440 protein-coding genes, 8 tRNA genes, 1 pseudogene and 2 riboswitches (2 of these 451 only partly in view) are annotated in these 461373 nt (G+C 58.8%); of the genes and pseudogenes, 300 read left to right on the plus strand and 149 right to left on the minus strand.

The window, feature by feature from the left end; translation table 11 throughout:
• The 4 genes from ACT7DV_RS10665 to ACT7DV_RS10680 form a co-directional block, all read left to right on the plus strand.
• Positions 1-477: the final stretch of a DnaJ C-terminal domain-containing protein gene (locus ACT7DV_RS10665; protein ID WP_444662453.1), read on the plus strand. The gene continues 495 nt to the left of window position 1, outside the view; 477 of the gene's 972 nt are visible here — the last part of the coding sequence; its start codon lies beyond the left edge, outside the window; it ends in the stop codon at positions 475-477.
• Positions 478-595: 118 nt separating this feature from the next.
• Entirely contained in the window at positions 596-1024 is a 429-nt protein-coding gene (locus ACT7DV_RS10670) for a heat shock protein transcriptional repressor HspR (protein ID WP_075972499.1), read from the plus strand.
• Positions 975-1862: a helix-turn-helix domain-containing protein gene (locus ACT7DV_RS10675; protein WP_444662455.1), complete on the plus strand. Its 888-nt coding sequence runs from the start codon at positions 975-977 to the stop codon at positions 1860-1862. The genes ACT7DV_RS10670 and ACT7DV_RS10675 overlap by 50 nt, the downstream gene beginning before the upstream one ends.
• A 26-nt stretch (positions 1863-1888) precedes the next feature.
• Positions 1889-2878 (plus strand): proline dehydrogenase family protein, encoded by a 990-nt coding sequence (locus tag ACT7DV_RS10680; protein ID WP_444662456.1) that lies wholly within the window; start codon positions 1889-1891, stop codon positions 2876-2878.
• Here the strand turns inward: ACT7DV_RS10680 and ACT7DV_RS10685 are convergent.
• Both ACT7DV_RS10685 and trmB read right to left on the minus strand, forming a co-directional pair.
• Positions 2875-3501 carry a GNAT family N-acetyltransferase gene (locus tag ACT7DV_RS10685; RefSeq protein ID WP_444662458.1) on the minus strand — a complete coding sequence of 209 codons (627 nt, stop codon included), beginning with the start codon at positions 3499-3501 and terminating at the stop codon, positions 2875-2877. The genes ACT7DV_RS10680 and ACT7DV_RS10685 overlap by 4 nt on opposite strands.
• Positions 3502-3552: 51 nt before the next feature.
• On the minus strand, positions 3553-4410 hold the full coding sequence (trmB, locus tag ACT7DV_RS10690; protein WP_444662460.1) for a tRNA (guanosine(46)-N7)-methyltransferase TrmB: 858 nt from the start codon (positions 4408-4410) through the stop codon (positions 3553-3555).
• Between the two features lie 125 nt (positions 4411-4535).
• On the opposite strand from trmB, the gene ACT7DV_RS10695 reads away from it, so the two are divergent.
• A complete protein-coding gene (locus ACT7DV_RS10695) occupies positions 4536-4946 on the plus strand; it encodes a YccF domain-containing protein (protein WP_060702382.1) in 411 nt (136 codons plus the stop codon).
• Positions 4947-5020: 74 nt separating this feature from the next.
• Here the strand turns inward: ACT7DV_RS10695 and ACT7DV_RS10700 are convergent, their stop codons facing one another.
• From ACT7DV_RS10700 to ACT7DV_RS10710, 3 genes are all read right to left on the minus strand, one after another.
• Positions 5021-6205 carry a TerC family protein gene (locus ACT7DV_RS10700; RefSeq protein WP_444662462.1) on the minus strand — a complete coding sequence of 395 codons (1185 nt, stop codon included), beginning with the start codon at positions 6203-6205 and terminating at the stop codon, positions 5021-5023.
• A gap of 272 nt (positions 6206-6477) precedes the next feature.
• Entirely contained in the window at positions 6478-6945 is a 468-nt protein-coding gene (locus ACT7DV_RS10705) for a GNAT family N-acetyltransferase (RefSeq protein ID WP_444662464.1), read from the minus strand.
• A gap of 28 nt (positions 6946-6973) precedes the next feature.
• Positions 6974-7471 carry a DinB family protein gene (locus ACT7DV_RS10710; protein ID WP_444662466.1) on the minus strand — a complete coding sequence of 166 codons (498 nt, stop codon included), beginning with the start codon at positions 7469-7471 and terminating at the stop codon, positions 6974-6976.
• A 168-nt stretch (positions 7472-7639) separates the two neighbouring features.
• On the opposite strand from ACT7DV_RS10710, the gene clpB reads away from it, so the two are divergent.
• On the plus strand, positions 7640-10228 hold the full coding sequence (gene clpB / locus ACT7DV_RS10715) for an ATP-dependent chaperone ClpB (RefSeq protein ID WP_444662468.1): 2589 nt from the start codon (positions 7640-7642) through the stop codon (positions 10226-10228).
• Between the two features lie 66 nt (positions 10229-10294).
• Here the strand turns inward: clpB and ACT7DV_RS10720 are convergent, their stop codons facing one another.
• Positions 10295-10963, minus strand: a complete 669-nt coding sequence (locus tag ACT7DV_RS10720; protein ID WP_444662470.1) for a septum formation family protein — start codon at positions 10961-10963, stop codon at positions 10295-10297.
• Positions 10964-11185: 222 nt separating this feature from the next.
• On the opposite strand from ACT7DV_RS10720, the gene ACT7DV_RS10725 reads away from it, so the two are divergent.
• Positions 11186-11404, plus strand: coding sequence for a DUF3073 domain-containing protein (locus tag ACT7DV_RS10725; protein ID WP_060703458.1), 219 nt, complete (start codon positions 11186-11188; stop codon positions 11402-11404).
• A gap of 191 nt (positions 11405-11595) precedes the next feature.
• Complete coding sequence (locus ACT7DV_RS10730) at positions 11596-12486, plus strand: Sir2 family NAD-dependent protein deacetylase (protein WP_444664836.1); 891 nt, start codon at positions 11596-11598, stop codon at positions 12484-12486.
• On the opposite strand, the gene ACT7DV_RS10735 is transcribed toward ACT7DV_RS10730, so the two are convergent.
• The 9 genes from ACT7DV_RS10735 to ACT7DV_RS10775 form a co-directional block, all read right to left on the minus strand.
• Entirely contained in the window at positions 12483-13583 is a 1101-nt protein-coding gene (locus ACT7DV_RS10735; RefSeq protein ID WP_444662472.1) for a sensor histidine kinase, read from the minus strand. The genes ACT7DV_RS10730 and ACT7DV_RS10735 overlap by 4 nt on opposite strands.
• Positions 13580-14254 carry a response regulator transcription factor gene (locus ACT7DV_RS10740; RefSeq protein WP_444662473.1) on the minus strand — a complete coding sequence of 225 codons (675 nt, stop codon included), beginning with the start codon at positions 14252-14254 and terminating at the stop codon, positions 13580-13582. The genes ACT7DV_RS10735 and ACT7DV_RS10740 overlap by 4 nt, the downstream gene beginning before the upstream one ends.
• A gap of 38 nt (positions 14255-14292) precedes the next feature.
• On the minus strand, positions 14293-14868 hold the full coding sequence (locus tag ACT7DV_RS10745) for a M15 family metallopeptidase (protein ID WP_444662475.1): 576 nt from the start codon (positions 14866-14868) through the stop codon (positions 14293-14295).
• 62 nt (positions 14869-14930) lie between these two features.
• Positions 14931-15437, minus strand: a complete 507-nt coding sequence (locus tag ACT7DV_RS10750) for a VanZ family protein (protein WP_444662477.1) — start codon at positions 15435-15437, stop codon at positions 14931-14933.
• 77 nt (positions 15438-15514) lie between these two features.
• The gene (gene purM / locus ACT7DV_RS10755) at positions 15515-16654 is read right to left on the minus strand and encodes a phosphoribosylformylglycinamidine cyclo-ligase (RefSeq protein ID WP_444662479.1); all 1140 of its coding nucleotides are present in this window, start codon (positions 16652-16654) and stop codon (positions 15515-15517) included.
• A gap of 83 nt (positions 16655-16737) precedes the next feature.
• Positions 16738-18261 (minus strand): amidophosphoribosyltransferase, encoded by a 1524-nt coding sequence (purF, locus tag ACT7DV_RS10760; protein WP_444662481.1) that lies wholly within the window; start codon positions 18259-18261, stop codon positions 16738-16740.
• A gap of 105 nt (positions 18262-18366) precedes the next feature.
• Positions 18367-18645, minus strand: a complete 279-nt coding sequence (locus ACT7DV_RS10765; RefSeq protein ID WP_060702371.1) for a hypothetical protein — start codon at positions 18643-18645, stop codon at positions 18367-18369.
• A gap of 52 nt (positions 18646-18697) precedes the next feature.
• Positions 18698-19078 carry a sterol carrier family protein gene (locus ACT7DV_RS10770; protein WP_060702370.1) on the minus strand — a complete coding sequence of 127 codons (381 nt, stop codon included), beginning with the start codon at positions 19076-19078 and terminating at the stop codon, positions 18698-18700.
• A gap of 81 nt (positions 19079-19159) precedes the next feature.
• Positions 19160-20122, minus strand: a complete 963-nt coding sequence (locus ACT7DV_RS10775; RefSeq protein WP_444662482.1) for an asparaginase — start codon at positions 20120-20122, stop codon at positions 19160-19162.
• 147 nt (positions 20123-20269) lie between these two features.
• Here ACT7DV_RS10775 and purD point away from each other — a divergent pair, with 147 nt between their 5' ends.
• Together purD and ACT7DV_RS10785 are read left to right on the plus strand one after the other, a co-directional pair.
• Positions 20270-21556 (plus strand): phosphoribosylamine--glycine ligase, encoded by a 1287-nt coding sequence (purD, locus tag ACT7DV_RS10780; protein ID WP_444662484.1) that lies wholly within the window; start codon positions 20270-20272, stop codon positions 21554-21556.
• Positions 21557-21570: 14 nt separating this feature from the next.
• Positions 21571-22476: a phosphoribosylaminoimidazolesuccinocarboxamide synthase gene (locus ACT7DV_RS10785; protein ID WP_146275901.1), complete on the plus strand. Its 906-nt coding sequence runs from the start codon at positions 21571-21573 to the stop codon at positions 22474-22476.
• Between the two features lie 81 nt (positions 22477-22557).
• Here the strand turns inward: ACT7DV_RS10785 and ACT7DV_RS10790 are convergent, their stop codons facing one another.
• The 4 genes from ACT7DV_RS10790 to ACT7DV_RS10805 all read right to left on the minus strand — a co-directional run bounded on the left by ACT7DV_RS10790 (position 22558) and on the right by ACT7DV_RS10805 (position 29757).
• Entirely contained in the window at positions 22558-24366 is a 1809-nt protein-coding gene (locus ACT7DV_RS10790) for an ABC transporter ATP-binding protein (RefSeq protein ID WP_444662487.1), read from the minus strand.
• Positions 24363-26186: an ABC transporter ATP-binding protein gene (locus ACT7DV_RS10795; protein WP_444662489.1), complete on the minus strand. Its 1824-nt coding sequence runs from the start codon at positions 26184-26186 to the stop codon at positions 24363-24365. The genes ACT7DV_RS10790 and ACT7DV_RS10795 overlap by 4 nt, the downstream gene beginning before the upstream one ends.
• Positions 26187-26359: 173 nt before the next feature.
• Complete coding sequence (locus ACT7DV_RS10800) at positions 26360-27313, minus strand: metallophosphoesterase (protein ID WP_444662491.1); 954 nt, start codon at positions 27311-27313, stop codon at positions 26360-26362.
• Between the two features lie 119 nt (positions 27314-27432).
• Entirely contained in the window at positions 27433-29757 is a 2325-nt protein-coding gene (locus ACT7DV_RS10805; RefSeq protein ID WP_444662492.1) for a transglycosylase domain-containing protein, read from the minus strand.
• Positions 29758-29982: 225 nt separating this feature from the next.
• On the opposite strand from ACT7DV_RS10805, the gene ACT7DV_RS10810 reads away from it, so the two are divergent.
• Both ACT7DV_RS10810 and ACT7DV_RS10815 read left to right on the plus strand, forming a co-directional pair.
• The gene (locus tag ACT7DV_RS10810; RefSeq protein WP_444662494.1) at positions 29983-30459 is read left to right on the plus strand and encodes a RidA family protein; all 477 of its coding nucleotides are present in this window, start codon (positions 29983-29985) and stop codon (positions 30457-30459) included.
• A 61-nt stretch (positions 30460-30520) separates the two neighbouring features.
• Positions 30521-31438 (plus strand): NUDIX hydrolase, encoded by a 918-nt coding sequence (locus tag ACT7DV_RS10815; protein ID WP_444664838.1) that lies wholly within the window; start codon positions 30521-30523, stop codon positions 31436-31438.
• Between the two features lie 75 nt (positions 31439-31513).
• Here ACT7DV_RS10815 and ACT7DV_RS10820 read toward each other — a convergent pair whose 3' ends face one another.
• A complete protein-coding gene (locus ACT7DV_RS10820; protein ID WP_022874282.1) occupies positions 31514-32191 on the minus strand; it encodes a Crp/Fnr family transcriptional regulator in 678 nt (225 codons plus the stop codon).
• A 204-nt stretch (positions 32192-32395) separates the two neighbouring features.
• Here ACT7DV_RS10820 and ACT7DV_RS10825 point away from each other — a divergent pair, with 204 nt between their 5' ends.
• Positions 32396-33586, plus strand: coding sequence for a MarP family serine protease (locus tag ACT7DV_RS10825; RefSeq protein WP_444662495.1), 1191 nt, complete (start codon positions 32396-32398; stop codon positions 33584-33586).
• 13 nt (positions 33587-33599) lie between these two features.
• Here ACT7DV_RS10825 and aroQ read toward each other — a convergent pair whose 3' ends face one another.
• Positions 33600-34052, minus strand: coding sequence for a type II 3-dehydroquinate dehydratase (gene aroQ, locus ACT7DV_RS10830; protein WP_444662497.1), 453 nt, complete (start codon positions 34050-34052; stop codon positions 33600-33602).
• A gap of 129 nt (positions 34053-34181) precedes the next feature.
• Positions 34182-36185, minus strand: coding sequence for an acetate--CoA ligase (gene acs, locus ACT7DV_RS10835; RefSeq protein WP_444662499.1), 2004 nt, complete (start codon positions 36183-36185; stop codon positions 34182-34184).
• Between the two features lie 193 nt (positions 36186-36378).
• Here acs and nth point away from each other — a divergent pair, with 193 nt between their 5' ends.
• Together nth and ACT7DV_RS10845 are read left to right on the plus strand one after the other, a co-directional pair.
• Positions 36379-37155, plus strand: coding sequence for an endonuclease III (nth, locus tag ACT7DV_RS10840; protein WP_444662501.1), 777 nt, complete (start codon positions 36379-36381; stop codon positions 37153-37155).
• On the plus strand, positions 37152-37829 hold the full coding sequence (locus tag ACT7DV_RS10845) for an NUDIX hydrolase (protein ID WP_444662503.1): 678 nt from the start codon (positions 37152-37154) through the stop codon (positions 37827-37829). Before nth ends, ACT7DV_RS10845 begins: the two co-directional genes overlap by 4 nt.
• A gap of 11 nt (positions 37830-37840) precedes the next feature.
• On the opposite strand, the gene ACT7DV_RS10850 is transcribed toward ACT7DV_RS10845, so the two are convergent.
• On the minus strand, positions 37841-39490 hold the full coding sequence (locus ACT7DV_RS10850) for a bifunctional 3'-5' exonuclease/DNA polymerase (RefSeq protein WP_444662505.1): 1650 nt from the start codon (positions 39488-39490) through the stop codon (positions 37841-37843).
• 87 nt (positions 39491-39577) lie between these two features.
• Here ACT7DV_RS10850 and ACT7DV_RS10855 point away from each other — a divergent pair, with 87 nt between their 5' ends.
• The 7 genes from ACT7DV_RS10855 to ACT7DV_RS10885 all read left to right on the plus strand — a co-directional run bounded on the left by ACT7DV_RS10855 (position 39578) and on the right by ACT7DV_RS10885 (position 44211).
• Entirely contained in the window at positions 39578-40699 is a 1122-nt protein-coding gene (locus tag ACT7DV_RS10855) for a hypothetical protein (RefSeq protein ID WP_444662506.1), read from the plus strand.
• Complete coding sequence (locus ACT7DV_RS10860) at positions 40696-41946, plus strand: TadA family conjugal transfer-associated ATPase (RefSeq protein ID WP_444662508.1); 1251 nt, start codon at positions 40696-40698, stop codon at positions 41944-41946. Before ACT7DV_RS10855 ends, ACT7DV_RS10860 begins: the two co-directional genes overlap by 4 nt.
• A complete protein-coding gene (locus ACT7DV_RS10865; protein ID WP_444662510.1) occupies positions 41940-42623 on the plus strand; it encodes a type II secretion system F family protein in 684 nt (227 codons plus the stop codon). The genes ACT7DV_RS10860 and ACT7DV_RS10865 overlap by 7 nt, the downstream gene beginning before the upstream one ends.
• Positions 42620-43156 carry a type II secretion system F family protein gene (locus ACT7DV_RS10870; protein ID WP_444662511.1) on the plus strand — a complete coding sequence of 179 codons (537 nt, stop codon included), beginning with the start codon at positions 42620-42622 and terminating at the stop codon, positions 43154-43156. Before ACT7DV_RS10865 ends, ACT7DV_RS10870 begins: the two co-directional genes overlap by 4 nt.
• 141 nt (positions 43157-43297) lie before the next feature.
• Positions 43298-43480 carry a DUF4244 domain-containing protein gene (locus tag ACT7DV_RS10875; protein WP_060702350.1) on the plus strand — a complete coding sequence of 61 codons (183 nt, stop codon included), beginning with the start codon at positions 43298-43300 and terminating at the stop codon, positions 43478-43480.
• A gap of 3 nt (positions 43481-43483) precedes the next feature.
• Positions 43484-43819 carry a TadE family type IV pilus minor pilin gene (locus tag ACT7DV_RS10880; RefSeq protein WP_146275872.1) on the plus strand — a complete coding sequence of 112 codons (336 nt, stop codon included), beginning with the start codon at positions 43484-43486 and terminating at the stop codon, positions 43817-43819.
• Positions 43816-44211, plus strand: coding sequence for an Rv3654c family TadE-like protein (locus ACT7DV_RS10885; RefSeq protein WP_444662513.1), 396 nt, complete (start codon positions 43816-43818; stop codon positions 44209-44211). The genes ACT7DV_RS10880 and ACT7DV_RS10885 overlap by 4 nt, the downstream gene beginning before the upstream one ends.
• A gap of 14 nt (positions 44212-44225) precedes the next feature.
• On the opposite strand, the gene ACT7DV_RS10890 is transcribed toward ACT7DV_RS10885, so the two are convergent.
• Both ACT7DV_RS10890 and ACT7DV_RS10895 read right to left on the minus strand, forming a co-directional pair.
• A complete protein-coding gene (locus ACT7DV_RS10890; RefSeq protein ID WP_444662515.1) occupies positions 44226-46556 on the minus strand; it encodes a DEAD/DEAH box helicase in 2331 nt (776 codons plus the stop codon).
• Between the two features lie 100 nt (positions 46557-46656).
• Positions 46657-47313: a GNAT family N-acetyltransferase gene (locus ACT7DV_RS10895; RefSeq protein ID WP_444662516.1), complete on the minus strand. Its 657-nt coding sequence runs from the start codon at positions 47311-47313 to the stop codon at positions 46657-46659.
• A 156-nt stretch (positions 47314-47469) separates the two neighbouring features.
• Here ACT7DV_RS10895 and trhO point away from each other — a divergent pair, with 156 nt between their 5' ends.
• The gene (gene trhO / locus ACT7DV_RS10900) at positions 47470-48369 is read left to right on the plus strand and encodes an oxygen-dependent tRNA uridine(34) hydroxylase TrhO (protein ID WP_075972611.1); all 900 of its coding nucleotides are present in this window, start codon (positions 47470-47472) and stop codon (positions 48367-48369) included.
• 71 nt (positions 48370-48440) lie between these two features.
• Here the strand turns inward: trhO and ACT7DV_RS10905 are convergent, their stop codons facing one another.
• On the minus strand, positions 48441-49019 hold the full coding sequence (locus ACT7DV_RS10905; protein WP_444662519.1) for a GNAT family N-acetyltransferase: 579 nt from the start codon (positions 49017-49019) through the stop codon (positions 48441-48443).
• Positions 49020-49092: 73 nt separating this feature from the next.
• Here ACT7DV_RS10905 and ACT7DV_RS10910 point away from each other — a divergent pair, with 73 nt between their 5' ends.
• From ACT7DV_RS10910 to proC, 6 genes are all read left to right on the plus strand, one after another.
• The gene (locus tag ACT7DV_RS10910) at positions 49093-50682 is read left to right on the plus strand and encodes a DUF7059 domain-containing protein (RefSeq protein WP_444662521.1); all 1590 of its coding nucleotides are present in this window, start codon (positions 49093-49095) and stop codon (positions 50680-50682) included.
• Between the two features lie 23 nt (positions 50683-50705).
• A complete protein-coding gene (locus ACT7DV_RS10915) occupies positions 50706-51356 on the plus strand; it encodes an ArsR/SmtB family transcription factor (protein ID WP_444662523.1) in 651 nt (216 codons plus the stop codon).
• Between the two features lie 148 nt (positions 51357-51504).
• Positions 51505-54291: a type I DNA topoisomerase gene (gene topA, locus ACT7DV_RS10920; protein WP_444662525.1), complete on the plus strand. Its 2787-nt coding sequence runs from the start codon at positions 51505-51507 to the stop codon at positions 54289-54291.
• Positions 54292-54327: 36 nt separating this feature from the next.
• A complete protein-coding gene (locus ACT7DV_RS10925; RefSeq protein ID WP_444662526.1) occupies positions 54328-55347 on the plus strand; it encodes a Ppx/GppA phosphatase family protein in 1020 nt (339 codons plus the stop codon).
• Positions 55348-55406: 59 nt separating this feature from the next.
• The gene (locus tag ACT7DV_RS10930) at positions 55407-56231 is read left to right on the plus strand and encodes a sugar phosphate isomerase/epimerase family protein (RefSeq protein WP_444662528.1); all 825 of its coding nucleotides are present in this window, start codon (positions 55407-55409) and stop codon (positions 56229-56231) included.
• Between the two features lie 4 nt (positions 56232-56235).
• Positions 56236-57078: a pyrroline-5-carboxylate reductase gene (gene proC, locus ACT7DV_RS10935; protein ID WP_444662530.1), complete on the plus strand. Its 843-nt coding sequence runs from the start codon at positions 56236-56238 to the stop codon at positions 57076-57078.
• Between the two features lie 82 nt (positions 57079-57160).
• Here proC and ACT7DV_RS10940 read toward each other — a convergent pair whose 3' ends face one another.
• Positions 57161-57817 (minus strand): potassium channel family protein, encoded by a 657-nt coding sequence (locus ACT7DV_RS10940; protein WP_060703454.1) that lies wholly within the window; start codon positions 57815-57817, stop codon positions 57161-57163.
• A 7-nt stretch (positions 57818-57824) separates the two neighbouring features.
• Positions 57825-59258: a TrkH family potassium uptake protein gene (locus tag ACT7DV_RS10945; protein WP_444662532.1), complete on the minus strand. Its 1434-nt coding sequence runs from the start codon at positions 59256-59258 to the stop codon at positions 57825-57827.
• A 207-nt stretch (positions 59259-59465) separates the two neighbouring features.
• Between ACT7DV_RS10945 and ACT7DV_RS10950 the strand changes: the two genes are divergently transcribed.
• The 5 genes from ACT7DV_RS10950 to ACT7DV_RS10970 all read left to right on the plus strand — a co-directional run bounded on the left by ACT7DV_RS10950 (position 59466) and on the right by ACT7DV_RS10970 (position 63416).
• Complete coding sequence (locus ACT7DV_RS10950; RefSeq protein ID WP_444664840.1) at positions 59466-60635, plus strand: acetoin utilization protein AcuC; 1170 nt, start codon at positions 59466-59468, stop codon at positions 60633-60635.
• A gap of 94 nt (positions 60636-60729) precedes the next feature.
• The gene (locus ACT7DV_RS10955) at positions 60730-61167 is read left to right on the plus strand and encodes an ArsR/SmtB family transcription factor (RefSeq protein WP_444662534.1); all 438 of its coding nucleotides are present in this window, start codon (positions 60730-60732) and stop codon (positions 61165-61167) included.
• Positions 61168-61355: 188 nt separating this feature from the next.
• A complete protein-coding gene (gdhA, locus tag ACT7DV_RS10960) occupies positions 61356-62699 on the plus strand; it encodes an NADP-specific glutamate dehydrogenase (RefSeq protein ID WP_444662536.1) in 1344 nt (447 codons plus the stop codon).
• Positions 62700-62953: 254 nt separating this feature from the next.
• Positions 62954-63178 (plus strand): helix-turn-helix domain-containing protein, encoded by a 225-nt coding sequence (locus ACT7DV_RS10965; RefSeq protein ID WP_022874253.1) that lies wholly within the window; start codon positions 62954-62956, stop codon positions 63176-63178.
• Between the two features lie 139 nt (positions 63179-63317).
• The gene (locus ACT7DV_RS10970) at positions 63318-63416 is read left to right on the plus strand and encodes a 30S ribosomal protein bS22 (RefSeq protein ID WP_005504750.1); all 99 of its coding nucleotides are present in this window, start codon (positions 63318-63320) and stop codon (positions 63414-63416) included.
• Between the two features lie 100 nt (positions 63417-63516).
• Here the strand turns inward: ACT7DV_RS10970 and ACT7DV_RS10975 are convergent, their stop codons facing one another.
• Complete coding sequence (locus ACT7DV_RS10975) at positions 63517-64323, minus strand: HAD family hydrolase (RefSeq protein WP_444662538.1); 807 nt, start codon at positions 64321-64323, stop codon at positions 63517-63519.
• 62 nt (positions 64324-64385) lie between these two features.
• On the opposite strand from ACT7DV_RS10975, the gene ACT7DV_RS10980 reads away from it, so the two are divergent.
• Both ACT7DV_RS10980 and ACT7DV_RS10985 read left to right on the plus strand, forming a co-directional pair.
• Complete coding sequence (locus tag ACT7DV_RS10980; RefSeq protein ID WP_444662540.1) at positions 64386-64631, plus strand: glutaredoxin family protein; 246 nt, start codon at positions 64386-64388, stop codon at positions 64629-64631.
• A 66-nt stretch (positions 64632-64697) separates the two neighbouring features.
• Complete coding sequence (locus ACT7DV_RS10985) at positions 64698-65333, plus strand: redox-sensing transcriptional repressor Rex (RefSeq protein ID WP_444662542.1); 636 nt, start codon at positions 64698-64700, stop codon at positions 65331-65333.
• A gap of 91 nt (positions 65334-65424) precedes the next feature.
• Here ACT7DV_RS10985 and ACT7DV_RS10990 read toward each other — a convergent pair whose 3' ends face one another.
• Complete coding sequence (locus tag ACT7DV_RS10990) at positions 65425-66183, minus strand: hypothetical protein (protein WP_444662543.1); 759 nt, start codon at positions 66181-66183, stop codon at positions 65425-65427.
• A 176-nt stretch (positions 66184-66359) separates the two neighbouring features.
• Between ACT7DV_RS10990 and ACT7DV_RS10995 the strand changes: the two genes are divergently transcribed.
• From ACT7DV_RS10995 to ccsB, 5 genes are all read left to right on the plus strand, one after another.
• Positions 66360-67022 (plus strand): histidine phosphatase family protein, encoded by a 663-nt coding sequence (locus ACT7DV_RS10995; RefSeq protein ID WP_444662545.1) that lies wholly within the window; start codon positions 66360-66362, stop codon positions 67020-67022.
• 4 nt (positions 67023-67026) lie between these two features.
• A complete protein-coding gene (locus tag ACT7DV_RS11000) occupies positions 67027-67650 on the plus strand; it encodes a TlpA family protein disulfide reductase (protein ID WP_444662546.1) in 624 nt (207 codons plus the stop codon).
• Between the two features lie 8 nt (positions 67651-67658).
• The gene (locus ACT7DV_RS11005) at positions 67659-68414 is read left to right on the plus strand and encodes a cytochrome c biogenesis CcdA family protein (RefSeq protein WP_444662548.1); all 756 of its coding nucleotides are present in this window, start codon (positions 67659-67661) and stop codon (positions 68412-68414) included.
• Between the two features lie 95 nt (positions 68415-68509).
• A complete protein-coding gene (gene resB / locus ACT7DV_RS11010; RefSeq protein ID WP_444662550.1) occupies positions 68510-70042 on the plus strand; it encodes a cytochrome c biogenesis protein ResB in 1533 nt (510 codons plus the stop codon).
• Positions 70035-71105 carry a c-type cytochrome biogenesis protein CcsB gene (ccsB, locus tag ACT7DV_RS11015; protein ID WP_444662552.1) on the plus strand — a complete coding sequence of 357 codons (1071 nt, stop codon included), beginning with the start codon at positions 70035-70037 and terminating at the stop codon, positions 71103-71105. The genes resB and ccsB overlap by 8 nt, the downstream gene beginning before the upstream one ends.
• Before the next feature lie 150 nt (positions 71106-71255).
• Here the strand turns inward: ccsB and ACT7DV_RS11020 are convergent, their stop codons facing one another.
• Entirely contained in the window at positions 71256-71699 is a 444-nt protein-coding gene (locus ACT7DV_RS11020) for a PLDc N-terminal domain-containing protein (protein WP_444662554.1), read from the minus strand.
• Positions 71700-72190: 491 nt separating this feature from the next.
• Between ACT7DV_RS11020 and ACT7DV_RS11025 the strand changes: the two genes are divergently transcribed.
• The 3 genes from ACT7DV_RS11025 to ACT7DV_RS11035 all read left to right on the plus strand — a co-directional run bounded on the left by ACT7DV_RS11025 (position 72191) and on the right by ACT7DV_RS11035 (position 73197).
• Positions 72191-72448 (plus strand): DUF6355 family natural product biosynthesis protein, encoded by a 258-nt coding sequence (locus ACT7DV_RS11025; RefSeq protein ID WP_444664842.1) that lies wholly within the window; start codon positions 72191-72193, stop codon positions 72446-72448.
• 19 nt (positions 72449-72467) lie between these two features.
• Positions 72468-72782 carry a DUF6355 family natural product biosynthesis protein gene (locus ACT7DV_RS11030; protein ID WP_444664844.1) on the plus strand — a complete coding sequence of 105 codons (315 nt, stop codon included), beginning with the start codon at positions 72468-72470 and terminating at the stop codon, positions 72780-72782.
• 127 nt (positions 72783-72909) lie between these two features.
• On the plus strand, positions 72910-73197 hold the full coding sequence (locus ACT7DV_RS11035; protein WP_444662555.1) for a DUF4229 domain-containing protein: 288 nt from the start codon (positions 72910-72912) through the stop codon (positions 73195-73197).
• 142 nt (positions 73198-73339) lie between these two features.
• Here ACT7DV_RS11035 and ACT7DV_RS11040 read toward each other — a convergent pair whose 3' ends face one another.
• From ACT7DV_RS11040 to ACT7DV_RS11050, 3 genes are all read right to left on the minus strand, one after another.
• A complete protein-coding gene (locus ACT7DV_RS11040; protein ID WP_444662557.1) occupies positions 73340-74224 on the minus strand; it encodes a 1,4-dihydroxy-2-naphthoate polyprenyltransferase in 885 nt (294 codons plus the stop codon).
• 76 nt (positions 74225-74300) lie between these two features.
• Positions 74301-75428 carry an AMP-binding protein gene (locus ACT7DV_RS11045; RefSeq protein WP_444662559.1) on the minus strand — a complete coding sequence of 376 codons (1128 nt, stop codon included), beginning with the start codon at positions 75426-75428 and terminating at the stop codon, positions 74301-74303.
• Positions 75429-75456: 28 nt separating this feature from the next.
• Complete coding sequence (locus tag ACT7DV_RS11050; RefSeq protein ID WP_444662561.1) at positions 75457-76419, minus strand: 1,4-dihydroxy-2-naphthoyl-CoA synthase; 963 nt, start codon at positions 76417-76419, stop codon at positions 75457-75459.
• Positions 76420-76556: 137 nt separating this feature from the next.
• Between ACT7DV_RS11050 and ACT7DV_RS11055 the strand changes: the two genes are divergently transcribed.
• The 3 genes from ACT7DV_RS11055 to ACT7DV_RS11065 are packed head-to-tail and all read left to right on the plus strand — an operon-like array spanning position 76557 to position 79452.
• Positions 76557-77780: a thiolase family protein gene (locus tag ACT7DV_RS11055; protein ID WP_444662562.1), complete on the plus strand. Its 1224-nt coding sequence runs from the start codon at positions 76557-76559 to the stop codon at positions 77778-77780.
• A 2-nt stretch (positions 77781-77782) separates the two neighbouring features.
• A complete protein-coding gene (locus tag ACT7DV_RS11060; protein WP_444662564.1) occupies positions 77783-78577 on the plus strand; it encodes an enoyl-CoA hydratase/isomerase family protein in 795 nt (264 codons plus the stop codon).
• A 2-nt stretch (positions 78578-78579) separates the two neighbouring features.
• Positions 78580-79452 (plus strand): 3-hydroxyacyl-CoA dehydrogenase family protein, encoded by an 873-nt coding sequence (locus ACT7DV_RS11065; protein ID WP_444662565.1) that lies wholly within the window; start codon positions 78580-78582, stop codon positions 79450-79452.
• A gap of 80 nt (positions 79453-79532) precedes the next feature.
• On the opposite strand, the gene ACT7DV_RS11070 is transcribed toward ACT7DV_RS11065, so the two are convergent.
• On the minus strand, positions 79533-80435 hold the full coding sequence (locus tag ACT7DV_RS11070; RefSeq protein ID WP_444662567.1) for a serine protein kinase RIO: 903 nt from the start codon (positions 80433-80435) through the stop codon (positions 79533-79535).
• A 140-nt stretch (positions 80436-80575) separates the two neighbouring features.
• On the opposite strand from ACT7DV_RS11070, the gene ACT7DV_RS11075 reads away from it, so the two are divergent.
• The 3 genes from ACT7DV_RS11075 to ACT7DV_RS11085 all read left to right on the plus strand — a co-directional run bounded on the left by ACT7DV_RS11075 (position 80576) and on the right by ACT7DV_RS11085 (position 85675).
• Positions 80576-81298: a tyrosine-protein phosphatase gene (locus tag ACT7DV_RS11075; RefSeq protein ID WP_444662569.1), complete on the plus strand. Its 723-nt coding sequence runs from the start codon at positions 80576-80578 to the stop codon at positions 81296-81298.
• A 143-nt stretch (positions 81299-81441) separates the two neighbouring features.
• Positions 81442-83565: a phenylacetic acid degradation bifunctional protein PaaZ gene (paaZ, locus tag ACT7DV_RS11080; RefSeq protein ID WP_444662571.1), complete on the plus strand. Its 2124-nt coding sequence runs from the start codon at positions 81442-81444 to the stop codon at positions 83563-83565.
• Between the two features lie 325 nt (positions 83566-83890).
• Entirely contained in the window at positions 83891-85675 is a 1785-nt protein-coding gene (locus tag ACT7DV_RS11085; protein ID WP_444662573.1) for a carbohydrate-binding module family 20 domain-containing protein, read from the plus strand.
• A gap of 52 nt (positions 85676-85727) precedes the next feature.
• On the opposite strand, the gene ACT7DV_RS11090 is transcribed toward ACT7DV_RS11085, so the two are convergent.
• From ACT7DV_RS11090 to ACT7DV_RS11115, 6 genes are all read right to left on the minus strand, one after another.
• Positions 85728-86468, minus strand: coding sequence for a nicotinamide mononucleotide transporter (locus ACT7DV_RS11090; protein ID WP_444662575.1), 741 nt, complete (start codon positions 86466-86468; stop codon positions 85728-85730).
• Between the two features lie 192 nt (positions 86469-86660).
• Positions 86661-87278, minus strand: coding sequence for a TetR/AcrR family transcriptional regulator (locus tag ACT7DV_RS11095; RefSeq protein WP_444662576.1), 618 nt, complete (start codon positions 87276-87278; stop codon positions 86661-86663).
• Positions 87279-87310: 32 nt separating this feature from the next.
• Positions 87311-88630, minus strand: coding sequence for a phenylacetate--CoA ligase family protein (locus ACT7DV_RS11100; RefSeq protein ID WP_444662577.1), 1320 nt, complete (start codon positions 88628-88630; stop codon positions 87311-87313).
• Between the two features lie 37 nt (positions 88631-88667).
• The gene (locus tag ACT7DV_RS11105) at positions 88668-89108 is read right to left on the minus strand and encodes a hotdog fold thioesterase (protein WP_444662579.1); all 441 of its coding nucleotides are present in this window, start codon (positions 89106-89108) and stop codon (positions 88668-88670) included.
• A gap of 114 nt (positions 89109-89222) precedes the next feature.
• The gene (locus tag ACT7DV_RS11110) at positions 89223-90236 is read right to left on the minus strand and encodes a GNAT family N-acetyltransferase (protein WP_444662581.1); all 1014 of its coding nucleotides are present in this window, start codon (positions 90234-90236) and stop codon (positions 89223-89225) included.
• 28 nt (positions 90237-90264) lie between these two features.
• Positions 90265-92418, minus strand: a complete 2154-nt coding sequence (locus tag ACT7DV_RS11115; RefSeq protein WP_444662582.1) for a S9 family peptidase — start codon at positions 92416-92418, stop codon at positions 90265-90267.
• A gap of 201 nt (positions 92419-92619) precedes the next feature.
• Here ACT7DV_RS11115 and ACT7DV_RS11120 point away from each other — a divergent pair, with 201 nt between their 5' ends.
• The 9 genes from ACT7DV_RS11120 (at position 92620) to ACT7DV_RS11160 (ending at position 100256) form a co-directional block, all read left to right on the plus strand.
• Entirely contained in the window at positions 92620-94086 is a 1467-nt protein-coding gene (locus ACT7DV_RS11120; RefSeq protein ID WP_444662584.1) for an amino acid ABC transporter substrate-binding protein/permease, read from the plus strand.
• Positions 94083-94838, plus strand: coding sequence for an amino acid ABC transporter ATP-binding protein (locus tag ACT7DV_RS11125; RefSeq protein WP_444662586.1), 756 nt, complete (start codon positions 94083-94085; stop codon positions 94836-94838). The genes ACT7DV_RS11120 and ACT7DV_RS11125 overlap by 4 nt, the downstream gene beginning before the upstream one ends.
• A 202-nt stretch (positions 94839-95040) precedes the next feature.
• The gene (locus ACT7DV_RS11130; protein ID WP_444662588.1) at positions 95041-95490 is read left to right on the plus strand and encodes a DoxX family protein; all 450 of its coding nucleotides are present in this window, start codon (positions 95041-95043) and stop codon (positions 95488-95490) included.
• 141 nt (positions 95491-95631) lie between these two features.
• Positions 95632-96618: a 1,2-phenylacetyl-CoA epoxidase subunit PaaA gene (paaA, locus tag ACT7DV_RS11135; protein ID WP_444662590.1), complete on the plus strand. Its 987-nt coding sequence runs from the start codon at positions 95632-95634 to the stop codon at positions 96616-96618.
• A 1-nt stretch (position 96619) separates the two neighbouring features.
• On the plus strand, positions 96620-96910 hold the full coding sequence (gene paaB, locus ACT7DV_RS11140) for a 1,2-phenylacetyl-CoA epoxidase subunit PaaB (protein WP_444662592.1): 291 nt from the start codon (positions 96620-96622) through the stop codon (positions 96908-96910).
• Positions 96907-97767 (plus strand): 1,2-phenylacetyl-CoA epoxidase subunit PaaC, encoded by an 861-nt coding sequence (gene paaC / locus ACT7DV_RS11145; protein ID WP_444662594.1) that lies wholly within the window; start codon positions 96907-96909, stop codon positions 97765-97767. The genes paaB and paaC overlap by 4 nt, the downstream gene beginning before the upstream one ends.
• A gap of 31 nt (positions 97768-97798) precedes the next feature.
• Positions 97799-98296 carry a 1,2-phenylacetyl-CoA epoxidase subunit PaaD gene (gene paaD, locus ACT7DV_RS11150; protein WP_444662596.1) on the plus strand — a complete coding sequence of 166 codons (498 nt, stop codon included), beginning with the start codon at positions 97799-97801 and terminating at the stop codon, positions 98294-98296.
• Positions 98293-99453, plus strand: a complete 1161-nt coding sequence (gene paaE / locus ACT7DV_RS11155; RefSeq protein WP_444662598.1) for a 1,2-phenylacetyl-CoA epoxidase subunit PaaE — start codon at positions 98293-98295, stop codon at positions 99451-99453. Before paaD ends, paaE begins: the two co-directional genes overlap by 4 nt.
• Positions 99454-99470: 17 nt before the next feature.
• Complete coding sequence (locus tag ACT7DV_RS11160; protein WP_444662600.1) at positions 99471-100256, plus strand: enoyl-CoA hydratase/isomerase family protein; 786 nt, start codon at positions 99471-99473, stop codon at positions 100254-100256.
• A 130-nt stretch (positions 100257-100386) separates the two neighbouring features.
• On the opposite strand, the gene ACT7DV_RS11165 is transcribed toward ACT7DV_RS11160, so the two are convergent.
• Positions 100387-100839, minus strand: a complete 453-nt coding sequence (locus ACT7DV_RS11165) for an Lrp/AsnC family transcriptional regulator (RefSeq protein WP_146275808.1) — start codon at positions 100837-100839, stop codon at positions 100387-100389.
• 225 nt (positions 100840-101064) lie between these two features.
• Here ACT7DV_RS11165 and pdhA point away from each other — a divergent pair, with 225 nt between their 5' ends.
• The 4 genes from pdhA (at position 101065) to ACT7DV_RS11185 (ending at position 106004) form a co-directional block, all read left to right on the plus strand.
• On the plus strand, positions 101065-102228 hold the full coding sequence (gene pdhA / locus ACT7DV_RS11170) for a pyruvate dehydrogenase (acetyl-transferring) E1 component subunit alpha (protein WP_444662602.1): 1164 nt from the start codon (positions 101065-101067) through the stop codon (positions 102226-102228).
• Between the two features lies 1 nt (position 102229).
• Positions 102230-103312 (plus strand): alpha-ketoacid dehydrogenase subunit beta, encoded by a 1083-nt coding sequence (locus tag ACT7DV_RS11175; RefSeq protein ID WP_444662604.1) that lies wholly within the window; start codon positions 102230-102232, stop codon positions 103310-103312.
• Positions 103313-104749: a dihydrolipoamide acetyltransferase family protein gene (locus ACT7DV_RS11180; protein WP_444662605.1), complete on the plus strand. Its 1437-nt coding sequence runs from the start codon at positions 103313-103315 to the stop codon at positions 104747-104749.
• A 238-nt stretch (positions 104750-104987) separates the two neighbouring features.
• Positions 104988-106004, plus strand: a complete 1017-nt coding sequence (locus ACT7DV_RS11185) for a DUF3093 family protein (protein WP_444662607.1) — start codon at positions 104988-104990, stop codon at positions 106002-106004.
• A 27-nt stretch (positions 106005-106031) separates the two neighbouring features.
• Here the strand turns inward: ACT7DV_RS11185 and ACT7DV_RS11190 are convergent, their stop codons facing one another.
• On the minus strand, positions 106032-106895 hold the full coding sequence (locus ACT7DV_RS11190) for a phosphatase PAP2 family protein (protein WP_444662608.1): 864 nt from the start codon (positions 106893-106895) through the stop codon (positions 106032-106034).
• A gap of 80 nt (positions 106896-106975) precedes the next feature.
• Between ACT7DV_RS11190 and ACT7DV_RS11195 the strand changes: the two genes are divergently transcribed.
• From ACT7DV_RS11195 to menD, 3 genes are all read left to right on the plus strand, one after another.
• Entirely contained in the window at positions 106976-107971 is a 996-nt protein-coding gene (locus ACT7DV_RS11195) for an o-succinylbenzoate synthase (protein ID WP_444662610.1), read from the plus strand.
• A 123-nt stretch (positions 107972-108094) separates the two neighbouring features.
• Positions 108095-110200, plus strand: a complete 2106-nt coding sequence (locus ACT7DV_RS11200; RefSeq protein ID WP_444662612.1) for a PhoX family protein — start codon at positions 108095-108097, stop codon at positions 110198-110200.
• Between the two features lie 147 nt (positions 110201-110347).
• On the plus strand, positions 110348-112051 hold the full coding sequence (menD, locus tag ACT7DV_RS11205; RefSeq protein WP_444662614.1) for a 2-succinyl-5-enolpyruvyl-6-hydroxy-3-cyclohexene-1-carboxylic-acid synthase: 1704 nt from the start codon (positions 110348-110350) through the stop codon (positions 112049-112051).
• Between the two features lie 88 nt (positions 112052-112139).
• Here menD and ACT7DV_RS11210 read toward each other — a convergent pair whose 3' ends face one another.
• The 4 genes from ACT7DV_RS11210 to ACT7DV_RS11225 form a co-directional block, all read right to left on the minus strand.
• The gene (locus ACT7DV_RS11210; protein ID WP_444662616.1) at positions 112140-112922 is read right to left on the minus strand and encodes an amino acid ABC transporter ATP-binding protein; all 783 of its coding nucleotides are present in this window, start codon (positions 112920-112922) and stop codon (positions 112140-112142) included.
• Positions 112923-112935: 13 nt separating this feature from the next.
• Positions 112936-113727: an amino acid ABC transporter permease gene (locus ACT7DV_RS11215; protein ID WP_444662617.1), complete on the minus strand. Its 792-nt coding sequence runs from the start codon at positions 113725-113727 to the stop codon at positions 112936-112938.
• A gap of 112 nt (positions 113728-113839) precedes the next feature.
• Positions 113840-114628: an ABC transporter substrate-binding protein gene (locus ACT7DV_RS11220; RefSeq protein WP_444662619.1), complete on the minus strand. Its 789-nt coding sequence runs from the start codon at positions 114626-114628 to the stop codon at positions 113840-113842.
• 172 nt (positions 114629-114800) lie between these two features.
• A complete protein-coding gene (locus tag ACT7DV_RS11225) occupies positions 114801-116138 on the minus strand; it encodes an isochorismate synthase (RefSeq protein WP_444662621.1) in 1338 nt (445 codons plus the stop codon).
• Positions 116139-116427: 289 nt separating this feature from the next.
• Here ACT7DV_RS11225 and ACT7DV_RS11230 point away from each other — a divergent pair, with 289 nt between their 5' ends.
• A complete protein-coding gene (locus tag ACT7DV_RS11230) occupies positions 116428-117525 on the plus strand; it encodes a polyprenyl synthetase family protein (RefSeq protein WP_444662623.1) in 1098 nt (365 codons plus the stop codon).
• An 86-nt stretch (positions 117526-117611) separates the two neighbouring features.
• On the opposite strand, the gene ACT7DV_RS11235 is transcribed toward ACT7DV_RS11230, so the two are convergent.
• The 3 genes from ACT7DV_RS11235 to ACT7DV_RS11245 are packed head-to-tail and all read right to left on the minus strand — an operon-like array spanning position 117612 to position 119981.
• Positions 117612-118124, minus strand: coding sequence for an HIT family protein (locus tag ACT7DV_RS11235; RefSeq protein ID WP_444662625.1), 513 nt, complete (start codon positions 118122-118124; stop codon positions 117612-117614).
• Positions 118124-118558, minus strand: coding sequence for a hypothetical protein (locus ACT7DV_RS11240; protein WP_444662627.1), 435 nt, complete (start codon positions 118556-118558; stop codon positions 118124-118126). The genes ACT7DV_RS11235 and ACT7DV_RS11240 overlap by 1 nt, the downstream gene beginning before the upstream one ends.
• A gap of 19 nt (positions 118559-118577) precedes the next feature.
• On the minus strand, positions 118578-119981 hold the full coding sequence (locus tag ACT7DV_RS11245; RefSeq protein ID WP_444662628.1) for a PucR family transcriptional regulator: 1404 nt from the start codon (positions 119979-119981) through the stop codon (positions 118578-118580).
• 114 nt (positions 119982-120095) lie between these two features.
• Between ACT7DV_RS11245 and ACT7DV_RS11250 the strand changes: the two genes are divergently transcribed.
• The 3 genes from ACT7DV_RS11250 (at position 120096) to gabT (ending at position 123399) form a co-directional block, all read left to right on the plus strand.
• Positions 120096-121703, plus strand: coding sequence for a sodium-dependent transporter (locus ACT7DV_RS11250; protein WP_444662630.1), 1608 nt, complete (start codon positions 120096-120098; stop codon positions 121701-121703).
• A gap of 2 nt (positions 121704-121705) precedes the next feature.
• A complete protein-coding gene (locus ACT7DV_RS11255) occupies positions 121706-121858 on the plus strand; it encodes a methionine/alanine import family NSS transporter small subunit (RefSeq protein ID WP_444662632.1) in 153 nt (50 codons plus the stop codon).
• Between the two features lie 197 nt (positions 121859-122055).
• Positions 122056-123399: a 4-aminobutyrate--2-oxoglutarate transaminase gene (gene gabT / locus ACT7DV_RS11260; protein WP_060702288.1), complete on the plus strand. Its 1344-nt coding sequence runs from the start codon at positions 122056-122058 to the stop codon at positions 123397-123399.
• 99 nt (positions 123400-123498) lie between these two features.
• Here the strand turns inward: gabT and rarD are convergent, their stop codons facing one another.
• Entirely contained in the window at positions 123499-124437 is a 939-nt protein-coding gene (gene rarD / locus ACT7DV_RS11265) for an EamA family transporter RarD (protein ID WP_444662634.1), read from the minus strand.
• A gap of 261 nt (positions 124438-124698) precedes the next feature.
• Here rarD and htpX point away from each other — a divergent pair, with 261 nt between their 5' ends.
• A complete protein-coding gene (htpX, locus tag ACT7DV_RS11270; protein WP_060702286.1) occupies positions 124699-125577 on the plus strand; it encodes a zinc metalloprotease HtpX in 879 nt (292 codons plus the stop codon).
• A gap of 89 nt (positions 125578-125666) precedes the next feature.
• Here the strand turns inward: htpX and ACT7DV_RS11275 are convergent, their stop codons facing one another.
• Positions 125667-126155: a YajQ family cyclic di-GMP-binding protein gene (locus ACT7DV_RS11275; RefSeq protein WP_444662636.1), complete on the minus strand. Its 489-nt coding sequence runs from the start codon at positions 126153-126155 to the stop codon at positions 125667-125669.
• Between the two features lie 181 nt (positions 126156-126336).
• On the opposite strand from ACT7DV_RS11275, the gene ACT7DV_RS11280 reads away from it, so the two are divergent.
• Positions 126337-126418: transfer RNA gene (locus ACT7DV_RS11280), tRNA-Tyr, on the plus strand.
• Between the two features lie 136 nt (positions 126419-126554).
• Positions 126555-126929 (plus strand): thioredoxin, encoded by a 375-nt coding sequence (gene trxA / locus ACT7DV_RS11285; protein WP_060702270.1) that lies wholly within the window; start codon positions 126555-126557, stop codon positions 126927-126929.
• A 22-nt stretch (positions 126930-126951) separates the two neighbouring features.
• Here trxA and ACT7DV_RS11290 read toward each other — a convergent pair whose 3' ends face one another.
• Entirely contained in the window at positions 126952-127914 is a 963-nt protein-coding gene (locus ACT7DV_RS11290) for a DNA-3-methyladenine glycosylase family protein (protein WP_444662638.1), read from the minus strand.
• Between the two features lie 138 nt (positions 127915-128052).
• Here ACT7DV_RS11290 and ACT7DV_RS11295 point away from each other — a divergent pair, with 138 nt between their 5' ends.
• Entirely contained in the window at positions 128053-129417 is a 1365-nt protein-coding gene (locus ACT7DV_RS11295) for a cystathionine beta-synthase (protein ID WP_444662640.1), read from the plus strand.
• A 25-nt stretch (positions 129418-129442) separates the two neighbouring features.
• Positions 129443-130600: a cystathionine gamma-synthase gene (locus tag ACT7DV_RS11300; RefSeq protein ID WP_444662642.1), complete on the plus strand. Its 1158-nt coding sequence runs from the start codon at positions 129443-129445 to the stop codon at positions 130598-130600.
• An 86-nt stretch (positions 130601-130686) separates the two neighbouring features.
• Here ACT7DV_RS11300 and ACT7DV_RS11305 read toward each other — a convergent pair whose 3' ends face one another.
• Positions 130687-131103 (minus strand): hypothetical protein, encoded by a 417-nt coding sequence (locus ACT7DV_RS11305; RefSeq protein ID WP_146275769.1) that lies wholly within the window; start codon positions 131101-131103, stop codon positions 130687-130689.
• Positions 131104-131410: 307 nt separating this feature from the next.
• Here ACT7DV_RS11305 and ACT7DV_RS11310 point away from each other — a divergent pair, with 307 nt between their 5' ends.
• A complete protein-coding gene (locus tag ACT7DV_RS11310) occupies positions 131411-133333 on the plus strand; it encodes a DEAD/DEAH box helicase (protein ID WP_171919262.1) in 1923 nt (640 codons plus the stop codon).
• Between the two features lie 115 nt (positions 133334-133448).
• On the opposite strand, the gene thiC is transcribed toward ACT7DV_RS11310, so the two are convergent.
• Positions 133449-135191, minus strand: a complete 1743-nt coding sequence (gene thiC, locus ACT7DV_RS11315; protein ID WP_444662644.1) for a phosphomethylpyrimidine synthase ThiC — start codon at positions 135189-135191, stop codon at positions 133449-133451.
• Positions 135187-135296: riboswitch (TPP riboswitch) on the minus strand. Its footprint overlaps the gene before it by 5 nt.
• 175 nt (positions 135297-135471) lie before the next feature.
• Positions 135472-135543, minus strand: a tRNA-Thr gene (locus ACT7DV_RS11320).
• Between the two features lie 522 nt (positions 135544-136065).
• On the opposite strand from ACT7DV_RS11320, the gene ACT7DV_RS11325 reads away from it, so the two are divergent.
• A tRNA-Thr gene (locus ACT7DV_RS11325) sits at positions 136066-136137 on the plus strand.
• Positions 136138-136184: 47 nt separating this feature from the next.
• Positions 136185-136258, plus strand: a tRNA-Met gene (locus ACT7DV_RS11330).
• A 124-nt stretch (positions 136259-136382) separates the two neighbouring features.
• On the opposite strand, the gene ACT7DV_RS11335 is transcribed toward ACT7DV_RS11330, so the two are convergent.
• The gene (locus tag ACT7DV_RS11335; RefSeq protein ID WP_444662646.1) at positions 136383-137078 is read right to left on the minus strand and encodes a GTP pyrophosphokinase; all 696 of its coding nucleotides are present in this window, start codon (positions 137076-137078) and stop codon (positions 136383-136385) included.
• A 266-nt stretch (positions 137079-137344) separates the two neighbouring features.
• On the opposite strand from ACT7DV_RS11335, the gene ACT7DV_RS11340 reads away from it, so the two are divergent.
• The 12 genes from ACT7DV_RS11340 to ACT7DV_RS11395 all read left to right on the plus strand — a co-directional run bounded on the left by ACT7DV_RS11340 (position 137345) and on the right by ACT7DV_RS11395 (position 147614).
• Positions 137345-138118: a helix-turn-helix domain-containing protein gene (locus ACT7DV_RS11340; protein WP_444662648.1), complete on the plus strand. Its 774-nt coding sequence runs from the start codon at positions 137345-137347 to the stop codon at positions 138116-138118.
• A gap of 194 nt (positions 138119-138312) precedes the next feature.
• Positions 138313-139362, plus strand: a complete 1050-nt coding sequence (locus tag ACT7DV_RS11345; protein ID WP_444662650.1) for an iron-siderophore ABC transporter substrate-binding protein — start codon at positions 138313-138315, stop codon at positions 139360-139362.
• Between the two features lie 57 nt (positions 139363-139419).
• Positions 139420-140463, plus strand: coding sequence for a FecCD family ABC transporter permease (locus tag ACT7DV_RS11350; RefSeq protein WP_444662652.1), 1044 nt, complete (start codon positions 139420-139422; stop codon positions 140461-140463).
• A complete protein-coding gene (locus tag ACT7DV_RS11355; protein WP_444662654.1) occupies positions 140460-141560 on the plus strand; it encodes a FecCD family ABC transporter permease in 1101 nt (366 codons plus the stop codon). Before ACT7DV_RS11350 ends, ACT7DV_RS11355 begins: the two co-directional genes overlap by 4 nt.
• A complete protein-coding gene (locus tag ACT7DV_RS11360) occupies positions 141560-142372 on the plus strand; it encodes an ABC transporter ATP-binding protein (RefSeq protein WP_444662656.1) in 813 nt (270 codons plus the stop codon). The genes ACT7DV_RS11355 and ACT7DV_RS11360 overlap by 1 nt, the downstream gene beginning before the upstream one ends.
• A 52-nt stretch (positions 142373-142424) precedes the next feature.
• Positions 142425-143366 carry a DUF2797 domain-containing protein gene (locus ACT7DV_RS11365; protein ID WP_444662657.1) on the plus strand — a complete coding sequence of 314 codons (942 nt, stop codon included), beginning with the start codon at positions 142425-142427 and terminating at the stop codon, positions 143364-143366.
• Positions 143367-143455: 89 nt separating this feature from the next.
• Positions 143456-143731, plus strand: a complete 276-nt coding sequence (locus ACT7DV_RS11370; RefSeq protein WP_444662659.1) for a hypothetical protein — start codon at positions 143456-143458, stop codon at positions 143729-143731.
• 97 nt (positions 143732-143828) lie between these two features.
• Positions 143829-144275, plus strand: a complete 447-nt coding sequence (locus ACT7DV_RS11375) for a MaoC family dehydratase N-terminal domain-containing protein (RefSeq protein WP_060702257.1) — start codon at positions 143829-143831, stop codon at positions 144273-144275.
• A 2-nt stretch (positions 144276-144277) separates the two neighbouring features.
• The gene (locus ACT7DV_RS11380) at positions 144278-144718 is read left to right on the plus strand and encodes a MaoC family dehydratase (RefSeq protein ID WP_444662661.1); all 441 of its coding nucleotides are present in this window, start codon (positions 144278-144280) and stop codon (positions 144716-144718) included.
• Complete coding sequence (locus ACT7DV_RS11385) at positions 144694-145923, plus strand: MFS transporter (protein ID WP_444662663.1); 1230 nt, start codon at positions 144694-144696, stop codon at positions 145921-145923. Before ACT7DV_RS11380 ends, ACT7DV_RS11385 begins: the two co-directional genes overlap by 25 nt.
• A gap of 53 nt (positions 145924-145976) precedes the next feature.
• Positions 145977-147038 (plus strand): UDP-N-acetylmuramate dehydrogenase, encoded by a 1062-nt coding sequence (locus ACT7DV_RS11390; protein ID WP_444664846.1) that lies wholly within the window; start codon positions 145977-145979, stop codon positions 147036-147038.
• A 45-nt stretch (positions 147039-147083) separates the two neighbouring features.
• The gene (locus ACT7DV_RS11395; RefSeq protein WP_444662665.1) at positions 147084-147614 is read left to right on the plus strand and encodes a GNAT family N-acetyltransferase; all 531 of its coding nucleotides are present in this window, start codon (positions 147084-147086) and stop codon (positions 147612-147614) included.
• An 85-nt stretch (positions 147615-147699) separates the two neighbouring features.
• Here the strand turns inward: ACT7DV_RS11395 and asd are convergent, their stop codons facing one another.
• The 9 genes from asd to ACT7DV_RS11440 all read right to left on the minus strand — a co-directional run bounded on the left by asd (position 147700) and on the right by ACT7DV_RS11440 (position 156118).
• Positions 147700-148818: an aspartate-semialdehyde dehydrogenase gene (asd, locus tag ACT7DV_RS11400; RefSeq protein ID WP_444662666.1), complete on the minus strand. Its 1119-nt coding sequence runs from the start codon at positions 148816-148818 to the stop codon at positions 147700-147702.
• Positions 148819-148930: 112 nt separating this feature from the next.
• Positions 148931-149158 (minus strand): NF038396 family protein, encoded by a 228-nt coding sequence (locus tag ACT7DV_RS11405; protein ID WP_444662668.1) that lies wholly within the window; start codon positions 149156-149158, stop codon positions 148931-148933.
• A 7-nt stretch (positions 149159-149165) separates the two neighbouring features.
• A complete protein-coding gene (locus ACT7DV_RS11410; protein WP_444662669.1) occupies positions 149166-149741 on the minus strand; it encodes a dihydrofolate reductase in 576 nt (191 codons plus the stop codon).
• Positions 149738-150541: a thymidylate synthase gene (locus tag ACT7DV_RS11415; protein WP_444662671.1), complete on the minus strand. Its 804-nt coding sequence runs from the start codon at positions 150539-150541 to the stop codon at positions 149738-149740. Before ACT7DV_RS11415 ends, ACT7DV_RS11410 begins: the two co-directional genes overlap by 4 nt.
• A 73-nt stretch (positions 150542-150614) precedes the next feature.
• Positions 150615-150947: a GNAT family N-acetyltransferase gene (locus ACT7DV_RS11420; RefSeq protein WP_060702248.1), complete on the minus strand. Its 333-nt coding sequence runs from the start codon at positions 150945-150947 to the stop codon at positions 150615-150617.
• Between the two features lie 134 nt (positions 150948-151081).
• Positions 151082-152086, minus strand: coding sequence for an NUDIX hydrolase (locus ACT7DV_RS11425; RefSeq protein WP_444664847.1), 1005 nt, complete (start codon positions 152084-152086; stop codon positions 151082-151084).
• Positions 152087-152088: 2 nt separating this feature from the next.
• Positions 152089-154305, minus strand: a complete 2217-nt coding sequence (locus tag ACT7DV_RS11430) for an RNA degradosome polyphosphate kinase (RefSeq protein WP_444662674.1) — start codon at positions 154303-154305, stop codon at positions 152089-152091.
• A gap of 84 nt (positions 154306-154389) precedes the next feature.
• Complete coding sequence (mshD, locus tag ACT7DV_RS11435; protein ID WP_444662676.1) at positions 154390-155346, minus strand: mycothiol synthase; 957 nt, start codon at positions 155344-155346, stop codon at positions 154390-154392.
• A 52-nt stretch (positions 155347-155398) separates the two neighbouring features.
• Complete coding sequence (locus ACT7DV_RS11440; RefSeq protein ID WP_444662677.1) at positions 155399-156118, minus strand: winged helix-turn-helix domain-containing protein; 720 nt, start codon at positions 156116-156118, stop codon at positions 155399-155401.
• 75 nt (positions 156119-156193) lie between these two features.
• Here ACT7DV_RS11440 and ACT7DV_RS11445 point away from each other — a divergent pair, with 75 nt between their 5' ends.
• From ACT7DV_RS11445 to ygfZ, 3 genes are all read left to right on the plus strand, one after another.
• Positions 156194-156934, plus strand: coding sequence for a hypothetical protein (locus tag ACT7DV_RS11445; RefSeq protein ID WP_444662678.1), 741 nt, complete (start codon positions 156194-156196; stop codon positions 156932-156934).
• A 254-nt stretch (positions 156935-157188) separates the two neighbouring features.
• Positions 157189-157803: an FABP family protein gene (locus tag ACT7DV_RS11450; protein WP_060702243.1), complete on the plus strand. Its 615-nt coding sequence runs from the start codon at positions 157189-157191 to the stop codon at positions 157801-157803.
• Positions 157804-157805: 2 nt separating this feature from the next.
• On the plus strand, positions 157806-158888 hold the full coding sequence (gene ygfZ, locus ACT7DV_RS11455) for a CAF17-like 4Fe-4S cluster assembly/insertion protein YgfZ (RefSeq protein WP_444662680.1): 1083 nt from the start codon (positions 157806-157808) through the stop codon (positions 158886-158888).
• Positions 158889-158992: 104 nt separating this feature from the next.
• Here the strand turns inward: ygfZ and ACT7DV_RS11460 are convergent, their stop codons facing one another.
• From ACT7DV_RS11460 to ACT7DV_RS11475, 4 genes are all read right to left on the minus strand, one after another.
• The gene (locus tag ACT7DV_RS11460) at positions 158993-160021 is read right to left on the minus strand and encodes a 6-phosphofructokinase (protein ID WP_444662681.1); all 1029 of its coding nucleotides are present in this window, start codon (positions 160019-160021) and stop codon (positions 158993-158995) included.
• A gap of 256 nt (positions 160022-160277) precedes the next feature.
• Positions 160278-160520 (minus strand): PspC domain-containing protein, encoded by a 243-nt coding sequence (locus tag ACT7DV_RS11465; protein WP_444662682.1) that lies wholly within the window; start codon positions 160518-160520, stop codon positions 160278-160280.
• A 35-nt stretch (positions 160521-160555) separates the two neighbouring features.
• Positions 160556-160804: a hypothetical protein gene (locus tag ACT7DV_RS11470; protein WP_444662684.1), complete on the minus strand. Its 249-nt coding sequence runs from the start codon at positions 160802-160804 to the stop codon at positions 160556-160558.
• 13 nt (positions 160805-160817) lie between these two features.
• On the minus strand, positions 160818-162143 hold the full coding sequence (locus tag ACT7DV_RS11475) for a PspC domain-containing protein (protein WP_444662685.1): 1326 nt from the start codon (positions 162141-162143) through the stop codon (positions 160818-160820).
• A 126-nt stretch (positions 162144-162269) separates the two neighbouring features.
• Between ACT7DV_RS11475 and ACT7DV_RS11480 the strand changes: the two genes are divergently transcribed.
• Together ACT7DV_RS11480 and ACT7DV_RS11485 are read left to right on the plus strand one after the other, a co-directional pair.
• Positions 162270-163535: an ATP-binding protein gene (locus ACT7DV_RS11480; RefSeq protein ID WP_444662687.1), complete on the plus strand. Its 1266-nt coding sequence runs from the start codon at positions 162270-162272 to the stop codon at positions 163533-163535.
• On the plus strand, positions 163532-164200 hold the full coding sequence (locus ACT7DV_RS11485; protein WP_444662689.1) for a LuxR C-terminal-related transcriptional regulator: 669 nt from the start codon (positions 163532-163534) through the stop codon (positions 164198-164200). The genes ACT7DV_RS11480 and ACT7DV_RS11485 overlap by 4 nt, the downstream gene beginning before the upstream one ends.
• A gap of 74 nt (positions 164201-164274) precedes the next feature.
• Here the strand turns inward: ACT7DV_RS11485 and ACT7DV_RS11490 are convergent, their stop codons facing one another.
• Positions 164275-165474 carry a pyridoxal phosphate-dependent aminotransferase gene (locus ACT7DV_RS11490; RefSeq protein ID WP_060702236.1) on the minus strand — a complete coding sequence of 400 codons (1200 nt, stop codon included), beginning with the start codon at positions 165472-165474 and terminating at the stop codon, positions 164275-164277.
• Positions 165475-165743: 269 nt separating this feature from the next.
• On the opposite strand from ACT7DV_RS11490, the gene ACT7DV_RS11495 reads away from it, so the two are divergent.
• The 8 genes from ACT7DV_RS11495 to ACT7DV_RS11530 all read left to right on the plus strand — a co-directional run bounded on the left by ACT7DV_RS11495 (position 165744) and on the right by ACT7DV_RS11530 (position 171343).
• Positions 165744-165816, plus strand: a tRNA-Trp gene (locus ACT7DV_RS11495).
• A 117-nt stretch (positions 165817-165933) separates the two neighbouring features.
• Positions 165934-166182: a preprotein translocase subunit SecE gene (gene secE / locus ACT7DV_RS11500; RefSeq protein WP_060702235.1), complete on the plus strand. Its 249-nt coding sequence runs from the start codon at positions 165934-165936 to the stop codon at positions 166180-166182.
• 75 nt (positions 166183-166257) lie between these two features.
• Positions 166258-167106: a transcription termination/antitermination protein NusG gene (nusG, locus tag ACT7DV_RS11505; protein ID WP_444662691.1), complete on the plus strand. Its 849-nt coding sequence runs from the start codon at positions 166258-166260 to the stop codon at positions 167104-167106.
• Between the two features lie 130 nt (positions 167107-167236).
• Complete coding sequence (rplK, locus tag ACT7DV_RS11510) at positions 167237-167668, plus strand: 50S ribosomal protein L11 (RefSeq protein ID WP_060702233.1); 432 nt, start codon at positions 167237-167239, stop codon at positions 167666-167668.
• 135 nt (positions 167669-167803) lie between these two features.
• A complete protein-coding gene (gene rplA / locus ACT7DV_RS11515) occupies positions 167804-168508 on the plus strand; it encodes a 50S ribosomal protein L1 (protein ID WP_060702232.1) in 705 nt (234 codons plus the stop codon).
• A 545-nt stretch (positions 168509-169053) separates the two neighbouring features.
• The gene (gene rplJ, locus ACT7DV_RS11520; RefSeq protein ID WP_444662694.1) at positions 169054-169578 is read left to right on the plus strand and encodes a 50S ribosomal protein L10; all 525 of its coding nucleotides are present in this window, start codon (positions 169054-169056) and stop codon (positions 169576-169578) included.
• Positions 169579-169650: 72 nt separating this feature from the next.
• Complete coding sequence (gene rplL / locus ACT7DV_RS11525; RefSeq protein ID WP_060702230.1) at positions 169651-170025, plus strand: 50S ribosomal protein L7/L12; 375 nt, start codon at positions 169651-169653, stop codon at positions 170023-170025.
• Between the two features lie 148 nt (positions 170026-170173).
• A complete protein-coding gene (locus ACT7DV_RS11530; RefSeq protein ID WP_444662696.1) occupies positions 170174-171343 on the plus strand; it encodes an acyltransferase family protein in 1170 nt (389 codons plus the stop codon).
• On the opposite strand, the gene ACT7DV_RS11535 is transcribed toward ACT7DV_RS11530, so the two are convergent.
• Complete coding sequence (locus tag ACT7DV_RS11535) at positions 171297-171794, minus strand: aminoacyl-tRNA deacylase (RefSeq protein WP_444662698.1); 498 nt, start codon at positions 171792-171794, stop codon at positions 171297-171299. The two genes, ACT7DV_RS11530 and ACT7DV_RS11535, sit on opposite strands and share 47 nt — an antisense overlap.
• 626 nt (positions 171795-172420) lie before the next feature.
• Here ACT7DV_RS11535 and rpoB point away from each other — a divergent pair.
• From rpoB to ACT7DV_RS11630, 19 genes are all read left to right on the plus strand, one after another.
• The gene (rpoB, locus tag ACT7DV_RS11540) at positions 172421-175927 is read left to right on the plus strand and encodes a DNA-directed RNA polymerase subunit beta (protein WP_444662699.1); all 3507 of its coding nucleotides are present in this window, start codon (positions 172421-172423) and stop codon (positions 175925-175927) included.
• Between the two features lie 98 nt (positions 175928-176025).
• Positions 176026-179916, plus strand: coding sequence for a DNA-directed RNA polymerase subunit beta' (locus tag ACT7DV_RS11545; RefSeq protein WP_444662701.1), 3891 nt, complete (start codon positions 176026-176028; stop codon positions 179914-179916).
• 602 nt (positions 179917-180518) lie between these two features.
• Positions 180519-180893 carry a 30S ribosomal protein S12 gene (gene rpsL / locus ACT7DV_RS11550; protein WP_047119685.1) on the plus strand — a complete coding sequence of 125 codons (375 nt, stop codon included), beginning with the start codon at positions 180519-180521 and terminating at the stop codon, positions 180891-180893.
• A complete protein-coding gene (rpsG, locus tag ACT7DV_RS11555) occupies positions 180893-181363 on the plus strand; it encodes a 30S ribosomal protein S7 (RefSeq protein ID WP_022874142.1) in 471 nt (156 codons plus the stop codon). Before rpsL ends, rpsG begins: the two co-directional genes overlap by 1 nt.
• A 69-nt stretch (positions 181364-181432) precedes the next feature.
• A complete protein-coding gene (gene fusA, locus ACT7DV_RS11560) occupies positions 181433-183547 on the plus strand; it encodes an elongation factor G (protein ID WP_444662703.1) in 2115 nt (704 codons plus the stop codon).
• Between the two features lie 241 nt (positions 183548-183788).
• A complete protein-coding gene (gene tuf / locus ACT7DV_RS11565; protein ID WP_060702225.1) occupies positions 183789-184979 on the plus strand; it encodes an elongation factor Tu in 1191 nt (396 codons plus the stop codon).
• A 164-nt stretch (positions 184980-185143) separates the two neighbouring features.
• Positions 185144-188944, plus strand: a complete 3801-nt coding sequence (locus ACT7DV_RS11570; protein ID WP_444662705.1) for a hypothetical protein — start codon at positions 185144-185146, stop codon at positions 188942-188944.
• Positions 188945-189362: 418 nt separating this feature from the next.
• On the plus strand, positions 189363-189671 hold the full coding sequence (rpsJ, locus tag ACT7DV_RS11575) for a 30S ribosomal protein S10 (RefSeq protein ID WP_013349689.1): 309 nt from the start codon (positions 189363-189365) through the stop codon (positions 189669-189671).
• 20 nt (positions 189672-189691) lie between these two features.
• On the plus strand, positions 189692-190342 hold the full coding sequence (rplC, locus tag ACT7DV_RS11580; protein WP_060702223.1) for a 50S ribosomal protein L3: 651 nt from the start codon (positions 189692-189694) through the stop codon (positions 190340-190342).
• Positions 190343-190346: 4 nt separating this feature from the next.
• Positions 190347-190949 (plus strand): 50S ribosomal protein L4, encoded by a 603-nt coding sequence (gene rplD / locus ACT7DV_RS11585; RefSeq protein ID WP_022874137.1) that lies wholly within the window; start codon positions 190347-190349, stop codon positions 190947-190949.
• A complete protein-coding gene (gene rplW / locus ACT7DV_RS11590) occupies positions 190946-191248 on the plus strand; it encodes a 50S ribosomal protein L23 (protein ID WP_060702221.1) in 303 nt (100 codons plus the stop codon). Before rplD ends, rplW begins: the two co-directional genes overlap by 4 nt.
• A gap of 31 nt (positions 191249-191279) precedes the next feature.
• Positions 191280-192119 (plus strand): 50S ribosomal protein L2, encoded by an 840-nt coding sequence (gene rplB / locus ACT7DV_RS11595; protein ID WP_060702220.1) that lies wholly within the window; start codon positions 191280-191282, stop codon positions 192117-192119.
• 12 nt (positions 192120-192131) lie between these two features.
• Positions 192132-192413: a 30S ribosomal protein S19 gene (rpsS, locus tag ACT7DV_RS11600; RefSeq protein ID WP_022874134.1), complete on the plus strand. Its 282-nt coding sequence runs from the start codon at positions 192132-192134 to the stop codon at positions 192411-192413.
• A 59-nt stretch (positions 192414-192472) separates the two neighbouring features.
• The gene (gene rplV / locus ACT7DV_RS11605; RefSeq protein WP_022874133.1) at positions 192473-192835 is read left to right on the plus strand and encodes a 50S ribosomal protein L22; all 363 of its coding nucleotides are present in this window, start codon (positions 192473-192475) and stop codon (positions 192833-192835) included.
• The gene (rpsC, locus tag ACT7DV_RS11610) at positions 192836-193618 is read left to right on the plus strand and encodes a 30S ribosomal protein S3 (protein WP_060702219.1); all 783 of its coding nucleotides are present in this window, start codon (positions 192836-192838) and stop codon (positions 193616-193618) included.
• Positions 193619-194035: a 50S ribosomal protein L16 gene (rplP, locus tag ACT7DV_RS11615; protein WP_022874131.1), complete on the plus strand. Its 417-nt coding sequence runs from the start codon at positions 193619-193621 to the stop codon at positions 194033-194035.
• A 2-nt stretch (positions 194036-194037) separates the two neighbouring features.
• Positions 194038-194301, plus strand: a complete 264-nt coding sequence (gene rpmC, locus ACT7DV_RS11620; protein WP_022874130.1) for a 50S ribosomal protein L29 — start codon at positions 194038-194040, stop codon at positions 194299-194301.
• Positions 194301-194588 carry a 30S ribosomal protein S17 gene (rpsQ, locus tag ACT7DV_RS11625; protein ID WP_013349679.1) on the plus strand — a complete coding sequence of 96 codons (288 nt, stop codon included), beginning with the start codon at positions 194301-194303 and terminating at the stop codon, positions 194586-194588. The genes rpmC and rpsQ overlap by 1 nt, the downstream gene beginning before the upstream one ends.
• A gap of 114 nt (positions 194589-194702) precedes the next feature.
• Positions 194703-195107, plus strand: coding sequence for a RidA family protein (locus tag ACT7DV_RS11630; RefSeq protein ID WP_444662710.1), 405 nt, complete (start codon positions 194703-194705; stop codon positions 195105-195107).
• Between the two features lie 36 nt (positions 195108-195143).
• On the opposite strand, the gene ACT7DV_RS11635 is transcribed toward ACT7DV_RS11630, so the two are convergent.
• On the minus strand, positions 195144-195938 hold the full coding sequence (locus tag ACT7DV_RS11635) for a helix-turn-helix domain-containing protein (RefSeq protein WP_444662711.1): 795 nt from the start codon (positions 195936-195938) through the stop codon (positions 195144-195146).
• A gap of 68 nt (positions 195939-196006) precedes the next feature.
• On the opposite strand from ACT7DV_RS11635, the gene ACT7DV_RS11640 reads away from it, so the two are divergent.
• Genes ACT7DV_RS11640 through ACT7DV_RS11650 form a run of 3 tightly spaced genes read left to right on the plus strand, consistent with a single transcriptional unit; the run spans position 196007 to position 197519 of the window.
• Positions 196007-196528 (plus strand): VOC family protein, encoded by a 522-nt coding sequence (locus ACT7DV_RS11640; protein WP_444662713.1) that lies wholly within the window; start codon positions 196007-196009, stop codon positions 196526-196528.
• 35 nt (positions 196529-196563) lie between these two features.
• Positions 196564-196956: a hypothetical protein gene (locus ACT7DV_RS11645; protein WP_444662714.1), complete on the plus strand. Its 393-nt coding sequence runs from the start codon at positions 196564-196566 to the stop codon at positions 196954-196956.
• The gene (locus tag ACT7DV_RS11650; RefSeq protein WP_444662716.1) at positions 196926-197519 is read left to right on the plus strand and encodes an endonuclease/exonuclease/phosphatase family protein; all 594 of its coding nucleotides are present in this window, start codon (positions 196926-196928) and stop codon (positions 197517-197519) included. The genes ACT7DV_RS11645 and ACT7DV_RS11650 overlap by 31 nt, the downstream gene beginning before the upstream one ends.
• 82 nt (positions 197520-197601) lie before the next feature.
• Here ACT7DV_RS11650 and ACT7DV_RS11655 read toward each other — a convergent pair whose 3' ends face one another.
• Together ACT7DV_RS11655 and ACT7DV_RS11660 are read right to left on the minus strand one after the other, a co-directional pair.
• The gene (locus ACT7DV_RS11655) at positions 197602-198171 is read right to left on the minus strand and encodes an OmpA family protein (RefSeq protein ID WP_444662717.1); all 570 of its coding nucleotides are present in this window, start codon (positions 198169-198171) and stop codon (positions 197602-197604) included.
• Entirely contained in the window at positions 198168-198755 is a 588-nt protein-coding gene (locus ACT7DV_RS11660) for a hypothetical protein (RefSeq protein WP_444662719.1), read from the minus strand. Before ACT7DV_RS11660 ends, ACT7DV_RS11655 begins: the two co-directional genes overlap by 4 nt.
• 699 nt (positions 198756-199454) lie before the next feature.
• Here ACT7DV_RS11660 and rplN point away from each other — a divergent pair.
• From rplN to rplQ, 18 genes and pseudogenes are all read left to right on the plus strand, one after another.
• Positions 199455-199826: a 50S ribosomal protein L14 gene (gene rplN, locus ACT7DV_RS11665; protein ID WP_022874126.1), complete on the plus strand. Its 372-nt coding sequence runs from the start codon at positions 199455-199457 to the stop codon at positions 199824-199826.
• A 2-nt stretch (positions 199827-199828) separates the two neighbouring features.
• Positions 199829-200173: a 50S ribosomal protein L24 gene (gene rplX, locus ACT7DV_RS11670; protein ID WP_060702212.1), complete on the plus strand. Its 345-nt coding sequence runs from the start codon at positions 199829-199831 to the stop codon at positions 200171-200173.
• Positions 200173-200742 (plus strand): 50S ribosomal protein L5, encoded by a 570-nt coding sequence (gene rplE, locus ACT7DV_RS11675; protein ID WP_060702211.1) that lies wholly within the window; start codon positions 200173-200175, stop codon positions 200740-200742. The genes rplX and rplE overlap by 1 nt, the downstream gene beginning before the upstream one ends.
• 57 nt (positions 200743-200799) lie before the next feature.
• A complete protein-coding gene (gene rpsH / locus ACT7DV_RS11680) occupies positions 200800-201198 on the plus strand; it encodes a 30S ribosomal protein S8 (protein WP_013349671.1) in 399 nt (132 codons plus the stop codon).
• A gap of 20 nt (positions 201199-201218) precedes the next feature.
• Entirely contained in the window at positions 201219-201755 is a 537-nt protein-coding gene (gene rplF, locus ACT7DV_RS11685; RefSeq protein WP_444662721.1) for a 50S ribosomal protein L6, read from the plus strand.
• A gap of 2 nt (positions 201756-201757) precedes the next feature.
• Positions 201758-202129 (plus strand): 50S ribosomal protein L18, encoded by a 372-nt coding sequence (gene rplR / locus ACT7DV_RS11690; RefSeq protein WP_060702209.1) that lies wholly within the window; start codon positions 201758-201760, stop codon positions 202127-202129.
• 29 nt (positions 202130-202158) lie between these two features.
• Positions 202159-202836 (plus strand): 30S ribosomal protein S5, encoded by a 678-nt coding sequence (rpsE, locus tag ACT7DV_RS11695; RefSeq protein ID WP_171918424.1) that lies wholly within the window; start codon positions 202159-202161, stop codon positions 202834-202836.
• Between the two features lie 3 nt (positions 202837-202839).
• Positions 202840-203046: a 50S ribosomal protein L30 gene (gene rpmD / locus ACT7DV_RS11700; protein WP_022874120.1), complete on the plus strand. Its 207-nt coding sequence runs from the start codon at positions 202840-202842 to the stop codon at positions 203044-203046.
• Positions 203047-203048: 2 nt separating this feature from the next.
• On the plus strand, positions 203049-203501 hold the full coding sequence (gene rplO, locus ACT7DV_RS11705; protein ID WP_058254881.1) for a 50S ribosomal protein L15: 453 nt from the start codon (positions 203049-203051) through the stop codon (positions 203499-203501).
• A gap of 255 nt (positions 203502-203756) precedes the next feature.
• Positions 203757-205061 carry a preprotein translocase subunit SecY gene (gene secY, locus ACT7DV_RS11710; protein WP_060702207.1) on the plus strand — a complete coding sequence of 435 codons (1305 nt, stop codon included), beginning with the start codon at positions 203757-203759 and terminating at the stop codon, positions 205059-205061.
• Complete coding sequence (locus ACT7DV_RS11715) at positions 205058-205630, plus strand: adenylate kinase (RefSeq protein WP_060702206.1); 573 nt, start codon at positions 205058-205060, stop codon at positions 205628-205630. The genes secY and ACT7DV_RS11715 overlap by 4 nt, the downstream gene beginning before the upstream one ends.
• A 121-nt stretch (positions 205631-205751) precedes the next feature.
• A complete protein-coding gene (gene map, locus ACT7DV_RS11720) occupies positions 205752-206585 on the plus strand; it encodes a type I methionyl aminopeptidase (RefSeq protein ID WP_060702205.1) in 834 nt (277 codons plus the stop codon).
• Between the two features lie 228 nt (positions 206586-206813).
• Positions 206814-207035 carry a translation initiation factor IF-1 gene (gene infA / locus ACT7DV_RS11725; protein WP_013349662.1) on the plus strand — a complete coding sequence of 74 codons (222 nt, stop codon included), beginning with the start codon at positions 206814-206816 and terminating at the stop codon, positions 207033-207035.
• 127 nt (positions 207036-207162) lie between these two features.
• The gene (gene rpmJ / locus ACT7DV_RS11730; protein WP_071894985.1) at positions 207163-207276 is read left to right on the plus strand and encodes a 50S ribosomal protein L36; all 114 of its coding nucleotides are present in this window, start codon (positions 207163-207165) and stop codon (positions 207274-207276) included.
• Positions 207277-207424: 148 nt separating this feature from the next.
• Entirely contained in the window at positions 207425-207799 is a 375-nt protein-coding gene (rpsM, locus tag ACT7DV_RS11735; protein WP_022874115.1) for a 30S ribosomal protein S13, read from the plus strand.
• 43 nt (positions 207800-207842) lie between these two features.
• A complete protein-coding gene (gene rpsK / locus ACT7DV_RS11740) occupies positions 207843-208244 on the plus strand; it encodes a 30S ribosomal protein S11 (protein WP_022874114.1) in 402 nt (133 codons plus the stop codon).
• Between the two features lie 166 nt (positions 208245-208410).
• Positions 208411-209412 carry a DNA-directed RNA polymerase subunit alpha gene (locus ACT7DV_RS11745; protein ID WP_060702204.1) on the plus strand — a complete coding sequence of 334 codons (1002 nt, stop codon included), beginning with the start codon at positions 208411-208413 and terminating at the stop codon, positions 209410-209412.
• A gap of 83 nt (positions 209413-209495) precedes the next feature.
• Positions 209496-209957, plus strand: a pseudogene (rplQ, locus tag ACT7DV_RS11750) (50S ribosomal protein L17); the annotation flags it as partial.
• Between the two features lie 129 nt (positions 209958-210086).
• Here the strand turns inward: rplQ and ACT7DV_RS11755 are convergent.
• Entirely contained in the window at positions 210087-210527 is a 441-nt protein-coding gene (locus ACT7DV_RS11755; RefSeq protein ID WP_444662726.1) for a hypothetical protein, read from the minus strand.
• Positions 210528-210985: 458 nt separating this feature from the next.
• Positions 210986-211426 carry a hypothetical protein gene (locus ACT7DV_RS11760; RefSeq protein ID WP_444662727.1) on the minus strand — a complete coding sequence of 147 codons (441 nt, stop codon included), beginning with the start codon at positions 211424-211426 and terminating at the stop codon, positions 210986-210988.
• A 284-nt stretch (positions 211427-211710) separates the two neighbouring features.
• On the opposite strand from ACT7DV_RS11760, the gene truA reads away from it, so the two are divergent.
• The 5 genes from truA to ACT7DV_RS11785 all read left to right on the plus strand — a co-directional run bounded on the left by truA (position 211711) and on the right by ACT7DV_RS11785 (position 216990).
• A complete protein-coding gene (gene truA, locus ACT7DV_RS11765) occupies positions 211711-212646 on the plus strand; it encodes a tRNA pseudouridine(38-40) synthase TruA (RefSeq protein ID WP_444662729.1) in 936 nt (311 codons plus the stop codon).
• Between the two features lie 325 nt (positions 212647-212971).
• Positions 212972-213415 carry a 50S ribosomal protein L13 gene (rplM, locus tag ACT7DV_RS11770; protein ID WP_022874108.1) on the plus strand — a complete coding sequence of 148 codons (444 nt, stop codon included), beginning with the start codon at positions 212972-212974 and terminating at the stop codon, positions 213413-213415.
• A 38-nt stretch (positions 213416-213453) separates the two neighbouring features.
• The gene (rpsI, locus tag ACT7DV_RS11775; RefSeq protein ID WP_060702200.1) at positions 213454-213954 is read left to right on the plus strand and encodes a 30S ribosomal protein S9; all 501 of its coding nucleotides are present in this window, start codon (positions 213454-213456) and stop codon (positions 213952-213954) included.
• A gap of 171 nt (positions 213955-214125) precedes the next feature.
• A complete protein-coding gene (gene glmM / locus ACT7DV_RS11780; RefSeq protein ID WP_444662731.1) occupies positions 214126-215472 on the plus strand; it encodes a phosphoglucosamine mutase in 1347 nt (448 codons plus the stop codon).
• Positions 215473-215619: 147 nt separating this feature from the next.
• Complete coding sequence (locus ACT7DV_RS11785; RefSeq protein ID WP_444662733.1) at positions 215620-216990, plus strand: UDP-glucose dehydrogenase family protein; 1371 nt, start codon at positions 215620-215622, stop codon at positions 216988-216990.
• A gap of 67 nt (positions 216991-217057) precedes the next feature.
• Here the strand turns inward: ACT7DV_RS11785 and ACT7DV_RS11790 are convergent, their stop codons facing one another.
• The 5 genes from ACT7DV_RS11790 to ACT7DV_RS11810 form a co-directional block, all read right to left on the minus strand.
• A complete protein-coding gene (locus ACT7DV_RS11790) occupies positions 217058-218584 on the minus strand; it encodes an NAD(P)H-hydrate dehydratase (protein ID WP_444662735.1) in 1527 nt (508 codons plus the stop codon).
• Between the two features lie 79 nt (positions 218585-218663).
• Positions 218664-219014 (minus strand): holo-ACP synthase, encoded by a 351-nt coding sequence (locus ACT7DV_RS11795; RefSeq protein WP_444662737.1) that lies wholly within the window; start codon positions 219012-219014, stop codon positions 218664-218666.
• A 123-nt stretch (positions 219015-219137) separates the two neighbouring features.
• Positions 219138-220277 carry a mannitol-1-phosphate 5-dehydrogenase gene (locus ACT7DV_RS11800; RefSeq protein WP_444662739.1) on the minus strand — a complete coding sequence of 380 codons (1140 nt, stop codon included), beginning with the start codon at positions 220275-220277 and terminating at the stop codon, positions 219138-219140.
• On the minus strand, positions 220274-222235 hold the full coding sequence (locus ACT7DV_RS11805) for a PTS mannitol transporter subunit IICBA (RefSeq protein WP_444662741.1): 1962 nt from the start codon (positions 222233-222235) through the stop codon (positions 220274-220276). Before ACT7DV_RS11805 ends, ACT7DV_RS11800 begins: the two co-directional genes overlap by 4 nt.
• A 72-nt stretch (positions 222236-222307) precedes the next feature.
• Positions 222308-223030, minus strand: a complete 723-nt coding sequence (locus ACT7DV_RS11810; RefSeq protein ID WP_444662742.1) for a TetR/AcrR family transcriptional regulator — start codon at positions 223028-223030, stop codon at positions 222308-222310.
• A 141-nt stretch (positions 223031-223171) separates the two neighbouring features.
• On the opposite strand from ACT7DV_RS11810, the gene ptsP reads away from it, so the two are divergent.
• Together ptsP and ACT7DV_RS11820 are read left to right on the plus strand one after the other, a co-directional pair.
• Entirely contained in the window at positions 223172-224851 is a 1680-nt protein-coding gene (ptsP, locus tag ACT7DV_RS11815) for a phosphoenolpyruvate--protein phosphotransferase (protein ID WP_444662743.1), read from the plus strand.
• A 46-nt stretch (positions 224852-224897) separates the two neighbouring features.
• Positions 224898-225176 carry an HPr family phosphocarrier protein gene (locus ACT7DV_RS11820; RefSeq protein ID WP_444662745.1) on the plus strand — a complete coding sequence of 93 codons (279 nt, stop codon included), beginning with the start codon at positions 224898-224900 and terminating at the stop codon, positions 225174-225176.
• A gap of 84 nt (positions 225177-225260) precedes the next feature.
• Here the strand turns inward: ACT7DV_RS11820 and glmS are convergent, their stop codons facing one another.
• The gene (glmS, locus tag ACT7DV_RS11825; RefSeq protein ID WP_444662746.1) at positions 225261-227132 is read right to left on the minus strand and encodes a glutamine--fructose-6-phosphate transaminase (isomerizing); all 1872 of its coding nucleotides are present in this window, start codon (positions 227130-227132) and stop codon (positions 225261-225263) included.
• Positions 227133-227300: 168 nt separating this feature from the next.
• Between glmS and coaA the strand changes: the two genes are divergently transcribed.
• From coaA to tsaD, 7 genes are all read left to right on the plus strand, one after another.
• Complete coding sequence (coaA, locus tag ACT7DV_RS11830) at positions 227301-228260, plus strand: type I pantothenate kinase (protein ID WP_444664849.1); 960 nt, start codon at positions 227301-227303, stop codon at positions 228258-228260.
• A gap of 122 nt (positions 228261-228382) precedes the next feature.
• Entirely contained in the window at positions 228383-228781 is a 399-nt protein-coding gene (gene mscL, locus ACT7DV_RS11835) for a large conductance mechanosensitive channel protein MscL (protein ID WP_444662748.1), read from the plus strand.
• A gap of 145 nt (positions 228782-228926) precedes the next feature.
• On the plus strand, positions 228927-230126 hold the full coding sequence (alr, locus tag ACT7DV_RS11840; RefSeq protein ID WP_444662750.1) for an alanine racemase: 1200 nt from the start codon (positions 228927-228929) through the stop codon (positions 230124-230126).
• The gene (tsaE, locus tag ACT7DV_RS11845; RefSeq protein ID WP_444662751.1) at positions 230119-230697 is read left to right on the plus strand and encodes a tRNA (adenosine(37)-N6)-threonylcarbamoyltransferase complex ATPase subunit type 1 TsaE; all 579 of its coding nucleotides are present in this window, start codon (positions 230119-230121) and stop codon (positions 230695-230697) included. The genes alr and tsaE overlap by 8 nt, the downstream gene beginning before the upstream one ends.
• Positions 230690-231367: a tRNA (adenosine(37)-N6)-threonylcarbamoyltransferase complex dimerization subunit type 1 TsaB gene (gene tsaB / locus ACT7DV_RS11850; RefSeq protein WP_444662753.1), complete on the plus strand. Its 678-nt coding sequence runs from the start codon at positions 230690-230692 to the stop codon at positions 231365-231367. The genes tsaE and tsaB overlap by 8 nt, the downstream gene beginning before the upstream one ends.
• Complete coding sequence (rimI, locus tag ACT7DV_RS11855; RefSeq protein ID WP_444662755.1) at positions 231364-231843, plus strand: ribosomal protein S18-alanine N-acetyltransferase; 480 nt, start codon at positions 231364-231366, stop codon at positions 231841-231843. Before tsaB ends, rimI begins: the two co-directional genes overlap by 4 nt.
• Positions 231840-232910 (plus strand): tRNA (adenosine(37)-N6)-threonylcarbamoyltransferase complex transferase subunit TsaD, encoded by a 1071-nt coding sequence (tsaD, locus tag ACT7DV_RS11860; protein WP_444662757.1) that lies wholly within the window; start codon positions 231840-231842, stop codon positions 232908-232910. Before rimI ends, tsaD begins: the two co-directional genes overlap by 4 nt.
• A gap of 349 nt (positions 232911-233259) precedes the next feature.
• Here tsaD and ACT7DV_RS11865 read toward each other — a convergent pair whose 3' ends face one another.
• From ACT7DV_RS11865 to ACT7DV_RS11875, 3 genes are read right to left on the minus strand one after another with little or no spacing between them, the layout of a single operon-like run.
• The gene (locus ACT7DV_RS11865) at positions 233260-234558 is read right to left on the minus strand and encodes an MFS transporter (protein ID WP_444662759.1); all 1299 of its coding nucleotides are present in this window, start codon (positions 234556-234558) and stop codon (positions 233260-233262) included.
• A 39-nt stretch (positions 234559-234597) separates the two neighbouring features.
• A complete protein-coding gene (locus ACT7DV_RS11870; protein ID WP_444662760.1) occupies positions 234598-235503 on the minus strand; it encodes a carbohydrate kinase family protein in 906 nt (301 codons plus the stop codon).
• A complete protein-coding gene (locus tag ACT7DV_RS11875; RefSeq protein WP_444662762.1) occupies positions 235500-236969 on the minus strand; it encodes a GH32 C-terminal domain-containing protein in 1470 nt (489 codons plus the stop codon). The genes ACT7DV_RS11870 and ACT7DV_RS11875 overlap by 4 nt, the downstream gene beginning before the upstream one ends.
• Before the next feature lie 123 nt (positions 236970-237092).
• Here ACT7DV_RS11875 and ACT7DV_RS11880 point away from each other — a divergent pair, with 123 nt between their 5' ends.
• The 8 genes from ACT7DV_RS11880 to ACT7DV_RS11915 all read left to right on the plus strand — a co-directional run bounded on the left by ACT7DV_RS11880 (position 237093) and on the right by ACT7DV_RS11915 (position 246725).
• A complete protein-coding gene (locus ACT7DV_RS11880) occupies positions 237093-238121 on the plus strand; it encodes a LacI family DNA-binding transcriptional regulator (protein WP_444662764.1) in 1029 nt (342 codons plus the stop codon).
• Between the two features lie 375 nt (positions 238122-238496).
• A complete protein-coding gene (locus ACT7DV_RS11885; RefSeq protein WP_444662765.1) occupies positions 238497-239522 on the plus strand; it encodes a LacI family DNA-binding transcriptional regulator in 1026 nt (341 codons plus the stop codon).
• A gap of 44 nt (positions 239523-239566) precedes the next feature.
• Positions 239567-241243, plus strand: a complete 1677-nt coding sequence (locus ACT7DV_RS11890) for an ABC transporter substrate-binding protein (RefSeq protein ID WP_444662767.1) — start codon at positions 239567-239569, stop codon at positions 241241-241243.
• Positions 241244-241314: 71 nt separating this feature from the next.
• Positions 241315-242292 (plus strand): ABC transporter permease, encoded by a 978-nt coding sequence (locus ACT7DV_RS11895; protein WP_444662769.1) that lies wholly within the window; start codon positions 241315-241317, stop codon positions 242290-242292.
• A 5-nt stretch (positions 242293-242297) separates the two neighbouring features.
• On the plus strand, positions 242298-243272 hold the full coding sequence (locus ACT7DV_RS11900) for an ABC transporter permease (protein ID WP_444662770.1): 975 nt from the start codon (positions 242298-242300) through the stop codon (positions 243270-243272).
• Positions 243269-244186 (plus strand): ABC transporter ATP-binding protein, encoded by a 918-nt coding sequence (locus tag ACT7DV_RS11905; protein ID WP_444662772.1) that lies wholly within the window; start codon positions 243269-243271, stop codon positions 244184-244186. Before ACT7DV_RS11900 ends, ACT7DV_RS11905 begins: the two co-directional genes overlap by 4 nt.
• The gene (locus ACT7DV_RS11910; protein WP_444662774.1) at positions 244183-245130 is read left to right on the plus strand and encodes an ABC transporter ATP-binding protein; all 948 of its coding nucleotides are present in this window, start codon (positions 244183-244185) and stop codon (positions 245128-245130) included. The genes ACT7DV_RS11905 and ACT7DV_RS11910 overlap by 4 nt, the downstream gene beginning before the upstream one ends.
• On the plus strand, positions 245127-246725 hold the full coding sequence (locus ACT7DV_RS11915) for a glycoside hydrolase family 32 protein (RefSeq protein WP_444662776.1): 1599 nt from the start codon (positions 245127-245129) through the stop codon (positions 246723-246725). The genes ACT7DV_RS11910 and ACT7DV_RS11915 overlap by 4 nt, the downstream gene beginning before the upstream one ends.
• Before the next feature lie 68 nt (positions 246726-246793).
• Here the strand turns inward: ACT7DV_RS11915 and ACT7DV_RS11920 are convergent, their stop codons facing one another.
• Positions 246794-247627 (minus strand): fumarylacetoacetate hydrolase family protein, encoded by an 834-nt coding sequence (locus tag ACT7DV_RS11920; RefSeq protein ID WP_444662777.1) that lies wholly within the window; start codon positions 247625-247627, stop codon positions 246794-246796.
• 200 nt (positions 247628-247827) lie between these two features.
• On the opposite strand from ACT7DV_RS11920, the gene ACT7DV_RS11925 reads away from it, so the two are divergent.
• The 4 genes from ACT7DV_RS11925 (at position 247828) to ACT7DV_RS11940 (ending at position 252793) form a co-directional block, all read left to right on the plus strand.
• A complete protein-coding gene (locus tag ACT7DV_RS11925) occupies positions 247828-249099 on the plus strand; it encodes an MFS transporter (protein WP_444662779.1) in 1272 nt (423 codons plus the stop codon).
• Positions 249096-249770, plus strand: coding sequence for a FadR/GntR family transcriptional regulator (locus ACT7DV_RS11930; RefSeq protein WP_444662781.1), 675 nt, complete (start codon positions 249096-249098; stop codon positions 249768-249770). Before ACT7DV_RS11925 ends, ACT7DV_RS11930 begins: the two co-directional genes overlap by 4 nt.
• A gap of 258 nt (positions 249771-250028) precedes the next feature.
• Positions 250029-252323 (plus strand): MFS transporter, encoded by a 2295-nt coding sequence (locus ACT7DV_RS11935; protein WP_444662783.1) that lies wholly within the window; start codon positions 250029-250031, stop codon positions 252321-252323.
• Positions 252320-252793 (plus strand): MarR family winged helix-turn-helix transcriptional regulator, encoded by a 474-nt coding sequence (locus ACT7DV_RS11940; RefSeq protein WP_444662784.1) that lies wholly within the window; start codon positions 252320-252322, stop codon positions 252791-252793. The genes ACT7DV_RS11935 and ACT7DV_RS11940 overlap by 4 nt, the downstream gene beginning before the upstream one ends.
• A gap of 267 nt (positions 252794-253060) precedes the next feature.
• Here ACT7DV_RS11940 and ACT7DV_RS11945 read toward each other — a convergent pair whose 3' ends face one another.
• From ACT7DV_RS11945 to ACT7DV_RS11955, 3 genes are all read right to left on the minus strand, one after another.
• Entirely contained in the window at positions 253061-253333 is a 273-nt protein-coding gene (locus ACT7DV_RS11945) for a hypothetical protein (protein ID WP_444662786.1), read from the minus strand.
• A 343-nt stretch (positions 253334-253676) separates the two neighbouring features.
• Positions 253677-254819 (minus strand): glutamate--cysteine ligase, encoded by a 1143-nt coding sequence (locus ACT7DV_RS11950; RefSeq protein WP_444662788.1) that lies wholly within the window; start codon positions 254817-254819, stop codon positions 253677-253679.
• 153 nt (positions 254820-254972) lie between these two features.
• On the minus strand, positions 254973-256214 hold the full coding sequence (locus ACT7DV_RS11955; protein ID WP_444662790.1) for a THUMP-like domain-containing protein: 1242 nt from the start codon (positions 256212-256214) through the stop codon (positions 254973-254975).
• A 503-nt stretch (positions 256215-256717) separates the two neighbouring features.
• Between ACT7DV_RS11955 and ACT7DV_RS11960 the strand changes: the two genes are divergently transcribed.
• The 5 genes from ACT7DV_RS11960 (at position 256718) to guaB (ending at position 264420) form a co-directional block, all read left to right on the plus strand.
• A complete protein-coding gene (locus tag ACT7DV_RS11960; RefSeq protein WP_444662791.1) occupies positions 256718-258220 on the plus strand; it encodes an amino acid permease in 1503 nt (500 codons plus the stop codon).
• Positions 258221-258413: 193 nt separating this feature from the next.
• Positions 258414-258710 (plus strand): co-chaperone GroES, encoded by a 297-nt coding sequence (gene groES / locus ACT7DV_RS11965; protein WP_022874060.1) that lies wholly within the window; start codon positions 258414-258416, stop codon positions 258708-258710.
• Between the two features lie 33 nt (positions 258711-258743).
• Positions 258744-260348: a chaperonin GroEL gene (gene groL / locus ACT7DV_RS11970; RefSeq protein ID WP_444662793.1), complete on the plus strand. Its 1605-nt coding sequence runs from the start codon at positions 258744-258746 to the stop codon at positions 260346-260348.
• A 351-nt stretch (positions 260349-260699) separates the two neighbouring features.
• Positions 260700-262793 (plus strand): acyltransferase family protein, encoded by a 2094-nt coding sequence (locus ACT7DV_RS11975; RefSeq protein ID WP_444662795.1) that lies wholly within the window; start codon positions 260700-260702, stop codon positions 262791-262793.
• Positions 262794-262914: 121 nt separating this feature from the next.
• The gene (guaB, locus tag ACT7DV_RS11980) at positions 262915-264420 is read left to right on the plus strand and encodes an IMP dehydrogenase (RefSeq protein WP_060702166.1); all 1506 of its coding nucleotides are present in this window, start codon (positions 262915-262917) and stop codon (positions 264418-264420) included.
• A 372-nt stretch (positions 264421-264792) separates the two neighbouring features.
• Here the strand turns inward: guaB and ACT7DV_RS11985 are convergent, their stop codons facing one another.
• From ACT7DV_RS11985 to ACT7DV_RS11995, 3 genes are all read right to left on the minus strand, one after another.
• Complete coding sequence (locus tag ACT7DV_RS11985) at positions 264793-265350, minus strand: hypothetical protein (protein ID WP_444662796.1); 558 nt, start codon at positions 265348-265350, stop codon at positions 264793-264795.
• A gap of 11 nt (positions 265351-265361) precedes the next feature.
• A complete protein-coding gene (locus ACT7DV_RS11990) occupies positions 265362-265544 on the minus strand; it encodes a hypothetical protein (RefSeq protein ID WP_444662798.1) in 183 nt (60 codons plus the stop codon).
• 898 nt (positions 265545-266442) lie between these two features.
• Positions 266443-267657: an MFS transporter gene (locus ACT7DV_RS11995; protein WP_444662800.1), complete on the minus strand. Its 1215-nt coding sequence runs from the start codon at positions 267655-267657 to the stop codon at positions 266443-266445.
• 110 nt (positions 267658-267767) lie between these two features.
• Between ACT7DV_RS11995 and ACT7DV_RS12000 the strand changes: the two genes are divergently transcribed.
• The 9 genes from ACT7DV_RS12000 to ACT7DV_RS12040 all read left to right on the plus strand — a co-directional run bounded on the left by ACT7DV_RS12000 (position 267768) and on the right by ACT7DV_RS12040 (position 279876).
• On the plus strand, positions 267768-268352 hold the full coding sequence (locus ACT7DV_RS12000; RefSeq protein WP_444662801.1) for a sugar O-acetyltransferase: 585 nt from the start codon (positions 267768-267770) through the stop codon (positions 268350-268352).
• Between the two features lie 4 nt (positions 268353-268356).
• On the plus strand, positions 268357-268929 hold the full coding sequence (locus ACT7DV_RS12005) for a TetR/AcrR family transcriptional regulator (protein ID WP_444662803.1): 573 nt from the start codon (positions 268357-268359) through the stop codon (positions 268927-268929).
• Positions 268930-269181: 252 nt separating this feature from the next.
• Positions 269182-270498 carry a DUF4872 domain-containing protein gene (locus ACT7DV_RS12010; RefSeq protein WP_444662805.1) on the plus strand — a complete coding sequence of 439 codons (1317 nt, stop codon included), beginning with the start codon at positions 269182-269184 and terminating at the stop codon, positions 270496-270498.
• Between the two features lie 180 nt (positions 270499-270678).
• Positions 270679-271830, plus strand: a complete 1152-nt coding sequence (locus ACT7DV_RS12015; protein ID WP_444662807.1) for a GuaB3 family IMP dehydrogenase-related protein — start codon at positions 270679-270681, stop codon at positions 271828-271830.
• 210 nt (positions 271831-272040) lie between these two features.
• A complete protein-coding gene (locus tag ACT7DV_RS12020) occupies positions 272041-272850 on the plus strand; it encodes an SURF1 family cytochrome oxidase biogenesis protein (protein ID WP_444662809.1) in 810 nt (269 codons plus the stop codon).
• A 47-nt stretch (positions 272851-272897) separates the two neighbouring features.
• A complete protein-coding gene (locus tag ACT7DV_RS12025) occupies positions 272898-273362 on the plus strand; it encodes a DUF3817 domain-containing protein (RefSeq protein WP_146275639.1) in 465 nt (154 codons plus the stop codon).
• Between the two features lie 158 nt (positions 273363-273520).
• The gene (guaA, locus tag ACT7DV_RS12030; RefSeq protein ID WP_444662812.1) at positions 273521-275107 is read left to right on the plus strand and encodes a glutamine-hydrolyzing GMP synthase; all 1587 of its coding nucleotides are present in this window, start codon (positions 273521-273523) and stop codon (positions 275105-275107) included.
• Between the two features lie 222 nt (positions 275108-275329).
• A complete protein-coding gene (locus tag ACT7DV_RS12035; RefSeq protein ID WP_444664851.1) occupies positions 275330-279562 on the plus strand; it encodes a DUF4011 domain-containing protein in 4233 nt (1410 codons plus the stop codon).
• Entirely contained in the window at positions 279559-279876 is a 318-nt protein-coding gene (locus ACT7DV_RS12040; RefSeq protein ID WP_444662814.1) for a hypothetical protein, read from the plus strand. Before ACT7DV_RS12035 ends, ACT7DV_RS12040 begins: the two co-directional genes overlap by 4 nt.
• A gap of 8 nt (positions 279877-279884) precedes the next feature.
• On the opposite strand, the gene ACT7DV_RS12045 is transcribed toward ACT7DV_RS12040, so the two are convergent.
• Together ACT7DV_RS12045 and ACT7DV_RS12050 are read right to left on the minus strand one after the other, a co-directional pair.
• Positions 279885-280595, minus strand: a complete 711-nt coding sequence (locus tag ACT7DV_RS12045; RefSeq protein ID WP_444662816.1) for an SAF domain-containing protein — start codon at positions 280593-280595, stop codon at positions 279885-279887.
• Between the two features lie 83 nt (positions 280596-280678).
• Positions 280679-281293 (minus strand): 5-formyltetrahydrofolate cyclo-ligase, encoded by a 615-nt coding sequence (locus tag ACT7DV_RS12050; RefSeq protein WP_444662818.1) that lies wholly within the window; start codon positions 281291-281293, stop codon positions 280679-280681.
• Between the two features lie 86 nt (positions 281294-281379).
• Between ACT7DV_RS12050 and ACT7DV_RS12055 the strand changes: the two genes are divergently transcribed.
• Both ACT7DV_RS12055 and ACT7DV_RS12060 read left to right on the plus strand, forming a co-directional pair.
• Positions 281380-282006, plus strand: a complete 627-nt coding sequence (locus ACT7DV_RS12055; RefSeq protein WP_444662820.1) for a GNAT family N-acetyltransferase — start codon at positions 281380-281382, stop codon at positions 282004-282006.
• 174 nt (positions 282007-282180) lie between these two features.
• A complete protein-coding gene (locus tag ACT7DV_RS12060; RefSeq protein WP_444662822.1) occupies positions 282181-283041 on the plus strand; it encodes a hypothetical protein in 861 nt (286 codons plus the stop codon).
• 87 nt (positions 283042-283128) lie between these two features.
• On the opposite strand, the gene ACT7DV_RS12065 is transcribed toward ACT7DV_RS12060, so the two are convergent.
• Complete coding sequence (locus ACT7DV_RS12065; protein WP_146275629.1) at positions 283129-283635, minus strand: Lrp/AsnC family transcriptional regulator; 507 nt, start codon at positions 283633-283635, stop codon at positions 283129-283131.
• A gap of 112 nt (positions 283636-283747) precedes the next feature.
• On the opposite strand from ACT7DV_RS12065, the gene ACT7DV_RS12070 reads away from it, so the two are divergent.
• The 4 genes from ACT7DV_RS12070 to ACT7DV_RS12085 all read left to right on the plus strand — a co-directional run bounded on the left by ACT7DV_RS12070 (position 283748) and on the right by ACT7DV_RS12085 (position 287606).
• Positions 283748-284218, plus strand: coding sequence for an NUDIX hydrolase (locus ACT7DV_RS12070; RefSeq protein ID WP_146275627.1), 471 nt, complete (start codon positions 283748-283750; stop codon positions 284216-284218).
• 40 nt (positions 284219-284258) lie between these two features.
• Positions 284259-285164, plus strand: coding sequence for a glycine betaine ABC transporter substrate-binding protein (locus ACT7DV_RS12075; RefSeq protein WP_444662825.1), 906 nt, complete (start codon positions 284259-284261; stop codon positions 285162-285164).
• Positions 285165-285273: 109 nt separating this feature from the next.
• A complete protein-coding gene (locus ACT7DV_RS12080) occupies positions 285274-286494 on the plus strand; it encodes a pyridoxal phosphate-dependent aminotransferase (RefSeq protein WP_060702144.1) in 1221 nt (406 codons plus the stop codon).
• Between the two features lie 248 nt (positions 286495-286742).
• Positions 286743-287606, plus strand: a complete 864-nt coding sequence (locus ACT7DV_RS12085) for a PPK2 family polyphosphate kinase (protein ID WP_444662827.1) — start codon at positions 286743-286745, stop codon at positions 287604-287606.
• Between the two features lie 17 nt (positions 287607-287623).
• Here ACT7DV_RS12085 and ACT7DV_RS12090 read toward each other — a convergent pair whose 3' ends face one another.
• Complete coding sequence (locus tag ACT7DV_RS12090) at positions 287624-287854, minus strand: exodeoxyribonuclease VII small subunit (RefSeq protein WP_444662829.1); 231 nt, start codon at positions 287852-287854, stop codon at positions 287624-287626.
• A gap of 32 nt (positions 287855-287886) precedes the next feature.
• Positions 287887-289149, minus strand: a complete 1263-nt coding sequence (gene xseA, locus ACT7DV_RS12095; RefSeq protein WP_444662831.1) for an exodeoxyribonuclease VII large subunit — start codon at positions 289147-289149, stop codon at positions 287887-287889.
• Between the two features lie 296 nt (positions 289150-289445).
• Between xseA and ACT7DV_RS12100 the strand changes: the two genes are divergently transcribed.
• The 9 genes from ACT7DV_RS12100 to ACT7DV_RS12140 all read left to right on the plus strand — a co-directional run bounded on the left by ACT7DV_RS12100 (position 289446) and on the right by ACT7DV_RS12140 (position 296140).
• The gene (locus ACT7DV_RS12100; protein ID WP_444662832.1) at positions 289446-290645 is read left to right on the plus strand and encodes an SH3 domain-containing protein; all 1200 of its coding nucleotides are present in this window, start codon (positions 289446-289448) and stop codon (positions 290643-290645) included.
• A gap of 100 nt (positions 290646-290745) precedes the next feature.
• Positions 290746-291843: a 4-hydroxy-3-methylbut-2-enyl diphosphate reductase gene (locus ACT7DV_RS12105; protein ID WP_444662834.1), complete on the plus strand. Its 1098-nt coding sequence runs from the start codon at positions 290746-290748 to the stop codon at positions 291841-291843.
• A gap of 61 nt (positions 291844-291904) precedes the next feature.
• Positions 291905-292990, plus strand: coding sequence for a redox-regulated ATPase YchF (gene ychF / locus ACT7DV_RS12110; protein WP_444662836.1), 1086 nt, complete (start codon positions 291905-291907; stop codon positions 292988-292990).
• A 152-nt stretch (positions 292991-293142) separates the two neighbouring features.
• Entirely contained in the window at positions 293143-293406 is a 264-nt protein-coding gene (locus ACT7DV_RS12115) for a type II toxin-antitoxin system RelE/ParE family toxin (protein ID WP_444662838.1), read from the plus strand.
• A gap of 158 nt (positions 293407-293564) precedes the next feature.
• Complete coding sequence (locus ACT7DV_RS12120) at positions 293565-293795, plus strand: helix-turn-helix domain-containing protein (protein WP_444662840.1); 231 nt, start codon at positions 293565-293567, stop codon at positions 293793-293795.
• A 219-nt stretch (positions 293796-294014) separates the two neighbouring features.
• Complete coding sequence (locus ACT7DV_RS12125; protein WP_444662841.1) at positions 294015-294317, plus strand: HigA family addiction module antitoxin; 303 nt, start codon at positions 294015-294017, stop codon at positions 294315-294317.
• Positions 294314-294868, plus strand: a complete 555-nt coding sequence (locus ACT7DV_RS12130; protein ID WP_444662843.1) for a GNAT family N-acetyltransferase — start codon at positions 294314-294316, stop codon at positions 294866-294868. The genes ACT7DV_RS12125 and ACT7DV_RS12130 overlap by 4 nt, the downstream gene beginning before the upstream one ends.
• Positions 294869-295304: 436 nt before the next feature.
• Positions 295305-295604 (plus strand): HigA family addiction module antitoxin, encoded by a 300-nt coding sequence (locus tag ACT7DV_RS12135; protein WP_444662845.1) that lies wholly within the window; start codon positions 295305-295307, stop codon positions 295602-295604.
• Positions 295601-296140, plus strand: a complete 540-nt coding sequence (locus tag ACT7DV_RS12140; protein ID WP_444662847.1) for an isochorismatase family protein — start codon at positions 295601-295603, stop codon at positions 296138-296140. The genes ACT7DV_RS12135 and ACT7DV_RS12140 overlap by 4 nt, the downstream gene beginning before the upstream one ends.
• A 371-nt stretch (positions 296141-296511) precedes the next feature.
• Here ACT7DV_RS12140 and ACT7DV_RS12145 read toward each other — a convergent pair whose 3' ends face one another.
• Together ACT7DV_RS12145 and ACT7DV_RS12150 are read right to left on the minus strand one after the other, a co-directional pair.
• On the minus strand, positions 296512-297114 hold the full coding sequence (locus tag ACT7DV_RS12145; protein ID WP_444662849.1) for a GNAT family N-acetyltransferase: 603 nt from the start codon (positions 297112-297114) through the stop codon (positions 296512-296514).
• Positions 297111-297716: a TetR/AcrR family transcriptional regulator gene (locus tag ACT7DV_RS12150; RefSeq protein ID WP_444662851.1), complete on the minus strand. Its 606-nt coding sequence runs from the start codon at positions 297714-297716 to the stop codon at positions 297111-297113. Before ACT7DV_RS12150 ends, ACT7DV_RS12145 begins: the two co-directional genes overlap by 4 nt.
• A gap of 771 nt (positions 297717-298487) precedes the next feature.
• Here ACT7DV_RS12150 and ACT7DV_RS12155 point away from each other — a divergent pair.
• Positions 298488-299132 (plus strand): dihydrofolate reductase family protein, encoded by a 645-nt coding sequence (locus ACT7DV_RS12155; protein ID WP_444662852.1) that lies wholly within the window; start codon positions 298488-298490, stop codon positions 299130-299132.
• Positions 299133-299388: 256 nt separating this feature from the next.
• On the opposite strand, the gene ACT7DV_RS12160 is transcribed toward ACT7DV_RS12155, so the two are convergent.
• Positions 299389-299889: a mycothiol transferase gene (locus tag ACT7DV_RS12160; protein ID WP_444662854.1), complete on the minus strand. Its 501-nt coding sequence runs from the start codon at positions 299887-299889 to the stop codon at positions 299389-299391.
• A 134-nt stretch (positions 299890-300023) separates the two neighbouring features.
• On the opposite strand from ACT7DV_RS12160, the gene ACT7DV_RS12165 reads away from it, so the two are divergent.
• The 4 genes from ACT7DV_RS12165 (at position 300024) to ACT7DV_RS12180 (ending at position 302625) form a co-directional block, all read left to right on the plus strand.
• A complete protein-coding gene (locus tag ACT7DV_RS12165) occupies positions 300024-300857 on the plus strand; it encodes a hypothetical protein (RefSeq protein WP_444662856.1) in 834 nt (277 codons plus the stop codon).
• Between the two features lie 80 nt (positions 300858-300937).
• Positions 300938-301363, plus strand: coding sequence for a VOC family protein (locus ACT7DV_RS12170; RefSeq protein WP_444662858.1), 426 nt, complete (start codon positions 300938-300940; stop codon positions 301361-301363).
• Positions 301364-301375: 12 nt separating this feature from the next.
• Complete coding sequence (locus ACT7DV_RS12175) at positions 301376-302098, plus strand: class I SAM-dependent methyltransferase (protein WP_444662859.1); 723 nt, start codon at positions 301376-301378, stop codon at positions 302096-302098.
• A complete protein-coding gene (locus ACT7DV_RS12180; RefSeq protein ID WP_444662861.1) occupies positions 302095-302625 on the plus strand; it encodes a GNAT family N-acetyltransferase in 531 nt (176 codons plus the stop codon). The genes ACT7DV_RS12175 and ACT7DV_RS12180 overlap by 4 nt, the downstream gene beginning before the upstream one ends.
• Here the strand turns inward: ACT7DV_RS12180 and ACT7DV_RS12185 are convergent.
• Genes ACT7DV_RS12185 through ACT7DV_RS12195 form a run of 3 tightly spaced genes read right to left on the minus strand, consistent with a single transcriptional unit; the run spans position 302622 to position 304607 of the window.
• Positions 302622-303389 carry an SCO1664 family protein gene (locus tag ACT7DV_RS12185; protein ID WP_444662863.1) on the minus strand — a complete coding sequence of 256 codons (768 nt, stop codon included), beginning with the start codon at positions 303387-303389 and terminating at the stop codon, positions 302622-302624. The genes ACT7DV_RS12180 and ACT7DV_RS12185 overlap by 4 nt on opposite strands.
• Positions 303386-303913, minus strand: coding sequence for a DUF3090 domain-containing protein (locus ACT7DV_RS12190; protein WP_444662864.1), 528 nt, complete (start codon positions 303911-303913; stop codon positions 303386-303388). Before ACT7DV_RS12190 ends, ACT7DV_RS12185 begins: the two co-directional genes overlap by 4 nt.
• Before the next feature lie 10 nt (positions 303914-303923).
• Positions 303924-304607 (minus strand): MSMEG_4193 family putative phosphomutase, encoded by a 684-nt coding sequence (locus ACT7DV_RS12195; protein ID WP_444662866.1) that lies wholly within the window; start codon positions 304605-304607, stop codon positions 303924-303926.
• Between the two features lie 245 nt (positions 304608-304852).
• Between ACT7DV_RS12195 and ACT7DV_RS12200 the strand changes: the two genes are divergently transcribed.
• Entirely contained in the window at positions 304853-305686 is an 834-nt protein-coding gene (locus ACT7DV_RS12200; protein ID WP_444662868.1) for an MBL fold metallo-hydrolase, read from the plus strand.
• Here ACT7DV_RS12200 and ACT7DV_RS12205 read toward each other — a convergent pair.
• The 4 genes from ACT7DV_RS12205 to ACT7DV_RS12220 form a co-directional block, all read right to left on the minus strand.
• Positions 305683-306147, minus strand: a complete 465-nt coding sequence (locus ACT7DV_RS12205; RefSeq protein ID WP_444662869.1) for a phage tail protein — start codon at positions 306145-306147, stop codon at positions 305683-305685. The genes ACT7DV_RS12200 and ACT7DV_RS12205 overlap by 4 nt on opposite strands.
• 64 nt (positions 306148-306211) lie before the next feature.
• Positions 306212-307411, minus strand: coding sequence for an acyl-CoA dehydrogenase family protein (locus tag ACT7DV_RS12210; protein WP_444662871.1), 1200 nt, complete (start codon positions 307409-307411; stop codon positions 306212-306214).
• Positions 307412-307470: 59 nt separating this feature from the next.
• Positions 307471-308619 (minus strand): acetyl-CoA C-acetyltransferase, encoded by a 1149-nt coding sequence (locus tag ACT7DV_RS12215; protein WP_444662873.1) that lies wholly within the window; start codon positions 308617-308619, stop codon positions 307471-307473.
• A gap of 72 nt (positions 308620-308691) precedes the next feature.
• Positions 308692-309543 (minus strand): alpha/beta fold hydrolase, encoded by an 852-nt coding sequence (locus tag ACT7DV_RS12220; RefSeq protein ID WP_444662875.1) that lies wholly within the window; start codon positions 309541-309543, stop codon positions 308692-308694.
• Between the two features lie 367 nt (positions 309544-309910).
• Here ACT7DV_RS12220 and ACT7DV_RS12225 point away from each other — a divergent pair, with 367 nt between their 5' ends.
• Positions 309911-310417 (plus strand): 2'-5' RNA ligase family protein, encoded by a 507-nt coding sequence (locus tag ACT7DV_RS12225; RefSeq protein WP_444662876.1) that lies wholly within the window; start codon positions 309911-309913, stop codon positions 310415-310417.
• Positions 310418-310553: 136 nt separating this feature from the next.
• Here the strand turns inward: ACT7DV_RS12225 and ACT7DV_RS12230 are convergent, their stop codons facing one another.
• The 3 genes from ACT7DV_RS12230 to ACT7DV_RS12240 form a co-directional block, all read right to left on the minus strand.
• The gene (locus ACT7DV_RS12230; protein ID WP_444662878.1) at positions 310554-311144 is read right to left on the minus strand and encodes a CDP-alcohol phosphatidyltransferase family protein; all 591 of its coding nucleotides are present in this window, start codon (positions 311142-311144) and stop codon (positions 310554-310556) included.
• Between the two features lie 126 nt (positions 311145-311270).
• Positions 311271-312383: a DNA alkylation repair protein gene (locus tag ACT7DV_RS12235; RefSeq protein WP_444662880.1), complete on the minus strand. Its 1113-nt coding sequence runs from the start codon at positions 312381-312383 to the stop codon at positions 311271-311273.
• 124 nt (positions 312384-312507) lie between these two features.
• Positions 312508-312804 (minus strand): Fe-S cluster assembly protein HesB, encoded by a 297-nt coding sequence (locus ACT7DV_RS12240; RefSeq protein ID WP_444662881.1) that lies wholly within the window; start codon positions 312802-312804, stop codon positions 312508-312510.
• 277 nt (positions 312805-313081) lie between these two features.
• Between ACT7DV_RS12240 and ACT7DV_RS12245 the strand changes: the two genes are divergently transcribed.
• From ACT7DV_RS12245 to ACT7DV_RS12280, 8 genes are all read left to right on the plus strand, one after another.
• The gene (locus ACT7DV_RS12245) at positions 313082-313612 is read left to right on the plus strand and encodes a GNAT family N-acetyltransferase (protein ID WP_444662883.1); all 531 of its coding nucleotides are present in this window, start codon (positions 313082-313084) and stop codon (positions 313610-313612) included.
• On the plus strand, positions 313609-314097 hold the full coding sequence (locus ACT7DV_RS12250; RefSeq protein ID WP_444662884.1) for a GNAT family N-acetyltransferase: 489 nt from the start codon (positions 313609-313611) through the stop codon (positions 314095-314097). The genes ACT7DV_RS12245 and ACT7DV_RS12250 overlap by 4 nt, the downstream gene beginning before the upstream one ends.
• A gap of 82 nt (positions 314098-314179) precedes the next feature.
• Positions 314180-314947 carry an isocitrate lyase/PEP mutase family protein gene (locus tag ACT7DV_RS12255; protein ID WP_444662886.1) on the plus strand — a complete coding sequence of 256 codons (768 nt, stop codon included), beginning with the start codon at positions 314180-314182 and terminating at the stop codon, positions 314945-314947.
• A 173-nt stretch (positions 314948-315120) separates the two neighbouring features.
• A complete protein-coding gene (locus ACT7DV_RS12260) occupies positions 315121-315744 on the plus strand; it encodes a VOC family protein (RefSeq protein ID WP_444662888.1) in 624 nt (207 codons plus the stop codon).
• A gap of 163 nt (positions 315745-315907) precedes the next feature.
• On the plus strand, positions 315908-316702 hold the full coding sequence (locus ACT7DV_RS12265) for an alpha/beta fold hydrolase (protein WP_444662890.1): 795 nt from the start codon (positions 315908-315910) through the stop codon (positions 316700-316702).
• A gap of 131 nt (positions 316703-316833) precedes the next feature.
• Positions 316834-317295: a GNAT family N-acetyltransferase gene (locus tag ACT7DV_RS12270; RefSeq protein WP_444662892.1), complete on the plus strand. Its 462-nt coding sequence runs from the start codon at positions 316834-316836 to the stop codon at positions 317293-317295.
• A 4-nt stretch (positions 317296-317299) separates the two neighbouring features.
• On the plus strand, positions 317300-317731 hold the full coding sequence (locus ACT7DV_RS12275; protein ID WP_444662894.1) for an OsmC family protein: 432 nt from the start codon (positions 317300-317302) through the stop codon (positions 317729-317731).
• Positions 317732-318024: 293 nt separating this feature from the next.
• On the plus strand, positions 318025-319254 hold the full coding sequence (locus tag ACT7DV_RS12280) for a mechanosensitive ion channel (RefSeq protein ID WP_444662896.1): 1230 nt from the start codon (positions 318025-318027) through the stop codon (positions 319252-319254).
• A gap of 86 nt (positions 319255-319340) precedes the next feature.
• Here the strand turns inward: ACT7DV_RS12280 and ACT7DV_RS12285 are convergent, their stop codons facing one another.
• A complete protein-coding gene (locus tag ACT7DV_RS12285; protein WP_444662898.1) occupies positions 319341-320303 on the minus strand; it encodes a GNAT family N-acetyltransferase in 963 nt (320 codons plus the stop codon).
• An 80-nt stretch (positions 320304-320383) separates the two neighbouring features.
• A riboswitch (TPP riboswitch) is annotated at positions 320384-320489 on the plus strand.
• On the opposite strand from ACT7DV_RS12285, the gene thiO reads away from it, so the two are divergent.
• The 7 genes from thiO (at position 320487) to ACT7DV_RS12320 (ending at position 326880) form a co-directional block, all read left to right on the plus strand.
• On the plus strand, positions 320487-321611 hold the full coding sequence (gene thiO / locus ACT7DV_RS12290; protein WP_444662900.1) for a glycine oxidase ThiO: 1125 nt from the start codon (positions 320487-320489) through the stop codon (positions 321609-321611). Its footprint overlaps the riboswitch before it by 3 nt.
• A complete protein-coding gene (gene thiS, locus ACT7DV_RS12295; RefSeq protein WP_444662902.1) occupies positions 321608-321853 on the plus strand; it encodes a sulfur carrier protein ThiS in 246 nt (81 codons plus the stop codon). The genes thiO and thiS overlap by 4 nt, the downstream gene beginning before the upstream one ends.
• Positions 321854-321855: 2 nt before the next feature.
• On the plus strand, positions 321856-322674 hold the full coding sequence (locus ACT7DV_RS12300) for a thiazole synthase (protein ID WP_444662904.1): 819 nt from the start codon (positions 321856-321858) through the stop codon (positions 322672-322674).
• On the plus strand, positions 322674-323819 hold the full coding sequence (locus ACT7DV_RS12305; protein WP_444662906.1) for a ThiF family adenylyltransferase: 1146 nt from the start codon (positions 322674-322676) through the stop codon (positions 323817-323819). Before ACT7DV_RS12300 ends, ACT7DV_RS12305 begins: the two co-directional genes overlap by 1 nt.
• Positions 323820-323865: 46 nt before the next feature.
• Entirely contained in the window at positions 323866-324408 is a 543-nt protein-coding gene (locus ACT7DV_RS12310; protein WP_444662908.1) for a GNAT family N-acetyltransferase, read from the plus strand.
• A gap of 146 nt (positions 324409-324554) precedes the next feature.
• Complete coding sequence (gene typA, locus ACT7DV_RS12315) at positions 324555-326462, plus strand: translational GTPase TypA (protein WP_060702067.1); 1908 nt, start codon at positions 324555-324557, stop codon at positions 326460-326462.
• Complete coding sequence (locus ACT7DV_RS12320; protein ID WP_444662910.1) at positions 326443-326880, plus strand: hypothetical protein; 438 nt, start codon at positions 326443-326445, stop codon at positions 326878-326880. Before typA ends, ACT7DV_RS12320 begins: the two co-directional genes overlap by 20 nt.
• Positions 326881-326962: 82 nt before the next feature.
• Here the strand turns inward: ACT7DV_RS12320 and ACT7DV_RS12325 are convergent, their stop codons facing one another.
• Positions 326963-327466 carry a helix-turn-helix domain-containing protein gene (locus ACT7DV_RS12325; RefSeq protein WP_444662911.1) on the minus strand — a complete coding sequence of 168 codons (504 nt, stop codon included), beginning with the start codon at positions 327464-327466 and terminating at the stop codon, positions 326963-326965.
• A gap of 96 nt (positions 327467-327562) precedes the next feature.
• Positions 327563-327790 (minus strand): putative acetyltransferase, encoded by a 228-nt coding sequence (locus ACT7DV_RS12330; protein WP_444662913.1) that lies wholly within the window; start codon positions 327788-327790, stop codon positions 327563-327565.
• A 232-nt stretch (positions 327791-328022) separates the two neighbouring features.
• Between ACT7DV_RS12330 and fdxA the strand changes: the two genes are divergently transcribed.
• The 4 genes from fdxA to ACT7DV_RS12350 all read left to right on the plus strand — a co-directional run bounded on the left by fdxA (position 328023) and on the right by ACT7DV_RS12350 (position 331604).
• On the plus strand, positions 328023-328346 hold the full coding sequence (fdxA, locus tag ACT7DV_RS12335; RefSeq protein ID WP_060703425.1) for a ferredoxin: 324 nt from the start codon (positions 328023-328025) through the stop codon (positions 328344-328346).
• A gap of 11 nt (positions 328347-328357) precedes the next feature.
• Positions 328358-329473: a succinyldiaminopimelate transaminase gene (gene dapC, locus ACT7DV_RS12340; protein ID WP_444662914.1), complete on the plus strand. Its 1116-nt coding sequence runs from the start codon at positions 328358-328360 to the stop codon at positions 329471-329473.
• Positions 329474-329571: 98 nt separating this feature from the next.
• Entirely contained in the window at positions 329572-330852 is a 1281-nt protein-coding gene (locus tag ACT7DV_RS12345; protein ID WP_022873974.1) for a citrate synthase, read from the plus strand.
• Between the two features lie 173 nt (positions 330853-331025).
• Positions 331026-331604 (plus strand): hypothetical protein, encoded by a 579-nt coding sequence (locus ACT7DV_RS12350; RefSeq protein WP_444662916.1) that lies wholly within the window; start codon positions 331026-331028, stop codon positions 331602-331604.
• A gap of 54 nt (positions 331605-331658) precedes the next feature.
• On the opposite strand, the gene dapD is transcribed toward ACT7DV_RS12350, so the two are convergent.
• Complete coding sequence (gene dapD / locus ACT7DV_RS12355; protein WP_444662918.1) at positions 331659-332615, minus strand: 2,3,4,5-tetrahydropyridine-2,6-dicarboxylate N-succinyltransferase; 957 nt, start codon at positions 332613-332615, stop codon at positions 331659-331661.
• 73 nt (positions 332616-332688) lie between these two features.
• On the opposite strand from dapD, the gene dapE reads away from it, so the two are divergent.
• Entirely contained in the window at positions 332689-333774 is a 1086-nt protein-coding gene (gene dapE / locus ACT7DV_RS12360; RefSeq protein ID WP_444662920.1) for a succinyl-diaminopimelate desuccinylase, read from the plus strand.
• A 99-nt stretch (positions 333775-333873) separates the two neighbouring features.
• Here the strand turns inward: dapE and ACT7DV_RS12365 are convergent, their stop codons facing one another.
• The 4 genes from ACT7DV_RS12365 to ACT7DV_RS12380 all read right to left on the minus strand — a co-directional run bounded on the left by ACT7DV_RS12365 (position 333874) and on the right by ACT7DV_RS12380 (position 337171).
• Complete coding sequence (locus ACT7DV_RS12365; protein ID WP_444662922.1) at positions 333874-334770, minus strand: amino acid ABC transporter permease; 897 nt, start codon at positions 334768-334770, stop codon at positions 333874-333876.
• Positions 334767-335444 (minus strand): amino acid ABC transporter permease, encoded by a 678-nt coding sequence (locus ACT7DV_RS12370; protein ID WP_060702059.1) that lies wholly within the window; start codon positions 335442-335444, stop codon positions 334767-334769. The genes ACT7DV_RS12365 and ACT7DV_RS12370 overlap by 4 nt, the downstream gene beginning before the upstream one ends.
• A 137-nt stretch (positions 335445-335581) precedes the next feature.
• The gene (locus ACT7DV_RS12375) at positions 335582-336409 is read right to left on the minus strand and encodes a glutamate ABC transporter substrate-binding protein (protein ID WP_444662925.1); all 828 of its coding nucleotides are present in this window, start codon (positions 336407-336409) and stop codon (positions 335582-335584) included.
• A 30-nt stretch (positions 336410-336439) separates the two neighbouring features.
• Positions 336440-337171: an amino acid ABC transporter ATP-binding protein gene (locus tag ACT7DV_RS12380; protein ID WP_171919658.1), complete on the minus strand. Its 732-nt coding sequence runs from the start codon at positions 337169-337171 to the stop codon at positions 336440-336442.
• Between the two features lie 177 nt (positions 337172-337348).
• On the opposite strand from ACT7DV_RS12380, the gene ACT7DV_RS12385 reads away from it, so the two are divergent.
• The 3 genes from ACT7DV_RS12385 to ACT7DV_RS12395 all read left to right on the plus strand — a co-directional run bounded on the left by ACT7DV_RS12385 (position 337349) and on the right by ACT7DV_RS12395 (position 338767).
• The gene (locus ACT7DV_RS12385) at positions 337349-338122 is read left to right on the plus strand and encodes an LOG family protein (RefSeq protein WP_444662926.1); all 774 of its coding nucleotides are present in this window, start codon (positions 337349-337351) and stop codon (positions 338120-338122) included.
• Between the two features lie 9 nt (positions 338123-338131).
• A complete protein-coding gene (locus ACT7DV_RS12390) occupies positions 338132-338476 on the plus strand; it encodes a DivIVA domain-containing protein (protein ID WP_444662928.1) in 345 nt (114 codons plus the stop codon).
• Between the two features lie 123 nt (positions 338477-338599).
• Positions 338600-338767: a DUF3117 domain-containing protein gene (locus ACT7DV_RS12395; protein WP_074439749.1), complete on the plus strand. Its 168-nt coding sequence runs from the start codon at positions 338600-338602 to the stop codon at positions 338765-338767.
• Positions 338768-338834: 67 nt separating this feature from the next.
• Here the strand turns inward: ACT7DV_RS12395 and ACT7DV_RS12400 are convergent, their stop codons facing one another.
• Positions 338835-339500 carry an O-methyltransferase gene (locus ACT7DV_RS12400; RefSeq protein ID WP_444662931.1) on the minus strand — a complete coding sequence of 222 codons (666 nt, stop codon included), beginning with the start codon at positions 339498-339500 and terminating at the stop codon, positions 338835-338837.
• A gap of 212 nt (positions 339501-339712) precedes the next feature.
• On the opposite strand from ACT7DV_RS12400, the gene sigE reads away from it, so the two are divergent.
• Positions 339713-340258 (plus strand): RNA polymerase sigma factor SigE, encoded by a 546-nt coding sequence (gene sigE / locus ACT7DV_RS12405; RefSeq protein WP_444664853.1) that lies wholly within the window; start codon positions 339713-339715, stop codon positions 340256-340258.
• Between the two features lie 79 nt (positions 340259-340337).
• Positions 340338-340736, plus strand: a complete 399-nt coding sequence (locus tag ACT7DV_RS12410; RefSeq protein WP_444662933.1) for a sec-independent translocase — start codon at positions 340338-340340, stop codon at positions 340734-340736.
• A 10-nt stretch (positions 340737-340746) separates the two neighbouring features.
• Here ACT7DV_RS12410 and ACT7DV_RS12415 read toward each other — a convergent pair whose 3' ends face one another.
• From ACT7DV_RS12415 to ACT7DV_RS12425, 3 genes are read right to left on the minus strand one after another with little or no spacing between them, the layout of a single operon-like run.
• Entirely contained in the window at positions 340747-341850 is a 1104-nt protein-coding gene (locus ACT7DV_RS12415) for an Mrp/NBP35 family ATP-binding protein (RefSeq protein WP_444662934.1), read from the minus strand.
• Complete coding sequence (locus ACT7DV_RS12420) at positions 341847-342461, minus strand: DUF1003 domain-containing protein (protein ID WP_444662936.1); 615 nt, start codon at positions 342459-342461, stop codon at positions 341847-341849. The genes ACT7DV_RS12415 and ACT7DV_RS12420 overlap by 4 nt, the downstream gene beginning before the upstream one ends.
• A gap of 42 nt (positions 342462-342503) precedes the next feature.
• Entirely contained in the window at positions 342504-343754 is a 1251-nt protein-coding gene (locus tag ACT7DV_RS12425) for a magnesium transporter MgtE N-terminal domain-containing protein (RefSeq protein WP_444662938.1), read from the minus strand.
• A 132-nt stretch (positions 343755-343886) separates the two neighbouring features.
• Here ACT7DV_RS12425 and ACT7DV_RS12430 point away from each other — a divergent pair, with 132 nt between their 5' ends.
• Positions 343887-344762, plus strand: a complete 876-nt coding sequence (locus ACT7DV_RS12430) for a general stress protein (RefSeq protein ID WP_444662940.1) — start codon at positions 343887-343889, stop codon at positions 344760-344762.
• Between the two features lie 87 nt (positions 344763-344849).
• On the opposite strand, the gene ACT7DV_RS12435 is transcribed toward ACT7DV_RS12430, so the two are convergent.
• Complete coding sequence (locus ACT7DV_RS12435) at positions 344850-346397, minus strand: aminopeptidase P family protein (protein WP_444662942.1); 1548 nt, start codon at positions 346395-346397, stop codon at positions 344850-344852.
• A gap of 65 nt (positions 346398-346462) precedes the next feature.
• On the opposite strand from ACT7DV_RS12435, the gene ACT7DV_RS12440 reads away from it, so the two are divergent.
• Complete coding sequence (locus tag ACT7DV_RS12440; RefSeq protein WP_444662944.1) at positions 346463-347308, plus strand: PHP domain-containing protein; 846 nt, start codon at positions 346463-346465, stop codon at positions 347306-347308.
• On the opposite strand, the gene ACT7DV_RS12445 is transcribed toward ACT7DV_RS12440, so the two are convergent.
• The 6 genes from ACT7DV_RS12445 to ACT7DV_RS12470 all read right to left on the minus strand — a co-directional run bounded on the left by ACT7DV_RS12445 (position 347293) and on the right by ACT7DV_RS12470 (position 354091).
• On the minus strand, positions 347293-348177 hold the full coding sequence (locus tag ACT7DV_RS12445) for a DNA-methyltransferase (RefSeq protein WP_444664854.1): 885 nt from the start codon (positions 348175-348177) through the stop codon (positions 347293-347295). The two genes, ACT7DV_RS12440 and ACT7DV_RS12445, sit on opposite strands and share 16 nt — an antisense overlap.
• 77 nt (positions 348178-348254) lie before the next feature.
• Positions 348255-349880, minus strand: coding sequence for a DEAD/DEAH box helicase (locus ACT7DV_RS12450; RefSeq protein WP_444662945.1), 1626 nt, complete (start codon positions 349878-349880; stop codon positions 348255-348257).
• Between the two features lie 250 nt (positions 349881-350130).
• Positions 350131-351582: an RNB domain-containing ribonuclease gene (locus ACT7DV_RS12455; protein ID WP_444662947.1), complete on the minus strand. Its 1452-nt coding sequence runs from the start codon at positions 351580-351582 to the stop codon at positions 350131-350133.
• Between the two features lie 120 nt (positions 351583-351702).
• Complete coding sequence (locus tag ACT7DV_RS12460) at positions 351703-351924, minus strand: DUF3107 domain-containing protein (protein WP_022873951.1); 222 nt, start codon at positions 351922-351924, stop codon at positions 351703-351705.
• Positions 351925-351988: 64 nt separating this feature from the next.
• Positions 351989-352612 (minus strand): TetR/AcrR family transcriptional regulator, encoded by a 624-nt coding sequence (locus ACT7DV_RS12465; protein ID WP_444662950.1) that lies wholly within the window; start codon positions 352610-352612, stop codon positions 351989-351991.
• A gap of 138 nt (positions 352613-352750) precedes the next feature.
• A complete protein-coding gene (locus tag ACT7DV_RS12470) occupies positions 352751-354091 on the minus strand; it encodes a glutamyl-tRNA reductase (protein WP_444662951.1) in 1341 nt (446 codons plus the stop codon).
• Positions 354092-354239: 148 nt separating this feature from the next.
• On the opposite strand from ACT7DV_RS12470, the gene hemE reads away from it, so the two are divergent.
• The 8 genes from hemE (at position 354240) to hemL (ending at position 363058) form a co-directional block, all read left to right on the plus strand.
• Entirely contained in the window at positions 354240-355295 is a 1056-nt protein-coding gene (gene hemE / locus ACT7DV_RS12475) for a uroporphyrinogen decarboxylase (protein WP_444662953.1), read from the plus strand.
• 100 nt (positions 355296-355395) lie between these two features.
• A complete protein-coding gene (gene hemG / locus ACT7DV_RS12480; protein ID WP_444662955.1) occupies positions 355396-356952 on the plus strand; it encodes a protoporphyrinogen oxidase in 1557 nt (518 codons plus the stop codon).
• Between the two features lie 99 nt (positions 356953-357051).
• Positions 357052-357738 carry a hydrogen peroxide-dependent heme synthase gene (gene hemQ / locus ACT7DV_RS12485; protein ID WP_444664856.1) on the plus strand — a complete coding sequence of 229 codons (687 nt, stop codon included), beginning with the start codon at positions 357052-357054 and terminating at the stop codon, positions 357736-357738.
• On the plus strand, positions 357735-358940 hold the full coding sequence (locus ACT7DV_RS12490) for a ferrochelatase (protein WP_444662956.1): 1206 nt from the start codon (positions 357735-357737) through the stop codon (positions 358938-358940). The genes hemQ and ACT7DV_RS12490 overlap by 4 nt, the downstream gene beginning before the upstream one ends.
• The gene (gene hemC / locus ACT7DV_RS12495) at positions 358937-359911 is read left to right on the plus strand and encodes a hydroxymethylbilane synthase (RefSeq protein WP_444662958.1); all 975 of its coding nucleotides are present in this window, start codon (positions 358937-358939) and stop codon (positions 359909-359911) included. Before ACT7DV_RS12490 ends, hemC begins: the two co-directional genes overlap by 4 nt.
• Positions 359912-359922: 11 nt before the next feature.
• The gene (locus ACT7DV_RS12500; protein WP_444662960.1) at positions 359923-360741 is read left to right on the plus strand and encodes a uroporphyrinogen-III synthase; all 819 of its coding nucleotides are present in this window, start codon (positions 359923-359925) and stop codon (positions 360739-360741) included.
• A gap of 20 nt (positions 360742-360761) precedes the next feature.
• Positions 360762-361745, plus strand: coding sequence for a porphobilinogen synthase (hemB, locus tag ACT7DV_RS12505; RefSeq protein WP_444662962.1), 984 nt, complete (start codon positions 360762-360764; stop codon positions 361743-361745).
• A 5-nt stretch (positions 361746-361750) separates the two neighbouring features.
• Entirely contained in the window at positions 361751-363058 is a 1308-nt protein-coding gene (gene hemL, locus ACT7DV_RS12510) for a glutamate-1-semialdehyde 2,1-aminomutase (protein ID WP_060702037.1), read from the plus strand.
• Between the two features lie 170 nt (positions 363059-363228).
• Here the strand turns inward: hemL and ACT7DV_RS12515 are convergent, their stop codons facing one another.
• The 4 genes from ACT7DV_RS12515 to ACT7DV_RS12530 all read right to left on the minus strand — a co-directional run bounded on the left by ACT7DV_RS12515 (position 363229) and on the right by ACT7DV_RS12530 (position 366780).
• Positions 363229-364077 (minus strand): MetQ/NlpA family ABC transporter substrate-binding protein, encoded by an 849-nt coding sequence (locus ACT7DV_RS12515; RefSeq protein ID WP_444662964.1) that lies wholly within the window; start codon positions 364075-364077, stop codon positions 363229-363231.
• A gap of 112 nt (positions 364078-364189) precedes the next feature.
• A complete protein-coding gene (locus ACT7DV_RS12520) occupies positions 364190-364855 on the minus strand; it encodes a methionine ABC transporter permease (RefSeq protein WP_060702035.1) in 666 nt (221 codons plus the stop codon).
• 3 nt (positions 364856-364858) lie between these two features.
• Positions 364859-365851 carry a methionine ABC transporter ATP-binding protein gene (locus ACT7DV_RS12525; protein ID WP_444662966.1) on the minus strand — a complete coding sequence of 331 codons (993 nt, stop codon included), beginning with the start codon at positions 365849-365851 and terminating at the stop codon, positions 364859-364861.
• A 245-nt stretch (positions 365852-366096) separates the two neighbouring features.
• On the minus strand, positions 366097-366780 hold the full coding sequence (locus tag ACT7DV_RS12530) for a 3'-5' exonuclease (protein ID WP_444662968.1): 684 nt from the start codon (positions 366778-366780) through the stop codon (positions 366097-366099).
• 88 nt (positions 366781-366868) lie between these two features.
• On the opposite strand from ACT7DV_RS12530, the gene ACT7DV_RS12535 reads away from it, so the two are divergent.
• Genes ACT7DV_RS12535 through ACT7DV_RS12545 form a run of 3 tightly spaced genes read left to right on the plus strand, consistent with a single transcriptional unit; the run spans position 366869 to position 373778 of the window.
• Positions 366869-367258: an MGMT family protein gene (locus ACT7DV_RS12535; RefSeq protein ID WP_444662970.1), complete on the plus strand. Its 390-nt coding sequence runs from the start codon at positions 366869-366871 to the stop codon at positions 367256-367258.
• Between the two features lie 2 nt (positions 367259-367260).
• Complete coding sequence (locus tag ACT7DV_RS12540) at positions 367261-370467, plus strand: ATP-dependent helicase (protein WP_444662971.1); 3207 nt, start codon at positions 367261-367263, stop codon at positions 370465-370467.
• Positions 370464-373778, plus strand: a complete 3315-nt coding sequence (locus ACT7DV_RS12545) for an ATP-dependent helicase (protein WP_444662973.1) — start codon at positions 370464-370466, stop codon at positions 373776-373778. The genes ACT7DV_RS12540 and ACT7DV_RS12545 overlap by 4 nt, the downstream gene beginning before the upstream one ends.
• A 31-nt stretch (positions 373779-373809) precedes the next feature.
• Here the strand turns inward: ACT7DV_RS12545 and ACT7DV_RS12550 are convergent, their stop codons facing one another.
• Positions 373810-375165: a phosphotransferase gene (locus tag ACT7DV_RS12550; protein ID WP_444662975.1), complete on the minus strand. Its 1356-nt coding sequence runs from the start codon at positions 375163-375165 to the stop codon at positions 373810-373812.
• A gap of 283 nt (positions 375166-375448) precedes the next feature.
• Here ACT7DV_RS12550 and nudC point away from each other — a divergent pair, with 283 nt between their 5' ends.
• From nudC to ACT7DV_RS12565, 3 genes are all read left to right on the plus strand, one after another.
• Complete coding sequence (gene nudC / locus ACT7DV_RS12555) at positions 375449-376261, plus strand: NAD(+) diphosphatase (protein WP_444662976.1); 813 nt, start codon at positions 375449-375451, stop codon at positions 376259-376261.
• Positions 376258-378381 (plus strand): ATP-dependent DNA helicase UvrD2, encoded by a 2124-nt coding sequence (locus ACT7DV_RS12560; protein ID WP_444662977.1) that lies wholly within the window; start codon positions 376258-376260, stop codon positions 378379-378381. Before nudC ends, ACT7DV_RS12560 begins: the two co-directional genes overlap by 4 nt.
• A 127-nt stretch (positions 378382-378508) precedes the next feature.
• Positions 378509-379117, plus strand: coding sequence for a SprT-like domain-containing protein (locus tag ACT7DV_RS12565; RefSeq protein WP_444662979.1), 609 nt, complete (start codon positions 378509-378511; stop codon positions 379115-379117).
• A gap of 65 nt (positions 379118-379182) precedes the next feature.
• Here the strand turns inward: ACT7DV_RS12565 and ACT7DV_RS12570 are convergent, their stop codons facing one another.
• The gene (locus tag ACT7DV_RS12570; protein WP_444662981.1) at positions 379183-380625 is read right to left on the minus strand and encodes a zinc-dependent metalloprotease; all 1443 of its coding nucleotides are present in this window, start codon (positions 380623-380625) and stop codon (positions 379183-379185) included.
• A 181-nt stretch (positions 380626-380806) separates the two neighbouring features.
• Here ACT7DV_RS12570 and ACT7DV_RS12575 point away from each other — a divergent pair, with 181 nt between their 5' ends.
• From ACT7DV_RS12575 to ACT7DV_RS12590, 4 genes are all read left to right on the plus strand, one after another.
• Positions 380807-381925 carry a YlbL family protein gene (locus tag ACT7DV_RS12575; RefSeq protein WP_444662983.1) on the plus strand — a complete coding sequence of 373 codons (1119 nt, stop codon included), beginning with the start codon at positions 380807-380809 and terminating at the stop codon, positions 381923-381925.
• Positions 381926-382051: 126 nt separating this feature from the next.
• A complete protein-coding gene (locus tag ACT7DV_RS12580) occupies positions 382052-385087 on the plus strand; it encodes a UPF0182 family membrane protein (RefSeq protein ID WP_444662985.1) in 3036 nt (1011 codons plus the stop codon).
• 60 nt (positions 385088-385147) lie between these two features.
• Positions 385148-385221: transfer RNA gene (locus ACT7DV_RS12585), tRNA-Met, on the plus strand.
• 289 nt (positions 385222-385510) lie between these two features.
• Positions 385511-385584 (plus strand) — tRNA-Met (locus ACT7DV_RS12590).
• 231 nt (positions 385585-385815) lie between these two features.
• Here ACT7DV_RS12590 and ACT7DV_RS12595 read toward each other — a convergent pair.
• Entirely contained in the window at positions 385816-386325 is a 510-nt protein-coding gene (locus tag ACT7DV_RS12595) for an integrase core domain-containing protein (protein ID WP_444662987.1), read from the minus strand.
• A 521-nt stretch (positions 386326-386846) separates the two neighbouring features.
• On the opposite strand from ACT7DV_RS12595, the gene ACT7DV_RS12600 reads away from it, so the two are divergent.
• Positions 386847-386920 (plus strand) — tRNA-Met (locus tag ACT7DV_RS12600).
• 121 nt (positions 386921-387041) lie between these two features.
• Here ACT7DV_RS12600 and ACT7DV_RS12605 read toward each other — a convergent pair.
• Both ACT7DV_RS12605 and ACT7DV_RS12610 read right to left on the minus strand, forming a co-directional pair.
• The gene (locus ACT7DV_RS12605) at positions 387042-387773 is read right to left on the minus strand and encodes a PspA/IM30 family protein (RefSeq protein WP_444662989.1); all 732 of its coding nucleotides are present in this window, start codon (positions 387771-387773) and stop codon (positions 387042-387044) included.
• A 71-nt stretch (positions 387774-387844) separates the two neighbouring features.
• Entirely contained in the window at positions 387845-389905 is a 2061-nt protein-coding gene (locus ACT7DV_RS12610) for a TPM domain-containing protein (protein ID WP_444662991.1), read from the minus strand.
• A gap of 239 nt (positions 389906-390144) precedes the next feature.
• Between ACT7DV_RS12610 and ACT7DV_RS12615 the strand changes: the two genes are divergently transcribed.
• The 4 genes from ACT7DV_RS12615 to ACT7DV_RS12630 all read left to right on the plus strand — a co-directional run bounded on the left by ACT7DV_RS12615 (position 390145) and on the right by ACT7DV_RS12630 (position 394429).
• Complete coding sequence (locus ACT7DV_RS12615) at positions 390145-391707, plus strand: trypsin-like peptidase domain-containing protein (RefSeq protein ID WP_444662993.1); 1563 nt, start codon at positions 390145-390147, stop codon at positions 391705-391707.
• Between the two features lie 185 nt (positions 391708-391892).
• The gene (locus tag ACT7DV_RS12620) at positions 391893-392714 is read left to right on the plus strand and encodes an electron transfer flavoprotein subunit beta/FixA family protein (RefSeq protein WP_444662995.1); all 822 of its coding nucleotides are present in this window, start codon (positions 391893-391895) and stop codon (positions 392712-392714) included.
• A 12-nt stretch (positions 392715-392726) separates the two neighbouring features.
• Complete coding sequence (locus ACT7DV_RS12625) at positions 392727-393671, plus strand: electron transfer flavoprotein subunit alpha/FixB family protein (protein WP_444662997.1); 945 nt, start codon at positions 392727-392729, stop codon at positions 393669-393671.
• The gene (locus ACT7DV_RS12630) at positions 393668-394429 is read left to right on the plus strand and encodes a PIG-L deacetylase family protein (RefSeq protein WP_444662999.1); all 762 of its coding nucleotides are present in this window, start codon (positions 393668-393670) and stop codon (positions 394427-394429) included. The genes ACT7DV_RS12625 and ACT7DV_RS12630 overlap by 4 nt, the downstream gene beginning before the upstream one ends.
• 95 nt (positions 394430-394524) lie before the next feature.
• Here the strand turns inward: ACT7DV_RS12630 and ACT7DV_RS12635 are convergent, their stop codons facing one another.
• The 5 genes from ACT7DV_RS12635 to folP form a co-directional block, all read right to left on the minus strand.
• Positions 394525-395091, minus strand: a complete 567-nt coding sequence (locus ACT7DV_RS12635; RefSeq protein WP_444663001.1) for an anti-sigma factor — start codon at positions 395089-395091, stop codon at positions 394525-394527.
• Positions 395092-395215: 124 nt separating this feature from the next.
• On the minus strand, positions 395216-395677 hold the full coding sequence (locus ACT7DV_RS12640) for a tRNA (cytidine(34)-2'-O)-methyltransferase (RefSeq protein WP_444663003.1): 462 nt from the start codon (positions 395675-395677) through the stop codon (positions 395216-395218).
• Positions 395678-395721: 44 nt separating this feature from the next.
• Complete coding sequence (locus ACT7DV_RS12645) at positions 395722-396621, minus strand: J domain-containing protein (RefSeq protein WP_444663005.1); 900 nt, start codon at positions 396619-396621, stop codon at positions 395722-395724.
• A gap of 309 nt (positions 396622-396930) precedes the next feature.
• Complete coding sequence (locus tag ACT7DV_RS12650; protein WP_444663007.1) at positions 396931-397668, minus strand: pyrimidine reductase family protein; 738 nt, start codon at positions 397666-397668, stop codon at positions 396931-396933.
• 13 nt (positions 397669-397681) lie between these two features.
• Positions 397682-398608, minus strand: coding sequence for a dihydropteroate synthase (folP, locus tag ACT7DV_RS12655; protein ID WP_444663008.1), 927 nt, complete (start codon positions 398606-398608; stop codon positions 397682-397684).
• A 113-nt stretch (positions 398609-398721) separates the two neighbouring features.
• Between folP and ACT7DV_RS12660 the strand changes: the two genes are divergently transcribed.
• From ACT7DV_RS12660 to mnmA, 3 genes are read left to right on the plus strand one after another with little or no spacing between them, the layout of a single operon-like run.
• Positions 398722-399540 (plus strand): hypothetical protein, encoded by an 819-nt coding sequence (locus ACT7DV_RS12660; RefSeq protein WP_444663010.1) that lies wholly within the window; start codon positions 398722-398724, stop codon positions 399538-399540.
• A 20-nt stretch (positions 399541-399560) separates the two neighbouring features.
• Entirely contained in the window at positions 399561-400796 is a 1236-nt protein-coding gene (locus tag ACT7DV_RS12665; RefSeq protein ID WP_444663012.1) for a cysteine desulfurase family protein, read from the plus strand.
• On the plus strand, positions 400793-401929 hold the full coding sequence (gene mnmA, locus ACT7DV_RS12670) for a tRNA 2-thiouridine(34) synthase MnmA (RefSeq protein ID WP_444663014.1): 1137 nt from the start codon (positions 400793-400795) through the stop codon (positions 401927-401929). The genes ACT7DV_RS12665 and mnmA overlap by 4 nt, the downstream gene beginning before the upstream one ends.
• Before the next feature lie 96 nt (positions 401930-402025).
• Here mnmA and ACT7DV_RS12675 read toward each other — a convergent pair whose 3' ends face one another.
• A complete protein-coding gene (locus ACT7DV_RS12675) occupies positions 402026-402385 on the minus strand; it encodes a hypothetical protein (RefSeq protein WP_060703419.1) in 360 nt (119 codons plus the stop codon).
• 227 nt (positions 402386-402612) lie between these two features.
• Here ACT7DV_RS12675 and ACT7DV_RS12680 point away from each other — a divergent pair, with 227 nt between their 5' ends.
• The 13 genes from ACT7DV_RS12680 to secA all read left to right on the plus strand — a co-directional run bounded on the left by ACT7DV_RS12680 (position 402613) and on the right by secA (position 419705).
• Positions 402613-404241, plus strand: a complete 1629-nt coding sequence (locus tag ACT7DV_RS12680; protein WP_444663016.1) for an ABC transporter substrate-binding protein — start codon at positions 402613-402615, stop codon at positions 404239-404241.
• Between the two features lie 140 nt (positions 404242-404381).
• Positions 404382-405470, plus strand: coding sequence for an ABC transporter permease (locus tag ACT7DV_RS12685; protein ID WP_444663018.1), 1089 nt, complete (start codon positions 404382-404384; stop codon positions 405468-405470).
• 2 nt (positions 405471-405472) lie between these two features.
• Entirely contained in the window at positions 405473-406459 is a 987-nt protein-coding gene (locus ACT7DV_RS12690) for an ABC transporter permease (protein ID WP_444663020.1), read from the plus strand.
• Positions 406456-408156 carry a dipeptide ABC transporter ATP-binding protein gene (locus ACT7DV_RS12695; protein ID WP_444663022.1) on the plus strand — a complete coding sequence of 567 codons (1701 nt, stop codon included), beginning with the start codon at positions 406456-406458 and terminating at the stop codon, positions 408154-408156. Before ACT7DV_RS12690 ends, ACT7DV_RS12695 begins: the two co-directional genes overlap by 4 nt.
• 98 nt (positions 408157-408254) lie before the next feature.
• Entirely contained in the window at positions 408255-408626 is a 372-nt protein-coding gene (locus ACT7DV_RS12700) for a chorismate mutase (RefSeq protein WP_060702006.1), read from the plus strand.
• Positions 408619-409680 (plus strand): hypothetical protein, encoded by a 1062-nt coding sequence (locus ACT7DV_RS12705; protein ID WP_444663024.1) that lies wholly within the window; start codon positions 408619-408621, stop codon positions 409678-409680. Before ACT7DV_RS12700 ends, ACT7DV_RS12705 begins: the two co-directional genes overlap by 8 nt.
• A gap of 136 nt (positions 409681-409816) precedes the next feature.
• A complete protein-coding gene (mtrA, locus tag ACT7DV_RS12710) occupies positions 409817-410497 on the plus strand; it encodes an MtrAB system response regulator MtrA (RefSeq protein WP_444663026.1) in 681 nt (226 codons plus the stop codon).
• Complete coding sequence (gene mtrB, locus ACT7DV_RS12715; RefSeq protein ID WP_444663029.1) at positions 410494-412302, plus strand: MtrAB system histidine kinase MtrB; 1809 nt, start codon at positions 410494-410496, stop codon at positions 412300-412302. The genes mtrA and mtrB overlap by 4 nt, the downstream gene beginning before the upstream one ends.
• Positions 412302-414005 carry an LpqB family beta-propeller domain-containing protein gene (locus ACT7DV_RS12720; RefSeq protein WP_444663031.1) on the plus strand — a complete coding sequence of 568 codons (1704 nt, stop codon included), beginning with the start codon at positions 412302-412304 and terminating at the stop codon, positions 414003-414005. The genes mtrB and ACT7DV_RS12720 overlap by 1 nt, the downstream gene beginning before the upstream one ends.
• Positions 414006-414074: 69 nt before the next feature.
• Positions 414075-414863, plus strand: coding sequence for a ComF family protein (locus tag ACT7DV_RS12725; protein ID WP_444663033.1), 789 nt, complete (start codon positions 414075-414077; stop codon positions 414861-414863).
• Between the two features lie 168 nt (positions 414864-415031).
• On the plus strand, positions 415032-415730 hold the full coding sequence (hpf, locus tag ACT7DV_RS12730) for a ribosome hibernation-promoting factor, HPF/YfiA family (RefSeq protein WP_084793418.1): 699 nt from the start codon (positions 415032-415034) through the stop codon (positions 415728-415730).
• Between the two features lie 125 nt (positions 415731-415855).
• Positions 415856-416923, plus strand: coding sequence for a winged helix-turn-helix domain-containing protein (locus tag ACT7DV_RS12735; RefSeq protein WP_444663035.1), 1068 nt, complete (start codon positions 415856-415858; stop codon positions 416921-416923).
• Between the two features lie 133 nt (positions 416924-417056).
• Entirely contained in the window at positions 417057-419705 is a 2649-nt protein-coding gene (gene secA, locus ACT7DV_RS12740) for a preprotein translocase subunit SecA (protein WP_444663037.1), read from the plus strand.
• On the opposite strand, the gene ACT7DV_RS12745 is transcribed toward secA, so the two are convergent.
• Both ACT7DV_RS12745 and ACT7DV_RS12750 read right to left on the minus strand, forming a co-directional pair.
• Positions 419702-420208 (minus strand): Rv3235 family protein, encoded by a 507-nt coding sequence (locus ACT7DV_RS12745; protein ID WP_444663039.1) that lies wholly within the window; start codon positions 420206-420208, stop codon positions 419702-419704. The genes secA and ACT7DV_RS12745 overlap by 4 nt on opposite strands.
• A gap of 44 nt (positions 420209-420252) precedes the next feature.
• A complete protein-coding gene (locus ACT7DV_RS12750) occupies positions 420253-420972 on the minus strand; it encodes a LysM peptidoglycan-binding domain-containing protein (protein WP_444663041.1) in 720 nt (239 codons plus the stop codon).
• Positions 420973-421096: 124 nt separating this feature from the next.
• On the opposite strand from ACT7DV_RS12750, the gene ACT7DV_RS12755 reads away from it, so the two are divergent.
• From ACT7DV_RS12755 to ACT7DV_RS12775, 5 genes are all read left to right on the plus strand, one after another.
• The gene (locus tag ACT7DV_RS12755) at positions 421097-421657 is read left to right on the plus strand and encodes a hypothetical protein (protein ID WP_444663043.1); all 561 of its coding nucleotides are present in this window, start codon (positions 421097-421099) and stop codon (positions 421655-421657) included.
• A gap of 92 nt (positions 421658-421749) precedes the next feature.
• Positions 421750-422409: a hypothetical protein gene (locus ACT7DV_RS12760; RefSeq protein ID WP_444663045.1), complete on the plus strand. Its 660-nt coding sequence runs from the start codon at positions 421750-421752 to the stop codon at positions 422407-422409.
• Complete coding sequence (locus ACT7DV_RS12765; protein ID WP_444663047.1) at positions 422409-423656, plus strand: AAA family ATPase; 1248 nt, start codon at positions 422409-422411, stop codon at positions 423654-423656. The genes ACT7DV_RS12760 and ACT7DV_RS12765 overlap by 1 nt, the downstream gene beginning before the upstream one ends.
• A gap of 110 nt (positions 423657-423766) precedes the next feature.
• Positions 423767-428575 carry an NAD-glutamate dehydrogenase gene (locus ACT7DV_RS12770; RefSeq protein ID WP_444663049.1) on the plus strand — a complete coding sequence of 1603 codons (4809 nt, stop codon included), beginning with the start codon at positions 423767-423769 and terminating at the stop codon, positions 428573-428575.
• Positions 428576-428584: 9 nt separating this feature from the next.
• On the plus strand, positions 428585-430072 hold the full coding sequence (locus ACT7DV_RS12775; RefSeq protein WP_060701993.1) for a sensor histidine kinase: 1488 nt from the start codon (positions 428585-428587) through the stop codon (positions 430070-430072).
• A 76-nt stretch (positions 430073-430148) separates the two neighbouring features.
• Here ACT7DV_RS12775 and ACT7DV_RS12780 read toward each other — a convergent pair whose 3' ends face one another.
• The gene (locus ACT7DV_RS12780) at positions 430149-431843 is read right to left on the minus strand and encodes a LysM peptidoglycan-binding domain-containing protein (protein WP_444663051.1); all 1695 of its coding nucleotides are present in this window, start codon (positions 431841-431843) and stop codon (positions 430149-430151) included.
• 207 nt (positions 431844-432050) lie between these two features.
• Between ACT7DV_RS12780 and ACT7DV_RS12785 the strand changes: the two genes are divergently transcribed.
• Positions 432051-432404, plus strand: coding sequence for an Rv2175c family DNA-binding protein (locus ACT7DV_RS12785; RefSeq protein WP_444663053.1), 354 nt, complete (start codon positions 432051-432053; stop codon positions 432402-432404).
• A gap of 107 nt (positions 432405-432511) precedes the next feature.
• Here ACT7DV_RS12785 and ACT7DV_RS12790 read toward each other — a convergent pair whose 3' ends face one another.
• Entirely contained in the window at positions 432512-433618 is a 1107-nt protein-coding gene (locus ACT7DV_RS12790; RefSeq protein ID WP_444663055.1) for a polyprenyl synthetase family protein, read from the minus strand.
• 162 nt (positions 433619-433780) lie between these two features.
• Here ACT7DV_RS12790 and dinB point away from each other — a divergent pair, with 162 nt between their 5' ends.
• The 23 genes from dinB to hisD all read left to right on the plus strand — a co-directional run.
• On the plus strand, positions 433781-434947 hold the full coding sequence (dinB, locus tag ACT7DV_RS12795) for a DNA polymerase IV (RefSeq protein ID WP_444663057.1): 1167 nt from the start codon (positions 433781-433783) through the stop codon (positions 434945-434947).
• Positions 434948-435129: 182 nt separating this feature from the next.
• Positions 435130-435513 (plus strand): DUF3040 domain-containing protein, encoded by a 384-nt coding sequence (locus ACT7DV_RS12800; protein WP_444663059.1) that lies wholly within the window; start codon positions 435130-435132, stop codon positions 435511-435513.
• 559 nt (positions 435514-436072) lie between these two features.
• Positions 436073-436486 (plus strand): division/cell wall cluster transcriptional repressor MraZ, encoded by a 414-nt coding sequence (gene mraZ / locus ACT7DV_RS12805; RefSeq protein ID WP_444663061.1) that lies wholly within the window; start codon positions 436073-436075, stop codon positions 436484-436486.
• Between the two features lie 171 nt (positions 436487-436657).
• On the plus strand, positions 436658-437650 hold the full coding sequence (rsmH, locus tag ACT7DV_RS12810; RefSeq protein WP_444663063.1) for a 16S rRNA (cytosine(1402)-N(4))-methyltransferase RsmH: 993 nt from the start codon (positions 436658-436660) through the stop codon (positions 437648-437650).
• Position 437651: 1 nt separating this feature from the next.
• On the plus strand, positions 437652-438431 hold the full coding sequence (locus ACT7DV_RS12815; RefSeq protein WP_444663065.1) for a hypothetical protein: 780 nt from the start codon (positions 437652-437654) through the stop codon (positions 438429-438431).
• 73 nt (positions 438432-438504) lie between these two features.
• Positions 438505-440319 carry a peptidoglycan D,D-transpeptidase FtsI family protein gene (locus tag ACT7DV_RS12820; RefSeq protein ID WP_444663066.1) on the plus strand — a complete coding sequence of 605 codons (1815 nt, stop codon included), beginning with the start codon at positions 438505-438507 and terminating at the stop codon, positions 440317-440319.
• Positions 440313-441905, plus strand: a complete 1593-nt coding sequence (locus tag ACT7DV_RS12825) for a UDP-N-acetylmuramoyl-L-alanyl-D-glutamate--2,6-diaminopimelate ligase (RefSeq protein ID WP_444663068.1) — start codon at positions 440313-440315, stop codon at positions 441903-441905. Before ACT7DV_RS12820 ends, ACT7DV_RS12825 begins: the two co-directional genes overlap by 7 nt.
• A gap of 50 nt (positions 441906-441955) precedes the next feature.
• On the plus strand, positions 441956-443413 hold the full coding sequence (locus tag ACT7DV_RS12830) for a UDP-N-acetylmuramoyl-tripeptide--D-alanyl-D-alanine ligase (RefSeq protein WP_444663070.1): 1458 nt from the start codon (positions 441956-441958) through the stop codon (positions 443411-443413).
• On the plus strand, positions 443410-444513 hold the full coding sequence (gene mraY / locus ACT7DV_RS12835; protein WP_444663072.1) for a phospho-N-acetylmuramoyl-pentapeptide-transferase: 1104 nt from the start codon (positions 443410-443412) through the stop codon (positions 444511-444513). The genes ACT7DV_RS12830 and mraY overlap by 4 nt, the downstream gene beginning before the upstream one ends.
• Positions 444495-446039, plus strand: a complete 1545-nt coding sequence (gene murD / locus ACT7DV_RS12840; RefSeq protein ID WP_444663073.1) for a UDP-N-acetylmuramoyl-L-alanine--D-glutamate ligase — start codon at positions 444495-444497, stop codon at positions 446037-446039. Before mraY ends, murD begins: the two co-directional genes overlap by 19 nt.
• A 49-nt stretch (positions 446040-446088) precedes the next feature.
• On the plus strand, positions 446089-447327 hold the full coding sequence (gene ftsW, locus ACT7DV_RS12845; protein ID WP_444663075.1) for a putative lipid II flippase FtsW: 1239 nt from the start codon (positions 446089-446091) through the stop codon (positions 447325-447327).
• Between the two features lie 97 nt (positions 447328-447424).
• The gene (gene murG, locus ACT7DV_RS12850) at positions 447425-448546 is read left to right on the plus strand and encodes an undecaprenyldiphospho-muramoylpentapeptide beta-N-acetylglucosaminyltransferase (protein WP_444663077.1); all 1122 of its coding nucleotides are present in this window, start codon (positions 447425-447427) and stop codon (positions 448544-448546) included.
• A 4-nt stretch (positions 448547-448550) separates the two neighbouring features.
• Positions 448551-449948, plus strand: a complete 1398-nt coding sequence (gene murC, locus ACT7DV_RS12855; RefSeq protein WP_444663078.1) for a UDP-N-acetylmuramate--L-alanine ligase — start codon at positions 448551-448553, stop codon at positions 449946-449948.
• Between the two features lie 61 nt (positions 449949-450009).
• On the plus strand, positions 450010-450744 hold the full coding sequence (locus ACT7DV_RS12860) for a cell division protein FtsQ/DivIB (RefSeq protein ID WP_444663080.1): 735 nt from the start codon (positions 450010-450012) through the stop codon (positions 450742-450744).
• A gap of 218 nt (positions 450745-450962) precedes the next feature.
• On the plus strand, positions 450963-452159 hold the full coding sequence (ftsZ, locus tag ACT7DV_RS12865) for a cell division protein FtsZ (protein WP_171918577.1): 1197 nt from the start codon (positions 450963-450965) through the stop codon (positions 452157-452159).
• Between the two features lie 21 nt (positions 452160-452180).
• The gene (locus ACT7DV_RS12870) at positions 452181-452903 is read left to right on the plus strand and encodes a polyphenol oxidase family protein (protein WP_444663082.1); all 723 of its coding nucleotides are present in this window, start codon (positions 452181-452183) and stop codon (positions 452901-452903) included.
• A 125-nt stretch (positions 452904-453028) separates the two neighbouring features.
• Positions 453029-453580: a cell division protein SepF gene (locus tag ACT7DV_RS12875; protein ID WP_060701975.1), complete on the plus strand. Its 552-nt coding sequence runs from the start codon at positions 453029-453031 to the stop codon at positions 453578-453580.
• Between the two features lie 23 nt (positions 453581-453603).
• The gene (locus tag ACT7DV_RS12880) at positions 453604-453900 is read left to right on the plus strand and encodes a YggT family protein (protein ID WP_060701974.1); all 297 of its coding nucleotides are present in this window, start codon (positions 453604-453606) and stop codon (positions 453898-453900) included.
• 229 nt (positions 453901-454129) lie between these two features.
• Positions 454130-454891, plus strand: a complete 762-nt coding sequence (locus ACT7DV_RS12885; RefSeq protein WP_146275406.1) for a DivIVA domain-containing protein — start codon at positions 454130-454132, stop codon at positions 454889-454891.
• 109 nt (positions 454892-455000) lie between these two features.
• Positions 455001-455570: a signal peptidase II gene (gene lspA, locus ACT7DV_RS12890; RefSeq protein ID WP_444663085.1), complete on the plus strand. Its 570-nt coding sequence runs from the start codon at positions 455001-455003 to the stop codon at positions 455568-455570.
• Positions 455567-456511: an RluA family pseudouridine synthase gene (locus tag ACT7DV_RS12895; protein WP_444663087.1), complete on the plus strand. Its 945-nt coding sequence runs from the start codon at positions 455567-455569 to the stop codon at positions 456509-456511. Before lspA ends, ACT7DV_RS12895 begins: the two co-directional genes overlap by 4 nt.
• Before the next feature lie 97 nt (positions 456512-456608).
• Positions 456609-460172, plus strand: coding sequence for a DNA polymerase III subunit alpha (dnaE, locus tag ACT7DV_RS12900; RefSeq protein WP_444663089.1), 3564 nt, complete (start codon positions 456609-456611; stop codon positions 460170-460172).
• 111 nt (positions 460173-460283) lie between these two features.
• Positions 460284-461373: the 5' portion of a histidinol dehydrogenase gene (gene hisD / locus ACT7DV_RS12905; protein ID WP_444663091.1), read on the plus strand. 263 nt of this gene lie beyond the right edge of the window; only the first 1090 of its 1353 coding nucleotides appear in the window; its start codon is at positions 460284-460286; the stop codon falls past the right edge of the window.

The following is a 461373-nucleotide window of genomic DNA, read 5'->3' on the forward strand; positions in this document are numbered from 1 at the left end:
GGGCTGCGCGAGCAGAATGGCGAAGTCATCGATGTGCGCATCCCTGCGGGCATCAAGGACGGCCAGTCCGTGCGCGTGCGCGGCAAGGGCCAGCCAGGGGCGGCCGGCAACGGCGACCTGCTGGTCAAGGTCAAGGTCACCGAGCATCCCTTCTTCAAGCGCGAAGAGAACAACATCCGCATCCATGTGCCGGTCACCTTTGACGAAGCAGTGCTGGGCGCCAAGATCCACGTCCCGACACTGGATGGCGAAACGGTCGCGATGAAGGTCCCGGCCGGCTCGAATTCCGGTCGCACCCTGCGCCTGAAAGGACGTGGCGTGAAGACCTCGAAGGCCACCGGAGATCTGTTGATCATCCTGGATGTGGTGATTCCGCAGAATCTGTCGGATGCCGCGAAAAAGGCGGTGGAGGACTTTGCTGCTGCCACCGAAGGCGAAGATCCACGCACCGACTTGGCTGCCAAGGCCAAGCTCTAGGAGAGACTGCGTCTTGCCTTCCCGGTCGTGCCCTCGAAGTGGCCCGGCCGGGGAGGCTAGACTCTATAACCAGAGGCTGCTGAGCCATTTAACCATGTAGAAAGGTGGTCGAAGCAACGTGAACGGGGAGTACCTGCGACCTGTCTTCGTCATTTCCGTCGCCGCTCAACTGGCAGATATGCACCCGCAGACGCTACGCCAATATGACCGGATCGGCTTAGTTTCGCCCAGCCGCCAGTCGGGCAAGCAACGACGCTATTCGCAGCGCGATGTTTCACTGCTCCGCCAAGTCCAGGCGTTGAGCAAGGACGGCGTGTCCCTTGAGGGCATCAAGCGAATCCTTGACCTGCAAGATCAGGTCGCGTACCTGCAAACCGAAGTGAACGACCTGCGCAATGAACTCAGCGCGGTACGCCAAGGCCAAACCCGCATCTTTGCAGCAGGCACCTCCGGGGGAGACGTGGTGTCCTTGGCCCGCGGCATGCGTCCGGAACGCCGTGAACCGACCGTCACGCTGTTTACCGCCCGCAGGGCCATTGGCCGCTAGATTGGCAGCCAATCTGCCAAGCCCGGACGACTCCGAATTCTGGCATGACCCTCAGTTCCCGGAATTGGAGTCCCGGCGTTCGTGCCAAGAAATTTCCTGCTACCGGCCGCATGCCCATCAACGTTTTTCAATGGGGATCATCGACGAAGGCGAAACCGAATTCACCGGGCATGACGGGCAGCAGGCAACTCTGGTCCCTGGCGACGTGATCGTCATTCCGCGCGATCACCTCCATGCCTGTAATCCGAAAAATGGCTACTGGCGATACCAGATGATTCATGCAGACCAATCATGGATTTCCCGGCTTGCACCAATCTCAGCGCAGGATCTGTTCTGGGGCATACGGATATTCAGGGCGCCGGAGCTCTACGAGTTGATGAACGCCCTTAACCAGCAGCTCTTTGCCGGGATGGGAAAGCAGTACGTTGAGCAGTCGCTAGGGTCCATGCTTTCCGTCGTGCAGTCTCTGGCACCAGTCTTCGAGGCGCTCCCGCCGGGGATAGGGCCCCGCGATGAGCGGTTGCTTCCGGTCCTGCACCGATTGGGCAACGATGCTGTGGCCCCGCAGCTGGACGAGCTGGCACTGCTCGCCGGCTTGAGCAAATATCAGCTGATACGGCTCATGCACAGCAGTACCGGCTTCACCCCGATCGCGTGGAGGCATAACCAGCTGGTGAACCGTTCACGCGAACTCTTGCGCTCGGGCGCCTCGATAGCGCAAACCGCGGCAGAGCTGGGCTTCTCAGACCAGAGCCACTTCCACCGCGTTTTTCGCTCGCACGTCGCAGCGGCCCCCGGAAAGTACCGAGCGCCGCTGCAATATCGTTCAAGACCGTAACATCAGGCGTGCGAAATGATCGTCCCATGCTCATTTCACCTGAAGAATTCGAATTGGCCGCAGATAATCTGCGTGAATTGGCGTTGGACGAACGGCTCAAGGCGCAAGTCATGGCCACGCCGGCTTTGGCCAGGATTGCGCACCGGATCTCGCAACGATACCTCGCCGGAGATACCATCGACTCTGCCTTCGCCCAGGTCGCCCAGATCACGGCGCGAGGGCATCTCAGCAGCATCGAATGCGTGGGCGAATCGATTCGGGATAGCCACGTCGCTGAGGCGGAAACCGGAATATTCCTGGGCATCGCCGAACGCTTGAAGACTTCGAAAACCAATACGACCTTGAGCTTCGATCTCTCGCATCTCGGTTCCGCCATTGATCCCGAGCTGGGATTGCGCAATGCGTTGCGCGTCGCCCGAGCCGCGCGCGAAGCGGGAACCTACCTGATGATTTCGGCGGAAGGATCGGATCGCACCGACCTGGTGCTGGAGCTCTGGGAGGGGCTGATCTGCGATTTTCCGGAAACGGGCATTACCTTGCAGGCTCGCCTATCGCGAACACCTCAGGATCTCGTGCGCGTCCTGGAGCTTCAGGCAGGCCCTGTCCGGCTGGTCAAGGGGGCCTTCCAAGAGCCGCTGGACACGGCCATGGCGCGCAACGATCCAGGCCTGGCTGACAGGTACGCGCAGCTGGCCGGAGCGCTGATCTCCTCAGGCATGCGGACAAGTATTGCCACCCACGACGCGCGGCTGATCCGCAGGCTTAAAGAGGAACACGGAGCGGCGTTGCAATCGCCGCAGGTGGAATTCGAGATGCTCCAGGGCCTCGGGACGCAGCAGTTAGACGCGTTGCGCGAAGAGGGTTTCACTACCCGGGAATACGCAGTTTTCGGGCCGGAATACTGGCTGTACGTGCTGAACCGGCTGGCTGAGGATCCACAGCGAATTATGCTGGCAGTGGCCGATCTCCAGCTCACGCAGAAGGCCGCCCAGGGATCTGGGATGAGCGCGAGCTAGCAGCGGCCATGGCGTGCGAGCCGCGCCAGCAAATTGGTGCGCACGGCCGGCCACTCGTGCGGAAGAATCGAGAAAATCACGGTGTCGCGCAGCGTGCCGGTTGACGGATCATACTTGTGATTGCGCAGTACGCCATCCTGCTTGGCGCCTAGGCGGGCAATGGCTGCCCGCGAGGCGGCATTGTGCCAGTGCGTGCAGAAAGCTACCGAATAGCAACCCAGCTTTTCAAAAGCCCGCTGCAGCAGCATGAACTTTGCTGCAGGGTTGATTCCTGTGCCTTGAACTGATGGGGACAAGTAGGTTGAGCCGATTTCAACGCGTTTGTTCGGTTCATCAATGTTCAAATACGTTGTGGCGCCCACAGCCTTGCCCGTGGACAAATCGATGATGGCAAAGGGCGCCATCGCTCCAGCTTCCTGCAGGGCCAAGCGCTTATTGATATCGCCGGCCATTTCCTGCGCAGATGGAATAGACGTGTACCAGATTCCATCGAGATGGCCGGCGGTGACCACCTGGGACAAGTCTTCGGCATGGCCAAGGGAGAGCTGTTCTAAACGCACCCCGGCATATTCCATCGTGGGTGCCTGCGCGTAGCTAGTGATCTCGGATGAAGGAAGGGCCATGGAATCCATCTTATGGATTCCATGGCCCTTCAAAGGCTATCGTCGCCGATATTAACCGACGCGGGTGTAAGCCAAATCAAAAACCAGGCGTCCGGCTTTCAGCGCCTTGCCTTCGAAGCTGGTGAGAATGCGACGCTCGAAGCGTGGCGCCCAGCCACCTTGCCCGTCGGTGAATTCAGGCTCCGGATCAAAGCCTTCCATGCCCTCACGGCGCACCTTGGTCAGGTTGCTGTCTTCACCGGCCAAGTTGCCCGGGTGCTGGTTCTCAAAATCCGCATGTGCTTCAAGAACTTCACGCATCTGTTCGGCGTAGTTGGACCAGTCGGTCGCCAAGCGCAGGGTTCCACCTGGCTTGAGCACGCGTGAGGCCTTGTCGAGGAACGACTTCTTGATCAGGCGGCGCTTGTGGTGGCGAGGCTTGTGCCATGGATCGGAGAAGAAGATCCAGATTTCGTCCGCGCTATTCTCATCGAGCATCACGTCCAGGACTTCTGGCGCATTGGCCTGGATGGCGCGGACGTTGCTGATGCCGAAGGACTCGACCTTCAGCATCAGCTGTGCCAGCCCGGGGCGGTAAACCTCGACGGCCAGGTAATTGCGCTCGGGATCATCCTTGGCTGCGTTGGCGATGCACTCGCCCAGACCCGTGCCGATCTCGACCACCAATGGGGCGGTGCGGCCAAAAGCTTCGGCAGGATCGAGCCGGAAGTCATCGGCCACCGAAGTGTCGGCAATTTTGCGCGGTGGCTCGATGACGTACTGCTCGGCATTGCGCTCCCACGCGCTGGCGCGTCGGCCCTGCAAACGGTTGCCGCGGCGTACGAACGACACTGGCTCTGCGCGGAAAAGATTTGGGTCTCTGGGGGCAGTGCCGTGGGCTGGGCGCTGCTGATCGCTCGATTCGCTCATGATGATTAATCCTAGCTGAGCCAAGAGCTCCACTGTTCGCCAGGGACTAGGGGATTGGACACCCTAGGGGAAGATCCGGGGGATCACCTATGGCGCGAAGCGGAGCGGGACTGAAGAATGAAATCATGACTGATTTAGTGCGAGGTATTCTCAATGTTATCTGGTTGGTGTTCGGAGGGCTCTGGCTGGCCCTGGGGTATGTCTTGGCCGGAATCATTTGTTGTTTGCTGATCGTGACCATTCCCTTTGGCATCGCTTCCTTCCGAATTGCCGGATATGCGCTGTGGCCATTTGGCCGCACCGTAGTTGACCGGGGGCCAGTCGGGGCATTCTCCACTCTGGGCAATGTCATCTGGGTGGTCTTCGCAGGCATCTGGATTGCCATTGGACACGTGGTGACCGCAATTCCGATGTTCGTATCGATCATCGGCATCCCGCTGGGAATCGCGAACTTGAAGATGATCCCGATTTCCCTGATGCCGCTGGGCAAAGTTATTGTCCCTTCGGACTACTACATTGCTGGCATGAAGCGCTAGCTGCCCAGACGCGGCAACGGCCGCCGTCCCTGGATCGGGATGGCGGCCGTTGTCAGTTAATGCCGAGCAGCCGGCTAGCTCTTGAGATACTCATCGTGCTGTCGATGGGCTTCTTTGACCTCTTCGCGGATCTTATCCACGTCCTTGGCCTTGTCGCGGTATTTCTTTTCCATGGTCTTCAAGTAGGCTTCTTCTTCCACTAGCGCACGATAGATGCGTTCGCGCTCGTTTGCATCGGCGGTGTAGGTCAAATCCGTGTAGCTGTTTGCGTGGCGCCGCAAGTTGCCAATGGCAGTTTGGGCTTTGCCGGCCTTGCTGAATAGGGAAGCCAAGACCGTTACCACCAGCACGCCGATGATCACGCTGAGCGACAAGCCAGTGCTGATCTCGATCACTTGCACGTGCTCGCCACCGTTGACGAATGGAAGATTGTTCTCGTGCAGCGCGTGCAGGATCAGCTTGACGCCGATGAATGCGAGGATGGCTGCCAGTCCGTAGGAAAGGTAGATCAAGCGGTCGAGCAGGCCATCAAGCAAGAAGTACAACTGACGCAGGCCCATCAGCGAGAAGGCGGTTGCGGTGAAGACGATGTACACGTTTTGGGTTAGCCCGAAGATGGCGGGAATCGAATCCAGTGCAAAGAGGATATCTGTTCCGCCGATGGCCACCATGACCAGCAGCATTGGGGTCAGGACCTTCTTGCCATCAATCTTGGTGAACAGCTTGTCGCCGTCGTAGCTATCGGTGGTGTGGAAGAGCTTCTTGGCGATGCGGATGATGAAGTTGTTCGCTTCGTCCGATTCGTCATCCTTCTTCAGCAGGTTGCCTGCGGTGAGCAGCAGGATCAGGCCAAAGAGATAGAACACCCAGGCAAACTGGTTGATCAACGCGGCGCCGACAAAGATGAAGGCCGTTCGGGCGATGAGTGAGAAGACGATGCCGAAGAGAAGGACCTTCTGCTGGTCTTCGCGCGGGACCCGGAAACTTGCGATGATGATCAGGAAGACAAAGAGGTTGTCAACAGACAACGCTTTCTCCGTGATGTACCCCGCGAAGTACTCGGCGCCCATATCGATGCCGCCGAAGATCAGCACCAGCACACCAAAAATCAGCGCGATTCCGACGTAGATGCTCGACCAGATTGCTGCTTCTCGAAGGCTCGGCACGTGGGCCTTGCGGATATGGAAAAAATAGTCGAAGGCGAGAAGCGCGAGGATGACGGCCACTGTAATGGCCCAGATTAAAGGAGAAACTTCCATAGGGGTTTCCTACTTTCGTAAGGCGCGCAAGCACGCTGTCGAGTAAGTCTCTTCGCCTGCCCGGAGGCTGGCCGCAAAACCCGGTGGATCCATGAAGATCTACGTATTGACGGGTCAAGCGCTTAGGAATACTCCCTTACGTGCTTCCAGCCTAACTTGATCTGGTGTGCTGAGGAAAGTTCTTGTCTTCAAATGTCGTTGTGAACTGTAATCTACTTCGTTGCTTTGCGCTTGGATAGATGTAGGCGGCAATTCGAAGATTCGGATGCGCGCTAAAGCGTTTTTCGCATTTTGACGCTGGTGGTCTCGTAGCCCAATGATTCATAGAGACCGCGGGCGGCAGTATTGAATTCGAACACATTCAGCCCTAGAGTTTCTCCACCCTGGGAGCGGGCATAACCTTCAGCCAGGATCATGGCTTGGCGGCCAAAACCGTTGCCGCGGTGCTTCGCGTCGACGACGATGTCCCATACCCACCACGAGGCAGGATCCCCTGAGGAGTCGCAACCGATCCATATGTATCCAACATTGCCAAGTGCGAAGCTCTCCAGAGTGAATACCGCATTTGTTGCACTGGGCAGTCCTTGTGGGAAGGCGCGCGCCATGGTGCCGTACGCGTCTGCCTGCGCTTTGCTTTCCGTGACCCCGATGGCGAGAAGATCTGCGATGTACTCGGCAGTGCTCCTCTTTATCCATGACGAAAATTGTTCTGCAGGAAGTGGAAGAAGTGTAAGCGGCATATTCGGAGTCTAGCGCTGGCTGTCCAGGTTACTGCTTTCGCGAAGCCAGGATTTGTTCTCGCAGAATATCTGCGTGGCCACAGTGTTGTGCCAATTCGCGCAGCATATGCAGCAGCACCCATCGGACGGGTAGTGGTCCGCGGCGGTTGCCGGGGAAAATGTCGTCACCCGATTTGCCGCTGAGCGCCTGGCGGGATTCTTCCAGGGCATGGGTGTAGTCGCGCTGCACCGTTTCGATGGTGTCTGAGGTTTTCAGCGCGAATGACTTGTCCGGTGTGGCGGCGATTCCCAGTTCTGACCGGCTCTTGCCGGTGGCGGCCTCGCCGAACCACACGCGTTCAACAAAGGTTGCGTGTTTGACCAGCCCAAGCAATGTGGTTTTGGACTTGACCAAGCTGGCCCGGGCTTCGCCTTCGGTGAGTCCGTCGAGGCACCTCATGAGCATGAGGCGGTGTTCATCAATGAATACCTGCACCATGTCGTCGTAGTCGAGCTGGTAGAAGTCATGCGAATCCGGGTTTGGCATGCCTCATCCTAACCGGAGGAGATGCCCGTGGCGCGGATTTTCGAGTTGCAGGCAAAGCGGCAAAAATTTTTTGAGAATCTAGTTCTAGGTGGAATAACAAGGCAGCGAGTAGAGTTGAGTTAAGTACACTCAAGTTTATGGGTTCACCCAACAAGGGAAAGGATGCGCGTGGACACCAAACTCACCACCAAGAGCCAAGAAGCTCTCTCAGCTTCCGGCATGAACGCTTCAACGGCAGGAAATCCGCAGATTGAACCTGCGCACCTGCTCAAGGCGTTGCTGGACCAGCGCGACTCGGTCGCCGTTGCCTTGCTGAAAACGGCAGGGCTTGATGTCGACGCGCTCTCCGTTAAGGCCAGTGCCACAATCAGCGCGTTGCCTTCAAGCTCAGGAAGTTCTGTAGCCCAGGCCCAGTTCTCACGCCAACTTCTGCAGGTAGTCGGCAACGCCCAGGAAACCGCCACCGAAATGGGCGATACCTATGTTTCCACCGAACACCTGCTGATTGCCCTCGCCGCCGACCAGTCGAAGGCAGGCGAAGCCATGCGGGAGTTCGGGGCAACGCGCGAGCTGCTGGTTGGAACCTTGCCGACCATTCGCGGTGACCGCAAGGTAGATAATCCCAACCCCGAGGCCACCTTCCAGTCCTTGGAAAAGTTTGGCACCGACATGACGGCGCTGGCACGCTCGGGCAAGCTGGATCCGGTCATTGGAAGGGACCGCGAAATCCGGCGCCTGGTGCAGGTATTGTCGCGCCGCACCAAGAACAATCCGGTGCTCATCGGTGAGCCGGGCGTGGGCAAGACAGCTGTAGTCGAAGGCCTCGCCCAGCGGATGATCGCTGGGGATGTGCCAGAGTCCTTGCGCGGCAAGACACTGATCTCCTTGGATCTGGGCGCGATGGTCGCGGGTGCAAAATACCGTGGCGAATTCGAAGAACGCCTGAAGTCAGTGCTGGAAGAGATCAAATCCTCCGAAGGACAGATCGTGACCTTCATCGACGAGATCCACACCGTGGTTGGTGCTGGAGCCTCGGAAGGCGCCATGGATGCAGGCAACATGCTCAAGCCGATGCTGGCCCGCGGCGAGTTGCGCTTGATCGGTGCAACCACCTTGGATGAGTACCGGGAGAACATCGAGAAGGACCCGGCTCTGGAACGCCGATTTGCCCAGGTGTACGTCGGGGAGCCAAGCGTGGATGACACCATCGCTATCCTTCGAGGCCTCAAGGAGCGCTACGAAGCCCATCACAAGGTGTCCATCGCCGACTCTGCACTGGTCGCCGCGGCATCGCTGTCCAACCGCTACATCTCGGGACGGCAGCTACCGGATAAGGCCATCGACCTTGTTGATGAAGCCGCCAGCCGGCTGCGCATGGAGATTGACTCCGCTCCGGAGGAAATCGACGAGCTGCGCCGCGAGGTTGACCGGTTGACCATGGAAGAGCTCGCTTTGTCAGATGAGACGGATCCAGCTTCGGTGGAACGCCTCGAAGCCCTGCGCAAGGACATGGCAGACAAGAAGGAAAAGCTCGATGCGATGAACTCGCAATGGGAATCCGAGAAAGCCGGCTTGAACCGCGTCGGTGATCTCAAGGTCAAGCTGGATGAACTGCGCGGGCAGGCGGACAAGGCGCAGCGCGAAGGCGATTTGGAAAAGGCATCCCGACTGCTTTATGGGGAGATCCCCGCGCTGCAAAAGGAACTCGACGCAGCAGCCCTGGCTGAAGCAGACCGTTCTGCGCAGCCGAGCATGGTCGCCGAGGAAGTCACCGCGGATGACATCGCCGAGGTGATTTCGGCCTGGACCGGCATCCCTGCCGGGCGCATGCTGCAGGGCGAGAGCCAAAAGCTGTTGGACATGGAAGAGATCATCGGCCAGCGCCTGATGGGGCAGAAGCAGGCAGTGTCTGCCGTATCGGATGCGGTCCGCCGCACCCGGGCCGGCATTGCCGACCCGAACCGGCCCACCGGATCCTTCCTGTTCCTTGGCCCAACCGGCGTGGGCAAGACCGAGCTGGCCAAGTCCCTGGCGGACTTCCTGTTTGATGATCCGCGGGCCATGGTGCGCATCGACATGTCGGAATACTCCGAGAAGCATGCTGTTTCCCGGCTGGTCGGTGCCCCTCCGGGATATGTCGGCTATGAGGAAGGCGGCCAGCTCACCGAGGCGGTGCGCCGTCGGCCGTATTCGGTGATCTTGCTTGACGAGGTCGAAAAGGCCCATCCAGAAGTCTTCGACATCCTGCTGCAGGTACTCGATGACGGCCGGTTGACCGACGGCCAGGGTCGCACGGTGGACTTCAGGAATACCATCTTGATCCTCACCTCCAACTTGGGTTCGCAGTTCCTGGTGGATCCAACATTGGAGGACGAAGCCAAGAAGAGCGCCGTGATGAACGTCGTCAACGCGTCATTCAAGCCGGAATTCCTGAACCGTCTGGATGAGGTGATCCTCTTTGATCCGCTGAGCATCGAGGAACTGGGCAATATCGTCAAGCTTCAGATCGATTTGCTCTCGGAGCGCCTGGCCGAACGCCGTCTGACGTTGGATGTAGAGCAGGCAGCGAGCGAATGGCTGGCCCTGACAGGCTACGATCCCGCCTATGGGGCTCGGCCGCTGCGTCGACTTGTCCAGCGCGAGATCGGGGACCGGCTGGCCAAGGAGATCCTTGCCGGCACCGTGCAAGACGGGGACACCGTTCAGGTGTCGCTGGATGAACCCGGTGACCAGCTGAAGGTGCAAAAAAAGAACTAGCTCAATACGGCCGAGGGCGTGAACAGCATCCTGTTCACGCCCTCGGCTTGCACTGCTTGAATTCAACTAGCTCTCGGTGGTCTCTTCAGCTATTTGGCTCTCATTGTCAGAGTTCCCATCGTCGGGTTTCGAAGAATCTTCATCGGTTGCGTTGTCAGTTGCTTCTGGTGGCAACAGAGAGGTGCGGACGTTTCCTTCAGCCAAGCTCAAGAAGCAGGATACGGCGCGGTCGCCCTGTTCCCAGGTGCTCTCCGACGGACGAGAGAAGTGATAGGTCCAAGTGGAGTCGAGGCCAGCGCTCGGATCTAGCGAGACCGACTTGCACAGGTCCTCTGACTGGGTGAGCAATTCGTTGGCGCCAGGGTAATCGGTTCCGGAGACCTCAAAAGAACCGATCATCTGGGCATTATGCGCTGAATCGCAGGTGACCACGGTTTGGGCATCCAGCGGTGAGTCAAACCCGCGCAAGCAATCACCCAGCTGCAACTGTGCAGGGGGCATTTCGATAGCGATGACCCCATCAAGCCCCGGATTTTCATTGCGTTCCACGTTGTTCGCAACGGGCGAAGCGGGGGGATCTATGATGCGCAACACCAAGAAAACCAGAGCAGCGGCCAGCGCCAAAACGGCAATGATCAGGAGGGCCCACTGGCCGCCATGCCGTTTGGGCTTTTCCGGTTCGGGCTGCAATGGCGGTAAAGCCGCCTGCGGCTCGGGCAGATTTTCTTCCACCACCTGCTGAGCTCCTTCAAGGTCGGGGGCGTTCAGTAATTCGTCGGCTCAATACATAGTCGTTGGACTAATCCACAGTCTAGCTGTATCGACGGGTGTTGCGTTCAGCGCTCGCCGGTGAATCATGTTAACCTTTAATTACGAAAGAACTGATCACATATTCGGGGGCCTTCATCTAATTAGGTGGACCACCTCCCGACTCTACTGAAAAGAGGGGGTCACGCCATGGGGCGCGGCCGTCAAAAGGCTAAAGCACAGCGTCAGGCGCGAGATATCAAGTACTACTCGCCGTCCACTGACCTTTCGGCACTTGAACGCGAGTTGGGCGTTCAGTCCGATCATCATGCTCAGAACACCGAGCGTAATGATTCATCGTATGACGAAGAATATTCGGATTACGACGAGCTGACTAAGAAGTACTCGCGAGACGACGACGAGGATTAAGTTCCTTTTCTGAGACCGGGAGTTCTTGGCTCGGAGTGCCACAGCTTGAGCACGCAGTGGTACAGCTCTTCAGTACATTTTGCGACATGCCGCAGCGACTAAGCTAGATTAGCTTTAAGTCGTTGCGGCCTTTGTCGTGTCCAACAAGCATGAGGTGGAACGTGAGCACCAAAGAAGAGCTAGCCATCCAGATGGCGCATCACTCGGCGATCCGCTCGATGCAGCGCATAGTGGAGCAACAAGCGCCAGCGTCACCAGAGGATGAAGCCCGTGCCGGGGTGCAGCAGATGCTGAACTCAGGCAGCGTCCTGGTGGTCACCGGCGCAGGTGTCTCCACCGATTCGGGCATACCGGATTACCGCGGACCCAACGGCTCGCTGCAGCGCCACCGTCCAATGACGTACCAAGAGTTCCGCTATCGCCCGGAAGCGCGCCAGCGCTATTGGGCCCGAGGCTATGTCGGCTGGCGCCATATGGACAAGGCCGAGCCGAACCAGATCCACCGGCGGCTGGTGCAGTGGGAACAAGAAGGAAAAATTACCGGCATCATCACGCAAAATGTGGATGGCCTGCACCAGCAGGCTGGATCGAAGCAGGTCATCCCCGTGCACGGGGATTTGTCTACCGTTCGATGCCTGAACTGTGGCTTCAGCGAGGACCGTCGAGACTTCGACGTCCGTCTTGAGGCAGCGAACGAAGGATACCTCGAAGCAGTAGAGATCGACCCTTCCGCAGTGAATCCCGATGGCGACGTGGAGCTGCCTCAATACCTGATCGACCAGTTTGTCATGGTCCGCTGCCTGAACTGCGATTCCTATGCCTTGAAACCAGATGTGGTGTACTTCGGCGAGAGCGTTCCGCCTGAGCGCAAGGAACTCATGGCGGCGCTGGAAGCAGAATCCAGCGCGCTGTTGGTCCTCGGATCATCCCTGGCCGTGATGAGCGGCTACAAGGTGCTGCTGAACTTCGTCAAAAGGGAACTGCCAGTAGCCCTGATTACCAACGGGCACGTGCGTGGGGAACAGAAGGCTACCTGGCGCTGGCGAGTTCCGCTGGAAACCGCGCTGTCCCAGCTGACCTAGACTTTCGGGGACCAGGGTTTCACGGCCGGAAGCCGTATCACCGCTGACAGGCCTCCGGCGGGCCGCGGAGCAAGCCGGAAGGATCCTCCATGGGCCTGGACCACGGCGGCAACAATTGGCAGCCCCAGGCCGCTTCCCGAGGATTTGATGCTTCCGATGCGTTCCAGGCGGTGAAAAGGTTCCTGGATCAGCTCGGCCTGTTCAGCGGTGAGCACTTCGCCATCATTTTCAACGGTAATCTCGACCGTGCTTCTATCAGATCTGGAGCAGAGCCAAGCCTTCGAATTCGAGTAGGCCAGCGCATTGCGAACCAAGTTGGCCACTGCATGTTCCAACAGGTCGGCATTGGCTTCCACCGCGGGAAGATCACCTAGCTGAATGTCGAAATCGAGGCCGCGGTTGATCGCCTCGGGAAGGTATTGCTCCACCAAATCCTCAAGCAGCAGCGAGAGGTCTATGGGCTTCTTGGCCAGGCCATTGGACTGGGCGCGCGAGAGCGTGAGCAATGAATCCACGGAACGCTCGGCCTTGGCAGTGATGTGCTGCAGGCGTTGGATGAACTGCGGCCCGGGGAGCTGCGGGCTGGGACCCACCTCCAAAGTGGTGCGCAGCGCGGCCAAAGGGGTGCGCAGTTCATGGGATGCATTCGCCGCGAATCGCTGCTGCTGAGTGATCTGGTTTTCGAGCCGGTCAAGCATGGAATCCATGGCGTCGGCCACGTCAGAGAATTCACTGCGTGGACCATGAAGATGGACACGACGGTTCAGATCCCCTGAGCTGACCGAATTCGCGGTCCGCTGCATGTGTGCCAGCGGGCGCAGCAGATGTCCTGCCAAGAACCAGGAGCCGATGCCGCTGCCCGCTACGAGGAAACCCAGCGCCCAGAGTGCCCGCGGAATAAAAGCCCTGGCCAGGTCCTTGCGGCTCGGAGCGAATTCGCCGAACTTCGTGTTCAGCACCCCATCGGGGATATAGCGCAGCAGGAAGACGTAGACCAGGGCGAACAGCACTGCACCTGTGCCAACGACGAGCAGGCACATGGTGATGCTCAGCTTGAGCCGGGCGCTGAGGCCGCGGGGACGATCGACATTGTTCATGCAGAAAATTCCGGGTCAACAAGCCGGTAGCCGACACCAGTCACTGTTTCAATGGGGGTTGGCTCTCCGAGCCTCTTGCGCAGCGAGGACATGGTTACGCGGACTACAGCGGTGAACGGGTCTGCGTTCACATCCCAGGCCTTCTCCAGCAGTTCTTCGGAGCTGACTACGCCGCCATCTGCTTCCATCAAAATCTGTAGGATGGCAAATTGCTTCTTCGTGAGGTCGATTCTAACGCCGTTGCGCTGCACAGTGCGCTTAAAGGGATTCAAGGTGATGCCGCGCAGCTCCATGACAGGAGAGGCGCTCACCGCCGGACGCCGGGAGAGCGCATGAAGCCGCAGGATGACTTCCTTGAGCGCAAACGGCTTGGTCAGGTAGTCATCGGCGCCAGCCTCGAAACCCGTGATCTTGTCATCGAGCCGAGTCGCCGCGGTGAGCATGAGCACCCGGGTACCCAAGCGCTTCTCGTGCAGCCATGCAACAACCTCATCGCCCGATGGGCCCGGAATATCGCGATCGACCACCGCCACGTCATAGTCGTTGAGCGACAGCAGCTCGATGGCCCGGTGGCCGTCCATGGCCACATCCGCCGCAATGCCTGCCTGCTGCAGCCCCTGCTGAACTGGTTCGGCAATATACGGTTCGTCTTCGATGAGCAATACTCTCATGGTCTTATCCTAGGACGGTTCTGGGTACTCGGCAGCAGCTAGGAAGCGGCGCTGGGGCGCATCGCCGGGCACTGGCCCTGGGGGTCTGCCGCCAGCTCATAGTGCCAGAGCTCGTTGGCGTATCTCTGGCACAGCCCAAACCGCTGGCCCTTGCGCGAGAGCCAATCCGCGGCATCTGTCGGGCCGACATCAACAGCATTGCCGGTGACATGCGAGGAATCGTCCGGGGATGCAACCCACTTTGAGGCTTCGGCTTCACTGCCATATTTGGCTATCGCCTGATCCAGCAATTCCTGCTGGTATTCGCGTGAACGCCAACCGGAGGTGACCCAGAAATCGTTGATGCCCTGCTCCCTGGCGGCAGCGGCCGCTTCCTGAAGTGCCTTGCGCAACTGGGGATCCAGGTTGCTGATTGCGCGATGGCTGTCATCGAAGGGGCTCACCTGGCTCTCGCGCAGCTCGTCGTCCTCCGAGGCCGTGAAGATCGTCTTCACTGCCTTGGCCCCGAGACCGGCGGTAGCACTCGTGCTGGTGGTCAATGCAGCGCAGGAGCCCAGAAACAGGGCCGCGAACGCGATGAGCACCGTGGAAATCATGACTCGTGTTTTTCTCATGAGCCAAGAACATCAAATCAGGTGTTAAGCCAGTGTAAAGAGCGTTGCGAAGAACTTCTCCGCTATCCGGCGGCAGCGAATCTTATGGGGGAGGCGATGAAAGCCAAGGCCAGCACCGTCAGTGCAATTCCAATCCACGCACAGATGCGCCGCAGCGGTTCCAGCCGGCCAGCAGCGGCGAAGCCCAGCAGGCACCCTGCTACATTGGTGGCCAGGTCCGAGGTGTCGGAGCTTCCCACCGCCAGCGTGTACTGCAGGATTTCAAGCAGCAAGGACAGGCCAAGCCCGGCTGCGGCCGCCTGCACCCAACGCAGCCGGGGCCACAAAAGCCGGAGGTTCAAGCCGATGGGGATGAACAGCAGCAGATTGACGATGCTTTCCTTCAAGCCACTGGCCGCAAAGCGGGCGTCGGCGATGAAAGGCAGCAGCTTGATTGAACGCAATTCGCCGCTGCCCAGATGCGGGAGGGCCAGCTTGAAGAGGATGATCCACGCGAGAAAAAACAGGTACAGCCCGGAGAAGATGAAGCTCCTGCCGCGAAGCTGGCAGGCTTCTGCTGATTCGGGCATGGCGGAATTCCTCCGTGGATAAGCAAACACCGGCGGACCAGAAACCTGGTCCGCCGGTGGATTCGAAGCTCTGGGTGCTACTTGGCGTAGGCTCCGGTCAGCAGCACGGCGCCACCGTCAACGCCCTTGGCGCCCTGGACGAAGTCCAGGCCAGCCTCGGCAGCCGATGGATCCAGGCTATCAACCTGGCCCATAACCCATGCGCCCATGCCAGCAGCGTTCAGCAGCTGTACAGCGCGGTCGGCCACGGCCTGGTCAACGATCGCCACCATGCCAACGCCCAGGTTCAAGGTGCGCTCCAAGTCAGGCTGCGGAACGTTGCCCAGGGAAGCAATCGTGGAGAAGACTGCCGGCAGTGCCCAGGTCGAACGGTCCACACGGGCCATCAGGCCCTGTGGCAGCACGCGGGCCAGGTTGGCGGCCAGGCCGCCACCGGTGACGTGGCTGAAGCCGTGCACGCCGAAGTTCTCGCCGTCGTTCAACTCGCCAATCAAATCCAGGCAAGCGCTGGTGTAGATGCGGGTTGGCACCAGCAGCTCCTCGCCCAGGGTCTTGCCGAACTCGGCCACCTCGCGATCCAGCTCCCACTTGGCGTGGGCGATGACCCGGCGCACCAGCGAGTAGCCGTTGGAGTGGATGCCCGAGGAAGCCATGCCGATGACCACGTCGCCGGCACGCACGCGTTCTGGGCCCAGCAGCTGGTCCGCCTCGATGACACCGGTGGCGGCACCGGCCACATCGTACTCGTCCTCGGCCAGCAGGCCAGGGTGCTCAGCGGTTTCGCCGCCGACCAGGGCGGTGCCGGCGAGCTTGCAACCCTCGGCGATGCCGCGCACGATGTCGGCAATGCGCTCCGGAACCACCTTGCCGGTGGCAATGTAGTCGGTCATGAACAGCGGCTTGGCGCCCACCACGACGATGTCATCAACGACCATGCCGACCAGGTCCTGGCCGATGGTGTCGTGGATGTCCAGCTTCTGGGCAATTGCCACCTTGGTGCCCACGCCGTCGGTGGAGGTCGCCAGGTAGGGCTTCTTGTAGCCGGTCAGGAAGGAGACATCAAAAAGCCCGGCGAAACCGCCAACCCCTCCGACGACGCCGGAAGTGTGCGTGGCCTTGATCGCACCCTTCATCAACTCAACGGCGCGGTCACCGGCCTCGACGTCAACGCCGGCACCGGCATAGGTGATGGAAGTTGGCTGATCATTGCCGCTCATGGCAGAGGGTTCCTTTTCTGTCGTGAGCACCGGTTCTCCGGTGCCGCTTGCAACGAGGTGTATGGGGGGGAAGACGGTCGGGTCTAGCTGGCGGTTTCGAATTCGGAATCCGGGCCGGGCTCGCAACCTGGCTGGTTGCTGCGCTCCAGCAGGTTCTTTCCGCGGCGCTCCTCATGCGGCAGCGCGATCGGGTAGTCGCCGGTAAAGCACGCGGTGCACAGGCGCTCGCGTGGCTGCCGGGTGGCTTCGATCATGCCGTCTTCGGAAATGTAGGCCAGCGAGTCGGCGCCGATGGAGGTGGCGATCTCGTCCACAGCCGCGCCATTGGCGATCAATTCGGCGCGCGAGGCGAAGTCGATGCCGTAGAAGCAAGGCCACTTCACCGGAGGCGAGGAGATCTTCACATGGACCTCGGAAGCACCGGCTTCGCGCAGCATGCGCACTACGGCGCGCTGGGTGTTGCCACGCACGATCGAGTCGTCGACCACTACCACGCGCTTGCCGCGCAGCACGGTTTCCAGAGCGTTGAGCTTGAGCTTGATGCCCAGCTGGCGCAGGGTCTGGGACGGTTGGATGAAGGTGCGGCCCACATAGGCGTTCTTCACGAATCCATGGGTGAAGGGAATGCCTGATTCCTCGGCGTAGCCGATGGCCGCCGGGGTGCCGGATTCCGGAACTGGAATGACAATATCGGCTTCCGCATGGTTTTCGCGGGCCAGCTGGCGGCCCATCTCCACGCGGGACTCGTACACCGAGCGGCCGGCGATGGCGGCATCCGGGCGAGCCAGGTACACGTACTCGAAAACGCAGCCCTTGGGGGTGGCCTCGGCGAAGCGGGTGGAGCGCACGCCGTTTTCATCGATGGCGATCATTTCGCCTGGCTCGATTTCGCGGATGAACGATGCTCCCACGGTAGCCAGGGCAGGCTGCTCGGAGGCGACGACCCAGCCGCGGTTCAAGCGGCCCAAAACCAATGGCCGAACGCCGTGCGGATCGCGCGCAGCGTACAAGGTGTCTTCGTTCATGAACACGAAGCAGAAGGCGCCTTCGATTTTTGGCAGCAGTTCCAGCGCGGTTTCTTCCAGCGACTGGCCCTCGACGCCGCCGAGCAGGGCGGTGACCAATGCGGTGTCGGTGGTGTTGCCCTGGGCGATTTCACCGCGGACCTTGCCGCCGTCGGCCTGCTGCTTGGCAGCGACCATGTCGGCCAGATCGGCGGAGTTGGTCAGGTTGCCGTTGTGCGCCAGGGCCACGGTACCAGTCTGGGTTGGGCCCAGAGTCGGCTGCGCATTGGCCCAGTGGCTGGCGCCGGTGGTGGAGTAGCGGCAGTGGCCGACGGCCAGCTGGCCGCTCATGGAGTTCAGCGTATTCTCGTCGAAGACCTGGGAAACCAGGCCCATGTCCTTGTAGACGTTGATGCGGGCGCCATCGCTGGTCGCAATGCCCGCCGATTCCTGCCCGCGGTGCTGGAGGGCGTACAGACCGTAATAGGTCAGTTTCGCAACCTCTTCGCCAGGAGCCCAGACACCGAAAACGCCGCATTCATCCTGCGGCCCCTTCTCGCCCGGAAGCAGGTCGTGATTTAAGAATCCATCGCCACGCGCCATGTCAGTTATTCTCTCATGTTCTGGTTTGGTCGACACCGACCGTTTGTGTGGTGGGTGGCGGCCAGGTGCGCGGCCGCCCGCTTTTCAGTGGAAGGGAAAAGCTGCCTAGCCTGGTTGTCCGCTGGAGTCAGTGTCCTCGGCCAGAGGAACTGCCAGATGCTTGGTGGATTTACGCGAGGTGAAGCGATCTATGATCACGAACACCAGCCCGCCAATACCCACACCTAGTCCAGCACCGAACATTGCAAAGAATCCGGAAGCTGATGCACGGGTGTACTCCTGCGATGGCTCGCCGAGCAAGCCAATGACCAAGCCAATCAGCGCACCAAGTACGACGAAGGTCAAAATGAATGGCCAGAATTTGGGCGCCGAGTGAATTTGCACTTCGACACTTTGATCTGCAGATGTCGGGGTAGCGGGGTGTTGCTCCATACCCTTAAGGGTACTCAATAAGTGGTAGGTGCGCGGACAAGTCTGCCCTAAGTCCAGAGGCATGCAATTGCCCAGTTTGCAATGCATCGGCCCATGAGGTTAGACCGGTAGCCAGTGAAAGCCAGAGTTCAGCAGGCATTTCGACCACATTCGGCGGGGTTCCGCGGGTATGACGGGGTCCGGCTATGCACTGAGTCACACCGAAGGGCGGGATGCGCACCTCTACGGAATTGCCCTCGGCACGAGAGGCTAATTCCTCCAGCAGGTAGCGAACTGCCATAGCCAGCACCGGACGGGCTATTTTTCCTTGTCCCTGCCCGGCACCAGCCCACTCGCGCACCGCTGCGCGCCCAGCGATTTCGTCAACGCGTCGCTTGATTGCCATGGGGTGATGCATCTCTTTCTCTCGATGACGAAAAACCGTCACATTTGCCTGGACTTGATGTGGGGTGCGGAACTCTGAAAATCAGAAATCGGCCCCAGCCAACTGTAGTCCAGCAGCCCGTGCGCCGGCAGTGCCTCCAACCGGTTGAAGCTGCTGTCGCAAATCGCGATAAGCCGCTTCCTCGATGGCCGAGAATTCGTGCAGCAGCGATAGGGCCAGCAGGTCGGTGCCCCGCGAAGAGCCATCAAGCATCTTGATGGCCACCGTCAGCGAATTGGGTGCCGCCATGGCCAGCACGCCTTCGGCGCCCAGCTTGGCTATGGCTCCGGTCTGTTCGATGACTTCGGAATTGGGATGGCCCTTGCCCCGAACCGCCCACGGGTGATTGCGCATCGCGGCGACAACGCGCTGGGCCTCTTTTTGCTCGGAAACAACGAGCCGCTGGAAGCCGTGGGCCAGGCTCTTCAACGACATCTGGACGGCTGGTGCCCCGCAGCCATCAATCCCGGTGAATGGTATCGGGCCGCAAAATTCTTCAAGGACCGAGTGCGCCATCTGCTGTACCGGGTGATCCGGATCAAGATAGCCAGCAGTGCCAGAACCCGAGGCCTTCGCTGCGAGCAGGAACCCGGCATGCTTTCCGGAGCAGTTGAATGCCACTGCGGACTTCGGCAGGAGTTCAAGGGTCATCTGCGTCCTGGTTGCCGAATCCACGGGCCAGGACTGCGGGCATTGAAGTTCCGATTCATTCAGCCCCGCGGATGCGAGCATTCGCCGGGCAACGTCCTGATGGGCGAAGGTGCCGATATGGCTGGCACAGGCCAGGGCCAGCTGCTCGTCGTCGAGCTCGGCGCCACAGCGCAATGAAGCGATGGCTTGGAATGGCTTCACCGCGGACCTGGGGAAGATCAGCGCCTCGGGATTGCCCAAGGCCAGGAGCGTTGAGCCGTCTGGCCCCAGCACCACTGCGGCGCCATAGTGGCGGGATTCAGTGACGCCGTTGCGGCTGGCTTGTACCAGCTGCGCGCAATCGGAAATATCCATTGGTCGGTCCATTCCCCTAGTTTATTCGCGTGGGGGCGCCGTGCCGCGTGGCGGGCTGCGAGCCAGTAGCCGATGCGGGTAAAAGCATAGGCTCAGCGGATGTCATAGACAGCATCCAACGTCGATTTCTCCGGTAAACTCGGGCGAGTGAAGGTACTGGTTATTGGCCCAGGCGGCCGTGAGCATGCAATTGTCCGAGCACTGAGTGCAGACCCCTACGTCAAAGAAGTCCATTGCGCCCCCGGCAACGCCGGCATCGCGCAGGATGTCACCACCCACAACATCGACGCGCAGGATCCTGACGCGGTTCTCGCCCTGGCTCGCGAACTGGCCAGCGACCTGGTGGTTGTCGGTCCGGAAGCGCCACTGGCTGCCGGTGTATCCGATGCATTGATCGAGGCTGGCATCCCCGTCTTCGGTCCTACCAAAGCTGCAGCGCAGCTTGAGGCATCGAAGGCTTTTGCCAAGAACGTCATGGCTGCGGCAGAAGTGCCCACCGCCATGGCCCACGTGGCCACTAACCGCGAGGAAGCAGCCAGCGCACTGGATGACTTCGGCGCACCGTATGTGGTCAAAGACGATGGCCTGGCCGCTGGCAAGGGCGTTGTGGTCACCTCGGACCGCGATGAAGCACTGGAGCACGCCGAAGCCTGCTTCGCAGCCGGCGGCACCGTAGTCATCGAGGAATTCCTCGATGGACCGGAAGTTTCGCTCTTCGTCATTTGCGACGGCAAGCATGCCGTTCCGCTCTCTCCTGCACAGGACTTCAAGCGCATCTTCGACAATGACGAAGGCCCGAACACCGGCGGCATGGGTGCCTACTCGCCGCTTGAATGGCTTCCAGAGAACTTTGTTGACGAGGTCATGGACCGCGTCGCCTACCCAACCCTGCGCGAAATGGAAAAGCGCGGCACGCCATTCACCGGCGTGCTGTATTGCGGCTTGGCAGTCACCAAGCGCGGCATCCGCGTTATCGAATTCAATGCCCGCTTTGGCGATCCGGAAACCCAGGCCGTGCTGGCCCGGTTGAAGACCCCGCTGGGCGGCATCTTGCTGGCTGCTGCCAAGGGCCAGCTGGATGACGCAGAGCAGTTGAACTGGTCGCCGCTCACCGCCGTGGATGTTGTTATCGCTGCCGAGAACTACCCTGATACCCCGGTCAAGGGCGCAGTGATTTCCGGTTTGGATGCAGCCAACGCGCTGGAGAATGTGCACGTGATGCACGCTGGCACGTCTGCTGACGCCGAAGGCAACATCATCGTCTCCGGTGGACGTGTCCTGGCAGTAGTCGGCTTGGGCGATGACCTCGCAGCTGCTCGTGCCACCGCCTACGCAGGTGTCGCCCAGATCAGCTGGGACGGCGCCCAGTCGCGCACCGACATCGCGCTGAAGGCCGAACGCGGCGAAATCGTCGTTGCAAAGCAAAGCAAGTAGAGGACCAGATAGCTATGGCAGGATTCCAGACCGAAGTACTCGACCTTGAAGGTTGGGACCATTTCTACTCGGGCAAAGTGCGCGACCTCTACGTGCCAGCTGGTGCGAGCTTCGAAGAAACCGACCGCGTACTGGTCGTCGCTTCGGACCGCATCAGCGCCTACGATTTTGTGCTCACCAGCGAAATCCCGGACAAGGGCAAGGTGCTCACGCAGCTGAGCCTGTGGTGGTTTGAACAGCTGGGCGATTTCGCCAACCATGTGATCTCCACCGATGTGCCAGAGGCTGTGGCCGGCCGCGCCATGGTCTGCAAGAAGCTGGAAATGTATCCCATCGAGTGCATCGCCCGCGGATACCTCACCGGTTCGGGCCTGGCCGAGTACAAGGTCTCCAAGACCGTGTGCAGCCTGCCATTGCCTGATGGCCTGGTGGATGGCTCCCGGCTGGAGCCTGCATTGTTCACCCCATCGGCCAAGGCCGAGGTCGGGGAGCACGATGAGAACATAACCTACGAGCAGACCGCCGAGCGCGTTGGCAACGATGTGGCCGAAGCATTGCGCGAAAAGACTGTCGCGCTCTACGAGCAGGCCGAGAAGATTGCCCGCGCGCGCGGCATCATCCTGGCGGACACCAAGGTAGAGTTCGGCGCGGATCCCGCGACCGGCGAGATCACCTTGGGCGATGAGGTGCTGACCCCGGACTCCTCGCGTTTCTGGGACGCCGCGGCCTACCAGCCAGGCCAGGCCCAGCCGAGCTTCGACAAGCAGTTTGTGCGCGACTGGCTGACCAGCAGCGCATCGGGCTGGGATAAGAACTCCGGCGAGCAGCCTCCTCAGCTGCCCGCTGAGATTGTCGAGAAGACCCGTGCCCGGTACATCGAAGCCTACGAGCGCCTGACCGGCCAGAGCTTCACCGCCTAGCCCCTGCAGCCGGCGCAAAAGCAGCCCCTGTCGACTCGGAAGTTTTCCGAGTCGACAGGGGCTGCTTCAGTTTGGACTTGATCAGACCAGAGAGTCCTTCCACGCCTTGTGCAAGGCGGCGAAGCGGCCCTCATCGGCAATCAGCTGCTGCGGGGTGCCGTCTTCAGAGATCCGCCCATCGTGGACCACCAGGACACGGTCGGCGATCTGAACCGTAGAGAGCCGGTGGGCGATGATCAGAGCCGTGCGGTTGCCCAGCAAAGTCTGCAGGCCGCGCTGAACTGCCCGCTCCGACGGGATATCCAGCGAACTGGTTGCCTCATCCAGGATCAATACCGCCGGATCCGCCAAGAAGGCGCGGGCAAAGGAGATCAGCTGGCGCTGCCCCGCGGAGACTCGGCCGCCACGCTTGTTCACATCGGTGTCGTAGCCTTCGGGCAGATCCAGGATGAACTCATGGGCGCCTACGGCTCGTGCAGCTGACTGGATGTCCTCGAGGGATGCTCCAGGCCTGCCCAGGGCAATGTTCTCGGCAACCGAACCCGAGAACAGGAACGCTTCCTGGGTCACCATCACCACGTGCCGACGCAGTTCCTTGTTGGACAGCTCGTTGATCGGCACCGAGTCCAGTTTCAGCGTGCCTGAACGCAGATCATAGAAGCGGGCAATGAGCTTGGCCAACGTGGACTTGCCTGCGCCGGTTTGCCCGACGACGGCGACTGTTTGGCCTGCTGGAATGCGCAGGTCGAATTTGTCCATGATGATCGGGCCGTCGCCGTAGCCGAAGACTGCGTCCTTGAATTCGAGCTCGCCGGCCACTTTGCCGATGCTCTTTGGCTGTTCCGGCTCGCGCACGGTCGGTTCTTCTTCGAGAAGCCCGGAGACCTTTTCCAAGGCCGCTGTGGCGGACTGCAAGGAAGAGTAGAACATGGCAATGTGCTCAACCGGCTGGAAGAGCCGCTTGGACGCCAAGAGGATGGCCACCATTGCACCGACTTCCATGGAGCCGTTGATGATGCGGAAACCGCCGTAGGCCAGCAGTGCCGCGACCGTCAGGTTGCCAATCAAAACCAGGCCCGGCTGCAAGATGCCGAAGAGGTTGAAGGAGCGGACCGAGTTGTCCCGGTATTTCTCTGCGATCTGCTGGTAGTTCTGGTCGTTGGCGCGTTCCCGGCGGAAAGCCTTCACCGCGCGAATGCCGGTCATGGTTTCCACGAAGGTGGAAATGACCTTCGCGGAAACAACACGGGATTCCCGGTACAAGACTTCGGAACGGCGCTGGTACCAGTAGAACAGGAGGGCTACCGGCACGGCCGCGATGCACACCACGAACCCGCTCTGCCAGTCCAGCAGGAAAATGGAAATCAGCGTGAAAATGATGAACACGCAGGAGGATGCCAGCTCGGAGACTCCCTGGTCCAGCAGTTCGCGCAAGGTCTCCAGATCCGATGTCTGGCGGGAAATGATGCGGCCGGACGTGTAGTTCTCGTGGAATTCGAGGCTGAGCCGCTGGGTATGCCGGAAGACCTGCTGGCGAAGGTCCAGCAGCATGGCCTGCGAAATTCTTGCCGCAGAGTTGATGTACCAAGCCAGCAAGACCCCGCTGAGGATCGCACAGACGATGTATCCGGCGCCGGTGAGCCCCAGGGCGCCCCAATTGCCCTCGCGGACCTGGGGCAAGGTCCAGTCGATGGCAAAGGCGATGATCACAGGCAACATCACGCGGGCGGCATTGGAGACCAGGACCAGTGCGACCGTGAGAATGAAGAGCTTTTTCTGCGGCAAGGCGAGGGTGGCCAGCAATCGGAAGGAGCGCTGGCGCACCACCTTGCGCTCAGCGGCCGAGAGCTTGATGGAGTCCTCGTTGGCGACGCCCAATGGCTTACTCATCGTGAGGCCTCCTCGGCGATTGGCAGTTCTTCGTCATCCAGGCTTGCGATGACAAATCGATAGTGCTCATTGGTGCTCAGCAGGTGGGTGTGGCTTCCGACCGCATCGATGCGTCCATCGCGCAGCAGGGCAACCCGATCGGCCAGCATCACGGTGGATGGGCGGTGAGCCACAATCAAGGTGGTGGTTCCGGCCAGGACTTCCCGCAACTTCTCGGTGACCAGTTCCTCGGTGCGAACATCGAGGGCTGAAAGCGGATCATCGAGCACCAGTACGCTCGGACGAGCGGCAATGGCGCGAGCCAGGGCAATGCGCTGGCGCTGGCCGCCGGAAAGCGACAGGCCCTCTTCGCCGATGAGCGTATCCACGCCTTGCGGCAGCGAGTAGGTGAAGTGCGCTTGGGCTACATCCAGTGCTTCGGTGAGCAGTGCTTCGCGCTCGCGCTCGTCCAGGGACGCCGGTGCGCCCAGCAGGACGTTGTCCCGGATGGTGTTGGAGAACAAGGTGGTGTCCTCGAAAGCCACGGCAATTTCGGTGCGCAGCTGGTCGAGCTCCCAATCCTTGACGTTCTGCCCATGGATCAGGACCTCTCCGGCGGTGGCTTCATGGAGCCGGGGGATCAGGTTCAACAGGGTTGATTTTCCGGATCCGGTGATCCCGACCAGGGCCATGGTTTCTCCGGGGCGGATTTCCAAGTCGATGTCGGCCAGGATCGGCCGGTGGGTTCCGGCCGTGTCAGGGTAGGCGAAGCGCACGTGTCGCAACTGCACGCTGCCATCACGCTCTCCGGGGATGCGGGGCTGTTCTGGAGAGACGATGTCGTTGTCCGAATCCATGACCTCGAAATGGCGGTCTAGCGCGGTTTTGGTGCTCAGCGTCATGCCAAGGAGCATGCCCATGCCTTCGACCGGTCCGGCGATGACTGCGGCAATGGTGAAGTAGGCAACCAGGGCGCCAACGCTCAAGGTTCCGTTGGCAACTTGGGCAATGCCGATGAACAGGCCAATGCCCAAAATGGTTTCTGGAACGGCGACAACGGTGAGCAGGAAACTTGCCAGGGTCTTGGCCTTGGCGATTTCGGTTTCCTGCAACGATTTCGCCTGGGTATTAAAGCCTTCGTAGATGTGCGGGCCGCGGCCGAAGGCCTTGATGACGCGAATGCCGTGCACTGATTCCTCTACGGCGGTGGCGAGGTCGCCGGCCTGGTCCTGGCTAAGGCGGCTGGCGGCGCGGTACTCGTTGCGGAAGCGGTACGCCTTGATGGCAATGGGGATGGATCCCAACAGGTAGAGCAAGCCCAAAATCCACGAGTGTGTGAACATGAGAATCAAGCCGGTGATGACCGTAACGGTCTCCACCACTAGCATCATGGCGCCGAAGGCCAGCCATCGGCGCAGCAGCGAGAGATCCGACATGGAACGAGAGAGGAGCTGGCCAGAGCCCCAGCGCTCGTGGAAGGCGACGGGAAGGCGCTGAAGATGCTTGTAGAACCGAACGCGCATCTTCGTTTCCAGCCCGGCGGCTGGGGTCAGCACAAATTGGCGGCGCAGGAAGATCAGCAGGGCCTCGACGAATCCCAGGGCTGCCACGATGGCAACGGAGATCCAGACCTCGGAGGAGTCCCCGTCCCGGTGCAAAACCGAGTTCACCAGCCAGGCCAATACCTGGGGGATTACTAGGGCGATGATGCCGGCTCCGAGCGCGCAAAGGAAGCCGCAGAAAAGCCGGGGGAGGATTGGCTTCACGAACGGGTAGAGCCGCTTCAATGTTGCGGAGAGGGGAACCGGGTCTCTAGAGTCGGCCTTTTGTGCTTGCGCCACGGTACCCCGCATTCATCCAGAAGTTAGACAGAGCTTCAGCTTACCGCCAGTGGTTGAGAGAATTCAATCGATTTTCTCATTTGGGAAAGAAATGCTTCAGATGAAGTTAAAGCGGATCCCGGTACTGCACGAAATTCTGTGCAGTACCGGGATCCAGAAGATGAAATTTGCGGCTACTCGCGCCCGGTGAGCGTCACCAGAATTGCTTCCGGCGGGCAAGCAAAGCGGATTGGAGCGAAGCGCGAGGTGCCCAGGCCTGCCGAGACATTCAGGGGAACAGCGTTGCCGGCGTACTCCCAATCGCTCAGGCCACGGGCGCGCCAGGTTGGCAAATCGCAATTCGAGACCAGTGCGCCATAGCCGGGTATGCAGACCTGGCCGCCGTGGGTGTGGCCGGCAAAAATCACGTCGGCTTGTGCTTCTGTGAACTGGTCCAAGACTCGCTGGTACGGCGCATGGGTCAGCGCAATGCGGACGTGGGGAGCCTGGTTGCTGGTTGAGGACCCTCGCGGCCAGCCTGCGAAGTGGTCCCGATCGATGTGCGGATCATCAACGCCGGTCAAATCCAGGCGCAGTCCATTGAGGACCGTTGAATGAGAACGATTGGACATGTTGACCCACCCGGCTGAGCCGAAGGCCCGGTGCATTTCTTCAAACGGAAGCTGATCCCGGGATGATGGATTGGGGGTCCCCTCATTGCGAGCGAAGTACTTGAACGGGTTTTTCAGTTTGGGCGCGTAGTAGCAATTGGATCCCGGAACGAAGGCTCCGGGGAAGGCCATCAGCGGTTCCAATGCCTTGATCAACGAAGGGACACCCTTGCGGTGGCTGAGATTGTCTCCGGTGTTGATGATGAAATCGGGGTTGAGGTCGGCAAGCTCGCGCAGCCATTGGATCTTGGTTTCCTGGCCTGGAACCATATGAATATCCGAGAGGTGCAGGACCTTGATGTCCGAGGCGCCGCGGGGCAGGACATTCAGGGTTTCGCGGCGTAGCCCGAATTTCTGGGTCTCGAGCATGCCGTAGCCAACTAGTGCACCACCTAGCGCCAGGGCTCCACCGGCAGCCAGCGCCGTGGTACCGGCCGCATGACGTAGTGCTGCAGCAATTGTTTTATGTTCAACCATGACCAGTCTGCCATCGTCCTCTCATGCCCGGGGGCAACTTCTGGTGAAGTCCGCTATTGCCAATCTAGACCGAAGGCCGCGTTCAACCAAAGTTGAACGCGGCCTTCAACGGCGCTTAGCTAGTCGTCGGATTTCTTTCCATTGCCCTTGCCGTTGCTGTTGCCGTTGTTCTTTTTCGTATCGCCGCTGTCAGAGTCAGACTTCTGATCGTCGGATTTCTGCGAGTCGGCCTTCTCGTCATTCTTCGAATCATCAGAATCGTTCTTCGACTCGGACTTCGAATCGCTGTCGGAAGAGTCCTCGGAGGCTTCCTTCTTGACTACTGGCCGGCTTCGAGCAGAACCAAAACTGCTGCGATCATATTCGCCAACTGCCTCTTCCATGAAATCAACCCACAATGGTGCTGCGTAGGTCGAGGAATCAACCATTTCCGGAGCTTGCTCATCATTGATCGTTGCTCCGTGCAGGGAGTTCTGTTCGGTGGAAGCCTTCCCGTTCAAACGGCCTACCCATGTAGCAGTGGAGATGCCTGTGGTGTAGCCGACGAACCAGGTCGAGGTCGCGTAGTTGTTCGTACCGGTCTTGCCGGCGATGGGGCCGGGAACGCGGCCCTTGGAAACGCGCTTGGAAGCGATCTTCTTGAGCGTGCCATTGAGGTCAGCTACATATGTCGGATCAATTTCCTGCGAGCAAGTCTCCTGGGGAACCTTGTACTCGTTGCCGTCCTTGTCGGTAACGGCGGTTAATGCGCGAGGCTGGCAGAACTCGCCCTTGTTGGCGAAGGTTGCGAAAGCGGCGGCCTGGGACAGAGGGGTGATATTGGCCGAACCAATGATGAACGATGGGTTAGCCGGGCTGATTGGGCCAGGCTGACCGTTATCCGCGTCCTGGTCCAAAACTCCCAAACGCTTGGTGTAGTCGGCAATGGTGCACAAGTCGGTTTTGTAGGCTTCCTGCACCGTCGCGGAGTTAATCGACCAGTACAAACCAGTGTCTACAGTCATTCGGCGGTAGAAACCTGCCGAAGCGTTTTTCGGCTCCCACTTGGTACCGACCGTAGCCGTGCCACCGGGAAGGCAAGAAGCGCGGAACTTGGTACCAGGCGCGAAGTATGGTCGCTTGGCATTGATGGTGTCGTACATGTGGTTGCCTTCGGTGAGCCAACCAAGGGTGGTGTACGGCTTCATGGTAGAACCGCCCTGGAATCCGCCTGCGCCGCCCTTCGAGCGTTCAACCGCAAAGTTGTAATAGGTGCTTGCGCCCGAATCCTTGCTTTCAGGGCCATAGGTAGTGTTCTGGGCCATGGTCAGGATATTTCCGGTACCAGGCTCCACCGAAACAATAGACGAGTAGATGTCCTTGTTGGACTTGGCATTTGGATCAATGGCCTTGCGAGCGTCGTTGGCAGCCTTCTTGTTCAGCTCGCTATTCAATGTGGTCTTGATCGTCAAGCCGCCGCGGTACAACAGGCCCTCGCGGTCTTCCTTGGTTTTGCCATAGGTGTCGTCACTGAGAATCAGGTTGGTGACGTAATCACAGAAATATGCGTTGTCCTTGGCCGCGGAGCAACCGGAAGGGGAAGTGCTGGGCTTGAGCTCAAGACCGGACTTCACCGCGTCGTCATACTCTTTTTTATTGATTGCACCGGTGCGGTACATGTTGCCCAGCACCTTGTTGCGGCGGTCAAGTGAACGCTCTGGGTTGTTGATCGGGTTGTAGACGTTCGGCAGCTGAACCATGCCAGCCAGCATGGCCGACTGCTGTACGTTCAAGTCCTTGGCGTCCACAGAGTAGAAGCGCTGCGCGGCAGCCTGCACGCCGTATTCGCGACCGGAGAACAGCACGAGGTTCAGGTAGCCTTCGAGGATTTCGTCCTTGGACATTTCCTTTTCGATGGCTACTGCGTACTTGAGTTCGCGGATTTTTTCCGAGTAGTCCTTGTTGCCGGACACGGTGGTTTCCTCGGAACCGCTGAGCTCCTGGTTGTTCACCAGGAGGTTGTTCACGTACTGCTGGGTCAGGGTAGATGCACCAGAGCGCGAAGTGGAGGTCAGGTTGCCGACGATCGCTCGGGCGATGCCCTTGGGGTCGACACCTTTGTGCTCGTAGAAGCGTTCGTCTTCCACCGAGACGATGGCCTTGCGCATATACGGCGAGATGTCATCTAGTGACACAGGTTCGCGATTCTGCTGGTAGAAATTCGCGATGGTCTTGCCGTTGGCGTCGACGATCGTTGAAGGCTCTGAAATCGGAAGCTTCTCAAAGGAGCTCGGGAGCGCGCTGACGATGTTGTTACCGGTGGTCAAACCGGTTTTTGCGATCGCCGCTACGGGTACGAGCATACCTGCTGCGAGCACACCACACAGGGCGCTGATTCCGAAGAACGCAACGACTTTCCCAAGGGTGGTGGCGGTATCAAAAAAGGGGGACTTCTTGGCTGCCATACCCACTAGTTTACAAGGACGCGATAACGTATCCAGTATGACTAAATGGGAATACGCCACTTTGCCTCTTTTGATTCACGCAACAAAGCAGATTTTGGACCAATGGGGGGATGATGGTTGGGAGCTGGTTACTGTAGTTCCTGGCCCCAACGGCTCATCGCCGGTGGCCTACATGAAGCGTCCAAAAGAGTAGCCAAAATATACTTCCTTAAGGAGAAAAAGCCCATGCAAGAAGCGACTTCCTCGCGTGTCGAAACGCGCCTGGCCGAACTGGGTCATGCCCTGCCAGGCGTTGCCAAGCCCGTCGCTGCCTACCTGCCAGCCGTCACCACCGGCAACTACGTTTACACCTCCGGTCAGCTTCCGCTGATTAATGGTGAACTCTCAGTTGTGGGAAAGGTTGGCGCAGAGGTTTCAGCAGAAGAAGCAAAGGCCCAGGCGCAGGTTGCAGCACTGAACGCACTGGCCGCCATCAAGGCCGAAATTGGTGACCTAGATCGCATTAAGCGCATCGTGAAGGTTGTCGGTTTCGTGTCGTCGGCACCGGAGTTTACCGGGCAGCCAGGAGTCATCAACGGAGCTTCCGAATTCTTCGGCGAGGTGCTTGGCGACGCAGGCCTGCATTCGCGTTCGGCCGTTGGCGTTGCCGTGCTTCCGCTGGATGCACCCGTCGAGGTTGAGGTCATCGCCGAATTTGAGTAGTTCACCCCAGTTGCCTTTTGCGCGGCCTGCCAAGGCTTTCCCTTGCGGGCCGCGCAGTGGCATGGTGCGCAGAGTCTTTGATTTGCCACCACACCAGATCCCTACGGCCGAAAATTGGTTTACCTTCGGCTCCCGCACCCCCCGGACACCGCGCCGTGCGTCGTCCGTGTGCCTGGTGCGGGACTGTTCCAAGGGCGTCGAGACCTACTTGACCTTTCGGCCCGGCGGCTCCCCGATGGGCAACGTGGCCTTCCCCGGCGGCAGCCACGAGGCCAGCGACCGGGCAACCTACCAATGGTTTGGACCGAGCCTTTCGCAGTGGTCCAAGCGCATGGACGTTTTGGACCAGCAGCTGGTCCAAGCGCATATCGTTTGCGCCATTCGCGAGCTCTTTGAAGAAACCGGAATCCTGCTGGCGGGTACCGACGAGCAATCCATCATCGAAATGACCGACCCCGAAGAATGGATGAGCGCCCGCGAGGCAATTGCCGGCCAGGATCTTCCATTCGATGAGTTTCTTCGCCGTCGCGGCCTAGGGCTTCGCACCGATTTATTGCGGCCGGTCTCGCACTGGCTGAATCCCAACTTTGCCCTGCGCAGATTTGATACCTGGTACTTCGCAGCCACCGTGCCCAACCGCCAAGAAGCGACGCTGCTTCGCGGCAAGGGCAAATGGGGTGGGTGGCAGGTGGCCGGCGGCGTGTTAGCCCAGCGAAACACCAGCGAGCTCGGCGACCTGGTGGGGCAACCTAATACCGTAGGCTTGAACTTCTCGCAGATCAGCTACCCGGCCGTGGAAATGATGCTTGAAGCAATGTCCGAGGCCAACGGGGTGGTGGCGTATTTGTCGCGGGCGCGGTCCCTGGATTTGAAGCACCCGGACTTGCTGGTGCGCGACGGCATTTATTATCTGGAGGTTCTGGGCTCGATGAGTGCCGAATCCTCGCGCCCCTGGCAGGCCGCCGCGGGCCGCCAATGAATTAGCTAAAACAACTTAAAAATAGTGCGGGCCGAAGATCCAAAAGGATCTTCGGCCCGCACTATTTTGACTGGCTTAGCGTGAACGCTGGCGCAGACGCTGGATGTCCAGAATCACGACGGCACGTGCTTCCAGGCGCAGCCAGCCGCGCTGTACAAATTCAGCCAAAGCCTTGTTTACGGTTTCACGCGATGCGCCAACCAGCTGAGCCAGCTCTTCCTGAGTCAGCTCGTGAGCGACCAGGATGCCGTCGGTTGCTGGACGGCCGAAGCGGTCAGCAAGATCAAGCAGAGCCTTGGCGACACGGCCAGGAACATCGGAGAATACCAGGTCCGCAAGGGACTCGTTGGTGCGACGCAGACGTGCAGCCAGAGCCTGCAGCAGCTGGATCGAGACCTCAGGGGAGTTCAGGATCGCCTTGCGCATGTTCTCGTGGCTCAATCCAGCCAGTCGGGTTTCCGACACGGCGGTTGCAGTCGCGTTGCGTGGGTGTGGATCGAATAGGGCCATCTCGCCAAACAGTTCGCCTGGGCCAAGAACAGCAATCAGGTTTTCGCGACCATCCGAAGAGGTGCGGCCCAGCTTGATCTTGCCCGAAACGATGAAGTACAGGCGGTCGCCCTGATCGCCTTCACGGAACACCGATGCACCGCGGGACAGATCAACCTCGGTTAATTCTTCGGTGAGCGCGGCGAATACTTCATCACCAAGCGACGCAAACAGTGGCGCGCGACGCAGTACCTCGATATCCATTAAATCTCCTGTCAACAGTAGTAGGCGCTTACTTCATTGTGCCGTATTCAGTAACAATGTGACAGTTTCCACACGTGGTTTCACCGAGAAAATGTTGAACGTCACGCTCATTCGGCCAAAACTCGCGAATATGCTCGCAGAAATCCATCAGCTTCTAAGGGTACCTTGGGTTAATACAAAGTATTTGAACGCATTGGAGTCTTGGTGCTCGGAATTTTCAGCTGGCTCGACGTAGTCATCTGCGCTGTTTTGCTGACCTTTTTCATTATCGGACTTCGCCGCGGTTTTCTCTTGACCGTTGGCGACATGGTGGGCCTCATTCTGGGAGGTGTTGCCGCGTTCTTTGCCATCCCGCTGGTTTCCACTTTCGCCAATAACCCCTGGTGGCGTGTTGCGCTGATGGCAGCCACGGCCGCCGTGCTGATTATTCTGGGACAGGCGCTGGGAAGGGTCATTGCCACCCGCATCCGGCACTGGATGAACGTCGATTTCCTGCGCTCTGCAGACCGCATTGCCGGTGGCGTGCTCTCGGTGCTGATTACCGCAACGATCATTGGCGCGCTGGCGTTTTCCACCTCCAGCATGGGTATACCGCGCCTGTCCCTGGAAATTGGAAAATCCACCATGATCCAGGCCATTCGCGGCGCGACGCCGCCCTTTGTGAACTCGGCCATTTCCTCGGCACGCTCCAAGGTGATCGCCGAAACCCTGCCAGCATTCCTGGAGCCCTTTGCGCCGCCGGTGGCCCAGCCCATGGACACCGACTGGGTGGCGACCGATCTCCAGCGGACCGCAGCAGAATCCGCCGCCAAGGTCTCGGGCACGGCAGTGCAATGCGGTGTCAACCTGACCGGTTCGGGCTTTGTGGTGGCTCCAGAAATGGTGATGACCAACGCCCACGTGGTGGCTGGACTCGGGGCAGCCACCGTGGAGACCGGTCGTGACGGAGTTCACCGCGGAAAGGTGGTCTACTTCGATCCTGAGACCGATATCGCGCTGCTTTACGTACAGGGCTTGGGGGCCCCGGCCATTGACCTGGCCGATGAGGATCTCACCCGTGGCGACACCGCGGCATTTATCGGCTATCCGGCTGGTGGACCTCAGCAGATTCGCAGCGCCATGATCGCCTCGCGGGCCAATGTCTCGATCGCCAATATCTACGGCACCGACCCGTCGCGAATATCCGTGTACCAGATCACCGCCGAAGTGGCCCAGGGCAATTCCGGTGGCCCGCTGGTGGACGAAAGCGGGGATGCCGTTGGCTTGATCTTCGCGAAGTCCCGCAGCGACGAGCAGGTTGGATTCGCCCTGAGCCTTGAGGAGATGGAGCGGGCCATGGAGCTAGGTGGCTCGCAGCGTACCTCGGTCAAGACCGGGGACTGCATCGCCAACTAGCAGGAGGGGCAAATTATTTGCCCAGCAGGTGCGCCAGCTGTTCCACGGCCAGCTTGTAGCCGTTGACGCCAGCGCCGACGATGATGGAACTGGCCACCGGTGAAATGTAGGAATGGTGGCGGAATGCCTCGCGCTGGTGCACGTTGGAGATGTGGACTTCAATCGTGGGCAGCTGGACACCGCTGATGGCGTCTGCCAAGGCGATCGACGTGTGGGTGAAGGCTCCCGGGTTCATCACGATGCCCGCAGCACTGGTGCGAGCTTCATGAATGGCATCGATGAGCACCCCTTCATGATTGGATTGCAGGGCGCGCAGCTCAAATCCGAGGGCAGTGGCAGTGTCACGGGCCAGCCGCTCAGCATCGGCCAAGGTGTCATGTCCGTAAATCTTCGGCTCACGGGTGCCCAGGAGGTTCAGATTCGGTCCGTTGAGCAGCAGGATCGTGCGTGATGCGGTGTCAGTCATGGACTCAAATCTAATGCAAAGCGTCTTGAACCACGGCAATTGTCTATTGATGAATGAGAAAAAACGCTACCGCCGGGCAGAACGCGAGCAGCGTTCTGCCCGGCGGCAGCGTGGGCGGTCCGGTGCGGACTACTTGCCCATGGATTGAGCGATTTGGCTCATCACGGTCGAGTCCGAGAGCGTGGTGGCGTCACCCACTTCTCGTCCCTCGGCCACGTCCTTGAGCAAGCGGCGCATGATCTTGCCGGAGCGGGTCTTTGGCAATTCGGGGACCACGAGCACGTGCTTCGGCTTGGCGATCGGGCCGATGTCCTTGCCCACATGGTTGCGCAGCGTTGCAACGACATCCTCGCCTTCGGCAGGCTCGGTCTGCAAGATCACGAACGCGACCACGGCCTCGCCGGTGGTTTCATCCTTGGCGCCCACCACTGCAGCCTCAGCCACGTAGGGGTGCGCGACCAGCGAGGACTCGATCTCGGTGGTGGACAGGCGGTGGCCGGACACGTTCATCACGTCATCCACGCGGCCCAGCAGCCACAGGTCCCCGTCGTCGTCCTTCTTGGCTCCGTCGCCGGCGAAGTACATGTTCTCGAAACGGGACCAATAGGTTTCCTTGTAGCGTTCCATGTCGCCCCAGATGCCGCGCAGCATTGAAGGCCACGGCTCGCGGATCACCAGGAAGCCGCCTTCGCCGTTGCCCACCGACTCGCCGGCTTCATCCACCACATCGATGCTGATGCCCGGAACCGCGACCTGCGCGGAGCCTGGCTTGGTGTGGGTGACGCCGGGCAGGGGAGCGATCATGTGCGCGCCGGTTTCGGTCTGCCACCAGGTATCGACGATCGGGGTCGGGTGCTCCTTGCGCTCGCCATTCTTGCCGTTGTTGGTGCCGATGACATCGCGATACCACATCCAGGCCTCGGGGTTGATCGGCTCGCCGACCGAACCCAGCACGCGCAGGGAAGAGAGGTCATAGCCATCGGGAATCTGGCGGCCCCACTTCATGAAGGTGCGGATGGCGGTAGGCGCGGTGTACAAAATGGAGACGCCGTACTTTTCCACCAATTCCCACCAGCGGCCCTGGTGCGGGGTATCCGGTGTGCCCTCGTACATCAACTGGGTCGCGCCATTGATCAATGGGGCATAGGTGACGTAGGAATGGCCGGTGATCCAGCCGATATCGGCGGTGCACCAGTACACGTCGGTTTCCGGGTGCAGGTCGAAGGTGTCGCGATGGGTGACCGCGCCCTGGGTGAGGAAGCCGCCGGTGGTGTGGACGATGCCCTTGGGCTTGCCGGTGGTGCCCGAAGTGTAGAGCACGAATAGCGGGTGCTCGGAATCGTGCGCTACCGCGGTATGCTCGGTGGAGGCTGCGTCCACCACCTCGTGCCACCACTTGTCCAAGGGGCCGAATTCCACTGGCTCGGCGTTGCGCTTGACCACCAGAACATTTTCCACGGTGTGTCCCGGAGCGGCCAGTGCGCCGTCCACTGCGGCCTTCAAGGCCGATGGCTTGCCGCGGCGCCAAGTGCCGTCGGCGGTGACCACCAGCTTGGCATCGGCGTCGTCGATGCGGCTGCGCAAAGCGTCGGCGGAGAAGCCCCCGAAGACTACCGAGTGGATGGCACCAATGCGGGCGCAGGCCAGCATGGTGATCACGGCTTCGGGAATCATCGGCAGGTATACGGCCACGCGATCCCCCTTGGCCACGCCCAGGGACTCGAAGGCATTGGCGGCCTTCTTGACCTCCTGGGTCAGCTGGGCGTAGGTGTAGGTGCGGGTGTCGCCTGGCTCGCCCTCGAAGTAGATCGCCACCCGGTCGCCCAGGCCGTTTTCCACGTGCCGGTCCAGCGCGTTGTAGGCCGCGTTGAGCTTGCCTCCGACAAACCACTTGGAAACCGGCGCTTGCGACCAGTCCAGGGTTTGCGTGAAATCAGTATCCCAAGTCAGCACCTTGCGGGCCTGGTCCGCCCAGTAGCCCAAGCGGTCAGCCTCAGCTGCCTCATAGCTGGCCGAACTGGCTACGGCATGGTCGCTGAACTCTTTGCTGGGGGCAAAGGCACGGGTTTCATTCGACAGGTTATCCAAGGTCTTCGAATCGCTCACGGGCTTCGCATCCTTCCGCGTAGTCATAGATATTCTCTGTGATCAAAGTTACATGCTTCGGGGCAGGCGGCAGTGGTTTGTGTCACCAGCAAGGGGAATTCCGGGTGAATTCTGCGCCGAGTGGTCATCGTGCCGCGACGAACTGCATCGGATCACGGTGTCCGAGGGTGAAAAGTGCAGGTACTCATGGCACGATCTAAGCGTGGCGAATAAAGCAAAAATGGAAACCGAATTGGCGCTCAAGCGGCGGGCTCGCAAGATCAACCGGGTACTGGCCGAAACCTACCCCTATGCGGTCCCGGAGCTGGATTTCGAGAACCCCTTTGAACTGCTGGTCGCTACGGTGCTCTCCGCCCAGACCACCGACGTCAGGGTCAACGCCATCACCCCGGCGCTCTTTGCCAGGTTCCCGGACGCGATAGCCATGAGCCAAGCCGAACGCAGCGAAGTAGAAGAGCTGATTCGGCCCACCGGATTCTTCCGAGCCAAGACCGATTCGCTCCTGGGCCTTTCAGCCGCGCTGGTGGAACGCCACGATGGGCAGGTCCCGCCGGAGCTTGGGGAATTGGTCAAGCTGCCCGGGGTCGGGCGCAAAACCGCAAACGTGGTGCTGGGCAACGCCTTCGGCGTTCCGGGGATCACCGTCGACACCCACTTCGGACGCCTGGCCAACCGCTTTGGATGGACCGATGAAACCGACCCGGTGAAGATCGAGCATGCGGTCGGGGAGCTGTTCGACAAGCGCGACTGGACCATGCTCAGCCACCGCGTGGTCTTTCACGGCCGGAGGATCTGCCACGCCCGCAAACCCGCCTGCGGGGTGTGCCCGGTAGCCAAGCTGTGCCCCTCGTTCGGCCTCGGCGAGGAAATACCTGCCAAGGCAAAACAGTTGCTTAAGTATGAGCTGGCTCCCGGGCGCGAGGATCTTCTGGCAAAAATGCAAGCAGGTGCGACCCGGAGGCAGCTGAGAGCCGAAGGATATGGACTAGACGCATGAGCGCACGCAGCGAGTTGAAGCAGGTCGTCGCAAAACATCGAGCCACCGCTGGAGCACCCCAAAAGCTGCCCAACCAGTGGATCAACATGGATTTGGACAGCAACCCGGCCCGCCGGGCCGCGGTGCTGATCCTCTTTGGCGCTGCCGGCACCGCACCGCTTGCCGACCAGGCCCGCGCCCAGGATCTGGACCTGCTCTTTGTTGAGCGGGCCACCACGCTGCGCAAGCACGCCGGGCAGATCGCTTTTCCCGGCGGCGGCATAGACCAAGGCGATTCGAGCGCCTCAGACGCTGCACTGCGCGAGGCCTGGGAGGAAACCGGGCTGGATACCAGCGGCGTCGAGGTGCTCGGCAATTTGAGCGAGACCGAACTGCCGGTCACCAACTTCCTGGTCACCCCGGTGCTGGGCTGGTGGCATACCGAATCCCCGGTCCATGCCGTTGACCCCGCCGAAAGCGCCGGAGTTTTCAGGGCACCGGTGGCGCAGCTTCTCGATCCCAGGAACCGGCTGACCGGGGTGGTGCAGCGAAACCAGCAGAAGTTCACCTCGCCGGCCTTCGAATTTGGCGACCGGATCATTTGGGGGTTCACCGCAATCGTGCTTGACCGGCTCTTCACGGAACTGGGGTGGACGCGCGCCTGGAACCGGCACCGGGAAATGCGCATGGCCTGAAGGCGCAGCGCCTATTTGGCCTCTGCATAGTTCGAGCAGATGGCTACGCTCACCGGGAAACGCGGGGACGCGGCCCCAAAAAGGGTGCGTCCGGCCAGCATCGCGGCATGCTGGATCAGCTGCTTGAGCTGGTCGGCATGTTCCACAGGGCATTCGAAGACGATTTCGTCATGCACAAAAAATACCTGCTGGCACAGCTCGCCCCAGCCAGCTTGATGAATCAGATGGCGGGCATGGCCCATCCACACCAAGGCCCATTCGGCCGCGGTGGACTGGACCACAAAATTCCTGGTGAAGCGGCCGCGGGCCCGAGCAGCAGCATCTGCAGCCCGCTGGGATCCCTCATCCGCGGTATCCCTTTGCGCCCGCATCCACTGCTCATCGGCCGGTGGACAGCCGCGTCCCAAAAAGCTCCGGACGCCAGCTCCTTGCTGCCCGGCCTGCGCCGCTTGCTCGACGAAGCGCATCGCCGCGGGAAAACTTCTGGTGAGCGCGGCTCCAACCGCCCCGCTGGCGCCTCCGCCACCGCCATAAATGACCGACAGCATTCCCAGCTTGGCCTCTTGGCGGGTGGACACCAACTTGGAATCCAGGAGCCATTGATACAGGTCATCTTGCTGGCCGGCCTGCTGCAATTGCTGATCGCCGGAGATTGCGGCCAGAATTCGCGGTTCGAGCTGGCGTCCATCGGCCACGACAAAGGTGCGTCCGGGCTGGGTGCGGACTACCTGGCGGATGGCGTGAGGCAATTGCAATGCCCCGCCGCCAGAAGCTGCCCACCGTCCGGAGACCACAGTGCCCAAGACGTAGTGGGGATGGAAACGGCCATTTTTCACCCACTGGTCCAGCCAGGTATCCCCGTGCGCACTGGCCAACCGGGAGAGCTTCTTGTAGTCCAGAACTTGCTGGATCACCGGATGGCTGATCTGCTCCAGCTCCCAGGCACGGGCCGAACGCACCGCAAAACCGGCCTTATGCAAAGCCTTGAGCAATTCTTGCGGTGAATCGGGGTTCAATCCCGGGGTCTGCAGCGCGATCGCCAGCTCTTGGGCTTTGGCAGCCAGCTTTGGAGGGCGCGCATAGTCGGAGACCTTCTGGCCCAGCTGCTCGCGCAGCAAGGCGCGATGGCCAGACTCATCCCATGAAAGCCCCGCATGCTCCATCTCGCAGGCGATCAGCGCGCCCACCGATTCGGCGTGAATCAGCAGCTCGAGGCGCTTGCGGGCCACCGCGTCTTGCGGCAGCGCGCGGTGCTGCTGGGCATAGAGCTGGATCAGGTCATCCAGCGATTCGCCAAAGGTCGGCGTATCAAAGAGGGCATCCTGGTCAATGCGTCCAGCAGCGGCCACTGGATGTTCAAGGTCAAAATCGGCGAGCTGCCCACTGGCCATGGGCGAGCGGTGCATGATGCGCTGGGCCAAAGACAATACATGGGCCTTGGCAAGAAAAACGCCAGCGGAAATCAGCGGCTGCATCCACGGGGTAGTGCGAAGCATTGCCCAGCGGGGCCCCAGCTCGGCTTCAGTCTGGGCCACAACCTGTGCAAAATCCTCTCGCGAGACCGGAAACACTGCTCTCAACGGCTGAGCTGAATCGCTGTCGCGGATGTCTATGAGGGCGTAGCCATCAGGATCAGGCGCGAGGAAGGCAATGGCACTCATAAGTACATTGTGCCGTGCCGAGAGCAGATATCCCCATTTGGCTTGCACCCGGGAATCAGCGCGGTGCGCAAATGCCACGATCGATAAATGAAATGGCTAAATGGCTCCCCATCTGCGCTTCAAGAGCAGCACAACAACCGCTTCGTGATGACGCAGCTTGATGACTTGAGAACTGTCTTGCCAGCGGATCATGTTCCTGGAAGCGGGCCTGGAGCTGCTGATGAACCGGTCTGCACCATCGTCAGCAGCGATCCGCAGATCGTGGAATTATGCGCTGCCGTTGCGGTTGGCGCCGCGGTGCGCATTGTTCAATGCACTGATCCGCAGGCTTTAAGCCGGGCCGATACCGGTCCGGTGCTCTGGGGCAGCGACATGGCTGGGCTGGCGGGCGAGGCCGGGCACAGGGTTGATGTCCTGGCAGGGCTCGAAACTGAGACCAGCGAGTTGTGGTCGCTGGCCAGCAGGTTCCCGAAAGCGCGGGTGGCGCTCCTGCCTTCGGCCGGAGCGTGGCTCGGAGAATATCTGGGACTGTGGGCCATGCGTGCCGGTCACGGCCATACGCTGTCCTTGGTGGCCGCCGCCGGTGGACTGGGAACCAGCACTCTCGCGTTGCTGCTGGCCCATGCCGGAACACTCAGCGGGCTGCGCAGCCTAGTCGTTGACCTGGATCCGCATTCCCATGGTTTGTGGCCGCGGGCCACTGCACAGCCGCCGACAGGTATCGGGTGGGAAGAGCTGCAGCATTCGGGCGGCCGGCTTGCGGCACATCAACTAGCCGAGACCTTGCCGCAATTGCATACTACGTCCGTGCTGACCTGGTCCCAGGCAACCGAGCACGAAGCAGTGGAAGAACAACTCATGATCCGCCTGCTGGCTGCCGCGCGCCAAGGCTTTGACTTCGTGGTGCTGGATGCCGGGCGCTACCCCCATCCGCAGCAGGGCGTTATCAACCAGTTCATCAACCGGCAGGTGTACACGGCGCATGGTTCAAGCCTTCCTGCACAAGGCGAGGTAGTGCTCTGCGGAAAACAACAACCGCGGTACGAGCCAGCCTCCAGCGCAGAAATACTTGGCACCTTTCCAACTTCTTCACGCATCATCAAAGCCGAAAGCCGTGGCGAATTGTTCGATAGCTTCAAATCCCGGGGCTTGCGCCAGTCGCTGGCCAACCTGTGCCTGCTTCCGCAACTTCAAGGCCAGAAATCATGAACTCCGGACGACACAGCAAAGACAGCGGGATGGTCTTTTCCGGTCACGCCCTGAACGCCAAGATTTTGGAATCCGTGCGAGAAAGGGCCTTGCAATCCGGAGGGCAATTGGACGCGATCGCGCTGGCGGGGGCGGTCCACGATTCCGGGGCAGCGCTGGGATCGCAAGGCGCCGCTCAGTCCCTGGAGAGATTGCAGCACGAGGTCGCGGGGTTATCGGACCTGGAACCTTTCGCCAGGATCCCCGATGTCACCGATGTGCTCGTTGACGGACAAGGCCAGGTCTGGACCGATTCGCCTCGCGGACTGGAGCTGATGGATTTCAAGTTTCCTTCGGCGGAACGAGTCCGAGACTTGGCCGTGCACCTGGCGACCTTGGCAGGGAAACGACTTGATTCGGCCAGCCCGTTCATGGACATGAGCCTGAAGAATTACCGTGTGCATGCCGTGCTTCCGCCGATTGCCACGCAAGGACCGCTGATCTCGATACGCGTCAAGCATGCAGCGCGCCTCGGTCTTGAAGAAGTCTTGCAATCTTCCTTGCCATTTTGGGTTCCACTTTTGAAAGCAGTCATTGAGAAGCAATTGAATTTCTTGGTGACCGGTGGAACCGGCAGTGGCAAAACGACGCTGCTCCAGGCCATGCTTTCCCAAGTCGATGAACAACAGCGGTTGGTGATTGTGGAGGATTCCCAGGAATTACAAATCAATCATCCGCACGCGGTTTCGTTGCAAACCAGGTCAGCCAATGTGGAATCAGCTGGGCTGGTACAGCTCAAGGACCTCGTCGTCCAGGCCTTGCGCATGCGCCCCGACCGCCTGATAGTCGGGGAATGCCGTGGTGAAGAGATCAGGGACTTCTTGGCAGCAATGAACACAGGGCATCAAGGGGCAGCCGGTACATTGCATGCCAATAATCCGGCGTCGGTTCCCGCCCGGCTTGCTGCGCTCGGCGCCTTGGCAGGCTGGAGCGTCCAGGCCACCTCACTGCAGGCGTCGAGTGCGCTGGACCTGGTCATCCACATGAGCCGCGGTGAGCACGGACGGCGCGGGCCGGTTGGACTGGGCTGCCTTGAAACAGATGACTCGGGGCGCATGCGCATGAGCACCCTGATTGACTTGCACAGCCACCGGCCTCTGACCGTGGTTGGCCGGCAGATGGTGAAACAGAAGTTTGGAAATGCTCTCACAGAGGATCTGGAAACCGAACTAGCCGCGGTGGGCAGTGCAGGGGAAACGCCATGCTGATACTGGTCCTGAGCGCCGCAGCCCTGTGGCTCTGGTTGCCTGCTATTAGTGGCGAGGCAAGCTTGTCAACGAAAAACTGGATGATGTGGCGCGGTTTCAGCCGGCACAACCATGAACCGATGCACACGCTGAACGACGACGCCCGCATTATTCGAGAACTCTCGGCCTTGCTTCGCAGCGGCCTCGGATTCTACCCAGCGCTGGACGCATTATTGGAAGTTGAAAATGGCACGGGCCATATTGTCCAGGCTTTGAAAGACCTGCGTGCCATCCATCGATTGAACAACCAGAACCGCTACGACGACACCAAGGGAGAAATCCTTCCCGAGCATGCCGCCGTCCAGCGGCTGCATTGGTGCCTGCAGATCTCGCAGCGCAGCGGAGCAACCTTGGCAGAAGTTCTCGAGCGCCTAGCCGAGGACTTGGAATCAGCCTCGGTCGCTCAGCAGTCATTCGATGCCGCCATGGCCGGGCCTAGAGCTACGAGGAAGCTGCTCACCTGGCTACCACTAGTGGGGTTCGGCTTTGGCCTGCTCGTAGGCATCGACGTTCTCGGGACACTTCTCTCTTCGTGGGCTGCGCAATTAAGCGTCGCTATCGGCGCGGCCCTCTGGATAGCCAATAGGGTGTGGTGCCAACGGCTGATGCATTCGACCTCGGCTCAGGCACTGTCATGAATCTCTTGATCCTGCTTTGTGCAGCCCTTTCCGCAGCTTTCATGCTGAGCACGGGCGCATCCGTGCGGGCTTCGAGTCCCGGGAGGCCCGCAAAGGCAAAAGACCAGGGCCAGGCTCAACATCAACCCATCGAATTGGTGCTGGATCTCAGCGCCAGCCTGCTGGAATCAGGGATGCCCATTGCAGACATTCTCGACTTATTGGGAAGCAGCATTGACCAGTGCAAGGTCTTGCGCAGTGTCGCCCGGTGTCTGGAAATGAATCTGCCGTGGGACAAAGCGTGGGAAGCGGCACCAAATTGGTTGTCTCCACTGCGAAAAGCATTGCATTTCGCCCATGCCACGGGTGCTCCAGCCGCAACCTTGCTGCGCAACACCGCGGCGCTGCAGCGTCGAGAACACACGCAGAAAGTGGCTCGTCTCGGCGCGCAATTCGGTACAAGACTGGTCTTGCCATTGGGCGCTTGCGCCTTGCCGGCATTCATCGCGCTAGGTGTTGTTCCGCTGATCATTGCGTTGTTCCCCGGCATGTAGCGGAACTGCACCTTTTGATCGAAGAGTTATACCCAGATCGCCGCGAGACGAAGCCCGGCCAGCGGCAAATGACTGACAGTGAAATCACACAGTCAACGGCACCGAGGCCGTCGGCAAAAGATATTGAGAAAGGTCAAAACAATGAACCGACAATTCCGCGAGATCATGGACCAGCTGAAGGACGAGCAAGGTTCCACTACCGCCGAATTCGCCATGGTCACCCTGGCTGCCGTGGCATTCGCCGGGCTGCTAATCAGCATCCTTTCCAGCGGCGATGTGCGTGGAATGCTGATGGGCCTGATCACCAAAGCTTTGTCGCTGTAGGTCATGAAGCTCAGTGATGACAAGGGGAGCAGCACCGCAGAATTTGCGGTGCTGCTCCCCGCGGTCGCGTTGATGCTGTCGTTGCTGTTGTGCTTTGGCGCGCTGGGCATCCAACAGATACAGGTACAACAAGCCGCGGGAGCGATGGCCAGGGAATTGGCCCGCGGTGAAGACCGGGCAACAGCGCAAGCCAGTGGGGTTCGGCTAGCGGGAAACAAGGCGAGTTTTGCTATTTCCACCGGTGGCGGATTTTCAAAAGTCACTGTCCGCAAATCGGTTCAGGTGCCCATCGTGGGCAGTGTTCAAATACGCGGCGAGGCGAGTGTGGCTGTCGAATGAATCAACGAATTTCACATCTGGCTTCTGAACGAGGCAGCGGTACCGTGGTCACCACCGCTTTGGTGATCATGGCTTTGCTGTTGGCAGGAGTGCTTCTTGCGTGGGTCGCTGCCGTGCATGCCGCAATGGACGCGGCGGCAGCTGCGGATCTGGCAGCCCTAGCCGGCGCGGATACGGCACGCGGACTGCGCCAGGGAGACCCCTGCGGAGTGGCGCGATCCCTTGCCCAGGCAAATAACGCAATGCTGGAGTCCTGCATCGTTGAGGCCGATGGCCAGACGGTGGCGGTTTCGGCAAAAGTCCCAGTGTCGTTCCATGCCCTGGGAATCGAACTGTATGCCGCTAGGGCCAAAGCCCGGGCAGGAGCACCGCCACTAGACCAAACCGAATAGCAGCCAGCACTGAACTAGCGATGGTGGCGCGGCTCGACATCGTCCAAGACGGCGCTCAGCAAGAGGATCGCTCCGGCCTTATCCAGTGGATTGTTCCGATTGCCGCATTTCGGAGACTGAACGCAACTAGGACACCCATTTTGGCATTCACACGATTCGATTGCATCCCTGGTTGCGCGCACCCAGTCGGTGAACCGTTCGAATCCCCGCTCGGCGAACCCTGCTCCACCGGGCTGTGCATCGTAGACAAAAATGGTCGGATGCCCGGTATCCATATGCAATGCGGTAGAGACACCACCGATATCCCATCGGTCGCTGGTTGCCACCAACGGCAACAAGCCGATCATCGCGTGCTCGGCGGCATGCAGCGCCCCTGGGAACTGATCCACGGCGAGCCCGGCCCGCAGTAGCCTTTGCTCCGTCATCGTGAACCATACTGATTTGGTGTTCAGATCGCGTGCTTCAAGCTCCAACGGTTCCTCAGAGAGAACCTCATTGGATGCGACGGATTTTCGCTGGAACGAGACGACTTGAGTCGTGACGGTCACTTCGCCGAAATGGATATTCAGCTCCTGATGGCTGCTTTTCCGCTCTTCCGAATCTACTGCCACAGTGGTTAGATCCCGGGCAGTGGTGTAGTAGTCAGGATTTACGCGGGTCACGACCACTACGTGGTTTTGCTCGTCCAATTCTTCAACGTGGTAGCTCGCTCCCTGATGGACGTAAATGGCCCCGGGATGAGCCTGATAATGAGTTTGCGGAGAATCCATGGTTCCCAGCAGGGCGCCGGTTTCAGCATCAATAATGTCAACGGGGCCGCCGCCGTCGGCACGGATGGAAAACATCGCAGCAGCGTGTTGCGGGTGCGTCCAGAACCAGCCAGCTGGCCGCCGGCGGAGATAGCCTCGTTGAACCAGGGACTCCAGCAGTTCTTCGGTGTCCGGGCCAAAGAGCCCAAGTTCCTCAGGACGCAGCGGAGATTCCTGGGCGGCGGCGCAAAGGTGCCCGCTGAGCACGTACTTATTGTGCGGATCAAAAACCGTGGCTTCCACACCTAAATCGAAAATAGCCTCGGGGTGGTGGGCCAGATAGGTATCCAAGGGATCTTCCGCGGCTACAAAGATGGCCAAAGCATCTTGGCCAGAGCGCCCCGCGCGACCGATCTGCTGGAAGAACGAAGCACGCGTCCCGGGCCACCCGGCAACGACTACGGCATCCAGCCCAGCAATATCGATACCCAATTCCAGGGCAGAGGTCGAGGTGACTCCAAGAAGTTCGCCGCTGCGCAGCTGCCTTTCCACTTCCCTGCGTTCAGTCGGCAGGTAGCCGGAGCGGTAGGCGGCTAATCGTACAGAAAGTTCGGGGGCGAATCGTTCTAGATGCTTTCGGGTGAGTGTTGCGATGGTTTCGGCGCCACGGCGAGACTTGATGAAAACAATGGTTCGAGTGTGATCCGCCATGAGATCGGTAAGAATTGACGCGCTTTCAGCGATGGCCGTGCGGCGTACAGGCGCTCCATTTTCTCCTCGATGTTCCGTCAAAGGAGGCTCCCACAAGCCAATGACAAGCTCACCACTGGCAGAGAAGTCATGGGTTACAGCCTTGGCCGGCGCGCCAATGAGCCGGCCGAATGATTCTTCCGGGTCGGAACTTGTAGCGGACGCACCAATAAAAATGGGGGAGGCACCATAGTGGGCGCAGATGCGGCGCAAGCGTCGCATCAGGTTGGCCACGTGTGCCCCAAATACACCCCGGTACGAGTGGGCTTCATCGATGATGATGTAGCGCAGACGCTTGAAGAACCGAGACCAGGCAGGATGATTCGGCATGATCCCGCGGTGCAGCATGTCCGGGTTGGTGAAGACAAAATTCGCGTGCTGGCGAACCCAGGTTCTCGTGGCCTGGTCGGTGTCGCCATCGTAGGCAGACGCGCGCACGCCGGGGACATCGAGGGCCTGCACCGCAGAGAGCTGGTCTGCAGCCAATGCCTTGGTCGGGCATATGTAGAGTACAGACGCGGCGGTATCCGCGTCATTAAATCCGCTATCGCGGGAGTTGTAGAGGGCTTCCAAGCCAGGCATCAGATAGGCCATCGACTTGCCGGAAGCCGTGCCAGTGGACACGATCGTGTGTTGGCCTTCGTGGATGAGATTCGCTGCTTGGGCCTGGTGCAACCACGGGCGCTGGATTCCCAAGCTCTGGAAGGTTTCAACCAGTTCATGGCTCAGCCATTGCGGCCAATCGCTCGTGATTTCATCCTTGGCTGGCCGAGAACGCCGATGCAACACGGCCTCGGGGTCATTGCTGCGGTCATTCGGATCCAACAAGGAACGCACTGACTTCACGTAAACGCCTTTCGGAACCATGAATTGCTGAAGTTAAAGACTATCGCCGTACCCAACACTTTGATGCGTCGGGTACGGCGAGAGGGAAATTCTGAATGGCTTAGGCCTTGAACATCACAACTTTGCCTAGTGAAGTCCAGCCTAAGGATGCGTACAACTGCTGTCCGTCAACCGACGCGATCAGCAGGCCTTCCTCAACGTCATGTTCCTGAGCCAGAGACGCCAATGCGCGCATGATCAGCGTGCCCAGGCCGCGGCGACGGAAATCTGCGCCGGTGATGATGCGGTCGAAAATGGCGAAGCCATTAACAGCAGATACATGGCCGGACGCGGCAACAACTTGCTGGTCGTCCTCGGGGTGCAATGACACGTACGCGTGGGTGCCATCGCGCTCAATCTGGAAGATAAAACCGTCAGCAGGAAGTGGGACCTCAACGTCATGCACGGCAAGTTCGGTAACCATAAGTGCTTCGTCGTCGGCCGTGACCTGAAGGCCAACTTCATTGGCGATTGCGACCAGGCTTTCGGCCGAATCGTCGAAGGCGGTGAGTCGACGGTTAGGGTGCTTTTTCAAGGTCTCGGCAACTGCGGCCAGTTCCTCTTTGGACGGGCCGTAAATTACGTATTCCCAGTCTTCAGTGGTGTCGTGACGCAGGGCAGCGTGGACTCGTCCCTCGTTGCGAGTTTCATAGCCACGGGCTCCTGCCCAGCCGGTTACCCAGGTGCTGATCAGTTCGTCGCTTGCGTTTGATGCCATAATTTGACCCTACCTTGTCTTTCCTAGGAATTCGCTGACATTGAACCAATCGTTGCCTACTTGAAACTCTTGGACTGCCCGAGAAATCACGACTAATCATTGTGACGTTGCTCTTTTACTCGGCGTTTCGCGGCCAAAAGCTACTAATATTGTATGGTGGCCATTCATCGCATTGTTCTGTATTACGCATTTACTCCGCTTCCTGACCCTGAAGCTATCCGCTTGTGGCAGCGTTCATTATTGGAGCGCTGGGGATTGCGCGGACGCATTATCATCTCCAAGGACGGCATCAACGGTACCGTCGGTGGCGAAATCTCGGCCGTCAAGGCCTACGTCAAAGCTACCCGCGAACTACCTGCCTTCAAGAAGATGGACATCAAATGGTCCGAAGGCTCGGCCGAAGACTTCCCTCGCATCTCGGTCAAGGTCCGCGATGAGATCGTCACCTTCGGCGCACCGGGTGAGCTGGAAGTCGATGAGAACGGTGTTGTTGGCGGTGGCACTCATCTGCGTCCCGAAGAGCTGCACGAGCTGGTGGACACCAAGAAGAAGTCCGGCGAAAAGGTGCACTTCTTTGACGGGCGCAACGCTTTCGAGGCGCAGATCGGCAAGTTCAAGGACGCCATTGTTCCTGAAGTGGACACCACCCGCGATTTCGTCGCTGAACTCGATTCGGGCAAATACGACCACCTGAAGGATCAGCCCGTCGTTACCTATTGCACCGGCGGTATCCGATGCGAAGTGCTTTCGGCCCTGATGGTCAAGCGCGGCTTCCAAGAGGTTTACCAGATGCAGGGCGGCATCGTCCGCTATGGCGAGAAGTACGCCGACGAAGGCCTGTGGGAAGGTTCCCTGTACGTCTTCGACAAGCGCATGCACACCGAGTTCTCCGAGAACGCGACAACTATCGGCAAATGCGTTGGCTGCGAAGGCCCGACGAACAAGTTCGAGAACTGCTCGAACCCAACCTGCCGCAACCTGCGACTGTTCTGCGAAGACTGCGCACAAGATGAGCAACTGCGACGTTGTCCGGATTGCAGCAGCGTCGACGCCTGATAGCGCAGATGAACCTTTGACTCGGCACCAGCCTTCATTTGAAGGCTGGTGCCGAGTTTTTCGCTGCTGGACTAGTCAGCTGCGCTAGGCCACAATTCCAGCGAGGCATCGCGTATCTGTGACTCTTCGTCTTCGGTGCGATAGATTTTCAGGCCCCTGGCCTGATAATTCGGCAGGGCGGCTGGTCCGTCCAAGGAGCAAGTATGCAGCCAAACGCGGGCGATTTCTGGCAACTCGGGCCAGCGCGAGGCCAGATCCCAGGCCCGACTGAGCGCTTCCGTAAGCAGGACGCCGCCCAATCCGCGTCCGGTGGCTTCAGGGAAGAGCCCGAAGTAGAAGATTTCTACCTCGCTGCCGGAATCGCCGCGAGTAGTGGCGAGCTCGAAATACCCCTTGGGAGAACCGTCCAGATACAGGACCCAGGTTTCTGAACCGGGGCGCTGCAGGACTTCGTTCCACTGGGCGCGAGTCGAATCCAACCGGTCTGCCCAATGCAATTCGCTGCCGACGCCCTGGTAGAGGAATCGTGAGAATTCCGGGGTGATGTGCTGAGCCTGCTCGATGCGCGCGTTCTTCGGCAATGATTTGCTGGAAGGGATGACTTCGCTGGCGCTCAGTTGCTGGAGAAAGGTAACCGTCACTTGAGTCATGCCACTATCCTAGTGTCGACAGCATGCCAGGTCGTTTCCAATGGCGGCGGCGTGACTAGGTAGACTTGAACGCGTGAATGCCGCCGAATTTTCTGCCCTAGACGAGACCCCTCAAAGTGCCGACCAGCTCTTGCTTGACATGCTTGCCAAGGATTTGAACCATGTCGGCTACGGCTACGAGAAGGTAGCCGAACTGCTTGGCGAGGAAGCGGCCGCTGCTTTTGACCGGGATCAGATTCATCCTGCTTTGCGGGTTCTTGAGCGCCAAAAGCCGGAAACGCCTCTGGTCACCGTGGTGCGCCTTTTCCAATTGGGGCAGTCCGAAGCGGAATCTGCCATCAATAGGGCCTTCAGCAATTTGAAGACCGAAGGCCTGCTCAAGCTGGGATTGATTGAAGCGTGGGCCAACGGATTCCGCGCCACGCTCGCCTTGTCGCTGCATTCCTCGGACGCTGACGGAGAACTGTGGGTCGCCCACGACTTGGGCGCGCATCAGCGCCCAGGAGTTCTGCGCACCGATCACGTATTGGGAATTGGGCAGGCCTCGCTTACATTGGCCCAGCTGACCATTCGTTCCACGGTTGATCGAGCCCTTGATCTTGGCACCGGCTGCGGCATCCAGCTTTTCCATTTGCTCTCCCACGCACAGCACGTCACCGCAACGGACCTGTCCAAGCGAGCCTTGGGCTTTGCTCGCTTCAACCTGCTGCTGAACCACCGCACGCTCGGGCTCGATCCGCAAAACCTTGAGTCCCGGGTCACGCTGCTTCAGGGCAGCTTGTTTGAACCGGTCGAAGGGCAGCGCTTTGACCTGATCGCCAGCAACCCTCCGTTCGTGATTACGCCACGCAGTTCCACCGAGCGGGCCAAGGACCGCTTCACCTATCGTGACGGCGGGATGGCAGGGGACCGATTGGTCAGTACCCTCATAGAACAGGCGCCCGAGTTCTTGAACCCCGGCGGCTCCATGCAGATGCTCTCCAACTGGGAGATTCCTCGCCTGGAAGATGATTCAAATGCTCCATGGGATGCCCGTGTTCGCCAGTGGTTTGGCGATCAGCTGGATGTCTGGGTGATCGAACGCGAACAGACCACGCCAAGCGGCTATGCCGAAACTTGGCTGCGTGACTCCTCGCAGACAGAAGACCAGGCATCCTATATCGCGGCCTACAATGCCTACCTCGACGATTTCGAATCCAGGAATGTTGCGGCCGTCGGCTTTGGGCTCGTGTACTTCCGGCGCCCCGATGGCCAGCGTCCGGTAATCCAAAGCTACGAGCAGATTAATCATCCGGTGGAGCAGCCTCTGGCTCCGACATTGCAACGGGATATTGCCATGGCAGATGAGTTGGGGCGCGCCGGAGAGGGCTTCAAGGAATGGCATCTGCTCGTTGCCGACGACGTGACCGAAGAACGTCATCAGCGCCCCGGGGCGGAACATCCTGGGGTGATTCTGCTGCGGCAGGGAGCCGGTCTTCGCAGGACTGAGTTGCTCGACACTGCGCAGGCTGGTTTCGTTTCGGCGTGCGACGGTGATTTATCAGTGTTTCAGCTAGTCAACGCCTTGGACTCGTTGATCGGCGAGGGGCAGGAAGACTTCGCGGATCGGCTTTATGAAGCAGTGAAGCGCCTCTTGCTACATGGCATGCTTCGTAAAATGTGAAACAAGCGCTAAAGTTTTTGCCTATGACACGCAACACAATTGAGGAACAGGCGGAGGTTGCCTTGTCGATAGAGGGCGGTATTCCCAAGCTCGTCTCCATCACAGACCCGCAGGCCATTCGAGCGTTGGCCCATGATGCTCGACTCATCGTCTTGGATGAGCTCTTCGCCTCCCAGACGACCCGTACCGCAACCGAGTTGGCCTCGCTGTGCGCGCTGACGCCCAGCGCCATGAGCTACCACCTGCGGGCTCTGGAGAAGTATGGGTATGTGATTCGCGCCGCGAGCGAGGGTGATGCTCGCGAACGTCGCTGGCGCGCTGCCGGCGAACGCCTGGAGCTGAATACCCAGATCGACTCGACCAACGCAAAGACCGCATATCTGAACGTGCAATTGAACGCATTTAGAACGCGATTGAATGCTGAAGTGCAGCGACGCGAGGCGGAAGCGAAGGCTGGGATCACCCCCGATCCGGATCGGCCACCTATGCTCACCAGCGGCTTGGTCTTCCTTTCTGAAGAAAAGCAGCGTGAGTTCAACCGTAGAATGTTGGACCTCGTCTACGAGTACGAGGCCAAAGCTACTGCGGAGGAACGCAGTATTGACTCTCGTCGTATGTTCTACTTAATCTCGTTGCTTCCTGAATATCAGACATCAGTGGAGGCAACAATATAGATTGCCTCGCTCAAAGCACAGCAATTCTTCGGTGTAGGATCATCGGGAAATGTGGCTATAGAGTAGGCACAAAGAACGAAGCTGTGATGGCGGATCTAAATTGGACTACATAATGGTCCTGAGAATCCGTACTGTATAAAGGAGTGCTGTGCCCCCCAAGGCCAAGGAAAAGACTGGTAAGAAACTCGTAATCGTAGAGTCTCCTGCCAAGGTGAAGTCAATCGCCAAGTATTTGGGCGAGGGCTTTGACGTTGATGCATCGGTGGGGCACATTCGAGATCTTCCACAGCCATCGGAGCTTCCAACCGAGCTTAAAAAGACCTCGGTGGGCAAGTTCGCAGTCGACTTGGATAATGACTTCGAGCCGTACTACATGGTCTACCCGGACAAGAAAAAGCGTGTTTCGGAGTTGAAGGCCAAGCTCAAAGAGGCCGACGAACTCTACCTCGCAACCGATGCGGACCGCGAAGGCGAAGCCATCGCGTGGCACTTGCTGCAGGTGCTCAAGCCCAAGGTTCCGGTTCGCCGTCTGGCCTTCACTGAGATTACCAAGGAAGGCATTGCCCGCGCGCTGGATAACATGCGCGAGCTGGACACCGACTTGGTTGATGCCCAGGAAACCCGCCGCGTCCTCGATCGGCTGTACGGCTACGAAATCTCTCCTGTGCTGTGGCGCAAGGTAGCTCGTGGCCTTTCCGCAGGCCGTGTGCAGTCCGTGGCTACCCGTCTGGTCGTAGAGCGCGAACGCGAACGCATGGCCTTCATCCCCGCCGGATACTGGGACGTCAAGGGCGAGTTCGCCACCGCTGGCGGCGAAAGCTTCTCGGCCAAGCTCTCCGCCGTGGACGGCGCTCGTGTTGCCTCGGGCCGCGACTTCGACGACCGCGGGCAACTCAAGGCCTCGCGCAACAAGCTGGCGCACCTGGACCAGGACTCGGCCCAGTCGCTGGTTGCGAATCTTTCCGATGCCGACTTTGCCGTCACCTCGGTCGAAGACAAGCCCTACACCCGCCGCCCAGCAGCGCCATTCACCACCTCCACGCTGCAGCAGGAAGCTTCCCGCAAGTTGCGCTGGAGCTCCAAGATCACCATGCAGATCGCTCAGCGGCTGTATGAAAACGGGTACATCACCTATATGCGTACCGACTCGGTGTTCCTCTCCCAGGAAGCCACTACCGCGGCACGCAAGCAGGCCACCGAGCTGTACGGCGCCGACTCCGTGCCGGCCAAGCCACGCGTATACAAGGCGAAGTCCGATGCCGCCCAGGAAGCCCACGAAGCCATCCGCCCCGCCGGTGACATGTTCCGCCGCCCGAAGGACGTGCGCTCGTCGCTGTCCAAGGATGAATACGCGCTCTACGAGCTGATCTGGAAGCGCACCGTGGCTTCGCAGATGGCCGATGCCAAGGGGTTCACCGCAACCATCAAGCTGCAGGGCACCGCGGGTGATAGCCGTGTTGCCGAGTTCTCCGCGTCGGGTACCGTGATCACCTTCCGCGGCTTCCTTGCCGCCTATGAAGAGGGCAAGGACGAGCAGGCCCTTGAAGCTGCCGCCCAGGAGGCAGAAGCCCGCCTTCCACAACTGTCCGTGGGACAGCACCTGGCGGGCGACGAGCTGCTGGCGCTGGGCCACGAGACCACCCCGCCGGCACGCTACACCGAAGCCTCGATCGTCGCTGAGCTGGAAAAGCGCGAAATCGGTCGCCCATCGACCTACGCTCCGACCATTTCCACCATCATGGATCGCGGTTACGTGACCAAGCGCGGTGGGGCATTGGTGCCAAGCTGGATTGCCTTCTCGGTGATTCGCCTGCTTGAAGAGCACTTCGCCAAGTATGTCGACTACGACTTCACTGCCCGGTTGGAAGACGACCTGGATGAAATCGCCAAGGGCCACCGTGCACGCACCGACTGGCTGAACCTGTTCTACTTCGGCAAGGGCGCAGAGTCCGAGACCGAGGGCTTGAAGCATGTGGTCGATAATCTCGGCGATATTGACGCCCGTGCCATCAACTCGATTCGAGTCACCGACGACATCACTTTGCGCGTTGGCAAGTTCGGGCCATACCTGGAACGCGCCATCCCGGAAGGCGCCGAAGAGGGCACCGAACCGCAGCGCGCCAACGTACCAGAAGATCTTGCCCCTGATGAGCTGACAGCAGCGAAGGCGGAAGAGCTCTTTGCCACCGCCCAGGTTGCTGAAAAGGATTTGGGCAACGATCCGGAAACCGGTCGCAAGATCGTGGCCAAGGATGGACGCTACGGCGCCTATGTCACCGAGATCATTCCAGAGCCAACGGCCGAGGATTTGGCTGCGCTGCCCGTTGAGTACTACAAGAACGGCAAGCCAAAGCCACCGAAGAAGCCTGTCAAGATCAAGCCGCGTACCGCCTCGCTGTTCAAATCCATGAGCGTGGAATCGGTGACCTTGGATGATGCGCTGAAGCTGATGAGCCTGCCACGTGTGCTGGGCGCCGACGCTGAAGGTGAAGAGATTACCGTGCAGAACGGCCGTTTCGGACCCTACCTGAAGAAGGGCAGCGATTCGCGATCCATTGAAAGTGAAGACCAGATCTTCACCATCACTTTGGATGAAGCCTTGGAGATCTATTCCCAGCCAAAGCAGCGTGGCCGCCGTGCCGCCGTGCCTCCATTGGCAGAATTCGGTGTGGACCCGACCAGCGAGAAGAACATCGTGGTCAAGGATGGCCGTTTCGGTCCGTATATTACTGACGGGATCACCAATATCACCGTTCCTCGCGGAACGTCGCTGGAAGAACTGACTCGTGAAAAGGCCATCGAACTGTTGGCAGATAAGCGAGCCCGCGGTCCGGTTAAGCGCACGGCTACGAAGGCCCCGGCCAAGAAGAGCACCGCTAAAAAGGCACCCGCGAAGAAGACTACAGCCAAGAAGACCACCGCAAAAAAAGACTGACTAACAGTACTTGCACGGCCAAACGAGGAGCGCACCATGAGACTAGGTGTACTGGATATCGGTTCGAATACCGTTCACCTTTTGCTCGTCGATGCTTACCCGGGAGCCCGACCGGTTCCCTATGCATCGCACAAGCGTCCACTGTCCTTGGTGCGCTACCTCAACGAATACGGTGCTATCACCGAAGAGGGCCAGCAGGAACTGATTTCGTTCATCAATGAAGCGGTCAAGTTCGCCGGCAGCCATCAGGTAGAAGACTTCATGGCGTTCTGCACCTCGGCGATCCGCGAATCTTCCAATGGCTCCAGCGTCTTGGACCGGGTGAAAGCCGAGACCGGCGTGAGCCTGCTGGAACTTACCGGTGAAGAAGAAGCCGGAATGACCTTTTACTCCGTGCGCCGCTGGTTCGGCTGGTCTTCGGAGTCCATCCTCAACCTCGATATGGGTGGCGGATCCCTGGAACTGGCATGGGGCACCGACGAGTTTCCACAGACCGCCTATTCGGTCCCGCTAGGTGCTGGCCGCCTGACCCGTGAGTGGCTGCCCAACGACCTGCCTTCCATCAAGGAAGTGAAGGAGTTGCGCACCTACGTCCGCGACGTGCTCAGCGACCCGGCGACAGAACTTCGCCAATACGGCAAACCGACATTGGCCACGGCCACATCCAAGACGTTCCGTTCGCTGGCCCGCATCACCGGTGCGGCACCGAGCGATGAAGGACCCTACGTCAAGCGAGTTTTGAACCGGGAAGCGCTCAAGCTGTGGACCAATCGCCTGACGGCCATGAGCTGGGCCGAACGTGCAGAATTGCCCGGCGTCTCTGAGATTCGTGCCCCGCAGCTGTTGGCGGGAGCAATTGTCGCCCACGAGGCGATGAGCGCGCTGAAATTGAAATCTGTGCGGATCTGTCCTTGGGCAATTCGTGAAGGTTTGATGTTGCGACGTTTTGATCACGTGATGTTTGACTCCGCGACACCGCTCAGTAGTAGCGTTGGTGTAGGAGAAGTGGCGCTGGCTCATGAAAAACATCAATTTCTCGCTGAGCCGAGCAACTAAACTTTCTCGGTGATACAGGTGTTCCTCTGCACGAGGGCCACGGTAACAGGAGGCAGGGCATGGAAGACCAGAAGAGTTCTTATAAGGTGCCAGTCACCTTGTCCAGCGCGTCAGTTTATCCGCTGAGCGTTCATGATGCCTTCGCAATGGCCAAAGACGTGGGATACGACGGCATCGAAGTATTAGTTACCGGAAATGCCGCTAGCCAGTCGGCCAGCGCACTAAAAGGACTAATGGACAAGTACCAGTTGCCCATCTTGGCCATCCACGCCCCGACATTGCTGCTCACGCAGCAGGTGTGGGGCTCAGCGTGGGCAAAAATTGAACGCTCGGTGATCCTGGCCCAAGCTGTGGGAGCGAGCGTTGTTGTTGCTCATCCGCCTTTCAGATGGCAAGGCGCCTATGCCGAAAATTTCGGCGAGGGAGTACAGCGGCTCATTGATACCACCGGCATGAAAATCGCCGTTGAAAATATGTATCCCTGGCGCGCTCGCGGTCGCGAGGCCAAAATGTACCTTCCGCATTGGAACCCCGTTCCGCAGCACTATCAGCACGTCACCTGGGACTTCTCCCACGCCGCCATCGCCAATATGGATTCGCGGCAAGCAGTCGAAGATCTTGGACAACGGCTGGCGCACGTACACCTTTGCGATGGGCTGGACAACGGAAAAGATGAGCATCTGGTCCCTGGCCTTGGCACCCAGCGGGTGGCGGAATCCCTGCAATATTTGCGAGATGTCGCGTGGGAAGGAACCTTGGCTGTGGAAGTGTCCACACGCAAGGCCAAGAACGCTGGCCAAAAAGAAGAATGGCTGGGAAAGACCCTTGAGTTTGCCCGCGAGCACTTATCTGCGAGCAATGACCGCAACCCGATGAAACAATGAACTTATGAGTGAAGCAACAAAGAACCTGACCCTGTCCTTCCTCGGCGCTGGCTCGATGAACGGTGCCATCCTTCGAGGCATCATCGCTTCGGGCCACGACCCCAAGCTGATTACCGCCACCGTGCGCAGCGACCAGCGCGCGCCAGAACTTCGCGCACTTGGAATCAACGTCCTGGTCAGCGAACAAGACCCGAAGGCCAATGCCAAAGCCGCCGCCGACACGGATGTCATTTTCCTTGGCGTGAAGCCAGTGGGCATCACCGATCTCTGCGAAGAGATCTCGGGAGCATTGACCCCGGACAAGGTTGTCGTTTCCGTCGCCGCCGCAATCACGCTGGAAAGCATGCAGGCGCACCTGCCAGCTAATCAGCCGGTCATCCGTTCCATGCCCAACACGCCATTGATGGTCGGTGCCGGCGTTGTCGGCTTGAGCCCGGCACTGAGCGTCAGCGAAGAACAGACCCGCCTGGTGACCGAGCTGCTGTCCGGATCCGGCGACGTGCATGTCATTGATGAAGCGCAGCAGAACGCCTTGTCGGCGATCTCCGGTTCGGGCCCAGCCTATGCCTTCTACCTGGCCGAGGCCATGGCCAATGCCGGAGTGGCTATGGGACTGGACGAAAAGCTTTCCATCGACCTGGCGCGTGCCACCGTCGCAGGCGCCGGAAAGATGCTTTCTGACCCGCAGGCCATCCCGGGAGAGCTGCGCAAGGCCGTTACCAGCCCCAAGGGCACCACAGAGCAGGCTATCAAGACCTTCGACGAGCACGGCATTCCAAAGATCATCGCCGCTGGTACGCAGGCCGCAGCGGCCCGTGCAGCACAGCTCAGCGAAGAACTCGGCTAGACGCCAGCAGCAACACCAACAAAAATCGTGGTCGGCATCCATCAATGATGGGTGCCGACCAGGATCGTTTTTAGTGCAGAAATTATGGCCGAGCGGCGAAGCGTTCAAGAAGATCCACGTGGCCCGAGACGATCAGCACGTCTCTGCGCGTCACGATGGTATCGGGGACTGCATAGGTGAAGTCCTCACCTGGCGATTTCACGCCGACGATGGTCACGCCATACTTTGAGCGTACCTGCGACTGGGCAAGGGTAAAGCCCTGGGTTTCCTTGGGTGGATACATTTTGACGATGGCAAAACCATCATCAAACTCGATGAAGTCCAGCATTCGTCCGCCCACCAGGTGCGCTGCACGGACCCCGGCGTCAGCCTCTGGGTAGATTACGTGGTTGGCTCCGATACGGGTCAGGATCTTGCCGTGTGAAGGAGTAATTGCCTTGACCCACAAGTGTTCAATGCCGAGGTCCACCAAATTCACCGTGATCAGCACGGAGGATTCGATGGACGTGCCAACGCCAACGACGGCAGAAGAGAATTCCTGGGCACCGAGTTGGCGCAAAGCGTCAATGTTCGTGGCGTCGGCGGCCACCACGTGCGTCAAAGTGCTGGCCCACTGCTGAACCAATTCGGGGCTGCGTTCGATTGCCAAGACTTCTCTGCCCTGTTTGACCAGTGTCTCAGCAACGGACGCACCGAAACGGCCCAGGCCAATCACGAGGACTGGGGCATTATGGTCCATATTCTTGTCAGCCAATGAGTGGCCTTTCTTCCGGAAGCTTGAATAGTGAATTGCGGTGGCGCATGGTTAGCGCGCTGGCCAGGGTGATGCTGCCGATGCGTCCGGCAAACATCAAAACACTGAGGACGTATTTTCCTGCTGGCGGCATTTCTTGGGAAACACCGGTACTCAAACCGACAGTAGCGAACGCTGAAATCGATTCAAAAAGGGCCCGGGAAAAACCAACTGACTCGTCGATAGTGACCAGGGCACCAGTTGCCACCATCACCAGGGAACCACCCATGGCAACCACGGAGATCGCCACGCGCATGGTGCCCTGCGAGATCTGGCGGCCAAAGGCCCTCACCTCGGTATCGCCTCGGACCTCGGCCATAATTGCCAAGAACATCACGGCGATGGTTGTGACCTTGATGCCACCCGCCGTGGAAGCGGAACCGCCACCGGCAAACATCAAGGCATCGGTCAATAGCACCGTGACTTGATGGATGTCGTTCTGATCAACCAGGTTGAATCCACCCGAACGCGTCATGGTCGAAGCAAATAAAGCGTGGATGACCTTGTCGCTCACTGACATGTCGCCAAGAGTCCGAGGGTTGGACCACTCAAAGATGAGCCACAGGAACGCGCCAGCAAAGAGCAGGATTGTGGTGACCAACAAGGTCAGCTTGGTATGCAGATTCCACTTTTTGATATTGAACTTGTGTGCCAGCAGAACCATGATCACAGGGAAGCCCAGAGATCCGGCAAAAACTCCGCCCATCAGCGGGGTTAAGATCCACAGGTCGGTCTCGTAGGGGACCAGTCCATCGGAGTGCGGAGTGAAGCCAGCGTTGTTAAAGGCTGAAACCGCATAGAAAATGCCATGCCAAATCGACGAAAGGACGCTTTCGCCCAAAATGTAGAAACGCGGAATCAAGCACAGTGCGATTAGTCCCTGCAGGCTGATGGCGGTCAAGATGACAATGCGCAGCAGTGAGCTAACTTCGCCTAGTGCCGAGGCGCCGGAGCTGTCCATGGACTTTTGAGCCATGAGTTTTGCCCTGACGCCCAGCTTGCGCGACACCGCGAGGGACATGATTGATGCCAACGTCAGGATGCCCAAGCCGCCCATAAAGGCGGCAATGAGCATGATCAGCTGGCCCAGGAAAGACCAATGCACGGCGGTGGAGACCGTAGTCAGGCCAGTGACACAGACTGCTGAAACAGCGGTAAACAGAGCATCATGCAGCGGTGTGGCCTCTCCAGCCGAAGAGGAAAAAGGCGCAGCCAGCAGCGAGGTGAAGACGGTGATGGCCAGGACGAAGACGCCGAGGGTCAAGCGTGCGGGGGAGCGCACGGTGAAGTCGGCAATCGCCATGCGGAACATTAGCCATCTTTTGCGATGCTGTTCGCGCAGTTCAGCTGCCCGGGACCGAGGGCCCAGATCACTGGCAGTGCTCATCTGTAACTCGCTGTTTCTTCGGGACAGGTGGATAACGAGAGTGGAAGTTGAAGTCCTTCTAGTAATTTACGCGTTTCCTGCGCTAAACGCTTGCCTTGCGGGCCTAAAGAATGGCGGGGTCGCGCAAAGCGCCATATATTCATGAGTTGGATCACCATCGGGTAGCCTGAAAAAGTGTTAGATCCGCAACAGGCCCCTCGGCCAACAATGGTCATGTGGGATGAACAGTACCTGAAGTACAAATTCAGCGACTGGCATCCCATGCACCCGCTCAGGCTCGAATTGACCTATCGGCTCAGCGAAGAGCTCCAGGTGCTGGACGCAGAGAACGTTAAGATTCATGCGCCCGAGATTGCCGGCGATGCAGTGATCCGCACGGTTCACGACCAAGGATTCATTGATCAGGTCCGGCGCGTTAGCGACGATCCATCGCTGATAGCCGAAGAATTCGGGCTAGGAACCGAAGATGACCCAGTCTTCGCCGGAATGCACGATGCCGCTGCGCGCATCGTCGGCGGCTCCGTTATTGCCGCCCAAGCGATCATGGACCAGAACACGGTGCGCGCGGTGAATTTCGCCGGAGGCATGCACCATGCCTCCAAGAACAAGGCGAGCGGATTCTGCATTTACAACGACGCGGCAGCCGCGATCCAGCGAATGCTTGATCAGGGTGCGCAACGAGTGGCCTACATCGATGTCGATGCCCACCACGGCGACGGCACAGAATCCATCTTTTGGGATGATGAACGGGTCCTGACAATTTCATTGCATGAGTCAGGGCTGTCCCTATTCCCGGGCACTGGGTTCGCCAATGACATTGGTGGCGAGCAGGCCCAAGGCAGCGCCGTGAATGTGGCTTTGCCTGCAATGACCGGGGACTCGGGGTGGATGCGGGCCTTCCACGCTATCGTTCCGCAGCTGATACACGCCTTCAAGCCAGAAATCATCGTGTCCCAGCATGGGTGTGACGCCCATCGAGATGATGACATGACCAACTTGAAGCTTTCGGTTGACGCGCAGCGCCAAGCGGCCTTGGATATTGCCCAGCTTGCAGACGATGTCTGCGAGGGGCGCTGGCTGGCGACCGGCGGCGGTGGATATAACATCACTGCTGTGGTGCCAAGAACCTGGACCCATTTGACCGCCATCGTCGCCGGCAAGCCCGTTCCGCTGCGTACGTATGTGCCTGAGACATTCCGCAGACACGTTCTTGAACGATACGGGCGCGCCGTGCCTTATCTCATGGGTGACGACGCGCAGTTGTGGTGGAGAAACTGGGAAGTCGGATACGACCCAGCTGACCCCGTGGACCGCACGATTATTGCGACGCGCAAGGAAATTTTCCCGCTCTACGGTCTGGATCCGTGGTTTGACTAGCCAGGATGCCTTGGCTGCAAGCATTCGACAGCGGAAATGCAGGGCGGAATGGATGGCCAAATCAATGACCATTTGATCATATGCCGTTAGGGTTATGTATGTGGCAATTGATGAAGTTTTTTCGGCGTTGGCAGAGCCAACCCGTCGCAAGATTATTGAAGCGCTCAAAAATGAGCCAAAAGCCGTGGGCGCGCTGGTCACCGAGCTGGAGATTTCCCAGCCAACGGTGTCCAAGCACCTGAAGGTATTGCGCGAGGCGCAGCTGGTCAGCATGGCCGCAGCTGGCCAACGTCGTATCTACAGTATTGATACTTCTGCGCTGGAGGACTTAGTGCATTGGTGCGCCGACTTGGTGCCCGTTCCGGAAGCCGAAGAGCAGCTGGTTGGCAATCAAGCGAATTCGCAGCTTGCGACTGCAACGAATCCAACAGCTCAGCAGATTGGCCGCAGCGTCGGGCGCGGATTGGAACAAGTCACCGGTAGAGCCCAGGAATTCCTGGAGCGGCTCCCTCGTTTTGGGCGCCGTCGCTAGCTGATCCTTCTAACTGTTCTGGCGCTGCCGGCAGCGTGGCAAGTGATTCACGTTACGGCCATGTTTCCGATTTATAACCGAGGATTTTTCCTCACGGTGCTCAGCGTGGGATTCTCATGAACGGGGCAGTGACGCCATGTGTGAGCTTCCTCAGGCGCTTGTTCCTGTCCCCTGATGAGGAGAGAAACTTGGACAAGCACTTAGCTTCGATTCGCGACGAAGTCTTCCGACGCAATCCCGGTGAAGCAGAATTCCACCAGGCCGTCACGGAAGTATTTGAAAGCCTTGAAGCGGTTTCGCTCAAGCACCCTGAATACGCCGAGGCCGCCATTCTGCAGCGCTTGTGCGAACCCGAGCGACAGATTATTTTCCGTGTGCCTTGGGTTGATGACCAGAACCGGGTTCAGATCAATCGCGGCTTCCGAGTTGAATTCAACTCCGCGCTGGGCCCCTACAAGGGCGGCCTGCGTTTCCACCCTTCGGTCTACCTTGGCATCGTCAAGTTCCTTGGCTTCGAGCAGATTTTTAAGAACTCCCTGACCGGCATGCCGATCGGCGGCGGCAAGGGCGGTTCGGACTTCGACCCTCGTGGCAAGTCCGATGGAGAAGTCATGCGCTTCTGCCAGTCCTTCATGACTGAGCTCTACCGCCACATCGGCGAATACACCGACGTGCCTGCCGGTGATATTGGCGTGGGTGGCCGAGAGATCGGCTACCTCTTCGGACAGTACAAGCGCATCACCAACCGCTACGAATCAGGGGTCTTGACCGGCAAGGGGCTGAGCTGGGGCGGATCATTGGTTCGTCCAGAAGCCACCGGCTATGGGGCCGTAATCTTCACCGAAGAGATGCTCAAGACTCGCGGGCAATCCTTCGACGGCCAGCGCGTTGTCGTTTCGGGCTCGGGCAATGTTGCCATCCATGCCATCGAGAAGGCCCAGGACCTCGGCGCCACGGTTGTCACCGCATCAGACTCTGCCGGTTTCATCATTGATGAAGGCGGCATTGACCTTGAACTGCTGCGCCAGATCAAGGAAGTCGAGCGAGGACGTATTTCTGAATACGCGCAGCGTCGTGGCACCAGCAATGTCACGTACGTTGCTGGGGGCAGCGTATGGGACGTGGCGGGCACCGTGGCGTTGCCATGCGCCACACAGAACGAGCTCGGCGAAGACGCAGCCAAGAAGATGGTCGCCGCTGGCACCATCGCTGTTGCAGAAGGCGCCAACATGCCGACCACGGCCGAAGCCACCGCCATCTTCCAGGGTGCCGGCGTGCTCTTTGGCCCAGGCAAGGCCGCCAACGCCGGTGGCGTGGCCACCTCCGCGTTGGAGATGCAGCAGAATGCCAGCCGTGATTCGTGGAGCTTCGAACACACCGAACGCCGACTCAGCGAAATCATGGTCGGTATTCACGACAGCTGTGCTGCCACCGCCGATGAATACGGCATTCCCGGCAATTACGTCGCTGGCGCAAACATCGCCGGATTCGTGAAAGTTGCCGATGCCATGCTTGCGCAGGGCGTGATCTAAGAAAACAGTTTGTTGCGATCCGCACGGTATCCCTCGTTGAGCTGGGACTTGCCGTGCGGATTGTCTCGTTTAGGCAACAAAATTTTGATTCTGAAGAGTCCTGAAGTGTTTCGTGATGCAAAAGTTACTAAAGTGCGATTAGACTAGGACAAAGCGAACGTGAACCAGATCGCCGATGTTGATCCAAAGTCGTGTAAGTTCACCTTCGCTAGTAACGCGACGAAATAGAGATCAGCGTCAGGAGAATATCCCGCATGACGGATAAACAGAATTTTGCAGGAGCCCGTTTCATGACGGTGGCCGAAGTGGCTGACATGATGCGCGTTTCCAAAATGACGGTTTATCGGCTGATTCACGCAGGCGATCTGCCTGCCGTTCAGTTCGGCCGCTCCTATCGCGTTCCAGAGAACGCTGTGGAATCCTACCTCAGTGCTGCGGCCATTGATCCGCAGCACGGTACCGGTTCTTACGGTCGATAGTCCGCGCGATGGTCAGAGCATGGCCGAAAAGCGGGTAATCTATTAAGGAACGTTTAACGTCCGGTCAACCTTGTCTTTTTGCTTGCTTGCAAGCAGATGCTTTAGGTTGACGCATTTAATTAGTTTGTGAGGAACCACTATGGGCTCTGTTATCAAGAAGCGCCGCAAGCGTATGTCCAAGAAGAAGCACCGTAAATTGCTTCGTAAGACTCGCCACCAGCGTCGCAATAAGAAGTAAATCTACTTCGAGCATTTTGCCGCCAGGCAATCATCGCCACCGATTCGCAGGTCACCTGCAAACGGTGGCGATTGCTTTATCCAAAAGGTTCCAAGGCCCGCTACGAGCCGGAACGACGCAGAATTGAGCGCCTGGCAGCCCACAAGGCACCGAGCACGCCAGCGGCGCGCAGACCGAACTTCGCCGCCCGCTGACCGGTGCGGAAGTCATAGACCTGCCAGCCGCGACGCTTGGCATAGGCACGCAACCGGGCATCGGGATTGATGCAGACGGGATGCCCTACAGCTTCCAGCAGTGGCACGTCGTTATAGGAATCCGAGTACGCCCAAGAACGCGACAGCGAGATGCCACGCGCCTTGGCCAAGGACCTGACAGCCTGCGCCTTTTCGGCCGCATGCAAGATCGGGCTAGCCAAAGCTCCGGTATACAAACCATCGCGGCTCTCCACGACGGTGCCCAATGCGCCGGAAAGTTCGAGGCGATCTGCAATGACATTCGCCACTTCCAGGGGAGTAGCGGTGACCAGCCAAACTTCACGGCCGACGCGCAAATGCTGGCGGGCAATCGCCACCGTGCCCGACCACAACTTCGGCTCGATGTATTCGTCATAAATCTCGTTGCCGATTTGTTCAATCTCGGCCACGGGGATGCCTCGAACCATCATCAGCGCCCGGTCACGAATCTGATGGATGTCTCCCAGATGCTCGCCTCGTGCGGCGAAGCGCAATTGCTTCAACGCGAACCAGAGGATCTCACGAAGCTGGAAGAAGCGATGCTCACGGAGCTTGCGGGCCAGCAAATATAGCGAGGCACCACGAACCAAGGTGTTATCCACATCAAAAAATGCGGCAACAGTTCCAGGAGCTTGGGCTTCGGTGCGAGCGGAGGCGTTATCGGTGGAAGGCATTTGATCCAGTTTATTTCATCGTAAAGTTCAAGCGCGGTTACGGCTCGTGAGATTATAGTCAGGTGAGTACATTGCATCAGATTCAGCTGTTGGTTCGTAAAGACTGCCATCTTTGCCACGCGGCACGCGCAACAGTTGCTGAGGTAACGAGCCGCTTGAACATGGAATTTTCTGAACTTGACATTGACGAGCACCCAGAACTTCTGTACAAGCACCATGAGGAAGTACCGGTGTTATTTATCGATGGGCAGGTCAAAGACTTCTGGACTATTGACCCGCAACGGCTAGAACGTCTGCTCAGCAACTAGCCGCGGTGGCAAAGCTGACTACGCATCGTGCTCGATTAGCCCATTGGAAAGTGCAGGAGTACAAAGATGTCTGAGCTTGAAGCTCGTGTCCTGCCTGAAGCCACGTTGGCGCGACTCACACAGTATTTACGGGCACTGAATGCGCTGGAAGCCCAAGGTCTGGAACGAACCAGCTCCGGGGTGCTGGCCAAGGAAGCGGGCGTGAACCCTTCGATCCTGCGCAAAGACCTTTCCTGGCTTGGATCTTACGGTACTCGTGGCGTCGGCTACGTCGTACGCGAGCTGGCAGAACACATCAGCAGGACCCTTGGGCTGAACCAGGATTGGAAAGTCGCCATTGTTGGCGCCGGTAACCTTGGCCGCGCCTTGAGCGGGTATGCAGGATTCACTTCGCGAGGTTTCAACGTCAAGGCCATTTTTGATGTTGACCCTGCACTCATTGGTGAGCCAGTCGGTGAGCTGCGGGTGGAATCCGTTAGCGACCTTGCATCAGTCATAGACCGTGAAGAAATCAACATCGTGGTTCTCGCAGTGCCCGGCGACGCTGCCCAAGACCTGGTCTATGCGCTTGCTGAATTATCGGTGCGATCGGTACTTTCATTTGCGCCGAAGCCATTGAAAGTTCCAGCCGGCATGAACCTGCGCAGGGTCGACCTTTCTACGGAACTCCAGATTTTGGCCTACTTGGCGGTCCAAGGCTAGGACCGCGGCGGTACGCAAAAAGCGGTGCCATTTCGTCAAAGCTGACGAAATGGCACCGCTTGCTGCTTAACGGCTCGGGCTGAGCTTCCGTTTACCGGTAGCCTGCTCGACGCGCCATGCGGCGCTGCGCGATGTATTCCGATGAAGGACGCAACCACGCGAAGACCACGCCAGCGATGCCGAGGAGGATGCCGATAATGTACACGGCGTTCAAGGCCCCGGCCTGGCTATCGGCAAACATGCTGATCATTGGCACGGACGTGAACAGGCCCAACAAGGACAAGGCTGCCAAGATGGTGGCGATGATGCGCATGGCGCCAACACCACGGCCAACAAAGAATCCGACGAGGAAGTACAAAATCACCGAAATGACCGCACCCACCAGGGCAAAGCTGGTCATCATGGTGTTGGCCTGGGAAATGAACGCTTCTGGGCTGCTCATCATCTGCTGCAAGGTGGGATCCTGGGCCATCTCAGGAGTCGACTGCATCTGGGTCTGCAATTCTTGCTCAACCATCGACCACTGGGAAGAAACCATGTTGCCAAACATGTTGGAGGTGGAAATCATCCAGCTGGAAATTGCCCCGACGATGCCTGAGAGCAGAATTAGCAGGAATGAAATCTGCAGGGTCTTCGGCCGCTCAGCTGGTGGCTGCACGGCGGCATAGCCGCCCTGGTCCGGGTATTGGTTGAAACCAGGTGCCACGGGGGACTGGCCGTAGGGGTTCTGCCCGTACTGCGGCTGCGGTTGCGTGTAGGGGTTTTCGCCATATGGGTTCGGATTCGGGCTCTGAGCCCCAGATTCCGGGTTGTATGGTTGGCCCGGTTGATTCGGATCGTAGTTGCTCATGGTTCATCGTCCTTTTGTTCGTCTTGCCTTTATACCCAAGCCTAGTGGGACAACTTTGTGAGCGAGCCCTCCGAAAGGATGGTTTTTCCATATGGGAATCCCATGCATGCGCTGTGAATAGTTGACGGTGGACACAATATGTCTATTTCGAACTGAATTTTTGAGACACTGGAAGCATGCCTTTATCGACCGTCCATTTGTTGCGCCACGGGGAAGTTTTCAACCCTGACCGTATTCTCTACGGACGGATCCCCGGTTTCGGGCTTTCGGATCTCGGTTTCAAGATGGCTGATGCTGCTGGCGAATTCTTCGCGCAGCGCCAAGCCGACGGGGCCAATGTGGTCCGGCTTGTAGCCTCACCGCTGATCCGTGCGCAGCAGACCGCTGCACCGACAAGCCGTGCCCTGGACCTTCCGATTCATACTGAAGATCGTGTCATCGAAGCGGGCAATAAGCTCCAGGGCCTGTCCAAGGTCGCAGACCACCTCCGCCAGCCGAAGTACTGGCCGCTGCTGGTCAACCCGCTGAAGCCTTCATGGGGCGAGCCTTATGCGGAGCAGGTGCAGCGCATGCGCGAAGCCATGGATGACCACCGTCGGGCGGCTGTTGCCGAACACGGCGAAGGCGCCGAGATCATTATCGTCAGCCACCAGCTGCCTATCTGGGTAACCCGCCGCGAAGCTGAGAAGAAGCCCCTGTGGCATGACCCTCGCCAGCGGGAATGCACCCTGGCATCCATCACCAGCTTTGATTTTGAAGGGGACGAATTAGTCTCCGTGCGATACACCGAACCATGCCCCGAGCTGTTGGCCGGTGCCGCAAATATCCCGGGAGCCTAAGGAAATGACTGATCCTGTGCCTAATCCTCGCAATCTGAGCCGTCGCACGATGTTGCGTTCGCTGATGGTAGCTGCCGCCATTGTTCCCTTGGCGGCTTGCAGCGGCAAGGAGGATTCCTTGACCGCCCAAGCCAATAGCGGTGATGGGAAAAACTACATCGCTGGCGACGGAGCCGTACAGGAATACGAAGTTTCCCAACGCAGCGAACCCGTGGAAATCAAGTCAAAGACCTACCACGGCACCGACGTTGATTTCAGCCAGTGGCAGGGCAAGCCAGTGGTGATGAACTTCTGGTACGCCGCCTGCGCACCATGCCGCATCGAGGCACCAGACTTGAAAAAGCTCGCCAATAACTTTGGCGACAAGGTTGAATTCATCGGTATTAACGTTCGTGATGAAGCTGAAGCCGCGAAGGCGTTTGAGCGTACCTTTGACCTTCCATACGAATCCATTCAGGACACCAACGGTGACGTGCAGCTGGCGATGACCAAGTACGTGCCGCTCCAGGCTGTGCCTTCCACCCTGGTCCTGGACCGCAAGGGGCGTGTTCGCGCTCGCGTCATCGGCGCAGTGGAGCCAAGCACCTTGAAGTCGCTGATCGACACCGCCTTGACTGAAGAGTTGTGATCTCGGCGGTGACCTCTAATCCATTTGCTGACATCGTCTTAGACGGGTCGTTACTACTTGCCGCGCCCGTGGCCTTGTTGGCGGGATTGGTTTCTTTCCTCTCTCCCTGCGTACTGCCCTTGGTTCCGGGCTACCTCGGCTACGTCACCGGCTTGACCGGTGCTGATCTCAAAGAACACCGCCGTGGTCGAGTAGTTCTGGGAGTCTTGCTCTTTGTTTTGGGATTCTCGGTGGTCTTCATCGCAGCCGGTGTTCTCTTTAGCCAAGCCACCGCGTGGCTGAGGTTTAACGGTTCATGGGTCACCCAGGTGTTGGGACTCGTTGTGGTGTTCATGGGTATCGTCTTCATGGGTGGATTCTCCTGGATGCAACGAGACCGAAAGATCCACAAGAAACCACCTGCGGGCCTATGGGGCGCACCGGTCCTCGGACTGACCTTCGGGCTGGGATGGGCTCCTTGCATTGGGCCAACCCTGAGTGCCGTGCTGATCATGTCCACCGGGACTGACGCTAACGTCGCTCGCGGCACCCTACTGACGGTGTTCTATTGCCTCGGGTTGGGCTTGCCCTTCATCCTGATTGCGCTGGGATTGCAACGAGGAATGCAGGCTCTGGCGTTCTTCCGAAAGCATCAAGTTTTCATCATGCGTTTTGGCGGCGCTCTGCTCATCGTCCTTGGCCTGGTCATGATGACCGGCCTATGGGGTACGTGGGTTTCAGAACTGCAAAACTGGTTTGCCAATGAAGTGAGGTTGCCAATTTAATGGCGAAACAACAACGGAAACTCAAAGGATCTCAAGACGCCCCGGCGCTGGGATTCGTAGGGTTTATGCGATGGATCTGGACTCAGCTGACGTCCATGCCAACGGCATTGTTCTTGCTGCTGTTGCTGGCAGTGGCCGCCGTGCCAGGCTCGATTTTCCCGCAGCGCGCATCAAATCCAGAGACGGTGGTGCAATATCTGGATCAGCATCCTGTTGCCGGCCCATGGCTTGACCGCTTCCAAATGTTCGAGGTGTATTCCTCCGTTTGGTTCTCCGCGATCTACATCCTGCTCTTTGTTTCGCTGGTCGGTTGCATCATTCCTCGTGTGAAGAAGCACGCCAAGGCATTGCGCACCCCTCCACCGCGTACCCCGGTTCGACTCGATCGCCTGCCGCAGTATGCGTCGCATGAAATTCTGGAAGGCGAATCAGACACTCCCGATGACGACCAAGTCATTGAAGACTCGTTCAAGATTCTGAAAAAACGCGGCTACCGGGTGGAACGACGCAAGGACGCGGGCGGCCGCTCGGTCTCGGCAGAGCGTGGCTACACCCGCGAAGTTGGCAACCTGCTCTTCCACATCTCCTTGATCGGCGTTCTCGTTTCTGCCGCCGTCGGCGGGGCCTTCGGCTACACCGGACAGCGCGTGCTAGTTGAGGGGGAGACCTTCGTCAATTCGCTGGTCGCCTACGATTCGTTCACACCCGGTACCGCATTTGACGTAGAAAAATTACCGCCGTTTTCAGTGAAGCTGGACAAATTCGACATTATTTTTGACCGTGAATCCGAGTCGCACTTCGGCCAGCCGCTGGACTTCACAGCACACGTCCAAGTACGCCAGAACGCTGATGCTGAACCAGTGAAAGAAGACCTAAAGGTCAATCACCCCCTTCGTATCAGCGGCGGCGATGTCTACCTGGTCGGCAACGGATACGCCCCGGTGATCACGGTGCGCGATGGCAATGGGAACGTCTCCTATTCAGGGCCGGCCGTATCGGTCCCGCAGGACTCCGTGTACACCTCGATGTTCGTCTTGAAGGTCCCCGACGCAGTCCCAGACCAGCTAGGTTTCCAGGGGTTCCTGCTTCCAACCGCGCTGGTTGATGAGAATGGCTTCGGCATTTCCGGTGACCCCAACGCCATTAACCCGCAGCTTCACCTGAACTCGTTCTACGGGAATCTGGGGTTGGATAACGGAAATCCGCAGAACGTCTTCGTACTGGATACCGAGAAGATGAACAAGCTCAACAGCCGCGAGCTCGACGCCGGTGGCATCATCCTCGAAGCCGGACAGACTTATCAGCTTCCCGACGGCAAGGGCAGCATCAGCTTTGATGACCTCAAACGCTATGTTGCACTCGACGTGAACTACGATCCGGGAAAGCTTCCCATTGGTATCTTCGCAGCGCTGGCCCTGCTCGGCTTGGGAGTTTCATTGTTCACTCCACGTCGCCGAGTCTGGATCAAGCTGACGCACGAGGACGGCAAGCGTAATATCGAATACGCATTGTTGGCTCGTGGCGAGGATCCGCGACTAGAGCGCGAAGCAGCAGAACTACAGAAGATTTTTGACAAGGCTTGGCCATTGGCAAGCCAAGAGCAAAACCAAGGAGCAGTAAATGGATAACGCTGGGGCATTAGCACCAATTAATGAATCGCTGGGTGAATACAGCCAGTTGTTCATGCTGCTGGCAGCCATGGTCTACGGGGTTGTCTTTATCATTTTCGCGCTGGACTTGGCCAAGACCAACAAGTCCATCACCGAAATGGATTCTGCAGCACTTAAGCGCGATGCAGAAATGCTAGTTGGCGCCGCCGGCGCCGGCGCCGTGGCCGGAAGCGGACGCAAGCGTCGCGGTGAGAGCGAACGTGCGGACAACATCAGCGACGACATTGTCACCGACAAGATGAACTACACCGAGTTCTCGTCGAAGCGTCCCATGGCTCGTATCGCCGTCGTGCTGATGTGGCTGGCAGTCGCCTTGCACGGATTCGCCGTGGTCTCCCGCGCGTTGGCGGCCCACCGTGTTCCGTGGGGCAACATGTACGAATTCATGACCACCGGTGCATTTGTTGTCGCGCTCGTTTATTTGGTGGCGCTGATCTTCAAAGATCTGCGTTTCATGGGAACATTCATCTCTGGTCTTGTAACACTCATGCTCTGCGCGGCCACCATTGGATTCCCAACCCCGGTCGGCCATCTGGTCCCCGCGCTGCAGTCGCCATGGATTGTTATTCACGTGTCCATCGCCGTGCTGGCTTCCTCGCTATTTGCAATTAGCTTCGCGATGAACGTTCTTCAGCTTCTGCAGCACTCCCGTATGAAACGTCTGGCTGCGGGACAGAGCGACAACCTGCCGTTCATGCGTGTCGTTCCAGGTGCTGGGGCACTAGAGAACTTTGCTTATAGGATTAATACAATTGGGTTTGTGACTTGGACTTTCACAGTTATTGCTGGAGCGATTTGGGCTGAGGCTGCTTGGAGTCGTTATTGGGGTTGGGACCCGAAGGAAGTATGGTCCTTCGTGATCTGGGTTGTCTATGCAGGCTACTTGCATGCACGAGCTACCGGCGGCTGGACTGGCCCGCGTTCCGCTTGGTTGTCGATTGTCGGCTTCCTGTGCGTGATCTTCAACTTCACCATCGTGAACATCTTCTTCGATGGTCTGCACTCCTACGCAGGTGTCTAAGCCGTAGAACCCAGTGCATAAGCAATGAGCGATACCCTTGTTGGGGTATCGCTCATTGCTTTAAGTAGGGTTGGCATCCAGTCTATCGACAGATGCAGGGCTGTGGACTGAGTCGGAGAGGCCAGGCTGAGCCGTGAAGCCGGGGAGAACCTAGGCCTTGGCGTCGGGAGTGTCGCTGTCGGTGTCTTCCGGCTTGTGGGAGTTTTCATCTGAGCCTGTCGGCTCGGAAGTCTCTGATTTCGGGGAAAAATCTTTATTCTTTTGATGCTTGGCTTGGGACTCGAATTTTTGCTGACGGGCTTTTGCTTCGGCATCCCGTTGTTGCTGGCGGCGCCAGACCTCCAGTTGTCTAAGGAAATCCTCGTCGTCATCCGGCGCAGTCTGATGCGTTGCTTGTTGATTGCTCTCATTCGCGGGCCGACCCAAAAGAAACCACAAAATAGCGCCGACAAGTGGCAGGACGATGATCACCACGACCCATGCCTGCTTCGGCAGGGAACGTACGCGATGCTTCGGCGCACGGCTGCATTCGATCAACGTGTAAATCATCAAAGCGATCGAAACTACAGATGCGAATATGAGAAAGCGGACCATGCCATCAAGTCTAGGCCTCGTGTGCGCCTTACTGAAATATCTGTCGGATCGATACTAGCGCGGTCGAGCTAGCCGGTCCTTACGCTGCCAATTGAAAATTGAATGACACGCGGGGAGATCAAACGGCTTGACCGATCTTGAACAGGGTGTGCATGTTGGAAAGTCCTCGACGATGGTTTGAGACGTCTTTTATGCACCACATTGGTGCAACGCCTTCGTGCTGAACGCAGAACCTTATTGCATCGATACCCCAAGATTCAAGAATGTTTCGACTAATACGCTTAGACCTCGCCACTTTTAATAAATCTATCGATTTAGTGATAGCTTTTGAGCGTCGGCCTGCTCAGTGCTAGTGCCGACTTGTATGGAAAAATAAAGAGTGGGGAAAGATGTCGGTTAGTAGGAAATTGGCCTCTACGGCTTTAGCGGTGGCTCTATCATTGGGTGGGCTCGTCGCGGTTTCGCTGAGCGCAGCGGCACCAGCTAACGCAATGGTTTGCGGTTATTCAAATGAATTGCGAACATTTGATTCTCTGACTTCTATTGGAGTGAAAATTGCTTCGGTGGATCCTTTCGGCGGTGCTAAGCGAGTCGCCATTTATGGACATTGTGGCAATACAAATGTTCGCATCCAGATGGAGACTGGCAAGGGGCTCCAGACGGTTTGTGTCTCTCCGGGGAGCTCTTACTTAGGAATGGTCCACTCGGGTAGAAAAGTGACAAACGCGTGGTACATCGGAAACTGTTAGGGTAGATATGAAAAAAATTATGCGCGGAACGGGGTTGCTGGTTACGGGATTGTTTCTCGCCGCCGGAAGTACTCTAGCCTTGTCAGCACAACCTTCCAATGCAGCGGTATGCGGATTCTTGGGAGAGGGAACTTCTGGACTCGGAGGCGGAAGTGACGACAAGGACCTTCAAAAGGGTACATACATGCATTGTGCGAAAAAGGGTAACGTCAAAATTCATGTTGACTACCATTATGGCTACAAAGAAATGTGCGTGACTCCAGGTGAAACGACTCTCTGGGCGGACTATGCATTGGGAGCGCTTAAAAATGCGTACTATGTAGGTTCATGCTGAGACCCGCATTTCCAATTTAGTAGGGGTAGTGAGCGTCTAGCAGGAAACATGTTCATATCGAAGAGATTCGTAGGAATCACTTATTATCCAAACTTGGTATGGCAGCTTCATCTGTAGACTTGAAGCTATGCAGTTTCTGAAATATACAGCTCTTCGTCTGGGCATTTTCTGTGCGGTATTCCTAGGTCTGTGGCTTGGTCTGAACTGGCCAATCTTCATCGCCGGAATCATTGGCCTGATTTTTGCCTTCGCCATCGCCTACCTGTTCTTTAACACTCTTCGGCTCAAGGCGAACGAAGACGTGCGTAAGGCCTTCAACAAGACCTCAGCGAATAAGACCAACAAACAGTTGGCGGAGGAAGCCATCGAAGACGAATTTGATGAGGCTCAGCGCAAGCCCCAGCCACCTGCCTAAAAGACGATGCGGGCGCCTTTGACGGAACAGTAGTACACCCACCAGCTTTGGCGCACAATGAAAAAGCCTTGGCCTGTCAGTACCAAATTAGTGGACTGACGAGCCAAGGCTTATTTCTTTGTTCGGTGAGACCCGAAACGACTTAGAAGTACACGGTGAGGACAATCGCTAAAGCAAAGAGAATTGCATAGACCATGTTCAGCATGCCTGTTTGCTTCAGCACCTGAACTAGCTTGGGAAGTTCATGCTCACGCAGCATTAATACAGACGGAGCGATCGCTGGGATGAAGGTAATCAAAATCAGCCACAGCCACGGGAAAGTACCGGTGGAGAGCAACGGTAGCAAGATGGCTACCGCGAGCATCAGGACGTAGCTCAGGCGTGCATTGCTTTCGCCAAGACGTACCGCAAGAGTAATTTTCCCAACCTCTTTATCGGTGGGAATATCACGGACGTTATTGGCCATGAGCAGTGCGCAGCCAATCAATCCCGTGCCGATTGCACCCCACAGCGAGGTCAGGGTCAGTTCGTTGATCTGCGTGAACGTCGTACCCAAGGTCGCGACCAAGCCGAAGAAGATGAAGACGTAAATATCTCCCAGTCCACGGTAGCCGTAGGGATTTTTGCCACCGGTGTAGCCCCACGCGGCAAAGATCGCGGCAACACCGACAAGCAGCAACGGCCATGACGACGAGACGACGACAAGAATCAATCCGCAGATTGCAGCCAGGCCAAAGCAGCCGAAGGCAACATTGCGCACATTTTTCGGATCGGTGAGCTTGGAACCGGTGAGACGCAACGGGCCAACCCGGTCATCATCAGTGCCTCGGATGCCGTCGGAATAGTCGTTGGAGTAGTTCACGCCAACTTGCAGCAACAAGCCAACCAGCAAAGCCAGGACAAACCGGAACCAATGAATGGTTCCGGTTTCGCCCAGTGCAGCCGCAGTGCCGATGACAACTGGGGCAATGACGATAGGCAAGGTGCGCAGACGTGCACCGGAAACCCATTGGGAAAGCGTGGCCACTTTCAGTCCTTTCAGGGCAAGAGAAAAACTCGTACCCTCTAGTTTCCCGCGATCATGCGGGTATGGCGAATCGAGGCTAGTCCCGAACTGCCAATTCATCAATGATCAAGCGACGGTTGAACTTGCCGTTGGGCAGCAATGGCAGGCCCTGCGGGTAGTGGCGCACATGCTTTGGAACTGCTTCCTTGCCTAGCGTACGGCGTACCGCGTCAAAGGCTTCATCGGTCTTGGTGGGGCCAGAGTAGGCTAGGCCAACGCTTTGGCCCCACTGCGAATCCGGCACCGAAACAACCAAGGTCTGGGTGAAGAATTCCTCCAGCAAACCCTCGATTTTTGATGCTGAAAGCTTGATTCCTCCGGTGTTGATCACGTCGTCAACGCGGCCGACAATGCTCAGCCGTTGCCCCTGGACATTGCCCAAATCATCGGTAACGTACCAGCGGCGGCCATCGCGCTCGACAAAGTGTTCTGCCGTGGCCTCAGGAGCATTGGCATAGCCATCGGCCAGCATCGGGCCAGAAACCCAGATGCGGGAATCATGCTCGGCCAGCTGAACTCCGGGAAGAGCTGTGCCGTTATAGACCAGTCCGCCCGAGGTTTCCGAGGAACCATAAGTCTGGAAGATCTTCAGCCCGTGGTGACGGGAACGCACCAGCAAGTCCTTGCTGGCTCGCGCCCCGCCCAGCAAGATGGCATCAAAACGCTTGAGCGCCTGCAAGGTGGCAGGGGCCGGATTATCAAGCAATCGCGCCAGCTGGGTAGGCACCAGGGAGGTGAGCCGATGAGTTTCCACCATCTGGCCGGCGGCCTGTGTGAACGCGGTAGCCGAAAAGCTGCCATCCAAGTCCATGATCACCGGTTTGGTGCCAGCGAAGAGGGACCTGGTCAGCACGCTGAGCCCAGCGACATAGTGCACCGGTAAGGCCAACAGCCATTGGCCTTCGAAACCGAGATATTCGGCGGTCGCCTGGGCGCTGGAAGCCAGGGCTTCCACGCTGAGTACCGTGCGCTTGGCCCGCCCGGTTGATCCAGAAGTGCGCACCACGGCCATGGGCTGCTCGAATCCTGGCAGATCTTCTGCCCCGAGATACTCGATGCGCCAGCCAGCGCTGCTGGTGTCATCGGCGATGACCTCGACCGCAGGACCATTGTCATTGGCAGCGCCAGCCAAGGCCGTGAGCAGTTCCTGATGCAGTGCGTCCATGTAGTAGTCCTTTTGCCGGTGCCGCCGCTTAGAAGTAGTAGGGGTAATCGGACCAGTCAGGGTCGCGCTTGCCCAAGAACGCGTCGCGTCCTTCCACTGCTTCATCGGTCATGTAGGCCATGCGGGTGGCTTCGCCGGCGAAGACCTGCTGGCCGGCCAGGCCATCATCGGCCAGGTTGAAGGCGAACTTGAGCATGCGAATGGCCTGCGGGGACTGCTTGGCAATGTCTGCCGCGTATTCCAGGGCCACTTCTTCCAGGCGCTCATGTTCTACGGATTCGTTGACCGCACCCATGCGAACCATGTCGTCTGCGGAGTATTCGCGGGCGAGGAAGAAAATTTCGCGCGCAGTCTTCTGCCCAACCTGGCGGGCGAGCAAGGCCGAACCATACCCGGCATCGAAGGAACCAACGGTGGCATCAGTCTGCTTGAACTTGCCGTTTTCCTTCGAAGCGATGGTCAGGTCCGACACGACGTGCAGCGAGTGCCCGCCACCGGCAGCCCAGCCGTTGATAACGCAGAGGACGACCTTTGGCATGGTGCGCATCAACCGCTGCACCTCAAGAATATGCAGTCGTCCGGCGCGGGCGGGGTCGATGGATTCGCGGGTCTCGCCCTCTGCATAGCGGTAGCCGTCGCGGCCGCGGATGCGCTGGTCTCCGCCGGAGCAGAAGGCATGGCCGCCATCCTTGGGCGAAGGGCCGTTGCCGGTGAGCAGGATCGTGGCGACATTGCTGGTCATGCGTGCGTGATCCATGGCGCGGTAGAGCTCGTCCACCGTGTGCGGCCGGAAAGCGTTGCGCACCTCGGGGCGATCAAAGGCGATGCGCACCGTTGGCAGATCGCGCACGATGTTGCCCAGTTCATCGCGTTCCACCTGGCGATGGTAGGTGATGTCGGTGAAGTCGAATCCCTCAATCACTCGCCAACGCGTGGGATCGAATACGTCGGAAACCTTCTGGGGCAATGCGGAATTATTCTGGCTACTCACCCTATGAATGCTAGTCGGTTTCCGTCCGATCTCTAAGAATCTGGAAATTGCTGGGGCCGATGACTTTATTATTGAACGAATGGTCGGTAAGTTTAGGTGTTGAGGATCACTGAACAGTTTTTGCGCAAGGAGTACAAATGACTGAAGCATTTCTCGTCGGCGGGACACGTACCCCGGTGGGCCGTTATGGGGGAGCACTCAGCGCTGTGCGCCCCGATGACCTGGCCGCCCTGGCCATTCGCAGCCTCATCCAGGATTCTGGGATCGACCCGGCCGCGGTTGATGAAGTGATCCTCGGAAACGCCAACGGCGCTGGTGAAGAGAACCGCAATGTTGCCCGCATGGCGGCCTTGCTGGCGGGTCTGCCAGTGAGCGTGCCCGGTATTACCGTTAACCGCTTGTGCGCTTCGGGCATGAGCGCCATCACCATGGCCAGCCACATGGTCAAAGCCGGAGCCGCGGATGTTGTCATTGCCGGCGGCGTCGAGTCCATGTCCCGAGCCCCATGGGTGATGGAAAAGCCGGATAAGCCATTTGCCAAGCCCGGAGCCGTCTTCGACACCTCCATCGGCTGGCGCTTCACCAACCCGCAATTCCTCTCCGGCGAGCTATCCCGGGATGGCAAAACGACCTTCTCCATGCCGGAGACCGCAGAAGAAGTAGCCCGCGTCTACGGCATCTCCCGCGAGGATTGCGACCAATTTGCCGTCGAATCCCACGCCAAAGCCATGGCAGCTATCGAAGAGGGGCGCTTCCGCGACGAAATTGTGCCCGTGGCGGTCAAGCATCGCAAGGGCGAAACCATCGTGGATACCGATGAAGGGCCGCGCCCGGGAACCAGCATGGATGTTCTCTCCGGATTGCGTCCGGTGGTTGCAGGCGGCCACGTTGTCACCGCGGGAAACGCCTCGTCGCTCAACGATGGCGCCTCTGCCATTTTGGTGGTTTCCGAAAGGGCCCTGAAGAAGTACGCACTGACTGCGCGGGCCCGCATCATCGATGGCCAATCCGCAGGACTGGAACCAGAGATCATGGGCATGGGGCCGGTGCCAGCCACCCGCAAGGTGCTCGACCGTGCCGGACTTTCGATCGGCGAGATCGGCGCCATGGAAATCAACGAGGCCTTCGCCAGCCAGTCCTTGGCCAGCATGCGCGAACTCGGGGTAGACCCGCAGATTGTCAACCGCGATGGTGGAGCCATCGCGCTGGGCCATCCGCTGGGCTCAAGCGGTTCGCGCATCGTGGTCACGCTGCTGGGCCGCATGGAGCGCGAGCTGGCAACAACTGGGCGCAAGCTCGGGGTGGCCACCATGTGCGTCGGAGTTGGCCAGGGCTCGGCAATTCTGCTGGAAGGCGCGTAAGCATGGATAGCGCTGCTGAACACTTTGACACCCTGCAGGTGGCCGAGGGCGACGACCGGATCTGGGTGCGCCTGAACCGCCCCGAAGTGCGCAATGCCATCGACCAGAAAATGGTGGACGAGCTGCATGCCGTATGCGCCTACCTGGAGAGGAACCCGAAGATCCTGATCCTGGCCGGAACCGCCAGCCGGGCGCCGAGCCAAGAGCATCCCAAGGGCAGCAAGGGGATTTTTGCCTCTGGAGCCGATATCTCGCAATTGCGCGAACGCCGGCGCGATGACGCGCTCGCCGGGATCAACTCCGGGATTTTCGATCGCATCGCCAAGCTGCCCATGCCTGTGATCGCAGCCCTGGACGGGTTTGCCCTGGGCGGTGGCGCCGAGCTGGCCTACGCAGCTGACTTCCGCATCGGCACCCCCGAGCTGCGCATGGGGAACCCCGAAACCAATCTGGGCATCATGGCTGCCGCCGGCGCAACCTGGCGGCTCAAGGAACTGGTCGGCGAACCGCTGGCCAAGGAAATCCTGATGGCCGGCAAGGTGCTCACCGGCGAGCAATGCCTGGCCGCTGGGCTGGTGACCGAACTGCATCCGGCCACGGAACTTGAGCCCGCGGCCAATGCGCTGGCCGATCGCATCGCGGCCCAAGACCCGCTGGCCGTGCGCATCACCAAATCCGTGTTCCATGCCCCGCGCGAAGTGCACCCGGTCATTGACACCCTGGCCCAGGGAATGCTCTTTGAATCCCAAGCCAAGTTTGATCGCATGCAAGCCTTCCTTGATCGAAAGAAGAAGTAACTATGAGTGCAACAAGCAATAGCGCCACCGGCAACTTGCCGCAGCGCTGCGGAGTGCTTGGCGGCGGGCGCATGGGCGCCGGCATTGCCCACGCCCTGCTCATGGGCGGCAGCACCGTGGTCGTCGTTGAGCGCGATGAGGCTTCGGCACAGGCAGCCTGCGAGCGGGTCGCAGAATCAGTGGATCGCTCCATCGCCCGCGGGCTGGCGAGCGAAGCCAAGGACGAAATCATGCAACGCTTCTTGGTCAGCACCGACTACCAGCAGTTCGCCACGGCGCAATTGGTGATCGAGGCGGTGCCGGAAATCTGGGAGCTGAAGGTGTCTTCATTGCAGGCGGTGGAGCGGGTGCTGGATGCGGAGGCAGTGCTGGCTTCCAACACCTCCTCCTTGTCGGTGAGCGGGCTGGCCAAGGAGCTGGCACGCCCAGCCAAGTTTCTCGGGCTGCATTTCTTCAACCCCGTTCCGGCCTCAACGCTGATCGAAGTGGTGATTGGGCAGGAAACCGGCAAGGATCTGGTCGAAGCATCCCGCGGTTGGGTGCAAGCCCTGGGCAAGACCCCCGTCGTCGTCAATGACGCTCCGGGTTTTGCCTCATCGCGCCTGGGCGTGGCCATCGCGCTGGAGGCCATGCGCATGGTTGAAGAAGGTGTGGCGAGCGCGGAGGACATCGATAATGCCATGGTGCTGGGCTACAAGCATCCAACCGGCCCGTTGAAGACCACGGACATTGTCGGACTGGATGTTCGCCTGGGAATTGCCGAATACCTGCACGAAACGCTGGGCGAGCGCTTTGCGCCACCGCAGATCCTCAAGGACATGGTGGCCCAGGGCAAGCTGGGTCGAAAGAGCGGCCAGGGATTCTATTCCTGGTAGGACTCGCCAAGCCGAGCCCCTGAAACGCCGCAGTCCCCGCCGGTCACGCGACCGGCGGGGACTGCGGCGTTTCAGGGCGGTTAGAACAGGTGGCCCAGCAGCGAGGCAAAAAGCTCATCGGGATCGCGGGACAGCCCCTTGGAGGAGAACCACTCGCAAAGATTGACGCAGTCGCGATGCAAGAAGTCCATTCCCTGCGGGTTGCCGGCCAGATCCACGCACTGCGGAACGTCGATGACCACCAGGCGCTCGCCGGAAACCAGGAGGTTGTAGGCCGACAAGTCACCGTGGGCCACTCCCAGGCCGGCGAACTTTTCCAGGGCCTCGCTGAGCTGCTCCCACAGCGAGGGCAACCGCGGGTCAAAGCGCGTGAGCTGCTGGAGGCGAGGCGCGGCTGCCATCGGATTATCCGGGTCCGCAATGAATTCCATCAGGATTTCCGTGCCATCAATCTGGACCGGATACGGGACGGGAATGCCCGCCTCGTAGCAGCGCAACAGGTAGGTCCATTCTGCGTTGGCCCACTGCAAGGCGGCGATGTCGCGGCCGTACGCGGAGTTGTTGCGAATGGCTCGATTGTCACGGGATCGACGCGCTGATCGGCCATCGCTGTAGGCCTGCGATCGACTGAATTGCAGGCGGTCCCGCGAGCGGTAGCGTTTTGCGGCCAGCAGGCTTGTTCGCCCGCCGATGGCGCGTTCGAGCAGGAAGACATCACCCTCCTTGCCCGTTTTGAGAATGCCCAGTTCGGTGTCCATGGCACCGGCATCCTCGATCAGCCACAGGGGATAGGGCTGCGGACCGCGAAAGCCCTTCTCGACAAAAGGCCACGTGGAATAGCGCTGGCCGGCAGGCGGCTCGTCAATGGCCGACTCTTTCCAGACGGGCTTGTGCCTGTGGAATTTGAGTTGCGTGTCAGGATCTGCGGATTCAGGAGTAATCAGCCGCGAGCTGGTGGATGGGTCTCCAGCAGGAAAATGCATTGGGAAAAGTCCTTAGAAAAAGGGAAAAATGACCGGGAACGGCGGTAGGCAATCATCGTTACCCCTCCTTCAATAGACTGGTTGGCGTTTACCAATGACTAGAACTCTACAACAGCGAATCAATATGTTGCAATGGGGGAATGAACCAGAGCCTGAACTACCAAAAGCAAACCGGGGATTTGCCGTGGGCAGGGGCCGTGAACGCACGGCATATTTGTGGCGCCTTCTACCGCATGGGGCGCCATGAGTGGCTGAGCGCGGAAGGCTGGCGCCAAATGCAGGGTGATGGCATCACCAAGGTCATTGACCTGCGCAATCCAAGCGAGATTCATCGGCGCGAACATGATCCGGAGGTTCCGGACGCCAGTCTTGCCGGCATTGAACTTGTGAACTTGCCGCTGGAAACACCGGGCAATCAGCGGTTTGAATCGATGGCCGTGCCATATATGAATCACACGGGCATGTATCAGCTGGTCTGCGAGGAATTCGGCAGCCAGCTGCGTGCGGTATTCGAGGACTTGGCGAACTCGCAGGGCGCTACGGTCATCCATTGCTCGGCAGGCCGTGACCGCTCGGGGCTGATCGCCACGCTGTTGCTGGACCTGGCCGGACTGGCGGATCGCATTCTCGTGCACGACGAGCTGGCGGTGCGGGGCATTAATGAATGGCACCGGGTCTCTGGGCGAAAGCATCCCTACGAGAGCTATCGCACCGAGGAAGAACTGCGGGAAATCATCAGCGAGCGTGCTGAGGCACTGGAGGATTTTTGCGCCTGGATCGGTTCAGCGCGCACTTATCTGCTGGCCCAAGGCATGGAAGCTGGCGATCTCGAGCGCCTGCGTTCACTGGCAGTACAGCGCTGATTCGCTGCAGGTATTGCCCTCATTGCGCGGTTGGAGTTTGGGTTCAGGATCCCAAAATCGCCAATTGCGGGTGTCCTTGGTCACGCTCTTCCTGATATGGTTAATATTAATACTGACCGACCGTTCAGGAAGGAATTGTGTCAATGTCGACAAAACAGATCAGCGTAGTGCCCAGCTTCATCGCGGGAAAATGGTGGACTCCCGAATCCGGAGGCGGAACGGAGGTTCGTGACGCCAACACGGGGGAACTGCTTGCCTCGGTTACCAATGACAAATTGGATGTGGCAGCAGCGGTCGCCTATGGACGCGGTACCGGGCAACAGGAGCTGGCCAAGCTGACATTGCATGAGCGCGCGCTGAAGCTCAAGGAGCTGGCGCTGTATCTGAATGAACGGCGCAAGGATCTTTACGAGATTTCGTTCAAAACCGGTGCCACTAAGATCGATTCCATGGTGGACATCGACGGCGGTATCGGGGTGCTCTTCACCTTTTCCTCCAAGGGCCGACGCGAATTGCCCAACAGCAACGTCATCCTGGACGGTCCCACCGAACCGCTAAGCAAAGACGGCTCCTTTGTCGGCACGCATATCTACACTGCGATGAGCGGTGTGGTGGTGCAGGTCAACGCATTCAACTTCCCTGTTTGGGGCATGCTTGAAAAGTTTGCGCCGGCCTTTATCGCAGGCGTTCCCACCATAGTTAAACCTGCAACTCCTACTGGCTACCTCGCCGAAGCCGCCGTCCGCCTGATGCTGGAATCCGGCATCCTTCCCGAAGGCTCCCTGCAGCTGCTTTCGGGGTCGGCCAGGGACATCATGGATCATCTCGACTACCGCGACATGTTCGCCTTCACCGGCTCGGCGGCCACCGCAAGCAAGTTGAAATCCCATCCCAATGTCATCGACGGGGGAGTGCGATTTGCGGCAGAAACCGACTCGCTCAACGCGGCTATCCTTGGGCCTGATGCGCAGGAGGGAAGCCCGGAATTCGAAGCATTTATCAAGGCAGTCGTCACGGAGATGACCTCCAAGGCTGGCCAGAAATGCACCGCCATCCGCCGAAATATTGTTCCCTCCCACCTCGTCGATCCGGTTATCGCAGGCATCGGCAAGCGAATTGACGAGCGAGTTGTTATTGGCGATCCGCGCGTCGATGGCGTGACCATGGGAGCCCTCGCGTCATTGGAACAGCTATCCGATGTGCGCTCAGCCGTTCAAGACATGATCGACGCCGGTGGCGAGCTGGCCTATGGGCGTCTGGAAGCCCCGGCGGTGCGCGTGGCTCCGGAGAAAGACGCCGTGGCGGAAGCCGGCGCCTTCATGTCGCCGGTAATTCTTCGCTGGGACGACGCCCGCAACCCATTGGTCCACTCCCGTGAAGCTTTTGGCCCGGTCAGCTCCGTCATTGGCTACGAAAATCTTGAGGAAGCGGTCCAACTGGCCGCGATGGGCTCCGGCTCGCTGGTGGCCACCGTGTGCAGCAATGATGCCGATATCGTGCGTTCGCTGGCTCTGGGCATCGCTGCCCACCATGGCCGCGTGCATATCCTGAACCGGGAAACCGCACGTTCAACCACCGGCCATGGCTCACCAGTGCCTCACCTTGTGCATGGCGGCCCGGGCCGTGCCGGCGGCGGGGAAGAGCTCGGTGGAATCCGGTCGGTCAAGCACCATATGCAGCGCACTGCGGTGCAGGGATCGCCGAATATGCTCACTGCCCTGAGCGGGGTGTGGCATGCAGGGGCTGAGCAGAGCCTGGCGGGATGCGAAAAATTTGGTGGCGATGCCAAGAATACCCACCCATTCCGCAAGTCGCTGGCTGAGCTGCGCATAGGAGACGGGTTCGCCTCGGACCTTCGTGTTGTGAATTTGGAGGACATCAGCGAATTCGCACAGAAGACCGGCGATACGTTCTATGCGCACACCGATGCGAAGGCCGCCGAATTGAATCCGTTCTTCCCGGGCATCGTGGCCCACGGGTATCTCCTGGTCTCTTGGGCTGCTGGCCTTTTCGTTGAGCCGGCTCCGGGGCCGGTGCTGGCCAACTACGGTTTGGAGTCATTGCGCTTCATCACGCCGGTGGCTGCAGGAGACTCCATCCGCGTGACGCTCACGGCCAAGAAGATCACTCCTCGCGTCACCGACGAATACGGTGAAGTCGCCTGGGACGCTGTCTTGCATAACCAGAACGATGAAATTGTTGCGACCTACGATGTCTTGACCTTGGTGGAGAAGGAAAACCTCACCTACGCCAACTTCGGAGTCTAAGAACCGATCCGTTCAAGGGTGGATGCCGCGAATGCGGCGTCCACCCTTTTTGTGCCTCAATGCGAGCACCGGGTCTTCAAACAGTTATGTAAGCGTTTCCATTTTAGAGAAGATTTTGAGTGTGGCCGGAAAATTTTATGGCAATTTATCCTTTTGGTTTCGCGGATTTAATGTGTTTACAGAAATTTACTTGTTGGTAAGGCATCAGAAAACGCTTACAGTTATGTCGCAGGTCACACGTTGATGGGGGGCGTGTGGTTGAGCGATCTCGGCGCAGTGGCGTCGATGGATCGCAGCCCATTCATCACATCAAAGGAGCTTTTCTGTGGGACTTTTGCCATCACGTGCCAAATCAACAAAACGCCGGATCGGCGCTGGAAGGGCCAAACCAGTCGCGGCCCTGGGCGCCTCGCTGGCCCTGCTCGCCGCGCCGTTGTTCACGGCGCCAGCCCAGGCCGCCACCCCATCCAATGACGGGAAAGACGTCATCCTCAACCTCTTCCAATGGAACTGGAATTCAGTGGCTCAGGAATGCCAGTCCAGCATCGGCCCGGCAGGTTTCGGCTATGTCCAGGTTTCCCCTCCGGCAGAGCACCTGCGTGGCACGGCATGGTGGACCTCCTACCAGCCGGTGAGCTACAAAGTGGACTCCAAGCTCGGCAACCGCGAGGAATTCTCCGCCATGGTCAATAGCTGCAACGACGCTGGCGTCAAAGTCATCGCCGACGCGGTGGTCAATCACATGACTGGCGCCGGGCAATCCGGCACCGGCACCGCTGGCTCGCCCTTCTCCGAAGATTATTTCCCCGAGTACTCGGCTCAAGACTTTAATGATTGCCGCACAAACATCACCAACTACGCTGACCGCTGGCAAGTTCAGCATTGCCGCCTGGTAGGCCTCCAGGATCTGAAGACCTCCAGCAGCTACGTCCAGCAGAACATCGCCGACTACCTTGATGATCTCGTTTCGCTCGGCGTCTCCGGCTTCCGCATCGATGCCTCGAAGCACATCCCGGCAACAGACCTGGAAGCCATCAAATCAAAGATGAAGAACTCCGGTGTCTACTGGGTGCACGAAGTCATCGGCGCCTCGGGAGAGCCGATCCAGGAAAGCGAATACCTGGGCAGCGGCGACTCCCACGAATTCGACTATTCCCGCCAGCTCAAGCACGACTTCGACGCGCAGATCGCCAACTTGCGCTTCATTGGCGATGGCAAGCTCGCTAGCGACCGCGCCGGAGTTTTCGTCACCAACCACGACACCGAACGCAATGGCGAATCCATGAACTACAAGTGGGGCGCCAAGTACCTGCTGGCCAACGTCTTCATGCTCTCCTGGCCTTATGGGTCGCCCACGGTCTACTCGGGCTTCACCTTCACCGACAAGGAAGTTGGCGCTCCCGGAGCGGGCGATTCCTCGGTGCCAAATGCGAGCTGCGATTCTTCATCCTGGACTTGTGAGCAGCGGCAAGATGAAATCACCGGCATGGTCGGCTTCAACAACGCTGTGGGCGACGCAGCGGTGAGCAACTGGTGGGATGACGGAAGCAACCAGATTGCCTACGGGCGAGGGAACAAGGGCTTTGTCGCTATCAACAACACCGGGGCAGCCACCACCCGCGAATACACCAGTACCCTGGCGGCTGGAACCTACTGCGATGTGGTGGGTGGAGAAGACTGCTCGAAGACCGTCACAGTGGGAGCGGACGGAAAATTCACGGCCACCCTGCCTGCCTATGGCGCGATGGCGCTGCATATCGGAGCCCTTGCTGATGGAGCCGGCGGCGGATCGCAAACGCCGGATCCAGTGGATGACACCGCCGATGTCAGCGTGGCCGTGACCGCACAGACCACGATGGGACAGAACGTCCGCATAGTTGGCAACCAGCCAGAACTAGGCAGCTGGGATCCTGCCAAGGCTGTGCTGCTATCGCCGGCGAACTACCCCAGCTGGACCGGAACGGCAGACCTTCCTGCCGGGACGCAGTTTGAATACAAGTACATCAAGTACGACCAGAGCGGCAATGCCATTTGGGAATCGGGGAGCAACCGCACCGCCACCGTGCAAGCCGACGGATCCCTGAACCTGGCTGACAGCTGGCGCAACTAGCAACAAAAAAGTGTTCCCGCTCCAAGACGGTGCGGGAACACGTTGCCTTCAGTTATTTTTCTGTTTCAGCGTTCATCTTGTCCAAGGTCGCCTGCTTCGCTTTTTGCAAGGCAAGCTCGTCCTCACTCAGCTCCACCTGCACGGGCTCAGACCCTGCCGCTGGCAAAGTGCGCCACAGGAAGTAGCCGTACGCTGCGGCCAGGGCAATGAAAACGTAGAGGCCAAGCATGCCAAGCATTGGCGAAATCACGAAGTAGATCACCAGATCAGCAATGGCCGCAAGTGCCAGCAGCAGCCATCCTTCACGCACGCCGCGGGCGATCATGACGAAGGAAGCGAAAATAGCGGCGTCAGCGAAGTACATGACCCAGACTTCTGGCGTAGCGGTCAGGAAGCCGGAGTTGAACAGGAAGGGGCCAAAGCGGAGGGCCACAAGCAAGATCAAGCCCGCGATCATGCCGGCGGCTGACCAGCTGGTGATGGACGTCTTGGTGACCTCGCGACTGAACTTGCCGGTGAGCTTGAATTGCGAAAATCGCCAAAGGCCAAAAATCGGCAGCAGCAGCAGCGGGAATGCGTAGATCAGCCCCAAGAGATCAAACTGCAACGCGGAAATCATCGGGCCGACAAAAACCGAGAGGATCAGGGTCCACCAGCCCAAATCATTGCGATGCGCAAGCAGGATTGCGGAGACGAAAACTAGCAGCATGCTAGCGGCAGACAGCAGGATCTGAACGTAGGAACTACCGCTGTCAGCAGTAGCCATGAACAGGGTTTCTAAGATGGAATCCACGGTGCTCTTCACTCGATCGATTGGCAACAACTGGTGCACAAGGCACCCCTTCGATGCTAACGGTGAATCCTGTGAGCCAAAGAATTCTACAAGGTTGGATGCGCCACAAGAACTGAGCTCATGCTGCCAGCAATGCCCAATGAGGCTCCCTGCCGAAAGCAGGGAGCCTCATTCGCGGGATTCAAAATTGGCCTACTTCACTACCGTGTGCAAACCGTGGAAGAGCAGCGAGACGGCCTGTTCTTCCAGCGCAGAAGCTTCGAGCGGTCCATCAACGCGGTACCAGTCCACGATCGAATTGATTGTGCCGAACAGGAGGCGGGCGGTGGAACGCGGCTCAAGATCATCTCGAAGCTTGCCGTCGCTTTGCGCAGCTGTGACCAGCTCGGCTAGCTGGCGGTCCATCGCACGGCGGCGTTCCAATGCCTGTCGTTCCAGCTCGGTATTGCCCCGCAAGCGCAGGAGCAGGGTTACATAGGGGCGCTTTTCGATCAGAATGCGGATCGTCGAGCGCAGGAAAAATTCCAGGCGCTCATCGGCACTGCCCTCGTGCACGCGCACTTCGGTGTTGACCGCTTCCAGGGGGATGAGTGCCGCGTCCAGCGCCAGCCGCAGCAAGTCCTCCTTTGACGGAACGTGATGATAAATCGCGGACTTGCTGATGCCCAAGCGGTCGGCGAGCTTGCCCATCGAGGTCGCGTCATAGCCATATTCATTAAAAGCCTCGACGGCAATTCTCAATACGGCGTCCTGGTCGTACCCGGGGCGCCCGCGTTTCACCGGGCGGCTGGCAGTGTCGGTAGTGTCCATGATGAATCGATTATTCCATGTCCCTGCGCGTATTACTGATTGCGCAGGTCATAGATCCTCTTGAGCTTGCCCATGGATCGCTCTAGCGATTCGGGCTCAACAACATCGATGGCGCAGGAAGAACCAACATGGATCTTGATGAGTTTCGCCAGTTCCTTCCCGGCATGTTGCGCCTGCTCAGCTGGCGCATCCGTGCGGCGTTCCACCTTCACCGACAACTGATCCATTCGGCCTGGGCGCGAAAGGACAAGCTGGAAATGCGGCGAGAGGCCCGGAACCTTGAGGATCAGCTCTTCGATCTGGCTCGGGAAGAGGTTGACCCCGCGAAGAATGATCATGTCATCGCTGCGTCCGGTGATGCGTCCCATGCGGCGGTGGCCAGGTCGGGCACTGCCTGGCATGAGGCGAGTCAGGTCATGGGTGCGGTAGCGAATAATTGGCAGAGCCTGCTTGGTCAACGAGGTGAATACCAGCTCGCCATGTTCGCCGTCACCTAAAACCTTGCTGGAGTCGAAGGCATCAACGATTTCTGGACGGAAGTGGTCTTCCCAGATGTGGCTGCCGTCTTTGCGTTCATTTGATTCGCCGGCCACGCCGGGACCCATCACCTCGGAGAGCCCATAGATGTCGCAGGCATCGATGTTGAACATCTCTTCGAGCTCATGGCGCATCTCCTCGGTCCATGGCTCTGCGCCGAGGACTGCGACCTTCAGCGAGGTGCTGCGCGGGTCCAGACCCATGCGCTGCATGGCATCGCCGATAGTCAGCAGGTAGGTGGGAGTGCAAAGGATCGCGTCCGGGGCAAAATCCTGGATCAGCGAAATCTGCTTATCTGTTTGACCGCCGGACATCGGGATGACCGTGGCACCCAGGCGTTCGGCGGCGGCGTGGGCGCCAAGACCGCCAGTGAACAGGCCGTAGCCATAGGCGTTGTGAACCTTCCATCCAGGCTTGACTCCTGAAAGCCGAAGACATCGCGCACCGAGCTTCGCCCAGTCTGCCAGGTCCTGCTGGGTGTAGCCGACAACGGTCGGTTTTCCAGTGGTGCCGGAGGAGGCATGGATTCTGGAGACCTCGTGCTGGGGCACGGCAAACATGCCAAAGGGGTAGGTCTTGCGCAGGTCCTCTTTGTCCGTGAACGGGAAGAGCGCAAGGTCGCCAAGCTCCTTGAGGTCCTCCGGATGGACCCCGGCAGCGTCGTATTTTTCCTTGTAGTGCGGAACATTCGCATAGGCGTGGTGCAGCGTTTCCTTGAGCCGCTCAAGCTGGATGGCTTCGATCTGATCGCGGCTCATGGTCTCTTCGGGATCGAGAGGATTCGGAAGTGCATCGCGGCTGGGTGTCTGAGACATGCTGAAACTTTCGTGAGAAGTGAATGGGGGAGCGGCCTTAGCTGGGCTTCGCGACGGTGCGGGAACGTCCGCGGAATTCGGCAACCACTTCCAAGGCGCCGTCACTTGATTCTTGGGTCACCGTAATGTCATAGACCCCGCTACGCCCTTGTTGCGAGACCAATTTGCCGGTGGCGGTGAGTGTTCGTCCCGGAATTGCAGGCCGCAGGAAGTTGATATCTGCTCCGGAGGCTACGGTGATGCTCTGATCGGAGCCTTCTGCTGGATTGCAGCTCAGCGCGAAGGCCGTGTCGGCTAGGGCGAAGATCATTCCGCCGTGCCCGATGCCGAATCCATTGAGCATTTCAGGGCGCAGTTCCATGCTGATGACAGCGTGCCCTTCGCGAACTTCGATGACGTTAATGCCCATCCATTGGGTCGCGTAGTCATTGCGCAGTATGGCGTGGGGTACCGGTTCTTCTACCTGTGTATTGGTCATCATTGTCCTTCGCCCATTTATTTACCGAACGATCATTAGGTAATAACATAATGTGAGCTAAGTCAAGTTCTCGGGCGGCAAACTATGAACTATTGCGGAAGGCAGGCGCCGGGATTAAGGGGCGAAGAGTTTTCGATGCAATTCGAGGATGAAGGGTTCCTTGATCCGGTTGTAATCCATGACCAGTGCATCCTCTCCCTGCTCGGCCAGCAGCTGCGCTGCCGCCTGTCGCTTGATCTGCGCATAAGCCCTGCGGTCAGCAGCATCCAGTTTTAAGTGCTCGCGGAACAGCATCATGCGCAGATACTCAGGGCTGCCTGCGGGGAAAACATGGACATTGGCGTCCACGCGCCCACTGGCGGCAGGCGGCTTGAACATGCGGTGCGCGTACCAACCGGGTTCGCGATGCCAAAACACCAAGCCCGCTTGCTCCAGCGCTGGAGCGTAGCTTGATTCATCGTTGGCATCGGGGACCAGCAAGGCGATATCAATGATGGGCTTGGCAGGAAGCCCCGGGACCGAAGTGGAACCGGTGTGCTCAATGGCCAGCGCTTGAGGCCCTAGGGCCAGGCTGATTTGTTCGCAGAGTTCCTGGAAGTCGTGCGGCCATCTCGGCGAGGGTTCCTCGATGCGAATATTTCCCCGGGTCTGCTGCCCGTTGACCGGCTCATATTCCGGATCTTCCTCGGGCTGGCTGGCCAGCAACGGCAAATAGGGCAAGGTGCACAAGTATCGTGCAGCACCGGGCCAGCGCGGATCTCCTGCCGAATTGGAGATCACGCAGCCCAGTGCGCGGTAAAAATCGATGGCGTCATCATCCGTGGAGGCCCACAGAATCTTGCGATGCAGGGCGCGAATTTCTTCGAGCAGCGCTCGTCCCAAACCGCGATGCTGGAATTCAGGGAGAACGGCAAGATATTCCAGGCACAGCGAATACTGATCACTGTGCCGATACGCTGCCAGCGCTGCAACGTCGCCCTCCTTGGTGAAGTGAGCGAGTACCTGGAGGTTCTCGCATTCATCCAGGAGGTCTTGCAGGCCTTGTTCTCCGACAGGATCGGCAGCCAGCACCAGCAACCGGCGCACCGACGAATCGCCGCGGTAGACCTTAATGTCGATATGGCGCATGGCCGCCCTTCCTGGTCAGTGGCAGAAATCAGATGAGTTTGGTGCAGCCCAAGGAGTCCAAGGCAAAGGCATAATCCCAAGCCCTCGACTTCCAGGATTCATAGCGGCCCGAGGCGCCACCGTGGCCACCGTCCATCTCGGTTTTGAGTACGATCGGAGCACTTCCGGTGCCCAGCTCCCTGAGCTTGGCAACCCACTTGGCCGGCTCGACGTACAGCACGCGGGTGTCGTTGAGCGAAGTCACTGCCGCGATCTTGGGATAGGCCTGGGCGGTGACATTCTCGTAAGGCGAGTATGACTTCATGTAGTCATAGACTTCCTTGCTTTCGATGGGATTGCCCCATTCTTCCCATTCCAACGCGGAGAGCGGAAGATCGGGGTCCAAGATCGACGTCAGTGCATCCACGAATGGAACCTGGGCAATGACCGCCGTGTACAAATGCGGAGCCATATTCGCGATGGCGCCCATCAGCAGCCCGCCGGCAGAACCGCCCAGGGCAACGATGCGCTTCGGATCCGCCAGGCCCGAATCGATCAGGTGCCGGGTGGAATCGATGAAATCGGTGAACGTGTTCTTCTTGTGCAGCTTCTTTCCCTGCAGGTACCAGTCGCGGCCCAGTTCTCCACCGCCGCGCACATGCGCAATGACAAATATGACGCCGCGATCCAGCACGCTCAGGCGCGGGATGCCGAAGCCCGGATCCATTGAAGCTTCGTAGGAACCGTAGCCGTAGATCAGCACCGGCTGGGGCACAGAGGTATCCAGATCCGAACGGCGCATGATGGTCAGCGGAATCCTGGTTCCGTCCGCTGCCGTGGCCCATTCGCGAGTGGAGAGGTACTTGGAGGCGTCGTAGCCATTGACCGGAGTCTGCTTGCGCAGCACCAGCAACTGGTCTTGAAGCCACAGATCGTAGACGCGCGCCGGCGTGAAATCAGATGTGTAGCTGATGCGGATCAGCGGGGCATCGAGTTCGGCGAAGGTCGGAGAGGCGGTGAACAGCTCATCTTCAAACTGCGGTTCGAGCGCGCGGGCCTGTTCTTCAGTGCCCAAGCCTTCTAGCGGGATCAGCTGGACTCGTTCGCAGGTATCGCGGCGCACCGAAAGAATCACATGCGAGCCGGTCAAGGCGGTGCCCTCGATCTTCGTCGTATTTTCATGAGCCACCACGGTCTGCCACTGCTCTGGCTTGGCGTCCTGGCCCAACTGGTCCAAGGCCGCCAAGGAGACCATGTTGTTTGGCGCCTGGTAGTCATGGGTAATCAAGGCCTGCCCGGTGCCTGGCATCAAGTCGATTCCGTGCAGCACCCGCAGGCCGCGGGGAACCAGCAAGGCCACCTCCGCCTGATCACGGGTCAGATCCAGCATGCTGGTTTCCGAGTACTCGGAGTTGCCGCTGGAAATCATCAGGGTCTTGCGATCGGGGCTCAGATCGAATCCGAGCCACATCCCGGGATCATTTTCTTCAAAGACCAGCTGATCCTGCGCTGCATCGGTGCCAAGGCGGTGGGCAAGAATCCGATTCGGACGCCAAGTCTCGTCAACGACGGTGTAGAAAACAGTGGAGGAGTCGGGGGAGAAAGCCAGGCCGTAGAAAACGCCGTCAATGACATCGGGCAATAACTGCCCAGTGTGCAAGTCCTTGATGTACAGGGTGAAGCGCTCGTCGCCGGCATTATCTACGCAGTAGGCCAGCAGGTTGCCTTCTTCGTTCAATGCCATGCCGCCGAGCGAGAAGAACGGCTTGCCCTTGGCCAGCGCATTGCCATCCAGCAGGACCTCTTCGTCGGGCAGCGGCTGCTTGGCATCGATCACCGGCGGGGTCCAATCGGCGACCGGGTCCGAGGAATCCGCGGCTTTGACCCGGCACTGCACGGTGTAGGGCTTTCCTTCGGCGGAACGCGTGAAATACCACCATCCGCGCCGGCGGACCGGGACCGACAAATCGGTTTCCACGGTGCGGGATTTGATCTCGTTGAAGAGGTCATCGCGCAGTGGCTGCTGGTCGGCCGTGACTGCATCGGTGTAGTCGTTTTCGGCTTTGAGGTGCTCGATGACCTCGGAGCTGGACTTCTCGCGAAGCCACTCGTAGTTGTCGACGAAATCATCGCCATGGAAGCTGCGGGTGGTCGGACGCTGCGCGGCGTGCGGAGGATTGGCGGTCAACGATGGATCAGTCATATCCCTATTCAATCCCACTGCGGGGACTGATGGGCGCAAGCTATGCTCAGCGCGGACAGAACCGCCAAGTCCAATGCGAAAAACCCGTGGTGCCAACGGGCCAAGGGTTCCGGCTAGACTTTATTGCGCTTAGGCTTGCTGGAATAGGAACCTATCTGCAGCTTGGGCCACTCGCCCTTCAGCACGAGAAAGCGATCATCAGTGGAAAAGATTCAAAGAGTTGCCCGCACCGGGCGCCTGAGGCGTTGGGTTGCGGCCGCGGCCATCGGCCTGATGGCCTTGGTCGTCGGCGCACCGTCGGCTATGGCTCAAGGCAGCGAGAGCGTCGAAGGCCAGACCTACGTAATTGGTACAGATACCACCTTCGCCCCCTTCGAATTCCGCAAGGATGGGGAACTGACCGGTATCGACATGGATATCCTGCAAGCGATTGCCGAGGACCAGGGATTCAAGGTTGAAGTCCGTTCCCTCGGCTTCAGTGCCGCCCTGGCTGCCTTGTCGGCCAACCAGGTGGATGGCGTGATCGCTGGCATGTCGATCACCGACGAGCGCAAGGAAATCTACGATTTCTCCGAGCCTTACTTCGAGTCCGGCGTTCAGATGGCCGTGTCCAAGAACGATGAGGACACCAAGGGCTATGAAGACCTGGACGGGAAGACTGTTGTAGCCAAGACCGGCTCCGAAGGCGAGTCCTACGCCAAGTCTATTTCCAAGGAATATGGATTCAAGGTCAAGTCGCTGGACCAGTCTGCAACGATGTACGAGTCGGTGAAGTCCGGTTCGGCTGTTGCAGTGTTTGATGACTATCCCGTGCTGGCCTACGGCATTGCCCAGGGCAATGGCCTGAAGACCGTCACTGACAAGGTGCCCGGCGGCTCCTACGGCTTCGCCGTGAACAAGGGCGAAAATACTGCCCTGCTGGCTGCGTTTAATGACGGCCTGGCCGAATTGAAGGCAAATGGCGAGTACCAGAAGATTCTCGATGAGTATCTTGCTGATCCCAGCGCCGCGGTACCAAGCAACTTCTTCGACCTGGTAGCCAAGTCCCTCCCGGCGCTGATGACCGGTCTGTGGCACACCCTGCTGGTGACGGCGATTTCCTTCGCAATTGCCATGGTGCTTGGCCTGGTCTTCGGCTTCCTGAAGATCTCGCACAACATTGTCTTGCGCGGCATTGCCACGACGTTCGTGAATATTTTCCGTGGCACCCCGCTGCTGCTCTGGGCGTTCATGTTCTACTTCGGCCTGCCGCAGCTGACCGGTTGGGAAATTTCGGTGTGGACCGCCGGTATCTTGACACTGTCGCTCAACGCCGGCGCATACGTTGCGGAAATCGTTCGCGGTGGCATCCAGTCGGTGGATCCGGGACAGCTTGAAGCGTCTCGCTCCCTGGGCCTGGGCTATGGCAAGTCCATGCAGAAGGTCGTGGTTCCCCAGGCTTTCAAGATGATGACCCCATCATTGATCAACCAGCTCATTATCAGCCTGAAGGACTCCTCGTTGCTGTTGGCCATCGGCTTTGGCGAATTGCTCTACCAGGGCCAGCAGATCTACGCAGCGAACTTCCGCGTGACCGAAACCCTGCTCATCGTAGGTGTCATTTACTTCATTGCCATCATGGCCCTGACCAAGTTGGCTAACTACGCCGATCGGAGGTTCAACAAGTGAGCGCGGAAACTGTAAAGAGCTCCCAGGTGAAGATCGAGGTCAAGGATCTGCATAAATCCTTTGGCTCCAATAATGTCCTGAAGGGCATTGACATCGACATCCGCGAGGGCGAAGTAGTATGCGTGATCGGTCCATCGGGTTCGGGCAAGTCCACGCTGTTGCGTTGCCTGAACAAGCTGGAGGACATTACCTCGGGCAAGGTCGTCGTTGACGGCTTTGACGTCACCGATCCCAAGGTGGACATCAATGAAGTCCGCCGCCATGTGGGCATGGTGTTCCAGCACTTTAATCTCTTCCCGCATATGTCGGTTGCCGAGAACATCATGCTCGCGCCAGTTGAGCTGAAGAAGATGAACAAGGTGCAAGGCCGTGAACGCGCGCTGGAGCTGCTGGAGCGAGTCGGGCTCAAGGACAAGGCGGATGCTCGTCCGTCGTCCCTGTCCGGCGGCCAGAAGCAGCGCGTTGCCATTGCCCGTGCCTTGGCCATGGCTCCTGGAATCATGCTCTTTGACGAGGCCACCAGCGCGCTTGACCCCGAAATGGTTGGCGAGGTGCTGCAGGTGATCAAGGAGCTGGCAGAATCCGGCATGACCATGGTCTTGGTGACCCACGAAATGGGCTTTGCCCGCGAAGTGGGGGACCGGGTGATCTTCATGGCTGACGGCGTCGTCTGCGAGCAGGGCGAACCTGAACAGCTCTTCGGCAACCCGCAGCAAGAGCGCACCCGCGACTTCCTGTCGAAGGTCCTCTAGGCCTTCGAGCCAAGGCTAGTTCCTGAGCCGTGCTGCCCGTTCCAGCTTTTGCTGGCATCGGGCGGCACGGCTTTTTTGCGTGATCAAGCTTACTGACTTTTAACGTCAAGGTGCTTGAAGCTTCAACTTGTGCCACATAGTGTGGAGTAGGAAATCAAGCAGGAAAACCCCTGAACGGACGTCCTTACCTAGGAGCTAGATAATGACCACACTGGAAAACAATCCCCGCTTGCTTGCCTCGGCGCAGCTCGTGCTGCGCCTGGCGATCGGTTTTCTCTTCGCAGCCCATGGCTGGCAGAAGTTTTCGCAATTCACCATTGAGGGCACCACTGCCAGCTTCACCCAGATGGGGGTTCCCGCGGCCAGCCTTGTGGCCCCGGTCGTAGCTACCCTGGAGCTTGTTGGCGGCGTGGCGCTAATCCTGGGCCTTGCCACGCGAATCGTCGGTGTGCTTTTGGCCCTGGACATGGTCGGAGCCATCGCCATGGTTCATGCCCAAAGCGGCGTGTTCGTGGCCAATGGCGGCTTTGAGCTGGTTCTCGCCCTTGGTGCCGGTGCCGCGGCCCTTGCGCTGATGGGACCGGGAGGCTGGGCCCTGGACCGCTTGTTTGTTGGCCGAAAGGCCGCGCGGCGCGGGTTGATCAACGCCTAGCCGGCATCATCTGCGGCAAACCCCAAGGAATGGTCCTTGGGGTTTTGTTGTATCCGTGGAACTCGTGTTGACGTGACGGAGCGCACTCTGACATACTGAACGAACGGTCAGTATGTAATTTGTAATCGATGAGGTGAACCCATGGCTTCGACCACACCGCAGGAACCGGGACTAAGTGCCGTTCCGAGCTACGAAGAAGAGCAGTCGCAAGCTCGCTTTGATGCCTTGATTAATCAGGATTCGCGTGTCGAGCCACGCGACTGGATGCCTGAGCCCTACCGCAAGACCCTGACTCGTCAGGTCTCCCAGCACGCTCACTCGGAAATCATCGGCATGCAGCCTGAAGCCAACTGGATCAGCCGCGCTCCATCGTTGAAGCGCAAGTCCATTTTGATGGCCAAGGTGCAGGACGAGGCGGGTCATGGCCTCTACCTGTACTCCGCGGCGGAAACCCTGGGAACCAGCCGCGATGAGCTCAACGACCAACTGCTGACTGGTCGCGCAAAGTACTCCTCGATTTTTAATTACCCCGCCCGTTCATGGGCAGATATGGGCGCCATCGGCTGGCTGGTCGACGGAGCTGCTATCGCTAACCAGGTCCCGCTGTGCCGGGCATCCTACGGACCATACGGCCGTGCCATGGTGCGCATTTGCAAGGAAGAATCCTTCCACCAGCGCCAAGGCTTTGAAATCTTGCTTGCGCTCTCGAGGGGAACTGCAGCACAGAAGAAGATGGCACAAGATGCCATCAACCGTTTTTACGAGCCGTCACTGATGATGTTCGGCCCGCCTGATGACCAGTCGCCAAACTCCCAGCAGTCCATGGCATGGAAGATCAAGAGATTCTCAAACGATGAACTGCGCCAGCGCTTTGTCGGGATGATCGCCGAACAGGTCAAGGTATTGGGCATGACCCTGCCAGACCCGGAACTGCGCTTTGACGAAGAAAAGAAGCAGTGGATCCACAAGGATTTGAACTGGGATGAATTCATGGCAGTGATCAAGGGCAACGGCCCGGTCAACTCCCAGCGCCTGGAACGCCGCCGCGAAGCGCACCGAGAGGGCGCGTGGGTCCGAGAAGCCGCATCGGCATATGCCGCAAAACAAGCACAGAGCGAGGTCGCCTAATATGAGCCAGCAGAACAATTGGCCCCTGTGGGAAGTTTTTGTCCGTTCTTCCCGAGGCCTCTCGCACGTGCACGCCGGGTCCTTGCATGCACCCGATGCCCAAATGGCGGTGCGCAATGCCCGCGACCTTTACACCCGCCGCAACGAGGGCGTATCCCTCTGGGTTGTGAAGTCCACCGACGTCATCAGCTCTGATCCCGACGAGAAGGATTCGTTCTTTGAATCGCCTCAGGGCAAAGACTACCGACATGCCACGTACTACAAGGCCAGCGAAGGGGTGAAGCACCTGTGAAGCACGACGAATTGGATGCTGCGCTGGACAGTTTCGGCGACGCGCTGGCCTCGGCCACCCGAGTCACCCCCGGCAACGCGCTTCGCCCAGAAGACATCGCCGTGGACGGCATCGCACCGGGCGAGGACGTCGCGCAATATGCGCTCACGCTCGGTGATGACGCGCTGATCCTGGCCCAGCGCCTGGCAAACTGGATTTCGCGCGCCCCCGAGCTGGAAGAGGACGTTGCCCTGGGTAATATTGCCTTGGACGTCCTCGGACATGCCCGGTCCTTCTTGACCTATGCGGGATTGGCGTGGGACAAGACCGAAGATGATTTGGCCTACTGGCGCGAGGAGGAGGAATTCACCTCGCTGTGGATCGTCGAACAGCCCAACGGGCATTTCGGTGTCACTATTGTCCGGCAGCTGATTGTCTCGATTTTCCAGCACCTGCTCTACCAGAAGCTGGCCACCTCCCAAGACGAAACATTGGCAGCCATCGCCGCCAAGGCGGTCAAGGAAGTGGATTACCATCGTGACCACGCCATCCAGTGGACCATTCGCCTGGGGCAGGGAACCAAGGAATCAGCCGAGAAGATGCGCCATGCCCTGGAAATCCTCTGGCCTTATGTTGATGAGATGTTCCGCGACGAAGCGGTCCATCAGAATCTGGAATCAATCGCCGTACTTCCTTCAACCTTGCGCGAAGCTTGGCAGGAAGAGATCTCCGCGGTACTAGCCGAAGCAGGTTTGGAGATTCCGGCCACCGGACAAGCCATGGCCTACGGCCGCCGGGGCGAGCACTCCGAGCACCTTGGCTATCTGCTAGCTGAAATGCAAGTACTGGCCCGCAAGCATCCCGGCGCCAGCTGGTAACCACACATTAAGCCCGTTAGGGGGAGCAGTCTTGAGCAAACTGATCGCTGACGCCGAAGAGCTGTTCGCCATCGCAGCGAAGGTCAATGACCCGGAAATTCCCGTGCTGTCCATTGCCGACCTCGGGATTCTGCGCGAGGTGAATCTTGACAACGATGGCGCGGTGCAGATTGTCATCACGCCAACGTACTCCGGGTGCCCAGCGATGGACGTCATCAGCGAAGATCTGTACCAGGCGTTCAAGCAAGCCGGCTATGGGAAGGTCGATATCAAGCTGGTGCTGGCCCCAGCCTGGTCCACCGACTGGATGACCGATGAAGGCAAGAAAAAGCTCGAGGAGTACGGCATCGCTCCGCCTACCGGACGAGGCCATGCCGGTCGCATCACGCTGGGAATGAGCGTGAAATGCCCCCGCTGCCACTCGCTGAATACCCGTGAACTGGCGCGTTTCGCCTCCACTTCCTGCAAAGCGCTCTACACCTGCAAAGACTGCTTGGAACCCTTCGACTACTTCAAGGTGCTCTCATGACCGAACCACAAACTTCCACCCGCCGCAGGGCTTCGTTCCATCGACTCACCGTCTCCAACGTGCGTCGGCTGACCAAGGATTCCATCGAGGTCACCTTTGCCATTCCCGAGGCGCTCAGCGAAGAATACGATTATGTAGCAGGCCAGTACGTGGCCCTGCGCAAGGAGCTCCCCAATACAGAGGGCGAGCTCGTCGAGTTGCGCCGTTCCTATTCGATCTGCGCGGCCCCGACCGGCGATGAGATCAAGGTTGCCATTAAGCGGGACCTTGGCGGATTATTCTCCACCTGGGCCAATGATGAACTGGCCGCCGGCGATCAAATCGACGTGATGAGCCCGGCCGGCGCCTTCATTTCCAAGCACAAGCTTACCGAAATCAACGATCCGTCGAAGATCAATACGACCAGCCAAGATCGTTTTGTCGCGGTTGCAGCCGGCTCGGGGATCACCCCGGTCCTGGCCATTGCCCGCACGATTCTTGAAGCCAACGACCATAGCCGCTTTGACTTGATCTATGCCAACAAAGCCGCCATGGACGTCATGTTCCTCGAAGAGCTGGCGGACCTCAAGGACCGCTATCCAGCACGATTGGCCCTGCACCATGTGCTGAGCCGGGAACAGCGGATTTCACCACTGCTCTCGGGGCGAATCGACGCGCAGAAGCTGACAGCACTGCTGACCAATGTTGTCCAGGCCCCAACGGTCGATGAATGGTTCCTCTGCGGCCCCTTCGAGCTGGTCCAGCTGGTCCGGGACCAGCTCGCCGCCCTTGAGGTCCCCGCCGACAGGGTCCGCTTCGAGCTGTTCAGCACGGGCGAACCGAATAAGCCGCAAGGCCACATCGGGCGTCCGGTGATCGTGGACGAAAACGAGGAAAGCTATGAGATCAGCTTTAACCTCGACGGCCTCAAGGGCGAGGTCAAATCCCCGGCCCGTGCCAACGAAACAGTCCTGAACGCCGCATTGCGGGTCCGCCCGGATGTGCCATTCGCCTGTGCCGGCGGAGTCTGCGGCACTTGTCGAGCCAAGGTGACCTGCGGTTCGGTGACGATGGCGGAAAACTATGCACTGGAACCAGAAGAAGTTGAAGCAGGCTACGTGCTGACCTGCCAGTCGCACCCGACCAGCGACAAGCTGACCGTCGATTTCGACGCATAGGAAAACAGGGAGCAACCATGATCGAACTGACGATTGCCGATTCGGTAGCGCGCGTTGTGCTCAATGCGCCGCAGAAGATGAACTCCTTGGATGAGCAGGCCTTGGCCGAGCTGTCGCGGGCTTATGACACGGCGGCTGCTGGCGTCGCCGATGGCACCGTCCGCGCGTTGGTGCTGACCGGCCAGGGGAGGGGATTCTGTGCGGGACGTGATATCTCCAGGGTGGATCCGGCCGATGATGATGTCATCGGCTACCTCGAAGGCAAGGTGCAGCCTTTGCTGGAAAAGATGTCCAATTTCCCGGCACCAACCTTCGCCCTGGTCCAGGGAGCGTGCCTGGGAGTTGGGCTGGGCCTGGCGATCGCTACCGACGTGGTCTATGTTGCGGAGAACGCCAAGATCGGTTCCCCCTTTGCCAATCTTGGCGCGACGCTGGATTCCGGTGGGCATTGGCTGTTCACTGAACGCCTAGGGGCCCACCGCACCTTGGATATGATCTACACGGCCGAATTGATTTCGGGGGCCGAGGCCGTGCGCTCGGGATTGTTCTCCCGAGCGTTTCCTGCCGAAGAATTGGCGAGCCGCAGCGAGGTCTTGATTGCAAGAGTTGCCCAAGGCGCCACCCAGGCATTTGTCGCGTCCAAGCAATTAGTGCAAGAAATCCGGGACCAGAGAGCAGGGCTCTGGGCTTCAATGAACAATGAAAATCGTGCCCAGGCCGCTTTGTGCGAGACGCCTGATTATGCTGAAGGATTCAAATCCTTCCAGGAGAAACGGCCGCCGGTATTTTTCGGCAAGAAGTAATGCCTGGCGGGCTTATTCCTGCCTGAAACAAGAAGCTGCTCCCTGGCCGCTGGTTCTCTTCGAACCGGTGGCTCCAAGGAGCAGCTTCTAGTCCTTTATGAGCTTTGGCCCGATGGTCGGGTCCCAGGCCTTAGCGGGTGTCAGTGTCCTCGAAGATCAGATGGGTTTGGGTATCGAGCACCGTGGGCAACGCCTGCAGTTCCTCGAAAACCACCCGGCGCAAATCCAGATTGTCCTTGGCGCGCACCAGAAGAATCACATCAAAGTTTCCTCCGACTAGGCCAATGTGCTGAACTTCGGGAATGGAGGCAAGATGATCTCGCAATTCCCTCCATGAATGCTGGCGAAGTTTCAGAGTGACATAGGCGCTGGCCTTGAGCCCTGCCTTGACCGGGTCAATTACTGCTGTATAACGCGTGATCACGCCAGCTTCTTGCAGCTTGGCGATGCGTGAATAGGCATGGGCGCGCGACACATGGACCTTCTGGGCAACCGTCGTTACCGACTGGCGTCCGTCCTTGGTCAGTTCCGCCAGAATGGCACGGTCAACCTCATCAAGTTTCAGCTCCGCTTCCGCGGCCATGACTCTCCTTTTCAATGTGTCTGACATCTCAACGCCAAACACATTTTATTGAAACATTTCGTCTACAAGTATACGTATCTGAATCACAACTTTCCACGATTCTTGGCTTGAGTGGATACAGAATGCAATCTCTACGCATAATTGATTGCAAATGATGTTTAGGTGAACTGAGTCACAAGGGCGTGCGCCCATGGACTGAGCCCAAAGTACGGAAGGCGGGAGAACATGAGCGCAGAAGCTACCTCGGATCGCATGTCTGAAGTCAGCAAGAAGTTCGGCATTAGCCCTGAAGATTACATGCTGCCAGCACGGCACATGATCAACCTCTTGAACCCGGATGGATCGCTTCGCCCGGAGAACGAGCAAGGCACCGAACCGGGGCACGAGTACCCACTGCCAAGTCCTGCACGGCTCATGGAAGCCTACGCTGCGCTGGTTACCGGGCGCCGTGTGAATGACCAGAACTCCGCGCTGGTTCGCCAGGGACGCATGGCCGTGTACCCATCAAGCCATGGCCAAGAAGCCTGCCAGATCGCCGCGGCGCTCTGCCTGGAAGAAAACGACTGGCTCTTCCCGACCTATCGCGACACCGTAGCCGTGCTCACCAAGGGCGTAGCCCCGATGGAAGTCATGACCAGCTTCCGCGGCGAATGGCACTGCGGCTATGACCCCAAGGCCTACAAGTGCGCTCCGATGTCCACGCCGCTGACCACCCAGCTGCTGCATGCCGTTGGCGTTGCCCACGCGGCCAAGCTGCGCGGTGAAAATACCGTGGTGGTCGCCATGTGCGGCGACGGAGCCACCAGCGAAGGCGACTTCCACGAAGCGCTCAACTTCGCTGCAGTATTCAATCTGCCGGTGATCTTCTTCGTGCAGAACAACAAGTACGCCATCTCCGTTCCACTTTCGCACCAGAGTGCCGCCCCGTCGCTGGCTCACAAGGCAGTGGGCTATGGCATGGCCGGCGAGCGCGTGGATGGAAATGACCTGATGGCCCTGATGGCCATCATGACCCGTGCGGTGCGCATGGCCCGCGAAGGCAATGGGCCGCTGCTGATTGAAGCCCATACCTACCGCATGCAGGCGCACACCAACGCCGATGATGACAAGCGCTACCGCGAGGACTCGGAGGTGCAGGCCTGGATCGCAAAGGACCCGGTCACGCGAATGAAGGCGTATCTCGACGACGCCGGGCTGCTGACCGATCAGGTGGTTGCCAAGATCGCCGAGGATGCCGAAGCCGTGGCCAAGACCCTGCGCGATGGCATGAACCAGGACGCCAATACGGATCCGCGCGAACTCTTTGAACATGTTTATTCCACCAAGAGCACCCAGCTCGCCGAGCAGCAGGCCCTGCTTGCTGATGAACTAGACCGCGAGGAGGCCTAGGATGACCGCCACAACATCGCGCGTCAACCCCAATGTGAGTGCCGCTACCGCACGTGCTGCTGCCAAAGCCGCCAGCGAAAACCAGCCGGTGACCTTCGGCAAGGCCCTGAATACCGCGCTCGCCGACGGGCTTGTCGCTGATGACTCCGTCGTTATTTTTGGCGAGGACGTGGGAACCCTCGGTGGCGTCTTCCGCATCACCGATGGCCTGACCGCCCGCTTCGGAGCCGAACGCTGTTTCGACACCCCGCTGGCTGAATCAGGCATCGTCGGCATGGCGGTTGGCATGGCCATCAACGGCATGCGCCCAGTCATCGAAATGCAGTTTGATGCTTTTGCCTATCCAGCCTTCGAGCAGGTCGCTTCGCATGTGGCCAAGATGCGCAACCGCACCCAGGGCAAGCTGTCGCTGCCGATGGTGATTCGAATTCCCTACGCCGGCGGCGTAGGCGGCGTCGAGCACCACTGTGATTCCTCGGAAGGCTACTACGCCCACACGCCTGGCCTGAAAGTATTCACGCCCTCTTGCGTGGAAGACGCCTACCTGATGCTGCGTGAGGCCATTGACTCGGATGATCCGGTGGTCTTCTTCGAGCCAAAGAAGCTGTACTGGTCCAAGGAGCAGGTGGACCTTGAGCAGCTGGCCCAAGAGTACGAGGCAAAAAAGAGCGCACCGACTGAAGGCCGCGCACGAATCGCTCGCGCCGGCAGTGATGCCACGTTGATCACCTACGGGCCAAGCGTCTCAACCGCCTTGGAGGCAGCCAAGATGGCAGCCGAAGAAGGCATCAACCTGGAAGTGATCGACGTGCGCAGCATCGTTCCCTTTGATGACGAGACGGTGTGCGCTTCGGTGCGCAAAACCGGTCGGGCCATCGTGGTGGCCGAAGCCCAGGGATTTGCTTCGGTAGCCAGCGAAATCGTTGCTCGTGTGCAGGAGCGTTGTTTCCATTCACTTGCAGCGCCGGTATTGCGGGTGACTGGCTTTGATATTCCATATCCAGCGCCAACGCTGGAAAAGTTCCATCTGCCCAGCGCCGAACGCATCCTCGATGCCGTCGATCAACTTCAGTGGGAGGCATAAATGACTGTCAAGACCTTCTTATTGCCGGACCTTGGCGAAGGACTGACCGAGGCGGAACTCGTGCGCTGGATGGTTGCCGCCGGCGATATCGTCGCGGTGGATCAGCCGATTGCGGAAGTGGAAACGGCTAAGTCCCTCGTTGAGATCCCGTGTCCCTTCGAAGGCGTCGTCTCGACCTTGCATGGTGAAGCGGGCCAGATGATGCTGGTGGACGAGCCATTCATTTCCGTGAATACCGGTGGGGAAGAGGCACCTGCTGCGCCAGAGTCCAACGGCGAGCGCGCGCAGTCCTACCGGGAAGAAGAGCTGGCTGGAACCCAGGCGCCGGCGGGCCATGCCGCACAGGATTCTGAAGAGGACGAGGGCAGCGGCAATGTCCTGATTGGCTACGGCACCGGTTCGGCCCAGCGCAAGACCAGCCGCCGGCGCAAGCCGCGAGGCATGGGCGCTGGAGATTCGATCGCAGTCCAGGAAGCGCGAGAAGCGGTTCGCGTGATCAATCCGCTGGTGCGCAAGCTGGCGCGCGAGAATTCACTCGATATCTCCTCGGTGAAGGGCAGCGGCCCGCAGGGGCTGATCCTGCGCTCCGATGTTGAAGCTGCACTGGCTCGTCCAGTTCAAGAACCGTCTGCCAGCGCTTCGTTGGCCCTTGGCTCGCCGCAAGCCTCGGCGGCGATGGCAGCGAAACCCGGGCAGGCGGCTGACGTTGGGGACAAGGATTCGCGCACGGGCTTGCCTGTGGCTTCCTCCGAGCTGCTGGCTGGTGTTCGAAAGACCATTGCGCACGCCATGAGCACTTCTCGTCGAGAGATCCCGGAGGCCACCGTGTGGGTCGATGTGGATGTCACGAAGTTGTTGAAGCTTCGCTCCAAGATCAAGGAAGCCGAGGGCCAAGCACCGAGCGTCATGGCGTTGATTTCGCGCTTTGCCGTGGCTGGGCTGCAACGCTTCCCTGAACTCAATAGCCGCATCGAGGTGGAATCTGACGGCTCCCTGCGACATACCCTCTTCGAGGGGGTCAATCTTGGTTTTGCTGCGCAGACCGAGCGCGGCCTGGTGGTGCCGAATGTGCGTGGAGCCCATAAGCTCAATGCCCAGGAGCTTTCGGCCGAGTTCGCGCGCCTGGCTTCGGTGGCCCGAGATGGCAAAGCGGGTGTGGCTGACCTTTCGGGCAGTACCTTCACGATCAATAACTATGGAGTCTTCAACGTCGACGGTTCGGCCGCGATCATCAATTATCCTGAGGCTGCCATTCTTGGCTTGGGGCGCATCATCGAAAAACCATGGGTTGTCAACGGCCGGCTCAAGGTCCGTTCCATCTGCGAATTGACGCTGAGCTTTGATCATCGAGTCTGTGACGGCGGCACTGCTGCAGGGTTCCTGCGCTACGTTGCCGATGCGATGACCGACCCGAAGCTGGCCCTGGCGACGTTGTAGCCACTACGGCGTGGAGCTGCTTGCCGAGCGGTGCTAATGATGTCCGTCGAACCCTTGAGGTTTGGCGGACATCATCCTTTTTGCTGATATTTCAGTATTGATTGATCATTTATTCGCATGTCAAGTTAGAGTTGATGGGGTAGGTAATGCATCCGCTTGCATGGTGGAAACAGATCCGCGAGGCCAGTGGCTCCGCCGGTGTGGGCGTCGATCAACTGGGATAAGGGATGGGACGAGGATGGTTATCCATACAGTGAAGAACCGCCCGTGGTTGTATGTTCTTTTGATCCTTCCGGTGATCATCGTCTTGGGCGTCTACCTCCCATTGGCCAATCGATTGCCAGGCATCACCGCTACGCACTGGTCATCCACCTACCCAGACGAATTTACCCGCACTGGAGTACTGGTGTCAGTGTCCATTGGTCTGAGTATCGCAGGAGCCATCATCGGGTTGAGCTCATTGGCTCAGCGCAGCAAACCGGCCTTGTTGCTGGCCCTGCTCTTTATTGGTTCCCTTCTTTCGTGGACCACCGCAGGGGTCTTCATCGGATCGGTGGTTCCAACCGCGCTTGCAGAAACACCTCAGACTGCCGTAATCGGCATCTGGATGCTCCCCATGGTGGCCTGTACGCTGTTGGCCCTTGCCCCGTTATGGATTTGCGGCGTGTACCAGTCCTATTCGAAGCACGTGCAAGAAGAGCGACAGGCGCGAATCAACCGGGCCCAAGGACTTGCGGCGCCCGCGCCGCGAGGCACCCAGGGTGCGGACGACACCGAATTCTGTGAAACCATGAAGGCCCCTTGGTGGCTGTGGGTGCTAGGGATTGTCGTTGCAGGAACAGGAGTATTCCTGCTCCTCCAAATCTCTATGCGTCCAGGGGCGATGGATTGGACCACAGCCATGATCGGCCTGGCAACTTGCCTGGTCATTACCCCGCTGCTCCTTGGACTGTGCTTGATCCGGGTGACTATAACTGAACAGCGCATTCGGGTGGCTTCGGCTATCTTTGGCTTTCCTTTGCGCACCATCAAGCCCGGGGAAATCCAATCGGTGACCAGCACCGAAATCGACCCCATGGCTTGGGGCGGATGGGGCTGGCGCTTCTTTCCTGGCGGATCGGCCGTGGTGCTGCGGCGTCATGAGGGTTTGGCCTTCGAGCTGAAGAATTCATCGAGATTTGCCGTGACCGTTCCAAATTCCCAGCGTGGCGCAGAGCAGCTGAACGCGCTCATGCAGAGGAACGGATCCTGCTAGTTCCTTTGCCGACGGACTAAGAGGCGTTTACTTCTGGAAGGTTCGCATCGGCCCGATCACGACGGAGCGCAAGGCCAGCGACGAGATCAGCGAGGCGGCAATGACGTGGAAGATTCCAAGGCACGCGTAAACCAGTTGCAGATTATCGGGGATCTTCTGGATATGCGGGTGCGGCAGGAAAAACGACAAGCCAATGATGATGGCCCAGACGATGATGCTGGCTGCTCCGACGCTTCTGGACCAGCTGGTCTTGCGCACCTCGTGGCTCAGCGGCTGGATGCGTTGCAAGACCGCGCTGGCCAGCACCATCCAGAAGGCCGACACCAGGAAGCCGGCAGCGATGTCGCTGGGCCGATGCCAACCGCACACCAAAGTGGCCACACCGGTGATCGTGGCAAAGAGCCATGCGATTGGCTGGACCACAGGTCGCAGCCTGGGCGGAGAAATGACATACATCAATCCCATCGCCGCTGCCGCCGCAGTGGTGTGCCCCGAGGGAAATGAATTGCCCGTCGTGCCAAAATTGAAATCCGGCCTGACCAGGACCTCATGCTTGAGCAACTGTGTAGTGGCCAATGCCGCGGCGCAGGCCAGAATCGCCACCGTGGCACGAAGGAACCGGCGATCCCTGATCACCCGGTAGAGCAGGAAAATCGCGGCAATCGCGCCGCAAATTACCGGAAGCAGATCAAGGAATTCACGGACCGGATCCAATAATTCGGTCCGCGGCCACCATTGGGACCAAGCCATGAACCCAGCCTGATCGGCCCACTGTCCGGCGCGAAGGTGGACAAAGAAAAAATACTCGATGCAGAAGAAGGAGACCAGCAGCAGCAAGGCCAGCCACCACCGAAGGTGGTGTGGGCGCGCGGCTGCTGAATGTCGAGGCATATCTCTAGCCTTGCACAATTTCTGCGTCAAACGTCAGCCGATGACACTGTAACCATGGCCACGCTCGCTAGGCTTAGAACATGAGCTTTGAACTTCCACCGCTGGCTGACTTGCTGGCACATAGCTACGTGGTCCGCCTCCCGATGCGCGTTAAATTCAGGGGAATCACCCAGCGAGAAGCACTGCTCATCGAAGGCCCCGAAGGGTGGGGCGAATTCTCGGCCTTTGTCGAATACGCCCCAGCCGAGGCGTCGCGCTGGCTGTCCGCTGGCATTGAAGCGGCGTACCAGCCTTTCCCCGAACCGCTGCGCACCACCATTCCGGTCAACGCAACCTTGCCCGCGGTATCGGCGAGCGAGGTAGGGGCCGTGCTGGAAAAGTACGATGCACCGCACACCATCAAGATCAAGGTCGCAGAACAGGGCCAGGGCCTCGAGCAGGACTTGGCCAGGGTCGCAGAAGCCCGTCGCCTCTATCCGCAGGCGGCGCTGCGGGTTGATGCCAATATGGGCTGGGATATCGGCCAAGCGGTCCATGCGCTCAAGGCCCTGAGCGAATTCGATCTGCAATACGCTGAACAGCCAGTGCCCGGCATCACCGGCTTGGCCGAGGTGCGAGAGCAATTGCGCACGGCAGGCATCGACCTGAAAATTGCTGCCGACGAGGCGGTGCGCAAGCACACCGACCCGCTGGAAGTCTCCCGGCTGGGTGCCGCAGACCTCATGGTGATCAAAGCCCAGCCACTGGGCGGAATCCAAGCTGTCCTGGACATTGCCCGACAGGCGGAGCTCGACGTCGTAGTGTCCAGCGCCTTGGACACCTCCGTGGGCCTATCCCAGGCCGCTGCGCTGGCTAGCGCACTGCCCGAGCTGCCTTATGCCTGCGGGCTCTCCACCGGAACCCTTTTTGCCGATGATGTCTGCGCCGAACCGCTGCTGGCTACCGCTGGTTATCTTCCGGTGCGGCGCATTGACGCCGATCCCCGAAAACTGAAGCAGCTGCGCCCCGAGCAGCAGCGGGTTGACTGGTGGTTACGAAGAGTCGAGCAGTGTTACGAACAACTAGTCAAAGACTAGTTTCCGACAACCATCTATTTCCCCGCAGTTAACTTGGGCGTTGCATTTTGCACACTTCAGGGTGAAAACCTCATATCGCGTCGTTCCCCTGACAGCGAGCCCCAACTGAGGAAGTGATGGATCATGAATCCAACCCGTACCCTTTTGCCAATGCTAGGCCATACCCGCGGCGGACGGTCCGCAGCAACCTGCCACTTCAAATGTGGAGATGCCTGCGTTAAGCCCGATTGCAACACCTCGACCAACAGCTACTTCAAAGACATCGCCGACAAGTCGCTCTCCCGCCGCAGCATGCTGGGCCTTGGCGCAATCGGTGCGTCGGCCTTGGTTGTCGGGCCACAGCTCTTTGGCGCGCAAGAAGCCAGCGCGGCGCCATTGGTGCCGCTGAAGAACGGCAACAACGCCGGCGGCCACCTGTCCTTCGACGCCATTGAGCCGGTGTCCCGATCGGTAGACAACGTCAGCGTTCCTGAAGGATATGACTGGAATGCCATCATCCGCTGGGGCGATCCGCTATTCAAGAACACCGCGCAATTCGACGCCACCAAGCAGAGCGCACGCAAGCAGGCCGAACAATTCGGCTACAATTGCGATTACCTCGACATCATCGTTGACAAGTACTCGGGCCGCACCGGCGTGCTGGTAGCCAACCATGAATACACCAACGAAGACATGATGTTCGACGCTGCCTGGTTCGAAGCGAACAAGGATGAAGCCCGCCGTATCGCCATGAACGCGCACGGCTTCAGCGTGGTCGAGGTCAAGCGCAAAAAGAAGGACAAGAAGTGGAGCTACGTCCAGGGCGGCGAGCGCAACCGCCGCATTACCGCGCAGACTGAATTCACCGTGGACGGTCCAGCAGCCGGAAGCCACCTGCTCAAGACCGTTGCCGATCCGACTGGAACCAAGGTCCTGGGCACCTTGAACAATTGCTCCGGCGGCACCACCCCATGGGGCACCATTCTCTCCGGCGAAGAAAACGTTGACCAGTACTTCAGCGGCAAGGGAACCGCCGAGGAAGCGCGCTACGGCATCGGCACCGGCGCCACCGAGCGCGGCTGGGAAGACACCGATCCACGCTTTGGCTTGGGCAACGAAGGCTACGAAAACGAGGCAAACCGCTTCGGCTGGGTCATCGAGATCGATCCGCAGGATCCCAAGTCCACCCCGGTCAAGCACACCAGCCTGGGACGCTTCAAGCACGAGGGCGCCAATGTGCGCATCGCCAAGAACGGCAAGGCCGTGGCCTACTCGGGTGACGACTCGCGCTTCGAGTACCTGTACAAGTTTGTCTCCAAGGGCACCTACTCCAAGCATGACCGCCAGCAGAACATGAAGCTGCTCTCCGAGGGCGACCTGTACGTCGCTCAGTTCAACGGCAACTCGCCAGCAAGCGAAATCGACGGCAGCGGCCAAGTTCCATCCGACGGCGCCTTCGACGGCGCCGGCACCTGGCTGCCGCTGGTCAAGGGCGGTGCCTCCATGGTCGACGGCATGAGCGTGGAAGAGGTTCTGGTCTACACCCGACTGGCCGCTGACAAGGTGGGCGCAACCAAGATGGACCGCCCGGAAGACGTCGAGCCAAGCCCGATCTCCGGCAAGCTCTACGTGGCCCTGACCAACAACTCGGACCGCGGCAAGGCCGGCAAGGAAGGCGCCACCGAGCCGAACCCGCGCATCTCCAACCGCGATGGCCACGTTATTGAACTGACCGAAGCCGGCAACGACGCAACCAGCACCAAGTTCACCTGGAACATCCTGCTGGTCGCCGGTGATCCCAAGGTCAACGGTTCCACCTACTTCTCCGGTTACCCCACCGACAAGGTCTCGCCAATTTCCTGCCCGGATAACTTGGCTTTCGACTCGAAGGGTAACCTGTGGATCTCAACTGACGGCGCTCCAAGCACCATCGGCTATTCGGATGCCCTGCACAAGGTCACCCTGACCGGCAAGGACCGTGGCCGAGTCGAGCAGTTCCTCGCCGTGCCAACCGGCGCGGAGACCTGTGGCCCGCTGATCCATGACAAGGACAACTCGGTATTTGTCGCGGTCCAGCACCCGGGTGAAGGCGGAACCTACGCTGCCCCAACGTCGCTGTTCCCGGACTACCTCGCCAACTCGGCAGCTGCTTCGGCGGGCCAGTTCTACGGTCCGCGTCCAAGCGTGGTGCAGGTCTTCAAGGAAGACTCGCACCCGGGCAAGGGGCATGGCAAGGGCAAGAACAAGTAGCCTGCAGTTTCTTTGGCCCTGAGGCGCCAGGGTGATCGGAACACCGATCACCCTGGCGCCTTCGCGCATCGTCGTACCACGTGAACCGGTGCCAAGGCATAGACTGGGAGAACTGCCGCAGCATAGGAATCGAAGGAGCCACACCGCGTGGGATTGCAGCAACCAGATCAGCAACTGGCCATCACCACGGCTCGTGCGGTGCTCGGCACTCTGATTCAAGCGGGTATCCGTCACCTGGTCATTTCTCCCGGCTCGCGCAGTGCGCCACTGGCCTATGCCGCGGCGGAAGCTGAATTTGCGGGGCTGCTCAGGGTCCATGTGCGAATCGATGAACGTTCGGCAGCCTTTATGGCCCTGGGTCTGGCGCAAAGCACCGCAACGCCTGTAGCCCTTGCAGCCACCAGCGGCACGGCCATCGGCCAGATGCTTCCGGCGGTGATGGAAGCCAACCACACTTCCACGCCACTGCTGGTTCTTTCGGCAGACCGCCCGGATGAATTGCACGGCACCGGCGCCAGCCAGAGCACAAAGCAAAAGGAGCTTTTCGGCGACCACGTGCGCGTGGCTCTCAACGTGCCTGCCGGTCACCAGGCCGGCGCCTGCGTTGAACAAGCGCTGGAAGCGTTGCAGGGCACAGGGCAGCTTCCCGCTGGCCCGGTCCAACTGAACCTGCAATTCCGGGATCCGCTCATTCCGGCAGACAATGAGAGCATCGGGAACCAGTACTGGACCCGGATCCAGCCAGGCCCCTGGCCTGCTGCCGGCGACGAGCTATCCGCGGCCGCGCCAGCGCCGGCCGCAGGCCTGCCCATCCGGCGAACCATCGTAGTGGCTGGACACGGGGCGGGGGCCACCGCGCAGGCGTTCGCCCAGGAATTGGGCCTTCCGCTGTTTGCCGAGCCGTCCTCCAATGCCCGGTTTTCGGCTCATGCCATCAGCCACTACCGTCCGCTGATCGCTGTCGGCGCGCAACGCATTGAACGAGTGGTGCTCTTCGGCCGGCCAACCCTCAGCCGCCCTGTTGCAAAGCTCCTGGCCGATCCGAAGATCCAATCCGCCATCTGGCAGCCTGCGCCTGTGGCGTGGTATGAGGCTGGCCGCCGCCGCGAAACCCCGATCAGCCAGTGGAATGAGCTTCAGGAATTCGCTGGAACCGCACCAAGCGGCTGGCTGGCGGCTTGGCAAGAACTTGATGCCCGGGCCCAGGGCCTCCGCGGCGATCTGAAGCGCGACGGCGCTATCAACGGACTTGAAGTTGCCGAAGCGATCTGGGAAGGCCAACCCGACGTGCTCCTGCTGGGCTCCTCGAATATCGTTCGCGATTTCGACCTGGCTTCTCGCCCGGGTGCCGCTGATGAGGCCACCGTGTACGCCAATCGCGGTTTGGCCGGCATCGACGGAACAATCTCCACCGCGCTGGGACTGGCCGTCGGAAGCGGGCGGCGGACAGTGGCAGTTATGGGCGACATTACCTTCGCCCATGACGCCAGCTCGCTGTCGTGGACTCCGGGGGAGCCGCAGCCGCAACTGGATGTGGTGGTGTACAACGACGCCGGCGGCGCCATCTTCTCCACATTGGAGCATGGAGCAGTTGATGGCTCCGGGCGTTATGCCAACGCCGTGGAGCGCTTATTTGCCACACCGCAGCAGTTTGATATTCAGTACCTGGCCAAGGCCTATGGGTGGCAGTATGAACGCGCCACGACAAAAGCTGAGCTGAAAAACCTGTTGGAGCAAACCGGGGGAGCAAGGCTGCGCTTGATCGAGGTACCCGCGTCGAGGGATCACCTGCGGGCGGATAGCCAGGAGCTGAATCACAAGATCGGGCAGCTGTCTTGGCCTGGATTGTGACCCACTTGATTGACTGCAGAAACAACTCATCCCTTGCAGCGAGGACCTGACGGAACCCGGTGCAAGGGATGAATCGTATTAACTTTGCCTAGATATCGACGTGGGTCGGATCCAGGACGCGGCGCAGGAAGTCCTGGGTCCTTGGCTGCTGCGGATTGCCAATGACGTCCGCTGCCTTGCCTTCTTCCACCACGACGCCGCCGTCCATGAAGAACACTCTGTCCGCCACTTCCTTGGCGAATGCCATCTCGTGGGTTACCACGAGCATGGTCATGCCGGCCTTGGCCAGATTCTTCATGATGGCCAGTACCTCGCCGACGGTCTCAGGATCCAACGCGCTGGTGGGCTCGTCGAAGAGCATCAGGGTTGGTTCCATGGACAGAGCACGGGCGATGGCCACACGCTGCTGCTGGCCGCCAGACAGCTGATCAGGGTAGCGATCTCCGAAATCGCCTAGTCCCACTCGCTTCAAGTGTCCCAGCGCGACTTTCTCAGCGTCGGCCTTCTTGCGCTTGAGCACCTTGATCGGGGAAACCGTGCAGTTTTCCAGCACCGTCAGGTGCGGGAAGAGGTTGAACTGCTGGAAGACCATGCCCACTTGCTGGCGCATCCTATCCAGGTTCACCTCCGGGTCGGTGACCGCAAAGCCGCCGACCGTGATGGTTCCGCCATTGGGCTTTTCCAGCAGGTTCACGCAGCGCAGCAGGGTGGACTTGCCTGAGCCCGAGGGGCCGATGAGGCATACTACCTCGCCGGCCTTGACGTTCAGATCGATGCCTTTGAGCACCTCGTTATCGCCGTAGGATTTGCGCAGTCCGGTGATCTCCACGCCTGCGGCATGAACCGAAAGTTGATTAGTGTCAGTTGACATTCTCAAGTCCTAACTATCGCTTGGTCTTCGCCGCGCGGGATTCGAATTTGCGGGCTACCAGGCTCAGCGGGATGGTGATCACCAGGTAGAACAGGCCAGCCACGACCAGCGGGGTGAGGCCTGCATCCAGCTGGGAAATGCCATCGCGGCCGAATTTGGTCATCTCGTACTGGGCGGCGGCCGCGCCGAGGATAAAGGCTAAGGATGTGTCCTTGGTCAGCAAGATGATTTCATTGGTCATCGGCGGCAGGACGATCTTGAAAGCCTGCGGGATGACAATGGTGACCATGGCGCGCCATGCTGGCATGCCCAGGGAACGAGCAGCTTCCGTTTGCCCCTTGGGAACGGCCTGCAAACCGGCGCGCAGGGTTTCAGCGATGTAGGCCGCGGAAACCAGTCCCAAGGCGAACATCACATTCACCGGCTGCGGCCACGTTGTTCCAAAAGCTTGAGGCAAGCCAAAGCCGAATGCCAAGAGCACCAGGATTGCGGGGATGCCTCGGAAGAATTCGATGAATGCGGTGGCAAACCACCGGTAGGGTGCGAAGGACGCCATTTTCATCAGGGCCAGGAGCAGACCCAGCACCAGGCCGAAAGCAAAAGAAATGATGGTGTAGAAGATCGTATTCTTCAGGCCGACCAGAATCATGCCGGGGAACATCGGGCCGAGCTTATCGAAGGAGAAGAAAGCGTAGGACGCTTTTTCCCAGTCAACGATTGCCACCAGGACGATGATGATGGCAAAGAAGAGCACAATCTGAATGATTTTGCTTGTGCGGGCGCGCTGACTAGTAGTCATTGCCATTGGTTTTGTACCTCTCGTAAAGGTAGCGGGGGTTCGGGCTGCAACTATGCCCAGCGGCATGCATTGCGTCGCGAACCCCCGCCCGGTAGATCAATCCGTGTTCAGCGGAGAATTACTTTTCGCCGAACCACTTCACGGTCAGTTCTTCCATGGTGCCTGCATCGGTCAAGCGCTTGAGCGTTCCATTGACCAATTCCAGGGTGTCTGCCTTGTCCTTCGGAACGGCAACACCGAGCTGCTCTCCAGTCTTGAAATTGGCGACCGCCTTGTAATCAGGCTTGTCCTTTACCGCGTAGCCAAGAACCGACTGGTTGCCCAATACGGCATCAACCTGGTTTGCCAGCAGCGCCTGGGTCTGCAATCCGGCATCCTCATAGCCGACGATGTTATTCAGCCCTTGCTCCTTGCCGTACTTTTCACCAGTGGTAGCCTGCTGGACGCCAACCTTCTTGTCCTTGGCGGTTTCCAAATCGGTGATGCCCGAGCCGTTCTTGGCGATCAAGACCAGATCGTCATCCATGTAAGGGGTGGAGAAGTCCATCTTCTCCTTGCGAGCGTCTGTGATGGAGATCGAGGATATGGCGATGTCGCATTGGGTGCTGAACAGGCCGGATTCGATGGAGTCGAAGCTGGCGTCGATGACATTGAGTTCCAGCTTGGCGTCCTTGGCGATTTCCGCCGCGACATCCATGTCGAAGCCGACGTTTTTGCCGTCCTTGACGAATTCAAATGGCTCGTAGGGGATATCCGAGCAAATGGTCAGCTTGCCCTCATTGATTGGGAAAGATGCGCCTTCGGACTCCGAGCTGGAGCCGCTATCGGAGCCGCAGGCGGTCATGGCTAGAAGTGCTACGGAGCTGAGCGCGATGGCGGCTGCAAATTTTTTGTTGGGGCTACGCATAGGATCAAAACCTACTTTCGGGTCATTGCGAGTGGATCACTGCGATGCCCCAATCATAACCGCGACAACACCAGCATGAGACGCACTTCACACAACTACCATCGAGAGTAAGGAGAACTTATGCTTCGGAAAATCGGAAAAATCGTCCGCTCTGGCCACGTTGGCAGTTGAGCTATTCGGCTCCCAGAGCCTGGCGCATAGGGCGCATTTTCGCCCACGACTCGGCCAACTCATCTTCCGGAACCGAGCCGGGAACGATGCCGCAGCCGGCGTACAGGCGCATGAGCTTCTCGTCCTCCAGGATTCCGCCGCGCAAGGCGATGCCGAATTCCCCATCGCCACGGCTGTCAACCCAGCCCACGGGACCGGCATAGGGTCCGCGATCCATGCCTTCCAATTCACGCAGGAGCACCCCGGCCTTTTTCGTCGGGGTTCCGCACACCGCCGCGGTTGGATGGAAGATTTCGGCAACATCCAGGGCCGACGGCAACGCGCCGGTAGTATCCGCGCGCAATTGGGCCCGCACATCACTGGCCAAATGCCACACATTGGGCAACTGCAAAATGAATGGCTCTTCCGGTGCGCTCATGCCGTGCGAAATGGGATTCAGCGAATGGGTCAACGAGTCAATGGCCAGCTGATGCTCATTGCGCTGCTTCGGGTCCTCGAAAAGGCGGTGCTGGGCAAAGCCCGGGTCATCGGCCCCGGCCGCTGCGCGGTCCAGGGTTCCGGCCAATACGCGCGCCTCGGCCAAGCCATCGGTGACCCGCACCAGCATCTCGGGAGTTGCGCCGACCAAGCCGTCGACGCTGTAGGTCCAGCAATTGCCGTAGCGCTCGGTCAAGGCATGGACGACCTTGGACAGATCGATTGGCGTGCTGCTGTGGGCCAGCACGTCCCGGGCCAGCACCAGCTTCGAAATGCCGCGCTCGTCAAAATGCCGCAGAGCCTTTTTGACGGCCTCGACGTAGGAGCCGGCGGTCAACTGCCCGTTGGTCAGCTTGATGCTGCCGGCGGTTGCCTCGGGAATTGCGGCATCGGCCATCAGGGCCGATGCGCGAGCCAAGGCCTGTTCGTAGGTGACGCCATCGAGTTCCTCGGCAGTGCCGGTGAGCGTGATCCATGCGGTCTGCTCATCGCGGCCAATGACCAGCTGGGGAATGATCATGCGGGATTCGAAAACGCTGGTGAAGGAGAACGCGAAGGAGCCGAAACTGACCAGGCCGGTGCCCGGGCGATTCAGCGGGTCGATGATCCGGGCGTTCTCGATGATCTGCGCAAACCATGCCCGGGCCCGTGCGAAGCGTTCTTCGCCATGGGTATGCAATCGGGCAGCGGTGCCAAAACCGACCAGGCCATGCCCATTGCGGGTCCAAACCAGGCTTCGGTGACGCAATGAGTCGCCAAGCAGCGTTTGCGGAGCATCGACATATTCAAAGGTGATGCTGGTGAGACTAGGAGCCGACAGCTGATGGGCGCTGGCGCTGAGAACGGACGAATCTGCAGACATGATAAGGCTAAGCCTACCGCGCGATGCCGGGGAGAATGCCGTGCAGGTGTCCCCAGTCACGACTGTGAGTTATGGCGGGTCTGGTGATAACTGCTGGCCTGAGCCGGTAAACTCTAGAACGAACTGCTAGGTCGCTGGCCAGCATGCACGTGCGCGTTGCACCGTGCCAGCATCCAGTGGTGGACAGCATCGGCTAGAGTGAAGAGATGTTTGTCTGCATCTTGCAGGCGCCAAAGTCTTCGCATACCGCGATGGCCACCCCGATGAAAGATAAGTAAGCCGTAGAACAGTGACTGATTCGAAGAGCAACTGGACCGCAGCCGGACATGAAGTGTCGGACTCGATTGAGCTGAATCCTGAAACCGCTGCATTAGCTGCGGTTATTAATCTTCCCTCGGGCTTTGCGATGCTTGCCGAGGACCCGGACTTTGGGCCGGCGATTTCCATCGGCATGGCCAAGGTCGAGAAGCTGCTGCGCGATGCGCTGGCCAATTCCGACCCGTTGATCGATGCCTCCAGCCGGCACCTGGTCGAAGCCGGCGGCAAGCGGGTGCGCCCGCTCTTGGTATTGCTCACCTCCCTTCTTGGCCACGGCGTGACCGATGAAGTGATCAAGGCCGCAGCTGTTGTGGAACTGACCCACCTGGCAACCCTGTACCACGACGACGTGATGGACTCCGCTCCGCTGCGCCGCGGTGCTCCCACTGCCCACGAGGTTTGGGGCAACTCCGTTGCCATTCTGGCTGGGGACCTCATCTTCGCCCGGGCTTCGGTCTTCGGCGCCGACCTTGGTCCTGAAGCGGTGATGTGGCAATCGCGCACCTTCGAGCGCCTGTGCCTGGGCCAGCTGCACGAATCAATCGGGCCGCGTGAAGGCGACGACGAGATCGAGCACCACCTGCAGGTCATCAGCGACAAGACCGCTTCGCTGCTTTCCACCTCCGGAGCCTTTGGCGCGCGCTTTGGCGGAGCGCCGGAATTCATCGAGGTACTGCGCGAGTACGGTGAAAAGGTGGGCGTTGCCTTCCAGGTAGCTGACGACGTCATTGACCTGGCCTCCGAGAAGGCCGACTCGGGCAAGACCCCGGGCACTGATTTGCGTGAAGGCGTCCCGACCTTGCCGATCCTGCTTCTGCGCCAGGCCGCCGCAGCCGGTGATGAGCAAGCCGCTCAGGCCGTGGCCCTGGTGGATGCCGACCTTTCCACGGATGAGGCGCTGGCCAAGGCCGTTGAAGCCGTTCGCGCGCACTCGGTACTGCACGATGCGTGGCAAGCCGCACGCCAGTGGGCCGATGACGCGATCCAATCGCTGGCGCCGCTGCCGGAAGGCACCGTGAAGCAGGCATTGATCTCCTTCGCCGATGCCGTGGTGACCCGCGACGCCTGAGAAGGATTCGAAAGACTGAAAACACCGCAGCGCATGAAGTTCCCGGTCTTCATGCGCTGCGGTGTTTAACCAGCCGAATCATTTCATCAACGGATTACTTCCGAAGCTTGAAGCGGTTCAGGGTGATCCGGGGAAAAGAGCGCCTGGCGCAGCTGCTGCGCCTTCAACGCCCGTTCCTCTACCGATACCCGATGGCGCAACTGCTGATACAGCTGGTCATCGTGATAGCGGGGAAATACGTGCTGGTGGTAATGCCAGACATGCTGGTTTCCCGCGGGCTCATTATGCTGCCGGGTGCTGGTGCCTTCCGGATCCCACGCCAGCTTCATGGCCAATGCCACGCGCTTGGTTTCCTTCATGATAGCCGCGCCGGTGGCATCATCGAGGTCGTAGAGCGCTTCCAGATGCCGGGTGGGAATGATCATGGCGTGCCCGCCATAGTTTCCGAACCCATCACAGGCCATAATCGCCGCCACCAAGCCGGTCTGATAGATCAGATCGGTAGGCGCGCAAAGATTGTCCTGGCTGAACGGCAGATCCTGCACCAGTTCGCAGAAAGGGCACTGGTACTCGGCCGGCTGATGGGAACGGTGGAGCACTAGTCCTCCAGTTCGGCTGCCAATTCGTCAAAGACCCATGCGAACATGTCCAGCGTGAACTCGCTGAACGTGCCTTCTTCGCTGGTCCATGTGCCCTTGGCGTTGTTGCGGCGGTAAACGATGGGATCGGGAACATCCAGCTGCGTGGCCTTGAAGGCCCAGACGAACTTTTCTTCTTCGTCTTCCAGGAACAACAGGTGGCCGTCTTCGATTTCCAATTCTTCGGGGTCGAAGAAATAGTGGTAGGCCTCCATGAAATCTTCATTGTTGCCCAGCGCCAGGTAGAACTCCTCGAGCACGAAGGGAATGGATACCTTGGACTGTGCTAGGGCATCACGCAGTTCTTCACTGTTGAGCCCGTCGGCTTCATTCCACTGGTCATCCAAATATTTGGGAACCAAGGAACGGAACTTCTCTAGAAACATGTCAGCCATGTGTTAATCCTATTCGAGATTAGCCAAGCTCAAGTGCGCTCAACGCGATCCATAGCTGGACTCGGTCGCTTGTCACATTCGGGTCGTAGCCCGAGAGCTCCGAAATCTGCTGCATGCGGTAGCGCACGGTATTGCGGTGCAGGCCCAGCGCTTCGGCTACGGCGCCTACCGAGCCATCGCGGTTCAGGTACTCGCGCAGCGTCAGCAGCAGATCTGAATCATGGGTTGAATCAAAGTCCTGCAACGGCCCGAGTGCTTCTGCAGCAAGGTCTTGCAGCGGCACATCCCTGGCGGCCAGGAGCAGGGAAGTGAGCGAGAGCTTGGTGGGGACGTTGATCCGCTCGCCGTGGCGCAGGGATTCGAGCGCCTCGAAATAGCTCCAGCGGATACCGGTGGTATTCGAGTAGCGGCCACCATATCCAACCCGGGCCGAGATCCCGGCGGCCTGAAGATACTCATCGAGATGCTTGATGGACAGCTGGACCTTGCTGTGCGCAACGATCACCGCCAAACGGCCTTCCATCATCGCTGAAACCTGGGAGGAAAGATCCGCGGGCAGGGGCAAGGTCTGCAAGCGCTCGGCCTGGGTGGAGGCCTGCACCAGGATGACCGAGTGCTCGCGCTGCGGATTCAGGCCCAAGGCGCCAAGGCGCCCGGCGGCGTCGGCCCCGACCAGGGTGCCGGCAGCCAAGTCGGCGAGCACCTGGCCATTGGCCTGGCGCTGCGAGGCGCGCAGCCGCGATTTGTTGGCCATCTCCAAGCCGATCAGGGACTGCGCATAATCCACGACCGGATCATGCACATAGGGTTCTGCCAGATGCAGGATGCATTTATCACGCAAGCCCGTGGCCACCGGCAATTCGTGCCAGCTGCGTTCGGGATCATAATCACCGCTGATCACCTCGCCGTGAAGACTCAACGCCACGTCCGTCCCGAGCATGCGGGCCAGCTCATCGAGCATGCTATCGAGGTCGGAGGAGAGCAGTGAACGAGCCAGCTTCTGATGCGATTTGAGCAAATTCTCCACCCGCTTGAGATGCTCGGCATTCATGGCTTCAGCGATGAGCCGGGTAATGGCGGCGAAGGGGACCTGGTAGGGGACCTCGAAGACAGGCAGCCCGACTTCGCGGGCCGCGACGATCGTGGCTTCAGGCACGGAGGCATGTTCCAAGCCGGTGCCGAATCCCAGGGCCACCGCATCATTGGCGGCAAGAACGCGCACGAATTCCCGCTGCGCGGCTTTGGTTTTCTGGCGCACCCCGGTGGTCAAGACGATTTCGCGGCCGGTGAGGAATTTAGACGGGTCCAGCAGCTCGGTGATGGCTGACCAGGTGATGACCATGTCGTCGCGATGGGTATGTTCGGTCATCGGGCGGAGATCGAGCTCGTCATGCTCCAGGAGTCCGCGTAAACTAATTGCCATGGAGCCATTCTAGTTGGCCTGCGGAAGGTTCCCATTTCAGCAAATTGCTCAAATAATGGACACGCGTTACCGAAAATTGACCAGAATGTGAACTTTTTGCAGTAGCTTAGACACATGAGCTCTCCATCTTCAAAACAGGGCGCTCCACTCGCATCCGAAAAGCGTGAGACTTTCAGTTCACGAAAGCTCTTCATTCTTTCTGCGGTTGGTTCGGCCGTTGGACTGGGAAATATTTGGCGTTTCCCGTACGTCGCCTACGAGAACGGCGGCGGTGCATTCCTGATCCCGTACCTCGTAGCTATCCTCTGCGCAGGTATTCCGCTGCTGTTCCTCGACTACTCGATCGGCCACCGCTACCGCGGCTCGGCTCCGCTGGCCTACCGGCGGGCCAACCGGAAAACCGAAATGCTCGGCTGGTGGCAGGTGCTGATCTGCTTCATTATCGCCATCTACTACGCAGCCATCATCGCCTGGGCCGCCATGTATTGCTGGTTCTCCATCACCAAGGCTTGGGACAAGAACCCTGAGGGAGCTTCCGGCTTCTTCATGCAGGACTTCCTGAAAGTCTCGGACAACGTCAATGTCTCCTTTGACTTCGTCGGCAATATTTTCACCCCAATGCTGATCGTGTGGCTTGTAGCCATCGTGATCATGGTGGCCGGCGTGAATAAGGGTATTTCCCGAGCCAACGCAATCTTCATGCCACTGCTCATTGTCATGTTCGCAATCCTCGTAGTGCAGTCCGTGTTCCTTCCTGGCGCAATTGACGGCCTGAACGCGTTCTTCACCCCGGACTTCGAAGCGCTGCAGAATCCTGCGGTCTGGGCTGCGGCCTTTGGCCACATCTTCTTCTCGCTGTCCGTGGCCTTCGGCATCATGGTGACCTACTCGTCCTACATGAAGCGCAAGAGCGATTTGACCGGTTCAGGCTACGTCGTGGCTTTCGCCAACTCCAGTTTTGAACTGCTAGCCGGTATCGGCGTCTTCGCTGCCCTGGGCTTCATGGCTCACAACGCCGGCTCCAGCGTTGACGAGGTGGCCACCAGCGGCATCGGCCTGGCCTTCATCGCCTTCCCGACCATCGTCTCGCAGGCGCCGCTGGGTGGGCTGATTGGCGTGCTGTTCTTCGGCTCCCTGGTCTTCGCTGGCCTGACCTCCCTGATCTCGATTCTCGAAGTGATCGTGGCGGCGTTCCAGGACAAGCTGGGTTGGAAGCGCACTCCGGCCACCTTGGTCGTTGTTGTCCCGGTGGCGATTATTTCGCTGATCTTGTTCCCGACCACCACAGGCCTGTACCTGCTGGATACCATGGACGCCTTCGTGAACCAGTTCGGCATCCTGGCCTGCGCACTGGTGCTAGTTATAGTCTTCGGGGCAGGCCTTGGCATGCTGCCAAAGCTGGCCAAGCACATGAACCGCCACAGCTCCATCAAGCTGGGCACCGGATGGAAGGTCCTGGTTGGCGGCATTGGTCCAGCGGCCCTGGGGTACATGCTGATCAATGAAGTGCAATCCAAGATCAATGAGTCGTATTCCGGATACCCGCTGTGGTTCAACGGAATCTTCGGCTGGGGCATGGCCGGACTGCTGATTGTTGGCGCCGTGGTGCTCTCCTTGATTCCATGGAGCAAGAACTCGAAGGCCAATGACCCGGAGTTCAAGGAGCATCAGCAGAACGTTGAAGCCGAAGAACTTCCCGAACCAGCCGGAAAGGAATACTAGCCATGACCGGCATAGCCATTGTCTTCATGATCATTTCCATGCTGACCATCTGGGGCGGCCTCGCCGTCGCATTGATCAACCTTTCGCGTCACCCTGAGAAGGACAATGACGACGTTATTGAAACTGCTGGAACTACGGGCAGTAACAGCCTGTAGGGACATCAAGCAACAACCGATACCTCCTTGCGCCGAGCCCCGCTTGGCGCGAGGAGGTATTTTTCTGTGCAGATGCACTACTGATCCCAGAGGCATTTGTGCCAAGTCTGGTAGTGGCAACGGGCCGCGAAGAATATTCTTCTTGTAAGAACACGTCGAGCCACGCGCTCGTAAAACCATAGTGAGAGGACAAGCAGGTGGACGTTAGCTACCGCATTGAACAGAAGCGCAAGATCAACGGGCCATTCCCCGGCCCCAAGTCGGAAGAACTCGCCGCACGCCGCGCCAAGGCAGTTGCTGCCGGTGTAGCTTCCAGCCTGCCAGTCTACGCAGCAGATGTTGACGGCGGCATCATCGTCGATGTCGACGGCAACCAGCTGATCGACCTTGGCTCGGGCATTGCTGTGACCACCGTTGGCGCTTCCAACCCAGCCGTGGCCAAGGCTGTCGCCGAGCAGGCACAGCACTTCACCCACACCTGCTTCATGGTTGCCCCATACGAGAACTACGTCGCCCTGGCCGAGAAGCTGGCCGCGATCACCCCCGGTGATTTCGAGAAGCGCGCGGTCTTCTTCAACTCCGGCTCCGAAGCGGTTGAGAACGCCATCAAGGTAGCTCGCATCGCCACCGGCCGCCAGGCAGTTGTCGCTTTCGACCACGCCTACCACGGCCGCACCAACCTCACCATGGGCCTGACTGCCAAGGCAGCACCATACAAGCGCGGCTTCGGTCCACTGGCACCGGAGATCTACCGCATGCCAATGAGCTACCCATTCCGCGAAGAGAATCCGAACATCTCCGGCAAGGAAGCTGCTGAGCGCGCCATCCTGGCCATGGAGAAGCAGATCGGTGGCGACCAGATCGCTGCGATCATCATCGAGCCAATCCAGGGCGAGGGCGGCTTCATCGTCCCTGCCACCGGCTTCCTGCCACGCGTTGCCGAGTGGGCCAAGGAAAACGGCATCGTCTTCATCGCCGATGAAGTCCAGGCCGGCTTCGCCCGCTCGGGTGCATGGTTCGCTTCGGACATCGAGCAGATCGAACCAGATATCATCACCGTTGCCAAGGGCATTGCCGGCGGCATGCCGCTGTCGGGCATCGTCGGCCGTGCCGACCTGCTGGACTCGGTCCACGGCGGAGGCCTGGGCGGCACCTACGGTGGCAACCCGGTAGCCGTAGCCGCAGCTCTTGAGACCATCAAGTTCATGGAAGAGCAGGACCTGCCAGCTCGTGCCCGCGAAATCGAAGAGAAGTTCTTCGCCCGCTTCACCGCTTTGCAGTCCGCGTTCCCAGCCATCGGTGAAGTTCGTGGCCGCGGTGCCATGATCGCCCTTGAATTCGTCAAGGCTGGCGGCAAGGAGCCAGACGCCGATCTGACCAAGGCTATTGCTGCCGAGTGCCTGGCCCAGGGTGTTGTCATCCTGACCTGCGGCACCTACGGCAACGTTGTTCGCCTGCTGCCACCGCTGGTCATCGGCGATGAGCTGCTCAACGACGCACTTGACGTGCTGGAGTCGGCAATCCGCAAGCTGGCTTCCTAGTCCCTGGGTTCCGGGCACAATAAATAATGCTCCGGTTTCTCCCGCATCTGCGGGAGAAACCGGAGCATTATTTGTTAACCGCCCCAGTGCTTGCGGCAGCTAGCCGATCTTCTTGGGTTCTGGCAGGCGCCCTGCCTTGGGAGCACGAAGCATATCGACCAGGACGAAGATCACCGCAATCCACACCAGGACGAAGCCCATCCAGCGTTCGAAGGGCATGTGTTCTCCGAAGACCAGGACACCAAGAATGAACTGGAGCAGGGGAGCGATGAACTGCAGGGAACCCACCGTGCTCAACGGCAGGCGGCGGGCAGCACCGCCAAAAAGCAGGAGCGGGACAGCAGTGATGATTCCGCTTGAGGCCAGCAGCAGGATTCCGGCCCAGTTGCTGTTCAGCAGGGTCGATCCGGAAGTCTGGGACAGCCAGATCACGTAGATGATGGCCAACGGGGTCAGCCACAGGGTTTCGATGGTCAGCGCGCCAAGAGCGCTGCCCTTGGAGCCCACCTTGTTCTTGACCAGTCCATAGAAGCCGAAGGAGAACGCAAGACCCAGGGAAATCCATGGCACCCGTCCCAAGCCCACGGTCAGGACAATCACGGCGACGGTGGCCAGGGCAACCGCGGCCCACTGCAGCGGGCGCAGCTTCTCCTTGAGCACCAGCACGCCAAGCAGGATCGCGACAATCGGGTTGATGAAGTAGCCCAGTGATGCTTCAAGCACGTGTCCGGTCAATACCGCCAACGCGTAGAGCACCCAGTTGGCGGCGATCAAGATGCTGGCCAAAGCCAGCTGGCCCATGGTTTTGGTATCGCGGAACATCGCTGCAAACTGGCGGATCTGCGACGTGGCCGCGAGCAGTATGAAGCAGAAGACCAATGAAAAGAGAACTCGTACTGCGACGAACTCAACGGCAGAGATTTGCGGAAGCAACAGGAAGTAAGCCGGCAGCAAGCCCCAAATGAGGTAGGCAGATGTGCCTTGGATCAGACCATAGCTGTGTTCAGAACGGACGGGAGCGGTGGTGCTTGATGACATTCAGGATGTACGCTTTCGAGCTAATGTGATTCAGGAGCAGTCGGAGTGCGGCGACAAAAAATTGCACCTTGCAACTAATAAACTACAACGCCGCAGGCACAGTAATATTCCCCGCTGAGCGAAACCTGGGTTTCGAAGCCTGTGCGGTGCCTCACACGATGGGGCGGAAGTGGCAATTGCTGGAACTGACCGTGCCATCTATCCGTTGACTAGACTAGGAAGTACCATCTTGGTCTTTGTCATTTAGGGGAGTGCGTCAAGTTGCATGGACATAACAACGGACTGAAAACAGCATTGCTGCTTGGCGGAATGTTCGCCCTGCTCTTGGCTATCGGTTCGCTCATTTCTGCCGGAACCGGCCGGTCGATGTTCATTTGGGTTTTCGCGCTGATCGGCCTGGGAACCACCGCTTATGGCTACTGGAATAGCGACAAGCTCGCTTTGCGCTCCATGCACGCCTACCCGGTGAGCGAAGCCGAGAATCCGATGATGTACCGCATTGTGCGGGAGCTGTCGATGAACGCCCAGCAGCCAATGCCTCGCTTGTACATTTCGCCAACTTCCTCGCCCAACGCCTTTGCCACCGGTCGCAATCCGCAGAACGCCGCGGTGTGCTGCACCGAGGGCATTTTGCAATTGCTCAACGAACGCGAATTGCGCGGGGTGCTGGGCCATGAGCTGATGCACGTGTATAACCGCGACATCCTCACCTCTTCGGTAGCCGCCGCCGTCGCGGGTGTCATCACCTCCATCGCCCAGTTCCTGATGTTCTTCGGCGGAGGCGGAAGCAACGAGAACCGCAACGTCAATCCAATTGCGCTGATTGCCTTGTCCCTGCTGGCTCCATTGGCCGCTTCCATCATCCAGATGGCCGTGAGCCGCACCCGTGAGTACGATGCAGACGAGGATGGCGCCAAGCTGACCAATGATCCGCTGGCCCTTGCCAGCGCGTTGCGCAAACTCGAATCGGGCATTTCCCAGGCGCCATTGGCTGCCGGCGACCAGAAGCTGGTTAACAGCTCCCACCTGATGATCGCTAATCCCTTCGGTTCGCGCCTGAAGCAGATGTTCTCCACGCACCCGCCAATGGATCAGCGCATTGCCCGTCTCGAGGCCATGGCTGGCGGACGCGGGTACTAGGAGCCCTTAAAGCAACATTGGAGGCGGCTTCCCACTTCGGTGGGAAGCCGCCTCCAATGTTGTTGGCACACAGGGTGCCGGTGCTGTTCCTAGCGGAAGTTCACGAACTGCAAGTCTGCTTCATCGAAGTCGCGCAGCAGGGCCATGGTGGCCTGCAGGTCATCGCGGGACTTGGAGGAGACGCGCAGCTCATCGCCCTGGATGGTGGACTTGACGCCCTTGGGAGCTTCATCGCGGATCAACTTGTTGATCTTCTTGGCGACATCCTGTGCGATGCCTTCCTTGATGCTGGCCTCGATGCGGTATTCCTTGCCGGATGCGTAAGGCTCTCCAGCGTCCAAGGACTTCAGCGAGATGCCGCGCTTGACCAGCTTGGTCTGGAAAACGTCGAGGACCGCATTGACGCGCTCTTCCGAGTTGGCCTTCATCAAGATCTTCTCGCCACTGAAATCAACCTCGGCGCCGACGCCCTTGAAGTCGTAGCGCTGGACAATTTCCTTCTGGGCCTGGTTCATCGCGTTAGCGACTTCCTGGCTGTCTACCTTGCTGACGACGTCGAATGTGGAATCACTAGCCATGTGAATGCTCCTAGCTATAACGGGTCTTATTCGCTACATAGCCTACCGGTTTTATGCCTTGAAATCGGGCTGTGATCAGGCTTACAGGGAAAATAGCCCCCTCGATTTCACTTCGTCGAAAATCTCCTGTAGAGTTATTTCTCGTTCCGACAAGAGCAAATGTTCTTGAAAGAGCAATCTCGGCAGATTACCCGAGTGGCCAAAGGGGGCTGACTGTAAATCAGCTGGCAACGCCTTCACTGGTTCGAATCCAGTATCTGCCACAAATAACTCCCGGATCCTTGATCCGGGAGTTTTTTGCTTCCCCGATAAAGTTTCATTGTGATCCGGATCTATTCCCGCTCTCAATGAAGATCACCTTTCTACGTATTTCATCTGAAATTCGGCTACCGTATAGGCATGGCAACTAGAAATGTAAGCGAAGATGACTTCGCGAAGTTGATTGAAGACAACGACATCGTCCTCGTGGACTTCTGGGCTGATTGGTGTGGACCGTGCAAGCAGTTCGCTCCGGTTTATGATCAGACCTCGGAAAAGTTCACTGATGTTGTTTTTGCCAAGGTGGATACCGAAGCCGAGCAGGGACTGGCACGTGCAGCCAACGTGACCTCGATTCCTACCATCATGGCGTTCCGCGAGCAGGTTCTCGTTTTCTCGCAGGCCGGTGCGTTGAACCAGCCGCAGCTTGAAGATTTGGTGACCGCGGTCAAGGGCATTGATATGAGTGAAGTACACAAGCAGATCGCCGAGGAAGCCGCCCAGGCCAACTCCTAAGACTGTTTGAGGGCTTCGGGCCCTACCTCTGCCGGTGATCCAGCGGAGCGTAGCGGGGCCCGAAGCTTTGTTTTCTCTCGCCGGAAAGTCCCAAAAGCCGGACGACCCGCTGCCGGTGCGGGGCAAAGGGAGCCATGAGCTCCAGCATCTGCTGATCAGTGATTCGACGTCCGGTTAGGACTTGTCCCACGTAATCGGCCAAATGGAAATCTCCCACGGATATATGGTCGGTTGAGCCATGAGAACGCTGCAGCGTTTCGGCAATCGTCCACGGCCCAATTCCAGGCACTGATCCTAGAGCCGATTCAAGTGTTCCCGGCGCCTTCGCCGTCGGCTTTGGCTGATCCAAGGGCTTGTCGGCCCACCAATTCAGGGCACCGGATGCCTGAACAAAATTCCGGATGGCCTCAGCACGCTTGCCTTCAACACGGGCAACCTGCCAATCCCAGCGGCGAAGCGGAGCAAGCTCCTGCGCCGAGGGAAAAATTCTCAAGCCGACCGGGACCGGGCCAGGCGCTGGCAGCCCATAATGCCTGATAAGCCAACGCCAAGCGTAGTTCGCTTCAATTCCGGTGACTCGCTGTTCCAGAATGGCCCCGATGGCATGCTCGAAGATCCTGCCGGTCGCGGGCAGCACAAGATCCGGGTGCTCGGCTCGCGAGCGGACGACAATTTCTGGAAAAAGTCCCCTGTGGAGCAGGTCGTCAAACTCGCTCCAGTCGTCCCCGGCGCCGAGCAGGTTTGGTGCACTATGAATTGCCCATTCGCCACCGGGCCCCCAAGCACGGAACTCGGCCGGCCCCAGGCGCAGTGGCTTGGAAATGTGCAGGGTCGCTGGGCCTTCGGGCGTGGAGAATGCCAGCCAAGCTTCGGATTCAGAAATCCGGATCGTTGGGTCGCCTTGACCACGACGCAGTATTCCCAAGGACTTGACCAGAGACACCGGCCGTCCGGGGGAGAAACTGGCGCTCCAAGATTTCTGCATATTTCGCATCATATAGCGTGACCCAGACAGGAAAACAACCATGGGCCGATAGCACTGATGAAAAGATCCCGTCCACTGCATGACGTTTCGCTACGTTTCGGAACGACATGTATGACGGGCGCCGGTAAAGTTCTTGACATGAAGTATGCGTCCACAGTTTTAGATCTGATCGGCAATACCCCGCTGGTGAAGCTCAACCGCGTTACCGATGGCGTCAAAGCCACGGTATTGGTCAAACTTGAATACTTGAACCCAGGCGGTTCCATCAAAGACCGCATCGCGTTGAAGATGGTTGAACGCGCTGAAGAGCGCGGCCAGCTCAAGCCAGGCGGAACCATTGTGGAACCAACCAGTGGCAACACCGGCGTTGGCTTGGCCATGGTGGGCCAGCTCAAGGGCTACAAGACAATCTTTGTCACCCCGGACAAAGTTGGCGAAGAAAAGCGCGACGTGCTGCGCGCCTACGGAGCCCAAGTTGTGGTCACCCCAACCGCCGTCGCACCAGATTCACCAGAGTCCTACTATGGTGTCTCTGACCGGCTGGTGACCGAAATCGAGGGCGCATACAAGCCAGACCAGTTCTCCAACCCCGGTGCTCCAGACAGCCACTTTGAAACCACTGGTCCAGAAATTTGGAATGACACCGATGGAAAAGTCACCCACGCGGTGATCAGCGCCGGAACCGGCGGCACCATTACCGGCACCGGGCGCTACCTGAAGCAGATTTCGGCCGACCGCGCTTCAGGCCCAGTCAAGATCATCGCAGCCGACCCGGACGGCTCGGTCTATTCAGGTGGAACCGGACGCCCCTACTTTGTCGAGGGCGTTGGCGAAGACATGTGGCCGGGGAACTACGACCCATCGGTGCCCGACGAAGTCGAGGCAGTCACCGATGCTGAAGCTTTCGAGATGACTCGTCGATTGGCGAAAGAAGAAGGGCTGCTGCTTGGCGGGTCTTCGGGCATGGCAGTCGTCGCCGCCCTGCGCGCAGCCCGTAATCTGGGCGAAGACGATGTTGTCGTCGTGATCGCACCGGATGGTGGACGCGGCTACCTCGCCAAGATCTTCAACGACAGCTGGATGCTGCAGCAGGGCTTCACCACCGATGACTACTCCGCCTTGGACTTCATCGGCTCGGCACTATCCAAGCAGGGCCCAGAGGCTATTAGCGAAGATGCCACGCTGCTTGAAGCTGCCATGGCTTTGCGCGAACAGGGCGCCGACGCGCTGGTCGTCTCGGCCGCTGCCTTGCCTGCCCGTATCGGCGAGGTGCGCGGAGTCATTGGTGCTGGCACCCTGACCGAAGCATTGCTCTCGGGGGCCGAGGGCACGAGCACCATCAAGGAACTGGGCAGCCTGCCCATGCCGCTGATCGGTGTGGCCGACACCCTCGACAATGCCCAGGAACTGCTCAAGGCCCACCCGGCCGTATTGGTGACCAAGGCCGGCGAAGTTATTGCCGCCGCCACCGCAGCGGACCTGCTGGCCTACTCGACCCGCTAAAGAATTCACTAAAGGACTGATATCGATGACCGAAAACATTCAGGGCTCCAACACTCGCTTCGTCCACGCCGGACAGGAATTCGAGCCGCGCACCGGTGCCGTCGTACCACCACTGCACTTCTCTTCGACCTACGCACAGGACGGCATTGGCAACCTGCGCAGCGGCTACGAATACGGCCGTGGCGGCAACCCGACCCGTGACGCCTTGCAGGCACAGCTGGCTGGCGCCGAGTTTGGAACGCATGCCTTCTCCTTCAGCTCGGGACTAGCCGCGGAAGACTCGCTGATCCGCGCCATCTTGCGCCCGGGTGACCACATTGTTCTTGGCAATGACGCCTACGGCGGAACCTTCCGTCTCATCGACCGCGTGCTCGGCGACTGGGGCATCAGCAATACGCCGGTGAATATGGCCGATGAAGCGGCTTTGGCTGCTGCCATTGACAAGAACAAGGCCAAGCTGGTGTGGGTAGAGACCCCATCGAACCCGATGATGACCATCACCGACATCGCCAAGGTCGCCGAAGTGGCCCATGCTGTCGGTGCCTTGCTGGTCGTTGACAACACCTTCGCCAGCCCCTTCCTGCAGCAGCCGCTGACTTTGGGTGCGGACATCGTGGTGCATTCAACCACCAAGTACATCGGTGGGCATTCCGATGTTGTCGGCGGTGCAGTCATCGTCAAGGACGCCGCACTGGCAGAAAAGATTGGATTCATCCAGTTCGCCGTCGGCGCCGTCTCCGGACCCATGGATGCCTTTCTGACCACGCGCGGCCTGAAGACCCTGGGCGTGCGCATGCGCGCCCACTCGGAGAACGCGTCACAGGTTGCCCAGTGGCTGCGTGAGCGCAGCGAAGTTGAGCGTGTCCTGTACCCGGGCTTCGAGGACCACCCGGGCCACGAGATTGCCAAGAAGCAGATGAGCGGCTTTGGCGGCATGGTGTCGGTTCAGTTCAAGGGCGGCGAAGCAGCGGCCCGCAAGATTGCCGAAAGCACCAGGTTGTTCACACTGGCTGAGTCCTTGGGCGGCATCGAGTCGCTGATGAACTACCCGTCGGAAATGACGCACGCTTCGGTCAAGGGCACCGAGCTGGCAGTACCAGTGAACCTGCTGCGCCTGTCGGTGGGCATCGAGGATCCAGCGGATCTCATCGAAGACCTTGATAAGGCCTTCACCAACCTCTAAGCAGCACAAATCAAGGACGCGGGGAACAGTTCAGTTCAGAACTGATCCCCGCGTCCTTGATCGTTTCCGCGGTGAGGTGGCTGGCGCTATCGGCGGGTTTTTGCCGGCTTTGGCGAGACAATCTTGAAGTAGCGATTGCTGCTGGGTGTCCACATCAAGGCCACGCTGAACATGATGATGGCAGCGAGCAGGGAATAGCGTCCGAAACGCAGAAGCAGCGGCAGGGCCGTGATCACGCCGAGCCAGGTCAAATTGGCGCGGGCAGAGCGCTCGCCGATGAATAACCGGTATCCGAGCACTGCGCAGGCACAGCCTGCCACGGCAAAAAACAAAGCCAAGGCAACGGCGCCAAAGTTCAGCGATGCCGTGTCGCTGTGCTCATAAATAAGGAAGCCTCCAAAGCCAAGGAACAGCACTCCGGCAAGGAACCAGAGCACCTGGGCGATGAGCAGGCCACCGGGGACGGGCTCGTCCGGGCGTCGCGCCAATAGAGGATTTTTCACACCTATAACACTACGTGCTTTGTCGCGGTGCCCGATCTCACACGGGCTGAGCACTGACAATTACAGGGGTTACACGTTAGTGTTAAGTGTTCGCGAACATCAGGGTATCCCTCTCGCATCCAGCCCAATTTTTGAGGCCGGAGCCTTCTCGTGTTGTATTTTCCGCAAAGTGTGTGCGGGTCTTTATGTCATAGGGGAGCGCTTGGTGAGCGTGACTTGTATCTGACTGTGCAGCCTATACGTCGTTTCTTTGGGGACGGCCAAGGCCTATCCCCAACGAATGAGGTAATTCTTCGTGTCTTCTGACATGCCCGTAAACACTGACGACAACCAGACCCCAGAAGAGCCAACCGTGCTCTTCTCCGAACTTGGTCTGGATGCCCGCGTGCTTGCCTCGCTTGCCGACCTTGGCTACGAAAAGCCATCGCCAATTCAGGCAGCAACCATTCCACTGCTTCTCGAAGGCCGCGACGTTGTCGGTCTGGCTCAGACCGGTACCGGTAAGACCGCTGCTTTCGCACTTCCTGCCCTGTCCCGCATGGCAGAACTGGCTGACACCAATGGTCCAGCCAAGACCCCGCAGATCCTGGTTCTGGCTCCAACCCGCGAGCTGGCCCTCCAGGTCGCCGAAGCCTTCACTTCCTACGCCAAGTACCTGCCGAACTTCACCGTTCTGCCAGTGTACGGTGGCTCGCCATACGGCCCGCAGCTCAACGGACTGCGCCGTGGAGCACAGGTAGTCGTCGGTACCCCGGGTCGCGTTATCGACCACATCAACAAGGGTTCCCTGGACCTGTCGAACCTGCAGTACGTGGTACTCGATGAGGCTGACGAAATGCTGCGCATGGGCTTCGCCGAAGAGGTCGACAAGATCTTGGAAGCCACCCCTGAGGACAAGCAGGTTGCCCTGTTCTCGGCAACCATGCCACGCACCATCCGCCGCATCGCTTCGGAATACCTGCGCAACCCGCAGGAAGTTGCCGTGAAGTCCAAGCAGTCCACCGGCACCAACATCACCCAGCGTTACCTGCAGGTCATGGGTGCCCACAAGCTGGACGCGATGACCCGCATCCTCGAATCCGAGGAATTCGACGGTGTCATCACCTTCGTTCGCACCAAGATGGCTACCGAGGACTTGGCTGACAAGCTGAAGGCCCGCGGCTTCACCGCTGCAGCCATCAACGGCGACATCCCTCAGCAGCAGCGTGAGCGCACTGTTGAGAACCTGCGCTCGGGCAAGATCGACATCCTGGTTGCTACCGACGTTGCAGCTCGTGGTTTGGACGTGGAGCGCATCTCCCACGTCATCAACTTCGACATCCCGCATGACACCGAGTCCTACGTGCACCGCATTGGCCGTACCGGCCGTGCCGGCCGCTCGGGTGACGCGATCCTGTTCATGACCCCGCGCGAGAAGTACTTGCTGCGTGCCATCGAAAAGGCTACCCGCCAGCCGGTGACCCAGATGCAGTTGCCTTCCCTGGACTCGGTCAACGACCGCCGCATCCAGAAGTTCACCGATCGCATCGACAAGACCATCAGCGGCCAGGATCTGACCACCTTCCGCGAAATCGTCGAGAAGTTCGCTGCTGATCACGAAGATCTCGATCAGCTGGAAATCGCTGCCGCTTTGGCCTTGATGGCCCAGGGTGGACGCCCGCTGTTGATGACCGAACCAGTGATTCCTGCTTCGAAGAAGGCCCGCATGGATCGCGATCGCCCAGAGCGTGGCGACCGCGGTGACCGTGGCGATCGCGGAGAGCGCGGCCCACGTGCCCGCAAGACCGCTGCCGAAGGCAACGCCATGTACCGTTTGGCCATCGGACGCCGCAACCGCGTGCAGCCAGGCTCGATCGTTGGCGCTTTGGCTAACGAAGGCGGCTTCAACTCCTCCGAAATCGGTGGCATTGAGATCCGTTCGGACCACACCTTGGTTGAGTTGCCAGCAGAGCTGAGCAAGGACCAGTGGCGTGCACTGTCCAAGACCCGCATCGGCGGCGAGCTGATCAGCATGGAGCTGGATTCCGGCCGCAAGCCACGTGGCGATGACGAAGGCGACCGCGGTGGATTCCGTGGTGGACGCGGCGGTGGCGACCGTGGTGGATTCCGCGGTGGACGCGGCGGCGGCTTCAACGACCGTCGTGGTGGCGGCGAAAAGCGCTTCGGTGGCCGTGGCGGCAAGGATCGCTTCAGCGATTCGGGTCGCAGCGGTGGACGTCGCGACTACTAAGCCAGCGCCCGCTGCAGCTTATTAGCTAGCACAGCATAATGCCCCTGGATTAAGCCGAAAGGCTTGATCCAGGGGCATTATCGTTTCCACAACAATAGGGGCCGCAGCTCTAGCTCTACGGGGCGGTACTGCCTACCGGAATCTCATCGCCGAGATAGACTTTTCCGCCGCTTTCTACGAACTCCCGGCTCTTCTGCGCCATGCCCGCCAACGCAGCTTGCGCTTCCGCTGAGCCGTACTCGTCGCGAATGTCCTGGGAGATGCGCATGGAACAGAACTTCGGGCCGCACATCGAGCAGAAGTGGGCCGTCTTGGCAGGTTCCGCAGGCAACGTCTCATCATGGAATTCCTGCGCCGTGACAGGGTCCAGGCTCAGCGAGAACTGGTCGTTCCAGCGGAACTCGAAGCGAGCCTTGCTCAGCGCGTCGTCGCGGGCGGTGGCCCCAGGATGCCCCTTGGCCAGATCTGCGGCATGTGCTGCAATCTTGTAGGTAATCACACCGGTTTTCACATCATCGCGATTAGGCAATCCCAGATGTTCCTTGGGCGTGACATAGCAAAGCATGGCGGTGCCATAACGGGCGATTTCGGTGGCGCCAATGGCGCTGGTGATGTGATCGTAGCCGGGTGCGACATCGGTGACCAACGGGCCTAGCGTATAGAAGGGCGCGCCGTCGCACAGTTCCTGTTGGCGTTCCACGTTCTCGCGGACCATGTGGAAAGGGATGTGCCCCGGTCCTTCCACCATCACCTGAACATCGTACTTCCACGCGCGCTTGGTCAATTCGGCAAGGGTATCAAGTTCGGCGAATTGGGCCGCATCATTGGCGTCGGCAATGCATCCCGGACGCAGCCCGTCGCCCAATGAGAAGGCCACGTCGTACTGCGCAAAGATTTCACACAGCTCGTCAAAGTGCGTGTAGAGGAAATTCTCCTGGTGATGAGCCAGGCACCATCCGGCCATGATGGATCCGCCGCGCGAAACGATTCCGGTGACGCGGTTGGCTGTCAGCGGGACATAGCGCAAGAGCACGCCGGCATGGATGGTCATGTAGTCCACGCCCTGCTCGCATTGCTCAATGACGGTGTCCCGGAAAATCTCCCAGGTCAGGGCGTTCGCTTCGCCATTGACCTTTTCCAGTGCCTGGTAGATCGGCACGGTGCCGATGGGGACCGGCGAATTTCGAATGATCCATTCGCGGGTGGTGTGGATGTCGTCGCCGGTCGAAAGGTCCATGACAGTGTCTGCGCCCCATTTGGTGGCCCACTGCAATTTGGAGACTTCTTCAGCGATGGAGCTGGTCACTGCTGAATTGCCGATATTCGCATTGATCTTTACGAGAAACGCTTTGCCGATGATCATCGGTTCGGATTCAGGGTGGTTGATATTCGAGGGGATGATCGCTCGTCCGGCGGCAAGCTCGCTGCGCACCAGCTCTACATTGCATTCTTCGCGCAATGCTACATAGCGCATTTCCGGGGTGATGACTCCAGCACGAGCGTAGTGCATTTGAGTCACTGCTGCCCCGTCTACGGCCTTGAGCGGCTGAGCGGAACGTCCAGCCCACTCATCGCTGGCAGTACCGCGGCGGACCGCTGAACGCCCATCGTCATGCAGGTTCCGCTCGCGTCCCGCATATCGCTGCACGTCTCCACGCTCAAGTATCCAAGATTCCCGAAACGGTTTCAGTCCCTGCGTTGGTTCGCTTCCCGGCCCGCTGGTGCGATACACAACCACCGGCTCGTTGGGCTGGCCATTGGGGGAGTCCGCAAGCAGGATCTGCGTAACCGGAACTGAAATCCCATCGGCTTCGCGGAACGCGAGAGAGTGGGCGGAATGCTGTTCAAATTGTTCCATTGAGAAACTCACTTCCTTCGCCGGCATTACCCGGACAGGTTCAACGGTCGCGGACAGCTGCAGTCCGATCTCAGCCCTTGCCATGGGGCTCCCGTGTGGTCGCAGATGACACTAGCACGAAAATTTCTATCGGAGGCAAACAGTCCACAAGGTGACGATCGGCCAGCGAAATGTTTTTTGCGAAGCGAGGATGAAATTCTGGCCATATTCGGTCCAGAATAAAAGTTCTGGGTAAACGAAAAGAGAGACAATCTGCAATCAGATTGTCTCTCTTATTTCGAGCCCCCTGCCGGAATCGATCCGGCGACCTCGTTCTTACCAAGAACGCGCTCTACCACTGAGCTAAGGGGGCAACGAGTAAATACTCTACACAGGTTTCTGACGTTTGCAAAATCCTGAATGGATTTGTAGCTGAGGTCACAAGCGTACTACTCAAGCCCGGAATGCGGGCGGTGGGTCACTGCCTGCGGAAGTTTTCCAGGCACCAGTATCCGATCAGGGGAAAAGTCTATTGGCGCCACAGGGATCATCGATTTATTCTGGCTCTTCCGACCGCATTAGGGGCGTTCTTGGGGCTTGCCCATTCGCACCCGGAGCCGTTGCAGCATTCCTGCTGTGTTTGAAGGGTGCCGGGCTTGCTTGCCATGCAAATTAGAAGTGAATTAAGGGGGCGGATAATTGCAGGCTGATCACCAAATTCCCCTCAGTGAGCATCGTCACCAAAGCACTTTTGTGCCATTGGTTGTGCCGCGTGAGTGTCTAAATCGCCAATAACCGAATCTGACTAGTGGTTATTCTCCCGACTGGTGTCGAATTAGAGGGTTGAACGCCGATTTTTGTTTGTGCGCGAATCCGTGTAGAGTATTTACTCGTTGCCCCCTTAGCTCAGTGGTAGAGCGCGTTCTTGGTAAGAACGAGGTCGCCGGATCGATTCCGGCAGGGGGCTCTGAGTGAGAAGCTTTCTTGGCTTCTACTGGATTGCTTCTCACTTGTGGCGGCGTAGCTCAGCTGGTTAGAGCGCACGACTCATAATCGTGAGGTCCCGGGATCGAGTCCCGGCGCCGCTACAGATTTTGCCCCGAAATCCTTGGATTTCGGGGCTTTTTCGTTTCTGAAAATATCTGTAACGAGCAAGGCCACCGAACGAAATAGTCTTTCGCTCGGAGGCCTAGCTCTATTTTTGGGCTATCGCTACTGGGTTGCGCCCTTGTCGCGGTGCTCCTTGCCAGTTGAAGCTTCCTTGGCAAGCATGAGCAGTCCTTGTATTACTTCCGCGTCTACTTCTTGCCCGTTAGCGTTTTCGTCGTTGGCGTCGTGGCCATGAACCTCTGTATGCAGTCGCTGCATCTGCATATCAAGCTTGGTGGCTACGGCTGCGGCTTCGGCAAGTTCTGAAGCCAAATAGGCAGGGACTTCGCCTTCGTACTTGTAAAAGATCTTGTGTTCCAGGCTGGCCCAGAAGTCTTGGGCGATAGTGCGGATCTGCAGCTCAACAATGACATTCACCGGTCCGTCCGAGAGGAAGACCGGGATTTCAACGATGGCATGCACGCTCTTGTAACCGCTTGGCTTTGGATTCTTGATGTAATCCTTGATCTGGATGACTCGAATGTCATTTTGCGCGGTCAAGGTATTGAGTACCTTGTAGATGTCCTTCACGAAGCTGCAGGTGATTCGGACACCGGCGATGTCGCTGATGTTCTCCCTGATGGCCGAGAGGGAAGGATGGATATTCCTCTGGCTCACCTTGCGCATGATGCTTTCCGGAGTTTTTACCCGGGAGGTAATGTGCTCAATGGGATTGTACTTGTGCAGGTAGAGGAACTCTTCACGAAGAATCGAGACTTTGGTCAGAACTTCGTCGACGGCAAACTGGTATTCCATCATGAATCGCTGAAACTGTAGCCGGAATGCCTGGGTCATTTCTTGTAGTTCGCCTGAACTCAGGTTTGCCGTAGAAGGCAGCGGGATAACGCCGCCGTTGTCTTCTGGGTTTGGAGTGGAAATCCTAAATCACCTCTGCAGGTTGGGGCGATGTCAACAGACACGAACGCTCTATAGTTTTAGCGTAGGTCATCCATCTAAGAATTGGGCCAGAAGAAGTCGTGAATCTATCGGGTGGACGTGGAGCGTTAGGCAACTGAGGTGCGGTCATGATTGAACAACGGAAGCTTCCGGCCTACGCAGCAGGCGCTATCGATGTTCCGTTCGTTATCGGGTTCTTTCAAGAGCGCGTTGACATCGACACTTGCTGGACATCGCATTCCCACCCAACGCACGAGCTGCTATGGAATCAGCGTGGCGCTTCCACTGTGAGCGTCGGCCCGCGAATGTGGACCATTACGCCAGTGCTGGGTGTCTGGCTGCCAGCCGGCGTCTTGCATGAAGGCCGGGCTTGTGCCGGGAGCGTGTGCAATATGAGCCATTTCGGGATCGACAGTGTTGAGCCAATTGCCCTGGAGCCTGTCCCGGTCGTCATAACACCTCTGTTGAGGCTGCTCTTGGAGCGTCTGGCGGATCCGGGCTTGAATCCAACGTCGCGTGCCATCACGGAAGCTGCAGCGATGGATAATTTGGAACCCGCACCAGGCCATCTGTCCATTCATATGCCACAGGCGGATCTGCTGCAGCCAATAGTTAGTGTCATGGTTGATGAGCCCCAGCCCGCGCTAGGCCTTCAGCAATGGTCTGATCGGTTGGGGGTCAGTGGGCGAACGATCTCCAGGGCGTTTCAAGCTGAAACGGGCAGCGGCTATTCACGGTGGGTCGCCTCGTTGCATGCGCAGCAAGCCATGAAAATGGTGGCTCGAGGCGATGACCTCCAGGATATTGCCCAGCTGCTTGGCTTCAGCTCCCAGAGCTCACTGGGTGCAGCATTTCGCCGGAATACGGGATTTACGCTCTCAACTTTTCGCGATTCAAAATAGCCGTGTCCGTTTTGCGCGAATATTGTCAATTTCGCGTGATTGCGAACATTCCATGCGATCAATACGATAGAGAGGAAAGGCTCACCTAAGTGGATTGCTAAACGAGAATTGCACCTATTGCCGGCAATGATTCTCTGACAAATAAGCACCCTCCCTGTTGGGCACACTCGCTGACACCTCGTGGAGAATCACCCATGCTCGCATCACGCCGCAACTTCTGGAAACCTGCCGCCCTCATCACCGCAGGTGCATTGGCGCTGGCAGGATGTTCATCAGCCGCCACGGGTTCTGATGAACAGGCCACCGCCGCATCCGGAGAAAATCAGGGCTTCCCAAAGAGCATCAAACACGCCCTGGGCACGGCAGAGATCTCCAAGAAGCCCGAACGCATTGCCACCGTGAACTGGTCCAACCAGGAAGTTCCACTCGCGCTCGGCGTCGTCCCAGTGGGAATGGCCGCAGCGAATTTTGGTGATGATGACGGCGACGGAATCCTGCCATGGGTCGAGGAAAAGCTCACCGAGCTCGGTGGAGACACCCCGGTGCTTTTCAACGAAACCGATGGCGTGGACTTTGAAGCCGTAGCAAATTCCAACCCGGACCTGATCTTGGCTGGATACTCGGGACTCACCGAGGAAGACTACGACACCCTGAGCCAAATCGCTCCTGTAGTGGCCTACCCTCAAGCAGCATGGTCCACCAGCTGGCGCGAGAATATTGAACTCAGCTCCGAAGCCATGGGCCAAGAAGCCGAAGGCAAGGAAATGATCGCGGGCATTGAACAGGACATTGCTGAAGGTCTCGAAAAGCACCCCAACATCACCGGAAAATCGGTGATGTTCGTGACTCACGTAGACCCAGCGGACCTGTCCACGGTCAACTACTACACCACGCACGACACCCGCACCGCATTCTTTGATGACCTGGGGATGACCACTCCCAAGGCAGTGGCAGAAGCCTCCAGCGGTGAAGTGAAGTTCTCCGGTGAAATCTCAGCCGAAAACGTTGACGAGCTCTCGGACGTCGATGTGATTGTCACCTATGGCAACGACACCCTCATTGACACGCTCGAAGCAGATCCGCTGCTGTCGCAGATGCCAGCAGTCAAGAACGAAGCAATCGTGGCCCTTGATGGAAGCGGTCCGCTGGGCACCGCGGCAAACCCTACGCCGCTGGCAATTTCATGGGTGCTCGATGACTACCTTGACCTGCTAGATGAAGCAGCATCCAAAGCAGGCAAGTAACCGCCAATTGGCTTCGACGCACGCACCGAAAGTTGAAGGTCGGGGAATTACCTCACTATGAATGCAGTTGCTACACGTCGCGGCGTGGCTGGCGCACCCGTTCGCCAGCCACGCCGTCGGCGTCTGTTCTGGCTGGTTATGGCCGTACTGATAGTGCTCATACTGGCCGTTGGATCAGTTTCCATCGGCGCCAGGCACGTGGCTCCGTCAGACATTTGGGCAGGATTTCTCGGACACAGCGACAACGTGCCGCAAGCGGCCGTCGTCAAACGTGTGCCGCGAACAGTGCTGGCACTGGTCATCGGCGCAGCGCTGGGACTCTCCGGGGCGATCATGCAAGCAGTCACCAGAAATCCCCTGGCTGATCCGAGCATCCTCGGCGTCAACATGGGCGCATCGCTCGCAGTGGTCATGGGCATTACCTGGTTTGGCATCAGCACCGCGCACGGATATATCTGGGCCGCCATCCTGGGCGCCGCCATGGCCGCGGTATTCGTTTACGTGGTCGGCTCCATGGGACGCGGGGGAGCGACGCCTTTGAAATTGGCGCTGGCAGGGGCAGCAACCTCTGCCGCGCTGGCATCATTTGCCACCGTGATCTCGCTGCCGCGCGCAGACCTGGCCGACATCATCCGCTCGTGGCAAATAGGAGGCGTTGGAGGGGCCACCTTCGCCAACATTGCGCCCATGCTGCCCTTCCTGGCCGTGGGGCTGGCTATTGCCATAGGCAGCGCCAATTCGCTGAATTCGCTGGCCCTGGGCGACGAACTGGCCGCCGGCCTCGGCGAGAAGGTCATGGTCGTTCGAGCCGTTTCAGCCTTGGCGGCGGTGATCTTGTGCGGCGCTGCCACCGCCATGGCGGGCCCCATCGGTTTTGTCGGGCTGGTTGTCCCGCACATGTGCCGGCTGCTGGTCGGCATTGACCAGCGCTGGCTCCTGCCTTTTTCGGCCCTGGCCGGAGCCGGGCTGCTGGTGCTCTCGGATATCATCGGGCGGGTTGTCGCCCGACCCGGAGAACTGGATGTCGGCATCCTGACCGCACTGATAGGTGCCCCGGTATTCATCATCATCGTGCGCCGTTCTAAGGTGCGAGAACTGTGAACAATTCCATTTCGGGCACCGCAACCCAGCCCGGTGTCCAGGCAGCGACCATCGTGCGCCAGGAGCGCGCAGCCCTGATCCAGCGGTTGCGCGGAGCGCGTAACCAGCGCTCAAAGCAGCGGCGAATCATCATGGCAGTGCTCAGCCTGCTGGTTCTGTCCATGATCGTGCTGAGCCTGTGCCTGGGACAAACCAACTATTCGCCAGCCCAGGTGTGGCAAGTGATCCAAGGGCACAAAGTGCCCGGTGCCAGCTTCACCGTGGGTACGCTGCGCCTGCCGCGAACCGCCATCGCCCTGATCGCCGGCCTGAGTTTCGGACTAGCCGGGGTCAGCTTCCAAACCCTCTTGCGCAATCCATTGGCCAGCCCCGACGTCATCGGCATCAGCACCGGTGCCTCCGCAGCCGCAGCTTTCGCGATTGTCATCCTGTCGCTGTCAGGGACCGTGGTCTCGGTCTTCGCCATCGTGGCAGGACTGCTGATCGCGACGCTGATCTATTTGCTCGCCTACAAGGGCGGCGCTGCAGGAACACGGCTGATCCTGGTTGGCATCGGCGTGGCAGCCATGCTGGAATCGCTGATCAGCTGGGTGCTGACCCAAGCTGGGCAATGGGACCTGCAAGAAGCCACCCGCTGGCTGACCGGAAGCTTGAACGGCAGCACCTGGGGCGAAACCATGCCAGCGTTGATCGCGCTCTGCGTGCTCGGCCCCGTGCTGTTGAGCCAAACAAGGCACCTGGACAGCCTGCAGATGGGCGATGACACCGCTGCTGCGCTGGGGATGCGGGTAGAGCGCACTCGAATCCTCGTGATCATGGCGGCCGTCGGCTTGATTTCCTTCGCCACCGCCGCCACCGGCCCCATCGCCTTTGTCGCGTTCTTGTCGGGTCCCATAGCCAGCCGCATCATCGGGGCCCGCGGCTCCAAGCTCATCCCGGCGGCCCTCATCGGCGCGCTGCTGGTGCTTGTTGCAGACTTTGCTGGCCAATACCTGCTGGGCACCAGATTCCCGGTGGGAGTTATCACCGGAGTGCTCGGAGCACCGTATCTGGTCTACCTCATCATTCGAACCAATCGGGCTGGAGGCTCGCTCTAATGCCACCTCGTGAACTGACCGTTGCCGGCCTTCGGGTCGGATACGGCGAACGCACCATCATCGACGGCCTGGAACTTCGCATTCCGCCGGGCGGGATCACCTGCATCGTCGGCCCCAACGCCTGCGGAAAATCCACCCTGTTGCGCTCGATGTCCCGGCTGCTGCATCCCAAGGCAGGCCAGGTGCTGCTCGATGGCAAGGACATCCACCGAATGCAGCCCAAGGCCCTGGCCAAGATCCTAGGGCTGCTGCCGCAAAACCCGATCGCTCCAGAAGGCATCACCGTCGCGGACCTCGTAGGCCGAGGACGGCAACCACATCAGGGCCTGTTTGCCCGCTGGAGCAAAGACGACGACGCCGCGGTGGCCGAGGCCCTGGAAGTCACCAACACCGTGGAATTAGCCGACCGCCCGGTAGATGAACTCTCCGGCGGGCAGCGGCAGCGTGTTTGGATTGCGATGGCGCTTGCCCAGGGCACCGAGACGCTCCTGCTTGATGAACCCACCACCTTTTTGGATGTCAGCCACCAGTTGGATGTGCTGGATCTGCTCACCGACTTGAACCGGCAACGAGGGACTACCGTGGTGATGGTGCTCCATGACCTGAATCTGGCCGCCCGCTACTCGGACCACCTCATTGCCCTGCGCGATGGTTCCATCCGCGCGCAGGGCAAGCCGGAAGACATCCTCACCGCACAGGTGGTCCACGAGGTCTTCGGGCTTCAGTGCCAGGTGATTGCCGACCCGAGCACCCTCAAGCCATTGATCCTGCCGGCAGGAAGGCACCACATGCTGGAGCATGCCGGAGCGTAGCCGGCAATGCGGCGTGCCCTAAGGTTGTAGGGATAGCTTCAGGAAGGTATTGATGGAACTCGCTAGCGTTTCCCGGCAACTTTGCCACGGCATCGGATTCTCCCAGCACGAGCAGGCGCCCATGCTCCGGCTGCGCACCGGGGAGAACTGGAAAACCGAATACCTGGAGCTGAACCGCTCGCTGAGCCTGGCGGTCGGGGATCTGAAATTCTGCCTCGGCTACATCACCATGAATCGCGATGGCTCACGCAATGTTCTGCCATGCCCCAGAATCAAGGCCTTGCGCACCGGCACCCAGTGCGAGAGCTGCCGCAGGCTGGACCATTCCAAATTCATGCACCACTTCCACAAGACGGGAGAAGCCCCCGAAGGCATGCGCAAATATCTGGAACAGCCGCATTTCCTGTATATCGCCAGCTTCGCCCACGGTGCCACCAAGGTGGGAACCACCTCGACCCAGAGCCAATGGACCCGCCTGGCGCAGCAGGGAGCAGTGATTGCCCGCTACATTGCCCGCGCCAACGACGGCACAGCAATCCGGGTACTTGAAGACCTGGTCACCGAGCACGTGGGATTGAGCCAGCAGGTGCGGCAAAAATCCAAGATCAAGGGACTGGTCGGCTGGGAGCTTGACTACCAGCAGCTGGATGCCATCAATGGCCAGGCAGCCGACCAGGCCCGCGACTTCTTGGCTGCCCAACGGGGACTGGAAACCTACGGGGTCCAGCTGCGTGATGAGCTCTGGGAGCAACCGGGCTTCGCCCGCCCGGTCATCGATGCGTGGAGCACCCGCGCCCTGCACGCCTGGTCCTCCCCGGTGCCCGGTGCGCGGCACAAGCTGCGCATCCGAGGGGTGCTGGGCCAAAGCATCATGGCCGATAGCGGGGATGGCACCACCTTGCGCCTGCTTGATGCGGCCGAGCTGAAAACCCGCCAGGTGGATCTGGCTGAGGAACGCGGGGAATTCAGGGAAGAGCAGTCGGCGTTGTTCTAGATCCATCGTCCAGACCCTGTCGGTGGAGTCACGAGGAAATGCCGTTGCGCCAATGAGCCCTGAAGCCAGAGCTGAACTAGACTTGATCCATGACCAACACTCCTTGGGAAGCTGCCTCACCACGCTATAAGAAGCTCGTCTTCACGGCCATGGCCATCATGGGAATAGGCATAATCCTGGCGATCATCGGCGCCAACATTCCATCCTTGCCCACGGTGTACACTGCCATCGGCATCATGATCGTCGGCATGCTCTGCCACATCGCCGGCATGATGGTCCGGGCCAAGGACGCCCGCCAGTGGCGCGTCGAGAACGGCCTGGCCGCCCCACGGGCTTCCAAGCGCCCAGCCGACGACGCACAGTAAGTTTTAGCTAGAACCACACCGCAGATGGCGGGCCAGAGCAGAAACACTTCTTGCTCCAGCACGTCATTTTCAGTTACATCAACGTTCAGGAGAATCCATGGGCATCAATCCCGAACTAGTGGGGCGCGTATTCCCCGCTGGAGAGTCCTACCAGGTAGGACGCGAAAAAATCCGCGAATTTGCTCAGGCAACCAAGGCCACTTCGCCAGCTCACTTCGACGTGCAGGCAGCCCAGGAGCTGGGCTACGCCGACGTGGTCGCGCCCCCAACTTTCGCCATCATCGTGGCACAGCGCGCCGACGCGCAGCTGATTGCCGACCCGGCCTCGGGCATCGATTTCTCCCGGGTGGTCCACGCAGACCAGCGCTTCACCCACCACCGCCCAATTGTCGCCGGCGACGAACTGGTTGCAGAACTGCATGTTGACCAGGTCCGCGAAATGGGCGCCGGCGCGATGATCACCACGCGCGCCGAAATCACCACCGTGGCCGGCGAATCGGTCGCCACCACCATCTCATCGCTACTGGTACGAGCTGAGGACTAAGCATGATCGAATTCGAAAGCCTTGAAAAGGGAACGGTCATCGGTTCCCACATTGTGCAGGTCAACCGCGCGGACCTCGTACGCTACGCAGGCGCCTCGGGGGACTTCAACCCGATCCACTGGAATGAGCGCTTCGCCAAGGAAGTAGAGCTTCCCTCGGTCATCGCCCACGGCATGTTCACCATGGGCTCGGTCATCGACCTGGTATCGCAGTGGGTGGGAAACCCCGGAGCCATCATCGACTACCAGACCCGCTTCACCAAGCCGGTGGTGGTCGAAGATCCCGAGGGCAGCAACCCGGGTGACTTTGAAGGCACCAGCATCCAGGTGGAAGGCAAGGTCGGCGCGCTCGATAGCGAACAGCGCACCGCCCGCATCGACCTGGCCGTCACCGCCAACGACAGCAAGGTGCTGCTCAAGTGCCAAGCAGTGGTGCAGCTCTAGAGATGCACCCAAACGGCAATGCGCACCAGCTGGCAACCCGCTGGCGCAACGCGTTGATGGCAGCCTACCTGGCCAGCGGACTATTGATCTCCGCCCTGGTCTCGCGACTGCCAGCAGTGCGCGACGCACTTGACCTCGACCACGCCAACGTGGGCCTGCTCCTGTTGTGCATGAGCGCAGGATCCTTCCTGTCCGTCTCGGTCTCAGGCCAATTGGTGCTGCGCCTGGGCGCAGCCAACGTCATGCGCATTGCCGCAACCATCGGTGGCGGCTCCCTGCTCCTTGTCGGATTCAGCACCGGAGTCCTGGACAGCACCCTGGCCTGCGGCATTTTCCTGTTCACCCAGGGGCTGGGGACCGCTTCGTGGAATGTGGCCTCGAACGTGCAGGGCGCTGCCATGGAACGGGCCCTGGGCAAGAGCATCATGCCGGCCCTGCACGGATTCTTTTCCATCGGAACCGTCATCGGCGCCGGGATCGGCGCACTGGCCGCCGCCATCGGCCTGCCGCTTCATTACCACTATGGGCTGATCGGCCTGGTCATCATCGGCACGGTGCTCTACAGCTCGCGGTTCTTCGGTGAAGACTTCAGCCGCACCCCGCGAACTTCCAATGGCCCGTCGCTGCGGCGCGCGTGGAGCGAACCGCAGACCGTGCTGCTCGGCGTGCTGGTTTTGGGCATGGCGCTCGCCGAAGGCGCTGCGGGGGACTGGGTGGCATTGGCCCTGGCCGACGGGTATCAGAGCACGGAAGCAACCGGAGCGATCGGCTATGGCATTTTTGTCACGGCCATGACCCTGACCAGATTGTTGTCCGGCGATCTGATCTTGCGGCTAGGCCGGGTCACCATGATCCGTGCCAGCGCCATGAGCGCATTGATCGGCGTATTGCTCTTCGCCTTTGGCAATAGCCTGCCGCTGGCCTTTGCCGCCCTGGCCATTTGGGGCATGGGCGTGGCCTTGACCTTCCCGCTGGCAATGAGCGCCGCCTCCGATGATCCGCTGCATGCTGCCACGCGTGTCGCAGTGGTCTCCACCATCGGCTATGGCGCATTCCTCGGCGGCCCGCCACTGCTGGGCCTGCTGGCCCAGGCCATTGGCCTGCTGCCAGCGCTGGGCTCGATCTCCCTGCTGATCATTGTCGCATTCATCCTCTCTTCGAATGCCGCAGGATATCCGCAACACGACGAAGCAACCGAAAACTAGATTGTTGACCTGGCTGAACGCTATGGCCTCGACACTGAAAGCACATGGAATCAATGCTGAAAAACCTGACGACAACCCGCGTTGGCGGGCCCGCGCATCAGCTGGTCACCGCCACGAGCGAGGCTGAACTCGCCCAAGCCGTCGCGGCTGCAGATAGCTCGGGCCAGAATGTCCTGCTGATCGGGGGTGGATCGAACCTGGTCATCAGCGACGAAGGATTCCCGGGCGTGGCCATCCAGATCGCCACCCGCGGCCTGCACCTCGACGAACAGCCATCGGGCAAAGTCCTGCTCCGTGCTGCTGCCGGTGAAAGCTGGGACGCCACCGTTGAATACAGCCTCGTCCAAGGGCTCAGCGGCCTTGAAGCGCTCTCCGGAATTCCTGGATGCACCGGAGCCACGCCAGTGCAGAACGTCGGCGCCTACGGGGCAGACGTCTCCCAGGCCCTGGCTTGGGCCAGGGTCTACGACCGTCAAACCAGCCAGGTGCTCAAGCTGGATAACTCCCAACTGGAATTTGCCTATCGCGATTCGGTCATCAAGCGAACCAGCAATGACGGATCGCCACGCTACGTGGTCCTGGAAGTTGCCTTCCTGCTTGAGCGTGAGACCCTGTCGGCGCCGATCCGCTACGCCGAGCTGGCCCGGCGCTTGGATGTGGAGGCCGGCGATCGTGCCGACGCGCTCCTGGTGCGCCAGACAGTTCTTGAACTGCGCCGTACCAAGGGAATGGTTTTCGACCCGAAGGATCCCGACTCGCACTCCACCGGCTCCTTCTTCACCAACCCGATCGTCGATGCCGGGGTCCTTGAGCGGCTTCCGGAGAATGCCCCGAACTACCCGGTGCCGCAAGAAGGCATGGTGAAACTGTCCGCGGCCTGGCTGATTGACCAGGCGGGCTTCGGCAAGGGCTACGGGCTTGAAGGCACCGGCGGCTTCAGCGTGGCAGAAGGCCGTGCCTCGCTGTCCACCAAGCACACCCTGGCCATCACCAACCGAGGCGAGGCAAAGGCCGCGGACATTGTGGCCATTGCCCGCGCTGTGCGTGCCGGCGTGCAAGAACGATTTGGGATTATGCTGGTCAACGAGCCATTGCTCATCGGCCTGGAGCTTTAATAGCCTGGAGCCAAGGGCTGTACCTATCCAGAAAGTGCCACGCTGATGCCAGAACTGACCTTGCGCAAGCTCTCCAGCGGCGATATCGATCTAATCGAGGAAAACTTCCAGTCGCTCGAAGGAGCCGGCGAATCCCAATGGTTTGGATTCTGGGATACCCAGAAGCTGCGCACCCGGCTGAGCCACGACCAATTTATCGGCGGCAATGATGGAGCCATGGCTATCTGCCTGGGGGAGCGGACCATCGGCAAAGTTGATTGGTTCACAGTCACCAGTTGGGGACGGGCCAATACCTCGGCCTGCTGGGAGATTGCCATCGGCATCTTCACAGAGCACCGGGGCCAGGGCCATGGAACCCAAGCACAGCGGCTCTTGGCTGACTACCTTTTTGCCCATTACCCGCGCCACCGCATCCAAGCGACCACGGCAGCTGGGAATATTGCCGAACAGCGCAGCCTGGAAAAAGCGGGATTCAGCCGTGAAGGGGTCATCCGGCAGTCCCAGTGGCGTAATGGCCGCTGGCATGACCAATACATTTATTCATTGCTTCGCCACGAATTTTGGCGGTCGATGTAAGTTGCCGACCGGCAAGGCAAACGGCTCGGGCCGAAACAGAATCCTGTTTCGGCCCGAGCCGTAATTGTTGGATGACCCAGGGAGCTTAGAGGCGGCCCTGGGCGATGGCCAGCATGCGGCGCAGCGGCTCAGCGGCGCCCCAGAGGAGCTGGTCGCCCACGGTGAAGGCCGAGATGTATTCCGGGCCCATTTCCAGCTTGCGGATTCGACCCACCGGGATGTCCAAGGTGCCGGAGGCAGCCACCGGGGTCAGCTGGTTCATGGTCGCTTCCTTTTCGTTGGGAATGACCTTGGCCCACTCGTTGTCGGCCGCCAGAATCGCCTCGATCTCGGAAACCGGCAGATCTTCCTTCAGCTTCAAGGTCAGCGCCTGCGAGTGCGAGCGCATGGCGCCGATGCGTACGCACAGGCCGTCCATGATGATGTGGTCCTCGCCCGAGGTCTGCAGGATCTTGTTGGTCTCCATGCCTGCCTTCCACTCTTCACGGGACTGGCCATTACCCAGATCGGCATCGATCCATGGGATCAGCGAGCCACCGAGCGGGACGCCGAATTGCGCAGCATCCAAAGTGCCGCGCTGGGTTTCGAGCACCTTGCGGTCAATGTCCAGGATCGCGCTAGCCGGGTCGGCCAATTCGGCACCTACCGAGGCGTTGATGTCGCCGAACTGGGTGAGCAGCTCGCGCATATGGCGGGCGCCGCCGCCGGAAGCGGCCTGGTAGGTCATCGCGGTGCCCCACTCGACCAGGTTGTTCTTGAATAGCCCGCCCAAGCCCATCAGCATGCACGAGACGGTGCAGTTGCCGCCGACAAAGTCCTTCACGCCTGATTCAAGGGACTGGTCGATGACGTTGCGGTTCACGGGATCCAAGACGATGACCGCGTCATCATTCATGCGCAGCGTGGACGCGGCATCGATCCACAGGCCATCCCAGCCCGCTTTGCGCAGTTCTGCATGGACCTTGGTTGTGTAGTCTCCGCCCTGAGCGGTGACGATAATCGGCAGCTTGGACAGCGTCTGGATGTCATACGCATCCTCTAGCGCGCCGGCGCCTTCTGCGAAGGAAGGTGCCTGGCCGCCGGCATTCGACGTGGAGAAAAATACCGGATCGATCTGCGCAAAGTCGCCCTCGTCGAGCATGCGCTGCATCAGCACGGAGCCAACCATGCCACGGTAACCTACAAAACCAACAGATGAAGTCATGTCTCCATGGTAGGGGCGATCAGGCTATGGAGCCCGGTTCGTTACAGCAGTTAAAGCAGAATCACACCCAAGCCCCAGCAGGGTTCAGGTGTGATTCGGTACAGCAAAAGTTTTACTTTTCCTCAAGCAGGCGCTTGCGGTTATTAATGGCCCAGACGGCCGAGAAGATGAAGATCTGCGCTGGAACCAGCAAGAGGACCAAGCCGAAGATTTTGTGGCCTCCCAGCACCATGAAGAAGCCGAGGGCCGCGACAACCAGTGCCAGCAGCGGGAAAAGCATGTAGCCGAGAACGAATAGTGCTTCCGAGTGCTGCTTGAGCTCTCCGAGGTATTTTTTCATGGTTGTCCTAGTCCTTCTGGCGCAGCCAGGTTTCAAAGCGGTAGCGGATACCGGTGGAGGAGGCATGCCAGTTGGCTTCATCCGGATCTTGTGCAGGTTCGGTGGCTCCGATGGCGAAGTCGCTGGAAAGCTGCGGGGCAGAAGTATCACCAGCTGGCTCCAGATCCAGTTTGGTAATTACCGCTACGTCCAAGAGCGACAGCGCCTGGGCATAAACTTTTCCGCCACCAATGATCCACACTTCTTCGCCGCCTTCAGCCTTGCGGGCCAAAGCCAAGGCTTCATCCAAGGTCGATGCCGGAACGGCTCCGTCCTTGCGCAGCTGCTCATGCAGCTCGGCTTGGCCGGTCAGCACAATGTTGGTGCGTCCGGGAAGCGGGCGGAACTTTGCGGGGAATGAATTCCATGTCGTGCGCCCCATGACCACCGGGTGCCCGGCAGTGATGCGCTTGAAGTGCGCCAGATCTTCTGGCACATGCCACGGCATGGTGCCCTGCGCGCCAATAATCCCGTTGTTCGCCTGGGCCCAAATAGCTCCGAGCAGTGGTTCTAATCTCTCAGCGTGGCGTGGTGCTTCGGTCATACGGCGACAGTTCCCTTGATCGTCGGGTGGTGCTGGTAATCGTTGATCGTGAAGTCTTCCAGCGTGTAGTCAAAAATTGAGGAAGGCTTGGAAGTGAAGCTCAAGGTCGGGTACGGGTAGGGATCCCGGCGTAGCTGTTCCTTGACCTGTTCCAGGTGGTTTGTGTAGATGTGCACGTCGCCACCGGTCCAAATGAATTCACCGGGCTCAAGATCCAGCTGCTGTGCCAGCATCATGGTCAGCAAGGCGTAGGAAGCGATGTTGAATGGCACGCCGAGGAACATGTCTGCACTGCGCTGGTAGAGCTGGCAGGAGAGCTTGCCGTCGGCAACGTAGAACTGGAAGAAGACGTGGCATGGCGGCAATGCCATGTTCTGGATCTCGGAGACGTTCCATGCCGAGACGATATGGCGACGAGAGTCAGGATTGTTGCGCAATGAGTCGACCAGCTGGGAAATCTGGTCGATGTGGCCGCCATCGGGCGTTGGCCAGCTGCGCCACTGGACTCCGTACACCGGTCCGAGCTCGCCGTCTTCGTCGGCCCATTCGTTCCAGATGCGCACACCTTGGTCCTGCAGCCACTTCACGTTGGATTCGCCGCGCAAGAACCACAACAGTTCAGCCGCGACCGACTTGAAGTGCACTCTTTTCGTGGTGATCAGCGGAAATGAGTCTTGAAGATCAAAGCGGATTTGGCGGCCAAAGACGGAAATGGTTCCGGTCCCGGTGCGGTCTTCTTTAGAGGTGCCATTCTCCAGCACATCTTCGAGCAGGTCTTCATAGGGCGTCGCGATGTTCACGCACCCAAGTTTAGTTCACGGCAACCGCACCGTGAACTACTGGGCATGATGACACATCTCGCATTGGTGGAAACTAGCTCTTCTTGACAACCATGCTGTTGTATTCCGGATAGCGGCGCAGGTAGTCCTGGACGTAGCTGCACTCAGGAATGATCTTCAAGCCTTCATTCTTGAAGCGATCCAGCACCAGCGTCACCAAGGCGCGGGCATATCCGCGACGGCCGAATTCTTCATTGACGATGGTGTGCTGGAGGGTAACGACGTCACCTTCCCGGTAATAGCCAAGGAAGCCCACGAAGGTGGAACCATGCCACAGCGAAAAGCGTCCGCGGCTTTCGTCATGGTCAAGGCGCAGTCCATGGTGAACAACTTTTTCCACTGGTTGCCGCGGCTGTTGAGCAGTCATGACCGTACCTCGATTTCGGGTTAAAAACGTTTGCTGATTACAGTCTTATCCCTAATCGGAGCCGAATGCAACGACTTTGAGCAGTTCTGGAGAATATGGCAAGGCCCCGCCGAGAGGCAGGGCCGAGCAGGGAATCAGTCGTGGAACGGGTTGTGGATCTCGAAGGAGACGATCCGCTGTTTTGCGCCTTGCACCTGCTGGGCGACAATCAGCGAGCCGGGCTCAAGATAGGGGTCATTCTTCGGCAGGGACTTCACCAATTCAGCCGACGAGTTATCAGCTAGGACTTCCAAAACGAACGGTAGGACCGGCCGGTGCGTGCAGATAGCCTGGGAGCGATATTTATCGAAAAGCTTCTGGACGGCGCGGCGCGCGCGATCCGGGTGCCGCGTCGCGGCATGTTCGGTGAGCGACCGAAGGTTCTTCATTTTCATCGCGTGCAAGGTGGCGTACGGGGCGAAGGTCTGGACACAGCGCAGCCACGGGGAGGAAGCAATATTGGCTGGTTGCCACGCTTCGAGCATGCGGGAAACCGCTTGTGCCTGGCGCCGGCCTGTGGCTGCCAAAGGGCGTTCGCCCTCGGCCCGGGTCCAGTTTCCACGGGGCTTGGCCTTGGCATGCCGGACAATCAAGACGGGAAGGGCGTCAAGCGTCCCGTCCTTGTGGGCCTTGACCAATCCCACCAGCGGTTGCGCGTCGGTGGGATTGGTCAGCAGCTGCGCAGCCTTTTTGGCGCTGACCCACCGCGTGTCATCGCATTCGGCGCCATCGGGATCAATGGATGTTTGCGGATCGGTCTTGGCCGCCCAGTAGTACACCACCTTGGACTTCTGCTTCACCGAGTAAGCCGTAGCCGAGAGCGGGAGGCCGAGTGTAATGCGCAGTCCGATTTCTTCACGCACTTCGCGCACGGCGCATTCGGCGATGGACTCGCCCGGATCCAGTTTGCCCTTGGGCCATGACCAGTCGTCATACTTTGGCCGATGAATCAGCAGCACTTCCAATTTGTCATCGACGATCCGCCAGGGGATCGCACCGGCGGCGACGATGTCAAAGTCGCCGAGAGTGATTTCCTCGGCATCCACCGAACGGATGATCTCACGAACCCGCAAAGCGGCTTCGTGCAGTTGAGGTTCGATCACTAGCTGTTACGTCCACTATTGCGTCGGCGGGCATGGTCATCGATAAGCCAGAACTGGATATCGGTCAACGGGTTGCCTTCGTCATCCTGGGAATGGCGGATCCATTCGCCGTCGGAATTCAGGTGCCAAGAGGCCGTGGAGCCGGCCATGTAGAGCTCAAGCTGATTGGTCAGGTCCTCAACGTCTTCTGGGTTGCGCAGGGAGACCAAAGCCTCGACTCGGCGGTCCAAATTGCGGTGCATCATGTCGGCCGAACCGATGTAGACCAGCGGGTCTCCGGCGTTGGCAAACATGAAGACGCGGCTGTGCTCCAAGAAGCGGCCCAGGATGGAACGCACTTCGATGTTTTCGCTCAAACCCGGAACACCTGGGCGCAGGGCGCAGATGCCGCGAACAATCACTTCAACTTTGACACCTGCCTGGCTGGCCCGGTACAGCGAATCGATAATCGCTTCATCAACGATGGAGTTCACCTTGATGACCACCTTGGCCTCAAGGCCCGACTTTGCGTTGGCGATTTCCTTTTCGATGTGTGCCAGCAAGCCGGTGCGCACCGAGCGCGGGGCCACGAGCAAACGGCTGTAGGTGGAGCGCGGAGCATACCCGGAAAGCTGGTTGAAGAGCTTGGACACGTCTTCGCCGACCGCGTCGTCACAAGTGAGCAACCCGAAGTCTTCGTAGTAGCGAGCGGTGCGCGGGTGGTAGTTGCCGGTGCCGATGTGGCAGTAGCGCCGCAGCTTGTCCCCTTCGCGGCGCACCACGAGGGACAACTTGGAGTGGGTCTTGAGGCCCACGATGCCATATACGACGTGGACGCCGGCCTGTTCTAGCTTCCTCGCCCAGGAAATATTCGCCTGCTCGTCAAAACGGGCCTTAATTTCCACCAGGGCCAAAACCTGCTTGCCAGCTTCGGCAGCGTCAATCAAAGCATCGACGATGGGTGAATCGCCACTAGTGCGGTACAAGGTCTGCTTGATCGCCATGACTTTCGGGTCGGCAGCAGCCTGCTCCAAGAACGCCTGAACGCTGGTGGAGAAGGAATCATACGGGTGGTGCAACAAGATGTCGCGCCGGCGAACGGCGGCAAATACGTTGGCTGCCTTGGCCGTTTCCGATTCGTTCAAGTGCCGCGAAGTGTGGCCCATGTGCTTCGTGTAATGCAATTCGGCACGGTCCAGCGAAGCGATGACGCCGAGTCCACGCAGATCCAGCGGGGCTGGCAGCTTGAAGACTTCGTCTTCTTCGACCGCCAATTCCCGGGTTAGCAACTCCATGATTTCCGGGTTGATGTCATCGGCAACCTCAAGTCGCACCGGTGGGCCGAAGCGGCGGCGCAACAGCTCCTTCTCCAGAGCCTGGAGCAGGTTTTCCGCGTCGTCTTCTTCGACTTCCAGATCCTCGTTACGGGTGACGCGGAAGAAATGGTGTTCAACGATTTCCATGCCCGGGAAGAGCAGCTCAAGGTGCACTGCGATAAGCGCCTCAAGGGGAATGAAACGCGCGGTGCGATGCGATGAATGGGCGGCACGGGTGCCGTCAATGCTGATCAGGCGCGCGATGGTGTCCGGAACCTTCAGTCGGGCAAAGAGCTGCTTGCCAGTCAGCGGGTTGCGGACGACCACGGCAAGATTCAGTGACAAGCCCGAGATATAGGGGAAAGGGTGTGCCGGGTCAACGGCCAGTGGGGTGAGCACCGGGAAGACCTGGGAGACGAACCACTTGGAGAGCACGTCTCGTTCGCTTGCCGAGAGATCTTCCCAGGTAGTGATGCGGATGCCCTGCTCAGCCAAATCCGGAGTGACCGAATCGGAGAATACTTTTGCGTGCCGCGTTTGCAGCGCGTGGGCGGAGGACAGCAGCAGCTCAAGCTGGTCAACCGGATTCATGCCATTGGCCGCGGGCACTGCGAGCCCTGCGGCAATGCGGCGCTTGAGGCCGGCGACGCGAACCATGAAGAATTCATCGAGGTTCGAGGCAAAGATGGACAAGAAGTTCACGCGCTCCAGGAGCGGCAGTGTCGTGTCTTCGGCCAGTTCCAGCACGCGGGCATTAAAGTGCAGCCAGCTCAGTTCGCGATCGAGAAAACGCTCGTTGTGGAATTCGCCCGCGGGGTGCAAGTCCGGAAGTGATTCAGCTGGCTCAATTCTGTCTTCGTTGACTTTCGAAGAGGGAACATCGCGTAAGTGAGAAGTAGTTTCCTGGGGGGAGCTAGTCATCTGCTGAACTCATTTCTTCCTGCGAGTAGATGTCAAAACACCTCGTGAGAGCGGTCCTGCTGGTACACGAAACCGCTGGTACTACTAGTCTATCGGTTGCGGACCGTACATAATGTCGGCGTCCCATAGTGTGAAGCCCAGCGACCGGTACAGCTTGACGGCGGGTTCGTTTTCGGCATCAACGTAGAGGATGACGGCGTCGACTCCGAGCTCCAGCAGGTAGTTGATGCCGGCAATGGTCAAAGACCGGCCCAATCCCATGCCCTGTGCCTCGGGGACAACGCCGACGACATAAACTTCGCCGGTAGGGCGAATGGCATCGCCGGAGGCAGGGTGGAGCTTGGTCCAGTGGTATGCTAAGAGGTTCTGCTCAGCATCGAAGGCAAGGAAGAAGCCGGAAGGATCAAACCAATCCTCGGCCATGCGGGCGTCAAGATCTGAAAGGGTCAGCGAACCCTGCTCGGGATGATGGGCGAAGGCCTTTGAGTTTGCGTCGAGCCAGGTGGGCTCGTCTTCACCGACACGGAAGGTGCGAACGGTAAAGCGGCGATCAGCCGGTGGCTCTTCAACAAAATCGGTGCCTTCGCGGCGCATGCGGTAGAGCTCGCGTACTCGGCTCAGGCCAATCTTGGCTGCCAGCTTTTTGGCTGCTTCATGGTCTCCGTGAGCCCATGCTTGAACCGTGGCCAGGTCCACCAGCTCGTTGAGCTTGGTCAGCAAGGCGCGGCCAATACCTGACTGGCGGTGTTCGGGATGCACCACAAGTTCCATCACCCATGGCTGATCTTGTGCTTCACGCACCAGAACGGCAACGCCTGCGAGAACTGCCTCGGCGCCCTCTCCGACTTCGGCGAGCAACGTGGTGATGTTTTCACCGGATTCATCCGCTGCCAGGGCAACCAGCGTCTGGTCGCTCAGCGGAGGGTTGCCATCGACGTCCTGGGCATCTGAAGCGAGCTGGCGCACATCGCTCAGGGTGCGTTCATCTAGTTCAGCGGTCACGTGTTGAACGGATACTGTGGTCTGTGGCAGTTCACTCATGTCATTCACGATAGTGGGTGAAGGTTTGAACTCGCCACAAAATGGCTGAAAGTTATGATTCGGTGTGGAAACGGTAGCCTACGTTACGCACAGTTCCGATGAGTTGTTCGTGATCAGTGCCCAGTTTTGCGCGCAGACGACGGACGTGAACATCCACGGTTCGAGTGCCACCGTAGTAGTCGTAACCCCAAACTTCATGCAGCAATTGTTCGCGAGTGAATACCCGTCCTGGGAACTGAGCGAGGTACTTCAGGAGCTCGAATTCCTTGTACGTCAGATCCAGCATGCGGTTATCGATGCGAGCGGTATAGCTCAGCTCATCGATGCGCAGACCCGAGGTGTTCTCGGCTGGTTCCGGAGCTGGCGCAGTGTTGGGAATGGTTGCGAGCATCAAGCGGATGCGGGCATCCAATTCAGCCGGGATGGCCGACGGCAACAGGAAATCGGCTGCATGCCATTCAGAATTCAAGATGCCCAAGGCGCCCTCACTGACGACCAGCAGGAGCGGCAAATTCAGATTCGCGTGAAGTATCTGTGCCAGCGATCGCGCTGGAATCAGATCCGTGCGTGCATCCAAGATGACGGCGTCACATTCTGGAACTTGGCTCAGCGATTCAGTGCTTGCAGGGAGAAAAGAAATTTCATGCAGTAGTAATTCGAGTGCCGGAAGAACTTCGGCCGCATTTTCGGCATGATTGCTAAGTAGCAGTAGGTGGGCCAATAGGTCGTCCTCCTGCCAATTGGTTGCGAATAAATCATCTTTACGTGTCACAGTATAAGGAATGAATCCGTTGAATCATGCATGTGAACACGCAGATGCAGACACATTACCGTCAGGAAACATAGATTGAGAATCAAAGTTTTATTGTGTGGGCTCATCGCTGTTGCCCTATTGACCTTGGCATCCAGCCTGTCTTCACTGACGTGGCCCATGGGCGCGGTCACCGCAATATTACAGCTGGTTTTTGCCTACACCTGGCCGCGCATGGTCCGCTCCGATGCGCCGTGGCCCATCACCATAATTCTTGCGTTGTGCTCGCTAGCTGCCACCGCCGCAACAATTTTCATGCCCGGCGCCTCGGTGATGTCACATAGCGTTGAAGCCATTGCGGTCGGCGTGCTTTTGGTGTTCATCAGCCAGGTGTTGCGTGGAGCAGAAGCCGAAGGCCGCCTCGCAGGCGTCGTGTCTGGTGTTACTGGCATGGTCCTGGCCGTCTTGGGCTCAGCGTGGGCTGCCAGCGCGCTGGTTGGCTATGGATTTGGGCTCACCGTCGTCACCGTCATTTCACTGCTTGGGGCTGGCGCAGTCGTTGTCACCCGATTGCCGAATCGGATCACGATGCTGCTGGCGCCATTGGTGGCCGTGGCTCTGGGCGCTGCCGCCAGTGCGCTTCCCATAGATATCCAGTGGTTCCAAGGTGCTGTGATGGGCCTGCTGGCTGGGCTGCTCGTCGGTTCATTGCGAGCACTCGCGTTGGCGAGCAAGAGCGTGCGCAATGTCAGCGGGATTCTTGGCCTGTCGTGCGGAATCATCCTGCTCAGTGGTGCTGCCAGCTGGTACGCCATGGAGGTCCTGGCGTTCATATAGCGCAACATCGTGCGGGGTATGTCACGCGTGTCGAAGTTATGCTTCGTGTCGCGCTAAGATGAAGCCATGAATGAAAATTATCTTGCACTCGAAATTTTCTTCCAGGCACTTGTCGTGATCGCCGGTCTAGGCATGGCGGGCTTCGCAGGCTTGGTAGTAAAGCGCCTCTTCCAAGGTCAGAAGTAAAAGCAGCGCACACAATAACGTGTGCGCTGCTTTTCATTTCACCACTGACGAATAGGAGCGAGTAGTCCATGGCATTTGATCTCCCTACGGACCTCACCCCGGAACTAGTACCTTTCGCATGGCTCATTGGCACTTGGGAAGGTGCTGGCCGGCTTGGCGAAGGCGAAGCCGAGGACGGGTACTTTTGGCAGCAAGTCACTTTCCGTGACGTTGGCGGCCCATATCTTGAATACCGCAGCGAATCGTGGCTCACCGAAGCCGACGGAACCAAGCTGCGGATTCTTGCCGTTGAAAACGGCTTCTGGTCCCTGGATCGCCAGCAGCAAGATGCTGACGCTGGCCCAGGAATGACCCCAGGCGACATCTTCCCGGTACTGCGTTCAGCCGATGACGTGCAGAAGCTGCACACCGATGAAGGCTTCAAGATCCAAGCGCACATCGTGCATCCTGGAGGTCTCTCCGAGCTCTACTATGGGCTGATTGATGGCCCGCGCATCCAGCTGGCCACCGAAGGCCTTCTGCGCAGCAAGAACGCCAAACCCTATGCATCATCTACCCGCATCTACGGGCTGGTCAACGGCGAGCTGTTCTGGCGTTGGGATGTATCCCAGGGCAACCTGGATCTGCAGGCCCACGCCTCTGCGGCCCTCAAGCGCGTAGCCGCCGAAGATTCGGTGAACTAGCCATGGGCACTGGATACCAGTCCGTTCTCCTGCAGCGCGACGGCGCCGTAGAAGCAGGTGGCGTCGATGCCGGAGTGGCAGCACATTATGGTGCTCCCACGCGTGAAGCTCGCAAGCTGGCCGAAGGCAAAGCTATCGCCGATCTGAGCCATTTTGATGTGCTTGAGATCCGTGGCGAAGACCGTCGAAGCTGGCTCGATACCCTCAGCAGCCAGCGTATTAATAACCTGGAGCCGGGTCAGAGCACCCAGACGCTGCTGCTCTCGATCCAGGGCCGTATTGAGCACGAGATGAAGGTGCTGGCCGACCAGGACCGGTTGATTCTCATAGCTGAACCTGGCGCGGGTGCCGCGCTGGAGCAGTTCTTGAACTCCATGCGTTTCATGCTGCGTGTTGAGGTCAATAACCTTTCCCGTACCCATGGCGTCCTGGCGGCTACCCGGCCGATTCCGGGCACCGAGGCGCCGGTGTGGACTGACCCGTGGCCGGGTGTCGCTCCGGGAGGGTGGGCCTACTCTCGCGAGGACCATCCGGGCAAGGAACGGCCTTGGCTGTTGCATGTGGTGGCTATCGATGAGCTGGCGTCAGCGGCAGCTGACGAGGATCTGGCCGGCATGATGGCGGTTGAGGCTCTGCGAATTGCCGCCTGGGAGCCACGCTTCGGCGCGGAAATCGACGACAAGACCATCCCGCATGAGCTGGATTGGTTGCGCACCGCTGTGCACCTGGAAAAGGGCTGCTACAAGGGCCAGGAAACGATTGCCCGCGTGCACAACATCGGGCATCCGCCGCGCCGTGTCGTATTCTTGGACCTTGACGGTTCGATGCACACCCTGCCGTCCACCGGGGCAGAGGTCAAGGTGGGGGAGCGCATCGTCGGACGCGTCACCTCGGCCGCGTTGCACTATGAGGCAGGGCCGATTGCCCTGGCAGTGATCAAGCGCAACGTGGATCCAGAAACGGTTCTGTCTGTTGTCGACGGCGAGACCAGCTACCCGGCGTCGCAGGATGTCATCGTGACTCCTGACGCTGGCCAGGTGGCAGGACGCTTTACCGGATTCCTCCGCACCCCGCCACAGGGCTAGGAATCGCGCCAAACTGCAGAAGGCTGGAATAAGCTGCACATACGAAGATGGCCGGGAATGCTAAGCATTCCCGGCCATCTTCGTATGCCTGCCAGACCTCGGTATTAACCGAAGAGGACTGCGGCTTCCTCGTAGCGGTCCATTGGAACGCGCTTGAGGTTATTCAAAGCGGCCCGCAACGGCACGCGCAGGACCTTGGTGCCGTGCAGGGCAACCATGGTGCCCCAAGCGGTTTCGTTCACGGAGTCCACGGCGGCCATGCCCAACCGCGTAGCCAATACACGGTCGAATGCGGTTGGCACGCCACCGCGCTGGATATGTCCAAGAACCGTGGCGCGAGTTTCGATTCCGGTGCGCTCTTCGATGACCGGGGCGAGCATTTCGCCAATGCCGCCCAAGCGTGCACGGCCAAAGGTATCCACGCCTCGAACCGAGAAGGCTTCTTCCATGCCTTCGGGAACAAAACCTTCGGCAACCACTACCAACGGTGCACGACCGCGCTCATGCGCTTCGGTAACCCACTGGCAGATCTGTTCCATCGGCGTGGACACTTCAGGAATCAGCACTGCGTGAGCGCCCGAAGCCATGCCAGCGTGCAAGGCAATCCAGCCAACGTGGCGGCCCATCACTTCGGCAACCATGCAGCGGTGGTGCGAGTCGCCGGTGGTGCGCAGGCGGTCTATTGCTTCAACCGCAATCTGGTTGGCCGTGTCGAAACCGAAAGTGTAGTCGGTAGCGTCCAAGTCGTTGTCGATGGTTTTTGGGACACCGACAATAGGCAGTCCCTCGGCGCACAAGCGTTGTGCCCCGGCCAAGGTGCCTTCGCCGCCAATTGCGATCAGGGCGTCAATGTTGTTGTCCTTGAGCACGCGGGAGATATTCTCTGCCCCGCCTAGCTCGCCTTCAAAGGCATTGGTGCGCGAGGTTCCCAAGATGGTGCCGCCCTGCTTGGCGATGCCTCGGACAGCGGTGCGAGGCAGGTCAAAGAAGTCGCCTTCTTTGACACCGCGCCAGCCGTCGCGGAAGCCAACGAATTCGTAGTCGTAGCTTTTGATGCCGTTCAGAACGGCTCCTCGGATGACGGCATTCAAGCCCGGGCAGTCTCCGCCCGAGGTCATGATTCCAACGCGCATTGGGCCTCGCTTCGTAAACTTGGAAAGCCTTGTGCAACTGGTTCGACGCTATTGCATGGCAACGGCACTAGAGCAACAAGGAATTCCGTTCGGATGTCAATTAATATCCGCGCGTCATTGAGCATCAATTCTGCATGACAGTCTACGTGCTTAATGCCACAAGGGCGAGTTGCACGTCACCGAAGTGACCGCATCTCGCCCTGTTGCTCAAGCTGCCGTCATGAATTCCGCGAAACACTGCGGAAATCTAGAGGTCCTAAAACTTACGCAGCCAGTTCTGCAAAATGATGCTGTTGTCCTGAGCCGGGATCAGAAGCCAAGCGACGATGTAGGCACCGATTCCGAAGACCGGCAGCAAGAAGGAAAGCAGCAGTGCGATGCGGACGATGGTGACATCCCAGCTGAACTTGTCGGCGATGCCGCCGGCGACACCGCCAGCAAGGCGGGAAGGCCCGCGGCGAAGTGGCATTGAACGAAGGGAATTGAAAAATTTGTCCATGGTGAATCTCCTTTGAAGTGGATGAGTTTGAAAAGCTAGAGGCTAGGGTCGCTTGGCGCGGGAATTTCCGTTTCGCGTTGACGGCGTTTGCCGGCTGCGGACAGTCCCGAAATGATCATTGCCACGCCAGCAAAGGCGACAACGATGATCAGGAACAATGGCATGTCAAAGCTCCAGTGGAAGAATGTCCGGCTCAGTGTTGCGACCGCGACCACAATCAGGATCAGTCCGAAGACCAAGGTTCCGGTGGGAAACTTTTTAGGTTGCAGGGAATCGTTGCCCATGGTTGCTCAGTCCTTAGAATTCCGGGTTGATGACGGTGGGTGTAGCCGTGGTGGCCACCTCGGTACCGAAGGACGAGAACAACCCGTCAACTTCGATGGTCAGCAGCGGTGCGTCCTCATCTAATTGGCGTTGATCCTGCGGCAGTTCAAGATCCATCTGGGAGTTGAAGACGCCATCCGAAATCACCTTCACTGGTACGTTCGGTGGGAGCTTCAAATCCAATCGGGAGAACACCGAATCAACTTCCACGGTAGTTGGCGTGCTGATCGAGTCAAGGTAGGTCAGATCAATGGTGGAGCGGCTGAAAACTGCGCTGTACTCATTGCCGCCGGGTTCCGAACGAACCGCCTGACGCGCCTCGGTGCCAAACGAGGAACCGGAGAAGACCAGAGTCAGCACCAGCAAGGGAATGCCCAAGCCCAGAAGCCCGCCGCTGGTGCGCCGCACCAGGGATGCGAAGATGACGAAGAGCCCGGTGATCAGCAAACCGGCGGCTAGTGCTACGCCCCAACCGGCACCGGGTAAATCGATGATGTGAAGGTAGTCAGCGCAGAGCACCGCGGCGATCGCCAGAATGCTCAAGCCTACTGCAGTCGTGGATAGCCACCCTGGGATCGGTTCAGCAGCTTGCGCTTTGCGAGCAGCCTTGCCCTTGAATGAATCATGGTTGTAAGGCCGGGTGTATTTGGGATCAGGAGCATACGCATAGTCGTAACCGCTGGTCTGTTGCTGTGGATCCGGGTTGCCGTTAGCCACGGTTTCCTCCTGATCGATATGGTTCGCGCTGGTCGGCTGCGTGCTGGGCGGGGCGCTGCTGCTAAAGGTGAACGCATCCTTGCGCCAAGGCATTTCCATCGCGGTGGTGTGAGGCGAGGCAGCGGGTGGTGCTTGCTCCTTGGCAGGCTTAGCCGGCCGTTGCCTCTCGAACTTTGTATTCTTCCGGCTGAAAATGATGAAAAGAACAGCGGCAACGATTGCCACCGGCCACAAGACAGGAGCTACTGAATCCAGAATCCACTGTGCAGGAAAGATTCCCAAGGCCACCAGAACCACCGCACCGGTCATGCCGCTGGTCCAGTCCTTGTCGATTGCTCGTTCCAAGTGGATGCGGCCTTGTTGGTCAGGCAACAGTGCCCAGGCCAAGCCGTAGAGAATGAGCCCCAGGCCACCGAAGAAGCTGAGCACGACGACGATGCCGCGCGCCAGAATCACATCGATCTTGAAATAATCTGCTATTCCTGTGGCGACACCACCGAGCCACCGCGACTCTTTGCGGATAATTGGTGATTTGCCCAGCTGGCTGAAAAAGCCCCGACGCCCAGACTCCGAATTGTTCATAGCTCCATGATCTCGTGTTCCTGCCGGGCACCGCTATGAGGGGATACCCTGAACTTCACCTAGGGGTGCCCCTAGATGTGGTGATCAAACACCAAAAATCGGTCATAACGTGCTTGACTTAGAACTATGGAAAGCCCTGAACGAAGTCTCTTGGTGCGCAGCGAGCATCGCATGATCGCTGGCGTCAGTGGCGGACTGGCAGCCCATCTGGGAATTCCACTGAATTACGTCCGGCTGGGGTTTATCGCCTTGACCGCCTGTGGCGGTATCGGAATCCTGCTCTACGCGTGGCTTTGGGTCTTTGTCCCAAGCGTGGAAGAAACACAGGCCGATGAAATCAGGTCCTGGGGGACAAGAAGGCGAAGCCTTGCCGAGGAGATGAACAGGGTCCAGCAGGGCTTGTTCCGCTCCCGGGAAGGATGGGAGAAGAATTCCTCCTGGCGTGAACTTCTGATCGGCTGCGGGCTGCTGGTGCTGGCCGTGCTGGCTTTGGCCCAGTGGGCAGGATGGAATATCCGCTGGGATCTGATCTGGCCTTCGCTGGGAATCATTGCCGGAATACTCTTGGCATGGCTGCAACTGGACGAACAGGTCACCAGGCCTGGCAGAAAGAAATCGGCGCCGCTTCTGATCCGGCTTGGCCTTGGTTTGTTGCTGGTCATCGGTGGCTTGCTCGCCATCCTCAGTGGTTCCGTTGGCGCTGCAGATCTGCTGGGCGGGATGTGGGCCGCGATAGCCATTATCGTCGGTGCAGTGGTCGTCTTGCTTCCATGGGGGACTAGGCTTTGGCGGGATTTCCTGGCTGAAAGAAGTTCCAGGCAGGCATCCGCACAACGCGCGGAGTTCGCAGCCCACTTGCACGATTCGGTCTTGCAGACCTTGGCCGTCATCCAAAAGCGCAGTGATGACCCCGCCGCAGTGCGGACCTTGGCCCGCATCCAGGAACGCGAGTTGCGCCAGTGGCTTTACGGCAACCAGGACCTGGACGATGAAGACGTTGTGGTCGAGGTGCAACACGAAGCCAGCGACATCGAACAATTGCTGCTGCGCGATGTTGAAGTCATCGCCGTGGGAAACGCCCAAGGCTTCGAAGGGCAGCAGGCGCTGGTCGCGGCTACCAGGGAAGCAATGATGAATGCGGCCAAGCACGCGCCGGGCAAGATCTCCGTGTACATCGAGTGCTCCGAGACGGCCGTTGAAGTCTTTGTCCGCGACCGCGGCGAGGGCTTTGACTTCGGCGAGATTCCCGAGGACCGCCATGGAGTGCGGGAGTCGATTATTGGACGCATGCAGCGTGCTGGTGGCAAGGCCACGATACGCAGCAGCGAAACCGGAACCGAGATCCGGCTGAGCATGCCTAGGAACACTACGCAGGAAGAACCACATTCATGAGCACCGAAAACAGCACCCAAAGCTATCGTGTAGTCCTTGTAGACGATCACGCGATTTTTCGCTCCGGCCTGAAAGCGGACCTCGCCAATGACATGCAAATTGTTGGGGAGGCAGGAAGCGTTGAGGAAGCCATCGCGGTGATTACCGAGCAAAAGCCTGATGTGGTGTTGCTTGATGTCCACCTGCCTGGCGGCCGGGCTGGAGGAGGCGCCGAAGTCCTGAAGAATTGCACCCAGCTGCTGGGGACAACGAAGTTCCTGGCGCTGAGTGTTTCTGATGCAGCCCAAGATGTGGTCACGGTGATCCGCGCCGGTGCGCGCGGCTATGTCACCAAGAGCATTTCGGGTGAGGAGATTTCTGATGCGGTGCGTCGTGTGGCTGCTGGCGACGCGGTCTTTTCGCCGCGCCTGGCCGGTTTTGTGCTTGATGCATTTGGCAGCAGTAGCACAGTATCGGCAGTCGATGAAGAACTGGATCTGCTCTCGGACCGCGAATTGCAGGTCATGCGCTTGATCGCCCGCGGCTACAGCTACAAGGAAGTGGCTACGGAATTGTTCATCTCGGTGAAAACCGTGGAGTCCCACGTATCGAATGTCCTGCGCAAGCTCCAGCTATCCAACCGGCATGAACTCACCCGCTGGGCCGTGGACCGCAAGATCCTTTAATCGCGGCTGGGCAAAAAACTGCCGGTGGCCCAAGGAACTCCTTGGGCCACCGGCAGTCTGAATTGATACTGCGCCTACTTGGCTTCGCCGAGCAATTTGGCGATGCGTGCTACCCCTTCAGCGAGATCGGCATCCCCCAGCGCGTAGGACATGCGGATGTAGCCCGATGGGCCAAAGGCTTCGCCTGGGACAACGGCGACCTCGGCCTGCTCCAGGATGAAGGCGGCCAATTCGGCGCTGGTGTTGTTGACGACGCCACGGATTTCACGACCGAGCAGTCCTCGAACGTCCGAGTACGCGTAGAACGCGCCTTCCGGAGTTGGGCAGTGCAGGCCGTCAATGGCGTTCAGGCCCTCGACGATGGCCAGACGGCGGCGGTTGAAAGCGGTCTTCATTTCATTGACAGCATCCAATGGGCCGGAGACGGCAGCCAGCGCGGCACGCTGGGAAACGTTGGCAACGTTCGAGGTGGCGTGCGACTGCAGGTTGGTGGCGGCCTTGATGACGTCGGCTGGGCCGGCCATCCATCCAACGCGCCAACCGGTCATGGCGTAGGTCTTGGCGACGCCGTTGAGGATGACGACGCGATCTTCCAGCTCCGGGGCCAGGGTGGCGATGGAGCTGAAGCTGGCATCTCCGTATGTCAGGTGCTCGTAGATTTCGTCGGTGACAACCCACAGGCCCTTGGAAGCTGCCCACTGGCCGATCTCGCGAACCTGCTCTGGCGAGTACACGGCGCCCGTAGGGTTCGACGGCGAAACGAATAGCAGCACCTTGGTGCGATCGGTCAGCACGGACTCGAGCTGCTCAACAGTGACCTTGTAGCCCTGTTCCGGACCGGCGAAGATCGAGACGGCCTTGCCGCCGGCCAACTGAATAGCTTCAGGGTAGGTGGTCCAGTATGGAGCTGGAACAATGACCTCGTCGCCTGGATCGAGCAAGGTGGCGAAGGTGTTGTACACGGCCTGCTTGCCGCCATTGGTCACCAGGACCTGGGATGCGGAGATCTCATAGCCGGAGTCGCGCAGGGTCTTTTCCGCAATGGCTTCGCGCAGCTCTGGAAGGCCAGCAGCAGGGGAGTAGCGGTGGTTCTTCGGATCTGTTGCAGCTTTGAGCGCAGCTTCAACAATGTAGCCAGGCGTTGGGAAGTCAGGTTCACCGGCACCGAACCCGATGACTGGGCGTCCAGCGGCTTTCAGGGCCTTGGCCTTGGCGTCGACGGCGAGGGTTGCGGATTCGGAGATTGCGCCGATGCGGCGAGAAATTCGAGACATGTGAGAATTCGTCCTGAAGTCTATGGGGTCAGCTGTTGTTTCCCAGTTTAGATCCCTGAACCCCAGATCAATCGACCATGAGTGAAAATGACATCAACGCGGATCAATGGGCGCTGATCTATGCGTTCTGCGCCACACCATGGGTTGTCAGTTCGACATTTGCGATTTCGTTGCGTAAAGTTATTTCTCGTTGCCGAGACATCGCAACGGAACAAGCTCGATGCTTTTATCCGCTAAGATGATCTAGGTGGGAGCGAGAAAAGCTCCGAAGGGTAGTGGCGCAATTGGTAGCGCAGCGGTCTCCAAAACCGCAGGTTGCAGGTTCGAGTCCTGTCTGCCCTGCGCAGTAGCGATTTTGTCGCTCAGCGAATTACTCACGTCACGGTGTGTTGTGGTCGGTCAGGCTACGACGCACCGTGATTGTTTCAACTGGCCAAAAAAATTGAAACGAGGAAGAACGTGACCGAATCTGCTCTCAACTCTGGAAAGAGTAAGCAGAAGAAGGGCTTTTTTGCCCAAATCATGCTGTTTTTCCGTCAGGTAATCGCGGAACTTAAAAAGGTAGTCACCCCGACCCGTAGCGAATTGCTCAATTACTTCTTGGTAGTTGTCGGATTTGTTGTCGTGGTGATGCTGATCGTGACAGCCCTGGATTTCGTCTTTGGGCAAGGTTCGATCCTCCTGTTCACTAAACAGGTAGAACAGTAAGTTTAGTTGCCTCGGAGGTATAATCGCCCCCGAGGCAATTTCAGTGTCATTCAGTCAAAGAAAGCAGGAGCTGCAGTGTCCGACAAGGAACTCGAACCGCAGATTAATGACGAGGTCGAAAACGAGTTCGTTGAAGCCGACAGCGATCAGGTAGATGCAGCCGCTGAGGTTGATATCGACTCGACCGAAGCCCCAGCCGCAGATGCTGAAGATGCCCAGGTTGCTGAAGTTGAATCTGAAGAAGATTCTCAGGTCGCTGAATCTGACGTAGAGGTCGAAGAAACCGACGCCGAGGAATCCGGCGAAGACAAGGTTGCTCGCCTCAAGGAAGAATTCCGTTCGAAGCTGCGCCGCCTGCCTGGTGACTGGTTTGTCATCCACACCTACGCCGGTTACGAAAACCGCGTCAAGGTGAACCTGGAAACCCGTATCCAGACCCAGGACATGGAAGAGTTCATCTACGACATCCAGGTGCCGATGGAAGAAGTCGTTGAGGTCAAGAACACCCAGCGCAAGATCGTCCGCCGCGTGCGCATCCCGGGCTACGTCCTGGTTCGCATGGAGCTCACCGACGCTTCGTGGGGTGTTGTTCGACACACTCCAGGCGTCACCGGTTTCGTTGGAAACGCCCACGATCCCAACCCGCTGAACCTCGACGAAGTGTTCTCCATGCTTGAGCACACCGTGGTCGACCCAGTAGAGCAGCCATCGGCGTCCAAGCCTGGCCGTGCTCCAATCACTGAGGTCACTGTGGACTTCGAGGTTGGCGAATCGGTTATCGTCAACGATGGTCCATTCGAAACGATGCCGGCCACGATCTCGGAAATCAAGCTGGATGCAGCTCAGCTGGTGGTACTGGTTTCGATCTTCGAACGCGAAACCCCAGTGACCCTGAACTTCAACCAGGTCACCAAGATCCAGTAGTATTAAGTCTTCGTGCCCCATATCGGTCGCTTATCGATGTGAGGGCGCGTTTGGCTGTCGCGCCACGATAGCCAGATCCCCGTGCCACGCTCCTGTGCCGCGGGAAACGCAAGAGTAAGAAGGACCCGACATGGCCCCAAAGAAAAAGGTCACCGGACTCATCAAGCTGCAGATCCAAGCAGGCGCTGCTAACCCAGCTCCGCCAATTGGTCCAGCCCTTGGTCAGCACGGCGTCAACATCATGGAATTCTGCAAGGCTTACAACGCAGCGACCGAGTCGCAGCGCGGTAACGTGATTCCAGTTGAAATCACCGTCTACGAAGACCGTTCGTTCACTTTCATCACCAAGACTCCTCCTGCAGCAGAGCTGATCAAGAAGGCTGCTGGCATTGCAAAGGGTTCGGGCACTCCTCAGTCCCTGAAGGTTGCAAACCTGACCCAGGCACAGGTTGAGGAAATCGCCACCTCCAAGATGGCTGACCTGAACGCAAACGATCTGGCTGCCGCAGCCAAGATCATCGCCGGTACCGCTCGCTCCATGGGTGTGACCGTAGAAGGCTAGTTCCGCCTTCCGCTGTTCACCTGGTGAAGAGCAACAAAGAATTTAATCTAAGGCGAAACGATCAGCTGATCGATTCGCCCGTGGCAGGACCGCGCGCGGTCCATATGACCACGACTGCATAAGGAGAAAACGCAGATGGCAAAGCGCAGCAAAGCATACGTAGCCGCCGCGGCTAAGATCGATGCCGACAACAACGTCTACGCTCCGGCCCAGGCAATTGCCCTGGCCAAGGAGACCGCAGGCGAGAAGACCAACTCGACCGTTGAGGTTGCTTTCCGCTTGGGTGTTGACCCACGCAAGGCCGACCAGATGGTCCGCGGTACCGTCAACCTTCCACACGGCACCGGCAAGACCGCCCGCGTGGTTGTTTTCGCTAACGGCGACAAGGCAGAAGCAGCTCGCGAAGCTGGCGCCGACTTCGTTGGCTCGGACGACCTGATCGAAAAGATCCAGGGCGGCTGGGTTGACTTCGACGCAGCAGTTGCTACCCCTGACCTGATGGGCAAGGTTGGCCGCTTGGGTAAGGTACTGGGTCCTCGTAACCTGATGCCAAACCCTAAGACCGGTACCGTAACCATGGATGTTGCCAAGGCAGTTACCGACATCAAGGGCGGCAAGATCGACTTCCGCGTCGACAAGCACTCGAACCTGCACTTCATCATTGGCAAGGTTTCGTTCGACCAGAAGCAGCTGACCGAGAACTACGCAGCAGCTCTTGAAGAGGTATTGCGCCTGAAGCCTTCGGCTTCGAAGGGCCGCTACATCTCGAAGGCCACCCTCGCAACCACCTTCGGTCCAGGCATCCCTGTTGACCCGAACGTGACCCGCGTCGAGGCCTAAGCCTAGTAGCTTAATCAATTGAGGGAGCATGCCGATTACCGGCATGCTCCCTCAGTATTTAACCGGCGATTCCAACCTGTTCCGCGAGGCCCGTGTGCGGATAGGAAACCATAATTGCCGGTGATAGGCTTGGATTGCCGAGTAATTCGGACATCTGTGTATGGATCCCCCAAGGCTATACACCGATGAGGCTTAGAAGTTCCCCAAGCTTCTAGGTCCGACGGGACTTATTGCCCGTGTTCCCCAAGCGCAGGCAAATAAGTCCCGTCACCCCAAACCACATCTAAGTGATTAGTATCATGATCCTGGGTCCAGCTTCGATTTGCTGTGCCTCGCTCATCTGGCTTAGACTGGAACTACCGAAGACCGTCGGTTGAACAATTGGATTCCCAATGTTCCTAAAGGTCCGCAAGGACAACCAACGCAGGTTACATAGATTTGCTTTAACTTGAATGAGTTGAACTGCCCTGTGCTCCTGCGCGGGGCTATTTTTATGGCCTCGCCGGTTTTGAAACGGTACCGAACAAATCCCCGGAAGGAGTGTTATGGCAACCCCGAGCAAGACTGCAGCGATTGAAGAAATCACTGCGGACTTTAACGAAGCAACCGCGGCTGTCTTGACCGAATACCGTGGGCTTACCGTTGCACAGCTCAAGGATCTGCGCCGCTCGCTTGGTCAGGAGACCAAGTACGCAGTTGTAAAGAACACCTTGACCGCAATCGCAGCTAAGAACGCTGGCATCGATGCATTCGATGAGCAGCTTTCCGGCCCAACTGCTATCGCCTTCGTAAAGGGCGATGCTGTTGCTGCTGCTAAGAGCCTCACGGAATTCGCCAAGACCAACGACAAGCTGGTTATCAAGACCGGCTGGTTCGAAGGCAAGGCGCTGGACCAGAGCGGCATCGCTGCACTGGCCGCACTGGAATCCCGCGAAACCCAGCTCGCTCGCGTTGCTGCAGTACTGCAGGCTCCGGCCTCCGCTGCTGCTCGCGTCGTCGAAGCGCTGCGTGCAAAGCTCGAAGAGGACAACGGTGGCGCTGCTGCCGAGGAAGCTCCGGCAGAAGCCTAAGCTTTCGCGATCTCTCGCAACGTAATCCCAAATTCATTAGGCCCCCGGGCCAAAACCGAAAGGACGCCGACCATGGCGAAGCTCAGCAACGAAGAGCTGCTTTCCGCATTCAAGGAAATGACCATCATCGAGCTTTCCGAGTTCGTTAAGGAATTCGAAGAGACCTTCGACGTAACCGCTGCTGCTGTTGCAGTTGCCGGTCCTGCTGCTGGCGGCGAAGCTGCTGCAGAAGAGAAGACCGAATTCGACGTTGTCCTCGAATCGGCTGGCGACAAGAAGATCGCAGTGATCAAGGAAGTTCGCGCAATCACTTCCCTGGGCCTGAAGGAAGCCAAGGAGCTCGTTGACAGCGCTCCAAAGGCTCTGCTTGAGGGTGTTGCAAAGGACGCTGCCGAGAAGGCTAAGGAAGCTCTGGAAGCTGCCGGCGCTACCGTCACCGTTAAGTAAGTACCGCGGTCACTCGCAACTTATTGCCAAGGGGTCCACAGGCGAATGCCTGTGGGCCCCTTGGCCGTTAACTGGTACTTTCATCTGAATTGTTTTATAACGTTTCTATTAACAGCGTTTATTCAAGTTCAATGTATATGATAATTAGGTGTCGAATTCTCTAGCTCCCCGGACCCACGCAACTGCGCCGAGACTTGGTCTATTAGATGCACTGCGTATCACCGCTGCTCTGATAGTGGTGTTCTACCACTACACGGCTTGGGGACATGATCACTGGGGGACCAACGCTCCGGAATTCTGGCCTGTGCTCTCTGAATTCACCCGGTACGGCCAATTGGGAGTGCAGCTTTTCTTCCTGATTTCAGGTTTCGTGATCCTGATGTCCTTGCAGGGCAAAAACGTCATCGGATTCATCGGATCACGAGTCGGAAGGCTATATCCAGCCTATTGGCTGGCCGTCATTGCCGCCGCAGTGCTGTCATTGAAAATCTGGCCAGCGGGCAACGAGGGGCGAACCGCCAGCGACATCTTGCCGAACCTGACGATGATGCAGTCGGCCTTCAACATCCAGGACCTAGATGGCGTCTACTGGACGCTGTGGGTTGAGCTGCGCTTTTATATACTGCTCGGCCTGCTGCTGGCCCTGGGGCTGGTCAAGAACAAGCACATTATGTGGTTGTGCGCGTTGTGGCCGGCCATTGGCCTCTATCTTCACTTCACCCAGCTGGATAAGGTTCAGGACTGGTTCGCCGGCCAATATGCCGCCCTTTTCGCCGCCGGCATGATGATGTACTTGATCTATCAGAACGGCCACACGCTCCTGCGCTGGCTGCTGCTGATTTTTGATACCGCAATCGCCGCATTCTTCACCGGAATCAAGGGCCGCTTCGATGCTGGCTATCTTTCCGGACTCGACGTTCCAGCATGGCACTTCCAAGTGCTCGCGGTAGCTTGCGTAGCCATTCTGGCGGTATGCACGTTGACTCCTCTCAAGCACATCCAGGCACGATGGATGGCCGTTGCTGGTTCGCTGACTTTCCCGCTATATCTTTTCCACCAGCTGTGGGGCTGGTGGATCATCGAAGAACTTCACGGCATCATGAACAAGTACGTGCTGCTCTTCGGATTGATTGTGTTCATGCTCGGCTGGGCGTACTTGGTAGCGCGATTCGTCGAGGGGCCAGTTGGCTTGCCATTGCGCAACGCCACGATCAAGACGCTGAACGTCACCTCCGAATGGGTCAAGAGGGCGCTGAGCCGTCCAGCGCTATCTATTCCGGAGCCGAAATATCAGCAATCGTGGCATCAAACCCGGTAACCAGATCCTGCGGGTGAACCAGCAGCCCGTGGCCACGGTCGCCGCTGCCCAGCCCGATATGCTCAGGTAACGGCTCCTCGAAAACGCTGGCATCGATGTACACCGGAAGTACCGAATGCGAGCCGAAGGGGGTAATGGTTCCGCTTTCGTAGTGCGTGACATCCCATGCAACGCCCGAATCAGGCAGCGAGAGCTTGTTGACGCCCAGCTGGCTGCGCAATTTTGCCCAGTCCAGTTTGCGGCCTCCGGGAATCAATGCGAAAACGAAGGTGTCATCAGATTTCTTGATCACCAGGGACTTCAACAGGTGGGCGGGCTTGATTCCCAAGGCCTCGGCAGCCTCCTCCAAGGACTTCACCTTGTCGCGCGGTACCAGTTCAATGGGGATGTTTCGGCGGGAAGCGTCGAGCGTTACTCGGGTCAATGCTTCGTCGGACTGCAACTTGTTCATTGGATCTCCTGAGCGTCGATGTTTGCCCCAGCATAGTCATTAGCTCGTGAAGATTCCATGACGCGCGGGTGCATGTGCCGACGAGTTTCGGCCATCTGCCCACCGGACAGGGCGCGGGAATGGAACTGCTGCAAGGACAGGTCCGCGGGCAATGAAAAATTTCGAATGCAGATGACCCATAGGGCGCCGAAGGGTCGTCAGATAAGGCAAATTCGGTGCTGTGACAAAACGCACATGGCATCGGGCGAACGGTGATTGCGTGTGACTGATGTGCGCGACAAGCGTTCCACCGCAGCAGCGTATCTGCTAAGAATCTACGGGATCAGTAGGCTAAATGCGATGAGGGGAGAAGGTTGGCGAATGCGGGGAAGCCAACGGTTTCTCGGGGAAATGGCATCGCTGGGGCCGGGCGTAATCCACGGGCGAAAACTATAGCACGGATTTGTGCACCGAGTATCGACAACCGGAAATTACTCCGGTAGAGTAGAAATTTGCGCCTTACTGTTTGCGCGCGCGACCTTCATATAGCGGTGGGTTCGTGCGGTCCCAAAAGAGGAACTGTCCTATGGCAGGTACCTTAGCACGGTAAGCGTTCGGAAACCTGACGGTCTTTGGAAGGATCCATCTTGGTCGCCTCGAGCAACCCTAACAACCAAACCGCTAGTTCGGCTCGCGATGCTGCATACGCTGGCCGACTTTCTTTTGCAAAGATTCACGAACCACTTGAAGTGCCTAACCTGCTGGCATTGCAGACCGAGAGCTTTGACCGCCTCGTCGGCAACCAGAACTGGGTAGAGCGTCTGGCCAAGGCAGAAGCCGCTGGAGACTTCAGCGTGCCCAACACCTCGGGCCTGGCTGAGATCTTCGAGGAAATCTCCCCGATCGAGGACTTCCAGGACACCATGTCCTTGAGTTTCTCGGAGCCGGAGTTCGCTGATCCCAAGTACTCGATTGCCGAGTGCAAGGACCGCGACGCCACCTACTCGGCACCGCTGTATGTCAAGGCCGAATTCATGAACAATGAAACCGGCGAAATCAAGCAGCAGACCGTGTTCATGGGCGATTTCCCGCTGATGAGCGAAAAGGGCACCTTCATCATCAACGGCACCGAGCGTGTCGTTGTGTCCCAGCTGGTTCGCTCCCCGGGTGCTTACTTCGAGTCCGCACCGGACAAGACCAGTGACAAGACGATCTACTCGGCACGTATCATCCCATCGCGTGGTGCATGGTTCGAGCTGGAAATCGACAAGCGCGACCAGATCGGCGTGCGCCTTGACCGCAAGCGCAAGCAGTCGGTCACCGTGCTGCTCAAGGCCCTGGGCTGGAGCGAAGAGCAGATCCTGTCCGAGTTCGGCCAGTACGATTCGATGCGCGCCACCTTGGAAAAGGACAGCATCAAGGACCAGGACGAAGCGCTGCTGGATATCTACCGCAAGCTGCGTCCAGGCGAGCCTCCAACGGTCGAGGCCGCTCAGGCACTGTTGAAGAACATGTACTTCGAGCCTAAGCGCTACGATCTGGCCAAGGTTGGCCGCTACAAGATCAACCGCAAGCTCGGTGTCGAGACCCCGGTTAACGCCGAGAACGCATCGGTGCTGGCACTTGACGACCTCGTTGCCATGATCCGCTACCTCGTTGCGCTGCACGCCGGCGAGAAGACCGTTCAGGGCACCCGCAAGGGCGAGATCGTTGACATCCCGGTCAACGTGGATGACATCGACCACTTCGGCAACCGTCGCATCCGCGCCGTGGGTGAACTGATCGAGAACCAGGTGCGCACCGGCCTGTCCCGCATGGAGCGTGTTGTGCGCGAGCGCATGACCACCCAGGACGTCGAGGCGATCACCCCGCAGACTCTGATCAACATCCGCCCTGTCGTGGCTGCCATCAAGGAGTTCTTCGGAACCTCGCAGCTCTCGCAGTTCATGGACCAGAACAACCCGCTGGCCGGCCTGACCCACAAGCGCCGCTTGTCGGCTCTGGGCCCAGGTGGTCTGTCCCGTGACCGCGCAGGCATGGAAGTTCGAGACGTTCACCCGTCGCACTACGGACGCATGTGCCCGATTGAAACTCCCGAAGGCCCGAACATCGGCCTGATCGGTTCGTTGGCAACCTACGGCCGCATCAACGCCTTCGGTTTCATCGAAACCCCATACCGCCGCGTGTCCAACGGTGTCGTCTCCAACGAGGTTGACTACCTGACCGCAGACGACGAGCTGCAGCACTACATCGCACAGGCCAACGCGCCTCTGGATGAGAACGGCCGCTTCTTGGAAGAGACCGTTCTGGTTCGTGAAAAGGGCGGTGGCGGCGAGCCTGTTATCGTCGACGCGGCTGAAGTGACCTTCATGGACGTTTCGCCTCGCCAGATGGTGTCGGTAGCTACCGCGCTGATTCCATTCCTCGAGCACGACGATGCCAACCGAGCACTGATGGGCGCCAACATGCAGCGCCAGGCTGTGCCGCTGCTGAAGTCGGAGCGCCCGCTGGTTGGTACCGGCATGGAGAAGTTCGCGGCAGTTGACGCCGGCGACTCCGTGGTGGCTTCCAAGCCAGGTGTGGTCACCGAGGTCTCTGCTGACCTGGTTGTTGTCATGAACGATGACGGCACCGAGTCGATGTACCCGATCATGAAGTTCGCACGCTCGAACCAGGGCAACGCCTACAACCAGCGCGTTCGCGTGTCCGAAGGCGATCGCCTGGAGTTCCAGTCGATCATCGCCGACGGTCCGTCCACCGACTCCGGTGAGTTGTCCCTGGGCAAGAACCTGCTCGTGGCATTCATGTCCTGGGAAGGCTACAACTACGAGGATGCGATCATCCTCTCCCAGCGCATGATCTTCGACGACGTGCTCACCTCGATCCACATCGAAGAGCACGAAGTTGACGCCCGCGACACCAAGCTCGGTGCCGAGGAAATCACCCGCGACATCCCGAATGTCTCGGAAGACATCCTCTCCCAGCTTGATGACCGCGGCATCGTCTACATCGGTGCCGAGGTTGAAGCCGGCGACGTGCTGGTAGGCCGTGTCACCCCTAAGGGCGAGACCGAGCTGACCCCGGAAGAGCGCCTGCTGCGTGCCATCTTCGGCGAGAAGTCCCGCGAAGTCCGCGATACTTCGCTGAAGGTTCCGCACGGCGAGTCTGGCACCGTCATTGGTGTTCGCATCTTCGACCGCGACAACGACGATGACCTTTCCCCTGGTGTCAACCAGCTGGTCCGCGTCTACGTTGCCCAGAAGCGCAAGATCTCCATCGGTGACAAGCTCGCTGGCCGCCACGGCAACAAGGGTGTTATTTCCCGCATCCTGCCACTGGAGGATATGCCATTCCTCGAGGACGGCACCCCACTGGATATCATCCTGAACCCGCTGGGTGTGCCAGGCCGTATGAACGTCGGCCAGGTTATGGAAATCCACCTGGGCTGGGCTGCCAAGCAGGGCTGGAAGATCGAAGGCGAGCCTGCTTGGGTTCGCGATCTGCCGAACCTGCCACGCGAGTCCGAGTCCACCACCGTGGCAACTCCAGTGTTCGACGGCGCTTCGGAAGAAGAAATCCGCGGCATCCTGGATTCGACCAACAAGACCCGCGACGGGGTGCGCCTGATTGGCAACTCCGGCAAGGCGAAGCTGTTTGACGGCCGATCCGGCGATCCGTTGCCAGATCCGGTTTCCGTTGGCTACATGTACATCTTGAAGCTCCACCACCTGGTGGACGACAAGATCCACGCCCGTTCCACCGGTCCATACTCCATGATCACCCAGCAGCCATTGGGTGGTAAGGCCCAGTTCGGTGGCCAGCGCTTCGGTGAAATGGAAGTTTGGGCACTGGAGGCCTACGGTGCCGCTTACACGCTGCAGGAAATCCTGACCATCAAGTCGGATGATATCCACGGTCGCGTTAAGGTCTACGAAGCTATCGTCAAGGGCGAGAACGTTCCAGAGCCTGGTGTTCCAGAATCGTTCAAGGTGCTCATCAAGGAAATGCAGTCGCTGTGCTTGAACGTCGAGGTACTTGGTACCGACGGCAACACTATCGAAATGCGTGAGTCGGACGAGGAATCGTTCCGCGCCGCTGAAGAGCTGGGCATCGACCTTTCACGGTCGGAGCCGAACTCCGTTGAGGAAGTTTAATTTGACGCCCTGCCTGCAGTGAACCTGCAGGCAGCGGCCGAGAATTCAACCCTCATTCGTATCGACTTCAGACACCACAGAAGAGAGAAAAGGACCATATGTCCAGCGATTCCTCATTCGGCCTCATGCGAATCAACCTTGCCACCGCGGAAGAAATCCGTGGATGGAGCTACGGCGAGGTCAAGAAGCCGGAAACCATTAACTACCGCACCCTGAAGCCGGAGAAGGACGGTCTTTTCTGCGAAAAGATCTTCGGCCCTTCCCGCGACTGGGAATGCTACTGCGGCAAGTACAAGCGCGTGCGCTTCAAGGGCATCATCTGCGAGCGTTGTGGCGTTGAGGTGACCCGTGCGAACGTTCGTCGTGAGCGCATGGGCCACATCGAGCTTGCAGCTCCAGTGACCCACATCTGGTACTTCAAGGGCGTTCCATCGCGCTTGGGCTACCTGCTTGACCTGGCTCCGAAGGACCTCGAAAAGGTCATCTACTTCGCTGCCTACATGATCACCGGTGTTGACGAGGCACGTCGCCACGCCGAAATGCCTAACCTGCAGGCCCAGCACGACCTGGAACTGCGCAACCTGGCGAACAACGCAGAAGCTGACAAGAAGGCTGTTGCAGCCGACCTGGAAGCCGAGCTGGAGCGCCTGGAAGCAGATGGCGCCAAGAACGCCGAGCTGAACAAGGCCCGTACCCTGGCCGAGAAGACCGTTCTGCAGATCGACAAGCGCGCCAAGGCCGAAGCCGAGCGCCTGCGTGCGGTCTGGGAGCGCTTCAAGGGCCTGAAGGTCGCCGACCTCGAAGGCGACGAAGGCCTCTACCGCACCATGCGCGAGAAGTACGGACTGTACTTCGAGGGCTCTATGGGTGCAGAAGCGATCCAGAAGCGCCTTGAGAACTTCGATCTGGCCGGCGAAGCTGAAGAGCTGAAGACCATCATCGAGAACGGCAAGGGCCAGAAGAAGGCCCGCGCCCTCAAGCGCCTGAAGGTTGTCAACGCCTTCCTGGTCAATGGCAACTCGCCTAAGGGCATGGTGCTTGACGCCGTTCCAGTGATCCCGCCAGAACTGCGCCCAATGGTCCAGCTCGATGGTGGCCGTTTCGCCACCTCGGACCTGAACGACCTGTACCGCCGCGTGATCAACCGCAACAACCGCCTCAAGCGCCTGCTTGATCTCGGTGCGCCAGAGATCATCGTGAATAACGAAAAGCGCATGATGCAGGAAGCTGTTGACTCGCTGTTCGACAACGGCCGCCGTGGCCGTCCGGTCACCGGTCCAGGTAACCGCCCGCTGAAGTCCCTGAGCGACATGCTCAAGGGCAAGCAGGGTCGTTTCCGCCAGAACCTGCTCGGCAAGCGCGTTGACTACTCGGGCCGTTCGGTCATCGTGGTTGGCCCGCAGCTGAAGCTGCATCAGTGCGGTCTGCCTAAGCAGATGGCCTTGGAGCTCTTCAAGCCGTTCGTGATGAAGCGCCTGGTTGACCTCAACCACGCACAGAACATCAAGTCGGCCAAGCGCATGGTCGAGCGCTACCGCCCGCAGGTCTGGGACGTTCTCGAAGAGATCATCACAGAGCACCCGGTATTGCTCAACCGTGCACCAACCCTGCACCGCTTGGGCATCCAGGCCTTCGAGCCACAGCTGGTTGAAGGCAAGGCCCTTCAGCTGCACCCATTGGTTTGTGGCGCCTTCAACGCCGACTTCGACGGTGACCAGATGGCAGTCCACCTGCCGCTGAGCCCAGAAGCCCAGGCTGAAGCCCGCATCTTGATGCTGTCCTCGCACAACATCTTGAAGCCTTCCGATGGCCGCCCAGTGGCATTGCCTTCGCAGGATATGATCATCGGATTGCACCACTTGACCACCAAGCGTGCCCAGGAGATCGGCGCCGGCCGCGTGTTCTCCACGATCTCCGAGGCCATCATGGCCAAGGACCGTGGCGAGCTGCACCTGAACGCACCGATCAAGGTCCGCGTGCCGAACTTCGTTCCTTCCGAGGAGCAGCCTGCTCCTGAAGGCTGGGAGCCAGGCACCGACGCATTGCTGGAGACCTCGCTGGGCCAAGTGCTGTTCAACGACACCCTGCCAGCGGACTACCCATGGGTTGCCCGCGTTGCCGGCAAGGATGCACTCTCGGAGATTGTCAACGATCTGGCAGAGCGCTACCCGAAGATCATCGCCGCAGCTACCCTGGATAACCTGAAGGATGCCGGTTTCTACTGGGCTACCCGCTCGGGCGTCACCGTGGCAATCTCGGACATCACCTCGAACATGGACAAGGCAGCCATCCTTGCGCCATACGAGGAACGTGCCGCCAAGGTGCAGGCTTCCTACGACAAGGGCCTGATTGCGGATACCGAACGCCGCCAGGACCTGATCGACATCTGGACCAAGGCTACCGACGAGGTTGCCGAGGCCATGAAGAACGGCATGGAAGAGTTGAACACCATTAACCGAATGGTGACTTCCAAGGCCCGTGGTAACTACCTGCAATTGCGCCAGATTGCCGGTATTCGTGGTCTGGTGTCCAACCCTAAGGGTGAAATTATTCCTCGCCCGATCAAGTCTTCCTACCGTGAAGGCCTGTCGGTTCTGGAGTACTTCATCGCGACCCACGGTGCGCGTAAGGGCCTGGCCGATACCGCACTGAAGACCGCAAACTCGGGTTACCTGACCCGTCGTCTGGTCGACGTGTCGCAGGATGTCATCGTTCGCGAAGAGGACTGCGGCACCAAGCGCGGCCTGACCGTTGCCATCGCGGATAACTCCGCGGGCATTCGTGTCAAGCACGAAACCGTTGAGAACTCGGCTTACACCCGTACGCTGGCCGCCGACGTCAAGGACGCCGAAGGCACCGTGCTGGCAACCGCCGGTTCCGATGTGGGCGACGTGCTGATCGAGTCGCTGTACAACGCAGGCGTGGATGAAATCCGCGTTCGCTCCGTGCTGACCTGCGACTCGGCTGTTGGAACCTGTGCACTGTGCTACGGCCGTTCGCTGGCCAGCGGCAAGACCGTGGACATCGGCGAGGCTGTTGGCATTATCGCCGCGCAGTCCATCGGCGAGCCTGGTACCCAGCTGACCATGCGTACCTTCCACACCGGTGGTGTGGCATCGGCTGACGATATCACCCAGGGTCTGCCTCGTATCCAGGAATTGTTCGAAGCCCGTACCCCTAAGGGTGTGGCTCCGATGTCCGAGGTCACCGGTCGCGTGTCGATCGAGGACGACGAGAAGCAGCTGCGTGTTGTGGTCACCCCGGACAACGGCGACGAGAAGCAGGCCTACCCGGTTCTGCGTCGTGCTCGCCTGTTGGTCGAGGAAGGCCAGAACATTGTTGCCGGTACCCAGCTCACCAGCGGTACCTTGGATCCGAAGCAGGTTCTTCGAGTCCTCGGCCCACGTGAAGCACAGAAGTTCCTGGTCCGCGAAGTCCAGGATGTGTACCAGTCCCAGGGTGTAGGCATCCACGATAAGCACGTGGAAGTCATCGTCCGCCAGATGCTGCGTCGCGTCACCGTGATCGAGTCCGGCGAGACCGAGTTGCTGCCAGGCGAGTTGGCCGACCGTTCGCGCTTCACCGCTGCGAACCGCAAGGCTGTCACCGAAGGCAAGCGCCCAGCTGCCGGTCGTGACGAGATGATGGGTATTACCAAGGCATCGCTGGCTACGGACTCGTGGCTGTCGGCTGCTTCCTTCCAGGAAACCACTCGCGTCCTGACCCAGGCCGCGATGGAAGGCAAGGAAGATCCGCTGCGCGGCCTGAAGGAGAACGTGATCATCGGTAAGCTGATCCCGGCCGGTACCGGTCTGGATCGCTACACCCAGGTCAACGTCGAGCCAACCGATGAGGCAAAGGCAACTTTGTTCACCGGCACCTCGGCCTTCTCCTCGGGTCTGTACGACGATGCGCTGGAAGGCGGGCTGTCGCCTGAATTCCGTGCCATCTCGATGGACGACTACGACCACGGTTCGGACTTCCGGTAAATTCCGAAAGAACACCGCTAGGTAGTTGACCCAGCGCCTGCCCGCACGAAAGTGCGGGCAGGCGCTGGGCGTTTAACCGCTGACCGCCAGGCTCGTGCAGGGAAAGGCGCGGTGCGGCGGGCAGCAACGCGCGATCACCCCTTGACATAGTTGAAAAATCATCTGGGAGATAAGGCAACTAGAGAATAAGTCGCAGTCGTTTGCGGCGGGGGAGAGGTGCTGCCCAGCGGGTTCATCTGCCCTTCGCCTGGGCGTCGGCCGCTGTTCGGCAGGGCGCGATAGCCTGAAGATGCGGGATTGCCGAGCCGGCGCAGTGCGCGGCCGCCCGGGGCGAGCACGGTGATCTCGGTTACTGGAGATGGTTGGCCAGCGGATTAATGCTAGACTGAAATCAATTGTTTTATGTGTGGCAAAATGGACTCAGTCCGGGTTGCGGGTAGGTTGCGCAACGAATGCCACACTTTCGCACGCCTAGGGACTTTTAGATCCTGGTTGAGCGGTAAAGCAAGCAGCTAGCTCCACGAAGGAAGCACCGAAACTCTACTAGGCAACAGTGCTTATGACGTGGTGCCGACAAACTTAGACAATGGAAGGACACGAAAGTGCCTACTATTCAGCAGCTGGTCCGCAAGGGCCGCTCGCCTAAGGTCGTCAAGACCAAGGCCCCTGCCCTGAAGGGCAACCCAATGCGCCGTGGCGTATGCACCCGTGTGTACACCACCACCCCGAAGAAGCCAAACTCGGCTCTGCGTAAGGTCGCACGTGTGCGCCTTGCCGGTGGCATCGAAGTGACCGCTTACATTCCAGGTGTCGGACACAACCTGCAGGAACACTCCATCGTGCTCGTTCGCGGTGGTCGTGTAAAGGACCTTCCGGGTGTTCGCTACAAGATTGTACGTGGTGCTCTGGATACCCAGGGTGTGAAGGATCGTAAGCAGGCTCGTTCCCGCTACGGTGCAAAGAAGGATGGTAAGTAATGCCTCGTAAGGGTCCGGCGCCAAAGCGCCCACTAGTTTCTGATCCAGTCTTCGAATCCCCATTGGTCACCCAGCTGATCAACAAGGTTCTCGTAGACGGCAAGAAGTCCACTGCAGAGCGCATTGTTTACGGTGCACTCGAAGGTGCCGCTGCAAAGTCCGGTACCGACGCTGTTTCGACCCTCAAGAAGGCCATGGACAACATCCGTCCAGCCCTTGAGGTTCGTTCCCGCCGTGTCGGTGGCGCGACCTACCAGGTTCCTGTTGAGGTCAAGCCAGGCCGTGCAACCGCACTGGCATTGCGCTGGTTGGTTGGCTACTCGAAGGCTCGCCGCGAGAAGACCATGATCGAACGTTTGATGAACGAGATCCTGGATGCATCGAACGGTCTGGGTGCCGCTGTGAAGCGTCGCGAAGACACTCACAAGATGGCCGAGTCCAACAAGGCCTTCGCACACTACCGCTGGTAAGAAATGCTTGAACACGCTGGGCATCAACCGATGCCCAGCAGTTCCGGCCTCACCTTTTAGGGAGACAACGTGGCACAGGACGTGCTTACTGACCTGAACAAGGTCCGCAATATCGGCATCATGGCCCACATCGATGCCGGTAAGACCACTACTACTGAGCGCATCCTTTTCTACACGGGTGTGAACCACAAGCTCGGTGAGACCCACGACGGTGCGTCGACCACCGACTGGATGGAGCAGGAAAAGGAACGCGGTATCACCATTACCTCCGCGGCCGTGACTTGCTTCTGGAACAAGAACCAGATCAACATCATCGATACCCCAGGCCACGTTGACTTCACCGTTGAGGTGGAGCGTTCGCTGCGCGTGCTCGATGGCGCCGTTGCCGTATTCGATGGCAAGGAAGGCGTTGAGCCTCAGTCTGAGACCGTTTGGCGCCAGGCTGACAAGTACAACGTTCCTCGTATCTGCTTCGTCAACAAGATGGACAAGCTGGGCGCTGACTTCTACTTCACCGTAGATACCATCATCCAGCGACTTGGAGCCAAGCCGCTGGTTATGCAGCTGCCAATCGGCTCCGAGTCCGAGTTCACCGGTGTCGTTGACCTGCTGACCATGAAGGCATTCGTTTGGGAAGGCGACGCCAAGGGCGACGTCACTATGGGTGCTGCTTACGAAACCCGCGAAATCCCTGCCGACTTGGTTGAGCGTGCTGAAGAGTACCGCGCCAAGCTGGTTGAAGATGTCGCTGAGGCATCCGAAGAGCTCATGGAAAAGTACCTCGAAGGTGAAGAAATCTCCGTTGAGGAACTCAAGGCTGGCATCCGCAAGCTGACCGTGAACTCGGAAGCCTACCCAGTATTCTGTGGTTCGGCCTTCAAGAACCGCGGCGTTCAGCCAATGCTCGATGCAGTCATCGACTTCCTGCCAAACCCACTGGACGTTGGCGCCACCATCGGTCACGATCCGAAGGATGAAGAAGTTGAGCTGACCCGCGAGCCTTCAGAGGACGCACCGTTCTCGGCACTTGCGTTCAAGATCGCCGCTCACCCGTTCTTCGGTCAGTTGAACTTCATCCGCGTTTACTCCGGCAAGGCAGAGTCCGGCGCACAGCTGCTGAACTCCACCAAGGGCAAGAAGGAACGCGTAGGCAAGCTCTTCCAGATGCACTCCAACAAGGAGAATCCGGTAGAGGAGATCCACGCAGGTCACATCTACGCTGTGATCGGCCTGAAAGCCACCACCACCGGTGACACCCTGTGTGATCCAGCCCACCCAATCGTTCTCGAATCGATGACCTTCCCGGATCCAGTGATCTCTGTGGCCATCGAACCAAAGACCAAGGGTGACCAGGAAAAGCTGTCGACCGCTATCCAGAAGCTGTCGGCAGAAGATCCAACCTTCACCGTGTCCCTGAACGAAGACACCGGCCAGACCGTCATTGGCGGTATGGGCGAGCTTCACCTGGACATTCTGGTTGACCGCATGAAGCGCGAATTCCGCGTGGAAGCAAACGTTGGTAAGCCACAGGTTGCATACCGTGAAACCATCAAGAAGGCTGTGGAGAAGGTTGACTTCACCCACAAGAAGCAGACCGGTGGTTCGGGTCAGTTTGCAAAGGTCCAGGTCTCGTTCGAGCCTCTGGAAGTTGTTGACGGCGTAACCTACGAGTTCAAGAACGCCGTGACCGGTGGTCGTGTTCCTCGTGAGTACATCCCATCCGTTGACGCTGGTATCCAGGACGCAATGCAGTACGGTATCCTCGCAGGCTACCCACTGGTTGGTGTCAAGGCTACCCTCATCGATGGTGCGTACCACGATGTTGACTCCTCGGAAATGGCCTTCAAGATCGCTGGTTCGCAGGTATTCAAGGAAGGCGCACGCCGCGCTAACCCTGTTTTGCTTGAACCGCTGATGGCTGTTGAAGTTCGTACCCCGGAAGAGTACATGGGCGACGTTATCGGCGACCTGAACTCCCGTCGTGGTTCGATCACCGAGATGTCCGACGCTGCGGGTGTCAAGGTCATCCGTGCAGGCGTGCCGCTGTCTGAGATGTTCGGTTACATTGGTGACCTGCGTTCGAAGACCCAGGGCCGTGCTGTTTACTCGATGACTTTCGACAGCTACTCCGAGGTCCCGAAGGCAGTTGCCGACGAGATCATCCAGAAGTCCCGCGGCGAATAATCGCTTCGGAACCAAAACTTGGCCGTGACCCCCATTGTGGGGAAGTGGCCGATCGCGGAGCCGGCTTCAACGCCATTGAGGCCGGCCCCGCAAACGGCCAACGAGGGATTTGCATCACATGCAGGGCCCGCAGAGGACCGAAATTTCCAAAATTATCCACGCCCCCAGTAGACTAATTGAAGTTCGTTTGCGAACCGCGCAGACGAAAAAAGTCTTCTGTAAATGTTTCTAGGAGGAACTTGTGGCAAAGGCAAAGTTCGAGCGCAACAAGCCGCACGTCAACATTGGTACCATCGGTCACGTTGACCACGGTAAGACCACTCTGACCGCAGCTATCTCCAAGGTTCTGGCTGAAAAGTACCCAGACCTGAACGAAAAGCGCGACTTCGCTAACATCGACTCGGCTCCAGAAGAGCGCCAGCGCGGTATTACCATCAATATCTCGCACATCGAGTACCAGACCGAGAAGCGTCACTACGCACACGTTGACGCTCCAGGTCACGCTGACTATGTCAAGAACATGATCACCGGTGCTGCTCAGATGGACGGCGCAATCCTCGTGGTTGCTGCTACCGATGGTCCAATGGCTCAGACCCGCGAGCACGTTCTGTTGGCCCGCCAGGTTGGTGTTCCAACCCTGATGGTCGCACTGAACAAGTCCGACATGGTCGACGACGAAGAGCTGCTCGAGCTCGTGGAGATGGAAGTTCGCGAACTTCTGTCCTCCCAGGGCTTCGATGGCGACGACGCACCAGTTGTTCGCGTTTCCGGCCTGAAGGCTCTGGAAGGCGACGAGAAGTGGGTTGCAGCTGTTGAGGAACTGATGGAAGCTGTTGACACCTTCATTCCGGACCCAGTACGTGACCGTGACAAGCCATTCCTGATGCCTATCGAGGATGTCTTCACCATCACCGGTCGCGGTACCGTTGTAACCGGTCGCGCCGAGCGTGGCACCCTTGCCATCAACTCGGAAGTTGAGATTGTTGGCATCCGCCCAATCCAGAAGACCACCGTTACCGGTATCGAGATGTTCCACAAGCAGCTCGACGAAGCATGGGCAGGCGAGAACTGTGGTCTGCTGCTTCGCGGTCTGAAGCGCGACGATGTTGAGCGTGGCCAGGTTGTCGTAGCCCCAGGCTCGATCACCCCACACACCAACTTCGATGCAAACGTCTACATCCTGTCGAAGGACGAAGGCGGACGTCACAACCCGTTCTACTCGAACTACCGTCCGCAGTTCTACTTCCGCACCACCGACGTAACCGGCGTTATCACCCTCCCAGAGGGCACCGAAATGGTTATGCCTGGCGACAACACCGAAATGTCGGTTGAGCTGATCCAGCCAATCGCTATGGAAGAGGGCCTCGGCTTCGCAATTCGCGAAGGCGGTCGCACCGTTGGTTCGGGCAAGGTCACCGCAATCACCAAGTAGTCATTACTTGATGATTTAGATCCATAGAGATCTGAGAATTCCCCCAGCACTATTACAGTGCTGGGGGATTTTTTTGCGCTAACAAGCAATTCGAACTAGTGAATATTTCTAGAAGGTGGTCCAATTAGAGGGCGCACTGAAAATTCACTAGGGGAGTGGCATCGATGACCGGTTGGATCCTGCTTGCTATCGTGCTGGCTGTTGCCGCGTTCTTCTTCGGACAGGCGAGGGGGCGCAAGCAATCCCAAAAACAGCTTCCCGGCACGTCAGCAGAGCAGTTGCGCGAGGCATGGCAACAAGGGTATGAAGCGGCCAGCGAGTTTCTGCGACGCTCCGGGACCCAGCCTCAAGCTCCACCGTCCGAGCAGGCGCTGGCCAGGAAGCAAGCCCCACCGGCTGGACAGCCCTATAGCCCGCAGCCCTGGCCAGGTCAACCGGTGGCGGCTGGATCAACAAACGCCACCCACCCGGCAACGGACCAGACCTTCGGGCAGCAGAACCCGGTCAATATCCCGCTGCCAAGCCAAATGGTCTCCAGGCCCGCCGCGCCACCCAAGCCGGTCAAGGTGCTGACCAAGCGCGAGCGGGAATTGCGCAATATCAACATCACCTTGTATGTGGCCGCCTTGATGATTGTCGCCGCCGGCGCACTGTTCCTCAGCTTCGCGCTCCCGCCGGTAGCCAAGCTCGTGGCCTTCTTCTTCCTGGCCGCCGCGTTCTACGCCGGGGGCTTGACCACCTACGCGCTGAAGCCATCGCTGCGTCCTGCCGGCGCAGCCTTCGCCGGAACTGGCCTGGCGCTGCTTCCATTGTGCGCCATCGCCACCTACAACACCCTTGATATCACCGGGGCTGCCACCTGGCTGATCTTCTCGGCCATCGGTACGCTGGCCGTTGGCTATGCCACGCTCAAGCTGAAGTCGCGCGTGCTCTCTTGGGTAGCCGTGCTGATCTTGGTCAGCACCGGCATGGCCGGGGCCGCAACACTGCAGCGCGGAATCTTGAATTACATGCTGGTGTTGCTGCTGCTTTCCCTCGTGCTGCTGTTCTTGGCCGTGCGCAGCCAGCGGGTGCGCCGTTCGATTTTCTTCCAAGCTGTTATGGGCACCGCGCAGTTGCTGCCTGCCTTCGTCATCGTGCTGTCAGCGATTCTCTTTGAGTCCCTCCGAAGCCGCGACTTCTTCTGGATTTTCGCGCTGCTCACCGCGCAACTGCTGCTCAGCATGCGGCTGCTGGGCAATTTGCGAATGGCGCGTTTCTACGCAGCCCGCGTTACCTTTATGCTGATGCTGGTTGCCGGCAGCAATTATGTTGGATTCTCCGCGACGACCACGACAATGATCCTCGCGTTCAGCCTTGCCCTGCAAGCACTCGCGGTGCTGATGTATTCCGCGGCGTACCAGCAACGCATGGGCTTGGATCCCCGGCATCTGCACTTTGAGCGAAGCGCGCTTTGGGGCCTGAGCGTGATCTCGGTCATCGGGGCCTACGCCTCCTCGAACGACGAGACCTCGCTGGTGCTCAGTGTCCTGGTCGTTCCACTGCTGGCATTGCTCTGCCTGCCCGGCTTGCTACGCGGGGCCAAGGCCGAAGTCGCGGTGGTCTCGGCGCTTCCGCTGGTGGCACTGCTGGATATGCAGCACCATAGCTGGCGACCGCTCCTGCTGTTTGTAGTGGCCATTATCGGACTGAGCATCGCGCGGCGTCGATCAGCTGGCCTCCTCCAACAGGTTTGCCAGCACGCTCGTTGGGCGCTGCTGCTGGTTGGCGCCGGGGTGCTGGGTGCGGCCATCCATGAATCCCTGGACGGTTCCGCCGGAAGATCCGAGGCAGCAGCAAAGCTCGTCACCGTTCTGGCGATGGCGCTGATGCTCTGGGCTATCGACCTGGCAAGCCGGCACCTTGCCGAGAAGGGCATGCCGCAGAACCACCTTTTGGGTCGGATCGCGGCTTCTGCGGCGATTGCCATAGCCTCCTTGTGCTACCTTCGAGTGCTGGCTGCCGAAGAGATGTATCCACATGAGCTCGTGGAGTTCATCGGGCTCGGCGGATTCATCTGGTTCATGATCACCGCGGTGGCGGCCACCGGCCTGGGGATTGCCAGCGGGTGGCGTTTGCGTTCTGTTGCTGGGCAGCGCACGGAGCTGGAGCAGCCCATCAAGTCAGCGGCGGCGGCTCTGCTCCTGGTGCTGTATGCGCTGAGCTTTGCTGAAGGCACCTGGGGATTTGCGCTGCTCATCGGTGTAGCTGCGCTGGCCGACTACCTGGTGAACCTTCGACGCAGCACCAGCACGCAATGGAAGATCATCTATGCGAGCCTCGCCCAGCTGCTCTTCAGCTCGATGGTTTGGTGGTTCGCCCGCGCAATGGACTTTGATCTCCACGGCCGATTCGCATTGCTGCTCGTATCGCTGAGCATTCCGCAGGTAGCCCGATTGCTGCTCAGCATTCGCCGGGGCGCACCGCTTCGCCAGGAATTGCGCTGGGTGGCCATCGGACTGCTCATTGGCATGCCGGCGGCAACGCCGGGGTACGGATGGTTCGCGGGCGGCTTTGATCGCGGAGTGATCCTCTTGGCTGCCCTGTGCATCGGGATCCATGGGGCCATGGCTTTCAAGGCCGACGAAGCGATCCCTGAAATCCCGCGGCAGTTCTACCTTTTTGCGCCCATTGTGTCGCTGATCGTTGTGATCGGGGTCCAGGCAAGCACGATGCCAGATGACACCGGTTGGATTCGAGCGCAATGGTGGAGCACCGACGTTGCCAGCGCCATGCTGCTGTTCATGTGCCTGTTGGCTGTGCTGGCCGAATGGCGCTGGCGGGGCAACAAGAAGTACTCCGTCGCCATCGCGCTGGCCATCTTCTTGCCGGCAGCGCTCGCTGCATGGTGGCAGGCTGGAACCTGGTGGGCCGTTGGCGCCCATGCGCTGATGGCTGTCGCGCTGATGCTGCTGGTGCACTCGCGCAGGAGCGCCTGGTATGCGATCGGCGGCGCGCTGATGCTCACGGTGGCGATCTTGCGGACCGTGATGGAAACGCGGCATATCGGGGGAACTCGATGGCTGTCATCGATGGATGTCTCATGGGCCTTGATCGGCACGGGAATAGCGCTCTATCTCCTGGCGATGGCCCATGGGCGAATGAAAGATCCGGCGCCTGGTTATCCGGAATCCGGTTACCGCCATGCAGCCCCGGTTGGCGCGGCGTCACGGATCTATTTTGCGTCCATGCTGCTGGCCCTGTTGGCGGCCGGCTGCATTGCCCACGTCGACAGCTCGCAGACCTGGAGCATTATTGGGGCCGCGGCGCTCATCTTCGGCGTGGCCGTGGTGGTTCGCTTCTTCGAGCTGCCGGCCAGTGCTGTTCCCTACGCGGTGGACGGGTTGATCGTGCTTGGTGCGGTTCTTGTCCTGACCTCCTATTCGCGAATTATCGCGGTTCCGCAATTCAGCAGCATCATGGCCTACTTCTGCGTGATCGCGGTCGTGCTGGTGGTTTGGCGCAATATCAAGGCCCACCGGCTTCTTGAACAGGCCTATCTCATCGCTGCCTCCGTGGCTGGCAGCATGGCGCTGTTCGCCTCCTTGGCCGAATCCAATACGCTCGCCCAAGTCATGGGCTTGGCGTTCTTTGGCTGCCTGATCGCCTGGGCCTTGAAGCTGGGGGAGCGGTTGTTCATCTGGTGGGGTGCCATTGCGATCACCCTGTCCGTCATCTGGTTCCTGCGTGAACTCGTCTTCTTGTGGCTGGTTATTATCGGGCTGGGACTGATCGCCGCCGCCGTTTACAAGCTGGTGAAGGTCGACAAGGCCGGCCAGCCAGCAGCCGAGCCGCCGGCCTATCAACCGCCGGTAGTCCAGCAGGGCCCGCCGCGACTGCCGTGGCAGCAGCCCGCGCAACCGCCAGTGCAGCCGCAGGAGCAGCGGCCGCCAGCTTCGCCGCAGGAGCCAGGCGAGCGGGAGTAGTGCTAGCGGCAGGTCGGTGAGGTCAAGATCACGGGGCTCGAAGCCCATAAAAGATTTGCGCGATCGTTGCCGACCTGTCAGACTAGATAAGTTGCTTGAGTGCAACTCGATCCCCGTTATTGGGGTAATCGAATCTGATTTGAACAACCGGGATCGGCTCTCACGCAGGATAATGCCTGTGGTTCGGGATCGATACAACAGTTTCAAATTATAAGGCCTTCGATAAAGTGAAAACTTTGCGGTCTTGTCGCGACTGAAAATTTCGCGACACGCCCGAGTTCGGGGGTCGGAGCCTCCTGCGGGTGAGGAACCCGGATCTGATCCGGATTCAGCCGCAGCGCAAGGCGTGCCGGTTCGCAAGAACCCGTATATAGGCACAGCAATCTTAGATAGTGCTAACAGAAAGAGGCATGACGCCATGGCGGGACAGAAAATCCGCATCCGGCTGAAGTCGTATGACCACGAGGTCATTGACGTTTCGGCCCGGAAGATCGTTGAGACGGTCACGCGCGCAGGCGCAACCGTAGTCGGCCCAGTGCCGCTGCCAACGGAGAAGAACGTGTACTGCGTTATCCGTTCGCCACACAAGTACAAGGACAGCCGTGAGCACTTCGAAATGCGCACGCACAAGCGTCTGATCGACATCGTTGATCCGACCCCGAAGGCTGTTGATTCGCTGATGCGTCTCGACCTGCCAGCGGATGTCAACATCGAAATCAAGCTTTAAGGGGAGGTGGCGAGAAAACTATGACCGCAACCCGTAATTTCAAGGGCCTGCTGGGCACGAAGCTCGGCATGACCCAGGTTTGGGATTCGAACAACAACCTGATCCCTGTCACCGTCGTGCAGGCTGACAGCAACGTTGTCACCAAGCTCATCAATGCTGAGCGCGATGGCTACACCGCAGTTCAGATCGGCTACGGCCAGATCGATCCTCGCAAGGTCACCAAGCCACTGGCTGGTCACTTCGAGGCTGCAGGCGTCACCCCACGTCGCCACTTGGTAGAACTGCGCACCGCAGACGCTGCCGAGTACACCCCGGGCCAGGAACTCTCCGTGGAGCTCTTCGAAGCCGGCCAGAAGGTCGACGTCGTTGGCACCTCCAAGGGTAAGGGCTTCGCCGGTGTGATGAAGCGCCACAACTTCCATGGTGTTGGCGCATCGCACGGTGCTCACAAGAACCACCGCAAGCCAGGTTCCATCGGCGGCGCATCGACCCCAGGTCGCGTTTTCCGTGGACAGAAGATGGCCGGTCGCATGGGTGCTGAGCGTGTTACCACTCAGAACCTGACCATTCACGCTATCGACGCTGAGAAGAACCTCCTGCTGATCAAGGGTGCCGTTCCAGGTGCCCGCGGCCGCGTCGTTCTCGTACGCAACGCCGTGAAGGGAGCATAAGTAAATGACTAAGGCACTTAACGTCGAACTGCCTGCAGAGATCTTCGACGTACAGACCAACGTCCCGCTGCTGCACCAGGTTGTCGTTGCACAGCTTGCTGCTGCCCGCCAGGGTACCCACAAGACCAAGGACCGCTCCGAGGTATCGGGTGCAGGTCGCAAGCCGTTCAAGCAGAAGGGTACCGGCCGCGCCCGTCAGGGTTCGATCCGTGCACCTCACATGACCGGCGGTGGCATTGTCCACGGTCCAACCCCACGTGACTACTCGCAGCGTACCCCGAAGAAGATGAAGGCTGCTGCACTGCGCGGCGCTTTGTCTGATCGCGCACGCTTCGGCCGCGTCCACGTGATTGAGAACTTGGTTGCAGGGGAAACCCCATCGACCAAGGAAGCTCTGGCTACCTTGCGTTCGCTCACCGAGCGCAAGAACCTGCTTGTCGTCATCGATCGCGCCAACGATGTTGCAGCCCTTTCGGTTCGCAACCTCGACCTTGTGCACGTTCTGTACGTCGACCAGCTGAACACCTACGATGTTCTGGTTTCGGATGACGTAGTCTTCACCAAGGCTGCCTTCGACGCCCTGGTCCAGAAGGAGGAAGCCAAGTGAGCATCAACTCCAAGGCTCCACACGACGTGGTCATCGCACCAGTCGTATCGGAAAAGAGCTACGGTCTGATCGATCAAGGTCAGTACACCTTCGAGGTGGCACCAAGCTCCAACAAGACGGAAATCAAGTACGCCGTTGAAGCTATCTTCAACGTCAAGGTTGACTCCGTAAACACCATCAACCGAGCCGGTAAGCGCAAGCGCACCCGCTTCGGGTGGGGATCGCGCAAGAGCACCAAGCGCGCCATCATCACCCTGAAGGAAGGCTCGATTGACATCTTCGGCGGTCCGCTTTCCTAAGCGGAGACCACTTTAACGAGGAATAATATAAATGGGAATTCGTAAGTACAAGCCGACTACCCCGGGCCTTCGCGGCTCGTCGGTAGCCGACTTCGCAGAAATCACTCGATCGACTCCGGAAAAGTCGCTGGTTCGTCCACTCACCAAGACTGGCGGCCGTAACAACTCCGGTAAGATCACCACCCGACACAAGGGTGGCGGACACAAGCGCGCTTACCGTGTTATCGACTTCCGTCGTCACGATAAGGACGGCGTTCCGGCAAAGGTCGCTCACATTGAGTACGACCCGAACCGTACCGCTCGTATCGCACTGCTCCACTACGTGGACGGCACCAAGCGCTACATCATCGCACCGAACAACCTCAAGCAGGGTGACCAGATTGAGGCCGGCGTCAACGCCGACATCAAGCCAGGTAACAACCTGCCACTGCGTAACATCCCGGTTGGTACCGTGATTCACGCTGTGGAGCTTCGCCCAGGTGGCGGCGCCAAGATGGCTCGTTCCGCAGGTGCCTCGATCCAGCTGGTAGCCCGTGAGGGCCGCTTCGCTCAGCTGCGTTTGCCTTCGGGCGAAATCCGCAACGTTGATGTGCGCTGCCGCGCAACCATCGGCGAGGTCGGCAACGCTGAGCAGATCAACATCAACTGGGGTAAGGCCGGCCGTATGCGCTGGAAGGGCGTACGCCCAACCGTTCGTGGTGTAGTCATGAACCCTGTTGATCACCCACACGGTGGTGGTGAAGGTAAGACCTCCGGTGGTCGTCACCCGGTCAACCCTAACGGTAAGCGTGAAGGACGCACCCGTCGTCCGAACAAGGAAAGCGACAAGCTCATTGTGCGTCGTCGCAAGACCGGCAAGAACAAGCGATAGGAGCCTGGAAACATGCCACGCAGCCTGAAGAAAGGCCCCTTCGTCGATCAGCACCTGTTCCTGAAGGTCGTTGCTGAAAACGAAAAGGGCACCAAGAACGTCATCAAGACGTGGTCCCGCCGTTCGATGATCATCCCGGACATGCTGGGACACACCATCGCCGTACACGACGGTCGCAAGCACATTCCTGTGTTCGTCACCGAATCGATGGTTGGACACAAGCTCGGAGAGTTTGCCCCAACCCGTACGTTCCGTGGCCACGTAAAGGACGACAAGAAGGGCAAGCGCCGCTAGGCCCCGCAAGGGAACTAGTATCGCTTAGCACTTCTTCGATAGACGAGAGAAGGATAGCAATGGAAGCCAAGGCAATTGCGCGTCACATCCGCGTAACGCCTATGAAGGCCCGGCGCGTCGTCAACCTTGTTCGTGGTCTGCAGACCAACGAAGCACTGGCCATCTTGAAGTTTGCCCCACAGGCAGCTTCGGAGCCGGTATACAAGGTTGTCGCATCGGCAGTGGCTAACGCCCGTGCCGCCGCGGACCGCGCAGGTGAAGCATTCAATGAGGACGAGCTGATTATCAGCGAAGCGTTTGTTGACGAAGGTCCGACCATGAAGCGGTTCCAGCCGCGTGCACAGGGTCGCGCATTCCAGATCAAGAAGCGCACCAGCCACGTGACTGTGGTTGTTTCAACCCAGAAGGGTGGGGAGAACTAAATGGGACAGAAGGTAAATCCGAACGGTTTCCGTCTCGGCATCACCACTGACCACATCTCGCACTGGTTTGCTGATTCCAGCAAGCCAGGCCAGCGTTACGCGGACTACGTAAAAGAAGACGTACAGATCCGTGCACTGCTGTCCAAGGGAATGGATCGCGCAGGCATCGCCCGCGTAGAGATCGAGCGTACCCGTGACCGCGTACGTGTGGATATCCACACTGCACGTCCAGGTATCGTTATCGGCCGCCGTGGTGCAGAAGCCGACCGTATTCGCGGCGAGCTGGAAAAGCTCACCAAGAAGCAGGTTCAGCTGAACATCCTCGAGGTCAAGAACCCTGACATGGAGGCCCAGCTGGTCGCCCAGGGCATCGCCGAGCAGCTTGCTTCCCGCGTGGCTTTCCGCCGTGCGATGAAGAAGGCAATGCAGTCGGCAATGCGCGCTGGTGCCAAGGGCATCCGCGTTCAGTGCTCCGGTCGTCTTGGCGGTGCAGAAATGTCCCGCAAGGAGTTCTACCGCGAAGGCCGTGTGCCGCTGCACACCCTGCGTGCGAACATCGACTTCGGCAAGTTCGAAGCCAAGACCACCTTCGGCCGCATCGGCGTGAAGGTTTGGATCTACAAGGGCGACGTAACCGCCAAGGAACTGGCTGCACAGCAGGCTGCTGCTGCTCCAGCTCGCGGTGGTCGCGGTGGCAACGATCGTCCACGTGGCGGCGAACGCCGTCGTCGTAACGACCGTAAGGGCGCTGCAGCTCCTGCTGCGGAAGGAGGAGAGGCTTAAATGCTTATCCCACGTCGAGTCAAGTTCCGTAAGCAGCACCACCCAAAGCGTTCGGGTGCTGCCAAGGGCGGAACCACCGTTGCTTTCGGTGAGTTCGGTATCCAGGCGTTGACCCCGGCTTACGTGACTAACCGTCAGATCGAAGCCGCTCGTATCGCCATGACCCGTTACATCAAGCGTGGCGGTAAGGTGTGGATTAACATCTACCCAGACCGTCCGCTGACCAAGAAGCCTGCTGAAACCCGTATGGGTTCCGGTAAGGGTTCCCCAGAGTGGTGGGTCGCCAACGTCAAGCCAGGACGAGTCATGTTTGAACTCGGTGGCGTCAGTGAAGAGGTAGCTAAAGAGGCATTGCGTCTTGCAATCCACAAGCTGCCAATGAAGGCACGCATCGTGCGTCGTGAAGGTGGTGAATAGGGATGTCTATCGGTTCTAAGGACCTTAGCATTGAGTCCCTGGACGGCTTCGATACCGCTCGTTTGAACGAGGAATTGAAGAAGGCCAAGGCAGAACTGTTCAACCTGCGCTTCCAGTCGGCTACCGGCCAGCTGGAGAGCAACGCGAACCTGAAGGCTATCAAGCGCGATATCGCCCGCATTTACACTGTGCTGCGCGAGCGCGAGCTGGGCATTCGTCAGGATGTCGTCGTTCCGGTTGAAGAAACCAAGAAGGAATCCAAGTAATGAGCGAGAAGGAGAACGGTGTGGATAACGCTACCGAGCGTAACGACCGCAAGACCCTCCGTGGTTACGTGGTTTCCGACAAGATGCAGAAGACCATCGTCGTTGACGTTGAGGACCGTGTAAAGCACGCCCTTTACGGCAAGGTTATGCGTCGCAACAAGAACGTCAAGGCTCACGATGAGAACAACGAAGCCGGCATCGGCGACTTGGTTGTCATCGCTGAGACCCGCCCGCTGTCTGCTGACAAGCGCTGGCGTCTCGTTGAGATCGTAGAGAAGGCTAAGTAAGCTTTCGCTTCGATTTCACGGATCTCGTGATTGAAGAATGCCCCGAACACTTCGCAAGAAGAGTTCGGGGCATTTCTGCATTGACCCTGTAGTTCGCGGATACGACACAGGATTATGCAATCAATTCAGAAACTGCGTCCAGAAGGCCTTGTCCGGTCGCCAGCCTTCAGCCACGTAGCCATCGTCCCGCCGGGAGCCAGCACCGTCTACCTTGGCGGACAGAATGCGGTTGACGAGAATGGCACACTGATTGGCGAAGGCGATGCCGCGGAACAAGCAAGATATGCGTTGCACAATGCAAAGGCAGCGTTGGCAGCAACCGGAGCAACGTTTGACGATGTAGTCCAATGGAACGTCCTTTTGGTGGACGGCGTGGATATCAATAGCGTCTATGCGGCTATCGGCCCCGAACTGGCTTCTGATGAACCACCGCTGGTGTGCGCGGCCATTGTCTCCCAGCTAGGCATCCCTGGCGGTCTGATTGAAATCAGCGTAGTTGCGGCGTTGTTCATTGATTAGGAGACGGATTTCCAAAGCACGAGTCAGCGTTTCCCGCTAGCTGCTTCGATACTCGCTAGGGGAGTAGCCGAGTACTTTACGGAAGTCTGTCGACAGATGGGCCTGGTCGGTATAGCCGAGGTCCACGGCCAGCGAAGCAAGTGAAGTTTGCGGATGCTCACGCAAATGCAGGGCAGCTTCTTGCAAGCGATAGCGCCGAATTACTGCCAACGGTGAAAGTCCCAAGTATTTCAGGGACAAGCGCTGCAGGCTGCGTACGGTGAGATTCAAATCTTTTGCGACTTGGTCAACACGCAAGGCTGCGCTGTTAGTCGATACATGATCCAAGAAATTATTGGCCAGTTCTCCGGACTCGGTGATTGGTGGCAGGCGCTGTTCTAGCCATAAAGATAATTGATGAGCACAGCCTTCATTCGAGTTTGCGTCGTCACTCAGCTGATGTTCGTCCAGCAGGGCCTGATGAAGTGCACATGCATCAATAGTTGCTTCTTGGTCCAGCAGCTGATGCGGCGTGCTCTTGATCAAGGAGGCCAAATAGGGAGCTGCGGCGGGGCGGAGCAGGGCGGCTACCGCCCAGCTGGTACCGCGCAGATCCCTATGAGATGCACCGCGGCTTGGACCAGCGACTGTCACACCTTCAGGTTGCACCACAAGATTCATCAGCGGGAAAGGCAGGATCTGCTGGCGGGAAATCCTGCCGGCAGCAATATCCCAGCGCGAGATCCAATACCAGCTGACGTACTGCTGCAAATGTTCGGGAGGCAAGACGCGTTGGAATTCCGGCAGCCGGGCCGGATACAAAACCCCTCGACCATCATGAATATCGCCCATGCAGCAGCACCTCAAACTTGTCGCAAATTTACAAGCCCCAGCATTCCATAACTTTATAGTCTTGAGACATGCAAAATCACAACGATATGGTGCATGGTGTAACCGGAACGCACACCACCGCTGGTGTTCCACACGGAGTAACTTCACTAACTCCATTCCTCGCTGTACCAAATGCGGCGAAGGCGTTGGAGTTCTACAAAGACGTGTTTGGAGCACGGATCATTGATGTCACCAACATGGGAGGGGTCGTTGTCCATGCCGAGATTGATTTTGGCCAAGGACACCTGCAAATTGGTGAGCCCAGCCCCGCGTATGGCTTGGTGCCGCCACCAGATGCCCCGAATGCTTGCTATTCGCTCGGGTTGTATTGCGAAGACGTGGATGCAGTGCTGGCTGGAGCTACAGAAGCAGGCGCTACGGTGAGGGAACCGGTGACCAATTTTGTTTCCGGTGACAGATTCGCCTCCATAATTGATCCTTACGGAGTGCGGTGGTCCATCATGAGCAGAGTTGAAGATTTGAGCGAAGAGGAAAGCGCTCAACGGGTGGCAGTCTGGGCTGCGCAGCAGTCGGAAGCGGCCTCGAATTGAGCTGTTCATGCCAGGCGCTGAACTAAGCTGAAGCCATGACATTGAATCGCCCGCTACCACGTTCGCAGTGGCTGTGGGCGATTCTCATGCTACTTTGCCTGGGCATTGGAATCCTGCCCTATACAAGGTGGACAGCTGCCGGCTGGGTTCCGCGGCTCCAGGCATTCCAAACTTGGATGCTGGTCGGCGTCGCCGTGGCCGTATTGCTGGCCTCATTCAAACGCCGGTGGCTGGTTTCGGCAGTCGTCTTGGTCTTGCTGGCCATCGGTGCAGTCCCGAACATGGCTATGACAACCGGGGAATCGCTGCCATCGAAAGCAACCCAGGAGTTGTCAGTTTTTCCTTCAATGCGCTCAAGGCTGGCGCTGATGCCAGGCAATTATCGCAGAGCATTAAAATGGCTGACCCCGATGTCCTGGTGCTCGTAGAGACAAGTGAACCTCTTCATCAGAGATTGGCTGCCCAAGGAGCATTGGATACCTTGCCATACCGAAGCGCACCGGTGCCTGCCGGGGGAGAAGCCGATACGGTGATTTATTCGCGTTATCCGGCGAGAGAACGATCAGGTTCGCTTGGCCCGGATGCGACCAATTGGTACGGATTGCCCATCGTCGACATTGCGTCTCCACGCGGGCCAATCACGGTCGTTGGGGTACACATTTATCCTCCGCTGCAAGATGCGCGGCGGTGGCAGGGTGGGCTGCTGGCTATGCAGCAGTGGGTTGACAAGAAGGAAGACGAACCAATGATCTTGGCAGGGGACTTCAACTCCACCCGAGCCCATCCACAGTTTCGAGAACTTGTCTCCAGCATGGGACCTGAACGATCGCTGTTTCCCGTATCGACATGGCCAACTGGGGGAAGGGTGCCGCCGATGATTGGGATTGACCACGTTTTAGCCCGCGGCCTCGTTCCGCTCAAACAAGAGGCAGCCAAGATTGATGGGTCCGATCACCTGGCACTCATCGTGAAACTCGGTGTGCCACATTAGCAGGGCACGCGTAGAGCCATTGCCCCGCAGACATGGCCCACCGAGCGGTGAATATCCGCGCGAAATAGGAAGCACAAAATTGCTAGCCGGCGTAAATGATTTCCACTCGACGATTAGCGGCGTAGGTCGACAGATCTTTCGGGTCTTCGCGAACCGCTGGTTGGGTATCGGCGAACCCCTTGACCTTTGCGTTCAGGTCGGGCCGGGCTTTCTTGAGCACCGCGGCGACAGCCTTGGCCCTGTCGGTGGAGAGAGTCTTGTTATCCTTCGCGCCATGAACGGAGTCGGTATGGCCATTAACTTGGACGTCTGCGCCTTTGGGTATCTTAGAAACCAATGACTCCAACTTGGCAGAAGCTGTGGCTGGAAGCTTCGAACTATCTGGAGTGAAAAGGATGTCGGCTGCCAGGGTAATGGTAGTTTCCCCGTCCTTCTCCTGAACCCGTTCAACAGCCTTCACGGATCCGGTGAGATCCCAGGCGAGGACACTTGTACCCGGTTCCCAAACGAGCACGGACTTCGCAATAAGCTCGCTTGAAGGTTCGGGCAGTTTCTGCGCATTCGTTGCGGTTGCCTGTGCAGCTGGCAAGTGGCACCCGAGGCAGGCCAGCAAAACCCCGGCTCCTATGAGCCGAACTGGTAGTGCTTTCATCGTGCCACCGGTACGTCAGTGAACTCCGCCATCGAATCGATTACACGGATATCAAAGCTTTCATTGCCGTCCTCGGGAGCGGCATAAACTCCCCACCAAATAACGGGCTCATGATTTGAGGTTGAAGTTCGGACGGAATCTGCGGCCCAAGTTCGGCCCACATCCGAAATGACACTATATTCCTTGAGGTTTTCCCGATCAACGAGAGTCGTGCGTGGCGAGGAATTCCCGAACATGTCGTAGATCGAGATGGCTGCGGAGTCACTGGCAGAGGCAAAATCAGGAGTGAGCACGTACTGGAGGGTCATGGTTTTGCCCTCAACTTTCAGAGACTGGATGCCCACCGTGACTTTGTCGTCTTTATGTCCAGGGACGGTGAATTCCTTGGTGGCAATGACGTTTGAGGTATCAACAGGAGCAGTGGGTGTTTCCGATTCCCCGGACCGCGACTGCGTCGTTGCAGAGGCTGAGGTTCCTTCGGTGGAAGAGGCATTGGATGGGGCCTCATCGGTGGATGAGGTGCAACCTGTTAGGGCGGAGAGCGCAAGAATGCCTGCAGTGCACAGGGCCAATGATCGTTTCATCGTGAACTCCGATAGTCGTGGATTTGATGTCCAGCGATCAAGGCGCCGAGGCATCGGGGGGGATGAGTGCTTATCCTCCCCTAAAATCCAACAAATTACTATATTGAGACGGGTACTTGACTCGGTGGAATTGCATAGCCCGGTCTTGTTTGCCGATTGCCGATTGCCGATTGCCGATTGCCGATTGCCGATTGGCGACGCTGTGTATTCGAGAGCAGCGAGTGCCAGCAAATACGTGCCGGCTGCTCACGGCATTGATGGAAGAAAAATCTTCCTGGAACATCGAGTCCGCGGTAATCTCGTGGCCCAAAGCCAGCCGGGCAATTTGGAGCTACGTGAATCCTTGAGTTCCGTGGTGCCGGAGCCCCGTAAAGCCGGGGAAGCGCGCGTCGGTTCATGTGACGAACGACGCCTTCTTTCCGCATACCACACCATTTCGGTTTTGCGCCACTCTGCGCTAGACTTAAGAATCTGTGCGCATTGTGTTCGGGGACTATCCACCTCCAAAACGATGCGGTGCGGTCTAAATCAGTTTAGACGCACAAGTGCAGCCTCGATATTTTACGCCTCGGCCCTGCCGCCAATTGGGATCAGCATTCGGTGCGCCCGCGTCGGTGGGGGTAAGCGATACGTATCGTGGAGACCATATCCGTTCCGCAAGGCTCGTTCAGAGAACCAGCGAGACGACAGGAGTAAGAAGTGATTCAGCAGGAGTCGCGACTTAAGGTTGCCGATAACACCGGTGCTAAGGAAATCCTTACCATTCGTGTTCTCGGTGGCTCGAAGCGTCGCTACGCAAGCATTGGCGACACCATTGTCGCTACCGTCAAGGATGCAATTCCTGGCGGCAACGTGAAGAAGGGTGACGTCGTCAAGGCTGTCATCGTTCGCACTAAGAAGGAAATCCGTCGCGCAGATGGTTCCTACATCAAGTTCGACGAGAACGCTGCAGTTATCCTCAAGGGCGACGCTGCAGATCCTCGTGGTACTCGTATTTTCGGCCCAGTGGGCCGCGAGCTTCGTGACAAGAAGTTCATGAAGATCGTTTCCCTGGCTCCGGAGGTGCTGTAACCATGGGCGCAAAGATCAAGAAGGGTGACCTGGTTCAGGTCATCTCAGGCAAGGAACGTGGCAAGCAGGGCAAGGTCCTGAAGGTCATCACCGAGTCCTCCCGCGTGCTGGTTGAAGGCGTAAACCGCGTCACCAAGCACACCAAGGCTGGTCAGACCGAATCCGGTTCGACCACTGGCGGCATCGAGGTTGTCGAGGCTCCATTGCACGTATCGAACGTTGCTGTGGTTGACCCAGAAACCAAGAAGCCAACCCGCGTCGGCTTCCGCGAGGAAACCGTAGAAAAGAACGGCGTGTCCAAGACTGTACGCGTTCGTTTCGCCAAGGCTTCCGGAAAGGATCTGTAATGACTGAAGCAGCCACCAAGATCCAGCCACGTCTGAAGGCAAAGTACAACGCAGAGATCCGCCCTGCCATGCAGGAGCAGTTCAACTACGCAAACCCAATGCAGGTACCATCCCTGACCAAGGTTGTAGTTAACATGGGTGTCGGCGAAGCTGCCAAGGACTCGAAGCTTATCGAAGGCGCAGTTCGCGACCTGACCGCTATTACCGGTCAGAAGCCAGTGATCACGCGTGCCCGCAAGTCCATCGCACAGTTCAAGCTGCGCGAAGGCATGCCAATCGGTACGCACACCACCTTGCGCAACGACCGCATGTGGGAATTCGTTGATCGCTTGATCACCCTGGCACTGCCTCGTATCCGCGACTTCCGCGGCCTGAGCGACCGCCAGTTCGACGGCAATGGCAACTACACTTTCGGTCTGACCGAACAGTCGATGTTCCATGAAATCGATCAGGACAAGATCGATCGCGTGCGCGGTATGGACATCACTGTGGTGACCACCGCCAAGACTGATGACGAAGGCCGTGCCTTGCTTAAGGCTCTGGGCTTCCCATTCAAGACCAACAACTAATCTCACTACGTTACAGGTCCGCTAAGGAAACCGTAACGAGGAAGGGCTGAAGCCCACATGTCTATGACAGATCCAGTCGCAGATATGCTGACTCGTCTGCGTAACGCTAACTCGGCATACCACGACACTGTGTCGATGCCGTCGAGCAAGCTCAAGGTACGCATTGCAAACATCCTGAAGGAACAGGGCTACATTGCCTCGTTCGAGGAAGTTGCAGCAGAAGTCGGCAAGACTCTGACTATCACTTTGAAGTACGGCCCATCGCGCGAGCGTTCGATCGCTGGCGTGCGCCGTATCTCCAAGCCAGGTCTTCGCGTATACGCAAAGTCCACCAACCTGCCTCACGTGCTCGGTGGTCTTGGCATCGCGATCCTGTCCACCTCCTCCGGTCTGCTTACTGACCGTCAGGCTGCAAAGAAGGGCGTGGGTGGGGAAGTCCTCGCCTACGTCTGGTAACGGGAAGGGAGAAACATACAATGTCACGTATTGGACGTCTTCCGATCACCGTTCCTGCCAACGTTGAATTGAACATCGACGGCCAGCAGGTCGCCGTTAAGGGCCCGAAGGGTGAACTTTCGATCACCGTTTCGGCTCCAATCACCGTTTCCAAGGACGAGAACACTGTTACCGTTGTTCGCCCGAACGATTCCCGCGAGTCTCGTTCGCTGCACGGTCTGACCCGCACCCTGATCAACAACATGATCATCGGTGTGACCGAGGGTTACGAGAAGAAGCTCGAAATCCACGGAACCGGTTACCGCGTACAGGCCAAGGGCGCTGACCTGGAGCTTGCTCTGGGTTACTCGCACCCAGTGAAGGTTACTGCCGTTGACGGCATCACCTTCTCGGTCGAGGGCAACAACAAGATCACCGTTGCTGGTATTGATAAGCAGCACGTCGGTGAAGTTGCCGCCAACATCCGCAAGCTGCGTAAGACCGAGCCTTACAAGGGCAAGGGTATCCGTTACGCTGGCGAGATCATCCGCCGCAAGGTCGGAAAGGCTGGTAAGTAATCATGGCTATCGGAATCAAGGGCAAGAGCAAGTCCGCTCAGCGCGGTCGTCGTCACCAGCGTTTGCGCAAGCACATCGTTGGTACCACCGTTCGTCCACGCCTGGTTGTCAACCGCTCGGCTCGTCACATCTTCGTACAGATCGTAGACGACTCGCAGGGCATCACCCTGGCCAGCGCTTCGACCATGGAAGCTGAGCTTCGTGCAAGCGAAGCCGACAAGACCGCCAAGGCTAAGCAGATTGGCGAGCTCGTTGCAGAGCGCGCCAAGGCAGCTGGCATCGAAGCAGTAGTCTTCGACCGCGGTGGCAACAAGTACCACGGTCGCGTGGCTGCTGTTGCTGACGGCGCACGTGAAGGTGGGCTGGCACTGTGAGCGAAGCTACTAACAAGAAGGAAACTCAGGTGTCTGAAGCTACTGAAGCAGTCGAGACTGCATCGGCTCCCGCTACCGAGAACGCTGGATCCCGTCGCGGCGAAGGCCGCGGTCGTGGTGAAGGTCGTGGACGTGGCGAAGGCCGCGGCCGTGGCCGTGACCAGAAGGATAACCGCAACGAAGACAAGGACAAGTTCCTTGAGCGCGTTGTAGCTATCAACCGCGTCTCCAAGGTCGTCAAGGGTGGTCGTCGCTTCAGCTTCACCGCACTTGTCGTTGTTGGTGACGGCAACGGTCTGGTAGGCGTTGGCTACGGTAAGGCCAAGGAAGTTCCTGCAGCTATCGCCAAGGGCGTTGAAGAGGCCAAGAAGTCCTTCTTCCGCGTTCCACGCGTTGGCACCACCATTCCACACCTGGTCAAGGGTGAGGCCGCCGCTGGCGTCGTCATGCTTCGCCCAGCTGCTCCCGGTACCGGTGTTATCGCCGGTGGTCCAGTGCGCGCCGTGTTGGAGTGCGCAGGCATCCACGACATCCTGTCGAAGTCGATGGGTTCTAGCAACCAGATCAACATCGTTCAGGGCACCATTGCTGCACTGAAGGCTCTTGAAGAGCCAGCAGCTGTTGCAGCTCGCCGCGGTCTTCCGCTGGACGAGGTTGCACCAGCAGCAATGCTGCGTCACATCCAGAGCCAGAAGGCAGGTGCTTAATCAATGGCTAAGAACATTGTTCCAAGCGACGCCAAGCTGGAAATCACCCAGATCAAGTCCATCATCGGTGGTAACCAGTCCCAGCGCGACGTAGTTCGCTCGTTGGGCCTGAAGCGCATCGGACAGACCGTTGTCCGCTCCGCTGACCCTGTGACTGTTGGTATGGTCAACAAGGTCCCACACCTGTTGAAGGTTGAGGAGGCGAAGTAGAGATGGCTGAAGAAAAAGCACTGAAGATTCACCACCTGCGCCCAGCTGAGGGTGCAAAGACTGCCAAGACCCGCGTTGGTCGCGGTGAAGGTTCCAAGGGTAAGACCGCAGGTCGCGGTACCAAGGGTACCAAGGCTCGTTACCAGGTGAAGGCAGGCTTCGCAGGTGGTCAGCTTCCGCTGCACATGCGTCTGCCAAAGCTGCGCGGCTTCAAGAACCCATTCCGTGTCGAGTTCCAGGTTGTAAACCTGGACAAGATCTCGGAATTGTTCCCAGAAGGCGGCGAAGTCACCGTTGAGGCACTGGTTGCCAAGGGCGCTGTTCGCAAGAACCAGCCTGTCAAGGTACTGGGCACCGGCGAGATCACGGTCAAGGTTGACGTGAAGGTTGACGCCTTCTCGACTTCCGCATCCGAGAAGATCGCTGCTGCTGGCGGCTCGGCAAACACCCTCTAAACCAGGGTTTAGCCTTTGAATGGTCCCGGTTCGCGTCGAGTAATCGACGTGAACCGGGACCATTCTGCTATCGGCGAGAAATTTTCCAAGAACACCATCAATGCTTGGTTGATCAGGCCATAAACATTTCTGTCCACAAACATTTGCGTCTAATTCGTGTGGCGTATTTGGCAGGAGAGCACTGTGGACGGCTAGAATCGTTAGGTCATGGGAAGTATCTCTTCCTGGGCTCAAGCACATACTTCAGGAGGACGCTTGTTCAGCGCCATAGCCCGAGTTTTTCGGACGCCTGATCTGCGCAACAAGTTGCTGTTCACGCTTGGGATCATTGCGATCTATCGTGTCGGTGTATTCATTCCCGCTCCGGGCATTGACTACAGCAACGTTCAGCAGTGTCTGGCAATGGGTGAAACCACCGGTGGACTTTATTCGTTCGTGAACCTCTTCAGTGGCGGCGCCCTGTTGCAGGTCTCCATCTTTGCAATGGGAATCATGCCGTACATTACGGCGTCCATCATTACCCAGCTGCTGCGTGTGGTGATCCCGCACTTCGAGACCTTGCACAAGGAAGGTCAAGCCGGGCAAGCCAAGCTGACGCAGTACACGCGTTACCTCACTATCGCCCTCGCGCTGCTGCAGGGCACCACGCTGGTGACCCTGGCCCGCACCGGAAGCCTCTTCCCGAGTTGCTCCCTCCCGCTGGTCCCGGATGACTCGCTGATCGTGATCCTGCTGATGGTCATCACACTCACTGCGGGCACCGGACTGATCATGTGGATGGGCGAGCTGATCACTGAACGCGGTATCGGCAACGGCATGTCCATTTTGATCTTCATCTCCATTGCTTCGGGCTTCCCCTCGGCAATGGGCTCGATCCTGCAGGCCCAGGGTGTCATGACCTTCATCGGCGTGCTGCTGATCGGCCTGCTGATCGTCGGGCTTGTGGTCTTCGTGGAACAGTCCCAGCGGCGCATCCCGGTCCAGTACGCAAAGCGCACCGTGGGCCGCCGTACCGTGGGCGGTACCTCCACCTACATCCCGCTGAAGTTGAATATGGCCAACGTGATTCCGGTGATCTTCGCCAGCTCCATCTTGGCCCTGCCGCAGATGCTGGTTCAGTTCAACCAGAATGACGATGGCACCTTGCCGGCTTGGGCCATGTGGTTGCAGGAGCACTCCTCGACCTCGTCACCTTGGTACATGCTGGCCTACACGCTGATGATCATTGGCTTTGCCTACTTCTACGTTGCGATCACCTTCAACCCGGTTGAGGTTGCCGACAACATGAAGAAGTACGGTGGATTCATTCCAGGCATTCGCGCTGGACGTCCAACCGCCGAATACCTCCAGTACGTGATTTCTAGAATTACCTTCCCGGGCGCGCTGTACCTCGCGTTCGTTGCGTTGATCCCACTGATTGCCTTCGTGTTGTTCAACGCCGATCAGAGCTTCCCATTTGGCGGAACATCGATCCTCATCATGGTTGGTGTGGGATTGGAAACCGTCAAGCAAATCAATGCTCAAATGCAGCAACGAAACTACGAAGGGCTACTGCGATGAGTCGACTGCTAATTATCGGACCTCCAGGTGCCGGCAAGGGCACCCAGGCCGTAAAGATCTCCGAGCGTTTGGACATTGTCGCCATCTCCACCGGCGACATCTTCCGTGCCAACGTCAAGGGCGGCACCCCGTTGGGAATCGAAGCGAGCAAGTACATTGACAATGGCGACTTTGTCCCCGATTCGGTAACCAACAACATGGTCGAGGATCGCCTGAACCAGGACGACGTGGCCCAGGGCTTCCTGCTCGATGGCTACCCGCGCACCAGCGCGCAGGTCGACGCGCTGGACGCCATGCTGGCCGGCAAGGGCATCGCCCTGGACGCTGTGCTGCAGCTGACCGCCGATGACGACGAGCTGGTTGCCCGATTGCTCAAGCGTGCAGAGATCGAAGGCCGCGCAGATGACACCGAAGAGGTCATCCGCCACCGCCTGGGCCTGTACAACGAAGAGACCCGGGTTGTCGTGGAGCGCTATGAGGAACGCGGCATCGTGCGCAAGGTCGACGGCCTTGGCGCGATTGACGAAGTAACCGAGCGCGTGCTGGCAGCGTTGAACGTCAACGCCTAGGCACCTCGAAGAACATCGCGCAGGGATCGTGCAGCAACAATGAAAGTTGCAGCGCGGTCCCTGCGCACTTTTGCACGGATCACTGCTTGCGCGGATCCACCACTGAGCTAGGGGAATCACATTGGCTTTTGGACAGCCGAAAATCGAGTACAAATCCAACTCCGAAATCCTGAAGATGCGCCAGGCCGGCTTGGTGCTGGCTGAAGCATTGGATGAAGCCGTTGCGATGGCTCGCCCCGGCGTGACCACCGAAGCGATCAACAAGGTCTTCGGGAAGGTGCTCGAACGCCACAACGCGACCAGCAACTTCCTGGGCTACCACGGTTTCCCGGCGAATATCTGTGCCTCGGTCAACCACGAAGTGGTCCACGGCTTCCCATCGGGCTACGAGCTGAAGGACGGCGACGTGCTGAAGATCGATGGCGGCGCCATCATCGACGGCTGGCACTCCGACTCGGCACGCACCGTGCTGGTGGGCAAGAACATCGACCCGGCCGATCAGCGCCTGAGCGAGATCACTGAGCAGGCCATGTGGGCCGGCATCGCTGCGGCCGCCAACGCGCGCTTCATCGGCCAGATCGGCGAAGCCATCGACGACTATGTCACTAGCCAGCCAGGCGCTGAGCTGGGCATCCTGGAAGACTACTGCGGACACGGCATCGGCTCGGCCATGCACATGGCGCCCGATGTCCTGAATTACAACTCCGGGCACCGCGGTCCGCGCATCAAGCCGGGCATGGCGCTGGCCATCGAGCCGATGCTGGTGCGCGGCGGCATCGAGACCTCCGTGCTGGAGGACGACTGGACCGTGGTCACCAACGACAAGTCCAACGCCTCGCAGTGGGAGCACACCGTGGCATTCCACATGGGTGGCATCTGGGTGCTCTCCGCCCACGATGGGGGAGAAGCCGGGCTGGCTCCATTCGGAGTAGCCCCATCGCCGATCAAGGCGTGAGAATTAGCGGTTTTTTCTAGATCCAGTACGCCATAAGCTTGTGGCGTGCTGGATCTAACATTTTTAGATCAGTGAACGATTGGCACTGAACGCTTCAATGGCGTATCGTTGACTGTTGGTTCGTGAATTAAGTGTGCCCAAAATTCTATGTTTGGACATTACCGGTTCATGAGCCAGAACCAATTACTTGTTGGCGAAAATTGCCAACAAAAAAAGTTAGCGGGGAAAATGGGCAAGAAGGAAGGCGTCATCCAGGTAGAGGGCACCGTCTCAGAGGCACTGCCGAACGCGATGTTCCGCGTGGAGCTGCCGAATGGACACGTAGTGCTCGCCACTATCTCGGGTAAGATGCGTCAGCACTACATTCGAATCCTCCCAGAGGACCGAGTGCAGGTTGAAATGAGCCCATACGATCTCAACCGAGGTCGTATCGTTTACCGCTACAAGTAAATCTGCAGACTGAAAACTTTCTCAGCGACCGCGGTCACCGCAAGGTGATCTCGATCGCTGAATGATTGTTCTTGGACAAGCTTTTTACTGCTCCACATTTAACTGCAACCGCAAGAGGAGTAAACCCTTGAAGGTTAACCCTAGCGTGAAGCCGATCTGCGACAAGTGCAAGGTAATCCGCCGCAATGGTCGCGTCATGGTGATCTGCGAAAACCCACGCCACAAGCAGCGTCAGGGCTAATTCCGTTTTTACGGGATTCCCACGCGTAGTCAATTAGGCAGTATCAGCCAGGACTTTTGTCCTGGTGTACCCCCGGATTCGGAGGCCGGGGCCGTGAGAGATCACGGATGATACTGCTCCAGACCTCCGTTCGTTGAAAGGTAGCCACTTGGCTCGTTTAGCAGGCGTGGATATTCCACGCGAGAAGCGCGTAATCATCGCGCTGACTTACATCTACGGCGTGGGCAAGACCCGTGCAGAAGAGACCATCGCAGCGACCGGTATCAACCCGGACACTCGCGTCAAGGATCTCACCGATGACCAGCTCGTGCAGCTGCGCGACTTCGTCGAAGGCACTTACAAGGTAGAAGGTGACCTGCGCCGTGAGGTTCAGGCTGACATCCGCCGTAAGGTAGAAATCGGATCCTACGAAGGTATTCGTCACCGTAAGGGCCTGCCGGTCCGCGGTCAGCGCACCAAGACCAACGCACGTACCCGCAAGGGCCCGAAGCGTACCGTCGCAGGTAAGAAGAAGACTCGCTAAATCTTAGCGATCTAACTCAAATACTTTTTTCGTAGGAGAAGAAATGCCCCCAAAGACTCGTGGAGCGGTACGTAAGCCGCGTCGCAAGGACAAAAAGAATATTGCGCAGGGACAGGCGCATATCAAGAGCACCTTCAACAACACCATCGTTTCGATCACCGATCCGACTGGCGCTGTGATCTCGTGGGCTTCGGCCGGCGAGGTAGGCATGAAGGGCTCGCGCAAGTCGACCCCATACGCTGCCCAGATGGCTGCTGAAGCTGCTGCAAAGCGCGCTCAGGAGCACGGCATGCGCAAGGTTGACGTTTTCGTCAAGGGCCCGGGCTCGGGACGCGAAACCGCGATCCGTTCGCTGCAGGCTGCTGGCCTTGAGGTTGGATCCATCCAGGATGTTTCCCCAAGCGCTCACAACGGTTGCCGCCCATCAAAGCGTCGCCGCGTCTAATTGATTCGCTAGGCTAGGCCTAAGAAGTCACCGAAGCATTCACAGAATGCTCCGGTGGCTATCTTGGACTCATTCGCCTGCAAAAGACGAACGGCCACCTAAGGCTACCGTCGTTTCCACCCCCGTGAAGCGTCATATAGCGGACGCTCGCTGAAAGGAAATGTAAGTGCTCATTACGCAGCGCCCAACCCTGACCGAAGAAGTAGTTGCCGAAAACCGCTCCCGGTTCGTCATTGAACCACTGGAGCCAGGCTTTGGCTACACCCTGGGTAACTCGCTTCGCCGTACCCTGCTCTCCTCGATCCCTGGTGCCTCTGTCACCAGTGTTCGAATTGACGGAGTACTGCACGAGTTCACCACCGTAGCCGGTGTCAAGGAAGATGTCACCGAACTGGTCTTGAACATCAAGAACCTGTCGGTTTCTTCCGAGCACGACGAGCCAGTCGTTGCCTACCTGCGCAAGCAGGGCCCGGGCATCGTTACTGCAGCGGACATCACCCCGCCAGCCGGTGTGGAGTTCCACAACCCTGATCTGCATATTGCAACCTTGAACGCCAACGGCAAGTTCGATATGGAACTGACCATTGAGCGTGGCCGTGGCTATGTGTCTGCCGCTCAGAACAAGAACATCGATGGCGAGATCGGCCGCATCCCTGTGGATTCGATCTACTCCCCAGTTCTGAAGGTGACTTTCCGCGTGGAAGCCACCCGTGTTGAGCAGCGCACCGACTTCGATCGCCTGATCGTTGACGTGGAGACCAAGGAGTCGATCGCCCCGCGCGATGCCGTGGCATCCGCAGGTACCACCCTGGTTGAGCTGTTCGGCTTGTTCCGCGAACTGAACACCGCAGCTGAAGGTATCGAAATCGGTCCATCACCAACGGACGCAGCCATGGCTGCCGACATGGCACTGCCGATCGAGGATCTGGAACTGACCGTTCGTTCGTACAACTGCTTGAAGCGTGAGGGCATCCACTCTGTGGGTGAACTCGTTACCCGCTCCGAGGCAGACTTGATGGACATCCGCAACTTCGGTGCAAAGTCCATTGACGAAGTCAAGGCCAAGCTGGTTGAACTGGGTCTGGCCCTGAAGGATTCCCCTCCAGGATTTGATCTGGCCGCTCGTAGCGCCCTCGAAGATGGCGACGAATACGACGAAGGTCTGTAAAGACCCGCGTCTAGCGACACACTACTTCATCCGCTGGCACGAGAAGATCGTGCCGGACGGGTTATTCATCTAGGAGAACCACAATGCCTACCCCTACCAAGGGTCCGCGTCTCGGCGGCAGTGCAGCACATGAGCGACTGATTTTCGCTAACATGTCGGCACAGCTCTTCGAGAACAAGAAGATCACCACCACCCTGACCCGCGCCAAGCGTCTGCGTCCACACGCAGAGCGCCTGATCACCTTCGCTAAGCGCGGAGACCTGGCATCGCGTCGTCGCGTTCAGGCTGTCATCGCTTCGCGTTCGCGCACCAACAAGTCGATCGTTCACGAGCTGTTCGAGAACATCGCACCAGCAATGGCAAACCGCGAGGGTGGCTACACCCGCATCACCAAGATCGGCAACCGCAAGGGCGACAACGCTCCTATGGCTGTTATCGAGCTCGTGATGGAGCCAGTTTCGCCAAAGCAGGCCGTCGTCAAGGAAGCCACCAAGGCTGCCGAGAAGGCTGCTGAAGCACCTGAGGCAGAGGCCACCGAAGAGGCATAAGCCCCCTTCGAGCTGAAGCTCGCACCCCCAGGGGTGATAAAAAGATTCCCGTTGGATCCGAAAGGAAACAACGGGAATCTTTTTTGCTTTAATCAGCAGGAACCGGGGGAGCAGAACGCTGGAGGCCTAGCTGAAGCTCTCCATATCCGGGCAGGCCTCATCCAGATAGGCCGTGGCTTCTGCCGCGTCGTCGGTATCCAGCGCCGAGATCTTTTCAGAGATCTCAGTGACGTTCTCCTTGGTGCCCTGTGCCATGAGCTTGGAGATTTCCTGACTCTGCTGCGAGGCAGCGGTCAAGGCATCAACAAGTTTCTTGTCCTTGGTCTTGGACGCCGCGTCCACCAGGATCGCATCGAATTCGTCCATGATCTTCGCGTAGTCCTTGGTCTCACCGGCGATGAGCTGCTCGCTGAGATCGTCCGCCTTGTGCAGCAAGTCTTTTTCAGCAACCTGGTCATTGATGTAAGAACAGGTCTCTTCGGTCTTCAGCTTTCCCGAGGAGCAACCGGTGATAGCCGTAGCGGCCAGCGTCAGCACTGCGGCGCTAGCAGCAACCTTCTTGAGCATGTAATTCCTTGCCTTGGGATGATCGGGTGACTGCGGGCATTGAAAGCCTTGTCAACATTGTTTTAAGCCTACACAAGCGACGTCGATATGTTGGTCCGGCGACAAGGCAACATGCAGGCTCAAGCATCCGATGGCGCGAATGAATAGCAACCGATGCGGCCACAACAGACCTTTATAAGCGAAGCGCTTTTGCTATGTTCCTTTTTAGCCTTCCGTCGTAAGATCAGCCGGTCTTGGACGACAACAGCGGTTCATCGATTAGCGGGCATGTCTTAAGAAGAGTAAACGAGGCGGTGTTGCCGCTGGCCTGATGCAGGCCGCTCCAGGCGATAAGGCGGTGTCCGGTGGGAAGGGCATAGCTAAATCAAAGTACAGGAGAGGCTCTTCACGAATTGAACCAGTTCAGTGTATAGCCACCGAATTTTTTGGGGGCCGTGCTTTTTCATGCAGCGTAGTCGCTATTGGCCCAATTCCGCGAGGCTTGGACACGCCGTACTCACATAGGCCATTGTCTTGGAATCTTCTGCGGTGCTGAGGCCCTGAACCTTTGACGACTTTTCCATCAATGTCAGATCATTGTCGGTCATGAGTTCAATCATTTGGTTGTTCTGATCGATAGAGGCTTGCAGAGCTTCTGCCAATTTCTCATCTTCGGTTTTGTCTGATGCCTCTTGCAAGAAGGCAGTAACCTCAGCCATCTTTGCCTTAAAACCGTCGCCGTCGCCATCGAGCATATCTTGTACGGCACTATCAGTTGTCTCTGCGAGGCTCAATTCTTTAGCATTGTCAGTGAGCAAAGTGCAGGTTTCTTCAGTGGAGAGTTTTCCTGACGAGCAACCGGTCAGGGCTGAGAGTCCAAGTGCAACAACGGCTGTCGTCACGCCAATTTTCTTGAGCATGTGTTCCTCATGTAGTGATGATGGGCCCCAATGGATATGATCCAAGTTGGCAATTGACCTTTACTCTACATGCGGAAAATATCGTTGTCGTAGGAGTTACAGTATGAAGCTCGTTGCATAACCAAGCCGGCCGATCGCAAACTACGCACGTAGAGCATGATCCATGGAGGAGTCCAGAAACGCTGGAATCCATGTGATGAGCGAGTATCGCTGCAGGATGTTGGGCGTCGCGCGTATCGGTGCCAATTGGATCTAGATGCATGAGAACACGCATAATTGAGGGTATGAGCACGCAGCCTGACAGCCTCGATCCAATGGGAACTTCCGCAGTAGGAAGCACCGAAACCCCCGCATGGATCCGCATGCAGATGGTGCTCGGCTACGACGGTGCCGCCTACAACGGCTGGGCGCGCCAGCCCAATGTCATCGGCGTGCAGCAGCTCGTGGAAGAGGCACTGGAAATGCTGGTGCGCCGCAGGGTGCGCGTTGTTGTTGCAGGCCGCACCGATGCCGGTGTGCACGCGCGCCGACAGGTAGTGCATTTCGATTTGACGCAGGATGAATATGACAGCCTGCCGCGCAAGGCCTCGCTGGAACCTGGCCCAGCTTTGGTACGCCGAATCAATGGCATCCTTGGCCGCCAGGACGGAGCCGTCTGGGTCCACGAAGCTCTGCGCGCTCCCGAAGGCTTTGATGCCCGCTTCTCGGCGTTGGCCCGCCGGTACTCCTACCGCATTGCCGATGGCCAGCACCGCTGGGATCCGCTCACCCGGCATCTGACTACATGGCACCGCGAAGAGCTGGACGTTGAAGCCATGAACCGCGAAGCGCAGAGTGTGTTGGGGCGCCACGACTTCCTGACCTACTGCAAGCCACGTCCTCATGCGACGACCATTCGTACATTGCAGGAGTTCAGCTTCACCCGTGGTGCTGATGGGCTGATCCTCGCTCATTTGAGAGCCGATGCTTTCTGCCACAATATGGTCCGCGCTCTCATCGGGGCGGCCATGATGGTGGGGGATGGGCGTGAGAAGCCTGGATTCCTGGCGGCTCGGCTGGAGCAGATGGTGCGCGATTCCAAGACCAAGCTCTCGCATCCGCGGGCGCTTGTTCTCGAAGAGGTCTACTATCCAGACGCCGGCGAGCTGGCCGCCCGGGCTTTGCAGACGCGAGCTCGGCGCAGCGAAGATGAAGCTGGAGAAGCATCGGCCCAGGCTTGAGCGGCCGATAATCCCCGGGATCTTAAGGGTGTTGTTGCTCACGACGCAGATGCTTTTTTGGCCGGAAACACTTTAATCCGCTAAACTTTTATGAGTTGTGTATGTCCACGTTCGACACTACACGCCCAAGCGTGACGGCTTAGTTGCATAGTCGCTGGTCTGCTGGGTGTGCGAACAACATATGGACGGCCGGTTATCATCAGTCCTCACCTGACGTACTGGTCTAAACACAAGAACAACACGACAGTGCCTGTCACTGGGGGATCTCACCGCCTTCAGCCAAGCGACTGTTTGACCAGAAACGAATCAACGTAAGGCAATTACTGTGCGTACGTACACCCCAAAGCCGGCTGACCAGACTCGTCAGTGGTATGTCATTGACGCCACCGATGTAGTACTCGGCCGTCTCGCCGTCCAGGCCGCAACCCTGCTGCGCGGCAAGCACAAGCCAACCTTCGCTGCACACATGGACATGGGCGACCATGTCATCATCATCAACGCAGAAAAGGTTGCACTGACCGGTAAGAAGCTTGAGAACAAGCGCGCTTACCGCCACTCCGGTTTCCCAGGTGGCTTGAAGAGCATCAACTATGCAGATCTGCTGGAGAAGAACCCAGTTCTGGCTGTTGAGAAGGCTATCAAGGGCATGCTGCCTAAGAACAAGCTGTCTGCTGCTCAGCTCTCGAAGCTGAAGGTATACCGCGGCGCCGAGCACCCACACGCTGCTCAGTCGCCAAAGGCACTGGAAATCACCCAGGTCGCTCAGTAGTCCTGGCCCCGAGAAGAAATACTTAATAGGAGATTATCGTGGCTCAGAACGCTGAAGAAACCACTGAATTCGAAGGCGAGACCCCTTCGACTTACACCACCGAGACCTCTGCTTCGGCCGTAGTTGCCGAAACCGAGCGCGCTCCGCTGACCGTTCCAGGTGCAGCAGTTGGCCGTCGCAAGCAGGCTATCGCCCGCGTTCGCCTGGTACCAGGTACCGGCAAGTGGACCGTTAACGGTCGCACCCTGGAGAACTTCTTCCCTAACAAGCTGCACCAGCAGGACGTCAACGAGCCTTTCAAGATCCTTGGTCTTGAGGGTGCTTACGACGTTATCGCTCGTATCAACGGTGGCGGCATTTCCGGCCAGGCCGGTGCACTGCGTTTGGGTATCGCTCGCTCGCTGAACGAGATCGATCGCGATGCAAACCGCGCAACCCTGAAGAAGGCTGGCTACTTGACTCGTGACGCACGCGTCATCGAGCGCAAGAAGGCTGGTCTGAAGAAGGCACGTAAGGCTTCGCAGTTCTCGAAGCGCTAAACCTTACTTCAAGGTCTTTTCCGGAGGCTCCAACATCCCGCAAGGGAAGTTGGGGCCTTTGGTCCATTAACGGTGGCATTCTCGGGGTCGATAATAATCTTCTCCCATTCCACACCCGTCGCATCTCTTCAACGAAGATAAATCGAAGTAGAGGGCATATGATTGGAAACGATGGCAAGATTATTTGGGACCGATGGGGTCCGAGGAAAAGCAAACGAACTGTTAACTCCCGAGTTGGCGCTGGAGCTGGCGCAGGCAGCATCCGTGGTGCTGGGCTTGAGCCAACCTGAAGACGGGCACAAGCCTGTTGCGGTGGTGGCAAAAGATCCGCGTATCAGCGGTGACTTCCTCTCCGCAGCAATTGAGGCCGGCCTCGCCGCCTCAGGTGTGGACGTCATGGACGCAGGCACGCTGCCAACTCCCGCAGCAGCCTTCCTGGTAGGGGACCTGGACGCTGATTTCGGTGTCATGATCTCCGCGTCGCACAACGCAGCTCCGGATAACGGAATCAAGTTCTTGGCCCGCGGTGGCAAGAAGCTCGATGACTCTTTGGAAGACGCCATTGAAGCGTGCCTGAAAATGCCCAAGCCCCGCCCAACCGGTGGCGAAGTGGGCCGCGTCGCACGTTTCGCCGACGCTGAAGACCGCTACGTCATGCACCTGCTGCAGGCGCTGCCTAACCGCATCGACGGTTTGAAGGTCGTTCTGGATTGCGCCCACGGTGCAGCTTCGGGCTGCTCACCAGAAGTATTCAAGGCTGCAGGCGCCGATGTCATCGTCATTGGCGCAGACCCAGATGGCATCAACATCAATGATGGCTATGGATCCACCCACTTGGCGAAGCTGCAGGCTGCCGTGTTGGAGCACCAAGCTGATCTGGGCATCGCCCACGACGGTGACGCAGACCGTTGCCTCGCGGTAGACCACGAAGGCTCCATTGTCGATGGCGACCAGATCATGGCTATCATGGCGCTGGACATGAAAGACCGCGGTGAGCTGAAGGATGACACGCTTGTTGCCACCGTGATGAGCAACCTCGGCTTGAATCTGGCCATGGAGGCTGCAGGGATCACGTTGAAGCAGACTGGTGTGGGGGATCGCTACGTACTTGAAGGAATGCACGAAGGAAACTACTCGCTTGGCGGCGAGCAGTCAGGCCACGTGATCTTCTCCAAGCACGCAACCACCGGTGACGGCGTTCTGACCGGCCTGATGATCGCAGCCCGGGTGAAGGCCACCGGCAAAACCTTGAAGGAACTCGCCTCGGTGCTGACAGTCCTGCCGCAGGTGCTGATCAACGTCCGTGGCGTGGACAAGGCTGCGGCACCGGATTGCGAGCCGCTGCAGCGGGATATCGCTGCCGCGGAAGCCCGTTTGGGTTCCACCGGCCGCGTGCTCTTGCGTCCATCGGGCACCGAGCCAGTGGTTCGCGTCATGGTTGAAGCGGCTACGCATGACCAGGCCCAGGCTGAAGCCGAGACACTGAGCGCCTCGGTCAAGGAACACCTTTCCCTGTAGTTCAGCGGGCGTTCGGCAACTAGTACGGAAATATCAAGAAAACTCACACCCCCGCAGGGTGTTCTGCATAAGAACAGCCTGCGGGGGTGTGGCATGCTAACAAGTAGAAACAGACATCGGTTCGTGTTCTCGGAGAGAAGGACTTTCGTGACTCTACGCATCAGCGTGATCGGCACCGGCTACCTCGGTGCAACCCATGCCGCCTGCATGGCCGAATTGGGCTATGAAGTCATCGGCGTCGATGTGGATAAGGCCAAGCTCGATGCGCTGGCCGCCGGCGTGCTGCCCTTCCATGAACCAGGCCTGCCGGAACTGCTGCGCAAACATGTTTCCTCCGGACGCCTGCGATTCACCGACGACTATGCCGATGTAGCGGCCAACGCGGATATCCATTTCATTACCGTGGGTACGCCCCAGCGTGCTGATTCGCAGTCAGCAGACATGTCTTACGTAGACGGGGCTGTCGACTCGCTGCTTGAGCACATCACCTCGGAAGCCTTGATTGTCGGCAAGTCGACCGTGCCGGTGGGCACCGCCCGCCGGTTGAGCGAAAAAATTGCTCAAGATGCCAAGCCCGGAAGCTCCATTGCGCTGGCATGGAATCCTGAATTCTTGCGTGAAGGTTTCGCGGTGAACGATACGCTGCGGCCTGACCGCCTGGTCTATGGCCTTGAAGGCGAGCGCGGCCTTGAGCTGCTGCGCGAAGTGTACGCACCGGTGCTGGCCCAGGAAATCCCTGAAATCGTCACCGACCTTGAGACCGCGGAGCTGGTCAAGGTGGCCGCCAATGCGTTCCTGGCGACAAAGATTTCTTTCATCAATGCCTTTGCCGAGGTGACTGAAACCGTGGGCGGCGACATCAAGACCCTGGCCGACGCCATTGGCCACGATAAGCGCATTGGCCGTCGTTTCCTGAACGCCGGAGTGGGCTTTGGCGGTGGATGCCTGCCGAAGGACATTCGCGCCCTCCAAGCGCGCGTGAGCGAGCTCGGGCTGACCCAGACCATGAACTTCCTCTCCGAGGTTGACCAGATCAACCTGCGCCGTCGAGACCGCGTTGTTTCGCTGGCTGAAAATATGCTGGGCAATGTGCTGGCTGGCAAGCATATTTGCGTCCTCGGAGTCACGTTCAAGCCCAACAGTGATGACGTGCGCGATTCCCCTGCATTGGACATCGCGGTACGCCTGTATAACGCTGGCGCCGAAGTCTCGGTCTATGACCCTGAGGGCAATGCCAATGCCGCAGGCCGCTTCCCGCGTTTGAACTACGTGGATTCGCATCAGGAAGCTGCCCGCAACGCAGACCTGACCTTGGTGCTGACCGAGTGGCAGGAATTCCGCGATCTGGATCCGCAACAGCTGGGTGAAGTCGTGGCATCGAAGATGCTCATCGACGGCCGCAACGTGCTGGACCGTCCGGCCTGGCGCGAGCAGGGCTGGGTCATGACCGGTCCAGGCGAGTATTTCGAGCTCAACAGCAACAACGTTGCAACCGGGCCGGTTCCGGTTCAGTCCTAGCGCTACGTGGATAGCAGAAATGCGGTTGTCGAAAGACAACCGCATTTTTGCCTCTTGGCGTTGACGCCTAGAAGCCGAAGTGCTTCATGACCTTTGGCAGGTTATCGATCAGGCGCGAAGCGCTGACCGTTCCATCTTCTGCAGTCATTCGTCCAAGGTGGCCGTGGATGATCGCAGCACAGGCAGAGAGTTCCATGATGCGACGGTTAGGCACGGTTCGCATGCCCTGCGTACCGGTCAGGGATCCGTCGGAAAGCAGGTAGCCGAGGATGCCCGTGAGCACGTCGCCGCTGCCGGCTGTGGCCAACTGAGGCGACGAGTGGGTTACCACGAGGCTGCTGCCATTCGGGGCGACGATGTAGTTGGTCGGACCCTTCAGAAGGACAACTGCGTTGTAGGCCAAGGCAGCCCAGCGGGTCCACCGGATCGGATCCTGGGCAATTTCGTCGGGGGTCACCTTGACGCCGGCGCGGCCCAGCAGCATCCGCAGTTCCTTGGCATGCGGGGTCAGGACGCGTGGTTGTTCGCTGGGGCCAGTTGGAACGACTTCCAGGCCAGAAGCGTCAATGACCGCTGGCTGGCGGCTGGCGAACACTTCGGCAATGACACCAGTTGGGGGAGTCCGTCCGTCAAGGCCGGGACCGATGGCCCAGGCCGAGATCTTGGCACCCTTGCCATGCAGGTGGCGACGCGAGGAAGAGAGTGCTTCCTTGATCTGCTGATCATCCAGCGGGACGGATTCCGGAACCGAGACGGCAACCAATGGGCGCACGGAGTCCGGAACATGAGTACGCAGCAAGCCGACACCGCAGTTCACGGCCGCCTTGGCTGTCAGCTGGGCAGCACCAGGATAGAGGTCAGAGCCTGCGATCAGGCCCAAGACTCCGCGCTGGTACTTGTGGCGTCCAGCGTCGCGCCACGAACGGTGCTCGTCCAGAAGTTCTTGCGCAGCAGACTCATCGACCAGCTGGGTTTCGGGTGCCACTGCAGAAAAATCAAATCCAAGACAAGCAATGGAGATTTCCCCGGTGACCAGTGGTGCATCAACGGTCAGCAGCCCCGACTTCATGGCACCAAAGGTCACGGTGCGCTCGGCGCGCAACACGTTGTCTTCAGCGACCCCGGTATCCGGGTGCAACCCCGAGGGTACGTCGCAAGCAAGCACGCGGCTGTGTGCAGGAAGTGTCGGCAGTGGGGAACCAGCGCGGTACCCCAAGCCGTACAGCGCGTCGATGACCAGTGAAGCATTAGCCAGTTCACTTTGACCATCAGAATAATCAGTCAGTGTTCCGCCAGCGTTCTGGTACGCTGTGGCGGCCTCGGCATGTACGTGGTCCCCGAACTGTAAGGCGAGCGTGGAGATTCCTTGCTCCTGGAGCTGAGCCAGTGCATAAAGGCCATCTCCACCGTTATTGCCGGGTCCAATCAGGGCGATAACAAAGGCAGGTTCCGTGCCTGGTTTTTCGGCCAGCATGGTGGCTGCCGTTGAAGCCAATTCGGCGGCGGCTTGCTTCATCAGGCTCGCTTCGCCGCGCTTGGAAATCTCCTGGGCCTCAACCGCACGAATCTGCGCAACACTGTAGACAGGGATCATAATTCAAACAATACTCAAGGCGGTCGTCTGAATCCTTATTTAATGCCAATCGTGTCGTTATTCTTTTGTTCTGGAAGTGTTAGCTTTCGGCAATGACCATGGCGATGGCCATGTCGCCATCGTGTGACATGGTCAGATGCCATGAAGTGATTCCCCGCTGTTCGCTGGCTTTGGCGACGGATCCGGTGTTGTGGATTTGTGGATCCCCGGCTTCATCTTTGCGGATGGTGCAGTCTTGCCAGTTCATCCCAGCGGGTCCGCCAAGCGCTTTGGCGATGGCTTCCTTGGCTGCAAAGCGGGCGGCCAGCGAGCGCAGAGGCAGGTCGCGTTCTTCTTCCGTGAAGAGGCGTTCTCTCAGGCGCGGGGTCTTTTCGAGTTGTCGGCCAAAACGGGGCACGTCGACAATGTCCACTCCGATACCTGCAATCATGGATTCCATTATATCGGCCGCCATCTGGGCGAAATGCCTGGATGGTTCTCGGATACAAAATCGCGGGGTTGCGCGTTGCCCCATGGCAACGCGGAACCCCGCGAGTTTGCACAAACCCTGCTGCTAGACAGCTTCAGCGATGAGCGAGCTGACCTGCGCGAAGAGCGGATGCTCTGGCTCTAGTCCGGTGATCGAGGCGGTGGCCTCATCAGGGGACTGGCTTGCCAGGATCTGGTGCAGGGTCACGGCCTCTTCATCTCCTGGTGCGTTGAACTGCAGAGCCGCGGCAATGGCTAGAGCCAAGGCAGAGGTTGGCATTCCGCGTTCAGCCAGGTCCGCAGCTGGGCCGATGAATCGTTCATGGCGGCTGAGCTTGCGCATTGGCGCACGGCCCACGCGGCCCACGGTGTCAGGCAGGTGCGGGTTGGTGAAGCGGGTCAGGATCTTCTGCACATAGGCTTCCTGCGCTACTGGATCCAGTCCGTGCTTGGTCACCAGCAGCGCCTTGGTCTCCTGCAGGACTGCATTCACCTTTTGCGAGATCTGCTCATCATCCATCGCATCAGAGATCTTCTCAATTCCCGCTGCGGCGCCGAAGTACGCTGCGCTGGCATGTCCCGTATTCACGGTGAACAGCTTGCGTTCAATGTACGGCAGCAATTCATCAACGAAGGTTGCCCCGGGGATCACTGGCTCGTTGCCATTGAAGGGGGTGCGGTCGATGACCCACTCGTAGAAGGTCTCAACGGTGACATCCAGGTTCTGCCCTGGTGCCTGTGCCGGGACAATGCGATCCACCGCGGTGTTGGCGAAGATGGCGCGGGAGGCCAGTTCCTGCTCCGTGCCCTCCCATGCTCCCTGGATTTCCTGCTGCAGGATATCGGTGGCATTGATGGCATTCTCGCAGGCCATCACGTGCAACGGAGCCAACTGGGCTGGGCGCTGGGCCAGGGCCTGTGCGATAGCTGGGGCGACGAACTTCAGAATGTGCGGGCCCACCGCGGTGGTCACCAGGTCCGCCGTGGCGATCTGTTCGATGACCTCGGCCTGCTGGGAACCGGAATTCAGGGCGCTGAAGCCGGTGACGACCTTGTCCTGTCCTTGCTGTCCAACTTCATGCACGGTGTAGCTCTCGGCAGCGGCAAGGCTGTCGATGAGCTCTGCAGCTACGTCAGCGAAGACGATCTCATAGCCGGCTTCGTGCAGCAGCAAGCCAACGAAGCCCCGGCCGATGTTTCCCGCTCCAAAATGTACGGCTTTCACTTGGTGTTGACCTTTCCGAATAGATCAAGGATTTCCTCGACGGAGGTGGCCTGCTCCAACTGGGCGACCTGGTCCTTGTTGGTGAAGATCTTGGCAATGGAGGCCAGGATCTTCAGATGTTCATTGTTCAAGCCCGCAACACCCACGACAAACTTCACGTCCTTGCCGCCCCAGTCGATGCCTTCCGGGTAGCGGACCACGGCGACGGCCGAGTGGTTGATATGCTCCTTGGCGTCATTGGTGCCGTGCGGGATGGCCAAGAAGTTGCCCATGTAGGTGGACACCGAGGTCTCGCGTTCGTGCATGGCCAACACGTAGTCCGTGTCCACGGAACCACGCTGCATCAGCAACTGTCCTACCTCGTCGATGGCTGCATCGCGCTCGGTCGCGGTGCCCTGGAGCACCACGCCATCAGCCGCCAGAACCTCGTGGGCTGGCTGGGCTTCGGCATTCACGTACTCGGAGGCTGCGTCCGCAGCAGCGGGAGCCGCCGGGACGGTTTCGGCAGACGCGGCATCGGCTGGGACAGTGTTGCTCGTGCGCACCAGCTCAACGATTTCGTCATAGCGTGGGCTGTTCATGAAGTTGTCCACCGAGACGTGCGTGGCACTTCCGGTCTTCGGCTTGGCGCGATCCGCGAGGTCCTGATGCGTCACCACGATGTCGTAGGTATCGGTCAGGTTGGCAATGGCCGAGTTGGTGACCTTGACGTCGCCAAAGCCGGCGTCCTTGATCTTGTTGCGCAATACCGAAGCGCCCATGGCGCTCGAGCCCATGCCTGCATCGCAAGCAAAAACGACGGTGCGGATTGGACCAGAGGTGGCGGCCGCGGAAACCAAAGCAGAAGCTACCGAGCTCTTCTTGCCCTTCATGGCCTCCATCTTCGAGGTGGCTTCACCCAGCTCGTCGCCTTCGGTGTTCTTGCTCAGCTTCAGGATCAGACCTGCCACGACAAAGGAGACGATGGTGGCAAAGAGCACTGAGAGGGTGACGCCGAGATAGCTATCCGAGGAAGCCGCGGCGAATACGGCCAAGATGCTGCCCGGGGCCGCAGGCGATCGCAGGCCGGCACCGGTCACCACCAGGGTGAAGACGCCGGTCATGCCGCCGAGGATCGGAGCTAGAACGATTACTGGCTTCATCAGCACGTAAGGGAAGTAGATTTCGTGGATACCGCCGACGAACTGGATCAGCGCGGCACCGGGAGCCGAGGCGCGGGCCATGCCGCGTCCGAAGACCGTGTAGGCCAGCAGCAGTCCGAGACCCGGGCCGGGGTTGGACTCGAGCAGGAACAGCATCGACTTTCCGGCGTTCAAGGATTCCTCGGTGCCCAGCGGGGTGAGGATGCCGTGGTTGATGGCGTTGTTCAGGAACAGGATCTTGGCCGGCTCGATCAGGATGCTGGTCAGCGGCAGCAGGCCATGCTGGACCAGGAAATCAACTGCGGTGGCTGCGCCCTGGCTGAAGGCCTTGACGGCTGGGCCCACGAGCAGCATGCCGATGATGGCCATGATGGCGGCAAGAATACCCGCCGAGAAGTTGTTCACCAGCATCTCGAAACCGGGCTTGATGCGGCCTTCCCACAGCGCATCCAGCTTCTGCATGACCCAAGCCGCCAGCGGGCCCATGATCATCGCGCCAATGAACATCGGGATATCGGTTCCCACGATCACGCCCATGGTTGCCGCGGCGCCGACAACGCCGCCGCGCAAGCCGTAGATGGCATGTCCGCCGGTATAGCCGATGAGCAGCGGCAACAGGAAGGTGATCATCGGGCTCACCAGCAGTGCCAGCTTCTCGTTTGGCAGGAAGCCGTCCGGGATGAACAGGGCTGTTATCAGGCCCCAGGCGATGAATGCGCCGATATTGGGCATGATCATGCCCGAGAGGAAGGTGCCGAACTTCTGGACACCGACTCTCAAGCCGGCGCGTGGTTTTTCAACCGTTTCTGTTTCCATGACTAATCCTAAGAATTCGCCCGTGGGCGGGTAGTAGATCTGGAGATTATGGGTGGTCGTGGGACTTCGAGGCTATCCGGAGGAAGAGATCCTGTGAAGCCATTCCAAAAACAGCTTGAGTTCTGTACTGGATAGCTCGTTGGAGTTCGAAGACTGCAGTGCCGCATTCAAGGCAATAGCGGCAACGACGACGGAGGACTGATTGGTGGGTTCGGAGAACTGGGCGTGCGCTTCGTCGTTGAACACGGCCTGGATCATGGAGTCGCGCGTCATCGTGGACAACTCCAGATTTCTCCGGTCCGCTGATTCGGCGATGAGCATCAGGGTGACGCCGACGTTGGCGGCCATGATGCTGCGTGCCGCTTCATGCGGTGGAACTTTCAACTGCCCGGCTATGGCCGCACGGTTAAGCCGTTCGGCCACCAGCTGTTCAGCCTCTGCCACGATTGCCGGGCGGCTCTCGGGGCGGATGTTGCCGAACAACACCAGATAAAGGTGGGTCTTATCAAGGCCAAACTGCACATGGCCATCCCAGAGGCGGCGGATGTCCTCGATTGGATTGGAATCCAAATTGATGGCTCGTTCGCCTTCCAGGTACTCTTCGAAACCTGCGGTGACTACTGCATTGAACAGTCCTTCCTTGTCTCCGAAGTGGTGGTAAAGGGTTGGCGCGGTGACACCAGCGAGTTTGGTGATCTGCCGAGTCGACACCGGCTCGCTGCCTGCATTCGCCAGCAGTTCGGTGGCTGCTAGCAACAGGCGAGTTTTCGGAGGCAACTGGTCATTGGAACTCATAAGCGTTACCCTATCACTTATAGCGCTGTTATATGAATTGAATCACAGCATCGCGCAAACGCCAAGAACTTATCGCGAAACCCGCACCATACCCGCACTGCAGCGGAGATGGGTGCGCCCGCGCCAAGACAAGGAACGACCATGCAAAATTTGAAGGGCGTCGGGGTCAGCCCCGGCCGCATTATCGGAACAATCCGCCACATGCCGCAACCGGTTCAAGAACCGCACGCCGAGCAGCGGCTGTCACCAGATGTCTCAGCCGAGGACGCGATTGCGCAGCTGAAAGCGGCCGCTGGACGCGTGCATGAACAGCTCAAAGACCGGGCCAGTCACGCCCAGGGAGATGCCAAGGCCGTCTTGGAAGCCACCGCTCTCATGGCCAAGGACAGCATGCTGCTCAAGACCGCGGCCAAGAAGATCACCGCCGGCATCTCTGCCGAGCGGGCCATCTGGGACTCAGCCCAGAACGTGGCCACCCAGCTGGGCGCCCTGGGAGGGTACATGGCCGAACGCGCCACCGACGTGCTGGATGTGCGCCAGCGCATCGTCGCCGAGCTGCGCGGTGCCCCGGCCCCGGGCATCCCGCACAGCGGCACCCCGTTCATCCTTGTAGCGCAGGACCTTGCTCCAGCCGACACGGCCACCCTGGATCCCGCGCAAGTGCTGGCCCTGTTGACCTCTGAAGGCGGTCCGCAGTCGCACACCGCGATCATCGCCCGCTCGCTGGGGCTACCAGCAGTGGTGGCCGCTGCTGGCGCCGAGCAGATCCCGGCGGATGCCGAGATCTATGTGGATGGCGCCACCGGAGAGATTCATCTGGAACCGGGGCAGCCCGAGCGCCAGGCCGCCGAACGGTGGCAGGCCTCGGCCCAGCTGCAGAGTTTCGACGGCACCGGCGCCACTGCCGATGGGCACGCGGTGCCGCTGCTGGCCAACGTCGGGGGCGCCGATAGCGCCCGCCGAGCCGCCGCCGACGGCGCCGAAGGCGTTGGATTGTTCCGTACGGAATTCTGCTTCCTGGAACGCGATAGCGAGCCCAGCGTGGAGGAACAGGCTGCCGCCTATGCCGGGGTCTTCGATGCCTTTGCCGGCAAGAAGGTCGTGGTCCGCACCCTGGATGCGGGCGCTGATAAGCCACTGCCCTTCCTGACCGACTCGACGGAGCCGAATCCCGCGCTGGGCGTGCGCGGCTACCGCACGGACTGGAGTAACCCCGGCGTGCTGCAGCGCCAGCTGCAGGCTATCGCCCAGGCCGCTGCCGGGAGCAGTGCCGAGGTCTGGGTCATGGCCCCGATGATTTCCACCGTCGAGGATTCCGAGGCCTTTGCCCGGATGTGCGCTGACGCCGGGCTGAAGACTCCCGGGGTGATGATCGAGGTGCCCTCCGCAGCGCTCAACTCCCGGCATGTGCTGCAGCCGGTGCAGTTCGCCTCGCTGGGCACCAATGACCTCACCCAGTACGCGATGGCCGCAGACCGGCAGCTTGGCTCCTTGGCCGCGCTGAATACCGGATGGCAGCCTGCCGTTTTGCAGCTGGTCAAGCACGCGGTGGACGGCGCGCAGCTGGCAGGCCAGCGCCCGGTCGGCGTGTGCGGGGAGTCCGCCGGCGATCCTGCCATGGCGGTGGTCCTGGTGGGCCTGGGTGTTGCCACCCTGTCCATGAGCGCACGCTCGATTCCTGCGGTCAGCTCGGTGCTGCGCTCGGTCACCCTGGTGCAGGCGCAGGAACTGGCCGAGGTGGCGCTGAACGCGCGTACCGCACAGCAAGCCCAGCAGCAGGTGCGCGCCGGCCTGCCCATTCTCGATCAGCTCGGGCTCTAGCCCTAGAAGCCTGTCACGAACCAACAACCAGAGAAGGAACAACACCATGATTGAACGTACAGCCACCATCGGCAGCAGGGTCGGCTTGCACGCGCGTCCGGCAGCGATCTTCGCCGAGGCCGCCAGCGACTACGACTTTGACATCACCATTGCACGCCAGGGCGAGCCGGCGGAAGACGCGGGCGATGCCAGCAGCATCCTGACCCTGATGGGCCTGGGCGCCGGGCACGGGGAAGTGGTGGTGCTGCGCAGCGAAGATGCCGGCGCGCAAGAAGCGTTGGATGCACTGGCGGCAGTCCTGGAAACCGACCACGACGCCAGCTAGTAGTCCTGCCGAGATCTTCTTGAATTAACAGCAAAGAGTCCACACCAAAATGGTGTGGACTCTTTGCGTGGGGCGACGCGTGGATTACTCCACGGTCACCGACTTGGCCAAGTTGCGCGGCTGGTCCACGTCGTAGCCCTTGGCTGAAGCCAGCTCGCAAGCGAACAGCTGCAGCGGAACGGTGGTCAGCAACGGCATCAGCAGGGTTGGGGTCTCTGGCACGTAGAAGACGAACTCCGCGTAGGCGCGGACGTCCTCATCGCCGGACTCCGCGATCACCAGGGTGTTTGCACCGCGGGCGCGAACTTCCTGGATGTTGGAGACAACCTTCGAGTGCAGGGAGTCGCGGCCGCGCGGGGACGGAACCACCACGAAGACCGGCTGGTCCTGCTCGATCAGGGCGATCGGACCGTGCTTGAGCTCGCCGGCGGCGAAGCCTTCTGCATGGATGTAGGCGATTTCCTTGAGCTTCAAGGCGCCTTCCATTGCTACCGGGTAGCCAACGTGGCGGCCCAGGAACAATACCGATGGGGTGTCAGCCATTTTGCGGGCCACCGTCTTGATTTCTTCAGCACGGTCCAGGATGTCCTGGATCTTGGAAGGGATCTTGCCCAGGTCGGCAAGGATGTCCTTGATCTGGCCGGAGAACAGGTTGCCGCGCAGCTGCGCCAGGTACAGGCCCAGCAGGTAGGTTGCGGTGATCTGTGCCAGGAATGCCTTGGTGGAGGCCACGGCGATTTCCGGACCTGCGTGGGTATACAGCACCGCATCGGATTCACGCGGGATGGTGGACCCGTTGGTGTTGCAGATGGACAGGGTCTTGGCGCCCTGCTCCTTGGCGTAGCGCACAGCCATCAGGGTGTCCATGGTCTCGCCGGACTGGGAGATGGACACAATCAGGGTGTTCTCGTCCACGATTGGTTCGCGGTAGCGGAACTCGTGGGAGAGCTCGACCTCAACCGGGATGCGGCACCAGGATTCGATGGCGTACTTTGCTACGGTGCCGGCGTAAGCGCTGGTGCCGCATGCAAGGACCACAATCTTGGTGATCTTCGCCAGCTCTTCGGGAGAGATGCGAAGCTCATCGAGGGTCAAGCGGCCGTTAGCGTCCGAGCGGCCCAGCAGGGTGTCGGCGACAGCGGCAGGCTGGTCGAAGATTTCCTTCTCCATGAAGGAAGCGAAGCCGCCCTTCTCGGCGCTGGCTGCATCCCAGTCAACGGTGAATTCCTTGCCCTCTGCAGGGGTGCCGTTGAAGTCGATGATGGAGTGGCTATCTGGGGTAATGGTGACAATCTGGTCCTGGCCCAGTTCCACGGCACGACGGGTGAAGTCGATGAAGCCGGAAACATCGGAACCCAGGAAATTCTCGCCATCGCCCAAGCCGAGAACCAGTGGCGAGTTGCGGCGCGCAGCAACAACAACACCTGGGTGGTCCTGGTGGACAGCCAAAAGGGTGAAAGCACCCTCAAGGCGCTGAACGGCCAACTGCATGGCACGGGTCAAATCGCCTTCGGCTTCGTTGGTGTAGATCTTGCCCAGCAAGGCGGCTGCAACTTCGGTGTCGGTTTCCGAGAGGAAGGTGACGCCTTCAGCGAGCAGCTCGGCCTTGATGCCGGCAAAGTTCTCGATAATTCCGTTGTGGATCATGGCAAGCTTGCCACCATCGGCGAGGTGTGGGTGGGCGTTGCCATCACTCGGCCCACCGTGGGTTGCCCAACGGGTATGTCCAATGCCAGTCATCGACTGTGGCAGTGGAGCTTCAGCAATTTCATTCTCCAAGTTGGCCAGCTTGCCGGCCTTCTTGCGAGAGTGAATAGCGCCATCGGCGACAACTGCGACACCAGCCGAGTCGTAACCGCGGTATTCCAACCGGCGCAAACCTTCAATCAGAACGTCGAGGGCACCGTGGTCGGTGACTCGGCTCGAGGTTCCTGCATATCCAACAATTCCGCACATGGGTAAAATCCTACCGGCTCAATGCCCAGCGACGGGAACAATCGTGTTTCACCCCTCAAAAATCGATGTGCAGTGGCTCACCTCGGTGACGTGCGGACCACGGTTGAGAATACGTGCAAGAATCCGTTAATTGGGATGTGGAGCATATTCTTGGCAGAATTTGACCTCGTGGAACCACACGGAACACTTGAAACGCCCATCTCGCCTTTTGTCGACCTTGAGCGCGAGACCTGGGCGCGGCTCTCCAATCAAATGGAACAGCCGTTGAACCTCTCCGACATCGAACGGCTGCGCGGCCTCGGTGATGAACTGGACCTCCAAGAGGTCCGGGACGTTTACCTGCCGCTGAGCCGCTTGCTGTATCTCTACGTCGAAGGCGCCGGGGCGACACATCAGGCCACCACTACTTTCCTGGGGGAACAGACTTCCCGAACGCCGTTTGTCATCGGCGTGGCCGGTTCGGTGGCCGTCGGAAAGTCAACGACAGCCCGCGTGCTGCAGGAAATGCTGCGCCGCTGGCCGCAAACACCTGATGTCCAGCTCATTACCACTGACGGTTTCCTGTACCCCAACGCCGAGCTGGAGCGGCGCGGCATCATGCACCGCAAGGGCTTCCCGGAATCCTATGACCGCCGTGCGCTGCTGCGCTTTGTCTCCGCGGTGAAGTCCGGAGTGCCGGAAGTCAGCACCCCGGTGTACTCGCATCTGACCTACGACATCGTTCCGGGGGAGCGCAATGTGGTGCGCAGCCCGCAGGTGCTGATTGTCGAAGGGCTGAACGTGTTGCAGCCTGCGCGGACCCGTCCGGATGGAACCGTGGGCCTGGCGCTGAGCGACTTCTTCGATTTCTCCGTCTATGTCGATGCGCGCACCAATGATATTGAAGAGTGGTACATCAGCCGATTCATGCGATTGCGTTCCGGGGCCTTCGCGGACCCGGCCAGCTACTTCCATCGCTATTCGCAGTTGACCGATGAAGAGGCGCGCGAAACAGCGCACGGAATCTGGAAGCGGATCAATGAGCCGAATCTGAAAGAGAACGTGCTGCCGACCCGTGGGCGGGCCCAGCTGGTCCTGAGAAAATCGGCGGATCACTCGGTACGGCGAATGCTGTTGCGGAAAATCTGATCTGAAGATCAATATTCACCAGCTCATCGGCAGGGAAACAAAAGCTGAGAGTTTGCCTAACTTATCGATTTCATTTGGGGATTTGTGCTTGATCCTGTGATTCGCCTGTGTATGCTCTAAACATGCTTAAAGGTTTCCGCGATTTTATTATGAAGGGCAACGTTGTCGATCTGGCCGTTGCTGTTGTGATCGGTGCTGCCTTCGGCGCCGTGATTACCGCCCTTGTGGACAATGTGCTGATGCCATTGATCGCCGCATTGGTAGGCTCCCCGAACTTCGACAGCTTCCTGCTGCTGAACATCAATGGGGTTGACATCAAGTTCGGCGTCTTCTTGACCGCACTGGTCAACTTCCTGCTCATCGCCGCAGCTGTCTACTTCGCTCTGGTTATGCCTATGCAGAAGCTGAACAACCACCTCGCTGCTCGCCGCGCCGCCGGCGAAGAAGAGCCAGAGGAAGAAGCCGATCCCCAGCTGGAACTGCTCGCTCAGATCCGCGACGAATTGAAGAGCCTGCGCTAGACGCACAAGCCAGCCGTCTCCCAAGGGGCGGGCCGAAGCATCGCATGATGCTCCGGCCCGCCCCTTCTAGCGTTAAAACGCAGATGTGCTCAACCGCGCAGGTCGCAACACAGCAACGGCAAAGGAAAAGTGGGAAGATGATTAGGTGAACTCTGAAGCACTTGAAGTAAGCAACGTGACAACCAGTACCAGCAGTGCACAGGCCAGCGGATTTGAACGGCGCGCAGTGATTGATCTGTCCGCCATCCGCAACAACGTCAAGCAGATCTCCGACTTGGTGGCCCCCGCTGCAGTCATGGCCGTCGTCAAAGCAGACGCCTACGGCCACGGTGCTATCCCAGTGGCCAAAGCGGCAGTGGAAGGCGGTGCCAGCTGGCTCGGCTGCGCACATGTCACCGAAGCCCTGGCTCTTCGCGAGGCCGGAATCCAAACCCCTATGCTTGCCTGGTTGCATACCGCAGACACCCCATTCGAGGCTGCCGTTGATGCCAGCCTTGACCTTGGAGTATCCGGATGGGAACTAGAACGGGTAGCTGCCGCGGCGCGCTCGGTACAGACTCCGGCCCGCATTCATCTGAAAATTGATACCGGGCTGGGACGCAACGGATCCACTATGGATGACTTCCCGGATTTGCTCAACCGCGCCAGCGTCTTCCAGGAAGAAGGGCTGCTGCGAGTGGTTGGACTGTTCTCCCACCTTGCCGTGGCAGATGAGCCAGAACGGCCGGAAACCGATGAGCAGCTGGAAGTGTTCGGCAAGGCCATTGAGCTGGTGGAAGCGGCAGGCTTCGATTTGGAAGTCCGCCATATTGCCAACACCCCAGCCATTCTCTCCCGCCCTGATGCGCACCATGACATGGTTCGCCTCGGCCTGGGCCTCTATGGCTTGAGCCCATTCGAAAATGATTCGCCGGATAGTTTCGGGCTGCGTCCTGCCATGAAGCTGGTCACCCGAGTGGCCAATGTCAAGAAGGTGCATGCCGGGCAAGGCGTTTCCTACGGACTGAACTACAAAACCGAAGGCGAAACCTTCCTGGGCTTGATTCCTATGGGCTACGCGGATGGTCTGCCACGCATTGCCACCGGAGCACCGGTGACGGTGAAAGGACGCAGCTATCCGGTACGGGGTCGCATTGCCATGGACCAGTGCGTCATCGACCTTGGCCCAGAGATCTCCCCGGAAGACTACTTGGGCGCAGAGGCAATCATCTTTGGCGCAGGAGGCCAATCAGTGAATACCTGGGCACATGCTGCCAACACCATCAACTACGAAGTGGTGACGCGAATTTCGCCACGAGTGCCGCGCCATTACGTGGAGGGCAGCTGGGGTGAAGCCGGTGAATGAAGCGATTAAAGAATTTAACTGCCAGCTCACTGACCTTGCGCAGACCGAAGCCCTAGGCGAAGCGCTAGGCAAGCATCTAAAAGCTGGAGATCTTGTGATCCTCACTGGCGCATTAGGCGCCGGCAAGACAACGCTGACTCAATCACTGGGTGTCGGGCTGAATGTCCGTGAAGGAATCATCTCGCCAACCTTCGTTCTGGCACGCCAGCACCCGTCGTTGGCTGATGGCCCTACCCTGATTCACGTAGATGCCTACCGTCTGAAAGATCAGAATGACGTAGACACTCTCGACCTTGAATCCACTTTGGCTGAATCGGTCACTGTTGTGGAATGGGGCCTGGGCAAGGTGGAACATCTTGCGGATTCGCGTCTGGAAATCACCCTGGACCGCGAGGTCAACGCAGTAGCCGTAGAGAATCCATGGGAAGAATCCGAAGAAGAATTGGATGAGCCCAGGGAGTTCGCTCTCAAAGCCATCGGACCACGCTGGGACTTGGAAAACTTCGCCCAGCTGAAAGACAACCTGCACTCTGCTATCAATGCACAGCGCACCGGAGAGAAGCATGCCTAACTATCTGTCCATTGACACTTCGGCGCACGCCTCAGTTGCACTGGTCGATTCCACGACTGGTTCAGTTATCGCCCGGAAGACTTCGCCCAAGGGCAATGACCAAACAGAAACCTTGGCCTCCTACGTGCGTGACCTGCTGGACGAAAACAGCGAAGAAGGCCAAAATCTGGCCGGCATTTTTGTTGGCATTGGTCCAGGTCCCTTCACGGGCCTTCGTGTTGGCCTTGTTGCTTCACGTACTTTCAGCTTTGTCTGGAACATCCCAGTATATGGCGTGATGTCCCTCCACGCGCTCGCCGAACGAGTACTTGCAACGGATAGCGTTCCGGCAGAATTTATCGTTGCCTCTGACGCACGCCGAAAAGAAGTGTACTGGGCTCGCTACGACCAAACCGGTCAGATCGTTGACGGCCCGCATGTAGCGGCGGCATCAACGCTGCCAGCGCTACCGGTTTTCGGCGTTGGCGCAGGGATCTATGCCGAGCAGCTTCGAGAAGCCGGAGCGAACCCGCAAGAACAGTCCTTTGAGTGGATTGCGGACGCTGCGAATTTGGCACAACGAGGCATGCGCGATCTGGCCGCAGGAAAAGACCTGGCCGACACAGCGCCGCAGTACCTGCGAGAGTCGGACGCCCAAGTTCCAGCTTTCATGAAGCAGGCTAAAGCATGAGCGTGACTCTTCGTGAGATGACCGTCAGCGATATCCCTGAGGTCCACCAGCTCGAGACTGAGCTGTTCCCAGAAGATGCCTGGCCACTGGCTGCCTTCGAATCCGAACTGGCACAAGGCGAAACTCGCAATTATTGGGTGTATGAGAGCGACGGCAAGGTCATTGGCTATGCCGGTCTGTGCACTGTCTTGCCGATCAGCGACGTTCAGACAATTGCCATTAGCCCTGAATTCCAGGGGCAGGGGCTGGGGCGCAAGCTGCTGACGCTTCTTGTTGAAACGGCCAAAGAACGCAACGCGTTGGATGTCATGCTGGAAGTCCGCTTTGATAATCCAACGGCAGTTGGACTGTATGAATCAATGGGATTTGTAACCATTCATCGCCGCGTGGGCTACTACAAGGGCGGCGTTGACGCATTGATCATGAAACTGCAATTGGATGCCCTACAGGGACAAGAGGAAGAACACAAAGCATGAGCACCACCGAACCTATTGTTCTAGGCATTGAATCTTCATGCGATGAAACTGGTGTGGGCATTGTGCGCGGTAACCGCCTCTTGGCCAACGCAGTATCTAGCTCCATGGATGAGCACGTACGCTTCGGCGGAGTGATTCCTGAGATTGCTGCACGTGCGCACCTCGAAGCATTCGTTCCCACTTTGCAGTCCGCTTTGGACACCGCTGAGTTAACTCTCGACGACATTGACGCCATTGCCGTGACTAGCGGACCCGGGCTAGCTGGCGCACTGATGGTGGGAGTCTCGGCAGCTAAGGCATTGGCTCTGGCAACCGGCAAGCCACTATACGGAATCAACCACCTCGTGGCTCACGTTGGTGTTGGAGTGCTTGAAGGAACCATTCTGCCACCGACCTTCGGTGCATTGCTGGTATCGGGTGGTCATACAGAAATATTGAAGGTCACCTCGCTGACCAACGACGTGCAATTGCTGGGTTCCACCATTGATGATGCAGCCGGTGAAGCGTACGACAAGACTGCTCGCCTGCTAGGTCTGGGTTACCCGGGTGGCCCTGCCATCGATAAGGCAGCCAAGGATGGAGACCGCAAGGCTTTTCGCTTCCCACGAGGACTGACCCTGCCTAAGTTTGTGGGCAGCGAAGAGAATCCGGGCAAGCACCGCCATAACTTCTCATTCTCTGGATTGAAAACCTCAGTGGCTCGCTGCGTAGAGCATTTCGAAGCCAATGGCGAAGAAATTCCAGTGGCAGACATCGCTGCATCCTTCCAGGAAGCCGTTGTTGACGTGATCACGTCCAAAGCTGTCCGGGCAATGCAAGAGCATGGTCTAAAGACCGTGCTTCTTGGCGGGGGAGTAGCAGCAAATACTCGACTGCGTGAGTTGCTCGCGGCTCGGTGCGCATCAGCGGGTATTGCCTTAGTGGTTCCACCTTTCAGCTTGTGCACCGACAATGGTGGAATGGTTGCGGCTCTCGGCGCGCAGTTAGTGGCTGATGGAGTTGCTCCATCGGGACTGGACTTCGCGACAGACTCGTCTCAGCCAGTGACCAACATTGTTCTGAACTAGTTTCTTACTTTTCACCTTCGAACTGCTCGTCGAACAACCGGAAACAGATCTTTTTGATTGCCATGAGAAGTACGCTCGCGTGAGTCATTGGGATAATTTTTTGTGACAAAACTAATGGCACGGCATCAATTGATGCCGTGCCATTAGTGGTTCTACTTCTCGCCGAAGTTACCGTCAGATGTGCTCGCTAGGCGCTTACCTAACTGCGTTCGTTAAAAAAGCGTGACTCAATGCCGACCCCGCCTTGGTACCTGAACGAGTAGGTCGTTGTCGAAGGCGCAAGGGCGGGCAACCATCACTCTTGATGGTTGCCCGCCCTTGTTGAAGCAGTTCTCCTTAGCTAGTTGAGCTAGGCGTCAACCGCAGCTTTTGAGTGCCGCAAAAATGGATCACCATCAACCTGCTGATCGTCTTTCTTTAGTGCAAAGAATCCGTACAGGCCAGCAAACAGAACCACTACCGAGATGGTAATGAAGGTCTGCTGGTATCCCATGCGGTCATGAAGCGCGCCGAGGGGAGTGGACAGAATGACGTTGCCGATCTGTGCCGACACCTGGAACCCAACCATGTACAAGGTTGCCGACAAAGCCGGGTTGAAGTGCAAAGTGAAGTAACGGAACACCGGCAAGATGAACAGCGGAGTCTCGATAGCGTGCAGCATCTTGATGGCCGAAACCCAGATTGGATCATCAACCAGGGCGCATCCGAGAATGCGGATGAACATGATTGAAACGCCCAGGAGCAATGAAATGCGAACGCCAACACGGCGCATGATGATGGGCACGATGCCTAACATGGCGGCTTCCAGGAAGACCTGGACCGAGTTCAGAATGCCGTAGACCCGCTGGCCAATCTCCGGAGTTTCAAAGAGCCCGGTATAGAAATCAGGGAACATCTGCTGATCAAAGACAGTGTAGAAAGTCCAAGACAGCATCACAAAGAGAATGATCAGCCAGAGGCTCGGCAACCGGAAGAGGCTGAGCATATCGCGAATAGTCGGAGTTGAAGCAGGAGACAAAATTCCCTCAACCGCAGTTTTCTTGATCACCGATGGTTCACCAGTGCGGGAGAAGACCAGCAACAAAAGGTGAATCAAACCCAGAGCAGAACCAATCCAGAAGTTCAGTGCTGGGTTGATGGTGAACAGAAAGCCAGCGGCCAGCGCGACGACGGCGTAGCCGAAGGATCCCCACATACGGGCCTGCCCGTATTCAAAGCTGAATCGACGGCTGAAGCGTTCGGTCAATGCTTCAAATAGGCCAACACCTGCAAGGAAGCCAATCGACAGCACGATGGCACCCAAAATAACGCCAACCATGAAGTGCGATTGCAACAGTGGCTGATAAACCCATGTGCAGAACGGACCCACCAGCGCGGTCACTGCAGCCAAAATGATGGCCAGATGCTTTCTAATGCCAAGACGGTCCTGAATGGCTCCGTAGGCAAACATCAAAACAAGCGTTGCCAGCGAATTCACCGAGTAGACGGTACCCACTTGGGCGCCGTTCAAAGCCAGTCCAGCTGATTCGCTCGTGAGCCAAATCTGGAAGAAAGACCACCAGATGCCCCACGATGCGAAGAATAGGAGCATCGAGAATGAGCTTTGGCGGTAAGTGGGATTTTTCAGAGTTGTTGTAAAGCCAGCCATCTTTGTCCTGGATTCTTTCGTGAAAGCGATGAAGCGAAGTTACTTGGAAATTGCGCGGGAGAAGTCTTGAATCCACGGGGGATTGGCTCCGGTTTGGGCCACGGTCAGTGCAGCTGAGGTTAACGCATGACGAAGTGCATCTCCAACCTCATCAGAGTCGGCAGGCACACCGTTACGAATTGCCTTAGCTAATTCAGGCTTGTCCAGAACGCCAAAGAGCAGCCCGGACATGAACGCGTCGCCTGCACCAATGGTGTCAACCACGATGGTAGGTGAAGCAGCAACATCGAACCGCTGCCCTGACGAAAGAGCCAAGCAGCCGTCTCCACCTTGAGTCATCACTGCCAAAGCTGGGCCGAGATTAGCTACATGCTCCAGAACTTCCCAAGCGTCTAGATCTGGATAGAGCCATTGTCCATCGACGTCGCTGAGCTTCACGATATGGCTCAAGCTCATGAGCAATTCGATACGTTGTAGTGCTACGTCTCGGTCCACAACAAGATCAGGGCGTAGGTTTGGGTCGTAGCTTAGTAGTGCATCGTCCGTTGCATTCTTGAAAGCGTCAACAATGCATTCGCCTGATGGTTCAATCCACGCCGCAATCGAACCGGTGTGAAGCAGATTCGCGCCTTCAGCAGTTGGAACCGAAGGGATCTGCTGGTGGATATCAAAGCTGTAGTGCGCATTGGCATGCTCATCCATCTCCACCTGTGCCACGGACGTGGAGCGTTCAGTCACTGAGCCTGCGGCCACATGCACCCCAGCTTGCCCAAGGTGTTCAGCAATTAGATTGCCGTAGGCGTCTTGTCCGAATTCGGTATAGAACTGAACTTCGTGGCCCAGCCGAGCCAGTCCGACAGCGACATTCAGCGGTGAACCACCTGGATGCGCATTATCGCCAACAATGTCGACGAGGGATTCGCCTAATACGTTGACGCGGCTCATGCGTTGAGCTCCACTGACTTATCCGAGAGTGGCAGGACTTTGAAAGTCACACTCGCTCCGGTTGCTACGCGCAGCGTCGCATAGGCTGGAGCTTCTTCACCGGTCAACTGATCCGTCAGGGAACGCAGGCCATTAGCCGCAAGGATTTCTACAGATCCGTGGTCCACCAAAACTTGCACAGTTAGTTCACCCGTATCTGCTGGCAACGGCATGCGCTGGTTGGAGGCGTAGAGCTCGTGATCCACCTTGCCTGTTTCGCGGCGGTGCTGAATCAATTCGGATTCAATGGTGAGTTCACTGATCAGTGTGTCATCGGCACGGAACAGGGAAAGGGCCGATGATCCATTCGCGTCGCCGCCAACAGCCAACTCGAGCAGGGCAGGGGAGCCAAGCTCGATACGGCCATCGCGCGCTGGAGCAACAGCAGCAACTTCGCTTGCCGGCAATCCAAGAATGCACTGGCGAATCTCAAGCTTTCCGTCAGAATTCTTTACGAGGTCGAGGCGACGGGCGGTGCTCATGGATCCGCGCCATCCATCGTGGGGGAGTTCCTGGGCGTAATCCCAGTTGCTCATCCAGGCAATGACAGTCTGCTGGTCTGCTGGCAGGCCGTGGAAGCTGACGCCGGCATAGAAGTCGCGGCCCCAATCCAGCCAGTTGCCTTGCTTCAAGGATTCGTATTCGAAGCTATCCCGGACTCGTTGATCCTGATCAGGGGTGAAAGAGGTGCCATCAAATTCTCCAATGAAGTACTGGGTGCCAGAGCCGCCGGCAACGCCTCCTGGGTTCAGTGAAACAATTAGTACCCACTTGAGCTGGTCGGTGCCGGCTACTGGCAGTTGGAAGAGGTCTGGGCATTCCCAGATTCCTGCGATGGCGGACTGAGGACCAAAGCTGGATAGCTCGGTCCAGTCCTTGAGGTTCTCGGAACGATAGACCAGCACTCGACGTTCGATGGCTTCAACGGCAACCATGACCCAGTAGGAACCTTGCTCGGATTCGTAGCGGATGACCTTGGGATCACGGAAGTCCTTGGAACCACGGTCAAGCACTGGGTTCTGCTCGTACTTGGTAAAGGTTTCCCCGCCATCTAGCGAGTAGGCGATGGCCTGGGACTGGTTGGACTCGTCCTTGGCCGCTGCGGTGTAGATGGCAATAACCGGTGGAACTGTGCCGTCGCCGAAGCCGCTGGTGTTTTCGTGGTCCACCACGATGGACCCCGAGAAGATGTCAGCGACATCGCCATGCAGGATGGCGATGGGCAACTCTTCCCAGTTCACCAGATCGGTGCTCACCGCGTGGCCCCACGACATGTAGCCGTGGCCAACGCCATTGGGATTGTGCTGGAAGTACAGGTGGTACTGCTTTCCATCAAAGAACAATCCGTTGGGATCATTGATCCAGTTTTTCTTCGCAGTGAAGTGCAGTTGTGGTCGCTTCACCGCGACCAGCTGAGTTTTGGGCAACGATGCCATCCTTCAATAAGTGGTTGCTAAATGCATTTAGCAAAAAACTCTAGCAGTGTGATCCAAGCCCTGCAATAGGCTAGGGTCGAATAATTGCATTTAGGTCATTCGCAAGAGGGAAACGTGGAATCGCACAAAGCAAAACGGGTCACACTAGCCGATGTGGCAGAAGCCTCGGGCATGTCCAAAGCGGCAGTCAGCATGATTCTGAATAACAAGCCGGGATCGCGGCTGTCAGCTGAGGCAACTGAACGAGTCCGCGGGGTGGCAAAGAAACTGGGTTACCGTCCGAATGCCGCGGCCCAATCATTGCGCAGTGGCAAGACGCGCACACTTGGCTTTATTTCCGACCAGGTGACGGTCACCCGCTTCGCTTCGGAAATGATCACTGGCATCCTGCGCGCGGCGGAAAGTCGAGAGCATACGGTGCTCATTGCTGAGACCTTTGGCAAACCTGAGCAAATGGCTGAAGCCATAAAGCAGATGGCACACCGAGATGTGGACGGGCTCATTCTTGGATTCATGGATTCCCGTCAGCGAGATTTGAAGATTCCCCAGACTGGATTACCCACCGTTCTGGTCAACGGCATTGATGACAGCCCCTGCACCGCGGTTCTTCCCAATGAAAATGAATCCGGCGCTAAAGCGGTGCGGCATATCGTTGAATCCGGTGCTCGCAGCGTCGCAGTCATCGGTGAGCTGGGAAGCGCTGAAAAAGATCCCAGGACGTATCCCAGCATCACGCGCCGCTTTGGCTCTCTGCGAAGGTCCTTGTCCGAAGCGAACCTGGAAGTTCTCGGTCACTGGGTGCTCGACGACTGGAACCCCACTGACGGGTACCAAGCCACTACGCAGATGCTTTCTGAGGGGTACAAGCCCGAAGCGATAATTTGTGCCAACGACCGTGTGGCCATGGGCGTCTTCCAAGCGCTCGCCGAAAAGGGCTTGATCCCGGGAGTGGATCTGTCGGTCCTTTCCTTCGATGATGAGATCATTGCCAGCTACTTGCGACCGCAGCTGAGCTCTATCCGGCTTCCCTATGAGGAAATGGGTGCTCTTGCTGTCGATTTGCTGCTCGAGGGAAGCCTGGAGCCCGGTGAGCACCAGATTGATATGCCGCTCATTGAACGCGACTCCATGAAGCGAAATTGAACGAATCAACGTCTGTCCTTTTGCGCTGGCTACAAAAAAATCTACACGGTTTTCCGGGACGTCCCACTAGTGGCTTTACGTGGAATGTGTTCCATGTTCCGTCGTGAATTGTATAGTGCCGGCTGGTTGCTACGTGCTGCGAATTCCCTACACGGGATCATGAAAGCACTACAAGCTCCTGCTTGCGATTTAGGGTTTTGCGCGCCAAAAATTGCGGTGGACAATGGGTTTGTATCCGGTCGGACCAACCTTCTTGACACTCCTAAGTGATGTGAGTTACCTTATTTCTCAGCGTAGTAACGCGCGTTACTGAATCGTGTTAGCAAACCATTTGCACGGCAGGATACGCAGTGATCTCATAGGGGAGGAGGGGACATGTCCCAGCAGTCCGTCACCATGGCTGATGTCGCCAGGGCAGCCGGAGTCAGCCGAACAACGGTTTCATTTGTACTCAATGGACGAATGGAATCGAGCATCCCCGAAACCACGCGAGAAAGAATCAACCAGGCGGCGCGCAAACTGGGCTACCGCCCCAACGCAGCCGCACGAACCTTGGCCAGCAAACGCAGTTCTTGGTTCGGTCTGGTAACCGAAATTGCGACGTCGCCCTTTGCAACTGATGTGATCAAAGGAGCACAACAGGCAGCATGGAAAGACGGAAATTTTCTACTCGTCGCGCCTAGCGATGATGAACCCGGCATGGATCAACGTGCCGTGGAGAAGCTGCTGGAACAGCAAGTCGGCGGATTGATCATTGCAACCACTTGGCACCGTCAAATCACTGTGCCGGACAACGCAAAATCAGTTCCCTGCGTACTGGTCAATTGTTTCGACGCTGACGGTGAGTTTCCGTCAATAGTCCCGGATGAAGTTGGTGGCGGCTACGCTGCTGCTGAAATTCTTGCTGAGGCCGGGCACACCAACATTGGACATATCACCGTTGCCATGGGGATCCCTGCGCAAATCGGGCGCCAAACCGGTATGAAGCAGGCCCTGCGTGACCACGGGATAGAACCAGACGATACAAAAATCGTGCCTGGTGATGGAACAGCCGACAGCGGATATCACGGGACGCAAGCGTTATTAAGCCAGCCTGATCCGCCAACCGCAATTTTCTGCGGAAATGACCGGATCGCTATGGGCGCCTATGACGCAATCAAAGAACGTGGTTTGCGTGTGGGAGAAGATATTTCAATCGTCGGATTTGATGATCAAGAAATTCTGGCACCGCATATGCGACCAAAACTGACAACCATTGCCTTGCCCTTTGAAGAATTGGGTATGGCCGGGGTGTCTCTACTGAATCAAATGGTAGAGGGCTCACCGATTGAGAATCGCCAAATTACCATCGGCTGCCCTCCACGCATTCGTTCATCTGTGGCCATGCACGGCCAAAGATGAGCTTCCCCTCCGCTACACATCACATGAATGGATGAGGAACTTCAATGATAATCAAATACTTACGCCGCGCGCACCTTGCCGTGGCGGCAACCGCTGTGGTCGGCACACTCGCTTTGAGCGGGTGCGTCGCTTCTAATCCTGGCGGAACTGAAGGAGGCGAGGCTACAGCAAGCGCCGCGTTCCTCACCATTCCGCGGGAAGACATGGGAACTTTCTCCAGGAACTTCAACCCATTCTCGCCTAACGCTGCGCCGATGACCGGCCAGTCCATCTATGAGTCCATGCTGGTTTACAACCCAGCAGGTGGCGACACCGTGCCGTGGCTGGCCACTGACTGGAGCGCAGGCAAGGACGGCAAATCCTTGACCTTCAACCTGCGTCCAGGCGTTAAGTTCTCTGACGGCAGCACGCTGACTTCCAAGGACGTCAAGCTTTCTGTAGAACTGCAGAAGAAGCTACTTGGCAGCTACGACTATTTGAAGTCCATCCAGACTCCAGATGACTCCACCGTGGAGTTCACCTTCAAGAAGGCCTACACCCCGGCTTTGTATGAACTGGGCCAGCAAGTTATCGTTCCGGCGCATATATGGTCAAAGTTCAAGAAGCCTGGAAATGAGGAGAACCCGAAACCAATCGGCACCGGCCCATACACCGAGGTAGCCAACTTCCAGGCACAGTCCTTCGAACTGGGTAAGAACCCGAATTACTGGCAACCAGAAAAGCAGAAAATCGGTGGCATTCGCATGCTCGCATTCGCCGGAAACGACGGTGCCAACTTGGCTGCCATCTCCGGTGACGTTGACTGGACGCAAACGTACATGCCCGATATCCAATCCACGTACGTGGACAAGGATCCAGAGCACCGCCACTTCTGGTTCCCAACCACCGGCGCAGAAATCAATTGGCAGCTGAACACCACCAAGAAGGAATTCTCCGATGTTCGTGTGCGCAAGGCGCTGAGCATGGCAGTTGACCGTGAACAGGTAGTCAAGGTTGGCATGTCTGCCTACACCGAACCAGCAGACTGCACCGGCCTGTCAGGCAACTACGACAAATGGCGCGACGCTTCAGTGGTAGAGAAGTGCAACTGGACCAAGCATGATGTTGAAGGAGCCAAAAAGCTTCTCGACGAGGCCGGCTACAAGGAGAATGCACAGGGCCAGCGCACGACACCTGCTGGCAAGCCTTTCACCTTTGACATCTCTGTAGGATCAACCTCTTCTGACTGGCTCTCTGTAGCGAACATCATCGCCCAGAACCTCCAGGATGTAGGCATCAAGGCCACCGTCGATTCCCCTGACTGGGCAGCAGTGACCGCAAGCTACGAAACCGGTGAGTTTGATACTGGCATCGTTTGGACCGCCAACGCGCCAACCCCGTACCAGTACTACTTGAACCTCATGGGCAGCCAGAATGTGAAGCCGGTAGGCAAGCAAACCTTCGATAACTACCACCGTTTCAGCGACAAGAAAGCAGATGAGCTGCTTAGCAAATTCGTTGCTGCCAGCGATGAAGGCGAACAAAAGCAGGTCGTAAATGATCTGCAGGCACGCTACAGCGAACTGGCACCAGTCGTTCCACTGTTCGCTGGCCCAGAGTGGGGCGCCTACACCACCGAGAATTTCGTTGGCTGGCCAACTGAAGAGAACCCTTACGCGACTCTGAGCAACCGGGCACCAACCACTGTTCTTGTGCTCACCAGCCTGGAACCAGCGAATTAGCAACATTTCCCCCGCAGTGGGCGGATGCCATCCGCCCACCGCGTTGCGATCCTTAGTCAAGGACACACATCATGAGTTTCCTCTTACGACGCCTGGGCTTTTATCTCCTAGCCTTCTGGGCGTCCATCACCCTGAACTTCCTGCTCCCGAGGCTGATGCCAGGTGATCCCGTCACCCGCATGCTATCGCGATCACAGCAACGACTTGAGCCGCAGCAAGTCGAATCACTTAGAACGTTGATGGGCGTTGACGGCGGCCCCATCATCCCTGAATATTTTGGCTATCTTGGCCGCATCCTGACTGGCGACTTTGGGATGTCGATCTCCCGTTTCCCCACTCCAGTCTCTGAGGTCATTGCCTCGCAGCTGCCATGGACCCTGCTGCTTGGATTAACGGCACTGATCTTCGCCGTGGTCCTCGGCAATCTCTTGGGCATCCTTGCGGCCTGGCGCCGCGGCGGCTTCCTGGACTCCGTGGCGCCACCACTGCTGGTGTTCATCGGCTCATTCCCGTACTTCTGGCTAGCCATGGGTGCCCTGTACATCTTTGGAATCAACATGGGGATTGCACCGATGCGCCACGCCTTCTCTGTTGGGCTGGTTCCGGGGTTCAATCTCGAATTCATCCTGGACGTAGCGGCACACCTGGTCTTGCCCGCTTTGACCATCGTTCTGGTCTCATTGGGCGGCTGGATGCTGGGCATGAGAAACACCATGATTGCCACCAACTCTGAAGATTACATTTTGATGGCCGAGGCCAAGGGCTTGCGTCCGCAACGCATCATGCTGAACTACGCAGCACGCAATGCAATGCTGCCGTCGGTCACCAGCATGGGCATGAGCATCGGGTTCATTGTCGGCGGCGCGCTGCTGACGGAAGTGGTGTTCGCCTACCCAGGTGTTGGCTACCAGCTGCTCGGCGCGGTCCAAGGCCTTGACTACCCGCTGATGCAGGGCATGTTCTTGACCATCACCGCTGCGGTGCTCATTGCAAACTTCCTCGTAGACCTGGTCTACGTCCGGCTTGACCCTCGTGTGCGGAAGGACTGATCATCATGAGCCAGAATGTAACAGATCCTCAGACCCTCGTCGCGGAGCAAACAACCGAAGAGAGCACCTCCGCGCGCGCCCGCATCAGTGCCGCCAGATTAGTTCGGACCTTGCTGCGCAACGGCAAGGCTGTAGCTGGCCTCAGCATCCTGCTGGCCTTCATCATCTTGGCCTTGCTTGCTCCCGTGATCTTCCCCGGAGACCCATCCCGGATTACCAACGCCGGTGCAAGCATGCCGAGCATGGAACACTGGCTAGGCACCACCGCCAAGGGTCAGGATGTCCTGGGGCTCACCTTGTGGGGAGCACGCTCCTCGCTATTTGTCGGCTTCGCCGCTGGCATCTTTTCGACCGTAGTTGGTGTCCTGGTTGGTCTAAGCGGAGCCTACTTCGGGCGCGGCCTGGACGAAGTACTGTCCTTGGTCACCAACGTTTTCCTCTTGGTTCCCGGGCTTCCATTGCTCGTGATCCTCGCGGCCTTCATGCCTCCTGGCATTGGCACGGTCATTGTTGTCCTGGTGATTACCGGTTGGGCGGGCAGCGCGCGTGTCATGCGTTCCCAAGCCATGTCCATCCGCGGAAAAGACTATGTTGCCGCGGCTCTGGTATCGGGTGAGCGCCCGCTGCGCATTATGGTCCGCGAAATGCTACCCAACATGGCTTCGGTGGTAATGACCACATTGCTTGGTTGCATCATTGGTTCCATCGGCGCACAGGCCGGTCTTGAATTCCTCGGCTTGGGAGATGTCAATACGATCTCCTGGGGCACCAACCTGTTCTGGGCCACCAGTGACGGCTCTTTGATGCTCGGCCAATGGTGGATTTTTGTGCCATCGGGTCTTGCTATCGCGTTGGTCGCATTCGCGCTGGCACTGTGCAACTACGCAGTAGACGAAATCACCAACCCGCGTCTTCGCCGTCCAAAACACGCAACGAAGAGCACCGCGGCAACTACCGTTGCGCGAAAGGAAGAAAAATGAGCGTCCCGGTATTGGAAGTCCAGGACCTGACTGTTGAATACGTCAGCGATGAACGTGCCGTGCGCGGCGCGGACCGGGTCAGCTTCACCATCCACTCCGGTGAGATCTTTGGCCTGGCCGGGGAATCTGGCTGTGGCAAGTCGACCATTGCCAACTCGATCATGCGCTTATTGAAAGATCCTGCCCGGATCACCCACGGCAAGATCCTCTTCGACGGCAAAGATGTGTTGGGCATGGCCGAGGCAGAACTTCGCGCATGGCGTTGGAACAATGTCGCCATGGTGTTCCAGTCAGCTATGAACTCGTTGAATCCGGTCACCCGGATTGGCGAGCAATTTGTTGACGTGATCCGCACACATCGTGGTGGTACCCGTGCCGCAGCAATGCAGCGCGCTGAAGAGCTGCTGAAAATGGTGCGCATTGATCCAGCGCGTTTGCGCGCCTACCCGCATCAGCTTTCTGGCGGACAGCGTCAGCGCATCGTCATTGCCATGGCCTGTGCGCTGAACCCTCGATTGTTGATCCTTGATGAACCAACCACGGCACTGGACGTGGTGGTGCAGCAAGAGATTCTGGAGCAGATCCGTGGACTGCAAAAAGAATTGGGCTTTGCCATCCTGTTTATCACTCACGACATGTCGTTGATGCTGGAACTCTCGAACCGCATTGGCATCATGTACGGAGGCCGCATTGTTGAGCTGGCGCCATCAGGCATCCTGCGCCATGGTTCCCGCCATCCCTATACCCAGGCGCTGCTTGGTGCGTTCCCACCGTTGCACGGACCAAAGGTCAAACTCACTGGACTGGCAGAAGGCGTCAAATTCACGAATGTCCAGGACTTGGAAGACATCGGCGAAGGCCATTGGGTTGCACCGAGTAATCAACCAGTGCTGTCGCAAGGAGAAGCGCTATGACTACAACGACAACAGAAAAGACCGCAATTAGCCCGGCCGTGAACATCCGTTCACTGAGCAAGTCCTACAACAGCTCGTCGCTCTTCAGCCGCAAGAAGGTTCCTGCTTTGAGGAATGTTGACCTGGAGATTCAGCGCGGAGAAATCGTCGCTCTGGTGGGGGAGTCGGGCTCTGGCAAATCCACATTGGCGCGTTGCCTGGCCCTGCTTGAGACTCCGGATTCCGGAGAAGTTTTAGTTAATGGGCAGAACATTGCCGGGCTCAACGGCGCAGCCGCCCGCGAGTACCGCAGTGAAGTGCAGATGGTCTTCCAAGATCCATTCGGATCGTTGAATCCGACCTTTCGCGTGGAGCACATTTTGGAACGTTCCCTGGCTTTGCATCAGCCCGAGATCAAGTCGAAGCGCAGCGAAATGGCCAAATTGGTCAGCACCGTGGGGCTTAGTCCGGACGTGCTCTCCTCCTTCCCGCATGAGCTCTCCGGCGGGCAACGCCAGCGTATCGCCATCGCCCGTGTCCTGGCAGCCAAGCCCAGTGTCATCCTGGCGGACGAGCCTACTTCCATGCTTGACGTATCCGTGCGCATTGGCGTCCTGAACCTGCTGCATAAGCTTCGCGACGAGCGTGGGATCGCCATCCTGTACGTAACCCATGATTTGGCCTCGGCCCGTTATTTGTCGGATCGAATTGCGGTGCTCAACGAGGGACGAATTGTCGAGTCCGGGGAATCCGTGCAGCTGCTGGACAACCCGAGGCATCCATACACCCAGCTTCTCGTTGGAGCTGTGCCTAATCCAGATCGCGATGGCAGTCTCGACGCTTCCAAGCGTGCTGTCCTGCGTGAGCAAATCGCACGCTGGTCAAGCAGCGCCAATTTGAAAAAGCATGTCATCGATAAAGCCAACCAGCACTGGGTGCTGGCTGACGAAAGTGAAACGATTTGAATCTGAATACGAACAGCGTGGCCAATGCTGGTCCGTCCCGTCGAAGCATCGTGACCACTCTGGCCTCCGCGACCGCCTTGGGCCTGACCGGTCTTGGCGCGGGAACAGCTCACGCGGCACCGGCGACCCCGCGAACAGAAACAGGGAATAATGTGTCCAGCGCGATGAGTTACCGTCCCAGCTACCACTTCAGCGTTCCGGACAATTGGAAAAATGACCCGCAACGTCCCATCTACCTGGACGGCGAATACCTGTATTACTACCTGTACAACGAGGATTACATCCTCGGCGGCACGGGTACGAGCTGGCGCCTGACGACCACCACTGATCACGTGAATTTCACTGACCACGGCGTCGCCATCAGCAAGCATGACAGTCCAAATGGCGACTGCTGGTCAGGGTCAATTGTCATTGATGAAAACAACACCGCTGGCTACGGGAAGAACGCCCTCATAGCACTGGTAACACAGGCGCCTGAGAACGAGCAAGCACAGTTCCTCTGGTACTCCACGGACAGGGGACGCTCGTTCAAACCAGGCGGCACCAAACCGGTCTTGCCTAACCCTGGCCAAGAAGCATTCCGTGATCCGAAGGTCATCTGGCATGAGCAAACCTCCCGCTGGGTCATGCTGAACGCAGAGGGCGATCGTCTTGGAATTTACGTTTCGCCGAACCTGAAGCAGTGGAAGCGCACCAGCGAATTTGTGCGGACCAACTTGGGCATTCTCGAATGCCCGGATCTATTCCAGATTCGGGCCTCGGACGGAACAATACACTGGGTGCTAGGTACGAGCGCCAACGGCAAACCACGTGATTTGCCGGCTACCTATGCCTATTGGCTGGGCGAATTTGACGGCCGGGCCTTCACTACCAAGGACGATGACCCGCAGTGGCTGGACTGGGGATTCGACTTCTACGGAGCGGTCACCTATCCGGATCACCGTGCGGATGGCAGCGTCAACCCCGAGCTACGCCGTGCCATCGGTTGGAACAACTTCTGGGATTACCCGCACAATGCTCCGAGCATGGCCACCGATGGCTATAACGGTGATGACATGATTGTGCGCGAAATCCGCTTGATTGCCGGCTCTGAAGGCTATTACTTCACTTCGGTTCCGGTGGCTGAACTGGCGCAGCTGGCTGGCCCGAGCATCAGCCTGGGCAGCCCAACAGTTTCCAGCGAACAGGTCTTGCCCTTCTCCAGCAGCGCCTATGAACTGGAATGCGACTTGAACTGGGACCCTGCGAATCCACCTGAGAACATCGGATTCGAGATATGCAGGGCACGGACCGGCACCCGTCACGTGGCCACCGGGCTTTACCTGGCCGGCCGGTTTGCCTACGTGAACCGCATGCCAAGCTTCCACCCAGGGGACAAGAGCGAAACCAAGAGCCCGCTGGAAGTACCCGGAGGGAAAATCAAGGTGCGGATCCTGGTTGATCGCTCCAGCGTCGAAGTGTTCTTTGGCGACGGACGGATAGTTCATTCCCATCGAGTGTTCCCGCTGGCATCAGATTCCGGGATAAAGCTCTTCGTCTCCGGAGGCAAGGCAACGTACAAGAATCTCACGGTGCGCAACCTGAGCTTCGCATAGAAAAACGGGCAGATGCACAGGAAATGAATTTCCAAGGCATCTGCCCGTTCCGTCTCCTCCGAAGTGCATTAGCTGGCCAGAACTACTGGATTCTTCAGCTCCCCGATACCCTGGATCTTGCAAATGACTTCATCGCCCGCGGCAATTGGCCGGGACTTGGCAGGGAAACCGGTCAAGATGAGATCGCCCGGTTGCAGGGTCATGAATCCGCTGAGGTAAACCAGGATCTCTTCAACGCCCCACCCGAGATTCTGAGTAGTCGAGGTTACAAGTGCCTCGCCATTGTGCACAATGCCGACGTCCAGATCTCTGTCATCCAGCCCGGCAACAATCCACGGGCCCACCGGAGTGAAGGTATCAGGGCTCTTGGCGCTGATCCACAACTCATCAGCGTTTTGAGCGTCACGGTCCGTCACGTCATTGCCGATGGTCACACCGAGAACAGCATCACGGGCATTTTCCAGCGTGAGGTTCTTGGCGGGCCGGCCAATGACGATCGCCAACTCTGCTTCCGGATCAACGCGTGCACCGCTATCGTCCAGCTTTATGGCGTCCAAAGGACCCACGACCGAGCTGGCTGACTTGTGGAAAGCTTGCGGCGGCAAGGCGCGGCCTGGTGCCCCGGTGTTGTGCGCCATCCCGAAGATATTCGTTGGATTGCAGGGGGATAAGAGATCAAACTGGTCTTCGGCCACCAAGTCATCGATGTGCCAGCCTGGCCGTGCTGGGCTATTCTGATTCGCTCGCGAGCCGGGAAAGGGTGAAGTGATGACTTTCCACGTGCGGGCTTGCGCAGAATCGAAATCAGCCGCGTCATTGCGGACAAAAAATTGTTCGGCGATTGCTGATGGTCCACTGTCTTTGGGGCGAACGCGCGCGATTCGGTAAACGGCTTCAGGCATATTCGAATCCTACCTACTGAAGCCGGATGATCCTGCAGTTGGCGATGTTTTGTTTACAGGGAAGAGTGCTTTGCGGTTCATGGCAACGGGTCTGCGAGCCGCCTTCAGTCCCATCTTCCACTGAGGGGCCAGCTGCCAGCGCGATGTAAGGCGGACCACAAAAATCGCGTTCTCAAACATCAAACGTCTAATGTTTAGGGGTGAGTGTCAATTCAACTGGACCATCGAGCCAGCCATCAGTTCAAGAAGCCCTAAAGCCCGCATGGAGGGCGAATCTCCTAGCGGTCGTGGCCGTCATCCTTGTAGGCCTGAACCTGCGCATGGGAATCGCGTCGGCATCGCCGTTGTTCCATGACCTTCAGGAGCTGATGGGGTATGGGACCTTTGTTGCCTCCCTGTTGCCGACCATCCCGGTGTTGTGCTTTGCGGTGGCTGGTGCAGCGACCAGCACGGTGCTTCGCAGGACGGGCCTTGAGCTTGGAATAGCCCTTTCCTTGTTGTTGCTTACTGCCGGTTTGGCGCTGCGCGTGGCTGATTCGACGTGGGCCCTGCTGGGAGGAACGGTAGTAGGCATGTGCGGGCTGGCTGTTTGCAATGTCGCCATGCCGTCATTCATCCGCCAATATCATGGGAACCGCGCGGCTTCGATGACAGCGGCCTACACGACAACCATGTCCATTGGTGCAACCCTGGCCTCATCGATCAGCGTCCCGCTGGCCGCCAAGGCAGGTTCGCCGACAACAGCCTTGGCCCTGTGGGCAATTCCGGCCTTCATGGCACTACTGGTCTTCATACCGCTGGCATTCTCGAGCAAGCGGGCCACCGTCTCCCCGGGGGCTCGCGTCTCTCCCTGGGCGCTGCTGGCTACGCGCAAGGGCCTGCTCTTCACCACTGTGTTCGGCATCCAGTCCTTGCTGGTCTACACGGTGGTCAGCTGGCTGCCCCACATTCTGATATCGAGAGGGCTGGAACCGGTCGCTGCGGGCTTGATGCTGGGAATCGTTCAGGGCGTCAGCATTCTTGCCGTCCTGGCGGTGCTCTGGATGGCTTCGAAGCCGGGGTTGCAACGCGCCGCTTTCGTGCTGACCGCCAGTTGCTCAGTCCTCGGCTTCACTGCCTTGCTGTTCTTGCCGGTGGAATTGTCGCTGCTGACCTCGCTTCTGATCGGCCTTGGATTCGGCGTGTTCCCGCTGGTCATGCTCATGCTCAGCCGCAGCGGGGGCAGTGCAGAAGAAACCACGGCCCTATCCACCGTGGCGCAATCCGTTGGCTACCTGATTGCCGCTATCGGCCCCTTTGCACTGGGGATCATGCAAGGCGCCCTGGGATCATGGACGACCGGTTTGGTGATCATCCTGGCCTGCGCCGTGGTGCAGCTGCTGTTCTGCTACAAGCTCGGGGGCCTTCGCCAGGATCATGAATCACGGCACCTCGTTGAGGTGGATGCGGCATCCGAGAAGGGGCAGGCATGAGTGCCACGCCGATGCGACGGCCCCTGGCCGATGAAGTAGCCGCCAAGCTGCAAGACGCGGTAGCCCAGGGGCGCTGGCCGGTTGGCGAGCGCATTCCTTCCGAGCCAGAGCTGATGGCAGAGTTCGGCATTTCGCGCGGCACCCTGCGCGAAGCCATCAAGGCCTTGGCGCGCACCGGCATGTTCGAAGTCCGCCGGGGTGACGGGACCTACGTTCGGGCCACCAATGAGATCAGCGGCACCGCGCAGCGGATCTACCGCGAGCACTCCGACCGTGACGTGCTGCAAGTTCGTTTTGCTCTCGACACCCAATCGGCGAGGCTCGCCGCTCACGCGGCCGATGCGCATGTTGTCCAGCTTTTGCGCGCGCTCTTGGCGCAACGCGATGAAGCATGGAAGGCGCGGGACTTCCAAGCATGGTCGCAGGCCGATTGGCAGTTCCATCTGGAAGTGGCGCGTGCCTCCGGCGTCCCGCTGATGCATGAGATCTATGAAGGATTCGGCGATGTTTTCCACGGTGCCAAGATGGTCCAACGGCTAGCCGATGGGTTTGATGGCTGCCTGCGCGAGGGGCATGAAACGCTGGTCGACGCCATCGAAGCCGGAGACTCTGAAGCTGCGGCCAAAACAGTGATCGAGAATCTTGACTACTGCATGAGCTGGATGCCATAGCTGCCAAAGCGGCCATTGCTGTTCCGATGCCGTCTGGGTAATTTCCCAGCGGCCACTTTCCTTTGCGGGTTTAATCAGGAAAATATCTTGTGAGCTTGGCGACATTTTGCTTTCTCGCACCGCCTGGCGGGCAGGTTGGCAGCGGGGTGCGACTCCCGGAAATCAGCGTAATAAATAGCCTGGCAATGCAATTTTCGATCGCCACTTGGCTCAAAATAAGAAGTTGACAATATTCAACCTTTTTTAGATGGTTGAGTAATGTCAACTTCTGCACCGCCTTTAGAAACCGAGGCAAAACCTGCAGCCGCCATGAAGCCGGCGCAGGTAATGCTTTCCATCTCAGGCCTGATGGCCGCGATGTTCACCGTATTGGTGTCATCGACGGTGATCGCCACGCCAATGCCATTGATCGTTGCCGACCTCCACGGCACGAATACCCAGTACACCTGGGTGCTGGTTGCGGCTTTCCTTTCCATGACCGTCACCACCCCGATCTGGGGCAAGCTCTCCGATATCTTCAACCGCAAGGCGATGCTGCAAATTGCCTTGGTCATCTTCGTAGCCGGTACCGTAGCGGCTGGCTTCTCCAGCCAGATCGGCGGCGATACCCATGAGGGCGCGATGTCATGGCTGATTGGCTGGCGCCTGGTCCAGTCGGTTGGCACCGGTGGCCTGATGGCCCTGGTCCAGGTGGTGATCGCCGACATCATTTCGCCTCGCGAGCGTGGCAAGTACATGGGCATCATGGGCGCCGTGATGGCTGTCGGCCAGATTGGCGGACCGCTGCTCGGCGGCGTTATTGCCGATAATTGGGGCTGGGAATGGTGCTTCTTCGTCTGCGTGCCATTCGCCGTTGGCGCATTGATCCTGATCCAGGCCACCTTGCGCATCAAGCACGTAAAGGGAACCACGAAGATCGACTTCCTCGGCTCGGCACTGATCATCGCGGGCATCAGCCTGCTGCTGATCTGGATCAGCCTCGGCGGCAAGACCCCGGACTCCGGCGGATTTGCCTGGGACTCCTCGCAGAGCATCACCATGGCCGCCGCTGCCGGCGTGCTGATCATTGCCACCGTGCTCTGGGAACTGCACGTCAAGGAACCCATCATCCCGATCCGCCTTTTTGCCCAGCGCACTTTTGCGTTGGCATCCATCGCATCGGTCGCCGTGGGCGTCACCATGTTCGGCACCTCGGTCTTCCTGAGCCAGTACCTGCAGCTCGCCCGAGGATTCACGCCCACTCACGCAGGCCTGCAGACCCTGCCAATGGTTCTTGGCTCCATGTTCGGTGCCATCATCGTCGGCCAGCTGATCTCGCGCACCGGCCGCTGGAAGAAGTATGTTGTCGGTGGCGGCGTGGTGCTCAGCGTTGGCCTGTACCTGATGTCGCGAATCGACTACGACACCCCGCTGTGGTTCGTTGACCTGGGCATGTTCCTGCTCGGTTTGGGCTCCGGCGTACTGATGCAGAACCTGGTGCTGGTCACGCAGAACTCGCTGCCTCCACGCATGATTGGTGCCGGTTCCGGTGCCATCGCCTTCTTCCGCAGCCTTGGCGGCACCATTGGCGTCTCCGTTCTGGGTTCCGTCTTGGGCACCCAGGTGGCTGACAAGATGAAGGACGGCTTGGCCAAGGCCGTCGAGGAGATCAACAAGGCAGCCGGTGTTCCGCAGCTCCTGGTTGATAATCCTGATTGCGCCGACAGCCTCAAGTCATTGGGCAGCGGCACCGTGCCCGCGGTGAATGACCTGTGCGAACCAGTGCGCGCCGTCGTGGAAAGCTCCTACGGCCAGTCCATCGCCTTCCTGTTCTTGCTGGTAGTCCCACTGGCGATCGTCACCTTGATCTGTGCCATCTTCCTCCCGAACAAGCCGCTGTCCAAGAAGTCCGCTTCGGAGCAAATCGAAGAGGAGCTGGGCGGAGAACTTTCCGCACTGGAGCCTGCTGAACGCGGAGGCCGTGGCTACGAGGAGCTCGTTGCCACCGGGGCCATCGCTCTTCCTTCCGAGGATGAACTGAGCGAGGCCCGTCGCCAGGTGCGCCAGGCTCGCCGGATGGATGAGCGCGATCTTGCCGAGCAGGTCATGCGCACCCGCAATGCCCAGCAGGGCACTGGTGCCAACACCGATGTTCGCCAGCCAGGCACCGAGCCGACCATCTCCCAGCCGCTGGAGGCAGCGGAGATTGACGCCCATCACGAGTCCGCTCGCGTTGAATTCATGGTGGAAGAGCTCCAAACCACGCTGGAAAAGGCCCGTGCCGCCCATGCCCAGATAGAAGAGCAGGTCGGCGACGTCGTCCAGGCGTTGAAATCCTATGACCAGCGATTGAATGTTCTGGGGGAGCGCGTGGATGACACCGAGCGCGTTCAGCGTGAACTGCAGTTGCAGGCCCGCGCCGAGCGCCGTGCTGTCAGCAGGATGCAGGGGCGCCACGCTGCTGGGGCCGGCAACACCGAACCAAAAGCTGCTGACGAGCCTGTCGCGCCATCACCTGCAGTCGAGGAACCATCAGGCGGTGCGACAGAGCCAAATCGGAGTGAGCAGTCGTGAACGACGCCAACGGTGCGGCGCTAGATGACATCGAAGCAGCATTCGCCAGGCTGGCTCCCGCAATCAAGGAGCGCATGGCTCACAACGCCAGGAAGTTCCATCCTGAACTGCGTGGCGCCGGGTTCTCGGTGTTGCGGGCAGTGCTGCTGTGCGCACTGCGCCGTCCCGGAGAGGACCTGACGGTTTCCGATTTGGTAGCTGGCTGCCACATGGATAAGTCGGTGGTCTCACGGCAGCTCAAGGACCTTAAGCAGTGGGGCCTTATTCAGCTGGAGCGTTCGGAGCATGATGCACGGGTGTATTTGGTCAGTCCGACCGAGTTCGCGCTCGATCGATTCAAGGAGATCAAGCGGTCCACGCGTTCCGAATACTGGAACATCTTCGCAGCGTGGGATCCGCGAGATGTCTCGGAACTCGCATCGCTCCTCTTGCGTTTCTCTGAACAAGTGGAAGAGCGCTTCCGCGACTAGGCGTTGACATAGCAGAAGCAAAGCCCACGGGCGGTTCCCGATCATTGATCGGGAACCGCCCGTGGGCTTTGTGCGTATAGGCAATGCTCAACCAGGAAGGAACGCTAGCGACTTACTTCGACTTCGCTTGCAACGAACCGCAGAAAATACGCGACTGCGTTCCCAGTCCCGAACGCCAGCCAATGCAGAAGCTCGCGCGGCAATTGTTTGCTGCTGGCTTGGGCTGGTGCTGGTGCGTTGCTTGTCCCTCAGAACAAGCTCAAGTGCCTACCGTACAGTGACGTAGAACTTCCATACGTTGGGTCCAACCCGGTTGCCGTAGCGGTCGGTGTCGTAATAGATGAAGCACTGGCTAGAACGGGTCCATGAAGAATTCATGGTGAGGCGTTTGGTATTGCACGCGTCAAAAGTCGTGTAGTCGGTGGGGTAGATGTATGTGTAACCTGCCTGGGCGGGCAGGGCTACGGCGGTTAGCCCTCCCGCAGCGAGCGCTATGGCGGCCGTTGAGACAGCCAGGCGGGCAAGTGCTTTCTTCATCATGATTGTGCCTTCCAGTATTCGTGAACGGTCATCGCCACTCAGTATAACCATGAATTGGATTAAAGGGCAGGGGTGAGGCACATCAGCTGGAACAGGAGGGTGCAACCACCGGATGGGTCCGGGTTTCCTGCGAACGGAATTTCCAATGGCTGATGGCGACGAATGCTCGTCAATCGCCACTTTGATTGTGATTGCTGCAGGCGTCAGCAACAGGCCACTTGAGGCCGTCGCCGTCTTGGCGAACTGCGAACCTCCTGTGCCTAGATCTGTGTCAGCAATTGAATAGGCCAAGGGCGGCTAGAAAAATCCAGCCGCCCTTGTCATTGAAGAATCGAAGTTAGTTTTAGACAGCCTTCATTCGCGCCACGTTATCGCGCACGACGGCATGGAAGTCCCCGCCAGACGAAGCGAAGACTTTGCGCTGGCGCTGGTACTCGGCGCCGGATTCAATCAGGCTTATGATGCCCTGCAGCTCCTTGGAGCAGCCCAACTGTTCAGCAACCGGAGCGAGGCGCTTGACCTCGGCGCGCAGGTGATCGGTCACGAGCATTTCATCGCCCTGTGCGTTCAAGATGATGATGGCGTCCAAGCCATAACGGGCAGCGCGCCACTTGTTCTCCACGCGGAACCACGCTGGCATGATCGGGATCTTGTAGCCGGCTTCAATCGACATCGACATGTCATGGACCAGGCACTGGGTCAACGCGGTAATCGCGGCGATATCTTCCAACGAGCTCAAGCCATCACAGATGCGCATTTCAACGGTTCCAAAACGCGGCACAGGGCGAACGTCCCAGCGGATTTCCGAGACGTCGTCAATCACGCCGGTATGCAGCATGTCTGCGATGTGGGATTCGTATTCAGACCATGAATTGAAGTGGAAGGGGATGCCGGCCGCGGGCAGCTGCTGGAACATCAGGGAACGCTGCGAAGCGTAACCGGTATCTTCGCCACCCCAGTACGGGCTGGAAGCGCTGAGCGCCTGGAAGTGCGGCTGGTAGTTGATCAGGCCATCTGTGATGGGCAGAGCCTTGTCGCGGCTGTCTAAGCCAACATGAACGTGTACGCCATAGATCACCATCTGGCGCCCCCACCACTGGGTCCGGTCGATGAGCTTGGCGTAGCGGTCCTTGTCGGTAACCGGCTGCAAGGTCGGCGCCGCAAAGGGGTGGGATCCAGCGGAGTAGAGGTCCACTCCATGATCACCGGCAACGTCATTGAGCATGCGCACGTTGGTGCGCAGTTCTTCGGTGGCGCCGGCAACGGTGTTGTGCACTCCGGTGACTACCTCAACGGTATTCATCAGGAGTTCAGGCTTGACCGTTGGATGCTCATCCTCGTGGCCCAGCCCTGCATCTTCCTTAAGCTGATCAAGTACTTTTTCGGCTACCGAGCACAAGTCCGCATCTTCGCGATTGACCAAGGCGATTTCCCATTCAACACCGATGGTGGATTGGGCAGATTGGGCGAACTCGATTTTTTGCACGGCGCTCCTAGTGATGACGTCTCGGACGGATTGCTCCGGAGCCGAGAAACAGGACTGGAAATTCACCGAAAATCGATGTTCCTCCATACCTATTCTATGTAGTGCAACTCATCGGGCGGGATACCCAGCCGATGGGAGGTATATCACCCTAGATTAGTGAGGCGAGACCTCGAACGCCACACGTTTCTCTCCAATGCGTGCCAGCATCAATGTTGCCCGGTTCTTTGCGCCCTTGGGTGCGCCGGCCAGGAGGATCTTGCGAAGTTCCTCGGGGGTTGCGTCAACGCCACGCTTCTTGATGTCCAAGGTGCCAATTCCATTGGCCTTGACCCAGCCGCGAAGCTTCTTCACGTTGTAGTCGTGGACTGCCAGCACCTTGTAGCCCCGGGCGAAAGGCGTGGAGATCTGTTCTTCATGGGTGAAGTATGCAATGTGCTCATCGAGCAGATGGCCGCCGGTGCTTTCCAAGAGCTTGGAGATCAGGTGCGAGCGGATGACTGCACCGTCGGGTTCGTAGATGTGCGCTGCCAGCTCGCCCACTTCGGCCGCCGGATCATCCTTGTCCGCGACGTCACTGGTGAGCTCATGCGCGCCATCCTTGTCGATCACCAGCGCGGCGCGAGCAACATCCTCGCGCTTGAGCTTACCGAACCACAGGCAGGCTTCGATGACCGAGCCGTGGTCTGAAATCCACACGGACTCCGCATTGGCGGGAATGGCTTCATGCGGCAGGCCCGGGCCCAGCTTGACGCCGACGTCGAGCCCCGAGTCCACGAGCTTCTCGACAAATGACAGGGGAGGCGAGAAGGCTTCTGGGTCAAAGAGCCGGCGGGTGCTGCCGGCAACATCGGTGCGCCGTGCTGGATCCAGCCAGACGCCGTCGATTCCGGCGAGGTCGGTTTCCTCGGCACTGCCGTGAATCACAGTGGCATTCTCAAAAGGCATCAGGTTCAAAGTGGTGGCGGCAGCCGTAGTTTCATCCTTCTCCACCGCGGTCACCTGCAACCCGGCGCTGGCCAGCGCGATGGAGTCGGTGCCAATTCCGCAACCGAGGTCTGCCACGTGAGTGGCCCCGGCCTTGGTGAAGCGCTGCGCGTGCAAGCCTGCAATGGTCAAGCGTGTTGCCTGTTCCAGGCCCGCCGGCGTAAAGATCAGGGAATCGGCGAAGGGCCCGAATTTCACTCGTGCTTTGAAGCGAAGCTCTGATTGCGCAATGACGGCGCGGACCACCTGGGGGTCGTGGCCTTCTTTGCGCAGTTTTTCGTTCAATGTCCAGGCGGCATCCTTGGAAGCAACCATGGATGGATCAATGGTGGAGAGCAATTGCCATCCGTCCGCGGAAAGCAGGGCGGCGAATTGTTCGTTGAGCGTTGAATCGTTAGAAGCCTGGGCCATAGTTCTAGCCTAGCGTTGTTGGTTTGCTTGTTCGGTCGTGAGACCCGTTGCGGCCGTTTGGCTGTTGTGACCTATGTGACATATTGGCGTCATATTCGGATTCTTTTGACCGACTCCAGGTTCCGATAGGGCGGATCAAGGCGATGCATCGGCTCGTTCCGAGCGTGGATCCGGGCGTGGGGATTGTGAAGCGGATTTTTCATTTGGGCAAGCAATGCTATTTCATGGAACATCATTTGTTTAGAAAGCGTAATCCTTTGTGGAAACCTTCGGTTGCTTCTGGCGGGTAGAGCTTTGGCTGATTTACAGTCTGCCGTTCAGTTTGGCTTGATGGGCAGGTGCATTGCCGGCCTTGCTTGGCGAAGCTGAAATGCACGAGAAAAAAACTGAAGTGACTCAGGTCGCATTCGCGCTTGCTTTGGTGTTCCATGGCACCTGTGAAGAAATCTATGCAGCGAACGACGACGGCGTCGAGCAATCAATCGCCAGTGGGCTCCAGGGGCATGAGCGACCCGGCGCCGCTGGCCCAGAATCAACTCAAGCGAGGCATGAGCAGCCGCCACCTGCAGATGATTGCCATCGGCGGGTCTATCGGTACCGGCTTGTTCGTCGCCTCGGGCGGAACCATCGCGCAGTCCGGTCCGGGCGGCGCCTTGGTGGCCTATGCGGCAGTTGGCCTCATGGTCTATCTGTTGATGCAGTCGCTGGGGGAGATGACCGCCAAGATCCCCGTGGCCGGTTCATTCCAGACTTTCGCCACCCGATTTGTTTCGCCGTCCTTCGGCTTCGCAATTGGCTGGAACTATTGGTTCAACTGGGCCATCACCGTTGCGGCCGAGCTCGTAGCCGCAGGTATTGTCATGAGCTTCTGGTTGCCCGATGTCCCCGGATGGGTCTGGGCGGGACTGTTCCTGACCGCATTAACTGCACTGAACGCGCTATCGGCCAAGGCCTTTGGCGAGGGCGAATTCTGGTTGGCGTTGATCAAGGTGGTTACCGTGATCGCCTTCCTGGCCGCCGGCGTTCTGATGATCTTTGGTGTTCTTGGATCACAGGCTGATCCATTGGCCAACTGGAAGGAAGGCAAAGACATCTTCCATGGCGGTTGGCTTTCGATTATCTCGGTCTTCATGATTGCCGGGTTCTCCTTCCAGGGCACTGAGCTGGTGGGCGTGGCCGCCGGTGAAGCCAAGGATCCGCGGCGCGAAGTGCCCAAGGCCATCCGTCGGGTCTTCTGGCGCATCATGCTGTTCTACATTGGCGCCATCTTCATCATCGGTTGCCTGATCCCATTCGCTGATCCGAGCCTCCTGGCCAGCGGCGAAGCCGACGTTGCATCCTCGCCATTTACTCTGGTCTTCGAACGCGCCGGCATTGCCTTCGCAGCAGCTGCCATGAACGCTGTCATCCTCACCGCAATCCTCTCCGCAGGCAACTCGGGCCTCTATGCGTCAACCCGCATGCTCTACTCGATGGCCCATGATGGCAAAGCGCCAAAGGTCTTCGGGAAGACCAATTCCCGAGGTGTGCCGATCATGGCCTTGCTGGCCACTGCCGCCGTGGGCCTCTTCGGCTTCCTGACCGCCTTGGTGGGCCAGGGTGCTGCCTACACTTGGCTGCTGAATGTTTCTGGCCTGTGCGGTTTCATTGTCTGGGTGGGTATTGCGGTCTCGCACTATCGCTTCCGCCGCGGCTATCTGGCCCAGGGCTACAGCGTCAAGGATCTGCCCTACCGTGCGCCGTTCTTCCCGCTGGGTCCCATCGTGGCGTTCTTGATGCTCATTGCAGTGATTGTCGGCCAAAACTACCAGGCAGTCCTGGCCGGGCACGGGCTGGAAGTGCTGTCTTCCTATATCGGCTTGCCGCTGTTCCTGGGCCTGTGGCTGGGGCATCGCATGATGACAAAGTCCAAAATGGTCAAGCTCTCCGATATGGATCTCACCGCTCCAGAGGATATTGAAGAGTCGGCCGCTGTGCGCTCTGCGCGAACCGGTGTGACGAACTAAGGGGCTTGATTAGCACTCGCCTTGACCGAGTGCTAAATCTCGTCCTAAAGTCAGTGGTGGAAGTTCTGCACGCATCATGCTTGCAGAACCACCGCCTGACTGGATACCACCAACTGGCACCGCGACGACGGTTGGTCCAATGCCATAGGGCGCACCCCTACCACCATTGGTTCATACACGAAAAGGAGAGACCATGTCTGTCTCCATCAAGCCGCTCGAAGACCGCATTGTCATCAAGCAGGTCGAAGCCGTAACCACCACCGCTTCGGGCCTTGTTATCCCAGACTCCGCCAAGGAAAAGCCACAGGAAGGCACCGTTGTTGCAGTAGGCCCCGGCCGCATCGACGACAAGGGCAACCGAGTTCCTGTAGACGTTGCTGAAGGCGACGTAGTCCTGTACTCGAAGTACGGCGGAACTGAGGTCAAGGTCGGCAACGAAGAGTACCTGGTGCTCTCGGCTCGCGACGTACTGGCAGTCGTCGTAAAGTAACGCCAACCTCTCTAAAGTTTCAGGAGAAAATGCATGGCTAAGCAGCTAGCATTCAACGAGGAAGCGCGACGCGCACTCGAAGCGGGCATCGATAAGCTCGCAAACACGGTGAAGGTCACCCTCGGCCCACGAGGCCGTAACGTGGTGCTTGCCAAGACCTGGGGCGCCCCGACCATCACCAACGATGGTGTCACGATTGCTCGTGATATCGATCTTGAAGATCCATACGAGAACCTTGGCGCGCAGCTGGCCAAGGAAGTAGCCACCAAGACGAATGACGTAGCAGGCGACGGCACCACCACCGCCACCGTGCTAGCCCAGGCCCTGGTCAAGGAAGGCCTGAAGAACGTTGCCGCCGGTGCTGCGCCAGGCGATGTTCGCAAGGGCATCGAGCTGGCTACCGAGGTTGTTTCCGAGGCGCTGGCAGCTAACTCTGTTGCCGTGGCCGACAAGGTTGCCAACGTTGCCGCGATCTCCGCTCAGTCGGATGAAATCGGCGAACTGCTGGCCGAGGCTTTCAAGACTGTTGGCACCGACGGTGTCATCACCATCGAGGAATCCTCCACCACCGCTACCGAATTGGTAGTGACCGAGGGCATGCAGTTCGACAAGGGCTACCTTTCGCCGCAGTTCATCACGGACCAGGAGCGCCAGGAAGTTGTCCTGGAAGACGCGCTGATCCTGATCAACCCTTCCAAGATCTCCACCGTGGCAGAATTCCTGCCACTGCTGGAAAAGGTTCTTGAAGCCAAGAAGCCGCTGCTGATCATTGCCGAGGATGTTGAGGGCGAAGCCCTGTCCACCCTGGTGGTCAACAAGCTGCGTGGCCTGCTGAACGTGGTTGCCGTCAAGGCTCCAGGCTTCGGCGACCGCCGCAAGGCCATGATGCAGGATCTGGCCATCCTCACCGGTGCCCAGGTTGTCTCCCCGGAACTGGGCTTGTCCCTGGACCAGGTAGGCACCGAGGTTCTCGGCTCGGCACGCCGCGTCACCATCACCAAGGATTCCACCACCATCGTTGATGGCTCGGGAACCGAGGAAGATGTTGCTGAGCGCGTAGCCCAGCTGAAGGCTGAGCTGAACCGCACCGATTCGGAATGGGACCGCGAGAAGCTCTCCGAGCGCCTGGCCAAGCTGGCTGGCGGAATCGGCGTGATCAAGGTGGGTGCCTCCACCGAGGTCGAGCTGAAGGAGCGCAAGCACCGTATCGAGGACGCAGTGTCCTCCACCCGTGCAGCTCTGGAAGAGGGCATCGTTGCCGGTGGCGGTACCGCACTGGTTGACGCGCTGACCTCGCTGGATTCCGACGCTCGCGTCACCGGTCTGGAAGGCGACGTCGCCGCAGGCGTGGCCATTGTGCGCCGCGCACTGGTGCAGCCGCTGTTCTGGATCGCTACCAACGCCGGCTTCGACGGTGCGGTAGTTGTCTCCAAGGTGGCAGAGTCCCCAGCTAACGAGGGCTTCAACGCCAAGTCCGGTGTCTACGAGAACCTGCTGCATGCAGGTGTCATCGACCCGGTCAAGGTCACTCGTTCGGCGCTGCGCAACGCGGCATCGATCGCAGCCCTCGTGCTGACCACCGAAACCCTGGTTGCCGAAAAGGCTTCCGAGGTTGCGGAAGAAGCGCACAGCCACTAATCAGCTGTGATGGCATTGAGGCCGCCGCCGGATCACGTTCACTCGTGGGCCGGCGGCGGCTTTCTTTTTATCCCAAACCCGCTAGCAGGTGAGCGGTAGATGAATTTGTGGCCATGGACACGTGATGAGTATCAACGCGCCGAAAAAGTTTGCTCCGGTTCGACATGGCAAGCCATTGATCCCGCGCACGTCATCGCCCTACAGCCTTTGCATTTAATGCCTTGACGGGGACTACGGGAGCGCATTTCTGCAGGTGACCCACAGGGTCGATTGATAATATGGATGGTTGTCTGACGTGTCAAGATCCATGCTGCCGATGACGTGCCCGAGTTCCCGACGGAAGCCTAGCCTGTGACTCACACCCTCAATCAGCCTCGGAACAGTACCAAAAGTGCCAGTTTCCGGATCGACCTGCAGGGTCTTCGCGCCTTCGCAGTGTTGCTGGTGATGTGCTATCACATCTGGTTCTCCAAGGTCTCCGGGGGAGTGGACATCTTCCTGATGCTCTCCGCGTTCTTCCTCACCTCATCCACCGCACGCGGGATATCCCGCGGTGAACGCCCGCCATTGATCACCGGCTGGCTGCACCGCTTCTCCCGGCTCATCCCGCAAGCTGCGGTAGTCATTGTCAGCGTGGTGGTTGCCGCCTGGATCATTCTGCCCAGCACTCGATGGCTGGAACTCATTGACCAGTCCAAGGCTTCGCTGTTCTATCAACAGAATTGGTATCTGGCCAACCACCAGGTCGACTACTACGCCTTCAACACTTCCTCAGCCTCTCCACTGCAGCATTTCTGGTCGCTGTCGGTGCAGGGCCAGATCTTCATTCTCTGGCCGGTGGTCCTGGCGGTCAGCGCTTTGGTCTGGAAGCTGTTCTTCTCCCGCTTCAACTTCGCGTGGGTGGCCGGAGCGTTCTTCAGCGCCATCTTCATTGGATCGCTGGCCTTCTCCATCATCATCACCGCCAATAACCAGCAGGTCGCCTACTTCCACACCGGTGCCCGGCTGTGGGAATTCGCCCTGGGATCCCTGCTGGCCTTGGCCCTGCCATGGCTTTCAACTCTCCCGGAGAGGATCCGCCGGATTGCAGGCTGGGCCGGAATGATCACCATCGTGGCCAGCGGTGCCGTGCTGGATGTCCAAGGCCAATTCCCTGGCTTCATGGCGCTGATTCCCACCATGGCCGCCGCGCTGATCATTGCGGCTCCGGCAACACGCGCTTGGGCCAACCCCTCGGGCGTTCTGTCGCTGAAGCCCCTGGTGAAACTCGGGGACCTGTCTTATGGGATGTACCTGTGGCATTGGCCGATGCTGGTCTTCTACCTTGAGGTCTCCGGCAATCAGGAGGCATCGTTCCCGGCTGGAACCCTGCTGATCGCCGCGTCCATCGCCGCCTCGTGGTGCACCACAAGGTTCGTCGAAAAGCCGGTCATCGCCTGGCAGAACAACCTCGCATTCCCGCACTGGATGCCCAGCACCGGGCTCAAGGCCATCAGCCAAATCGCAGTCGTGGCCATCGGGTTGGGCATCGCCAGCCTGTCGGTCACCGCATGGGAAAATAACGTGGAGCACCGCCGGGCGCTGGCCGCGTCACAGACCGCCACCGATAACCCTGGGGCTACTGCCCCCGAGGACTGGGACCCGGCACCCGCGGCCCTGACCCTGCCGCTGGCTACCGAGCTGGCAGACGAATGGCAGACCCCGGGCAACCCCTGTGCAGGGTCCAACAACCCTGATGATGAGCGGATCATGTTCTGCGAGCAGGGTGGCAACTTCGATGGTTCCCCGGATCTGGTCATGCTTGGCGACTCGCACATGCAGCACTGGTCTGCGGCCGCAGCTGCGGCCATGGAAGAATCCGGCGGAAGCTGGATCCTGGTCTTCCACCCGGGATGCCGCTATGGCTCCGATGCCGACCGCGATGAAGCCGAATGCGCCAACTTCCAGGACGCCGCTGAAGAGTACGTCGCTGAGCTAGCTCCGAAGATGGTGCTCACCACCGCCAGCAAAACCGTGGCCGCCCCGGATGAGTACCTGCGCAGCCCCGGGGAGCAGGAAACCATCGTGGATCACTATGCCGAAGCCATCCAGCCTTTCCTGGATGCCGGCAGCCAGGTGATTGCGATGCGTGATACCCCGCGCTACACCTACTCCATTCCCGAATGCGTGGATTCGAACCCAAGTCATCTCGAAGCCTGCGATGGCTCCGCCCACGAAGCATTGGCGCAGATCAACCCGGTCCAGGAATTCCTGGCCCAGCACGACTACGGCCAGCAGGTGGTGTCATTGGACATGACAGGCTTGCTCTGCCCCGAGGGGGTCTGCAAAGCTGTGATCGGCAATGTATCAACCTACTTGGATGATTCGCACCTGTCCAAGACGTTTGTGCTCAGTGCCAAGCGCCAGTTTGCCGAGGCCTTCAAGAAGGCTACCGGCTGGCAATAAGTCCTGTCGGAGACCTGGTGGGGCATGAGCTTGGACACAGTGCCCCGCGAGGGAATAACTGCAGCGCCAAAAGGGCTCTACCATTTAACCAACCTCCGTTCTCGCCCCGAAAGGTTCCTACGTGACTGAGTTCAACCCCTTTGCATTTGAAGGACTCACCTACGACGACGTATTGCTGTTGCCTGGCCCGACGGATGTGATCCCTTCGGAAGCTGACACCACCACCCGCTTCACCAAGCGCATCAACATCCAGGTGCCCATCAGCTCGGCGGCCATGGACACCGTCACCGAAGCTCCCATGGCGATCGCACTGGCACGCCAGGGCGGCATCGGCGTGATCCACCGCAACCTTTCGATCGAGGACCAGGCCAAGCAGGTCGACCAGGTCAAGCGCAGCGAGTCGGGCATGATCACCGACCCGGTCACGGTGCACCCAGGCGCCACCTTGGCCGAATGGGATGAGCTGTGCGCACAGTACCGCGTCTCCGGCCTGCCAGTAGTGGACGAGGACCGCAAGCTGCTGGGCATCATCACCAACCGCGATACCCGCTTTGTGGCTCGCGAGCAGTACATGACCACCAAGGTCTACGAAGTCATGACCGGCATGCCGCTGATCACCGCGCAGGACGGCGTGGCCCCTGAAAAGGTCATCGAGCTGTTGTCCAAGAACCGCATCGAGAAGCTCCCGCTGATCGACGACGAGGGCAAGCTGACCGGCCTGATCACCGTCAAGGACTTCGACAAGGCCGAGCAGTACCCGCTGGCCACCAAGGACGAGGAAGGCCGCCTGCGCGTGGCTGCCGCAGTGGGCTTCTTCGGCGAAGGCTACGAGCGCGCCATGACCTTGATCGACGCTGGTGTCGACGCTCTGGTCGTTGACACCGCCAACGGGCACTCCCAGGGCGTGCTGGAAATGATCGCCCGCCTGAAGAAGGATCCTGCCGCTGCCCACGTTGACGTGATTGGCGGACAGGCTGCTACCTACGAGGGCGCCAAGGCCATCATCGATGCCGGTGCCGACGCCATCAAGGTCGGCGTTGGCCCAGGCTCCATCTGCACCACCCGCATCGTTGCCGGTGTGGGCGTTCCACAGGTCACCGCCATCTACGAAGCAGCCAAGGCCGCGATCCCAGCTGGCGTGCCAGTGATCGCTGACGGCGGCCTGCAGCACTCGGGCGACATCGGCAAGGCACTGGTTGCCGGCGCCGACTCGGTGATGCTCGGCTCCCTGCTGGCTGGTACCGCAGAGTCCCCAGGCGACCTGGTCTTCATGGGCGGCAAGCAGTTCAAGGCCTACCGCGGCATGGGTTCGCTGGGTGCCATGGAGACTCGTGGAAAGAACACCTCGTACTCCAAGGACCGCTACTTCCAGGCTGACGCGCCTACCAACGAAAAGCTGATCCCGGAGGGCATCGAAGGCCAGGTTCCTTACCGCGGCCCGCTCTCTGCAGTGACCCACCAGCTGGTGGGCGGCCTGCGCCAGACCATGTTCTACGTTGGCGGTCGCACCGTTCCTGAGCTGAAGGCGCGCGGCAAGTTTGTCCGCATCACCGCAGCCGGCCTGAAGGAATCGCACCCGCACGACATCATGATGACCGTTGAGGCTCCGAACTACCGTTCGCGCTAAACACATCTGAAAATTTCCCGTCCGGAATGGCGCTCACGCGTTATTCCGGGCGGGATTTTTGTCGTAAAAGACAACCTGCAGCATGGCGGCTTTGTGGTTGTTGGCCACGGAGACTCCAGATCCACAGGGCCTAGCGCACACGACGCTTCAGTGAGAAAAAGGTACTGCGTTTCAGAGATAGGAAATCGTGGGATTCGGTGGCACCAAATCCTTCGTAGCCACCTTTAAATGGTGCGCAGCACAGTCCGTGTACGCTGGACTCCGCTGCCGTATGGTGAACCATTTACTAGGCTCCAACAATGAGCCTCAAGAGGGCTCTGAAAGTCCAAACACTGGTAAGCATTTGGACTTTCGTGGCCTTTGATTTGTTTGCTAAAGGCATCTAGAAGAAACTGCGTTACCGTCAAGTGTGTAGTAGAACCGCATGGTCCTATTGTCGTTTGCACACGTCAGTCCTTCGACCTGCGGCGTGATGTAAGAGCCCAGAATCGGGAGCACAGCAATTGCAAACGGACCCATTAGAGCACCGATAGAGGCAAGAATAAGGGCGCTCCCTCCGTTGATAAAGGAGCGCTGGTCTGCCGGAGACATGTCAATGTAGAAGCCCGTGGAGTCTTGTCCTGCCCCAAGTGCCGGATTGGCAACATTCAACTTACTGCGCCGTTCGATGATGGTGAACGTTGATCCTTTCGAGAATTCGTAGTCACGTTCTACGCCGGAAGTAGTCTTTCTTACGGCCGTTGGTTTCCTTGTTTTCTGAACGTAGTCCAAACTTGCCTTAGTTTCAGCAGTTTGGGGTTCTGGATTTTCCGCTGTTAGCGGTTCGAGGGAGTTGCGGTCCGCTGGATCTGCCAGTGCCGTACCTGCGGAACCTGCAACAAGGGCGATCGCGATCAAGAAAGTGGTGGCTGTCCTGGGTATTTGTTTCATGGAGCGACCTTTCAGGTGGCTGCGTGCTTCTTCTTGCGGTAGCGATCAATCGCGAAGCCGAGTCCGCAGAATACCCCGAAGGCAGCTGCAGTCGTAAATGCAGAGTATAGTGCCGGATTGGCGGTGCTGTCCCAGAAGTAGGGACTAGCGAAAGCAATGGCGAGGGAGAGTACGAATCCGATTCCCAAGTACATCGGCTTACCTTCCTGTCGTAACTTTCGGAGATCAAAAATTACTGCTTACATGGTCATAGATGAGAAACTAAGTAGCTAAACTCATGAATCTACCGTAGCAAGGTTGATTTTTGAGGTAAATCATTCTTAAGTAGGAGGGTACGTCTGAAGTGAAAATCCCGGGCTTCAAAGTCTGGACGAACTAGGCGAATGCAGGATTCTTCGTTGATGACTTCGTAGGAGTTTGAGTTCAAGAAGACCGCCGTTGACGAAGGCCGGTCAGAGATAGATGCTAGCTAGATGCCCTGGATTGCATTGCTCATGCTGCACTAGATCCAGCACCGGAAACAGATACGCTGAGCAGCATTTTCGTACATAGAAGAAGATGTCAAGCGCGCCCGGTGTTTCGAATGAACTCTGCGGACGAAAATCCAGATGGCTACGCCAATTACGCACCCTAAGGAATTTGCTACGACATCAGATAATGTGGCGAATCGGTTGGGGAGTGCGAGGAGCTTGCCTAACACAATCAACTTGAGGCCGCGCTTCCGAGCGCACGCAGTGATAGGGCGCTGCAGACCTGCGGGCAGAAAAATCCCAGGGGAATGAAGAAGAAGACATTTCCCGAGAATTTCACCTACTAGTAGTTCACGAACGCTGGTACGCCGTGGGCGTGTAGCCAGCACAGCTTCCAGACCAATTGAGGTCAGGCTGATGAATCCACTGGCGCAGGCCAAAATGCGATAGCACCCATCGCAAGAAAGCACAGCAAAGGAAAAGCCCATATCCGAGCGTTCGGCGGATGAGCAGAGTCCTCAGAGGATCCCTCGGAAGAGGTGGTCATTGCGAGCGTTCTGGCTTCCTGCCTTCACTCACCGAGTGAATACTAGTTCTTCCGCGAGGTCGATTCGGTTGCTTGCTAGCGCTCATCCACCAAGCGGTTCAGTCTCTCCGAGAAGACGAGTCCCATCACGACTAGAAGCAGGATGAAGAGCGGGAAGAGCCATAGACCCGCCCACGATGACAAGACGCCGAATAGCGGAGGCATCAACGTCGAGCCGAGGTAGGCCGCGGCCATCTGAATGCCAATGATCGCGTGTGAGTTGCGGCGCCCGAAATTCGCTGGAGTCGAGTGAATAATGGCGGGGTAAATCGGTGCTGATCCCAGGCCGGCGATAGCGAGCCCGGCCAGGGCAACGCCGTTGGTTTCCAGCGGCAGTAGGAGCATCAGGCCACCGATTCCCACCATCATGAAGCCGCCTCTAATCAGGTTGCGGTCGCCGATGCGATCAGCGAAGAATCCAGCGAGGAAGCGTCCGCCGGTGATGCCCAGCAAGAAGAATGAGGCGAAGGCGGCCGCTGTTGCAGGGTTCACGCCACGATCGCCGGCAAGGTACGTCGTAGCCCAGAGGATCGAGGTGTTTTCTAGCGCGCAGTACGCGAAGAACGCCGCGAGGACCAGCATGACGCCCGGAATTTTCAGGACTTGTGTCAGTGGAACGTGGGCTGCTTCGGTTGCCGGCGCTTTAATGTCATCTGGATCGGCTTCGACCTCAGTGCGGCTGTGGCTCCGCGGGGTCATGGTATTCACTTTGCGCCAGAGAGGCAGTGTGAGGACCAGCGCCACCGTGAGGATGATTTGAATGACGGCAACAACGTTGTAGGCACCAGGCCATCCCATCCCGGACGTCAGGGCATGGCTCATGATCAATGGGCTGATCGAGGCCCCCACGCCCCAGAAACTGTGCAGCCAATTCATATGCCGTGCCGCGTAGTGCAGCGCTACGTAGTTGTTCAGGGCTGCGTCTACCGCTCCCGCGCCAAGGCCATACGGAATAGCCCAGAGGCAAAGCATCCAAAATGAGCCGGAGAACGAAAATCCGAACAATGCGGTTGCGGTCAGTCCAACGCTGACTGCCGTCACCGCACCTGCGCCGAATCTGCGGGTCAACCGTTCCGAAGCCAGGCTGGAAAAGATGGTTCCGATGGCAATGACCATGGTGAGGATACCGGCGAAAGACTGCGGCACGCCAAGATCTTGATGCATCACCGGCCACCCAGCGCCCACAAGTGAATCGGGGAGTCCGAGGCTGATGAAAGCGAGGTAGATGATGGTCAGGAGAATTGAATACATGGGGCGTTGGTGTCTTTCGCCGTGCCGGGGGATGGAAGCATCGCCACTGCCTGGACGACTACTCAAATTATATGTACGAGTGTACCCAAATCTCGTGTATATTCACTCCCATGACTGAGAATTATTTTGAAGGAGACTCCCGCAGCAACCGCGAGCGCATGCTTGCAGGTGACCTGTATATCGCGGATGATCCCGAGAATGAACGTCTGCACCAGCGTGGCGTCCAGCTGGCTGAAGCCTATCGCCGCGCGGATGTCGCGGCGGATCCGCAAGCACGCGGGATCCTGGCAGAACTTGTTGGCACCTTGGACGAAGGCGCCCATGTAAACTCCCCGATCTTTGTGGACTACGGCGAGAATCTGCACATCGGCGCCCGCACCTTCATCAACTACAACCTCACCGCATTGGACGTTGCTACCATAACCATTGGTGAAGACTGCCAGATTGGACCCAACGTCCAGCTTCTGACGCCCACCCACCCGATTGACCCGCAACCTCGCCGTGACAAGCTTGAAGCAGCCGCGCCGATTATCCTCGGGGACAATGTCTGGCTTGGAGGCGGTGTAATTGTGTGCCCAGGAGTTACCATCGGGGAGAATTCGGTAATTGGCGCCGGCGCTGTTGTCACCAAGGACATTCCAGCTAACGCCGTTGCCGTGGGCAACCCAGCTCGGGTCACCCGGACCATTGGATAATTAGATGTCCTCGCAACAGTCCTCCACCGGTTCACGCCTGGGGCGCCGCAATGACCCTGAACGCCGCGAGAAGATTATGGATGCGTGTCTTGAAGTGATTGCGCACTCCGGTGTCACGGGCACCTCACACCGAAAAGTCGCGGCCCAGGCAGGTGTGCCGCTCGGGGCGATGACCTACTACTTTGACGGCATGCACGACCTCCTGCACAGCGCCTTCAGCCGTTTCGCCACAAGCATCAGCAATGGATTTGAGCGCCAGATGGCCGAGGCTGCCAATAGGGAATCTGCCTGCCAAGCGGTGTTTGAACGGATACTGCAAGCCAGTAGCGGTCAAGGCGATGAACTGATCTTGTCGCATGAGCTATACACCCTCGCCACCCGTGATGCTTCCTTCCGCTCCATCACCACCTGGTGGATGGGGCGCAGCCAGTTAGCGCTAGGGGCACACTTCGACCCGCAGACCGCCCGTCTGCTGGACGCCATAATCGAGGGGCTGACCATTCATAGGGCGCTGGACTCAGAAGCACGCGACCCTGAAGAAGTCCGAAGCGCCATCGCTCGCATTACCAGACTTTAGAAGCCACTCCGCGATAGTTCCCTGTGCCTTGAAGGGCAGGGAACCCCGAGGGGCGCAAAACGAGATGGTGGCGGAAAAATCTACTGCTGCGGGGAGAATAACGGGCGCAGAGGCTGCCATTCCGAGCCAGACATTTCTCACCACGGTTAGGGACCGTAGAACCGATCGACCATGCGTAGAATTATGGGCAGACAGCACCAATCGGCGCGGGATCCCGCGGACTGTGCGCGACCGCCAATAAAGGACTACATTTTGGGCCAGCCAGCCAACCTGAAGAAGCAAGCACGAGAACGCATGGCACGCACGGGGGAGAGCTACACCACCGCGCGCAAGAACATCCTCACCGGGAAACCGGAAAGCCCTAAAGCTGCTCGTGCTGCCCAGGCTCGTGACTACGCCAAAGAAGCCAGGGAAGGAAAAATCGGGGCCAAGCCCAAGGCTCCTAAACCTGCACCCGCGCCAGCTCCGCAAGATGAGCTGCCGGAATACCCGGCACCAGAAGATGTCATCCAATACGATGCCGCACTCTGGCACCGCGTCCTGGTTCAAGCCGGCGTCACCAATCCGTTGACCAGCGCTCCACTGAGCCAGGCACTGCTGGCAGGGCTGGCCGGCGGTATCGGCTTCATGGTCTTCACCTTTGAATATGCCGAATCCACCACCGCGACCCTGGTCACCCGTGCCCACCCAGAGCCATATACCCAGAACCTGCTGGCTCGCTGCGGTGCCAAGATCAATGAACGCACCACGGGCTCCGCCCAGAAGGCCGCCGAATACATGGATGCAGCACTGGATGCCGGACGCGCTGTAGTGGTTCGAGTAGCCATCAACGCACTGCCATGGATTGATGGCAACGAAGTTGATGAAGCAGAAACCATTGACCTGGTTGTCGTGGGGGACCACGAAGATGATCTGCTGGTCGACGATGGCTCGGGCCTACTGAATGTCATCAGCCCAGAGGACCTGGCATTCGCCCGGGCCAAGCGCAAGAAGGAAAAGCACTGGCAGGCATGGGTGCCTTCCACGCGCTCGCCGGAGGCCGAAACCCTGGCCGCCAATGCACTGGAAGCCATCGAGGAAACCACCTCGCGCCTTTTGGGAACCCGTGAGCTCTCCGGCATTCCGGAGCACTTCGCCAAGAACTTCGGCATCACCGGGATGCACAGCTTTGCAGCCCGGCTGCGCGACACCACCACCAAAACCGGCTGGACTCGCATGTTTGCCGACCCTGAACGACTAGCCGGTGGCATGAACCAGCTCTCCGGGTTCCTCACGGACACGCGTTTTGGCGGCGAAGGCGCTTTGCGCGGACTCTACGCGGACTTCCTCGACGAAGCTTCCGGCCTGCCAGGATTGTCGACACTGGGCGAGCACAGCGCAGACTACGTGCAGCTGGCCCAGCTCTGGGATGAATTCGCGGACCTCGTCGATCCAGAAGTCGCAGTGGACGATCGCAGTGCAATGTTTGAGCGAATGGCCGAGGCCATGGACCGGATTGCCGAAGCCGAACACCAAGCAGCGTCGGCGCTGGCACGTACCGCTCAATCCTTGGTTCCGAAAACTCAATAAAAACGAAACTATTAGTTTCTCAGCCCTGCCCTGCGGTGACCGGCTTTCACCGCATGGCAGGGTATTTTCGTCTGTTCCGGTGACAGTTTTGTTGCTATGAGGGGCTTTAGAAACGTCACGACAGAGTGCCCTAGCTCTATGAAAAGCGGGAATTCGGCCGAGACTTGGTAACCTAGTTAGGTGAGCAATGAGATTGAGATCGGCCGCGGCAAGCGGGCACAAAAGGCATATTCCCTGGACGACGTAGCGATCGTACCGAATCGCCGTACCCGTGATCCGAAGGACGTTTCAGTGTCCTGGCAGATTGACGCATTCCAGTTTGATACCCCTATCCTGGGCGCACCGATGGACTCGGTGACCTCGCCGGCCACCGCCATTGCCCTGGGCAAGCTCGGCGGCTTGGGCGTGCTGAACCTCGAAGGCCTGTGGACCCGTTACGAGAACCCGGAAGCCGTGCTGGCCGAAATCGCCGGTTTGAAGTCCGAGGCGGCAACCCGCAACGACCCGATGATCACCGCCAAGCTGCAGGAACTGTACTCGGCACCCATCCAGCCGGAACTGATCACCTCGCGCATCTCCGAGATCCGCGACTCCGGCGTTGTTGTTGCCGGATCGCTGACTCCACAGCGCACCCAGGAGCACTACAAGACCGTAGTTGCTGCCGGCGTAGACATCTTTGTCATCCGCGGTACCACCGTTTCTGCTGAGCATGTCTCGAAGACCACGGAACCACTGAACCTCAAGCAGTTCATTTATGAACTCGACGTCCCTGTCATTGTTGGAGGCGCCGCTGGCTACACCCCGGCAATGCACCTGATGCGCACCGGTGCTGCCGGTGTCCTGGTCGGCTTCGGTGGTGGCGCTTCGTCGACCACCCGTCGTACCTTGGGCATTCACGCGCCGATGGCTACCGCCATTGCAGACGTGGCTGCTGCACGCCGCGATTACATCGAAGAGTCCGGCGGACGCTATGTCCACGTCATCGCCGATGGCGGCATGGGCAACTCCGGGGACATCGTCAAGGCCATCGCCATGGGCGCCGACGCTGTCATGCTCGGCACCGCACTGGCTCGCGCCGAAGAAGCACCGGGCGCCGGCTACCACTGGGGCATGGAAGCAGTTCACGAGGCCAGCCCACGTGGCGACCGTGCCAAGGTTGGCACCGTCGGTTCGCTGGAGAAGGTCCTCTATGGCCCATCCCATGAAACCAACGGCACCTCCAACCTGGTTGGCGCACTGCGCCGATCGATGGCCACTACCGGCTACTCGACCCTGAAGGAATTCCAGCGTGTAGACGTGGTGCTTTCCCCATACGAGTCTGACCGCTTCTGATCTCCAGGATTCGAGCCCAGTTCACGAAAATGAACTGGGCTCGATTCGTTTAACGACGTCGCCCCTCGGGTCTGCGTGCGCAGCCTTGGGCGCTGGAACTCAACGAACAACTGGCGTGGTTCGTTCCCAAGAACCAAAAATATGGTTGTTAGGCCAATCTCACGCCCTCATTATTTCGAGTTCTACACCAAATAGAAGTACGGTTAGAGGGTGTTTAAAACCGCTCTGAAGCCCAAGTGGATCGGCGCCCTCATTGCCGCGCTCGCCCTCGCCACCGGATTCGTCGCCCTCTCGGGTTGGCAGTTCGGCGCCTCCGAGAGCGAGCCCATCGTCAAGGTCGACAAGACCGAGAAGCCGGTAGAACTGATCAAGCACCAAGAGGTCGGCACCGAGCTTCTGGGCACCAAAGCGGACCAGATCGTCACCTTCACCGGTGAATTTGTTCCCGGAACCGACCGGCTCATCGACGAGCGACTCGAAAACGGCAAAAAAGGCGTCTGGGTCATCAGTGAATTCAAGGTTGATGGCGCGGAGCAGGAGGCCGGCATCGCGGTAGTGCGCGGCTGGCAGCCAGAGGAAACCACGCCCTCGGCAGCGCCTCAGGGCGAACTGAAAATCACCGGCCGCCTGCTGCCGAGCGAAGGCCCGGAGAACGAGCACGACCTGCGCAGCAAGACCCTCCCATCGATCGCTTCGGCGCAGCTTGCGAATATGTGGGATTCGGTCCTTTATGACGGATTCATCTCGGCCCACGAGATCACCACTACCAAGGGCGAGAGCGTTCAACAGCCTGGCATCGACATGATCTACGTCGGGCCACAGCCACAGGAAGCCCAGGTCAATTGGCTCAACGTGTTCTACGGAATCGAATGGGTCCTCTTCGCCGGCTTCGCAGTCTTCCTCTGGTACCGCATGGTCCGCGATGATTATCAGCGGGACCTCGATGAGATTGCCGAGAGGGCCGCCCAAGCCCGCGACGCAGGCACCGAACAGAGCCCGCCGGGCACCACGAACGACTAGCATCACGCATACCGACCTCTTTCATGACTCGGAAGGAACCACCAGCCATGTCCAGCACCACCCCCGCACCGAAACCCCGGAAATTTGGCGGCACCCCAGCGCAGATTCGCAGCGCCGCAAAGTTCTACAAGGTCTTTGCCTACATCACCGGTGTGATGCTGTTGCTGCTGGTCGTGGAGATGATCTTCAAGTACTTCTGGTCCCTGGAACTCTTTGTCGGCGGCACCCTGGCAGACGGGGCAGCGAACTCCATCGGCCTGTACAACCGCGCTGAAGTGGTCGGGGGAGCAAACATCTCCTTGGGCATCCTGATCGCCCACGGCTGGCTGTATGTTGTGTACCTGTTCTCTGACTTCCGCCTGTGGTCGCTGATGCGCTGGCCATTTATGCGCTTCATTACGATCGCTCTCGGTGGCGTGATTCCATTCCTGTCCTTCTACACCGAGTCCAAGGTGCATGCAGAAGTGGACCGCGAATTGGCCGCCCACCCCAAGGCCGCCAAGCGCTACTAATCGGGCAACAAGCCATCAGCCAGCGGGCGAACCAGGACACCTGGTTCGCCCGCTGTTTGCGTTCATGTCCTGTCCCCGGGGTGGCGGCTTGGCGCTTGGTGACGCTGATGACAGTTCTTCGGCTGTTTCGCGGGCGGCGAACCGCGTAGACTGTAACGGTGACTACTGCTCCCCTCAATCCAGAACATAAGCCGGTTCTGGTCGTCGACTACGGGGCCCAATACGCGCAGCTTATCGCTCGCCGCGTACGCGAGGCCCGTGTGTACTCGGAGATCGTTCCGCACACCCTGTCCACCGAAGCCATCCTGGCCAAGAACCCTGCAGCGATCATCCTCTCCGGTGGTCCCTCCAGCGTCTACGCCGATGGCGCCCCTTCCGTCGGGGCCGACCTGTTTGAAGCCGGCGTGCCGGTCTTGGGCATTTGCTATGGCTTCCAGGCCATGGCCAACGCCCTGGGCGGCACCGTTGCGGAGACCGGCCTGCGCGAGTATGGCCGCACCGCAACCGCCTTTGACGGCGAAGCGCGCTCCATCCTGGCAGGGGCCGCACAGGCTCCTACCGTGTGGATGAGCCACGGCGACTCCGTCTCCGTAGCTCCAGAGGGCTTCGAAGTATTGGCCACCACCGCTGGTGCTCCGGTCGCGGCTTTCGCCAATGAGGCAAAGCGCCTCTACGGCGTGCAGTGGCACCCGGAAGTCAAGCACTGCGAGTTCGGCCAGGATGTCTTGGAGAACTTCCTGTACAACGGTGCGGGCCTGGCCGGCGACTGGACCGCCGACAACATCGCCGAGGAGCAGATCGAGCGCATCCGCACCCAGGTGGGCACCGGCAAGGCGATCTGCGGCCTGTCCGGCGGCGTGGACTCCGCTGTTGCAGCTGCCCTGGTGCAGCGCGCCATCGGCGACCAGCTGACCTGTGTCTTCGTCAACCACGGCCTGCTGCGCGAAGGCGAAGCAGAGCAGGTTGAAAAGGACTTTGTCGCTTCCACCGGCGCCAAGCTCTACATCGCCGACGAGCGCGAACGCTTCCTGACCGCTCTGGATGGGGTCACCGACCCGGAGACCAAGCGCAAGATCATCGGCCGCGAATTCATCCGCGCCTTCGAAGCGGCAGAGGCGGCGATCATCGCCGAGGCCGCCTCCGAGGGCGAGCCGGTGAAGTTCCTGGTCCAGGGCACCCTGTACCCGGACATCGTCGAATCCGGCGGCGGCGAAGGCACCTCGAACATCAAGAGCCACCACAACGTGGGCGGCTTGCCAGAGGACCTGCAGTTCGAACTGGTCGAGCCGCTGCGCACCCTGTTCAAGGACGAGGTCCGCGCCGTGGGCCGCGAGCTCGGCTTGCCAGAGGAAATCGTCGGCCGCCAGCCGTTCCCCGGCCCGGGCCTGGGCATCCGCATCATCGGCGCGGTCAACGAGGAACGCCTGTCCATCCTGCGCAAGGCCGACGCGATCGCTCGCGCCGAGCTGACCGCTGCAGGACTGGATGAGGAAGTCTGGCAGATGCCGGTAGTGCTGCTCGCCGACGTTCGCTCGGTAGGCGTGCAGGGCGATCACCGCACCTACGGGCACCCGATAGTGCTGCGCCCGGTATCCTCCGAGGATGCCATGACCGCGGACTGGTCGCATCTGCCCTATGATCTGCTCTCGAAGATCTCCAACCGCATCACCAATGAGGTCGATGGGGTCAACCGAGTGGTGCTGGACGTGACCTCCAAGCCGCCAGGAACCATCGAGTGGGAGTAATCCCGCAATAGTGCTAGTCCACGCAGCTTCGGCTGGTGGATCGGAAGCGGAACCGGCATGCCGGTGAGCTGCACCTCAAACAGGTGCGCTTACTGGTTGCGGTTCCGCTTCCCGCAGTTAAAACGTGTTTCGCATCCCTGATCTGCCGGCCTTGTGCACTACGTTAGAAAGAGGCGCCGCTGCACCGCAGTGCGCCCGAAAGTGGTCGGTTCAGTGAAGGGAATGACTGTCGTGGCTAGTGGACAGAATGCTGCCGCCGAGCGGGTAGCAACCTGGGTGAAATCCCTGGGACAAAGCGCGGGTGCAGATACCACCTTGCGGTTTGCCCCGTCGACGTCCAACAGCATCGACATCACCCATGCCAATCCCTCCGGGTTGGCGCAATTTCTTGCCGGACGGCGCACCCGGCTCTCTACGCTGCTGCATGATGCCGAGCAGTACGCCACCGCGCGGCGCACCGCCCGCGCCCTGGCCTCGAAGATCAGCGAGCTCTGGGAAGAGCGCGGCATCGATGTCGGCTACCTGGCCGCCGGTGTCGCCAACTGGCGTGCCGTGCACGAGGGCAAGAGCGAGCCGGTCTCCGCGCCGATCATGCTGGGCCGGATCACCCTGACCAAGCACGTTGATGCCGACGACTACGACCTGCAGCTTGTTGGCCGTGCCACCGTCTCCCCGGCATTCGTCCGCCAATTCGAGGCAGACCACAACGCCAAGGTGGATGTCAGCGCCGTTGACTCCGCCGCCTACTCCATTGCCCGTTTTGATCCGGTGCGCGGCATGGACGCGCTGCGCCACCAGATGGCAGAAGTGCCGGGCGTGGTCGTGGGCCACCGGCTGCTGCTGTCCACCTTCTCCGAGCTTATGGACCCGGCAGACCCGGCCAAGCTCACCGGATCGCACCCGGTCATCGAGGCCCTGATCCGCCAGGACCTGAGCGAAAAGCAGGCCAAGGACTCCGCTGACTCCAAGGCCTCCGAAGCCCTGGCCAACCTGGTTGCAGCCAAGCCGGGAAACACCGCAGCGGCCAAGCCGGAAGCCGCCAAGCCAGCCGGCGCCGCCAGCGACGAGGCGCCCGAAGCGGCAGATGCCAAGCCCGAGCAGGCCAAGTCCGCCGAAGAGGGCGGCTCGCGTCTTCGCCGGGTGCGCAACATTCTCAAGGACAGCACCCGCCCGCGCAAGCAATCCGATGCCGGCGCCGTGGAAGAAGCTTCCACCCGCAAGGTCCACACAGGCAGCAGCACCCTGGTCAAATCCTCGGATGAACGCGACCCGGAAGACGAGCTCTACCTGCTGGATGCCGATGAGTCGCAGTCGAAGATGCTCGACTACGTCGCCGCCGGGGAATCGGTGGCCATCAACGCAGCCGCCGGCACCGGTGCCACCCAGACCGCGCTGAACGCCGCCGCGCTCTTGGCCGCGCAGGGCAAGCGCGTACTGGTGGTTGCCGAGCAGCGCTCAGCCGCCGAAGAATTCGTGAAGCTGTTCAACGAACAGCTGGATGCCGCGAGCCTGCTGCTGGAACCCAATGAGGATCCAGAGCAGCTGCGCACCTTGCTCACCAAGGCCATCTTGCGCAACGAGAAGGCCAGCGAGCCGCAGCTCGGCTCGCTCTTCAAGCGCCTGCGCGAATCCCGCCACGCGCTGCACGAACACGTCAAGTCGCTGCACTCGGTCCGCAGCCGCTGGGGCTGCTCGCCGTACCAGGCCATGCAGGAGCTGGCACGGCTATCCGCGCTGGAACCGGCGCCATCAACCACCGTGCGCCTGAAGCGCTCGGTCCTCGACTCCATGGGGCAGCGCGGCCATGTTGCCGCGCAGCTCAAGCGCGCGGCACAGCTCGGCGCGTACTCCAAGGAGCACACCACCAGCCCGTGGCACGGTGCGCCGCTGCGCAATGCCGAAGCCACCGAACAGGCCCTGAACCTGGCCAGCGGCCTGGGCCGCGACCTGCCAATTCTCCACGAGCACATGGAGAAGATCGCCAAGCAGTCGCAGATCCGCCTGGAAGACAGCTACGACAAGTGGGGCGACCAGCTCCAGCTGCTCGTCGCCGTGCGCGGTTCGCTGGACAAGTTCGAATCGGACATCTTCGAGGGCGACATCGACGATCTGATCGCGGCCACCGCCACCAGCGCATGGCGCCGCGAGCACGGCGTGGAAATGGGCTCCATCGTCCGTTCCCGGCTGCGCAAGATCGCCAAGGAATACGTCCGCCCGGGCATGCACGTCGCCGACCTCCAGGCAGCCCTGCAGGCAGTTTCGGTGCAGCGCGATGCCTGGCGCGCCATCGCCACCAGCCAGCGCAACCCGCAGGTTCCCGGTGGATTGCTGGATGTTGAAGCCGGCTACCATGATGCAGGAGCCCGGATCGACAAGCTGGCGGGCATGCTTCCAGCGGCCCTGGGCTCGCGCTTGCGCGAAATGCCAATCGCCGAGCTGCTCGATACCATTGCAGCGCTCGTCGACCGCCGCGAAGATCTGGGAGAACTGCCCGAGCGCACCCTGATCTCCGAGCAGCTGGCCGAAGCCGGACTGGGCGATCTGCTGGACGACTTCGCCGAGCGCGAGATCGACGCCGACGCGGTCGACAGCGAACTGGAACTGGCCTGGTGGCAGTCCGTCCTGGACGCCATGATTTCCGGGGATGACTTCCTGGCGATGAACGACGGCTCCAAGCTTGAGAAAATCGAAGCCGACTACCGCCTGGCCGACGGCGCGCATATCGCTGCCGGCCCGCAGCGCATCCGCTGGGCCCTGTCGCGCAACTGGAAGGCCGCCCTGGCCGACCACCGCGCCGGTTCGCGGGCCTTGCGCGAGATGCTCAAGTCCGGCAACCCGAGCATAGCCGGCCTCTTGCAGCTCGGCGCCCCGCTGGCCAACTCGCTGACGCCGGTGATCGTTTCGGCTCCGCTGCTGCTGGGCAGCGCGCTGCCAGAAGACGCGGAATTCGATGCGGTCATCCTCCTGGAAGCCAACTACCTTGCCCTGCGCGAGGTCCTTGATGCCTTGCGGCGCTCCAGCCAGGTCATCGCCATCGGCGATGAAATGCTCGGCGGGCCAAAGCGCTTTGAAGTCTCCGTTGACCCGACCGCCCGCGCGGTGGAACTCCAGCAGGAGCGTTCGGCGCTCAGCGCGCTGAACAAGGTCCTGGTTTCGGGTTCGTTGTCCACCGTGTACCGGGGGATCGACGAGGGACTGGTGGAGCAGCTGTCCACCACGTACTACGACTCCAGCATCTCGCGCTTGCCGATGGCCGTGAATATCACTGGCAATTCGCCGCTGCTGCGCAGCGAGTACGTGCCTGACGCCACCGGTTCGCTGTCCAATAGCGAAGATGGCGTGCAGACCACGGCGGCCGAAGTGGCTCGCGTCGTCGACCTGGTCTTCGAGCACTTCAAGAACCAGGGCCGCGAATCCCTGGCGGTCATTGCCTCGAATCGCAGCCACGCGGCAGCCATTGCCGAAGCCATTCGGGTCCAGTTGCCAAATCACAAGTACGCCATGGACTACCTGCGTTCCAAGCAGGAGCCATTCGTTGTCACCACCATGGACCGCCTGATCGGCCTGCGCCGTGATGCCGTGATCTTTGCCTGGGGCTATGGCCGCACTCCGCACGGCAAGACCTTGCACGAATTCGGCGCGCTGTCCCGCGAAGGCGGAGAACAGCTCTTTGTCGCTGCGATGACTCGTTCGCGAAGCCGCATGACCCTGGTCTCCAGCCTGTTGCCAGGCGATGTGGATCTGAACCGCGTCTACCGCGGCGCCCGCCAGTTCTTCGAGCTCTTCGGCCGCGTTGAGGCCGGGGACTCGGGAGTCAGCGCCATGCGCAACCCGCGCTTTGACCCGCTGGTCTCGGACCTGGCACGCCGCCTGCGCGAACGCGGGGCTATCGTCTCGGAAGACTACCGCGGCGTACTCGACCTCTCGGCCCACGTCTTTGATGCCGCTGACACTGGAATCCGCCCGTTGGCGGTAGTGTATGACGGCACCGAACACTATTCAGAGCTCACCGTTCGCGAGCGCAGCCGGCTGCGCCCGGAATTCTTCGAGAAGCATGGCTGGCGCTACGTCCCGCTGTGGACCATTGACGTGTTCACCGACCCGGGAGCCGTCACCGAACGCCTGGCCAGGGCCCTGGCGCTGAAATCATCCAGCAGCCCGGCACCTTCCGGGGATTCGCCTTCGCGCAGTGCTGTGGCAGCAGCCCGCCCGGTGTCAGCCCGCGAGGTGACCACCGAACCAGCGCCCAAGGAAAAGACCGGATTGCTCAAGACGGCGAAGTCCAAGCTGGAGACCAAGCAGGGTGCGGCCGGCGAGCCTTCTGGCGAGAAGCAGGCTGATGGCAAGGAAGCCAAGGCCGCGGAAACATCCGCTGCCGACGCGCAGGCGAGCGACACACCGGCACCGGTTCCAGCCAGCCAGTCCGCTGAGCGGTCGGAGCCCAAGGAGTCATGACTTCTGAGCAAGAACCAACGCACGGCCGCCGCAAGCGGCCGCGCGTTGTCGCACCACCACAGCATTTGGAACAGCGCGTTCAACTTACCGGAAGCTACACTCCGGTCCCGCACTCGGCCTCGGTTGACCGTGCCTTGGCGGACCCGCAATCCGCTGATGGCCCGGCCTCGGCTACTGCCCGAAACCCGGCGCAACGCAGCGCTGATCCATTGGCTGAATTTGTCGCCAAGGACCAGGACCCTCGGATGTGGGGCGAAGCGAAAGAAGATCTCGCCGAGCTCATGAAGCGGGAAAAACCGCCGCACTGGGGCTGAACGCCTTGCTAGTTGACCAAGACGGCTGAGACCTTGCCCCTCGACACCGCGCCGGACAGGTCATCCGAGAGGCTGCTGGCCGCCGCGACCACGATAATCCCTTCACCGGTCGGGGCCGCGCCGTTGAGCATGCCGAATTCGGAGTCAGCGGCACTGTGCGGCACCCACAGCACCGGCACCGATCGGGCAATAGTGCGCGAGGCGATCTCACGGTCAAAACCGTCACCGGTGGTCAGGACGATATCCACCAGCTGGCCGGGATGAAGCAGGGTCACCGTTGCGGGATCGCTCAAGCGCAACGGGACGGCCACGGTGCCTTCAGCAGTGCCGGCGAGGAGTTGCTCGCCCACCAACGCATACTTGCGAATTACCGTTCCTGCGCTGAGCCCCACCGCGATGCGCTGGCCAACCAGCTGTTCGGGGGAATGGAACACTTCCTCATCCTGCGGGTCGAGCCGAACTGTCTGCAGCGAAATCTGGGCGGCAGAGATTTCGCTTCCTGCGGCAATATCGCTGGTCACAATGACCACTTCGCGCTGGGTCAATTGCCCCGAAGAAAAGACATTGAGCACACCAGCCAAGGCCAAGAGCGCAAAGGCGATAGCAAGGGGCTTTCGATAGCGCCGCAGCAGTTCGCTGCGCGTGCGGACAGGACGCAGTTTCGGCCGGGGAATCGTTGGGGGACGGAGCGCCGTGGAGGGCCTGGAGAAATAGTTCATCCTCCCATGCAAGCTGTGGACGTCCACCGCTTGGCTCGCCCGGGCACGAAATGTGAGTAATCAGGGGCCCGGCGGCACGCACCCTAGATGATCTGGTGCACCTGTGCCGGGGTGAACACGAGGTCCACCGGCTGGTCATGCTCGGCAACAGGGAAGGTGCCAGCAGGGACGAATTCATTGTCGTAAACGATCGCCGCGACCCGCACCGGGGAATCCTCGATGAGCGGCAGGAAGCGGTCGTAGTAGCCGCCGCCCTGTCCCAGGCGAAGCCCTTGCTCATCGATGGCAAGCGCCGGGATGATCAGGGTATTGATGTCATCAAACAGCTGCGTTCCCAGCCGTGGCCCTACCGGTTCCATCACCGGGGCCAGGGTGCTGCGCTGGAATTCAATCCCCGGCACATAGGCAGCCCAAGACAAGGCGAACCCTGGTTCGCATACGGGCAGGAACACCTCGATGCCTTCATCGACCATGGCATCCAGGAGCTTCGCGGTATCAGGCTCACCGGGGGAGGAAGTATACGCGGCAACCTTGCGGACGATGCCGGTGCTCTGCGCCAGATATCCGAGAACTGTTCCAGCCAGCTTTTCGCCAAGCTCGGCACGCGTCCGGGTATCCATCGAATCTCTGGACGCTCGGATGGATGCGCGGACAGCCTTCTTCTCGGTGTCGTGGTTCTTCGCAGGGTTCGCAGTCATGGCACCAGCTTACGCAAAAAGCAACGAATTGCACCTGGCCGGCAATGCAGTGCATTTAAGCCACCCTGGAGTATTAAGATGTGCTCATGTTCTTCTCTCGTCGTGCCTCGCAGTTGGTTCCCGAATTGAGTTCGGACCGTTTGCTGCTGCGTCAGTTGACCATGCGCGACGAGACCGAATGGATCAACCTGCGGTATGCCAATGCGCAATGGCTAAGCCCGTGGGATCCCACCAGCCCGATGGGGCCGCCGGAATCGATGACTTATCGGCAGATGATCGCTGGCAAGGATGAGGCGGCGCGCGACGGCACCGGCTATTCATGGGCCATTGCCCTGCCGCAGCTGCATCAGTCCAGGCCGCCATTGATCGGACAGGTATCGCTGTCCGCAGTCCAATACGGTGCCGCACGCACTGCTTCCATCGGCTATTGGATTGATCGCAACCATGCAGGCTTCGGACTGATGCCCGAAGCATGTGCGCTGGTGGTCGACCACTGTTTTGACGACCTGCAGCTGCATCGCCTTGAGATCAACATCCGCCCCGAAAATGCCCCGAGCCTGCGAGTAGTCGAGAAGCTGGGATTCCGGGACGAAGGGGTGCGCCGGGCGTACTTGCACATCGATGGCGCCTGGCGTGATCATCGGACTTTTGCCTTGAACCGCGAAGAGCTACCCAGCACGATGCTCGAACGCATCTACGAACGCAAAGCTTGAATGCGAGTTTCTACAGCCAACGGCCCTTGGAAACGCGCAAAGTAGTGCTGAAAACTTATAGACACACCGACATATTTGCGTGTCACCGCAAGAAAGGTTGCATAGGGTTGTTTTGAAAGAGCCGTACCCGGTTCTAAGGAAGTTGACCGACTCAATCGGTGATGGAGGACGCACATGGCTGGCACGTCACAGAGCGCTTCGCAGGAAGTTGCTGCGACCAAACTCAAGATACGTGTGCGCTATGGCCGATTGTCCGTCGCGCTGGTGGGTGCGCTGGCGATTATCGCCACCGTCCTCGGAGTCGTTTTGGCCCCCTTCACCGCACTGTCCTTCGGAACAGTAGGGATCTTCGCCCTGGTCGCAGTTCTTTCGTTCGCCACCTTGCGCATGCTCGCGGTCCGGGACCGGAACCGCAAGCTGCTGGAGCATTTGGAAGCAACCCGCCAGAAGGCGATGCAGACTCCAGCCTTTGAAGACTCGGCCAACCAGGTCATCGCCCGCAAGCACGAAGGCGACGAGGTCTTTGACGCTCGTCCGGGATCCTCCCGCCGCGCGCCAGCTATCACTGCAGAAGAACTTCGCGCCGAAGCGCTGCGTGTGGCCCACGGCCATGGCGGCGTGAAGCAGCCTGATACCTGGGCGCCAACCCGCGTGCCGAAGCCAACCTACGTTGCGGCATCTGAACGCATCGCCAAGGTTGCCCAGGCTTCCAGCGAAACCGCTGCCCAGCGCATGCCGAAAGCTCCGCTTCCAGCGGAAGAGCCGCTGCGTCCAAGCAAGCAGATCAGCCTGAAGGCCTCCGAAGACGCCAAGCGCCTGGCTTCGGAAGTTTCCGCTGAAGAGCGTGCCGCCGTGACCTCGGTAGCCGTCAAGCGTGAAGAGCACGCCAAGGAATCGGCCCCTAAGGAGCCCGAGGCGCCCGTGGCCGAAACTGTTTCTCCAGTTACCGGGACCTTGCCTGCGGCTGATCTTTCGGTTTCCAGCAACAAGCCGCGGCTGAACTTGGATGCAGTGATGCAGCGCCGCCGCGCATAAAGATTTCGCACTAGAGGCCGATGGCCCCCACCGAAAATTCGGTGGGGGCCATCGCTTTGCCTGGGAGCTGAGTTCCTGGGGTGCCGGCTAGCTCAACATGTCGTCTGAAGGCAGTGGTCCTCGGTTGCCGCGGTGGTGGGCAAAGACCAAAGTGGTTTCGGTGTGGCCCACCGATTCGTCGGTGGCCAGGTTGTCCAGCACCCAGTCGCGCAAGTGGTCGGTGGACCCGACAGCGATATGCAGAAGGTAGTCGGTTCCGCCCGAAACATGGAACATCGAGAGCACCTCTGGAAGGCTGGGGATGCGCTCCACGAAGGTATCGATCTTTTCGCGGTCATGGGCGCGAAGCTTCACCGAGATGAGGGCCTGGACGGTGCGGCCTACTGTGCCGAGGGCAACCTCTGCGTGGTAGCCGGTGAGGATGCCGCGCTCAACCAGTGAGCGGGTGCGCAGCAGGGCCGTGGACGGGGCGATGCCTGCACGCTGGGCGAGTGTGGCATTGGAGATGCGCGCGTTGGCGACCAATTCGTCGATGATGATTCGATCTATTTCATCAAGATCGACGTTTGAAGAATGCTCTGAGTGCTGGGCCATAAGAATATTTCATCACATTCGCAAGCCTTCAGCGCGATATTTGGCCAATAAACCAGCTCATGCCCTGAGCGATAGGGAAAATAAACGGTGAACAAACCGATATATTGGGGTTATGACACGACGTTCAGAGCATACCGGTGAATTCTTCGATACCAGGCTTGCGGCCTACTGCTTGGTGGAACACGAAGGAAAGATACTGCTGACGCTCTGGGACATGCGCCATCGTGATCCGAAATTCACGCCTCGCTGGTCGCTTCCCGGCGGCGGCATCGACCTGGGCGAGCCAATTGTCGAAGGCGCTAAACGCGAAGTGTATGAAGAGACCGGTTACGCGGTGGGGGAGCTGTCCCTGCTGGATGTCACCACCGGTGTGATTCCCGGAGCAAAACGCTACTCGGGCGAAGGGCATCCGATGCAAACCGTGGCCGTGACCTACCGGGCGAAACTTACCGGTGGCGAGTTGCGCCATGAGGTCAATGGATCTACCAGCCAGGCCGCGTGGTTCTCGCGCGAAGAAATCGACCAGCTCAATTGCATTGAGCGGGTGGACAGCATTTTGCGACTGACCGCGCCTCGCGAGTAACCGTCGAATCAAAATACTCTGCCATAGAATCAATAGTGATATGAACTTGCGAAAATCCTCCAGTCTTGGTGTCCTGTGCCTCGCCCTGTTGTTGCCACTGTCTGCTTGCACCGATAACGAACCGGAGGCTCCGGCTGAGTCGAGCCAGGGCGCAGTTTTGAAGTTGGCACGTGGCGGGCAACCGGTGCAGCAGGCACTAGCCGAGGTCTACAAGAATGCTTTGACGGCCAAGGGATACGACGTGGAGATCAACAAGTCCACGGACAACCCATATCAGCAAGTACTTGACGGGCAGGCGGACATCGCCGTGGATTACGCAGGAGCTGCGCTGGGCATGTCCAAGGACGCCGCCGGCATCGCCGGCGAAGACGGTGTGCTCTCCGTTGATGAATTGAAGAATTTGCGCACCGAGATCAATGATTCGGATGGCAAGGCCGCCGCATTGGACTTGAGTGCCGCTGATTCAGGCAAAGTCCTGGTGATGAGCTCGGCCGAGGCGCAAACGCACAGTGTTGATTCCCTGTCCTCGTTGGCTGGTGATTGCCAAAAGATCACCATCATTACCGATGATTCCGAGACGAAGAATCTGGAAGCGGCACTCAAAACCGAAGTTTGCGAGAAGCCGAAGGTTTCTGTGGTGGAGAGCGCTGATCTTGCGACTCAGCTGCGAGCTTCAGTGGACCGCGCCGTCGCCCTGAGCGCCGGCAACGCGATGATTTCCGATGAGGGCTTCAAGAGCATTACCGATACCGCCAAGCTCTTTGACGCGCAGCCTTTCATGTTGCTGGCCAACGGCAACGTGGATGACAAGGCCCGCGGCGAATTGAACAAAATCACCGGGGATCTGTCACAGCAGACCTTGGTGGATTTGAATCGAATGGTCACCGGTCCCGGGGCGATGAAGCCCGCGCAGGCGGCGACCCGCTGGGAATGGATTATCGACTAGCAGGACATGGCACTGCTCCAGCAATTCGAGCACCAAGGATTTCGGCCGCACCTGACGGTGGCCGAGTAACAAGGTGTGTTCTGCACACCTGACATGAGAAAGTGTAATCATGGCAGAATTCAAGCAATCGACGAAACTGCACAACGTCCTCTACGACATCCGCGGTCCGCTGCTGGAGCATGCGCAGCGCATGGAGTCAGAAGGGCACCGTATCCTGAAGCTGAACATCGGCAATCCCGCGCCGTTCGGCTTCGAGGCGCCCGACGCGGTGCTTGTCGACATGATTCGCAACCTGCCAAATGCCCAAGGCTACTCGGATTCCCGCGGCATCCTTTCTGCTCGTACCGCGGTCTCGCAGTACTATCAGACCCGTGGCATCCAGACCATTGGCGTGGACGACATCTACCTTGGCAACGGCGTATCCGAACTCATCACCCTGTCGCTGAATGCGCTGCTGAATAACGGCGACGAGATCCTGATCCCCGCCCCTGACTACCCGCTGTGGACCGCATCGGTTTCGCTGGCCGGTGGCACCCCGGTGCACTACCTGAATACCGAAGAAGAGGGATGGCTTCCCGACCTGGAAGACATGGAAGCCAAGATCACCGATCGCACCAAGGGCATCGTGGTCATCAACCCGAACAACCCCACCGGTGCCGTCTATCCGAAGGAAACCCTTGAGGGGATTCTGGAACTGGCGCGCAAGCATGGTCTGATTGTTTACTCGGATGAGATCTACGAAAAGATCCTCTACGAAGACGCAGTGCACATCAACACCGCTTCGCTGGCCGATGACGTGCTGATCCTGACTTTCTCCGGATTGTCCAAGGCGTACCGCGTATGTGGTTTCCGCGCAGGCTGGATGGCCATCTCCGGTCCCAAGCACCAAGCCGCAGACTACATCGAGGGCATCAACTTGCTGACCAATATGCGCCTATGTGCCAACGTGCCAGCTCAGCATGCGATTCAGACGGCTTTGGGCGGATACCAGTCCATCAACGACTTGATCCTGCCCGGCGGACGGCTGCTAGAACAGCGCGATGCGGCCTACGACCTGCTTTCGGCCATCCCAGGAGTCTCGGTGCAGAAGGCCAAGGGCTCGTTGTACATGTTCCCGAAACTGGATCCAGAAGTGTATCCGATGCACGATGATGAGGTTTTCGCCTTGGAGCTGCTCAAGGCGCAGAAAATCCTGATTACCCAGGGCACCGCCTTCAACTGGGTGCGTCCCGACCATTTCCGGCTGGTGACCCTGCCTAGCGTGCGGGATTTGACCGACGCCGTGGGACGGATTGGACAGTTCTTGGAGGACTGGCGCGCCCGCGCATAGAAGCAACGGAAAACACCATCGCACAACGGCAATTAATGGTGGTCGTGCGATGGTGTTTTCTTTTGTCCAGATATATCTGTGGAACTTTTCCGAGCCAGTTGGCTGATCCAGAACTTTCGGCTTGCCGGGTGATCAATTCTTGAAAAGACTCACCATTCCAATTCATTCTTCGAGACACCGTGGTCTATTGCCAGTACGCTGGCAAATATCCAGATTCACGGTAGTGAAGACCGAAGAAGGAGCCTGCCTTGAGCACATACCCCGCGAACCTGCTCGAAGCCCTGCGTGCCGAGCCGGGCCTGAAACTTTCTCAAAGGGCAACCAAGGATCCCGGGTGGTGGCCCGACGATGCGCCACAGAATAAGAAGGCAGCGCAACAGCGCATGGAAGAGATCGCCCAGCCGCTCTCGGATCTCCAAGAACGGCTCTTCGCGGCATCGGTACAGGGGCAGGCCGCGCCCTCGGTGCTGCTGATTCTCCAGGGCATGGATACCTCGGGGAAGGGCGGCATTGTTCGCCACGTGACGGGCATGTTGGACCCTCAAGGAGTGGACCACCATGCGTTTAAGGCTCCCACGCCCGAGGAATCTGCCCATGATTTCTTGTGGCGCATCACCAAGCGCTTGCCACGCAGGGGAATGGTCGGAGTCTTTGACCGCTCCCACTATGAAGACGTCCTGATCGCTCGGGTCAAGCAGCTGGCCAGCCCGGAAATCCTGGATTCCCGCTACATGAAAATCGTGGACTTCGAGAAGCAACTGGCACAGCAGAACATCCACCCGATCAAGGTCATGCTGCATATCAGCAAGGACGAGCAGTACGAGCGCCTGGCTGAACGCCTGGAACGCCCGGATAAGCATTGGAAGTACTCGCCCGGGGATATCGATGACCGCTTGCTGTGGGAGGACTACCAGCAGGCTTACGAGATCGCCATCAACCGGACCGATAATTCCGCTGCCCCATGGCAGATAGTTCCGGCCGATCAGAAATGGCGGGCGCGGCTGTGCGTTGCCGAGCTGCTGTTGGACGCGCTGCAGCAAATTACCGTGCCATGGCCAGCAGCCGACTTCGACGTGGCCGCTGAAAAAGCCCGGCTGGAAGCTACCAAGTAGCCTTCAGCCAATCAGGACTATTCCGAGTCTGGGCCGACCTGCTTGGCGCGGGCCTGCTCCAGGCGCTGCGAAACTCCGTTGAGCCAATTTTCGCAGTGGGCGGCAAGGGCTTCGCCGCGTTCCCACAAAGCCAGTGAAGCCTCCAGGGCCACACCGCCGGTCTCCAACTGGTTGACCACGGTAAGCAGTTCTTCGCGGGCTTGCTCGTAGGAGAGGTTGGCAATATCTTCAGGGATTTGTGCAGTCATGATGGCTCCAGAGTAGTTCGCGTAGGTTCGAGTTAGCGTGCGGCATCGCCGGCAGGCAGTGATTCGGTGGTATGCGCCGCCAATTGGCCCGATGCCAACCGAATGAAGATTTCGGTGTTGACCGGAGCGTTGGCTGCTTCACGCACAATGCTGCCGTCGGCCAACTGGGTGACCGAATATCCGCGGTCCAAGGTCTGCTGCGGGGAGAGGGCGCGAACCTGCGATTTCAGATGGGTAATCTCGTCGCGGGCACGCTGCACCCGGTAGTGCAATAGGTCGCTGGAACGCTGCCGATACCGGGCCAGGTCCTCGGCACGGCTGGTCACCATGACCTGCGGGTTGGCCAGCACCGGACGTTCACGGACGGCGGCCAGCAATTGGGCCTCGCGTTCCAGCAAATTGTTGATGGAGCGCTCAAGTCGGTTGCGTGCCAACTGCAATCCGGTGAATTCCTCATTGAGATCCGGAACGATGCGCTTTGCCGCGTCCGTCGGGGTTGAGGCGCGCAAGTCCGCCACGTCGTCGAGAATCGGCCGGTCAGCCTCATGGCCAATGGCCGAGACCACCGGGGTCTGCGCGGCGAAGACCGCGCGGACCAGCTCCTCATTGGAAAACGGCAGAAGGTCTTCCAAAGCGCCACCGCCGCGGGCAATGACGATCACATCAACGTCTGGATCAGCATCGAGTTCCTTGAGCGCCGCCATGACCTGGGTGGCAGCGTCAACACCTTGCACCGCGGTATTGATGACCTTGAACTGTGCCGAGGGCCAGCGCAGCGTGGCATTGCGCAGCACATCCTTTTCGGCGTCCGAGTCCCGTCCGGTGATCAAGCCGATGCGTCCTGGAAGCACCGGGAGCGCGCGCTTGTGGCCCGGGTCGAAAAGGCCTTCGGCACCCAATGCTTGGCGGAGCCGCTCCAGGCGCACCAATAGCTCGCCCAGGCCGACCGGCCGCAGATCGGTGGCGTTCAGCGAAAGGCGACCGGTCTTGGCATAAAAGCTTGGCTTGACGCGGGCAACGACGCGGGAGCCAACCTGTGGCGTGGTCTCCAGCTTGCGCATTACCGAGGACCAGATGGTCACTGAAAACGAATTATCTGCATCGACATCGCGCAGGGTCAGGTAGGCGTGCCCATTGCGCACATTGGCTTCCAGAAGCTGCCCCTCAACCCAGGCAAAGGGGGAGTTCTCAATATGGATTTTGAGCTTTTCCGAAAGGACTCGCAACGGCCAAGGATTATCCGCCGTGGTCTGCCCTGCCGTGCTTGGCAAGCTCGCTGCTGTTTGGGGCTCCATCCGGGCCGCTCCTTGGGAATCGAAACGTGGCACCAGCCTGCGCGTTTGCTGCTGCACAAGTGAGACTACCGCATGAGGCCGACGGTTCAGCGGATTAGGGGCCGGGGCGAGGGCGCCAGCAAAGTGGAGCATTGGTGACAAAACGGGTGAAGTTTGTGGTCATTTTCCCCGCGGAGAAGAACGGCAGGGAGTAATTCCAACAATTTGGTCAAGCCTTGATCTTGCTATTGCCCGGTGCCCATCGCACGCGGACACTGTTGAGCATCGGGGAACAACTTCATAAGGACGCAGTCAACATGCTTCGGGAAAATTTTCATGGCTTTGCCACTCGCTCGCTAGGCGCCCTCGCCCTCGCGCTCGCCGCGGGCCTCGTCGCCGGTTCGATTCCGTTGGCTGCAGCTGCCATTCCGGCAAGCAGCGTAGCTCCCATGGCGCGAGCAGCTAGCGTCACGGTGGCCAGCGAATTGTCCATCGACCTGCCTGCCCGGGTCAGAACCACCGACAATCTGAACCTGCGCACCGGGCCCTCCACCGCCTATTCCGTACTGGTGAGCATTCCCAAAGGCACCTCGGTTCCGGTCCTTGGGCGGGCTTCCAGCGGCTGGTACAAGGTCAGCTATGAGGGGCGCACCGGGTATGTCAGCGACTACTACGTGGTCGCGGCCAATGTGCGAACCCTCGACAGCTTGAATCTGCGCACCGGCACCTCGACCAGCTACCGGATCCTGATCACCATCCCGAAAGGAACCACGGTTCCCGCCTATGCGCGGGCCTCCAACGGCTGGTACAAGGTGAGCTATGGCGGATATACCGGCTGGGTCAGCGGCACCTATGTGACCACCTATCCCAAGCCGCCGTCGGCTCCGTTGTATAGCGGCCCGAATCGGACCTCGCGAGTCGTGCTGACCTTTGACGACTGCCCGCGCACCCTGACCGAGTACAATGCGGCCATCGACTATGCCGCCAGCGCCAATATCGGCCTGGTGCTCGCTCCCACGGGTGACTGCATTTCCTCCTACAAATCCCGCTATGGGGTGGACCTGCCCAGCCTGGCCCGAGCCAAAGGCCAATGGGTTATCAACCATTCGATCAGCCATCCCGATCTGCGCCCGCTCAGCTGCCAACAGGCCGGGGCTCAATTGAGCGGCACTGGCGTGCACACCAACTTCGGGCGCCCGCCCTACGGAGCCGTGGACGGGTCAGTCCGTTGCGGCTACGACAGCCGCGGCATGGCCATATGGATCTGGACGCGGGATACCGAGGACTGGGAGGTGAAATCCAAGTCGATCACCATTTCCCGTGCCTCCGCGGCGGTCCCTGGCGACACCGTCTTGATGCACATGCAGTGGTATGGGTTCTCACCGGATTCGCTGCGCCAGATCAAAGCCAACTTGGCCAACCGCGGCATCGGGGTTTGCCGTGCCTACCGGGGATCGGATGGCGCCGGATCGATCGTGCGCACAAGCGTGAAGCTGCCCAGCTCGCTGCCTTGCTGAACGGGCAGGGGCAGCGTGGAGGCAGAACTCACAGCCGGCAGATGGTGGCGCGCATCATATGAGCATGGGCTAACTTGCATGCAGTTCGTAGACTAGAGATATGGCTACTTCCACTTCCATCCCGGTATCGCTGCCAGTTCCACGGATCCCGCGCGTTCGCCGCACCCCGGCCGAGATCGCCGCTGCGTCCCCGCAGGTTTCCGAGCGCAAGGTCCTGCTCGCGGCCCCGCGCGGCTACTGCGCAGGCGTGGATCGCGCCGTGGTGGCTGTCGAGAAGGCCCTGGAGCACTACGGGCCTCCGGTGTACGTGCGCAAGCAGATCGTGCACAACCTCCATGTGGTCTCGGAATTGGAGTCCCGCGGAGCGATCTTTGTGGAGGAAAACGAGGAAGTTCCCGAGGGTGCCCTGGTGGTCTTCTCCGCCCACGGCGTCTCCCCAGCGGTGGTCCAGTCCGCCGCGGACCGCAACCTGCAGACCATCGACGCCACCTGCCCGCTGGTCACCAAGGTGCACCGCGAGGCCGTGCGCTTCGCCAAGAACGACTACGAGATCCTGCTGATCGGCCATGAAGGCCATGAGGAGGTCGAAGGCACCTACGGGGAAGCCCCGGAGGTCACCACCATCGTGAACAATCCGGAGGAAGCCGACACCGTGCAGGTGAAGGATCCGGACAAGCTGATCTGGCTTTCGCAGACCACCTTGAGCGTGGACGAGACAATGGAGATCGTGCGCCGGCTGCGCAAGCGCTTCCCGAATCTGCAGGATCCGCCCAGCGATGACATCTGCTACGCCACCACCAACCGCCAGGCCGCGATCAAGAACATCGCCCCGCAGGCCGACCTGGTGATCGTGGTCGGCTCGGCCAATTCCTCGAATTCGGTGCGCCTGGTCGAGGTGGCCCTGGATCATGGGGCCAAGGCCGCTTACCGCGTGGACTTCGCCAACGAGGTGGACGAGTCCTGGTTCGAGGGCGTTTCCACCGTCGGCGTGACCTCCGGGGCTTCGGTGCCCGAGGTGCTGGTGCGCGAGGTCGTCTCGCTGCTGGCCGACTATGGATTCACCGACGTGTCCGAGGTGACCACCGCCGAAGAGGACATCATCTTCTCGCTGCCCAAGGAAATCCGCGGCAAGCTCAAGGAAGCCGGCGACGAGGACCGCGCCCTGGGCGGCCGCGGCACCCGCCCGCAGTCCAACTAAAGAACTCCTGCGCCGCAGGCAATTGCGCGCTCATCACTAGCAAAAGGTAGAATTTCCTCCCGTGGCTCTTACTATCGGAATCGTCGGACTGCCCAACGTCGGCAAGTCCACCATGTTCAACGCGCTGACCCGTGCCCAGGTGCTGGCAGCCAACTACCCGTTCGCAACCATTGAACCCAATGTGGGTGTCGTGCCGTTGCCAGATTCGCGCCTGAAGGTGCTCGCCGGGATCTTCAATTCCGAGCGCATCCTGCCAGCCACCGTATCCTTCGTGGATATCGCTGGCATCGTCAAGGGCGCTTCCGAGGGCGAGGGCCTGGGCAACAAGTTCCTGGCCACCATCCGCGAAGCCGACGCGATCTGCCAGGTCACCCGTGCGTTCGTCAATGACGACGTCATCCACGTGAACGGCAAGGTGGATCCGGCTTCGGATATCGAGACCATCGCTACCGAGCTGATCCTCGCGGACTTGCAGACCATCGAGAACCAGCTGCCACGCCTTGAAAAGGAACTGCGCAGCAAGAAGATCGAAAAGTCCTTCCTGGACGCAGTGCTCAACGCGCAGAAGGTGCTTGAAGAGGGCATCACCCTGTTTGCCGCGGCCAAGACCAAGGGCATCGATCTTGAAGAGCTTGCTCCAATGCAGCTGATGACCACCAAGCCATTCATCTACGTGTTCAACACCGATGAGGCCGGGTTGGCCGACACTCAGATGCAGGCCAAGCTCTCCGAGCTGGTGGCACCTGCAGAGGCGATCTTCCTGGACGCCCAGTTCGAATCCGAGCTGGCCGAGCTTGAAGAAGACGAAGCCGCCGAGATGATGGAAGATGCCGGCATCGAGGAATCCGGCCTGGACAAGCTGGCTCGCGTTGGCTACGACACCTTGGGCCTGCAGTCCTACCTGACCGCTGGTCCAAAGGAAACCCGTGCGTGGACCATCCGCCGCGGAGCGACCGCTCCGGAAGCCGCCGGCGTGATCCACACCGACTTCCAGCGTGGCTTCATCAAGGCCGAGGTTGTGGCCTTTGATGATCTGGTGGAGCTGGGCTCGATCGCCAATGCCAAGTCTGCCGGCAAGGCCCGCATCGAGGGCAAGGATTACATCATGAAGGACGGCGACGTTGTGGAGTTCCGCTTCAACGTCTAAGACTTCTCAGCTCAAACGCCCTCGGTTTCTTTTGAAGCCGGGGGCGTTCTTGCTTGTGGTGTTGAAACGTAATGCCTCGGGTCCGTTCTAGAGCGTGGGTCTAGCTATTGCACCTTAGACCATATGGGGTCTCTTCTGTTTCTATGTGGAACGTGGACATCGAGCTCATCGAGGTATGGCTTGATGAGCTTGATGTTAATTCCCGGGAGCAAGTGGTTGCCGCGATTGAACTGCTAGAGGATTCTGGGCCCCAGCTCGGACGACCCCTTGTGGACACAGTAAAAGCATCTCGCCACAAGAATATGAAGGCTCTTCGACCAGATTCACCTGGCAAATCAGAATCGCGAATGTTGTTTGCGTTCGATCCGGAGCGGGCGGCAGTCACGCATATTGCGGGCAATAAATCTGGTGACTGACAAGGCAGATACGAGAAAAACCTTCAATGGGCCGATCGATTATTCGATGAACACCTAGACACGATAAGGGGAAAGCGAGCGCGTTGGCCAAGTCTCTTGATGGCTTTCTCGCGGAGAACCTAGTCGATACGGGCCGGGTCGAGAAACATAAGCAGAGAATGCTCGCGGAAGTTCGTGCCTATCGCTTGCGCGAATTGCGTGAACAGGCTGGACTCGCTCAAGCTGAGCTCGCTGAGCGCATTGGTGTGGGGCAGCGTCAAGTCTCGAAGATCGAGCACGGAGATCTTGAGAATGCAAAAATCGGCACAATCCGCAGCTACTTGGAAGCTGCCGGAGGAGAGCTGTCCCTGGAGTACCTTATGGGCGATCAGCGGATGCAGATAGTCTGATTCCGGCAGAGAATCCCAAACTGCCCTCTTGAAGGTCAAAATTGCTTTAGCGTTTGTTGTACTCGCGACAATGGGTCTCGCGCCCAAGAGGGCGTGAGCGAATGCGGGCCGTCAATCAAGCAATGGAATTTTCGCAGTTCCGAACCTGCATCAGCATTAGGTAGCGGGAGCGGACGTGAATGAGATCTACAGGCAACGGATCGGAGGAGGTGGAGATCGGTGACTACCGCTGACAAGATCGAACCGATCCCTCCGGGGGATATCCTGATGGAGGACTTCATCGAGGGGTTCGGGATCACACCGAACAAGCTCGCCGTGTCCATGGATGTGCCGTCGCGACGGATCATCGAGATCGTGCACGGCAAGCGTGGCATCGCGGCAGGCATGGCGATCCGTATGGCGCGCTATTTCGGGACATCCGAGGAATTCTGGATGAACCTGCAGACAAACTACGAATTGCGGCTCGAGCGGCGCACGTTGCGTGACAAGTTGGCCGCAATTATGCCAATGAAGCTCTCATGACGGATCTGTCGATCGCGGTCGTGGCGCACGGCGAGCTGACAGCGGAAAATGTCAATGAATTGAGGCGTCTTTTCGATCAAGAGTATCTTCACGATTGCGGATCCTGGAACCCGTATCAGCCGTATGGCTATGCGCCTCATGATTTCCACGTGATCGCCCGATCCGTGGACAGCGTCGTTGGCCACGTGGGCTGGGCGCGTCGCACCATCGGCGTGGGCAATGCCGAGTGGGTGATTGCTGGAGTCGGAGGAGTGCTGATCTCCGAGTGCGCACGCGGTGAACAACTCGGAAAACGGCTCATGACCTCTGCGGCGCAGTCGATGCTGGAAGCCGGTGGCATTGACTTTGGATACCTCGGATGCCGGGAGGAAGTCGTGCCGTTTTACAGATCATGCGGATGGAGCCGAGTCATGGCGGCCGAGCGCTCGATCGGGCGAGACGGCCTGGCGGTCGATGATCCACCCGGGCAACCACTATTGGTATTGCCCATAGTCTCTGAACTTTCAGCATGGCCCGCTGGCACGATCGATCTGCGTGGGCGCGCATGGTGATTGAGTGATTACCGTTGATGGGGACTTGGCCACTATCTTAAGCACAGTGCGTTTCTTTAGCACAGAGGGTTGCTCAGTGCCAGAGACTGACGTAGTTCCTGCATAACGTCTAACGTTATTAACGAAGTCCGTTATATACTTGTTTTATGATCAGATCGTTCGCCGACCGCGACACAGAGAAGGTCTGGCGTCGAGAGCTGGCGAAGCGACTGGACCCACGCATCCATAAAGCCGCGAATTTCAAGTTGCATCTGCTCGATGCTGTGACAACGTTGGGTGCTCTTTGAGTGCCACCAGGCAACTGGCTGGAGGCACTCAAAGGCGATCGGGCTGGCCAACACAGCATTCGGGTCAACGATCAGTGACGCATTTGCTTTCGCTGGACCGAAGCTGGCGCTGAGGACGTGAATGTCGAGGACTACCAGTAGGAGAAGAGATGGTCGAGAAACTCTACCCGCCGATCCATCCGGGGGAGATCCTGATGGAGGACTTCATCGAAGGGTTCGGCATTACCCAGAATAAGCTCGCGGTGTCGATCGGTGTCCCGCCGCGCAGGATCAATGAAATCGTGCACGGCAAGCGGGGGATCACAGCGGACACCGCGCTGCGCCTCGGACGCTTTTTCGGTGTGGAGCCTCAGTTCTGGCTCAATCTGCAGACGCGTTATGAGCTGGAGATTGCCCAAGACCTTGCCGGCGACCGGATCGCTGAGATCAAGCCGTTGAAGGTCGCATGATGTCGAATACTGCTGAATCAGTACTCGTGATCATTGATATGCAGCAGGGCGTAGTCCCAGGATGCTTCGATGCGGATGGCGTTGCCAAACGTGTTGCTAAGCTCGTCGAACGGGCGAGATCGCGGTCCGTTCCGGTGATCTGGGTGATGCACGATCCAGTAGGTGCGGGCACTCCCGCATGGGATCTTGTCGATCCACTTAAATGGATCGACGGCGAGGCAGTAGTGAGAAAGAACTATCGTGACGCGTTCGCGAAGACGCTCCTGAGGCAAACGCTCGACCGGTTAGAGGCGACACGTTTGATTATTGCAGGGGCCCAATCGGACTATTGCATCAGAACGACGACTCAGCGTGCAGCCGTTGAGGGATACGACGTCACTCTTGTGGGCGACGCCCACACCACAGGGGATGCCGAGTGGGATGGCGTAACTGTCACAGGGGCACAGATCGTGGCACACACGAACATGTACTACGCAGGTTTGCGATATCCGGGACAACGGTTCGATGTAGCGACTCATTCTGACGTCGTGTTCTGAGGTTGGCATGTGTGGCGACGGCGCGGAGTTCCGCTTCAACGTCTAAGACTTCTCAGCTCGAACGCCCTCGGTTTCTTTTGGATCCGGGGGCGTTCGTGCATCTCGGACCTGAGCCGTCGCAGGATTTTCCGGGCGGTAAAGATGGTTTCTCAGTAACAGGGACGCCGTTCAAGGGGCATCAGCCATATTTCTTCCAGCGACAACGCCGCAAGTAGCCGACGTCATCAGGCCCTGTGTTGCGGCGGGTGAATGGACAGCCTCAAAGGCTAAACCGCGCCGCAATCCTGATGAACTTCGCTTTTCCCCTATGGTTCAGGCTAGGGGAGAGAAAACCGAAAGGTACCTCCCTGCCTGTCTAATTCGGGTGTCCTTCACTCATCTGCCTCAGCACGGTTGAGGCTCATCGAGACATATGCGGAGAACCCGGCTCGTTTCGCGAACCTGATGCGTCGCCGTTGCGTTTCGGTGAATCCGAGCTTGGCGTACAGACCGAGGGCAGCGGTGTTGGTGTCCTTGATATCGCGCAGCACGAACTCGTCGGAGGGCAACTCCAGGAGCCGATGCATTAGCGCAGTGGCTACGCCTTTGCCCTGATGCTGCGGCGCTGTCGTGACGAATGCAATCTCGGCCAGGCCGTCGCGGGCACCGTCATAGGCCCCCATGAATTGGCTTCGGGTGATCCGATAACTGATCATCCCGTGTATTGGACCGAGCACGCGCTGGAGCTTGCGCCGATCAGGCTTGAAGCACTCCTGCTCGCTTTCGGTGACGGCCGCGACCGCCGCGGGCTCGCCGTCGACGAGCGCGATGTGGAAGCGCTCCAGGATAAGCATCGGGGCGAACGCGTCGGCGAGTGCCTTCGCGTTCTTGGAGAAGAAGGCGAAATCCTCGGCGAATCCTTGCGTGAGAACTTCCGCGATCTGGTACCGGTATTCCTCTCCGAGTTCGTCCGCACGGGCGACTTCGATCTTCATTGGGATCCTCCAATTAGCACTCGCAGAATCAGGTTGACATCGGGCTGCGCCGATTCCTCGCCCAGTCCAACGTGCAACGTTGTGATGCCGGTCAGCATGGCGAAGTAGTGGGCGGTCAGCCGAGAGGAGTCCCCCTGGGCAATCTGGCCCTTGTCCTGGCCTCGCGCGATGAGCGAGTCGAATGCCTGCCAGGTGGCTCGCTGAGCTGAGGCCAGCCGAGATGAGGTTCCTTCGGGGGTGTCTGTCGTGACGCACTGATTTACCATCATGTAGAACTCGGCTGAGCCATTGTTCGCCGCGAGGTCCGCCACGTAGTCCTCGGTGAAAGATCGGATCATGGATAGCGGATCTCCATCGCTCGAGAGTTGCACAGTGACTGTCCCCAGCCCGCGCGAGGCCTGGTCGATCAGTTCATCGAATAGCTCTTCCTTGCTCGCATAATGCCGGTAGATCGCGCCGGTGCTGATTCCTGCCTTGGCCGCGATTTGGCGCATATTCGTGGCCGCGTAACCGCGGTGCGCGAACACCCGGACAGCAGCTGTCTCCACGGCGCGGCGCGTGGCGGTGCGCAACGCTTCGTTCTGCTCAGCCGTCCGGGGCACGGTATTCCTTTCAATGAACTTTTGTTCATTCTATGTATTGTTCGCATACTGAGCAATCAGTCACTCGACCTGGGACGGCACCGGAGGCAACCTAGTAGCAATGGATAAATGCGCGGTTGCGGGTCGGCAACCAGCAGTCGGTGCGTGCCGGAACTCGTTGGAGTTCCGGCTCGACGTCCAAGTCGGCGTGGCTCGCACGTTTTGGCCTGCTGCATGGGAGGTACTGGTTCCCGCGGTCCGAGAGCGTTACCGCGCCTGGGCGACCGGGACACCATAGTCCTGCGATTGGCAATGAAAGCACGTAGTTCCATCCCAGTGCCGTCATCGCCTAGCGGGTGCACGCAGTTCAAGATCGAAATCCAAGGCACGGCACTCTGCTCACGCCTGTGGGCGCGTGAGAGCGCAGCTGCGGATCTTGAGGCTTATGAGGATCGCGTCATGGCGCTGATTCCGGAACAGGGGACAGGTACTGGATCTCTTCTCCAGGCCCTCCGAGCCGGCAGGCCTTCATGTGGTGCGGATTCGCCGTGTCCCGCGCAGTTGTCCCTCGATTCACAGCTCGCGAAATCTTGGAGGAATGCGCTCGCCGCGGAGCGCGACCGGGTTGTGGCCCGTACCGGGATTTTCCCAACGAGCTCCGTGCCTGGCAGGTCCGGGATCGCTGAACTGGCGGTGGCCGCCGGCTCATGGTCCTCGGAAATGCTTGCCATGCGATACTGTTCGAGGTTAGTGTTCGAGTGATTTCACTTTGCCAGCGTTCAGGGAGATGCCATGCATCGCACGCGAGTTCACAGTCTCTTGGTTTCCTCGGATGGATATGCAGCGGGAGATGAGGTGACGATCGACAGGCCGATCGGTGCTGCCGGGGCGCTGTTCGCCAGGTTCGATGGCCGTGTCATTCACGGCATTCAAGGTGTCGACGGCCCGACGACGGCAGATCAGGCCATGTTCAGCATGTGGGGCCAGGGTGTCGGGGCGGAAATCATGGGCCGCCGGAAATTCGGTCCGCAGTCTGGGGAATGGCCTGACGATGGATGGGAAGGGTGGTGGGGCGATGCGCCGCCTTTCCGCACCCCGTGCTTCATCCTTACCCATTACCCTCGCAAAAGCATCGAGTTCGCTAATGGCACCAGCTTCCACTTCTTGGACGCATCGCCGCACGAGGCGCTGCGCCTGGCCCAAGAAGCTGCCGGCGGTTTGGATGTACGGATTGGCGGAGGACCATCGACGGTCGGCGAGTTCGTGCAGGCTGATCTCATCGACTTCCTGCACATAGTCATTGTTCCGATCGTGCTCGGCTCTGGTGTACGGATCTGGGATCATCTGGCTGGCATGGAACACCGGTTCACCATCGAATCGGTCAGCACATCCAGCGGACTGACGCATCAATTGTGGAACAGGAAAGCCCGTCAGTGAGCTTCTGATGCTTTGGCTAGATTGCGGGCTCGTGCCGGATCTTATTTCAGCATGCCGTGGATTTGGCTTGGAATCTAGACTGCACCGCGTTGCTGATCGATGTGGAGAGGTTCATCAGGTGGCCCTCTGGATCCCCAATGGCAGGGAACGACAGCCCATGGCTTGTCGGCCGCTTCATTCGCAGGCACCTCGATGATTTCTCAGGGCTCCTGCGTTCTTGACGGCCATCAACAGTGCACGTGTTGCACAGCTCCGGTTATTGTCCTGCAACAGCGCCGGCCGCATAGGCGGCCTGGGCGACGTGCTGGGTAGCATCATCAATGATGGAGACCAGGCGAACACCACGAGTCACTGGGGGATCCCAGTGATGGTCAATCACCTCGTCCAAGTCTTCTTCCGTGAGAGTTTGGGCATAGCTCGCGAGAGCGTGCAGGCAGGCTTGAACATAGTCCACCAGCAACTGCTGATCTGGAACCTGGATTTGATGGGCCTGATCCCTTGAATGGCCGTACCCAACAGAATCGCCGAGTTCACCCAAGCCGAATTTGCTGCGGTATGATTCCCAGACTTCGTTCCTTCCGCTCAAGTGGGCGAGCTGAACGTCGATTTCCCTTCCCGTGTGCCACAGCAGCCAAGCGATCGAGTTGGGGTGCCCGGCTGGGTGGGCATTGAGCTGCTCGGCGGAAAGCGCGGGGAGATTGCGGGCAGCCTCGACGGGGCGCTGGGCGAAATCGGCAAAGACATCCGTAATGTTCATAAGCCCATTCTGCACGCGTACTGGATCCTTGGCCATGAAAGTTGAACTCCGAAAGCCCGGAGACCATGGGGAGAGGTACGCTGAACCTGGCGAGACTGCTTCCTGAAACACGGAATGGACGAGGAAGGATGGCGATGGGCCCCGACGGATTATTCGCTTTGCGCACAGGCGCATTCAGGCTGCCCGACGGCCAAGCGGCAACGCTAGAAACGCATGTACTCGGAACGCTTTGCGTACGCTCGGGCAAACTGGCCCTCTGCGATCCGCTGCATCTGCAGAACCCAGGCCAGCTCACCATCCCACCGGGAGACTACAAGGTGATAGCGACGATTGCGCGGGTTCCGGAGAGCTATGATCTGGCGATGAGCAGGCCAGCCTATCTGAGCCTGATGCTGTCCGGTGAGCCCACTGCCTCGATCCACCCAGCGGTTTTTGCCACGGGCGGTTCAGAACGCGGTGTTCGCCCAGTCGAGGGCGTAGCCGCGATGCCGGGTCTTCAGGGAATACCGTCGTCACAGATGTCCAGTGTTGCAATGGTGGACGCCGAAGCCATCGTTCGGGCCATGCCCGATGATCCTGGAACCTGGTTCGATTCGGTGATTTCACGGATCGATGGCACAGGGTGGTTCGACCGCATGGATACGGAGATCGATGGTCCGCTCGGCTCGCTCTTCACCCGATTGCCCAAGGCAGCGGATGCAGAGAATATAGCAATTCTCATCGCCCGCCCCGGGAGGGTATTTCCGGTGCTGGAGACGAGGGATGCGCAGGATCGAATCACCGGAATCCATATTGATTTACTGGTCATTGGGGTTCTGAGCGAAGTTCTGCAGGCTTTTGATGGCCAGGATGACTATGCACTGGAGTATGCAGAAGAAGCGGCACGGGACTTGCGGCACCAACGGGATCAGCGGGCTGACCGGCTAGGCGGGCTAATCATGAGATTGAAGAAATTTTTCAAAAGCTAGTTACTGCTGGGATTCGTAGATCCAAGCTGTCTGGACTAGCCAACTGGCATCACTCATTAACGCGCGGTTTGGAGCAAGAAGTGAAACTGCATCATGTACAAATCTCAATGCCGCAGGGGCAAGAAGCAGAAGCCCGCCGATTCTATGCCCAAGCCCTGGGGCTTCATGAGGTGGATAAGCCTGAAGCCCTGGCGGGCCGCGGCGGCTGCTGGTTTCGCGCCTATGACGGCGACGCCATCGTCGCTGAAATCCATCTCGGTGTAGAGGAGCGATTCAACCCCGCCGGCAAAGCCCATCCAGGACTCGTGTGCGATTCCTTGGCGGAGCTAGAGGCCACAGCACATCGGATCAAGTCAGGCGGCTTTGAGGTCTCGTGGGCAGAGCGGGAATCTTTCGAAGGGTATATTCGATTTCATGCCCGCGACGGTTTCGGGAATCGCATCGAAATCATGGCTCCTTCGACATCGCCAAATGCGCCCGACCGCGAGGTGCATGACAACCAATGAATCGAGAATTACTTGGCTGATTACGACCCTCGAATTGTCGCGTTGTACGACGGAGAAAATCCTGACGGGCCAGACCATGACTATTACCGATCCCTCGCCGTTCAGCCTGGCGTGCAACGCATTCTGGATCTCGGTTGCGGCACTGGAATTCTCACCGTCACCTTGGCGCAGGAAGGGCGTGAAGTCGTGGGCATGGATCCATCGCCAGCCATGCTTGACTATGCCCGCCAGCGAGCCGGCGCCAGCGAAGTTCTATGGGTCGAGGGCGACTCACGTGCCCTTGATCATGGGCTGTTCGACTTGGCGGTCATGACGGGTAACGTGGTGCAGCACATTCCAGACCAGCAGTGGGAACGAACCTTGCAGGATTTGAGGCGCAGCCTGTCCTCCGGATCTGTTCTCGCCTTTGAAAGCCGAAACCCGGAACGACGAGCGTGGGAATCCTGGGCGCGCGAAGAGCCATGCACCAGAGACACGCCATTTGGACCGGTGACTGAATGGTGCCAGGTTCAAGAACTCAGCGAAGGGAAGATACTCCTCGAATCATTCTCGAAATTCGCGACCACGGGAGCAACAGTGCATGAAGATCTGGTGCTGGCTTTCCGCACCGTCGCACAACTGGAAGTCCAACTGCAGGCAGCTGGATTCAAGGTTGATGCAATCAGGGGTGACTGGAACCGGACTCCAATTGACGGAAGCCAAGCGGTCATGATTTTTGAAGCGCGGGCAGCATGAGCGTCTTCGGGCTCGTTGGACTTCAGGATGCGCCCGCCTTGCAGCGGCTCATGGAATCCAACGCAGGCTATGCTGTGCGCATCCAGGGCCAAGGCGTTGAGCCCGGAGCGGCGCAGGAAGCGCTCACGGCGCTGCCACCCAATGCTGATGCCGCCCAAAAGCGTGGTTATGGATTGTGGGAAGGCCTCCGATTGCTGGCCTTCGCAGATGTCATCATTGGCTGGCCCGAGCCAGGGACCGCGCATATCGGGCTGCTCATGATCGACTCCCAGCGCGCTGGCGAGGGGCTCGGACGAAAGCTGCATGAAGCCATCGTCATGGAATTGCGCGGAGTCGACGGCCTCGGCTGCCTTCGGCTGGCCGTCGTGGATACAAATGCGGACGTGGCTGAACCATTCTGGAAGAAGATGGGCTACCAGCCCACGAGCCAGGTGGCACTCCATCGACAGGGGACCGTGGAATCAGCCTCGCGGATCTGGCGTCGAAAGCTTGGCTGCGGCGCAGAGGCATCGTCCGGGCCTAGTTAGAACAGCGGCCAGGGAACCGCTGGCATTTCACCGCTCGGACCGGGGAAGCGGGCGTCCTGGCGAAGTTGGAGGCACCGCTGCTGCAAAGCTTCGAGCTCCACATCGCTGAGCAGCTTGCCCAAATTCTCGCCCAGCGTTGAGCCCAATGCGGTGTTGACCCGGTCAATGCCGGAGAGTTCTTCGTCGTCCAGGGGCTGGCCGATCCACCCCCAAAGCACCGTGCGAAGCTTGTGCTCATCATGGAAGCTCAGCCCATGGTCTACGCCAAAGCGGTGGCCGTCAGGCATCGTCAGCACGTGGTCGCCCTTGCGGTCCGCATTATTGGCCACGATGTCGAAGACCGCCATCCGGCGCAGCGCAGCGGTATCCTCATGAAGCAAGCTCACCTGGCGCCCCATGCCGTCTTGCCCGTGCAAGACCGTTTTCCAGCCTTCTGCGGGGAGATTGTCGGTGGCCACGAGATCCACTGCATGCTGCTCGGAGTCCACTTCTTGCCACAGCTGCACCATGCCTTCGCCAAAGGGGCCATCACGCAGCCAGGTCTGCGGAACAATGTTCCAGCCCAGCGCCTCGGAGACGAGGTAGGCGGCAACTTCGCGGTTGGCCAGGGTGTGCTGGGGGAAATCCCAGAGCGGCTTTTCACCGGCAATGGGCTTGTAGACCACGCTCAGGCCACCGATGGCGCCCAAAAAGGTGGCGTTGGATGCCGTGGTGATACGGCCGGTGAGTTCGAGTTCACCGGCGAGCAGATCCGGCTGGGTCATGAAAGCTCGGGGTCCTGGCAGGCATGTCCCTCTGGATCAATTGGATAGCCGCACGACGAGCAGACCGGGCGGCCGGCGGCAACAACTTCGTGGGTGCGCATGGCGAAGGCCCGCGCCGTGCCCACGGGCATGCGTACCTGCATGATGGCCCCGGGTTCGTCTTCGGGATGGGATTCGTCAAGAGAAAATGCTTCCAGCACCACCTGGGCCACGGTGGCATCCCATCCCAGGTTCATAGACCCGACCCTGAAGGCTTCGTCGACCTCTTCCAGTGGATCGTTATCCACCAGCTCCGCTGGAGTATGGGTCGGAACGCTGAAAGAATTCCCCGCAACGGTCGCGACCTGGTCGAGAATTTCATCGATCATTTCCGCGACTACGGCTGCCTGCTGCTTTTCCAGGGCAATGCTGGTCATGTCCGATCCGGCGCGTGCTTGCAGATAAAAGGTACGGGAACCGGGCTCGCCGATGGTGCCAATGACTACTCGATCCGGCCAGTTGAATTCGTGGACTTCGCTCGCCATGTCTACTTCCTTAGTTTCCTGCTCCGCCACCCACAGGGGCGTCGGCTGCTTGCAATCCCGGGGCCAGCCAAGACAGGTCCCCGTCGTCAGTATTAACCGAGTGCACACGAGGCGAACCCGAACCATAGTGGACAATCGATGCAGATGCCGGGCCGACGTTGATGCGCTGGAACAGGTCCAGGTGCATGCCCAACGCATCAGCCAGTACCGACTTGATGATATCGCCATGGCTCACGGCAACCCACACCGCTCCAGTTCCATGTTCCGCCTCGAATCCGGCGTCAAGGCGGCGGATTTCAGCAACGGCCCGTGCTTGCATGCCCGCCATCGACTCGCCCTGCGGGAAAGTGACAGCAGAGGGGTTGGCCTGCACCTGGGACCACAATGCCTGGGTGGAAAGCTCGGCCAGGGCGCCGCCTTGCCAGGCGCCATAATCGCACTCGGTGAGCTCTGGTGCAAGCAACAGGTCTGGCGCGTTCTTTTGCGCTTGGATAATGTGTTGGGCTGTCTGCTGGCAGCGTTCCAGCGGGCTTGAAACGATACCTGCCAAAGGCACCTCGGCCAGCCGCAGCGCAGTTCTTGCGGCCTGCGTTTTGCCAGTTTCGTCGAGGCTTACTCCAGGGGCTCGTCCGGCCAGAACACCAGAGGCGTTGGCGGTAGTGCGGCCGTGCCGCACAAGAATTACTGTGGCCATGATCCCAGCCTAGCCATCGGGTGGAAGCCATGCGAGAATTTGGCGGTATTCCGCCCTGTTGCGAAAAAGCCCACCCCGTGAGGAAACCACCTCGCAGCGGCCCAGGTGCTCAGTCCTCCCGCGGGTGAATCAGCAAGAACCCGCAAGGACAGGTGGCGGAAACAGCGCTAGTATCAGATCTGGTTCACCAAGCTGCGCAGCTTGGTGGGCAGTAGGCCTCATCAGGGGGAGCAGGGGGAGCGGACATGGGCAATGGCCAGTGGATTGAAGTAGGAAATGGCGTATTCCAACGGCGCTATGACCCGCTGGATGTTTCCATCGGACTGGTTTTGGGGCCCGCCGGAGCCGTGGTGATTGATACTCGCAATAATCCCGCCGAGGCCTTGGCGATCATCGAGGATGTTGCCGAAAGCTTCGGGGTGCGCATAATGGCCGCCATCAATACCCACGCCCACTACGACCATAGTTTCGGCAACCAGGTCTTCAAGGCCAAAGGCATCCCCATCTATGGGCACCATTTGATTGCCCGGCACTATGCGAACTACGAGAAACCCCATCTGGACAAGGTCAAGAACCATCCCGGCACGGAGCCTGACAAGTCGTGGCAGGAGGTGGTTCTCACACCGCCTACCGTCCTGGTCGAAGCGCCAACCACCATTGGCCCGGGCGGCCGGGATATCGAGTTGTTGCCGTTGGCGCCGGGCCATACCGATACGGATCTTGCAGTGCGCATCCCGGATGCAGGGATCTGGTTCCTCGGCGACGTCATTGAAGAATCAGGACCGCCGATGTTCGGATCCGGCGCGCATCCGCTGGGATGGCCACTGGTCCTCAAATCCCTGTTGGAGCGGATCGGCAAGTCCGATGCCATTATCCCTGGGCATGGCACGCCGGTGGATCGAGCTTTCGTTGTTTGGCAACAGCAGCAGCTTGAACTGCTCGCCGATGAATTGAGCGCCGCCCACGCGCAAGGGATCCCGGCCGGGAAGATCCGTTTTTCTGCGGGCCTGCTGCAATTCTGGCCAGCGGAATTCCTGCGCGAAGCGGTCCAAGACGTGTACGCCCAGTTGGGGGACTAGTACTCGTTCTTGATGACGAAGTAGGATCCGCGGATGGTGCCGGCCAGTTTGGACTTCTGGCGCGCGAACTTGAATTTGTCGGCGAGCTCCTCGGGAACCTCCATGCCATCAGACAGCTTGAACCCCACGGCACGCTTTTCCCCGTCGGCTAGTCCGTAGAGCACGTTGATGGACAGCCCCGACTCGTAGAAGACGTAGGCGCGCTTGGCTCCGTCGGCTTCAAAAACGCAGGCCTGCAAGGGGCGGGAAGCGATGTGGAGATCGCGCTCCTCGGCCAAGATGTTGTGGACCCATGCGATGAGGCCTTCGGCATCCGAGGCGTCTTCAAGCAGCAGATCGTGATCGAATTTGTTCTTCAGGTAGCGGGCCTCATTTGCCCGCAATCCGGCAAGAGCCTGGGCCACGGGGGAGGATTCGAATCCCGCGGTGGAGACATCCTTGAAATCGACCAGATACGCCATATTCAATCCTTTGCACTAGAACTACGACGGTACAGCTCATCGTAGGCGATCAAAGCGGACGGTTTCAGCCGAACGCGCTCAACCCGGTCAGATCGCGGCCCAAGATCAGCGCCTGCACCGATTCGGTGCCTTCATAGGTATGCAGCGCTTCGATGTCCCCCATATGGCGAATCACATGGTTTTCCAGCAGTATCCCGTTGCCGCCAAGCATGTCCCTCGCCGTCGCCGCGACCCGGCGGGCAGCCCGGGTGTTGTGGTACTTGAGCAATGAAGCCTGTGCCGGACGAAGCCTGCCGGCCGCTTGTTCGGCCGCCACCGCGGCACACTGCAGCTGCATGTTGGTCAGCTCTGCGAGCATTTGTGCCAGGCGCTCTTGCACCATTTGATGGGCGCCCAGCGGCTTGCCGAACTGTTCGCGCTGCTTGGCATATTGAAGCGCGGCTTCAAATACGAATAATGCGTGGCCCAGCGCCGACCAGCCCACATTGACCCGGGTATCAACCAGCGCCTTCGATACATCCTTGAATGAAACCGCGTTGGCCAGCAGGGCAGAGCGCGGTATGCGCACCTCGTGGAGCCTGATCTCCGCTTGCTCGATGGCCCTGAGCACGCCCTTGCCGCGAACGGGGGTGGCCTCATATCCCGGAGCTTGCTGCTCAACGATGAATCCCTTGAATTGCCCGTCAGCGTGGTCCCGGGCCCACACAATGGTGATGCCGCCCGCTGCTCCATTGCCAATCCATTTCTTGTGGCCGTTGAGAATCCACTGGTCGCCTTGCAAGCGAGCGCTGGTTTCCAAGCTGACCGAGTCAGAACCATGGTGCGGCTCGGTGAGCGCAAATCCGCCCAGGAGTGCTCCGGTGGCGACCGGTTCGAGATAGCGCTCTTGTTGTTCCGCGGTGCCGAAGAGCTTCAAGCTGCGTAGAACCAGTCCTCCCTGCACTCCGGCGGCAGCGGCCATCGATCCGTCCGCCCGGGAAATCTCCATGGCCACCAGGCCTGCGGCGAGCGGGGAGAAGACCTCATGACCGGGAATCTCCAGGCCATCGGTCAGCAGGTCCAGCTCGCCCATCCGCCGGACCAATTCCGTTGGATAGTGCCCTGCGTCCCAGTGCCCATTGATGACCGGCATGACTTCCTGGGCAAATAGCCGGGCCCGCTGCCAATGGCCCCGGTCCGCCGGGGTGATTTCTGCGAAGGCTGACAGATAGTCGGTGTCCAGCGGCTGGCTCAGGTCGTAGGTTTTCCAAGGATCAGTGGTCACGATATCTGCCCTTTCCAGCAGCGCATATGGCCTGCAGATTTTCCCGCTCCGGCGCTACGCTAAAGCCGTTCGATGATGGTGGCGTTTGCCTGCCCGCCGCCTTCGCACATCGTTTGCAGGCCCCACTTGGTGCCGCTGCGTTCCAGCTCATGCAGCAACGAGGTTATCAAGCGCGCCCCGGTGGCGCCGATGGGATGTCCTAGGGCGATGGCTCCGCCGTTGACATTGACCTTGGACATGTCCGCGCCGGTTTCCTTCTGCCATGCCAGGACGACCGCTGCGAACGCTTCATTGATTTCAATGCGGTCCATGTCCTTTAAGGACATGCCCGTGCGTTCCAGCGCATACTTGGTGGCGCGAATTGGTGCTGAGAGCATCATGATTGGATCATCGCCCCGCGCGGAGACATGGTGGATGCGCGCTCGTGGCTTCAAACCGTATCGCTTGACCGCAACTTCCGAGGCAATCAGGAGCATGGCCGCGCCATCAGACATTTGCGAAGCAGTGGCAGCAGTATGCAGTCCGCCTTCGACGATGGGGGCCAAGCTGGCCATCTTGCCGCGATCCACAACCCTGGGGCCTTCATCCGCCTGCAATTGGCCGAGGGCTAAGATCTCACGGTCAAAGTATCCTAGCGCCTGGGCTTTGAGCGCCCGTTCGTGGGAGCCGATAGCGAAGTCTTCGAGTTGCTCGCGCGATAATCCCCAATGCTTGGCCATCATTTCCGCACCACGAAACTGCGAGATCTCCTGATCGCCGTAGCGGGCGGCCCAGAGCTTGGAACCTCGATAAGGGTCCGGGAATCCGAAATCTGCAGCTGCGGAGTTGGAATAGGAAAGCGGAATGCTGGACATCGATTGGACACCGCCAGCCACCACAAGATCGCTGCTGCCGCTCATCACCGCTTGGGCCGCATAGGAGACTGCCTGCTGGCCGGAGCCGCATTGGCGTTCCACAGTGGTTCCCGGGACTTCTTCGGACAGCCCGGCAGCGAGCCATGCGTTGCGTGCGATGTCCATGGCTTGCGGGCCAACTTGGTCGATGCAGCCGAGAATGATCTCGTCATATTCCTTGGAATCAACGTTATTGCGCTGGACAAGTTCGGCAAGCGGAGCCGCAGCGAGATCCAATGGGTGCAGATCCGCGAGCGACTTTCCGCGCCGTCCCACTGGAGTGCGCAATGCATCAATGATGTAAGCCTCGGCCATGAGGTTCCTCCAGAAAATGCTCAAGTCATTAGTGGTTGCTTGAACAACAATGCCCAAGAGCGTGGCCATTGTCTAGGGCAGGGAGGTCAACTCAAGCATTGCCTGGGCGACCTGGGAAACCGCTGCCCCAGGAAGGGCAGTAGATGCCTGCTCCAGCACAAGCAATCTGGCCTCGGGAATCTCGCGTGCCAAGGCCTGCCCGTTGCCGACTGGAAAGAACGGGTCCTTGGCTCCGTGGATCACCAGCGTCGATTGCGTGATCTCGCCAAGGCGTTCGCGCCAACGCGGAGTGCAGTCGAGTCGTGAAAAGACCATGCCAAGCTGGTTGGCCATGTGGACCGACGCGGAAGGATCTGGCGTGCGGTCCCAAATGCGCGCTGCCAGGCGCCGGGCCTCGTGTGGATCATTGCCCAAGATGCTGGCTGCTTGCGCAGCATGTTCGGCCACTGCCTCGCGATCGGCCCAATCCGGCATCGGGCGAGAAAACAATTGGCCTATGGTGGCTTGATCATGATCCGGAAGATCGTTATCTACGGGGCCTGGTGCGACAGGCCTTGTCCCGTACAAGGTGAGCGCCGAAAACGCTTCGGGATGCTCCAAGGCGGCAACTTGCGCAACCATGCCACCTACACCGATGCCGGCCAGGTGCGCCCGCCGCTGGTCCAAGGCCTGGGCAAGAAATGCGGCGTCATTAGCGAGATCGCGCAAGGAATATGAGGGATTCATCGGGTCCAGCGTCGTCGATTGGCCGCTATCTCTCAGGTCGTAGCGGACTACATGCCGGCCGGAAGAGGAAAGTGCTTCGCACAACGGATCAGGCCAGGAGAGCATGGTCGTCCCGCCAACGCATAGCACGAGGGGATCGGCGGGGTCGCCAAAGCTTTCCGCGACCAGCTGAACACCATTGATTGCATATGTTGCCATGTCTGAAGCACCTCGTTGAATGATTGCGAACCTGCGGCTGCATGGGGTCGTTCAATGTCTTTGGAAGCAGTGCTTCCAAGGCTCATCCTGTCCCTGATCGACCGCACCGTCAACCAACGGGCCTCGGCATTCCTTGCACTTTCCGCTTTCCGGGTGCTTGCTATCATCACAGCATGGGAACCACGAGCCAGCAGCCATGTTTTCGGCAGCAGATGCGCCGTCAGTGTTCCGGGAGCGTTGGGCGTAGTTCTGGTCAAGAACTTGCGGCGTGGAATGAAAAGATTGCAAAGTACGGTCCCAAGGATGAAGGAGCTCGTCAGATGGCCGAAGGACGCTAACGCTGCAATGCGTAGCCGGATGTAGGACGATGAGCAGATCACCCGAGAACATTCTGTTGTACCTGGAAGCGCAGGAAGAAGAGCAGCTTCGGGGAATCTTTGCTGACCTGGAATCGCGTGGCTTTCCTAGGCAAAATCAAACTCCGCACATCAGTATCACCTTTGCACCGGAATTATCTGATGAAGTCGCGCTGCGTGCGGCGCAACTGCTTCCGGCCGCCGTTCCGGCTAGTCTTCGACGAGTTGGCACCGTGGTTTTTGGAACCAAGCGCAAGCAGACCGTTGCGTGGCTCATGGAAACCACCGATGAGCTTGAAATCGCAGCCAGGGAAATCAGCGCACTGAATATCCACGGGCGCGGTCCACGGTGGATACCGCACCTCACCATGGGCTTACGGATTCCGAGAGAAATAGTCCCGGATTACATCAGGGCGCTAGATGAGCTGGGGAGCGAGCATCAGCTCGAGTTCACTGCAGCACGGGCGGCGTTGTGGAAACCCAAACTTCAGCAATTGACCCTGCTGGCCGGAGAATAGCCGGGCAGCAGCGTAGGATCATTTCGCATTGATGCCCTGTGGCGGTGCAAGCGCGAGTTCTGGATCCGAGCGGCGGACGCTGCAGTGCCTATTCTCGTTCCACATTATCTGCAGAGGCATGGGATCGCATTGACCCCTAGGGCTTGGTCACTTCACCGGGGTGATTGGCTTTTTTGGCTTCACTTCGCATGTACCGGAGGTAACCGAACCCCACCACGATGTGCAGCAGTGCCCCGGCATAGAGGATATAGATGCCTGGAACATAGAAGATGGCGAGTTGGTCAATCCGTCCGGCCGCAACGAAGGCCAGTCCCAGCATGATCAATGCTGTCCGGAACTTGCCGAGAAGGGTTGAACTTGGCGGTTCGCTCAATCGCAGCAAAAAGTAGGCGCAGAGCAAGACCAAGTCGGTAAAGAAAATCACCATACCGATCCACACTGGGATGAATCCACCGGCCACGAGGGCCACGGCGATAGCGACGATGCCCAGGCGATCCGCTATGGGATCAAGCAATATGCCTAGGCGCGAGACTTGGGAAAATTTGCGAGCAATAAACCCGTCCACCCAATCACTGAGCCCAAAGGCTAGCAACAGTCCTGCAGTTAACGTAGGACGTGTATCAGAGATCAAAAAAATGCAGATTGGGATGACCAGGAAGAAGCGAAGCAGCGTGATCGCGTTCGGAACCGTGGCCCAATCGTTGCGACTTGCTGCTTCCATGGCCATGGTGCACTCCTTTGCTCCTAACATGAACAATCGTCTACTGGAGGCAAAAATACAAGAGAAGCGCTCGACAAAAACCTGCTCGTCTCCGCCAGTTGCCCTCCATGCGCGGATGGCCCGCCAATGACGCTAGTCGGTTAAAGCAGCCATCAGCTCAAAGTCTGTTTTTCCGGTAGGCAAACCATTAACTTGAAGGGCCACCGAGTGGGTGCCGGGGTAATAGCGCCGGGTGGTAATCGCCCTGAACGAATGGGACCGATTGATCTCCAATTCTTCGCCGGGGGACAGGGTGCGTGTGGTGAGCTTGAAAACCTTGGCAGTTGTTGATCCGTTGGCCTTGCGGTGGTGCAGCACATAGTCGATGGCAAGGGGCATTGGCTCAGCGCCGGTGTTGCGCACGGTTGCAGTGAAAGAGACTTCTGCGCCCCATGGCACCTGCGGTTGGGCGATGTGCGGACCATCGATCTCCACGGTCGGGGTGCCAAAGCCGAGCAATGCCAGGGCTTCAGGATTGCCGCGCTTGACCAGGGTCCGAAGTCCATGCTTCACCACGGCCAAAGTGGTTGATTCTGCAGCCTGCAACCAACGCTGTGCGGTGTGCAGGACTAGCTCGGGATCGTGGCGGCTCAGATCATTGAGATGATTTGCGACTGAACGTCGAACGTACTCGCTTGGATCTTGATACAGGGCGTCCAGGACAGGAATGGTGAGCGCGGGATTCTTGATAATTTGCGGGACGCGAACGGCCCATGGCAAATATGGGCGGGTGCCTTCACTGGCCAGCCGCCTTACATGCTCATCGGGTGAGGCAGTCCATTGCTGTGCAAAACGCAGGGCTGCCTCAAGGTTGTGTTTGAGCAGGACACGGATTGCGAATTCTGAGCTCAAGCGAGGGGTGAGCAAGGCCATCATGTCCATTGCATCCTCGAACGAGGGCTGCGTATTTTCACTCGCTGCACGAGTGGCCAGGGCCGAGGTGACCGGCCAGATCATCCAACCGGTGAAGGACGGCGATTCATGTGCTGCTGCCTTGATGACGTCGGCGAGCTGGGAGTAGTTCTCCGGGAAGTCCGCCAGGAGCCCGTCGCGCAGTGCATCTGAGCGTTCCCGCAAACTCAAATCAGGCAGATTTTTTGTTGCAGCGTTCAGGGAGTGCAAGGCATGCTCAGGGGCAGCGTCCTGCAGCTCGCGGATAAGTTGCTCGGCGACAGGAACGCCAATGAGTTGATCGGCAAATGGCATGAGGCCATTCTTTACCGGAACCCGGCAATGCGCGAATCAGTCGAACACGATCCTCAAAATCAATGGGAGCCGCCAGAACAGGCGGCTCCCATTGGAAGCATTTGGGGTTCCTAGCCAGAGTGGGTCAGTTCTGTATGAGGATTTGGAAACTGACGCTTCCCTGTTCATCAACGGCGGCGTCCAACACCTTGTCGTCTAGCTCGTCGGCCACTAGTTCATCAAGGTAGACCGGGCTGCCTTCGCCGGAAATAACCGTATCGGTTTCCTCCGGCTCGGGAACGATCTGAATGGCAAAGGCTGCTTCCTCAGGCGCATTGGTCTTTTCTGCCTGGTGGATGCGCAGGCCAGCCTTTTCGGCCTCGGACTGGTTGGTGACGATAGCTGTCACGATGGATGCTGCTTGATCGGTCAGTGCGAGCACGGTGGCTCTCCTTCCGGTTGCGGACATACCAAGGTCAGGGCATGTGGGTGCCACGATTCCAAAAACAACTCAGAATCTCAAACGCGCTTAACAGCTGCGAAATATCCTCACAGGTAAGCTGTGGAGTCAGATAGGGTCTGGCCCCGAACCTGGCACCAGGCTGCGGCGCTTCATCCGCAAACGCTCCGACAAACCTAGGGAATGAGTCATCAAATCTGGATCTGAAGACCAAAACTGGCAAAGACCGGCATCGGCTCTAGCCGGATCCCGGCGCGTCGTGGCGGTTGGCCGAAGAGTCGAGCTCGCAGAATTCCTCAGAAGCGACCTTGTGGCTGTTCACGCCTACACATCAAATCCCGAGGTCTGCCGCTATAGCACCTGGGGGCCAAACACTCTCGCTGAAACCGAGGAGTTCCTCGCCGATGCGATGGAGCTGCAGCCCGGACGCCTCATGGCGGCAGTGATGGTGGAGGGGAAGGTCATAGGTTCCGCCGCCATTTGGCGAACTGGCGAAACGGGAAGGACAGGGGAGATGGGCTATACCTTGAACCAGGAGTATTGGGGTCAAGGTTTTGCTACTGAAGTCGCAAATTTGCTGCTCAAGTTGGGGTTCGAAAAATTGGGTCTCATCAGGGTTGAAGCCACCTGCGACCCCGGGAATGCTGCCTCCGTTCGCGTCTTGGAAAAATCTGGATTTAGATTCGTCCAGCGCCGGGTGGCCACTGAACCGGCAACTGAAGGAAGGAAAGAGTCGCTGGTTTATGCCTTGAATGCGCCTGAATCCGGTGAAGGGGCAATGGATCAATGATTCCCAACGAAATTATTGCGAAGCGTGATCAACCCGTGCCGGAGGACGTTGCACGACTGCTAGCCAGCGTGTCCGAATGGTTTGCCCAGCAAGAATCTAACGAGCAATACATCCAGGCGGCGTGCTCCAAGGAAACCTGGACTGTTCGCGATGCCCAGCAGCAGGTTCTCGCAGTGGCCCTGGTAGATCGCCACTTCCCGCAAGCCATCGAGATTCACCTGATCGTGGTGGATCGGGCGCACCATGGACTAGGAATCGGCAGCGAACTTGTTGCGGCCATTGAGCGCGACGCGCTCGCCGGCAACGTCCGGCTGATGCAGGTCAAGACGCTAGGTGCTTCGCATCCTGATGCCGGCTATGCCATGACGAGAAGATTCTACGAAAAGCTGGGGTTCCTTTCACTGGAAGAAACCGAGCTTTGGGGACCTGGGACCCCGTGTTTGATCATGGTCAAGCCACTAGGCACAGTGGCTGCATCAGCCTGAGGCTGAAAATTGCTTTTGACCTGTTGGCAAGTGGTTCAGGCTCCGTAGACTGGGATCGAACCACTTTCTTCAGGAGGCAGCTTTGTCGGATTTTAAAGAACGTGCCCGGACACTGGCGAACCAGCATGAATCTGGTGATCTTCTGGTCATGCCCACAGTGTGGGATACCTTCAGTGCCGCATTGGCCGCCGATGCCGGGTTCGCCAGCCTGACAATTGGCAGCCATCCGGTTGCAGATTCCATCGGTAGTGCTGACGGGGAAAAGATGGATTTTGCCGACTACCTTGCTGCAGTCCAGCGTATTACCTCTTCGGTTGCCGTACCCGTGAGTGCAGACGTGGAATCCGGGTATGGCCTGAGCCCGCAAGAATTGTTCGAGCGTGTATTCGCGGCAGGCGCGGTGGGGGTCAATATTGAAGATGTCGTGCACAGGGAAGGCAAGCGAGTGCGTGCCCGCCAAGAACATGCAGACTACATCCACGGCGTTCGAGCAGCCGCGGATGCAGCCGGTGTGGATTTTGTGATCAATGGGCGCACCGACGCGGTGAAACTTACCGAGCACTTCGCGGACCCTTTTGCTGAAGCTATCGAGCGAATCAAGCTGCTTGAACAAGCCGGTGCCCGCAGCGTTTACCCGGTGGCCCTCTCAACAGCAGATCAAGTGGAACAAGCTGTTCAAGCTGTCTCGATTCCCGTGAATGTCACTGCTCACCCGGTCACGGCGCACGCGGCCGGAGACCTTTCTGCTTTGCGCAAACTTGGAGTGCGACGCGTGAGTTTTGGGCCGCTGTGGCAGAAATGGCTGGCCGAAGTTTCTTCCCAGCAGCTAAGCGCATGGCGCCAGGGGTAGAAAATAGTCACCGCTGATATTGGTCCCGCCGCAATGAAGTTGGGTGCGGCGGGCCATTAGGCAGCTGGAAAGGCGCCAGCTGCCGGCACAAGAATGAGTGAGGTTAGATGTACTGGGAGAATCTGGTTTTTGATGCTGCGGTGCCACACGAGCAGGGCAAGTATTGGGAAGAATTGCTGGATACCGAAACCTTTACGGACAACGAAGGAGGGCTGGAAACCCGGCTTCAATTATCCGGCGGACGATATCTGGATTTATGTTTTCCCACGGTCAGCGATCCCGAACCCGCTTCACAACGAGTCTTTCCGGTATTAGCTTCCAGCGGCCGTATCGCATCATCGGATGTTGGCAAGCGGAATCCGCCTCGCGAAGAACGCAATGACATCGCGGGCCGGCAGTACTTCGTCCTGGATGGTTCTGCCGAAAGAGCGCGCCCGATGAATTTATGCGCCGTGGAATTGCACAGCGCCGAGCCAGAACGAGACGCGCAGTTTTGGGCAAAGCTCACCGGTTTCCGCATTGATCTCCAGGACCCGACCGTCCTTGTGCACCCTAGCGGTACCGGAGCGCTAATCAGGGTGGTTCCCGAAACGCAGCCTAAAACTGCAGTCAAGTCTTCGGTCCATCTCGATCTGCGGCTGGAGCCGAAAGATGACACCAAGCAAATTGTGGAAATGGTTCAAGAACAGGGTGGAACTGAACTTGATCACGAATGGGGCGAGATTCCCTGGCGAGTATTTTTGGATCCGTCGGGAAACGAATTCTGTATCTTGCCTGCCCCTGCCGCTAACAGCTAGCCATAGCAGATTGCCAAAAATCCATGTCGCTTTCGGGCAAGAGCAGTGAGAGCCTGAAAACTCACGCGTATTGGAAGGGCCAGGACGACCCTGTGAACACCTGGCCAGGGTCCTGTCCCAGCAAGCCTGGACCAGTTATGACGAAAGAAATGAGCGACACCCGATGCACAAGATCCAGGGCAATGGTTTACCGCTATTCATGATTCACGGTAATGGGGTGGACCATCGCATCCTGTTGCCGCTGGATGGGGCGCTCGCCGAAAACGGGACCTTCGAACGCCACTATATCGATTTGCCTGGCTTCGGGGAACGCGATCCACTTTCCAATGCTGGAGGACTTCCTGAGCTGGCGGATTGGCTGGAGAGCGAAATTCATTCCATCATCGGCGATGGGCTGTTCGCTGTACTGGGCAATTCAATGGGCGGGCTCCTATGCCAAGAGATCGCTGACAGATTCGGTGATGCTGTGCAAGGGATATTCCTCATTGCTCCGGCGGTGTACCCGGATAGCGAGCAGCGGACGCTTCCAGAACGTGCTGTGGCCATCCACGATCAGGAATTGTTTCTGTCCCTGAGCAAGAGGGACGCTGAGCTATTCGCCGATGTTGCCGTCATCCAAACTCGGGATGCATGGCAAGAATTCTCGAAATGGGTTCTGCCCGGAATTTTGTCGGCTAATTTGAGGGCCATGGCCAAGCTTGCCAAGCGCTATTTCCTTGAACCGCTGCCGCTTCATCGCGAGAATCAGCTCTCTATTCCAGTCTCAATCGTCTGCGGCAGGGATGATCATGTCACCGGATTCGAGGATCCTCAACGATTAACAATGCGCTATCCGGATTTGCATTTAAAAGTTATTGAATCGGCTGGGCACAACGTGCATATTGAACAACCGGCGTTAGTGGCGCATGAAATTCGGGCTTGGGCAGAACGAGTCCAGCGTTTGCCTTTGTCGAAGTAGCCGCCTGGATCATCGCTATCCACCACTACTAATCCGATTGATTCTTGAAAATAGTTGTTGAGTAAATTCTGATCTGCGATTAGATTTCCTTCAAGCATGGTGGTTAGTTGTTCGAAAGCAGGAAACAGCTTATGGAAGACTCGATTGTCCTTCGCGAATGGACGAGCATCGATGAAGTTCCGGACTTGTTAGATGTCTGGAAAAGCTCTGTTGAATGCCGCCATGATTTCCTCTCGGCACATGACCTCGATGCCGTGGCTACGGCTCTAGAATCCATATATTCGCAAACTTTGTACGTGCGAATTGCCCAACAAGGCGATCGGATTCTGGGCTACGCCGCTTGGAATGATTCGGAAATTGAAATTCTTTGGGTGAGGCATGCTGATCGCCACCATGGAGTGGGCAGATTGCTCCTGAGCCACATCATCGAACATAGCCCTGAAGCTGGCGTTCATTTGGACGCGCAACGGACACTTGCCATCGAGTTTTTCCAAAGCTGCGGGTTCCGGCAGATGCCAATAGCTGTTAATGAGTCTTCACCGAGGCTTTTATGGCGCCATGACATCTCGCGAGTGGATAGCGTGGCACGATAGTTTCATGAGTGAAAACAGCCGAGAAATTCGTGAAGTTATTGTTCAGCGCACCGAATCGAGCAAGTACACAGCCACCAGCCTTGCAACAGGGGCAAGCGTTGAATTTGGCCAGGGTGATGGACTGCTGACACCGGTGGAGCTGATGCTCGCAGCTATTGCTGGCTGCTCGTCAATTGATGTTGACGTGGCGACGACTCGTCGCAGCGAGCCAGAGAAATTTGATGTGCGCGCCAGCGGCTACAAGATTTCCGAAGGCGGTGCCAGCCGCATGGATGACATTCATCTCGGGTTCGATTTGAAGTTCCCTGATACTGAAGAGGGCCGCAAAGCAGCCAGCATGGTCGAGCGAATTGTGAAGTTGTCGCACGATAAATATTGCACTGTCTCACGCACGGTCGAACTCGGGGCTTCGGTCGTCAGTGAAGTTGCTGAATAAATAGTTAAGGCTCAACTTTTATACTCGTGAGCTAGCGCTGGAAAGTAGAAACTACAAGTCACTCCAAGGAAATTCACGGAATTGACGATTTGAGAACTTTCAAATTTTTTGCGTTTCAGTAGTGTTTAAGGTTACTTTCTGCGGTTTTAGTTGAATCCTAGTCTAAAAGGTGCTGTTTTCGCAGTTGGGGCTGTGTAAATACAATGAATCAGGCTGTAAATTCAACTCTTTGCCCTAGTCAGAGCTGGTCCTTCATCGTAGGGTCAAGGTGTCCCTACGTTGAAGGAGCAGACATGCAAACTGAGAACGTCTTAGGCAACATCGACTGGGCGTCAATGCTACAAAAGGTAGCCATTGCGCTGGTCATTCTCATCATTACGTGGCTTGTGGCGCGAATAGTTCGCTGGGCTGCAGCCAAACTAGTGACCAGGGTGAAATTCCTGCAGAAGCAAGGAAACGACGGAGCTCAAATAGGCCAATCTCTTGGCAAGGTCGCTGGACTGATTGTTTGGCTTTTTGGCCTCGTCGCAATCCTTCAGGTCTTTGCACTTTCTGAAGTTCTTACGCCAGTTCAGGGCCTGCTCGGCGGAATCATGGCATTCATCCCGAACCTCATCGGCGCCGGCTTTATCTTCTTCATTGGCTACGTCATCGCAAACATTGTTCGTCAGCTATTGACCACTGGCCTGGGAACAGTCGACTTCAGCGGACTGGTCCGCAAGCTGACTCCAGGGGATGAGCCGGTGGATGAAGTCCAGTCTCGCGAGGCCCAAGCAAAAATCGTCGATATCATCGCGAATATCGTCTTCGCCTTGATCCTTCTGGTTGTTGCCATATCTGCACTGCAGGTCCTGGGAATCGCGGCCATTTCGCAGCCTGCTGAGCAAATGCTTCAGCTAGTCTTCACCGCCATCCCACAGGTCATCATGGCACTGGTGCTGTTGGCAGTTGGCTTCCTGATTGCAAAGTTTGTTGGACAGCTGCTGGAATCCACCCTGCACGGTGTAGGCACTGATCGCGTCGTTGCCGGCTGGGGCGTTGTTCCAGAAGGCAAGAGCGCATCGGGCATCATCGCGGGCATCGTGAAGATTGCTATCGTGCTGTTCTTCGGTGTGATGGCAGCGCAGATGCTGAACTTCCCGGCAATCACCAATATCCTCAATGAGATTCTGGAACTGGGTGGCAAGATCCTCTTCGGTGCAGCAATCGTTGCCGCAGGCTTCGTCGTCGCTAACGTGATCGGCAAGTTCATGGGCGACACCACTGCGTCGAAGATTATCCGCTACACGGCCATTGCACTGTTCGTTGCAATGGGCCTGAAATACATGGGTATTGCGGACTCGATCATCAACATGGCCTTCGGCGCAATTGTCATCGGCGCAGCTCTGGCAGCGGCCTTGGCCTTCGGGCTTGGCGGCCGCGAAGCAGCAGCTCGCACACTCAATAAGATCGATACCGACAAGCTGAGCTCCAACGGCCCGGATTCGGTACCACCGGCACCGCCGACGTCGCCAGGCATATAACCATCCCGGACAGAACCTAAGGGGACATTAGGAGCGTCGCGGAATCCACCAAGGATCCCGCGACGTTTCTGCGTCTGGGCCCCGCTCTAGGCCAGGCGAAGTGGAAGCGGAGCTGCAGCGCCGGGCGGGTCCGTTCGTAGCCGGGCGTAGGTGTAGACGTCGATGCGTTCACCGTCGACAAGGAATTTGCCCCGCTCGGTTCCTTCACGCAGAAAACCATTGTTCTCGGCCACGCTGCGTGATCCGGGATTATTGGCGCGCAGGCCAAGTTCCAGGCGGTAGAAATCAAGATCATCAAAAAGATAATTCGCCAGTGTGGCAACTGCCCTCGTTGTGAGCGAACGACCGCGATACTCCTGATGCATCCAGTACCAAATCCATGCATTGGCATTTGAATGATCCAGCGTCCCGCAAGCCAGCCCGATCAACCGGTCATTGGCGGTGATCGCCAACGGGAATTGGCTTTGTTCGCCGTACAACAGGGCGTCTACGTAGGCCCGTGCTTTTTCAGGCGTATCGGCATCGCCTTGGCGCCGCATATCCGGATGGGAAATGAACGCCTCGTATACGGAGCCGGCATCCAAGGCGCTGAGCTGCCTCACGCCAAATTCCTCGGCAACGCCTGTTGCCCGGACGCTGCCAGGCCCGGCGAGCTTGCTTGGGCCGTGGCCTGTGAGCGTGCCTTGGTGAAACAGCATCTGCCACTTGCCTTGCTCGCGGAACCATAATGAGCTGCGAAGTGCCGGGCGATGGCCGCTGGCCTTCCAGCGCAACTGGATGAGGTTTTCTGATAACCGGATTGCCGAGGGCTCGCTAACGCGCAACCGCTCAGCGGAAGGATCTTCAGTAGCCAGCAATTCTATGACTTGGTTCCTGTCGTATGTTCTTCCGCTGGCGCCGATTTCGAAGAAGTTCTCATGCAGGATTTCGCCAAGCAATTTTCGGTTGCCACGCATCGAGGCTGTGAGCAGCAGCTGTTCCAGACCGGCAACCGCTCTGAACAGTCGAGAATCGACCGGCAATTCTGCGGGATATTCCTGTTGTGCCATGTCGGTAAGTACATCACAAAAGATGACGGGACTAAGTCAACGGCAGTTCGCTTTTCGGGGCTGCCTCATGCTTATAATCGCAATTACTCCGCGGGAGCCTGAAATCGACCAGGCTGAGAGGGCACTGAGCCGACCGCTACACCTGATGCGGGTCATGCCGCCGTAGGAAGGAAGCGTGCCACTGTGCATGTCAACATTGTTGGCTCCGGAATCATCGGCCTAGCCACCGCATTCGAGCTCAGTTCACGTGGCCACACCATCACCATCATCGACCCGGCACCTGGCCAGGGCGCCAGCTACGCAGCCGCCGGGATGCTGGCCCCAGCTGCCGAAACGGTCTGGGGTCAAGGCCCCCTGCACCAGCTGCTGTCCGCGTCCAGCGCTCGCTACCCCCAGTTCGTTGATCGCCTGGAAGCGGCCACGGGCGTGCGCCCTGACTACCTGCAAAGCTCAACCCTGGTCGTCGCGGCTGAACCGGCCGACCGCGAAGCGCTCCACGATCTCGTGGAGCTGCAGAACTCATTGGGATTGTCCGCCACAAAACTGCTGCCGAGCCAAGCCAGGTCCTTGGAACCAGCCTTGGCCAGCAATATTTCCGGGGCGGTGCTCTGCGCTGAAGACCACCAGATCGATCCTCGTTCCGTCGTGCGCATCCTGCTCCAGCACTTTCACAATGACCTGGTCCATGAGCAGGCCGAAGAGCTGATCACTGAAGGATCAGGCACCTGCGCCGTTCGCACGGCCTCAGGAAAAATTTTCGCAGCTGATCAAACCATCATCGCCACCGCGCTGGGCACCGTGAAAGGGCTGGCCAAGCTGCCATTGCGCCCGGTTCACGGCGACATACTGCGGATTCAAAGCCCGCCGGGCCCCGCCCTGCTGACCAGGATTATTCGAGGCATTGTCCACCGCCAGAACGTGTATCTGGTTCCGCGCAAGGACGGAAGCCTCGTGCTCGGTGCCAGCGTTCGGGAAGACCGGAACCCGGAAGTCAATGTGGGCGCCATGTACAACTTGCTCGACAACGCCCGCAGGCTTGTCCCGGGAATTATCGACTGTTCACTGAACGAAGTCATCGCCAGGCCAAGGCCGGCAACCGCCGATGACCGCCCGCTGATCGGGCGCATTGACCCGGGGCTGGTGCTCTCCACTGGCTATTCGCGCCATGGGGTGCTGCTCAGCCCCTTGGGATCCGTACTGACTGCGGATCTCGCCGAAAACAATAAAAGAAATCCACTGTTGAATGACGTTGATCCGCAACGTTTTTCAACACTTTCCGCAACCGCCGCACTGGAGCAATTCGGATGACATCGATCAGCATCATTTTTAATTCCCAGCAAGTTCAGCTGGAGGCCGGTACCAGCCTGCGCGAATTTATCAGCGCGCAAATCGGCAAGGAACTCGACGCAGATTCAAAAGCAGTCGACGGCAGCAAGCTCGGGGTGGCCGCGGCCGTGAACGGCGCAGTCATTCCCCGCAGCAGCTGGAACAGCAAAGCACTTGAAGACGGGCACAGCATAGAACTCGTTACCGCAGCCCAGGGAGGCTAAGCATGGAATCGCAAGAATTCACCGAGCTGGATCTCAACAACGATCCTTTTGTCGTCGCCGGGCGCACCCTTTCTTCGCGGCTTATCCTGGGCACCGGAGGGGCTACCTCTTTAGCTACGCTGGATAGCGCGCTCACAATTTCTGGCACGGAATTGACCACCGTTGCCATCCGCCATTTCTCTGCCGCCGGGGCAGGCAACGTCTATGAGTTGCTCCAGCGCAACAACGTCATTCCTTTGCCTAATACCGCAGGGTGTTTCACCGCCCGTGATGCGGTACTGACCGCGCAGCTGGCCCGCGAAGCTTTGGAAACGGACTGGATCAAACTTGAAGTGATTGCCGACGAGCACACCTTGCTGCCGGATCCGCTGGAACTGTACTCGGCAACCGAGCAGCTTGTGGCCGATGGATTCCAGGTCTTCGCCTACACGAATGATGACCCTGCACTGGCGCAGCGGCTCCAGGATTCCGGCGTGGCAGCCATCATGCCTGCTGGCGCTCCAATCGGTTCAGGACTGGGAATTTTGAACCCGCACAATATTTCCACCATTGTTTCTCGTGCCAATGTTCCGGTGATCCTGGATGCCGGGGTGGGAACAGCCTCCGATGCGGCACTGGCCATGGAACTAGGCTGCGATGCCGTGCTGCTGGCCAGCGCCGTGACTCGCGCGCATAACGCTCCGCTCATGGCCGCGGCCATGAGGGACGCTGTGCGAGCTGGCCGCGCGGCCCGTTTGGCGGGCAGGATTCCACGACGCGATACCGCACTTGCATCCTCGCCCACGGAGGGAATGATGCAAACTTTGGTCGGGGAATTCTAATGCTGCGCGAACCGCTCTGCGAACCTGCCGCAGGGATCTATCCGGGCCAGCTGGCCCGCTATTCACGGCATTTGACCTTGCCCGGGGTAGGCGAAAAGGGCCAGCGGCGCATCATCAACGCCAAGGTCCTGATCATTGGCGCCGGGGGACTGGGCAGTCCCATCGCCAGTTATCTGATTGCCGCCGGAGTAGGCCGGATCGGCGTACTCGATGATGACTCGGTAGAGCTGTCGAACTTGCAGCGCCAGATCATGCATCGCGAATCCGATGTCGGCCGGCCAAAAGTCGATTCCGTGCAGAGGCTGGCCGCCGAACACAACAGCACTGTCGTCATTGACCCGCTCAACCAGCGCCTCAGCGAAGACAACGCCCTGGAGCTTTTCGCCGCCTACGACCTTGTCATTGATGGCAGTGACAACTTCGCCACGAGATACCTCGCCTCCGACGCAGCCGAAATCACCGGGACCCCGCTAGTGTGGGGCACGCTCTTCCAGTTTTCGGGCCAGGTATCGGTTTTTGACCCGCGAACCGGCCCGATGCTGCGGGATATCTTCCCGGAAATCCCGGATGCTGATTCGGTTCCGAGTTGTGCCGAAGGCGGTGTCTTCGGAGCACTGTGCGGAGTGGTGGGTTCGGTAATGAGCACCGAAGCGCTCAAGCTGATTACAGGTATTGGCCTCACGCTCAGCGGCAAGCTCTGGCTCTACGATGCCTTGGCTGCCAGTGTGCGGTCCTTGGAATTTGTCGCCGACCCGCAGCGCGAGCGAGTCGTCCAGCTGGGCCAGTACCAGCCGGTCGCTTGCGCCATTGAAGATCCTTTCGCCAGCTTGAGCGTGCATGAGCTGGCTGCAATGCAACGGGATAACGAGGTGCTCGTCGTTGATGTGCGCGAGCCGTGGGAGCGGGAGATCGCCGCGATTCCACACAGCGTTCATGTGCCACTGGATCGATTGCTGGCAGGAGAGAATGCGCAAATACCACGCGATGCCGGCATCATCGTGATGGTTTGCAAGAGCGGTGTCCGTTCCCAAAAGGCCGCCAGCCATATGTCGCGGCAACAGGCGGGAACCGGCAAGATCTACAGCCTGGATGGCGGGACAGTGCAGTGGTTCGCAGAAATCGAGGGGCAGGAAATCGCCTACTAGCCGGACGCTGGGCTGGCAAGGAATTGTGCACTGGCATAATGGCTTCATGACCCTTTCAGCCGCACTGGATTTCCGCGAACTAGCTAGTCAAGACGAGCAGCAGGCCATCGACGCCCATCGGGCCATGCTGGACGACGATTTCGAATTCTTGCCGACGTGGTCTGCCGATGAGCTGTGGGAGGACTACACCTTCCGGATGAGCGCAGGACGCCGCGGCGAGCATATCCCGCAGGGCTGGGTGCGTTCGGCGCTCTTTGGCGCTTTCGATGACGGCGAACTGGTAGGGCGTGTCTCGGTGAGATACGAGCTTAACGATTTCTTGCTTCAACGTGGCGGGCACATCGGCTACGGAGTTCTTTCCGAGCACCGCCGCCGTGGCTTGGCAACTGCGCTTTGCCAGTTTGGCCTGCGTGAAGTCCAGGAGGCCGGCGTGCCGAGCGCGCTGGTCACCTGCGACAGTACGAACCTCGGTTCCATCGCGACGATACAAAAGTGCGGGGGAGTTCCAGACTCGCAGGTTCCGTACCTGGAAGCAGCCGACGGGTCCAAGACCCTGCGCTACTGGATTTCCACCCAATCCACCCCATGATTTTCCGCGACTTTACGTGAAATTCTTGTATGTTCTGACACAGAGCGCCGGAGTATTTGCTGGAACAGCGTAAACTTGTTTGTTGGGTCGACTTTGGCCCCGACTCCTTAGACCCAAAATCCTCGAGCGGAAGTGAGCCTTCACGCATGTCAGCTAACACCATTAGTCGCGACGAACTTCGCAATGTAGCCATCGTTGCACACGTTGACCACGGCAAGACCACCTTGGTCAACGCAATGCTCCAGCAGACCGGCGCATTCGACAGCCATGGTGAAACCGAAGATCGCGTGATGGACTCCGGCGAGCTGGAACGCGAGAAGGGCATCACCATTCTTGCCAAGAACACCACCGTGTTCTACAACGGCCCAGCTGCTGACGGCAAGAACATGACCATCAACGTTATCGACACCCCGGGTCACGCTGACTTCGGTGGCGAGGTCGAGCGCGGCCTGTCCATGGTGGACGGCGTGGTTCTGCTCGTTGATGCTTCTGAAGGCCCACTGCCACAGACCCGCTTCGTGCTGCGCAAGGCCCTGAGCGCCAACCTGCCAGTCATCATCGTGGTCAACAAGACCGACCGCCCGGACTCCCGCATCGATGGCGTCATCTCGGACTCCATGGACCTGCTGCTGGGCCTGGCATCAGACCTGGCTGATGAAGCTCCAGATCTGGATCTGGACGCCATCTTGAACGTCCCTGTGGTCTTCGCGTCGGGCAAGGCCGGTTACGCTTCGATGAACCAGCCAGCCGATGGCACCTTGCCAGACAACGAAGATCTCGAGCCGCTGTTCGAGACCATCATCAAGCACGTTCCTGCACCGACCTACGAAGAAGGCGAAGTTCTGCAGGCACACGTCACCAACCTTGACGCATCGCCATTCCTCGGTCGTCTGGCACTGCTGCGCATGATCAACGGAACCCTGCGCAAGGGTCAGCAGGTTAACTGGGCCCGTCAGGACGGCACCATGAAGCAGGTGAAGATCACCGAGCTTCTGGCTACCAAGGGTCTGCAGCGTGTTCCAGCTGAAGAAGCTGGACCAGGCGAGATCGTCGCAGTGGCCGGTATCGAGGACATCATGATTGGTGAAACCCTCACCGACTTGGAGAACCCGAAGCCGTTGCCGCTGATCACCGTTGATCCACCAGCAATTTCGATGACCATCGGTATCAACACCTCGCCACTTGCTGGCAAGGTCAAGGGCGCCAAGGTCACTGCACGCCAGGTCAAGGACCGCCTTGACAAGGAACTGATCGGTAACGTTTCGCTGAACATCCTGCCTACCGAGCGTCCGGATGCTTGGGAAGTCCAGGGCCGTGGCGAATTGGCACTGGCTATCCTCGTTGAGCAGATGCGTCGCGAAGGCTTCGAGCTGACCGTTGGCAAGCCACAGGTAGTTACCAAGATGGTTGACGGCAAGGTCCACGAGCCGATGGAGCACATGACCATTGACGTGCCCGAAGAGTACCTGGGTGCCATTACCCAGCTGATGGCTTCGCGCAAGGGCCGCATGACCAACATGGCCAACCACGGCACCGGCTGGGTACGCATGGAATTCATGGTTCCTGCACGTGGCCTGATCGGCTTCCGTACCCGATTCCTGACCGAAACCCGTGGCGCAGGCATCGCTTCGTCGCTGGCTGAAGGCTACGAGCCATGGGCAGGTGCCATCGAATACCGCATCAACGGTTCGATTGTTGCCGACCGCGCTGGCGTTGTGACTCCATTCGCAATGATCAACCTGCAGGAACGCATGAGCTTCTTCGTGAAGCCAACCGAAGAAGTCTACGAGGGCATGATCGTTGGCGAGAACTCGCGCGCCGATGACATGGACGTGAACATCACCAAGGAAAAGAAGCTCACCAACATGCGTGCAGCTTCCTCGGACAGCTTCGAGAACCTGACCCCGCCACAGACTCTGACCCTGGAAGAGTCCCTGGAATTCGCTCGCGAAGACGAGTGCGTTGAGGTTACCCCAGAAGCTATCCGTATCCGCAAGGTGCTGCTGAACGCCAATGACCGTGCCAAGGCAACCCGTGCACGCGCTCGCGCCTAATCAGCGAAAAAACCAGGGCAGCAACCTCTCGGCGCTTTGGCGCGGAGCTGTTGCCGCCCTGGTAGCAGGACTGTTCGGCACGGCTATCCACGCCTCCATCAGCTACGCCGGAAATGACGTGCCGCTGGTGTGGGGTGTCGCAGTAGCCTGGCTGCTGCTCGGCCTGCTGGTGTACTGGGCTGCGGTGTCCTCAGGGAAACTGTGGTCCGGGGCGCTGGCGCTGATCGGCTGCTATGTCTGCGTGGGATTGATATCCTACGTCGGCAATGACCAGCTGATCCTCGGCATGCAGTACTATCAATACCTTCCCGGACCGGCGCTGGCTTCGGCTCTGTGGATGTATGGAATGATCATTCCTGCGATCATCGGCTTGGTGCTGGCCCTGCGAGCTATTCGCAAACAGCATCGCCAGGACTAAACAACGAAGGCGCACTTCCCGCGATTGGGAAATGCGCCTTCGCTGGTTAACGCCAAGTGCACAGATCTTGGAATCTGTAGTTCTAGCTTCTCTCGTTGCCGGTGATGTCCAGATGGTGGGCCAAGAAGAGCGAGGTTGCCACGCCATCTTCTTCGGGCTCACGCATCGCGTAGTCTTCAATTACCGAACGCAGCCGCGACATCATTTCCTGGCGGGACGCTTCGCTGAGCTTCAGGCCCACGCGGATGATCTGGATTTCTTGAGGATCCAGTCCCTCAATTTCCTGCAGGAAAGTATCGACAAGCATGGGGGCAGCGTCTGGGATGCGCGTTCCCCAAGACTGCTTGGTGCTCCGGTAGGGAACTTCCTTGGCGCCGCGATTGCCGCGTCGGGCTTCTTCCGGGGCGAGGTAGCCGTTATTCACCAAGGTTCGGACATGATGCAGCGACGTGGCCGGATTCAGATCAAGAATGTCCGCGATTTCCTTATTCGTTCGTGACTCGTGGAGGCACAAGCGCAGGATACGAAGCCTCAGCGGTGAGCTGAGTGCACGTGCTCGCGATTGGACAAGTTTGTCAGAAGGCATAAAAACAGCATACGGGAAAATCGTGGAGTGATTGGCAGAATCAAATCACATGTCGCACAACAGCGGTTCGGCGCAATGCATCGATCCTGCCGGATACTAGTCCTTCGGCGTCCGAGGCCGGCGGCGCTCCGGGGCCGGAGGGACGAGTTTGGCATGGGTGATCAAAGCCCGCGGGATGACTACGAGACCCGATCGGGTCTGGACGCTGATCGAATCCACCGTGACTTCCCGCAGCTCGCCCAACGCGTCGCTAAAGCGCCCGCTTGCTGTGCTGGCTTCCACAGGCAAGCGGTAGCGCACAACTAGACGTTCACCGGGAGTCATATCACTGAAACTAAGCATTCTTGCGCGTCATCTTTTCGTAAGAAGAATTCATCTAAACCCTCTGAAGCTGAAATGTGAATGGTCGGTTACGTCACAGCAGGCCCGCGGGCGCTTTGATGTATTGATATCAGGACTAGACTGTAGTTTGAGCTGGTAAGGGATTCAAAGAGCATCCAGGAATCCGGCCGGCTCGTGTTGAAACCACCAAGTGCAAGGAAAGGTCTCGGCCCTCGTGACTTACATCATCGCTCAGCCGTGCGTCGACGTGAAAGACAAGGCGTGCGTCGAAGAGTGCCCGGTAGATTGTATTTATGAAGGCGAGCGCTCGCTGTACATTCACCCGGATGAATGCGTAGACTGCGGCGCTTGCGAGCCGGTCTGCCCCGTTGAAGCCATCTACTACGAAGATGATGTGCCGGACGAATGGGCCGACTATTACAAGGCCAACGTCGACTTTTTCGATGAACTTGGTTCCCCGGGCGGCGCCGCTAAAATTGGTAACACCGGTACTGACCACCCATTCGTCAGTGCCTTGCCACCTCAGAACCAAGGCTAGGTTTTACTTTTATGCTTGAGCTCCCCGATTACCCCTGGAACCAGCTTGCTCCATACCGCGAGCAGGCAGCGAAGCATCCAGGGGGAGTCGTGGACCTTTCCATCGGCACGCCAGTTGATGACACCCCGCAGCTCATCCAGGACGCGCTGGCTGAGGGCGCAAACTCCCACGGCTACCCCACCACGCATGGAACCGCAGAAGTCCGCCAGGCCATTGTCGATTGGTTCGCACGTCGCCGCCAAGTCACCGGCCTGGGCATCAACGACGTCATGCCAACCGTGGGCTCAAAGGAAATGGTGGCCTGGTTGCCGCTGCTCCTGGGAATCGGTGCCGGGGATATTGTGGTTCGTCCAAAAATTGCGTATCCAACCTACGACATTGGTGCCCAACTTGTCGGTGCGACACCTATCGCCACCGATGACCTTGATGAACTGAGTACCGAAGAACTCTCGCGAGTGAAGCTCATCTGGGTGAACTCGCCAGGCAACCCCACCGGCAAGGTAACCGGGGTTGGGCAACTGCAGCGAATCGTTGAACGGGCCCGCGACATCGGCGCCGTCGTAGCCTCCGATGAGTGCTACGCAGAACTCGGTTGGGAAGACTTCGAAGGCCAGGTGCCGAGCATCCTTGACCCGGAGGTCAACGGCGGAAATCTCGATAACCTGCTGGCTTTGTACTCGCTGTCCAAGCAATCGAACCTCGCGGGCTACCGCGCGGCATTTGTCGCCGGCGCGCCAAACCTCATGCCAACGCTGGTTAACAGCCGCAAGCACGCCGGAATGATCGTGCCTGGACCCATCCAGCACGCCATGGCAGTGGCGCTGAACGACGACCAGCACGTAGCCCAACAGCGCGAACTGTACCGGGCGCGACGCGACGCATTGCGTCCCGCCCTTGAAAACTTCGGCCTCAGAATTGAAGATTCGGTGGCCGGCTTGTACCTGTGGTGCACCCAGGATCGGCCAAGCTTCGAGACCATCGGCGCCCTTGCGGAGCTGGGAATCGTTGCCGGCCCGGGTGCTTTTTATGGAACCGCTGGAGAACGCCACGTCCGCGTGGCATTGACCGCCTCCGACGAACGGATCGCGGCCGCCGTTGAACGGCTGAATTCTTCCGCCAACCGGTGAAGATGACAGCCTGATTAGCGGGATAGGGTCAAATCGCGGTATGTTCTACGGTGACGACTGACCTTTCGGAACTACACGCTTTCCGGTTAGGAGAAGCAATGACAGATACTACATCTGCACAGCTACACTTTGGAGAATCCAATCTTGAGCTTCCGGTAATCCCGGCTGCTGAGGGTAACGACGGATTCAGCGTAGCCCCACTTTTGAAGACTACTGGGAACGTGACCTACGATCCTGGCTTCATGAACACCGCGGCCACCAAATCCGCGATCACCTACATCGACGGCGATGCCGGCATCCTGCGCTACCGCGGATACCCCATCGAGCAGCTGGCCGAGAAGTCCAGCTTCATCGAGGTCACCTACCTGCTGATCTACGGCGAACTGCCTACCGCAGACCAGCTCGCAGAATTCGACAACTCGCTGCGCCGCCACACCCTGCTGCACGAAGAGCTCAAGGGCTTCTTCGGCGGCTTCCCACGCGATGCGCACCCAATGCCGGTTCTGTCTTCCGCAGTTTCGGCACTGTCAACCTGGTACCAGGACTCCCTGGATCCAAAGGACGACGAGCAGGTGGAACGCTCCACCCTGCGCCTGCTGGCAAAGCTGCCAGTGCTGGCTGCCTATGCCCACAAGAAGTCCATCGGCCAGGCTCTGCTGTACCCGGACAACTCGATGAACATGGTCGAGAACTTCCTGCGCCTGTGCTTCGGCACCGCTGCCGAGCCATACCTGCTGGATCCAGATGTGGTCAAGGCCCTTGACCTGCTGCTGATCCTGCATGCAGACCACGAGCAGAACTGCTCGACTTCCACCGTGCGCCTGGTTGGTTCTTCCGAAGCCAACATGTTCGCGTCGGTTTCTGCAGGCATCCACGCCCTGTCCGGCCCAGCCCACGGCGGCGCCAACGAAGCTGTGCTGAAGATGCTGCGCGAAATCCAGTCCTCCGGAATCTCCCCGGAAGACTTCATGCAGAAGGTCAAGAACAAGGAAGACGGCGTACGCCTGATGGGCTTCGGCCACCGCGTGTACAAGAACTACGATCCACGCGCCAAGATCATCAAGAAGACCGCTCACGACCTGCTGGCCAAGCAGGGCAAGAACGAACTGCTCGAGATCGCGATGAAGCTGGAAGAAACTGCGCTGAACGATGAGTACTTCATCTCGCGCAAGCTCTACCCGAACGTGGACTTCTACACCGGCCTGATCTACACCGCCATGGGCTTCCCGGAGAAGATGTTCACCGTGCTGTTCGCGATCGGTCGCCTGCCAGGCTGGATCGCGCAGTGGCGTGAAATGATCAAGGATCCTGAACTGAAGATCGGCCGCCCACGCCAGTTGTACATGGGAGAGACCGCTCGCAACTACCCGGGCCTCTAGGCCACAGGGCAAGTAGCGTTCACTGACAAGGAGCTTTCCACCATTCAAATGGTGGAAAGCTCCTTGTCTGTTTTAAGCGCGGGGACGGGAGTATCCTGTGAGTCTAAGACTGCGGGGGTATGCCTAAAAGTCAGGTGGTATGCATGTACTTTCGTCGTGGAAATAATTGGTCCTTGGCGGTAAAAACCAATCAGACGATGTTGATGGCCTTGTACTTACGTGAGCTCGGCGGGGTGGATCCCGCCGAAGCCGGGCCCAACTGTCGCTTAACCTCAGTGATCAAGAACCGCCATGGCACTGATGCCGCACACGGGCAGTTCAAGCAGGAGTGGAGCGCCTGGTGGGGAGCCTTGACTGCGGGGGAGATCGCGGAGCAGAGCGCTCCTAAGCAGACGCTGCACGAGCAGCTGGGCCAGGAGGGCTATCCCGCACTTGCCAAGCTGGCTAAAGCCCATTACGGTCAAGCAACGCTGTTTGCTCAGCAGCATGCCGAGGAATTTGTCGAAAAGAGCATGGGCTATGTGCCGCTGCGCCTCGATGAATTAGAGAGGATCTTGTTGGATCACGGGGTGGATCACGATACGACAGCACCGAAGCAGCAGATCCAGCTTATTGACATGCCCCTGGACGAGCCACGTGCCTGGCTCACCGGCCGAGCGACAATTGTTGCCAGCACATCCTTGCTGCAGGATTCCAAGGCGTTCCACGGCTTCATCCAGCCCATGGTCACCATCATTTTCCCGGGAGCTTAAAAGAAATTGGGGCCCGCTGAATATCTCGATAATCCAGCGAGCCCCTAAACGTCTCTAGTTGGCGTGCAGTGCGCTGTTCAGCTCCACGGTCTGGCCGGCGCGAGGCAAAGCCTCGACCGCGCCAGAAATCGAGTTGCGACGGAACAGCAGGTTGGAAACTCCGGACAGTTCCAGGGCCTTGACCTGCTTCTCGCCCAAAAGCACACGGGTGCCAGCAGTCACGTAAAGTCCGGCTTCGACCACCGAGTCATCGCCCACCGAAATGCCAACACCAGCATTGGCGCCCAGCAGGACACGCTCGCCAATGACGATGCGCTCGCGTCCGCCGCCGGAAAGCGTACCCATGATCGAGGCGCCGCCTCCGACATCGGAACCGTCGCCCACAACCACCGAAGCCGAGATGCGGCCCTCGACCATTGAGGTGCCCAGGGTGCCAGCATTGAAGTTCACGAAGCCTTCGTGCATGACGGTGGTACCTTCGGCAAGGTGCGCGCCCAGGCGAACGCGATCAGCGTCAGCAATGCGGACGCCCGTCGGAACGACGTAATCGACCATGCGCGGGAACTTGTCCACTCCATAGACGGTGACCGCGCCGCGAGCACGCAACTTCAGGCGAGTTACCTCGAAGCCATCAACCTGGCATGGGCCGAAGTTGGTCCAGACCACGTTGGCCAAGTGGCCGAAGATGCCGTCAAGATTGATGGTGTTCGGCTGCGCCAAACGGTGGGATAGCAGATGCAGGCGCAGCCACACGTCAGCGGTGTCAGCCGGTGCTACGTCCAGATCGATGGTCAGCGAGACCACCTTCTGGGTGGTGCCACGGGCATCATCGTCTTGGGCAGCTGCCGCTAGCTCGCCAGAAAGCTCGTCGGCCGACGAAAGCTCGCCAAGGACAGGGGCTGGGTACCAAACGTCAAGGACGGTTCCATCCGCGGCAATCGTGGCAAGACCATGACCGGAGGCCAAACGGACGGTGGAGTCACTGGATGAAGTCACAGATTCTGAAGTCATACACTGATCGTATCCTCGAAACGCCGGGTAACGTTGATAGATGACAGGCTAGTGAAGCTAGAGACGTAGGACGATGAATACCGTGAACGAATTGGACCTGCTACAGGACGTCGCAGTGCTGACCGAACAGATCATGAACATTGAATCTGTTTCCGGGAATGAACAAGAAATTGCTGATCAGGTGTATCAGGCCTTGCTGAAGCTGGAGCACCTGCAGGTTCATCGCGATCAGGATGCCATCGTTGCCCGCACCAATTTCGGCCGCGAGCGCAGAGTCGTGCTCGCAGGCCATCTGGACACCGTTCCGTTGCCCCGCACGCAAGGCGCCAAGGGCACGGTCCCGGCCCAGGTGATCGACGGCGTGCTCTATGGACGCGGGGCGACCGATATGAAGGGCGGTGTCGCGGTGCAGCTGGCCCTGGCTGCCGAACTGACCGATGCCAAATACGATGTCACCTACGTCTTCTATGACCACGAGGAAGTGGAAGCCGCCAAATCCGGTCTGGGACGTTTGGCGAAGAACAGCCCCGAACTGCTCGAAGCTGATTTTGCCATCCTGCTTGAGCCGACCAACGGAACGGTTGAGGGCGGCTGCAATGGCACTAGCCGATTCGTGGTTCGCACCCGGGGCAAGGCAGCGCACTCAGGACGCGCCTGGATGGGCCATAACGCTATCCATGACGCCGCACCGATCCTTCAGCGGCTCTCCGACTACGAGCCCCAGACCATTACCGTGGAGGGCTTGGACTACCGCGAAGGAATGAACGCGGTGCGCATCAACGGTGGAATCGCCGGAAACGTCATTCCGGACTACTGCGAAGTCGAGATCAACTATCGTTTTGCTCCGGACAAGACGCTGGCTGAAGCACAAGCCCTGGTCTTCGAACTCTTTGATGGCTTTGAAATCGAGCGAACCGATGGCGCCGAAGGGGCCAAGCCTGGTTTGGACCAGGAGATCGCAGCTGACCTCATCAAGATTCTTGGCCAAGAACCCAAGCCCAAATACGGCTGGACCGATGTGTCCCGTTTCTCGGCCCTTGGCGTTTCTGCCGTGAACTTTGGTCCTGGCGACGCATTGTTGGCCCACAGTGATGATGAGCATGTCACCCAGGACGATATCCGTGCGTGCCTGAACTCCTTGCGCACATGGTTGAGCTAGCCCTGGCGAGAAGACCAAGACAATTGAAACAGAAGCGCTCCTTGCACGATGCAAGGAGCGCTTCTGCTACTGCTGGCCAGATGGATGCCGTACTACAGGCTAATGGTCCTTGGGACCATCTTGTGGGCCGGTCTCGGCAAAGGTCACAGCAGTGGTACCAACAACTGTTGGAGCATTCTTGTTTTTCTTGACCCGGCTGCTCAGCCGCTTTGAAGTCCATTCTGCAATCTTGCCCAAGGTGAAGTTGATCAAGATGAAGATGACCGCAGTGACAATCAAAGCCTGCAAGACATTGCCGTTAGGCGAGGAATAGGTTCGCGCGAAGAACAAGAGCTCGTTGAAGCTGATGATGTAGCCCAGCGCCGAGTCCTTCAAGATCACAACGAACTGGCCAATCAATGCCGGCAGCATCGCCACAAGTGCCTGCGGGATTTCGATATGCCGCAAGGACATGCCATGGGTCAGGCCGATGGCGATACCAGCTTCCCGCTGTCCCTTAGGCAGGTTGTGGACGCCAGATCGGACCAGCTCGGCAACAACGGAACCGTTGTAGAACACCAAAGCGGCAACAACTGCCCACAACGCGGTATTCCCTGGCAGCTCCAGGGAGCGCGAGAAGAACACATTGAAGAACACGATCATCAGCAGCACTGGTACGGCGCGGAAGAATTCCACGATGACCGTGCAGAATCCGTTGACCAGCTTGTTCTGCGATAGGCGTCCGACACCGAAGACCAAGCCAAAAACCACCGAACCGATGATTCCCAGGATTGCCGCCTTGACGGTGTTCAGCAGGCCGGGAAGCAAATAGTTCTTCCAGGTGCTGCCTTGGATGAAGTCGTCCCACTGCTCCGGCTGCATCTGCCCCTTGGCTGCGAGGCCAAGGAAAATCCAGGCCATGATGCCCAGGGCCATAAGTGCGCCGACGATATTGATAATCAGAATACGGCGGCGGGCCTTGGGGCCCGGGGTATCAAAAAGAATTGAAGCGCTCATCGTGCCACCGCCAGTTTCTTGGACAGCCACGTGGTCAACAGCCCCACGGGGATCACAATAATCACGAAGCCAATGGCAAAAGTCAAGAAGATCGGAATTACGATATCGGAGCGGAACTCGATCATCGTCTTCATCACCGACGAAGATTCGGTGGCTACCGAACCAACAGCAGCAACAGTGGAGTTCTTGATCAAGGCGATCAGGGTATTACCCAGCGGGACGATTGCGCCACGAAACGCCTGCGGCAAAATCACCAGCCGGGCCGCGGGCAAGAAGCCCAGCCCGATCGCTCGTGCCGCCTCGGCTTGTCCCAACGGAACGGTGTTAACACCCGATCGGATAGCCTCGCAGACGAATGCCGCGTGATACACCGCAAGGCCCAAAACCGACAGGCGGAAGAAGTTCGCATGGAAATCACCGCCGAGGGTGAAACCAAGCTGGCCGTAGAGGGCCAGAACGGCGAACAGGATAATGATGGTCAGTGGCGTATTTCGAACCAGGTTAACGTAGCTCGTGCCGATAGCCTGGAAGCTAGCCACTGGGGAGATGCGAAGCAGCGCAAGAATTGTGCCCAGCACCAGCGCGCCGATGGCCGCCCAGAAAGTTAGTTGGATATTGACCCAGAATGCCCCTGGGATGTCGTACTCAGTGAATATGGATAAATAATTCTCCACTGCAAGCCTCTGTCTCGGTGGCCATGGTAAGGGCCAAGCGGCTAGGGGAACGATGAGCGAAAAATTCGCTCAAATAAGAAAGCAATAATGCTGCGGGGTTCAAGGGCAGTCCTTGACCCCCGCCGCATCAGGAAATGCTAGGCGCAGGTATCTGCGAGCTTTGGCGGGTTGGTCTTCGAATTCGGCGTGTATCCGGTGCCCTCGGTGTTCTTATCCAAGGCCTTCTGCCAGTCGCCGGAGTCGATCATCTTGGTGATCGCTTCGTTGATGGCCTTGCACTTGTCGGTACCGTCTGGCAGGCCGACGCCATAATTCTCTTCGCTGAATGGCTTGCCTACAACCTTGAACTTGCCCTTGTATGCAGGCTGGGCTGCCAAACCGGCAAGGATGATGTCATCGGTGGTGACCGCGTCGATGGTGCCGCCACTCATCTGGGTGACGCACTCTGCGTAGCCCGGGAGCTCCTGCAGATTCGTTCCCTCAGCGTACTTGTCCTTGACCTTCTGGGCCGAGGTAGAACCGGTTACCGAGCACAGGTTCTTGCCGTTCAATGCTTCTGGGCCATCAATGTCGGAATCTGAAGCAACCAGCAGATCCTGGCCAGCGACAAAGTACGGGCCAGCGAAGTCGATGACCTTGTTGCGCTCTTCGGTGATCGAATAAGTTGCGAAGATCATGTCGACCTGGTTGTTTTGCAGCATGGTCTCGCGGTTGGCCGAAGGAGCCGAAACGAATTCGATCTTGTCTTCGGGGTAGCCCAGCTCGTTGGCTACGTATTTTGCAACGTCCACATCGAAGCCGGTGTAGTTGTCGCCGTCCTTGAATCCCAGACCTGGCTGGTCGAACTTGATGCCGATGCGGATCTTGTCGCCGTCAGCCTCGTTGCCCGAGCCGCCACATGATGTCAGGGCCATTGCTGCGATAGCTGCCATTGCTGCGATTGTGCCAAAACGAGTTTTACGCATGTTTCCTCCTGTTGGATGCGGGTGATGAAATCAGTGGTTGGTAATGAGCTTGCCGAGGAAGTCCTTGGCACGGTCGGATTGCGGATTGGTGAAGAATTCTTCCGGAGTGGCCTGTTCAACGATTTGTCCGTCGGCCATGAAGATCACGCGGTCCGCGGCCTTGCGTGCGAAGCCCATCTCATGGGTGACCACAAGCATGGTCATGCCTTCCTTGGCCAGCCCCACCATGGTGTCGAGCACCTCGTTGATCATTTCCGGGTCCAGCGCACTGGTGGGCTCGTCAAAAAGCATGACCTTGGGTTTCATGGCCAGCGCTCGCGCGATGGCCACACGCTGCTGCTGTCCGCCAGAAAGCTGGGCGGGAAGCTTGTCCGCCTGGTTCGCCACTCCGACTCGTTCAAGAAGCTGCATTGCCAATTCCTTGGCCTTTGGCTTCTTCATGCCCTTGACCCGGATCGGACCAAGGGTCACGTTCTCCAGAATGGACTTGTGCGCGAAGAGGTTGAAGGACTGGAAGACCATTCCAACGTCGGCGCGCAACTTGGCAAGTGCCTTGCCTTCAGAAGGAAGCGTGTTGCCGTCGATCTTGATGGTGCCCTCATCGATGGTTTCCAGTCGGTTGATGGCACGGCACAAGGTGGACTTGCCCGAGCCCGACGGACCCAAGATCACAACTACCTCGCCCTTGGTGACTTCGAGGTTGATGTTGTTGAGTACATGCAGGGCACCGTAGTGCTTATTGACCCCAGTCAGTTGGACGATGGGGCCAGCTGTAGAAGCCTGAGCCTGATGATCGCTGTTCATGCAATAGACATTACTTGATGTGACGCTTGCTACGCGCTACTTCGAATAAGTCACACTTAGTTGTTACATAACTGTCACTTTAATGGTGTCGCGACACAGTCCGGCTCGCAGGGAAATTACAGATAGAGTGAAGTTATGGTTCATCAGCGAAAGAGCGAAGAGAACGCTCGTGCGGGGCAACGTCACGTCGAAGCGAATTGGCCAGGCAAGCGTCCAGAAGACCAGCTCGACCACTACCTATTGGAGAGCCCGCAGGAAGACGTGACACACACCGACGTGTGGCGTGTCCTGCGGATCCAATCCGAATTCGTCAACGGGTTTGGCACTCTTGCGGGGACCGGCCCGGCGATTGCGGTGTTCGGATCTGCTCGGACTGATCCGCAAAGCCCGTACTACCAGATGGCCCACCGCATCGGAAGCCGTTTGGCTGAAGCCGGAATCACCACCATCACCGGTGGCGGGCCAGGCGCCATGGAAGCCGCCAATAGGGGTGCCGCCGACAATGACGGCATTTCGGTGGGGCTGGGCATTGAGCTGCCTTTCGAGACCGGATTGAATGCGTCGGTGAACAAGGGCCTGAACTTCCGGTACTTCTTCGTCCGCAAGACCATGTTCGTCAAGTACTCGCAAGGGTTCATCGTTCTTCCTGGCGGCTTTGGCACGCTGGATGAGCTTTTTGAGGCCTTGACCTTGGTGCAAACCCAGAAGATCACGAGCTTCCCAATTGTCCTGGTCGGCAAATCCTATTGGGGCGGGCTGGTGGACTGGTTGACCAATACCGTCGCCGCGGAACGGGCCATCTCTGCGAAGGATTTGAACTTGTTTACGATGACCGATGATCCGGACGAAGCCGTGGATCTGGTCCTGGGCATGGCCGATAAGCAGCCTGCCCCGGAACAAGCGGTGTAGGGGAAGCCGATGCCATTCTTGCTGATCTTGATCGCGGTGCTCCTGGTGGGGGCAGTCGCGATGTTGCTCTCGGGGCAGCGCAAAAAACTGGGCGTGGGCCGGCACTTCGAGTCGCCCCACGAGCCGATCATCGGATTGGTGGAGCACCAGGCGTCTTTGCCGCCTGTATTGCTCCCTGAGAATCCGCGCGCTGAACATATCGACAAAGTGCGTTTTTCCCTGGGTCTGCGAGGTTACCGCTGCGATCAGGTTGATGACGTGCTGGACGTGCTCGCAGCTGAAATCACGACTCTGGAAAATACCATTCGTGACCTCGAGTCACGGCGTGTGATTAGCGACACGAGAGAAAATTAGTAATAATAGAAGATAAGAGTCCCAACTCAGCCGGGAATCTGGGCAGATGTTGGACAAGGCATTCGGTTGTGCGTAACGCAAAAATTGTTGCGCGCGTTAGCCACAGACGAAGGGAACAGCTTAATGGCTGCTATGAAGCCACGTACTGGCGATGGGCCAATGGAAGTCGTTAAAGAGGGCCGGAGCCTGATCCTGCGCCTGCCAATCGATGGCGGTGGACGGCTGGTCGTCGAGTTGAATGACGCTGAAGCGACCGAACTGCGCGACTGCCTTCTAAAGGTCACCGACTGATTCAGCTTGATCGCAACCACGCGATAGTAATAAAGGACCGACAACCACGTCGGTCCTTTTTGCCTGCCTACCTAGGCTTTGGAGCTGCCGGCGGCATGACGGTGGCTACGAATAACCCTTGCTCGGTGGGGAACAGGTGGGTCTGCAGTCGGGGGTCCTCGCGCAGCATCCGCAACGCATCACGGGTCATGACCGTGGATGACTTTCGTACAGCCGGTTTGGCCAAGCGGTGCTCGTCAAAGGCATTGTTCACGATAATCACACCGCCAACGCCTACAAGGCGCTTGGCTTCGGCAACATATTCCAGCAGCAAGTCAGCGCCGGCATCGATCAGCACTAGGTCATAGGCGTGATCAGCCAGGCGCGAGAGCACGTTTTCGGCGCGTTCGGTGATGATCCTGGCACGGGCCGAAGGAATTCCGGACTCGCGCAACCCCTGGCGCATGGCGTTGGCATGTTCCAGATCGGATTCGATTGCTGTCAAGGTCAGTGAGGGGCCAACGGCTTCCAGCATGGCCAGGGAAGCAACACCGACTCCCGAGCCGATTTCTACCGCGTTGCGCGGGCGGCGCAAGGTGCACAGCAGCTGCAGCATGGACCGGCCTGCTGGATCGATGCATCGTACTCCCAGGTCCTCCGCACGTTCGCGTACCGGGGCAACATGCTCGGGCTCGCTGATGTGGTTCTGGGTGTAGGTCCAGCTCGCGAAGAGTTCTGGATTCATCGAAGGCATGGTCGGGGATCCTCAATAACGTTGTCAGTTGGCGGCCAGTATCAATCGTACCCAGCGCGAGAAGCGAAATTGTTCAACTTGATAGTTCACCTGTAGGGGATTCTTAGCTTCAGCTCAGCTTCCCAACTCATACTTGAAGAGTGAACAATGTACCAAGTGAATCAGTTTCGGCCGTTTCGGCCCCAGAAACCACGACGCCGACATGGGAACAAATGGTCCATGAGCACGGCGAACAGGTATTCAGGCTGGCTTACCGCTTAACTGGCAACCGCCACGACGCGGAGGATCTCTCCCAGGAAGCATTCGTTCGCGCCTTTAAAGCCCTGGATGGCTACACTCCTGGAACGATGGGCGGCTGGTTGCATCGCATCACCACCAACCTCTTCCTGGACCAGGCTCGACGCAAGAGCAAGATCCGCTTTGATGGATTTGCCGATGGCGCTGAAGAGCGCCTGCCGGGCAACGTAATCACCCCCGAGCGCTATTTCGAATTCAACAACTTGGATGTGGACGTGCAAGAAGCCTTGCGCGCACTGTCTCCGGAGTTCCGTGCCGCCATCGTATTGTGCGATATGGAAGGTTTCTCCTATGAGGAAGTTTCCCGAATCCTCAATGTGAAGCTCGGAACGGTTCGGTCGCGAATCCACCGAGGCCGCGCCATGCTTCGCGATGCCCTGGCGCATCGCAATCCGGCCAATCGCCCGGCGAAAACCATGTCGTTGCCGCGAATTCCTCTGGGGCTGCGGAGCGCCAATTAACCGGTGGGCAGCGGTGCCAGGGCCGGCATTGTGGCGCGGTGACTTCGTGAGTTCGCTTGGGACAGGGTAATCTTTTTACGTGGATCTTTTTGGAATTAACGGTAGCGAGTTCATAGTTCTCGCGGTGCTCGCGGTCGTCATACTCGGCCCCGAAAAGCTGCCTGAATACGCCAAAAAGCTAGCCAACCTCGTCAAAGAAGTGCGACGCATGGCCAATGGGGCCAAGGAGCAGTTGCGCGACGAAGTCGGCGATGAAGTCGCCGACATCGACTGGCGAAAACTCGATCCCCGGCAGTACGATCCACGCCGCATCATCAAGGAGGCGCTGGTCGACGAATTTGATGACGCCATCAACGCGGCCAAGAGCGCTCCGAATGTTGCGGCGGCTCCGGTCCGCACGGCGATTGCTACAGAAACCCAGAAGCAGCCACCGCTCGCGGCCAATGAAGCCGCTCCCTTTGATTCCGAAGCTACCTAAAACAGCAGGCTTAGAACGACATTGGCAGCGATCGCCCGGCTAGTCCGCGCGGTCGCTGTACTAGTTTCTCCGCCAATTCTTGCAGTGACAGGGCTGCTGGCGACTGCGAGGCGCCAAGCACCACCGGAGTGCCCTGGTCCGAACCAACGCGCACGGATTCTTCCAACGGGATCTGGGATAACAAGTTGACCTCATACCCCAATTGGCGGGTCAATGATTCGCTGAGGTTCTCTCCGCCGCCGGAACCGAAGACCTCCATGCGCGTGCCATCGGGCAACTGCAGGAAACTCATATTTTCTACCACGCCGATGACCTTCTGATCGGTTTGCAGCGCAATCGTTCCCGCACGCTCGGCCACCTCGGTTGCAGTGGACTGCGGGGTGGTGATCACCAGAAGTTCGCTGTTCGGCAAAAGCTGGGATACCGAGATGGCCATGTCTCCGGTGCCTGGCGGCAGATCAAGGAACAGGTAGTCCAGATCGCCAAAGTAGACATCGGACAGGAACTGCTCCAAGGCACGGTGCAGCATTGGCCCGCGCCAAATGACAGCCTGATTCGAATCCAGGAACATGCCAATGGAAATGACCTTCACGCCATGCGCCACCGGGGGCAGGATCATATCGTCCATGCGTGTGGGATTCTGCGTAATGCCCATCAGCGACGGGATGGAAAAGCCGTGCACATCGGCATCGATCAGGCCGACCTTCAGCCCTTGGGATGCAAGATGCGCGGCGAGGTTCGCGGTGATCGAGGACTTGCCCACGCCGCCCTTGCCGCTGGCCACCGCGATAACACGCGTCAGGGACTGTGGATCAGAGAACGGCGTGCGCCGGCTGGCTAGCCGCTCGCGCAATGCGGCCCGCTGCTGGGGATCCATCACGCCAAGGGTGACATCGACATCTTCTACTTCGGCAACACCCAGCAAAGCAGCGGTGACATCCGCTTCAATGGTCGAGCGCATAGGGCAGCCAGCGATGGTCAACAAGATCGTCACTCGCGCTTTGTGGCCATCCAGCTGGGCGGACTGCACCATATCTAGCTCGGTGATGGGGCGGCGAAGCTCAGGATCGTTGACAGTTTTCAGTGCTTCAAGCAGTACTTTGGAATTGCTCACTTGCTGGTATTCTTCCGCTGCTGGGACTGCTGGGGTGCAACCGCTTCGATGATTCCGGTCTGCGGGGATGAATTCTTGCCGCTGTTCTTTTTCTTGGCACGAAGATTCAGCTCTTCACCGTCTGCGGTCTCCAGCAGCTCTTCGAGCACATTGCGCAATTCCGAGCGGACATAGTCGCGAGTCGCCACATCACGCAGGGCCAAACGCAGCGAAGCCAATTCTCGCGTCAGATATTCGGTGTCGTAGAGGTTGCGCTCGGCGCGGGCGCGGTCTTCAGACAGCGAGACACGGTCACGGTCATCCTGGCGGTTCTGCGCCAGCAGCAGCAACGGCGCAGCGTAGGAAGCCTGAAGCGAGAGCATCAGCGTCAGGGCGGTGAAACCAATAGTTGCATCATCAAAACGCCAGCCTTGTGGGGCCACGGAATTCCAGATCAGCCAGAACGCACAGAACACCGTCATGTACAGCAGGAATTGCGGGGTACCCATGAAACGGGCAAACTTCTCCGTGGCCGAGCCAAACAGGTCCGGGTTGGGGGAGAAGCGAGGCCAGAATCGTTGTCGTGCTGCCAGTGGGGTGTCCAGGCCATTAGTCTTACGCTGCTCAGCCATAGCTGGAACTCCTCTGCTGATCTGTCTATTGGTGGGGCTCGTTTAGTCTTGTGAGCGCCAATCATCGGGAAGAATGTGGTCCAACACGTCGTCGACGGTAATGGCTCCAACGAGCCGGCCTTCTTTGTTGGTGACACCGACACTGGTGAGATTGTAGGTAGCCAGATGCCTGACAACGTCTGAAATATCGGCAAGATCCGACATGGACTCCAGCTCGGTATCAAGAATGTCGCCCAGCGGTTCGGGGGGAGCGGCGCGCAACAGCGCCTGGATATGAACCTGGCCAAGGTAACGGCCGGTGGGCGTTTCCAACGGAGGTCGAACCACATAGACTGTGGAAGCCAGTGCCGGGCTCAGTTCTTCCAGGCGCACCGAGGCGAGCGCCTCTGCCACCGTTGATTCCGGTGTGAGAATCACCGGCACCGGGGTCATCACCGAACCGGCAGTGCCCTCGGGATACGCGAGCAGGCGGCGAACGTCCTTGGCCTCGTCTTCGTTCATCAAATCCAGCAACTGGTGCTTGGTTTCCTCACCTATGCCGGCCAAAAGGTCCGCCGCATCGTCCGGATCCATTTCTTCGAGCACGTCCGCGGCGCGTTCCAGGCCCAGCGCCGAGAGAATTTCAACCTGTTCGCGGTCTGGAAGTTCCTGTAGCACGTCAGCCAGGCGCTCATCTTGCAGGTGGGCGGCAATTTCCAGACGGCGCTTTTCATTCATTTCATGCAGCGCGTCGGCAAAGTCGGCTGGCTTCATCTCGTCGTGCGTAGCCACGAAGGTATCAGCGGACTGGGGCTCGTTCTGGGAGCCGTGGCGAATGTCCTGCCAGGACACCAGCACCTTGTCGCGTTTACGCGAACGCAAGCCCAAGAGGGAGGAAGTGGGGACGCCGCGTTGCACGTAGTATTCGTTGATTTCCCAGTCGCCACGACGGGTCTGGGTCAAGCCCACGTCTTCGATGACGCCTCGGCCCGAGCCGTCGACAAAGTTGATGGTGCGGTCAAACATTTCGGCAACAACCAGGATTTCCTGGCCACGCTGCTGGAAGCGGCGCATATTGACCAAGCCCGAGCAGATGACCTGGTTGGCTTCCATGGATTGGATACGGGTCATCGGCACGAATACCCGGCGCTTGCCGGGGACCTCGACCACCAGACCTACACAAGCGGCAGGCTTCTGAGGGCCGCGGGAGACAACAACTACATCGCGCAAACGGCCCAGGCGGTCGCCCAAGGGGTCGAAGACATCAAGCCCGAGAAGCCGGGCGACGAAGATTTTAGACACTTGTGCGCTCACACCTCTAGACTATCGTGTCCCATTGATCATTGTGGTGTGCAAAGCCACAAGCTCTCAACTGATTCTTTCACCCTCAGCGATAGTTAGTTCACAACTAGGCAGGCTCACAGTAAACCTGTGCACAATATAGATATGACCTCGCCTCATGGAGTAAATTCGATCAGCCCCAACGGTTTGCCTCGCGGAGAACTGCTTGGACGCTACACCAGCTACCTCGACGCGCAGAAGCTTGTTGACTACCTGGCAGACAATGACTTTCCCGTTGCTTCGGTAAGCATTGTCGGCAATGATGTGCGCACGGTTGAGCGAGTCACGGCCAAACTTTCCTACCCGAAGGTGGCGCTGGCCGGCGCAGCCCAGGGTGGCATGATGGGCCTGTTCGTTGGCCTGCTGCTCTCGCTCTTTGGCGGTGGCGGCAACGGCCTGTACCAGATCCTGTCGTCTATTGGCTTGGGCATGGCTATCTGGATGATCGCCGGTGTGGTGAGCTACTCGACCCGCCGCGGAAAGCGCGACTTCGCATCCTCGAGCCAGTTCGTCGCCACCAGCTTTGACGTGGTTGTCGATTTTGAACATGCCCGGGCGGCCCGAACCCTGGCGGCAAAACTGCCGATGCGCCCGCATCCAGCTGCAGCGCAGCCGGCTTCGGCCCCGGTGCAGCAACAAGCAGCAGCCGCACCAGCAGCTCCGGTGCAGGCACCGGCTCAGCCTCAGGGTTCTGCGGAGCCCGCTGAGTCCAGTGATCAACGTCGTGGCCAGTTCCCTGACTTGCCTGATGGACGTCCGCGCTACGGCGTGCGAGTCAACGATTCACAGCCCGCAGCAGAACCTGCAGCAAGCCTGCCGGAACAGGCTGAGGATGCGCCGAAGCCGGAGCAGGAGAAGCCAAGTGCGGGGGACAGCTCGGCTGGCTCCCAGCCGGAGCAGGACCTTTCCTCTGTTGAGCCGAAGGTGAACCCGGAGAACCCTCAGACGGCCCAGTCCAAGGACAACGAGTCCGGGGCATAAAGCAGAATTAAAGCTTTGAGGGTCCCGGTTCAGCTGCGTTGAGCAACTGAACCGGGACCCTCGGTTTTTAAGCTTCAGGCTCCGTTCTTAGCCGCGAAGCTTGGCCATCCACGCTTCAACCTCATCCGGGTTGCGCGGCAAGGCTGCGCTCAGGTTCTCGGCGCCATCAGCGGTGACAAGAATGTCATCCTCGATGCGCACACCCAGGCCGCGGTACTCTTCCGGAATCGCCAGGTCCTCATCCTTGAAGTAAAGTCCAGGCTCGATGGTGAAAACCATGCCTTCCTCCAACTCTGCATCCAGGTACAGCTCGGCACGCGCCTGCGCGCAGTCGTGAACATCCAGGCCCAGGTGGTGGCTGGTGCCATGCGGCATCCAACGGCGGTGGTGCTGGCCTTCCTGGCTCATGGCTTCGTCGACCGAGACCGGCAGGATGCCCCATTCGGACAGGCGCTCGGCCAGTACCCGCGTAGCGATCAGGTGCAAGTCGCGGAACTTTAGCCCAGGCTTCACCGCAGCGAACGCGGCATCAGCAGCATCCAGGACCGCCTGGTACACCTTGCGCTGTACGTCGGTGTACTTGCCGGAGACTGGCAACGAGCGGGTGATGTCGGCGGTGTACAGCGAGTCAGCCTCGACACCAGCGTCGAGCAACAGCACCTCGCCGTCGTTGACGGAACCGGTGTTGCGGATCCAATGCAGGATGGTTGCGTTGTTGCCGGAAGCAGCGATGGTGTCATAGCCCAGCTCGTTGCCTTCCAAACGCGCCCGGGCAAAGAATGCTCCTTCAACTACGCGTTCACCCCGCTGATGCGCCATGGCCTTGTCCAGGCTGCGCACGACGTCCTCGAAGCCATTGATCGTGGCGGCCACAGACTTGCGCAATTCTGCGATTTCGTACTCGTCCTTCACCAAGCGGATTTCCGAGACGAACTCCGAAAGCTCGGTGTCCATCGCGTCGCTGGCTTCCAGATCCTGCCCGGTGTTGATGCGCGAGGTATCCACCAGGGCATCCATATTCAGGTCCACTTCGCGCACCAGGCGGATGCGAATGCCGCCCAGGGCCTGAGGACCGGAATTCTTGGTGATCGCCATTTCCAGTTGATCCAGCGAATCGGTCGGCAGGCCGGTGCGGGCGGCCAACGACGACAATGTTGGGCGCGGGCCAACCCAGAATTCGCCAGAACGCGAATTCAGGTAGAAATCGCTGCTGTCGCGACCCGCCATGGGAGCGAAGTACAGGGTGGAAACGTGGTTGCTGCCCTTTTCGCCGGCGCCATCGTCGGTAGGCTCCATAACCAGCACGGCATCTGGTTCATGGTCCACGCCGAGGCCGGTGAGGTGCGCGAAGGCCGAGTGCGGACGGAAGCGGTAGTCGGTGTCGTTGGAGCGGACCTTCAACGGACCGGCCGGAATCACAAGGCGTTCGCCAGCAAAATTCTCCGAGAGCTTTGCGCGACGGGCCGCTGCAAAGCCTGCAGCTGCATCCTGTTCGGGCAATGCAGAGGTATCGGCAGCCCACGAGGAGGCCATGAATTCTTGGAATGCTTTGGACGTTGGACGCTGGGAACGGTTGTTCACTCGGTCTTCCAACGGCTGATCTGCGCCTTGTGCAGTTGAATCTTGATTGGTCATAGTCCAAGTGTGTCACCATCGGCGGTATCCCAGCAAAGAATCAGCGCAGGGGATAATCTAGGCTTATGCGAATTGACCTTCACACCCACTCCAATGTGTCCGACGGAACGGAAACCCCGTCCGAGCTGATGCGCTCTGCGGCTGCCGCTGGGCTGGATGTGGTGGCGCTGACCGATCATGACCAGACCACCGGTTGGGCGCCGGCGGCAGCGAGCGCAAAAGAAATCGGCCTCGGGTTTATCCCCGGAATGGAGATCACCTGCCAGGACCGCAACGGCATCAGCGTTCACTTGCTGAGCTATCTCCACGATCCCAACTATCAACCGCTGCTTGATGAACTGGACCTCGCGTTGAATGCCCGCATCATTCGCGCCCAGCGCATCGTTGAACGCCTAGCTGAGGACTACCCGATTACTTGGGACCTGGTGCGCAACCATTGCCAGCCGGGCTCCACTGTAGGGCGGCCCCATATCGCCGATGCGCTGGTAACGGCCGGAGTCGTGGAAAACCGCAATGAGGCTTTCGCCAACGTGCTGTCTTACCGTTCGCGCTACTATGTCGCCCACCCGGCCGTAGACCCGTCCAAGGCGGTGCAATTGGTTCGTGAAGCAGGTGGCGTTCCGGTCTTTGCCCATCCCAAAGCATCAAAGCGCGGACGTGTCGTAGCTGATTCGACCTTCCACGACATGATTGATGCGGGCCTGGGCGGAGTGGAAGTGCATCATCGGGATAACAGCGAGGAAGGCAAACGCTGGCTGCTTGAACTCGCTGCCGAACACGATTTGATCGTCACCGGATCTTCCGACTATCACGGAACCGGAAAACTGAACCGGCTCGGTGAGAATCTCACCGAGCCGGAAATGCTGCAACGTATTATTCAGGAAGGCACCGGATCTCAGGCCTTGATGTAGGTCGTTGACTCGGGAAGCCGTGAACGCATCACGTCAATTGCTTCAGGATTCTGGTCTACCAGGACAAACTGGCGGCCCAGCTTGGCTGCCACGGCGCCGGTAGTTCCAGAGCCTGCAAAGAAGTCCAGCACCCAGTCGCCCGGGCGTGAAGACGCCGAAATGATCCGGCGCAAAATCCCTTCAGGCTTCTGCGTGGGGTAGCCGGTCTTTTCCTTGCCGGTGGGCGAAACAATTGTATGCCACCACACGTCGGTAGGCAGCTTGCCAAGGGCGCGCTTCTCCGGGGTCACCAGGCCGGGAGCCATATAGGGTTCGCGGTCGACCTCGGTGGAATCAAAGTGATAGCGCTTTGGATCCTTCACATACACCAGGATCGTGTCGTGCTTGGCAGGCCACCGGTTCTTGGCGCGAGCCCCATAGTCATAAGCCCAAATCAGCTCGTTTAGGAAGCATTCGCGGCCAAAAATCTCGTCGAGGAGAACCTTCACGTAGTGCACCTCGCGGTAATCAAGGTGCACATACAACGTGCCATCTTCTGCAAGCAGCCGATGCGCTTGGCGCAGCCGCGGCTCAATGAAGCTGAGGTAGTCATCGAAGGTGTCATGGTAGGACCGTGCCGTACCCAGCTCGGTGTTGTAGGCCCGCCCCTGGAACCCCGTGCGATCGCCTTCGCCCTCGGTGGCACGCACCATGGTGCGTTGGGCGCGGGTTTGCTTCCGCCCGGTATTGAATGGTGGATCCACGTAGATCAACGTGAAGCACTTCTCCGGCAAGGCCGAGAGCGCACTGAGGTTATCCCCGTGGTACACGGTATTGGCTGTCGCCGGACCCGCTGGCGCATCGGCGCCAGAAGGTCCGGTTTCAGGTATTGCTGATTCTTCGGGTTGAGCAAGCACCGCTGGCTTAGGTTCCTTTCGGAAAAACGAACTGACGAGGGGATCGGGAACTAGTCCTGGCCGCCTTCATCGGTGCTGCGGGTGCGACGGCGCGGACGGCGACGGCGAGCCTGCGCGGCAGCGTTCGAGTTCTCTTCAGCGTCGGTGGCAGGCTTGTGAGTCTCGCGGTGGCGCTCGTTCTCCCGTGCCGGACGATCCTGCTTGCCCTTGGAGTGGCCGTGGCGCGAGCTCTCTGTCTCGGCTGCCTCGCCCTGAACGGCAGGCTTTTCGGTGCGCTGGCCGTTGACGGTGCGAGTGCGCGAGCGCGAATTGCTTCGGCGGCGTGGTGTGCGCGGGGTGTCAGAAGCGCGTTCGGAACCTTCGCCCTCGGCGCTGCTGGCCTTCTTCGCCCGGGGCAGGCGCCCCTTGGTGCCCTTGGGGATATCAAGGTCGGCGAAGAAGTGCGGCGAGGAGGAGTAGGTTTCCACTGGCTCAGGCACGTTCAAGCCCAGGGCCTTGTTGATCAGCGACCAGCGAGGCACCGAATCCCAGTCCACGAAGGTGACCGCGGTACCGGTGTTGCCGGCACGGCCGGTGCGCCCCACGCGGTGCAGGTAGGTGTTCTCGTCATCCGGGCACTGCAGGTTGACCACGTGGGTCACGTCGTCCACGTCGATGCCGCGGGCAGCGACATCGGTGGCGACCAGGATATCGACCTTGCCGGATCGGAAGGCCTTCAGCGCCTGTTCGCGGGCTCCCTGGCCCAAGTCGCCGTGCAGCGAACCGGCGTTGAAGCCGCGGTCAACCAGCTCATCGGAGAGCTTGGCGGCCGAACGCTTGGTCTGGGTGAAGATGATGGTCTTGCCGCGGCCCTCGGCCTGCAGCAGTCGGGCGACCATCTCGTCCTTGTCCATGTTGTGCGCGCGGTAGACCAGCTGGCGGATGTTGCGCTTGGTCAGCGAATCGTCGTCACCTGGATCCTGGGCACGGATGTGCGTCGGGCGGGTCATGTAGCGGCGGGCCATGGTGATCACGGCGCCGGGCATGGTGGCGGAGAACAGCATCGCCTGGCGCACTGGCGGCAGGGCGGCCAGGATGCGCTCGACGTCGGGCAGGAAGCCCAGGTCCAGCATCTCGTCGGCCTCGTCGAGGACCACGGTCTTGACCTGCTTGAGATTCAGCACGCGCTGGCGGTTCAGGTCGATCAGGCGTCCCGGGGTGCCGACGATGACGTCGGTGCCGGCCTTGAGCGCGTTGATCTGCTCTTCATAGGGGCGGCCGCCGTAGATGGTGGTGATCGAGATGTTCGAGTGCTTCGAGGCCTGGGCCAGGTCGGCGCCGACCTGGATGGCCAATTCGCGGGTCGGGGCCACGATCAGGGCCTGCGGGGCGCCCGGGAATTCGAGGTCCTCGTAGCCCTTGTCGCCTTCGCGGATCACGCGCTGCAAGGCGGGGATGCCGAAGCCCAGGGTCTTGCCGGTGCCGGTTTTCGCCTGGCCGATGATGTCGTTGCCGCCCAGGGCGACCGGCAGGGTCAGCGCCTGAATCGGGAAGGGGTAAAGGATCCCTGCTTCGGAGAGCGAAGCCACAATGTCTTCGCGCACGTTCAGATCGGCAAAACTTTCCTGGACCGGTTCCGCGACAGTTTCATTGTCTTGTGGTTCGACAGCCTCTGCTGCCAAAGTCGTGTCACTCACGATATTAATATTCTCGTTTCATGTGGGCACAGCACCTGCTCATCCCATGCTGCTGTGAGCATGAGGGGCTCGGTGCCGCGCAATTCCAGCGGAGCCGATCGCTTCTTTCACACAAGGGAATTTCTTTGCCCCAGGGAATGGTGACCGCTGGGAAGCCACCAAGATACTGTTTAATTTCTCAGCCCATTGCGATCGGGCATCCTATTTTCTAATAGCCCAAGCATAACGGGTTTTGCCCAAAAACCTTGGCTTAGGAGTTTTGGGCCACGATTTCGAAGCTAATCTTTCGACGCTGCGGATCTGCATGGACGAGCTTCACGGTCGCCAATGAACCTGGCTCGGCCGTCCCGGTGAAGCTGGCTGTCACGGGCAAATCCACCAGCTGGAGCTGCCCTTCGGAAGCCTTGCCCTGGCCGTTGCCCTGCCCTTGCAAGATGATGGCGTGGAACTGCTCGCCGACTCGGCTTTGCAGGACATAGGCTTCCATGAGATCCAATGAAGCGCGGTTGACTCGATTAGCCGCGGCGGAGCTCTCGCGCATCAGCGCTGGCAATTGTTCCAAAGCGGATTTCAGCTCATCGGGGATGCTTTCGCCTGTGGTCAGCAAATGGCAGGTGAGCAACACGAATCGGTCAACCAAGCGGCGCAGCGGGGCGGTGGTGTGCGCGTAGGGTGCGGCCAGCGCGGCCTGGATCATTTCGGCCTCGGGCTGGCCATTGATGACGTGGTAGTCGGCCCCGCGGAACAAGGAAGCGGCGCGATGCATGATGACCAGTTGCTTTGGATCGCTGACATCCAAGGCATGAAGATACTGGCCGTAGCTGATCCGTTCATCCCATGGTTGCCCCAGCAGCTGGGTTTGAGCACGGAACTCCTGCAGGCTTTGCTCTTCGGGCTGCGGCATGGTCCGAAGAATTCCCACCCCGGAGTCGAGCATCAGGCGTGCCGCGGCAATTCCGGTGAGCAGGGAGATCTGGGCATTGTGATCTTCCAGCGGCAGGGGCACCCGGCTGACCAGCCGATAGCCGTCGCCGTCTGGCTCGATTTCCTGGTCTGGAAGATTCAGCGAGGCACCGCCACGCAGCCTTTCCTGATCAATTCGCAATCCGCCGATTTCGGCCAGCAGTGCAAGCTGTTCATCTTGCGAGCCGCCATCGAGCTGTTGCTGCGCCGTGGCGTAGTCCAGCTGGGCGCGAGACTTGATCCGCACGCGCTTCAGTTCCATGGCACCTAGCGCGCCCTGCTGGTCAAGGGAGATTTTCCAGTGAAAGGCCGGACGGACCTGTTCGGGCAGTAGGGAACCTTGGTCCTCCGAGATCAACGGCGGGTGAAGGGTGATCTTGCGATGCGGGAGGTAGTAGGTTTGTCCTCGTTCGCGAGCTACCTGGTCTAGTGCACCACCAAGTTCAACAAAGGCTGGCACATCGGCGATCGCATAGTTGACGATGTAGCCATCGCCGGTCTTTTCCAGATACATGGCCTGATCCAAATCGGTTGCGCCCTCTGGATCAATGGTGAAAAACGGGATCCCCGTGGCATCTTCGGCGGGCAGCACCAGATTCGCCACCGCAGTCTCGGCGGCAGCAAGGGTTGCCTCGTCGAAGGGTGCGGGCACCTCGAATTCCGTTTCGAGTCCCAGCAGGAGTTGGGCCAAGTCGCTGGCTGGTACTGGGCGGGGGCTGCGGATTCGTCGATCGGTCACCCTTTAGCACTACCACAGTTGCGTGAACCAAATCACCATTGAGACGAAGAATGGCTGGTTTCCCTTGAAGGGAAGCCAGCCATATCTTGCAGGCACTGGAAGCCTGCCTTGGTGCAAATGCTACTGGGCGAAGCCCACGCGGCGGACCTCTTCTGGGCCAATCTCGACGTATGCGATCCCAGCAGATGGAATCAATACTTCGCGGCCCTTGGGGTCTTTGAGCGCCAGGCTTGTTCCATCGGCGATGGCCTTTGAAACCAGATCGTTGACTTCTGCGTTGCTGAGCTCGGATTCAAGTACAACTTCGCGGGCTACATTCTGAATGCCAATCCGGATTTCCATGATTGTCGCTGATCCTCTCGAAAGAATTAGGTGTCCCGTATGGGTTCCCTGAAGACTAATTTAGCTATGTTTCTTTGGGGAACTGCGAAATTCCGCGCCAAGCTAAACGCGAAATCAGATCAACGGCCGTGGACTGGTCCACTTCTTCGTCGGTGGACGCCCAATAACGTGCCGAAACCTGGCTCAGCCCGGCCAGTGCCCGGCCGGCCAAGAGGCCCTCGGCTTCACTCATGTCGGTGTCTTGAACAACAACTCGGGCGATGGAGGTGGCCAGGGCATTGTTGAATTTCTCGATGCGTCCCGCGATCAGGGCATCGGAGAGAACATCGGATTCAAAAATCAGGCGGTAGGCCTGGGATTCGCCCTTGATGTAGCTGTAGTAGGTGTTGATGGTGGCAAAGACGCGCTGGCGGTTGTCGGTGGTTGATTCGATCGCCTCATCGAGCTGCCGGCTGAAGTCGGCAAGGTGCGAGTCAAGCAACGCCAGGTACAGTTCACGCTTGCCGGGGAAGTGCTGATAGAGCACCGGCTTGGAGACGAGAGCGACTTCTGCGATTTCATCCATGGAAGCGCGGTGGTAGCCATGGGCAACAAAAACCTGGTGCGCGGCTTGCAGGAGTTGACGGCGCCGGGCTTCGCGCGGCAGGCGCTGTGAACGGGCACCTTTGATATTTTCAAGTTCCGTCATGTCGAATCCGGCCTTTCCACCTGCTAGGCAATCAACTCCCACGTGCAACTCGAACTTTGCGGGAAATGATCTAGTTGAAAGTAGTATTCCATGCTTTGACTTGGAATGCGGAACTGAAAATCAATCCTCGTGTACTAGTTACGCGGATTTTGATTCGGTGTTCACCGGGCAGCTGGCTGCCAGGGCCGAGGCGTGCTCCTGGACTGGCTGTGCAGCGGGTTCCGTGGCCTGCGGCTCGGAGAACTCCAAGCCATAAAGGGTTTCGAGGGCTGCAACGTATTCATCGGTGCGGCCTTCGCCGGCCAATTCCCGGGCACGTATCGTTGGGACGTGCAAGAGCTGGCGGACCATGCGGCGCATGGCCAGTTCGACTTCTTCCGCAGCGGCGGTGCAACCGTGTTGCGCACGCACCTTGGCGATCTCTGCATCAAGAACCGCCTTGGTGTGCTGGCGCAAGGCAACAATAGCGAAATCGGCTTCGCGCTCGCGCTGGGCAGCGGCGAACTCTGCGGTGGCCTTCTTGACGATTCGACTTGCTGCATGCACTGCCATGGCCTGCTCGGTCGGTGCCGCCATGCGGACCGATTCAAGGGTGATCAGCTCGGCGTCAGGCAATTCAACCAGCGTCGGATCAAAATCGTGGGTCAAGGCCATGTCGATGGCGATCAGCGGGTGGTTCTTCACGCGCAGCTCTTCGAGCTCGGTACACGAAAGCTGGTGTCCGCCGCCGGAGCAGCCAACGATGACATCTGCTTCACGCAGTGCCTGGGGCAAAAGCTCATCGGAAAGCGGGAACCCGCCACGCTTGGCGGTGAAGTCTGCGGCGCGGCCGGAGTGCGAGTACACAGAAATGCGCTTGACGCCGCGTTCCTTGAGCAGTGCCATGGTGGCCCCTGCGTAGGACCCGGTGCCAAAGAGCACAACATCCTGTTCGGACCACTCGCGGTCGCCGGCCATCAGCTCTTCGGCAAGATCGAGGGCGACCGAAACAACGGATTTGCCCTGCATTCCCAGATCGGTGTTCGAGCCGACGTCCTTGGCAGCTCGGGTGGCGTTCTGGAAGAGGCGGGTCAAATTGCTGGTGGTGGTTTTTTCCTGCTGCGCCTGGGTCAGCGCGCGGCGGACCTGTCCGGCAATTTCGCGTTCTCCGACCACGGCCGAATCCAGGCCGGCACCCACCGAGAAAAGGTGCTCGATGACTGGTTCGCCTTCGAGGGTGGTCAGCCGGCGAGCCAGGAAGTCGGGGGAGAGGTCGGTGTGCTGTGCCAGCGTCGCTACCAGATGATCGGCGGCGTCATCGGCTTGTTCAACATCCGCGTACACCTCGAAACGGTTGCAGGTGGCAAGGACGACGGCACCATTGATGGCCGCCGAGCCGTTAACGGAGGCAGCTGCCAGCCCGTCGGCCGAGGCGCTAATTTGCGCGACGGTCTCAAGATCGAGCTGCGAATGCGAAGCGACAAGAGATAAGAAAACCACAGTGCCCCTAGAATAAGCCGGATCGGGAGGCCAAACAACGCAGGTTTGCCTAAATTCGGGCTCCCGTACTGGGTTAGGTTGCTCACCTTCGGCTTCAGGCGAACGTCCTGAATGAGCATTTAAACTCAAGAGTTGGCAGAATTGGATTATGACCCTGTCGCAGAACCATCCGATGCTTGATGGACGTACCCGAGATTCCGCTTTGATCCAGGCTTTGACCGGCAAAACGCCGTCGCATCACCCCGTGTGGTTCATGCGCCAGGCTGGCCGTTCACTGCCTGAGTACATGAAGCTGCGCGAAGGGGTGAGCATGCTGGATTCCTGCCTGGATCCCGCCATGGCCAGCGAAATCACCTTGCAGCCGGTGCGCCGCCACAAGGTTGATGCCGGGATCTTCTTCTCCGACATTGTCATCCCGCTGCGCTTGGCAGGGATCGGCGTGGACATCGTTCCCGGTGTGGGCCCGGTGCTTGACACTCCGATTCGCACCGCAGAACAGGTGGCGGCGCTGCCAGAGCTCACCGACGAGTCGCTGGAACCAATCCGCGAAGCGGTGAAGCTCACCGTGGCCGAACTGGGCAAGACGCCATTGATCGGCTTCGCCGGCGCGCCGTTTACCGTGGCCGCCTACATGGTCGAGGGCAAGCCAAGCCGGGACCACCTGGGCCCGCGCACCATGATGCACAGCGAGCCCGAAGTGTGGGATGGGCTGATGAAGTGGGCAGCCAAGGCCTCGGGCCTGTTCCTGCGCGCGCAGGTTGAAGCCGGTGCTTCCGCCGCCCAGCTCTTCGACTCCTGGGCTGGCTCGCTGTCGCTGCCGGACTACGAAAAATATGTTGCCCCCTATTCTTCCCTGGCTCTGGACCACGTGCGCGACCTGGGAGTGCCGATGATCCACTTTGGCACCGGGACCGGAGAACTGCTGAGCGCCATGCGCGATATCGGCGTGGACACCGTGGGCGTGGACTACCGCATTCCGCTTCAGACCGCCATCGGCCGGCTTGGCCAGGAGGTGTCGGTGCAGGGCAACATCGACCCGGCGCTGCTCACCGCACCGTGGGAGGTCCTCGAAGCCCATGTGCGCGAAGTGGTTGAGGCCGGCAAGCAGGCTCGCGGACATGTGGTGAATCTGGGGCATGGTGTTCCTCCGACCACGGATCCGACGGTGCTCACCAAAGTGGTCGAGCTCATTCACTCGCTGTAATTCATCGGGTCTAAGCTGGAAGCAATGCCTTGGGCGAGCCTGTGCAATGCCCTGCCCAAGACTCCGGCTGCAAAGTGTGAAGGTAGAAGGTGCTAAGTACGTGAGCAAGGAATCAACGCCCGCAACAGCCGCGCGTCGGGACAAGGCGGCAGAAGCGCCGGCCCATGCCTTGCGCTTGCTCGAAAAGGTGCGCAAGGCCAGCGAGGCCAGGCACGCCAAGCAGGTCCACCACGGCGAATTGCCGGCCCAAGCCCCGCACGCGGTCATCGTCGGCGGCGGCATTGCCGGGCTGGTCGCGGCCCGGGATCTGCGCCAGAGCGGTCATGAAGTAACCGTTCTGGAAGCTGGCAACAGCTTTGGCGGATGCCTGCGCACCACCGAAGTGGCCGGCTTGACGCTGGATGCTGGTGCCGAATCCTTTGCCCTGCGCCAGGGGACCGTGGCCAGCTACCTCGATGAGCTGGAACTGTCACCACGGATTGCCAAAACTTCCGGCAAGCCAGCATGGATGATCCAGGACGGCCAGGAAGGGATTCTCGCACATCCGATGCCGGCAACGGCCCTGATGGGCATCCCCGCTGATGTCCGCAGCGACGAGGTGCGCAATATTATCGGGCGTGCCGCCACGGTGCGTGCCGCAGCCGACCTGATTACGCCAATGAACAGGAAATGGGCCACCGAAAAGCTTTCCGTGGCCGAGGTGGTTCGCACCCGCATGGGGCAGGCGGTCCTGGACCAGCTGGTGGCCCCGGTGGTCAATGGCGTCTACTCCACCGACCCGGCGAAGATTTCAATTGATGCCGCGGCCCCGGGGCTGCGCCAGGCCATGCAGGAAACCGGATCGCTGGCCAAGGCGGTGGCCATGCTGCAGGCTTCCGCTCCGGCCGGCTCGCGCGTTGGCGGGCTCGACGGCGGCATGTACACCATGGTCCAGGCGCTGGTGCAGCAGCTGGAGGAGGACGGGGCCGCACTGGTCCGGAACTCGCCGGTCACCGCGCTCAGCTACGACGCGCAGGCCCAGGTTCCCTATGCGCTCAGCAGCCTCGGTCAGGAGATCCGCGCCGACCGCGTGGTGATCGCCACCCCGGCTGCAGGGGCGCTGGAACTGCTCAATCCGCTGCTTGCAGAAAAAGCGCGGATTAGCAGCGACAACGCGCCGAACGCCATTGCCCTGGCCATCTTGGTGGTGGACAAGCCGGAGCTGGACGACGCGCCGCGCGGCTCGGGCGTGCTGGTCTCCAAGCAGGCGCCGTTGACTGCGAAGGCGCTGACCCACTCCACGGCGAAGTGGCCATGGCTTGCCGATGAGGCAGGACCCGGAACCCACGTCCTGCGCCTGTCCTTCGGGCGGATCGGCGAGCAGGATCCAGTGGTGGATTCCGGTGATGACCAGCAGCTGATCGAATTGGCAATCAAAGACGCTTCAAAGATTCTCGGTGTTCAATTGCATCGGGATGATGTCCTGGGCAGTGCCGTCTCGCGCTTCAGCGATATGGTGCCGCTGCAAGGCGAAGCCGCCATGGAACGCCGGAAGCAACTGGAACAGGCACTTGCCCCCTTTGACGGGCTTGATGTGGTTGGCGCCTGGATTTCGGGCACCGGCCTGGCGCGGGTGATCGGCCAGGCACGCCGCGCCGTGGCCATCAGCGCCCGCTGAGTACTTAGCAAACAACTGTGGATGTCCACATCCAATTTCAGATTCCCAGATCAAGGAGAACATCACGTGAGCAACGCACCTGAGCACAATTCGCCGGTTATGAATGAACGGGCGAACGCCGGGGAGAACCCGACCTTCTTCTACACGCTCTGGACCATTTTCAAGCGCTCCGAAATGATCAATCGCAGCGAAGAGGCCGCCACCGAGTTCGATGCCCTGATCGAGCAGCTGGCCGCCGAGGGCGCCACCGTGCGCGGCATCTACGATGTCTCGGCCATGCGCGAGGATGCCGACATCATGGTGTGGGTCCACGGGCCTTCGGCGCAGCTGCTGCAGGCCTCGATGCGCCAGATCCGCCGTTCGGCGCTGCTGGAAGGCACCCAGATCGCCTACTCGACCATGGCGGTGCACCGCGAAGCCGAGTTCGCCAAGAACCACTCGCCGGCCTTCGCCCGTGGCATCCGCGCCAAGGAATGGATGACCGTCTATCCGTTCGTGCGCTCCACCGACTGGTACACCATGGATCCTGCGGAGCGCGGAAAGATGCTGCGCGACCACGGCATCCTGGGCCGCGAGTTCCCGAACGTCTTGGCCAATACCGTGGCCGCCTTCTCCTTCGGCGACTACGAGTGGCAGATCTGCCTGGAAGCCGACGACATGATCGACCTGGTCGACATGATGCGCCACCTGCGCTACACCGAAGCCCGCCACCACGTGCGTGAGGAGACCCCGTTCTACACCGGACGCCGCATCTCGGCCGCCGAGGCGCTTGAGGTACTGAAGTGAGCCAGACCTTCGATCCGCGCGAGGGCTACGACCAGAACGGCCGGATGGCCCCCAAAGCGTACGATGCCCTGCTGCTGGCCTCATTTGGCGGCCCGGAAGGACAGGACGACGTGCTGCCCTTCCTGCGCAATGTCACCGGCGGACGCGGCATCCCCGATGAACGCCTCGAAGAGGTCGCGGTGCACTACCGCAAGAACGGTGGCGTCTCGCCGATCAATGAGCAGAATCGTGAACTGAAGTCCGCGCTGGAAACCGAATTGGCAGCACGCGGCATCAACTTGCCGATCTACTGGGGCAACCGCAACTGGCATCCCTTCGTCAACGACACCCTGCAGCAGCTGGCCGATGATGGCCACCGAAAGGTGCTGATGCTGGGCACCGGTGCCTACTCCGGCTATTCGGCCTGCCGCCAATACCGCGAAGACTTGGGCATGGGTCTTCTGGCTACCGGCCTGGACCGCGAAGTCGAAGTCGACAAGCTGCGCCAGTTCTTTGACACCCCGGCCTTTGTGCAGCCGTTTGTCGAGGGGCTTCGCAGCTCCCTGGCCACAGTGCGCGCCCAGCTCGAGCAGGCCGGCAAGGCCGGGGGCGCGATCAAGATCGTTTTCGTCACCCATTCGATCCCGCTGGGCGATGCCAATGCCGCCGGTCCGCAAGCGATCCGCGAGACCCTGGGCGAAAACCTCTACACTGCCCAGCACCGCGCGGTAGCCCGATACATCCTGTCCCAGGTGGATGAAGCTGCCGGACTGGAGCATTCGCTGGTGTACCAGTCGCGTTCGGGCGCGCCGCACACCCCGTGGCTGGAACCGGATATCAACGACGCCTTGGAAGCTGATGCCGCCGCCGGCGTGGCCGGCGTCGTGGTGGTGCCCATTGGCTTCATCTCGGATCACATGGAAGTGCTGTGGGACCTGGATACCGAAGCCAAGGACAGCTGCGCGGAACTGGGCTTGGCCTTTGACCGGGTGGCAACCCCCGGCACGCATGCGGCCTTTGTCTCCGGCCTGGTTGATTTGATCGAGGAACGCCTGCTCGGCGCCGACGGCAAGGCCCTGCGCGAGGGGCGCCAATCGGTTGTCGAAGGCGGGCCGTGGTTCGATGTGTGCCGTCCGGGATGCTGCGAAAAGCGGGCCCTGGACGGAACGCTGCGGCCAACCATTGCAGCTGTCGACTCGGAAGTGGGAGTGCCCCAGCCATGAGCGCAACTTTCAAGGTGGGAACCCGCGGCAGCGCGCTGGCCACCACGCAAACCGGCTGGGCTGCCCAGAAGCTGTCCGAAATTTCCGGGCTGGGCGTGGAAACCGTACTGGTGAAAACCGAAGGAGATGTGGTCACCGGATCGCTGGCCAGCCTCGGCGGGACCGGCGTCTTTGCCGCGGCGCTGCGCCAGAACCTCCTGGACTCCGGCTGCGACCTGGCGGTCCATTCCCTGAAGGACCTGCCGACCGCCCAGCCCGAGGGCTTAGTGCTTTCCTGCATCCCAGCGCGTGAAGATGTGCGCGATGCGCTGTGCTCGCACGACGGGCTTGGACTCGATGAATTGCCGCAGGGCGCCAAGGTGGGCACCGGCTCGCCGCGCCGCGGGGCGCAGCTGCTGGCGCATCGCCCGGACCTGCAGATCGTGGATATCCGGGGCAATGTGCCGACCAGGCTGGGCCGGGTCAAGGGGATCGGCGAAACCCTGGATGACGGCAGCGTCGGACGCGGCACCCAGGGGGACCTGGATGCCGTCATCCTTGCCGCGGCCGGAATGCGCCGGCTTGGCCTGGCGAAGTACATCACCGAATACCTCGATCCCTCGATCATGCTCCCGGCACCGGGCCAAGGCGCCCTGGCGCTGGAAACGCGCACCGCGGGCTCCGGCCATGAAGCACTGGACCAGGCGCTGGCGGCCTTCGACGATGAGGCTACGCGCCTGCAGGTAGTGGCCGAGCGCTCGCTGCTCTCCACCCTGGAGGCAGGCTGCGCGGCACCGATCGGTGCCTTGGCGCATTTGGACGGGGGAGAGCTTGTGCTGGAAGCCGTGGCGTGCAATCCCGATGGCTCCCAAACCATGCGTCGAAGCGCGCGCACTGCCGCCGCCGGCATCGCCTCGGCCCAGCAATTGGGCCGCGACCTGGCACGTGCCATGATCGCCGATGGCGCGGCCGTGATCGCCGGATTGGCCTAGATCATCCGCCCATGGCCTATCAAGCATTGATCCTGCGCAACCCGGCGCGAGCCGAGGCCACCGTGCAGGAGTTCGACAAGCTGGGCATCACCTCGTGGTGTGCCCAGCTGATCGAAACCATCTGGCCGCGGGACCGCAAGGCCCTGGATAGTATGGCAAGCCGTCTTGTCGATGGGCAGTACTCGTGGCTGGTGCTGACCTCGGTGAGCACCGTGCAGGTGCTCGGGCAGTTGCTGGCCGGACGGCCTCTGCCACCGCAGTTGCGCATCGCCTCGGTAGGTGAAAAAACCAGCCAGGCCATTGCCGCCACGCTGGGCCGGAAGGCCGATATCCAGCCGCAGCTGCAATCGGCTGCCGGAATGCTGCAACAGTGGCATCCCGAGCCGGGCGCGCGCATTTGCTATCCGCATGGCGACCTGGCCAGCTCCGCCTTGGCTGCCGGACTGGCTGGGCAGCCGGTCACGGTGGACGAAGTGATCGCCTATCAGAATGTCAATGCCCCCGCATCCGGCACTGTGCTCGATGGCGCCACGGCCAAGGGGGCGATGAACATCCTGCCGCCCGGGGCTATTGGTGGGAAACTGGTTGAGATGGACCTGATCGTCTTCTCGGCGCCCAGCGTGGCCCGGCGCTTTACCCAGCTGGCCGGCGACCGGCTGCCGCCCAGGGTGCACACCATCGCGATCGGTGCGCCCACTGCCAAGGCCATGGCAGAAGCAGGGCTGCCGGTCCATGCGATCGCCGCAGAACCAACTCCGCAGGGCCTGGCCCGCGAGGCCAAGGATTTGCTTCAGCTCGACGGCGTTGCCGCAGCTGAAGAGACCAAGTAGTCACGAGAGAAAGAAGAGCCATGGGTTTCCCCCAGCATCGACCACGCCGGTTGCGGCAGAATCCAGCTATCCGCCGCCTGGTCGCAGAAAATGAGCTGTCGGCACGCCAGCTGATCCTTCCCGCCTTCGTGCGCGAGGGGCTGAGCCGGCCCAACGAGATCACCTCCATGCCAGGGGTCTTCCAGCACTCCGTGGACTCGCTCAAGGCCGCTGCCAACGATGCTGCGCAACGCGGCCTGGGCGGCATCATGCTCTTTGGCATTCCCGAGGAACGCGACGAAACCGGTTCCGCCGGCCTGGACCCGCAAGGCATCTTGAACCAGGGGATCAAAGCCGTGCGCGAAGAAGTCGGCGATGAACTGGTCGTCATGTCCGACGTGTGCCTGGACGAATTCACCTCCCACGGGCACTGCGGCGTGCTCGATGCCCACGGCGCCGTGGATAACGATGCGACCCTGGAAATCTACGGCCAGATGGCCGTGGCCCAGGCTGAAGCCGGAGCCCACATGCTCGGCCCCTCGGGCATGATGGATGGCCAGATCGGTGTCATCCGCCAGGCACTGGATGCCGCAGGACGCCAGGACGTTTCGCTGCTGGCCTACAGCGCCAAGTACGCCAGCGCGTTCTACGGCCCATTCCGCGAAGCCGTGGACTCCCAGCTGCAGGGGGACCGCCGGACCTACCAGATGGATGCGGCCAACCGCAGCGAAGCGGTGATCGAAGCCGAATTGGATATTTCCGAGGGCGCCGACATGATCATGGTGAAGCCAGCAATGAGCTACCTGGACATCGTGCGGGACATCGCCGAGTTCTCCCCGGTACCGGTGTCCGCCTACCAGATTTCCGGCGAGTACTCGATGATCGAAGCAGCCAGCGCCAACGGCTGGATTGACCGCAGGTCCTCCGTTCTTGAATCCCTGTTGTCCATCAAGCGGGCCGGTGCCCAGCAAATCCTCACATACTACGCAGCCGAAGTTGCCGGTTGGCTCAAGGAAGGTAAGTAAGACTGATGTCGAACTCTGAACAGCTCTTTGCCGAGGCCCGCGAGGTCATGCCCGGCGGCGTTAACTCCCCGGTACGCGCCTTCGGTTCTGTCGGCGGCGTTCCGCCATTCATGGTGGGGGCCAAGGGCGCGTACCTGACCGATGCTGACGGCAAGGAATATGTCGATCTGGTCTGCTCCTGGGGTCCGGCGCTGCTGGGCCACGCCCACCCGGAAATCCAGGCTGCCGTGCATGCCGCGGTAGATCGCGGCCTGTCCTTCGGAGCTTCCACCCCGGATGAGGCCAAGCTCGGCCAGCTGATCAAATCCCGCATGGGCGGGGTGGATCGAGTCCGCATGGTCTCCACCGGTACCGAAGCCACCATGACCGCTGTGCGCTTGGCTCGCGGCTACACCGGCCGCGACCTGATCATCAAGTTCTCCGGCTGCTACCACGGCCACCTTGATGGGCTGCTGGCTGATGCCGGTTCGGGTGTTGCCACCCTGGCATTGCCTGGATCTGCAGGCGTCACCGCGGCCACGGCTGCCGAGACCTTGGTGCTGCCGTACAACGACCGTGCAGCCATCGAGGCCGCCTTCGCCGAGCATGGCGCCAACATTGCCGCAGTGATCACCGAGTCGGCCCCATGCAACATGGGCGTAGTCACTCCGGAAGAGGGCTTCAACAAGTTCTTGAAGGAGACCACCAGCAAGCACGGCGCGCTGCTGATCCTCGATGAGGTGCTCACCGGCTTCCGTGCATCATCCTCCGGCTACTGGGGCCTGACCGGCAAGGTCGAGGACTGGACCGCAGATTTGTACACCTTCGGCAAGGTGATTGGCGGCGGACTGCCAACGGCTGCCCTGGGCGGCCGCGCAGAGGTCATGGATTATTTGGCGCCACTGGGCCCGGTTTACCAGGCCGGTACCCTGTCCGGCAACCCGGTAGCGATGGCTGCCGGTATCGCTCAGCTGACCCATGCTACCGAAGACGTCTACGCCCACTTGGGGAAGCAGTCCGAGGCATTGCAGGCAGCGATCACCGAGTCCTTCAACGCAGCCGGCCTTGACCACTCCATCCAGCGTGCTGGCACCTTGTTCTCGGTGGCCTTTGGCACCTCTGCGAAGGGCGTGCACAACTACGCCGATGCGCAGGCGCAGGAAGGGTTCCGCTACGCTCCGTTCTTCCACTCCATGCTTGACTCCGGCATCTACCTGCCGCCGAGCGTATTCGAGGCATGGTTCGTCTCTGCAGCGCACGATGATGCCGCGATGGAGAAGATCTTCGCCGCACTGCCTGCAGCCGCCAAGGCCGCAGCTGCTGCCAAGGCCTAAGCGCCATATAGCGACCGGGGGCGGTGGGCGCCAACTGATTTTGGTGCCCACCGCCCCTGGTTTTTATGCCTTGCATCCACCGATGTACAGCGCGGCGCTTAACGAAACTGCCCGAGATCCATATGGATCTCGGGCAGTTCACAGTCGTGGATCTGGGAGGACTGACTGGATTAGAACGCTGGAATGACGCTTCCGTCGGTCCAGGTCTTCTCGATGTAAGCGCGAACCTCATCCGAGTGCAGCAGCTCGTCAAGCTTCTTGATTGCTGGGCTCTCTTCGCCCTCGCGCCAGGTCAGGAAGTTGGCGTTAGGGTTGTTGTCGCCAGATTCCTGAGCCAGGATTTCGTCCTTGTTCAGCTTGGCCTGGACAATGAAATTGCCGTTGATCACGGCCACGCCGATGGAGTCGTCGCTCTTGTAGTACTGGACTACCTGCTCTGCGTTGGCATCCTTGAGCTTCAGGGACAGGGGGTTCTTTTCCTTGTCGTCCTGGACGGTGAGGATGGAATCATCGTCGGCAATGTTCTTCAGCAGGCCAGCCTGTTCCAGAACGCGCATGCCGCGGATCTGGTTCACGGGGTCGTTGTTCAGCAGAACCGTGGTGCCCTCGGAGACGTCCTTTGGATCCTTGAAGGTCTTCGAGAAGGCGGTCATTGGCTCCACGTGGATACCAGCGCCGTGGGCGAACTTGTAGCCCTTTTCCTCGGTTTCGGTCTTCAGGTAGGCCTCGGTCTGGAAGTAGTTGGCGTCCAGGGTGCCTTCATTGAGCGAGGTGTTCGGAGTGACATAGTCGTCGATTTCGACGACGTCCAGGTCGATGCCGGCATCCTTGGCCAGGTTCTCGTCGATGTAGTTCAGGATGTCGGACTGCGGGACGGGGCTGGCGCCGACCTTGATGGTGACCGGGTTTGCCGGGTCCAAAGTTGCACTGGCGTCTGCCGATGGGTCGCTGCTGCCGCAGGCGGTCAGGGCGAACGCAGTGGCGATGCCGGTGATTGCAAGTGCGAGCTTTTTGCGCATAGCTTGTCTTCCTTTGGTTTCGAGCCGTGGGGCACGGTTGCGAGTGAGGTTTGCCGTGTCATGACATATTCCACGGCTCCACCGGCAGGACCGGTGGAAATCTAGAGTTGCCCTAGCGGTGGTCGACCTTGCGGGCGATGGCATCGCCGATGATCTGGACCAGTTGCACCAATACGACAATGATGATGATCGTCGCTAGCATGATCGGCATGTTGTAGCGGGTGTAGCCGTAGGTGTAGGCCATGCGGCCCAGGCCGCCGCCGCCTACCAGGCCGGCCATGGCGGAATAGCCGATCAGCGTCACCACGGTGGTGGTAACGGCGGCGATGATGCCGGGCATGGCCTCAGGCACGAGCACCTTGCGGATGGTCTGCATCTTGGTGGAACCCATGACCAATGCCGCATCAACCTTGCCAGTGGATACATCGCGCAGTGCGGTCTCAACGAGGCGGGCAAAGAACGGGATGGTGCCGATGGTCAGCGAGACCGAGGCCGCAATGGGCCCCAGGGAGGCTCCAACCACCATCGCGGAGAACGGGATTAGGGCAACCATCAGAATGGCGAACGGTATCGAACGAGTGATGTTGACGATGATTGCTGAAAGCACGACGTTGAGCCAGCGGATGGGTGTCAGCCCGCCCTTGTCGGTGACGTGAAGCAGGATGCCCAGGATCAGGCCGATGACAACAGTGATGATTCCAGAGATGACTACCATCTGCAGAGTTTCAACTGTGGCGGTGCCCATGGCCTTGAGAACTGTTGGAGTGAAAAAATCCATGATCTACTTGGCTCCCTTCACGGTCACTGCGATTCCGGTGGAGGACAGGTGATTCACGATAGATTCCAAATCAGCGTCCGCGGTCAGTTGCAGACGCAGGTGTGCATACTGCTGCTCACCTAGTTGTTCGACGGAGCCGGCCAGGACGTTGACATCGGTGTTGAACTTGCGGGCCAAGGAGGAAATCACTGGCTCGGTTGCCTGCTGGCCTGTGTAGAGCAGATCAAGGATCGGGCCTGAGCCTTCAGCGCGGGGCGCGTCGCCAGGAAGCGGAAGCAAAGTCGAAGCCAGGCGTCCCGAAGCGTTGGTAATGACGGCTTCGATGTCGCCGTGCTCGACGATTTTGCCGCCTTCCAGCAGGGAAACGGAGTCGCAGGCCTGCTTCACCACGTGCATTTCGTGGGTGATGATCAGCACCGTGATGTTCAGGCGATCACGTAGCTTCTTGACCAGTTCAAGAATTTCGTCCGTGGTTTTCGGATCGAGAGCACTGGTTGGCTCATCGCACAGCAAAACATCCGGATCGGTGGTCAGTGCGCGGGCGATGCCAACACGTTGACGCTGACCGCCGGAAAGCTGTGAAGGGTACGCCTTGGCGAACTGTGAAAGGCCGACTAGTTCCAATAGCTCAGCGACCTTGCTGGCAACCTGGTCCTTCGGGGTGCCAACCAATTCCAACGGGTATGCAACGTTCTGCTCGGTCGTACGCGAATCAAAAAGATTAGCGTGCTGGAACACCATGCCGATGCGACGACGAGCGTTGCGCAGCTCCTCGGAGCTGACATTAGTCAGTTCTTTTCCGTTGACGGATACGGTGCCGGAAGTCGGTTGGTCAAGCAAGGTCAAGCAACGAACAAGGGTGGACTTGCCAGCCCCGGAATGTCCGACGATGCCATGAATTTTCCCGGTGGGGACTTCAAGACTGACACCATCAAGAGCAACAACATCCTTGCTGCCCTGCTGGTAGACCTTGCGCAGGTCACTAACTGTGATCACTAGGCGTGTTCCTTTAGTTCTCAAATGGGTACAGAGAGTACCCTCCATTGAACCATTATCGAACAAAATCGCCCGAATGGGTGTGAAAACCGGGTTAAAATTCTTAGCTGGGAGTCATCAAGCTGTCCAGCTCGAAGATTATTCTTCGATTTGTGACAGAACATGAACTATTGACTTCCGCAGAATCTCGCATCAGGGATCAGTCAACTTGTGATATCAGGCACAGAGCCTTGTGGGCTTGTGACTTATGCCTCCATGATCGGCCATGCGCCGTCAACAACGGCATCAGGTTTCGTTTTCCGAAGGTAAGTTTGGAAGCTTTCAGCCTGCTCGCGCGCCCAGCCGATCTGCCAGCCATGAAGTACTTGAGGATCCACCCGCAACTGCGGGTAGCGCTCTCCGATTTGCCGAGCGACGGCCACGCAGGCGATGGCATCGGCCAGGGAGGTATGCGCGTTTTCTAGAACTACGCCATAGAACTCGCACGCCGCCGCCAAGGTGCGCTTGCCTTTGCGGAACTTGTCGACCTGCTTGTCGATGATGAAAGGGTCAATGACATTGCCCGGGAAGAACGGCGGCAGGTCGTACCTGACTGCCTCATGATAGAGCACCGAAAAATCGTAGGATGCGTTAAAAGCCACGATGGGCGATTGCTCAGAAGCGAACATCAGCAGCTGCAGAATCTCTTGAACCGACTGCTTGGCCGGGGCGCCCTCTGCTCTGGCCTTCTCGGTGGAGATGCCGTGTACTGCTGTAGCCGCCTCAGGAATCTCAACTTCCGGATTGACCAGCCACTCACGGCGATTAACCACATTGCCTTGTTCGTCAAGCAGCACAACAGATGCGGTCACGATACGTGCAGTGGTGGTGTCGACGCCGGTAGTTTCCAAGTCAAAGCCAATTGCGAGGCCCTTGTGCCATTCATTCATGGGTACAACGCTACAGGCAGATCAAGATACTGCGACGGCCAGACGCGCCCGTTGTGGATCAATGCCTGCTCCTTGGCAGAATAGGACCATGACAGATGCTGCAGCGCCAAGCCAGCTCGACTACGATCAGGCCGTATATCAACTTGCCCAGCTGATTCCACCGGGTGCCGTACTCAGCTACGGCGACATCGGCGAGCTCCTGGGCAGCGGCGGACCACGCCAGGTAGGCAAAGCCATGTCGGCTGCGCCCAGCGGAACACCCTGGTGGCGCGTGTTGCGGGCCGACGGAAATATTGCTGAACCGCTCCGTCCAAGAGCCCGCGAGCACTGGGATAGCGAACAACTCGCACAACCGGGTCGACGAGTAGACATGAAGAAGCTTCGCTGGAACCCCACGCCGTCACAGTGGGAGAAAATCGATATCCTCAGGCTGTCACTGGGCAACCCCAAAATGTCCGAATTGGATGATGAACTATAACCATGGATGAAACGCGATATGAGGTACGGTCGGATTCGCAGAACATCGTGGATCAGCTTCAGACGATAAATGGCCCGGTGCTTGTTGCCGGCGCGCCAGGAACCGGCAAGACGAATGCCCTCATCAACACTGCCGTCGCGCACCTGGACGCCGGACTGGATCCGCAGTCGCTGTTGATTATTGCCCCTACACGCTTGACCGCCGCTTCCATTCGCGATGACTTGAGCCGCCGCGCCGAACGAACTTTCACCGAACCCGTCGTGCGCACCTGGTCCGCCTACGCTTTTGACCTCATCCGCCGAGCTCGCGTAGAAGGGCTCTTGCCGTTCTTGGAACGGCCGCCGCGGCTGCTGTCCGGGCCGGAGCAAGACACGCTAATCGGCAACCTGCTCGAGGGGCACGCGACGGGCCTGACCATTGGTCCACAGTGGCCCAGCGAATTGGAATTGGCTATTGAAACTCGTGGTTTTCGCAAGGAGATCCGAGAATTCTTTGACCGTGTTTCCGAGCTGGGGCTGGAACCAGCCGATATCGAGCAGCGCGGAGAAGAGGCTGCCAGGCCTGAATGGGTTGCCGCCGCCCATTTCTACCAGGAGTACCGCGACCTACTGGACCTTGGCAGCGCGGAAGCCTTTGACCCTGCCGGGCTCATTACCCGTGCCGCCGGACTGCTTGAAGAGCACCCAGAATTCCTCCACGCCGAACAGCAGCGTCTTGCCCTGGTCCTCGTTGATGATCTTCAAGAAGCGACGCTGTCACAACACCGGCTCTTGGCTCTCCTGGCCAAAGACCGGCCCTTGGTGGCTTTCGCCGCCCCGGATAGCGTGGTTCAGGGATTCAGAGGCGCTCGTACCGACGAACTGCATCGCTTCGCCCAGAATTACACGAGCACCACCGAAGCCACATTGCTTGAACTGGCCCATGGCTACCGGATGCCGCCACAGATCACCAAAGCGTGGGAACGGATCGTGCAACGAGTTCCTTTGGCCGCGGGACTGCGGGGAAGAACAATTGAGCCGCGGCAGGCGGGCAATGACGACGCATGCCTGGCACTCGCTTTTGAGAATTCAACGCTAGAAGAACGATTCATCGCCCAGCGCATCGTCCAGTTGAGCCTCTTTGAAAACCGGAGCCTTTCAGATATAGCCATTGTGGTTCGCAATGGATCGCAGGTTCGTTCCTACAGCCGATTCCTTGAAGGGCAGGGGATCGCCGTGCAAGTGCCACCGGCCGAAATCCCGCTCAAAGACGAGGGAGCCGTTCGCCCGCTGCTGGACCTTCTGGAATTGGCTTTCAACAACTCGGCGGCTGATGACCCGCTGCTGATGCAGAATCTGCTCCTATCCCGCTACGGCATGAGCACGGCACTGGAAATCCGGCGCCTGCGCCAGCTTTTGCGCCAGCATGAGGCGGCCCGAGGCGGCCGCCGCTCCAGCCAGGAACTTCTTGAAACTTGCCTGCGGGAGCCCGAGTTGGCTCAAGACCTTGGAAAGCCGGCCTTTGGGCTGCAACGCCTGCTGAAAATGTATGGCGCCCTGAATGCCGAGCTTGCCAGTGGAACTGCTACCCCCGAGACCGCGCTCTGGGCCATGTGGGAAGCCTCCGGCCGCGCCCAAGCCTGGCGCGAGGAAGCACTAGGCACCGGAACGTCTGCGCGCCGGGCCGATCATGACTTGGATGCGGTGCTCTCGCTTTTCCAAGCGGCTGAACGCTTTGTTGACCAGTTGCCAGGTGCCAGCGTGCCCCAATTCATCGAGCACATTCTGAATCAGGACTTGCCGATGGACTCCCTGGCCACTCGTGCCGCCGGCGGGCATATGGTGACCGTGCTGACCACGGCAGCTGCCGCCGGCAAGGAATGGCCCATTGTGTTCATTCCCGGTTTGCAGGAGGGATCGTGGCCAAATCTGCGCTTGCGCGGCGAACTGCTGGGCTCCAACGCGCTAGCTGACGTTGTCGAGCACGGCATCGGATTCCTGGCCACGCGCACGCCAACGCATCTGGTGCGCCAGATCAGGAACGACGAGCTGCGTAGTTTCAGCAACGCGGTGTCGCGAGCTTCCGAACAGCTGATTTGCACCGCAGTCGATAATGAAGATAGCCAGCCCTCGTCATTCCTGGATCTTGTCGATCCGCCGGGCCCCGATGGCAGGGCAACTACTGCGGTGCCGCGCATACGCTCCTTGCCAACCCTTGTGGCCCAGCTGCGCAACACCGCCGAATCAAGCAAAGCCGCCCAGCTTGGCGCCATCCCGGTTGCCGAGGGATCCGACCCCGTCGGGCAGTACCGCGACGCGGTCAATGTCCTGGCCCTGCTGGCCACGTCACAGCAACCGGTGCGCGGTGCGCATCCAGAGCAGTGGTGGGGTTTGCTCCCGTTGTCTACTACCGCACCGGTGGTTCCCGAGGATCAACCACGACGAGTTTCACCGTCAAAGGTCGAGACGCTGGTCAAGTCCCCGCTGAATTGGTTTGTGCAAAGCGCCGGCGGCACGGCCGCGCATGACTTCGCAGCGTCCCTGGGCACACTGATTCACTCCATAGCAGAAGAGCACCCTGAAGCCAGCGGTTCTGAGTACCAGCGGATCCTGGAGCAGCGCTGGCCGGAATTGGAGAAATTGGATAACTGGGAAGGGCAGCGCGACTTTGACCGGGCGACCCTGATGCTCAAGAAGTTCGCCCAATACTGCATCGCCATGAGGCAAGAAGGCCGCGAACTGGTTGCCCGCGAAATGCCCTTCCAAATCGAGGTTCCCACCCCTGATGGAACGCAGGTCCAGCTGCGAGGCATTATTGACCGAGTCGAGGCTGACGCCAACGGCAGGGTCACCGTGGTGGACCTCAAAACAGGTTCCATGGCGCCAAGCAAAAACGACACGCTGGAGCACCCCCAGCTGGGCGTCTACCAAACAGCCATCCAGCTAGGGGCGCTGCAGGAGAACCCGGACACTGCGGGACTCTCCGATCAGCCCGCCGGGGCATCGCTGGTCTACGTTGGCACCAATACCAAAAGCCCCACCATCAGGGAACAACCGTCCTTGGCTGAGGACGACTGGGCGAAAACCCTCATTCTGGAGGCTGCCAGCCTCATGGGGCATAGCGAATTCATTACCCGCCACGTTGCGGGTTCCGCGGGGATTCTGGGCAACTGCACCTTGCCGGAAATCTGCCCACTTTGCGCCGAAGGACGACAGGTCACCGAACCATGAGCAGCATCAAATACAGCCCGCAAGAACTCTCGATAGCCCTGGGCGAGAAGTTCCCGCCCACCGAGCAGCAAGCCGAGATTGTTGCTGCTCCACTCGAGCCGATGCTCGTTATTGCCGGTGCCGGCTCTGGCAAAACCAAAACCATGGCGGACAAGGTCGTCTGGCTGGTAGCCAACCAGCTGGTGCGTCCCGAGCAGATCCTCGGCGTGACCTTTACCCGCAAGGCCGCCGGGGAGCTGTCGCTGCGAATCCGGGCCAAGATCGCACAACTCGTGGCCACCGGGCTGCTGAGCGAAGAGGATACCCGCGACTTCCTCGACCCAGCGGTGTCCACCTATCACTCCTATGCCAACACCCTGGTCCAGGACCACGGGCTTCGGCTCGGCCTGGAGGAAGATAGCGCCTTGCTCGGCGCGGCCCAATCGTGGCAGCTGGGGCATTCGGTACTGGAGAAATACACGGGGGACTACCAGCACCTCAACAGCGCGAGCAGCACCCTCATCGACGCCATCGTCTCCTTCAGCTCCGAAGCATCCGAGCACCTGGCTGCTGTCCCCGAAGCGCATCAATGGATCGACGACCTGGTCCTGAAATTGCGGGCATTGCCCATGGATGCGGAGAAGGACAAGGCTCCCACGCAAGCAGCGCTGAAACTCATCGACAAGCTTGCCTCGAGGGTAACCATCGCCGAACTTGCCGAGGAATACGGGCGCGAGAAAAAGCGATTGGGAGTCATGGACTACGGCGACCTCGTCGCCCACGCCGCCAGGATCGCACAGGAAGTCCCCGCGGCCGCGCTCGCCGAACGCGCTAGCCACCAGGTGGTCTTGCTCGACGAATTCCAAGACACCTCCCATGCCCAGATGGTGTTGTTCTCCCAGCTCTACGGCCAAGGCCATCCGGTGACCGCGGTCGGGGATCCGAACCAATCGATCTACGGGTTCCGCGGGGCCAGTGCAGGCCAGCTGTTCAGGTTCCCGGAAACCTTCCCTATCGTCCGCGGCGAACAGCGCGAGATCGCCCATGTTAAGCACCTGACGATAGCCTGGCGCAATACCGTGAACGTGCTCGCCGCTGCCAACCAGATCACCGCCGGGGGAGCGGCCCATTCGGGGCCGGTCACCGTTAAGCCATTGGAACCCTCCGCCTTTGCCCAGCCGGGGCGCGTGGTGCTCAACCGCTGTGCAACGGTTCGCCAGGAAGCCGAGGCCATCGCGGACTTGATTGCCGCCGAGCAGCGGAACGATCCGCAGGCCGCGAAAACCAGTGCCGTGCTCTCGCGGAACCGCAGCCAGTTGAGCATCATGGGCGAGGTTCTTTCCGAGCGCGGCATGCGCTACCAGCTGGTGGGCCTATCCGGACTGCTGAGCACTCCGGAGGTGGCCGATCTTGTTGCTTGCCTGCACGTGCTGGTGGATCCACTTCGATCAGACAAGCTGATGCGCCTGCTCTCCGGAGCACGATGGCGCATCGGCACCGCCGATCTCGCGGCATTCGCAGACTGGTCCCGCCAGCTCGAACGGCGTCGCTCCCATGGGCTGAATTCCAAGGCCGCCGCAGTTGATGGCGGCCTTGACGCTGAAGCCGTCGAATCGGCCCGAGCAGAACTCAATGACGCAGCCAGCCTTATTGAAGCACTGGACTTCTTGCCATCCGAGGGCTGGAGCAGCTCCGATGGCCGAAGCCTGAGTGCAGAAGGCCGGCGCCGGCTTACAGCGCTCAAAGACGAGCTGGCCAGCCTGAGGCTCATGGCCAATGATGATCTGGAAACGTTGATCCGCGAAGTTGAACGGGCCATGAATCTCGATATCGAGGTTGCAGTTCGACCCTGGGTGGACCGCGATTCCTCGCGAGCCAACCTTGATGCCTTTGCCGACGTTGCCCGCGAGTATTGCCGCAACGCTCCGCGCGTTGAGCTGGCCGGCTTCCTGATGTGGCTGGAGCAAGCGGCCGAAAAGGAAAAGGGATTGCCGCTTCCCAGCGAGGATGCTGACCCAGAAGCCGTTCAGCTGCTGACTGTCCACGCTTCAAAAGGCCTGGAATGGGACACCGTCGCCGTCATGTCATTAAACGACGGGGTATTTCCTGGCTCGCAGTCCGACCGATGGACCAGCGGCGACAAGGCCCTGCCTTGGCCTTTGCGCGGTGATGCAAAAGATCTGCCACAGTGGGACACCGACCAGCCAGCGCTCAAGGAGCTCTTGGAAGCTGAATCCCTGTTCAAGGATCACGTCGAGAACCACCACATTGCCGAGGAACGCCGATTGGCGTACGTTGCGGTCACGCGTGCCAAATCGCTGCTCATCTGCAGCAGCAGCATCTGGACCGCCACGCGAAGCAAACCCACCGAAGCTTCCGAGTTCTTCTCCGCGCTGCTGCCGCTGGCCCAGGGACCTGCCGCAAAAGCTGAAATTGGAGTCTGGGTAGAGAACGACGAGGCGCCAGAGCAGAACCCCAACAGACTGACTCCTCTGGAAGCCTTGTGGCCTTACGACCCGCTGGAAGGCCCCCGGATCACCGGAGCAATCAAAAACAAGGAACTTGGGTATTCGCGACGCGCAGTGATCCAGGAAATCGCCGACGATGTGCTCAGCGCTGACCCCGGCAGCCTATCGATAACCCCCGAAGGCCAGCAATGGGCGGAAGAAGCGCACAAACTTCTCGCTCAGCGTGCCTTCCTCGGCAATCGCGAACGAGCCGTTGAAGCACCAGAACATGTGCGTGCTTCGCTGTTTGTCGAATTGGCTGAGGACCCGGTGTCGGTATTGGAGAATCTTCGCCGTCCCGTGCCAAGGCGGCCTGGACTTGCGGCTCGACGCGGCACGGCCTTCCACGCGTGGATTGAGGAATTCTACGAAAAGACCTCGATGCTGGATCTCGGCGATCTAGTTGAGCCTGCCGACAGCTATCTTGATGAAGCCTTGGACCTGGAATCAATGAAGGAAGCATTCCTGGCCAGCGAATGGGCCCAGCTGCAACCAGCCTTTGTGGAAGTTCCGTTGGAAACCCGCGTGGGCCCGGTGGCAGTGCGAGGCAGGATCGATGCAGTTTTCCAGATGGACAATGGCACATGGCTGTTGCTTGACTGGAAGACTGGACGAGTCCCTCACGGCAAGGACTTGAAGAGCAAACTTGTCCAGCTTGCGGTGTACCGGTTGGGATGGTCCCGGCTGCACTCAATTGCGCTGGAAGACATCAAGGCAGCTTTCTATTATGTTGCTGCCGGCGTGACGGTGCGTGCCGAGCACTTGTCGGATGAAGCCGAGCTGGAACAGATGATATCGACCGCCTTTGAACAGCTGGAAGGCTAAGGCTGCAGGCGCCGCAAAGTAACCTGGAGGGCTACTTTGCGGCGCCGTTCTGGTCTTCCTTGTGTTTCGCTGTGTCGGCTTCAGTCTCCGAGGCATTCGGCTTTTCTCGAGGCTTGTGCGCTGGCTGCTTTTCGCCGGACTCGATATTCGACTCGACCTTGGGCTTGGTGTCTTCTGCGCCCTTGCCTGCATGCAGAGCCGGCGAAGGCTCTACCTCATCGTCCGAGCCCTTGGCTGGCGCTCCAGGGCCCGCATCCACTGCAGATGGCGAATTGCCCGAATCCGTTGCCTGGTCCGACAATGCAGTGACCTTTGCCGTATTAATCCGGGGTGCGGTCGAACCCGTCGATGGAAGCGGGGCGGGCTTCTGCGCTACGGAAGTTTCCTTGTCCGCGTCGGCTGGCTTGGGCCCTGGTGCGTTGCTCTGCGGAGCCAGGGGACGTGGCGCCTCGACGACTGACAGAGGTTGCCCGCCGAACTCGGCAATATTGTGGTCAAGCTCTTGGAGCATCTCATCAGCTTCGGCGATGCGCTGTGGATCCTTGGAATCAAGCGACTTGACAAGCCACTGAGCCAAGGCGAATTCTGCGGCCAGTGCGGCACGGCGCATGATGTGTGGATCGGCGGCCTTGCCGCGGGCTTCAACATAGGCTTCAAAAACACGGTCCGTGAACTTCTGATCTTCGATTGACGAGAGCCAGGCAAAATCATCTGCCGGGTCGCCAACATGCAAATCGGTCCATCCCTTAACGGCAGTAATGCTAGAGTGAGAAATTTGCAGCTGCTCTTCATCGAAGTCGCCGTGCACTACGGATGCGTTAAACCGCCACAGCGCAACATCTTCCATGGCGTGCTCCCAGCGGCGCAACAGCCTGCTTGGCACCTTGCCGGTAGCCGCCGCGGTATCGAGTTCATTGAGCTTGCGCTGGCGTACTTCATCTGCGGAGTAGGTCGGCAGTCCGGCCACTTCCACAGCTTCATCTGGGATCTGGTGAATGGCCGCCATGCACTGGCCCAGCGCCTTGGCCAAGTTGCTGCCCTCGTCGACAAGTTCATCCAAGGAAGGAACGTGTCCAGGCATGTCCTTGTAAACGAAGGTACGCAGTGAGCCCTGGCGGACAGTTCCCGCTACCGAAGGAAGGGCAAATGGCAGCGAGGCCCGCACTTTGGCCGAGAAGGCGCGGAGGGCGGAAAGCTCCGCTTCCAATCGCATGCTTGCCTCATCGTGCCGCGGCGAGCGAACACGCCACCGGTGCTTGAGGGCGTCGACAATTAGTGCTGAATCAAAATCTTCTGCGTCGTCTGACAATGCCGCAAAACCAACCGGAGCTAATCCGGGTACGGCGGCGGTGGCAATTGCGGCGAGTTCCATGGCAGAGCGTTTCACATGTTCCACCGTATGCGAGATCGTGACCTTTGAGGCTGAATGACGCACAGAATATGGTGGGATTCACCGGCAATGTTCAGGCTTGACATGAAAATTCTCCGAACGTGGCTATCCACACCCGGTTTGAAACAGAAGAGCGATGGGGCAAGTGCACTAGGTTAGTAGTATGGCTTTGGCAGAGAAATATCAAACTCCAATCACGGGATTACCTTTTGCGCAGTCCCTTATTTCGCGTCCGCTCACTGAACGGCCGAACCCGGAGTTGCTTGGCGAGAAACTTTCCATGAAATCCACCAAGGTCATGCTGATTTCCGATCTTGGCGCTGCCGCCTGCGGCACGGAACTGTACTTTGTGGACGGGCCTGGCTACGTGGCCCATGATTCTGATCGCCTGGTTTATCTCGGCACATCCGGCTCACGCGATTACGTTTTGGCCATTGTCGGCGCAGAAAACTATTCGAATGCGGATATTGAGCGCTGGATTTCTCTGCGGGAAGCCTTCACGATCCTCTCCGAAGTCCAAGCCGAGCTGTTGGTTGAAGCGCAAGCAATCACCAACTGGATCCGCTCTGAACGATTCTGCCCGCAGTGTGGTTCGGAAGTCCGTTCCACAACCTTTGGGTGGGGACAGCGATGCGATTTGAATGATCATGAGCTATTTCCCCGTACTGATCCTGCGATTATTGCATCGGTGATTGACCGCCACGACCGCATATTGCTGGGCGCCAACGCGACTTTTAGAACGCATATGTATTCGGTGCTCGCCGGCTTCGTCGAAGCGGGGGAATCGCTGGAATCAGCGGTTCGGCGAGAAATCTTTGAAGAATCTGGTGTCCATATAGGCGACGTAGCCTACCGCGGCTCCCAGCCTTGGCCATTGCCGCGTTCCCTGATGCTCGGTTTTGCGGCTGAGGCCATCAGCGAAGAATTGATTCCTGATGGGGCCGAGATCAAGGATCTGCGCTGGTTCAGCCGAGAGGATCTGCGTCTTGCCCTGGAATCAGGAACAATAGACATACCGCGTGGCGTTTCAATAGCACATGCGTTGATCCGTAGTTGGTACGGAGAACCCCTTCCGGAGGCCCTAAACAAGTGACAGAACACGATGCTCCACCAGTACTGGATTTGCTGGCGGGACTGGACGCTGAACAACGGCAAGCAGCTGAAACGCTCAGCGGTCCACTGTGTATTCTGGCCGGCGCAGGCACGGGTAAAACCCGGGCCATTACCCACCGTATTGCGCACGGAGTGCACACGGGTATTTACAATCCCTCGAGTGTTCTTGCGTTGACTTTCACGACCCGTGCTGCCGCAGAAATGCGGACCCGTTTACGCCAGCTCGGTGCGCCGGGTGTTCAGACCAGAACCTTCCACGCGGCCGCGCTGCGCCAACTGCAGTACTTTTGGCCACAGGCCATTGGCGGTACTTTGCCAAATCTGGTAGAGCATAAGGCCCCGTTGATTGCAGAGGCTGCCCGTCGACTGCGTATTTCCAGCGACCGCGCCATGGTGCGTGATCTCGCAGCAGAAATTGAATGGGCCAAGGTGTCGATGCACACCCCGGAAAGCTATGCGAAAATCGCCCCAACTCGTGAGATGCCCAATGGCCTGGAGCCGGTAAGCATGGCGAGGATTTTCCAAACCTACGAAGAACTCAAAGATGACCGAGGGGTTATCGATTTCGAAGACGTGCTCCTGCTGACCATTGCCATTCTCGAAGACAACGAGAAGGTAGCTGCACATGTCCGCCAGCAATATCGTCACTTCGTTGTGGACGAATACCAGGATGTTTCTCCATTGCAGCAACGGCTGCTCGATCTGTGGTTGGGGCAACGAAATGAATTGTGCGTTGTTGGTGATGCTTCGCAGACGATTTACTCGTTCACCGGTGCGCGCCCTGACTTCCTGTTGAACTTTGGTACGCGTTTTCCGGAAGCCAAGGTGGTCAAGCTCGTCCGGGACTACCGCTCCACCCCCGAAGTAGTGAACCTGGCCAACAAGGTGCTGTCGACTCGGCGGATTGAGTCCTCCGTTCCGGATCGAAACGTCACTTGGCCTGAGCCCCTGGAATTGATTGCACAACGCGACCATGGTCCAAACCCGGATTTCTTTGAAGCCAGGGACGATGAGAACGAGGCAGAGGAAGTCGCCCAGCGCATCAAGAAGCTGCGGGGAGAGGGGCAAGACATCTCTGAGATTGCCATTCTCTACCGCACCAACGGGCAGTCGCAGGCTTTCGAACAAGCGCTCGCCGCACATTCGATTCCTTATGTCATGCGCGGTGCAGAGCGGTTCTTCTCTCGCCGAGAAGTCAAAGAAGGCATGCTGGCCCTGCGGGCAGCATTGAGCGTTGCTGCCGAAACCTCGGTGCCGCAATTAGTCCGAGACGTGCTTTCCTCGCATGGCTATTCGGTGAATGCTCCCAGCGGAGGTACCGGCGCCGTCCGGCAACGGTGGGAATCATTGTCCGCTCTGGTGCGCCTGGCTGATGAAGTCGTTGCACTCAAAATTGAGCAGGGCACTGAAGCGACCTTGCACGACGTCGTTAAGGAACTTGAAGATCGCGCAGCGATCCAGCACGCGCCCACGCTGGATGGCGTCACCTTGGCTTCATTCCACGCAGCCAAGGGCCTGGAATGGGACGCTGTGTTCCTCGTTGGACTTAGCGAGGGACTCGTCCCCATTTCCTATGCCAAGGATCAGGCTGGTTTTGACGAAGAACGCCGCCTGCTCTATGTGGGCATTACCCGTGCTCGGAAACATCTATTCCTTTCCTGGTCGCTAGCGCGCACTCCGGGCGGAAGGGCTCATCGCTACCCCTCTCGCTTCTTGGATGGGATCAAGTCAGTTCGCCAGGCTAGCAGCCGACAGCAAACTACCTATAAGAAACGTGAACACAAGCTAATTCCGGCCGTCTGTTCCAACTGCGGTTCGTTCTTGACCAGTGCAAAAGAACGCAAGCTGAAGCGCTGTGCGTCCTGCCCAGCCGCCTATGATGAGACCTTGTTCGATAGTTTGCGCACCTGGCGATCCGAAGTAGCCCGCTCAAATTCGGTCCCGGCTTTCGTGATTTTCACTGACGCCACGCTGATGTCCATTGCTGAACATCAACCTGGCTCCATACAGGGGCTATCGAAAATTGCGGGAGTCGGGCGCAGCAAGCTCGAACGCTATGGGGAAGCGGTACTAGCTGTTCTTGAATCCCACCGGGGATAGGAGTTGTTCACATACAGCGTCGAGGTGGGCTGCTTGCCGACACCTCGGCCTTAGCGTGGGGCTAGCTGCTTAAGCGCCACCAGGCTGCATGAATCCGACTGACTACGTGTGTGAGGAGCACTGCTCGATGCCTGTTTCGCCGAGTATTTTTGAATTCGTCGCCCATGACGATATTCCGGTGCGGGTCGTGCGTTCCACGAAGCGCCGAAAGACCATCTCTTCGCAGTGGCGCGACGAAACCTTGATTATCCAGGTTCCAGCCGCGCTTGATGAGAAAACTGAGCGTTCGTTCGTTGATGAGATGCTCAAAAAATTCCGGCAGAGTCGACAACGGCGAAATGCCGGGCATACCGACACCGAGCTAGGACGCAGGGCCCACGAACTGGACCAGCACTACTTTGACGGCTTGGCTTCGCCAACAACGGTGCGATGGGTTACCAACCAAAATAAGCGGTGGGGATCAGCCTCCTACCAGCAGAGAAGCATTAGGCTCTCGTCAAAGCTCCAGCAAATGCCCTCATGGGTCCGCGACTATGTCCTGGTTCATGAATTGGCTCATCTGGTAGCGCCACGTTCGGGGCATGGGCCTGAATTTCAGAAATTGCTCAACAGGTTTCAAAGGCGTTCGGAAGCGGATTTGTATCTTGAGGCTTTCCACGCTGGCTACAACTCTCATGCCAAGGAGCTAGGCGGGCCAACAGACGCGCTCGATGGTTTTGGCGAAGACGCCGAATAGTGGCAATTGAGACAGCGGTGGGGAGGAACGCAACTGCCTTCCTCCCCACCGCTTGGATCTGGTGATTATTTCTCTGGGTCTTCAGGTGTATTCGGATCCGTCGGCTTTTCCGGGTCCGCGCCGTCATTCTCGGGATCAACATAGTCGAACCCACCGGACAGCAATTTGCCCAAAGCAACATCAAAGTCGTCGAATTCGGTATCTGCCAACTCGCGACGCTGAGTGAAGGTCGTCGGATCTTTGAGATCTTCATGCGTTGGCATGAGATCCGGGTGATCCCAGACGGCGTCGCGTCCATCGATGCCGCGCTCGTCGTTAAGGTGTTGCCACAGGGCTGCTGCTTCACGCAGCTTTCGAGGGCGTAGCTCCAAGCCGACTAGCGAGGCAAAAGCTGACTCTGCGGGCCCGCCCGATGCTCTGCGTCGACGCATGGTCTCCCGCAGATGCTCGGCAAACGGAAGATTCGCCGCTGCCAGGGACACTACGTGGTCGACCCAGCCTTCAATGAGAGCAAGGGTTAGCTCAAGGTTCTCGAGTGCTTTATCTTGTTCTGGCGTGCGCTGTGGGGCGAACAGCCCTTCACCCAGCATGGACTGCAGGGCTTCAGGATTTGAAGGGTCAATGTCGCGGACGGCTTCTTCAATTCGAGACATGTCGATGTGGATGCCGCGGGCATAGGATTCAACGGCGCCGATAAGCTTTGAACTTAGCCACGGAACACGATTGAACAGTCGTGCATGGGCATTCTCTCGAAGGATGACATAGAGCAGCACTTCCTGCTCTGGTATTTCCAGGCCCTCGCCAAACTTCGCCACATTGGTGGCGATGATTCCGGGGGTGCTGCCGGCCAACGGAAGACCAATGTCGGTGCCACCAAGAACATCCGTTGCCAATCCGCCAAGGGCGGTGCCCAGTTGCATGCCGAACATGCTGGCACCCAGATTGCGGAACATGCCATCGGAATTGCCGAGCATTCCCTTCATCTCTTCAGGGATTTGTTCTTTCATGGCGGCGGTGATCGCTGTTGCGACCGATTCTGCAACTGGCTCGGTGACCTGTTTCCAAGTCGCCAAGGTCTTGTCATACCAGCGCTTGCGCGTCCACGCTTCGGTCACCAAGCCATTGGATTCGAAAGACGTTGAATTATTCAGCCAAAGGTCGGCCAGATTCGACGCGTCGTTGATTGCGCTCTGCCGTGATTCTGACACGGCTGGATCGTCGCTGGCGTACGCCTGAAGCGCGGTATCGGAGGCAAGCTTCCAGTTCACCGGACCCGATGAAGCATTGTTGCTCATCATGGCCGACATCATTGCTTGTGCCTGCTGCATCATCTTTTGCATCGACTCGGGATCACCCTGGGCGCCTAGCGCATCGCGAAGTTGCGGAGGAAGATTGTTGGGATCAAATCCGCCACCGAAGAGCTGACCAAACATGGCAGAAAAAGGATCCTGCTGATTGTTATCATCGTCGTCGCCGTTGGGGCGGTTATTCGGGGGGTTCTGTGCCATGCCTTTAAAACTACCGTGCCTTGTCTTTAGTTCCCATGAATCTTGGCGACAGTTCGCTTTCGGCACACTGAATACGCCTTCTTGCTGATGCCTTTAGAGCTCAAGCTTCAGTAGGCTAAGAGTGGTGAAGTTCGCAAGGACGGATCCGCATCTTTTTTGATAGTTGGCGGGAGCAAGATCAGTGCACGAACGGGAACCACAGGACTCGATGAAAGTGGTCGGCGAATTTGGCCGAGCACCCCAAGGTTCCAAAGCCATTAAACGAACCAGTGTTGGCGTTCTCGCACTGCTGCTCATTGGCATCATGCTGTTCCTGCCGACGAACTTCATGATTCGTTCTCCCGGCCCAGTCTTCAACACCCTGGGCAAAGACGAGGACAACGGGAAAGACGTCATTTCGATTGAGGGGGACAAGACCTATCCCTCGCAGAGCGAATTAGACCTCTTGACTATTTATGTCCAAGGGGGAGGGCAGAACCGGGTCACGATTCCGGTAGTCCTTGAAGCATTGTTCAATCCTGCCAAGGACGTTGTGCCTGAAGAGACGATCATTTCTCGCAACACGTCGACGCAGCAACAAAATGAGCAGAACGATCAGATGATGACTTCATCCCAGGATCTGGCAATTGCCGCGGCACTTAAAGAACTCGGCTATGACTTCAAAACTTGGCTTACCGTCGCAGACTTTTCGTCTGATGCCAACAGCAAGTCGTTGGAAAAGGGCGATCGCCTTCTGAAATACAACGGAGAAGAAATCGTCTCCCTGGACGAGCTGAAGAAGTCGCTCAATGCCAATGGGGAGAAGCCAGCAGAACTCACCGTTGGCCGCAAAGACAAGCAAGGCAACTACAAGGATGTGGTTGTCCCAGTGACAACCGGCGAAGCCGATGGCGAACGCCAACTGGGCATCTACTTGAGTACCGAACACAAGTTTCCCATTGACGTTCAGTTTGGGCTGCAGAATGTGGGCGGGCCTAGCGCGGGAATGATGTTTGCCTTGGGCATTATCGATCGGCTGACCGAAGGCTCGTTGGCGGGAAATCATCATGTGGCAGGCACGGGGGAGATCTCGGCTGAAGGGAATGTTGGTCCGATTGGCGGCATAGCCCAGAAAATGGTTGCCGCGAAAAATGCTGGCGCAACCATTTTCCTGGCACCTGCGGATAACTGCAACGAGGTCGTGGGAAGAGTCCCCGAAGGGTTGAACGTCCTGAAGATATCAACGTTGTCACAAGCTCGGACAGCGTTGACAAAAATCGCGGACGGGGAAAGTCCAGCGAACTTCGCGACATGTGAATAGATTTAGCCCAGCGTCAGGGGAAGAATGTGACGCAACAATCAAAGCTTGTACTCGCTCGTCTAAGAATTAGGTACACGAGTTCCACCGTTGGCAACAGCGGAGAGAACCCAAGGTAAGGAATAGATAGTGTCATACGGATCGGATAGTCCGTTCGGAGGCCCGCCAAGGCCTCGTGAACCGCAGAGGCCTGCCAGCCCATCTGGCAAGAAAGTGTCGCCACTGACATTGACCATCTTTGCGGTGGTTATTTTGGTCGCGGTCTTCGTTTTCTTGTCTAACTTTTATGCAGATATCCTCTGGTTTAACCAGCTGGGATTCTCGCAGGTCTACTGGACTGAACGCGTCGCCAAATTAATCATCTTCGCCATTGCCTTGGTGCTGATGGCTGTGCCTATGTGGTTCTCGATGCGTAGCGCCTACAAGCACCGGCCGGTATACGCGCCGAATGCGAATCAGCAAGATTCCATGTCACGCTACCAATCTCAGCTGGAGCCTATCCGCCGTTTCCTTATGGTGGGCATTCCTCTTGTTGTCGGAATCTTTGCCGCCGTGGCTGTTGCCGGCCAGTGGCAGACTGTCCTGCTGTTTTTCAACCAGACGCCCTTCGGGAATAACGACCCGCAGTTCAACTTGGACTTGAGCTTCTTCATCTTCTCGTTGCCGTTTATCGCGCTCATTATCGGGTTCCTCGTTTCAGTGGTGCTCTTGAGCGGAGTTGCCGGATTGCTGACCCATTACCTCTACGGCGGCATTCGTGTCGAAGAACGTGGCGGCATCACCGTGGGCAAGGCAGCCCGGGTTCATACCGCTATCGTCGTTGCGGTCTTCCTGCTTCTGCAGGCAGCCAATTTCTGGATCGGCCAATATGAGACGCTGACCGACCAGTCCGGACGTGTTGCAGGCGCCCTCTACAAGGATGTCCACGCGGTCATCCCTGCTCGGATGATTCTGGCCATTATCGCCATCCTGATTGCAATCACCTTTGCCATTGCCGCGTTCAATGGGCGCTGGAGGATTCCCCTGATAGGTACGGCGATGCTGGTCGTCACGATGATCGTGGTCAGCGGCGTCTACCCATTCCTGGTGCAGCAGTACCAAGTAGTGCCTTCGCAGCGAGAACTTGAACGAGACTATATCGATCGAAACATCGAAATGACTCGCCTGGCCTATGGCCTTGATGACGTTGAAGTCACCGACTACGACGCCAAGATCTCCACCGAGAAAAATGCCCTGGCCGAGGAAACCGCAACCACTGCCAACATTCGCTTGCTGGACCCGAACCTGGTCTCCACCGCCTTCGCACAGCTTCAGCAGTTCCGCGGGTACTACACGTTCCCCAAGAACTTGAACGTCGACCGCTACAAAATCGACGGCAAGGTAGAAGACACCGTGATCGCGGCACGTGAAGTGAACGTCAACCCGTCCGATACCTGGGTCAACCAGCACATCAACTACACGCACGGTTATGGACTTGTCGCTGCCTACGGCAATCGAGTTGCCGCTGGAGGCCGACCTGATTTCATGTTGGGCGGTATTCCAACGTCAGGTGACTTGATCACCGACAAGGACTACGAGCCACGCATTTACTTCGGCGAGAACTCACCGGAGTACTCTGTTGTCGGTGGACCGGATGAAGGGTGGACGGACCAGGAGCTTGACCGTCCCGGTACCGGTGGCGAGAACCAGGACACGCGCTACACCTTTACCGGTGAGGGCGGACCCAACGTTGGCAACATGTTCAACCGCTTGGTCTACGCCTTGAAGTTCGCTTCAACTGACCTTCTGCTATCCCAGCAGGTCAATTCCGAATCGCAGATTCTCTACGACCGTGACCCCCGGGACCGCGTTAGCAAGGTAGCTCCATACCTCACTCTGGACTCGAGCGCATACCCAGCGATCGTTGACGGCCGTGTGCAATGGATCGTAGACGGCTACACTACTTCCAACGACTTCCCGTACTCGCAGCAAAAGCAGCTGGACTCGGCCGTTACCGACTCTCTGACTAATGCCCAGGACCTATCAATGACCGGTCGGGTCAACTACTTGAGGAACTCGGTCAAGGCGACGGTTGACGCCTACGACGGATCGGTGAAGTTGTACGCCTGGGACACCGAGGATCCGATTTTGAAGTCATGGCAGAAGGTCTTCCCGACCTCGTACAAGCCGTTGAAGGATATGTCCGCTGATCTGATTGAGCACGTCCGCTACCCAGAGGATCTGTTCAAGGTGCAGCGCGAAGTGCTCACGACGTACCACGTGGATAACCCGGATGCTTTCTACGAGTCGAATGACGCCTGGGCCGTCCCTGACGACCCGACCTCGTCGACCGCCGGAGTCAAGCAGCCACCATATTTCATGTCGCTCAAGATGCCGACCCAGGACGAAGCCAGTTTCTCCCTGACCTCGACATTCATTCCCGCGGCAGCTTCCAACGGGCAACAGCGCAACGTCTTGTTCGGTTTCCTATCGGCATCAGCTGACGCTGGTTCACAAGCCGGAGTGAAGTCCGAAGACTACGGCAAGCTCAGGCTGCTGGAACTGCCACGAGATACAGCTGTTCCAGGCCCAGGCCAGGCCCAGCAGAACTTCGACACCAATACTCGCGTCACGCAGGAGCTGAACCTGCTGCGCCAGGGCGCCTCGGAGGTCAAGAACGGCAACTTGCTGTCCTTGCCAGTCGGTGGCGGTATCCTTTACGTCCAGCCTGTCTACGTCCAGTCCTCTGGCCAGACCAGCTACCCAACCCTGCGCAAGGTTCTGGTCTCCTTCGGTGACCAGGTTGGCTTCGCCGATACATTGGCTGAAGCACTGGACGAAGTATTTGGCGGCAACTCGGGTGCTGTAACTGGTGAAACAGAAGGTGTTTCACCAGGCGACAACCCAGAGGGGGAAAAGGCACCGAGCCAGTCCAATGAACAGAAGCTGTCCACTGCCCTTTCTGATGCTAACGCGGCCATCAAGAAGGGCCAGGAAGCGCTGGCCAAGGGTGACTTCGCAGCTTACGGCGAGGCTCAGAAGCAGCTGCAGAATGCCTTGGACCGTGCCGTGGAAGCCGATGCGGCGATCAACGGGACCGAAGTTGACGGGGAAGTGAAGCTGGACGACAGCGGCTCCTCTGAGACTCCACAGCCTTCGGCACCGAGCGAAGGCTCCGAAGGGTAATAGAGAACGGGGCTCCCGATTTGCTTTCGCTCCGCGATGATGCAAGAATTGTCTAGTCATCGCGGGGTGGAGCAGTTCGGTAGCTCGCCGGGCTCATAACCCGGAGGTCAGAGGTTCAAATCCTCTCCCCGCCACGAAAGTCGAAAATGGAGATCCGCGAGGGTCTCCATTTTTGTATATCTGGACCAAATTGCGGTCTCGGTCCGGAAATGAATTGTGCTCGATTTCCACCCGGTATTGATGGTTATGATCTGCCTGGAGTTGTCGAGATTAAGGTTGTCGCGAGGGGCGATGAATTCCTAAGTCGGTTTCGGGTCTGGGGTGGCGGGTTTCTTCGAGCCAAGGCCGAATGCGGCCTGCGATCAAGGTCACTTGGCTCGATTGGCTATTGAGTTCATCAGTTGGTAATGTTGTATTTACCGACGCGGGGTGGAGCAGTTCGGTAGCTCGCCGGGCTCATAACCCGGAGGTCAGAGGTTCAAATCCTCTCCCCGCCACAAAGCGAAGGATCGAAACATCATCTACAGATGAGTTACGAAACACTTTGCAAATAATTATCAGAATCCCCCGGCCAATGGCCGGGGGATTTCTGGTTTTTGGCCAATACATATTGCTGGGATCGATGACGTGGCGGCTGAGCACTTCTGAGGTTTCTGCGTCCATCACCGTCACTTATTCGGTGTCCATGAGCATCACGACTTTCTATCTCCTGTGTATTTTCCGCACACTTATGTGGCGCAGTCTTCCGTCGTGCTTCGGGGTAACTTTCCGTCATTGCCGATCCGGTCATGCCGGATGCGGAACTCGCGGTCACGAGTGGCGTTCTTGAGGTCTTGCCGGGCCTTGAGCGTTCGGCGGTACCACTGTTGCGGTGTTTCCCGGTTCAGTGCGCGGTGCGGACGTTCAGTGTTGTAAACCTGCTGGAATTCATTCAGGAGGAGTGGCAGCTCGGTGATCGATTTGGCTTGTGGGCGGGCGTTGACCCAGAGGTGCTCCGTGTGGTGGAAACGCTCGATTTTGGCTTGGGTTTGCGGGTGGTATGGTTTCCCGTTCTTCTGGCGTATCCCCAGTGTGGTCAGTAGTTTTCCGAACTTGTTCAGGAGTTTGAGCAGGCGAGTTGTGTAAACCAGTTCGTTGTCTCTCAGGGTGCTCTGCGGTGCGCCGTAGTGGTTGATGCACCAGGTGAAAGTGTCGATGACGATTTGCGCGGTGGTTTCTTCCAGGACTGAACAGTGCATCAAATATCGGGAGTGGACATCGATCCCACTAGTGCTGAGAGTGCGGCGTAGCTCGAAGGTGCGGACTTTAAACACTGCGGTGCGGCGCAGGTTGGTGTGCGGTTTTTGGTAGCCGGTTCCAGTGGGCTGTCGTCGACGCCGTGGGCGCAGGGCAGCTGGTAGAAGCCTTGTCTAGGGATATTGTGGCGACGGGAGGTGTCTAGTGGAGCTCAAGCCGGCGTCGCCGAAATTGTGGAAGATGACGTGGTTTCTGGACATGCCATGGTGCCAACGATGTCTCGGCTCATGTGTCTTGGATGTCGTGGAACTACACGCTTCATCCGCCACGAAAGTGGAACTGGAGACCAAAAGGGTCTCCAGTCTATTCTGCTGAACACGTCCGGATACGAAATGCCCTTGATGGAGCAAGGCCCCAACAGCGACCAGAATGCTCGGAGCGCCTCGAAATCGACGGCGTGACAAAGGACACTGACTTTCAATTAGCCAAGTCATTCACTGATTGGTAATGTTGTATTTACCGACGCGGGGTGGAGCAGTTCGGTAGCTCGCCGGGCTCATAACCCGGAGGTCAGAGGTTCAAATCCTCTCCCCGCCACGAAAGTGGGAACGGAGATCCGAAAGGGTCTCCGTTCTTGTTTAACGAGTTAACCAACGGTGGTGCGCCGATGCTTAGCATCAGCACACCACCGCAATCCATGGGATCCTAGCAAAGAGGCTCAGCCTTCAAGAGCACCTGTCTGCTTGGACTTCAGTGCCGCCAGACGAGCTTCAACTTCGGTCTGCTCGCCCAAGTCTTCCAACGATTCAAATTGCGCGTCCAGGCTTGACGATGCCAGTTCGGCAGCTCCACGAACGCGTGCTTCTTCGCGACGTACCTTTTCTTCGAAGCGTCCGATTTCGCTGGAAGGATCCATGATGTTCACGGACTTAATAGCCTCGTGGACCTGGTTCTGGGCGTGAGCTGCCTTGGCACGTGCAACCAGCTCATCGCGCTTGCCAGCCAGTTCAGTGCGCTTTTCCTTCATCTGGTTCAAGCCGGTCTTGAGCTTCTCAACGATTTCGCGCTGGGAGCTTATGGTTGGCTCTGCAGACTTCATCTCCGATTCAGCTTGCATCTGGCGCTGGATGGCAACCTTCGCCAAGTTATCAAACTTGGCTGCATCATCCGATTGGCCCGAAGCGCGGAACTCATCTGCCTTGTTCGACGCTGCTAGAGCCTTGTTGCTCCACTCGGCCACTGCTTCTTCGTCTTCGCGGTAGTCGTCCTCCAGCATGCGCAGATTGCCAATGGTCTGGGCAATGGCCTGTTCGGCTTCGGCAATGTTGTCGTTGTAGTCGCGAACCATCTGATCCATCATTTTCTGTGGATCTTCTGCCGAGTCCAACAAGGCATTAATGTTGGCTTTGGCCAGCTGTGAGATGCGTCCGAAGATTGATTGCTTGGTCATGATGGGACCTTCCTTATTGAGTAAGTAATCGTTGATGCTGCATGAACTGCCGGTCAATCTGGATCGGCGGACTAGAAGTTGCCTCCGTCGCCTCCGCCGAAGTCACCTCCTCCAAATCCACCGCCGCCTCCGCCGTCAAACCCGCCGAAGCCGCCGCCACCGAAGAAGCCATCGTTGCCTCCGGAATGACCACCGCCGTGGCCTCCACCGAGGATGGTATTGATGAGGATGCCACCGAGCACCGCACCACCAACACCGTCAAACACTCCGCCGCCACGTCCACGCCCATAGCCGCCCATGCCGCCGCCATCGCCAAACCCGCCGAATCCGCTGACGTCGTTCTCCGCCATTTGGGCTGCCTGGTCTGCTAGCTGGATGGATCGTTGTGCAGCGGCTACCGCTCGAGCCGGGTCCGAGTGTGCGAAGGAATGCGCTTCGTCCAGGGTGCGTTGTGCCTCGGCAAGACGAGTGCGGGCCGAAGAGCGGACGCCTCCTCGACGTGCTCGGATGTAGTCATCTGTACCGTTGATGCGAGATGCGGCGGTGTGGAGCAAGGACTGCAATTGATCCCTAGCTGCCTGGACCTGCTGAGCGCGGCCGCGAAGCGTTGCCAGTGCCTGCCCGAGGGGAGTCGTCGCGTCGTCCAAAAGCGTGATCAGCGCAAGCGGGTTGTACTTTCCGCTGGCCATGCCTTGGCGCGTTGTGGACAGCGCGCTTTCAACGCCGGCGATCGGTCCAGCGAGATCGGAACTGGTTCCTGACGCGAAAGTCGCCTTGGCTTGGGCCAGGTCGCGTTCTGCCAGCGCGACGGCCGCACGAAGGTCCTGTTCAGCCTGCTCTAATGATGCGCCAACCTTGGCGATTGCCTCGAGAAGTACGTCGGCCTGGTCTTGGGCCTCTTCTGCGTTCTGGATGAGTACCGCAGCGTCGGAGCGATTTGATCCGAGCTTCTCGGAAGCCCTCTGCAATGAGGAAGCGGCAAACGTCAGGCGCTCACCGGCTTGCTGCGCGTTGTCCTTGATCTGGGTGACTGCACTCGGATCGTACTTGGCGGAGAGCTGTTCGAAGTCGGCTACACGAGCGGAAAGCCTTTGATTCAATGGTTCCTGATTTGCCTTCACCTCGGTGATGCGGGCTTCAGCATTCTGTTCCAACTGGCGAAGTTGTTTGAAATCATCGGCATGTTCTTGCAGGGACTGGTTGACGTCCTTGCAGCGGTTGATGATCTCGTTGAGCCACGATCGCTGGTCTGCTTCGGTATCGGGAATGTCGTCATCCAGCTGCTGCTGCAACCGGAATGATTCGGTGAGGTGCTCCTTGGCCTTGGCCAGGTCTTGCACGAAAACCGATACTGCTTCTTTGCCATACTGGGCCTCGGCGAATCCAAGTTCTTGTTGCGAGGAGCGGACGGAATCATCGGCAGCGACGAGCAGCTGATCAGCCTGCAAGCGAAGCTCATCCAACGCGACCAGCGGCTGCTGCGGAGCAGGAGCACCTGCCATGCCCGGGTAATCGTTCTGTTGTGGCGGAAGTCCGCGGGTGTTTTTCCGGCTTCTGCGGGCGAGGAGGAAATAGCCACCCACTGCCAGCGCAGCGACCACGAGAAGAATGGTCATGAAGCTGCCGCCGCCTGAAGAGCCCTCCGCTGTACCGCCGCTCTCGACGTTCCTGATGCCCTCGATGGCTCCGTCAACCGCACCGACCCAGTTGCTTTCACCGAGTTCTGGGCTAATCAGCGACCTATAGATCTCCGAGTCCTGCTCGCCCAGGGGACCATTGTCCGATGCAGCGAAGTACGCCTGCCGGGTTTGGGTAGCTACCGCGAGAATAACGTCGGATTTTCCCAAGCCTTTCTTGTCCGCGACTTCTTTAACCCATTCATCGGCCTGCGATGGGCTGGAAAATTCGTCAACGTAGATGGCGAAAAGGCTGAGCCCTGTATCGTTTCGGAGCTCTTTGATTTCTTGTTCAATGCGTGCTTCGTCAGAACCGAGCACCCCGGAATTATCGATGACAAAGTCCCCAGGCGGGATGGTGACCGGCGTCTCGGCCAATGCCGGAGCAGCTATTCCAAGCGATACAACCGAAGCCACTATTGCACTGGCTAGCAGTTTCCGACTCTTCATTCCCATTTCCCGTTCCTGCCTGAAAAGCTAAGTCACACTAAAACCAGGATGTACCCGATCTGGTGTATCCAGAGACTGGATTCACACTTAGAATTGATTCTATTTGCCCTAATGAAGCACGTCTATGACATTCAGCTGCCAGAATAGTTAACTCACAGGCGATGCAAAGTCACCACAATTCGATGCCACAGACCAGACCTGAATAATTAAACCCAAGAGATTCTATAGTTCGAAAGAGGCATGAAATGAGCCAGACCCCGAATGAGCCACGTGAAGAAAACTTGGGTGATTCTGCACGGCCATCAAACGATCACAATAGCCAGCCTTCCGGTTCCAACGAACCGACAGCCCGCTACCCTCGCATGGACCAGGATTCAGCCAGCGGCCAGCAGCCAGGCACTGGCGAATCGCCAACCGCTCCACGCACAGAGCCAATGAGCGCAGCCACGCAAAACACTGCAGGCTCTCAACCAGCATCTTCTTACCAGTCGCAGAACAGCGCGGGACAAAATAGCCAGTCCAATTCGCCATACGATGCCCCCTATGCTGGCGGCGCATATACGCAGACCGCATATCCTGTTCCTCCAGAAAAGCAGCCTAGGGACAAGAAGCGATTTGCCGGAAGCACTTTAATCGCGGGAATGGTCGCCGCGGCTTTGGTAGGCGGACTGACCGCAGCCGGCACTACGTACCTCATGAATGATGGAAACAGCACCTCAACTTCCGGCGGTTCAGCACCACGTGAGGGAGTGGTGATCAACAATCCCGACAAGGTCACCGAAGTTACCGCGGCCGCGGCCAAGGCCAGCCCCAGCGTAGTCACCATAGAAGTTTCAGGCAACGGAAACGGCGGCTCAGGCTCGGGCATCGTGCTGGACAACAAGGGCAACATTCTGACCAACACCCACGTGGTCACGCTCGGTGGTGAAGTGGCCGACCCGACAATCACCGTCCAAATGAATGACGGAACGGTGCACGCGGCTAAGGTCGTCGGAACGGATCCACTTTCAGATCTGGCCGTGATCAACATCCAGGCTGACGGACTTGTCCCTGCAACACTAGGATCATCTTCTGAACTGAACGTCGGCGACACCGCGGTAGCCATCGGCGCACCTCTTGGATTGAGCGGAACGGTCACTGACGGCATCATCTCCACCCTGAACCGTACAATTTCCATCGCTTCTTCCGCTGTTCCAGAGGAAAGCGATCAATCCAATGGCGATGACGGCAGCCAGTTCAACTTCCAATTCCCGGGCCAGCAGCAGCAACAACAACAGTCCAGCGGCTCGATCTATGTCAACGTCATTCAGACCGACGCAGCGATCAACCACGGTAATTCGGGCGGCGCATTAGTCAATGCCAACGGCGAGATCATCGGCGTGAACGTTGCCATCGCTTCTTCCGGATCCAGCGAAGAAGGCGGATCCATCGGTGTGGGCTTTGCGATCCCGATCGACTATGCGAAGCGCATTGCCCAGGAACTGATCGAAAACGGCTCAGCCACTCACGGTTTGCTCGGAGCCACCGTGACAGCGCAAGGTACTTCTGAACAGGGAGCACAAAACTCTTCGTCCTTCTCGGTGGGAGCCAAGGTGGTTGAGGTGAGCGCCGACTCGGCTGCCGAAAAGGCAGGACTGAAGTCCGGAGACGTTATCACTGGCGTGAATGGGCGTGCAGTGCACGACTCGCAAACCGTGACCGCGGCAATTCGTGAAATTGCAGCCAACGGTGAAGCTGAAATCCGGTACCTGCGCAATGGCCAGGAGAAAACGGCCAAGGTCACCGTAGGGGAATTGTCAAAAAACTAAATAAATCTTCATGATGACGCAGTGGAGTGGGTGACGCAGGCTGGTGACGAACCAGCCTGCGTCACTTCTTGCACTTTCGGCGATAAAGAACGAGCCAATCGTGATGTATCGATACGATAGACAGTGAATAAAAAGTCCAACCAGTTCCATGGCTGTTGGACGCGAAAGCTTGTAGGAAGGCTCGAATGACCGAGGAAACCACGGCACCGCTGAAAATAGTGGTGCTGGTAAAACATGTTCCCGACGTTCAATTTGATCGTCACATCGACTCTGGGTCGTTGCGTCTTGACCGTGCAGAGTCGGTACTTTCAGAACTTGACGAATATGCGGTCGAAGCAGCCGTAGCCCTCGTCGAGTCCCAAGGTGGCTTCGCCGCTGGGCATGAGGTCATTGCAGCAACTATGGGCGGTAAGAGCGCCAGCAATTCGGTGAAGAAGGCCTTGCAGATGGGGGCCAGCTCGGGGCTTCACCTGAACGACGAAGCTTTGGCCGGATCGGACACCATCGCCACATCCAAGGCATTGGCCGCTCTTGTCGAGCATGTTGGAGACGTGGACCTAGTCGTCACTGGCATGTCCTCGACGGACGCTGAAACTTCGGTTGTTCCAGCGCAGCTGGCCGAACGCCTGAATTTTGCTCAATTGACTCATGCCCTGGCCGTCGATTTTGACGCGGACAGCCGAGTGCTGACCATTCGACGCGACCATGCAGACCGCACACTGAGCCTGGCCGCGGCCCTGCCAGCAGTATTATCGGTGACTGATCAGGCCAATGAGCCTCGATACCCGAACTTCAAAGCCATCATGGCCGCCAAGAAAAAGAGCCTCACCGAAGTCGACTTGGCCGGCATTGGTTTGGCTGCGGATGCAGTTGGAGCGCCAGGATCACATTCTGCTGTGCTCAACGCGAAGGCTCGACCTGCCCGAGAAGCCGGAACTGTCATTAATGACAGTGGCCAGGCTGGAATTGCCCTGGTTGATTTCTTGGCCGAACAAAAGCTGATCTAAGGAATATTGAACATGCCTTCAGCGCTAGTATTTTTCAATGAACTTTCCGATGTCCCGTCCAAGGCACAACGCGAGCTTTTGACCCTCGCATCGCGCTTCGACGAGGCAACATTGGCCGTTGCCTCTGAGGCTTCGCAAGAAGCCCAAGAAGTAGTCAAAGGCTACGGGGTAGCCAAGCTTCTTGTTGCCTCCAGTGGAGAAGACGCATTCATCGACCATTCGCTCTCGGTCCTCGAAGCCGCGGTGAAGCTGAGCGCCGCCGATGTCGTCCTGGTTGCCAACGATAATTTCAACCGCGAGATCGCAGCTCGTTTGGCTGTGCGACTCGATGGAGCAGTAATTACGGACGCTACCGATGTATCGGCAGATCTCGTCGTTACCAAGGACGAATTGGCTGGCAGCTACAGCGCCCAGGCCAAGGCAACCAGCGGAACACTATTTGTCACCATGAAACCAAACAGCATCGAAGACGCGCCGGGGGAGCAGGATAAGCAGCTTGACGTTCTTGCCCTGGAACTTCCAGTGGCAGCTGCGCCGCAAATTCGCGTTGTAGCAACCGAAGCGAAGGCCGTATCGGATCGTCCAAAGCTGACCGAAGCTCGAGTAGTAGTCGCGGGCGGACGCGGCGTCAACGGGGACTTCGGCCCGGTTGAGGACCTTGCCGACGCTCTATCCGGTGCTGTTGGCGCCTCGCGAGCCGCGACAGACGCTGGATGGATCTCGCATGACGCGCAGATCGGCCAGACCGGCGTGACGGTGTCACCGCAGCTGTTCATTTCTGCTGGCATCTCTGGTGCGATTCAGCAGAAGGCTGGCATGCAGACCAGCAAGTGCATTATTGCCATTAATAAGGATGTCGACGCACCTGTTTTCGAAATCGCTGATTTCGGTATCGTTGGCGATCTGTCAAAGGTGCTTCCACAAGCCGCAGAAGAGATTCGACGCCGCCAAGCATGATCGATACAACTAGATTCTTCGGTGCAAAAACCGAACGGGTCCTCGCCTTCGGTGCGCATCCAGACGACCTGGATTTTGGCGCTGCGGGCACCATTGCGGCATTCACCACCGCGGGCGTCGAGGTGCAATATTGCATCATGACCGATGGTGATGCCGGTGGTTTTGATGATCGAGACCCACAAGAAACCGCCGCTTTGCGTCACGCCGAGCAGAAGCAAGCGGCTGAAAAAGTTGGCGTCAAAACCGTGCACTTCTTGGGCGAACGGGACGGGTTCCTCGAAGCTAACCACGACGTCATGCGCAAGGTCGTGCGGCTAATCCGCCAGGTCAAGCCAACCATCGTTATGGCGATGCATCCTGAACGCAACTGGGACCGAATCCAACGTTCGCATCCGGATCATCTAGCGTGTGGCGAAGCGGTAACACGTGCTATTTATCCGGCGGTGGAGAATCCCTTCGCCTACCCGGAGCTACTTCGAGAAGAAGGTCTGGAAGCCTATAGGGTTCCTTGGTTGTGGCTCTATGGTGCACCGAAGGAACGCGAAAACGGTTTCGTCGACATCACGGATTACTTCGATAAGAAAATGGATGCCTTGCGCGCTCATTTCACGCAGCATCCTGACGTCGCGGCCATGGAGCGGTTCGTACTTCAACAGTGTTTCGCCAACGGCCAGCGCGCGCAGCTTGCCGAAGGGCGATTGGCTGAAGCCTTCCATCTGGTAGCTGTGAATGCCGACGATACAATCGCTGGATTCTAGCCGAGGTCCGGTCAAAAACTAAAGGTGCCTGTGACCGATGAGGAATATTTCCTTCAACGGACACAGGCACCTTTAGTTGAAGTCTGATGCTTAGGCTACGAGCCCTGGCTGGCCTGAGAGCTTGCATCCTCGCTCAATGGAAGGTCCACAGAAGCCTCGGTATCTTCCGAAGGAGCCGAAGGCGTATCCGAGCTTTCGACGGTGATATGAATGGCGATGATGTCATCGGCTGGCGCGTATCCTGCTGAAGCATCCTCGCCATTGCTTGTCGTGATGACCGAGACGCTGCCCGATTCGTGGATTGCCCAAGCAACATACTGCTCTGACTCTTCCAATGGAGGCAACGAAGTCAATTCAACGCCGATGGTGTTTTCCGACTTTGAGCTGCTCAGATTAGCTTGCCCACCGCTTTTGAGCTCAACCGGAACTGAGATGGCGTCGTCGGCCTTGGATGCTTTGGACGCTTTAGTTCCACCATTGAGCAGGGAGAAGATGACTAACGCCAGAACGGCGATGATCGCTACACCCACGACCGCGAAAATCCAGCGTCGTGGTCTGGTTTTTCTTTCAGCTCGTGAACTGCTGGCCACGTGGCTCACCAGGTCTAGTCCCAGGTCTTCGTCCTGAGGCTCGTCGCGGTGCTGGGAATGGCTACCGTTCATTGTCTTGGATTCTCCCGAAAGGTCGTCGGCACAGTTCAATACCCGCATGCTTACGGGCACAGTAAAGAGCTTACTTTATAAAGATTAGGTAAAGCTGTATACGCGGCGATTGAAGACTGGTACTTTAAGCGCCGGCAAATCCATGTTGCCGCCAAGCCTCGTAGGCAACAATCGATGCAGTATTAGCCAGATTCAGTGACCTGCGGCCCGGCAGCATCGGCAGCCGCACCAGTTCAGTGACACGCGGATGCTTCTTATCTTCGGCGCTGAGTCCTGATGACTCTTTGCCGAACAGCAAGATGTCGCTTGGTTCATAGCTAATGTCCGAGTAGACCGTCTCACCCTCAGAAGTGAACGCGAAAACGCGTCCTTCCCCCAAAGCTTCAAAGGCAGCGTCAAGATTTTCGTGGACCGTGACGTTCGCCATGTCATGGTAATCCAACCCCGCACGACGCAAATTGGCATCATCGAAATTGAAGCCTAGCGGCTTGACCAAGTGCAGTTCGGCACCGGTAATGGCCGATAGGCGGATGGCATTTCCGGAATTACCCGGGATCTCTGGGGCGTTGAATACGATACGAAACACTTAACCAGTTTAAGCGCTGCCGGTGGGCATTCGCGCCATTGAACTCAGTACATCGCCTCGCGTAAATGGGCCAAGGACGCACGGTCGACAATATTTGGGGTAGGTCCTGACCCCAAGAACAGTTTTAGTTCCCTCACGAGCCCAGCCGCGTTGAGCACATTCGGGGTCGTTGCAAGGGCTGGATTCGCATTGCGGTGGTATTCGATAACCGGTTCGTGCCGATTCCCGTTTGGGGAGAGAACCAAGGTAAATGCCATCACGTTCATCTGCATGAAGCTTCGCTGGAGTGCGGAGATTGAGAAGGCGGGCGGTTGGGTCATCTTATTTCCATGACGCAGCACATTGCCGTCGAAAGAGTAATAGCCCTCTGGCAGCGTCATAGTATTGATGACCGCCATGCGATAACCGGCCACCAGCACGTGGTCATAGTGGCCACTGTGCGGTGCGGCCACCCCATTAACGAGGCGGGCGGCTGGCAATACGTTCAGCACGTTCTTGCTCAGCAAGTTGATCGTGTTGGCTTCTCGGACCAATCGCGCCCTGTTGGAGAACAAGCCGCGCTTGCGTGGTTCGCCGTGAATCTTCTGTTCGGAAAGTTCTCTGCTCAACCAGGTGAACGACGCATCTGAGAACTCAGGAACGTATTTCGTAGACTGTTGAGCTTTTGGTTGCTGGGGTGATTTGCGCAGTCGCTCATCAAATGGACGGGCGGGGAATCCGGCGCGGGGTGCTTCGCCAGGCTTTTGAAAAGTTTGGTCGTGGCTTAAAGGGCTCGCCAGAGCAGAGATATCCTGAAATGCCTGTTGGACTTCCTTGAATTTTTCCTCGCTGCCACCCAGATCTGGATGCGTTGCCCTGGCCGCCCGGCGATAGGCAATCTTGATCTCTTCCATGCTGGCCGAAGAAGCAACACCAAGGATTTCGTAAGGGCTCGGCGTGCTCATGGTCCAGGTAGGTCCTCTCGAATGGGTAGGCAATGTGCCAGTGCATTCCAGTTTAGCTAATGGAGCCCCACAAATAATCGGGTTGTGCTCACAGCTCAGCAATCACAATTCACGTGAAGACTTTTGATCTTGCCGGGATCGACCACATGGTTTTCCGACCGCTCGCGGGCAAAGCTGCGGGTCTTATCACGTCCAGGATTTGGCGCCACCACAGCAAGCAATGGGCATTTGCGCGAACTGGTCGAAACAACCGCTTGTTGCCAGGAGGAGTGCACATCAGTGTTCGCGTCCTCTCCAGAATCTTCGCGCTTATTGGTCGATCCTGTAGTCGCAGAAGAGCATGCTCTCTTCTTCATATAAATGTTTCAAGGAAAAGCGCTGGAATGTCTGCCGGGCATGGGCTGCAATACGCATTCCGTTACCGGCTACGACAACCGGAGAATAGCTGAGGCAAGCCGAATCCACCATGCCAGCAGCCATGAACTGGCCGAAGATATGAGGCCCGCCCTCGCAATGAACGAATCCCAGTCCGCGCAGGGTCAGGTGGTCTACGACTTCCTTGGGGTCGCATCCTCCTTCCCTCTGCGAAACCTGAATGAGCTCAACGCCGTTTCCGTAGGATTCGCGTTGCTCGTCCGTAACTTCAACGGTGGTGAAGACGATGACTGGAACAGGCGACTGGCTGAAGATCTCTGCGGAGGGGTTCAAATGCAAACCGGCAGAGACCAGTGCCAATGCCGGATTGGCGGATAGCCCACTGCGGGTGCGCCACTCTTGTTCTTCTGCCGAAACCAGGGCGCCTTCGTAGCCCTCGGCGCGGACTGTACCGGCGCCAACGACGATAACGTCAGCTAGACGGCGAAGCAGAGCGAAAATTCTCTGGTCGCCCTTTGAACCCAATTTCGCGGACAAGCCATCGGCTTGGGCGCTGCCATCGATGCTGCTGACAAAATTGAAACGCACAAAGGGGCGCTGTGCACTGTCATAGCGTTCCAACAGCTGTTCATCGCTGACGTTGTTGATTGGCTCTGGAAGCAGGGCTCGCATGTATGTCGTTCCTTTACTTGCTGGGTTCTCGTTCGGGATGCGCTGGGGGATTCACATCACCCATATTGTGAATCTGGTAAGCCGGTTCGCGCCAGCCCTGCGCGGCTTCAATAAGTCGAACAGTTTGCACCGACTCGGGGATGTTGTGCATGCGCAAAATTCGGGCTCCATTCATGGCGCAAATTGTGGCTGCGACCATGGAGCCGAGAGTACGCTCGGCTTTTGGCAGGTCCAAGGTTTCGCCGATGAAGTCCTTGTTCGAAACGGCGGCAAGTGCCGGGAATCCCAAGTCCGAAAACGCTTGGAAACTCTTGGTGATCTCAAGAGTGTGCCGTGTGTTTTTATTGAGATCATGACCCGGGTCAACAATGATTTTTGATGGTGAAATTCCAGCAGCGATAGCCACTTCAATTTTGTCCTTCAAATACTGTCTTACGTCCGCAACCACATCGGCATAATGCGGTCGAGGGTAAATTGTTCGCGGCTTGGCCAGCGAGTGGGTTATCACTAAATGCACATTGTTCTTGGCGACGACTTCGGCCAGTTCGGGATAGGCGAGGCCAGTCGTGTCATTGATGACATCGGCGCCGGCATCGATGGCCGCTTGGGCAACCCTGGGCTGAAAAGTGTCCGCTGAAATGATCGCGTCGCTGTATTCTCGAACAGCCTGTATGACGGGGACAATTCGCTCAGCTTCCTCTTCCCATGCAAGCTCAGGCCCAGGCGAGAAGGGCACGCCCCCAATATCAACCCAATCGGCGCCGTCATTGACAGCCTGCAAAGCTGCGGACACGGCCTGGTCAAGTCCGAAGGTGGACCCGGCATCGTAGAAGGAATCCGGGGTGCGGTTGATCACTGCCATGATGGCTATTCTTCGAGAGAAATCGATGGATTGCCGAGAAAACTCGTGGATGGGATCTAGCAACTCAGGCCTGAACATCGATGAAAGCTCCCTTGCAGTAAACGTCGCGGGTCACGAGGTATTTATTCATTCATACCACCGACCACATTCCCAAAGCAGATTTCACACATTGACATGGTTAGGCTAAGGACATGCAGTTTTCACATATTTCATCAGAGCAAGGCCAATGGATTGCCTCGGCCTGCTCGTCGGCGGATCCTTCAACGGTGGTGGCGCAAGTTCCGGAAGGCTACGAACGATACGTTCGGATCTTGCACCCAGCTCTGGATGAAGACGACCAACTGGTCAACTGGGGGACTGTAGCCCAGAGCCGCAACCACATCATTACAGCGGCAGACTTGTTTGAAACTGTGGCTGGTTTGGACGCCCAGGGCGATCCGGTGGAAGAAGACGCGTGGGTAGACACCGACTTGCCGCTGGATCAGCTTCCGGAGCAGCAGTGGCAATCGCTCATCGATACCCTCATCCATGGCGCCAAGCCAGAACAGAAGTATGTTATCGGGTTGTGGGCCGGGTATGCCTTCATTGAGGGCGGCGAGAGAATCCAAATCGAGCAAGAGCCGGATCCGCAGCTGAGCGATGAAGAGAATCGGGAAGCGTACCAAACGGCGTTGGCCGAGGCCCAAAAGCCTGCATTCGGGCCAGAAATCTTGAACGCGGCACCACTGGAATTGGACGGCGGATACCGCAACTATCACCTGTTCGAAGCCGATGCGCAGTTCCTGGCACATCCGCTGTGGGCCGAAACAGTGGACGGAGCACAACGCCAGCGACCGGCTTTGGCTTTTCCGGCGGATCGCAGCTGGATGCTCTCAACTGAGCCATACGACGACTGCACCCTTCTTGGCGGGCCCGCGGCGCTGATCGAGGCGGTGCTAGAAAATCCTGGCCTTGAAACCATTGAGGTCGGCCAATTCACACGGATTGGCCATTCAAACGAGGGTCTGTAAAGCCGTACCATTAAGGGGTTATGAATACTTCCGCCGTTTACCTGGATCACGCGGCAACCACCGATCTGAATCCTGCAGCCTTGGCTGCCATCACTGAGCAGTACGCGTGCACCGGCAACCCCTCGTCCCTGCATGGTGCCGGACGCCGTGCCAACAGGGCCGTGGATGACGCCCGCCTCGCTGTCGCCCAGGCCGTCGGCGCGCATCTGAGCGAGCTGATTTTCACTTCGGGTGGTACGGAGTCTGACAATTTGGCCATCAAAGGCTTGTTCTGGAACCGCGTCGCCGCAAACGACCAGGCGCGTACTATCGCGCTAACCGGAATAGAGCACCACGCGGTTTTGGATACCGCCATGTGGCTTGAAGAACACGAAAACGCGACCCTTCTATGGCTTCCAGTGGATCAGGATGGGGTCGTGGATCTTTCAACTGCGGCGTCGCTTTTTGATCAGCATCACGAACAGATTGCCCTAGCCACATTGATGTGGGCCAATAACGAGGTGGGCACCGTGCAACCGGTGGCCGAATTTGCCGCGTTGGCATCCCAGTATGGAATTCCGGTGCATTCGGACGCGGTGCAGGCTTTCGGCGCCGTGGACGTGAACTTTGCAGAATCACACCTCGCCACCATGGCTATCAGCGCACACAAGATTGGCGGGCCAGTGGGCATTGGCGGTTTGCTGGTGCGCCGGGATATCGTGCTTACCCCGGTGCAGCATGGCGGCGGCCATGAACGGAAGCTGCGTTCGGGAACGCTCAACGCAGCTAGCGCGGCGGGTTTTGCCGCAGCCGCGACGGCGGTACGGGCGCAGCTGGATGACGAAGCTTCACGGCTAAGCGAATTGCGCGAGTATGCAGTGCAGCGCATCACCGAGATGATTCCGGAAGCCGTCTTCAACGGCCCCCGCGATGCCGCCAACGAAGGCAAGCGGCTTCCGGGAAACCTGCATTTCACATTCCCCGAATGCGAGGGCGACTCGTTGCTCTTCTTGCTGGACATGTTCGGAATCGCATCATCCACTGGCTCAGCGTGCACCGCTGGTGTTCCGCAACCCTCGCATGTTTTATTGGCGATGGGACGCGATGCGCGCAGCGCACGAAGTGTGCAACGCTTCACATTGGGGCATACATCAACGCGTTCTGACGTTGACGCATTAATAGACGCTTTGCCCGAAGCATATGCACGGGCAAAAAAGGCTGGCATGGCAGCCGATGAAAGCAGCATCCACACGGCAGGAACAGGTTTTACACGATGAAGGTACTAGCAGCGATGTCCGGAGGCGTGGATTCGGCCGTAGCCGCGGCCCGCGCAGTTGAAGCCGGCCACGACGTTGTCGGCGTGCACTTGGCGCTTTCGCGCATGCCAGGAACTTTGCGCACTGGTTCGCGTGGTTGCTGCACTGTCGAAGACTCCAATGATGCGTGGCGCGCCTGCGATAAATTGGGTATCCCGTTCTACGTGTGGGACTTCTCCGACCGCTTCGCAGAAGACGTCGTACAGGACTTCGTGGATGAATACGAAGCAGGGCGCACCCCGAACCCTTGCATGCGTTGCAACGAGAAGATCAAGTTCGCTGCGCTGCTGGAGAAGGCGTTGGCCTTGGGGTTTGACGCAGTGTGCACCGGCCACTACGCCAAGGTTCTGCGCGACGAGAACGGCGCACCCCAGCTGCATCGAGCAGCTGACTGGGCCAAGGACCAGTCCTATGTTCTGGGCGTGCTGACCCACGAGCAGCTGGAGCACTGCATGTTCCCGCTGGCCGAGACCCCATCCAAAGCCGAAGTCCGCGCCGAAGCTGCCGCCCGTGGCCTGACCGTTGCCAATAAGCCTGATAGCTACGACATCTGCTTCATCCCGGACGGCGACACCCGAGGGTGGCTCGCAGAGCGCATCGAAATGAAGCCGGGCGAGATCGTAGACCATGAGGGCAACCCGCTTGGCGAGCACGAAGGCGCCCAGGCCTTCACCGTGGGCCAGCGCAAGGGATTGCGCCTAGGCCGCCCAGCTTCCGACGGAAAGCCGCGCTTCGTGCTGGAAATCCGTCCGAAGGAAAACAAGGTGATCGTCGGACCAGAGGCGTTGCTGGCCGTTGACCAGCTACGTGGAATCCGCATCTCATGGGCCGGCTTGCCTATCGCAGAGGTATTCACCGGCGAGAAGTTCAACTGCATGGTCCAGGTCCGTGCGCACGGGGATCCTGTAGAAGCCGTGGCGCACTTGGAGCGTTCCGAAGAAGGGCACGACGAACTGGTCGTCAACCTGCCAGAAGGCATGCGCGGAGTAGCGCCCGGCCAGACCATGGTGGTTTACCAGGGCAGCCGAGTGCTTGGACAGGCAACCATCGATTCGGCTCGTTCGAGCGCTTGGGACTCCGAAAAGGTCCGCTAATACAGCAAATACCTCCGGGACCGGATGCGTTGGCATCTGATCCCGGAGGCATTTTTATGCCCTTTTCATTATCGAAGGCATGAATCTTGTTCTTGGCTAGTCCTCGTCAACGATGCCAAACATATGTGCTGAAATGTCTTGGTACTCAACGCGAGTCTTGCCGGCCTCTAGCTTTGGAAGCTGGGCCGGGGAGTGGCTGTGGCAGTGCACAAAGTCGAAGGTCGGCCACCACTTCTTCGGGCGCTCATATTCGCTGAACCCGCAGACTTCGCATACCAGGTGAACCCATACCGGGCGTTTGCCAGTTCGGTTGGCCCTTGACTGAACCAGCCACGCAGGCGGGTTGGTGTTCAGCTCCCGGAATTCTGCTTCAGACATGCGCGAAGGTACGCCATGGCGCTTGGCCATCTCTACAGGGATATCTAACGCGATTGCCGCGTCTCTACGAGTCATCATTGACATCTAGCTTATGCCACCGGGGAATACGCGCGGTAAGAATTTTTTGGCGGTGCCGGCATCGCCGAAAATCCCCGTGGTCCCAAGCGCAACGAGGTACGACCGAGGGCTCACTTTTTGCCGATAATCCCGATGATCGCTCGTCAATAGTGCCGTGCATCACATAGGATATGTGAAACATGTGTTAATCATCACCACACATGCGTGTATCTAGAAAAGGATGATTCATGACTCGCACAAAGAACGGACTGCGACTCGCAGCAGCCGTTGTGGGTATTTCTGCCCTGGCTCTGACTGGTTGCACCTCAGCCTCAGAAGACAGCAACTCTGGTGGCTCGGGCGAATCCAGCGCCCCCATCACCTTGGGCACCACCGACAAAGTGACCTCCCTTGACCCAGCCGGTTCCTACGACAACGGCTCATTCATGGTCATGAACCAGATTTTCCCGTTCTTGCTGAACTCCGAGCCGGGCAGCCCCGAGCCTTCGATGAGCTTGGCAGAATCGGCGGAATTCACTACGCCTACCGAATACACTGTGAAGCTCAAGAGCGGTTTGAAGTGGGCCAACGGACACGACCTCGACTCCAAGGACGTGAAGTTCACCTTTGACCGCCAGCTGAAGATCGCGGACCCGAACGGACCATCATCGCTGCTCGGCAACGTGGAATCCATCGAAGCGCCAGACGCCACCACCGTCGTATTCAAGCTGAAGGTCGCCAACGACCAGACCTTCCCGCAGGTGCTCACCTCGCCAGTTGGCCCGATCGTCGATGACGAAGTCTTCCCGGCGGACAAGCTCCTGGAGGACCAGAAGATCGTTGAAGGCAAGGCCTTTGGCGGACAGTACGTCATTGATTCCTACAGCAAGAACAACCTGATCTCGTTCAGCGCCAACGACTCCTACGCGGGCGTGCTTGGAAAGCCGGCCAACAGCAAGGCCGCGATCAAGTACTACGCAGATGCCAACAACCTCAAGCTTGAGGTCCAGGAAGGCAAGATCGACGTCGCCTGGCGTTCGCTGACGCCTACCGATATCGAGGACCTTGGCAAGGACGAGAATCTGGCCGTGCACAAGGGCCCAGGTGGCGAATTGCGCTACATCGTCTTCAACTTCGACACCATGCCATACGGCGCCAAGACTGCCGATGCCGATGAGGCAAAGTCCCTGGCTGTCCGCCAGGCAGCGGCCCATCTGGTTGACCGCGAAGCAATCGCGAAGAACGTCTACAAGGACACCTACACCCCGGCATACTCCTATGTTCCGCAGGGTTTCACCGGGGCAACCGAACCGCTCAAGGACATGTACGGCACCGACGGCAAGCCGGATGCCGCCAAGGCCAAGAAGGTGCTGGAAGATGCCGGTGTGGACACTCCGGTCAAGCTGGCCCTGCAGTACAACCCGGACCACTACGGTCCGAATTCCGGTGACGAATACGCACTGGTTGAAAAGCAGCTGGAGGCCGATGGCCTGTTCGACGTCGATCTGAAGTCCACCGAATGGGTGACCTACCAGAAGCAGCGCGTCACCGACTACCCGGCCTACCAATTGGGCTGGTTCCCGGACTACTCGGATGCCGACAACTACCTCTCGCCGTTCTTCGCCAAGGACAACTTCCTGTCGAACAACTACGACAATCCAGAAGTCGACAAGCTGATTGCTGACCAGCGCGGCATGACCGACGCTGGCGAGCGAACCGCGGCGATCGGGAAACTGCAAACCATGGTAGCTGAGGACCTGTCCACGCTGCCGCTGCTGCAGGGCGCACAGGTGGCCGTCGCAGGCAAGGACGTCAAGGACGTCGACAAGACCTTGGATGCATCATTCAAGTTCCGCCTGGGCGTACTGAGCAAGTAACCAGCCTGCCTGCAAACATCCAATCGAAGGGGATCCGGCGTGCGCCGTACACCACGCACATGCTGGATCCCCTTGGCATGTGCCATCGCAGCACCTTGCGGTGGCATAGTGCCAAGCATCCTGAACTATAAGGACTGACGATGACCATCACGTCACCACCGGGCCAAGAAACCAGCCCGATAGCAGCACCCAAAGCCAAGAACCAAGGAGGCGGGTTCCTGCGCTACTTGATCACGCGATTTTTGCTGATCATCCCCACTGTCTTCATCCTCATCACAGTGGTGTTCTTCCTGATGCGAGTGACCGGAGATCCGATCACCGCAGCCATGGGCGGACGGCTGACCCCCGACCAGCTCGCAGCGCGAATCCACGAGGCCGGATATGACCGGCCAATCCTGATCCAGTACTTCGAATACCTGGGGCAGGTCTTCAGCGGCGATCTGGGCCGGACCCTCAGCGACAACCGTGCGGTGACCGAGGTTTTGACCACCTATGGCGCCGCCACCTTGGAGCTGGCCATCAACTCGGTGATCGTTGCCCTGCTGGTGGGCATCCCGCTGGGCCTGGTCGCCGCGAAATTCCGCGACCGCTACCCGGACGCCATTCTGCGCATCCTGGCCATCCTGGGCTACGCCACTCCGGTCTTCTTTGCCGGGCTTGTCCTGAAGCTGATTTTCGGCGTCTGGCTGGGCTGGCTTCCGATCAGCGGTCGTGCAGACTGGCAGACCGAACTGGAGCTCACCGGCCTGCAGAGTCCCTCGGGCATCTACTGGCTCGATGCGCTTCGCAGCGGCAACATGGGCGCCTTCTGGAATGTCGCAGAGCACGCGCTGCTTCCCGCACTGGCTCTCGGCCTGCTCACCGGCGGCGTATTCCTGCGTTTGGTGCGCACCAACGCCATCGGAACCCTGGGACGCGAGTATGTCGAAGCGGGACGTTCACGCGGCGTGAGCGAATTCCGCCTGACCACCAAGCACGCCTACCGTCCGGCGCTGATTCCCATCATCACCGTCATGGGCCTGCAAATCGCCATGCTGCTCGGCGGGGCCGTGCTGACCGAGACCACCTTCGAATGGTCCGGCCTGGGCTTCAAGCTCGCCGAATACCTCACGGCCCGCGACTTTGTTGCAGTACAGGGCATCGTGGTGCTGCTGGCCATAATCGTTGCCGTCACCAACTTCATCGTTGACGTGCTGGCCGCATTGATCGATCCGAGAGTCAGGTACTAAACATGGCTACGCCCACCTTGCCAACCTCCGCCGGTTCCCGGCTGAAACAACTCCCGGTGATTTCGCACCTGCGGATGTCCTCCGGGCTGCAGCGCGGCATGCTGATTGCCGGCCTCGTGCTCTCGGCACTATTCCTCCTGTGCGCGCTCTTGGCACCGCTGATCGCGCCCTTCGACTTCGCCCAGTCCTCGGATGCCTCCGGGGATTTCCCGCGGCAGGCCGCACCGGATGGCAAGTTCATCTGGGGCACCACTTCCACTGGCTATGACGTGTTCACCCGCACCCTGTATGGCGCGCAAACCGCCATCTGGGTCATTGTGGCCGCCGTGGTCATGTCCCTGTTCGTCGGAGTTCTGCTGGGCCTGGTCTCCGGCTACCTCGGCGGCTGGTTCGACCGGATCATGGTTGTTCTCGCCGACGCGATCTACGCTTTCCCTTCGTTGCTGCTGGCCATCGTCATGTCCATCGTGATCTCGCAGGGGCAGTCCTCGCTCTTCGGCGGCATCATGGCCGCGGCCATTTCCATCACCGTGGTGTTCATACCGCAGTATTTCCGAGTGGTCCGCGCCGAAGTCATGCGCCTGAAGGCCGAACCGTTTGTCGAGTCGGCTCAGGTGATCGGTGCCAGCCCGTGGCGAGTGATGTTCACCCACCTGTTGCGCAATTCCACTCGCACCCTGCCGCTGATCTTCACCTTGAACGCCACCGAAGCGCTGCTGACCTTGGCGGGCTTGGGCTTCCTGGGCTTTGGCATCGAACCAACCGCGGCCTCCGAATGGGGCTACGACCTGAATCGCGCGATGTCCGATGCCACCAGCGGCATCTGGTGGACGGGCCTGTTCCCGGGCTTGGCCATCGTGCTGACCGTCATGGGCCTGACCCTGGTCGGGGAGTCCATGAATGACCTGAATGATCCACGGCTGCGGCGCTTCAGCCGGAAGAAAGCCAAGCGAATCACGCAGTCCGCACAGGCAGGAGCAGCCCAGTGAAGCAGAGTTCAACCGATACCCGTCGCGCTCAGGACGCGGGGACCGATGTCCTTCGCATTGAAGGGCTGAATATCGACTTTGTCACCGACGCCGGAGCAGTGCCAGCGGTGCGGGGAGTGGATCTCGAAGTGAAGGCCGGAGAGATCCTGGCGATTGTTGGCGAATCAGGTTCGGGCAAGTCGGTCACGGCCCGCACCGCCCTGGGCATTCTCGCGGAAAACGGTGCCGCCCACGGCGGGGTCTACCTCAACGGCAAGAATATGCTCACCCTGCACGGCTCCCAATTGCGCGCCGTGCGCGGCCGCGATGTGGCCATGGTGTTCCAGGAGCCTTCTACCGCGCTGAACCCGGTGTTCACCGTGGGCTGGCAGATCATGGAAGGGATTCGCACCCACAACAAGATCTCCAAGAAGGAAGCCAAGACCCGCGCCATTGAAGCCATGCGCCAGGTGGGCATTCCCGACCCGGAGCAACGGGTGAACTACTACCCGCACCAATTCTCCGGCGGGCAGAAGCAGCGCGTGGTCATCGCCGCCGCCCTGGCCCTGAAGCCGAAGCTCATCGTTGCCGACGAGCCGACCACCGCCCTGGACGTCACCGTGCAGGCAGAAATCCTCTCGCTGCTGCGTGGGCTGCGCGAGGAACTGGGCACCGCCATCGTGATCATCACCCACAATATGGGCGTGGTCGCCGACATCGCCGATCGCGTGGTCGTAATGAACCAGGGGCAGATCGTCGAGCAGGCGCCGGCACTGGAACTGTTCGAACGGCCCCAGGAGGACTACACCAAGTCCTTGCTGGCCGCTGTGCCGCACCTCGGCCGGGACAGCGCCTCCGAGCATCTGGACCAGCGACCCCATGAGGATGCACAGGTCCTGGTGGAAGCCGCCGGGCTGGGGGTTCATTTCCCCGGGCGCCTGGGTGCCCCAGGATTCACCGCGGTCAAGGACGTTGACCTGAAAATCCATGCCGGAGAGGTCTACGGCCTGGTGGGCGAGTCGGGATCGGGCAAGACCACCATTGGGCGCAGCATTGCGGGGTTGAACCGCATCACCTCGGGATCCCTCAAGGTCCTGGGCTACGAGATGGCGCAATTCAAGGAGCACAGCTTCAAGCCCTTGCGCGAGCAGATCGGTTTTGTCTTCCAGGACCCGGCGGCAAGTTTCAACCCGCACCTGACCGTGGGCGAATGCGTAGCGGAGCCGCTGGCCGTGCATCGCGACCTCAACCCGGCGCAAAGCCGGGCCAAGGTCGCGCAGTTGCTAGAGGCTGTCCAGCTGCCGGCAGGATTTGCCCAGCGCTACCCGCACGAACTTTCCGGCGGCCAGCGCCAGCGCGCTTCCCTGGCCCGTGCGCTGGCCCTGGATCCGAAACTGCTGATCGCCGACGAGCCGACCAGCGCCCTGGACGTGTCAGTGCAGGCCAAGGTCCTTGAGCTGTTCCGGGAATTGCAAAACGAGCTCGGTTTCGCCGCGCTCTTCGTGTCCCACGATTTGGCCGTGGTTGACCAGCTGGCCACCTGGGTGGGCGTGCTCTACCGGGGAAGCCTGATCGAAGAAGGCCTGGGGTCCAAGGTCCTGGCGAACCCGCAGCACAGCTACACCCAGCGGCTGATCGCCTCGCTGCCGGTCCCGGACCCGCGCGAGCAGGCCCAGCGCCGAAAACTGATCGAAGAACTGAACCAGGCCCAACCCTGATTCGACCACCGGCTGGCATGCCCCTGCTGCGCGACCCGCGCAGCGGGGGCATGTCACTTTGTGGGAGATTTGGCAGGTGAACCCGTAAACTTAACACCATGAACGAGCCGAAAAACACTGCACTGAATGAGTCATTCGACCCGCACGCCAGCTCGTTGCACGGTGAGGTCCAGAATGAAGTGCTTCAGGAGCTATACGCCATCCGCGGCAGCATCGACAATTTCGATGCACAACTGGTCTACCTGTTGGCCGAGCGCTTCAAGGCGACCCAGCGGGTAGGACACCTCAAAGCCCAGCACAAGCTTCCACCGAGCGATCCCAACCGCGAAAAGGCGCAGATCGAGCGCCTGCGGGCACTGGCGCACGAAGCGCACCTCGATCCGGAATTCGCCGAGAAGTTCCTGAATTTCGTGATTTCCGAAGTGATCCGCCACCACCAGAATATTTCCGACTCGCACAACGATGCCTGAGCAGCCCCATGAGCCAGAGCGCAACGACGTGCATGCCACCGCGTTCTGCCAGTTTCCCGGAACCGACCCGCTGCAAATCCACGAGATCATTCGCGGAGAGCTGGGAGAGCCGAACCTTGCCGTCTTCCCGCAGCTTGCCGACCGAGGAGTAGGGGCCGACGCGGTCGGGCGCAGCGCCACGCTGCTCGCCGAGATCGGATTCGACCTGCAGCCGCACGGCTGGCGCATCGGCGTGAACGACGGTGTTGATGCCCGCAGGGCACGCAGCATCCTGCGCAGCGACGAAAATCTGCTGGCCGACGTGCTCGGTGCCGAGCAGAAGCCTGCCCAGCGGCTCAAGCTCACGGTGCTCGGGCCATGGAGCCTCGCGGCAAGCCTCTACCTTTCCAGCGGCGAGCGGACGATCAGCGATCATGGCGCTCGCCGGGACATCATTGCCGCCTACGCCCATGGGCTCAAGGAGCACCTCGACCGGCTCGCGCGCATCACCAGCGTGCGTTCATTCACCGTGCAGCTTGATGAGCCGCAGTTCGCTGACGTGCTCGATGGCACCATCCACACTTCCAGCGGCTACCGCACGCTGCGCTCGATTCCGCGATCCGAAGTGCGCAACAGCTATGAGGAGTTCTTCAAGGTGCTCTCCGCCGATGGGCCGCAGTACCAGCTCCAGCCTATGCTGAACCTGTCCACGGGCGATGAGCGATGGATCGAGCGGATGGACCTGCTAACCCAAGCCGGCACCACTGCGGTGGCTATCGACCCGCAGGGCATGGGCCATCGCCAATGGGAACGGGTGGCCGGATTTGTCGAGGGCGGCGGCAAGGTTTTCCTGCAAGTGCTGGCTCCAGGGCTGCGGGCTCCGGGTGTGGTCGAAGCAGTTAATTCGATCTTGCGCCCGTGGCGGCAACTTGGCTTGGCAGATAGCCAGCTTGGCTCGATGACGCTGATGCCCCGTGGGGATTTCACCCGATGCACCAGCGCTGAGGCGGTAAGCACCTTGCAGCATCTTTCCTCCTATGCCCAGGCGTTGGAGCAAACGCGCGTCGACGCATAACGGTTTGGTTTATTCGTGCCGGTCACAGCCGGAATACGGCAGCTGATCATGTATCTTAGGAGGAGTGGGGTAGCTGATCTGCCCGGTTTGACCAGACGGTTGGAACCTCAGGCCTACGGTTATAGGGGGACATGGGATGAAAGCACGGATTTTAGTCGTTGACGACGATGAGGCATTGTCGGAAATGATTGGCATCGTTCTGCAAAACGACGGCTTTGAAGCATCATTTTGCTATGAAGGATCCGGTGCACTAGTAGCATTCCGTGAGTTCAACCCCGACCTGGTCCTTCTGGACCTGATGCTCCCGGGCATCGATGGCATTGAAGTCTGCAAGCAGATCCGTGCCGAATCCGATGTCCCAGTGGTCATGCTGACCGCCAAGTCGGATACCGCCGACGTGGTGCGCGGCTTGGAATCCGGCGCCGACGACTACGTGCCCAAGCCGTTCAAGCCCGCCGAACTTGTGGCTCGCGTGCGTGCCCGCTTGCGCCCGAGCGAGACCCACGCGGCCGAAACCCTGCAGGTTGGCGAAGTCTCCATCGATGTTGCTGGCCATCAGGTCACCCGTGGCAAGGATTCCGTTTCGCTGACTCCGCTGGAATTTGATTTGCTGGTGACCATGGCCCGCAAGCCGTGGCAGGTCTTCAGCCGCGAGCAGCTGCTCGAAGCAGTCTGGGGCTACCGCCACGCGGCAGATACCCGGCTGGTTAACGTCCACGTCCAGCGCCTGCGTTCCAAGATCGAAATCGACCCCGAGAAGCCGCAGATCATCCAAACCGTACGCGGGGTGGGATACAAAGCAGGTACGGCGAGTTGAGCTCACCCACGTCGACCGGCAAGGAGCTGATTCCGCTCGACGTGTCTGCCCAAACTCGATCGAAGCGGTTCACCCCAGCCAAGTTGCAGCCCTGGCTCAGGCGCCCATTGCTGGCGCTCAGGCAGCGCTGGCAACGGCATTTGATCTATCGCACGGTGATCTCCACCCTGCTGTTCACCACGTTGGCTCTGTTGGCGGCCGGCGCTTTCTTATCGAACCAGATTTCCTCCACGCTCTACGAGGAGCGTGTTAATCAGATCTCCAAGGAGTCCGAGCGTGGCCTGACCCAGGCCCGGTCAATCCTCGAATCGGCGTCAACCACCGACCGCGCCTCGACCCAGGCGCTGGTCAACTCGACGCTTGCCTCCCTTGAAGGCGATGGCGCCACCGTGGTGCGCGACTTTGTTCTCATGCCCATCGCCGGTGACCAGAGCCTCTATGTCGGCCCGATGGCATCGGGATCGCTGACCACGCGGGTGATCCCCCCGGATCTTGCCGAAAGGATCGCCGGCGAGCAGGGCATCTATTGGCGTTCTGTTGAACTGGGCAATGACGACCAAGCCCAGCCAGGTCTCGTTGTTGGCACCAAGGTCCTGATTCCACCGGGCCGCGAGTACGGGCTGTACCTTGTCTACGACCTGTCCAGCGTCCAGTCCACCCTGGAATTCATCAACCGCGCCCTGGCCTTCACCGGCTTGATCCTGCTTGCCGTCGTCGGTTTTGTGGCCTGGTCGGTGGCGCGTACCGTGGTCCGCCCGGTAGCCGATGCAGCCTACGTCTCCGAGCGCATTGCCTCCGGCGATCTCGACCGGCGCATGAAGGTCGCAGGCAAGGACGAGGTGGCCCGTTTGGGCACTGCCTTCAACCACATGGCGCATTCCTTGCAGGAGCAGATCACCCAGCTGAACAATCTCTCCGCGATGCAGCAGCGCTTCGTCTCCGATGTTTCGCATGAGCTGCGTACCCCGCTGACTACGGTGCGCATGGCTGCGGAAGTCATCCACGACGCGCGCGAGGATTTCGATCCGCTCACCGCACGCTCTGCCGAGCTGATGTACAACCAGATCGAGCGCTTCCAGCACTTGCTCAATGACCTGCTCGAAGTCTCCCGCTTTGACGCCGGTGTGGCAGTCTTGGACCGGGAGTCCACCGACTTGAATGCGATCGCCCGCAAGGTGATCGAGACTGCCACGCCGGTCGCCGATGAATACGGATCGATCATCCGGCTGAACGCGCCGAGCGAAGGCTGCGTGGCGGAAGTCGATCCGCGCCGCGTCGAACGAATCATTCGCAACCTTGTTCTCAACGCTGTGGAACACGGCGAAAGCAACCCGATCGACATCACGATCGCAGCGAACCAGGGTGCCGTGGCAGTTTCCGTTCGCGACTACGGCATTGGCATGTCCCAGGATGCTTGCCAGCACGTCTTCGACAGGTTCTGGCGCGCCGATCCGGCCCGTGCGAGAACCACTGGCGGCTCCGGGCTCGGCCTGTCGATCTCCATGGAAGACACCCGGCTGCATGAGGGGCGTTTGGAGGCGTGGGGCAAGCCGAAGGTTGGCTCGGTATTCCGCCTGACACTGCCCAAGTCCGAAGACCATGAAATTGATTCTTCGCCACTGCCGCTGGAACCGGCCGTCCCGGAAAACATCCTGCCTCCGGTGGGGGACAGCTTCCCGCTGACCGGCGAGGTGCCCAAGATTGGCTACACGCCATTGATCCTCGGCCTCGACGATGCCCTGGCCGACGATGACGTGACTGATCCGGGCGCGCCAAGAAGCGAATCGAAAAAGGAGGAGAACTAGTGGCTCAAAAACTGCGGGTCCTGCTCTGCTCGCTCTTGGCGGGGCTGCTGCTCCTCTCCGGTTGCGCCTCGATTCCGCGTTCCTCCAGTGTGCAGCAGATCGAGGCAGGAACAGAAGACGGCGGCGGCGAAAGCTACAGCTACGCAGCTGAAGGACCGTCCGATGGCGCCGATGCCCGGGCCATCGTCGAGGGTTTTGTCGAAGCTGGACGATCGGTCGCCGAGGACTATGCGGTGGCCCGCGAATATATGACTGCCGAGCTGAAAAACTCTTGGCGTGGGGACACCCAAACGCTGATCTATGAGGCCTTCAACGTGGTTAACGGGGCCGACGCCAACCAGTACACCATCCAATTGGAAATCACTGGGGAAGTGGACGCGCAAGGAGTGCGGACCAATTACGCGAGCCATTCAACCCGGGCCGTGGATATCAAGGTAGCCAAGGTCGATGACCAGTGGCGCATTATTGATGCCCCCGATGGCACCATGCTCGAAGCCTCGACTTTCACCAAGATCTTCGCCGCGCAGACCCTGTACTTCTATGACGCCAGCTACGCCTACCTCGTTCCGGATGTCCGCTGGTTTACCTCCGGATCCGGGACTGCCACCTCCATGGTCGAAGCATTGCTCAAGGGGCCGGCTCCATACCTGCAGAACGCGGTGGTTTCGGCCTTCTCCTCGGCCAGCCAATTGGTCCGCTCCGCGGTGCCAGTGCGCGATCGCGAGGCAACCATTGACCTGAATTCTGATTCCTTTGCCGATACCACCGACCAGACTTTGCTGTTGATGAAGCAGCAGCTTGAAGCCTCGTTGACCAGCTTGTCTTCGGTGGACTCGGTCAAGATGCTGCGCGAAGAAAACGACGTGAACTTGGCTTCGAATGAATCGTCGATTGAGCCGGCAGAAATCAATCCGAGCACCCAAGACACGCTGGTGGGCATCTCCGACCAGGATCTGGTTTATGTCAAGGGCCGGTCGATCATCCCGGTGGGCGGACTGCCAGATGTGTCGGCCTATGATCCAAGGGATCCTGCGATGTCGCCGGTGGGCAACAGCTACGCGTTCCTCAACGGCCGGCGCACGCAGCTTTTGAGAATCGACGACTCGGGCAAGCTTCGGCTGGCGCTTTCAGGCAAGGATTTGATCCAGCCTTCGATGGACCTGGCTGGCTGGACCTGGACGGCCGATAACGGGGCAAAAACCCCGATCATGGCCATTCCCGCTGACACCGAAACCAAAGGCGAAGCGCGACCGATCGATGTGGCATGGCTGGAAGGCGCCAACATTGATTCCTTGCGGATTTCCCGTGATGGCGCACGAGCCCTGATCGTGGCCACCGATGGCAATTCAACCGCCGTTTATATCGCTGGCATCATCCGCGATGCCGAAGGAGTGCCGCGCGGCCTGAGCGATTCTCCGATGCGGCTGTATCCGGAGGTTCCGGTAAATACTGCGCTATGGGATTCAGACAGCTCGATTATCGTGGCAGCACTGGACGATTCTGAAGCTGTAGAGGCAGCGCAGATGACCTTTGAAGGTGGCAGCGAGCACCTGCAGCTGCTTCTGGGCATGGTCGGTATCGCCACCGGCGTTGGCGAACGGCGCGAGGTCTACGCTGAAACCAACGAGAAGCTCTACACGCGTGTGGGCAATTCATGGCACGAGCTCGACGATTTTGCGCAGGACGTTGCCTACCCGGGATAGATCCCCGCACTTTCCACATCCGGCCGGCAGCTTGGCCGCAGCCACGATCTTGCAAGCCATCCTGAAAAGATGGAAATACCGACAGCTTGGTTGCGTGCCTTGGACACCCTTAGGCAGCAGCGTTCGGTGAGGTGGATGAGTTTCGGCCTTCGGGAGCTGGCCAATTTTCTGGTGCCGACAAGCTGCGCAGTGTGCTCCAGAGCTGACTTTCGGCTCTGTCCCGAATGCCGAACCGAGATCCAGCATCAGCTTTTCCTCCCGCCGCTGCCAGATGGACATCACCACTACGTCGAATTGCCGCTGATAGCCGAGCAGCTGCCGGTCAGTTCTTGCGGTATCTATGGCAGGGAATTGGCCCGTGCCATGCTGGCATTCAAGAACAAGCAGCGCTACTTTCTTGCCGCCGTCTTTGCCCCGTACATGGCCGCAGCGATCAATTCCAGCTGTATTCCGCAGCCGGGGACGTTGGCCACCTATATTGTTGCCGTTCCCAGTTCTCTCAAGGCCGTGGGCAAGCGTGGCTATTCACCGGTGGCTTCGATACTGGAGCATGGCATGGCCAGGGGGCTGTACCCCAGCGAACTGGTCATCAGGCCCCTGCTTCACTACCGTGCACGCTCGGTTCTTGCGGGTGCGCAGAAGCTCAAGAGCGGATCAGCCCGACGCAGCGCACAAGAACATTTCATCGCCGAGCGTGCCGATGTGCTTGGACGCCCCGTCATATTGGTTGACGATGTCCTCACCACTGGGGCGACCCTGAGGCAGGCTGCAATGGCCTGTCATAAAGCGGGTTACAGCGTCACTTTGGGCATTGTATTGGCCTTGACCAAGCCCCCTAATCATGAGCCTGAACAGTGATTACGCTGAACGCGATAGGAAAACTACGCTTAGAGACTTGAATCTTTGCTGTGGTGGCCTAAGGTGAAGTATGGGTTGCATCACAGATGCAGCGAAAAGCCCATCTTCAGTCCGAAAGGATGGAATTTTCGGACTGTTGTGTCACCCGACTCTCTATTGGAGGACACCATGGAGCTGAACTACAGCGGACGCAATATCACCATTTCGGATCGTTTCCGTGAGTACGTGGATGAAAAAATAACCAAGGTCGACCAGCTGGCCACCAAGGTTCAACGCATCGACGTCAAGGTCCTCAAAGAATCACATGCCCGTGACCAGAGCACGGCGCTGTCCGTTGAATTGACCGTTGTCAGCCGCGGACCAGCAATTCGAGCCGAAGCTCGTGGAGCAGACAAGTTTGCGGCCTTCGACATCGCTTTCGCAAAGCTTCTGGAAAGACTGCGCAAGGCTCGCGACAAGCGCAAGGTCCACCGCGGCAACCACACTCCGGTCGCGGTGCATGAGGCAACTAGCGCCCTGCCAACCGTCTCAAGCGAGAAGTCCCTGGTGGAATCGACACTCGAAGCCCAAAAGGCGGCAGAGGCCGTTCAGGCCGAAGAAGTGGCCGAATATTCGCCAGTGGTCATTCGCCGCAAGTCCTTCCCAGCTGAAGTGATGAGCGTTGACGATGCAGTAGATCGAATGGAGCTGGTCGGGCATCCGTTCTACCTGTTCATCGATGAGGCCACGGGCGAACACGCGGTTGTATACGGCCGCACTCAATACCAGTACGGTGTCATCTCATTGGACCCATCGCTGAGTTCCAATGAAGAATCGACAACTGAAACTCGCGGGTACCGCGACAAGTCACTAGTTACCGAGGGTTAAGCATCAGCGCACAATCCACATTGGGCGGTCAGCGCGTCGTGAGCCAAAAGCAGGCCCGGCGAATCGCGTTGGCCGCCCAAGGCCTGTCTCGAAGCAGAACTGGACAACCAGTTACTGCTCGGAAAATGGTCAGCACCGTCCAAGCGATCTCGCAACTGCAAATAGACTCAGTCAACGTGGTACGCCGAGCACATTACATGCCGGTCTTCGCAAGGCTGGGTGCCTACGACATTGGCAGCCTGGACAAAGTCCTATGTACTCCCGGCGGCCCCTTAACTGAATATTGGGCTCATGAGGCTTCGGTAGTGAGTTCCGACCTCGTCCCGGATTTGCGCCTGTGGCAGCGACGCACGTGGATTGACCAGTCCGATGGGTTCACCGATGAACAGCAGGATTTATCCCAACGGGTAATGGACTACCTTGCGGTAAATCCCGGGTCCAGCGCCCGCGAAATTAGCTCGGCATTGGACGTAGCGCCGGCTTCTTCCAAGGAACATTGGGGCTGGAACTGGAACGACACCAAATACGTCACGGAATCGCTCTTCGCGCGGGCCAAGATCCTCACGCTCGGCAGGAACTCGCAATTCGAACGCCGGTATGCACTAGCCCACGACGTTCTTAGAAAGCCTCTGGAGATCGACGGACTGCATCGCCAAGCAGCACTTGAACGATTGATCCAACGCTCGCTGGCGGCTCAAGGAATTGCGACAGCACACTGCGTCGCTGAATATTTCCGCTTGCCCATTAGAGACGTCAAGTCGGAGCTTGCGCATCAGGCAGCGGCCGGAAGTATCGAGCAGGTGCAGGTATCTGGACTAGCCGAACCTTGTTACATGGTGCTGGGAACCAAGATTCCGCGCAAGATCGAGTCTGACCTGCGGCTACTATCGCCGTTTGATTCCATGGTTTTTAATCGACGACGCTTGGAACGCTTCTTCAACTTCGAGTACCGGATTGAAATTTATGTCCCGGAGCCCAAGCGGCGCTACGGTTATTATGTCTTTCCTGTCCTCTATGGCGATGAATTTGTGGGTCGTGTGGATTTGAAAGCGGATCGGGCCCGAGGGGTGCTGCACGCCAAAAGCGTGCATTTTGAACGTGGCTGGGAAACTGAAGCCCACCGGCCACTGCTGGCCGAGTTGGAACGCATGGCCGACTGGTTGGGGCTTGATGCGGTGCAAGTTGGGCTGTGAACCGGCTGTCCATCAAATTGTTGTTCGCTAGAAGAGCAGTGCTCAACGGCGAGGATTTGCCAGATGCGCTGAATTCCTCACGTAGACTAAAGACGCCAGAAAATACTGTGCTTGAGATATTGGGAGCTACCACGTGGCATCATTGCTAGAACGTATTTTGCGTACCGGCGACAAGAAGACTCTAAAAACTCTTCGTAAGTACGCCGACACGATCAATACGTTGGAAGTCGAAATTCGCGAACTTTCAGACGAAGAGCTCAAGGGCGAAACCGACAAGTTCCGCGAACGTTTGGCTAACGGCGAGACGCTCGATGATCTGCTCCCCGAAGCGTTTGCCGTGGTCCGCGAGGCTTCCGACCGCGTTTTGGGCATGCGCCACTTCGACGTCCAGCTCATGGGTGGTGCAGCGCTGCACCTGGGCAATATCGCTGAAATGCGCACCGGTGAAGGTAAGACCCTGGTTGCCACGGCGCCGGCCTACCTCAACGCCCTCACTGGCAAGGGGGTGCACGTGGTTACCACCAACGACTTCCTGGCCCAGTACCAGTCTGACCTGATGGGCCGAGTGTTCCGTTTCCTGGGCCTGAGCTGCGGTTGCATCCTGGCAAATATGAAGCCAGATGAGCGCCGCAAGCAGTACGAAGATGATATTACTTACGGCACGAACAACGAGTTCGGTTTCGACTATCTGCGCGACAACATGGCGTGGAGCAAGGAAGAACTGGTCCAGCGCGGCCACAACTTCGTCATTGTCGATGAGGTCGACTCGATTCTGATCGATGAAGCCCGTACCCCGTTGATTATTTCGGGCCAGGCCTCCGGCGATGTCAACCGCTGGTACACCGAATTCTCCAAGATTGTCTCCCGTCTCAAGCGCGAGGACGACTACGAGGTCGACGAAAAGAAGCGCACCATTGGCGTGCTAGAAGCCGGTATCGAAAAGGTCGAGGATTACCTCGGCATCGATAACCTCTACGAAGCCAATAACACCCCACTGATCGGTTTCCTGAACAATGCCATCAAGGCCAAGGAGCTATTCAAGAAGGACAAGGACTACGTTGTAGTCAACGGCGAAGTCATGATCGTTGATGAGCACACCGGCCGTGCCCTACAAGGACGCCGCTACTCCGAAGGCATGCACCAGGCTATTGAAGCCAAGGAAAGCGTGACCATCAAGGCCGAAAACCAGACGTTGGCCACGATCACCTTGCAGAACTACTTCCGCATGTACGAGAAGATCTCTGGCATGACCGGTACCGCGCAGACTGAGGCCGCCGAGTTCATGGGCACCTACAAATTGGGCGTTGTCGAAATCCCGACGAACAAGCCGGCAATCCGCAAAGACCAGTCCGACTACATCTACAAGAACGAAGTCGCAAAGTTCAACGCAGTCGTCGATGACATCGCTGAACGCCACGCTACCGGCCAGCCCATTCTGGTGGGTACCACCAGCGTGGAGAAGAGCGAATACCTCTCGCGGCTGCTCTCGAAGAAGGGCATCCGCCACGAGGTGCTGAACGCCAAGCAGCACGCCCGCGAAGCTGCCGTTGTCGCCATGGCCGGTCGGAAGAACGGCGTGACCGTTTCGACCAACATGGCTGGTCGCGGTACTGACATCATGCTCGGTGGCAACGCAGAATTCCTGGCAGTGGCCGAGATGGAGCGCCGCGGGCTGAACGCGGAGAACAACCCAGAAGAGTACAACAAGGTCTGGGACGAGGTCTTTGCCAAGGCCAAGGAAACCGTAGCCAAGGAAGCCAAGGAGGTCGCCGAGCTTGGCGGCCTGTATGTCCTTGGCACCGAGCGTCACGAATCACGCCGAATCGATAACCAGCTGCGTGGTCGTGCTGGCCGTCAGGGCGACCCGGGCGAGTCCCGCTTCTACCTGTCGATGACCGATGACCTGATGCGCCGCTTTAATTCCGGCATGGCCGAGCGCATCATGAACAATCCTTCGATGCCAGAAGACGTGGCGTTGGAGTCCAAGATGGTTTCCCGAGCCATCGAGTCGGCCCAGGCCCAGGTGGAAGGCGTCAACGCGGAACAGCGCAAAAACGTGCTGAAATACGATGACGTGATGAACCGCCAGCGCGAGGCGATCTACGCGGATCGCCGTGCCATCCTGGAAGGCGGCGATCTGGAAGAGAAGGTCGGACACTTCTTGGAAGATGTCGTCAAGGCCATGGTCTTGGAAGCGACTCAGGTGGGAAACCCGGACGAGTGGGAGCTCAAGCAGCTGTGGACCAACCTCAAGCAGCTGTACCCGATTGGCATCACGCTCGATGAAGTTGTAGAGGAAGCTGGCGGCGTGGGCCACCTCTCGGCGCAGTTCCTGGAGCGCGAGATCCATTCTGATGCTAAGTACCAGTACGAGGAGCGCGAGAAGCTGGTTGGTTCATCCACCATGCGTGATCTCGAACGGCGCGTTGTACTGTCCACGATCGGGCGCAAGTGGCAAGAGCACCTGTACGAGATGGACTACCTCAAGGAAGGCATTGGCTTGCGTGCCATGGCGCAGCGTGACCCGCTGGTGGAATACCAGCGCGAGGGCTTCACGATGTTCCAGACCATGATGGAAGGCATCCGCGAAGAAAGCATCGGCGCGCTGTTCAACCTGGACATTCCATCGGGTTCGGCGGCTGCCGCTGACGCTCCAGTGATCGATGAATCCGCGAAGCCGAAGAACCTCCAGTTCACCGGGCCAGACGAAGATGGGGAAGCCAGCACCACGCGTGCACAGGCAACCAACACCAGGAAGAAAAAGAAGGCCAAGCGGAACTAGATAAGTTCCACGTCGGTGACTTGCCAACGTCCGTGCCATGGCTCAATCTTGAGAGCCACGGCACGGACGCGGCTTTTAAAGCCGAGGATGGCGGTGCACTCCCAACTGCCGGATAGGCAGCGGTCCAAATGCAACGATAGTATTTGGCCATGTGTGGTGCCGGGCACCGGTTCCAGGGTATATTGCGCCGTCTCCAGCAGAGCTCGGCGCTGTAGCTTGGCGATGCAATTTGGTTCCATAACAAAGGCCAGCTGGCTCACGCTTCGATACCCGGCAACTATTTCGAAAACTGCGCGCGCCACGGAATGGGTAATTTCCACGACAGCCCGGTGCTCGGAACGGCAAACCTCCGAACGATGAAATATGTGGTCCAACGCCCTTCGCAGGTGTGCTGGAGCTTCGCAGGGTGCCCCAGCCCCGGATGATTCGCGGGAAGTCCATTCCGTTGAACGGGGGACAGGGAGAGCTGCCGTGGAACGTGCGCTGATGGTGATGGTACTCATGATGATGACTCCTTGATTCGGTGACGCGTGAGATGGGGTGCCAGTTATTCGGCTGGGGGAAGGACGAGAACCGTTCCGACCTCCAAATGGTTGGGATCCGGACCAATGGCTTGGCGATTGGCTTGGTAGATCTGTGGCCAATAAACGGAAATCTCCTCTGCTGTTGCCTGCGCGCCGAGAAGCCTTGCGGAGATGCTCCATAAGTTCTCGCCTTGGGCCACAACCACCTCAGTGGTGGTTCTTCGATGTTCCTGCTTCGGCTGTGCACTTGAAGAGACCAGCCGGCCTAGCGGCACGGAGACCTGCTCAGGAAACCATTGGGCGTTGGGGACAGTTCGCTGAGTTGCCTCTGTTGCCCCTGGCAAGCTCCCGCGCTCAGCGGCATATGCGTTCTCAAGGCCGGCCTCCGGAATTGTTCCACCGGCGTTTGCCGCCACGGTGGCAGAGAGCGCAATCGAAGTGCCAACGATGGAGCTGAGGATCCGCCGGGTGAACCGCGGCGCAATCCTATGGAAAAACCCGAGGACCTGTCGGTGCTCATGCTGTGCCGCCCAGGCTAGCGTTTTTGCAGCTGCCACGCGTACCACTAGCAAGGCAGCGAGGAAAAAGGCCGAAATGCTGGCCAGGAATTTGATGTACTCTGCCGGTTCCACGCCGGACTTTGCCGTGGAGACGAAATCGAGGATTGAACTTATTCCCACATAAATGATGACGAAGCACGCGCTCGTGAAGAGGACGAGCGTGATCTGTGTGCGCATCTTCATTATCGCTAACACTTCCTTAGGTGTAGTTTCATAGCATTTGATGCTATTTGATAAAGATAATGACACTTAGAAGTGTTTTTGTGAAGACCTGTTGGAACAAGAGTTTGTCTCGTACAGTTGGCACATGCGCTGGGATTCACTCTTTGATGATCTTGAGGCTCAACTTGCCGAACAAAGCCGCGCTCAACTTCGAGATGAAATCGCTGAGAATACTCGGATTGAGCGGGCAGCTGCTGAACTGAGTGAAAGTTTGTCGCGTTTTCACGGGTGTGAACTTTCAGTCAAGCTGGCCGGCAGCACAGAGATCCGCGCGCGGCTGGGTCCTTGCGCTGAAGATTACTTTTGCCTGGAAACAGACCTCTCCCAATGGGTTATTCGATATCAAGCCGTCGAATCCATTGCCTTGCCTGCCGCCACTAGACCAGCTGCTGCAAGAAGTACACAAGGTAGGGCAATTCGATTTTCGGCGGTTATCCGCGGAATGCTGAGGGACAGGTCCCTCTGCCAAATCTACGGAATTAATGGACTACCGATTGCGGAAGGAACTTTGGACCAAGCTGCCAAGGATTTTTTGGTCATTTCAACGCACCAGCGTGATGAGTATGTGCGTTCCAGCGAGCCGTCGGCGCAGCGGATGATTCCGCTGGGATCCATAGGCTGGGTCGTCGCGACGACGCTAAATTAATCCACACCTAGTAAACGGGTCTTTTCTACCGGAGTAACTTGTCGTAGGCTCACCATCCATAAGCACATTTCCCGGTGGAAGGATGGGCCTCGATGAGTGAGCAAGGCGTCCAAGGGGCAGCAGCGGCAAAAGCTTCGAGAATCAGGCGTCCAGGATGGAAGGATCCACGTTTGGCGCTGGGCACGGTCCTCGTTGTCGCATCAGTGGCCGGAACCATGTACCTCGTCGGCGAAATGCATGAAACAACCACCGTTTATGTGGCCCGCTCCAACATCACCCTCGGCGAGCAGCTCACGTCGGAGAACATGAAAACTCAAGAGGTTCAGCTCGGCGAGACGGCCAGTCGATACCTCCACCCGGAATCAGGCTTGGATGAGCTGGCACGAGCCAACACCTTCATCAGCGCAGGAGAATTGATCCCGGTAACCTCGGTGACGCATAGCGAACTTGGATCGCGTCGACCCATCAATATCGAACTGCCAGCGGACCTAACTTCATCCATCGGACCGGGAAGCTTCGTTGACGTATGGATCGCTAAACGTGAATCAGGCGGAAACACATACGGTGTTCCGGAAAAGCTCTCTTCGATGGTCGAGGTCGCAGCGCGTGTAGAAAGTGGAGGCGGACTAGTCAACCGGCAAGGCACCAATCTTGAACTGCTAGTGGAGCCGAACCAGCTGGAACCACTGTTGCAAGCACTGGCAAATGATTCCCGGATTATCGTGATTTACAACCCTGCTGGAGCTGAATAATGAGTATCTCCGTAGTCCTGTTGGATGAACAGGAATCCATGGTTCGCCAAATTGAGAGCTATCAAGGCGAACTGATCGTCACCAGAGTCTGTTCCGAAATCGCAGAAGCGGTTGCAGCCTGTCTAACGGCTGGCGCGGAAGTGCTTCTGATCGCCGATGCTCAACAAGTTCCACTCATGGAACAGGTTGATGAACTGTTGAGTCAGGGCACTGCAGTTGTATATTTGCTCGATGGCTCGGCTGCTATCAGTCCGATGCCCGAGGTGCTGCAGCTTCCGGCCGATATCGCCATGTCCGACTTGGAACAACGAATCACGGCAACCGTTCGATCCCTGAAACTGCCAGAAGGGAACCCGGAAAAGGCTGATCGTGAGACGGCAGATCTCGAACCAAGGGACAAGGGGAAGATAGTTTCCTTCTGGAGTGCTCCGGGGTCTCCAGGACGCAGCACAGTTGCTCTGAACTTTGCCGTCGAGGCGGCGGCCGCAGGCAGATCCGTTGTCTTGCTGGATGCCGACACGTACGCTGCGTCGATCTCTATTCAACTTGGCCTGATGGATGAGTCAGCGTCCGTAGCGCAAATTTGTCGCATCATGGATTCCGGAAGCGCCGACATTAGCCGCCTTAACGCAGCGTGCTCGCTAGTCCAAGTAGGGGACACAATCATCCGGGTGGGCACCGGGATTCCCCGATCGAGCCGTTGGCCAGAAGTCAGGCCGTCCGCACTGCGTCGAGCGACTCTGGCGTTCAAGGACCATTACGATTTGGTTGTCTTGGACGTCGCACCGCATATCGCATTGGATGAGCAGTTAAGCTTTGACACCCAAGCACCGCAACGCAATGCCGTGACGGTTGAGATGCTGCGCTGCTCGGATGATATTTTCATGGTGGTGCAATCAGATAGCGTCGGCATTCCACGAGCCCTTCGAGCTATCGATGAACTTGAAGAATCCCATGCTGATCTACAACCGAAAATCATCTTCAACAGAGTCAGCGTTTCCCGTAGCGGAAGAAGCCCGAAGCGCAGACTTATCGAAGCTTGGGATCGCTTTGGTCCGATGCACGACGTCGTTGGCTTTCTGCCTAATGACAGCGCGGTATGCAGTGCGTCAGTGTTAGCAGGGAGCCCTTTACTCGAGATAGCTCCCAGAAGTTCATTGCGTATGGAAATACGTTCCTTGGCCGGCATAAAATCTTCGAATCTACCCAAGAAACGGGTTAGTCGTCGTTTTAGCAAGTCGGCATGAACTGAAGGCGTAAAAAACGGGTAGGGTTGACTAGACTAGTGACCCGCAACGGCGCGGGTCCATCGAACTTTGTTCTTGGAGGCGTTCAGTTGAACTCGTCGGAATCCAGCATGTCAGAATCATTCATGGATGCGACTCTCACCCCAAAATTGGTGAGCGAGTACTATAGCCAAATTGCGACTGAGGACGTGGCGGCCTACCGGCCAGACGAACTCGAGTCCCGCGTGGCTGCACACCTAGAAATCGGCTACGAACGCGAAGCGGAAAGCCCCAACGTCGCGATTACGCGAAACAACGGAATCTCGGTGGTGCACATTGTCACCGATGACATGCCGTTTTTGGTTGACTCAGTCACCGCTGCATTGGTGCGGCTTAATTCACCGATCCAGCTGGTAGTGCACCCAACGTTCGTGGTTTCACGCAAAGCCGAGACGGGCGAGATCGTGAAGATCAGCCACGCCGGTCTGCAGCACGTGGCAAGCGGCGACACCGCGGCCCTGTCGGATCTGAGCACGCTCATTTCCGCAGGAACCGAAACTCACGTTGAATCGTGGATTTCCGTTGAGCTTGCACGCGAGCTAAGCGACGAACAGGCGGAGGAATTCGTAGAGCGCCTGTACAGTGTCCTGGGCGATGTGCGCATTGCCGTCAAGGACTGGCCGTCAATGCTCGACCGCGCCAAGGACATCGCACGCACCTTGCCACAGACCGCGCATGCAGAGCAGATTGCCGAGCTTCCCCAAGCTGCGGAATTGCTGGACTGGATGGCGGACGGACAATTCACCTTCCTTGGCTACCGAGAATATGATCTGGAATCCGTCAATGGCGAAGATGTCCTGGTAGCACGCGCCGGCAGCGGCCTGGGACTCATGCGCGACTTGGCAACGCAGGGGCCACAGCACCTGACCAAGCGCGGTCGCATTACCGCTCGCGACAAGAGCGCACTGATCATCACCAAGGCCAACGCCCGCTCAACGGTGCACCGTGGCGTGTACTTGGACTACGTCGGCGTGAAGAGCTTTGACGCTAATGGCGAGGTAAACGGCGAGCGTCGTTTCATCGGCCTGTTCTCGTCAAGCGTCTACACCTCGAGCGTCAAGACCGTACCTGTGGTCCGCGAAAAGGTCCAAGCCGTGTTGAAAAACACCGGATTTGCCGCGAACTCCCACTCGGGCAAAGACATCACGACGATTCTGGAAACCTACCCTCGTGATGAGATGTTCCAGATTTCCGTCGACGATCTGACCCAGGCCGCCTTGGGCATCCTGCGCCTGCAGGAACGCCGGCGAACCTCCGTGTTCCTGCGCACCGACGACTACGGCCGCTTCGTGACGGCGATGGTGTTCTTGCCGCGAGATCGTTTCTCGACGGATGTCCGACTGCGCGTCGAAAAGGAACTCAAGGACAGCTTCGTCGCGGAATCCATTGAGTATGAAGCTCAGCTTGGTGCCGGCGCACTGGTGCGCTTGTTCTACCGCCTGCGCCTGCAGCGCGATGGCCAGCTTCCTGCAGTGGATCACGCCGCGCTGGAAGAGCGCATTGCCAAGGCAGTTCGCTCGTGGTCGGACGCCATCGTCGATACCGCGCGAGCAAGCCTGGAACTAGGCGACGCCAACACCCTTTCGAACGCGTGGTCCGAAGCTTTCCCGGCCTCGTACAAAGTTCAGTTCGAAATTGAAGATGCGCTCAAAGACATCAACCTGCTCTCCAGCCTGAATGACTCTGCTGACAGCGGCCCGATCGTATCCTTCTACGACCCAACCCCGGTTGACGCAGATTCGCCGGTGTCCAAGCGCATGAAGATCTTCGTGACTCAGCCGCTGCTTCTGTCACGTATTTTGCCGGTCTTGCAGGATCTCGGTCTTCAGGTCGTCGACGAGCGTCCCTACCAGCTGAACCCGGAGGGCGTCGGACAGCGCTACATCTATGACATGGGCCTGAAATTCGACCAGGAGATCGAATTCAGCCACATCGAAAGCAAGCTGGCTGAAGCCTACTGCGCCGTCGTACGCAATGAGGCGGAATCCGATAGCCTCAACGCCTTGGTGCTGCGCGAAGGCCTTTCCTGGCAGCAGGTAGCCATGCTTCGTGCCTACGCCCACTATCTACTGCAGCTCGGGGTGCCGAACTCGACCGGCTTCATCGCCAACACCTTGGTCGGCAACGCCTCGGTCACCCACAGCATCGTCGAGCTGTTCCAAGCGACCTTCGATCCTGCACTCAGCGCTGAAGCATCTGAGGCTGCCCGTGAACAGGCAAAAACGAAGATCACCGAGGCCTTGGAAGCTGTTCCAACTCTGGACGCCGATACGCTGCTTCGCCGTTTCGTGAAGGTCATCGAAGCCACCAAGCGCACCAATTACTTCACCGGCCACCAGGCTTTGGCCTTCAAGCTTGCGCCCGAGGAGATCGACTTCGCGCCGTTCCCGCGCCCCAAGCACGAGCTTTGGGTCTATTCGCCTCGTGTTGAAGGAACCCACTTCCGTTTCGGCGCCGTGGCCCGAGGCGGGCTGCGTTGGTCGGACCGCCGAGAAGATTTCCGCACCGAAGTACTGGGCCTGGTGAAAGCCCAGATGGTCAAGAACTCCGTGATCGTTCCTACCGGTGCCAAGGGCGGCTTCTACGCCAAGCAGCTTCCGAACCCGGCACAAGATCGCGCTGCCTGGATGGAAGAAGGCAAGGGTGCCTACAAGGTCTTCATCCGCACGCTCTTGCAGCTCACGGACAACATGGTCACGGACGGAGCCGGCGAGCACATTGTTCCCCCTGAAAACATCGTCCGCCGTGACGGTGATGATTCGTACCTAGTTGTTGCCGCCGATAAGGGCACCGCCAGCTTCTCCGACATCGCCAACTCGCTCTCTGCGGAAAAGGGCCATTGGCTGGGCGATGCCTTTGCCTCCGGAGGCTCCGTGGGCTATGACCACAAAGGCATGGGCATTACAGCCCGCGGTGCCTGGGAGTCCGTGAAGCGCCACTTCTTCCAGTTGGGCATCGACACCCAGCGCGATGAGTTCACCGCGGTAGGTGTCGGCGACATGTCTGGCGACGTGTTTGGCAACGGCTTGCGTCGTACTCCAACGGTCAAGCTCGTGGCTGCCTTCGATCACCGCGATATCTTCCTGGATCCGAATCCTGATGCCCAAGTCGCGTTTGACGAGCGCCAACGCCTCTATGACCTGCCTCGCTCCAGCTGGGCCGACTACAACAAGGACCTGATCTCGGCCGGCGGTGGCGTGTACTCACGCAGCCTGAAGTCGATTCCAATCAGCGCCGAGATTCGTGCCGTGCTGGGATTGGCGGAGAACACCGCCAAGATGAGCCCCAATGAATTGCTGAAGGCGATCTTGTCGGCTCCGGTTGACCTCCTGTACAACGGCGGCATCGGAACGTACGTCAAGGCCTCCAGCGAAACTCATGGCCAGGTAGGCGACCGCGCGAACGATGCGATCCGCATCGACGGGCAGGATTTGCGCGCCAAGGTGGTTGGCGAGGGCGGTAACCTCGGCATGACCCAGCTGGGCCGTATCGAAGCTGCGCGCCGTGGCGTCCTGTTGAACACCGACGCCATCGACAACTCGGCCGGTGTGGACACCTCGGACCGCGAGGTCAACATCAAGATCTTCGTGGACCGCCAGATTGCCGCTGGCAATCTCACCGCCGATGAGCGCACTGATTTCCTGCTGTCGATGACCGACAATGTGGGAGATCTGGTTCTGAAAACCAACTTTGAGCAGAACATACTCTTGCTCAATGAAAAGCATGCCGCGCTGACGTGGGCTCCTGCCTACGAGCGTCTGATGCAATGGCTGGAAAGCGCAGCGGATCTGAACCGCGAGCTCGAATTCCTGCCAAGCACCGCGGCGCTGGAGGAACGCCGCTCCTCAGGTGGATCGATGACAACGCCGGAACTGTCGGTGTTGGCTGCCTACTCCAAGATCCAATTAGCCAATGCCCTGGCAGAATCAGATTTGGCCGACGATCCGTACTTTGCTGAAACCCTGCGCCGCTACTTCCCTGAGAAGCTCGTGGAACGCTTTGGCGATCAGTTGGAGAGCCACCCGCTGCGCAAGGAAATCATCGCAACGGTGATCGCCAACGACATTGTGAACGTCGGAGGCATTACCTATGTCTTCCGCGCAATGGAAGAGACCGGCGCCAGCGAGGTCCAGATTGCCAAGGTCTTCTGCGCGTTGCGTGAGGTGTACGGCTTCGATCGACAGTTCGATGCAATCAACGCCCAGCCAGCCGGAACGAGCCTGAAGCACTGGGGTCGCCAGCACCACGACATGCGTCGACTGCTGGATCGGGCCACGCGCTGGTTCATTAACCGTGTTGATGAGACCCTGCTGGTCACCGAGGCCGTAACCCGGTTCCAGAACACCGTGACCGAGCTGCGCAAGTCATTGCCATCGATCCTTCGAGGCAACGACCTGGTGCGCTTCAACGAATGGCGCGACGAAGCCCTGGGCTTCGGCATTCCGGAGTTGCGTGCCAGCATGTGGGCTACTCAGTTCGAGTCCTATGCGTTGCTGGATATTGCAGAGTATGTGCACCGTGCTTCGGTTGCCCCGGTCCAGGTCGCCGAGACGTACTTCGTGCTCTACGATCTGTTCGGCGTCGACAGCCTTCTGAACCGGATCACCATGTTGCCGCGTTCGGACCGTTGGCAGGCACTGGCTCGCGCGGCAATGCGCGATGACCTGTACACCACCATCATGGATCTGACCGGTAACATCTTGGATGCTCATGGCGACATTGCGGATCCTGCAGAGCGTGTTGCTGCGTGGGAAGAGGCAAACGCGGCTAACCTTGATCGTGCGAAGACTATGTTCGAGGAAGTAAACAGCCTCGAACGCGACGACATGGCTTCACTGTCCGTGGCACTTCGCCTGTTGCGTTCCATCGTAAGAAGGTAAACACCGCCAATGGCCCTCATCACCGAAGAATTACGTCAACGTGCCGCACTAGCACCCGGTGATGAGGACTGGCTCCATCTCCTGGTGGGGGACTGGCAGTTGGTCTCGGACCTTGCGTTCTCAGACCTCGTACTGTGGTTCCCCACTGGAGATGGTTCATATATCGCCTTGGCCCATGTTCGCCCTTCCACATCCCATACCGCGTTCCATAGCGATTTCGTGGGAGAGCGAATCCGCAAGGATCTTCGCATCATGGTTGACCGGGCGTGGGAAAGCTTGCAGGTCCAGCGTTCCGCCGAGCAAGCGGGCAACGACATCATCATGGGCCTCACCACTGTCCAGGCGATCCCGCTGGTCCGTAAAAACCGCCCGGTTGCCGTGATCACCTCGCATTTCGACCCAAATCAGTCTCGCACCCCGTCCAACTTGGAATTGGTCTACCGGCAGAGCGCGGACGATCTACTGCAAATGGGAACTCAGGGTCTATGGCCAGAGTTCTCCAGCCCAACAGGTTCCCGTCGAGGAGCTCCACGTGTGGGGGATGGATTCATACGCTTGAACGTCGACGGTGCCGTGGAATTCGCCAGTCCCAACGCGGTTTCAGGATTCCGCCGGCTTGGAGCAGCTGATGTGCTCCAAGGCCAGCCCTTGGCCGACCTCACCATGGCCCTTGTTAGCGACCGGCGTGTGGTGGATGAGACGCTTCCCCTGGTGCTTCAGGGCAAGATGCCGTGGCGTACCGAAGTGGAACACCGCGGTGTGACCTTGTCGCTGCGAGCGATCCCCTTGCGCAACAAATCCAAACGCTGGGGTGCCTTGGTGCTCTGCCGCGATGTGACCGAACTCCGTCGGCGAGAAAAAGAACTCGTCACCAAGGATGCCACGATTCGAGAGATCCACCATCGGGTCAAGAACAACTTGCAGACTGTCGCGGCATTACTGCGCATGCAGTCGCGCCGGATGAAGTCCGAAGATGGCAAGCAGGGCCTTGAACAGGCGATGCGCCGCGTCTCGACCATCGCCTCGGTCCACGATTTCCTGTCCAAGGGATTGAACGAGACAGTGAAGTTTGACGACCTGATGGATCGCCAATTCCGGCTCATCGTGGAAATCGCTTCGCCAGAACAGCGTGTATCAACACGACGCGAAGGCGAATTCGGCATGCTCGATGCCGATTTGGCTACGCCATTGTCGCTGGTCATTAATGAGCTGGTGACCAATGCGGTTGAGCATGGGCTGGCGCAACGTGACGGTGAGGTATCGTTGCTGGCCGAACGCTATCTCGGTGCGGATCGGACTGATTGGTTGCGAGTGGTCATCGAAGATGATGGGCACGGCTTGCCTGCAGAGCCGCGCCGCGAAGGGCTGGGCCTGCAGATTGTCCGTACGCTCGTCACGAGCGAGCTCTCTGGCGAAATCCGTTGGGACGCGGGGGAGAGCGGTGGCACCAGGGTTGTCATCGACATGCCATTGGACCTTGAACGTCGAAACTCGTGACTTGTTCACAACGGACTTAAAATGACTAAAGGCGGGGTCAGCACCTAGGTGCTAACCCCGCCTTCACTGCGTTGTCTTAGCGGAAGTTCTTCATGTGTGCCTTGATGCTGGCAACATATCGCTTGGTATCTTCGTACATGCCGTTCTTGTTGACGCCAGCGAGACCCTGGTAGTACGCCGCAATGGCGGTATCCAGGTCATCGGTGTTGTCCAAGTTGTAGGCAATAACTGCGACACCAGCGGTGACGTTGTCCCGAGGGTTCAAGACGTTGAGGTCCTGGCCGATTCGGGAAGCAATCCAGTCGCTTGTGCTAGGAAGTACCTGCATGACACCCACAGCATTGGCAGGTGATACTGCACGCATGTTGAATCCGGATTCCTGGTATGCGTGTGCCATGGCCAAAGCAGGATCTACACCCATGCTCCGGGCGGTGGAACGGATAAGGGCCTGCATTTCGGAACGGCTTGGGACATCAACCGAGTCCAGGTAATCCTTGTTCGCATTGGCATCGCGAACAACATGATCAGCGTAGGTGCGGCCTTCGAAGGTGTTACCGATTTTTTCCTTCTTGGTCTCACCAGTCGGAGCTACTGAGGAACCTGAAACCTTGAGCTTGGCACCAATCTTCAAAGGCGTGCTAGCGCTGAACTCAGGGTTCAGATCCAACAGGGACTTCAAGGACATGCCGTGCTTTACTGCGATGCCACCGAGCGTATCGCCTGACTTGACAGTATAAGTCGAGGTTGTAGCCTTGGGCTTGCCTGGGGCCTGCGGCTTCGACGTCGAAGATCCGCCGGACACCTTGATCTTGTCTCCAGGGTAAATGCGCTTGCTCGAGGAGATGTTGTTGATCTTGAGCAACTCCGAGAGGCCCATTTGGTGCTTGGCCGCAATCCCACTGAGCGTATCGCCTGACTTGACGGTGTAGCTAGAAGTGTTTGACGAGGACTTCTTGTCAGAAGCATTGGACTCGTTCTTCGAAGCAGATCCGTTGATCTTGAGCTTGTCGCCAGGGTATATGACCTTGCTTGCCGAGATGTTGTTCTTGCTCAGCAGGGAGGACAGGCTCATATTGTGCTTGACCGCGATGCTGCCTAGCGTGTCGCCTGACTTGACTGTGTAAGTCGCGGACCCCGACGAGGAGCCCTTGCTCTTGGTATGTGAGCTTGGCGCCTTGTTATCTGTGCTGGAGCCGTTGACCTTGAGCTTATTGCCAGGGTAGATGACCTTGCTTGCCGAGATGTCGTTCTTGCTCAGCAGCGAAGACAAGCTCATATTGTGCTTGCTGGCGATTGCACTTAGCGTATCGCCGTTCTTCACCGTATAGGTCGTCGTTCCTGAGGAGCCGCCCTTGGTCGACTTGGAGCTCGAGGAATTGCCGGAGACCTTGAGGGTCTTGCCCGCAATGATCACGTCGCTCTTGAGCCCGTTGAGCTTCTTCAGCTCGGAGACAGAAGTGTGGTATTCGACAGCGATGCTCGACAAAGTCGCGCCAGCAGGAATCTTGATTTCCTTGACATCTCGCTTGGCGGGCAAGCCGAGGGTTGAGACCCGCGACGCGATCAAATGAGCTTTGATCTGGTCTTCGGCGACCTTGATTGATTCTGGGGTGACCGCCTTAGCCAGGCTGCCTGAGGTCTTGGGGAGGGATACGGGGGCGGCCTGCGCGGCAGGTGCCAACGCGAGGCTACCAATGACCGCGGCTGGGATGGCCGCGCCTGCTACTACGCCTAACGCATGCTTCGAGACATGTTTGGATTCGTGGGGCATGGAGTCGATCCTCATATATACGGTGAAAATAACGGGCATTGCGTCACAGATAACACCAGAGGCTTACGTTCCTAATGTTGTCTGTGATGCAATTGTTATCAAAGTGATACAAGGAAATTTACACTACTCATGTGGCGCATGGAAACTGCTGAGGCGAGTTTTCCCAAAGTTTCTGCGGAGTTTCCGATTTTGTGGGAACCTTGATGGGTGAAGGAAATCGTAGAATTAGTCGGCCAGTGGCTGACCCTGCCAGATTTGGCAGAAGAATTAGATGTAGACATTCGCCGCGTGCACCGCTTGCTGGATGAGCGTGCAATTATCTCGGTGCGAATCGGTGAACGGAACATCCGTTCCATCCCAGCTGATTTTCTCCAAGACGGCTCGGTGGTAGAGAGCCTGAAGGGAACTCTTTCAGTCTTATTGGACGCTGGTTATTCCGACGAAGAGTCAATTTCGTGGCTGTTCACGGACGATGACTCGCTGCCGGGTACGCCGATGAATGCCCTGCGTTCCGGACGTAAAACTGAAATTAGAAGGAGGGCGCAAGCGCTGGCCTGGTAGCTCTTTTCTTCGCTGAGTTTTGCTTGAAAAACAACGAATGGGTCTCAACCTAGCCCCGAGTGATCGGGGGGTTGAGACCCGTTGTTATGTACCGGTGATTATTGTGTCTATTTTGTGCGCTTGGTGACGGCGTCGCTTAGTTGTTGGAGCCCGGCACGAGCCTGTGAATCGATTGGCAATTTTTCGAGTGCTTGACGCGATTGTTCAGTTAGTTCGCTGATGCTGTTCTCTGTTGCTTCGAGGGCGCCGCTATCGCGAAGTATGCTGCTGAGCTGTTCTACTTCCTGTACGGACATATCTGCGGCACCGAGGCGGGACTGAATGAAGCTGCGCTCTTCCAGAGTGGATAGCAGCAGGGCATGGGCAATGAGCTCGGTTCGCTTACCTTCCAATAGGTCTCCACCGGTTGGCTTGCCGGTAACGTCTGCGTCGCCAAATACCCCTAGAACATCGTCGCGAAGCTGGAAGGCTTCACCTAGGGGCAAAGCGAAGGCTGAATAGCTGTTCATGAGCTCGTCGTCAGCTCCGGCTAATGCGCCTCCTAGCAAAAGCGGATTTTCTGTGGAGTATTTTGCTGACTTGAACCTTACGATGGTGCGCGCGCGCTTCACCGCTTCACGAGGATCATAGGCTGGGCCGGCTGATTCCTCGAGAACGTCCAGATATTGACCGGCCATTACTTGAGTTCGCATCTGGTTGAAGATGACGCGCGCCTCTTTAGGAAGATGGTCGATTTCGGAGAATGCTTCTTCGCTCAACGACAGGCAAAGGTCCCCGGTCAGAATGGCGCTCGCACTGCCGTATGCCGCGGCGCTTCCCGCTAATCCCAATTTTTGATGTTGCGCTTCGAATCGCTTGTGCACGCTAGGTTGCCCGCGGCGCGTATCCGAATTGTCGATGATGTCATCGTGTATCAGCGCAGCCGCCTGGAATAGTTCCAAAGCAACACCGAGGCGGACAATGTCGGTTGAATCCTTGTTCCCGCCAGCTCCTAGATATCCCCAGAAAGCAAAGAGCGGACGCAAACGCTTTCCGCCCTTGGTGAGCGAGCTGATGGCGTTGACGATTTCGACTGCACTGGAAGTAATGTGGCTAACTTCAACACTTTTCGTGGCCAAGAATTCTTCTAGCAACCGTGCAACTTCAACGGTGTACGTTTGGCTCAGCTCCAAGGCTTTGGCCTCGACGGATGGCACAGAATCAGGCAGCGACATGCAAAATCATTTCTTCGGGTAAGTGCGACTGGTTAGACACAACTCTACCGGTGATTGATTGGGATCGCGCTTCGCAGGTCCTCAAATGCAACTAGGGTGTAATCCGAACATATATTCGAGTATGGTGGAGTTGTTCGTTGTATTAGGGACAGGGAGGCATAGATGGTGCATCGCGCGGTATTGCATGTCGATATGGATGCCTTTTTCGTTTCGGTGGAACTGCGCAATCGTCCCGAATTGGTCGGCAAGCCAGTCATCGTCGGATTCCCCGAAGGGCGAAGCGTTGTGCTCTCCGCCTCGTATGACTGCCGTGCCAGGGGAATCCACTCTGCGATGCCAATGAGCCAGGCTATTCCACTTATGCCCGAGGCGACAATAATTGAACCGAGTCACCACTTGTATGCTCAGGCTTCTGGGGAAATCATGGCCTACTTCCGCACGCTGACGCCCTTGGTCGAGCAAGTCAGCGTTGATGAAGCATTTTTGGATGTCACTGGAAGCATGCGCATGCTCGGCGGCCCCATGGAAATAGGTCGGACCATTCGAGAGCACATACGGAAAAACATGGGTTTGCCAGCGAGCGTGGGTATCGCCAAGAACAAATTCATCGCAAAGCTTGCATCCACTTATGCCAAACCTGATGGCATGGCCGTAATCGCACCAGAACGCACAGAGGAGTTCCTCGAGGATCTTCCGGTGTCCAAAATGTGGGGTGTAGGAAAGCGCACCGGGCAGCAATTGCACGCACTGGGTATCGAGACCGTCGGGCAGCTGTCACGCGAGCCCGAAGAACGATTGATTGACCGGATGGGGGAGCATGGTCGATCCTTGCATCGACTTGCCAACGGGATCGATGAACGTCCAGTGGAGGTAACCCGTGACGAAAAGAGCATCTCAGCTGAACACACGTTCGCCGTTGACATCTCTGAAGTGCGGTTGCTGGAAGATGAACTGATGCGCCAGAGCCACCGTGTGGCCAAGCGCTTGAGGGATCATGGCAAGGCGGCTGGTGGCGTCGGGCTGAAAATAAAATATCGTGATTTCACTGGTCTGACGCGTTCAAGGGCGCTCGGAGCCGCGACGGACTCCTCGGCAACCGTGGGCGAGGCAGCCATGCTGCTCTTGACGAAGTTGTTGCCGCTATCCCAGCCCGTGCGATTGATTGGTGTTCGCGCTGAGCGGCTCGAGGATTCCGCCGCTGGACTGCAGCTGAGTCTTGATCCAAAGGATGAGAAGGTGAGGGATGCTGAACGGGTGGCTGACCTCATTGGACAGAAGTTCCCGCAATCGTTGGTGACTCCGGCACGTTTTTTGCGACCGAGGGAGTAAAGGTATTCTGTGAGCCAGGTGAGTATATGAGACCAGTGGTGAAGATCAACTGGCAGGTTGGCCGTAAAAGAGACTATCCTAGTAGTAAGGCTCATAAGAATCGGGGAACTTTTTCCCTTGACTCGGCGTTGAACCTAAAGACGGTGAACGACCGTCGAGTTTGCCTTTGGAAGGAGAAGACGATGCCGCTATCGGAACACGAGCAGCGTTTGTTGGAGCAGCTTGAAAAGCAGTTGCATGAAGACCGTCGCTTCGCCTCTAGTATGAAGGGGCCTGCAAACGTAGGGCGCCTTTCTACGCGAAACATTGCGCTGGGCATTCTTCTGGTCATCATTGGCCTGGCCGGTCTGATTTTTGGTATCTCGCAGCACATCATCATCCTCGGGGTTGCTGGTTTCGCTGTTATGTTTGGTGGCGTGCTGTTGGCGCTGACTAAATCAGCCTCAGGAAAAGTCGGTCGCGCAGCCGGTAATGGCGCGAAGTCTGCTGCGAAGAGCAATTCACAGTTCATGTCTAGCCTTGAAGAACGATGGAATCAGCGCAAACGGGATCAGTCCGACAGCTGATACGCGTACATGTAGACATTGAGGTGTAGCCCAAGGGTTACACCTCTTTTTGCTTTAAGGCCTGTCTCTGATTAGAACCTCCAGTCGCATTGGCTATCTATCCCGCTTCTGACAGTCGACGGCATTGAAACAGGCACAGGATTGGTCTCGCCGTGCCCCTGGGCCAGGTGTTCTCGCCGGTGGCGGTCACGCTTCGCGACACGCCTCATTCCGGGAATTCGGATTCTCTGGAGATTCCAAGATTCAGTTTTCAGCGGCGTTGCGAACCGTGCCCCACTTTCCTCCCCAAGGCCCTCCACTTCCCACCACAGGCCGTAGATTTGCCTAGATTCCGCCGGTTCCGCAGGAAAAATCCATGAAGCGAAGCTCGTATGCGAGTGTGATCTCTACTTTCGCTCCACTGGTAGTTGGCGCAAGAAACCGCTAAATTTAGCCATTTTTTAACTCCAGACTCTCGCGAAACCAGCAAAATCGCATTGACAGTGGGGGCTTGTGGAGTAAAGTGGAGGCAAGTAGAGAAGAGTGGGGGTTCCGGCCACTTCGCGGAAAGGCGGTGTGCATGTTCCTGGGAACGTACACGCCGAAACTTGACGAGAAGGGTCGACTGATTCTTCCTGCTAAATATCGTGATGAGTTGTCCTACGGGCTGGTGCTTACTCGTGGTCAGGAACGTTGCATTTACGTTTTTAGCCAGCGGGAGTTCGAGAACCAGCACGAACAACTAGCGCAGGCATCCTTGACCTCACGACGAGCACGCGACTACGCACGTGTGTTCCTCTCTGGGGCCTCTGATGAAGTTCCGGACAAGCAGGGACGCGTCACGATTCCGCAAGTGCTTCGCACTTACGGCGGCCTTGACCGTGAAGTGACAGTTATTGGTGCGGGTAACCGCATTGAAATCTGGGACACGCAGGCTTGGCAGCAGTATTTGGACGAACAGGAAGATGTTTTCTCCGATACTGATGAGGACTGAGGCCGCCAGGCCAAGGTTCAATCCAGCAACAAATGATGTTGGGATGAGATCTCCAGCCACCTAGCGGGGCAAACCATCTGGCTTCACTTCCCCGGAGCCAGAGGGTGGACCACCACTTGGTTGGAGGGGGATCTGATCTCAACAACAGATCGAACAGCGAAAGGGGGCGCAGTGCCAAATCAGGATTCCCAGCGACCAGCATCCGAACGCCATGTTCCAGTACTTCTGGACCGTTGCGTCAATCTCCTCGCACCAGGTATTCAGCGTGCAAATGCTGAAGGCCGTAGGGCAATCGTTGTGGACTGCACCCTAGGAATGGGCGGACACTCGGAAGCAATTCTGAAACGATTCGACAACCTCCACCTCGTTGGTCTCGACCGTGACGAGCAAGCTCATGAGCTGGCCGGCGCTCGGCTGAAGCCCTTTGAGGATCGCATCGATCTCGTCCACGCCGTATACGACGAAATTGCCGACGTCGTCGACGATCTGGGTTTTCCCGGTGTCGACGGGGTGCTTTTTGACCTCGGGGTTTCTTCGCTCCAGCTTGATGAGCGAGAACGTGGTTTTGCATACTCCTATGACGCTCCGCTGGATATGCGAATGGACACCTCGGTAGGGCCAACTGCCGAGGATCTGGTTAATGACTTGGAGCGCGACGAGTTGCTGCGAATCATTCGCCAGTGGGGTGAAGAGAAATTCGCGGGACGGATCTCAACAGCCATCGTTGAAGCACGCGCAAAATCGCGGATTACGACGACGGCGGAACTTGTCGAGATTATTCGGAATGTGGTTCCTGCCGCCGCCGCCAGAAATGGCGGACATCCAGCCAAGCGGACCTTCCAGGCCCTGCGCATCGCAGTCAATGAGGAACTCGACGTGCTGGAGCGCGCAATTCCTGCGGCGATGGGCGCTCTGAATGTCGGCGGCCGAGTCGTCGTGATGAGCTACCACTCCCTGGAAGACAAGATCACTAAGAGGCACTTTGTGCAGGGTGCAACCTCTTCTGCTCCTCCAGGATTCCCGGTGGAGCTGGAAGAACATAAGGCCGAATACAAGGTCCTGACCAAGGGCACCGAAAAGCCAAGCGACCAGGAAATTGCGGAAAATTCCCGTGCAGCCTCAGCTCGTTTGCGAGCTGTGGAGCGAGTGTTGAAGAGGAGCTAGGATGAGCCAACGAGCCCCGCGTCGCGTGCAGAAAATTGCAGCCGTGAACAACCAGCCAGTTGTCGAAGGCAGCGCTGCACGAGCCTTGCGCCCAGAGCCCGTGCTTGCCAGCCAATTGCCTAAAGGCGAGTCTCGTCAGCGAGTGACCCTTTCCTTGGTGCCTCGGATCAAGGAATCGAACCGCCGCTCTATGGTTACGATGTCCGCGATTCTCTTGCTGCTGGCCTTCAGCGTCATTGTCACCCTGGTGCTGCTCAACACCTCCGTTGCCCAGCGACAGTACGACATTGTTTCGCTGCGCAACCAGGAGCGCGCACTGTCCCAAGAGAACCAGGCCCTGCTCAAGGAAGCCCAGTCACTGGCTGCACCGCAGGCTTTGGCGGCAAAGGCCAAGGACCTTGGACTGGTTTCGCCAGGGGCTCCCGGTCTGATCAGCCTCTCAGAAGGCAAGGTAACCCAGGAAGCCGAAGATGCCGTCAAGGCCAAGGGCAATAAGCAGGAATATGGAACCCTGCCATTGCCTGGTGCCAGTGTCAGCGAAGGCGAGGGGACCCAGGCGGACGCTGAATCCAAAAAATCTTCCACGCCAAAGACCACTGTGGGCAAGACCTCAACCGAAGCAGAGAAGAAGACCGAGTCTGCACAAGACTCCAAGGAAGCCGAAGTGAAGACCGAAAAGCGCGATCGGGAGGTCGCTGAGGATGGTCGCCCGGTCTTCCAGGATGCAGAACTCAATGGCGGCACGATCCCGGCGCCAAGCATCAAATCCCCAGCAAATTAGCGAGATCTTTCTAAGCTGGAACAGAGCTAGCTGATACTGCTGGAAACCACGCTGAGGGAAAGTTAGGTTCATTGTGAGTTCGACGGCAATCGATACTGCGAAAAAGCGGATGCGCTTCGTACTGATCCTCTCGGTGACCCTGCTGGTGATCATTCTCGCCCGGCTCGTCTGGGTCCAGGGAATCAACGCCGCCACCGTTGCCAACGCGGCCCAGCAGAACCGCGAACGCGAAGAGGTCATTGCGCCCATGCGCGGTTCCATCGAAGACCGCAATGGAACCACCCTCGCCGTTTCCGTCGACCGCTATGACCTCGTCATCGATCAGCGCGAACAGAATGAGGATATTCGCCGCGCCAAACGCGACGGCTCCAACGGGCACGAACGCATCAGCTGGGACCAGGCCATCCAGGAATTGGCCAAGGCGCTCGATCAGGATCCTGAGGAACTGGCAAATAAGGTTCGCCCGCAAGGGGACGCCAAGCCCAAGGGGTACGTGGTGCTCGCCAAGAGCGTCACCCCGGAAGTTCGCAACGAAGTCCGTGAAATCGGAATCCCTCGCCTCTCATCGTTGTTGCGCAGCGAACGCCAGTACCCGCAGGGCGTTATCGCCGGCCCGCTGCTCGGCTTTGTGCGCAACTCGGAGGACCAGACATCCGTGGTCGGTGCCGAGGGGCTCGAACTGAGCCAGGAAGACCACCTCGCTGGCACCGCGGGCAGCCGCAAATACGAAATCAGCGCCGACGGTGTGCGCATTCCGGTCACCGAGGTTGAAGAAACTCCAGCGGTCAATGGACAAGACGTCATCCTGACCATCGACTCGGACATCAACTACGTGGCCCAGCGCGCAGCTGAAAAGAAGCAGGCGCAGTTCAACGCCGAGTGGGTGTCCGTGATCGCCATGGAGGTCAAGACGGGCAAGATCCTGGCCATTGGCGATTCTGCAGAACTGGATCCCAACGACCCCGGTGCCACCGCTCCGGAGTTCCGGCGCTCAACGTCGATCACTCGTGCCTTCGAACCAGGCTCGACAGGCAAGGCACCGATCTTCGCTGCTGCCCTCGACCAAGGGGTAGTCAAGCCCACCGACGAATTCACCGTCCCGAACAAGAAGACCTTTACCAAGGAAACAATCAACGACTCCTTGGAACACGCCACCTATGACATGACCGCGGCGGGCATCTTCGCCCGCTCGTACAACACCGGTACCGTGATGGTCGGCAACAAGATGAGCAAGCAGACTCGCTATGACTACATGAAGGCCTTCGGCCTTGGCACTCCAATCCAGGTTGGACTGAACGGTGCCAGCGCTGGCCAGCTTGCGGCTCCAGAAAATTGGGATCGCCGCCAGCAGTACACCACCATGTTCGGCCAGGGCTACTCGCAGACCGTGCTGCACACGGCATCGATCTTCCAGACCCTGGCTAATGGCGGCGTCCGCTTGTCGCCGAGCCTGATCGAAGGCTACCGGAACGATGACGGCTCGGTCACGAAGATTCCAGACCCCGAAGAGAAGCGCGTCGTCAAGGAATCCACCTCCAAGGAAATGCTGAAGATCATGGAATCCGTGGTCGACTTCGGAACCGGCTACAAGGAAGCGATCCCCGGCTACCGCGTCGGAGGCAAGACCGGTACAGGCCAGGCCGCCAGCGCCAAGGGCTACGACGGCTATACTTATTCATTTGCAGGTGTGGCCCCGCTGGAAGATCCGCAGTTCGTTGTTGTTGCGACCATGTACCGCCCAAAGGGCAATTGGAAGGACTTCTCCGTAGCGGACACGTTTACCGACGTGATGAGCCATACGCTTAACACATTCAATGTGCCACCGAGCACCACTAAGTCAGAGGCGTACGACGTCTTTGTAGGCAAGGAACAAAAGAAATCTTGGTAGTCCAGAATCCCGGTACTCCGCGTGAGTCGGAACGGTACCTTCGTCCAGAGAATATGGCCGGTGTGGGCTTTGACCAGGTGTGCGGCGCTGCCGGCGCCGTGCGGACCGGAGCGCAATTCAACGCTGCTCCGCAGATTCTCGGTGTCAGCCTGAACCCGCAGATCGTCCAGCCAGGCGATGTCTTCCTTGGCATCTCGGGGGCCAAGCGCCACGGGGCCGAATTCGTTGACACTGCCATTTCCAACGGTGCTCGCGCCATCATCACCGATACCGCTGGCTTGGACTTCCTGCCGGAAGAACTATCGATTCCTGTGGCTGTTGTCGCCGACGTGCGCAAAGCCGCCGCCCAGGTTGCCCAGGCGGTCTACGGCACCGATCAGCGCAGCCCAAAGCTATTTGCGGTGACCGGAACCAACGGCAAGACCACCACGACGTTCATGATTCGCGCGATCCTCGAGGCGCTCGGTGAAGTAACCGGCCTGATTGGAACCATCGAGATGTCTGCACGCGGACAGATCATTCCGAGCGTGCTGACCACCCCGGAGTCCACGCAGCTCCATGGCGTCTTGGCTCGCATGGCACAACAAGACGTGAGTTCTGTGGCGATGGAGGTTTCCAGCCACTCGTTGAGCTATGGACGCGTTGATGCATTGAATTTTGCCGTCGCCGGCTATACCAACCTGACCCAGGATCATCTGGACCTGCACGGGACGATGGAAGACTACTTCCAGACCAAGGCCCAGCTGTTCACCCCAGAACACAGCGCCTCGGCAGTCGTCATGGTTGATGACCCCTATGGCGCTCGCCTCGCAGAGCATGCGCAGATCCCCACCCAGTCGCTGAGCCTGGACGAGAACAATGAATTAGCCGACTGGCGTGTCACCGACCTGGCGCACTCCGGGCTCGGACATAGCTTCACGCTGCTGAACCGTGACGGACGGTTGCTGCGCACGCGCACCGCACTGCCCGGCATGTTCAACGTCGCCAACGCCGCTTTGGCCGCCGTCATGGTGCTGGCCAGCGGGGCAGAGCTTGGTGCACTGCAGAAGGCCCTTGACGCCAAGGACCCGCTGTCGGTAGCCGTACCGGGACGCATGCAGGTGGTTGCCGAATCCCCAGTGGCCGTAGTCGACTTCGCGCATAATTCCGATGCACTGGCCAAGGCCCTGGATTCCATCCGTCCGGGCGCCAACGGGCGCAGGATTGTGGTCTTCGGTGCCACCGGTGAGCGCGACAAGACCAAGCGCCCGGATATGGGAGCGGTGGCCGCGCGCCACGCAGACATCGTAATTGTCACCGATGACGACCCGCATGGCGAAGCGCCGGAGCCGATCCGCGAGCAACTAGCTGCCGGTGCGCAAGGCGCCATTGACGCCGAACGGGCAGAAACCCAGCTTTTCAACATCGCGCCACGCGCTAAAGCCGTGGAATTCGCTGTGAGTTTAGCGCAGGCCAATGACGCGATCCTGGTCGCTGGTCGCGGACACGAAGTCAGCCAAGACGTCGCGGGAATCGATGTAGAACTCGATGACCGAGTTGAACTGGCAAATGCCCTGAAACTTCATGGATTTGTGACCAATTCCTAGTCGGCACAAGACCACGATCACCACCGCTCAAGTGTAAAGTCCTTAATGCCATGATTGAACTGTCTTTAACCGACCTTTTGAAGATCACCGGGGGAGAAGCGACTGCTTCAGCCGCTTCCGACACGGTGGTTACTTCTGTGACCACGGATTCACGCGAAGTCACCGCTGGTTGCTTATTTGTAGCCAAGCCGGGGGAATTTTCCGACGGGCACGCTTTCATTGATAAAGCTCTGGCCTCCGGCGCCGTATTGGCATTGGCCGAGCGCCAGACCTACGACGATGCCCGTGCGGTGCACCCCTCGATCATCGTCGATGACGCTGTTGAAGCCATGGGCAAGATTGCCGCTCACATCGTCGAATACCTTAAATCCAAAAACGATGCCAAGGTCATCGGCATAACTGGTTCAGCCGGCAAGACCACGACCAAGGACCTGCTGGCCGGAATTCTGTCCCGGGTAGCGCCGACCGTTTCACCTATCGGCTCCTACAACGGCGAAGTTGGCGTGCCGCTGACCGTCTTTAGCGCGACCGAAGATACCAAGTTTTTTGTCATCGAAATGGGCGCTACCGGGGTAGGCCACCTGACGTACCTGACCGATATGGTGCACCCGCACGTTGGCGTGGTGCTCTGTGTTGGCACCGCGCACGCCGGAGAATTTGGCGGGGTCGAGAATATCGAGAAGGCCAAGGGCGAACTCGTAGAAGCCCTGGACGCCGACGGCATTGCCATTTTGAATGCAGAGGATCCCCGCGTTGCCCGCATGGAATCGCGAGCCCGCGCGCAGGTTCGATTCTTCGGAACCAGCGAGCAAAAGCCCGAACGCGCAGGAGTCTGGGCCGCCGACTTGGTCGTCAATGGCTCCGGCCAGCCGCAGCTGACCTTGCAGTTCCCCGACGGCTACAGCCAGCGGATTACTTCTGGTTTGCTGGGCCGCCACCACGTGGGCAATATCCTGGCTGCCGCCAATGCCGCCTATGCACTGGATATCAGCCCGCAGATCATCGCCGAAAGCCTGGAGGGCCAAAGAGCCAACAGCCGTTGGCGCATGGAACGCAGCGAGCGTGCCGACGGCGTGAGCATCATCAACGATGCCTACAACGCCAATCCGGAATCCATGCGTGCGGCCCTGGTGACACTGGCCGAGCTGGGCCTGGGCGAGGACGGTGCACCTGGCCGCCGCACCTGGGCTGTCCTGGGCGAAATGCTGGAGCTTGGCGACAAGAGCATCCACGAACATGATTTGCTCGGACGCATGGCAGTCCGAATGAACATCAAGAAACTTGTTGTGGTTGGCCGGGGAGCCAAGCCAGCATATAACTCTGCCGTGCTTGAAGGCAGCTGGGGTGACGAAGCCTTCTACGTGGAGAGCGTGGACGAGGCTCGTGACCTGCTGCAAAAGGAACTCCAGCCAGGCGATATCGCCTTGTTCAAGTCCTCAAATGGGGCCGGTCTGCGCTTCCTCGGCGACGACATTGCAGCGTTCGTGAAGGAAGGCGAAGACGCGTGATCGCATTGATCCTGGGCGCAGGTATTGCCCTTGTACTAACCATGGTGGCCATGCCGCTGTACATCCAGCTTCTGACCAAAAAGCAGTATGGCCAGGTGGTTCGCGATGATGGGCCGAACTCCCACGCGGTCAAGTCCGGTACCCCCACCATGGGCGGTGTCGTCTTTGTCCTGGCCGTCTTCGTTGCCTACTTCGCCACCCATGGCATCCTGGCCCTCATGGGACGCTCCTCCTCCGGAATTACGGCCTCTGGACTTCTTGTCCTCCTGCTCTTCGGCGGCATGGGCCTGGTCGGCTTCCTCGATGACTTCATCAAGATCTTCAAGAAGCGCTCGCTGGGCCTTCGCGCCTGGCAGAAGATCGTGCTGCAGGCCGTCATCGGCATCAGCTTCGCCGTGCTGGCCCTTCAGTTCCCGAACGAGCAGGGCCTGACCCCAGGCTCTACCGCGATTTCCTTCCTGCGCGATAGCAATATCGATTTGGCCTTCGCCGGCCCGATGCTGGGATTGATCCTGTTTGTCATCTGGGCGAACTTCATCGTTACCGGCACCACCAACGCTGTCAACCTCACCGACGGACTCGATGGCCTGGCCACCGGTGCCTCGATCATGGTCTTCGGTGCCTACACCCTGATGGGCATCTGGCAGCAGAACCAGGCCTGCTCCAATATGAACTCGCTGGATGTTTGCTACTCGGTGCGCGACCCCCAGGACCTCGCCCTGCTGGGCGCCACCCTTTCGGGAGCGCTCATCGCCTTCCTCTGGTTCAATGCCAAGCCGGCAAAGATCTTCATGGGCGATACCGGTTCGCTGGCCATCGGTGGCGCTGTTGCCGCCTTCGCGATCCTCTCGCGCACCCAGCTGCTGCTGGTGGTGATCGCTGGCCTGTTCGTGATCATCTCGCTGTCGGTGATCATCCAGGTGGGCTACTTCAAGCTCTCCGGTGGCAAGCGCGTGTTCAAGATGGCGCCGCTGCAGCACCACTTCGAGCTCTCAGGCTGGTCCGAAGAAAATGTCGTTATCCGCTTCTGGATCCTGGCTGGCCTCTTTGTCGCCGCCGGACTGGGACTCTTCTACTCTGAATGGGTTGTCGCACTGTGAGCGCAGATGCCAAGAAATTGCTGGATTCGCTAACCAGCTGGGATGCCGACTGGAAAGGGCTGCGGGTTGTCGTTGCGGGCCTCGGGCTCTCCGGATTCTCCGCGGCCGACACGCTGATTGAGCTGGGCGCGATCGTCACCGTCATTGACGGCAAAGACGACGAGCTGAACCAGCAGCGGGCAGAAACACTGAAGATCGTCGGCGCACACGATGTGCTGCTTGGCGCCCAGAATGTCCAGAGCCTGCCCCTGGTGGATGGCCAGCGGGCACAGCTGGTGATGGTGTCGCCAGGCTGGAACCCGCGCCACCCGGTTATCGCAGAGGCCGATGAAGCAGGGATCGAGATCTGGAGCGATATCGAGTTGGCATGGCGCGTGCAGAACCGTGCCGGGCACTCGGCTCCGAAGTGGCTGGCGATCACCGGCACCAATGGCAAAACCACCACCGTGGGCATGACCGAGTCGATTCTGCAGGCTGCAGGCCTCAAGGCCATCGCCGTGGGAAACGTTGGCACCCCGATCTTGGATGCGGTCCGCGAACCGGTGGACTACGATGTCTTCGCGGTGGAGCTCTCCAGCTTCCAGCTGCACTACACCCACAGCATTTCCCCGCTGGCCTCCGTGGTGCTGAACATCGCCGAGGACCATGTGGATTGGCATGGCGGATTCGAGAATTACAAGGCTGCCAAGGCCAAGATCTACGAGCGCACCCAGGTCGCTGCGATCTTCAACGCCGAAGAAGAAACCACCATCCGCATGGTTGAAAATGCCGACGTGATCGATGGCTGCCGAGCCATTGGCTTCACCACCGATTCGCCAGCGGTGTCCATGATCGGCGTTGTCGAAAACCTCCTGGTGGATCGCGCCTATATCGAGGACCGCAGGACTAATGCGGTTGAACTGATTCCGCTGGACCAGATCGGCGAGATCGTCCCGCGGCACACTGCCGCCAACGCCGCTGCCGCAGCCGCCCTGACCCGCGCCTATGGTGTGGAACCCGAGGCAATCGCCCAGGGCCTGAGCGGATTCGATGCCGGGGATCACCGCATCCAGGCAGTTGCCCGCAAGAACGACATTCTGTGGATCAATGATTCCAAGGCCACCAACCCCCACGCAGCCGATGCCTCGCTGGCAGCATTTACGCGCGTCGTATGGATCGCTGGCGGCCTGTCCAAGGGCGTGGAATACGACGAGCTGATCGCCAAGCACGCCCACCGGCTGGCGAAGGTGCTGCTGATCGGCACCGATACCGCAGGCCTGGTTGAGGCCCTGGCTGCCAAGGCGCCCCAGGTGGAAGTCATCAACATCACCGCCCAGGCGCTAGCCGCTGATGGGATCGCGCCATCCGGTACGCAGGTGATGACCCGGGCTGTCCACAAGGCAGCCGAGGTGGCCCAGCCAGGTGACACCGTCCTGATGGCGCCGGCAGCAGCTTCCATGGATCAATTCAGCTCCTATGCCCAGCGTGGCAACGCATTTATCAGCGCCGTCAGTGATCTGATGGATAGAGCTGGCGAAGGCAACTAGGCAACCGTTTACCGAACAGATGACACCGAGGCAGGAGGCACCGATGGCGATGAAGCAGCAACGACCGTCCACGGGCGCCAAACAGAAAACGCCCTGGTTCGCCAAGCTGATCGGCGGCGTCGAAAACGCCAGCGGTCGCATGGCTTCGATGGACTACTGGCTAGTCGTCGTGGTCTCCATCGTGCTCGCGATCTTCGGCGTGCTGATGGTGCAGTCCTCCGCATCGGTTGAGGCAATTGCCAAAGGCAAGGACGGATTCACTGTCGCCTTGTCGCAAGCGATGTTTGCCGGCATCGGAATAATCTGCATGCTCGGGATGCAGTTCATAAAACCCGAGAATCTGAAGAAGCTCGCGTGGTTGTCGGTAATCGCGGCCTTCCTCCTGCTGTTCCTCGTCGCCTTTACGCCCCTTGGGCATACTGTCCTCGGCAACCGAAACTGGATCAAGATCGGCCCCGTCGGCCTGCAGCCCAGTGAGTTCGCCAAGCTTGCCCTGGCAGTTTTTGCAGCGTTCATGCTTGAACGGAAACAGCACATGCTCCATGACATCAAGCACCTGGTGGTTCCGGTGGTGGCACCGGCAGGTATTGCCATCGTTGGCCTCGTGGTTGTCGGCAAGGACGTTGGTACCGCGCTGGTGCTGCTGATGATCATTGCGTCGGCGATGTTCCTCGGTGGCATCAAGATGAAGTGGCTCGCGGGGTTCGGCTTTATCGGCATGGTGGGCCTGGCGGTTGCAGTGATGGGATCTTCCAACCGCCGACAGCGCGTTTTGGCATGGCTTGATACCGACTGCGGTCCAAGCGATCAGCTGTGCTACCAGGCGAGCATGGGCCTTCACGCCTTCGCCTCCGGCGGATGGTTCGGTGTTGGCGCCGGCCAGTCGCGCATGAAGTGGTCCTACGTGCCCGAAGCGCAAAATGACTTCATCTTCTCCATCTTGGGCGAAGAGTTCGGCCTGATCGGCGTCCTGTTCGTGCTGGTGATGTTCATCCTGCTGGCGCTGGCCATGTACCGCATCGCTTTACGTGCCAGCGACCTCTACACCAAGGTCCTGATGGGCTGCTTGATGTCGTGGGTTATCGGGCAGACTTTCGTGAACCTTGGCACCGTGACCGGCGTCCTGCCGGTAATCGGCGTGCCGCTGCCGTTCATCTCTTCTGGTGGTTCGGCCATGTTGGCAATCATGCTGGCCATGGGGTTTGTACTGTCTTCGGCCAGGGCCCAAAAACTTGCCTTTGATTCCTCGGAAGAGAAGAAAACCGCTAAGCCGAATAACGCAAAGTAGCCTGTGATTTTCACATGCTAAGTGAAGTTGTAGCCCTTCGAATCGATGACGTCGGGCGCTGATCCCGCATGATCGGGACGAAGGAGCATAAGACCAGATGACTGAAGCGATGCGTCTTGTTGTTGCCGGCGGCGGAACCGCCGGTCATATCTCGCCCATGCTGGCAATTGCTGACGCCGTCAAGGATGAGCAAGCCGATGCTCAGATCACCGCACTTGGTTCACCTGGCGGCCTGGAAACAAAATTGGTTCCGGACGCCGGCTACCCGCTTGAATTGATTCCCAAGGCGCCGATGCCGCGCAGCCTCAACCTTGATTTGCTGAAGTTCCCGTTCCGATTTATCGCTGCCTTGAATCAAGCCAAGCGTGTCTTGAAGCAGACGGGCGCTGAGGCAGTTCTGGGCGTTGGCGGATATGTGTGCACCCCCGCCTACCTGGCAGCCAAGCAACTCAGGATTCCGATTTTTGTCCACGAAGCCAATTCTGTGGCAGGCATGGCCAACAAGCTGGGCGCAAAGTCCGCTGCCTTTGTCGGGACGACTTTCGCCAATACCGGCTTGCCCGGTGAAGTGAAGGTGGGCATGCCAATGCGTTCGAACGTGGCCCAGATGAACCGCGAATCTCTTCGAGATGAGGCTCGCGAGTATTTCGGTGTTACCGGTGAGAAGATCGTTCTGCTGGTGACTGGCGGATCCTCCGGCGCTCAAAGCATCAATACCTCCATCGCCGCCTCGCTGGCGGAACTGAATGAGGCCGGCGTGCACACGGTGCACATCACCGGTCGAGGGAAACAGATTCTCGATGCGGACGGCCAGGTCTTGGCCCACGAGGGATACACCCAGATCGAGTACGTGGACCGCATGGACTACGCATACGCCGTCGCGGATCTGATGGTGTGCCGCTCGGGGGCCGGAACGGTGTGCGAGCTCGCCGTTGCCGGAACCGCTGCCGTTCTGGTTCCGCTGCCCATTGGCAATGGGGAACAGAAGCTCAATGCCCGCGAACTTGTAGCAGCCGGTGGAGCAGTTCTGGTCTCGGACGATGATTTCACCAAGTCCTACATCACCGAAAATGTCATTAAGTTGCTTGGCGATCAGCATAAACTTGAACAGATGTCTCAGGCAGCCAGCTCGCTAGGGCAACGCGACGCCGCACAAATCATGGCGCGTCGAATTATTGAAGAAGTTTCAACCCGTCGTCGTGCGGGGCAGGAAGGGTAGGACCATGGCATTGCGCGCCAACGAACTGCACGCTGAACTTGGCAAGGTACACCTCATGGGCGTTGGCGGTGTAGGCGTTTCAGCGGTTGCTCGATTGCTGCTGGATTATGGCCTGGAAGTTTCTGGAACAGATGCCAAGGACCTGCCGGTGCTGGAGGATTTGCGCCAGCGCGGAGCCCGAATAGAGGTCGGATACGATCCTGCCAATTTGGGCGATGCGCAAACCGTGGTGATTTCTTCGATCATCAAACCGGGCAACCCGGAATATGACGAGGCAGTTCGCCGAGGCCTGAAGATCCTGCACCGCTCTGAAGGCCTGGAAGCCACCATGCGCGGCCACGATAAGATCGTGACTATCGCGGGCACCCACGGAAAGACCACCACAACTTCGCTCACCGCCCACATGCTCAAGGCTGTTGGCGCTCGTCCCAGCTTCGCCGTAGGAGCCAACATAGCGAGCCTGGGTACCAACGCCGAGCTGGGGGAGGGTGGCTACTTTGTGGCCGAAGCCGATGAATCCGATGCCTCGTTCCTGAACTACCGTCCTGACGTCATCATCGTGACCAATGTGGAAGCGGACCACCTGGACCACTACGGCACCGAAGAGGCAGTTCATCAGGCCTTTGTCGATTTTGCCCGGTTGCTTCCGGAAGATGGGCTGCTGATTTGCTGCGCCGATGATCCGGGTGCCAATAACCTGGCTCGCAAGATGCGCCATGAACGCAGTGACCTTCGAGTTCAGACCTATGGATTCAGCGACCATGCGGACCGCCGACTCTCACAGGCACAAGCAGCCGACAACGGCCGGTTCACCGCCCGCGTCGAGTGGGGCAGCGGCCAGAGCTATACCTTGGACCTGGCTGTCCCCGGCCAGCACAACTTGCTCAATGCCACTGCGGCACTGTCGGTTGGCATGGATGCCGGTCTCGACGTCGAGGAAGCACTGGCAGCTCTGGCGAGCTTCTCGGGCGCCGCCCGTCGATTCGAGCTCAAAGGCAGCGTCGGCGATGTGAGGGTTTACGACGACTACGCGCACCACCCGACCGAGGTGCTCGCTGCGCTCTCCGCAGGACGTACGATGGCGGGGGAAGGGCACCTCCATGTGGTATTCCAGCCCCACCTGTTCAGCCGCACAAAGGAGTTCTACCGCGAGTTCGCGAAAGCTCTTTCGCTTGCCGACTCAGTGGCAGTTCTTGAAATCTACCCTGCGCGTGAAGAACCAATTCCGGGCGTTACCAGTGAATTAATTGCCTCGCGTGTTGAGGTTCCAGCTCACGTGCTGAATCCTGCCGCGGCGGTCGCGCACGTGGTGGAGCAAGCCGAGCCAGGAGATGTAGTGATGACCATCGGTGCCGGAGATGTTACGGCGCTGGGTTCGCAGATCATTGAGTCGCTGAGCTAGCGTCAACTTGAAATTGTCATAGGCCACTGACGTTGGTCGTTTCAACCAAACAAGGTGTTCCATGGGTGAAGAAGCAAAAGTCGTAGAACTTCCAGAAAGTCCAGAGAAGAGACGGCGCAAGCTCTTGATTATTATCGCTGCCTGCATCGTGGTCTTGAGTCTGGCAGCGGTGTTGATCTTGAGTTTTTCACCTGTTCTTGCGGCAAAGAAAATTGAGGTCACTGGAACGAAATTGGTCAATGCCGGCAAGCTGGCCGAATCGCTGGAGCCGCTCAAAGGCACCCCGTTGCCGAGAATTTCTGAATCCAAGGTTCAAGAGCTGATGGGCAACCAGCCGGCCATTGACCAAATCGTGGTGAAGGCGCAAATGCCAGACACCCTGGTAGTCGAAGTCATCGAAGCAGTCCCCGTGGCCATCCTGGTGGAAGGCGACAAACAGTATTTGGTGGCGGATACCGGCAAGAAGTTGCGAACCTTGGGCAAGAACGACAAGACGAAGCTGCCCAGAGTCAAAGCCAGCGATGAAACCAAGGACCCGGAGAAGTTCAAGCTGCTGACCGGGATCTTGAGCACGGTTGACGGGTCGGTGCTGAAACAGGTTTCCACTGCGTCGCTGTCCAAAGCAGGGTTCGCCGAATTGTTGTTGCCTAAGAAACGGACCTTGATTTGGGGGGACGCTTCTAAACCGGCACTGAAAAACGAGGTCGCGAAAATCTTTGTCAAGGGCTTGAGCGACAAGTACGCCTCAAAGACGACTATCGACGTGACCAATCCAGAGAATCCGGTGGTTTATTAAGTCGCGTTCCTCTGGGCGCGGGAAGACCAATAAGCCGACAAGTTCTGGAAAGATAGTTTTGAATAAGCGACACGCCTAAGCGGTCGTTGCAGAAAGACCATACGGCTCATAGCGTTTCTAATAGCGATAGCTTGACAGATCCTAAACCTTAAGGCTAAAGGTGAAGGTTTTTGGCTGGAGTCGTAAACATGTAGCACATCTAACAAGGGAAGCGGGACGTGGCAGCTCCACAGAATTACCTCGCGGTCATTAAAGTCGTCGGAATCGGCGGTGGCGGTGTAAACGCAGTCAATCGAATGATCGAAGTCGGTCTTAAGGGCGTTGAGTTCATCGCCATTAACACCGATGCCCAGGCTCTGCTTATGAGTGATGCCGACGTCAAGCTCGACGTGGGGCGCGAACTTACTCGTGGCCTGGGCGCTGGCGCCAACCCTGATGTGGGACGCCAGGCAGCTGAAGATCATGTAGAAGAAATCGAAGACGTCCTGCGCGGCGCCGATATGGTCTTCGTGACCGCAGGCGAAGGCGGCGGTACTGGTACCGGTGGCGCACCCGTCGTGGCACGCATTGCCCGTTCGCTCGGCGCACTGACCATCGGTGTCGTCACCCGTCCATTCACCTTCGAGGGTCGCCGCCGTGCGAACTCCGCCGAGTCGGGCATTGAAGCCCTGCGCGACGAAGTAGATACCCTCATCGTGATCCCGAACGATCGACTGCTGTCGATCTCGGATCGCAACGTATCGGTGCTCGATGCATTCCGCCAAGCAGACCAGGTGCTGCTTTCTGGTGTGCAGGGCATTACCGACCTGATCACCACCTCGGGCCTGATCAACCTCGACTTCGCCGACGTGAAGTCCGTGATGCAGGGCGCAGGCTCGGCACTCATGGGCATCGGTTCGGCACGGGGTGAAGACCGCGCAGTCAAGGCAGCCGAACTGGCTATTGCCTCGCCACTGCTCGAAGCTTCCATCGATGGCGCCCACGGCGTCCTGCTGTCCATCCAGGGCGGCTCGGACCTCGGCCTGTTCGAAATCAACGAAGCTGCACGCCTGGTGCAGGAAGTTGCCCACCCGGAAGCCAACATCATCTTCGGTGCCGTCATTGACGACGCCCTGGGCGATGAAGCACGCGTTACCGTGATTGCTGCCGGCTTCGACGAGCCAGATGTCACCAGCAAGCCAATGGCACCGGTCGCAGCAAAGCCAGCTGTATCATCGCGTCCAGTTGAGCCGGTACCTGCTTCGGTTCCAGAAGCGCAGTCGCACCCAGCGCCAGAAGCTGCAAAGCCAGCACCTGTAGCTGAGGAAAAGCCTGCAGCTGAAAGCGCGGGCTCGTTCCAGGAACTTCCTGATGTTGTCGATTCGGACCTCAACGGTTCCAATGACGACCTGGATGTCCCTGACTTCCTGAAGTAAATAACAGCGAGAAGCTGAGCAGTGCTACATTTCACGTCGGACCTTGACCCGAGTATTCAACTGGCGTTCACATCGCAGGATGAGGGAAACCTCGCCCTGCATGTGAACGATGATCCTCGCTGTGTGGCAGAGAATCGAAGCCGGCTGGAGGACTTGATCGGGGTCCGGCGTTTCTCGCTTAATTTCATGAACCAGGTGCATTCAGCAGATGTCCTGACGGTGCAACCTGCGGCGCGCACTTCATGGTCAGAGCCTCCCGCTCCAACCTGCGACGGACTTGTTGATCCGACCGGGACCCAAGCCCTGGCGGTCATGGTTGCAGATTGCCTCCCGGTTCTTTTTGTCGGACGAAGCAAAAACGGCCAAGAAACGTTGACTGCCGCGACGCATGCAGGACGCCGTGGATTGCTGGACAGCATCCTTACCCGCACCGTGGAGCAGCTGAGCATGCTGGGCGCCACAGAGATCGAAGCAGTTATCGGTCCATCGATTTGCGGGTCTTGTTATGAAGTTTCCCCAGAGATGGCAGAAGAATCTGAACGCATCAGAACCGGGATTCGCTCAGAGACTCGTTGGGGCACGGCAGGATTGGACCTTCCAGCCTCAGCCGGTCAAGAACTAGCCCAGCTTGGAGTCGCAGTGCGACAAAGTGGCGTGTGCACTCTGGAAGACGAAAACTACTTTTCCTATCGCCGTTCAAGCGACGCCGGACGGCTCGCTGGTCTGATCTGGCCCGCAGCCTAGGCGTGCGCGACACACCGCGCAAAATTGAGCGAATGAACGTTATCTGCCGAAATTTGTGCGGTAGCGTCGAAGTAGCGGAAGCATGCACTGGGGTTGCGTGCAAGGGATAAACAAGGAGAAACATCGTGGCTGACGGACTGCGTAAAGCAATGGTATATCTCGGCTTGGCGGATGCCGTCGAGCAAGAAGAAACCCAAACAGCACAAGCCGAGCCTAGGAGCCAGGTACGTGTTGTTGAAGATGCAGCCCCCAAGCGCACTGCTGAAGCCCCACGCCCGCAGGCTGTCGCACGGCCGGCTGCACCGCAAACACAAGCTAGAGAACCAGAGTCGGAATACCGCGCTCCGGTCACCCCAATCAAGCGTGCCCCTTCAGTACGGGATGAGGATTCCGAATTGCGTCAGATTACAACCGTTCACCCGCGTTCTTACAACGATGCCAAGATCATCGGTGAGAACTTCCGTGACGGAATCCCAGTGATTATGAATGTCACTGATATGGGAGAGACCGATGCCAAGCGCCTCGTAGATTTCTCCGCAGGGCTGGTTTTCGCCCTGCACGGCTCCATCGAGCGGGTTACCAACAAGGTGTTCCTGCTCTCTCCAGCGACCGTTGAGGTGCTTGGAGAAGACCGTAAGCAGTCTGAAGCCCAGGCTACTTTCTTCAATCAGAGCTAAGTTACCAGGAGCACAAGCGCAAAATGGTGTTCGGGATCATCTATCTCGCTTTAGCAATCCTGCAAATTCTGCTCTTGATGCGAATTGTGTTGGATATAACTGAAAGCTTTGCTCGCCACTGGCGTCCCACGGGTATCGCTTTGATCGCAGCAACGGCGATTGTGTCGATAACCGACCCTCCTCTGCGGTGGTTGCGCAGAAGAATTAAACCCCTAGATCTCGGCGGAATCCGTCTTGACCTGTCGTTTCTGCTGCTGTTTATCGTTGTAATGCTTCTCAAAGCTGTGGTAAGTAGTTTAGGCAGTACTACAGGGATCTGATTAGGCGATTTTCGTCTAAACCGGGGATTGTTCTAAGAGTTCAAACCCTGTAGATTCAAAGAATATGAGACACGAGCGTAAGCTCGATTTCGTATTTAGTGTCCAAATCGTTATATCCTTTAGGAAATGGTGCTCCGACTTCACCGGTCGCGACACTGACAACAACGGTAAGTGTTTCGCAAGGCATGACATGGTCGTGCGGAAATGATCCCAGTATTGAGGTGACCCAATGGCTTTGACGCCAGAAGACGTAGTCAATAAGCGGTTTCAGCCGACCAAGTTCCGTGAAGGCTACGACCAAGACGAGGTAGATGACTTCCTCGACGAAATCGTAGTGGAGCTGCGTCGCCTAACCGGTGAGAACGAGGCTCTTCGTAGTCGGCTTGCCGAACTTGGTGAGGATGCCGGTTCGGTATCGAAGGAGCAGGCAGTGCCTGCACCTGTTTCGGCTGCTCCTGCTGCAAAGCCAGCTGAGGAGAAGAAGGCTGAGGCTAAGCCAGCTGAGCCAGCCAAGGCTGCAACTCCAGCTCCGAAGCCGGCCGAAGAGAAGAAGGCCGAAGCCAAGCCTGCTGCCGCAGAGAAGCCAGCCGCAGCTCCTGCTGCAGCTGCTCCAGCAGCTCAGGCTGCCCCAGCCGCAGCTGCCGCTCCTGCAGCAGCACCACGTACCGAATCCGCCGAGTCTGCAGCCAACGTGCTGTCGATGGCTCAGCGTTTGCACGACGAGTACGTTGCTGCCGGTGTAGAACAGCGCGACAAGATCATTTCGGAAGCAAAGACCGAGGCGAACTCGCTGGTTACCTCTGCTGAAGAAAAGAGCCGCAAGACCTTGTCCGCCCTTGAGCAGCAGAAGTCTGTTCTTGAGCGCAAGCTTGAGCAGTTGCGCGGATTCGAGCGCGACTATCGTGCTCGCCTGAAGACCTACATCGAAGGTCAGCTGCGCGACCTCGAGTCTCAGGGCTCGATTGATGCAGACGCAAGCAAGTCGAACTAGTCGCTGACAGGTAAGAACCTGATCTAGCTTTCTAGTAAGATCAACGGTGGTGCACGGATTTTATCCGGGTACCACCGTTGACGTTTAAGAGGAACTAATAGGTATCACTGTGGACGCAGTTCAAACTGGGGGTAAGTCCCCGTCACCGAAGAAATTCTTGGGCACGGGCCTCGTAATTGCGCTGATCGCTTTGGTCATCGACCAGGTCGTGAAGATTTTGGTGGAGCGGAACATGCGGCTCGGCGAGTCGATTGAAGTCATCCCCGGGATCTTCAATATTCATTACATCTTGAATCCAGGCGCCGCATTCTCCATCGGTGAAGACTTTACGATCATCTTCGCGCTGCTCCAAGCAGCAGTGGCCATTTTCGTGATCTACCTGCTGTCACGCAGAGTATTGGTTCTCAGTTGGGCAGTCGTATTGGGCTGCTTGCTCGGCGGTGTTCTCGGAAATCTGGGAGACCGAATTTTCCGCCAGCCGGCCTTCGGATTCGGCCACGTCGTGGACATGTTCTCCGTAACCCATTTTGCGATCTTCAATGTTGCGGACTCATTCATCGTTTGTTCGATGATCGTTGTCGCTTACATGCTGATTCGCGGACGCAACCTCGACGGAACCATCGGGGATGCCCCGGCAAAGCAGAAATCAGACCAGGGCGAAACGGAATCCAAAGAATGATTTCTGACGAAACCGTTATCCAGGATCTCCTTGTCGAACCAGCAGATGCTGGAGCCCGGCTCGACGCCTACCTCGCGCGACATCTGGACATTCCTCGTACTTTGGCCTCAAGCCTGTGCAAGGACTCACACGTTCAAGTAAATGGGCGCATCATTGCAAAATCATTGAAGCTCAAGGCTGGCGATCGTGTGAACGTGACGATTCCTCCGCAACGAGACCCATTGGAAATTAAGGTTGAGAAAGTGGAAGAGCTGAAGATCATCGCGGATGACGATGACTATGTAGTCATTGACAAGCCGGTTGGAGTTGCCGCTCACCCTTCTCCAGGCTGGGTAGGACCCACGGTTGTCGGCGCCTTGATGGCAGAGGGATATAACATCTCTACTTCCGGTGCCGCGGAACGCCAGGGCATTGTTCATCGCCTGGATGTCGGTACCAGCGGCCTGATGGTCGTAGCCAAGTCCGAACGCGCCTACACCGCGTTGAAACGGGCTTTCAAAGAGCGCACCCCCAAGAAGATTTATCACGCAGTGGTTCAAGGATTGCCTGATCCATTGGAGGGCACCATCGATGCTCCTATTGGGCGTCACCCAGGGCACGATTGGAAGTTCGCAGTCCTGGAAGGTGGACGCCAATCGGTCACGCACTACAAGGTCATCGAAGCCTTCGGCCGTGCATCACTGGTGGAAGTGCATCTGGAAACCGGGCGTACCCATCAGATTCGAGTCCACTTCTCAGCCTTTGGCCATCCTTGTGCAGGCGACCAGACCTATGGCGCTGATCCAAAACTTGGCGCAGCACTCGGGCTCACCCGCCAGTGGCTGCATGCCAAAAGGCTCGGTTTCAGCCACCCGGTCTCGGGCCAGTGGGTGGAATATGAAAGTGATTACCCGGCCGACCTTGAAGGTGCCGTCGAACTTCTGCGTAGCGGCGACTACTAGGTCAAAGGGCAGAGGAATCCATGCTGTCGCAATAACCACATCTACCGCTCGGGCTTTGCTGAACCCCGCCAAGGGTTTTCATCGCTAGACTGGTTGGGTGAGTGCAACACGCGACGGATTCGTTCATCTTCATACCCATACCGAATACTCCATGCTGGACGGTGCTGCGCGTCTCGGCGAGCTTTTTGCCGAGGCCAATCGCCAGGGCATGGAGGCTTTGGCGATCACTGACCACGGTTATCTCTTCGGTGCCTTCGACTTCTGGCGGCAGGCAACTGGTGCTGGGGTGAAACCCATCATCGGCGTTGAAGCCTACGTCACTCCGGGCACTGCACGTGATGACAAGACGCGCGTCAAATGGCGCACCGACGAATCGCAAAAAGGCGACGACGTTTCCGGCGGTGGCTTGTACAACCACATGACGCTGTTGTCCTACAACAACGTGGGCATGAACAACCTCTTCAAAGGTTCCTCCCGCGCATCGCTGGACTCCGTCTTCGGAAAGTACCCTCGCTGGGACCGCGAGCTGCTCAACGAACACCACGAAGGCATTATTGCGACCACCGGTTGCCCTTCTGGCGAAGTGCAAACGAAACTTCGCTTGGGACAGTACGACGCGGCCAAGGCAGCGGCGGCTGAACTGCAGGACCTCTTTGGCAAGGAGAATTACTTCTGCGAGATCATGGACCATGGCCTGGAGATCGAGCGACGGATCACCAAGGACCTGCTGCGCCTCGCCAAGGAACTGAACATTCCGCTGGTCGCCACCAATGACCTGCATTACACGCACGAAGCAGACGCCAAGGCGCACGAAGCCTTGCTCGCGATCAACTCGGGCTCCACGCTTGATGAGCCGACCTATGATCAAGGCGGAAGCCGCTTCGCCTTCTCCGGCACCGGCTACTATCTGAAGAGCGCGCGCGAAATGCGCGAACTCTTTAAAGAATTTCCTGACGCGTGTGACAACACCCTGGAGATCGCAGACCGCGTCGAGGTTTCATTCGACACCAGCGCGAACTACATGCCAAAGTTCCCATGCCCACCGGGCGAGGATGAAACCAGCTGGCTGATCAAGGAAGTCGACAAGGGGCTTCACTACCGTTACCCCGACGGCGTGCCCGAAGCCTCGCGCAAGCAGGCTGACTACGAGCTCGACGTCATCATCAAGATGGGTTTCCCGGGCTACTTCCTCGTGGTGGCCGACTTTATCAACTGGTCCAAGGACCACGGGATCCGTGTAGGTCCCGGCCGTGGCTCCGGTGCAGGTTCCATGGTTGCCTACGCGATGCGAATTACCGACCTGGACCCGCTCAAGCACGGTTTGATCTTCGAACGCTTCTTGAACCCGGAACGTGTTTCCATGCCCGACTTCGACGTCGACTTCGATGATCGCCGTCGTTCTGAGGTCATCAAGTATGTGACCGAGAAGTATGGCGATGAACGTGTATCAATGATCGTGACCTACGGTTCCATCAAGACCAAGCAGGCCCTGAAGGACTCCTCGCGCGTGCTCGGATATCCATTTAGCATGGGCGAGACCCTGACCAAGGCGTTGCCACCGGCCGTGATGGCCAAGGACATTCCGCTCAACGACATCGAGAACCAGAACTCCAAGCGCTACGCGGAAGCAGGGGACTTCCGCAATTTGGTCGCCACCGACCCCGAAGCCGCACGAGTCTTCGAAACCGCCAAGGGACTTGAAGGCCTGAAGCGCCAATGGGGCGTGCACGCGGCAGGTGTCATCATGAGCTCCGATCCGATTATTGATGTGGTGCCAATCATGCGCCGCATCCAGGACGGCCAGGTTATTACCCAATTCGACTACCCAACCTGCGAAGGCTTGGGCTTGATCAAGATGGACTTCCTGGGATTGCGAAATCTCACCATCATCTCCGATGCGCTGGAGAACATCCGGTATAACACCGGCGATGAGATTGACCTGGAAACCCTGGGCATCGAGGATCCGGAAGCCTATAACTTGCTGGCCCGAGGCGATACCCTCGGCGTGTTCCAGCTCGATGGCGGCCCGATGCGCTCACTGCTGAAAATGATGCGCCCGGATAACTTCGAAGACATCTCCGCAGTGATCGCGCTGTACCGCCCGGGTCCCATGGGCGCCAACTCGCACACCAACTACGCTTTGCGCAAGACCGGGCTGCAGGAAGTTACCCCGATCCACCCCGAGCTCGCAGAGCCGTTGGCTGAAATCCTCGGTGGTACCTATGGCTTGATTGTGTACCAAGAGCAGGTTATGGCTATTGCCCAGAAGCTGGCTGGATACTCCTTGGGCCAGGCAGATATCTTGCGCCGAGCCATGGGCAAGAAGAAGAAGTCCGAGCTGGACAAGCAGTTCGCTGGCTTCAAGCAGGGCATGAACGACAACGGATATTCCGATGCTGCCGTGCAGACGCTGTGGGATATTTTGCTGCCGTTCTCCGACTACGCGTTCAACAAGGCACACTCGGCCGCCTATGGCGTGGTGTCGTATTGGACCGCATATTTGAAGGCGCATTACCCTGCCGAATACATGGCCGCGCTGCTGACTTCGGTCGGTGACGACAAGGACAAGCTGGCCCTGTACCTGAATGAATGCAGGCATATCGGTATTACCGTGTTGCCACCTGATGTGAACGAATCCGCCTTGAACTTCACTCCTGTGGGCAAGGACATCCGCTTCGGCATGGGTGCTATTCGCAACGTGGGCACCAACGCCGTGGCCGGCATCGTAGAAGCCCGCAAGGAAAAGGGGCACTACAACGATTTCAGCGATTTCCTGGGCAAAGTCCCTGCAGTTGTATGCAATAAGCGAACCGTTGAATCGCTGATCAAGGCCGGTGCCTTCGACTCGTTGAAGCACCCGCGCCGCGCGCTGGTAGCCATTCACGAAGAAGCTGTTGATTCAGTTATCCAGGTCAAGCGCAACGAGGCTGCCAACCAGTTTGATTTGTTCAGCGCGCTCGGCTCCGAAGAGGCTTCGGAATCCATGAGCGTGGCCATTCCGGACTTGCCCGACTGGGACAAGAAGGAAAAGCTCGCGTACGAACGCGACATGCTGGGCCTGTACGTTTCGGATCACCCATTGCAGGGACTGGGGTCCGCCCTGGACCAGTACGCGGACATGCCGGTGACCCATGTTCTCTCGGATGACGGCCCGCAGGACGGGCACATCATCTCCATTGCGGGCATGATTTCAGGTTTGCAGCGCCGCATCGCCAAGAAGAGCGGCAATCCCTATGCGCGCTGTGAAATCGAAGACCTCTCTGGTTCGATGGAAGTGATGTTCTTCGGACAGGCCTACCAGCCGATTGCGGAGATCCTGGCCGATGACCTGATCGTGGTGATCAAGGGACGCGTCCAGCGGCGCGACGACGGCTCGATTACGTTGAACGCCCAGGAAATGATGATTCCCGAAATTTCAGAGGACGCCAATGGCGGCCCTGTGGTGATCGGCATCCCGACGCACAAGGCCACCGAATCGTTGGTTCAACGCCTTGGCGACGTGCTCAGGACCCACAGCGGGAACACCGAAGTGCGCGTTAAGCTCACCGGTAGCCGAGGGACGTCGCTGATGCGCCTGGGGATGAACTTCCGCGTCAACCCGAATCCAGCGCTCTTTGGCGACTTGAAGGTCCTGCTTGGCCCGCACTGCTTGGATGTGTAGCGCCGGAAATCAGCCAGTTTGTTGACCTGTCAGTTCCCATAATGGTGGCTTGAATGACCGGGTGAGGTAATCAATAAAACCTCACCCGGTCATCGGCGTTAAACTAGGTAGGTGAGCACAATTCCAGAGACCGAATTTTCAGACCTCGCCACCATCGACTGGCGCAACGAATCCCTGAGCTATGCACAGCTCAAAGCTCATTTGCCGCGTCCCGAGATGAACACGCAAACCGCTACCGAGACCGTGCAGGCGATTATCGATGACGTCCGCAGTCGTGGCATGCAAACTCTCAAGGATCTTGCCAAGAGATTTGACCATGTGGATCTGGACCACACGCGCGTCCCCCAGCATGAGCTGGATCGGGCCCTTGAAGAACTTGATCCGCAAGTCCGCCTGGCCCTGGAAGAGTCCATTGACCGTGCCCGGGTATTTGCCGCAGCCCAGCGCCCACAGGACACGGAAGTGAACTACGCCAATGGCGCAACGGTAACCCAGCGTTGGGTCGCCGTACGTCGCGTTGGGTTGTACGTGCCAGGTGGCCTGGCCGTGTATCCATCCTCGGTCATCATGAACACCGTGCCGGCCCAGGCCGCCGGCGTTGCTTCCATTGCGCTGGCAAGCCCGCCGCAGCAAGAATTCGGGGGACTGCCACACCCAACCATCTTGGCTGCTGCCAAGTTGCTGGGCATTGATGAAGTCCACGCCATGGGCGGGGCGCAGGCCGTGGCCGCCTTCGCCTACGGTGTTGAGGTCGAAAATGACGAGCGTGGCGGGATCGAACCGGTTGACGTGATCTCCGGGCCGGGCAACGTTTTTGTGGCCACTGCCAAGCGCCTGGTTAAGGGCGTCGTCGGCATTGATGCTGAAGCCGGCCCTACAGAAATTGCGATCCTTGCCGACCAGGGCGCGGATCCCAGATTTGTCGCTGCCGACATGATCTCCCAAGCGGAACACGACGCCAACGCCGCTGCGGTGCTGATAACCGACTCTGCACAACTAGCATGCTCGGTACGAGGCGAACTGCTCAAGCAGGTTCCGGCCACGAAGCACTCCGAGCGTGTTCGCCAGGCCTTGTCAGGAACCCAGTCAGCCATCATCCTGGTCAAGGACTTGGAACAGGGCATCGAGGTCTGCAATGCCTATGCGGCCGAGCACCTTGAAATCATGGTCAGCGATCCAGAATCTACGGCGGCACGCATTA

The organism is Glutamicibacter sp. TV12E (genome assembly GCF_052441935.1).
Taxonomy (GTDB): Bacteria; Actinomycetota; Actinomycetes; order Actinomycetales; family Micrococcaceae; genus Glutamicibacter.

Coding starts and splice junctions, on each gene's coding strand:
- ACT7DV_RS11110 (WP_444662581.1), bottom strand. CDS start 90,236: ATGCGCCATATCGACATTAAGGTCTACCGCGGCGATTCGTCGGTGCGC.
- ACT7DV_RS11225 (WP_444662621.1), bottom strand. CDS start 116,138: ATGTCTGCAGATTCGTCCGTTCTCAGCGCCAGCGCCCATCAGCTGTCG.
- ACT7DV_RS12400 (WP_444662931.1), bottom strand. CDS start 339,500: ATGCCTTCGATGAATCCAGAACTCTTCGCGAGCTGGACCTACACCCAG.
- ACT7DV_RS12420 (WP_444662936.1), bottom strand. CDS start 342,461: ATGGCTGAGCAGCGTAAGACTAATGGCCTGGACACCCCACTGGCAGCA.
- ACT7DV_RS12605 (WP_444662989.1), bottom strand. CDS start 387,773: ATGACCAAGCAATCAATCTTCGGACGCATCTCACAGCTGGCCAAAGCC.
- ACT7DV_RS11380 (WP_444662661.1), top strand. CDS start 144,278: ATGATCGAATTCGAAAGCCTTGAAAAGGGAACGGTCATCGGTTCCCAC.
- ACT7DV_RS11870 (WP_444662760.1), bottom strand. CDS start 235,503: ATGAGCCGCGTCAACGTATTAGGCGAATCCCTCGTCGACATTGTTGGC.
- ACT7DV_RS12345 (WP_022873974.1), top strand. CDS start 329,572: ATGACAGATACTACATCTGCACAGCTACACTTTGGAGAATCCAATCTT.
- glmS (WP_444662746.1), bottom strand. CDS start 227,132: ATGTGCGGAATTGTTGGATATGCAGGAACCTCGAGCCGAGTCACCGAC.
- ACT7DV_RS11300 (WP_444662642.1), top strand. CDS start 129,443: ATGACCGAAAACATTCAGGGCTCCAACACTCGCTTCGTCCACGCCGGA.
- ACT7DV_RS12775 (WP_060701993.1), top strand. CDS start 428,585: ATGGCCCTCATCACCGAAGAATTACGTCAACGTGCCGCACTAGCACCC.
- hpf (WP_084793418.1), top strand. CDS start 415,032: ATGGAGCTGAACTACAGCGGACGCAATATCACCATTTCGGATCGTTTC.
- ACT7DV_RS12760 (WP_444663045.1), top strand. CDS start 421,750: ATGAGTGAGCAAGGCGTCCAAGGGGCAGCAGCGGCAAAAGCTTCGAGA.
- rplD (WP_022874137.1), top strand. CDS start 190,347: ATGACTAAGGCACTTAACGTCGAACTGCCTGCAGAGATCTTCGACGTA.
- ccsB (WP_444662552.1), top strand. CDS start 70,035: ATGGATAACGCTGGGGCATTAGCACCAATTAATGAATCGCTGGGTGAA.
- ACT7DV_RS10985 (WP_444662542.1), top strand. CDS start 64,698: ATGTCTGAGCTTGAAGCTCGTGTCCTGCCTGAAGCCACGTTGGCGCGA.
- ACT7DV_RS11105 (WP_444662579.1), bottom strand. CDS start 89,108: ATGACCAATACACAGGTAGAAGAACCGGTACCCCACGCCATACTGCGC.
- ACT7DV_RS11185 (WP_444662607.1), top strand. CDS start 104,988: ATGGTTATCCATACAGTGAAGAACCGCCCGTGGTTGTATGTTCTTTTG.
- ACT7DV_RS12780 (WP_444663051.1), bottom strand. CDS start 431,843: ATGCCCCACGAATCCAAACATGTCTCGAAGCATGCGTTAGGCGTAGTA.
- rplB (WP_060702220.1), top strand. CDS start 191,280: ATGGGAATTCGTAAGTACAAGCCGACTACCCCGGGCCTTCGCGGCTCG.
- rplE (WP_060702211.1), top strand. CDS start 200,173: ATGACTGAAGCAGCCACCAAGATCCAGCCACGTCTGAAGGCAAAGTAC.
- ACT7DV_RS10860 (WP_444662508.1), top strand. CDS start 40,696: ATGAACTCCGGACGACACAGCAAAGACAGCGGGATGGTCTTTTCCGGT.
- dapC (WP_444662914.1), top strand. CDS start 328,358: ATGCTTGAGCTCCCCGATTACCCCTGGAACCAGCTTGCTCCATACCGC.
- groES (WP_022874060.1), top strand. CDS start 258,414: ATGTCTGTCTCCATCAAGCCGCTCGAAGACCGCATTGTCATCAAGCAG.
- dinB (WP_444663057.1), top strand. CDS start 433,781: ATGGTGCATCGCGCGGTATTGCATGTCGATATGGATGCCTTTTTCGTT.
- ACT7DV_RS10875 (WP_060702350.1), top strand. CDS start 43,298: ATGAACCGACAATTCCGCGAGATCATGGACCAGCTGAAGGACGAGCAA.
- ACT7DV_RS12885 (WP_146275406.1), top strand. CDS start 454,130: ATGGCTTTGACGCCAGAAGACGTAGTCAATAAGCGGTTTCAGCCGACC.
- ACT7DV_RS12535 (WP_444662970.1), top strand. CDS start 366,869: ATGACAGATGCTGCAGCGCCAAGCCAGCTCGACTACGATCAGGCCGTA.
- rplV (WP_022874133.1), top strand. CDS start 192,473: ATGGAAGCCAAGGCAATTGCGCGTCACATCCGCGTAACGCCTATGAAG.
- ACT7DV_RS12595 (WP_444662987.1), bottom strand. CDS start 386,325: ATGCACTGTTCAGTCCTGGAAGAAACCACCGCGCAAATCGTCATCGAC.
- ACT7DV_RS12745 (WP_444663039.1), bottom strand. CDS start 420,208: ATGAGTACCATCACCATCAGCGCACGTTCCACGGCAGCTCTCCCTGTC.
- ACT7DV_RS10975 (WP_444662538.1), bottom strand. CDS start 64,323: ATGCCTTCCACCGATAACGCCTCCGCTCGCACCGAAGCCCAAGCTCCT.
- pdhA (WP_444662602.1), top strand. CDS start 101,065: ATGAGCGCAGAAGCTACCTCGGATCGCATGTCTGAAGTCAGCAAGAAG.
- ACT7DV_RS12190 (WP_444662864.1), bottom strand. CDS start 303,913: ATGGCGAGCGAAGTCCACGAATTCAACTGGCCGGATCGAGTAGTCATT.
- ACT7DV_RS12080 (WP_060702144.1), top strand. CDS start 285,274: ATGGCAGAATTCAAGCAATCGACGAAACTGCACAACGTCCTCTACGAC.
- ACT7DV_RS11020 (WP_444662554.1), bottom strand. CDS start 71,699: ATGGTCCGCTTTCTCATATTCGCATCTGTAGTTTCGATCGCTTTGATG.
- ACT7DV_RS10850 (WP_444662505.1), bottom strand. CDS start 39,490: ATGAGTGCCATTGCCTTCCTCGCGCCTGATCCTGATGGCTACGCCCTC.
- ACT7DV_RS12435 (WP_444662942.1), bottom strand. CDS start 346,397: ATGACCAATCAAGATTCAACTGCACAAGGCGCAGATCAGCCGTTGGAA.
- ACT7DV_RS12645 (WP_444663005.1), bottom strand. CDS start 396,621: ATGAGCACGCCGAGCCCTTACGAAATCCTTGGTGTTGCTTCTTCGGCC.
- rplX (WP_060702212.1), top strand. CDS start 199,829: ATGGGCGCAAAGATCAAGAAGGGTGACCTGGTTCAGGTCATCTCAGGC.
- rplA (WP_060702232.1), top strand. CDS start 167,804: ATGGCAAAGCGCAGCAAAGCATACGTAGCCGCCGCGGCTAAGATCGAT.
- ACT7DV_RS11255 (WP_444662632.1), top strand. CDS start 121,706: ATGACCGGCATAGCCATTGTCTTCATGATCATTTCCATGCTGACCATC.
- ACT7DV_RS11480 (WP_444662687.1), top strand. CDS start 162,270: ATGGAAAGCCCTGAACGAAGTCTCTTGGTGCGCAGCGAGCATCGCATG.
- ACT7DV_RS11945 (WP_444662786.1), bottom strand. CDS start 253,333: ATGATGAAGAAAGCACTTGCCCGCCTGGCTGTCTCAACGGCCGCCATA.
- ACT7DV_RS12515 (WP_444662964.1), bottom strand. CDS start 364,077: ATGCGCAAAAAGCTCGCACTTGCAATCACCGGCATCGCCACTGCGTTC.
- ACT7DV_RS12145 (WP_444662849.1), bottom strand. CDS start 297,114: ATGAAGATCGAAGTCGCCCGTGCGGACGAACTCGGAGAGGAATACCGG.
- ACT7DV_RS11200 (WP_444662612.1), top strand. CDS start 108,095: ATGAATCCAACCCGTACCCTTTTGCCAATGCTAGGCCATACCCGCGGC.
- aroQ (WP_444662497.1), bottom strand. CDS start 34,052: ATGACTGACACCGCATCACGCACGATCCTGCTGCTCAACGGACCGAAT.
- murD (WP_444663073.1), top strand. CDS start 444,495: ATGGGTTGTCGCACTGTGAGCGCAGATGCCAAGAAATTGCTGGATTCG.
- ACT7DV_RS11025 (WP_444664842.1), top strand. CDS start 72,191: ATGGTTTGCGGTTATTCAAATGAATTGCGAACATTTGATTCTCTGACT.
- ACT7DV_RS11210 (WP_444662616.1), bottom strand. CDS start 112,922: ATGTCAACTGACACTAATCAACTTTCGGTTCATGCCGCAGGCGTGGAG.
- ACT7DV_RS10685 (WP_444662458.1), bottom strand. CDS start 3,501: ATGGCCCTTCCTTCATCCGAGATCACTAGCTACGCGCAGGCACCCACG.
- tsaD (WP_444662757.1), top strand. CDS start 231,840: ATGAGCACCACCGAACCTATTGTTCTAGGCATTGAATCTTCATGCGAT.
- ftsW (WP_444663075.1), top strand. CDS start 446,089: ATGAAGCAGCAACGACCGTCCACGGGCGCCAAACAGAAAACGCCCTGG.
- ACT7DV_RS12660 (WP_444663010.1), top strand. CDS start 398,722: ATGCAGTTTTCACATATTTCATCAGAGCAAGGCCAATGGATTGCCTCG.
- ACT7DV_RS10820 (WP_022874282.1), bottom strand. CDS start 32,191: ATGGATATCGAGGTACTGCGTCGCGCGCCACTGTTTGCGTCGCTTGGT.
- ACT7DV_RS11075 (WP_444662569.1), top strand. CDS start 80,576: ATGAACCAGAGCCTGAACTACCAAAAGCAAACCGGGGATTTGCCGTGG.
- ACT7DV_RS12280 (WP_444662896.1), top strand. CDS start 318,025: ATGCAAACTGAGAACGTCTTAGGCAACATCGACTGGGCGTCAATGCTA.
- ACT7DV_RS11070 (WP_444662567.1), bottom strand. CDS start 80,435: ATGCATTTTCCTGCTGGAGACCCATCCACCAGCTCGCGGCTGATTACT.
- ACT7DV_RS10925 (WP_444662526.1), top strand. CDS start 54,328: ATGAGACTAGGTGTACTGGATATCGGTTCGAATACCGTTCACCTTTTG.
- ACT7DV_RS12025 (WP_146275639.1), top strand. CDS start 272,898: ATGTCCAGCACCACCCCCGCACCGAAACCCCGGAAATTTGGCGGCACC.
- ACT7DV_RS12790 (WP_444663055.1), bottom strand. CDS start 433,618: ATGTCGCTGCCTGATTCTGTGCCATCCGTCGAGGCCAAAGCCTTGGAG.
- ACT7DV_RS11350 (WP_444662652.1), top strand. CDS start 139,420: ATGAATGCAGTTGCTACACGTCGCGGCGTGGCTGGCGCACCCGTTCGC.
- ACT7DV_RS10680 (WP_444662456.1), top strand. CDS start 1,889: ATGCTCATTTCACCTGAAGAATTCGAATTGGCCGCAGATAATCTGCGT.
- ACT7DV_RS12050 (WP_444662818.1), bottom strand. CDS start 281,293: ATGACTGCGAACCCTGCGAAGAACCACGACACCGAGAAGAAGGCTGTC.
- ACT7DV_RS11760 (WP_444662727.1), bottom strand. CDS start 211,426: ATGCTCAAGAAAATTGGCGTGACGACAGCCGTTGTTGCACTTGGACTC.
- ACT7DV_RS11370 (WP_444662659.1), top strand. CDS start 143,456: ATGACCAACACTCCTTGGGAAGCTGCCTCACCACGCTATAAGAAGCTC.
- ACT7DV_RS12430 (WP_444662940.1), top strand. CDS start 343,887: ATGACCTCGCCTCATGGAGTAAATTCGATCAGCCCCAACGGTTTGCCT.
- rplP (WP_022874131.1), top strand. CDS start 193,619: ATGCTTATCCCACGTCGAGTCAAGTTCCGTAAGCAGCACCACCCAAAG.
- dapE (WP_444662920.1), top strand. CDS start 332,689: ATGAATACCGTGAACGAATTGGACCTGCTACAGGACGTCGCAGTGCTG.
- thiC (WP_444662644.1), bottom strand. CDS start 135,191: ATGGAACAATTTGAACAGCATTCCGCCCACTCTCTCGCGTTCCGCGAA.
- purF (WP_444662481.1), bottom strand. CDS start 18,261: ATGGCGCGTGGCGATGGATTCTTAAATCACGACCTGCTTCCGGGCGAG.
- ACT7DV_RS12675 (WP_060703419.1), bottom strand. CDS start 402,385: ATGATGACTCGTAGAGACGCGGCAATCGCGTTAGATATCCCTGTAGAG.
- ACT7DV_RS12680 (WP_444663016.1), top strand. CDS start 402,613: ATGACTCGCACAAAGAACGGACTGCGACTCGCAGCAGCCGTTGTGGGT.
- ACT7DV_RS10915 (WP_444662523.1), top strand. CDS start 50,706: ATGACACGCAACACAATTGAGGAACAGGCGGAGGTTGCCTTGTCGATA.
- nth (WP_444662501.1), top strand. CDS start 36,379: ATGGAAACCGAATTGGCGCTCAAGCGGCGGGCTCGCAAGATCAACCGG.
- hemE (WP_444662953.1), top strand. CDS start 354,240: ATGACCCTGTCGCAGAACCATCCGATGCTTGATGGACGTACCCGAGAT.
- ACT7DV_RS10735 (WP_444662472.1), bottom strand. CDS start 13,583: ATGAACAATGTCGATCGTCCCCGCGGCCTCAGCGCCCGGCTCAAGCTG.
- ACT7DV_RS11175 (WP_444662604.1), top strand. CDS start 102,230: ATGACCGCCACAACATCGCGCGTCAACCCCAATGTGAGTGCCGCTACC.
- mtrA (WP_444663026.1), top strand. CDS start 409,817: ATGAAAGCACGGATTTTAGTCGTTGACGACGATGAGGCATTGTCGGAA.
- rplO (WP_058254881.1), top strand. CDS start 203,049: ATGGCTGAAGAAAAAGCACTGAAGATTCACCACCTGCGCCCAGCTGAG.
- ACT7DV_RS11660 (WP_444662719.1), bottom strand. CDS start 198,755: ATGAAACGATCATTGGCCCTGTGCACTGCAGGCATTCTTGCGCTCTCC.
- ACT7DV_RS12830 (WP_444663070.1), top strand. CDS start 441,956: ATGATTGAACTGTCTTTAACCGACCTTTTGAAGATCACCGGGGGAGAA.
- ACT7DV_RS11410 (WP_444662669.1), bottom strand. CDS start 149,741: ATGACCGAAGCACCACGCCACGCTGAGAGATTAGAACCACTGCTCGGA.
- ACT7DV_RS10805 (WP_444662492.1), bottom strand. CDS start 29,757: ATGGCAGCCAAGAAGTCCCCCTTTTTTGATACCGCCACCACCCTTGGG.
- rplR (WP_060702209.1), top strand. CDS start 201,758: ATGGCTATCGGAATCAAGGGCAAGAGCAAGTCCGCTCAGCGCGGTCGT.
- ACT7DV_RS11195 (WP_444662610.1), top strand. CDS start 106,976: ATGAGCTTTGAACTTCCACCGCTGGCTGACTTGCTGGCACATAGCTAC.
- rpsS (WP_022874134.1), top strand. CDS start 192,132: ATGCCACGCAGCCTGAAGAAAGGCCCCTTCGTCGATCAGCACCTGTTC.
- folP (WP_444663008.1), bottom strand. CDS start 398,608: ATGTTCAGGCCTGAGTTGCTAGATCCCATCCACGAGTTTTCTCGGCAA.
- hemQ (WP_444664856.1), top strand. CDS start 357,052: ATGAATGAACGGGCGAACGCCGGGGAGAACCCGACCTTCTTCTACACG.
- ACT7DV_RS10785 (WP_146275901.1), top strand. CDS start 21,571: ATGGCAGGATTCCAGACCGAAGTACTCGACCTTGAAGGTTGGGACCAT.
- ACT7DV_RS11165 (WP_146275808.1), bottom strand. CDS start 100,839: ATGGCCGCGGAAGCGGAGCTGAAACTTGATGAGGTTGACCGTGCCATT.
- truA (WP_444662729.1), top strand. CDS start 211,711: ATGAGCACGCAGCCTGACAGCCTCGATCCAATGGGAACTTCCGCAGTA.
- trxA (WP_060702270.1), top strand. CDS start 126,555: ATGGCAACTAGAAATGTAAGCGAAGATGACTTCGCGAAGTTGATTGAA.
- infA (WP_013349662.1), top strand. CDS start 206,814: ATGGGCAAGAAGGAAGGCGTCATCCAGGTAGAGGGCACCGTCTCAGAG.
- ACT7DV_RS12860 (WP_444663080.1), top strand. CDS start 450,010: ATGGGTGAAGAAGCAAAAGTCGTAGAACTTCCAGAAAGTCCAGAGAAG.
- ACT7DV_RS11215 (WP_444662617.1), bottom strand. CDS start 113,727: ATGGCAATGACTACTAGTCAGCGCGCCCGCACAAGCAAAATCATTCAG.
- ACT7DV_RS10950 (WP_444664840.1), top strand. CDS start 59,466: ATGGTCATGTGGGATGAACAGTACCTGAAGTACAAATTCAGCGACTGG.
- rpsC (WP_060702219.1), top strand. CDS start 192,836: ATGGGACAGAAGGTAAATCCGAACGGTTTCCGTCTCGGCATCACCACT.
- ACT7DV_RS11190 (WP_444662608.1), bottom strand. CDS start 106,895: ATGCCTCGACATTCAGCAGCCGCGCGCCCACACCACCTTCGGTGGTGG.
- ACT7DV_RS10930 (WP_444662528.1), top strand. CDS start 55,407: ATGGAAGACCAGAAGAGTTCTTATAAGGTGCCAGTCACCTTGTCCAGC.
- ACT7DV_RS10990 (WP_444662543.1), bottom strand. CDS start 66,183: ATGAGCAACTACGATCCGAATCAACCGGGCCAACCATACAACCCGGAA.
- murC (WP_444663078.1), top strand. CDS start 448,551: ATGGCATTGCGCGCCAACGAACTGCACGCTGAACTTGGCAAGGTACAC.
- ACT7DV_RS11630 (WP_444662710.1), top strand. CDS start 194,703: ATGCAATCAATTCAGAAACTGCGTCCAGAAGGCCTTGTCCGGTCGCCA.
- ACT7DV_RS11245 (WP_444662628.1), bottom strand. CDS start 119,981: ATGGCAATTAGTTTACGCGGACTCCTGGAGCATGACGAGCTCGATCTC.
- ACT7DV_RS12275 (WP_444662894.1), top strand. CDS start 317,300: ATGAGTGAAAACAGCCGAGAAATTCGTGAAGTTATTGTTCAGCGCACC.
- ACT7DV_RS10895 (WP_444662516.1), bottom strand. CDS start 47,313: ATGGCATCAAACGCAAGCGACGAACTGATCAGCACCTGGGTAACCGGC.
- rpsQ (WP_013349679.1), top strand. CDS start 194,301: ATGAGCGAGAAGGAGAACGGTGTGGATAACGCTACCGAGCGTAACGAC.
- rpsJ (WP_013349689.1), top strand. CDS start 189,363: ATGGCGGGACAGAAAATCCGCATCCGGCTGAAGTCGTATGACCACGAG.
- ACT7DV_RS12615 (WP_444662993.1), top strand. CDS start 390,145: ATGAGCCAGACCCCGAATGAGCCACGTGAAGAAAACTTGGGTGATTCT.
- paaE (WP_444662598.1), top strand. CDS start 98,293: ATGACCGAACCACAAACTTCCACCCGCCGCAGGGCTTCGTTCCATCGA.
- ACT7DV_RS11290 (WP_444662638.1), bottom strand. CDS start 127,914: ATGCAGAAATCTTGGAGCGCCAGTTTCTCCCCCGGACGGCCGGTGTCT.
- hemB (WP_444662962.1), top strand. CDS start 360,762: ATGGGTTTCCCCCAGCATCGACCACGCCGGTTGCGGCAGAATCCAGCT.
- ACT7DV_RS11920 (WP_444662777.1), bottom strand. CDS start 247,627: ATGCCTGAAGCCGTTTACCGAATCGCGCGCGTTCGCCCCAAAGACAGT.
- ACT7DV_RS11635 (WP_444662711.1), bottom strand. CDS start 195,938: ATGGGCGATATTCATGATGGTCGAGGGGTTTTGTATCCGGCCCGGCTG.
- ACT7DV_RS10800 (WP_444662491.1), bottom strand. CDS start 27,313: ATGGTTGAACATAAAACAATTGCTGCAGCACTACGTCATGCGGCCGGT.
- rpmC (WP_022874130.1), top strand. CDS start 194,038: ATGTCTATCGGTTCTAAGGACCTTAGCATTGAGTCCCTGGACGGCTTC.
- paaZ (WP_444662571.1), top strand. CDS start 81,442: ATGTCGACAAAACAGATCAGCGTAGTGCCCAGCTTCATCGCGGGAAAA.
- ACT7DV_RS12520 (WP_060702035.1), bottom strand. CDS start 364,855: ATGGATTTTTTCACTCCAACAGTTCTCAAGGCCATGGGCACCGCCACA.
- ACT7DV_RS11910 (WP_444662774.1), top strand. CDS start 244,183: ATGACTACAACGACAACAGAAAAGACCGCAATTAGCCCGGCCGTGAAC.
- ACT7DV_RS12215 (WP_444662873.1), bottom strand. CDS start 308,619: ATGGCCGAGGCTTACATCATTGATGCATTGCGCACTCCAGTGGGACGG.
- ACT7DV_RS12000 (WP_444662801.1), top strand. CDS start 267,768: ATGACTGAGAATTATTTTGAAGGAGACTCCCGCAGCAACCGCGAGCGC.
- tsaB (WP_444662753.1), top strand. CDS start 230,690: ATGCCTAACTATCTGTCCATTGACACTTCGGCGCACGCCTCAGTTGCA.
- ACT7DV_RS10750 (WP_444662477.1), bottom strand. CDS start 15,437: ATGCCCGAATCAGCAGAAGCCTGCCAGCTTCGCGGCAGGAGCTTCATC.
- ACT7DV_RS11490 (WP_060702236.1), bottom strand. CDS start 165,474: ATGTCTCGAATTTCTCGCCGCATCGGCGCAATCTCCGAATCCGCAACC.
- ACT7DV_RS11420 (WP_060702248.1), bottom strand. CDS start 150,947: ATGACTGCTCAACAGCCGCGGCAACCAGTGGAAAAAGTTGTTCACCAT.
- ACT7DV_RS12625 (WP_444662997.1), top strand. CDS start 392,727: ATGCCTTCAGCGCTAGTATTTTTCAATGAACTTTCCGATGTCCCGTCC.
- ACT7DV_RS12225 (WP_444662876.1), top strand. CDS start 309,911: ATGAGCAGATCACCCGAGAACATTCTGTTGTACCTGGAAGCGCAGGAA.
- glmM (WP_444662731.1), top strand. CDS start 214,126: ATGGCAAGATTATTTGGGACCGATGGGGTCCGAGGAAAAGCAAACGAA.
- paaB (WP_444662592.1), top strand. CDS start 96,620: ATGAGCCAGCAGAACAATTGGCCCCTGTGGGAAGTTTTTGTCCGTTCT.
- ACT7DV_RS12205 (WP_444662869.1), bottom strand. CDS start 306,147: ATGGCGTATCTGGTCGATTTCAAGGATGTCTCCACCGCGGGATTCGAA.
- xseA (WP_444662831.1), bottom strand. CDS start 289,149: ATGGAGCCCCAAACAGCAGCGAGCTTGCCAAGCACGGCAGGGCAGACC.
- ACT7DV_RS10995 (WP_444662545.1), top strand. CDS start 66,360: ATGCCTTTATCGACCGTCCATTTGTTGCGCCACGGGGAAGTTTTCAAC.
- ACT7DV_RS11470 (WP_444662684.1), bottom strand. CDS start 160,804: ATGGGCAACGATTCCCTGCAACCTAAAAAGTTTCCCACCGGAACCTTG.
- typA (WP_060702067.1), top strand. CDS start 324,555: ATGTCAGCTAACACCATTAGTCGCGACGAACTTCGCAATGTAGCCATC.
- ACT7DV_RS12815 (WP_444663065.1), top strand. CDS start 437,652: ATGAGCCAACGAGCCCCGCGTCGCGTGCAGAAAATTGCAGCCGTGAAC.
- ACT7DV_RS10695 (WP_060702382.1), top strand. CDS start 4,536: ATGACTGATTTAGTGCGAGGTATTCTCAATGTTATCTGGTTGGTGTTC.
- ACT7DV_RS12285 (WP_444662898.1), bottom strand. CDS start 320,303: ATGGCACAACAGGAATATCCCGCAGAATTGCCGGTCGATTCTCGACTG.
- ACT7DV_RS12040 (WP_444662814.1), top strand. CDS start 279,559: ATGACTTCTGAGCAAGAACCAACGCACGGCCGCCGCAAGCGGCCGCGC.
- ACT7DV_RS12630 (WP_444662999.1), top strand. CDS start 393,668: ATGATCGATACAACTAGATTCTTCGGTGCAAAAACCGAACGGGTCCTC.
- ACT7DV_RS12160 (WP_444662854.1), bottom strand. CDS start 299,889: ATGAACATTACGGATGTCTTTGCCGATTTCGCCCAGCGCCCCGTCGAG.
- acs (WP_444662499.1), bottom strand. CDS start 36,185: ATGACTACGCGGAAGGATGCGAAGCCCGTGAGCGATTCGAAGACCTTG.
- ACT7DV_RS12090 (WP_444662829.1), bottom strand. CDS start 287,854: ATGACTGCACAAATCCCTGAAGATATTGCCAACCTCTCCTACGAGCAA.
- ACT7DV_RS11240 (WP_444662627.1), bottom strand. CDS start 118,558: ATGGCTGACATGTTTCTAGAGAAGTTCCGTTCCTTGGTTCCCAAATAT.
- ACT7DV_RS12305 (WP_444662906.1), top strand. CDS start 322,674: ATGCTGCGCGAACCGCTCTGCGAACCTGCCGCAGGGATCTATCCGGGC.
- ACT7DV_RS12005 (WP_444662803.1), top strand. CDS start 268,357: ATGTCCTCGCAACAGTCCTCCACCGGTTCACGCCTGGGGCGCCGCAAT.
- ACT7DV_RS11345 (WP_444662650.1), top strand. CDS start 138,313: ATGCTCGCATCACGCCGCAACTTCTGGAAACCTGCCGCCCTCATCACC.
- ACT7DV_RS11935 (WP_444662783.1), top strand. CDS start 250,029: ATGTCAACTTCTGCACCGCCTTTAGAAACCGAGGCAAAACCTGCAGCC.
- ACT7DV_RS11450 (WP_060702243.1), top strand. CDS start 157,189: ATGGCATTTGATCTCCCTACGGACCTCACCCCGGAACTAGTACCTTTC.
- ACT7DV_RS11890 (WP_444662767.1), top strand. CDS start 239,567: ATGATAATCAAATACTTACGCCGCGCGCACCTTGCCGTGGCGGCAACC.
- ACT7DV_RS12735 (WP_444663035.1), top strand. CDS start 415,856: ATGGTCAGCACCGTCCAAGCGATCTCGCAACTGCAAATAGACTCAGTC.
- ACT7DV_RS10810 (WP_444662494.1), top strand. CDS start 29,983: ATGCAAGAAGCGACTTCCTCGCGTGTCGAAACGCGCCTGGCCGAACTG.
- ACT7DV_RS12195 (WP_444662866.1), bottom strand. CDS start 304,607: ATGGCCACAGTAATTCTTGTGCGGCACGGCCGCACTACCGCCAACGCC.
- rplK (WP_060702233.1), top strand. CDS start 167,237: ATGGCCCCAAAGAAAAAGGTCACCGGACTCATCAAGCTGCAGATCCAA.
- ACT7DV_RS12705 (WP_444663024.1), top strand. CDS start 408,619: ATGCCTGAGCAGCCCCATGAGCCAGAGCGCAACGACGTGCATGCCACC.
- ACT7DV_RS12200 (WP_444662868.1), top strand. CDS start 304,853: ATGGGCAATGGCCAGTGGATTGAAGTAGGAAATGGCGTATTCCAACGG.
- ACT7DV_RS12265 (WP_444662890.1), top strand. CDS start 315,908: ATGCACAAGATCCAGGGCAATGGTTTACCGCTATTCATGATTCACGGT.
- ACT7DV_RS12105 (WP_444662834.1), top strand. CDS start 290,746: ATGGCTACTTCCACTTCCATCCCGGTATCGCTGCCAGTTCCACGGATC.
- ACT7DV_RS11650 (WP_444662716.1), top strand. CDS start 196,926: ATGGCTGACCCCGATGTCCTGGTGCTCGTAGAGACAAGTGAACCTCTT.
- ACT7DV_RS10955 (WP_444662534.1), top strand. CDS start 60,730: ATGTATGTGGCAATTGATGAAGTTTTTTCGGCGTTGGCAGAGCCAACC.
- groL (WP_444662793.1), top strand. CDS start 258,744: ATGGCTAAGCAGCTAGCATTCAACGAGGAAGCGCGACGCGCACTCGAA.
- paaA (WP_444662590.1), top strand. CDS start 95,632: ATGGCTTCGACCACACCGCAGGAACCGGGACTAAGTGCCGTTCCGAGC.
- ACT7DV_RS12230 (WP_444662878.1), bottom strand. CDS start 311,144: ATGGCCATGGAAGCAGCAAGTCGCAACGATTGGGCCACGGTTCCGAAC.
- ptsP (WP_444662743.1), top strand. CDS start 223,172: ATGCAAAATTTGAAGGGCGTCGGGGTCAGCCCCGGCCGCATTATCGGA.
- ACT7DV_RS11960 (WP_444662791.1), top strand. CDS start 256,718: ATGAGCGACCCGGCGCCGCTGGCCCAGAATCAACTCAAGCGAGGCATG.
- ACT7DV_RS12465 (WP_444662950.1), bottom strand. CDS start 352,612: ATGACGGAACTTGAAAATATCAAAGGTGCCCGTTCACAGCGCCTGCCG.
- resB (WP_444662550.1), top strand. CDS start 68,510: ATGCCAACGGCATTGTTCTTGCTGCTGTTGCTGGCAGTGGCCGCCGTG.
- ACT7DV_RS12310 (WP_444662908.1), top strand. CDS start 323,866: ATGACCCTTTCAGCCGCACTGGATTTCCGCGAACTAGCTAGTCAAGAC.
- ACT7DV_RS11895 (WP_444662769.1), top strand. CDS start 241,315: ATGAGTTTCCTCTTACGACGCCTGGGCTTTTATCTCCTAGCCTTCTGG.
- ACT7DV_RS10775 (WP_444662482.1), bottom strand. CDS start 20,122: ATGGATATTTCCGATTGCGCGCAGCTGGTACAAGCCAGCCGCAACGGC.
- ACT7DV_RS11180 (WP_444662605.1), top strand. CDS start 103,313: ATGACTGTCAAGACCTTCTTATTGCCGGACCTTGGCGAAGGACTGACC.
- hemL (WP_060702037.1), top strand. CDS start 361,751: ATGTCGAACTCTGAACAGCTCTTTGCCGAGGCCCGCGAGGTCATGCCC.
- ACT7DV_RS11795 (WP_444662737.1), bottom strand. CDS start 219,014: ATGATTGCAGGTATCGGAGTGGACATTGTCGACGTGCCCCGTTTTGGC.
- ACT7DV_RS11365 (WP_444662657.1), top strand. CDS start 142,425: ATGGAACTCGCTAGCGTTTCCCGGCAACTTTGCCACGGCATCGGATTC.
- ACT7DV_RS11390 (WP_444664846.1), top strand. CDS start 145,977: ATGCTGAAAAACCTGACGACAACCCGCGTTGGCGGGCCCGCGCATCAG.
- ACT7DV_RS10880 (WP_146275872.1), top strand. CDS start 43,484: ATGAAGCTCAGTGATGACAAGGGGAGCAGCACCGCAGAATTTGCGGTG.
- ACT7DV_RS11335 (WP_444662646.1), bottom strand. CDS start 137,078: ATGATGGAATACCAGTTTGCCGTCGACGAAGTTCTGACCAAAGTCTCG.
- ACT7DV_RS10725 (WP_060703458.1), top strand. CDS start 11,186: ATGGGGCGCGGCCGTCAAAAGGCTAAAGCACAGCGTCAGGCGCGAGAT.
- ACT7DV_RS10970 (WP_005504750.1), top strand. CDS start 63,318: ATGGGCTCTGTTATCAAGAAGCGCCGCAAGCGTATGTCCAAGAAGAAG.
- ACT7DV_RS12180 (WP_444662861.1), top strand. CDS start 302,095: ATGAGCGTCTTCGGGCTCGTTGGACTTCAGGATGCGCCCGCCTTGCAG.
- ACT7DV_RS11865 (WP_444662759.1), bottom strand. CDS start 234,558: ATGGCTGGCTTTACAACAACTCTGAAAAATCCCACTTACCGCCAAAGC.
- ACT7DV_RS11990 (WP_444662798.1), bottom strand. CDS start 265,544: ATGTACTTGGGAATCGGATTCGTACTCTCCCTCGCCATTGCTTTCGCT.
- ACT7DV_RS11250 (WP_444662630.1), top strand. CDS start 120,096: ATGAGCTCTCCATCTTCAAAACAGGGCGCTCCACTCGCATCCGAAAAG.
- ACT7DV_RS12460 (WP_022873951.1), bottom strand. CDS start 351,924: ATGGAAATCCGGATTGGCATTCAGAATGTAGCCCGCGAAGTTGTACTT.
- rimI (WP_444662755.1), top strand. CDS start 231,364: ATGAGCGTGACTCTTCGTGAGATGACCGTCAGCGATATCCCTGAGGTC.
- ACT7DV_RS10965 (WP_022874253.1), top strand. CDS start 62,954: ATGACGGATAAACAGAATTTTGCAGGAGCCCGTTTCATGACGGTGGCC.
- ACT7DV_RS12610 (WP_444662991.1), bottom strand. CDS start 389,905: ATGGGAATGAAGAGTCGGAAACTGCTAGCCAGTGCAATAGTGGCTTCG.
- ACT7DV_RS12065 (WP_146275629.1), bottom strand. CDS start 283,635: ATGGCCCAGCACTCAGAGCATTCTTCAAACGTCGATCTTGATGAAATA.
- ACT7DV_RS10940 (WP_060703454.1), bottom strand. CDS start 57,817: ATGGACCATAATGCCCCAGTCCTCGTGATTGGCCTGGGCCGTTTCGGT.
- ACT7DV_RS10870 (WP_444662511.1), top strand. CDS start 42,620: ATGAATCTCTTGATCCTGCTTTGTGCAGCCCTTTCCGCAGCTTTCATG.
- ACT7DV_RS11905 (WP_444662772.1), top strand. CDS start 243,269: ATGAGCGTCCCGGTATTGGAAGTCCAGGACCTGACTGTTGAATACGTC.
- ACT7DV_RS11820 (WP_444662745.1), top strand. CDS start 224,898: ATGATTGAACGTACAGCCACCATCGGCAGCAGGGTCGGCTTGCACGCG.
- ACT7DV_RS11640 (WP_444662713.1), top strand. CDS start 196,007: ATGCAAAATCACAACGATATGGTGCATGGTGTAACCGGAACGCACACC.
- ACT7DV_RS11930 (WP_444662781.1), top strand. CDS start 249,096: ATGAGTGCCACGCCGATGCGACGGCCCCTGGCCGATGAAGTAGCCGCC.
- ACT7DV_RS11485 (WP_444662689.1), top strand. CDS start 163,532: ATGAGCACCGAAAACAGCACCCAAAGCTATCGTGTAGTCCTTGTAGAC.
- ACT7DV_RS10885 (WP_444662513.1), top strand. CDS start 43,816: ATGAATCAACGAATTTCACATCTGGCTTCTGAACGAGGCAGCGGTACC.
- ACT7DV_RS10705 (WP_444662464.1), bottom strand. CDS start 6,945: ATGCCGCTTACACTTCTTCCACTTCCTGCAGAACAATTTTCGTCATGG.
- ACT7DV_RS10740 (WP_444662473.1), bottom strand. CDS start 14,254: ATGAGAGTATTGCTCATCGAAGACGAACCGTATATTGCCGAACCAGTT.
- ACT7DV_RS11060 (WP_444662564.1), top strand. CDS start 77,783: ATGGATAGCGCTGCTGAACACTTTGACACCCTGCAGGTGGCCGAGGGC.
- ACT7DV_RS12565 (WP_444662979.1), top strand. CDS start 378,509: ATGCCTGTTTCGCCGAGTATTTTTGAATTCGTCGCCCATGACGATATT.
- ACT7DV_RS11395 (WP_444662665.1), top strand. CDS start 147,084: ATGCCAGAACTGACCTTGCGCAAGCTCTCCAGCGGCGATATCGATCTA.
- rpsH (WP_013349671.1), top strand. CDS start 200,800: ATGTCTATGACAGATCCAGTCGCAGATATGCTGACTCGTCTGCGTAAC.
- ACT7DV_RS10855 (WP_444662506.1), top strand. CDS start 39,578: ATGAAATGGCTAAATGGCTCCCCATCTGCGCTTCAAGAGCAGCACAAC.
- ACT7DV_RS12185 (WP_444662863.1), bottom strand. CDS start 303,389: ATGACCCAGCCGGATCTGCTCGCCGGTGAACTCGAACTCACCGGCCGT.
- ACT7DV_RS11160 (WP_444662600.1), top strand. CDS start 99,471: ATGATCGAACTGACGATTGCCGATTCGGTAGCGCGCGTTGTGCTCAAT.
- mscL (WP_444662748.1), top strand. CDS start 228,383: ATGCTTAAAGGTTTCCGCGATTTTATTATGAAGGGCAACGTTGTCGAT.
- ACT7DV_RS12270 (WP_444662892.1), top strand. CDS start 316,834: ATGGAAGACTCGATTGTCCTTCGCGAATGGACGAGCATCGATGAAGTT.
- rplC (WP_060702223.1), top strand. CDS start 189,692: ATGACCGCAACCCGTAATTTCAAGGGCCTGCTGGGCACGAAGCTCGGC.
- ACT7DV_RS11030 (WP_444664844.1), top strand. CDS start 72,468: ATGCGCGGAACGGGGTTGCTGGTTACGGGATTGTTTCTCGCCGCCGGA.
- ACT7DV_RS11985 (WP_444662796.1), bottom strand. CDS start 265,350: ATGAAACAAATACCCAGGACAGCCACCACTTTCTTGATCGCGATCGCC.
- ACT7DV_RS12685 (WP_444663018.1), top strand. CDS start 404,382: ATGACCATCACGTCACCACCGGGCCAAGAAACCAGCCCGATAGCAGCA.
- ACT7DV_RS12220 (WP_444662875.1), bottom strand. CDS start 309,543: ATGGCAACATATGCAATCAATGGTGTTCAGCTGGTCGCGGAAAGCTTT.
- rarD (WP_444662634.1), bottom strand. CDS start 124,437: ATGTCATCAAGCACCACCGCTCCCGTCCGTTCTGAACACAGCTATGGT.
- rpmD (WP_022874120.1), top strand. CDS start 202,840: ATGGCTAAGAACATTGTTCCAAGCGACGCCAAGCTGGAAATCACCCAG.
- rplJ (WP_444662694.1), top strand. CDS start 169,054: ATGGCAACCCCGAGCAAGACTGCAGCGATTGAAGAAATCACTGCGGAC.
- ACT7DV_RS10730 (WP_444664836.1), top strand. CDS start 11,596: ATGGCGCATCACTCGGCGATCCGCTCGATGCAGCGCATAGTGGAGCAA.
- ACT7DV_RS12765 (WP_444663047.1), top strand. CDS start 422,409: ATGAGTATCTCCGTAGTCCTGTTGGATGAACAGGAATCCATGGTTCGC.
- purM (WP_444662479.1), bottom strand. CDS start 16,654: ATGAGCGGCAATGATCAGCCAACTTCCATCACCTATGCCGGTGCCGGC.
- ACT7DV_RS12700 (WP_060702006.1), top strand. CDS start 408,255: ATGAACGAGCCGAAAAACACTGCACTGAATGAGTCATTCGACCCGCAC.
- ACT7DV_RS12755 (WP_444663043.1), top strand. CDS start 421,097: ATGCGCTGGGATTCACTCTTTGATGATCTTGAGGCTCAACTTGCCGAA.
- ACT7DV_RS12235 (WP_444662880.1), bottom strand. CDS start 312,383: ATGCCATTTGCCGATCAACTCATTGGCGTTCCTGTCGCCGAGCAACTT.
- ACT7DV_RS12690 (WP_444663020.1), top strand. CDS start 405,473: ATGGCTACGCCCACCTTGCCAACCTCCGCCGGTTCCCGGCTGAAACAA.
- ACT7DV_RS12325 (WP_444662911.1), bottom strand. CDS start 327,466: ATGCCTTCTGACAAACTTGTCCAATCGCGAGCACGTGCACTCAGCTCA.
- ACT7DV_RS11100 (WP_444662577.1), bottom strand. CDS start 88,630: ATGTCTCAGACACCCAGCCGCGATGCACTTCCGAATCCTCTCGATCCC.
- nudC (WP_444662976.1), top strand. CDS start 375,449: ATGAAATCCACCAAGGTCATGCTGATTTCCGATCTTGGCGCTGCCGCC.
- ACT7DV_RS12895 (WP_444663087.1), top strand. CDS start 455,567: ATGATTTCTGACGAAACCGTTATCCAGGATCTCCTTGTCGAACCAGCA.
- murG (WP_444663077.1), top strand. CDS start 447,425: ATGACTGAAGCGATGCGTCTTGTTGTTGCCGGCGGCGGAACCGCCGGT.
- sigE (WP_444664853.1), top strand. CDS start 339,713: ATGGTCCATGAGCACGGCGAACAGGTATTCAGGCTGGCTTACCGCTTA.
- ACT7DV_RS12385 (WP_444662926.1), top strand. CDS start 337,349: ATGGTTCATCAGCGAAAGAGCGAAGAGAACGCTCGTGCGGGGCAACGT.
- ACT7DV_RS12530 (WP_444662968.1), bottom strand. CDS start 366,780: ATGAATGAATGGCACAAGGGCCTCGCAATTGGCTTTGACTTGGAAACT.
- ACT7DV_RS12540 (WP_444662971.1), top strand. CDS start 367,261: ATGGATGAAACGCGATATGAGGTACGGTCGGATTCGCAGAACATCGTG.
- ACT7DV_RS12100 (WP_444662832.1), top strand. CDS start 289,446: ATGCTTCGGGAAAATTTTCATGGCTTTGCCACTCGCTCGCTAGGCGCC.
- ACT7DV_RS10770 (WP_060702370.1), bottom strand. CDS start 19,078: ATGGCAATCAAGCGACGCGTTGACGAAATCGCTGGGCGCGCAGCGGTG.
- ACT7DV_RS11360 (WP_444662656.1), top strand. CDS start 141,560: ATGCCACCTCGTGAACTGACCGTTGCCGGCCTTCGGGTCGGATACGGC.
- ACT7DV_RS12770 (WP_444663049.1), top strand. CDS start 423,767: ATGTCAGAATCATTCATGGATGCGACTCTCACCCCAAAATTGGTGAGC.
- ACT7DV_RS11405 (WP_444662668.1), bottom strand. CDS start 149,158: ATGAAAAAATACCTCGGAGAGCTCAAGCAGCACTCGGAAGCACTATTC.
- mnmA (WP_444663014.1), top strand. CDS start 400,793: ATGAAGGTACTAGCAGCGATGTCCGGAGGCGTGGATTCGGCCGTAGCC.
- ACT7DV_RS11810 (WP_444662742.1), bottom strand. CDS start 223,030: ATGAGTTCCAATGACCAGTTGCCTCCGAAAACTCGCCTGTTGCTAGCA.
- ACT7DV_RS12725 (WP_444663033.1), top strand. CDS start 414,075: ATGGAAATACCGACAGCTTGGTTGCGTGCCTTGGACACCCTTAGGCAG.
- ACT7DV_RS12650 (WP_444663007.1), bottom strand. CDS start 397,668: ATGCGAGCCCTGCTTCCAGAGCCAATCAACAACGTCAGCGATGAACAG.
- ACT7DV_RS11790 (WP_444662735.1), bottom strand. CDS start 218,584: ATGATCCCTGTCTACAGTGTTGCGCAGATTCGTGCGGTTGAGGCCCAG.
- ACT7DV_RS11535 (WP_444662698.1), bottom strand. CDS start 171,794: ATGAACAAGTTGCAGTCCGACGAAGCATTGACCCGAGTAACGCTCGAC.
- ACT7DV_RS12330 (WP_444662913.1), bottom strand. CDS start 327,790: ATGACTCCCGGTGAACGTCTAGTTGTGCGCTACCGCTTGCCTGTGGAA.
- ACT7DV_RS11655 (WP_444662717.1), bottom strand. CDS start 198,171: ATGAAAGCACTACCAGTTCGGCTCATAGGAGCCGGGGTTTTGCTGGCC.
- ACT7DV_RS12440 (WP_444662944.1), top strand. CDS start 346,463: ATGCGAATTGACCTTCACACCCACTCCAATGTGTCCGACGGAACGGAA.
- ACT7DV_RS11035 (WP_444662555.1), top strand. CDS start 72,910: ATGCAGTTTCTGAAATATACAGCTCTTCGTCTGGGCATTTTCTGTGCG.
- ACT7DV_RS12750 (WP_444663041.1), bottom strand. CDS start 420,972: ATGAAGATGCGCACACAGATCACGCTCGTCCTCTTCACGAGCGCGTGC.
- ACT7DV_RS12500 (WP_444662960.1), top strand. CDS start 359,923: ATGGCCTATCAAGCATTGATCCTGCGCAACCCGGCGCGAGCCGAGGCC.
- ACT7DV_RS12375 (WP_444662925.1), bottom strand. CDS start 336,409: ATGCGTAAAACTCGTTTTGGCACAATCGCAGCAATGGCAGCTATCGCA.
- ACT7DV_RS11465 (WP_444662682.1), bottom strand. CDS start 160,520: ATGGACAAATTTTTCAATTCCCTTCGTTCAATGCCACTTCGCCGCGGG.
- ACT7DV_RS11805 (WP_444662741.1), bottom strand. CDS start 222,235: ATGGAAACAGAAACGGTTGAAAAACCACGCGCCGGCTTGAGAGTCGGT.
- ACT7DV_RS10815 (WP_444664838.1), top strand. CDS start 30,521: ATGGTGCGCAGAGTCTTTGATTTGCCACCACACCAGATCCCTACGGCC.
- rplL (WP_060702230.1), top strand. CDS start 169,651: ATGGCGAAGCTCAGCAACGAAGAGCTGCTTTCCGCATTCAAGGAAATG.
- ACT7DV_RS12570 (WP_444662981.1), bottom strand. CDS start 380,625: ATGGCACAGAACCCCCCGAATAACCGCCCCAACGGCGACGACGATGAT.
- ACT7DV_RS11095 (WP_444662576.1), bottom strand. CDS start 87,278: ATGGACACTACCGACACTGCCAGCCGCCCGGTGAAACGCGGGCGCCCC.
- ACT7DV_RS11885 (WP_444662765.1), top strand. CDS start 238,497: ATGTCCCAGCAGTCCGTCACCATGGCTGATGTCGCCAGGGCAGCCGGA.
- ACT7DV_RS11570 (WP_444662705.1), top strand. CDS start 185,144: ATGACCGGTTGGATCCTGCTTGCTATCGTGCTGGCTGTTGCCGCGTTC.
- hemC (WP_444662958.1), top strand. CDS start 358,937: ATGAGCGCAACTTTCAAGGTGGGAACCCGCGGCAGCGCGCTGGCCACC.
- mraZ (WP_444663061.1), top strand. CDS start 436,073: ATGTTCCTGGGAACGTACACGCCGAAACTTGACGAGAAGGGTCGACTG.
- ACT7DV_RS11715 (WP_060702206.1), top strand. CDS start 205,058: ATGAGTCGACTGCTAATTATCGGACCTCCAGGTGCCGGCAAGGGCACC.
- ACT7DV_RS12120 (WP_444662840.1), top strand. CDS start 293,565: ATGCTCGCGGAAGTTCGTGCCTATCGCTTGCGCGAATTGCGTGAACAG.
- ACT7DV_RS10905 (WP_444662519.1), bottom strand. CDS start 49,019: ATGACTCAAGTGACGGTTACCTTTCTCCAGCAACTGAGCGCCAGCGAA.
- ACT7DV_RS12035 (WP_444664851.1), top strand. CDS start 275,330: ATGACTGTCGTGGCTAGTGGACAGAATGCTGCCGCCGAGCGGGTAGCA.
- ACT7DV_RS11340 (WP_444662648.1), top strand. CDS start 137,345: ATGATTGAACAACGGAAGCTTCCGGCCTACGCAGCAGGCGCTATCGAT.
- ACT7DV_RS11295 (WP_444662640.1), top strand. CDS start 128,053: ATGAAGTATGCGTCCACAGTTTTAGATCTGATCGGCAATACCCCGCTG.
- ACT7DV_RS12130 (WP_444662843.1), top strand. CDS start 294,314: ATGACGGATCTGTCGATCGCGGTCGTGGCGCACGGCGAGCTGACAGCG.
- ACT7DV_RS12070 (WP_146275627.1), top strand. CDS start 283,748: ATGACACGACGTTCAGAGCATACCGGTGAATTCTTCGATACCAGGCTT.
- ACT7DV_RS11995 (WP_444662800.1), bottom strand. CDS start 267,657: ATGTATTCAATTCTCCTGACCATCATCTACCTCGCTTTCATCAGCCTC.
- ygfZ (WP_444662680.1), top strand. CDS start 157,806: ATGGGCACTGGATACCAGTCCGTTCTCCTGCAGCGCGACGGCGCCGTA.
- ACT7DV_RS12620 (WP_444662995.1), top strand. CDS start 391,893: ATGACCGAGGAAACCACGGCACCGCTGAAAATAGTGGTGCTGGTAAAA.
- ACT7DV_RS10845 (WP_444662503.1), top strand. CDS start 37,152: ATGAGCGCACGCAGCGAGTTGAAGCAGGTCGTCGCAAAACATCGAGCC.
- ACT7DV_RS11475 (WP_444662685.1), bottom strand. CDS start 162,143: ATGAACAATTCGGAGTCTGGGCGTCGGGGCTTTTTCAGCCAGCTGGGC.
- ACT7DV_RS11065 (WP_444662565.1), top strand. CDS start 78,580: ATGAGTGCAACAAGCAATAGCGCCACCGGCAACTTGCCGCAGCGCTGC.
- ACT7DV_RS11220 (WP_444662619.1), bottom strand. CDS start 114,628: ATGCGTAGCCCCAACAAAAAATTTGCAGCCGCCATCGCGCTCAGCTCC.
- rplF (WP_444662721.1), top strand. CDS start 201,219: ATGTCACGTATTGGACGTCTTCCGATCACCGTTCCTGCCAACGTTGAA.
- ACT7DV_RS12155 (WP_444662852.1), top strand. CDS start 298,488: ATGCATCGCACGCGAGTTCACAGTCTCTTGGTTTCCTCGGATGGATAT.
- mshD (WP_444662676.1), bottom strand. CDS start 155,346: ATGAGTGAACTGCCACAGACCACAGTATCCGTTCAACACGTGACCGCT.
- ACT7DV_RS12165 (WP_444662856.1), top strand. CDS start 300,024: ATGGGCCCCGACGGATTATTCGCTTTGCGCACAGGCGCATTCAGGCTG.
- ACT7DV_RS10700 (WP_444662462.1), bottom strand. CDS start 6,205: ATGGAAGTTTCTCCTTTAATCTGGGCCATTACAGTGGCCGTCATCCTC.
- rpsG (WP_022874142.1), top strand. CDS start 180,893: ATGCCTCGTAAGGGTCCGGCGCCAAAGCGCCCACTAGTTTCTGATCCA.
- ACT7DV_RS12045 (WP_444662816.1), bottom strand. CDS start 280,595: ATGAACTATTTCTCCAGGCCCTCCACGGCGCTCCGTCCCCCAACGATT.
- ACT7DV_RS12635 (WP_444663001.1), bottom strand. CDS start 395,091: ATGAACGGTAGCCATTCCCAGCACCGCGACGAGCCTCAGGACGAAGAC.
- ACT7DV_RS12060 (WP_444662822.1), top strand. CDS start 282,181: ATGGCTGGCACGTCACAGAGCGCTTCGCAGGAAGTTGCTGCGACCAAA.
- ACT7DV_RS10745 (WP_444662475.1), bottom strand. CDS start 14,868: ATGAGAAAAACACGAGTCATGATTTCCACGGTGCTCATCGCGTTCGCG.
- ACT7DV_RS10710 (WP_444662466.1), bottom strand. CDS start 7,471: ATGCCAAACCCGGATTCGCATGACTTCTACCAGCTCGACTACGACGAC.
- ACT7DV_RS11955 (WP_444662790.1), bottom strand. CDS start 256,214: ATGGCCCAGGCTTCTAACGATTCAACGCTCAACGAACAATTCGCCGCC.
- ACT7DV_RS11045 (WP_444662559.1), bottom strand. CDS start 75,428: ATGGACGCACTGCATCAGGAACTGCTCACGGCCTTGGCTGGCGCTGCC.
- ACT7DV_RS12880 (WP_060701974.1), top strand. CDS start 453,604: ATGGTGTTCGGGATCATCTATCTCGCTTTAGCAATCCTGCAAATTCTG.
- ACT7DV_RS11130 (WP_444662588.1), top strand. CDS start 95,041: ATGACCACACTGGAAAACAATCCCCGCTTGCTTGCCTCGGCGCAGCTC.
- asd (WP_444662666.1), bottom strand. CDS start 148,818: ATGACTTCATCTGTTGGTTTTGTAGGTTACCGTGGCATGGTTGGCTCC.
- ACT7DV_RS11000 (WP_444662546.1), top strand. CDS start 67,027: ATGACTGATCCTGTGCCTAATCCTCGCAATCTGAGCCGTCGCACGATG.
- rpsK (WP_022874114.1), top strand. CDS start 207,843: ATGCCCCCAAAGACTCGTGGAGCGGTACGTAAGCCGCGTCGCAAGGAC.
- thiS (WP_444662902.1), top strand. CDS start 321,608: ATGACATCGATCAGCATCATTTTTAATTCCCAGCAAGTTCAGCTGGAG.
- ACT7DV_RS12250 (WP_444662884.1), top strand. CDS start 313,609: ATGATTCCCAACGAAATTATTGCGAAGCGTGATCAACCCGTGCCGGAG.
- ACT7DV_RS11310 (WP_171919262.1), top strand. CDS start 131,411: ATGCCCGTAAACACTGACGACAACCAGACCCCAGAAGAGCCAACCGTG.
- ACT7DV_RS11275 (WP_444662636.1), bottom strand. CDS start 126,155: ATGGCTAGTGATTCCACATTCGACGTCGTCAGCAAGGTAGACAGCCAG.
- ACT7DV_RS12545 (WP_444662973.1), top strand. CDS start 370,464: ATGAGCAGCATCAAATACAGCCCGCAAGAACTCTCGATAGCCCTGGGC.
- ACT7DV_RS12140 (WP_444662847.1), top strand. CDS start 295,601: ATGATGTCGAATACTGCTGAATCAGTACTCGTGATCATTGATATGCAG.
- ACT7DV_RS12665 (WP_444663012.1), top strand. CDS start 399,561: ATGAATACTTCCGCCGTTTACCTGGATCACGCGGCAACCACCGATCTG.
- ACT7DV_RS11545 (WP_444662701.1), top strand. CDS start 176,026: ATGTCCAGCGATTCCTCATTCGGCCTCATGCGAATCAACCTTGCCACC.
- ACT7DV_RS12800 (WP_444663059.1), top strand. CDS start 435,130: ATGCCGCTATCGGAACACGAGCAGCGTTTGTTGGAGCAGCTTGAAAAG.
- ACT7DV_RS11755 (WP_444662726.1), bottom strand. CDS start 210,527: ATGCTCAAGAAGGTTGCTGCTAGCGCCGCAGTGCTGACGCTGGCCGCT.
- ACT7DV_RS10945 (WP_444662532.1), bottom strand. CDS start 59,258: ATGAGCACTGCCAGTGATCTGGGCCCTCGGTCCCGGGCAGCTGAACTG.
- ACT7DV_RS10865 (WP_444662510.1), top strand. CDS start 41,940: ATGCTGATACTGGTCCTGAGCGCCGCAGCCCTGTGGCTCTGGTTGCCT.
- ACT7DV_RS11430 (WP_444662674.1), bottom strand. CDS start 154,305: ATGACTAGCTCCCCCCAGGAAACTACTTCTCACTTACGCGATGTTCCC.
- ACT7DV_RS12390 (WP_444662928.1), top strand. CDS start 338,132: ATGCCATTCTTGCTGATCTTGATCGCGGTGCTCCTGGTGGGGGCAGTC.
- trmB (WP_444662460.1), bottom strand. CDS start 4,410: ATGAGCGAATCGAGCGATCAGCAGCGCCCAGCCCACGGCACTGCCCCC.
- ACT7DV_RS11460 (WP_444662681.1), bottom strand. CDS start 160,021: ATGCGCGTTGGAATCATGACCTCGGGCGGAGACTGCCCGGGCTTGAAT.
- ACT7DV_RS11115 (WP_444662582.1), bottom strand. CDS start 92,418: ATGACTGATCCATCGTTGACCGCCAATCCTCCGCACGCCGCGCAGCGT.
- ACT7DV_RS11645 (WP_444662714.1), top strand. CDS start 196,564: ATGACATTGAATCGCCCGCTACCACGTTCGCAGTGGCTGTGGGCGATT.
- ACT7DV_RS12300 (WP_444662904.1), top strand. CDS start 321,856: ATGGAATCGCAAGAATTCACCGAGCTGGATCTCAACAACGATCCTTTT.
- ACT7DV_RS11900 (WP_444662770.1), top strand. CDS start 242,298: ATGAGCCAGAATGTAACAGATCCTCAGACCCTCGTCGCGGAGCAAACA.
- ACT7DV_RS12075 (WP_444662825.1), top strand. CDS start 284,259: ATGAACTTGCGAAAATCCTCCAGTCTTGGTGTCCTGTGCCTCGCCCTG.
- ACT7DV_RS12135 (WP_444662845.1), top strand. CDS start 295,305: ATGGTCGAGAAACTCTACCCGCCGATCCATCCGGGGGAGATCCTGATG.
- proC (WP_444662530.1), top strand. CDS start 56,236: ATGAGTGAAGCAACAAAGAACCTGACCCTGTCCTTCCTCGGCGCTGGC.
- ACT7DV_RS12395 (WP_074439749.1), top strand. CDS start 338,600: ATGGCTGCTATGAAGCCACGTACTGGCGATGGGCCAATGGAAGTCGTT.
- ACT7DV_RS12055 (WP_444662820.1), top strand. CDS start 281,380: ATGTTCTTCTCTCGTCGTGCCTCGCAGTTGGTTCCCGAATTGAGTTCG.
- ACT7DV_RS11055 (WP_444662562.1), top strand. CDS start 76,557: ATGACTGAAGCATTTCTCGTCGGCGGGACACGTACCCCGGTGGGCCGT.
- ACT7DV_RS12365 (WP_444662922.1), bottom strand. CDS start 334,770: ATGAGCGCTTCAATTCTTTTTGATACCCCGGGCCCCAAGGCCCGCCGC.
- ACT7DV_RS10790 (WP_444662487.1), bottom strand. CDS start 24,366: ATGAGTAAGCCATTGGGCGTCGCCAACGAGGACTCCATCAAGCTCTCG.
- ACT7DV_RS11375 (WP_060702257.1), top strand. CDS start 143,829: ATGGGCATCAATCCCGAACTAGTGGGGCGCGTATTCCCCGCTGGAGAG.
- dapD (WP_444662918.1), bottom strand. CDS start 332,615: ATGACTTCAGAATCTGTGACTTCATCCAGTGACTCCACCGTCCGTTTG.